The sequence below is a fragment of the Schaalia odontolytica genome, from assembly GCF_031191545.1.
Taxonomy (GTDB): domain Bacteria; phylum Actinomycetota; class Actinomycetes; order Actinomycetales; family Actinomycetaceae; genus Pauljensenia; species Pauljensenia odontolytica.
This window is the reverse complement of record NZ_CP133472.1, coordinates 1,093,115-1,554,487: the sequence shown is the minus strand read 5'-3', so window position 1 is coordinate 1,554,487 and position 461,373 is coordinate 1,093,115. Positions and strand designations below refer to the sequence as shown.

General features: G+C 64.6%; 362 protein-coding genes, 11 tRNA genes, 10 pseudogenes, 1 CRISPR repeat array and 1 riboswitch (1 of these 385 running past the window's edge). Of the genes and pseudogenes, 154 read left to right on the top strand and 229 right to left on the bottom strand.

The window, feature by feature from the left end; translation table 11 throughout:
- From RDV55_RS06585 to RDV55_RS06570, 4 genes are all read right to left on the bottom strand, one after another.
- Nucleotides 1-459, bottom strand: partial view of an MFS transporter gene (locus RDV55_RS06585; protein WP_111823891.1) — the beginning only. It extends 831 nt beyond the left edge of the window; 459 of the gene's 1,290 nt are visible here — the first part of the coding sequence; the start codon lies at nucleotides 457-459; the stop codon falls past the left edge of the window.
- Nucleotides 460-604: 145 nt separating this feature from the next.
- Nucleotides 605-2,056: an NCS2 family permease gene (locus tag RDV55_RS06580; protein WP_111823892.1), complete on the bottom strand. Its 1,452-nt coding sequence runs from the start codon at nucleotides 2,054-2,056 to the stop codon at nucleotides 605-607.
- A gap of 120 nt (nucleotides 2,057-2,176) precedes the next feature.
- Entirely contained in the window at nucleotides 2,177-3,025 is an 849-nt protein-coding gene (locus tag RDV55_RS06575) for a DUF3027 domain-containing protein (protein WP_111823893.1), read from the bottom strand.
- On the bottom strand, nucleotides 3,018-3,395 hold the full coding sequence (locus tag RDV55_RS06570) for a cold-shock protein (RefSeq protein ID WP_111823894.1): 378 nt from the start codon (nucleotides 3,393-3,395) through the stop codon (nucleotides 3,018-3,020). The genes RDV55_RS06575 and RDV55_RS06570 overlap by 8 nt, the downstream gene beginning before the upstream one ends.
- 204 nt (nucleotides 3,396-3,599) lie before the next feature.
- On the opposite strand from RDV55_RS06570, the gene RDV55_RS06565 reads away from it, so the two are divergent.
- The 3 genes from RDV55_RS06565 to RDV55_RS06555 all read left to right on the top strand — a co-directional run bounded on the left by RDV55_RS06565 (nucleotide 3,600) and on the right by RDV55_RS06555 (nucleotide 7,783).
- Nucleotides 3,600-5,720 (top strand): coiled-coil domain-containing protein, encoded by a 2,121-nt coding sequence (locus RDV55_RS06565; protein ID WP_111823895.1) that lies wholly within the window; start codon nucleotides 3,600-3,602, stop codon nucleotides 5,718-5,720.
- A gap of 216 nt (nucleotides 5,721-5,936) precedes the next feature.
- Nucleotides 5,937-7,523 (top strand): TPM domain-containing protein, encoded by a 1,587-nt coding sequence (locus tag RDV55_RS06560; RefSeq protein ID WP_245907713.1) that lies wholly within the window; start codon nucleotides 5,937-5,939, stop codon nucleotides 7,521-7,523.
- Nucleotides 7,524-7,633: 110 nt separating this feature from the next.
- On the top strand, nucleotides 7,634-7,783 hold the full coding sequence (locus tag RDV55_RS06555) for a hypothetical protein (protein WP_245907715.1): 150 nt from the start codon (nucleotides 7,634-7,636) through the stop codon (nucleotides 7,781-7,783).
- Nucleotides 7,784-7,905: 122 nt separating this feature from the next.
- Here RDV55_RS06555 and RDV55_RS06550 read toward each other — a convergent pair whose 3' ends face one another.
- The gene (locus RDV55_RS06550; protein ID WP_111823896.1) at nucleotides 7,906-9,051 is read right to left on the bottom strand and encodes a low temperature requirement protein A; all 1,146 of its coding nucleotides are present in this window, start codon (nucleotides 9,049-9,051) and stop codon (nucleotides 7,906-7,908) included.
- Nucleotides 9,052-9,865: 814 nt separating this feature from the next.
- Between RDV55_RS06550 and RDV55_RS10590 the strand changes: the two are divergent.
- Both RDV55_RS10590 and RDV55_RS06540 read left to right on the top strand, forming a co-directional pair.
- Nucleotides 9,866-10,280 (top strand): annotated as a pseudogene (locus RDV55_RS10590) (transposase); the annotation flags it as partial.
- A gap of 605 nt (nucleotides 10,281-10,885) precedes the next feature.
- Nucleotides 10,886-11,611: a PspA/IM30 family protein gene (locus RDV55_RS06540; protein ID WP_111823897.1), complete on the top strand. Its 726-nt coding sequence runs from the start codon at nucleotides 10,886-10,888 to the stop codon at nucleotides 11,609-11,611.
- A gap of 102 nt (nucleotides 11,612-11,713) precedes the next feature.
- Here the strand turns inward: RDV55_RS06540 and RDV55_RS06535 are convergent, their stop codons facing one another.
- The 3 genes from RDV55_RS06535 to RDV55_RS06525 all read right to left on the bottom strand — a co-directional run bounded on the left by RDV55_RS06535 (nucleotide 11,714) and on the right by RDV55_RS06525 (nucleotide 14,870).
- Nucleotides 11,714-12,286, bottom strand: coding sequence for a PIN domain-containing protein (locus RDV55_RS06535; RefSeq protein WP_111823898.1), 573 nt, complete (start codon nucleotides 12,284-12,286; stop codon nucleotides 11,714-11,716).
- A gap of 122 nt (nucleotides 12,287-12,408) precedes the next feature.
- Nucleotides 12,409-13,932, bottom strand: a complete 1,524-nt coding sequence (glpK, locus tag RDV55_RS06530; RefSeq protein ID WP_111823899.1) for a glycerol kinase GlpK — start codon at nucleotides 13,930-13,932, stop codon at nucleotides 12,409-12,411.
- 152 nt (nucleotides 13,933-14,084) lie between these two features.
- Nucleotides 14,085-14,870 carry an MIP/aquaporin family protein gene (locus RDV55_RS06525; RefSeq protein ID WP_111823900.1) on the bottom strand — a complete coding sequence of 262 codons (786 nt, stop codon included), beginning with the start codon at nucleotides 14,868-14,870 and terminating at the stop codon, nucleotides 14,085-14,087.
- A 313-nt stretch (nucleotides 14,871-15,183) separates the two neighbouring features.
- Here RDV55_RS06525 and RDV55_RS06520 point away from each other — a divergent pair, with 313 nt between their 5' ends.
- On the top strand, nucleotides 15,184-16,125 hold the full coding sequence (locus RDV55_RS06520) for a sugar-binding transcriptional regulator (protein ID WP_111823924.1): 942 nt from the start codon (nucleotides 15,184-15,186) through the stop codon (nucleotides 16,123-16,125).
- A gap of 80 nt (nucleotides 16,126-16,205) precedes the next feature.
- On the opposite strand, the gene RDV55_RS06515 is transcribed toward RDV55_RS06520, so the two are convergent.
- Complete coding sequence (locus RDV55_RS06515) at nucleotides 16,206-17,825, bottom strand: lysine--tRNA ligase (protein WP_111823901.1); 1,620 nt, start codon at nucleotides 17,823-17,825, stop codon at nucleotides 16,206-16,208.
- Between the two features lie 56 nt (nucleotides 17,826-17,881).
- Nucleotides 17,882-18,769 (bottom strand): carbohydrate kinase family protein, encoded by an 888-nt coding sequence (locus tag RDV55_RS06510; protein WP_111823902.1) that lies wholly within the window; start codon nucleotides 18,767-18,769, stop codon nucleotides 17,882-17,884.
- A gap of 37 nt (nucleotides 18,770-18,806) precedes the next feature.
- On the opposite strand from RDV55_RS06510, the gene RDV55_RS06505 reads away from it, so the two are divergent.
- The gene (locus RDV55_RS06505) at nucleotides 18,807-20,219 is read left to right on the top strand and encodes a 6-phospho-beta-glucosidase (protein ID WP_444860796.1); all 1,413 of its coding nucleotides are present in this window, start codon (nucleotides 18,807-18,809) and stop codon (nucleotides 20,217-20,219) included.
- Between the two features lie 125 nt (nucleotides 20,220-20,344).
- Here the strand turns inward: RDV55_RS06505 and RDV55_RS06500 are convergent, their stop codons facing one another.
- The 9 genes from RDV55_RS06500 to RDV55_RS06460 form a co-directional block, all read right to left on the bottom strand.
- Nucleotides 20,345-21,040, bottom strand: a complete 696-nt coding sequence (locus RDV55_RS06500; RefSeq protein WP_111823904.1) for a PIG-L deacetylase family protein — start codon at nucleotides 21,038-21,040, stop codon at nucleotides 20,345-20,347.
- A 68-nt stretch (nucleotides 21,041-21,108) separates the two neighbouring features.
- Nucleotides 21,109-22,431 carry an ABC transporter substrate-binding protein gene (locus RDV55_RS06495; RefSeq protein WP_111823905.1) on the bottom strand — a complete coding sequence of 441 codons (1,323 nt, stop codon included), beginning with the start codon at nucleotides 22,429-22,431 and terminating at the stop codon, nucleotides 21,109-21,111.
- A 30-nt stretch (nucleotides 22,432-22,461) separates the two neighbouring features.
- Nucleotides 22,462-23,307, bottom strand: a complete 846-nt coding sequence (locus RDV55_RS06490) for a carbohydrate ABC transporter permease (protein ID WP_111823906.1) — start codon at nucleotides 23,305-23,307, stop codon at nucleotides 22,462-22,464.
- On the bottom strand, nucleotides 23,294-24,172 hold the full coding sequence (locus tag RDV55_RS06485) for a carbohydrate ABC transporter permease (protein ID WP_111823907.1): 879 nt from the start codon (nucleotides 24,170-24,172) through the stop codon (nucleotides 23,294-23,296). Before RDV55_RS06485 ends, RDV55_RS06490 begins: the two co-directional genes overlap by 14 nt.
- Before the next feature lie 183 nt (nucleotides 24,173-24,355).
- Nucleotides 24,356-24,790: an aspartate 1-decarboxylase gene (gene panD / locus RDV55_RS06480; RefSeq protein WP_111823908.1), complete on the bottom strand. Its 435-nt coding sequence runs from the start codon at nucleotides 24,788-24,790 to the stop codon at nucleotides 24,356-24,358.
- Complete coding sequence (gene panC / locus RDV55_RS06475) at nucleotides 24,787-25,740, bottom strand: pantoate--beta-alanine ligase (protein WP_111823909.1); 954 nt, start codon at nucleotides 25,738-25,740, stop codon at nucleotides 24,787-24,789. Before panC ends, panD begins: the two co-directional genes overlap by 4 nt.
- A 134-nt stretch (nucleotides 25,741-25,874) precedes the next feature.
- Nucleotides 25,875-26,762 (bottom strand): Rossmann-like and DUF2520 domain-containing protein, encoded by an 888-nt coding sequence (locus RDV55_RS06470; protein WP_111823910.1) that lies wholly within the window; start codon nucleotides 26,760-26,762, stop codon nucleotides 25,875-25,877.
- Nucleotides 26,763-26,787: 25 nt separating this feature from the next.
- A complete protein-coding gene (locus RDV55_RS06465; protein ID WP_309187870.1) occupies nucleotides 26,788-28,350 on the bottom strand; it encodes a PH domain-containing protein in 1,563 nt (520 codons plus the stop codon).
- A complete protein-coding gene (locus RDV55_RS06460) occupies nucleotides 28,347-28,847 on the bottom strand; it encodes a PH domain-containing protein (RefSeq protein ID WP_111824472.1) in 501 nt (166 codons plus the stop codon). Before RDV55_RS06460 ends, RDV55_RS06465 begins: the two co-directional genes overlap by 4 nt.
- Nucleotides 28,848-28,993: 146 nt before the next feature.
- On the opposite strand from RDV55_RS06460, the gene RDV55_RS06455 reads away from it, so the two are divergent.
- From RDV55_RS06455 to RDV55_RS06440, 4 genes are all read left to right on the top strand, one after another.
- The gene (locus tag RDV55_RS06455; protein ID WP_111824471.1) at nucleotides 28,994-29,698 is read left to right on the top strand and encodes a response regulator transcription factor; all 705 of its coding nucleotides are present in this window, start codon (nucleotides 28,994-28,996) and stop codon (nucleotides 29,696-29,698) included.
- Between the two features lies 1 nt (nucleotide 29,699).
- On the top strand, nucleotides 29,700-31,166 hold the full coding sequence (locus RDV55_RS06450) for a sensor histidine kinase (RefSeq protein ID WP_111824470.1): 1,467 nt from the start codon (nucleotides 29,700-29,702) through the stop codon (nucleotides 31,164-31,166).
- Between the two features lie 175 nt (nucleotides 31,167-31,341).
- Nucleotides 31,342-32,304 carry an HD domain-containing protein gene (locus RDV55_RS06445; RefSeq protein WP_111824469.1) on the top strand — a complete coding sequence of 321 codons (963 nt, stop codon included), beginning with the start codon at nucleotides 31,342-31,344 and terminating at the stop codon, nucleotides 32,302-32,304.
- A gap of 350 nt (nucleotides 32,305-32,654) precedes the next feature.
- Nucleotides 32,655-32,948 (top strand): WXG100 family type VII secretion target, encoded by a 294-nt coding sequence (locus RDV55_RS06440; protein WP_111824468.1) that lies wholly within the window; start codon nucleotides 32,655-32,657, stop codon nucleotides 32,946-32,948.
- 130 nt (nucleotides 32,949-33,078) lie between these two features.
- Here RDV55_RS06440 and groL read toward each other — a convergent pair whose 3' ends face one another.
- Both groL and RDV55_RS06430 read right to left on the bottom strand, forming a co-directional pair.
- Nucleotides 33,079-34,707, bottom strand: a complete 1,629-nt coding sequence (groL, locus tag RDV55_RS06435) for a chaperonin GroEL (RefSeq protein WP_111824467.1) — start codon at nucleotides 34,705-34,707, stop codon at nucleotides 33,079-33,081.
- A 739-nt stretch (nucleotides 34,708-35,446) separates the two neighbouring features.
- Nucleotides 35,447-35,983, bottom strand: coding sequence for a LytR C-terminal domain-containing protein (locus RDV55_RS06430; protein WP_111824466.1), 537 nt, complete (start codon nucleotides 35,981-35,983; stop codon nucleotides 35,447-35,449).
- Between the two features lie 134 nt (nucleotides 35,984-36,117).
- Between RDV55_RS06430 and RDV55_RS06425 the strand changes: the two genes are divergently transcribed.
- Nucleotides 36,118-36,828, top strand: coding sequence for a uracil-DNA glycosylase (locus RDV55_RS06425; RefSeq protein WP_111824465.1), 711 nt, complete (start codon nucleotides 36,118-36,120; stop codon nucleotides 36,826-36,828).
- A 69-nt stretch (nucleotides 36,829-36,897) separates the two neighbouring features.
- On the opposite strand, the gene RDV55_RS06420 is transcribed toward RDV55_RS06425, so the two are convergent.
- The 3 genes from RDV55_RS06420 to RDV55_RS06410 form a co-directional block, all read right to left on the bottom strand.
- Nucleotides 36,898-36,973: transfer RNA gene (locus RDV55_RS06420), tRNA-Thr, on the bottom strand.
- A 354-nt stretch (nucleotides 36,974-37,327) separates the two neighbouring features.
- Complete coding sequence (locus RDV55_RS06415) at nucleotides 37,328-38,260, bottom strand: DsbA family protein (protein ID WP_111824464.1); 933 nt, start codon at nucleotides 38,258-38,260, stop codon at nucleotides 37,328-37,330.
- Nucleotides 38,261-38,321: 61 nt separating this feature from the next.
- On the bottom strand, nucleotides 38,322-40,253 hold the full coding sequence (locus tag RDV55_RS06410; protein WP_111824463.1) for a serine/threonine-protein kinase: 1,932 nt from the start codon (nucleotides 40,251-40,253) through the stop codon (nucleotides 38,322-38,324).
- A 261-nt stretch (nucleotides 40,254-40,514) separates the two neighbouring features.
- Between RDV55_RS06410 and RDV55_RS06405 the strand changes: the two genes are divergently transcribed.
- From RDV55_RS06405 to RDV55_RS06395, 3 genes are all read left to right on the top strand, one after another.
- Nucleotides 40,515-41,645 carry an ABC transporter ATP-binding protein gene (locus RDV55_RS06405; RefSeq protein ID WP_111824462.1) on the top strand — a complete coding sequence of 377 codons (1,131 nt, stop codon included), beginning with the start codon at nucleotides 40,515-40,517 and terminating at the stop codon, nucleotides 41,643-41,645.
- Nucleotides 41,646-41,809: 164 nt separating this feature from the next.
- Nucleotides 41,810-43,072, top strand: coding sequence for a DUF4032 domain-containing protein (locus RDV55_RS06400; protein ID WP_111824461.1), 1,263 nt, complete (start codon nucleotides 41,810-41,812; stop codon nucleotides 43,070-43,072).
- A 37-nt stretch (nucleotides 43,073-43,109) separates the two neighbouring features.
- Entirely contained in the window at nucleotides 43,110-43,853 is a 744-nt protein-coding gene (locus RDV55_RS06395; RefSeq protein WP_111824460.1) for a glycerophosphoryl diester phosphodiesterase, read from the top strand.
- 101 nt (nucleotides 43,854-43,954) lie between these two features.
- On the opposite strand, the gene RDV55_RS06390 is transcribed toward RDV55_RS06395, so the two are convergent.
- Nucleotides 43,955-45,160 carry a hypothetical protein gene (locus RDV55_RS06390; protein WP_111824459.1) on the bottom strand — a complete coding sequence of 402 codons (1,206 nt, stop codon included), beginning with the start codon at nucleotides 45,158-45,160 and terminating at the stop codon, nucleotides 43,955-43,957.
- Between the two features lie 93 nt (nucleotides 45,161-45,253).
- On the bottom strand, nucleotides 45,254-45,943 hold the full coding sequence (locus tag RDV55_RS06385; RefSeq protein WP_111824458.1) for a hypothetical protein: 690 nt from the start codon (nucleotides 45,941-45,943) through the stop codon (nucleotides 45,254-45,256).
- Between the two features lie 250 nt (nucleotides 45,944-46,193).
- Between RDV55_RS06385 and RDV55_RS06380 the strand changes: the two genes are divergently transcribed.
- Nucleotides 46,194-47,660, top strand: a complete 1,467-nt coding sequence (locus tag RDV55_RS06380) for a flotillin family protein (RefSeq protein ID WP_111824457.1) — start codon at nucleotides 46,194-46,196, stop codon at nucleotides 47,658-47,660.
- A 1,937-nt stretch (nucleotides 47,661-49,597) separates the two neighbouring features.
- Here the strand turns inward: RDV55_RS06380 and fbaA are convergent.
- On the bottom strand, nucleotides 49,598-50,623 hold the full coding sequence (gene fbaA, locus RDV55_RS06375) for a class II fructose-bisphosphate aldolase (RefSeq protein WP_111824455.1): 1,026 nt from the start codon (nucleotides 50,621-50,623) through the stop codon (nucleotides 49,598-49,600).
- A 420-nt stretch (nucleotides 50,624-51,043) separates the two neighbouring features.
- Nucleotides 51,044-51,775, bottom strand: coding sequence for a TrmH family RNA methyltransferase (locus RDV55_RS06370; protein WP_111824454.1), 732 nt, complete (start codon nucleotides 51,773-51,775; stop codon nucleotides 51,044-51,046).
- On the opposite strand from RDV55_RS06370, the gene RDV55_RS06365 reads away from it, so the two are divergent.
- Nucleotides 51,774-52,595, top strand: coding sequence for an HAD-IIA family hydrolase (locus RDV55_RS06365; RefSeq protein WP_111824453.1), 822 nt, complete (start codon nucleotides 51,774-51,776; stop codon nucleotides 52,593-52,595). The two genes, RDV55_RS06370 and RDV55_RS06365, sit on opposite strands and share 2 nt — an antisense overlap.
- A 26-nt stretch (nucleotides 52,596-52,621) precedes the next feature.
- Nucleotides 52,622-53,191 (top strand): orotate phosphoribosyltransferase, encoded by a 570-nt coding sequence (gene pyrE, locus RDV55_RS06360; RefSeq protein WP_111824452.1) that lies wholly within the window; start codon nucleotides 52,622-52,624, stop codon nucleotides 53,189-53,191.
- Between the two features lie 74 nt (nucleotides 53,192-53,265).
- Here the strand turns inward: pyrE and RDV55_RS06355 are convergent, their stop codons facing one another.
- The gene (locus RDV55_RS06355) at nucleotides 53,266-54,054 is read right to left on the bottom strand and encodes an SDR family NAD(P)-dependent oxidoreductase (protein WP_111824451.1); all 789 of its coding nucleotides are present in this window, start codon (nucleotides 54,052-54,054) and stop codon (nucleotides 53,266-53,268) included.
- 81 nt (nucleotides 54,055-54,135) lie between these two features.
- On the bottom strand, nucleotides 54,136-57,132 hold the full coding sequence (locus tag RDV55_RS06350; RefSeq protein ID WP_111824450.1) for a choice-of-anchor M domain-containing protein: 2,997 nt from the start codon (nucleotides 57,130-57,132) through the stop codon (nucleotides 54,136-54,138).
- Nucleotides 57,133-57,271: 139 nt separating this feature from the next.
- On the opposite strand from RDV55_RS06350, the gene RDV55_RS06345 reads away from it, so the two are divergent.
- Nucleotides 57,272-58,087, top strand: coding sequence for an exodeoxyribonuclease III (locus RDV55_RS06345; protein WP_111824449.1), 816 nt, complete (start codon nucleotides 57,272-57,274; stop codon nucleotides 58,085-58,087).
- 75 nt (nucleotides 58,088-58,162) lie between these two features.
- Here RDV55_RS06345 and RDV55_RS06340 read toward each other — a convergent pair whose 3' ends face one another.
- The 14 genes from RDV55_RS06340 to RDV55_RS06275 form a co-directional block, all read right to left on the bottom strand.
- Nucleotides 58,163-58,966: a serine hydrolase domain-containing protein gene (locus RDV55_RS06340; protein ID WP_111824448.1), complete on the bottom strand. Its 804-nt coding sequence runs from the start codon at nucleotides 58,964-58,966 to the stop codon at nucleotides 58,163-58,165.
- Entirely contained in the window at nucleotides 58,963-59,745 is a 783-nt protein-coding gene (locus tag RDV55_RS06335; protein ID WP_111824447.1) for a TetR/AcrR family transcriptional regulator, read from the bottom strand. The genes RDV55_RS06340 and RDV55_RS06335 overlap by 4 nt, the downstream gene beginning before the upstream one ends.
- Before the next feature lie 73 nt (nucleotides 59,746-59,818).
- Complete coding sequence (clpB, locus tag RDV55_RS06330) at nucleotides 59,819-62,431, bottom strand: ATP-dependent chaperone ClpB (protein ID WP_309187868.1); 2,613 nt, start codon at nucleotides 62,429-62,431, stop codon at nucleotides 59,819-59,821.
- Nucleotides 62,432-62,551: 120 nt separating this feature from the next.
- On the bottom strand, nucleotides 62,552-63,214 hold the full coding sequence (locus tag RDV55_RS06325) for a type III secretion system chaperone family protein (protein WP_111823501.1): 663 nt from the start codon (nucleotides 63,212-63,214) through the stop codon (nucleotides 62,552-62,554).
- Between the two features lie 344 nt (nucleotides 63,215-63,558).
- A complete protein-coding gene (locus tag RDV55_RS06320) occupies nucleotides 63,559-64,914 on the bottom strand; it encodes a DUF418 domain-containing protein (RefSeq protein WP_111823500.1) in 1,356 nt (451 codons plus the stop codon).
- Between the two features lie 87 nt (nucleotides 64,915-65,001).
- Nucleotides 65,002-65,685 carry a hypothetical protein gene (locus RDV55_RS06315; RefSeq protein WP_111823499.1) on the bottom strand — a complete coding sequence of 228 codons (684 nt, stop codon included), beginning with the start codon at nucleotides 65,683-65,685 and terminating at the stop codon, nucleotides 65,002-65,004.
- Nucleotides 65,686-65,883: 198 nt separating this feature from the next.
- Nucleotides 65,884-66,555, bottom strand: coding sequence for a hypothetical protein (locus RDV55_RS06310; RefSeq protein ID WP_111823498.1), 672 nt, complete (start codon nucleotides 66,553-66,555; stop codon nucleotides 65,884-65,886).
- A gap of 156 nt (nucleotides 66,556-66,711) precedes the next feature.
- Nucleotides 66,712-67,452, bottom strand: a complete 741-nt coding sequence (locus RDV55_RS06305) for a type 1 glutamine amidotransferase (RefSeq protein ID WP_111823497.1) — start codon at nucleotides 67,450-67,452, stop codon at nucleotides 66,712-66,714.
- On the bottom strand, nucleotides 67,449-68,759 hold the full coding sequence (locus RDV55_RS06300; RefSeq protein ID WP_174703807.1) for a Mur ligase family protein: 1,311 nt from the start codon (nucleotides 68,757-68,759) through the stop codon (nucleotides 67,449-67,451). The genes RDV55_RS06305 and RDV55_RS06300 overlap by 4 nt, the downstream gene beginning before the upstream one ends.
- 566 nt (nucleotides 68,760-69,325) lie before the next feature.
- On the bottom strand, nucleotides 69,326-69,883 hold the full coding sequence (locus RDV55_RS06295) for a heat shock protein transcriptional repressor HspR (RefSeq protein ID WP_111823496.1): 558 nt from the start codon (nucleotides 69,881-69,883) through the stop codon (nucleotides 69,326-69,328).
- A 3-nt stretch (nucleotides 69,884-69,886) separates the two neighbouring features.
- On the bottom strand, nucleotides 69,887-70,933 hold the full coding sequence (locus RDV55_RS06290) for a DnaJ C-terminal domain-containing protein (RefSeq protein WP_111823495.1): 1,047 nt from the start codon (nucleotides 70,931-70,933) through the stop codon (nucleotides 69,887-69,889).
- A gap of 39 nt (nucleotides 70,934-70,972) precedes the next feature.
- Nucleotides 70,973-71,629: a nucleotide exchange factor GrpE gene (locus RDV55_RS06285; RefSeq protein ID WP_111823494.1), complete on the bottom strand. Its 657-nt coding sequence runs from the start codon at nucleotides 71,627-71,629 to the stop codon at nucleotides 70,973-70,975.
- Complete coding sequence (gene dnaK, locus RDV55_RS06280) at nucleotides 71,626-73,461, bottom strand: molecular chaperone DnaK (protein ID WP_111823493.1); 1,836 nt, start codon at nucleotides 73,459-73,461, stop codon at nucleotides 71,626-71,628. Before dnaK ends, RDV55_RS06285 begins: the two co-directional genes overlap by 4 nt.
- Nucleotides 73,462-73,768: 307 nt before the next feature.
- Nucleotides 73,769-77,212: a DUF5979 domain-containing protein gene (locus tag RDV55_RS06275; RefSeq protein WP_111823492.1), complete on the bottom strand. Its 3,444-nt coding sequence runs from the start codon at nucleotides 77,210-77,212 to the stop codon at nucleotides 73,769-73,771.
- Between the two features lie 349 nt (nucleotides 77,213-77,561).
- Between RDV55_RS06275 and RDV55_RS06270 the strand changes: the two genes are divergently transcribed.
- The 5 genes from RDV55_RS06270 to RDV55_RS06250 all read left to right on the top strand — a co-directional run bounded on the left by RDV55_RS06270 (nucleotide 77,562) and on the right by RDV55_RS06250 (nucleotide 83,721).
- Entirely contained in the window at nucleotides 77,562-79,934 is a 2,373-nt protein-coding gene (locus RDV55_RS06270) for an alpha-L-fucosidase (RefSeq protein ID WP_111823491.1), read from the top strand.
- Between the two features lie 79 nt (nucleotides 79,935-80,013).
- Entirely contained in the window at nucleotides 80,014-81,177 is a 1,164-nt protein-coding gene (locus RDV55_RS06265; RefSeq protein ID WP_111823490.1) for a class I SAM-dependent methyltransferase, read from the top strand.
- Nucleotides 81,178-81,577: 400 nt separating this feature from the next.
- Nucleotides 81,578-82,441 carry an aldo/keto reductase gene (locus RDV55_RS06260; protein ID WP_111823489.1) on the top strand — a complete coding sequence of 288 codons (864 nt, stop codon included), beginning with the start codon at nucleotides 81,578-81,580 and terminating at the stop codon, nucleotides 82,439-82,441.
- A gap of 7 nt (nucleotides 82,442-82,448) precedes the next feature.
- Nucleotides 82,449-82,868: a MerR family transcriptional regulator gene (locus tag RDV55_RS06255; RefSeq protein ID WP_111823488.1), complete on the top strand. Its 420-nt coding sequence runs from the start codon at nucleotides 82,449-82,451 to the stop codon at nucleotides 82,866-82,868.
- A 259-nt stretch (nucleotides 82,869-83,127) separates the two neighbouring features.
- Complete coding sequence (locus RDV55_RS06250; protein ID WP_111823487.1) at nucleotides 83,128-83,721, top strand: TMEM175 family protein; 594 nt, start codon at nucleotides 83,128-83,130, stop codon at nucleotides 83,719-83,721.
- A 325-nt stretch (nucleotides 83,722-84,046) separates the two neighbouring features.
- Here the strand turns inward: RDV55_RS06250 and RDV55_RS06245 are convergent, their stop codons facing one another.
- Nucleotides 84,047-85,030: a zinc-binding dehydrogenase gene (locus tag RDV55_RS06245; protein WP_245907667.1), complete on the bottom strand. Its 984-nt coding sequence runs from the start codon at nucleotides 85,028-85,030 to the stop codon at nucleotides 84,047-84,049.
- A gap of 134 nt (nucleotides 85,031-85,164) precedes the next feature.
- On the opposite strand from RDV55_RS06245, the gene RDV55_RS06240 reads away from it, so the two are divergent.
- Nucleotides 85,165-85,620 (top strand): GNAT family N-acetyltransferase, encoded by a 456-nt coding sequence (locus RDV55_RS06240; protein WP_111823486.1) that lies wholly within the window; start codon nucleotides 85,165-85,167, stop codon nucleotides 85,618-85,620.
- 1,182 nt (nucleotides 85,621-86,802) lie between these two features.
- On the opposite strand, the gene RDV55_RS06235 is transcribed toward RDV55_RS06240, so the two are convergent.
- Complete coding sequence (locus RDV55_RS06235) at nucleotides 86,803-87,642, bottom strand: aldo/keto reductase (protein ID WP_111823485.1); 840 nt, start codon at nucleotides 87,640-87,642, stop codon at nucleotides 86,803-86,805.
- Nucleotides 87,643-87,688: 46 nt separating this feature from the next.
- Between RDV55_RS06235 and RDV55_RS06230 the strand changes: the two genes are divergently transcribed.
- On the top strand, nucleotides 87,689-88,993 hold the full coding sequence (locus RDV55_RS06230; RefSeq protein WP_111823484.1) for a M18 family aminopeptidase: 1,305 nt from the start codon (nucleotides 87,689-87,691) through the stop codon (nucleotides 88,991-88,993).
- 85 nt (nucleotides 88,994-89,078) lie between these two features.
- Here RDV55_RS06230 and RDV55_RS06225 read toward each other — a convergent pair whose 3' ends face one another.
- From RDV55_RS06225 to RDV55_RS06215, 3 genes are all read right to left on the bottom strand, one after another.
- Nucleotides 89,079-89,510, bottom strand: coding sequence for an Ohr family peroxiredoxin (locus RDV55_RS06225; RefSeq protein WP_111823483.1), 432 nt, complete (start codon nucleotides 89,508-89,510; stop codon nucleotides 89,079-89,081).
- Nucleotides 89,511-89,669: 159 nt separating this feature from the next.
- Nucleotides 89,670-90,191, bottom strand: a complete 522-nt coding sequence (locus tag RDV55_RS06220) for an NUDIX hydrolase (protein WP_111823482.1) — start codon at nucleotides 90,189-90,191, stop codon at nucleotides 89,670-89,672.
- Between the two features lie 18 nt (nucleotides 90,192-90,209).
- Nucleotides 90,210-91,784 (bottom strand): aspartate:alanine exchanger family transporter, encoded by a 1,575-nt coding sequence (locus tag RDV55_RS06215; RefSeq protein ID WP_111823481.1) that lies wholly within the window; start codon nucleotides 91,782-91,784, stop codon nucleotides 90,210-90,212.
- Nucleotides 91,785-91,894: 110 nt separating this feature from the next.
- Here RDV55_RS06215 and RDV55_RS06210 point away from each other — a divergent pair, with 110 nt between their 5' ends.
- The 8 genes from RDV55_RS06210 (at nucleotide 91,895) to RDV55_RS06175 (ending at nucleotide 97,046) form a co-directional block, all read left to right on the top strand.
- Nucleotides 91,895-92,464: a DUF2510 domain-containing protein gene (locus RDV55_RS06210; RefSeq protein WP_111823480.1), complete on the top strand. Its 570-nt coding sequence runs from the start codon at nucleotides 91,895-91,897 to the stop codon at nucleotides 92,462-92,464.
- On the top strand, nucleotides 92,461-93,177 hold the full coding sequence (locus RDV55_RS06205; protein ID WP_111823479.1) for a hypothetical protein: 717 nt from the start codon (nucleotides 92,461-92,463) through the stop codon (nucleotides 93,175-93,177). Before RDV55_RS06210 ends, RDV55_RS06205 begins: the two co-directional genes overlap by 4 nt.
- 85 nt (nucleotides 93,178-93,262) lie before the next feature.
- Nucleotides 93,263-93,871, top strand: a complete 609-nt coding sequence (locus RDV55_RS06200; protein WP_111823478.1) for a DUF2510 domain-containing protein — start codon at nucleotides 93,263-93,265, stop codon at nucleotides 93,869-93,871.
- Nucleotides 93,868-94,560, top strand: a complete 693-nt coding sequence (locus RDV55_RS06195) for a hypothetical protein (protein ID WP_111823477.1) — start codon at nucleotides 93,868-93,870, stop codon at nucleotides 94,558-94,560. Before RDV55_RS06200 ends, RDV55_RS06195 begins: the two co-directional genes overlap by 4 nt.
- An 84-nt stretch (nucleotides 94,561-94,644) precedes the next feature.
- Nucleotides 94,645-95,052, top strand: a complete 408-nt coding sequence (locus tag RDV55_RS06190) for a DUF2510 domain-containing protein (RefSeq protein ID WP_165835842.1) — start codon at nucleotides 94,645-94,647, stop codon at nucleotides 95,050-95,052.
- Nucleotides 95,049-95,732 (top strand): hypothetical protein, encoded by a 684-nt coding sequence (locus RDV55_RS06185; RefSeq protein ID WP_111823475.1) that lies wholly within the window; start codon nucleotides 95,049-95,051, stop codon nucleotides 95,730-95,732. Before RDV55_RS06190 ends, RDV55_RS06185 begins: the two co-directional genes overlap by 4 nt.
- Nucleotides 95,733-95,907: 175 nt before the next feature.
- Nucleotides 95,908-96,318: a DUF2510 domain-containing protein gene (locus RDV55_RS06180; protein ID WP_111823474.1), complete on the top strand. Its 411-nt coding sequence runs from the start codon at nucleotides 95,908-95,910 to the stop codon at nucleotides 96,316-96,318.
- Nucleotides 96,315-97,046 (top strand): hypothetical protein, encoded by a 732-nt coding sequence (locus RDV55_RS06175; protein WP_245907666.1) that lies wholly within the window; start codon nucleotides 96,315-96,317, stop codon nucleotides 97,044-97,046. The genes RDV55_RS06180 and RDV55_RS06175 overlap by 4 nt, the downstream gene beginning before the upstream one ends.
- Before the next feature lie 167 nt (nucleotides 97,047-97,213).
- Here RDV55_RS06175 and RDV55_RS06170 read toward each other — a convergent pair whose 3' ends face one another.
- The 4 genes from RDV55_RS06170 to RDV55_RS06155 are packed head-to-tail and all read right to left on the bottom strand — an operon-like array spanning nucleotide 97,214 to nucleotide 101,710.
- The gene (locus tag RDV55_RS06170) at nucleotides 97,214-97,636 is read right to left on the bottom strand and encodes an RNA-binding S4 domain-containing protein (RefSeq protein ID WP_111823473.1); all 423 of its coding nucleotides are present in this window, start codon (nucleotides 97,634-97,636) and stop codon (nucleotides 97,214-97,216) included.
- A gap of 8 nt (nucleotides 97,637-97,644) precedes the next feature.
- Entirely contained in the window at nucleotides 97,645-100,347 is a 2,703-nt protein-coding gene (locus RDV55_RS06165; RefSeq protein WP_111823472.1) for an ABC transporter permease, read from the bottom strand.
- Between the two features lie 20 nt (nucleotides 100,348-100,367).
- A complete protein-coding gene (locus tag RDV55_RS06160) occupies nucleotides 100,368-101,105 on the bottom strand; it encodes an ABC transporter ATP-binding protein (RefSeq protein ID WP_111823471.1) in 738 nt (245 codons plus the stop codon).
- A complete protein-coding gene (locus tag RDV55_RS06155) occupies nucleotides 101,102-101,710 on the bottom strand; it encodes a PadR family transcriptional regulator (protein ID WP_111823470.1) in 609 nt (202 codons plus the stop codon). The genes RDV55_RS06160 and RDV55_RS06155 overlap by 4 nt, the downstream gene beginning before the upstream one ends.
- Before the next feature lie 624 nt (nucleotides 101,711-102,334).
- On the opposite strand from RDV55_RS06155, the gene RDV55_RS06150 reads away from it, so the two are divergent.
- Nucleotides 102,335-103,213, top strand: coding sequence for an aldo/keto reductase (locus RDV55_RS06150; protein ID WP_111823469.1), 879 nt, complete (start codon nucleotides 102,335-102,337; stop codon nucleotides 103,211-103,213).
- Nucleotides 103,214-103,232: 19 nt separating this feature from the next.
- Nucleotides 103,233-104,552: a DUF4921 family protein gene (locus tag RDV55_RS06145; protein ID WP_111823468.1), complete on the top strand. Its 1,320-nt coding sequence runs from the start codon at nucleotides 103,233-103,235 to the stop codon at nucleotides 104,550-104,552.
- A gap of 30 nt (nucleotides 104,553-104,582) precedes the next feature.
- On the opposite strand, the gene RDV55_RS06140 is transcribed toward RDV55_RS06145, so the two are convergent.
- Nucleotides 104,583-105,878 carry a type 2 periplasmic-binding domain-containing protein gene (locus RDV55_RS06140; RefSeq protein ID WP_111823467.1) on the bottom strand — a complete coding sequence of 432 codons (1,296 nt, stop codon included), beginning with the start codon at nucleotides 105,876-105,878 and terminating at the stop codon, nucleotides 104,583-104,585.
- Between the two features lie 141 nt (nucleotides 105,879-106,019).
- Between RDV55_RS06140 and RDV55_RS06135 the strand changes: the two genes are divergently transcribed.
- Nucleotides 106,020-106,298 carry a DUF4235 domain-containing protein gene (locus RDV55_RS06135; RefSeq protein ID WP_111823466.1) on the top strand — a complete coding sequence of 93 codons (279 nt, stop codon included), beginning with the start codon at nucleotides 106,020-106,022 and terminating at the stop codon, nucleotides 106,296-106,298.
- 31 nt (nucleotides 106,299-106,329) lie between these two features.
- On the opposite strand, the gene RDV55_RS06130 is transcribed toward RDV55_RS06135, so the two are convergent.
- On the bottom strand, nucleotides 106,330-106,698 hold the full coding sequence (locus RDV55_RS06130) for a sterol carrier family protein (RefSeq protein ID WP_111823465.1): 369 nt from the start codon (nucleotides 106,696-106,698) through the stop codon (nucleotides 106,330-106,332).
- Between the two features lie 101 nt (nucleotides 106,699-106,799).
- On the opposite strand from RDV55_RS06130, the gene RDV55_RS06125 reads away from it, so the two are divergent.
- The gene (locus tag RDV55_RS06125; protein WP_111823464.1) at nucleotides 106,800-107,702 is read left to right on the top strand and encodes a cytochrome C oxidase subunit IV; all 903 of its coding nucleotides are present in this window, start codon (nucleotides 106,800-106,802) and stop codon (nucleotides 107,700-107,702) included.
- A gap of 360 nt (nucleotides 107,703-108,062) precedes the next feature.
- Here the strand turns inward: RDV55_RS06125 and RDV55_RS06120 are convergent, their stop codons facing one another.
- The 16 genes from RDV55_RS06120 to RDV55_RS06045 form a co-directional block, all read right to left on the bottom strand.
- Nucleotides 108,063-108,830 (bottom strand): CDP-alcohol phosphatidyltransferase family protein, encoded by a 768-nt coding sequence (locus tag RDV55_RS06120; protein ID WP_111823463.1) that lies wholly within the window; start codon nucleotides 108,828-108,830, stop codon nucleotides 108,063-108,065.
- A gap of 1,352 nt (nucleotides 108,831-110,182) precedes the next feature.
- Nucleotides 110,183-112,540 carry a phosphoribosylformylglycinamidine synthase subunit PurL gene (gene purL / locus RDV55_RS06115; protein WP_111823462.1) on the bottom strand — a complete coding sequence of 786 codons (2,358 nt, stop codon included), beginning with the start codon at nucleotides 112,538-112,540 and terminating at the stop codon, nucleotides 110,183-110,185.
- Nucleotides 112,541-112,608: 68 nt separating this feature from the next.
- The gene (gene purQ / locus RDV55_RS06110) at nucleotides 112,609-113,316 is read right to left on the bottom strand and encodes a phosphoribosylformylglycinamidine synthase subunit PurQ (RefSeq protein ID WP_111823461.1); all 708 of its coding nucleotides are present in this window, start codon (nucleotides 113,314-113,316) and stop codon (nucleotides 112,609-112,611) included.
- The gene (locus RDV55_RS06105) at nucleotides 113,313-113,594 is read right to left on the bottom strand and encodes a phosphoribosylformylglycinamidine synthase subunit PurS (protein ID WP_111823460.1); all 282 of its coding nucleotides are present in this window, start codon (nucleotides 113,592-113,594) and stop codon (nucleotides 113,313-113,315) included. Before RDV55_RS06105 ends, purQ begins: the two co-directional genes overlap by 4 nt.
- A 64-nt stretch (nucleotides 113,595-113,658) precedes the next feature.
- Entirely contained in the window at nucleotides 113,659-114,660 is a 1,002-nt protein-coding gene (locus RDV55_RS06100; protein WP_111823459.1) for a phosphoribosylaminoimidazolesuccinocarboxamide synthase, read from the bottom strand.
- Nucleotides 114,661-114,679: 19 nt separating this feature from the next.
- Nucleotides 114,680-116,014, bottom strand: a complete 1,335-nt coding sequence (purD, locus tag RDV55_RS06095) for a phosphoribosylamine--glycine ligase (protein WP_111823458.1) — start codon at nucleotides 116,012-116,014, stop codon at nucleotides 114,680-114,682.
- Nucleotides 116,015-116,106: 92 nt separating this feature from the next.
- Nucleotides 116,107-117,048, bottom strand: a complete 942-nt coding sequence (locus RDV55_RS06090; RefSeq protein ID WP_111823457.1) for a hypothetical protein — start codon at nucleotides 117,046-117,048, stop codon at nucleotides 116,107-116,109.
- On the bottom strand, nucleotides 117,038-118,072 hold the full coding sequence (locus RDV55_RS06085) for a vWA domain-containing protein (RefSeq protein ID WP_111823456.1): 1,035 nt from the start codon (nucleotides 118,070-118,072) through the stop codon (nucleotides 117,038-117,040). The genes RDV55_RS06090 and RDV55_RS06085 overlap by 11 nt, the downstream gene beginning before the upstream one ends.
- A 1-nt stretch (nucleotide 118,073) precedes the next feature.
- Entirely contained in the window at nucleotides 118,074-119,093 is a 1,020-nt protein-coding gene (locus RDV55_RS06080) for a hypothetical protein (RefSeq protein ID WP_111823455.1), read from the bottom strand.
- Entirely contained in the window at nucleotides 119,090-119,578 is a 489-nt protein-coding gene (locus RDV55_RS06075) for a hypothetical protein (RefSeq protein WP_111823454.1), read from the bottom strand. Before RDV55_RS06075 ends, RDV55_RS06080 begins: the two co-directional genes overlap by 4 nt.
- Before the next feature lie 230 nt (nucleotides 119,579-119,808).
- Nucleotides 119,809-120,777: a class C sortase gene (locus tag RDV55_RS06070; RefSeq protein ID WP_245907665.1), complete on the bottom strand. Its 969-nt coding sequence runs from the start codon at nucleotides 120,775-120,777 to the stop codon at nucleotides 119,809-119,811.
- 47 nt (nucleotides 120,778-120,824) lie between these two features.
- A complete protein-coding gene (locus RDV55_RS06065) occupies nucleotides 120,825-123,707 on the bottom strand; it encodes a CshA/CshB family fibrillar adhesin-related protein (RefSeq protein ID WP_111823453.1) in 2,883 nt (960 codons plus the stop codon).
- Nucleotides 123,708-123,864: 157 nt separating this feature from the next.
- Nucleotides 123,865-125,466: a SpaH/EbpB family LPXTG-anchored major pilin gene (locus RDV55_RS06060; protein WP_165835841.1), complete on the bottom strand. Its 1,602-nt coding sequence runs from the start codon at nucleotides 125,464-125,466 to the stop codon at nucleotides 123,865-123,867.
- Nucleotides 125,467-125,680: 214 nt separating this feature from the next.
- Nucleotides 125,681-126,574 carry a DUF58 domain-containing protein gene (locus RDV55_RS06055; protein ID WP_111823451.1) on the bottom strand — a complete coding sequence of 298 codons (894 nt, stop codon included), beginning with the start codon at nucleotides 126,572-126,574 and terminating at the stop codon, nucleotides 125,681-125,683.
- Nucleotides 126,575-126,619: 45 nt separating this feature from the next.
- Nucleotides 126,620-127,609: an AAA family ATPase gene (locus tag RDV55_RS06050; protein WP_111823450.1), complete on the bottom strand. Its 990-nt coding sequence runs from the start codon at nucleotides 127,607-127,609 to the stop codon at nucleotides 126,620-126,622.
- A gap of 206 nt (nucleotides 127,610-127,815) precedes the next feature.
- Nucleotides 127,816-129,654, bottom strand: coding sequence for a phosphoenolpyruvate carboxykinase (GTP) (locus RDV55_RS06045; protein ID WP_111823449.1), 1,839 nt, complete (start codon nucleotides 129,652-129,654; stop codon nucleotides 127,816-127,818).
- A gap of 371 nt (nucleotides 129,655-130,025) precedes the next feature.
- Between RDV55_RS06045 and RDV55_RS06040 the strand changes: the two genes are divergently transcribed.
- From RDV55_RS06040 to RDV55_RS06020, 5 genes are all read left to right on the top strand, one after another.
- A complete protein-coding gene (locus RDV55_RS06040; RefSeq protein ID WP_111823448.1) occupies nucleotides 130,026-130,658 on the top strand; it encodes a DUF47 domain-containing protein in 633 nt (210 codons plus the stop codon).
- Between the two features lie 3 nt (nucleotides 130,659-130,661).
- On the top strand, nucleotides 130,662-131,726 hold the full coding sequence (locus RDV55_RS06035) for an inorganic phosphate transporter (RefSeq protein WP_111823447.1): 1,065 nt from the start codon (nucleotides 130,662-130,664) through the stop codon (nucleotides 131,724-131,726).
- On the top strand, nucleotides 131,726-132,163 hold the full coding sequence (locus RDV55_RS06030; protein ID WP_111823446.1) for a septum formation family protein: 438 nt from the start codon (nucleotides 131,726-131,728) through the stop codon (nucleotides 132,161-132,163). The genes RDV55_RS06035 and RDV55_RS06030 overlap by 1 nt, the downstream gene beginning before the upstream one ends.
- 84 nt (nucleotides 132,164-132,247) lie before the next feature.
- Nucleotides 132,248-132,496, top strand: a complete 249-nt coding sequence (locus RDV55_RS06025; RefSeq protein WP_174703806.1) for a hypothetical protein — start codon at nucleotides 132,248-132,250, stop codon at nucleotides 132,494-132,496.
- A 178-nt stretch (nucleotides 132,497-132,674) separates the two neighbouring features.
- Complete coding sequence (locus RDV55_RS06020; RefSeq protein ID WP_111823445.1) at nucleotides 132,675-133,124, top strand: septum formation family protein; 450 nt, start codon at nucleotides 132,675-132,677, stop codon at nucleotides 133,122-133,124.
- A 47-nt stretch (nucleotides 133,125-133,171) separates the two neighbouring features.
- Here the strand turns inward: RDV55_RS06020 and RDV55_RS06015 are convergent, their stop codons facing one another.
- Both RDV55_RS06015 and RDV55_RS06010 read right to left on the bottom strand, forming a co-directional pair.
- Nucleotides 133,172-134,422 carry an NUDIX hydrolase gene (locus tag RDV55_RS06015; RefSeq protein ID WP_111823444.1) on the bottom strand — a complete coding sequence of 417 codons (1,251 nt, stop codon included), beginning with the start codon at nucleotides 134,420-134,422 and terminating at the stop codon, nucleotides 133,172-133,174.
- A gap of 134 nt (nucleotides 134,423-134,556) precedes the next feature.
- Nucleotides 134,557-135,186 (bottom strand): hypothetical protein, encoded by a 630-nt coding sequence (locus RDV55_RS06010; protein WP_111823443.1) that lies wholly within the window; start codon nucleotides 135,184-135,186, stop codon nucleotides 134,557-134,559.
- Between the two features lie 31 nt (nucleotides 135,187-135,217).
- On the opposite strand from RDV55_RS06010, the gene RDV55_RS06005 reads away from it, so the two are divergent.
- The 6 genes and pseudogenes from RDV55_RS06005 to RDV55_RS05980 all read left to right on the top strand — a co-directional run.
- Nucleotides 135,218-135,289: transfer RNA gene (locus RDV55_RS06005), tRNA-Lys, on the top strand.
- Between the two features lie 69 nt (nucleotides 135,290-135,358).
- Nucleotides 135,359-137,437, top strand: coding sequence for a PfkB family carbohydrate kinase (locus tag RDV55_RS06000; RefSeq protein ID WP_111823442.1), 2,079 nt, complete (start codon nucleotides 135,359-135,361; stop codon nucleotides 137,435-137,437).
- 1 nt (nucleotide 137,438) lies between these two features.
- Nucleotides 137,439-139,388, top strand: coding sequence for a carbohydrate kinase family protein (locus RDV55_RS05995; RefSeq protein WP_111823441.1), 1,950 nt, complete (start codon nucleotides 137,439-137,441; stop codon nucleotides 139,386-139,388).
- Between the two features lie 15 nt (nucleotides 139,389-139,403).
- On the top strand, nucleotides 139,404-141,338 hold the full coding sequence (locus tag RDV55_RS05990; RefSeq protein ID WP_111823440.1) for a carbohydrate kinase family protein: 1,935 nt from the start codon (nucleotides 139,404-139,406) through the stop codon (nucleotides 141,336-141,338).
- 11 nt (nucleotides 141,339-141,349) lie between these two features.
- Entirely contained in the window at nucleotides 141,350-143,422 is a 2,073-nt protein-coding gene (locus tag RDV55_RS05985) for an ADP-ribosylglycohydrolase family protein (protein ID WP_111823439.1), read from the top strand.
- A gap of 6 nt (nucleotides 143,423-143,428) precedes the next feature.
- Nucleotides 143,429-143,581: pseudogene (locus RDV55_RS05980) on the top strand (multidrug effflux MFS transporter); the annotation flags it as partial.
- Nucleotides 143,582-143,603: 22 nt separating this feature from the next.
- Here the strand turns inward: RDV55_RS05980 and RDV55_RS05975 are convergent.
- The 3 genes from RDV55_RS05975 to RDV55_RS05965 form a co-directional block, all read right to left on the bottom strand.
- Nucleotides 143,604-144,464: an EamA family transporter gene (locus RDV55_RS05975; RefSeq protein WP_111823438.1), complete on the bottom strand. Its 861-nt coding sequence runs from the start codon at nucleotides 144,462-144,464 to the stop codon at nucleotides 143,604-143,606.
- Nucleotides 144,465-144,477: 13 nt separating this feature from the next.
- On the bottom strand, nucleotides 144,478-144,882 hold the full coding sequence (gene msrB / locus RDV55_RS05970; RefSeq protein WP_111823437.1) for a peptide-methionine (R)-S-oxide reductase MsrB: 405 nt from the start codon (nucleotides 144,880-144,882) through the stop codon (nucleotides 144,478-144,480).
- A gap of 114 nt (nucleotides 144,883-144,996) precedes the next feature.
- Nucleotides 144,997-148,473: a mechanosensitive ion channel family protein gene (locus RDV55_RS05965; RefSeq protein ID WP_111823436.1), complete on the bottom strand. Its 3,477-nt coding sequence runs from the start codon at nucleotides 148,471-148,473 to the stop codon at nucleotides 144,997-144,999.
- Between the two features lie 163 nt (nucleotides 148,474-148,636).
- Between RDV55_RS05965 and RDV55_RS05960 the strand changes: the two genes are divergently transcribed.
- The 3 genes from RDV55_RS05960 (at nucleotide 148,637) to RDV55_RS05950 (ending at nucleotide 148,939) form a co-directional block, all read left to right on the top strand.
- Nucleotides 148,637-148,712, top strand: a tRNA-Glu gene (locus RDV55_RS05960).
- 49 nt (nucleotides 148,713-148,761) lie between these two features.
- A tRNA-Asp gene (locus RDV55_RS05955) sits at nucleotides 148,762-148,835 on the top strand.
- 28 nt (nucleotides 148,836-148,863) lie between these two features.
- Nucleotides 148,864-148,939, top strand: a tRNA-Phe gene (locus tag RDV55_RS05950).
- Nucleotides 148,940-150,538: 1,599 nt separating this feature from the next.
- Here RDV55_RS05950 and RDV55_RS05945 read toward each other — a convergent pair.
- From RDV55_RS05945 to cas9, 4 genes are all read right to left on the bottom strand, one after another.
- A complete protein-coding gene (locus RDV55_RS05945) occupies nucleotides 150,539-150,988 on the bottom strand; it encodes a hypothetical protein (RefSeq protein ID WP_111823435.1) in 450 nt (149 codons plus the stop codon).
- Nucleotides 150,989-151,241: 253 nt separating this feature from the next.
- Nucleotides 151,242-152,365: direct repeats of the CRISPR family, unit length 36 nt; unit sequence GCTGGGAATCAATCACCAATCCCCTTTGATATACTG.
- Between the two features lie 49 nt (nucleotides 152,366-152,414).
- Nucleotides 152,415-152,735, bottom strand: coding sequence for a CRISPR-associated endonuclease Cas2 (gene cas2, locus RDV55_RS05940; RefSeq protein ID WP_111823434.1), 321 nt, complete (start codon nucleotides 152,733-152,735; stop codon nucleotides 152,415-152,417).
- 1 nt (nucleotide 152,736) lies between these two features.
- On the bottom strand, nucleotides 152,737-153,654 hold the full coding sequence (gene cas1, locus RDV55_RS05935) for a type II CRISPR-associated endonuclease Cas1 (protein WP_111823433.1): 918 nt from the start codon (nucleotides 153,652-153,654) through the stop codon (nucleotides 152,737-152,739).
- Nucleotides 153,655-153,660: 6 nt separating this feature from the next.
- A complete protein-coding gene (gene cas9 / locus RDV55_RS05930; RefSeq protein WP_165835840.1) occupies nucleotides 153,661-157,077 on the bottom strand; it encodes a type II CRISPR RNA-guided endonuclease Cas9 in 3,417 nt (1,138 codons plus the stop codon).
- 253 nt (nucleotides 157,078-157,330) lie between these two features.
- Between cas9 and RDV55_RS05925 the strand changes: the two genes are divergently transcribed.
- The 4 genes from RDV55_RS05925 to RDV55_RS05910 all read left to right on the top strand — a co-directional run bounded on the left by RDV55_RS05925 (nucleotide 157,331) and on the right by RDV55_RS05910 (nucleotide 160,598).
- Nucleotides 157,331-159,091: an ATP-binding cassette domain-containing protein gene (locus RDV55_RS05925; protein WP_111823431.1), complete on the top strand. Its 1,761-nt coding sequence runs from the start codon at nucleotides 157,331-157,333 to the stop codon at nucleotides 159,089-159,091.
- A 92-nt stretch (nucleotides 159,092-159,183) separates the two neighbouring features.
- Nucleotides 159,184-159,654: a phage holin family protein gene (locus RDV55_RS05920; protein WP_111823430.1), complete on the top strand. Its 471-nt coding sequence runs from the start codon at nucleotides 159,184-159,186 to the stop codon at nucleotides 159,652-159,654.
- Complete coding sequence (locus RDV55_RS05915) at nucleotides 159,651-160,082, top strand: DUF3618 domain-containing protein (protein ID WP_111823429.1); 432 nt, start codon at nucleotides 159,651-159,653, stop codon at nucleotides 160,080-160,082. The genes RDV55_RS05920 and RDV55_RS05915 overlap by 4 nt, the downstream gene beginning before the upstream one ends.
- 234 nt (nucleotides 160,083-160,316) lie before the next feature.
- Complete coding sequence (locus RDV55_RS05910; protein ID WP_111823428.1) at nucleotides 160,317-160,598, top strand: DUF3073 domain-containing protein; 282 nt, start codon at nucleotides 160,317-160,319, stop codon at nucleotides 160,596-160,598.
- A gap of 211 nt (nucleotides 160,599-160,809) precedes the next feature.
- On the opposite strand, the gene purM is transcribed toward RDV55_RS05910, so the two are convergent.
- A complete protein-coding gene (gene purM / locus RDV55_RS05905) occupies nucleotides 160,810-161,970 on the bottom strand; it encodes a phosphoribosylformylglycinamidine cyclo-ligase (RefSeq protein ID WP_111823427.1) in 1,161 nt (386 codons plus the stop codon).
- 98 nt (nucleotides 161,971-162,068) lie between these two features.
- Nucleotides 162,069-163,637: an amidophosphoribosyltransferase gene (purF, locus tag RDV55_RS05900; RefSeq protein ID WP_111823540.1), complete on the bottom strand. Its 1,569-nt coding sequence runs from the start codon at nucleotides 163,635-163,637 to the stop codon at nucleotides 162,069-162,071.
- A gap of 174 nt (nucleotides 163,638-163,811) precedes the next feature.
- Between purF and RDV55_RS05895 the strand changes: the two genes are divergently transcribed.
- The gene (locus RDV55_RS05895) at nucleotides 163,812-166,307 is read left to right on the top strand and encodes a (Fe-S)-binding protein (RefSeq protein ID WP_111823426.1); all 2,496 of its coding nucleotides are present in this window, start codon (nucleotides 163,812-163,814) and stop codon (nucleotides 166,305-166,307) included.
- A 71-nt stretch (nucleotides 166,308-166,378) separates the two neighbouring features.
- Here the strand turns inward: RDV55_RS05895 and RDV55_RS05890 are convergent, their stop codons facing one another.
- The 5 genes from RDV55_RS05890 to RDV55_RS05870 form a co-directional block, all read right to left on the bottom strand.
- Nucleotides 166,379-166,591: a TOBE domain-containing protein gene (locus RDV55_RS05890; protein WP_009213035.1), complete on the bottom strand. Its 213-nt coding sequence runs from the start codon at nucleotides 166,589-166,591 to the stop codon at nucleotides 166,379-166,381.
- Between the two features lie 78 nt (nucleotides 166,592-166,669).
- The gene (locus RDV55_RS05885) at nucleotides 166,670-168,205 is read right to left on the bottom strand and encodes a hypothetical protein (protein ID WP_111823539.1); all 1,536 of its coding nucleotides are present in this window, start codon (nucleotides 168,203-168,205) and stop codon (nucleotides 166,670-166,672) included.
- Nucleotides 168,206-168,252: 47 nt separating this feature from the next.
- Entirely contained in the window at nucleotides 168,253-168,834 is a 582-nt protein-coding gene (gene dcd, locus RDV55_RS05880; RefSeq protein WP_111823425.1) for a dCTP deaminase, read from the bottom strand.
- A gap of 44 nt (nucleotides 168,835-168,878) precedes the next feature.
- Nucleotides 168,879-169,700, bottom strand: a complete 822-nt coding sequence (locus tag RDV55_RS05875; protein WP_111823424.1) for a TM2 domain-containing protein — start codon at nucleotides 169,698-169,700, stop codon at nucleotides 168,879-168,881.
- 219 nt (nucleotides 169,701-169,919) lie between these two features.
- Nucleotides 169,920-170,246, bottom strand: coding sequence for a TM2 domain-containing protein (locus RDV55_RS05870; protein WP_111823423.1), 327 nt, complete (start codon nucleotides 170,244-170,246; stop codon nucleotides 169,920-169,922).
- Between the two features lie 254 nt (nucleotides 170,247-170,500).
- On the opposite strand from RDV55_RS05870, the gene RDV55_RS05865 reads away from it, so the two are divergent.
- Complete coding sequence (locus tag RDV55_RS05865; protein WP_111823422.1) at nucleotides 170,501-171,337, top strand: HhH-GPD family protein; 837 nt, start codon at nucleotides 170,501-170,503, stop codon at nucleotides 171,335-171,337.
- A 79-nt stretch (nucleotides 171,338-171,416) separates the two neighbouring features.
- Here RDV55_RS05865 and RDV55_RS05860 read toward each other — a convergent pair whose 3' ends face one another.
- The 3 genes from RDV55_RS05860 to RDV55_RS05850 are packed head-to-tail and all read right to left on the bottom strand — an operon-like array spanning nucleotide 171,417 to nucleotide 174,642.
- A complete protein-coding gene (locus RDV55_RS05860) occupies nucleotides 171,417-172,748 on the bottom strand; it encodes an ABC transporter permease (protein WP_111823421.1) in 1,332 nt (443 codons plus the stop codon).
- Nucleotides 172,745-173,581: an ABC transporter ATP-binding protein gene (locus RDV55_RS05855; protein WP_111823420.1), complete on the bottom strand. Its 837-nt coding sequence runs from the start codon at nucleotides 173,579-173,581 to the stop codon at nucleotides 172,745-172,747. The genes RDV55_RS05860 and RDV55_RS05855 overlap by 4 nt, the downstream gene beginning before the upstream one ends.
- Entirely contained in the window at nucleotides 173,578-174,642 is a 1,065-nt protein-coding gene (locus tag RDV55_RS05850; protein WP_111823419.1) for an efflux RND transporter periplasmic adaptor subunit, read from the bottom strand. Before RDV55_RS05850 ends, RDV55_RS05855 begins: the two co-directional genes overlap by 4 nt.
- A gap of 163 nt (nucleotides 174,643-174,805) precedes the next feature.
- Between RDV55_RS05850 and RDV55_RS05845 the strand changes: the two genes are divergently transcribed.
- On the top strand, nucleotides 174,806-175,420 hold the full coding sequence (locus RDV55_RS05845) for a GNAT family N-acetyltransferase (RefSeq protein ID WP_111823418.1): 615 nt from the start codon (nucleotides 174,806-174,808) through the stop codon (nucleotides 175,418-175,420).
- Between the two features lie 68 nt (nucleotides 175,421-175,488).
- Here RDV55_RS05845 and trxA read toward each other — a convergent pair whose 3' ends face one another.
- The 3 genes from trxA to RDV55_RS05830 all read right to left on the bottom strand — a co-directional run bounded on the left by trxA (nucleotide 175,489) and on the right by RDV55_RS05830 (nucleotide 177,138).
- Complete coding sequence (trxA, locus tag RDV55_RS05840) at nucleotides 175,489-175,854, bottom strand: thioredoxin (protein ID WP_111823417.1); 366 nt, start codon at nucleotides 175,852-175,854, stop codon at nucleotides 175,489-175,491.
- 94 nt (nucleotides 175,855-175,948) lie between these two features.
- Nucleotides 175,949-176,587, bottom strand: a complete 639-nt coding sequence (locus tag RDV55_RS05835; protein ID WP_111823416.1) for a TetR/AcrR family transcriptional regulator — start codon at nucleotides 176,585-176,587, stop codon at nucleotides 175,949-175,951.
- 131 nt (nucleotides 176,588-176,718) lie between these two features.
- Nucleotides 176,719-177,138 carry an NUDIX domain-containing protein gene (locus RDV55_RS05830; RefSeq protein ID WP_111823415.1) on the bottom strand — a complete coding sequence of 140 codons (420 nt, stop codon included), beginning with the start codon at nucleotides 177,136-177,138 and terminating at the stop codon, nucleotides 176,719-176,721.
- Nucleotides 177,139-177,815: 677 nt separating this feature from the next.
- Between RDV55_RS05830 and RDV55_RS05825 the strand changes: the two genes are divergently transcribed.
- Nucleotides 177,816-177,889: transfer RNA gene (locus RDV55_RS05825), tRNA-Gly, on the top strand.
- A 1,018-nt stretch (nucleotides 177,890-178,907) separates the two neighbouring features.
- Here RDV55_RS05825 and RDV55_RS05815 read toward each other — a convergent pair.
- The 7 genes from RDV55_RS05815 to RDV55_RS05785 form a co-directional block, all read right to left on the bottom strand.
- Nucleotides 178,908-179,171, bottom strand: a complete 264-nt coding sequence (locus tag RDV55_RS05815; RefSeq protein WP_133256516.1) for a hypothetical protein — start codon at nucleotides 179,169-179,171, stop codon at nucleotides 178,908-178,910.
- Between the two features lie 1,134 nt (nucleotides 179,172-180,305).
- Nucleotides 180,306-181,352, bottom strand: a complete 1,047-nt coding sequence (locus RDV55_RS05810) for an aspartate-semialdehyde dehydrogenase (protein ID WP_111823414.1) — start codon at nucleotides 181,350-181,352, stop codon at nucleotides 180,306-180,308.
- Between the two features lie 141 nt (nucleotides 181,353-181,493).
- Nucleotides 181,494-182,810 carry an aspartate kinase gene (locus RDV55_RS05805; protein ID WP_111823413.1) on the bottom strand — a complete coding sequence of 439 codons (1,317 nt, stop codon included), beginning with the start codon at nucleotides 182,808-182,810 and terminating at the stop codon, nucleotides 181,494-181,496.
- 224 nt (nucleotides 182,811-183,034) lie between these two features.
- Nucleotides 183,035-184,612 carry a sensor histidine kinase gene (locus RDV55_RS05800; protein WP_111823412.1) on the bottom strand — a complete coding sequence of 526 codons (1,578 nt, stop codon included), beginning with the start codon at nucleotides 184,610-184,612 and terminating at the stop codon, nucleotides 183,035-183,037.
- On the bottom strand, nucleotides 184,609-185,316 hold the full coding sequence (locus RDV55_RS05795; protein ID WP_111823411.1) for a response regulator transcription factor: 708 nt from the start codon (nucleotides 185,314-185,316) through the stop codon (nucleotides 184,609-184,611). The genes RDV55_RS05800 and RDV55_RS05795 overlap by 4 nt, the downstream gene beginning before the upstream one ends.
- A gap of 215 nt (nucleotides 185,317-185,531) precedes the next feature.
- Nucleotides 185,532-186,125: a recombination mediator RecR gene (gene recR, locus RDV55_RS05790; RefSeq protein WP_111823410.1), complete on the bottom strand. Its 594-nt coding sequence runs from the start codon at nucleotides 186,123-186,125 to the stop codon at nucleotides 185,532-185,534.
- A 1-nt stretch (nucleotide 186,126) separates the two neighbouring features.
- Nucleotides 186,127-189,204 carry a DNA polymerase III subunit gamma and tau gene (locus RDV55_RS05785; protein ID WP_111823409.1) on the bottom strand — a complete coding sequence of 1,026 codons (3,078 nt, stop codon included), beginning with the start codon at nucleotides 189,202-189,204 and terminating at the stop codon, nucleotides 186,127-186,129.
- Nucleotides 189,205-189,440: 236 nt separating this feature from the next.
- Between RDV55_RS05785 and RDV55_RS05780 the strand changes: the two genes are divergently transcribed.
- A complete protein-coding gene (locus tag RDV55_RS05780; protein WP_111823408.1) occupies nucleotides 189,441-190,892 on the top strand; it encodes a L,D-transpeptidase family protein in 1,452 nt (483 codons plus the stop codon).
- A 277-nt stretch (nucleotides 190,893-191,169) separates the two neighbouring features.
- Here the strand turns inward: RDV55_RS05780 and RDV55_RS05775 are convergent, their stop codons facing one another.
- From RDV55_RS05775 to RDV55_RS05760, 4 genes are all read right to left on the bottom strand, one after another.
- A complete protein-coding gene (locus RDV55_RS05775) occupies nucleotides 191,170-198,489 on the bottom strand; it encodes an SdrD B-like domain-containing protein (protein ID WP_245907664.1) in 7,320 nt (2,439 codons plus the stop codon).
- Nucleotides 198,490-199,334: 845 nt separating this feature from the next.
- Nucleotides 199,335-199,424: transfer RNA gene (locus RDV55_RS05770), tRNA-Ser, on the bottom strand.
- A 78-nt stretch (nucleotides 199,425-199,502) separates the two neighbouring features.
- Nucleotides 199,503-199,589: transfer RNA gene (locus tag RDV55_RS05765), tRNA-Ser, on the bottom strand.
- 88 nt (nucleotides 199,590-199,677) lie between these two features.
- Entirely contained in the window at nucleotides 199,678-201,018 is a 1,341-nt protein-coding gene (locus tag RDV55_RS05760; protein WP_111823407.1) for an AGE family epimerase/isomerase, read from the bottom strand.
- 249 nt (nucleotides 201,019-201,267) lie between these two features.
- Between RDV55_RS05760 and pgm the strand changes: the two genes are divergently transcribed.
- From pgm to RDV55_RS05745, 3 genes are all read left to right on the top strand, one after another.
- The gene (gene pgm / locus RDV55_RS05755) at nucleotides 201,268-202,944 is read left to right on the top strand and encodes a phosphoglucomutase (alpha-D-glucose-1,6-bisphosphate-dependent) (protein WP_111823406.1); all 1,677 of its coding nucleotides are present in this window, start codon (nucleotides 201,268-201,270) and stop codon (nucleotides 202,942-202,944) included.
- Between the two features lie 131 nt (nucleotides 202,945-203,075).
- Nucleotides 203,076-204,233: a DNA cytosine methyltransferase gene (locus RDV55_RS05750; protein WP_111823537.1), complete on the top strand. Its 1,158-nt coding sequence runs from the start codon at nucleotides 203,076-203,078 to the stop codon at nucleotides 204,231-204,233.
- Entirely contained in the window at nucleotides 204,226-205,002 is a 777-nt protein-coding gene (locus RDV55_RS05745; RefSeq protein WP_111823405.1) for a GIY-YIG nuclease family protein, read from the top strand. Before RDV55_RS05750 ends, RDV55_RS05745 begins: the two co-directional genes overlap by 8 nt.
- Before the next feature lie 109 nt (nucleotides 205,003-205,111).
- Here the strand turns inward: RDV55_RS05745 and RDV55_RS05740 are convergent, their stop codons facing one another.
- Nucleotides 205,112-205,762, bottom strand: a complete 651-nt coding sequence (locus RDV55_RS05740) for a hypothetical protein (RefSeq protein WP_111823404.1) — start codon at nucleotides 205,760-205,762, stop codon at nucleotides 205,112-205,114.
- Between the two features lie 458 nt (nucleotides 205,763-206,220).
- On the opposite strand from RDV55_RS05740, the gene RDV55_RS10535 reads away from it, so the two are divergent.
- The gene (locus RDV55_RS10535) at nucleotides 206,221-206,355 is read left to right on the top strand and encodes a hypothetical protein (protein ID WP_373462859.1); all 135 of its coding nucleotides are present in this window, start codon (nucleotides 206,221-206,223) and stop codon (nucleotides 206,353-206,355) included.
- A 178-nt stretch (nucleotides 206,356-206,533) separates the two neighbouring features.
- On the opposite strand, the gene RDV55_RS05730 is transcribed toward RDV55_RS10535, so the two are convergent.
- Nucleotides 206,534-208,120 carry an alpha/beta hydrolase gene (locus tag RDV55_RS05730; protein WP_111823403.1) on the bottom strand — a complete coding sequence of 529 codons (1,587 nt, stop codon included), beginning with the start codon at nucleotides 208,118-208,120 and terminating at the stop codon, nucleotides 206,534-206,536.
- Nucleotides 208,117-208,695, bottom strand: coding sequence for an alpha/beta hydrolase family protein (locus RDV55_RS05725; protein ID WP_174703805.1), 579 nt, complete (start codon nucleotides 208,693-208,695; stop codon nucleotides 208,117-208,119). Before RDV55_RS05725 ends, RDV55_RS05730 begins: the two co-directional genes overlap by 4 nt.
- Before the next feature lie 228 nt (nucleotides 208,696-208,923).
- Here RDV55_RS05725 and RDV55_RS05720 point away from each other — a divergent pair, with 228 nt between their 5' ends.
- From RDV55_RS05720 to RDV55_RS05700, 5 genes are all read left to right on the top strand, one after another.
- On the top strand, nucleotides 208,924-210,258 hold the full coding sequence (locus tag RDV55_RS05720; RefSeq protein WP_111823402.1) for a DUF8744 domain-containing protein: 1,335 nt from the start codon (nucleotides 208,924-208,926) through the stop codon (nucleotides 210,256-210,258).
- A complete protein-coding gene (locus tag RDV55_RS05715; RefSeq protein WP_111823401.1) occupies nucleotides 210,255-211,553 on the top strand; it encodes a hypothetical protein in 1,299 nt (432 codons plus the stop codon). The genes RDV55_RS05720 and RDV55_RS05715 overlap by 4 nt, the downstream gene beginning before the upstream one ends.
- Nucleotides 211,546-213,051 (top strand): multicopper oxidase domain-containing protein, encoded by a 1,506-nt coding sequence (locus RDV55_RS05710; protein ID WP_174703804.1) that lies wholly within the window; start codon nucleotides 211,546-211,548, stop codon nucleotides 213,049-213,051. Before RDV55_RS05715 ends, RDV55_RS05710 begins: the two co-directional genes overlap by 8 nt.
- Nucleotides 213,052-213,198: 147 nt before the next feature.
- Entirely contained in the window at nucleotides 213,199-214,416 is a 1,218-nt protein-coding gene (locus RDV55_RS05705; protein ID WP_111823400.1) for an MFS transporter, read from the top strand.
- Nucleotides 214,417-214,529: 113 nt separating this feature from the next.
- On the top strand, nucleotides 214,530-215,777 hold the full coding sequence (locus tag RDV55_RS05700; protein ID WP_111823399.1) for an App1 family protein phosphatidate phosphatase: 1,248 nt from the start codon (nucleotides 214,530-214,532) through the stop codon (nucleotides 215,775-215,777).
- Between the two features lie 82 nt (nucleotides 215,778-215,859).
- Here RDV55_RS05700 and RDV55_RS05695 read toward each other — a convergent pair whose 3' ends face one another.
- Complete coding sequence (locus RDV55_RS05695; RefSeq protein ID WP_174703803.1) at nucleotides 215,860-216,477, bottom strand: LytR C-terminal domain-containing protein; 618 nt, start codon at nucleotides 216,475-216,477, stop codon at nucleotides 215,860-215,862.
- Nucleotides 216,478-216,684: 207 nt separating this feature from the next.
- Here RDV55_RS05695 and RDV55_RS05690 point away from each other — a divergent pair, with 207 nt between their 5' ends.
- Nucleotides 216,685-217,830, top strand: coding sequence for an acyl-CoA dehydrogenase family protein (locus RDV55_RS05690; RefSeq protein ID WP_111823398.1), 1,146 nt, complete (start codon nucleotides 216,685-216,687; stop codon nucleotides 217,828-217,830).
- A 160-nt stretch (nucleotides 217,831-217,990) separates the two neighbouring features.
- Here RDV55_RS05690 and RDV55_RS05685 read toward each other — a convergent pair whose 3' ends face one another.
- The 5 genes from RDV55_RS05685 to RDV55_RS05665 all read right to left on the bottom strand — a co-directional run bounded on the left by RDV55_RS05685 (nucleotide 217,991) and on the right by RDV55_RS05665 (nucleotide 226,011).
- The gene (locus RDV55_RS05685; RefSeq protein WP_111823397.1) at nucleotides 217,991-219,226 is read right to left on the bottom strand and encodes a variant leucine-rich repeat-containing protein; all 1,236 of its coding nucleotides are present in this window, start codon (nucleotides 219,224-219,226) and stop codon (nucleotides 217,991-217,993) included.
- A gap of 116 nt (nucleotides 219,227-219,342) precedes the next feature.
- Complete coding sequence (locus RDV55_RS05680; protein WP_174703802.1) at nucleotides 219,343-220,155, bottom strand: anaerobic ribonucleoside-triphosphate reductase activating protein; 813 nt, start codon at nucleotides 220,153-220,155, stop codon at nucleotides 219,343-219,345.
- 1 nt (nucleotide 220,156) lies between these two features.
- On the bottom strand, nucleotides 220,157-222,022 hold the full coding sequence (locus RDV55_RS05675; protein WP_111823396.1) for a ribonucleoside triphosphate reductase: 1,866 nt from the start codon (nucleotides 222,020-222,022) through the stop codon (nucleotides 220,157-220,159).
- Between the two features lie 776 nt (nucleotides 222,023-222,798).
- Nucleotides 222,799-223,323 carry a DoxX family membrane protein gene (locus RDV55_RS05670; protein WP_111823395.1) on the bottom strand — a complete coding sequence of 175 codons (525 nt, stop codon included), beginning with the start codon at nucleotides 223,321-223,323 and terminating at the stop codon, nucleotides 222,799-222,801.
- Nucleotides 223,324-224,916: 1,593 nt separating this feature from the next.
- The gene (locus tag RDV55_RS05665; protein WP_111823394.1) at nucleotides 224,917-226,011 is read right to left on the bottom strand and encodes a phosphatase PAP2 family protein; all 1,095 of its coding nucleotides are present in this window, start codon (nucleotides 226,009-226,011) and stop codon (nucleotides 224,917-224,919) included.
- Between the two features lie 261 nt (nucleotides 226,012-226,272).
- Here RDV55_RS05665 and RDV55_RS05660 point away from each other — a divergent pair, with 261 nt between their 5' ends.
- From RDV55_RS05660 to RDV55_RS05650, 3 genes are all read left to right on the top strand, one after another.
- Nucleotides 226,273-226,731, top strand: a complete 459-nt coding sequence (locus RDV55_RS05660; RefSeq protein WP_174703801.1) for a YbjN domain-containing protein — start codon at nucleotides 226,273-226,275, stop codon at nucleotides 226,729-226,731.
- Entirely contained in the window at nucleotides 226,728-227,216 is a 489-nt protein-coding gene (locus tag RDV55_RS05655; RefSeq protein ID WP_111823392.1) for a YbjN domain-containing protein, read from the top strand. The genes RDV55_RS05660 and RDV55_RS05655 overlap by 4 nt, the downstream gene beginning before the upstream one ends.
- Nucleotides 227,217-227,331: 115 nt before the next feature.
- The gene (locus RDV55_RS05650; RefSeq protein WP_111823533.1) at nucleotides 227,332-229,911 is read left to right on the top strand and encodes a DEAD/DEAH box helicase; all 2,580 of its coding nucleotides are present in this window, start codon (nucleotides 227,332-227,334) and stop codon (nucleotides 229,909-229,911) included.
- Between the two features lie 204 nt (nucleotides 229,912-230,115).
- Here the strand turns inward: RDV55_RS05650 and RDV55_RS05645 are convergent, their stop codons facing one another.
- The 6 genes from RDV55_RS05645 to RDV55_RS05620 form a co-directional block, all read right to left on the bottom strand.
- On the bottom strand, nucleotides 230,116-230,547 hold the full coding sequence (locus RDV55_RS05645) for an Rv3654c family TadE-like protein (protein WP_309187860.1): 432 nt from the start codon (nucleotides 230,545-230,547) through the stop codon (nucleotides 230,116-230,118).
- Nucleotides 230,544-230,882 (bottom strand): pilus assembly protein TadE, encoded by a 339-nt coding sequence (locus tag RDV55_RS05640; protein ID WP_111823391.1) that lies wholly within the window; start codon nucleotides 230,880-230,882, stop codon nucleotides 230,544-230,546. Before RDV55_RS05640 ends, RDV55_RS05645 begins: the two co-directional genes overlap by 4 nt.
- Nucleotides 230,879-231,154: a DUF4244 domain-containing protein gene (locus RDV55_RS05635; protein WP_111823390.1), complete on the bottom strand. Its 276-nt coding sequence runs from the start codon at nucleotides 231,152-231,154 to the stop codon at nucleotides 230,879-230,881. The genes RDV55_RS05640 and RDV55_RS05635 overlap by 4 nt, the downstream gene beginning before the upstream one ends.
- Before the next feature lie 131 nt (nucleotides 231,155-231,285).
- Nucleotides 231,286-232,551 carry a type II secretion system F family protein gene (locus RDV55_RS05630; protein ID WP_111823389.1) on the bottom strand — a complete coding sequence of 422 codons (1,266 nt, stop codon included), beginning with the start codon at nucleotides 232,549-232,551 and terminating at the stop codon, nucleotides 231,286-231,288.
- Nucleotides 232,548-233,660 (bottom strand): TadA family conjugal transfer-associated ATPase, encoded by a 1,113-nt coding sequence (locus RDV55_RS05625; protein ID WP_111823388.1) that lies wholly within the window; start codon nucleotides 233,658-233,660, stop codon nucleotides 232,548-232,550. Before RDV55_RS05625 ends, RDV55_RS05630 begins: the two co-directional genes overlap by 4 nt.
- Nucleotides 233,653-234,660 carry a hypothetical protein gene (locus RDV55_RS05620; RefSeq protein WP_111823387.1) on the bottom strand — a complete coding sequence of 336 codons (1,008 nt, stop codon included), beginning with the start codon at nucleotides 234,658-234,660 and terminating at the stop codon, nucleotides 233,653-233,655. The genes RDV55_RS05625 and RDV55_RS05620 overlap by 8 nt, the downstream gene beginning before the upstream one ends.
- Nucleotides 234,661-234,804: 144 nt before the next feature.
- Between RDV55_RS05620 and RDV55_RS05615 the strand changes: the two genes are divergently transcribed.
- Nucleotides 234,805-235,575: an HAD family hydrolase gene (locus RDV55_RS05615; RefSeq protein WP_111823531.1), complete on the top strand. Its 771-nt coding sequence runs from the start codon at nucleotides 234,805-234,807 to the stop codon at nucleotides 235,573-235,575.
- 8 nt (nucleotides 235,576-235,583) lie between these two features.
- Here the strand turns inward: RDV55_RS05615 and RDV55_RS05610 are convergent, their stop codons facing one another.
- Nucleotides 235,584-236,420: a hypothetical protein gene (locus tag RDV55_RS05610; RefSeq protein ID WP_111823386.1), complete on the bottom strand. Its 837-nt coding sequence runs from the start codon at nucleotides 236,418-236,420 to the stop codon at nucleotides 235,584-235,586.
- 17 nt (nucleotides 236,421-236,437) lie between these two features.
- Here RDV55_RS05610 and RDV55_RS05605 point away from each other — a divergent pair, with 17 nt between their 5' ends.
- From RDV55_RS05605 to RDV55_RS05590, 4 genes are all read left to right on the top strand, one after another.
- A complete protein-coding gene (locus RDV55_RS05605) occupies nucleotides 236,438-237,367 on the top strand; it encodes a hypothetical protein (protein ID WP_111823385.1) in 930 nt (309 codons plus the stop codon).
- A 54-nt stretch (nucleotides 237,368-237,421) separates the two neighbouring features.
- Nucleotides 237,422-239,275 (top strand): hypothetical protein, encoded by a 1,854-nt coding sequence (locus tag RDV55_RS05600; RefSeq protein WP_111823384.1) that lies wholly within the window; start codon nucleotides 237,422-237,424, stop codon nucleotides 239,273-239,275.
- Entirely contained in the window at nucleotides 239,272-240,177 is a 906-nt protein-coding gene (locus RDV55_RS05595) for an alpha/beta fold hydrolase (protein WP_111823383.1), read from the top strand. Before RDV55_RS05600 ends, RDV55_RS05595 begins: the two co-directional genes overlap by 4 nt.
- Before the next feature lie 180 nt (nucleotides 240,178-240,357).
- Nucleotides 240,358-241,041 (top strand): Crp/Fnr family transcriptional regulator, encoded by a 684-nt coding sequence (locus tag RDV55_RS05590; protein WP_111823382.1) that lies wholly within the window; start codon nucleotides 240,358-240,360, stop codon nucleotides 241,039-241,041.
- 144 nt (nucleotides 241,042-241,185) lie between these two features.
- Here the strand turns inward: RDV55_RS05590 and sp36 are convergent, their stop codons facing one another.
- Entirely contained in the window at nucleotides 241,186-241,365 is a 180-nt protein-coding gene (sp36, locus tag RDV55_RS05585; protein ID WP_009054623.1) for a Sp36 family protein, read from the bottom strand.
- A gap of 9 nt (nucleotides 241,366-241,374) precedes the next feature.
- A complete protein-coding gene (locus RDV55_RS05580; protein WP_111823381.1) occupies nucleotides 241,375-241,725 on the bottom strand; it encodes a WhiB family transcriptional regulator in 351 nt (116 codons plus the stop codon).
- 168 nt (nucleotides 241,726-241,893) lie between these two features.
- Between RDV55_RS05580 and RDV55_RS05575 the strand changes: the two genes are divergently transcribed.
- The 5 genes from RDV55_RS05575 to RDV55_RS05555 all read left to right on the top strand — a co-directional run bounded on the left by RDV55_RS05575 (nucleotide 241,894) and on the right by RDV55_RS05555 (nucleotide 246,461).
- The gene (locus RDV55_RS05575) at nucleotides 241,894-244,032 is read left to right on the top strand and encodes a transglycosylase domain-containing protein (RefSeq protein ID WP_111823380.1); all 2,139 of its coding nucleotides are present in this window, start codon (nucleotides 241,894-241,896) and stop codon (nucleotides 244,030-244,032) included.
- A 1-nt stretch (nucleotide 244,033) separates the two neighbouring features.
- Nucleotides 244,034-245,014, top strand: a complete 981-nt coding sequence (locus tag RDV55_RS05570; protein WP_111823379.1) for a metallophosphoesterase — start codon at nucleotides 244,034-244,036, stop codon at nucleotides 245,012-245,014.
- Between the two features lie 138 nt (nucleotides 245,015-245,152).
- A tRNA-Pro gene (locus tag RDV55_RS05565) sits at nucleotides 245,153-245,226 on the top strand.
- Between the two features lie 138 nt (nucleotides 245,227-245,364).
- Complete coding sequence (locus RDV55_RS05560; protein ID WP_111823378.1) at nucleotides 245,365-245,850, top strand: hypothetical protein; 486 nt, start codon at nucleotides 245,365-245,367, stop codon at nucleotides 245,848-245,850.
- A 200-nt stretch (nucleotides 245,851-246,050) separates the two neighbouring features.
- Nucleotides 246,051-246,461, top strand: a complete 411-nt coding sequence (locus tag RDV55_RS05555) for an RNA-binding protein (protein WP_111823377.1) — start codon at nucleotides 246,051-246,053, stop codon at nucleotides 246,459-246,461.
- 97 nt (nucleotides 246,462-246,558) lie between these two features.
- Here the strand turns inward: RDV55_RS05555 and RDV55_RS05550 are convergent, their stop codons facing one another.
- Both RDV55_RS05550 and RDV55_RS05545 read right to left on the bottom strand, forming a co-directional pair.
- Nucleotides 246,559-246,993 (bottom strand): hypothetical protein, encoded by a 435-nt coding sequence (locus RDV55_RS05550; protein ID WP_111823530.1) that lies wholly within the window; start codon nucleotides 246,991-246,993, stop codon nucleotides 246,559-246,561.
- A 230-nt stretch (nucleotides 246,994-247,223) separates the two neighbouring features.
- Nucleotides 247,224-248,207 (bottom strand): bile acid:sodium symporter family protein, encoded by a 984-nt coding sequence (locus tag RDV55_RS05545; RefSeq protein WP_111823376.1) that lies wholly within the window; start codon nucleotides 248,205-248,207, stop codon nucleotides 247,224-247,226.
- 221 nt (nucleotides 248,208-248,428) lie between these two features.
- Between RDV55_RS05545 and RDV55_RS05540 the strand changes: the two genes are divergently transcribed.
- Nucleotides 248,429-249,211, top strand: a complete 783-nt coding sequence (locus RDV55_RS05540; RefSeq protein ID WP_111823375.1) for a YwiC-like family protein — start codon at nucleotides 248,429-248,431, stop codon at nucleotides 249,209-249,211.
- Nucleotides 249,212-249,280: 69 nt separating this feature from the next.
- On the opposite strand, the gene hisC is transcribed toward RDV55_RS05540, so the two are convergent.
- Nucleotides 249,281-250,345, bottom strand: a complete 1,065-nt coding sequence (hisC, locus tag RDV55_RS05535) for a histidinol-phosphate transaminase (RefSeq protein WP_111823374.1) — start codon at nucleotides 250,343-250,345, stop codon at nucleotides 249,281-249,283.
- Between the two features lie 65 nt (nucleotides 250,346-250,410).
- Here hisC and RDV55_RS05530 point away from each other — a divergent pair, with 65 nt between their 5' ends.
- Nucleotides 250,411-250,797 carry a phage holin family protein gene (locus tag RDV55_RS05530; protein WP_165835839.1) on the top strand — a complete coding sequence of 129 codons (387 nt, stop codon included), beginning with the start codon at nucleotides 250,411-250,413 and terminating at the stop codon, nucleotides 250,795-250,797.
- Nucleotides 250,798-250,826: 29 nt separating this feature from the next.
- Here RDV55_RS05530 and RDV55_RS05525 read toward each other — a convergent pair whose 3' ends face one another.
- Together RDV55_RS05525 and RDV55_RS05520 are read right to left on the bottom strand one after the other, a co-directional pair.
- Nucleotides 250,827-252,512 carry an alpha/beta hydrolase gene (locus RDV55_RS05525; protein WP_174703800.1) on the bottom strand — a complete coding sequence of 562 codons (1,686 nt, stop codon included), beginning with the start codon at nucleotides 252,510-252,512 and terminating at the stop codon, nucleotides 250,827-250,829.
- A 2-nt stretch (nucleotides 252,513-252,514) separates the two neighbouring features.
- Complete coding sequence (locus RDV55_RS05520; protein WP_111823371.1) at nucleotides 252,515-252,811, bottom strand: hypothetical protein; 297 nt, start codon at nucleotides 252,809-252,811, stop codon at nucleotides 252,515-252,517.
- Nucleotides 252,812-253,053: 242 nt separating this feature from the next.
- Between RDV55_RS05520 and purB the strand changes: the two genes are divergently transcribed.
- The gene (gene purB, locus RDV55_RS05515; RefSeq protein ID WP_111823370.1) at nucleotides 253,054-254,511 is read left to right on the top strand and encodes an adenylosuccinate lyase; all 1,458 of its coding nucleotides are present in this window, start codon (nucleotides 253,054-253,056) and stop codon (nucleotides 254,509-254,511) included.
- A gap of 99 nt (nucleotides 254,512-254,610) precedes the next feature.
- Here purB and RDV55_RS05510 read toward each other — a convergent pair whose 3' ends face one another.
- Nucleotides 254,611-255,264 (bottom strand): pyridine nucleotide-disulfide oxidoreductase, encoded by a 654-nt coding sequence (locus RDV55_RS05510; protein ID WP_111823369.1) that lies wholly within the window; start codon nucleotides 255,262-255,264, stop codon nucleotides 254,611-254,613.
- Nucleotides 255,261-256,751, bottom strand: a complete 1,491-nt coding sequence (locus tag RDV55_RS05505) for an alpha/beta hydrolase (protein WP_111823368.1) — start codon at nucleotides 256,749-256,751, stop codon at nucleotides 255,261-255,263. Before RDV55_RS05505 ends, RDV55_RS05510 begins: the two co-directional genes overlap by 4 nt.
- A gap of 146 nt (nucleotides 256,752-256,897) precedes the next feature.
- Between RDV55_RS05505 and RDV55_RS05500 the strand changes: the two genes are divergently transcribed.
- The 4 genes from RDV55_RS05500 (at nucleotide 256,898) to RDV55_RS05485 (ending at nucleotide 261,125) form a co-directional block, all read left to right on the top strand.
- Nucleotides 256,898-257,188, top strand: a complete 291-nt coding sequence (locus RDV55_RS05500; protein ID WP_016460585.1) for a metal-sensitive transcriptional regulator — start codon at nucleotides 256,898-256,900, stop codon at nucleotides 257,186-257,188.
- A 15-nt stretch (nucleotides 257,189-257,203) separates the two neighbouring features.
- Nucleotides 257,204-257,449, top strand: a complete 246-nt coding sequence (locus RDV55_RS05495) for a heavy-metal-associated domain-containing protein (protein WP_048724826.1) — start codon at nucleotides 257,204-257,206, stop codon at nucleotides 257,447-257,449.
- A gap of 85 nt (nucleotides 257,450-257,534) precedes the next feature.
- Complete coding sequence (locus tag RDV55_RS05490) at nucleotides 257,535-260,111, top strand: heavy metal translocating P-type ATPase (RefSeq protein ID WP_111823367.1); 2,577 nt, start codon at nucleotides 257,535-257,537, stop codon at nucleotides 260,109-260,111.
- A 744-nt stretch (nucleotides 260,112-260,855) separates the two neighbouring features.
- Nucleotides 260,856-261,125, top strand: a complete 270-nt coding sequence (locus tag RDV55_RS05485) for a hypothetical protein (RefSeq protein WP_111823366.1) — start codon at nucleotides 260,856-260,858, stop codon at nucleotides 261,123-261,125.
- A gap of 162 nt (nucleotides 261,126-261,287) precedes the next feature.
- On the opposite strand, the gene RDV55_RS05480 is transcribed toward RDV55_RS05485, so the two are convergent.
- From RDV55_RS05480 to RDV55_RS05465, 4 genes are all read right to left on the bottom strand, one after another.
- Nucleotides 261,288-262,982 carry a DUF2079 domain-containing protein gene (locus tag RDV55_RS05480; protein ID WP_111823365.1) on the bottom strand — a complete coding sequence of 565 codons (1,695 nt, stop codon included), beginning with the start codon at nucleotides 262,980-262,982 and terminating at the stop codon, nucleotides 261,288-261,290.
- On the bottom strand, nucleotides 262,979-263,827 hold the full coding sequence (locus tag RDV55_RS05475; RefSeq protein WP_111823364.1) for a glycosyltransferase: 849 nt from the start codon (nucleotides 263,825-263,827) through the stop codon (nucleotides 262,979-262,981). Before RDV55_RS05475 ends, RDV55_RS05480 begins: the two co-directional genes overlap by 4 nt.
- A 91-nt stretch (nucleotides 263,828-263,918) precedes the next feature.
- Nucleotides 263,919-264,800: a DUF5926 family protein gene (locus RDV55_RS05470; RefSeq protein WP_111823363.1), complete on the bottom strand. Its 882-nt coding sequence runs from the start codon at nucleotides 264,798-264,800 to the stop codon at nucleotides 263,919-263,921.
- Nucleotides 264,801-264,881: 81 nt separating this feature from the next.
- Nucleotides 264,882-266,486 carry a xylulokinase gene (locus tag RDV55_RS05465; RefSeq protein WP_111823362.1) on the bottom strand — a complete coding sequence of 535 codons (1,605 nt, stop codon included), beginning with the start codon at nucleotides 266,484-266,486 and terminating at the stop codon, nucleotides 264,882-264,884.
- 254 nt (nucleotides 266,487-266,740) lie between these two features.
- On the opposite strand from RDV55_RS05465, the gene relB reads away from it, so the two are divergent.
- A complete protein-coding gene (relB, locus tag RDV55_RS05460) occupies nucleotides 266,741-266,983 on the top strand; it encodes a type II toxin-antitoxin system RelB family antitoxin (RefSeq protein WP_111823361.1) in 243 nt (80 codons plus the stop codon).
- A complete protein-coding gene (locus RDV55_RS05455) occupies nucleotides 266,967-267,230 on the top strand; it encodes a type II toxin-antitoxin system RelE family toxin (RefSeq protein WP_111823360.1) in 264 nt (87 codons plus the stop codon). Before relB ends, RDV55_RS05455 begins: the two co-directional genes overlap by 17 nt.
- Before the next feature lies 1 nt (nucleotide 267,231).
- Here RDV55_RS05455 and RDV55_RS05450 read toward each other — a convergent pair whose 3' ends face one another.
- Nucleotides 267,232-267,831, bottom strand: coding sequence for a TetR/AcrR family transcriptional regulator (locus RDV55_RS05450; protein WP_111823359.1), 600 nt, complete (start codon nucleotides 267,829-267,831; stop codon nucleotides 267,232-267,234).
- 127 nt (nucleotides 267,832-267,958) lie between these two features.
- Between RDV55_RS05450 and RDV55_RS05445 the strand changes: the two genes are divergently transcribed.
- The gene (locus tag RDV55_RS05445) at nucleotides 267,959-269,122 is read left to right on the top strand and encodes an alpha/beta fold hydrolase (protein WP_111823358.1); all 1,164 of its coding nucleotides are present in this window, start codon (nucleotides 267,959-267,961) and stop codon (nucleotides 269,120-269,122) included.
- Nucleotides 269,123-269,161: 39 nt separating this feature from the next.
- Here RDV55_RS05445 and RDV55_RS05440 read toward each other — a convergent pair whose 3' ends face one another.
- Entirely contained in the window at nucleotides 269,162-270,079 is a 918-nt protein-coding gene (locus RDV55_RS05440; protein WP_111823357.1) for an HAD hydrolase family protein, read from the bottom strand.
- On the bottom strand, nucleotides 270,076-271,353 hold the full coding sequence (gene serS, locus RDV55_RS05435; protein ID WP_111823356.1) for a serine--tRNA ligase: 1,278 nt from the start codon (nucleotides 271,351-271,353) through the stop codon (nucleotides 270,076-270,078). Before serS ends, RDV55_RS05440 begins: the two co-directional genes overlap by 4 nt.
- Nucleotides 271,354-271,608: 255 nt before the next feature.
- Here serS and RDV55_RS05430 point away from each other — a divergent pair, with 255 nt between their 5' ends.
- The 3 genes from RDV55_RS05430 (at nucleotide 271,609) to RDV55_RS05420 (ending at nucleotide 274,390) form a co-directional block, all read left to right on the top strand.
- On the top strand, nucleotides 271,609-272,922 hold the full coding sequence (locus RDV55_RS05430; protein WP_111823355.1) for a diacylglycerol/lipid kinase family protein: 1,314 nt from the start codon (nucleotides 271,609-271,611) through the stop codon (nucleotides 272,920-272,922).
- A gap of 95 nt (nucleotides 272,923-273,017) precedes the next feature.
- Nucleotides 273,018-273,530 carry a helix-turn-helix domain-containing protein gene (locus tag RDV55_RS05425; RefSeq protein ID WP_111822736.1) on the top strand — a complete coding sequence of 171 codons (513 nt, stop codon included), beginning with the start codon at nucleotides 273,018-273,020 and terminating at the stop codon, nucleotides 273,528-273,530.
- On the top strand, nucleotides 273,479-274,390 hold the full coding sequence (locus RDV55_RS05420) for an IS3 family transposase (protein ID WP_111822737.1): 912 nt from the start codon (nucleotides 273,479-273,481) through the stop codon (nucleotides 274,388-274,390). Before RDV55_RS05425 ends, RDV55_RS05420 begins: the two co-directional genes overlap by 52 nt.
- A gap of 114 nt (nucleotides 274,391-274,504) precedes the next feature.
- Here RDV55_RS05420 and pheA read toward each other — a convergent pair whose 3' ends face one another.
- The 3 genes from pheA to RDV55_RS05405 all read right to left on the bottom strand — a co-directional run bounded on the left by pheA (nucleotide 274,505) and on the right by RDV55_RS05405 (nucleotide 278,545).
- Nucleotides 274,505-275,512: a prephenate dehydratase gene (gene pheA / locus RDV55_RS05415; protein WP_111823354.1), complete on the bottom strand. Its 1,008-nt coding sequence runs from the start codon at nucleotides 275,510-275,512 to the stop codon at nucleotides 274,505-274,507.
- Nucleotides 275,513-275,665: 153 nt separating this feature from the next.
- Nucleotides 275,666-277,915 carry a DUF6541 family protein gene (locus RDV55_RS05410; RefSeq protein ID WP_111823353.1) on the bottom strand — a complete coding sequence of 750 codons (2,250 nt, stop codon included), beginning with the start codon at nucleotides 277,913-277,915 and terminating at the stop codon, nucleotides 275,666-275,668.
- A 3-nt stretch (nucleotides 277,916-277,918) separates the two neighbouring features.
- On the bottom strand, nucleotides 277,919-278,545 hold the full coding sequence (locus tag RDV55_RS05405) for a DedA family protein (protein WP_111823529.1): 627 nt from the start codon (nucleotides 278,543-278,545) through the stop codon (nucleotides 277,919-277,921).
- A gap of 113 nt (nucleotides 278,546-278,658) precedes the next feature.
- Between RDV55_RS05405 and RDV55_RS05400 the strand changes: the two genes are divergently transcribed.
- Nucleotides 278,659-281,679, top strand: a complete 3,021-nt coding sequence (locus tag RDV55_RS05400; RefSeq protein ID WP_111823352.1) for a lysylphosphatidylglycerol synthase domain-containing protein — start codon at nucleotides 278,659-278,661, stop codon at nucleotides 281,677-281,679.
- A 69-nt stretch (nucleotides 281,680-281,748) separates the two neighbouring features.
- Here RDV55_RS05400 and RDV55_RS05395 read toward each other — a convergent pair whose 3' ends face one another.
- Nucleotides 281,749-282,222, bottom strand: coding sequence for a hypothetical protein (locus RDV55_RS05395; protein ID WP_111823351.1), 474 nt, complete (start codon nucleotides 282,220-282,222; stop codon nucleotides 281,749-281,751).
- Nucleotides 282,223-282,459: 237 nt separating this feature from the next.
- Between RDV55_RS05395 and RDV55_RS05390 the strand changes: the two genes are divergently transcribed.
- Complete coding sequence (locus tag RDV55_RS05390) at nucleotides 282,460-283,659, top strand: DNA cytosine methyltransferase (RefSeq protein WP_218017135.1); 1,200 nt, start codon at nucleotides 282,460-282,462, stop codon at nucleotides 283,657-283,659.
- Between the two features lie 44 nt (nucleotides 283,660-283,703).
- Here the strand turns inward: RDV55_RS05390 and RDV55_RS05385 are convergent, their stop codons facing one another.
- The 8 genes from RDV55_RS05385 to RDV55_RS05350 form a co-directional block, all read right to left on the bottom strand.
- Nucleotides 283,704-284,816 carry a dsRNA-binding motif domain-containing protein gene (locus RDV55_RS05385; protein ID WP_133256515.1) on the bottom strand — a complete coding sequence of 371 codons (1,113 nt, stop codon included), beginning with the start codon at nucleotides 284,814-284,816 and terminating at the stop codon, nucleotides 283,704-283,706.
- Nucleotides 284,817-285,005: 189 nt separating this feature from the next.
- Entirely contained in the window at nucleotides 285,006-288,830 is a 3,825-nt protein-coding gene (locus RDV55_RS05380; protein ID WP_111823348.1) for a S8 family serine peptidase, read from the bottom strand.
- Between the two features lie 232 nt (nucleotides 288,831-289,062).
- On the bottom strand, nucleotides 289,063-292,884 hold the full coding sequence (locus RDV55_RS05375) for a S8 family serine peptidase (RefSeq protein WP_111823347.1): 3,822 nt from the start codon (nucleotides 292,882-292,884) through the stop codon (nucleotides 289,063-289,065).
- A 232-nt stretch (nucleotides 292,885-293,116) separates the two neighbouring features.
- Nucleotides 293,117-296,914, bottom strand: a complete 3,798-nt coding sequence (locus RDV55_RS05370; RefSeq protein ID WP_111823346.1) for a S8 family serine peptidase — start codon at nucleotides 296,912-296,914, stop codon at nucleotides 293,117-293,119.
- 204 nt (nucleotides 296,915-297,118) lie between these two features.
- A complete protein-coding gene (locus RDV55_RS05365) occupies nucleotides 297,119-300,925 on the bottom strand; it encodes a S8 family serine peptidase (RefSeq protein WP_111823345.1) in 3,807 nt (1,268 codons plus the stop codon).
- A 222-nt stretch (nucleotides 300,926-301,147) separates the two neighbouring features.
- Nucleotides 301,148-304,192, bottom strand: coding sequence for a leucine-rich repeat protein (locus RDV55_RS05360; RefSeq protein WP_111823344.1), 3,045 nt, complete (start codon nucleotides 304,190-304,192; stop codon nucleotides 301,148-301,150).
- Nucleotides 304,193-304,201: 9 nt separating this feature from the next.
- Complete coding sequence (locus tag RDV55_RS05355) at nucleotides 304,202-305,713, bottom strand: S8 family serine peptidase (protein WP_111823343.1); 1,512 nt, start codon at nucleotides 305,711-305,713, stop codon at nucleotides 304,202-304,204.
- Between the two features lie 159 nt (nucleotides 305,714-305,872).
- Nucleotides 305,873-307,594 (bottom strand): alpha/beta hydrolase, encoded by a 1,722-nt coding sequence (locus tag RDV55_RS05350; protein ID WP_111823342.1) that lies wholly within the window; start codon nucleotides 307,592-307,594, stop codon nucleotides 305,873-305,875.
- A gap of 44 nt (nucleotides 307,595-307,638) precedes the next feature.
- Between RDV55_RS05350 and RDV55_RS05345 the strand changes: the two are divergent.
- The 5 genes and pseudogenes from RDV55_RS05345 to RDV55_RS05325 form a co-directional block, all read left to right on the top strand.
- Nucleotides 307,639-307,773 (top strand): annotated as a pseudogene (locus tag RDV55_RS05345) (cation diffusion facilitator family transporter); the annotation flags it as partial.
- Nucleotides 307,774-307,861: 88 nt separating this feature from the next.
- Nucleotides 307,862-308,158: a hypothetical protein gene (locus tag RDV55_RS05340; protein WP_245907662.1), complete on the top strand. Its 297-nt coding sequence runs from the start codon at nucleotides 307,862-307,864 to the stop codon at nucleotides 308,156-308,158.
- Between the two features lie 6 nt (nucleotides 308,159-308,164).
- Nucleotides 308,165-310,837, top strand: a complete 2,673-nt coding sequence (locus tag RDV55_RS05335; RefSeq protein ID WP_342767277.1) for a putative T7SS-secreted protein — start codon at nucleotides 308,165-308,167, stop codon at nucleotides 310,835-310,837.
- Nucleotides 310,838-310,852: 15 nt separating this feature from the next.
- Entirely contained in the window at nucleotides 310,853-311,407 is a 555-nt protein-coding gene (locus tag RDV55_RS05330) for an ankyrin repeat domain-containing protein (RefSeq protein ID WP_111823528.1), read from the top strand.
- Complete coding sequence (locus tag RDV55_RS05325) at nucleotides 311,404-311,733, top strand: DUF2185 domain-containing protein (RefSeq protein ID WP_111823339.1); 330 nt, start codon at nucleotides 311,404-311,406, stop codon at nucleotides 311,731-311,733. The genes RDV55_RS05330 and RDV55_RS05325 overlap by 4 nt, the downstream gene beginning before the upstream one ends.
- 20 nt (nucleotides 311,734-311,753) lie before the next feature.
- Here the strand turns inward: RDV55_RS05325 and RDV55_RS05320 are convergent, their stop codons facing one another.
- From RDV55_RS05320 to RDV55_RS05295, 6 genes are all read right to left on the bottom strand, one after another.
- Nucleotides 311,754-312,608 carry a class I SAM-dependent methyltransferase gene (locus tag RDV55_RS05320; RefSeq protein ID WP_111823338.1) on the bottom strand — a complete coding sequence of 285 codons (855 nt, stop codon included), beginning with the start codon at nucleotides 312,606-312,608 and terminating at the stop codon, nucleotides 311,754-311,756.
- Nucleotides 312,605-314,128 (bottom strand): phospholipase D-like domain-containing protein, encoded by a 1,524-nt coding sequence (locus tag RDV55_RS05315; RefSeq protein ID WP_111823337.1) that lies wholly within the window; start codon nucleotides 314,126-314,128, stop codon nucleotides 312,605-312,607. The genes RDV55_RS05320 and RDV55_RS05315 overlap by 4 nt, the downstream gene beginning before the upstream one ends.
- 4 nt (nucleotides 314,129-314,132) lie before the next feature.
- Nucleotides 314,133-314,726, bottom strand: coding sequence for a nucleoside/nucleotide kinase family protein (locus RDV55_RS05310; protein ID WP_111823336.1), 594 nt, complete (start codon nucleotides 314,724-314,726; stop codon nucleotides 314,133-314,135).
- Entirely contained in the window at nucleotides 314,723-317,161 is a 2,439-nt protein-coding gene (locus tag RDV55_RS05305) for an ATP-binding cassette domain-containing protein (RefSeq protein ID WP_111823527.1), read from the bottom strand. Before RDV55_RS05305 ends, RDV55_RS05310 begins: the two co-directional genes overlap by 4 nt.
- Nucleotides 317,154-317,753, bottom strand: coding sequence for an ECF transporter S component (locus RDV55_RS05300; protein ID WP_111823335.1), 600 nt, complete (start codon nucleotides 317,751-317,753; stop codon nucleotides 317,154-317,156). The genes RDV55_RS05305 and RDV55_RS05300 overlap by 8 nt, the downstream gene beginning before the upstream one ends.
- 31 nt (nucleotides 317,754-317,784) lie before the next feature.
- Nucleotides 317,785-317,887, bottom strand: a riboswitch (TPP riboswitch).
- 28 nt (nucleotides 317,888-317,915) lie between these two features.
- Nucleotides 317,916-319,385: an amino acid permease gene (locus tag RDV55_RS05295; protein WP_111823334.1), complete on the bottom strand. Its 1,470-nt coding sequence runs from the start codon at nucleotides 319,383-319,385 to the stop codon at nucleotides 317,916-317,918.
- 160 nt (nucleotides 319,386-319,545) lie between these two features.
- Between RDV55_RS05295 and RDV55_RS05290 the strand changes: the two genes are divergently transcribed.
- Nucleotides 319,546-320,202: a DUF2218 domain-containing protein gene (locus tag RDV55_RS05290; RefSeq protein WP_245907661.1), complete on the top strand. Its 657-nt coding sequence runs from the start codon at nucleotides 319,546-319,548 to the stop codon at nucleotides 320,200-320,202.
- 1,148 nt (nucleotides 320,203-321,350) lie between these two features.
- Here the strand turns inward: RDV55_RS05290 and RDV55_RS05285 are convergent.
- The 6 genes from RDV55_RS05285 to RDV55_RS05260 form a co-directional block, all read right to left on the bottom strand.
- A complete protein-coding gene (locus tag RDV55_RS05285) occupies nucleotides 321,351-321,851 on the bottom strand; it encodes an SRPBCC family protein (RefSeq protein ID WP_111823525.1) in 501 nt (166 codons plus the stop codon).
- 198 nt (nucleotides 321,852-322,049) lie between these two features.
- A complete protein-coding gene (locus RDV55_RS05280; protein ID WP_111823333.1) occupies nucleotides 322,050-322,646 on the bottom strand; it encodes a DUF2249 domain-containing protein in 597 nt (198 codons plus the stop codon).
- An 82-nt stretch (nucleotides 322,647-322,728) separates the two neighbouring features.
- Complete coding sequence (locus RDV55_RS05275) at nucleotides 322,729-323,184, bottom strand: RidA family protein (protein ID WP_111823332.1); 456 nt, start codon at nucleotides 323,182-323,184, stop codon at nucleotides 322,729-322,731.
- Nucleotides 323,185-323,382: 198 nt separating this feature from the next.
- Nucleotides 323,383-325,287 (bottom strand): carbohydrate-binding domain-containing protein, encoded by a 1,905-nt coding sequence (locus RDV55_RS05270; RefSeq protein WP_111823331.1) that lies wholly within the window; start codon nucleotides 325,285-325,287, stop codon nucleotides 323,383-323,385.
- 109 nt (nucleotides 325,288-325,396) lie between these two features.
- Nucleotides 325,397-326,218, bottom strand: coding sequence for a polyphosphate polymerase domain-containing protein (locus RDV55_RS05265; protein ID WP_111823330.1), 822 nt, complete (start codon nucleotides 326,216-326,218; stop codon nucleotides 325,397-325,399).
- Nucleotides 326,219-326,262: 44 nt separating this feature from the next.
- A complete protein-coding gene (locus RDV55_RS05260; protein WP_111823329.1) occupies nucleotides 326,263-326,805 on the bottom strand; it encodes a DUF4956 domain-containing protein in 543 nt (180 codons plus the stop codon).
- 801 nt (nucleotides 326,806-327,606) lie between these two features.
- On the opposite strand from RDV55_RS05260, the gene RDV55_RS05255 reads away from it, so the two are divergent.
- The 7 genes from RDV55_RS05255 (at nucleotide 327,607) to RDV55_RS05225 (ending at nucleotide 332,472) form a co-directional block, all read left to right on the top strand.
- The gene (locus tag RDV55_RS05255) at nucleotides 327,607-328,515 is read left to right on the top strand and encodes an SDR family oxidoreductase (protein ID WP_111823328.1); all 909 of its coding nucleotides are present in this window, start codon (nucleotides 327,607-327,609) and stop codon (nucleotides 328,513-328,515) included.
- A 133-nt stretch (nucleotides 328,516-328,648) separates the two neighbouring features.
- Entirely contained in the window at nucleotides 328,649-328,945 is a 297-nt protein-coding gene (locus RDV55_RS05250) for an SAV_915 family protein (RefSeq protein WP_111823327.1), read from the top strand.
- Nucleotides 328,942-329,235, top strand: coding sequence for a hypothetical protein (locus tag RDV55_RS05245; protein ID WP_111823326.1), 294 nt, complete (start codon nucleotides 328,942-328,944; stop codon nucleotides 329,233-329,235). Before RDV55_RS05250 ends, RDV55_RS05245 begins: the two co-directional genes overlap by 4 nt.
- Nucleotides 329,235-330,419 (top strand): WXG100 family type VII secretion target, encoded by a 1,185-nt coding sequence (locus RDV55_RS05240; protein ID WP_133256513.1) that lies wholly within the window; start codon nucleotides 329,235-329,237, stop codon nucleotides 330,417-330,419. The genes RDV55_RS05245 and RDV55_RS05240 overlap by 1 nt, the downstream gene beginning before the upstream one ends.
- Nucleotides 330,420-330,421: 2 nt before the next feature.
- Nucleotides 330,422-331,318 carry a hypothetical protein gene (locus tag RDV55_RS05235; RefSeq protein ID WP_245907660.1) on the top strand — a complete coding sequence of 299 codons (897 nt, stop codon included), beginning with the start codon at nucleotides 330,422-330,424 and terminating at the stop codon, nucleotides 331,316-331,318.
- 111 nt (nucleotides 331,319-331,429) lie between these two features.
- Nucleotides 331,430-332,326, top strand: a complete 897-nt coding sequence (locus RDV55_RS05230; RefSeq protein ID WP_245907659.1) for a hypothetical protein — start codon at nucleotides 331,430-331,432, stop codon at nucleotides 332,324-332,326.
- Nucleotides 332,323-332,472, top strand: coding sequence for a hypothetical protein (locus RDV55_RS05225; RefSeq protein WP_165835838.1), 150 nt, complete (start codon nucleotides 332,323-332,325; stop codon nucleotides 332,470-332,472). Before RDV55_RS05230 ends, RDV55_RS05225 begins: the two co-directional genes overlap by 4 nt.
- 19 nt (nucleotides 332,473-332,491) lie before the next feature.
- On the opposite strand, the gene RDV55_RS05220 is transcribed toward RDV55_RS05225, so the two are convergent.
- Complete coding sequence (locus RDV55_RS05220) at nucleotides 332,492-333,814, bottom strand: ROK family transcriptional regulator (RefSeq protein ID WP_111823323.1); 1,323 nt, start codon at nucleotides 333,812-333,814, stop codon at nucleotides 332,492-332,494.
- Between the two features lie 265 nt (nucleotides 333,815-334,079).
- Between RDV55_RS05220 and xylA the strand changes: the two genes are divergently transcribed.
- From xylA to RDV55_RS05195, 5 genes are all read left to right on the top strand, one after another.
- A complete protein-coding gene (gene xylA / locus RDV55_RS05215; protein ID WP_111823322.1) occupies nucleotides 334,080-335,255 on the top strand; it encodes a xylose isomerase in 1,176 nt (391 codons plus the stop codon).
- 26 nt (nucleotides 335,256-335,281) lie between these two features.
- Nucleotides 335,282-336,652: a xylulokinase gene (xylB, locus tag RDV55_RS05210; protein ID WP_111823321.1), complete on the top strand. Its 1,371-nt coding sequence runs from the start codon at nucleotides 335,282-335,284 to the stop codon at nucleotides 336,650-336,652.
- Nucleotides 336,645-337,826, top strand: a complete 1,182-nt coding sequence (locus RDV55_RS05205; RefSeq protein ID WP_111823524.1) for a MalY/PatB family protein — start codon at nucleotides 336,645-336,647, stop codon at nucleotides 337,824-337,826. The genes xylB and RDV55_RS05205 overlap by 8 nt, the downstream gene beginning before the upstream one ends.
- Before the next feature lie 48 nt (nucleotides 337,827-337,874).
- On the top strand, nucleotides 337,875-339,332 hold the full coding sequence (nhaC, locus tag RDV55_RS05200) for a Na+/H+ antiporter NhaC (protein WP_111823320.1): 1,458 nt from the start codon (nucleotides 337,875-337,877) through the stop codon (nucleotides 339,330-339,332).
- A gap of 165 nt (nucleotides 339,333-339,497) precedes the next feature.
- Complete coding sequence (locus RDV55_RS05195; protein ID WP_111823319.1) at nucleotides 339,498-340,598, top strand: class II aldolase/adducin family protein; 1,101 nt, start codon at nucleotides 339,498-339,500, stop codon at nucleotides 340,596-340,598.
- A gap of 164 nt (nucleotides 340,599-340,762) precedes the next feature.
- Here the strand turns inward: RDV55_RS05195 and RDV55_RS05190 are convergent, their stop codons facing one another.
- The 7 genes from RDV55_RS05190 to RDV55_RS05160 all read right to left on the bottom strand — a co-directional run bounded on the left by RDV55_RS05190 (nucleotide 340,763) and on the right by RDV55_RS05160 (nucleotide 348,954).
- Nucleotides 340,763-342,394, bottom strand: coding sequence for a rhamnulokinase (locus tag RDV55_RS05190; protein WP_111823318.1), 1,632 nt, complete (start codon nucleotides 342,392-342,394; stop codon nucleotides 340,763-340,765).
- Entirely contained in the window at nucleotides 342,391-343,572 is a 1,182-nt protein-coding gene (gene rhaI, locus RDV55_RS05185) for an L-rhamnose isomerase (protein WP_111823317.1), read from the bottom strand. Before rhaI ends, RDV55_RS05190 begins: the two co-directional genes overlap by 4 nt.
- Before the next feature lie 75 nt (nucleotides 343,573-343,647).
- Nucleotides 343,648-344,013: an L-rhamnose mutarotase gene (locus RDV55_RS05180; RefSeq protein WP_111823316.1), complete on the bottom strand. Its 366-nt coding sequence runs from the start codon at nucleotides 344,011-344,013 to the stop codon at nucleotides 343,648-343,650.
- A 160-nt stretch (nucleotides 344,014-344,173) separates the two neighbouring features.
- Nucleotides 344,174-345,232, bottom strand: coding sequence for a rhamnose ABC transporter substrate-binding protein (gene rhaS / locus RDV55_RS05175; RefSeq protein WP_243390495.1), 1,059 nt, complete (start codon nucleotides 345,230-345,232; stop codon nucleotides 344,174-344,176).
- Between the two features lie 76 nt (nucleotides 345,233-345,308).
- Nucleotides 345,309-346,361, bottom strand: a complete 1,053-nt coding sequence (locus RDV55_RS05170) for an ABC transporter permease (RefSeq protein ID WP_111823315.1) — start codon at nucleotides 346,359-346,361, stop codon at nucleotides 345,309-345,311.
- On the bottom strand, nucleotides 346,361-347,443 hold the full coding sequence (locus RDV55_RS05165; protein WP_245907658.1) for an ABC transporter permease: 1,083 nt from the start codon (nucleotides 347,441-347,443) through the stop codon (nucleotides 346,361-346,363). Before RDV55_RS05165 ends, RDV55_RS05170 begins: the two co-directional genes overlap by 1 nt.
- Nucleotides 347,440-348,954 carry a sugar ABC transporter ATP-binding protein gene (locus tag RDV55_RS05160; protein ID WP_111823314.1) on the bottom strand — a complete coding sequence of 505 codons (1,515 nt, stop codon included), beginning with the start codon at nucleotides 348,952-348,954 and terminating at the stop codon, nucleotides 347,440-347,442. Before RDV55_RS05160 ends, RDV55_RS05165 begins: the two co-directional genes overlap by 4 nt.
- A 179-nt stretch (nucleotides 348,955-349,133) precedes the next feature.
- Between RDV55_RS05160 and RDV55_RS05155 the strand changes: the two genes are divergently transcribed.
- Nucleotides 349,134-350,243: a LacI family DNA-binding transcriptional regulator gene (locus RDV55_RS05155; protein ID WP_111823313.1), complete on the top strand. Its 1,110-nt coding sequence runs from the start codon at nucleotides 349,134-349,136 to the stop codon at nucleotides 350,241-350,243.
- Between the two features lie 45 nt (nucleotides 350,244-350,288).
- Here the strand turns inward: RDV55_RS05155 and RDV55_RS05150 are convergent, their stop codons facing one another.
- The 11 genes from RDV55_RS05150 to RDV55_RS05100 all read right to left on the bottom strand — a co-directional run bounded on the left by RDV55_RS05150 (nucleotide 350,289) and on the right by RDV55_RS05100 (nucleotide 362,626).
- The gene (locus RDV55_RS05150; protein WP_111823312.1) at nucleotides 350,289-350,852 is read right to left on the bottom strand and encodes an RpiB/LacA/LacB family sugar-phosphate isomerase; all 564 of its coding nucleotides are present in this window, start codon (nucleotides 350,850-350,852) and stop codon (nucleotides 350,289-350,291) included.
- Nucleotides 350,839-351,885, bottom strand: a complete 1,047-nt coding sequence (locus RDV55_RS05145; RefSeq protein ID WP_111823311.1) for an ABC transporter permease — start codon at nucleotides 351,883-351,885, stop codon at nucleotides 350,839-350,841. Before RDV55_RS05145 ends, RDV55_RS05150 begins: the two co-directional genes overlap by 14 nt.
- A gap of 9 nt (nucleotides 351,886-351,894) precedes the next feature.
- Nucleotides 351,895-352,896 carry an ABC transporter permease gene (locus RDV55_RS05140; protein WP_111823310.1) on the bottom strand — a complete coding sequence of 334 codons (1,002 nt, stop codon included), beginning with the start codon at nucleotides 352,894-352,896 and terminating at the stop codon, nucleotides 351,895-351,897.
- Nucleotides 352,896-354,422, bottom strand: coding sequence for a sugar ABC transporter ATP-binding protein (locus RDV55_RS05135; protein ID WP_111823309.1), 1,527 nt, complete (start codon nucleotides 354,420-354,422; stop codon nucleotides 352,896-352,898). The genes RDV55_RS05140 and RDV55_RS05135 overlap by 1 nt, the downstream gene beginning before the upstream one ends.
- 166 nt (nucleotides 354,423-354,588) lie before the next feature.
- Nucleotides 354,589-355,650 carry an autoinducer 2 ABC transporter substrate-binding protein gene (locus RDV55_RS05130; protein ID WP_111823308.1) on the bottom strand — a complete coding sequence of 354 codons (1,062 nt, stop codon included), beginning with the start codon at nucleotides 355,648-355,650 and terminating at the stop codon, nucleotides 354,589-354,591.
- Between the two features lie 424 nt (nucleotides 355,651-356,074).
- Complete coding sequence (locus RDV55_RS05125) at nucleotides 356,075-356,773, bottom strand: DAK2 domain-containing protein (protein ID WP_111823307.1); 699 nt, start codon at nucleotides 356,771-356,773, stop codon at nucleotides 356,075-356,077.
- Nucleotides 356,770-357,771: a dihydroxyacetone kinase subunit DhaK gene (locus tag RDV55_RS05120; RefSeq protein ID WP_245907657.1), complete on the bottom strand. Its 1,002-nt coding sequence runs from the start codon at nucleotides 357,769-357,771 to the stop codon at nucleotides 356,770-356,772. Before RDV55_RS05120 ends, RDV55_RS05125 begins: the two co-directional genes overlap by 4 nt.
- Before the next feature lie 2 nt (nucleotides 357,772-357,773).
- A complete protein-coding gene (locus tag RDV55_RS05115) occupies nucleotides 357,774-358,868 on the bottom strand; it encodes an ABC transporter permease (RefSeq protein WP_245907656.1) in 1,095 nt (364 codons plus the stop codon).
- Nucleotides 358,869-358,873: 5 nt separating this feature from the next.
- Nucleotides 358,874-359,944: an ABC transporter permease gene (locus tag RDV55_RS05110; RefSeq protein ID WP_111823304.1), complete on the bottom strand. Its 1,071-nt coding sequence runs from the start codon at nucleotides 359,942-359,944 to the stop codon at nucleotides 358,874-358,876.
- Entirely contained in the window at nucleotides 359,941-361,485 is a 1,545-nt protein-coding gene (locus tag RDV55_RS05105) for a sugar ABC transporter ATP-binding protein (protein WP_111823303.1), read from the bottom strand. The genes RDV55_RS05110 and RDV55_RS05105 overlap by 4 nt, the downstream gene beginning before the upstream one ends.
- A gap of 94 nt (nucleotides 361,486-361,579) precedes the next feature.
- Nucleotides 361,580-362,626, bottom strand: coding sequence for a substrate-binding domain-containing protein (locus RDV55_RS05100; protein WP_111823302.1), 1,047 nt, complete (start codon nucleotides 362,624-362,626; stop codon nucleotides 361,580-361,582).
- A 393-nt stretch (nucleotides 362,627-363,019) separates the two neighbouring features.
- On the opposite strand from RDV55_RS05100, the gene RDV55_RS05095 reads away from it, so the two are divergent.
- Nucleotides 363,020-363,769, top strand: a complete 750-nt coding sequence (locus tag RDV55_RS05095) for a DeoR/GlpR family DNA-binding transcription regulator (RefSeq protein WP_111823301.1) — start codon at nucleotides 363,020-363,022, stop codon at nucleotides 363,767-363,769.
- 77 nt (nucleotides 363,770-363,846) lie between these two features.
- Here the strand turns inward: RDV55_RS05095 and RDV55_RS05090 are convergent, their stop codons facing one another.
- From RDV55_RS05090 to RDV55_RS05080, 3 genes are all read right to left on the bottom strand, one after another.
- Entirely contained in the window at nucleotides 363,847-364,716 is an 870-nt protein-coding gene (locus tag RDV55_RS05090) for an HIT family protein (RefSeq protein ID WP_281267695.1), read from the bottom strand.
- On the bottom strand, nucleotides 364,713-365,201 hold the full coding sequence (locus RDV55_RS05085; protein WP_111823300.1) for a TIR domain-containing protein: 489 nt from the start codon (nucleotides 365,199-365,201) through the stop codon (nucleotides 364,713-364,715). The genes RDV55_RS05090 and RDV55_RS05085 overlap by 4 nt, the downstream gene beginning before the upstream one ends.
- Before the next feature lie 175 nt (nucleotides 365,202-365,376).
- Entirely contained in the window at nucleotides 365,377-365,823 is a 447-nt protein-coding gene (locus tag RDV55_RS05080; protein WP_133256512.1) for a hypothetical protein, read from the bottom strand.
- A 220-nt stretch (nucleotides 365,824-366,043) separates the two neighbouring features.
- Here RDV55_RS05080 and RDV55_RS05075 point away from each other — a divergent pair, with 220 nt between their 5' ends.
- From RDV55_RS05075 to RDV55_RS05060, 4 genes and pseudogenes are all read left to right on the top strand, one after another.
- The gene (locus RDV55_RS05075) at nucleotides 366,044-371,167 is read left to right on the top strand and encodes a DEAD/DEAH box helicase (RefSeq protein WP_111823298.1); all 5,124 of its coding nucleotides are present in this window, start codon (nucleotides 366,044-366,046) and stop codon (nucleotides 371,165-371,167) included.
- Nucleotides 371,164-371,808 carry an AAA family ATPase gene (locus tag RDV55_RS05070; RefSeq protein WP_111823297.1) on the top strand — a complete coding sequence of 215 codons (645 nt, stop codon included), beginning with the start codon at nucleotides 371,164-371,166 and terminating at the stop codon, nucleotides 371,806-371,808. The genes RDV55_RS05075 and RDV55_RS05070 overlap by 4 nt, the downstream gene beginning before the upstream one ends.
- A gap of 21 nt (nucleotides 371,809-371,829) precedes the next feature.
- On the top strand, nucleotides 371,830-372,957 hold the full coding sequence (locus RDV55_RS05065) for an AAA family ATPase (protein WP_111823296.1): 1,128 nt from the start codon (nucleotides 371,830-371,832) through the stop codon (nucleotides 372,955-372,957).
- A gap of 325 nt (nucleotides 372,958-373,282) precedes the next feature.
- Nucleotides 373,283-374,555, top strand: a pseudogene (locus RDV55_RS05060) (ISL3 family transposase).
- Here the strand turns inward: RDV55_RS05060 and RDV55_RS05055 are convergent.
- The 4 genes and pseudogenes from RDV55_RS05055 to RDV55_RS05040 all read right to left on the bottom strand — a co-directional run.
- Nucleotides 374,556-374,934, bottom strand: a pseudogene (locus RDV55_RS05055) (ISL3 family transposase); the annotation flags it as partial.
- A 291-nt stretch (nucleotides 374,935-375,225) separates the two neighbouring features.
- Complete coding sequence (locus RDV55_RS05050) at nucleotides 375,226-376,152, bottom strand: PDDEXK family nuclease (protein WP_245907655.1); 927 nt, start codon at nucleotides 376,150-376,152, stop codon at nucleotides 375,226-375,228.
- Nucleotides 376,153-376,168: 16 nt separating this feature from the next.
- Nucleotides 376,169-377,194 carry a ParB/RepB/Spo0J family partition protein gene (locus RDV55_RS05045; protein WP_218017133.1) on the bottom strand — a complete coding sequence of 342 codons (1,026 nt, stop codon included), beginning with the start codon at nucleotides 377,192-377,194 and terminating at the stop codon, nucleotides 376,169-376,171.
- The gene (locus tag RDV55_RS05040) at nucleotides 377,178-378,425 is read right to left on the bottom strand and encodes a DNA adenine methylase (protein ID WP_218017132.1); all 1,248 of its coding nucleotides are present in this window, start codon (nucleotides 378,423-378,425) and stop codon (nucleotides 377,178-377,180) included. The genes RDV55_RS05045 and RDV55_RS05040 overlap by 17 nt, the downstream gene beginning before the upstream one ends.
- Before the next feature lie 1,130 nt (nucleotides 378,426-379,555).
- On the opposite strand from RDV55_RS05040, the pseudogene RDV55_RS10585 reads away from it, so the two are divergent.
- A pseudogene (locus tag RDV55_RS10585) lies at nucleotides 379,556-380,885 on the top strand (ISL3 family transposase).
- A gap of 168 nt (nucleotides 380,886-381,053) precedes the next feature.
- On the opposite strand, the gene RDV55_RS05025 reads toward RDV55_RS10585, so the two are convergent.
- Nucleotides 381,054-382,031: a hypothetical protein gene (locus RDV55_RS05025; RefSeq protein WP_111823294.1), complete on the bottom strand. Its 978-nt coding sequence runs from the start codon at nucleotides 382,029-382,031 to the stop codon at nucleotides 381,054-381,056.
- A 228-nt stretch (nucleotides 382,032-382,259) separates the two neighbouring features.
- Here RDV55_RS05025 and RDV55_RS05020 point away from each other — a divergent pair, with 228 nt between their 5' ends.
- The 3 genes from RDV55_RS05020 to RDV55_RS05010 all read left to right on the top strand — a co-directional run bounded on the left by RDV55_RS05020 (nucleotide 382,260) and on the right by RDV55_RS05010 (nucleotide 384,785).
- Complete coding sequence (locus RDV55_RS05020; protein ID WP_111823293.1) at nucleotides 382,260-383,159, top strand: DUF6318 family protein; 900 nt, start codon at nucleotides 382,260-382,262, stop codon at nucleotides 383,157-383,159.
- Nucleotides 383,160-383,487: 328 nt separating this feature from the next.
- Nucleotides 383,488-384,072, top strand: a complete 585-nt coding sequence (locus RDV55_RS05015) for a hypothetical protein (protein WP_245907652.1) — start codon at nucleotides 383,488-383,490, stop codon at nucleotides 384,070-384,072.
- Between the two features lie 14 nt (nucleotides 384,073-384,086).
- On the top strand, nucleotides 384,087-384,785 hold the full coding sequence (locus RDV55_RS05010; protein ID WP_111823292.1) for a DUF6318 family protein: 699 nt from the start codon (nucleotides 384,087-384,089) through the stop codon (nucleotides 384,783-384,785).
- Between the two features lie 312 nt (nucleotides 384,786-385,097).
- On the opposite strand, the gene RDV55_RS05005 is transcribed toward RDV55_RS05010, so the two are convergent.
- The 10 genes from RDV55_RS05005 to RDV55_RS04960 form a co-directional block, all read right to left on the bottom strand.
- A complete protein-coding gene (locus tag RDV55_RS05005; RefSeq protein ID WP_111823291.1) occupies nucleotides 385,098-386,567 on the bottom strand; it encodes an RNA/DNA-binding domain-containing protein in 1,470 nt (489 codons plus the stop codon).
- 322 nt (nucleotides 386,568-386,889) lie between these two features.
- A complete protein-coding gene (locus RDV55_RS05000) occupies nucleotides 386,890-388,089 on the bottom strand; it encodes a S8 family peptidase (protein WP_165835837.1) in 1,200 nt (399 codons plus the stop codon).
- A complete protein-coding gene (locus RDV55_RS04995; RefSeq protein ID WP_111823289.1) occupies nucleotides 388,083-389,597 on the bottom strand; it encodes a hypothetical protein in 1,515 nt (504 codons plus the stop codon). The genes RDV55_RS05000 and RDV55_RS04995 overlap by 7 nt, the downstream gene beginning before the upstream one ends.
- An 18-nt stretch (nucleotides 389,598-389,615) precedes the next feature.
- Nucleotides 389,616-390,053: a hypothetical protein gene (locus RDV55_RS04990; protein ID WP_111823288.1), complete on the bottom strand. Its 438-nt coding sequence runs from the start codon at nucleotides 390,051-390,053 to the stop codon at nucleotides 389,616-389,618.
- Nucleotides 390,054-390,213: 160 nt separating this feature from the next.
- Nucleotides 390,214-391,149, bottom strand: a complete 936-nt coding sequence (locus tag RDV55_RS04985) for an anchored repeat-type ABC transporter permease subunit (protein WP_111823287.1) — start codon at nucleotides 391,147-391,149, stop codon at nucleotides 390,214-390,216.
- Nucleotides 391,146-391,865 (bottom strand): anchored repeat-type ABC transporter ATP-binding subunit, encoded by a 720-nt coding sequence (locus tag RDV55_RS04980; RefSeq protein WP_111823286.1) that lies wholly within the window; start codon nucleotides 391,863-391,865, stop codon nucleotides 391,146-391,148. Before RDV55_RS04980 ends, RDV55_RS04985 begins: the two co-directional genes overlap by 4 nt.
- Nucleotides 391,862-392,974 (bottom strand): choice-of-anchor M domain-containing protein, encoded by a 1,113-nt coding sequence (locus RDV55_RS04975; RefSeq protein WP_111823285.1) that lies wholly within the window; start codon nucleotides 392,972-392,974, stop codon nucleotides 391,862-391,864. The genes RDV55_RS04980 and RDV55_RS04975 overlap by 4 nt, the downstream gene beginning before the upstream one ends.
- Before the next feature lie 350 nt (nucleotides 392,975-393,324).
- Complete coding sequence (locus tag RDV55_RS04970; RefSeq protein WP_111823284.1) at nucleotides 393,325-394,938, bottom strand: anchored repeat ABC transporter, substrate-binding protein; 1,614 nt, start codon at nucleotides 394,936-394,938, stop codon at nucleotides 393,325-393,327.
- A 71-nt stretch (nucleotides 394,939-395,009) separates the two neighbouring features.
- Nucleotides 395,010-397,013, bottom strand: coding sequence for a TIGR03773 family transporter-associated surface protein (locus RDV55_RS04965; protein WP_111823283.1), 2,004 nt, complete (start codon nucleotides 397,011-397,013; stop codon nucleotides 395,010-395,012).
- An 876-nt stretch (nucleotides 397,014-397,889) separates the two neighbouring features.
- Nucleotides 397,890-398,561, bottom strand: coding sequence for an NYN domain-containing protein (locus RDV55_RS04960; RefSeq protein ID WP_245907651.1), 672 nt, complete (start codon nucleotides 398,559-398,561; stop codon nucleotides 397,890-397,892).
- Between the two features lie 590 nt (nucleotides 398,562-399,151).
- Here RDV55_RS04960 and RDV55_RS04955 point away from each other — a divergent pair.
- Entirely contained in the window at nucleotides 399,152-400,480 is a 1,329-nt protein-coding gene (locus RDV55_RS04955) for an aminotransferase-like domain-containing protein (protein ID WP_111823280.1), read from the top strand.
- A 23-nt stretch (nucleotides 400,481-400,503) separates the two neighbouring features.
- Nucleotides 400,504-401,532, top strand: coding sequence for a D-alanine--D-alanine ligase family protein (locus RDV55_RS04950; protein WP_111823279.1), 1,029 nt, complete (start codon nucleotides 400,504-400,506; stop codon nucleotides 401,530-401,532).
- 234 nt (nucleotides 401,533-401,766) lie between these two features.
- On the opposite strand, the gene RDV55_RS04945 is transcribed toward RDV55_RS04950, so the two are convergent.
- The 9 genes from RDV55_RS04945 to rpmH all read right to left on the bottom strand — a co-directional run bounded on the left by RDV55_RS04945 (nucleotide 401,767) and on the right by rpmH (nucleotide 408,679).
- Nucleotides 401,767-402,396: an HAD family hydrolase gene (locus RDV55_RS04945; RefSeq protein ID WP_111823278.1), complete on the bottom strand. Its 630-nt coding sequence runs from the start codon at nucleotides 402,394-402,396 to the stop codon at nucleotides 401,767-401,769.
- A gap of 146 nt (nucleotides 402,397-402,542) precedes the next feature.
- On the bottom strand, nucleotides 402,543-403,817 hold the full coding sequence (locus tag RDV55_RS04940) for a ParB/RepB/Spo0J family partition protein (RefSeq protein WP_111823277.1): 1,275 nt from the start codon (nucleotides 403,815-403,817) through the stop codon (nucleotides 402,543-402,545).
- Between the two features lie 170 nt (nucleotides 403,818-403,987).
- A complete protein-coding gene (locus tag RDV55_RS04935; RefSeq protein WP_111823276.1) occupies nucleotides 403,988-404,869 on the bottom strand; it encodes a ParA family protein in 882 nt (293 codons plus the stop codon).
- A 286-nt stretch (nucleotides 404,870-405,155) separates the two neighbouring features.
- Nucleotides 405,156-405,839: a 16S rRNA (guanine(527)-N(7))-methyltransferase RsmG gene (gene rsmG / locus RDV55_RS04930; RefSeq protein WP_111823275.1), complete on the bottom strand. Its 684-nt coding sequence runs from the start codon at nucleotides 405,837-405,839 to the stop codon at nucleotides 405,156-405,158.
- The gene (locus RDV55_RS04925) at nucleotides 405,832-406,335 is read right to left on the bottom strand and encodes a Jag family protein (protein WP_111823274.1); all 504 of its coding nucleotides are present in this window, start codon (nucleotides 406,333-406,335) and stop codon (nucleotides 405,832-405,834) included. The genes rsmG and RDV55_RS04925 overlap by 8 nt, the downstream gene beginning before the upstream one ends.
- A gap of 83 nt (nucleotides 406,336-406,418) precedes the next feature.
- Complete coding sequence (gene yidC, locus RDV55_RS04920) at nucleotides 406,419-407,762, bottom strand: membrane protein insertase YidC (protein WP_111823273.1); 1,344 nt, start codon at nucleotides 407,760-407,762, stop codon at nucleotides 406,419-406,421.
- Nucleotides 407,763-407,834: 72 nt separating this feature from the next.
- The gene (gene yidD / locus RDV55_RS04915; protein ID WP_111823272.1) at nucleotides 407,835-408,179 is read right to left on the bottom strand and encodes a membrane protein insertion efficiency factor YidD; all 345 of its coding nucleotides are present in this window, start codon (nucleotides 408,177-408,179) and stop codon (nucleotides 407,835-407,837) included.
- On the bottom strand, nucleotides 408,176-408,529 hold the full coding sequence (gene rnpA, locus RDV55_RS04910) for a ribonuclease P protein component (protein WP_111823271.1): 354 nt from the start codon (nucleotides 408,527-408,529) through the stop codon (nucleotides 408,176-408,178). The genes yidD and rnpA overlap by 4 nt, the downstream gene beginning before the upstream one ends.
- Before the next feature lie 9 nt (nucleotides 408,530-408,538).
- Complete coding sequence (gene rpmH, locus RDV55_RS04905; RefSeq protein WP_003791379.1) at nucleotides 408,539-408,679, bottom strand: 50S ribosomal protein L34; 141 nt, start codon at nucleotides 408,677-408,679, stop codon at nucleotides 408,539-408,541.
- Nucleotides 408,680-409,126: 447 nt separating this feature from the next.
- Here rpmH and dnaA point away from each other — a divergent pair, with 447 nt between their 5' ends.
- The 8 genes from dnaA to RDV55_RS04865 all read left to right on the top strand — a co-directional run bounded on the left by dnaA (nucleotide 409,127) and on the right by RDV55_RS04865 (nucleotide 420,761).
- Nucleotides 409,127-410,575: a chromosomal replication initiator protein DnaA gene (gene dnaA / locus RDV55_RS04900; protein WP_111823270.1), complete on the top strand. Its 1,449-nt coding sequence runs from the start codon at nucleotides 409,127-409,129 to the stop codon at nucleotides 410,573-410,575.
- 409 nt (nucleotides 410,576-410,984) lie between these two features.
- Nucleotides 410,985-412,121, top strand: a complete 1,137-nt coding sequence (dnaN, locus tag RDV55_RS04895) for a DNA polymerase III subunit beta (protein WP_111823269.1) — start codon at nucleotides 410,985-410,987, stop codon at nucleotides 412,119-412,121.
- Nucleotide 412,122: 1 nt separating this feature from the next.
- Nucleotides 412,123-413,319, top strand: a complete 1,197-nt coding sequence (gene recF, locus RDV55_RS04890) for a DNA replication/repair protein RecF (RefSeq protein WP_111823268.1) — start codon at nucleotides 412,123-412,125, stop codon at nucleotides 413,317-413,319.
- The gene (locus tag RDV55_RS04885; RefSeq protein ID WP_111823267.1) at nucleotides 413,312-414,106 is read left to right on the top strand and encodes a DciA family protein; all 795 of its coding nucleotides are present in this window, start codon (nucleotides 413,312-413,314) and stop codon (nucleotides 414,104-414,106) included. Before recF ends, RDV55_RS04885 begins: the two co-directional genes overlap by 8 nt.
- Nucleotides 414,107-414,207: 101 nt before the next feature.
- Nucleotides 414,208-415,230, top strand: a complete 1,023-nt coding sequence (locus RDV55_RS04880; RefSeq protein WP_309188075.1) for a DUF5067 domain-containing protein — start codon at nucleotides 414,208-414,210, stop codon at nucleotides 415,228-415,230.
- A 298-nt stretch (nucleotides 415,231-415,528) separates the two neighbouring features.
- Nucleotides 415,529-417,553 (top strand): DNA topoisomerase (ATP-hydrolyzing) subunit B, encoded by a 2,025-nt coding sequence (gene gyrB, locus RDV55_RS04875; protein WP_111823265.1) that lies wholly within the window; start codon nucleotides 415,529-415,531, stop codon nucleotides 417,551-417,553.
- Nucleotides 417,554-417,633: 80 nt separating this feature from the next.
- Entirely contained in the window at nucleotides 417,634-420,243 is a 2,610-nt protein-coding gene (gyrA, locus tag RDV55_RS04870; RefSeq protein WP_111823264.1) for a DNA gyrase subunit A, read from the top strand.
- 125 nt (nucleotides 420,244-420,368) lie between these two features.
- Complete coding sequence (locus tag RDV55_RS04865; RefSeq protein WP_111823263.1) at nucleotides 420,369-420,761, top strand: DUF3566 domain-containing protein; 393 nt, start codon at nucleotides 420,369-420,371, stop codon at nucleotides 420,759-420,761.
- Between the two features lie 494 nt (nucleotides 420,762-421,255).
- Here the strand turns inward: RDV55_RS04865 and RDV55_RS04860 are convergent, their stop codons facing one another.
- Nucleotides 421,256-422,134 (bottom strand): Mbeg1-like protein, encoded by an 879-nt coding sequence (locus tag RDV55_RS04860; protein WP_111823262.1) that lies wholly within the window; start codon nucleotides 422,132-422,134, stop codon nucleotides 421,256-421,258.
- Between the two features lie 124 nt (nucleotides 422,135-422,258).
- Between RDV55_RS04860 and RDV55_RS04855 the strand changes: the two genes are divergently transcribed.
- From RDV55_RS04855 to RDV55_RS04845, 3 genes are all read left to right on the top strand, one after another.
- Nucleotides 422,259-422,335: transfer RNA gene (locus RDV55_RS04855), tRNA-Ile, on the top strand.
- A gap of 30 nt (nucleotides 422,336-422,365) precedes the next feature.
- The gene (locus tag RDV55_RS04850) at nucleotides 422,366-422,500 is read left to right on the top strand and encodes a DLW-39 family protein (protein WP_218017131.1); all 135 of its coding nucleotides are present in this window, start codon (nucleotides 422,366-422,368) and stop codon (nucleotides 422,498-422,500) included.
- Nucleotides 422,501-422,511: 11 nt separating this feature from the next.
- Nucleotides 422,512-422,584 (top strand) — tRNA-Ala (locus RDV55_RS04845).
- Nucleotides 422,585-422,842: 258 nt separating this feature from the next.
- Here RDV55_RS04845 and RDV55_RS04840 read toward each other — a convergent pair.
- Nucleotides 422,843-424,270, bottom strand: coding sequence for a cryptochrome/photolyase family protein (locus tag RDV55_RS04840; protein WP_111823261.1), 1,428 nt, complete (start codon nucleotides 424,268-424,270; stop codon nucleotides 422,843-422,845).
- A gap of 185 nt (nucleotides 424,271-424,455) precedes the next feature.
- Here RDV55_RS04840 and RDV55_RS10520 point away from each other — a divergent pair.
- Together RDV55_RS10520 and RDV55_RS04835 are read left to right on the top strand one after the other, a co-directional pair.
- A pseudogene (locus tag RDV55_RS10520) lies at nucleotides 424,456-424,587 on the top strand (hypothetical protein); the annotation flags it as partial.
- A gap of 111 nt (nucleotides 424,588-424,698) precedes the next feature.
- Nucleotides 424,699-425,613: an SDR family NAD(P)-dependent oxidoreductase gene (locus RDV55_RS04835; RefSeq protein WP_165835844.1), complete on the top strand. Its 915-nt coding sequence runs from the start codon at nucleotides 424,699-424,701 to the stop codon at nucleotides 425,611-425,613.
- 197 nt (nucleotides 425,614-425,810) lie between these two features.
- On the opposite strand, the pseudogene RDV55_RS04830 reads toward RDV55_RS04835, so the two are convergent.
- Nucleotides 425,811-426,265, bottom strand: a pseudogene (locus RDV55_RS04830) (ISL3 family transposase); the annotation flags it as partial.
- A gap of 21 nt (nucleotides 426,266-426,286) precedes the next feature.
- Here RDV55_RS04830 and RDV55_RS04825 point away from each other — a divergent pair.
- Together RDV55_RS04825 and RDV55_RS04820 are read left to right on the top strand one after the other, a co-directional pair.
- Nucleotides 426,287-426,571, top strand: a pseudogene (locus RDV55_RS04825) (transposase); the annotation flags it as partial.
- 53 nt (nucleotides 426,572-426,624) lie between these two features.
- The gene (locus RDV55_RS04820) at nucleotides 426,625-426,813 is read left to right on the top strand and encodes a transposase (protein ID WP_111823259.1); all 189 of its coding nucleotides are present in this window, start codon (nucleotides 426,625-426,627) and stop codon (nucleotides 426,811-426,813) included.
- A gap of 41 nt (nucleotides 426,814-426,854) precedes the next feature.
- On the opposite strand, the pseudogene RDV55_RS10515 reads toward RDV55_RS04820, so the two are convergent.
- From RDV55_RS10515 to RDV55_RS04785, 8 genes and pseudogenes are all read right to left on the bottom strand, one after another.
- Nucleotides 426,855-426,995 (bottom strand): annotated as a pseudogene (locus RDV55_RS10515) (hypothetical protein); the annotation flags it as partial.
- Between the two features lie 152 nt (nucleotides 426,996-427,147).
- A complete protein-coding gene (locus RDV55_RS04815) occupies nucleotides 427,148-427,651 on the bottom strand; it encodes an EXLDI protein (RefSeq protein ID WP_245907650.1) in 504 nt (167 codons plus the stop codon).
- Nucleotides 427,652-428,060: 409 nt separating this feature from the next.
- Nucleotides 428,061-428,702, bottom strand: coding sequence for a phosphatase PAP2 family protein (locus RDV55_RS04810; RefSeq protein WP_111823257.1), 642 nt, complete (start codon nucleotides 428,700-428,702; stop codon nucleotides 428,061-428,063).
- Between the two features lie 20 nt (nucleotides 428,703-428,722).
- Nucleotides 428,723-429,154: a YchJ family protein gene (locus RDV55_RS04805; protein WP_111823256.1), complete on the bottom strand. Its 432-nt coding sequence runs from the start codon at nucleotides 429,152-429,154 to the stop codon at nucleotides 428,723-428,725.
- Nucleotides 429,151-430,188 carry a thioredoxin-disulfide reductase gene (gene trxB, locus RDV55_RS04800; protein WP_111823255.1) on the bottom strand — a complete coding sequence of 346 codons (1,038 nt, stop codon included), beginning with the start codon at nucleotides 430,186-430,188 and terminating at the stop codon, nucleotides 429,151-429,153. Before trxB ends, RDV55_RS04805 begins: the two co-directional genes overlap by 4 nt.
- A gap of 18 nt (nucleotides 430,189-430,206) precedes the next feature.
- Nucleotides 430,207-433,221, bottom strand: a complete 3,015-nt coding sequence (gene murJ, locus RDV55_RS04795) for a lipid II flippase MurJ (RefSeq protein WP_111823254.1) — start codon at nucleotides 433,219-433,221, stop codon at nucleotides 430,207-430,209.
- Nucleotides 433,218-435,656: a DUF6049 family protein gene (locus tag RDV55_RS04790; protein WP_281267694.1), complete on the bottom strand. Its 2,439-nt coding sequence runs from the start codon at nucleotides 435,654-435,656 to the stop codon at nucleotides 433,218-433,220. Before RDV55_RS04790 ends, murJ begins: the two co-directional genes overlap by 4 nt.
- Before the next feature lie 7 nt (nucleotides 435,657-435,663).
- A complete protein-coding gene (locus RDV55_RS04785) occupies nucleotides 435,664-436,197 on the bottom strand; it encodes an NUDIX hydrolase (protein ID WP_245907648.1) in 534 nt (177 codons plus the stop codon).
- A 147-nt stretch (nucleotides 436,198-436,344) separates the two neighbouring features.
- Between RDV55_RS04785 and RDV55_RS04780 the strand changes: the two genes are divergently transcribed.
- The 3 genes from RDV55_RS04780 to RDV55_RS04770 all read left to right on the top strand — a co-directional run bounded on the left by RDV55_RS04780 (nucleotide 436,345) and on the right by RDV55_RS04770 (nucleotide 441,960).
- Nucleotides 436,345-437,871 carry a CCA tRNA nucleotidyltransferase gene (locus RDV55_RS04780; protein ID WP_111823515.1) on the top strand — a complete coding sequence of 509 codons (1,527 nt, stop codon included), beginning with the start codon at nucleotides 436,345-436,347 and terminating at the stop codon, nucleotides 437,869-437,871.
- 107 nt (nucleotides 437,872-437,978) lie between these two features.
- Nucleotides 437,979-439,445: an NADP-dependent phosphogluconate dehydrogenase gene (gnd, locus tag RDV55_RS04775; protein ID WP_111823252.1), complete on the top strand. Its 1,467-nt coding sequence runs from the start codon at nucleotides 437,979-437,981 to the stop codon at nucleotides 439,443-439,445.
- Nucleotides 439,446-439,587: 142 nt separating this feature from the next.
- Nucleotides 439,588-441,960 (top strand): transglycosylase domain-containing protein, encoded by a 2,373-nt coding sequence (locus tag RDV55_RS04770; protein ID WP_111823251.1) that lies wholly within the window; start codon nucleotides 439,588-439,590, stop codon nucleotides 441,958-441,960.
- A 459-nt stretch (nucleotides 441,961-442,419) separates the two neighbouring features.
- Here RDV55_RS04770 and rplI read toward each other — a convergent pair whose 3' ends face one another.
- From rplI to RDV55_RS04745, 5 genes are all read right to left on the bottom strand, one after another.
- Nucleotides 442,420-442,878, bottom strand: coding sequence for a 50S ribosomal protein L9 (rplI, locus tag RDV55_RS04765; RefSeq protein WP_111823250.1), 459 nt, complete (start codon nucleotides 442,876-442,878; stop codon nucleotides 442,420-442,422).
- A gap of 21 nt (nucleotides 442,879-442,899) precedes the next feature.
- The gene (rpsR, locus tag RDV55_RS04760) at nucleotides 442,900-443,142 is read right to left on the bottom strand and encodes a 30S ribosomal protein S18 (protein ID WP_003791435.1); all 243 of its coding nucleotides are present in this window, start codon (nucleotides 443,140-443,142) and stop codon (nucleotides 442,900-442,902) included.
- A 94-nt stretch (nucleotides 443,143-443,236) separates the two neighbouring features.
- A complete protein-coding gene (locus tag RDV55_RS04755; RefSeq protein ID WP_003791437.1) occupies nucleotides 443,237-443,803 on the bottom strand; it encodes a single-stranded DNA-binding protein in 567 nt (188 codons plus the stop codon).
- A gap of 35 nt (nucleotides 443,804-443,838) precedes the next feature.
- Nucleotides 443,839-444,129, bottom strand: coding sequence for a 30S ribosomal protein S6 (rpsF, locus tag RDV55_RS04750; RefSeq protein WP_111823514.1), 291 nt, complete (start codon nucleotides 444,127-444,129; stop codon nucleotides 443,839-443,841).
- A 265-nt stretch (nucleotides 444,130-444,394) separates the two neighbouring features.
- Nucleotides 444,395-445,768, bottom strand: a complete 1,374-nt coding sequence (locus RDV55_RS04745) for an MATE family efflux transporter (RefSeq protein ID WP_111823249.1) — start codon at nucleotides 445,766-445,768, stop codon at nucleotides 444,395-444,397.
- Between the two features lie 341 nt (nucleotides 445,769-446,109).
- Between RDV55_RS04745 and dnaB the strand changes: the two genes are divergently transcribed.
- Entirely contained in the window at nucleotides 446,110-447,465 is a 1,356-nt protein-coding gene (dnaB, locus tag RDV55_RS04740) for a replicative DNA helicase (RefSeq protein WP_111823248.1), read from the top strand.
- A gap of 1,225 nt (nucleotides 447,466-448,690) precedes the next feature.
- Here dnaB and rarD read toward each other — a convergent pair.
- Nucleotides 448,691-449,644, bottom strand: a complete 954-nt coding sequence (rarD, locus tag RDV55_RS04735) for an EamA family transporter RarD (protein WP_111823247.1) — start codon at nucleotides 449,642-449,644, stop codon at nucleotides 448,691-448,693.
- Nucleotides 449,641-450,963, bottom strand: a complete 1,323-nt coding sequence (locus RDV55_RS04730; RefSeq protein ID WP_111823246.1) for a glutamyl-tRNA reductase — start codon at nucleotides 450,961-450,963, stop codon at nucleotides 449,641-449,643. The genes rarD and RDV55_RS04730 overlap by 4 nt, the downstream gene beginning before the upstream one ends.
- A 241-nt stretch (nucleotides 450,964-451,204) precedes the next feature.
- On the opposite strand from RDV55_RS04730, the gene hemE reads away from it, so the two are divergent.
- From hemE to hemL, 6 genes are read left to right on the top strand one after another with little or no spacing between them, the layout of a single operon-like run.
- A complete protein-coding gene (hemE, locus tag RDV55_RS04725; protein WP_111823245.1) occupies nucleotides 451,205-452,302 on the top strand; it encodes a uroporphyrinogen decarboxylase in 1,098 nt (365 codons plus the stop codon).
- Nucleotides 452,299-453,765 (top strand): protoporphyrinogen/coproporphyrinogen oxidase, encoded by a 1,467-nt coding sequence (locus tag RDV55_RS04720; RefSeq protein ID WP_111823244.1) that lies wholly within the window; start codon nucleotides 452,299-452,301, stop codon nucleotides 453,763-453,765. The genes hemE and RDV55_RS04720 overlap by 4 nt, the downstream gene beginning before the upstream one ends.
- Entirely contained in the window at nucleotides 453,762-454,796 is a 1,035-nt protein-coding gene (gene hemC / locus RDV55_RS04715; RefSeq protein WP_111823243.1) for a hydroxymethylbilane synthase, read from the top strand. Before RDV55_RS04720 ends, hemC begins: the two co-directional genes overlap by 4 nt.
- Nucleotides 454,793-455,599 (top strand): uroporphyrinogen-III synthase, encoded by an 807-nt coding sequence (locus RDV55_RS04710; RefSeq protein WP_111823242.1) that lies wholly within the window; start codon nucleotides 454,793-454,795, stop codon nucleotides 455,597-455,599. Before hemC ends, RDV55_RS04710 begins: the two co-directional genes overlap by 4 nt.
- Complete coding sequence (gene hemB, locus RDV55_RS04705; protein WP_111823241.1) at nucleotides 455,596-456,627, top strand: porphobilinogen synthase; 1,032 nt, start codon at nucleotides 455,596-455,598, stop codon at nucleotides 456,625-456,627. The genes RDV55_RS04710 and hemB overlap by 4 nt, the downstream gene beginning before the upstream one ends.
- Nucleotides 456,628-456,674: 47 nt before the next feature.
- Nucleotides 456,675-458,060 carry a glutamate-1-semialdehyde 2,1-aminomutase gene (gene hemL / locus RDV55_RS04700; protein WP_111823240.1) on the top strand — a complete coding sequence of 462 codons (1,386 nt, stop codon included), beginning with the start codon at nucleotides 456,675-456,677 and terminating at the stop codon, nucleotides 458,058-458,060.
- Between the two features lie 123 nt (nucleotides 458,061-458,183).
- Here hemL and RDV55_RS04695 read toward each other — a convergent pair whose 3' ends face one another.
- Genes RDV55_RS04695 through RDV55_RS04675 form a run of 5 tightly spaced genes read right to left on the bottom strand, consistent with a single transcriptional unit; the run spans nucleotide 458,184 to nucleotide 461,322 of the window.
- Nucleotides 458,184-458,678 (bottom strand): DNA-binding protein, encoded by a 495-nt coding sequence (locus tag RDV55_RS04695; protein ID WP_111823239.1) that lies wholly within the window; start codon nucleotides 458,676-458,678, stop codon nucleotides 458,184-458,186.
- Nucleotides 458,679-458,717: 39 nt separating this feature from the next.
- Complete coding sequence (locus RDV55_RS04690; protein ID WP_111823238.1) at nucleotides 458,718-459,191, bottom strand: ATP-binding protein; 474 nt, start codon at nucleotides 459,189-459,191, stop codon at nucleotides 458,718-458,720.
- 31 nt (nucleotides 459,192-459,222) lie between these two features.
- Entirely contained in the window at nucleotides 459,223-459,705 is a 483-nt protein-coding gene (locus RDV55_RS04685) for a DNA-binding protein (RefSeq protein ID WP_111823237.1), read from the bottom strand.
- Entirely contained in the window at nucleotides 459,702-461,012 is a 1,311-nt protein-coding gene (locus RDV55_RS04680; protein WP_111823236.1) for a C2 family cysteine protease, read from the bottom strand. Before RDV55_RS04680 ends, RDV55_RS04685 begins: the two co-directional genes overlap by 4 nt.
- A gap of 13 nt (nucleotides 461,013-461,025) precedes the next feature.
- Nucleotides 461,026-461,322 carry a protein HldE gene (locus RDV55_RS04675; RefSeq protein ID WP_111823235.1) on the bottom strand — a complete coding sequence of 99 codons (297 nt, stop codon included), beginning with the start codon at nucleotides 461,320-461,322 and terminating at the stop codon, nucleotides 461,026-461,028.
- Nucleotides 461,323-461,373: the final 51 nt, after the last annotated feature.

Genomic DNA, 461,373 nt, shown 5'->3' with positions numbered 1-461,373 from the left:
CGTGTGGAAAGCAGTCGCGTTCAAAGCCACCGCGTTCGCCATCTTCTCGTGGGGCACGAGCTCGCCGACGAAAGCCTGACGCGCCGGAGTGTCGATAGCGGAAATCGTCCCAGAAACAAAAGCCAGGACGTACTGGTGCCACAGCTCGCCCGTGCCCGTCAGCACGACGATGCCGATGACGAGGGACACGAGGCCAACCCCCACCTGAGTGCACTGGAGCAGTCGGCGCCCCGGGATGCGATCCGCGAGCACGCCCGCCGACGCGGAGAAGAGGATGATGGGGAGGAACTGCAGTGCGGTCACCAGGCCAACCTGGGAGGCGTCGTGGTCGGTGAGGACCGTCAGCACGTACCAGTCCTGGCCGACTCGCTGGAGCCAGACACCCGTCGACGCGATCAGGGACGCGATAAACCAGTAGCGGTAGTTCACGTAGCGCAGCGACTCGAATGTTGTCCCCATGGCGTTCCTCCCTCTCCCGATCTGCGCACAGCGCGAGGGTGGGGCTGGGATGGCCGGTCCTCCTCACGGATGCACCTTCTCAGGATACGACCGCCCCGCCGGAGCCTGGCTCCGGCGGGGCGGGACGAAGGCGAAGGGTGACGAATCAGCCGACGCCGAGGAGGCGCTGGATCGGCCCCATGAGGAAGTAAACGATAAACAGAACAGAGACCAGCCACATGAGCGGGTGGACCTTCAGGCCCTTACCCTTCACGAGCTGAATGAGCGCGTAGGTCACGAAGCCCACGCCGATGCCGACGGACACGGAGTAGCCGAAGGGCATGAAGGCAACCGTCATGAAGGCCGGGATCGCGACCTCCGGATCCTTCCAGTCGATGTCGAGCACCTGGGTCATCATGAGGTAGCCGACGAACACGAGGGCCGTCGAGGCTGCCTCGGTCGGGACCAGTTCGACGAGGGGAGCCAGGAAGGTCGACAGCAGGAACAGGATGCCGGTGACCACGGAGGCCAGGCCGGTGCGAGCACCCTCGGCCACGCCCGAGGCGGACTCGACGTAGGAGGTGTTCGACGAGACGCCACCGACGCCGCCGGCCACGGCGGCCAGGGAGTCGACGATCAGGATCTGGCGGGTCTTGGGCGGGTTGCCGTCCTTGTCGAGCAGATCGCCCTCGGCACCGACGGCCACCATGGTACCCATCGTGTCGAAGAAGTCAGCGAGCATGAGAGAAAAGACCAGAAGGATGACGGAGACGACGCCGAGCTTGCCGAAGCCTCCGAAGAGGTCCACCTTGCCGAGCGTGTCAAAGACGGGGACCGCGATCGGAGAGCCCTTGAGCTCGGGGACGGTCTGGCCCCAACCGGTCGGGTTGGTCTCGGAGATGCGGTCGATGTGGGCGAAGGCTTGGACGACCCCAGCGAGGACCGTCGCGGCAACGATCGAGATCAGCACCGAGCCCTTCACTCCACGCACGTGGAGAATGATCATGAGGAACAGACCGAACACGAAGACGAGGGCCGGCCACCCATCGAGCGAGCCGGAGATGCCAAACTCGACGGGGGTCGCACCCGCGCGCACGATGCCAGCGTTGACGAGGCCGATGAGGGCAACGAACAGGCCCAGACCCACCGTGAGGGCGGTCTTCAGGGCGGCGGGAACTGCGCGGAACACCGCCTCACGAAAACCGGTGAGGACCAGCAGGAAGATGAGGATACCTTCCCAAGCGATCACGCCCATGGCCTCGCCGTAGCTGAGGCCGGAGCCAAGAACCAGGGTGAAGGCGACGACTGCGTTGAGGCCGAGGCCTGCGGCGAGCGCCAGCGGGTAGTTCGCGACAACGCCCATGAGGATCGTCATGATGCCCGCGACGAGCGCGGTGCCGGCGGCGATACCCTGGGTCGTAATGGAGCCATCCTCGGGAACGGCGTTGCCCAGGATTGCCGGGTTGACGACCAGGATGTAAGCCATCGCGAAGAAGGTGACAATTCCACCGCGAATCTCGCTACCAATAGTCGAGCCGCGCTTGGAGATCTGGAAGAAGGAATCAAGTGACTGTGCGAAGCCGCCGCGGGATGGGGCGGTTTTTTCTTGTGTGCTCACCGGATAATCGTGCCCGGTCGCGGGCCCGCATGCAAACATAGTCGCCATATGCCCACTTGCTGAGAAAGCACCCGAGAGTCAGTCTCGGATGCTTCCTGTCAGTTCGTAGCAGAAGGCGTGTCAGTCGGGTTGCGCAGTACCCTCCGAAGCCTCGGTCCTGTCGGCCTCGTCCTTCCTCGGCTCATCCCTCTTCGCCTCGTTCGATGCTGGGGGCATCGGCTCCGCATCGAGCACCCCCTCGTTGACGCGCGACGGACGCACCGGCCACGCCGTGTCATTCTTGGGCACGTCGGTCTCCGAATGCGAGCCGCACGTGTGATCCAAGGACACAACGGCACCGTCGTCAGCCGCCCATTCGTTCGCACAGACGCCAAACATGGTGCGCATGCCGCCGCTCATCTTCATGAGGAAACCACACGAGGAGCAGGTGTTTCGCGGGCGACGACCGGACGTCGGCCCCCTCTCGGACTCGTACCACCGCTTGGCTGCCTGATCGAGCCCCTCCTGCGACAGGACGCGCGCACGTCCCAGCCCGAGTTCACGCACGACCGGCAGATCAAGGTCCTCGCTGGCATCCTCAAAACCCTGCTCGAGGCGTTCATCGTCCGCTTTGTACGGCAGGACATCATCTCGAGAAATGTCCGAGGGACGCAGGCGCTCTTCCCAGGGCACCCACTCCGGGGCCAACAGCGCACCCTCACGGGGAGTCATGTCAACCTCGCACACGGTGGCGACGCGTCCGCGCGGCACGCGGGCAACGGTGACCGCCCAGCACCAGCCCACGTAACCCGCGTCGGTCGACGCGAAGTAGTGGGTAGCCAGGCGCTCCGAGAGCATCTCGAAGCCCGCATGCTCGCCGACGGGACGCGGATAAGCCACCGCTTCGGCACCGGCGCGCGCGACGTCGACAGCGCCCTCCAGGACGGCGTCCTTCTTCACTGCCCGAACACGGGCCTGAGTCTTAGGCATCAAATTCCTCTGCGACGGCGCGCAGTACCTTCGCGATCTTGGTTGCGTTGTCCGGGTACGATCCGCGGCGCAGGGCGGCGCTCGAGGAATCGAGGAGCTTGATCAGATCCTCGACGACGGGCACCATCGCCTGCGGCTTGCGACGCTTGGCTCGGGCAACGGAAGCTGTCTCCTTGAGGAAACGCACGCTGAGCGCCTGCGGTCCCTTACGTCCGTCAGCAACCGAATACTCCACGCGTGAGCCCACTCGAGGGCTGGGGTGATCGGCCGGGAGCGCGGACGAGTGGAGGAAGACATCCGCCCCGTCGTCTCCTGCGATGAAGCCGAAACCGCGATCAGCGTCGAAGAACCTCACTTTACCTGTGGGCATGGTCCCCTCCTTCTATCAATAGTCTGAGAGCCCAATGGGCTACACCCATCATAGGATGCTCTGTCGATGCGCGCGGGAGGCGAGCCAACGCCTGTAGCGAACAGCACCGAGCACCCCATGCGGAAGCAACTTTCACGTAGACTGACCCCACGGAAACAATCACGCTGCGAAGGTTTCATCACATAGTCGACATAAGCTTCCAGCATGGTGTATGTTCATCTGTTCGCCACTTCGCAGGAGGACCCAGTGTCACGATTCCGCCGCTTCAGCCTCGTCGCTGTTCTCACAGCGATGCTGCTCGCGCTCGGCCTGCCGACGTTCGCAACGTCGCCGGTCACGGTCAGCGGGGCTGTCACTGACCCAGCGGGCTGGCTCGACAGCTCCGACCGTTCGACCGTCGAAGGGGCCGTCAGCAAGGCCGCCACTTCCGGCTCGAACATCTCCTTCATCTTCGTTGAAGACCTTTCGGGCTTGAGCGCCTACAAGTGGTGCACTCAAACACTGGAGGATTCCTCTCTCGGCCACTCCGACGTCATCTATGTCATCGCCTACACGGAGCGCGCCGACGCCGCGTGTAGCAACAACCCCTCCATCCAATCCCAGCTGTCCAACGCCATCAAGGCCGCCGAGGCGCAGCTGAGGTCGAACCCCCTGACATCGCGCGACGCCGCCAACGCGGCTACCGCCTTCGCTGACACCCTCGTTTCCCGCTCCTCGTCGGGGACCTCGTCACAGACCGCGCAGCCGACGAGCACTTCATCGTCCTCGTCGGGCGGCTTGAACTCCTTCTACATCCTGTCCGCCATGTTCGTCGGCGGCCTCCTCCTCATCGGCATCACGGTCGCCGCTTCCTCACGCCGCAGCAAGAAGAGCGCGGCGCACGCGATGGCCATCGACTCGGTAGCAGCCGAGAAGGCCGTCCAGGAAGCCAATCGCCAGCTGCTCGCCGCCGACGAGCAGGTGCGAACCGCGACTGACGAGTTGAACTTCGCTCGCGCACAGTTCGGCCTGACCTCGACGGATGACTTCGCAAGAGCGATCGAGAACGCGAAGGCCGCCGTGACGCGCTGCTTCGATCTCCAGGTGCGAATGAACGACGCGACCGCCACTCTTGAGCGCTCCGAGCTGGCGAAGAAGCTCATGCGCGACCTCGGTTCCAATCTCAACCCCCTGAGCCAGATCCAGGCCGCATTCGCCACCAAGCGCGCGGAGGAGGCGACGCTCCCCGAGCGCATCCGCGAGGCGCGCGAGCGCCTCGCCGAGGAGCTCACCGACCTCGAGCGCGCCAAAGCCGAGCTGGTCACCATCGCCGGCATCTACCCCGCACAGATGCTCGCCTCCCTCCAGGACAACCCCGAGCAGGCGGCCGCACTGCTCACCTCGGCGCGTTCCGCCCTCGATACCGCCGACGAGGTGGTGGACACGGACCGCACCCGCGCGGCTAGCGCCCTGGACACCGCACACCGCGCGCTGACGATGGCCAACCATCAGACGGACGCGATCTTCACCGCCAAGTCAGACCTCGACGCGATCCGCGACCGACTGGCCGGCGCCATCGGTTCGATCTCGGCGGATCTGTCGGACGTCGAGCGCCTCGACACCGATCCCGCAACCTTCACCCCCCTCGTCGCCGACGCGCGCGCGGCGATCTCCGAGGCTCAGGCTGCCCTGGCAAACAACGGCGACCCTCTCGCCGCGCTCGAGCACCTGCGCACTGCCGAGGCGACCATCGACGCCGCCCTCGCACCCCTGCGCACCAGCCAGGAGGCCCGCGACAAGGCTTTCTCCGCGGCGACAAGCCAGATCGCCCTCGCGGAATCCGCCGTCGGCCAGGCGCAGCGCTACGTGCAGGGGCGCCGCGGCGCCATCGACCTGCAGGTGCGCGGCACGCTGAACAACGCCGAACAGGCGCTGCGCGCGGCGCACGACTCCCTCGACAAGGACCCGCAGGCAGCTGCCACTCACGCGGCCAACGCCCGCGCGTTCGCCGACCGCGTCATGGCCACCCCCATTCAGCCGACTACCGGCAGCTGGGGAAGCGGAACGAGCAACAACGGTTCCTTCACCGGTTCCTCACTCGGCGACTTCCTCCTGTGGTCCACGCTCTTCTCGCAGTCGGGCCCCGGCTACCAGGGCCGACGCGACCGCGACTACGACCGCTTCGATCATTACGATCGCGGCTCCCGTTCATCCGGCTCCGGCTGGTCCTTCGTCTCCGGCTCCGGCTCCAACTGGGGCGGCGGCTTCGGCGGCTCCTCCGTTTCCGGCTCCGGCTCCAACTGGGGCGGCGGCTTCGGCGGCTCCTCCGTTTCCGGAAGTTTCTGACCTCCCAACCCACCCATGAGGCCGCGACGTTCTGCATGTGCGGGCCTCACGATGCCCTGCCCCTCGGAAAACGTGAGTGAGTCCGTCACGGCTCGGCATATTTCCTCGTAAACTAAGGATGCTCGCGAGGCTGCGCCGCACCATACAGTGCGATGTCGACGCTATCAAGCCACGCAGCCAGAGGTTTATCCGCTTCACCGACGAGCAGGAGGCACCGTGTCACGGATCCGACGCCTGGGCTTCGCAGCCATCGTGATGGCTGCGATGCTGGTCGGCGGCGCGCCCGCATTTGCGACCGAGCCGCTCACCACGAGCGGACACGTCACCGATCCCGACGGCTTCCTGAGCGACGATGAGCGCACCCGACTTGAGAGCGAAGCAGAATCGCTGCGTTCCACCTACGGCACAATTATCGACGCAGTCGTTATCCCCAATTTCTCCGACCAGGAACCGGCCGTTTGGTGCCAGGCCACCCTCGAGAAATCACGTACTGCGGAAAAGGGCATCCTCTACGTTGTTTCCTACGAGGATGGCACAGACTCCTACTGCGCAGATGCACAATTCGCTCGAAACCTGACAACGGACCCGTCCCTCAAGCGAATCTTCGACGATGCCCTGGCGAGCGCTCGAAACAACTACACATCGAGCCCATTAACCAGCGATGCGGTGAGCGCCGGCATCAGCTCTTTCATCAGCGATATCGACACCGCCATCTACATTCACGCGCAAGTGCATCGCCACAACGTCACGATGCAGCAAGGGCAGGACAGTAGAAACAAGGACGACACAACCCGCATCGTCATCATTTTCATCATCGCAGGCGGGTTGCTCATCCTTACCCTTTTTCTCGAGCTGCGGGCCAAGCTGCGCGAACAAGAGCAAGACGACGGACGCGACACGAAATCCGCGGACCTCACCCCTCTCGTCGACCCTGTGAGGCGCGAAGCCTTGAGGTTAGCCGCGGAAGCACGGCGGCGCTTGTCGGAGGCCGAGGAACAGGTGCGCGCCGCGGAAGAGGACTGGAATTTCGCTCGCGCCCAGTTCGGTAGTGCCGCGGCTGAACAGTACGGGCGCCGCCTCGAGGCGGCCAAAGAGGCTATCGCACGCGGCCTCGACACACACAAACAGATCGAGCAGACCCCTGATTCCCATGCCAAGCGACGCCTCGCCACAACAATCACGGAGGATCTCGACAAGAACCTGGCACCCCTGCAGGATGCTCGCAAGGAGTTTGCCGCACAGCGCGAGAAGCGCTCATCGCTTCCCACGCAGCTTGCCGACGCTCGCGAACGTCTCGTCGAGGAGCTCGCCGATCTGGAGCGCTCGAAGGAAGAACTCTCCAGCATCGCGGGCCTCTACCCCGAGTCCATGCTCGCTTCCCTCCAGGACAATCCGCAGCGCGCGGAACAGCTGCTGGAGTCCGCTCGCGCGGCGTTGGAGACGGCCGGCGCGCATCTCGACACCGACGCCACCCGCGCAGCATCCGCGCTGGATACCGCCCAGCGCGCACTAACCATGGCCAATGCGCAGACGGATGCAATCTTCTCTGCGAAGACCGATCTCGATGCCTTCCGCGAGAGGCTCATTTCTTCCATCGGATCCGTGTCCGCCACCCTGACGGAGGTGAAGCAGCTCGATTCCTCCGATGTTTTTTCTCCCCTTCTCGACGAGGCCGAGGCCGCCATCACCAGGGGACAGCGCGCGCTAGTCAGCGACGAGGATCCCCTCGGTGCGCTCGAAAACCTTCGCGACGTGGAGCTCCGAATGGATGCGATCCTCGCTCCACTCATGACTCAGAAATAAGTTACGCGCAAGGCGAAAGGTACCGCCCAGCGCCATATTCGTGACGCTGATGCCACCGTCGCCTGGGCTCGCAAGTACTGAAGGACCACGAGGGTTCGGCACTGTTCGACGTGAACAAGCTGATGAGCGAAGCCGACCAGGCAATGACCGAAGCGCGCGCAGCCCACGACGAAGATCCCCTAGATGAATTTGTAAGAACCTTCCGCATTGAAAACGAACAGGATGTTGAAACTCAGCTGATTTCAGGGAATTACTTTTAGGTACTTTCAATGTCAGGATTTTAAAATGGGGTAAAAGCGAGACAATAACGAATGACTCCCATTTGGTTCTAAAATCTACGATACCTAAGGAAGTTGATAGACGGATAATGGCCAAATTTAGTTTAGAAGAACCCCCAGTAAGGCACGGAATATTGTTTAGTACGTGTAACCCAGAAAGAAATAAAATGACTAGCTATAGCTAGAGTAAAAATGGTTGCAATACTCAACACTGTTATAGGATTAGAAGCGAAAAGCAAAGAGGGAATCAAGGCAGCCAGATAGAGTGTCGCTTGAGCACAGTAGTAACTTCTCGGATAGCGAAGATAGTTTTTGTTATAGGGCCCATTTGCTAGGACAGCAGCTTGGAAGAGGCCAATTCCGATATAAAAGAAGCTGATTGCAACGAGAAGATTAGCCTCGGGATTCAGGAGATAACCCATCGAAACTGTCATCAACATAAGCCCGATGAAAATAGGATAGTGACTATAAATTATAAATAATCCCCTTTGATTGGATCCTTGATCAATAGCATGGTCAAATTCGCCAAAATAAAACAAGAACAGGGAAAGCATGATAACGAAATTGAGAACCGAATAAATCGAGAAATTCTCAACTGTAAAGAAGCTGACTAGCCCAATAACCATTTCTCCAAACGTAATAATGACAAGAAGGGAGACGCGCTCGATTAAATGGGGAAGATTTACCTGGAAATGCTCATCTTTAGTAATCAAGAAAATTGGCACAATAAATGTTAGCAGAATACTAGCAATAAAGACATAGACTCCAACGTGAATTGGAAAAAGGGCTGCCAGATAGACTCCTAAGCTTTGTAGACCTGTTAACCATAGAAAACCTTTAATGCTTTCCCGATCAGCATTATCGGTTGATCCTCTAAAAAACTGAACCAAATATTGAAAAAATAAGGTAAGGGTTAATGTGCCAACAGCCCAACAGGTATAATAGTACCATTGCTGCCAATTGTATCCAATCATATTGGATATAAAGAGCATAAGTCCCATGTTGATAAACATGATTACCATGTTAAATAACGAGTTTGTTCCATAGCGATTGGTATAAATGGTTTGAATCATCCAGGAATTGATGATAACCATGACAGAGATGAAGAAATCAAGTAAAGAATCCCAAGCCAAAACACCGTTATGAAAAGGGTGAATTAAAGCAGTTGCTTTTGAAATTGCAAAAACAAACACTAGGTCATAAAATAGTTCTGAAAATTCTACACGTTTATGCTTGATAAGGGTCGCCATCTTAAGACCTTTCTATTTTAGAGGTGCAAGTGATCGTAACATGCATGATAGTACATAGCGCAACAAATAAACTCATAGTGTTTCAATATTAAAGTGAGATTATTCTCACTTATTATTAAATCTAATAGCTCCTCGTTTTCAATCAAGAGTTCTAATGGAGATTTTCTCTCGCTACAATAAAACCAGGTTCATTTTGGTTATGAAATGTCTTTTTCTGAGAAGTTGAATCAACATACAACTCTCCTCCATCTTCTATGTATAGCTGATTGCCTCTTGGTCGGTAGAGTAAATCCTCTAAGTATTATCCATCAGCATGTGGGAAATGCTCGATACATGTGACAGCTCTTAAGACTTCACCTATTTGATCAGAGCATTTATTAGATTCAAGAACACTCTTTTCTAACTCAATCTCTTTACTAATTTCAAATAGTTAGGTTGGAGTTGCATTACAACATTCTGCTATATTATCCGTGATTTACAAAGTTAGTATAGCCATTTTGTATTTCGCAATCGGAGATGGACTATTTCCTGATTCCTACACCGTCCATCTGAAAGACCTCAACATTCCCAGTACTATCTGTGATCGCCCCAATCTGAGCGCGGGCGCTCGCCCGGATGACCTGGGGTTGGAGGTGACGGGTCAGCGCATTGAGGCAGACCATGCAGTATTGGCATGCCGTATTGCTGGTGAGGGTCGGTGGTGCCGACGCTGCGGGTGCCAGGGCATTTCTCGTGACACGGCGGTCAGGCGCTTGGCGCACGAGCCCTGAGGGTGGCGTCCCACATCTGGCTGGCCTCCCAGCCCAACACGTAACGCGAGCGCATGGCGATCGTCGCGATGGATCGATTCCCGGGTTCACAAACGCAGCCACTGTAGAACTCCCCGGCGCGAGGGTGGTCATGGATCTCTTCCACGTCGCGCACCTGGCCGGGGATGCTCTCGATGAGTGCCGCAGGCACATCGGGCAAGAACGTCACCAGCGACGCGGGCATCCCTACCGCCCTCACGGAGATCGTCACACTGGGAAGAACGCTCAAACGGCGATCCAGAGATATCCTGGCCTACTTCGACCACCCCCACACCGCAGGCGGTCCCATCGAAGCCATCAACGGCCACCTCGAACACCTACGCGGCTCCGCACTCGAACTTGCGAAACCTCACCAACGACACCACCCGAGCACTCCTCGAAACAGGAGGATTCAGACCCCAACGACACCCCCAATTATGAAGAGCCGCTTTTTCCTGTTGACTTAGATGCCCCCTACAGGCAATCGCAGCGGCCTCGCGAGCCACCACGCTCGCCCAACGCGCGCTTGCGGCACCGGGACGACGATAGAGGAGGTTGACGAACATTCATCACCGCACGTGCTGACAATCATGACGACGTTGCGCATGACCATACCCGACACCGGCTCACGCCCGGCCGATTTCCACCCGCACCCGACCATCACGTACACTGGTCCCATACCAAAACAATGTGACTCAAAATACATTAGATTAAGGGCGTTGCGCCTCGCAATGATGTATTTTAATTTGTTCGCCACTAACCGAGGAGGATCACATGCCACGGATTCGAGACTCTCGAACACGTGAGCACCACGCGAGCCAGGCCAGACGCCACGCTCGATCCAATTCGTCTCACGTGGCGCCACTCGGGAGGCACACGCTCAGCGTCATCGCACCCCACTCCCCCACACACACTGATCCGACGACCGGCTTGGGCAACCTGTAGCCCACCAACCAATCGCGCGAGGCCTCATCTCGCTCACAACCCGCGCGCACGCGCACCAACCCACACCGCGCAGATGCGCACCACCCACAAAGGAGAACATCATGGCCGAAAAGCAGACGATCATGGGCCGCATCGCCCAGCTCGCGAAGGCGAACATCAACGCGCTCCTCGACAAGGCTGAGGACCCGGAGAAGATGATCGACCAGCTGATCCGCGACTACACCAACTCGATCATTGAGGCCGAGAACGCGATCGCTCAGACCCTGGGCAACCTGCGCATGGCCGAGAAGGACTACGAGGAGGACGTCAAGGCCGCCGCCGACTGGGGCCAGAAGGCCGCCGCCGCCTCCGCCAAGGCTGACTCCCTGCGCGCCGCCGGCGACGAGGCTGGCGCCACCAAGTGGGACGACCTGGCCAAGGTCGCGCTCGGCAAGCAGATCCAGTTCGAGAACGAGATCAAGGCCGAGGAGCCCACGCTCCAGGCCCAGCGTGACGTGGCCGACCGCCTCAAGCGCGGCCTCGCACAGATGAAGGACAAGCTCACCGAGCTGAAGACCCGCCGCGACCAGCTGATCGCCCGCGAGAAGACAGCCAAGGCGCAGGCCCAGGTCACCGACGCCCTCAGCTCCATCAACATCCTTGATCCCACGAGCGAACTCGGCCGCTTCGAGGACCGCGTCCGCCGCCAGGAGGCCCTCGCTCAGGGCAAGATCGAGCTGGCCGCATCCTCGCTGGATGCCCAGTTCGCTGAGCTCGAGACAGACTCCTCGCAGATCGAGATCGAGGCTCGCCTGGCCGCCCTCAAGGGCAACAACACGCAGGCGTGAGGGGCGCGGCTGACGCCGCACCCATACGCAGGCCGGGCGGCCCCCCCGAGGGGCCGCCCGGCTCATTTGTATGCCCGGCGCTGGTTCGTGCGACGCGATGTCTTACAGGAAGGCCATCGGGTCGAACTCGTCGATGTCGATGATGTGGAGCCTGGGCAGTCGGACCTGGAAGGCGTGCACATCGTATTCGAGGTCGATGATCTCTAGGCCTCGCTCCTCGAGCTCGTGGAGCTGGGAGGAGAGAAACTCCTTGAAACACATGACCGCAACGCGACGCCCCTGGTCGAGGAGGGTCTCAATCTGAGGGAGGAAGTCCGCGTCATGGCTGGCCAGGATGACGTCGCCCGAGCCGAGATGTGCGATCGCATCCATCGTGCGCTGAAGACCGACATCGACAACCTTCATGTCGACGGGGCCCGACAGGGGGATGACCGAGTAGTCCATGGCTGTCAGGGCCTGAACGAAGCCCATCGGCAGGAAGCCGGACGAGCCGTTCAGGAAGAACAGACCCTTCGCCTTCTGGCCCCAGCGGCCGTGGGCGCACTCGAGTACGCGGTCCCAGCGGGGACGCTCCTCGGGGTTGGGACGACGATCAAGGACGGATAGGCCCAGGGTCGCATCAATATTCTCGCCATCTACGACGAGGTATGTCGTTTGTTTATTAGGGTTTTCCATGGGATTAGGGTATCCAATGATTGTCCGGACCTATGCGGCCTTGAGTCCTATGTAAGACCAGATAGGGCGAGGCCGGGACCGCTCAACACAGCCCCGGCCTCGTCAATCTCGAGGGGTGTCGATCACTTCACGTCGTCGTCAACCCAGTCGAGCGTACGCGTGACGGCCTTCTTCCACAGGCGGTAGGTGCGGTCGCGCTCTGCCGGCTCCATGGACGGGGACCAGCGCTTACCTTCCTGCCAGTTGGCCACGACGTCCTCGGTGCCCGACCAGAAGCCGACGGCCATGCCAGCGGCGTAGGCGGCACCCAGGGCGGTCGTCTCGATGACCTTCGGGCGAACAACGTCGACGCCGCACAGGTCGGCCTGGAACTGCATGACCAGGTCGTCGTGCGTCATGCCGCCGTCAACCTTGAGCTCTTTGAGCGGCACGCCGGAGTCCGCGTTCATCGCGTCGAGCACCTCGGCGCTCTGGAATGCGGTCGACTCCTCGACGGCGCGGGCGATGTGGCCCTTGTTGACGTAGCGGGTCAGGCCTACGATCGCACCGCGAGCATCCGAACGCCAGTAGGGGGCAAACAGGCCCGAGAACGCGGGAACGAAGTAAACGCCTCCGTTGTCCTCAACCGTGCTGGCCAGCTCTCCGATGTCCGAAGACTTGACGATCATGCCCAGGTTGTCGCGCAGCCACTGGACCAGCGAGCCTGCGACGGCGATCGAACCTTCGAGCGCGTAGACGGCCGGCTGGTCGCCAATCTTGTAGGCGACCGTGGTGAGCAGGCCGTTGTCCGAGAAAACGGGCTCGGTGCCGGTGTTCATGAGCATGAAGCAGCCGGTGCCGTAGGTGTTCTTCGCCATGCCCTTCTCGAAGCAGGCCTGGCCGAAGGTAGCCGCCTGCTGATCGCCGAGGATGCCGGAGATCGGAGTGTCGACGAGCAGACCGTTCTTGCGGCCGTAGCCGTAGATCTCGGAGGAAGACTTGATCGCGGGAAGCATCGACATCGGAACGCCGAAGATCTCGCAGACGTCCTCACGCCACTGGAGCGTGCGGATGTCCATGAGCATGGTGCGCGAGGCGTTGGTGACGTCGGTGCAGTGCACGCCACCGTTGACGCCGCCGGTCAGGTTCCACAGGACCCAGCAGTCGGTGTTGCCGAAGAGCAGGTCGCCGGCCTCGGCGCGCTCACGGGCACCCTCAACGTTGTCTAGGATCCACTTGATCTTGGAGCCGGAGAAGTAGGGGGACAGGCCCAGGCCGCAGATCTGGCGGAAGCGGTCCGGACCCTCGTCGCCCTCGAGCTCCTTGACGATGGGGGCGGTGCGCATGTCCTGCCAGACGATCGCGTTGTAGACCGGCTCGCCGGTGTTCTTGTCCCACACAACGGTGGTCTCACGCTGGTTGGTGATGCCGACGGCGGCGAGGTTGTGGCGGTTGATCTCCGCCTTCTGCAGGGCTTCAGCGACGACGGTGCGGGTCGTCTCCCAGATTTCGATGGGATTGTGCTCCACCCAGCCCGGGTTCGGGAAGATCTGGGTGAATTCCTTCTGTCCGACGGAGATGATCTCTCCGGCGTGGTTAAAGATGATCGCGCGGGTCGAGGTGGTGCCCTGGTCGATGGCGAGAACGTACTTTTCGGTGGTGGTCATGAGTGTCCTTTCGGGGGCGTTGTCACGTCGTTGTGTGCGCCGCGTCGATCCGCCTGCGCGGCGGGTGGGCTTTCGGACCCACAGATTGATGACCCCGGCGGTGGGGTATCACGCGGGCGAAGGCCGTCAAGGCCTCGCCCGCGCACTCACCCTCAGGCGAAGGCGAGGAAGTAGAGAACGGTGCCGATGATGGCACCGATGATCGGGCCGACGACCGGGACCCAGGAGTAACCCCAGTCGGAGCCACCCTTGCCCTTGATCGGCAGGATCGCGTGAGCGATACGGGGGCCGAGGTCACGGGCCGGGTTGATGGCGTATCCGGTGGGACCACCGAGCGAGTTACCGATGGCGACGATGATCAGGGCGACGCCGAGCGGGCCGACCGCGGTCTCGGTGTAGCCGGATACCCAGATCCACAGGATCAGGACGGCGGTGCCGATGGCCTCAGTGAAGCAGTTCCAACCGTAGGAGCGGATCTCGGGTCCGGTGGAGAACACGCCGAGCTTGAGGGCAGCGTCGCAGTCCTCGTCGAAGTGCTTCTTGAACGTCAGCCAGCACAGAATAGCGCCGACGAAGGCACCGAGGAACTGGGCGACGATGTACACGGCGACGTTCATCCCGGTGACGGGGATTGCGCCGGCGAGGGTCACCTCAGAGTCAAACATGTAACCGACGACCTTGGCGATCGTCACGGCGGGGTTCAGGTGGCCGCCGCTACGGAACGCGACGTAGACGCCTGCGAAGACTGCGAGGCCCCATCCCCAGTTGATAAGCAGCCAGCCGCCGCCCTTGCCCTTAGACTTAGGCAGCAGGTTCGTGGCAACGACGCCACCACCCAGGAGGAGCAGGACCGCAGTGCCGAGGAACTCAGACCAAAAAATCTGCGCTGTGGTCGGGGCAACCATATCAGCGGCTGCCGGGAGCAGTGTTGTGAACATGTTTCTCTATCTTTCTCCGACGCTCCTTCGCGTCGGTTCGCCGGTGCTCTGTCACCGATAACTGTGTACCGTCGAACAATATCCGCTCGAACATAGTTCGCGGGTCACATCACAGTATGACACCTGATGCACGTTAGCCCAAACTGAGTGCACATCCGTGCAGCCTTATCGGTGCGATGCTGACCATCTGCCGCGCTTTTGATTGTCAACACTTCGGACTCTTTAATTCCCAAAATCACACATCTGCACGCCTGTGCATGGCACACTAGAAAACGTGACAATACGTGACGAACAGGCGCACGAGGCCGCCTCGATGTACTACCTCCAGGGGCAGACGATGGAGACAATCGCCCGCCACCTGCAGATATCACGCTCCTCGGTCTCTCGGCTTCTCGCCCACGCGCGAGAGGTCGGCCTGGTACGCATCTCGGTCTCCGCTTCCCCCGGGCTGAAGGGGACGCTTGCGGGGCAAATCGCTGACCTGTTCGGAGTTCAGGTCTCCGTCGTCCCCGTCCACGACGTGCACACCGAGGTCAACCGCCTACACAACGTCGCCCTCGTCGCCGCAGAACATCTCGTCGATATGCTCTTCCCCGGTGTCACCCTCGGTATCGCCTGGGGAAACACGACCGCAGAGGTCACGCGAGCGATGCCGCACGTATCGTTCCCCGGCTCAGCCGTCGTCCAGCTCAACGGAGCGGCTACCGCCACCGAGTCCGGCATGCCCTATGCCGAGGCCATCATCGCCCGAGCAGCAAAATGCATCGGCGGACGCATCGTCAACTTCCCCGTGCCCGCCTTCTTCGACTACGCGGACACGAAGACGGCCCTGTGGCGCGAGCGCTCCGTCCGGTCCGTCCTGAGCACCATCGATAACGCCGACGTCGCACTCTTCGGCGTGGGTTCGATGTCCGCTCGACTCCCCTCCCACGTGTATTCCGGCGGCTTCCTCGACCCCAACGAGATTGCGGCCGCTCAAAACGACGGCGTCGTCGGCGACGTGTGTACGGTCCTCATCCGAGAGGACGGCTCCACCAACATGTCCCTCAACGAGCGCGCCTCCGGCCCGTGCCCGGCGACGCTTAAGAAGATCCCTCGACGCCTGTGCGTCGTTTCGGGCGCTTCCAAGGCCCTCCCGCTGCTGGGAGCCCTGCGCGCAGGGGTGGCCACCGACCTCGTTCTTGACGACGCTGCAGCCCATGAGCTCCTCGACCTCGTCCACACGCGCATGGCTGCCCGACGCTCCTATATCTGAGCACGAGGAACACCAACGCACGCGAAAGGCCCCGGCCTCGTCCATGAAGGGGACGAGGCCGGGGCGACTCAGCGCGCTGTTCAGCCCAGGCGCTTGACCAGCGGGAACGGAATCGTCTCGCGGATGCCCTGGCCGGTGAGAACCATGAGCAGGCGATCGATGCCCATGCCCATGCCGCCACACGGCGGGAAGCCCTGTTCCATGGCAATGAGGAAGTCCTCATCCATAACCATGGCCTCGGGGTCGCCGTTGGCGGCCGCCAGGGCCTGCGCCTCGAAGCGCTCTCGCTGAACGACCGGATCGGCCAGCTCGGAGTATGCGGTGCCAGTCTCGAAGCCACGCACGTATAGGTCCCATTTTTCGGTGAGGCCGGGGCGCGATCGGTGGTAGCGGGTCAGCGGAGAGGTATCCTCCGGGAAGTCGTAGACGAAGGTCGGTGCCCACAGCTTGGATGCCACAAGCTCCTCGAAGATATCCTCAACGATCTTGCCGGACACGGCGTAGTCATCGACCTCAAGGCCCACGCGCTCGGCGTACTTGACAAGGGTCTCGCGCGGCGTCTCCACCGTGATCTCCTCGCCCAGAGCATCGGAGGTTGAACCGTACAGGTCGATGCGATCCCACTGCCCCGACAGGTCGTACTCCGTGCCATCGGCCAGACGTACGATCTCCTCCCCCTCAGACAGGTCGAAAGCGTCACGAGCTGCCTGCTGGATGAGGTCGCGCGTCAGGAGCGCCATGCCGTTGTAATCCGAGTAGGCCTCGTAGGCCTCCAGGGAGGTGAACTCGGGGCTGTGCGAGGAGTCCATGCCCTCGTTACGGAAGTTGCGGTTCATCTCGAAGACGCGGTCCACGCCGCCGACAACAGCGCGCTTGAGGTAGATCTCCGTCGCGATGCGCAGGTAGAGCTCGGTGTCGAGAGCGTTCATGTGCGTCGTGAAGGGGCGGGCCGATGCCCCGCCGTGAATCACCTGCAGCATCGGCGTCTCAAGCTCGATGTAGTCGCGGCGGAAGAAGTTCTCGCGAATCGAGCGGTTAACGGCCGCGCGGATGCGGACCATGTCGCGCGCAGCGGGGCGCGTGATGAGGTCGAGCTCGCGGCGGCGGATGCGCTGATCCTCGGACAGCGTAATGTCTTCGCCGTCCTCGGTGGTCCAGGTCTTAGGCAGGGGGCGAATCGCCTTGGAGGCGATGGCCCACGAAGCGTCGGGGGCGGGCAGCGCGGTGGGGGCAGCGTCATACTCAGCCTGCGCCTCGGGGGTAACCTCGGCAGGAGCCGCGAAGATCGACAGCTCGCCGCGGCGCGAGGAAATCACACGGCCGTGGACGAAGAGGTGATCGCCCAGGTCGACGTCGTTCTTATAGGCAGCCAGGGACTCCGCGCCGACCGAGGCGGCGGAGAGCATGACCTGAATCTTGTTACCTTCGCCGTCCATGAGCGTCGCGAAGCACAGCTTGCCGCCATTGCGCGCGAGGATGACGCGGCCCGCCAGGCCTACGTAATCCTCGGTCTCTTCGCCGGCCTCGAGGTGAGCGTACTTCTCGCGCACCTGCTTGATGGTTGTCGTGATCGGCAGGCGCACGGGATAGGCAGGAATGCCAGCCTCCATGAGGCGTGCGCGCTTAGCCGCGCGTACCTTGACCTGCTCGGGGGTGTCGTCTGCGGGAGCTTGCGTGGGCGTGGAGGAAGAATCGGTCATGCGCCTATCGTAGCGGGATTTGGCCGCGCAACGAGAAAGGGGCCCGGTTGGGCTCCTCACGCACCCGGCAGGTCGGCCGCGTAGGGAGCTGACGAGGACCCGCCGATCCCCTGCGTGGAGTGGGCGGCGGCCGCACAGGCGAGGGCGAGCGCCTCGGCCCACGGCATGCGGCGGGCTCGGCGCGCCCAGGCCAGAGCCGCCGAAAAAACATCCCCCGCACCCGTCGTATCCACCGCCGTCACCGCGGGCGCCGGCACACGCAGGATCTGCCCGTCAACGCACGCAACCGCGCCGTTCTTGCCGCATGTGACCACACAGTCGCAGCCGAACGACGCGAACCAACGCGCAGCGTCCCCCACGCTCTCGGTGCGCGCGTAGGCGAGCGCCTCCTCCTCGTTGGGCGTGCACACATCAGCTACGCGCAAGGCCTCCAGGTCGGCCGGATCCCAGGCCCCGGCCTCGTCCCATGCCGTGTCCGCCAGCACCCACGTCCCGCGCTCGCGCCAGGAGGACACGACCTCACTGTTCGCGCTGATTCCCCGAACGTCCGCGAGCAGGCACGCCGGCGCGCCGCCTCCCAAGAGGGGCAACGCAGTGGTCCCGCGCGTGGTCATCGCGCGATCGCCGTCGAAGGAGAGGGAGACAGTCACGTTTTGATCGCCCACGCGCTCACACGAGGACGTGTCCACGCCCTCGCGCACGAGCATCTCGTCCACAAACTGACCCATCTGATCGACGCCCACGCGAGCATGCAGGCGCACGGGTGCGCCTAGGCGAGCCAGCGCAATCGCCTGATTGGCCGCGCCACCCGCGCACATGAGCGCTCCCTCCACCCAGGCCTCGCGGCCGGGAACCGGAGGACCATCGAGGGGGCCCATGACCACGTCAAGGAAGGTCGGACCGTACACCGCGAACTGAGATGCGGCGGGTACTCGAGATGCCACAGGTCCTCCTAGACGTGAGCGCGACTACAATATGTCAGTGAGCCACCACTATACGTATCCAGAGAGGATGCCCGCCATGCAGCTCACCATCGTCGGAGGAGGGGGCTTCCGGGTCCCTGCAATGATCGACGTCTTGGCCCGTTCACGCTCGGGTCGCGGCGACTACGCTTCCCTCGACGTCGACCGCGTCATCCTGTTTGACACCGACGTACGCAGGCTCGACGCGATGATGGCCGTGCTGTCCTCGTTGGACTTCCCACACTCCCCGACCGTGCGCGGAACGACGAACATCAGCGAGGCGCTTCCCGGAGCCGACTTCGTGTTCTCCGCGATGCGCGTGGGCGGGACCTGCGGACGGGTCCTCGACGAACACTGCGGCCTCGACCATGGGCTGCTCGGTCAGGAGACAGTTGGCGTGGGCGGTTACTGCTACGCGTTCCGTTCGCTCGGGCCGGCACTCGAGCTGGCCCGCGCCGCAGCCCGCCTGTGCCCGAACACATGGCTCATCAACTTCACGAATCCGGCCGGGATCATCACCCAGGCGATGCGTTCCGTACTCGGCGAGCGCGTCATTGGCATCTGCGACACCCCCATCGGGCTCGTCAACCGCACGCTGAACGCCCTGAACATTCCCGAGGAGGAGCGCGCCGACGTGTCCTTCGACTACGTGGGCCTCAACCACCTCGGCTGGCTGCGCTCGCTGTCGGTCGGCGGCCACGACATCCTCCCGCGACTCTTCGCCGACGAGGCGGCCCTGGGATCCATGGAAGAATCCCGCGCCATCGGCACGGACTGGATTCGCGCGCTGGGTGCCCTCCCCAACGAATACCTCTTCTACTACTACTGTCATCGCGAAGCCATGGCCCGCATCCACCAGGATCAAACCCGCGGCGAGTACCTGCGCGATCAGCAGGAAGCCTTCTACAACGCCGTCCTCTCCCACCACGAGCAGGCGGGACGGACGTGGATCGATGCGTTCGCCGACCGGGAGGCAACCTACATGGCCGAGGCCCGCGACGTCGACAAACGCTCCGGCAGGCGCGCCGAAGACATCGCGGGCGGCGGCTACCAAAAGGTGGCTCTCGACCTCATGAACGCGCTCGCTACGAACACTCCGGCGCGCATGATCCTTAACGTCGGTAACAGCGACGGCGGATTCTCCTCGATTCCGACGCTGCTCGACACGGACGTCATCGAGGTTCCCTGCGATGTCGACGCCTCCGGCGTGCATCCAATTCCGGTTGCGCCCTTGAGCGGCGCGGCCCTCGGCCTCGTCCAATCCGTGAAGGCCTGCGAGAATCTCGTCATCGACGCCGCCCGCGAGCGCGATCGCACTCTCGCGTGGCAGGCGCTGGCGCTGCACCCTCTCGTCGACTCGGTCAACGTCGCGCGCGACGTGCTCGACCAGGCAATTCGCACAAATCCGCTGGTCGCCGCCGCCTTCGACTGAGGAACGCCCATCCCGCGCTGCGCACTGTGCGCCGTCCTCAACGCGCACCCATCGACGCGCTGTGCCCCGGTCTCATACAGACGAGGCGGGGGTACAGTCTGGGGAACGAGCCGACTACCGGGCCCTCACCCGCGCGTGTCCCAGCGGAAGAATTCTTCTCCTCCCACGTAGCCGTGGGGGTGCCCCGCGTCGCGGGTGCCCTGTCGGATCCAGGACTCCATTCGATCGAGGTCGTCGAATTGGGTGACGTGCTCACGCACCGCCCTTACCTTGGACTCGACGTCCGAGCGGTCCAGCTCGACGACGTGGTTTGTCGACGGGCCACCTTGGAACCACACCTCCTCGACGACGTGGGCTTCCAGGCCCTCGTCGAGCAGCTCTGGGAAGGCGAAAGGGTTGCGCGCGGCCGGGTAGACGGCGTCCGTGACTGCGGCGCCCACGGCCCGGTGGTCGGGGTGATTGGCGTAGATGGACGACCAGTTGTATTCGGGCGACAGCGTGAGGATCAGGTTCGGCTTCACGCGTCGAATGAGGGCGACAATATCGCGTACGAGGCCGTGGGAGGGTGTCACCATACCGTCGGGGTAGCCGTCGAAGAAGACGAGCTCCGTAACGCCCAGCTGCTCGCACGCGCGGCGCTGTTCATTACGACGCAACTCCCCCATCCGCTGATCCAGATCCTGGTCAGAGCCACCCGCATCACCGTCCGTAACGACGGCGACAACAACTCTCGCCCCTTCGCGCGCGAAGCGGGCGAGAGTCCCGCCCGCGTCCACGTCCGCATCATCGGGGTGGGCGTAAATTCCGAGCACGGTATCCATTCGTATCCTCCCTACCGAGGCGCCGGCGAGAACATGTCCCGCCGGCGCCTGTCCCACGTCTTCGACGACTATTGATCGATCGCTGCGTTGGCAGCGTCCTGGGCAGCCTGGACGCCCTCATGCACGCCGGTGCGTCCCAGGAAGACCTCCTTGAGCACCCCGTTGTACGCATCCATTGCCGCGCCCAGCTTCGCGCCGAAGGGTGCCATGATCGTGCCCGAGGGGGTCTTCGCCATGACCGAGGTATCGACGCCCTTGTCCGACCAGTACGCGGTCCACGTCGCCTGGGCATTCTCATTCGCGGGGAAGCCGGCACCGGTCTTACCCAGTGCGGCACCGCCGTCCTTGCCAGCCAGCCATGCCAGTAGCTTGTGCTGAGCCTCGGGGTTCGCGCTCGCCGTCGAACCGGCCGCGACGACGGAGTTACCGACCGTCACGGCACCTGCGGGACCCTTCGGCTGGGGAGCCAGGCCCCACTCGAAGGACGCGCCCTCGGACACGTTCGCCAGGTTGTAGGCACCGGACTGGAACAGAGCGATCTTGCCCTGCAGGAACTGGTCACGGCTGAAGTCGCCGTTGTCGTTCGTATCGGCCGCCGAGGGGGCAACGTGCTCCTTGTTGATGAGGTCCACCAGGTAGCCGACCGCGGCGTCACCCTCGGGGCTCGCGAACGTAAAGTGCCCACTCTCGTCCTGCAGTGTGGCACCGGCCGAGCCCAGGTACGGAATGAGCATCGCCTGGCCATCCAGCGCGGCGTTGTATCCGTACTGGACGATGTGGTCCGCGTCGAAGGCGGGGTCAGCCGCGTTGCGGCCCGACGAGTCCAGCGTCAGCTTGCGAGTGATCTCCCGCAGAGAGTCGGTGGAGGCGCTCGGGTTCCACGACAGGTTCTGCAGGTCCTCAATGCTCACGCCGGCCGCATCCAGGAGTGATTTGTTGTAGTACACCGCGATCGACGGATCGGTGAGGACCGGGACGCCGTAGAGCTTTCCGTCAACCGTGTACTGATCGATGGCGCCCTGGAGCCAGCCGTCGCGCTCGGAGGTGGGGAATTCCTCGTCGATGTTGACGATCTTGCCGCCCCGGGCGTACTCGGTGTAGTTGTTCGTGTTGGACCAGAAGACGTCCGGTCCGGTGCCCGCGGCGAGCTCAGAACGCAGGCCCGTGAAGTAGTCCGACCACGGGACGACCTCGACGTTGACCGTGATCCCCGTTTCCTCGGTGAAAGCGGGGAGCGCCGCCTCGTACGCCTGGGCAGCCTGATCATCCCACAGACGCAGGGTCAGGGACGTACCCGCCTCGCTCGACGCGCTGCGACCCTGCGAGCAGGCGGCCATCAGCATCGACGCGGCACCAATCAGAGCGGTGGCGGTAATAAAACGCCTATTCATGAAGACCTCCAGTTGTGATGGGTTGTGTTGTTACTTGATGCCCGTCAGGGCAATCGATTCAACGATGTGTCGTTGAAAGACGATGAACAGAGCGATCAGGGGCACGAGCGCGATCGTTGTCGCCGCCATGACGTACGTCCAATTAGCGTTGTACTGGCTCTGGAGCGCGGCCGTCGCAACCGTGAGGACGCGTGGCCTGGTCGCGGCAATGATCCGTGGCCACATGAATGAGTTCCACTGGCTCACAACCGTGATGAGCACGAGCGTCGAAATGATCGGCTTCGACACGGGAACGACGATGGAGAAGAGGATGCGTATCTGCCCGGCGCCGTCCATGGTCGCCGCATCGATGATTTCCTGGGGGATCTGACGGAACGACTGACGCAGCAGGAATACCGCATAGGGCGAGGCGAACACGAACGGCAGGACGATGCCCCAGAAGGTGTTGTTGAGCCCCATCCTCGCCATCATGAGGTACAGCGGGATGACGAGGACCGACGCCGGAATCATCATGGTGCCCAGGAAGAGCCAGAAGATGACCTCGCGTCCCGGGAACTCGATACGCGCAAACGCGTAGGCGGCCAGCACGGAGGACACCAGCTGCCCGACGACCATCACCACGACCATGAGAAGCGTCGTGATGATCGCGTCGCCGAAGTTGACTCGTCCCGTCAGGATCGCCTGGAATGAGGTCAGGGAGGGCGGCGAGGGCAACGCGAAGGGTGAGTGCGAGGCGAAGTCCTGCGGCGACTTGAAGGCCGTGACGAAGCTGAAGAGCAGCGGGATGACCATGACGAAGGCGGCCAGCGACAGCCCCGCGTAGATCCCCAGGGTCGACCACCAGGGCCGACGCGAGTATGACTTAGACGAGCTCATACGTGGTCCTCTTCCGGAAGTACAGGTTCTGGGCCAGCGTCAGGCACATAAGGAGCAGCATCATCACGCACGCCATGACTGCGGCGCGGCCGACGTTTCCGGTCTCGAAGGCCTCCTTGTAGATCAGGTAGGCGAGGACCTCGGTGGAGCCGGACGGCCCGCCCTTGGTCAGGGCGTAGATCTGATCGAAAACGTTGAAGACCGAGATCACGGAGGTGACCGAGACAAAGAAGAAGGTCGGGCGCAGGAGGGGCATCTTGATGTACCAGAACGCCTGCGAGGAGGAGGCGCCATCCACGGTCGCGGCCTCGGTGAGCTCACGCGGGATCCCGAGCAATCCGGCGATAAAGAAGAGCGCCGTGTACCCCACGTTCGACCAGACGACGACAAAAGCCGCCGCGGGCAGCGCCCAGGTGGGCGACACGAGAATCTCTAGTCGGGTGCCCGCAAGCGCTGAGAGGAGGCCGCCGGTGGGGGCGAAGATCCACGACCACACGACGCCGAGGGCCAGCGGAGGCGCGATCCACGGGATGACGATGAGCGTGCGATAGACGACGGTTCCTCGCACGCCCTTCGTCAGCAGGTTCGCGAGGAGTAGGCCCAGGATGATCTGAATGGGGACCACGAGGAGGACGAAGAGAATCGTCGTGCGTAGGGACGATAGGAAGGCCGGGTCGCTCAGCACGCTCGTGACGTTGGCCAAGCCCACGTATCGCGTGTCCCCGATCAGGTCCCACCGGTACAGGCTCACCCACATGATGACGCCAATGGGCACAACCATGAAGAGAAGAACACCGATCAGGGCGGGCGACAGGAACGCATATCCGGCGAGTGCGTGGCGCGTCCGAGACGCTCGCTTGCTCATGCCCCACCATCCTTTCGTACGGTTCTTCGAGGATAGGTGTGACGGGCGCATCAGCGCCGGGCGTAGACAAGGCATGGACAATTGTGAACAGCGCTTGTCATCAAACGAGCAAAGCTGCACACAACGAAGCGAAAACAAGGGAGCGCCCACTCAAGCGAGTGGACGCTCCTTCCGGCATATCAATCAGACGCCCGAGCTCTTGAGTCCCAGCTGCCGGGCACGCGCGGAATCCTCGGGAACGGTCCCCGCATGGTCACCGGCGCTCACGATCTTGTTGGCCTCGTCGACGAAGACGACGGCGGGCTTGACCTGACGCACGAGGGATTCGGGCACCTGGGCGTATGCCATGATGATGACGAGATCGCCGACGGTCACCTTGTGGGCGGCCGCGCCGTTGAGCTGAATGGTGCCGCTGCCGCGCTCGCCCGCAATCGTGTAGGTCGAGAGGCGCTCGCCGTTGTTGACGTCGACGATGTCGACCTTCTGGCCGGGTACGATGTTTGCGGCGTCCAGCAGGTCCTCGTCCACCGTGATCGAGCCGACGTAGTGCAGGTCTGCACCGGTGACGACGGCGCGATGGATCTTGCCGATGGCCATCTCGCGGGTCATCTCCATCATGCGAGGCCCCCCGCTTGTTCGGCAACGAGGCCGACGGGACCGGTGGCGTCGCGCAACAGCACCTCCATGTTGTCGATGAGACGGGTCGTGCCCACCGTGGCGGCAATCAGGATGCGCCCCTCGCGCGATCCGTCGGGCAGGATCGTGGGTGCGGCAGCGCCCTCACCCACGGGCACGGACTCGGTGCCCGCAAGGATCTCGAAGGTTCCGGCGTCCACGAGCGCAATATAGTCCAGGTCGATGCCGCCCTCGGCATCGATGACCGAGCGGCACTGCGAGATGATGTCCTTGGGCTCCGCCCCGGCCTCGGCGACCTCGACCCCGCGGCGAAGCGTGCGCACCAGGGTGCGGGCGCGGATGCGCTCGTCGTCGCTCAAGTACTGGTTGCGACTGGACAGGGCGACACCGTCCTGGGCACGCACGATCGCCACCGGGTGGACGCGCACGGGGATGTCCAGCTGCGAGAAGACGGTGCGCAGGACGGCCAGCTGCTGAGCATCCTTCTGCCCGTACAGGGCCACGTCGGGACGCACGAGGTTGACGACCTTCGAGCACACGAGTGCGACGCCCGCGAAGTGAGTGGGGCGCGTCTTGCCCTCGAGGACGCGCGCGATGGGGCCCGGGTCGATCGTCACGGTCGCGGGCGTGGGGTACACGTCCTGGGGTGCAGGCGCCCACACGAGGTCCGCTCCCACCGTCTCGAGAGCGTCCATGTCTGCGTCCAGGGTGCGAGGGTAGGCGTCGAAGTCCTCGCCGGGCGCGAATTGCGTCGGATTAACAAAAATCGTCACGATCACATGATCGGCCAGTTCGCGGGCTTCGCGCACGAGCTGCAAGTGCCCGGAATGGAGGGCACCCATGGTCATCACGAGGGCCTTCGTGCCGGGCAGGCGCGACAGCGCATCAGCCAGCTCGGCACGCGTGTGGGTCAGGACAGGACGATGGGTCATAGTTCTATTCTTGCAAATGTTGACCCGCCGTTGCGAAATAGAGTCGCTATCCTCACGCCCATCTCAGCGACAGGGCGTGGGCACACTCACGCGGGATTACTTCCGGAGGGAATGGGTGGAAAGAGGCCCGAGCATCAGGTGCCCGGCTCAAGGAGAGCGGCCTCGACGCAGGTGGCAGACCGTTCATCGAGGAGACGCGCGTCGCGCAGCAGGCGAATGAGGGCACGGGTCATATCCTCATAGGTGTCGCGTTCCCCCGCGAGTTCCTCGCGCGAGGCGAGGCAGCGCGCGTGCGCGGCGATCGTTCCGGCGTCCCCGCGGGCGGCGGGCCCGGAGATTCCCGAAACCCCCTCGGTGAGGGCACGGTCGAGGGCGGCCTCGAGGAGGGGGCGCACGTAGAGGGCGGGGTTCTCAATGCCGGCCTCGGCCAAGATGCGCGTCGTCTGCACGGCAATGCCGGCGATGAAGTTCGCACCGTGCGCAAGGCCTGCGTGGTAGAGGGGTCGGTCCTCCTCGGCGACGACGACCGGCTCGCCACCCATTTCGACGACGAGCGCCTGGGCGATCGGCAGGAAGGGGGCCGCAGCCGTCACCGCGAAAGGTGTCCCCACCAGACGCGCCACGTCGACGCTGGTCCCCGTAAAGGTCATCGCAGGGTGGATCGCCAGCGGGATCGCCCCAGCGCCCGCGGCTGCGCCGAGCAGCCCGACGCCGGATGCCCCCGACAGGTGAATGACGATATGCCCGCTCTGCCAGGCGCCCAGGTCTGCCAGGCCGCTCACGAGAGGGCCAATCTGGTCGTCAGGAACGGCCACGACGACCACCTCGGAGCGTCGCACGACCTCCTCGGGCGTGGCGATCGGCACACCGGGCAGCATCGCGTCGGCGCGCTCGCGCGAAGTATCCGACGAGGCCGAGACGGCCACGATCTGATGCCCGACCGCGCGCAGAGCGGAGCCGATGACGGGGCCGACATGGCCCATGCCGATGATGCCGATTCCGAGGCGTCCGGGGGTAGTCATGGCTCCATTGTCGCCGATCACCGGACTACTTGTCGCCCTCCACCCGCTGCGAGGTCGCATCGACGATCTCGGTGACGCGGGAGAGCCAGCGCTCGGGCGCCTCGGCCTCGCGACGGATCTTCGAGGCCTCGGAGAGTCGCGCCCACAGCTCCACGGAACGACCCGCCTCGACGTGCTCGGCCATGGAGGCCACCGGGCCGGGGACCAGCGCAGCGCGCACGGAGGCGACGCGACGCCAGCGCTGAATGGGTCCCTGGTGCAGCGACACCGACTGGATGCGCGTCAGCGGGATGATCGAGAAGCGCAGGTTAAAGAATCCGTCGCGGATCGCGAACACGGCGTCGGTCAGGCCGAAGGCGCGGCGGCTGTACACCACCGGGTCCAGAATCCTGGCGCTGGGCGGGATGGGGGTCATCCAGCGGTCCTCACGCGTGCCCGCATGGAGGGACTCGAGGAAGCCGTCGGGATCGTCGACCCCCAGGTCTGGGATCGCCATCGCGATCGCCTGGATGACCTCCGTGCGGCTACCGACGGGCAGCAGCACATCGGAGGCCACGTCGACCTGCATACCCTTATTCTTCTCGTCCTTCGTGTGCACCGCGTTGCCGGCCTGCGTGATCTCCACGCGATACCAGCCGAACAGTCGCCAGACCAGCGGCTGGGTGACCTCGATAGCGTGAATGCGCCCCGGAGGGATCGTCACATGGCGGCGTGCCGTCAGGCCTCGACTAATTCGCACACCGTCAGCCCCGATAGCCGCACTGAAGCCAAACTCTCGATCAAACCGGGCCCAGACGCCCGCCAGGAGGCTGAACGCACCCGCCAGGATGCCCAGAAAACTCATGATTGACGTCACCCCAACGACGCGCACGAGGAAGCCGTTCAAGCCCAGCAGGAAGACGCCGAAGAATAGGGCGATCGAATTATCGACGGTCGCCAGCATGGATGCAAGCAGCTTGACGAAGCCGACCTTGAAAACGGGGCGCGCGGGCGCCTCGAGCGGGGAAGCATCCGTGCGGGTCCCCAGCGTCGCGGCCACGGAATCAGCGGAAGGATCCACGACCTCGTCGATCGCGCCCGACGCGAGCGCGAGAAGGAGGGCGCGCAGCTCCTCAAGGCGACGAGAATTGAGCAAACCGAGCTTGATGCTCGAATCCCCACCACCCGCGACCTCAATGTCCAGATAGCCCAGACCCAGGATGCGCCCCACGAGCGAGTAAGACACGTTAATCGTCTGGATGCGAGTGAGGCGCGCGTGACGCTGAGTGCGCTTGAGGATACCTGCACGATACCAAACCGCCGTGTTACTCACCGCGTAGCGGGTCTTCGTCCACGACAGGTAGCAGTACGCACCCGCGATGGCGAGAAGAAGGCCCGCAATCATCAGAAGACCGAGGAAGACGCCGGTGGTTGCGAGCCACGCGGGCGTCTCACCGTTGAGCATGCGTTCAATCGCGGACGCATTACTCAGGGACACAAGGCCGACAAAACCCGTGACGCTTCCCGCCACGCGGGGAACGTAGGTGAGCGGGTGAAGCGGCTTCCAGTCCTCGGGGGCGATGCCGTCAGAGGAGAGGTCCGCGCTCATAGGCCCATCAGCTCCGCCGAACCGCGCTCAGCCAGGACGTCACGCAGACGCGCCGCATCCGCGACGGGCACGCCGCTGAGCGTCGCGTCGGTCTTCGCGCTCGCGGTCGAGAGCTTGATCGTGGAGATGCCAAGCAGGCGCAGCACGGGACCCTGGTAGATGTCGACGTACTGGATGCGGCCGTATGGCACCAGGGTCAGCGAGCGATTCAAGACGCCGCGGCGGATGACGAAGTCCGTGTCGGCCAGGGCGTAGCGCAGGGCGCGCACCTGGGCGGGCACGAGCCACAGGCACAACAGTGCGATGGCGGCGGGCGCGACCATCAGCCACCACAGCGCCGGGATGTCGACAACGAGGACGAGGCCGGAGATCGCGCCGCACAGGGCACCGCAGGCCGCGAGGGCATTACCGAGGCGCAGGGTCGCGAGTTTGGGGGACACGTGCTGGAATTCGACGCCGTCGGGAGACATGACGTCCGCTGAGTTCTGGGATGACATGCTTCAATTCTTGCATATCTTTTCCGCGCCTTTTCTTGTCTTGTGCCCATTCGCAACCAAGCAAGGTGACGAAGCAAACACCGATCACATCTTCATATTCATCAAGCTCACAGGAAACATTCAGCCACTCGGGTGACACTAGTCGTATGAACACCCCGGGAACTGAAGCAAAACTCCTCGTCGTCGACGACGAACCCAACATCCGCGACCTCCTTGCCTCCTCCCTCCGCTTCGCCGGCTTCGACGTCGTCACCGCCGAAGACGGCAGCGGCGCATTTCACGAAGCCCAGGCCTCGCGACCCGACCTCATCGTCCTCGACGTAATGCTCCCCGACATGGACGGCTTCACCGTCACGAGGCGACTGCGCGACGCAGGCATCACGACCCCAGTCCTCTTCCTCACCGCGCGCGACGACATGCGCGACAAGATCCAAGGCCTGACCGTCGGCGGCGACGACTACGTCACCAAGCCCTTCGGCCTCGAAGAAGTCGTCGCCCGCATCCGCGCCATCCTGCGCCGCACCATGGGCGCCGAGGAGGATGACGCCTTCCTGCGCGTCGGCGACCTCGTCATCGACGAGGACGCCCACGAAGTCACCCGCGCCGGAGTTCCCATCGACCTGTCCCCCACCGAGTTCAAGCTCCTGCGCTACCTCGTCATCAACGCCGGGCGCGTCGTCTCCAAGATGCAGATCCTCGACCACGTCTGGGAATACGACTGGGACGGCGAGGTCGCCATCGTCGAGTCCTACATCTCCTACCTGCGCCGCAAACTCGCCGTCGAGGGTGCCTCCGGAGAGCTCATCCACACCAAGCGCGGCGTCGGCTACATTCTGCGCGCTGAGGACTGACGTGCGCCCCGGCCTGGCACAACGCATTGAGGCATGGTGGGACTCTAAGCCACTGTCCTCACAGCTCGTCACGCTCATTACCCTCCTGCTGGCGATCGGACTGTCGCTTTCCGGAACGGTCATGATCGGCCTACTGCAGCGCCACCTCACCTCGCAGATTGACGACCAGCTCGTCGCCACCGCGCACACGCTCCAGATCTCCGCATCCGCAGCCACCTTCGCCGCCGACGGACAGGGTGGCATCCCCACCCTGTACTACATCCATATCCACAACGCCGACGGAACCGACCGCTACTTCTACTCCGAAGACACCCTCAAGGCCTCGGGCAAACCCAACCTGCCCGACCTCGTGGACACCTCCTCGGCTCCCGTCTCCTCGTTCCGCACTCTGCCCGTCACGGTCTCATCCTCAAAGACCGGATTCGGATGGCGCGCGCTCGTCGTGCCCGTCTACGAGCAGGAAGCCGGCGATTTCTCCGGGTACATGACGATCGCCCTACCGCTATCGGACCTGCAGCACACACTGCGGACCACCGCCTCGTACTTCACCGTTGCGGGCATGATCATCGTCATCATCGGCGGATGGGCCGGACGCATCCTCGTGCGGCGCGCCCTCCTACCCCTGCGCTCCATCGAGTCCACCGCAGGCAAGATCGCCGCGGGCGACCTCACCAAGCGCGTCACCCCTCACCCGGTCACCACCGAGGTCGGCTCCCTCGCCCTTTCGCTCAACACCATGCTCACCCAGGTCGAACAATCCTTCGACGCGCGCCAAGCCTCGGAGCAGAAGATCAAGCGCTTCGTCTCCGATGCCTCCCATGAACTGCGCACCCCCCTCGCCGCCATCTCAGGTTACTGCGAGCTCTACGCCATGGGCGGCGTGCCCACCGAACGCACCGACGAAGTCATGGGCCGCATCGCCTCCGAATCATCGCGCATGGCCACCCTCGTCGAAGACCTCCTCACCCTCGCGCGCCTCGACGAGGGCCGCCCCCTGGAGATCACGGACATCGACCTCGTCAAACTCGCCGATAACGCGGTCTTCGACCTGCAGGCCCTCGACCCCACGCGCACGGTCGGACTCACCGGCCTCAGCGGACGCACTCCCCCAATGACCCTCATCGTCCCCGCGGACCGCGACCGCATCTCGCAGGTCTTCACGAACCTCATCGGCAACATCGTGCGTTACACCCCCGAAGGCTCCCCCGTTGAAATCGCCCTCGGACGCAGCGCAGACACAGCCATCGTCGAGCTGCGCGACCACGGACCCGGCATCGACGAAACCGATCGCGGACGGGTCTTCGAACGCTTCTACCGGGCCGACACCTCACGCAATCGAAAATCCGGAGGATCCGGCCTCGGCCTCGCGATCGTCTCGGGCATCCTCGCAGCTCACAAGGGCAACGCATCGCTCAGCAAGACGAAAGGCGGCGGCCTGACCGTCCGCATCGAGCTCCCCACGACGTGAAGGACATAACGACCATACTCACATTCTCGACTTTTCCGTTCAGATTTCAGCATTTTACGCGTGACAGTTCACGCGGAACGCTAGGGACTTTCCCCGATTTTTTATCAACGAACGTGACCATCGCTCAAAACAGCACTAGCATGGCTCGGGTATTCATCAGCAAGGAGAGTGGCCCATGGGTGCTCAAGCACCTCAGTGGCTGCTGACGTCTTTCGTTGACGCCATGCAGCAAATCGGCGCAACCGCGACCCCCTCAGAGCTCAAAACTGAGAGCATTGACCTCGCGGAACGCTGGAGCGCGCCCGAACGCCAGATGCACAACGTGCGTCGGCTCATGAACACGCTCACCCACATCGATGAAATCTCGTCATCCGCGCACGACCCCGACATCCTGCGTGTCGCCGCGTGGTACCACGGAGCCTTTCTCAACAAGGCCCTCGAGATCAAGCTCGGCGGATTCCAGGCGAACTTCGCATCCACCCGCTGCATCGACCACGCGCACAACCGCCTCACCAACCTCGGCGTGCCCGAGGATGTCGTCGCCCGCATCGATGAGCTCATCGCCTTCCTGACGCGCCACCGCGCGCCGCGCAGCGACTTCGACGCGCAGGTCCTCGTCGACGCCGACTTGGCGGGCTTGGCCTGCAGCCCGCAGGACTACAAGAAGCTGCGGACTTCTTTGCGCGCGGAGCTCAGCGAGCTCGACGACCTGCAGTTCGTCAGGGCGCGTATCGCGCTCATTAAGAAGCTCCTGAGCTACGAGACCATCTACCAGTCCCCCCTCGGTTCCGCATGGGAGGACACCGCCCGCGCGAACCTCGAAGTTGAGCTCACCCGTCTCGAGCGCGAAAAGGCCAAGCTGTGCGAGGCCAACCAGGCCGAGGATGCCGATGACCCCGAGGACACGGACGACACTGAAGAAGTCGTGGAGGACTCCACGACGACGACCGGCACACTGATCATCAAGCGTCGATCGATCAAGAAGTGCGTTCCCGTCACCTCCGTGGAGGACGAGGCCACGTCGACCGGAGTCCTGCCCCGCAAGATCGAGGAAGACACCGATTCCGACGAGGACGAGGAGGCCACATCCTCCCTCGAGTCCGCCGTGGAGTCCCTGGATCTTCCCGCCGCCGACTGACGAGGTCAGCGCCTTCAACTCGCTGTAACGCCGCCGGTTTTCCGGCGGCGTTACACTATGTGCGGCCCGCCCACGAGTTCGCCACACACGAGCCTAAGGCTCGGGGTGGTCGTCTGGTAGCCCGTTGCGCCCCTGCCGCCTCCCACAGGCACCGCAGCCACCCTGAGCGAGTTCACGGGCTCGACGGTCGCCTCCAATAGGGCGGAAACACGGCGATGGCATGTATCCACAGGCATCGTATTCAGTCGGCGCTTATCCACAGGGGCACGTTTCCTCGTCGATATGCTGACGGTGGCAGCGTAGCGTGGTGAGCGACGGACCTACCCGGGGTCCCACGAAGGAGTGACACCATGACCGCATACGCTGTTGACGCCGAACAGATTTCCGCAGCCGCAGCCCAGGCCTGCGCAACCGCGTCCACGATCCGAACAGAAGTCGACACAATGATGGCCCAACTCTTGGCCCTCCAAGACTCCTGGACGGGCGGCGCGCAGGTCAACTTCCAGGCCACCATCACCCAGTGGCAAGGTATTCAGGCGCAGACACACGATGCCCTCGACTCTATCTCCACGCAGATGCAGGCAGCCGCCGCAACCTACTCGGATGCGGAGACACACTCCGCTTCCTTGTTTGCGGGCGTCTAACCACAGCCTCGGGGACGCAGCCAAGAAAGAAATCCCGGCCTCGTCGCCGTCGATTCTCCCTACGAATGTGCCTGGGGGCGGGACCCGCGAAGGTCCCGCCCCCAGGCAGATCAGCTTAACGCTGAGCGGCTCAGTACATGCCACCCATGCCTGCGCCAGCGTCGTCGCCACCGGCGGCCGGAGCCTCGGGCTTGTCGGCGACGACGGCCTCGGTCGTCAGGAACATGCCCGCGATCGACGCAGCGTTCTGTAGAGCGGAACGAGTGACCTTGACCGGATCGGAGATGCCTGCGGACATGAGGTCGGTGTACTCGCCGGTCGCGGCGTTCAGGCCGTGGCCAGGCTCCATGCTCGCAACGCGGTCGGCAACCACGCCGCCCTCGACACCCGCGTTCTCAGCGATCTGCTTGAGCGGGGCGGAGATGGCCAGGCGCACGATGTTCACGCCGGTGGCCTCGTCGCCGGTGAGGGCGTCGAGCTTGGGCAGCGCCACGGTGGCAGCCTGGATCAGGGCGACGCCGCCGCCGGCAACCAGGCCCTCTTCCGAGGCCGCGCGAGCGTTACGAACGGCGTCCTCGATGCGGTGCTTGCGCTCCTTGAGCTCGACCTCGGTGGCCGCGCCGGACTTGATGACGGCGACGCCGCCAGCCAGCTTGGCGAGGCGCTCCTGCAGCTTCTCGCGGTCGTAGTCGGAGTCGGTATTCTCGATCTCCTGGCGGATCTGGCGCACGCGGGCATCCAGCATGTCCTTGTCGCCAGCGCCCTCGACGATGGTGGTCTCATCCTTGGAGACGACGATCTTGCGGGCGCGGCCCAGCAGCTCGAGGTCAGCGTTCTCCAGGGAGAGGCCGACGGTCTCGGAGATAACCTGGCCGCCCGTCAGGATAGCCATATCCTGCAGCATCGCCTTGCGGCGCTCGCCGAAGCCGGGTGCCTTGACGGCGACGGACTTGAAGGTGCCGCGGATCTTGTTGACGACCAGCGTGGCGAGGGCTTCACCCTCGACGTCCTCGGCGATAATCGCGAGGGGCTTGCCGGTCTGCATGACCTTCTCCAGGACGGGGACGATGTCCTTGACGTTGGAGATCTTGGAGTCCATGAGGAGGACGTAGGCGTCCTCGATGACGGCTTCCTGGCGCTCCTGGTCGGTCACGAAGTAGGCCGACAGGTACCCCTTGTCGAAGCGCATACCCTCGGTGGTCTCCAGGGTGGTGTCGAAGGAGTTGGTCTCCTCGACGGTGACGACGCCCTCGGCACCGACCTTGTCGAAGGCCTCGGCGATGAGCTTGCCGATGGCGGGGTCGTTAGCGGAGATGGAGGCCGTGGCAGCGATCTGCTCGGTCGTCTCAACGGGCTTGGCGTCGGCGTGCAGCTGGGCGACGATGGCCTCGACGGCCTGGTCGATGCCGCGCTTGAGGGCAATCGGGTTGGAGCCGGCGGCAACGTTACGCAGACCCTCGTGGACCAGCGCCTGAGCCAGAACGGTCGCGGTCGTGGTGCCGTCACCCGCGACATCGTCGGTCTTCTTGGCAACTTCCTTGACCAGTTCGGCACCGATACGCTCGAACGGATCGTCGAGGTCGATTTCCTTAGCGACGGACACGCCGTCCTTGGTGATCGTGGGGGCGCCCCACTTCTTGTCGAGCACGACGTTGCGGCCCTTGGGGCCAAGCGTCACCTTGACGGTGTCGGCCAGCAGGTTGAGGCCGTTCTCCATGCCACGACGGGCATCCTCATCAAACTTGATGATCTTAGTCATTGGAAATGTATCCTTCCGCGATGCGGATCGGGTTCGATGCCCGCGACGGACGGCCGCGCTTTTGAGGCGACCTCATCGAACCGGTGGTCTTATCACTCTCCGTGTCGGAGTGCTAACTAAGATTTTGGCACTCACCACTACAGAGTGCAAGGCGAGGTCACAAGGCTTGAGTGCGCTGCGCTCAGGGCGTAACCCGCAGGGACGAGGCCGGGGTGAGTAGCTCAACACCCCCGATCAGCCGGTTGCAACGCTGCGGAGGCGCGTTCCCGGCATCGTGTTGAGACAACGCGTCTGAGATGGACGAGAAATCTCCTCCGGGAATCCGATCAATCCTGGCAACGACACACGATACACACCCCCCTTGGCATCACCATGAAACCGCGGACACCATTGTCAGAGCCGTTCAACGGGAACATGAAACCTCTGCCGCCACTGTCGATCTAAAACAAGCAAAAAACGACTGTTTGCCGCTAGCAGAGGTGCCACCGGTTACATCGGGCGTCGAGTCATCCCTCACAGAGGCGGCACCAGTTTCATACAAGAGCGCGGCTGCCGTGACCCGATCGGCGGGTTCCAGGAAACAGGGGCTCCACCGGTTTCACACAGGCGTGCCGCGGGCACAATCAGTACCCGGCCCAACAAGGCAGACCAAGCGGCACCGGACCACCGGCGGAAGCGCGAACAACAGAGTCGCCCGACCCCTGGGGGCCGCGCGACTCAGAAGATTAGCGAAGGAAACTTAGCGCAGGATGACGACAATATCGGGATCACCGAGACCGCTTTCCTGGCGCACACTCGAAATGCCGAGCTTAGAAGCGATGTCCTTTGCTGTGCCTTCCATGCGGGGATCTTCGTAAAAGACAGTGGAGGTCTGAGTAGTCCACCCGTCCGCATTTGCGGCGCTGGTTCCGGCGTAGCCTGCCTGGTTCAGGATCTGAGCCTGCTGGCCGGCATATCCCTGCGTTCCGGTGCCGTTGAGGACCTGGATGACGGCTCCATAGTCGGGTTCAGCGGAGGCTGACGGGGAAGAAGAACTCGGGGAAGGAGTGGGCTCGGCGGGAGCGGTGGCATCGGCCGTCGGCTCGGCAGTGGGGCTCGCAGAGGAGCTGGGGGCAGCGGACACGCCGGTCGGCGGGGCGGCAGGCGTCGTGGTCTGCTGGCGCGACAGGGCGGTCGCCGCTGCCCATCCGAGGGCGGGAACGATCACGAGGATGGCCAGGAAGGGCCACACGTTCTTCCACTTGGAGGGCTTGGGGCGGTGCATGCCGACGGGCATATCCTCGCCGGCGCGGTCAAATTCATCCCTGGGGTACTGAGAACTCACCCGTTCAGACTATCGGAAAAGAGTGAGCGGGGCGCGGGTGGCGCGCGGATAACGTGGCGTGGCCTGTGCGGCATTAGGCTGGTGCTATGAGTGATTACAATCCCCGTCCGTTGGCCGACTTGATTGATCCGGGTTGGGCTCGGGCACTCGCCCCAGTCGAGGAGCGTGTCCACGAGTTGGGCGCGATGCTGGCCGCTGAGGTCGAGGAAGGCCGCGGCTACCTACCTGCGGGCACGGATGTTCTACGCGCCTTCACATACCCCTTTGACAAGGTCAAGGTTCTGATCGTTGGGCAGGATCCGTATCCGACGCCGGGGCACGCCATGGGGCTGTCTTTTTCAGTGCATCCGGGTGTGGCGTTGCCAAAGTCGCTCATCAATATCTTCCGCGAACTGAGCGAGGACATCGGCATTCCCTCTCCGACATCTGGCGACCTGACACCGTGGTGTGAGCAGGGCGTATGCCTGCTTAACCGCGTGTTGACGGTGCGTCCGGGAGCACCCGCTTCTCACCGTGGCCGCGGCTGGGAGGAGGTCACACAGTGTGCGATTGACGCGCTGGTGTCTCGTACGGCACCGGATGGCTCACGAGCGCCGCTTGTTGCAATCCTGTGGGGGAAGGACGCCCAGTCGCTCACGCCACGCCTCGCAGATACTCCAATCATCGCGTCCACCCACCCGTCGCCGCTATCCGCGTATCGGGGCTTTTTCGGGTCGAAGCCGTTTTCGCGCGCTAATCAACTTCTCGAAGCGCAGGGCACATCGGGGGTGGATTGGTCGCTGGGCGGCTCTCATTAACGAGGCCGGGGCGCCTCACCCCTTCGGGTGACGGGGGGTGCGGCTACGGCGCCGCGGTGAGAGACTCCGTGGAGCCGGCTATCGGACTCGAACCGATGACCTGCTGTTTACAAGACAGCTGCTCTACCAACTGAGCTAAGCCGGCGGCGGACACTAGTGTGCCACAGGTGGGGGCTCGCGCGCGCGGGCGGGCCGAAATGCCCGCGCAGGGCACGGAGGAATGTCGGCATCGCGTCTGGAGGGGTAGGGTCACGCGCCTCTCGGGCCATCCGATTCCTCACAGGCCAGTGCCGCCGGCGAACGGCCCCCGGTCGACGCCGCGCTTCACTGACTCAGCCACCGGCCCCGTGCGCGCACCGGATCAGGGTGAACCAGCTCGCGACACCGTGGTTCCCCACAATGCCGTTCGGCTACCTAGTGCGCGCACCTGAAAGCCCTCCAGACAGTAGATGTGAGGGGTGGGACCGCTTGGCGGTCCCACCCCTGCGTGATCAACGGCTCAGTTGGAGCTGTTGGTCGTCCCGGCGCTCTGGGCCTCGTCGGCACCGCTCTGCGAGGGCTCGGTGGCCTCGGGAGCCGGGGTCTGTGAGGTGCCCTGGCTCGCGGAATCGGTGATGCCGTATTCCTGCGCGATGGTCTCGCGCAGCGCGGGCAGCTGGGTTCCGAGCGGGATAACAGTGGAGCGGTCCTTGATGAGCTCGGGAGTTCCGAGGCCGTCGCCACGACCGTTGAAACCGGCGTTCTGCCAGGCGGTGGTCGATGCCTTGAGGTAGTCCTCGACGGCGTTGACCGGGAAGGTCTCGATAACGTCGGAGGGGACGCCAACCTCGGCTGCAATCACCTTGACTTGCTTCCAGGAGGCGTCGAGGTTCTGAACGACGGTGCCGTTGGATGCCTGGAACTGGGTACGGAAGTATGCCAGCAGAGCGTGGTGGAAGTCCACCCACTTGTCGGGCGCCTTCTGCGCGACGACCAGCGAGGCACTCGTCGCGGGCTTCAGGTAGTCCATGTTGACGGTGATGACCGGCTGAATCTCCAGGTTGTAGTGGCCTTCGGCAGCCCAGGTCGTGAGATCCTCGCCCAGGTATGCGTCGAGGTCGGCGCACGCATGGCACGAGTAGTCGAAGTACTCCGTGAGGGTGGGCAGCTTCGGGTCCGCCTCGGCGACAACGCCGTTGGCGTTGACGATGATCGGGCGGCCGTCGGCGTAAGCACCGAGGACCTCGGAGGCGTCGACGTTGCGCGCGGCGTTGACCTGAGCCTGCTGGTTCCAGATGACTCCACCGACGGCTGCAACGACGCCCAGGACGATCGCAGCGACGGCGGAAATGACGATGATGCGGGTGCGGCGGTCGGCACGCTCCTGCGCCTGACGCATCTGCGCGGCTTTGGCGCGCACAGGGTCGACGCTCGGCTTCTTCTTCTGAGCCATGAACTCACTCTCCGAAAAATGGTTGAATGTTGCAATAGTATCGGGCGCGGTTGCCCCACGCTTAGTGCGACAGCCCACCCGTAACGATCAGCCATGCACCTGCCAGGAACCCCCCACAGCCTACCGTGAGGAGCGCGCGTCCCCAGGCAGGACGTACGATCGCGCGCAGCGATGTCGCCGTTCCAACACGCAGATCTGCGGCGAACGGCATCAGCCAGGCCGCCAAGATGGTGGCCGCCGCAAGCGCCCACACGATGATCGTCCCACGGGGGTCACTGAGCCAGTAATCGCTGCGATCGAGGCCGCTTGACGTAGCTACGTCGACTGGCCAGGTCCACAGGACACGTCCCTCATAAGAATACGAAACACCGGCCCACACGAGATAGGGGATAAGACCCCCCACAGTGAGGCCCAGGGCGGTGGTCACGATCGAACGCGCGAGCAGGATCGGGGACATAGCGATGACGGCTGCCCCATCCGAAGGCTTAGGCCCACGCAGGATGCGCCGCCGCTCGACCCACCGACTCATCGCTCCAACCAACCCGAAGGCGGCGAGGGCGATGCCGACGATGAGGGTGCCGCTCATACCGAGGAGGAAGGGCAGTGAGGCCAGGAGCGCGAGCACAGCGGCACCGGAGATCCAGGCATTCTTCTTTTCCGGAGACGAGGCCGTCTCGTCGTGCGCGCCGACGACACCTGCGCCAGGACTCGGGTTCCACTGAGGACCCGCGCCCACCGGAGGTGTCACGAAGCCCGCTTGAGGGTACGGCCGCTGCGCGGGATCGGGGGCAACGCCAGGCCCGGGACCGTAGGCACCCTGCGGGTGCGCGTAGGGAGCTTGCGGATAGGGTGCCAACACCTCGGTGGGGTCCGCATCATCGACGACCTGCCACGTGTCGGTCGCATCGTCGTGCCAGGCGACCTCGGTGGACTCGTCCTCCCAGTCACCGTAGCCTTCCGCCACTGAGGCGGTATCCACGACCTCCGTGTGATCGTTTGCCGCGGTGAACTCCGAGGCATCACGCCGCGGATGCTGCGGGTAGGCGACGGCGCGCGCACCGGCGGCACCCGGACGTTGCCCCGCCTCCTCCCATTGAGGAGGCGCGGCGATCTCCTGGGGATCGGAATTGACCATCTGCGTGCGCATGCCCGTATCGAGCAGCTGCGCCCAGTTGACCGTCACATAGTCGAGTTCGCCGGGGGCCCAGCCGACTGCGCTCATCAGGTCGGCGACGATCAGGGAGGGCGAGGGACGCTCATCGGGGTCGGGAGCAAGTCCACCCGCGAGCGCATCGGCAACCATGGGGTGCAGACCGGCGAGGTCGGGGTCTCCCCCGAGGACGCGCAACATCGTGGCCGATACGTCACCCTTGCCAAATGGCGGTCGGCCGGTCGCACACGAGAGGAGGGTTGCACACCACGCCCACCAGTCCGATTCTTTCGTGGCGCCGTGTCCCTGGAGTAGTTCGGGCGCGGTATATCCGGCAGTACCCGACACGAGGCCGGTGCTCGTCAAGTGCTGATCCGAGGTCGCCATCGCGATGCCGAAGTCGATAAGGACGGGGCCTCGCGGGGAGCAAATGATATTGGAGGGCTTGATGTCGCGGTGGATGATGTTCGCGTGGTGTACGGCCGCGATCGTGGAGGCCAGATGGTAGGACATGGCTGCGACGCCGCGCAGCGGGATCGGTCCGGACAGCAGGATTTCCGCGAGCGTGGGACCCTCGACATACTCGGAGACAACGAAGGGCTGCGTCGCATCCGTCTCCGCGTCGACGATGTGCGCGACGAAGTGCGAACGCACGGAGTTCACCGTGCGCGTCTCGCGCTCCAAGCGCTGGCGTGACGCCTCCGAGGCCGCCATCGCGGGGTGCATGGCTTTGAGGGCGACACGCGTGCCGCCCCCATCTTCGGCCAGCCAGACCGTACCCGCTCCGCCTGTACCGAGCCGACGGATCAGCCTGTAACCGCCCAGTTCCTCGCCTTCTTCCACGCCCTCAGACTACCTGGCCACTCCCCCATCTGCGGGCATCCGCGCGCAGGGACCCCGGCCTCGTCCCAGTCGATGACAGCCGAACACCCACCAGTAATCCAGCATCCGACCCGGACTGTACACCCACACACAGACGTGCTAACTTCGCAGTTAGTCGCGCGCGCGGAACGATCCGCGTTCGCACTCCGTGGGCGAAGACGCTCCACGGTCACCCCACTACGGATCGTCCGGCACGTACCTGCCGGTGGGAAGGAAAACTCCATGGCAACCGTTACCTTTGACAAGGCCACCCGTGTCTACCCGGGTTCCGACAAGCCCGCCGTCGACCAGCTTGACCTTAAGATTGAGGACGGCGAATTCCTCGTCCTCGTCGGCCCCTCCGGCTGCGGTAAGTCCACCTCGCTGCGCATGCTCGCAGGACTCGAGGACGTCAACGCCGGTCGCATCCTCATCGGCGACAAGGACGTCACCGACGTTCCGCCGAAGAACCGCGACATCGCGATGGTCTTCCAGAACTACGCCCTCTACCCCCACATGTCGGTGCGCGAGAACATGGGCTTCGCCCTGAAGATCGCTGGCACCCCCAAGGAAGAGATCAACAAGCGCGTCGAAGAGGCCGCCAAGATCCTCGATCTGGAGCCCTACCTGGACCGCAAGCCCAAGGCTCTGTCCGGTGGCCAGCGTCAGCGCGTCGCCATGGGCCGCGCGATCGTCCGCAAGCCCCAGGTGTTCCTCATGGACGAGCCCCTGTCGAACCTGGACGCCAAGCTGCGTGTCCAGACCCGCACGCAGATCGCCTCCCTGCAGCGCGAGCTCGGCGTCACCACCGTGTACGTCACACACGACCAGACCGAGGCCCTGACGATGGGCGACCGCATCGCGGTCCTCGCCGGCGGTCTCCTCCAGCAGTGCGGCACCCCGCAGGAGATGTACGAGCGTCCCGCCAACGAGTTCGTCGCCGGATTCATCGGCTCCCCCGCCATGAACCTGGGCACCTTCACGGTTGACGGCGAGTGGGCCAAGCTCGGTCCCGCACGCGTATCCGTCTCCGAGGCCGCCCGCGCCGCGATGACCGCTGAGGACGGCGGAAAGATCAAGATCGGTTTCCGCCCCGAGGGCCTGGACGTCGTTCCCGAGGGCACCGAGGGCACCATTCCGGTCGAGGTCGACTTCGTTGAGGAACTCGGCTCCGACGCCTACGTGTACGGCCACCTGGCAGGTGCTTCCGAGGGCGAGGGCCTGGGTTCGGGTGCCGAGGGCACCGGCAAGCAGCTGATCGTTCGTGTCCCTCCGCGTACCGCTCCCGGGCGCGGCGGCGTCGTGCACGTGCGCATCCGCGAAGGGCAGCAGCACAACTTCTCGGCTTCCACGGGCGTTCGCCTGCCCGAGTGACGCATAGCGTCCGCGCATGCCGATAGACGGCCCCGGCCTCGTCCTCTCGTACCTCCTGGACGAGGCCGGGGTTTCGCTATGCCATCACGAATCCTCAGCTCAAATCGTGTACTCTCCAGGTTTCGTACTAGGCGAATACCCTCAGAGGTGAGAGAATAGAGATCATGGCTTTGGACATTACTGCGGCCGCGGTCGACCCCGCACTCCTGGACCTCCCCTGGGATGTCCCCCTTGAGGAGTGGCCGTCCAACCTACTCGCTGCGCTTCCCCGCGGCATTTCCCGCCATATCGTGCGCTTCGTAAACCTGTCCGGACGCGTGCTCGCCATCAAGGAAATCGGGCCGACAGTCGCCCACCATGAGTACGACCGCCTGCGCGACCTCACCCGCCTCGATGCCCCATCTGTCCACCCCGTTGCCGTCATCACGGGCCGCGAGAGCGCCGACGGGGAGGAACTCAATGCCGCCCTCGTCACCGAGCACCTGCAGTTCTCGCTGCCATACCGCGCGCTTTTCTCCCTGTCGATGCGCGAGGATACGGCGACGCGTCTCATCGACGCACTCGCTCTCCTCCTCGTGCGTCTGCATCTCCTGGGCTTCTACTGGGGCGACGTGTCCCTGTCGAATACGCTCTTCCGCCGCGACGCCGGAGAGTTTGCCGCCTACCTGGTGGACGCCGAAACCGGCGAGTTGCACCCGAGACTCACCCCCGGGCAGCGCGAATACGACGTCGACCTGGCGCGCACAAACATCATCGGTGAGCTCATGGACCTGCAGGCAGGCGGCTTCTTCCCGGAGGATGCCGACCCCATTGATGTCGGCGACCGCATCCGCACCCAGTACGATCTGCTGTGGAATGAGGTCACCGCCGAGGAATCAATCCCGAACACGCAGCGCCAATACCTCGTCAATGAGCGCATTCGCCGCCTCAACGACCTCGGGTTCGATGTCGCCGAGCTGCACATGGCATCGGATTCGTCGGGCGAGCATCTGGTCATCCAGCCCAAGGTGGTCGACGCCGGGCACCACAACCGTAAGTTCATGCGCCTGACCGGGATGGACGTCGGCGAACACCAGGCCGCCCGCCTCCTCGCAGACATTGACGTGTGGCGCGCGACGAGTGGGCTGCAGGACATTCCCCTTGAGCAGGCCGCCCACGAGTGGATTACCGACGTGTTCACGCCCGTCGTGCGCGCGATTCCACGCGAACTCGCTGGCAAGCTCGAGCCGGCTCAGCTGTATCACGAGTACCTCGAACACCGCTGGTACATGGCCCAGCAGGCCGGTCACGACATTCCCGGTGAGGAGGCCGTCGCCTCCTACATCGAGAACATCTTGCCGTCCAAGCGCGACGAGGCCGTCCTCATCGGACCCGGTCCTGGCCGCTCCTCTATGCTCAGCGCCGAGGCGAACCCCGACCTGTGGTGAGGGCACAACGCCCCTCCCGTTCACGCTAGGAGCACCTATGTCTGAATTCCCCCGCATCTTTGCCCACAGGGGCGCTTCCTCGCTCGCGCCGGAGAACACGATTGCCGCGTTCTCCAAGGCGATGGAGGTCGGTGCCCGCTGGTTCGAGTTCGACGTGGATATCGCCGGCGACGGCTCTCTCATCGTCATCCACGACGACACGTTGGACCGTACGACGACCGGCTCGGGCTCGTACTACCGGATCGGGTACTCCGAGCTGCGCCGCCTGGACGCGGGCCGCTGGTTCTCCGACACCTACCGTTTCGAACGTATTCCCGAGGCCGCGGACGCTCTCGCATTCGCGCACGCGCAGCAGATGGGCGCGAACCTGGAGATCAAGCCGTGCGCGGGCGGGGATCGCCTGCGCGAACGCCTCATCGAGGCCCTTGCCGTCACACTCGCCGGAGACAAGGTTCCCTCGCAACTCCTCGTCTCTTCCTTCGACCACGAGCTGCTCGCCGCCTTCCATGAGAAGTGCCCGACGATCGCTCTGGGCTGGCTGATCGAGCGCGCCTCCGAGGAATGGCGCGAGGGCGCGGCCGCCCTGGGCGCCACCGCCATTCACCCGGGCGCCCGGGGCCTCACCGAGTCCGACGTGCGCGCAATGCGCGACGCTGACTTTGAGGTCAACGTGTGGACCGTCAACGACGTGGAGCAGGCCCGCGAGCTAGCCTCGTGGGGCGTCACCGGCATCTTCACCGATCGCCCGCAGGACTTCCCCGCCGATGCCCTGAAGGCCTAACGGGTAGGCGCGGTCGGTCCGCGCACCACCGACAACGGACGAGGTAGCCGGGGTCGCTCACGCGACCCCGGCTACCTGTTATGTATGTGTCAGCTGACGTTTTACGCTTCGCCCGCGCGGCGCGTAAAGCGCTTGGAGACGTGCTTGGCCAGGGAAAGCTCGGCGATGGAGTCCACGACCATCAGGCCACCCACGATGCCCGCGAAGCGCATCCAACCCGAGCGCGGCGACGAGGCACGCACGGCGGCAACGAGCATGCCGGTGCCGACGATGGCTTCGGTGGCAACTGCGGCGTGGATGATCCACGGGCGCTCGACGGCCACGGACTCGTAGGAGTTCCACAGGGGCTTCACAACCGACTGAGGCTGGCCCATCATGATGTCGACGCTGCGCCCAATCGCGTTAGAGATGCCGCGCGCCAGGTGTACGGAGACGCCCTCGACATCTTCGATGTCGGTGGTGCCCAGGAGGAAGCCTGCAACCGAGCCGGGCAGGCCAAGCGCGCGCACGACCTTCCAGACGGACTCCTCGCCGGTCGTTGCCACCGATGCCCACAACGCGTCGGCATCCGAGCCGGGGACGGCCTCGGCAATCTCCTGGAGGTCAAGGCGATCGCCAACCAGGTCGATGACCTCGCCGGGCAGTTCGGCGGTGCGATCGTGTCCGCCGGGAACGATCGCTGCGTCCATGCTCCAGTTGTGGGAGATGATGTGCTCGAGGTGGTCGTCGGTGACCAGGAAGACCTGGAATTCGCCGTCCGTCACGGAGAGGGTGACCAGCGGCAGGTCGCCGAAGTTCCAGCCCTCCTTCTCGGCGGGCAGCTCAGCGAGAAGCGCACGGTGTCCATCAGCGAGCTCGAGGTCGCCCAGATCCACGCCCTCAAGGGCAGCCAGGAGCGGCACGGACGAGGCGGGGGTACGACCGATCTCGACAATGCGGGTCGGGGCAGGCTCGATGGCCTCAAGCTCCTCGTCGTCAGAGGGCCAGACCTTACCGAGCGGCGAGTCGCCCTCGGGCAGGTGGTCTGCGGTCGCGTTGCCGATGCGCACCTCGGCGTCGAATAGGATGGCAAGTTCACTGGCCAGCTCGGCGGGCGTCAGGCCGGGAACGACCTCCGTCGAGCCGGCGGGCACGGTAGCAACGCGCTCGTCGGAGACCGCGACGTTAAGCCCGAGCAGCTGAGGCGACGACGGGAACCACTCAAGCTGAGCGAGAATCGAACGCTCCTTCAGTTCACCAGCCACCACGCTGGGATCCAGATCGTGGCCGATGATCATGCCTTCAATGCGGGTCCAGTCCTGGGCCATGTCACTACCTTCCTGTTCGTGGTGGCATCGTCTCACCACTCTATGCTTCCATTGTGTCGCGTGGGTCGCTTTTTCGCTCGCCCGCACGGTCAGTTACGAGATTCTGTTGCGTTCCGTCCCGCCCCACTCGACGGCGACAAAGCCGGTGCGCGTTGGCGGCGCGGTTAAGGACTGAGGCTGAACGACCGTATCGGCTCGCGCCTCACGGATCGACATAAACACCCGAATGAAGGTGTCCGGCTCGACTTGATTCCCGGCCTCATCCGCGAAACGGTAGGAAGCCGCCTGCACGTAGGTGCTCGCGTCGAAGGACACAAACGTGTGCTCATGTGCACGGATATGCGGTGCCCAGTAGGTGATGAAGTCGGCTGCCTCTCGGTCGTTGAGACCCAGCTGGGCGAGCTTATCCTCCAAGAAAGAAACGGCATCCTCGCGAGCGACCACGAAGCCGGTCTCGGGGTCCGGGAGGGGCGCGTACCCATCCCAGAAGAGCGATGGGTACGTGCGCCCCTCTTGGTCTGCGAGGGTCCCGTCGGGAGAAGCGGTCACCATCCACGAGGCCTGCGTCCCCCGCTCCGTCGACTGCTGAGAATCCGGGGCCGGGTAGACGGTGTCGAGGCTTCCTTCCAGGTCAAGTGTCACCGTGAGGTGACGTTCCTCCTGCGGGTACAGGTACAGGACCGGCTTTTTCGCGACAGGCTCGTTATTCACCATGTTGCAGGCGACAAAACATGCAAGTGCTGCAACGACCACGACTCCGATAACGATCAGTGCTTTCTTCATGGTGCCGTTTCTTTCTACACTCGCCCGCCGTTGGGTACTCATAGCTGCGTCTCATCGCGCGGTTGTCTCATCATACGGCGCACAATCGTCCGGTTTCAAGAGGCATCGTGGGGACAGAAGAGACCGGGGGAGTTTCTCTGGAACGTCTATCAAGCAACAGGTTTGAGCCACGAGTCATTCCCTGCTATCCTGACCCGTTGCGCGGCTGCACGAAAGTAGGAGCCGCATCCCTCACCTGAAAGCAGCTATCATGTCTCTTCTGGTCATCGCAGCCATTGCCGGCGCGGTAACTCTCTTCTTTCTTCTGTTCCTGTGGGCTAGCTTTGTCTCTGCGTCGCCGGGCGAAATCAAGGTGATCTCCGGCCCGCGCGGCCAGCGCGTGCTGCACGGTAAGACGGGTTGGAAGTTCCCGCTGCTGGAGCGCGTGGACACCATGACCGCCTCGATGATTTCCGTCGATGCCCAGACCACGGACTTCGTCCCCACGAACGACTACATCAACGTGCGAGTCGACGCCGCCGTCAAGGTCCGCATCGCGACCGATGACCCGACGTTATTCCGCGCTGCAACGCGTAACTTCCTGTACAAGACGACCTCCGAGATCTCAGAGGAGGTACGTGACACCCTCGAGGGCCACCTGCGCGCCATCATCGGCCAGATGCGCCTCACCGACATCATCACCGACCGCGCCGCCTTCTCCGAGCGTGTTCAAGAGAACGCGAAGCAGGACCTGGAGGAGATGGGCCTCGAGATCGTCGCCTTCAACATCCAGAACGTCACCGACCAGAACGGCGTCATCGACAACCTCGGTATCGACAACACGGAGCAGATCCGCAAGACTGCGGCCATCGCGAAGGCGAACGCTCAGAAGGAGGTCGCGCAGGCGACCGCCGTCGCCCAGAAGGAAGCGAACGACGCCCAGGTCGCGTCCCAGCTGGAGATCGCCCAGAAGCAGACGGACCTCGCTAAGCGCCAGGCCGCGCTGAAGGTGGAGGCAGACACCGAGAAGGCGAAGGCCGACGCCGCCTACGAGATTCAGTCGCAGATTCAGCGCCGCGACATCGAGCGCGAGACCGCGCAGGCTGACATCGTCAAGCAGGAACAGCAGGCGGTCATCAAGGAGAAGGAAGTCGTCGTCACCAAGCAGGCGCTGCAGGCCGAGGTGAACGCGAAGGCCGACGCCGACCGTTACGCGGCCGAGAAGAAGGCAGACGCGGCCCTGTACGCGCGCCAGCGCCAGGCCGAGGCCGAGGCCTTCGAGCGTACCAAGAAGGCCGACGCCGACAAGCAGGCCATGCTCGCCGAGGCCCAGGGTATCGAGGCTCGCGGACGCGCTGAGGCCTCCGCGATCGGCGCGAAGCTGACGGCCGAGGCCGAGGGCCTCGAGAAGAAGGCTGAGGCCATGACGAAGATGAACCAGGCGGCCGTGCTGGAGATGTACTTCCGTGCGCTGCCCGAGGTGGCGCGCGCTGTCGCCGAGCCCCTCTCCAAGGTCGACACCATCACGATGTACGGCGAGGGCAACAACGCGCAGATGGTCGGCGACATCACGAAGTCGATTAGCCAGATCAACGCGGGCCTGGGCGATTCGTTGGGCCTGGATCTGCAGCAGATGTTCACGGCGCTTGTGGGCGCCAAGGTCGTCTCACCCACGATCTCCGATGCGGTCGCGGAGGGCGTGCGCGATGCCGCCGTCCCGAATCCACCGCAGGAGTGAGCGCGAGGCCCACCCTCACGGTACGCAGCTGGTGACCACACAAGAGGCCGGATCGTCGGTCTGACGGGGCGTGATCCTTCGGGGTCACGCCCCGCATATATGGGTATCTCACCGACAATCACATGGGCACGGGGCGCTGGCAACCCCACGCACAACGATCCCGCTCATGACGCATCCACGCCAATCGCATGGGCCCGGAGCGCTGGCGGAAACAGCGACGTATTCGAGGCGGCCCCCTGCACTCGGTGAGCCGACTACCGCCGCGTTAACGCTGGTAAGCTCCGCTTTCCCAAATCTTGCAGGCGTTCTTCTTGCTCGGTACCTTCCCCGCACCGCTGGCGGAGACCACGACGTATTCGAGGCGGTCCCCTGCACTCGGTGAGCCGACAACCGCCGCGTTACCGCTGGTAAGCTCCGCTTTCCCAAATCTCGCAGGTAACGCGAGCCGGTACTTTTTCGAGGAAACCTCAAGAACCTTCCAATTCCAACACTGCTGTGTCGCATCTGAAAACACGAGCGGGAGAAATGCACGCGGAATTACTGAGTGCGGGGGAACAGACAGCAATCAGGTCACGCCGTGTTCGAGGGCAATGCGCCTATCCACGGGTTTCAACCCCGTAGGGAGGAATTAATAGGATCTGATGGGGTTGAGTCTTCCCCATTCGGCGCACATCTCCCCCAACAATTATTTCACGATTGAGGTGGCCAAGAGACCGGCTCGGCGGATAGGTGACGACGACCCGGATAGGCTATCGATATGCTGGGCATTTCCTAGGCGTACATCAGCGGATAGGTTACGGCGATGCGGATAGGTTACGGCGATGCGGATAGGCTACGGCGATGCGGATAGGTTAGTAGGCTATCCGCATGCTGATAACCTATCCGTGAAGCAATAACCTATCCGCGTGCGCCGCACGCCGAGTAGCGTCCCGCATAGTGGTGTAACCGTGTGGTGGTCGGCTCGTTTAATATGGGTGCGGTCACCGTATGATCCTTCGACAAAGCTCTCTACTTCTGACTCGAAATGATGTGGAGGCACAACGATGACCGCTCCTCATTATTGAGACCCCGACGGGATCGTCGATTGCTGCCGTGCAACCGCCGGTACCGCTGCCCCCTCTCGTCGGACCATTGAAACCGCCGACACCACGGTCGAGGGTTATCACCGCGCACATGAAACCGAGAGCACCACTGTCGGCAGCAAATGCCCCAAAAACGGTGCTTCTCGAGTGACAGTGGCGTCAGCGGTTTCAATCTGCTGCGGGATAGTGTCGACAGAGGTGCCATCGGTTGCACACAGGCCGTCGGTGGGCTTCTTGAGGTTGCGTGGCAGGCGGCGCACATCGGGACACAATCCCATCAAGCCACACGCAATTCGATGACATGAACAGTCAACGCCTCACAACACTGGAGTTCCAAGGATCTAGATCGGATCTTGGAGCATCCGTGAGGGGGTTGGACGCTGAAGGGACTTCCACCGAGTCCCGCCGTCGTGGAGCCACCACGCGGCCTACCGGGCTAGTTCGCAGTTCCGGTAGGCCAAGGCAGGGCCCAAGCCACACGCGGTATCCAAAGCGCCGCAGGCACAGAGGGAGCCGAGACGCCTACACAACATGGCAACAGTACCGGCGGGCGGCGGCGGGGCCAGGGCGGGCCTCGCGATCGACTACTCCGAGCAATACACGCGTGTGGCGATCTCGCGGGCGGGCTAACGCCCAACCGAACGCACAGCGGCCCGGCAAACAGAATAGGTAACTCAGTGGCCAGGCATCGGGGGCACCCCCCAGCACCCGAAACACCTGCGAGGCATGACACTCACCCACCGTCACACCGGCACCAGCGCACGGCGACGGACCGCAGGCACAACGAAGCCGCCCGACCCCACGGGGGTCGGGCGGCTCATGCGCCGGGCCGCTAGGCGGCCATCAGCAAAGGTTTCAGCGCATCTGGGTGCCGGTGGCGCCCAGGCGCTCGCAGGCCTCGACGACGCGGGCGGCCATGCCTGCCTCAGCCGACTTGCCCCACGTACGCGGGTCGTACTGCTTCTTGATGCCAACCTCGCCGTCGATCTTGAGGACGCCGTCGTAGTTGCGCAGCATGTGGTCAACGACCGGACGGGTGAAGGCGTACTGCGTGTCGGTGTCGACGTTCATCTTGATGACGCCGTTGGCGACAGCGGTGGCGATCTCCTCGGCGGTGGAGCCGGAGCCACCATGCATGACCAGGTCGAAGGGACGGTGGTCCAGGCCGTAGTGAGCGGCGACCTCTTCCTGAATGGTGCCGAGCAGCTCGGGACGCAGCTTCACGTGGCCGGGCTTGTAGGCACCGTGCACGTTGCCGAAGGTCAGAGCGGTCAGGTAGCGACCGTTCTCGCCCAGGCCCAGGGCCTCGACGGTCTTGATGCCGTCGGCCGTGGTGGTGTACAGCTTCTCGTTGATCTCTCCGACGACGCCGTCTTCCTCACCGCCGACCGCGCCGACCTCGATCTCGAGGATGGTGTTGGCCTTGACGGACAGGGCGAGCAGTTCCTTAGCGATCTCGAGGTTCTCATCGAGATCGATGGCGGAACCGTCCCACATGTGAGACTGGAAGGTGGGCAGCTTGCCTTCGGCAACCTGGCCAGCCTCGATCTCGAGGAGGGGGCGGACCCAGGAGTCGATGTTCTGCTTGGCGCAGTGGTCAGTGTGCAGGGCCACGGTGATACCGTAGTTCTTGGCAACCTCGGTCGCGTAAGCTGCGAGGGCCAGCGAGCCGGTGACGCGGTTCTTGATGGTAGAGCCGGAGCCGTACTCGGCACCACCGACGGACACCTGGAGGATACCGTCGGACTCGGCCTCGGCGAAGCCCTGGAGGGCGGCGGTGATGGTCTGGGACGAGGTCACGTTGATCGCAGGGTAGGCGAACTTGCCATCCCGTGCGCGATTCAGCATCTCTGCATAGACCTCAGGGGTTGCGATAGGCACTTGGAGCCTCCTAATCGAGTGACAGTTTTGTCGTGATCGATTCTCTCACATTTTGCACGAGTGAGGAGGGGAAGGAAGTCCCGTTTGGACAGCATTTCTTCCAACCCGTCCCCTGCTGTTATTCGTCAGTTGGAGCGGCCGACACGCTCCGAGTTCGGCGACAGCCGTGCCGGCGGTGAGCGTCGTTGCGACGTCTCCCTGCGCGCTCGTTCCACGGAATCGAAGGTAGGAGTCATTAGTCGCGACGGGCAGGACGACGGTGCCGGGGACGTTGTCCTGGGGCGCCACCAGGACGGTGTTGCCGACTGTGTCAGACGCACCCTTGTTGTCACCCGCCCCTTGAGGCCGTCAAAGGAGCCTGAGAGGCAGATCTGGACATCCGTTAGACGCTGCACATGAGGGTGACAACTCGAGCGACAGTCAGGCTTCTTCCGCCGCGTCAAGACGCGACGCGTGTGCCCACATAACGATCGCTGCGGCATGACCGACATTCATGGAACGCGTCGAACCACGCTGAGTAATGGCGACGACGACCTCGCATACCTCGATCATGTCGTCGCTCAATCCGGACGCCTCGGAGCCGAACACTAGGCATGCGCGTTCGGGCAACGTAGCGCTTTCGAGCGCGACGGACCCCTCGACATTGTCAACACCGACGAGCGTCAGGCCCTCACGAACGCAGTGCTCGACGAGGTCAGCCACCTCGCGGCAATGATCCACCGGCAGGTAGCGGTCGGTGACCATAGCGCCGCGGCGGTTCCACCGCTTACGCCCCACGACGTGGACGCGGCAGGCCCCCATAGCATTCGCAGTACGCACGATCGCCCCAATGTTGAAGTCGTGATCGAGGTTTTCGATAGCAACCTCGAAGGGCAGGGAGCGGGCGGCAATGTCCGCGCGGATCGCGTCCATCGTCCAATAGCGGTAGCGATTCTCAACGTTGCGCCGATCCCCAGCGGCAAGGAGCTCCCGGTCGTAGTGTTCACCGACGGGCCAGGCGTCCTCCCCTCCCGGCCACGGACCAACCCCGACCTGCACGTTTCGCCCGGCCCCGACCTCGTTGGTTCCGCACGCGCCGTCACGCGCGATGTCACACCCATTTTCGAACTCGTTCACGGAACCCACCCTAGCGGCACCGTAGAATGGAGGCATGACTGCCCCCACGCACGAACCCACTGCCCTGGCCGATCTGCCGCCCGTGACCGCGTGGCTTTCCGACATGGACGGCGTCCTGGTCAAGGAGAATCGCGCTCTGCCCGGCGCGAATGAATTCCTCGCGGCACTACGCGGCAATCGGTTCCCCTTCCTGGTCCTCACCAACAACTCGGTGTTCACCAACCGCGACCTGTCCGCCCGCCTGGCGAACTCGGGCCTGGACATTCCCGAAGAGAACATCTGGACCTCGGCGAACGCGACGGCCGCGTTCCTGCAGCAGCAGTCCCCCGGCTCAACCGCCTTCGTCATTGGCGAGGCCGGCCTGACCACTGCGATCCACTCCGCGGGATACGTGATGACGGAGACCGACCCCGAGTACGTGGTGCTCGGCGAGGTACGTTCCTACGACTTTCGCGCTCTCACCCTCGCGATCCGCCTGATCGAGGGCGGCGCTAAGTTCATCGCGACCAATCCTGACGTATCGGGCCCCTCCGACGAGGGCACCCTGCCCGCCTGCGGCGCGATCGCAGCGATGATCACGGCGGCGACCGGCCAGAAGCCCTACTTCGTCGGTAAGCCGAACCCCGTCATGATCCGCGCGGGCCTGAACAAGATCGGCGCGCACTCCGAGAGCGCCGCCATGGTCGGCGACCGCATGGACACGGACGTGCGCGCGGGCGTCGAGGCCGGCCTGCGCACCCACCTGGTCCTGTCGGGTTCCACGGCCTACGACGATATCCGCAGTTACCCGTTCCGCCCCTTCGGTATCCACGAGGGCATCGGCGATCTCATCGAGCTCGTCGAGGCGGCACACTGACCCACACCGATCCGGAAGGAACACCCATGACTAACGATTCCCACAGGGCACGCCTGGCTGGCCTCGTCCAGGAACTTTCCGTCATTCACGAGAAGGTCACGCTAGCGTCGGGCCGTGAGTCCGACTTCTACGTCGATATGCGCCGCTCGACGCTGCACCACGAGGCGGCTCCCCTCATCGGCCACGTCATGCTGGATCTCCTGGAGGAGTCCGGCTTCGCGGTGGGCGAGGAGTACGTGGCCGTCGGCGGCCTGACGATGGGCGCAGATCCCGTCGCGACCGCGATGATGCACGCCGCCGCCTCGCGCGGCCTGGACCTGGACGCTTTCGTCGTGCGTAAGGCCGCGAAGGATCACGGCATGAAGCGTCGCATCGAGGGACCGGATGTCGTCGGCAAGAACGTCGTCGTCCTCGAGGATACGTCCACGACCGGCGGCTCCCCGCTGGAGGCCGCGCTCGCCCTGCGCGAGGCCGGCGCGAACGTCGTCGCCGTCGCGGTGATCGTCGACCGTGCGACGGGTGCCAAGGAGCGCATTGAGGCCGAGGGCTTCCCGTACTTCTACGCGCTGGGCCTTGAGGACATCGGCCTGGCCTAATCCTCCGCTCGCATCGACGAGGCCGGGGCCGGGTTTTGCGCGAACCCGGCCCCGGCCTCTTTGCTGCCGCGTGCTCACATGTGGGGAACGGAGCGCATGGCGCGCGCGGTCACCCAGCGCGGGGCGATCTTCATGGCCCCCATCGCGACCTTGTAGGGGATCGTGGGGGTGACCTGGACGCGGCCTGCGCGCACGGCGTCGAGGGCTTCTGTCACGACCTGTTCGGGGCTGGCCATGAGCCAGGAAGGCGTCGCACGCATGTCGACGCCCGCACGCTCAAAGAATGGGGTGTCGACGGGGCCGGGGCATACGACGGTCGCGGTGATGCCGGAGTCCTTGAGCTCGGCCGCAAGCCCCTCAGTGAAGGCGACGACCCAGGCCTTGTGGGCGGAGTAGGTGCCCGCGCCGGTGCGCGAGGCGACCGAGCCGACGTTGAGGATGGCACCGCGCCCGCGCGAGCGCATGGAAATCCCGGCATGGTGGGCAAGTGTCATGACGGCTCGGACCATGACGTTCAGTCCGTTGATTTCGTTCTCGAGGCTGTTGTCCAGGAATTCGGTTCCCAACCCAAATCCTGCGTTGTTGACGAGGAGGTCGACGGGTGCCAGGTCTAGTTTGTCACGGTCGGCGGGGCCTCCCACGTCGAGGCGGTCCGCGACGCGCGCGCATCCTTCGTCGGTGGACAGGTCAGCGGCGATCACCTCGACGCGCACGCCGGCAACGCTCGTGAGCGTTTCTGCGATCGCGCTCAGGGCGTCCTCGCGGCGCGCGACGAGCACCAGGTCGTGGCCCGCGGCTGCGAGCTGCCAACAGAATTCTTCACCAATGCCGGAAGTCGCTCCGGTGACCAGCGCTGTTCCCATGGGGGAAGTCTAGCGCTGCGGGCGTGCGGCGGCACGATGCCGGGGCGGGAACGCAGGTGCGTCCCGCCCCGGTTTGGCGTGTCATCGGCTCCGGATCAGGTATCCGGCTCCGCCTCCGGCGAGTGCCGCCGGGATGACGAGGAGAACGAGCCAGTAGGGGCTCCATCCACCCGAGCGGCCCAATTCCGCTGCCGCCGCGATGGGCACGTTTGCCGCAGCGTCGCTGGTGCCGATCGAGGGGCCAGCCGCATCTCCACTTTGGGCACCGCTCTGGGCGCCACTTTGGGGAGCGGCCGAGGGACTCGCGCTCGGGGTGGCGGAGGGCGCGGCCTTCGGTGCGGTCACCGGAGCGGAGCTGGTCGTTCCACTACTAACCCCGTTGCTGCGGGCGGACGGCGCACCGGTTGCTCCACTACCCGTCGCCGCGGGAGGTCCCGAGCGGGTGACGCCAGACGGGGCCTGCGTACCTGCGTTGCTCGCGGGTGCGGGCGCTGCGGGCGCTCGCACCGGTCCACCGCTGGGAGCGGGTGCCGGGAACGGACGAGGCAAGGGTGCGGGATTCGCGTTCGGTGCAGGTGCTGGCGCGGGCTCGGCACTCGGGGCCGGAGCGGGGTCCGTCGTCGGCGCGGGGAACGGCGTCGGCATGGGAGCGGGGTCCACGCTCGGTGTGGGCGCGGGTTCCTCGGTGGGCGCAGGTGTCGGGTCCACGCTCGGTGTGGGCGCGGGTTCCTCGGTGGGCGCAGGTGTCGGGTCCACGCTCGGTGTGGGCGCGGGTTCCTCGGTGGGCGCGGGCGTCGGCTCGGGTGCCGGGGTGGGGACCGGCTCGGGCGCAGGCGAGGGGCCGGGAGACGGGGTCGGTACGGGCTCTTCATCCGCCGGCGCGGGAGCCTCGTTGTGGTGTCCGGAGCGAACGATCACCGTGAAGGACTGCGGCTCCGTGAGCTGACGATCACCGCTGCGCGCACCAACCTCGATGCGGTAGGTGCCCGGCGCACTGAAGACCCAGTTGCCGTGCATGTGGGTCGCCTCGGTCGTGTGTACGACGCCGTCGCCCTTTGTCGAGTCGAAGTGGACCTTCGCGCCCGCGCCGAAGGTGCCTCCCTGGAAGAATGCTACTCGCGCGCCCTCGGGGGCCTGCGCCAGATGCAGGGTCAGGTCAGCGCCCTCGGGCAGGGCAGCGTAGTCGATGCCCTCCGTGGATAGGCCCGGCCACACGATGTCGCTCTTCTGCGTCTCCGGCAGCACGTATGTGGCGGTACCGACCGGGCCGAGCACGTCGTAGCTCGGGTCAGACAGAGACGCGGGGCGTACGAAGCGCGCGTTCGGGGCGACCCCGAGGGTCGTGGATCCAACGGTACGCAGCACGGAGGTGCGAGCGTTGGTCAGGGAGTCGTCCTTAACGGCCAGGCCGTAGGTAAGACCGTTGCCTGCGCTCGCCTGAGTAAGGCGCACATCCAGGTGTCCGCGCGCGATCTCCACGGGATCGCTCAGCAGGGACGAGGCCGGGTCCGGGGTCGTGTCGTTTCCGCCGTTATCGGGGGCGGGAGCAGGATCGGGAGTCGGCTGAGGAGCGGGTTCTGGCTCTTCGGGGGCGGCGATGCCGTCGCGCATCTTGAGCATCGCGGTGAGGCCCACGTGGGAACCGACGGTGACATCGGAGGCCTCGGCGACGGTCATGACCGCGTCGGAGAGGGGGTGCGGGCTCAGGGTGACGCGCATGTACATCGGATCCGACTGGCACACGCCGAGGTCCTGCGTCTTGGAGTCCATGCCTCCCGCGCCCAGGGTGCCTTCCATCGAACACCAGGGGCTGAAATCCCACTTGGATTCGAGGAACTCGATCTTGTAGGTGGCACGCAGGTTCGGATCGTTAGCTCGCACGGTGGCCGTGTACTGGTCGGTCGTGCCGGGCTTGAGGTCGTAGGAGACCTCGACGCGACGCGACGAGATCGGCAGGTGGTCCGGGTTCCACACGGGTGCGGGGTCCGGGTTGGAGGGGCCGAGGATCGTGTCTGTGCCGCCGACGGTGACGGGTTCGGTGTCCCGCTGTGAGTACTGAACGGTCTGCGAAATCCAGCGAGCCGAGGCAGAGTCGCTGGGGATGTAGATTGCCTGGACTGCCGCGGCATCTGCGCCGAGCAGCTCGGAGACGGTCGCGCGGCCGCCTTCGACGGCGACCTCGGTGAGGAAGTAGCCGTTGACGGTGATCCACGCACGACCCGTGTCAGTCGCGACGCCGGTGTCGATCGTGATGTCGGTCAGGTGATTGTCGCCGGGATGCTCACGCTCAGCGTGGTGGGACAGGGTGAGCGTGGGCGCCGCGGAGTTGCCGTCACCGCGCTCAGCGCGGGCACCGTTATAGGCGGACTCAATATCCTTGATGGTGCCGTCGGCGGGGTTCGCACCGCCGACCTGCCAGACCAACGGAGTGATCGGAGAGGAATAGATGGCACTCCCGTCGGCACTTCGCGCTGTCATTTTGTAGTTCGCGACGTAGCGACCCGGCTGCGTGAAGGTCGTGTACAGGTGCGTGTGGCGCGGATTGTAGACGCTGCGGTAGGCGGTGTCATGGCTGGAGAGGAAGCGGTTCACGCTGTCGCCGTTGTCGATAAACATCTCCATGCGGCCCGGACCGTCGACGCTGATGAGGTCAAGGGTGTAGGTCTCACCCTCGAACTTGTCGGTGTCGCCGATCTCGCCGGCACCAAGACCAGCCCAGATGGGCGTATTACCGGGGCCGGGGTTCTGAGGGGCGGCGTTGAGGACGGTGCCCTCGGCACCCAGGAACGCCAGGTCGGGGCGCTTCGCGGGGATGACGAGCTGCGACTTGGCCTCATCCTTGTCGCTCGTGCCGGTCCAGGCCTTGGGGATCCACAGCGCCGTCTTTTCCATCGGCAGGTTGATGGTGTTGAGGCTGAAGCTGTTGGTGTCGTCGTGCCAGACGGGAATGGGTGCATCAACGTGCTGTCCGGTAACGATCCAGTCCTTGTCCTGGTCGGGACCGGCCCACGCTGCGGCGGGGGTGAGGGCCAGGAAGAGGGCGAGCGCAGCCGTGCTGATGCGTCGCAGGTGTGACATTCGGGTGCCTTTTCTAGCTATGTTGCAGGTGAGAATCATTATCACTCTAAATAACCTCTCGCACAACTCACACGGACCAGGCATGTTTCACACACGTTTCACGCAGCCGCTCCCCTGACCCACCGATAGGCTCAAGGCCATGAGATTTGCGACCTGGAACGTTAACTCCATCCGAACGCGCGTCGACCGCGTCATCGCCTTCCTCGAACGCTCGGGTACGGACGTGCTGGCCATGCAGGAAATCAAATGTCGGCCCGACCAGTTCCCCATCGCCCCCTTCGAGGCGGCCGGATACCAGGTCGCCATCCACGGACTCAACCAGTGGAACGGCGTCGCCGTGGCCTCGCGACTGCCGATTGTGGAGACTCAGGACCACTTCCTCACCCAGCCCGCGTTCGGCGAGCCGCCGGTGATCGAGGCCCGCGCGCTCGGCGTCACCGTCGACACGACTGAGGCCCTTCCCGCTCGGGACCAGCAGGCCTCGTCCATGACGATCTGGAGCCTGTACGTCCCCAACGGCCGCGAAGTCACGCACGCACACTACGCCTACAAGCTGGAGTGGCTCGCGAACCTTGCCGAGCAGGGGCGCAGCTGGCTGGCGGATCCAGCGGCACAGATCGCGCTCGTCGGCGACTGGAACGTCGCCCCCCTCGACGAGGACGTGTGGGACGTGGACGCCTTCGAGGGCGCCACGCATGTCTCGGCTCCCGAGCGCGAGGCCTTTGCCGCCTTCGCCGCGGACGGGTGGGTCGAGGTCACGCGCGAGCGCGTCACGAACTACACCTACTGGGACTACCAGAAGCTGCGCTTCCCCAAGAATGAGGGCATGCGCATCGACTTCGCCTACTGTTCACCGGCACTCGCAGCGCGCGTGAGCGCTGCGCACATTGACCGGGACGAGCGCAAGGGCAAGGGGGCCTCGGACCACGTTCCCGTCATCGTCGACGTCAACTGAGACAAAAGAGGCCGACACAACAAAGTCGGAATAGCTCGAGGCCTGGGCGCGCGCCCAGGCCTCGTTCACTGCCCATCAGGCATGCTCGCGCGCCAGGCGCAGCAGCTCCGAGTTGAGCGCCGACCAATTCTCGTGGTGCCACAGCCCAAAGGGCTCCGCTCCGACAAAAGCGGCGGCGGCTCCGAGATCACGATCCGCCCACACGAAGGAGCCGGATTGCCCGAAGTGACCGATCGTGCGCGGCGAAGCATCGGGCGCAGTCCAATGCGGAACCTTCTCACCACGGATTTCAAGACCGAGGCCCCAGGGACAGGGATTACACCGCCCATACCCGGGGACGACGCCAGCCAGCGCGGGAAACTGCGAGATGCCCGCGAGAGCCGCCAGAGGAGCGCTGACCAGCGTCGGGCACGCCAATTCGGCACCGAAAAGGCTGACATCCGAGGCACTGGCAACTCCCGAATGGGCTGGGCTACCCGGAACATCCGCGGCGCCCATGCCGAGCGGTTCGAAGACCTCCTGACGCACCCACTGGGCAACACTCACTCCGGTCGCTTGCGCGAGTACCTCGCCGAGAACATCGAAACCCTCGTTCGAGTAAATGCGACGCTTCTCGGGAGCGGCAACGGGGCCGCGCCCCTCAAAGGGCAGGCCCGAGGCATGGGCCAGAAGGTGACGAACCGTCGCCCCCTCGGGCCCCGCAGAATCATCCAGGGAGAGCAGGCCGCGGTCAACCGCGACCAGAAGCGACCAGGCGACGATCGGCTTCGTCACCGAGGCAAGCGGAAAGACGCGACCAACATCACCGTGTGAATAGACGACGTCGCCCCCGACACGAAGGACGAGGGCGACATCGAAAGACGGCAGCGGGCCGATCACGCGGTAGCCTCCGGGGCCGCACCAACCTCGGCGGCGGCGATGGTCTTTTCGCTGATCTTACGCAGCGTGCGGGCGTAGACCTCAGCAACTTCCTCGGGCACCGAGGCCCCGAGTTGGAGGATGTAGTGCGCGGGCAGGTGAAGGAGCTGCACGCACACGGCCAGGAAGTCCGAGACGAACTCGCGGGCATCGATCGGCTCGTCGTTGTAGCGAGCCGAAACGACGGAGCCATACCAGTAGCGGATGAGGATCTTCGCCAGGGTACGGGGCGTAGTGCCGATATTGGCACCCTCCTCGTCGACGAAGGTCTGGATCATCGTGGTGAGGGCTTCCTCCATCTGCTGGGTGCGGTACTTGTAGTGCTCGTGCGCAGGGTGCGCCTCAGAGGAGGACTCGGCCCACAGCACACAGTCGAGGGCAATGGCCGCGTCGGCACCGGGCTTCATGGCGAAGCGCATCTCTCCGACCGCCCAGTCAACAAACGAGCCGGCGGTGATGCCGCCCTCGTCGAAGCCGCCCTCAGTCTCCTCGTTAATGGTGACGTCGAAGAGGGCGTTCATCTCCTCGTGGCGCTGGATCGCACTGCGCAGGATCGCTTCCTTAGAAGGGAAGTGATAGACGACAGCGGGGTGTGAAATACCGACTCGACGGCCGAGGTCGCGCAGGGAGAAGCCGTTATAGCCTCGCTCTGCAATGAGAACCATCGCTGCCGAGAGGATGGATTCACGCGTCGCCTGTCCTACGGAGTAGGCGCCACGGGCCTTCCTCTGGGTTGTCATATCATCTCCTGATGTTGCGGGCACGATACACCGCGCCCGAAAAGCACACTGGTAGTCAGTGTACCGCGCAATCTCAGGGTTTATCAACATTCATGACAAGCCCGTCAAAGGAGTCATTAATGTCAACTGTCACATTGTGACCATCTTGAAGGCCTCCACCAAGAAGCAAAACCGCCAGTCGATCGCCAATCTCCCGCTGAATCAAGCGCCGCAACGGACGCGCGCCAAATGCGGGATCATACCCCAGGCGAGCGAGCCAGCCACGGGCCGGCTCGGTCACTGTCAAACCTATGCGACGCTCGCGCAGACGAGACTCCACGGACATGACGATCAAATCGACGATCTCTCCTAGATTTTCGCGGGTAAGAGGGTCAAACATGACCATCTCATCTAGCCTATTGAGGAACTCCGGACGGAAGGCGGCACGAACGACCGACATGACAGAGTCGCGCTTGCCCTCAGATGTCAAGTCCGGATCCGCCAGGAACTGCGAACCGAGGTTCGACGTGAGGATAAGGATGGTGTTTCGGAAGTCCACCGTCCGCCCCTGCCCATCTGTGAGACGTCCGTCATCCAGAACCTGCAGAAGAATGTCGAAGATCTCAGGGTCAGCCTTCTCGACTTCATCCAAAAGGACGACAGAGTATGGACGACGACGCACCGCTTCGGTTAGCTGACCGCCCTGCTCGTAGCCCACGTAGCCGGGAGGGGCACCGACGAGGCGCGCGACCGAGTGCTTTTCGGAGTATTCGGACATGTCGATACGCACCATCGCCCTCTCATCATCAAAGAGGAACTCCGCGAGCGCCTTGGCCAGCTCCGTCTTACCAACGCCTGTCGGCCCGAGGAAAAGAAAGGAACCGGTCGGACGGTTGGGATCAGACAAACCAGCTCGGGAGCGACGCACCGCGTCCGAGACTGCGCGCACGGCATCTTTCTGACCGATGAGGCGTTTTCCAAGTTCCTCCTCCATATGAAGGAGCTTGTCCGTCTCAGTTTGCAGGAGCTTACCCGTTGGAATTCCCGTCCACGCTTCGATTACCTCGGCGATTTCTGCGGGTCCCACCTTCTCAGCGATCATCGGCTCTTCGTCGCTGCGACCTTCCTGGGCCTCAGCCTGTTGTTCCGCCTCGACAATCTGGCGCTCGACAGCGGGGATCTCGCCATTCTGGAGGCGCCCGGCTTCTTCCCAGCGTCCCTCACGTACGGCCAGATCGAGCTGGGTGCGCAGCGTGTCGAGCTGGACGCGCAGGTCACCAACGCGATTGTGGCCTGCCTTCTCAGCCTCCCAGCGGGCCGTCAAAGCACGCAAGTTCTCCTCGCGGTCGGCAAGGTCCGCACGCAGTTTACTCAGCCGCTCCTGCGTAGCCTCGTCAAGGCCCTCTGGGTCTGACTCGGCAAGGTAGGACTCCTCCATGCGCAGACGGTCCACGCCACGACGCAGCTCGTCGATCTCCACCGGCGAGGAATCCAGCTCCATGCGCAGGCGGGACGCGGCCTCGTCAATCAGATCAATTGCCTTATCGGGCAGCTGTCGGCCGGAGATATAGCGATTCGACAGGGTGGCAGCGGCGACTAGAGCGCCGTCAGAGATCGTCACCTTGTGGTGGGCCTCGTACTTGGGGGCGATACCACGCAGGATCGCGACGGTATCCTCAACCGAAGGTTCGCCGACGAACACCTGCTGGAAGCGGCGCTCGAGCGCCGGGTCCTTTTCGATGTTCTCGCGATACTCGTCGAGAGTGGTCGCGCCTACCATGCGCAGCTCACCGCGGGCGAGCATGGGCTTGAGCATGTTGCCCGCATCCATCGCCCCCTCGGAGCCGCCGCCCGCACCGACGACCGTGTGCAGCTCGTCGATGAAGGTAATGATTTGACCGTCAGAGCGCGAGATCTCCGCGAGGACAGCCTTGAGGCGCTCTTCAAACTCGCCGCGATACTTCGCACCGGCAACCATCGAGGACACATCCAGGGAGACGAGACGCTTGTCACGCAAAGACTCGGGAACATCACCCGCGACAATGCGCTGAGCGAGACCTTCGACGACGGCAGTCTTGCCGACGCCGGGTTCACCGATCAGGACCGGGTTGTTCTTCGTGCGCCGGGAGAGGACCTGGACGACACGGCGGATCTCGTTGTCACGGCCAATAACCGGGTCAAGCTTTCCTTCGCGCGCAACCTCAGTGAGGTCACGGCCGTACTTGGACAGAGCCTCGAAAGAACCCTCAGGGTCAGCCGAGGTGATCGGGTCGGGGCGCAGCTGGGCGAGCGCCTGCGTGAGTGCGTCGGCCTCGACCCCGGCCTGCGTCAGGATGCGCCCCGCCTCGGTCTGCGAGGCAGCCAGCGCGATGAGTAGGTGCTCGGTCGAGACATACTGGTCGCCCGCAGCCTGAGCGCGCTCACCGGCGTCGCGAACGACCGCCAGCAGTGCGTTCGAGGGCTGGGCGCTGCCAGCGGACGCGCCCTGCGCGCTCGGGAGGGCCACGAGGGCATTGCGGGTACGCGCACCGATCGCGCGCGGGTCGGCACCAACTGCCCCAAGTAGGGACAGTGCGATGCCTTCACGCTGTTCAATCAGCGCTTCGAGCAGGTGAATGGGTTCCACCTGCGGATTAGCGGCCGCACCGGCGGCCTGGAGCGCAGAGGAGATGGCCTCCTGCGCCTTCGTTGTCATTTCACGTGCCATGAAATCACTCCTCAACATGTTCGTGTCTGGCGGCACCGAGCCCCTCGATGCCTTCTGACAGACACAACGAAGACAAACTTGAGTCTATTCCACTCAACTTCGATAAGGAGGAGGATCCAGTCAATTCTCCGGAAGCCAGGCGGGGCCATCGAAGCCGCGCTGATGGCCACCCGCAGGACCGGGGCCACCATCGCCATCAATGCCGTAACGCTCTTCAAGCGCACGGAAGAGTTGCAGGGTCGTAGCGAGCGCACACATCACCTGCTGCACGAGCTGCGCATCGGTCGCACCATACTCGTAATCGGCATTCACTTCGGCAACGACGCGGTCACCGCCCTCTTGATCCACCACGTGGGCCTTCGGCCAGAGATACTCCCCGTGCCAAGCCTGAAGGAAGTCGCGCAGATCCTCCCCGAACTCAATCGGGACGAGGTTCTTTAAGAAGGCAACAATCGACAAAACCTCGCGCGAGTCACCGAGGAAGCGGAAGCAGAACAGATGCCCATCCCAGAACCCGCACAGATCCCCATCGCTGTCGATACGCCAGGCCCATCCCTCAGAGTCGAAAAGGAGCCCCAAGCGCTCCTGCGTAATGGGACGAACCATATCGAAACGATTGGCCTCAAACTCCGAGTTACCCGTGACAATTCCTTCCGAAGGTTCCGCGTTGCTACCCTCCCATTGTTCCATATCAGAGGCGGTATCGTCTGGCAGATCGTGGCGACGAGGCACCTCCTCGCCGCCGGTTCCCCCGTCAGCATCCGCCCACCATAGCCAGCCCATAATGATCCCCTATTCGCGCAGATATTCATTGACGCGCCACCGCGTCGCTACCGAGGGGCCGGAAGCGCGCCGACCGCCCCTCACAGCGTTCTGCATATGCACAGCCATCGACACCTCCTACGCTCGCCTCATCGTGATACCAGCACGTGTCTTGGTAACTTCACAGTAGCGCAGAAACCGCGAAAAACCAACGCCCATGAGGATCTGAGGTGCCCGATGGCCAACGAGAACAGAAAGGCGAAAGACCATCGTCGCAGCTCATCAGGCCAGCCTCGCACAACGGCTAGATCATTGTATTGTTGCTCACATTTATTCCTAGCCCTTGCATAACCGCAAACATTCCACTAAATAGGGCCATCCGCTTCGTCCATCTTGACCTCTCCCGTAGCGGACACCCCCTGAGCGGCAACTGGGAGCACCGGCAGGGCGGGGAGCGGACGAGACTTCGTAGTGCGCGTCACCAGCCACCGCAGCGCCCACTCGGCGGGACCGCGAGCGGACCCCACGGCCTCGGCAATGACACAACCAAGGCCGATCGCCGACCAGACCCCCAGAGCAATGAGGCCGGACACCGCGACCCCCAACGAACGCACGCCACACGCACCAAGCACGCTGAAGATGGAGATGAAAAGCACCGTCTGCGCCAGGTAAGCGGTCATCGAGCGGCGTCCGATCGCACTCAGGAAGGAACAGACGGTCCCCAGCTTCTCACGCGGCCCGCCGCCCACGAGCGCGAGCAACGCGAGCCATCCGCACGCCCCCAACACACCCGAGGCATGAAACAACGGGTACGACCACACGGCCGACCCCTCGAACGCCCAATCCAGCTGCATGAGCACGAAGGGAAGCCCTCCGAGGACACCCAACCCCAGGCCGCCGGCGGCCACGCAGGCCAGGATCAGCCGGTGCCCACGCGGATCCTGCAGGACGCCCCATCGGGCGACACCCACGCCGATCATGACGCACGGAACAACAAGGGACATCAAAACCGTGCCGATGGTTGCTCCCAGCCAGGACCCGAGGGACACCAACGGGTAGAACACCGTCAGCGTCGACGGGCCACGATACTCCAGCACCATGGGAGTCCCACCCAGCATCATCCCCATCGACCAGAGCCCAAGCAAGCTCAGCGCAGCAAAGAGAAGACCTACCAAAACGCGCGGCCACACGCGCTTCACGACAACAACTTCAGCGAAGAGCACCGCGACAAGACCATACGTTCCGATGATGTCGCCCGCGAAGAACAGGCCATGCACAGCACCAAAAACCAGCATCCACAAGCCGCGGCGGCGGATCAGGGCTGATGCGGATGCACGCGCACGTCGCTCAGCATTCTCATTAAAGATCTGCCACTGGATAGGCTGCCAATCAGCGCTCAGGTCGGCGGGAAGGGCATCCAGCGCATAGCGTCGCTCACGCTCGATCGTTCGCGAGGCCATGATCGCCATGCCGAATCCAAACAGGATCGAAAAGAGCGGATAGGCCCTGCGATCGACGAACAGGTTTCGCGCGACATACCACCACTGGTCCGCCTGATTCATGGCAGCGAGTGCGTCATGCCCAGCCTGAGGCGCATCCGGGAAATAGGTGATCCAGAACGGAACGTTGGCGAGTGCAATGAGCGCGAGCATGAAGCCGCGCGCGACATCAGGAGCGGGGAAGCGCAGCTGCCGCACTCCCGTGAAAGATAGGGTGTGCATAGTTTCCTCTCGCGTGGTGGTTTGGATGCAACGAAGGGGCGACGCCGGAGTTGCTCCGAGGCCCCGCCCCTTCACATGCGCGACGGGTCAGCCAATAGCCGACATCATCGCCTGCTGACGAATCTCTCGTCGCCTGCCGTTAGCTTTCACCACCAGCACGATGCCGATAATCATGATGATCGTGCCGCTGACGCCAATGACCGAGGACCAAATCAGGCCGTTCGTGCTGGACTTGGTAATGTCACCGGCGCTGACATCCATGCCCGAAATTTCCGCTCCTGCGGGAAGGCCCTCACAGTCGACGCGGTAGGCACCGGCCGGCAGATCGGTGGCCGTGTAGTAGTTCTTGGCACCGGCAAACGTGTGCATGTCGTAGACGTCGCCGTTAGTGTCCGTCATGGTGCACGACGTCGCCTCACCCTTGGAGAAGAGGACCGTGTACTGTCCGTTGGCTCCAACCTCGACGGTCCCGCCATTCTTGATGTTGACAGCATTAATATCCTCGGGCATATCGGTATTCAGGCCTGAGAAAGCGACCACAGCAAAGACGATCGGGGCGACGATCAGCATCATGAGCAGGCCGACAACGATCATGATCGTGCCCGGTGCTCGGCTGGGCAGGTTCATGGGGGGCATGACCGCGGGACCGGCATAACCGGCACCCGGATAGCCACCCTGGGCGGGCATGGCGCCATTCGCGCCACCCTGCCCGTACTGCGGCCAGGGCGTAGCCTGCTCGCCGGGCACACCGTAGGGCCTGGGGTTCGACATAGGAGAGCCTTCCTGAGGGGACTTTCTTTCAGCATACCAACGCGACCACCGAGGTGAACAGCAGGTCGCACAGGACCGATTACTACGATACCTCCGATCGCACGACCGGCACCCCAGCGAGGGTCGATTCCTGGGCGAGAGCAAAGGGGACGAGGCCCGAGAAACTGCCCGGACCTCGTCCCCTTATCGCGCATTGCGTCAGCGCACAGCCGACATCATGGCTTCCTGCGTCATGCGGCGACGCTTGCCGTTGACCTTCACCAGGAGCACGATTCCGACGATCAAAACAACCAGACCGGCGACTCCGACGCCACTGCCCCACAGCAGGGGGGCGAACACGACCTTCGTCATGACCTCCGGCGTCGTGTTGTATCCCGTGATGGACTCGCTGGCTGAGATTCCATCACAGTCGAGCTTATATTCGCCGGCGGGCACATCCGATGCGAGGTACGCGTCGTCGTGCCCGTCATAGGGTTCCAGCTTGTAGACCTCGTCGTCACGGCCGATGAGCGAACACTCGGGATCCTTGCCACCGGTGCCCCAGACCATGTAATGTCCATCCGCGGTCACGGTCACGATGTCCCCATTTTCCTTGGTGCCGCCTTCGACGGATTGCCCGGGGGCACCGGTCGCGCCAGTAATAACCATTGCGAGGACGACGATCGGCGCAACGATGATCATGAGCACGATGCCAAGGATGATCGTGGTGACGGCACCTCCACGGCCGGGCAGCTTCGGCATAGCAACCGGGGCGGGGACACCGTAGGGGCTTCCCGCGTAGCCCTGGGGGGCAGGATTGACAGCGCCGGATCCTGCGGCGGGCGATGATGCGTTGGGTTCACCCACGGGAGTGTGAGAGGAGGTTGACATGTCCGTTCCTTTCTAACAACTACTCTGCACGAACAGAATCACGGAGCGCGCAACGATGAGATCGTGCCAACATAGCACACCGCCGCCCCGTTCGTGGGATCAGCAGTGATCGATCGAGGCCTCGGCGGTGCGCCGAGCCTGACGATCGAGCGCGCGTCAGGTCGCAGCGATGGCAGCCAGGCGCTGCGCACGCAGCTGAGCGACACCCGGGACCTCGAGCGGCTCGAGCGTCGCACCGGTCGCGCGTTCCAGCAGCAGGTCCGCCAGCTCGGGATTGCGGGCGAGGGCGGGGCCATGCATGTAGGTCGCGATGACGGATCCTTGGACGACACCGTCGTGACGAAGCTCCGGAGCCTCCTGCCCCTGGGGAACGCCGTTCCCGACGCCGGCCACGACGCGGCCGAGAGGGGAGGCATCGGGGCCGAGGACGGTGCCGCCACCGTGATTCTCGAAGCCGGTGAGCGTCTGCATGAGCCCGTCGACGAGCGGCTCACACACCAGTTCACCGATCGCTCGATGTCCCTGGGGGCGCGTCGTGATGTCAAGGACTCCCATGCCGGGAACGCGCGTGCCGCGAGCATCCTCATACCAGTGGCCGAGAACCTGCAGGGAGGCACAGATCGCGAGGAGCGGGCGCCCGGCGTCGAGCGCCCGAGACAGACCAGAAGTACCCCGGAACTTGTCTGCGGCGAGCGCCTGGGCGGTATCCTCGCCACCGCCGAGCGTATAGATATCAAGGCTGTCAGGGATCTCCTCGGTCAACCCGACGCACACGACCTCGGCGTCGATGCCGCGCCTGCGGGCGCGCTCGGCCAGAATCAGCGCATTACCGCTGTCACCGTAGGTACCCAACACCTCGGGCATGAGGACGCCGATTCGCAGCGTGGAGACGCTCATCGCGTGCCCTCCTTTCGATCGAGCAAGACCTTGAAGTCGCGCATGGCCGTGTAGTTCAGGAGCATCTCTACGCGGCCGGGTTCACACACGGCCAGGGCATCCATGGGCAGGGGGACGAGGTCGCAGTGTATCCCAGCGTATTCGAGGCGCACGGCGAGGTCGGCTCCGCGTTCGCCGCAGGCGACGACTCGTCGGCCGGGACGCTTGACTCCCGAGAAGTCGACGTCCCAGAGCCAGGAGAGGTCCTGCCCGTCGGGCACCTGCCCGTTCACACCAATGACGACCTGGTCGACGCGCGGGTCGATCATCGTCATGGCCTCCTGCCATCCGGCGGGGTTCTTGGCGAGCATGAGGCGCGCGCTGCGGCCGTTCACGTCATGAACGGAGTAGCGGCCAGCAACCTCGGTGACGCTACTGACGGCGGAGGCGGCCGCCGCGGGGTCAATACCCATCGCCACTGCTGCGGCGACTGCCTGAGCCGCGTTGCCGAGGTTGGCTCGCCCGGGAAGCTTCAGCTCAAGGGGGACGCTCACGCCCTGCGGCCCACGCAACGTCGCGCGCGGTCCTTCGGGTGCCAGCTCGACTTCCTCGAGCCACCACTGCGGCTGAGGACGGCTGCTGAGCTCGGGAAGCGGCTCACCGTCGAACGCGGGAATGAGGTGCCAGTCCTCGCCGGAGCGAACGACGCGACCGCCGCGCGGGTAGGCAGCGGAGTCACCGCCCCAACCGGCACCCGCAGCCACCCAGACGACGTTCGGGTTGTCGGCTGCAGCGGAGACAATGAGGGGGTCATCGCAGTTGGCGACGACGACGGCATCCGGGTGGGCGGCAGCACCGTCGCGCAGGCGGCGCTCGACGGATCCGATTTCGCCGACTCGGTCCAGCTGATCACGAGAGAGATTCAGGTAGACGAACACCGAGGGGTTAACGTCTGCGGCGACGGCCGGCACGTGCATCTCGTCGACCTCCAGGACGGCTCGCGTCGCGTCCTTACCCTGCATGAGAGCCGTGATGATACCCGACGTCATGTTGTCGCCGTTGATGTTCGAGGCGACGGGCCCAGCGCTTTCAAGGGCGGCTCGCACCATGCGAGTCGTCGTCGATTTGCCGTTAGTCCCGGTCACGACGGCGGAGGAGTAGGAGGCGGCCAGCTCCGCGAGGAACTTCGGTGAAATGCGCAGGGCGACCTCACCACCGATCATTCCGCCGGATCCACGCCCAAGCGCTCGGGAGGCGAAGCGGGCGGCGCCACCGGCAGCCTGAGCCACCCGGGAGCGCACCGACAGGTGATGCGAAGAATTCGTCATGCGTCCACGTTAACGCATGCGGGGCTTCGGCCGCGTCGCCGACGCTTGCCAACCACCTGAATCGGGACGAGGCGGACGGTCGTAGAGCGCACGACTTTCTTCCCTCGACACGCTGATATACCCCCGACCGACGCAGATAGTTACGTATTGCATAGCGACGTTACCCACGCCATTTTCGCGTCACGGTATCGATACGTCTCACCGGTCAGTTCCCCTCACTGGCCGACCCGATAACACCTCCCCCACAGCCCGATACATGAGCAATTTCAAGGAAAACACTCACCTATCGACAAAGTTGCAGGTCAGAGGGCATTTCCAAAAGAGAGGCAGCGAATCTAGCGCACATATTTCACACACCCTCTGCACGTTTGTGCCAAGCGACGCACACCCCAACAATCGACTATCGAAACCAGCCGTGACCTGGTAAAACTATTCTCAGCAGGCTCAAGCCTGTCGCCTGTTCCAGGCTTCGGTCGAGGATCCTGTGTGCCCCCGGATCTTCGATCGAATTACGCTGCGGGACCCATCCGTTGGATGGGTCCCGCAGTCCTGTTATCTGGCTATGCTCAGCGCCGAGAGACGATCGTGCCCTCGATGACGGCACTGATGCCGCCGCGCCGACTAGGAAGGGCAGCGAGTGCCCGCGTCTCAGCTTGTGACGAAGCGAGCGCCGCGAGCGCACGCATCGGGTTCCATACCGTGAGGGAGCCGCCGGATGACGACCCGCCGGCCTCGGCTCGATCCCGCGAGCGCTGACCACGGCGCAGGGGCATGACCTGACCGTCCGCGGATGCCGCGAACACGCGGTTACGTTTCGCTTCAGCATCCGTCACCGCGGCACGCAGGGCGTCGCGCTCCTCTTCCAAGGCCTCGACGCGCCGCTCAAGTTCGAGGATGCGCCGGATACCCGCCAGGTTGATGCCCTCCTCCTGACTCATGCGCTGCACGTCGCGCAGGCGCTGGACGTCGCGCTTCGTGTAGCGGCGCCCCCTCCCCTTGGTACGGGCGGGGATCACGAGCCCGAGGCGGTCGTACTGACGCAGGGTCTGTGGGTGCATCCCGGCCAGCTCGGCCGCGACCGAGATGACGAAGGTGATTGCCTCATCGGGACCCGTCGTTGCCATGGCTTACTCCTGTGCGGCCGTCGACAGGGATGCGCGCACGTCGAGGTCACCCTCGGCCTTCGCCATCTCCTTCGCGAGCTTCTTCAGGTCGCGGCCCGGCTTGGCGGGCACCTGGATAGCCACGCGCGCAATCAGGTCACCGGTCCCCTTCGAGGACTTCACTCCCCCGCCACGCACACGAATCTCAGCGCCCGAGGAAGACCCCGCAGGTACCTTCACAGTGGCCTTGTTCCCGTCGATCATGGGCACCTCGACGGCTGCGCCGAGGATCGCCTCAGACACGGTGACTGGAAGGGCGACGACCAGGTCATCACCCTCGCGCGAGAACACGGGGTGCGGCTTGACGGTCACAGCGACCTCAAGGTCACCCGCGGGACCGCCGTTGCTGCCCGGCTTGCCATGCCCCTTGACGCGAACCTTCTGTCCATCTTTGATTCCCGCGGGAATGCGGACCTTGATCGGCGATCCTCCAACCTTAATGGTCAGGGTCGCGCCACTCAGGGCCTGGCGCAAGGAAATAGACAGCTTGGCACGCACGGTGGCACCCTTTTCGGGAGCGGGAGCGGCATGCTGGGCACGACCGGCTCCGCCGAAGGACGAGCCGTAGGGGTCTGCACCGAAACGCGCTCCGCCACCACCGAAGAGGCCGGACAGGATGTCCTCGAAGCCCCCACCTCCGCCGGGCATACCGGAGGTCTGGAAGCGCACGTTTGGGCCGCCGCCCCCGAAGCCCCCACCGGCGCCGCCGAAGGCACCGAAGAGGTCTTCAAAGCCGCCCGCCCCACCAGATCCGGCGGAGAAGCGCGCCCCACCGCCTGCCATCGCGCGGATCGCGTCGTAACGCTTGCGGTCCGCGTCGTTGGATAGGACGGCGTAGGCCTCGCCAATCTCCTTGAACTTGGCCTCAGCGGCCTTGTCGCCCGGGTTCTGATCCGGGTGCCACTGCCGCGCCAGCTTGCGGTACGCCTTGGTGATCGCCTTCTTGTCCGCCGCCTTGTCAACTCCGAGGACCTTGTAGAAGTCCTTGGAGAACCACTCTTGTTCACTCACGCGCGTATCACCTCTCTTTCAGTCACGAACGCACAATTGTCATTCAGGGTTGCTCACCAGCACTTTCGCGGCGCGCACGACGCGTTCGCCACGTCGGTAGCCGCTCGTGAGGACCTGCCCGATGACGGGGTGGTCGACCTCGCCGCTGGTGGTCGCCATGAGGGCGTCGTGCAGCGCGGGATCAAAGTCGTCGCCCGGGGCGCCGTAGCGCTCGAGCTCAAAACGCGTCTTGAGCGTCTCCTCGAGCTTCGTGGCGATCGACGCGAAGGGACCGTCTTCCAGGTCGCCGTGCGCGCGGGCGGCCGCGATGTCGTCGAGAACGCTGATGAGCGATTCGATGACCTCGTCCTGACCCGCGGTCTTATGACCGGGGATAGCCTCCTTGGAGCGACGCACGTAGTTGGCGTACTCCTGGCCCTGGTTATACAGCTCCGCGTTGGCGCGGGCCAGCTGATCCTCGACGCTCGCGATGCGCTCGAGGGCCTTGGCGAGGTCAGAGTCCTCGACCTGCTCCTCGAAGGCACTCATGTCGTCGGACGAGGCCTCGGACGAGGCCTGGGCCGCGTCATTCGCGCCAGGTGCGGTCTCGTTGTTCTCGGCCGCCTGGCCGGCCGGGGCCGACTCGAGCGAGTCGGCCCCGGCGACGTTGGCGTCTTCGTTGGGCGCCGAGAAACCGTTGGTTTCTTCGGTGCTCACTTGTCATCCTCGTCAACGATCTCGGCGTCCACGACGTCGTCCTGCGCGGGCGCGGACTGGGCGCCGGCCTCGTCGGCCTGCTGCTTGGCGTAGATCTCCTGGCCGATCTTCATACCGGACTCGGACAGGGTCGCCATGGTGGTCTTCACGGCCTCGATGTCATCGCCCTTGAGGGCTTCCTTGACGGCGTCGACATCCTTCTGGACGGCCTCGCGGGTCGCCTCGGAGATCTTGTCGGCCTCGTCCTTGAGCAGCTTCTCCGTCGCGTAGACGGCCTGCTCAGCCTGGTTACGGGTGTCGGCTTCCTCGCGGCGCTTCTTGTCCTCGGCGGCATGCTCCTCGGCCTCGCGCACCATGCGGTCGATGTCTTCCTTGGGCAGGGAGGAACCGCCGGTGATAGTCACCGACTGCTCCTTGCCTGTGCCGCGATCCTTCGCCGAGACGTGGACGATGCCGTTCGCGTCAATGTCGAAGGTGACCTCGATCTGCGGCACGCCGCGCGGGGCGGGGGCGATACCGGAGAGCTCGAAGGTGCCGAGCAGCTTGTTGTCGCGGGCGAACTCACGCTCGCCCTGGTAGACCTGGATGAGCACGGAGGGCTGGCCGTCCTCGGCGGTGGAGAAGATCTCCGAGGCCTTGGTCGGGATGGCCGTGTTGCGCTCGATGAGCTTGGTCATGACGCCGCCCTTGGTCTCGATGCCGAGCGACAGCGGGGTCACGTCGATGAGCAGGACGTCCTTGCGGTCACCCTGGATGACGCCGGCCTGCAGGGCGGCACCGATGGCGACGACCTCATCGGGGTTGACACCCTTGTTGGGCTCGCGGCCACCGGTCAGCTCCTTGACGACCTCGGTGACGGCCGGCATGCGGGTGGAGCCGCCGACGAGCACGACGTGGTCGATCTCGGAGACGGTCACGCCGGCCTCAGCCATAACATCACGGAAGGGCTTCTTGGTGCGATCGAGCAGGTCGGAGGTGAGCTCCTCGAACTTGGCGCGCGTCAGGGACTCATCCAGGTGGATGGGGCCGTCGGCGGTCATGGACAGGTACTGCAGCGAGATGTTCGTGGAGGTCGCGGAGGACAGTTCCTTCTTGGCCTGCTCGGCGGCTTCCTTCAGGCGCTGGAGCGCGACGGCATCCTTGGACAGGTCGGCACCGTTCTTGGCCTTGACCTGATCGATCAGCCAGTTGACGATGCGCTGATCCCAGTCGTCGCCGCCCAGGAGGTTGTCGCCGGAGGTGGCGCGCACCTGAATGGTGGAGAAGCCGTCATCATCCTTACCCACCTCGAGGAGGGACACGTCGAAGGTGCCGCCGCCGAGGTCGAAGACCAGGATGAGCTCGTCTTCCTTGCCCTTCTCGAGGCCGTAGGCCAGGGCCGCGGCGGTGGGCTCGTTGACAATGCGCTCCACCTTGAGGCCGGCGATCTGACCGGCGTCCTTGGTGGCCTGACGCTGGGCGTCGTTGAAGTAGGCGGGGACGGTAATGACGGCCTCGGTGACGGGCTCGCCCAGGTAGGCCTCGGCGTCAGCCTTGAGCTTCATGAGGACGCGCGCGGAGATTTCCTGCGCGGTGTACTTCTTGCCGTCGATTTCCGTCGTCCAGTCGGTGCCCATGTGGCGCTTGACGGAGGAGATGGTGCGCTCGACGTTGGTGACAGCCTGGCGCTTGGCGATTTCGCCGACGAGGACCTCGCCGGTCTTGGAGAAGGCGACGACCGAGGGGGTCGTGCGCGAGCCTTCAGCATTGGGGATGATGGTGGGCTCGCCGCCTTCGAGGACGGCGATAGCGGAGTTGGTGGTGCCGAGGTCGATACCGACTGCACGTGCCATAGTATGTGTTCCTTTCGTTGGCGAGACCGCGCCGCTGAGGGGAAGCGGCTCGCGTTGCTTGTGTGGCGCCGGGGCGATTCCGACGGACCCTTGAGTCTGATGTACTCAACTTTATAGGCGGGCATTTTATTCCGCAAGCCGAACGAGCAAAACTTGAGTCACATACACTCAGGTTTCGCAATCGGCTTATCAACCCATCTCTCTCGCCGGAAACCTCACCTTGGCGGGACACGGAAAACCCCCGGGCCCATGGGGCCCGGGGGTCCGGAGCTCAGCGCTTAGAGCGCTCGCTCAACCGTTGAGCGCATCAGCGACGCGCGCGGCGCAGGGCGAGGAGTCCTCCACCAATTCCCAGCAGGGTCAGGGTCGCGAGGGACCCACCGAGCACATCAGCGCCAGTCCTGGCCAGGTTGGGACGGTCCCCACCATCGTGACCACCGGGGGTCTTGCTGGGCGTCGGCGTCGGCGACGGCGACGGGTCCGGAACCGGGGTGTAGGTGTTGGTCACCTCAAGAGTGGCGACCTCGCCCGCCTTGATCACCACGGGATCAATCGTGGAGGTCTGGAGAGTGAAACCATCAACCGAGGCGTCCTTCTCGGTCACCGTGCAGGTCGCACCGGCAGGAATGTCGCGGGAAACCTTCGTGTCGCCGGCAGCGACATCCGTGATCGAACCGGAGGTCTTGGCCGGATCGTCACAGACGTAGTCGAAGGAGAAGGTCTTGTCGGCAGGAATGTCACCAACAACCTTCTTGGTCACGGCAATGTTGCCGGGAGCCGGGGTGTAGGTGTTGGTCATCAGAACCGCAGCAACCTCTCCGGCCTTGACAGGAACCGGATCAACCGCAGAGCACTCGAGGACGAAACCGTCAACGGCGGCCTCGGCCTCACGCTCAGTCACGAGACACTCGGCACCGTCCGGAATGTCACCCGATTCCTTGGTCTCGCCAGCGGCGACATTCAGGATCGAACCGGAGGTCTTCGCCGGATCGTTGCACACGTAGTCGAAGGAGAAGGTCTTGCCAGCAGGAATGTCGCCAACAACTTCCTTCGTCACCGAGATCTTGCCGACCTTGGGGGTGTAGGTGTTGGTCACCTCAAGGGCAGCAACCTCACCGGTCTTAACCATCACGGGATCAATCGTGGAGGTCTGGAGGTTGAAACCGTCAACCGAGGCATCCTTCTCGGTCACCGTGCAGGTCGCACCAGCAGGAATCTCAGCGGACTCCTTGGCCTGACCGGGAACAACATCCGTGATCGAACCGGAGGTCTTCGCCGCATCGTCACACACGTAATCGAAAGCGAAGGTCTTACCAGCCGGGATGTCACCAACAACCTTCTTGGTCACAGCAATCTTGCCGGGAACCGGGGTGTAGGTATTGGTCACCTCAAGGGCAGCAACCTCACCGGTCTTAACCATCACGGGATCAATCGTGGAGGTCTGGAGGTTGAAACCAGCAACCGAGGCATCCTTCTCGGTCACCGTGCAGGTCGCACCAGCAGGAATCTCAGCGGACTCCTTGGCCTGACCGGGAACAACATCCGTGATCGAACCGGAGGTCTTCGCCGCATCGTCACACACGTAATCGAAAGCGAAGGTCTTACCAGCCGGGATGTCACCAACAACCTTCTTGGTCACAGCAATCTTGCCGGGAACCGGGGTGTAGGTATTGGTCACCTCAAGGGCAGCAACCTCACCGGTCTTAACCATCACGGGATCAATCGTGGAGGTCTGGAGGTTGAAACCAGCAACCGAGGCGTCCTTCTCGGTCACCGTGCAGGTCGCGCCAGCGGGAATCTCAGCGGACTCCTTGGCCTGACCGGGAACAACATCCGTGATCGAACCGGAGGTCTTCGCCGCATCGTCACACACGTAATCGAAAGCGAAGGTCTTGCCAGCCGGGATGTCACCGACAACCTTCTTGGTCACAGCAATCTTGCCGGGAACCGGGGTGTAGGTGTTGGTCACCTCAAGGGCAGCAACCTCGCCCGCCTTGACCGTCACGGGATCGATAGCGGAAGTTACCAGAGTGCTGCCGTCGACAGAGGCATCCTTCTCGGTCACGGTGCAGGTCGCACCAGCGGGAATCTCAGCGGACTCCTTGGCCTGACCGGGAACAACATCCGTGATCGAACCGGAGGTCTTCGCCGCATCGTCACACACGTAATCGAAAGCGAAGGTCTTACCGGCCGGGATGTCGCCGACAACCTTCTTGGTCACAGCAATCTTGCCGGGAGCCGGGGCTGCGGTGTTGGTGAGCGAGACCGCAGAGACGTTGTTCTCAGCGATGGTGAAGGAGACCTCGTTCACGGCGCTCGTGGATCCGACGGAGAAGGAGGGATCACCCTGCCAACGCAGAGCGGCCGGCAGCTGTGCGGAGTCGAGGGACTCCGTGAGCGTCACCTTGGTGCCCTTGGGGAAGGCCACACCGGCCACGCCCTGCTCAACGGGAACCTTCATCGTGTAGGGGTTGGTTCCGCCCTCGGGAGCGGTCCACTCGGGGTGGAGAGCCGGGTCCCAGCCAGCGGGGAGTTCGTACTTGACGTTAACCGTGACGGCCGTGGCGGCGGGGATCTGTCCCGCGTCGGCACCGACCTGCGCTCCGAGGACGTACTTCTTCACGCCGAAGGCACCGTAGCCGGGCTTCATCTCAATGGTGTAGGTGATCGGGTCGCGGTAGCTGATCACCGAGGTGATCGGGCCTTCCTTGTCACCCACCAGCGTCGCGCTGTTCGTGTACTGCTTCTCAGGGATGACGTTACCGTCGATCTTCGAGGAGTAGACGATCTCGTAGTTGATCGCCGGGTCAAAGTTGCCGTCGGTACGAGTAAGCGTCACCGTCGCAGACTTACCGTCTGCGGAGATCGTGCGCTCGAGCGTGTAGTTGCCGTAGGCCGTGTTGATGCCGGGCTGCCCGACTCGCGCGACCGTGGGGTACTGGTTCGGCGCACTCTTAGGATCGACTCGAACGTACCAGGTGGAGTCGGCGGGCAGCAGCGTCTGACCGTCAGCGCCGAGGACATCGTTGAAGACGACCTTGTTCGCGTAGGTGCCTGCGGGCATTCCAGCACGCTCCGAGAGGCGGCGGCCGGAACCAGTAATGTGCCAGTTGATCTGGGTCGAGTCACGCTTCAGGGAGTTCGCGTACTTGCCGACGTTCTTCTCGGTCCACAGGCGCTGGGTGATGGGCTCATCGTTCGGGTTCGGAACCTGAGTCTCGACGCCGTTGGCACTGAAGGGAAGCTTCGTCAGCGGCGTTTCCTTCTGAGCCATGAGCATCTGATTCATCTTGCCCTTGACGTTGCTTTGGGCCGCGACAGCTTGATTGAAGGTACAGGTCATGACATCGGCGGCGGTCACACACTCGCCGACCTGCAGGCCGTCAAACATCAGCGGATCGCTACGCCCAACCTCGCGGAAACGGTAGTAGTGCGTAATGTCAGGCAGTGCGGCCCCAGTGGTCGGCAGCCCAACCGTGAAAGAGTCGCCCGGCTGCGGATTGGCATCGCTGGCATCCCACTCAACGTACATCCTCACCGGATCCTCAACCTGGGCACCCGCCCCGGGGATCTCCACTCCGTCCTGGTCAGACAGAACGAGGGGCTTGATCGCAACCTTAATGTTGGGGTTGACGGCAGCCTCGGCGGGCGCGGCCGAAAAGACGCCAAAGGCACCTATCCCGGTTGCGGCGAGAGCAAGCGCCGAAGCGCCAACTGCCGCCCGCGCCCACTTAGCGCGGAACTTCGTCATCAATTCATCCTCCGTAGGGTTCATTCGAATCCGCGCGGCCTGGACATAGTTGTGACCACGACGGTTACCAGACATGCTACGTGCGATCAAAACGCCTCATAAGTCCCAAAGCTCAACGAACCCTGACCACTCCCTGGGAATTTACCTGAACACCAGCTCGCGACCACCCTCACGAGGCTCGGGCCAGACGAGTCTCAATCTTCCAATCAGTCAGCATTCATACTGTGCACTTGTTCACACCTTGTTCGACACGCCGCGACACTGTCGCATCAAATGACGTTCGTCACTCGCCTCGGCTAGACTATGACCGCCTCCAAACCGGAGTTTCTCATCAATCAACGGAGACTTGATGCACATCACGAAACGAGTGGCTGGCACCCTCCTCGCCGGCCTCCTGACACTAGGAATGGCAGGTCCCGCCTTGGCCGACACGCCGACATCCGACAGCCGACAGTCCGGCGATTCCACGCCCACCCAGCAGGCCACCTACGACGCTCGCTACGCGATTCCAGCGGCCGTCGCGGCATCCTCAGAGGGCAAGGTCGCCCAGTGGCAGGACATGAAGTACGCCATGTTCATCCACTGGGGCGTCTACTCCTCCTACGCAGGCTGGTACAAGGGCCAGAAGCAGGAAGTAGGCTACCCCGAGCAGATCAAGGCATGGGGTCACCAGCAAACATGGGACTCCCGCATCCCCCTGCAAGGAATCCCGCGCGAGGAATACCTGGCCACAGCCCAGACTTTCGAGGCCCCCAACTTCGACGCCACAGCCTGGTGCCAGCAGGCCAAAGACACCGGCATGAAGATGCTGCTCATCACATCCAAGCACCACGACGGCTTCGCCATGTGGGACACGGCAACGACCGACTACAACTTCACCAAGCAGTCTCCATCCCACCGCGACCCGATCCTTGAGCTGTCGCAGGCCTGCAAGAAGGTCGGAATTAAGTTCGGTCTCTACTTCTCCAACATCGACTGGGAAAAACAACCCGAGGACCCCTGGAAGAACGCCAACACGCTGGACGAAGATGGCTACATGGAATACATCCATGCCCAGCTCAAGGAACTCCTCGGCGGTAAGTACGGCGAGATCGCCGAGCTCTGGTACGACATGGGCAAACCCAACCCCGCCCAGTCCGACCAGCTGCGCCAGTGGGCGCACGAACTCCAGCCGAACATCATGATCAACTCGCGCGTAGGTAACGACCGAGCTGACTTCGAGGTCGGCTGGGACAACGAGATGCAGTCCGAGCAGACCCAGGGCCCCTGGGAGTCAGCCGTCTCCATCTTCCACAAGACCTGGGGCTACGCGAACTGGGACGACGCGGCTCCCAAGTTCAAGGACACCGGATACCCGGACTACCCGACCTGGGACCACATGATCGACGTGGACAACACGACGGCGCTGCGTAAAGCGCCCGGCGGCGCCCACAAGAAGACGACCGAGATCGTGGGCAACATGTTCTCCACCGTCGCCTTGGGAGGCCAGTTCCTCTTCAACGTCGGCCCGAAGTTCGACGGCTCCTACGACCCGTGGGATGCCTCGGTCCTCAAGGGAATAGGCGACTGGAACCGCGCACATCCCGGCATCCTCAACAACTCGCGCCCGACCCACTTCCCGATCGAAGCATGGGGCAAGACCATGGTCGACGACTCCCACATCTACATGGGCATCGAGAAGTGGCCCACTGACGGCATGATCACGCTGCGCGGCGCCGGCACCAACGACATCTCCTCGGTCAAGCTCGACGGCTCCGATGCCGAGCTGACCTACAAGGTTGAGGGCAACGACCTCGTCGTGACCCTGCCCGCACAGCCCGACGAGATCCTCCCCGTCGTCACGGTCACCACTAAGGGCGCTCCCAACTATGTGCCCACCGGACTGACCACGATCGGCTCGGAGCCGACCACGATCCCCACCTCCAGCCTCGAGAAGTTCAAGGCCCCCACCCCCAAGACCGGCGAGACCAGCTTCACCGCGTCTATTACGTCCGGTGACAAGGTTGCCTCCGGCCTCACTGTCGCCTTCGAGACAAAGGGCTTCACGGACGACTACGCGAAGTACAAGGTCACCGTCGACGGCCAGGTCATTTCCGGCCTCAGCGTCGCCCAGCTGAACGCCGGCGTCGGCCCGTTCGCCCTCGGCCCGAACCAGACCGCGCGCGTCACCCTCGAGTACGACAACCCGGCCTACGCTCTCAAGGGCTTCGGCAAGGACACGTCCGTCACGTCGGTCACCGTCAAGGCCGAGACCCTCTCCACCCCGGCCGTCACGGTCGAGCCCTCGACCGTCGAAGCTGGCAAGACCGTCACCGTGAAGGGCACGGGCTTCGCCCCCGAGTCTGCCGTGACCCTCACGCTGCACTCCGAGCCCGTCGAGGTCGGCACCGCCACCGCTGACGAGAACGGCGCCTTCTCCGCAGAGGTAACGGTTCCCGCCAACACCGAGGCCGGGGACCACACGGTCGTCGCAGAGTCCGGCACGCCGGTCGTCTCCGCGACCGCCCCGCTGACGGTCACCGCGCCCGCCGCACCCGCCGCGGATCCGAGCGCATCTCCGAGTGTCCAGCCCTCCGCTGCCCCGGCACCCGCCCCCGAGCAGGGTGGCAAGGGAGGCCTGGCCCGCACCGGTACCAACGCGCTGATCCTTGTCGCGGCCGCCCTGGTCGCCGCGGGAGCGGGCACGGCGTTTATCCGCCGCTCGCGCCTGTCCAAGGCCTAGTCACCGCGTGGGCATAACCACCACGGATGGGGGCGGGGCGTACCTGACGGTACGCCCCGCCCCCACTTACACTGGAGCAATGCGCTGCGACCATTTTGACGCCGGAAACTGCCGGTCCTGCTCTCTCCTCCCCCAGCCCTACGAGCGGCAGCTCGCCGGCAAGGTCGAGGCCGTCGCCGCCACTGTCTCCCCCATCCCGGGAGCCGACGAGATCACCTGGCTGGCCCCGGCCTCGTCCCCGGAGAAGGGATTTCGTACGAGCGCAAAGCTCGTCGTCGGAGGCAGTCGCCGCCGCCCAACCCTGGGCATCCTGGGGCCCGACCGGCGCGGCGTCGACCTACCCGGCTGCCCCATCCAGCACCCCGCGATCAATCGCGCAACGCCCGGCCTCAAGCGCTTCATCCGCGCACTGGACCTCACCCCCTACGACGTGCCCACCAAGCGCGGAGAACTCAAGAACATCCTCGTCACCGTGGGCGCGGAGGAGCGCCTCATGATCCGCTTCGTGCTGCGCACACGCGAGCGAGTCTCCGACATCCGCTCGGCACTGCCACTCCTGCGCGACCTCGTGCCTGCCGCTCACGTCGTCACCGCGAACATCCACCCCACTCACGAGGCCATCGTCGAGGGGCCCGACGAGATCATCCTGACGCGCGCACGCACGCTGCCCCTTGCCGTCGAAGGCCTCGAGCTGGGGCCTCGCTCCTTTGCGCAGACGAACGCTCACGTCGCCGCGACCCTGTACGAGCAGGCCTCGGCGTGGGCGTCGCGCCCCTTCTGCGACGGACGCATGCCCGAGAGCCTGTGGGACCTGTACTGCGGCGTCGGCGGCTTCGCCCTCGCCGCCGCGCGCGCCGGATTCCCGCGCGTGACCGGCGTCGAGGTATCCTCCGGGGCGATTTCCTCGGCGATCAGCGCCGCCCGGCACGCAGGCCTGTCGCGAGGTGCCGCCACCTTCATCGCCGAGGACGCGACCGCGTGGGCGCGCGCCCAGCCGCCCAAGGACATACCCGACGTGATCGTCGTGAACCCGCCGCGCCGAGGCATCGGCACCGAGCTCGCAACCTATCTGAACGAGTGCGCCGCGCCCCGCGTCATCTACTCCTCGTGCAACCCCGCCTCGCTGGCCACGGACCTGGCGGCCATGCCCTCGCTACGTCCCGTCGAGGGCCGAATCTTCGACATGTTCCCGCACACGACCCATGTCGAGACAGCAGTATTGATGTCAAGGATCAAGGATTAAAAGTGCATGAAACGCCTTGAAAACAAGGGATTCCAATAATATTGCCAGGAACGGCAGCATTGCCGGAGTCCCTTCTTTATGCCCTCTGACAATAGTTGCCACCACTGATTTTTGAGGGTGTGTAACAAGAGAAATACTTTTTGCTCTTGGTGCATGTGCCTTTCTGAGCGGCCTGGGGTGGCACCCTGGTGCTGCCACTGTAGGACCCCGAGAGGTGCTCACTGCACTGCCGACGAGTCAAGAAGTGTTAACCCCTTGAGTGTTCCGCTCACCCATGCGTCCTTGGGGCAGAGCGAAACCGGACACGTGGCGGAGCAGACTCTCGCTGGACTTGCTTGGGAGTTGCTCCCAAGTTGTTAGATGATTATGTTCCATTCATTGACTGAAGAAGGAGAGTGTCATGCTTGACGCGTTGACCATGTCTGACGGTCGTTCCATCCCCGCTCAGGGTTTCGGAGTTTTCCAGATTCCAGCCGAGCAGACTGCTGACGCGGTGGCTCAGGCTATTGAAGTCGGCTACCGCCATATCGATACCGCACAGTCTTACTTCAACGAGGAGGCCGTAGGTGCGGGTATCCGTCGCAGCGGGATCGACCGCAGTGAACTGTTCGTCACCACGAAGGTCTGGTTGGACAACTATGGTGAGGATGCCACCTATGCCAGTGTGAAGGCTTCTCTGGAGAAGCTGGGGCTTGAATATGTGGATTTGATGCTGTTGCATCAGCCGTTCAATGATGTTTACGGATCCTGGCGAGCCCTGGAGCAAGCCCAGGCGGATGGGCTGATTCGCTCCATCGGGGTCTCGAACTTCACTCCAGCTCGCCTGCACGATCTGGGTTCGTTCAACGCCGTCTATCCAGTGGTTAACCAGATTGAGATTAACCCCTTCCATCAGCAGGTGGAGCGTGTTGCTGAGCTGCAAAAGCTCGGAGTTACCGTTGAAGCGTGGGCGCCCTTTGGTGAAGGCCGCTCAGGCTTGTTCGACAATCCAGTGTTGGCTGGTATTGGCCAGCAGTACGGTAAGTCAGTGGCGCAAGTGGTGTTGCGCTGGCTGTATCAGCGTGGGATTGTGGCACTGGCCAAGTCAGTACACACGGAGCGGATGCAGCAGAACTTCGCGATTGATGATTTCACTCTGACTGAGGCGGATATGGCCGCTATCGCAGGTTTGGACGCCGGGGCGTCATTGTTCTTTGATCACGAGACAATCGGCACGGTGGATTTCTTCACCGATCTGATTGCTCAGCGACGTAACAACAGCTAAGCCACTCATGAGCAGGTTGTATTCAACAAAGGAGGCAGCTGAGGCCAGTGGTATCGCGCTTGAAACCGTGCGCTACTACTGCAAAATCAATCTAGTCCCCCGAGTAAGGCGAGATGAGAACAACTACCGTGTCTTTGACGACCACGACATCGCCTGGCTCAAGGGCCTGCACTGCCTGCGCGAATGCGGCATGGGTATCGAGCAAATGCGCCATTACATGGAACTTTGTCTCCAGGGAGCAGAGAGCATCCCGGAGCGCGAAGTCATGCTGATTGCGCAACGTCAGGTTGTTGAGGACAAAATCGCACTACTTACGGAGATGCTGGGGTTTATTGATTCGAAGATGGAGTTCTATGCCGGAGTGCGTTCCGGCGAGATTGAATACCAATCGAGTCTGTTGGCCCCAGTGTCATCTGAGACTGCCTGATTAGCGGCTCTTCCGAGTTGAGTGCGGTGACCGGATGTTGAGCGGGGGTTGCGAGTAGAGGTCGAGGTCCTTACAAAAGTAAGATGTCTGGAAGAAGGTGTCACACAGGCACAGATGGCGCAGATGGTTGGCACCTCCGCACCGTATATTAGTAGGCCGATAAACAAGAAAGAGGGCATCATCAATGAGGTCTTTGTTGACATGCTCGATAAGCTGCGCTACGACTTGTCTATGCGAAGAAGAAAGGGGCTCCTGAAAAATGAGCAAAGAAAGACTCACCGCATTTACGGATGCGATATTGGCGATCATCATGACAATATTGGTGCTGGAACTTGAGAAACCGGAGACAGCTGACTGGGCATCGTTTTGGGCACTCAGGTCGCATTTCTTCTCCTATGCGATTTCTTTCTTCTGGCTTGGCGCTATGTGGGTGAATATGCATAACCATTGGCACAGGATCGAGAAGATAGATAACAAGGTGATCTGGTGGAGCATCATCATGCTGTTTTTTGCCTCTTTCTTCCCGTATGTGACAGACTTTGTGAGCGACCACTTCACAAGCCTTTTTGCACAGATGTTTTACAGCGCGGTGGTGATTTGTGTTTCACTATCCAACATGGCGCTTGCGCGAGCGGTCGCAAGGGCTAATGGCTCGACGAGCGCGTTGGACTATAGTAACCGGAAAATCGTTGCGGCTGACCTGAGCATTAAGGCAATTGGCATTGTTCTGGCGATCTTTGTTTATCCGCCGATTAACATGTTTGCAGTTATTCTGGCAGGGTGTGAGGTGACCTTCCTACCACATATTGTGAATCGAAAGAACAAGAAACGAAGTGAGATCGATGCTGTATGATCCACATCTGGATTTATTCCTGCAGGTGAACGGAATACCCGGATACCTGTGCGTCTTTACCTCTTGACCAGACTAATGGGCGGGGATAGCGAATTGAAGTGGTGATATAGCAAAGAGAGCCGAAGCGTCTCATCGGCGTGTCGACTCTCATGCAAATTCCGGTTTTGTGGTATCGAAAGCAGAAAAGCATGACTTTTTCGGTCATACAGTTTTAACCCACGATATTTTCGGCTGAACCGATGACATCAATGCCATTGTCTCAAGGGACGCCGAGGTCGCCCTCCTCCTCGAGCGCGCGTAGGTCGGGCACCACCCTCGCAAGGCCTCAGCCCAACACCACCACGTTCTTACCGGGCACCGCGTGGGACTCCATCGCTCGGTGCGCGTCGGGCACCTGCTCCAGGCCGTGGAAAACCCCCGCGATCGGCACGCTCATCTCCCCGGCCTTCACCGCGTCAAGCACCTCCTGCAGGACACTCGCCGGCAGATCCCACGCGTGTCCGTGGTACACGGTTAGGCCAACGGTCGAGGGAATCACCGCGAAGGGCGAGAAGTCCTTCATCGACCACACCTCGGTCAGCGACCCCGTGAACGACACCATGCCGCCGGGGCGCACGCAGCGCAGAGTATCGCCGAGCACCGGGATACCCACGAGCTCCAGCGCCGCATCCACACCACCCGGAGCGAGAGCGCGCACCTTCTCCTCAATCCGCCCGTCGTCGATCACCACGTGGGTGGCACCGGCCTCTAGCAAGACAGATCGGGCAGATTCACGGCGCGACGTCGCGATGACCGTCATCCCCATGCGAACACCCAGGCGCACCGCCATGAGGCCGACCGTCGACGTGCCACCGCGCACGAGGATCGTGTCGCCGCTGCGAGCGCGCATCGCATGAACAAGGGACCCATAGGCGGTCTGCGTCATCTCCGGGATCGCACCGATCAACGCCCAGTCCAGGTCTGAGGAGAAGGGGATTGCGATTCGTTCGGGGATCAGGCAATAGCGGGCGTAGGAGCCGTCATACTCGCGGCCAAGACCGCCCATCATGAAGGCGACCTGCTGGCCGGGCTGGAAGGCACTGCCGGGGGCGACCTCGTCGACGATGCCGACGCCCTCGATTCCGAGGACCCGCGGGTACGTGAAATCCGGGTCGGAGAGGCCCCGGCGAGAATGGGACTCGGACTCATTGATTCCAAATGCTTCGACGCGCACGCGCAGCCATCCGGGCCGAGGGCGAGGAACGGGCAGCTGGGAGACCGTCATCTCTTCGATCTCGCAGGAGCCGTCGAGGCGAATCGCGTCCATCATTGCACTGCAAGTTTCCATAGAACCTAAGTGTCGCGCCCCCGAAGCGCGCATGCAAGCAGGCGTCCACGCGACGCGCATGCCGCACAACATGGCGGTGCCCGGCCGCTACAATTGGACCCAACGTTAGGAGAAACATGACCGTCGAACTGATCACCGCCGCCACGCCCGAACTCCACGAGGCGATGGGCCACCTGCTCCCCCAGCTGTCCCGCTCCGCCGCGCCGCTGAGCGAGGCCGATCTGCAGCGATTCCTCTCCCAGTCCGGCGTGCACCTCTTCGCGTTCCGTTCCGAGACGGCCGACGCCGATGGGAACCACCCAATCCTCGGGATGCTGTCGCTGGCCACCTTCGAGATCCCCACGGGCGTGCGCGCCTGGATTGAGGATGTCGTCGTCGACGAGGCCGCACGCGGTCAGGGCGCCGGCCAGGCCCTCGTGGTCGCTGCGATCGAGCACGCACAACGAGTTGGTGCCCGCACCGTCGATCTGACGTCGCGCCCATCGCGCGAGGCCGCGAATCGCCTCTACCAGCGCGCCGGCTTCCAGCTGCGCGAAACCAACGTGTATCGCGTGACGCTCGAGAAGAAGTGAGCTCAGGCTTTCGCTGCCTGAATCGCATGTGACGGGCGCGTTGCGCACTTAGCGTGCGTAGCTTGCCCAGCGCGCGCTACTTGCTTTCCTTGCGCTGCATGGGCTGCTGGTGTGCGCACATGGTTTGCACACCTTGCACTGCCGCCTGCCCACGCACGATGCGCGGGCGGGCGACTCTTTCGGGGTGACGGAAGCGCGACACAGCATTGCACCAGTAACGAGGCAGTGCACTGCCTCCCCAAGCGGGGCTCAGCCCTTCCACCCAGCGAATGGCCCCGGCTCGGCGCCTATCCCCACCGCTGAGCGCATACCCCCTCAGGGACGACCTCATCACGAGGCGCTCACGTCCACTGCACGGGCCAAACCCACGCCTTCGCGGATAGGTTGTGACGATGCGGATAGGTTATCGCCACGCGGATAGGTTAATAAGCTATCCGCATCCAGATAACCTATCCGTCACGCAATAACCTATCCGCGTACGCCGCGGGTTCCGCGGGCGTAATGAGCGATACGAGGTTGTCGTGGCCTCCCGGTCCTTGCAACAACCCAACGCGCACACATCAGCAACCCAGCGCCGCCGGTGTGGAGGGCCCAGAGGGTCCGGAGGGCCTGGCCGGGCTTCGAGACAACGCGCCGAGCTAAGCTCGCGGCACGGACCGCGAGCAGGCGGGCAGGCCGTACCACTAGGACCCACCCGATTGGAGGTTGCCGCGTGGCCTGCAGGGCCTGACCGGGCTTCGAGACAACGCGCCGAGCGAAGCTCACGGCACGGACCGCGAGCAGGCGGGCAGGCCGTACCACTAGGACCCACCCGATTGGAGGTTGCCGCGTGGCCTGCAGGGCCTGGCCGGGCTTCGAGACAACGCGCCGAGCAAAGCTCGCGGCGCGGACCGCGAGCAGGCGGTCTGGCCGTACCACTAGGACCCGCCCGATTGGAGGTTGCCGCGTGGCCTGCAGGGCCTGGCCGGGCTTCGAGACGACGCGCCGAGCGAAGCTCGCGGCGCGGACGGCGAGCGGGCGGGCAGGACACGCGGCAGCCAGAAATCAGGCGGGGCGAAGCAACGCAGCCGACCTGGTGGGGCGAAGCAACACAGCCGACCTGGTGGGGCGAAGCAACGCAGCCGACCTGGTGGGGCGAAGCAACGCAGCCGATCAGGCGGGGCCACAAGCGGCCCCAACCATTCAGAACTCCTCGTAGTACGCGGGATCCTGGTCGGCCTGGCGACCGTCGGGGCGGCCAAGTGCGCTGATCGCAGCCATCTGCTCCTCAGACAGCGAGAACGAGAAGATGTCGAGGTTCTCGCGCTGGCGCTCAGGCGATCCGGACTTGGGCAGGGGCAGGGTTCCGAGCTGGTAGTGCCAGCGCAAGATGAGGCGCGACGGGGACACGCCCGCTTCGCCGGCCAGGGCGGCGATGGCAGGATCTTCGACGATGCGCCACTTGCGCCCCAGCGGGCTCCACGACTCGGTGCGCACGCCGACCCGCGCGTGATAGGAAAGCGCAGGGGCCTGAGGGAAATAGGGGTGCAACTCGATCTGATTGACGCTCGGATACTCCCCGGTCTCGTCGCGCACGAGCTGCAGGTGTTCGGGCAGGAAGTTGCACACGCCGACAGATCGGACGAGGCCACGGTCGCGCGCGTCCAGCAGCGCTTGGAAGGCTTCGACGTACAGGCCGCGCTTGGGGTTGGGCCAGTGGATCAGGTACATGTCCCAGTAGTCCAGGCCCGCGCGCAGGAGCGATTCTTCGAGGGTGTACACGGCCTCGTCGTAGCGGTGGTGGCGGCCTGGGAGCTTGGAGACGAGGCGCAGGTCCTCGCGGGGCACACCGCATCGGCGTACCGCCGCCCCAAGCGCGCCCTCATTTTCGTAATTGAAAGCGCTGTCGAGCATCCGGTATCCGGCGTCAATGCCGGAGATCATCGAGGAGACGCCCGAGGCACCGCGCAGGTTGTAGGTGCCCAGCGCGATCGAGGGAACCTCCAGGCCGTCGGACAGGGTGTATGCGGGGATCTCGCTCATGCCTCAAGCGTAGGCCACCTCTCGCGCAGCGTTCTACCATTGGGGTATGGCACAGCTTAAACTGGACGAGGTCCACGCACACGCGGTGGACTATCAGCATTTCCTCCTTGATTCTCCTTCCCCCTATCACGCGGCCGAGGTCGTGGCGCAGCGCCTGGTGGACGCCGGCTTTACGCGCGTCGACGAGAAGGGCGCGTGGGACGCGTCCCCGGGCGGTCACGTGATGGTGCGCGGCGGCGCGGTGGCCGCATGGTTCGTTCCCGAGACGGTCGCTGACGACGCGGGTTTCCGCATCGTCGGGGCGCACACGGATTCGCCGGCGTTCTCGGTGAAGCCGTCGGTGCAGTCGACGACGCCGGACGGCTGGGGACAGATCGACGTCGAGGTGTACGGCGGCATGATGTGGAACTCGTGGCTGGACCGCGAGCTGACCCTGGCGGGTCGCCTAGTCCTGAACAGCGGCGAGGTCGTCCTGGCGCGCACGGGTCCAATCGCACGCATCCCGCAGCTGGCGATCCACCTGGATCGAGACGTGAATCCGAGCGGCCTGAAGCTGGATCCGCAGAAGCATCTGCATCCGGTGTGGACGGTGGATAACCCGTTCGGCAACGTGCTGGAGTATGTGGCGCGCACGGCGGGCCTGGACAACGCGTCGCAGGTCGCGGCCTTCGACCTGATCCTGACTCCCAGCCAGGGGCCGGGTTTCTTCGGTGACAAGGGCCAGTTCATCGCGGCGTCGCGCCAGGACAACCTCTCGAGCGTCCACCCCGGTCTGGTTGCCTTGGAGCGCCTGGCGGCGGAAGGAACGCCTGCGGGCGGCGATGTCACGGTGTTCATGTGCTTCGATCACGAGGAGGTGGGTTCGGAATCTCGCACGGGCGCGGCCGGCCCGATCCTGGAGACGGTGCTGCGCCGCACCGCGAAGGCTCTCGGCCGCGACGAGGACGGTTTCGAGCGCATGCTGGCGGCCTCGTCATGCGTGAGCGCGGACGCGGCGCATTCGGTGCACCCGAACTACGCGGGCCACCACGATCCGGATAACCGTCCGATGATGGGTCGCGGACCGATCATCAAGATCAACTCGAAGCAGCGTTACGCGACGGACGGCGAGGGCATCGCCCTGTGGAATCGCGCGTGTGTGGCTGCGGGCGTGGCCTCGCAGAGCTTCGTGGGCAACAACGCGATGCCGTGCGGGACGACGATCGGCCCGATCACGGCGACCCGACTGGGCATCCTGACGGTGGACGTGGGCATCGGTCTACTGTCGATGCATTCGGCGCGCGAGATGAGCCACGTGGACGACCTGCTCGCGCTGTCACAGGCGCTCGCTGCGTACTGGCGGGGTGCCTGACGCCCGATTGGACGCACCTGCATGCGGGATCCCCGGCCTCGTTCATAACAACGAGGCCGGGGATCCTTGTGCGCGAAAAGTGTCCTTACAGGGCTGGCACGGCGGTGACGGTGACGGGCACGTTGCCGCGGGTAGCCTTGGAGTAGGGGCACAGCTCGTGGGCGCGCTCGACGAGGGCCTGCGCGCGCTCGAGTTCGACGCCGGGGATGAAGACCTGGATGTCGGCGGTCAGGGCGAAGGACGCGCCTTCGGGTCCCAGCCCGATCGTCGTGCGCACGACGGAGTCCTTGGTGTCGATGCCCATTTCCTTGGCGGCCAGCCCCATGGCACCCTGGAAGCAGGCGCCGTAGCCCATAGCGAAGAGGGCTTCGGGGTTGGGGCCGTCGCCGGGGCCACCCAGTTCCTTGGGCATGCGCATCACGTGGCTGATGTCGAGCGCGGGGACGGAGGAGGTTCCGGCGCGACCACCCGTGGAGTCGGCGGTGACGGTGTAAACGATGTTGCTAGGTGTATCCATAACCCCATTCCAGCACTGGGACCTCGGTCCCGCAAGGGGGCTGACAGGAGAAGAAGAATTTTCGCGTAGGGAGAAAGAGGCAGGGGCGGCACAGTCCGGTCCTACGTCGAGCTGCCCGCGCTGCGCCGGGACCGATGTTCCCTCGCAGGGACCGGCACCTCAGGCGGTGAGGAAGTCGGCGGCTGCCTCGGCACTCAGGGCCTTGGCGACGGCGCGAAGGAAGCGGTCGTTCATGGGCGGGAGCTGGTCGGCCCGGAAGAACGCTGTCTCACTGTTCTCGCCATCGGCGGGACGGGGTTCACCGCTGACCCACTCGCCCACGAAGGCGACGTCCAGGTAGGTGGTGACGTCACCGTTATCGTAGGTGACGGGGCCGACGACCTCGACGGACAGGAGGCGGCGAACCTCAATGTCGACGGCGGCCTCCTCCGCCGCCTCTCGGGCGGCCGTGACGGCGGGTTCTTCGCCGGGGTCGACGATGCCGGTCACGGGCGTCCAAGCCCCGTTGTCGCTGCGGCGCACGCAGAGCATGTCAACTGTCTCGGGGGCGATAGGCTCCGCCCAGTCGATGGGCGCACAACCCGGCGCGGGTCGCAGGATGACGACGGTCGTGCCCGGCATCCATAGTGGCGCATTACCGACGTGACGGCGCAGTTCGAGGACAAAGTCGGGGGTAGCCATGGCCCTAGTCTACGGCGCTCACAGGAAGGACGTGATGACCGGCAGGAGCAGAATCTTGATGATGATCGCGAAGGCGAAGAGTGTCGCGTAGGCGGCCTCGATGCGCTCGTCGATTACACGGGCGTCGGCGGCCTGCAAGACGGCGGGCTGGCCGAGGAAACCTGCGATGCCGCCGGCGGCGCGGGCCGAGGACAGGCCGATGAACTTGGCGCCGAGGGCCTGGATGATGCAGCACACGACGACCATGACGGCGGCCAAGAGAGCCGCGCGCCAGCCTTCGGGGCTGCCAAGCAGGCTCGCAAACTGTGGGCCAGCGTTCAGGCCGAGGGCAGCGAGGAAGAGCATGAGACCGATCTGTCGGATCGTCAGGTTCGCGGCCGCCGGCAGGGTCCACACAAGCGGACCCGTGCGACGCAGGGCACCGAGGACCATGCCGACGATCAGCGGGCCGGCGGCAGCACCGAGCTGGAAGCCCTGACCGCCGGGCAACGGGAAGGACACGATGCCGAGGAGGAGGCCGAGGACGAGGCCGATGCCGAAGGCCATACCGTCCACCTCGGCGACGCGGCGCTCGGAGTCGCCCAGCCACTCCGCGATGTCGTCCAGCTCATCGGTGGGGACGACAACCGCGACGTGGTCGCCGAGCTGCAGGTCGAGGTCGTCGCGGGCCAACAGGTCGAGGTCGCCTCGACGCACTCGCGTAATGACGGCACCGAAGCGCTTGGTGACGTTGAGCTCCGAGACGCTACGGCCGGCCACGTCGGGATTGGACACGACGATGCGTTCGAAGGCCAGGTCGGAGCGGTCGTCTTCGAGCTTGTGATCGAGAATCTCCCCGACGAGGGGGGCGGTCTCAGTGATAGAGGCGGGATCACCGACCATGACAACATGGTCACCGGGCAGAAGGTCCTCGCCCGGGGCGATGACGCGGGTGCGTCCGTCGCGGCGCAGGTAGGACAGACGCAGGCGTTGCTCGCGCCACGCGGTGATCTGTCGAGTATTGATCCGCCGAGACACGTGAACGCTCACGGCTTCGAGGGACTGGCCCGCCAGGGAGGGCGTGTCCTTGGGGCCCAGCCACTTCCTCGTCACCGTGATCGTCACGATGAGGATGCCGCCGATGACGCCCACCGGATAGCCGAAGGCGTAGCCGACCGCCGCGTTCGGGTCGCCCGTCAGGCGGGTCGCTGTATCGAGGGCGGGAGCGGCCGTGAGCGCGCCCGTGAAGAGGCCCGACGTCAAACCTTCAGGCAGGCCGAGGATCCGTCCGCCGACGAAGGCGATCACCGCACCCACGACGCACACGATCGTGGTAAGCGCGAGGAGGTTCGTCTGCTTGCGCAGATCCTGGAAGAAGGTCGCGCCCGCCGAAATGCCGACGCAATAGACGAAGAAAGCCAGGCCCATCGGCTGGACGATCGCCATGTGGGTGCTGACGACCTCGGGATGGAGGGCCGAGACAACGAGGCCGACGAAGAGGGCACCTGCCGCACCGAATCGCAGCGGGCCGATACGGATGGCACCGATCGCGGCCCCCAACGCAACGACGACAAACAGTGCGAGCAGGGGTGAGGACGCGAAGAGAGAGGCCATAGCTTTCAGAGTACCTGTCGCGCGTCCTATGGTCTGCGCGACTGTCACATCGCACGTTTTATGAGGCTCACGGATTGGTTACACTGTTGCTAGAAACTGAAAGGACGGTCATGTCTCAACCTGCACCTGGATGGTATCCCGACCCCGCAGGAACTCTTCGCCTGCGCTGGTGGAATGGCGGCTCGTGGACGGAACAGTACCAGCCCATGCCCGCGCAGCAGCAGGGTTTCCCCCAGCAGGGCATGGGGCAGCAGGCCCCGACGCAAACGATGCCAGCGGGCACACCCAATCCGGGAGGAGCCCTCGCGCAGGCGTCCGCTATGCAGCAGAACGCCGCTCCTAGCGGGCCCCGCCTGCCGTCTAACAAGCAGGCGCCGACCGTTTCCTCCAGCCCCTACGGCTCGAAGATCTCCTTCGACCAGCCGAAGATGGATTCTCAGAACCGCGGGAACGCCCAGCCGTCTGCCCGCAACTCCCGCTGGCGCATCGGGATGGTCGTGGCCTGGGTCGCGGTCCTCGTCTTTGGCGTCACCACAGTTATTGCTGGTGCGTCGTTCGCGAACGCCAGGAGAGAGCGTGCCGCCGCCGAAGACGAGCGACGCGCGGCACAGTCGCAGCTCGACCAGGCCACATCCGAACTCGAGCAGGCCAAGAAGGACCTGGAGGAAGCATCGCGGTGAGCTACGTACCCACATCCACACAGCAGGCCTCTGCCTCAAACAACGGTTCCAAGATCATCACTCTGATCGGCGCTGCCGTCGCCGTCCTTTTCCTCCTTATCTCCGTGGGACTAGGTCTCGGCGCTCGCTCAAACTCCCAGTCCGCGGCCGAGGCACAGAGTGATGCCGCATCCATGCGCCAAAAGGCTAAGGACACCGAGACTGAGACAGCGACGACTCGCACCAAGGTCAACGAGGCAACCACTAAGAAGGAAGCTCAGGACTGGTGCAACGGTCTGACGAGCGAGAAGTCTGACTTTGATTCCCTCGACGAGGCTGCGCGAAAATACAATTCCCTGACGGCGACTCGCCGCGAGGCCATTGGGCAGATCTGCCCCCAGAAGCAGAGCTTCATCGAGGCGTACTCGAAGGACATGTCGCAGGATATGCTCCATAATGACGTCCATTGCACGGGTGGTGCCTCCACGGTGACGATCACGGGGTCCGTGTCCATCGTCGGAGCAAACCTGGCGGGCGCATCGGCGTACGACGTCGGCGTCGAGCTCTACCTTGTTCCCGGTTCGTCCTCGAAGGGTTATACCCCCTCCGACAAGCAGACGGTCACCGTTCCCGCGGGAGGCACGGGCACGACAACCTCCGTCGTGCCGATCCCATCCTTCAACTCGGGATCGTGCATTATCCGCGCCGTAAGCCTGTGGCCCAGCGGGCTCTGAGTCGATAGTTGCCCACCATACCTTGGCCGACTAGACTTCCTGACCAGACCCTCGGTTGTGACATGACACGGGAGAGAGAACCACAATGAGCGAACCTGCGGAAGGCTGGTACGCCGACCCCACCGGTGCCGCACAGTTGCGCTGGTGGGACGGTCATGCCTGGACGGAATACGTCGAACCCTACGAGGTCACGCCCGCACAGGCCGATACGGCCGCGGCAATTCATGCCTACGGCGAGGACCAGCAGCACGCTCAGCAGGAGCAGCCCGCCACGCAGGCGGAATACCGGGCTGACGCAGCGATCCCGCCAGTCCCCTCCCCGAACGAGCACGCAAACTGGGAGGCCACCGCGCCTGACCTCTCCCCCGCAGAGACGCCGGCATGGGAAGGTACCAGGGCCTCGTCAATGAACGAGGGGGACGCAACCCCCATCCCAATGCCCGGCGAATCCGAGAGTCCTCACGAGAGTCCAGAACGCTCCGGCACCCTGAAATGGACGCTCGGCTGCATTGCCTCGTGGGTGCTCGTCGCGGTCTTCATCACGGCCCTCGTGATCGCCTGGTCTCACCTGGGTGTCGGCGGTCGCATCCACGATGACGCGAAGAGCCGCGCGGAAACAGCGCAGCAGGAGCTCGACACTGCACAGTCCACACTCGCGGACATCAACCGACAGATCGAGGAGGCCCAGAAGTGAGCGCCCCCGTACCCTTGCGTGCCGCGACCGTCGCAGGCACAGCCCTCGCGGTCATCTTCATCATCCTGTCGGCCGTCGTCGGCGGCATTAACGCGTGGCGTTCACATTCGGCCTCCCGCTACGAAGAACAGGCCGCGCAGGCCCAGTCGGAGAAGGTTGCGGTCGATCAGCAGATCGCCGACGCGAAGACCCGCCTCGACGCCGCCAACGTCCACAAGGACGCCAAGGAATGGTGCGATTCCATCACCCGCGATACTGCCGCCTCGATCCGCGACGCGATCAAGAGCTACGACTCCGCGACGCAGGCCGTCAAGGACGCCATTCACGAGGAGTGCGCACCCAAGGAGAACCTCGCGAACGCGCAGCGTACCGGCGCCGAGGCGGCCTTCAGCCCAGGCATCCCGGAGTGCACGACCGACCAGATCACCACCACAATCAACGGCACCATCACACTGAACTCCGCAAGCCAGATCTCCTCGCTCGGCCCACTTGAGCTCACGATCTCCGGCTACACACTCGACAAGGGGACGACGTTGAGCCCATCCTCCCCCTACCAGGAGACGACAACGGTGACGCTCACGCCGGGAACACCCGCGACCTTCTCGATCTCCGTTCCCTACGATCCGGCGATGTCCGACAAGACAGAGTGCGGTTTCACCATGATCTCCTGGTGGCCGACCAGCCTGTGACAGGCACGTGGGTCCGATCACTGAACGGTGCCATCAATCGGTGCCTGCCTAGAATTGACGGGACACAGTGAAAGGAGTCTCCTCGTGAGCAACACCGTCCAGGGCTGGTACGCAGATCCCGAAGGATCCGACCAGCTACGCTGGTGGGATGGCAGCCAGTGGAGCAACCATTTCCGCCCTGCCCCTACCGGCGACGAAACTCCTGTCGTTACCCAGTCCGAGCCCTCCCCGCAAGCGGCACCTCCTCCCACCGGCGCACCGATTCAAGTGCCCGCAGCGCCGACACCCGCGGCACCGAAGCCCTCTTCGCGTCCTCCGTCCTCCCAGATCATCACCGCGGGTTTCCTGACACTCCTGGCGATCTTCTTCATCGGCTGTTCGGCACTGGCAGCGACCTCCTATGTGAAGTCCGGCGAGGAACTTCAGCAGGCTCAATCCGACTACGACCAGGCCAAGCAGAAGCTCCAGGAAGCAAAGGATGAGGCCAAGTGAGCGCGCACAGCTCCCGCCCCCTTTCCTTTCCACAACACAAGGTCCGCGGCCTGAGTATCTTCAACCGGATCATGGTCATCATTGTCGCCCTCAGCGCGATCACAACGATCACATTATTTGCAAAGACGTCCTCCCGTCATAGCGAAGCCAACAGCCTGAAGAACGACGCAATGAAGGCCGACAGGCAAAGGTACGAGCTGAGGGCTCTCCAGTGGTGCGAGCAGATCACTCCGGAGAACGCCGACACAGTGGCCGGCCTATTCAAGGGCTATGACTCAGCATCGTCGGACATCAAGCGCGAGATCGATCGACAGTGCAAGACGCGCGTGTCGATCGCCGATTTCATCGCCAACCAGGATCCCATTCGCGCGTTTACGGTTAAGCCCGAATGCACGCTCAACGACACGGGGGATGGCGCCTCCTGCACCGCTACCGTGACCCCTACTTCGCCCGCGGTACAGAAGCGGCTCGAGGAATTCTCGTCGACGACGCTCACTCTGCGTATGCGCATTGCCGACACGCACACGAACCTGCCCACCCAGTCGCACACGCTGGACGACGTCGCGACCCTGACGGTTGATTCGAGCGGAAACGGGACGGTGTCTTTCGACGTTCCCGTCGACGCCAGCTGGGGCATCGCCTACGACGTTCAGGTGTCATCGTTCTTCCCGAACGAGTAAGCCTCACCGTCTACGGCGGTCCCGGTTCCCCTGATGGGCGTGGGGACCGCCGTTTTTTCATTGTGTTTCCAGTGTCTCACCGACGATCAGCACCAGAGTGAGGCCTATCACCGCCAAAATCACTGGTATCGGCGCTCCACTAGAATGAACGAGACACAGCGAAAGGAGTCACCTCGTGAGCAACCCCGTTCAGGGCTGGTACGCAGACCCTGCAGGAACCGACCAGCTACGCTGGTGGGACGGCACCCAGTGGACCGACCGCTACCACGCCCCGACCGGTTCCAACACAGCCATCGATTCCGACGCCTCCGCGAATGAGGCAGCCGTCTCCCCCGTTGGATCGTCGGCGCTTTCCGCAGCAGGACCGACACAGTTCACGCCCGTGCCCCAGGCACCGGCCACGAAGGCGACTCGCGGACAGATCGCGATCGCCGTCGTCGCCTCGATCCTGGCGGCTATCTTTCTCGGCTCAAGCATTGTGGCTGCGGGTAAGCACAATGCAGTCCAGGACGACGTTCACGATGCACAGACTATGCTCACCGAGGCAAAAGAACAGCTCCAGAAGGTGCGGGAGGCAATCCAGTGAGCGACCTCAATTCTACTCCGACCTCCGAATCGTCCGCCATGGGCTCCGGCTCGGCCGCCGAGACGACCATCCCGGCGAAACCCGCCAAAAGCAGGGGACTGTCGTACTACAACCGCTTCGCCTGCTGCGCGGCAGTACTCCTCGCCTGCGCAACCGCCATGATTCTCTTCTCGACGAAGCAGTCCGCCCAGTCTGCCGAAGACATGCGCAACGAGGCACAAGCAACTCTCCAGCAGGCCGGCGAGGAGTTCGCCCCGTACTGGTGCGCACAGATCACGCCCGACAACGTCAACCAGTTTGAGAGTCTGCATTCAGAGTTTATCAGCGTCGACAGCGAGGTCCAGGACATTGTCAAGCAGCAGTGCGCGAAGCAGGTCATCATCAACGACCTCGTCGCCAATAACAGCCCCGCATCGGCTTTCGACACCGAGGCGAGCGAATGCATCATCAACGCATCGTCAACGACCATGGCGTGCACCGTGAACGTCACAGCAAACGACAACGTGAAGAAGGGCCTCGCGATGCTCTCTTCCGCGACAGTAACCCTCAAGATGAGCATGCACACGACGAACAGCTGGCTCACATCGAAGGGATATGAAGTCGGCGAAGTCGCAACCGTTACCGTCGACAGCAACGGCACCGGCAGCGCGCAGTTCGAAATTCCCTACGACCCCACTTGGGGCGAGTACTACAAGATCAGCGCGACGTCGTTCTACCCAAACGAGTGACGCGGCTTCCCTGATCGCACTGACCCCGTCGCCCCCTCGGCGGCGGGGTCTTCGTCTGCGGCACGGCTGATGAAGAGCAGCATGCCCCAGAAGGACCGCGAGCGACGGGACAAACAACCCACCATGTCAACGTGCTGCGCAATGGGGCCCAGGCCTCGCCGGTGAGATCAGTGGTGCTCGTGGGAATCGTAGCCGCGAAGCCTGTCCAGCTCGCGCCGCTCCTTCTTGGTCGGTCGACCGCTACCTTTGTCCCGCATCGCGACAGGGATGTGCATACGCGGACGCTCCGGGGTGCGGTCGTCGTAGGCGGTGCGTGCCTGCGGGTAGGACACGCGCTTGGAGAGCAACAGGACGACGCCGAGGACGCGGTCGAAACCCTCGATGCGCAGGCGCACCTCGTCACCCACACGCACCTTGAAAGCCGCTTTGACCGGCTCACCGTTCACTCGCACGTGCCCCGCGCGCACGGCGGCCGTAGCCTTCGACCGCGACTTCAGCTGGCGGATCGCCCACAGCCACGTATCGACGCGCACGGACGCGGACGCGAGCGCGTCGGCAGGGATGACAACTTCCTCGCGGGTCTCACTCATGGGCATCCCTAGTTGATGCGACGAATACGCTTCTGATGGCGGGGCGTCAGGATGATCGCGACGAGCGCACACAGGATCGGCATGCCGATCAGCATGCCCAGGAGGGCACCCCACGGAACCACCGGCCACAGGGTGGTCAGCGTCGGGAAGATACCCGAACGTGCGAAGGTGATGACCGCAAGAACACCGACGACGAGGCCTGCGAGGACCGCCGTTGGGATCGCGTTCAGCGCGAGAACAACGCCCTGCCAGCTCGTCACGTGGCGCCTCATCGACGGCGCGGCACCGATCGCATCGAGCGTATCGAGATCGGGCCGCATGTCCGAGGCCGAGAGGGAAACGACGAGGGCGACCGTGGCGGCCGCGGCAACAACGGCAATGAGCGCCGCAACGTAGGGCAGGACGAGCGAGCGCATCGTCGGCACGATGACCTGAGCCGAGGCACCGGGCACCTGGCGGGCAATCGTCGCCTGGAACGACGGCGCATCGACGGGACTGACCTGCTTGTCGAGCGTCAGGAGCTCGCCCAGAGGCCGTGCCTGCAGGCCCAGGTAGGACGCTGCCGTTGGCGAGAGCACAATGACGTTGACCCGCGTCAGGGGCGCGGCGACAAAGGTCTGGACAGTCGTGACCTGAGCGTCCGGCAGATTATCGTCCGAAGCACCCACAGCCCTCGCTTCAGCGATGGCACTCATGTCGAGGCTGCGCAGCGTCACCTGTCCGGCACCGTCGATGTATTCCGGGTCGGGGATGAGAACGCCGCCGGCGTTGAGGGTGGCAATAGCCCGCACCATGTCATCTTCGTTGGAGAAGTATCCTGCCTCACGCAGATACGTGCCGTCATCGACCATGTAGGCCACATCCAGCTCCGTCATGGTGCCCATGTTCATCGACATCGTGAACGTCGACTCGTTGTAGGGGTGGACCGCCTCGACCATGGAGGTTGGGCCGCCCGGACCGCTGTTCCACGCCAGGCCGTTGAGCGTCGCCCGCGAGGTGATCCCGCGCTGGGCGCCGACGGCCTCGACTGCCGACTTCATGAGGTCGCGCGAACGCTTGACCGAATCGGTGCGGTCGACGGTCGACACGAAGACCTGACCGCGCTGACCCACGTGGGGGCGAGAGTTCCAACCGGCCTCATTAGATGAGGAGAGGGTAACAAGCAGTCCGCAGGCGACGAACACGGTCGTCAGGATCGAGGCCATGGCCGGGAAGGTGCGGTGGCCGTTGCGTACCGCGTCGCGCAGAGCGAGTCGCATGCTCATCGATGCACGGCGGTTGGGCGCGCGCCAGCGTGTGAAAATGTATGGGATCGATCCAATCAGGCCAGCCTCGAGCAGACCGACACCGACAACGAGGGCCAGCACCGAGCCAAGCCAGGCGGCAAGGCCGAGCAGGGGCAGGCCCGCGAGGAGGGCCAGCGGGTAGATCATGCGGCGCCGCACCAGTCGGGATGGCTCCCACACGCGTCCACCGATGACGGCGGAGGTGTCGATATGGGAGGTCGTGTGAGCCGGGGACACGGATGCCATGAGCGACAGGAGAACCGGCAGGAGCACCGACAGCGCAAGGGGCCACCACGGAACGATACCGATCCCCAGACCCGACCACAAGCCGATGCCGACCATCGCGGCCGCAGAGCAAACGGCGGAAAAGAGGGCGGAGTAGATGCCGATAATGACACCGTGGGCGATCGTGAGCCTGCGCCCATCCGTGCGGTCGCCGCCGTTCGCAACGATCATGGCCGCCGTGCGCATCACCGAGCGCTGAGCGACGGTATACAGGGGCGAGATGAGCAGGATCATCTCAGTGAGTATCAGGAGGATACCGGCAACGAGAAGAAGGTACTGCCACGGGTTCCCCCCGCGGATGTTTCGGGGAACCTCGTACTGCGCAATCTGCGAGGGCAGGGCTGAGACATGGGGCGGACTGGCCAGCACCTGGCGAGACAGAACAGAGAAACCGGATGCGTTGAGCTCGCGGATCTTCTCCCACGTGACGGGCTCGGGTCCGGTGACGTACCAGGCCGTCTGCGTGCGGCCAGCGACGGCAAGACGGTCGATGGGAAGCGTTCCGTCGCCGATAATAGCCCTCTCGGTGCCGCGGATGATCGCGTCGACGAAGACGTTTCCCTTGAGGGACTGCGCCGCACGTTCCTTGGCGATCGTCAGGGACACGTTAACGCTGTCGCCGACCGAGACCGAGAGCGCTCGCGCTACATCTTCGGAGATGACGGCATGACCGGCGGCCAACGCTCCGCTCTTACCTCCCGCGTTCACGCGCGGAGCCTCGAGCATGCCGGTCTGCGTCCCATTGTTCACCGTGAAGCCGGTGCCGTCAGGCTTGTCCAGGCGCAGCTGGTAGAGGGTGTCCACAGCGATCAACTCATCGCCTGCGGGCACCCAGCTGTCGAGGGTCTGCATCGAGACCGCTACCTCGTCGTCCGAGGCCGTCTTCGACAGGCGATCTGCCGTGAAGTCCTGCTCAATGGCTGTCGAGGACCGATGGAGCGTTACCGCCTGCACATCACTGCGATGCCCCAGCCAGGACGAGGCCTGATACCGCTGTGAGGTCGTGACATCCCAGAAGGTGATCGCTGCGATAGCGATAATGATCGGGAGCGAGATGAGAAAGACAGCCGTGAGCGTACGCCCCAAGCTTTGGCGCGCATCACGAGAGGCGATGCGGAGCACTACTCCCCATCGCCTCATCCGCGTATTGAGTCGACTCATTAGATCCTTGGTGCAGTACCTGCCAGCAGATCCCTCAATGAATCTCCCCTTGAGCGATCGACGATGCGACCGTCGCGCAGGAAGACAGTTCGATCTGCCCATGCGGCCATTCTGGCCTCATGAGTCACGAGGATACCGGCTGCACCGGCATCAATGTGATCACGCAACACCAACATGATCTGTTCGCCAGTATGAGAATCGAGCGCGCCCGTCGGTTCGTCCGCAAGAATGACCGAGCGGTTACCCACAAGCCCTCGGGCAATCGCAACGCGCTGGCGCTGGCCTCCAGAGAGCAGCTCGGGGAACCGGTCGGCCAGATCCGCGACACCCACCTCCTCGAGCGCGGCCATCGCGGCCTCACGCACCTTCAAGGGGCTCACACCGTCAAGCTGCAGAGGCATCTCAACGTTCTCCAGGGCCGACAACGACGGGATCAGGTTGTAGTCCTGAAAGACATACCCGATCGAACGGCGACGCACTTCGGCTCGATGAACGCTATCCAGAGACGCCAAGTCAACCCCGTTTATGCAGACGTTTCCTCGAGTCGGACGCTCGAGACCACCGGCGATCGACAGCAGCGTCGACTTGCCGGAACCCGAGGGCCCCATAACAGCGAGAAGCTCGCCGGGTGCGACCTCAAGGTCAATCCCGTCGAGCGCTCTCACTCGGACGCCGTCGGCACCGAACTCATGTCCGACACCAGCCATCCGGATCGGTAGTGGCACAGGCTGGCTCATCGCACCCCGGCACGCTCCGAAATGCTGGACTCAGTCTGGGCCCAGCTCATCGAGCGGCCCTTCGCGGCAGCGAAAGCAGCTCGGCGTGCGGCTTCGGAGACCGCCCCGGACTCGATGTGGTCGAGCCAGTTGAGCTCAGCCTCAAGGTCGAAGATGTGACGCTCAAGGATAAGCTTCCAAGCGATCTCACCCTCGTCGGCCGAAGCCTTCAGGCGGGTGACATCACGCAGGGAACCCAGGGTCGAGCGACGCTGAGTCTGAATCATAGCCTCGACGTCGACCGTAGGATCGGCGGCGGCCACGGCAAGCTTCATGACGAGCTCGTCGCGCTCGGGGTGCTCGCGAGGGACGGGGGTAGACCACCAGGCGGCGAGGACGTCGCGACCGGCATCGGTCAGCTCGAAGACCTCGGAGTCACGGCCCGCGTTAGTCTCGGCGTGAGACACAACCTGACCGTCGCGCTCGAGGCGCTGCATCGTCTGGTAGACCTGGCCAATATTCAGCGGCCACGCTCCGCACGTCTGCTCCTCGAACATCTGCTTCAGGCGGTAGACACCTGCGGGCTGCTGCGCAACAAGTGCCAGCAGGGCATTGCGAACCGACATAACTCTCCGTTCGTTGTCTGGACGTTTAGACGATCTGTGGTTGAACAGTATCTATCGTACGCCAATTTCCTTAATGAAGCGAAGATTTAGCCGTGGATTACCTAACAACAACCCTACCGACTGGTTATATGCGGACTCCCGAAATATCGGGGAATGCGCAAGAAACCAACCGCCGTACCAATAAAAGTACAACCATGTTACAGACAGTTATTTCAAGTTTTTCAGCCATATTCCAACGAATGGCCAGCAGCTCGGTCAGCCCCCTCCAAACTCCCGACGGAAGTCTTCCAAAACAAGAATGAACACATCGCGAGGACAACTGACCAGCAGTACGAAGATATTTGTCACTCGATAGTCTCACAGTTTGAGACCTATCGATCACAGGGCGGAACGCTCGTCGAGCACGTCCTCAGTATCGGCCCACAGCTCCTCCAGAGACGAGGGCGCAACACCACGCACAGCGGAACAACGGAACTCGCCAGCACGGGCATCTCATCGGGCTATGGATCCTCGTATCCACGCGACAAACGAGCCCGAAGAGTCAGGCAGGAACCCACCGGCACGAACGACCGCCACGCTCCCTGCGCGGGAGGCTACACTGGGGGAGACCAGGAGGATTCACCGATGAACACCCCGCTTCCCACAGGCCCCGCCCCGGCCTCGTACCCAATTCCGACCCTCACACTTCCGACGGGTTCGCCAATCCCTGTGCTGGGTTTCGGTACCTACAAGGTAGCCCCACAAGACGCCTACGACGCGGTGAGCCGGGCCCTTGAGGCCGGATACCGCCACGTCGACACCGCTCAGATGTACGGCAACGAGAGTGAGGTCGGTGCGGCGCTCGAGGCCTCGGGAATCGCCCGGGAGGACCTGTTCGTCACGACAAAGGTCGACAACTCCAACCACGAGCCCGAGCATGCCGCCGCATCCATCCGGCGCTCCCTCGAAGAGCTGCGCACCGACTACGTCGACCTCCTTCTCGTACACTGGCCGCTGCCCACCCTCTACGGGGGTGACGTCGCCCTGCCATGGCCCGCTCTCGAGGACGCATTCAACGCCGGCTGCGCACGCGCGATTGGCCTATCGAACTACGAGCGCGAACACGTCGAGGCCGTGCGCGCGACCGCGACGGTCACCCCGCACGTCCTCCAGGTCGAATCCCACCCGTTCTTCCCCAACGCTGACCTGCGCACCTACGCCCAGGGGCTCGGCATGGTGTTCGAGGCCTGGTCCCCTCTGGCGCGAGGACGCGCGGTGACCGACCCGACGCTCGTCGAGATCGGCGCGCAGCTCGGCGTGGGCCCGACGCAGATCGCGCTGCGCTGGGCACTGGATCGCGGCCACGTCGTCTTCCCCAAGACCCTGAGCCGCGAGCGCATGGCCGTCAACTTCGACGTGTTCTCCTTCTCCCTTGAACCCGAACAGACCGCGCGCATCGACGCTCTCGACCGGGGCGAGGCCGGTCGCACGGGGTCTCATCCGGCAACGATGGATCGACTCTAAGGACAGGTACGATACAGGCATGGCTTCCAAGCTCACGCGCGCCGACCGCGCCATCGTCCGGCTGGCCGACGGCACCGTCAAACAACAGAACCTTCTCACGGGCACAGAGGTGTGGACCGTCCCCGGTCGGGGCAACCGCCCCCTGAGCGCCCCGCATGCCGACAACAACCCCATCGATCACGATGCCGACGGTCACCACTGCGCGTTCTGTTCGGCGCGCTACCTCGAGACCCCTCCCGAGAAGTCGCGCCTCGTGCGCCGCGAGGACGGTTCCTGGGAGCAGCTCGATGCCCTGAGCGCCGATCAGCTCGGCGACACGGTCGCCGAGTTCCGACGAATCCCCAACCTGTTTGAGATCGTCTCCTACAACTACTGGCACCTCAACCATGGGCACATCCCCTCTGAGAATGACCGTCGCCGCATGGCGCACTACCTCGCCTCGGACGCGGGCTACGAGCACGTCATGAACGTCGTGCGCGCCCGTATGCTGGCCTCGGGCATGAGCGAGGGCGAGTTCGCGGCCACGAGCGAGACCGCGCGCCTGCAGTACGCCAACGGCTTCTTTTCCGGAGGCCACGACCTGATCATCGGCAAGCGCCACTACGTCGACGGTGCCACCGAGGCACACCAGCTGGCCGGGTCCGGCACCCTCTCCCCCGAGGAGCACGAACAGTACACGGCGTACACGGCCCGCTCGATGCGCGACCTGTACGACCTGGACCCCGCAGTCCGCTATGTAGCGACCTTCCAGAACTGGCTGCGCCCCGCGGGAGCCTCCTTCGACCACCTCCACAAGCAGCTCGTTGCAATCGACGATCTGTCCGTTCAGACCGAGGCTGAACTCGAACGCCTGCGCGCCCAGCCCGACATCTACGATCAGATCTTCACCGTCGCGGCCACGCGAAAGCTCCTCATCGCCCAGAACGAGCACGCCGTCGCCCTGGCCGGGTTCGGACACCGCTTCCCCGGAATCGCTATCTGGCCACTGGGGGAAGCCGCGAACCCGTGGGAGGTCAGCCCAGAAGCAATGCGCGGAATCTCCGACATCCTCCACGCGGCGCACGCCGCGACGGGCGTGGAGGTGCCGGCCAACGAAGAGTGGTACCACCGTCCTCCCACCGTCTCCACGCCGATGCGCTGGCGCATCCTCCTCAAGTGGCGTATTTCGACCCTCGCCGGTTTCGAGGGCGGAACTCGCATCTACCTCAACACGATCGATCCGTGGAAGGTCGTCGAGCGTACCGTTCCGCATCTGCTCGAGCTGCGCGAAGCGGGCCTCATCGCCCCCATGCGCATCGGCGAGGAATGCAAAGTCAGCCCCGCAATGCTGCGAGGCTGACTCGTCAACGGCCGTACGGCGCGGGGACTTCTACTCGTCGTCCGAATCGTCGAGGCCGGGGTCGGTTGCTGCGTCGTACGCGGGTGCCGGCTCCGTTTCCGTGTCCTGCGCGCCCGGCTCAGTCCCGGGGTCGGGCGTACTCGGCTGGGAAGGGGCGGCGGGCGCAGGCGAGGCGAGAGCAGATGCCCACGTCGCAAGGAAGGCGTTGGTCGCATCCAGTGCGCCGATCGTCTCATCGGCGACGACCGCCTCTCCCGTAATGCCCATGAGCCAACCGGCCTTCGTGTCGGCGGCAAGGACGCCATCGATCGGGTACGCGGCACCCGTCGTCGCCAGGGAGCGCTGAGCGGTCTCTCCCTGCAGCCAGGCGATCAGCGACTCGGCACCGTCGGAGGCCGACGAGCCCGTCGCGGCCGCGTACATGGTGCGGGCGATGCAGGTCGACGAGATCGGCGTACCGTACGAATCCGCGCCCGTGTTCGTCGCAGCGGCGGCAGCCAGGGAACGCGGGGCAACGACCAGCGGGTACGCGCCCGACGTTCCTGCGGAGGCTCCCACGATCTCGGACAGATACTCCTCAGACACATGTGCGCCCGCGGTCCAGGCACCGATCGTCGTTCCTAGCGAGGGGTCCACGCGCGGGTTCAGAGACTGCGCAAAGGATCCCAGGCCCTCGCCGGTCTGCGAGGCCACTTCCTGTACGAACGCGCGCCCAACCGACGACGAGGCCGGATCCGGGACCGCGAGCAGCGCGCGGATACGCGGGGACGTTAGATCACCGAACGAGGTCGGCAGGGGGCGACCGTTAGCACTCATCCACGACTTGTCCGCGATGACGCAGACATCGTCACGACCGTAGGCAACAGCGGCCGCCGCGCCCTCCACCGCCGTGCCCGACAGCGTCACCGTGTCCTGCGGTGGTGCGGCCGCGACGGTGCCGGCCGCGCTGGCCTGCAGAGCATCCGCACCATCGAGCCCCAAAACAACGTCCGCATTCGTCTTCGCCAGGTCTGCGACCCCATCAACGGGCACTGCGGCCACCGTGAAACCCGTCGCCTTCGTGAACTCCTGGGCCGTCACCGTCGGCAGCTGCGCGCCGCCAACCAGAGCAACCACCACCGTCCCCGAACCACTGCGCGGCGTCGGAGCATCAATCGTGCCGTGCCCGGTCGCGCTCGACGAGGCGCGCGCACTCTGACCCGGAATGATCGGCGATGCAAAAGGATCCCGGGGAGCGCTCGACGACACAGACGGCGAACAGGCGGCCACCGTCGTCGCCATAACGGCGAGGGCCGAGAGCGCATAAACAGAGCGGGCGCGAGCCATGAGGAATCCTTCGGACGGGAACACTACCGTTCAAGCATAGGACAGCGCGCCCGTGGGCCTCGCGTAAGAGCCCCGCGTGGGGCATCATGGAATCGTGTGCACGCGCACAGGGACAACCAACCCCCAAGCCAGGAGGCAACCATGGATTCAGCCACCATCGAAAAGGTCGCCACGACCGTCGTCATCGCCGGAGCAGCCTTCGCCGCCTCCAAGCTCTTCGAAGCCGGCTGGAAGGTCTCCACCGGGCGCCCGATCCCGGCCGAAGATTCCGACGATGTCACCATCGCCTCCCTGGTGATCTTCGCGGCGACCTCCGCGGCTATCGCCGCCGTCGCCCAGCGCTACGCGTACAAGGGCTCCCAGAAGTGGCTCACTCCCAAGCTCGCCGCACGCTTTGGCTCTCCCCAGTTGGAGGCCTGAGCGCCACCAACGGGCGGCCCTGCCCTGCCGCTCACACGAGCGGCAGGAGAGGACCCAGGTCCGTGCGCTCACCCGAGGCGCTCACGCGCGAGCCAGCCATGGCCTCGTCCCACGTGAGAAGACCGCACGCGAGCGACAGCCACGTCGCGGCATCGGTTTCTACGACGGCGGGCGGCGTGCCTCGCCGGTGAGTCGTTCCCGGCAGGATCTGCACCGCTCCCGCGGGAGGCACACGCACCTCGACCGAGCGGCCAGGATGCAAGATGCCGAGTTCCTCAAGCGTGAAGCGCACGGCAGTCAGAACGACCGCGCGTGCCGGCTCGTCGCCGCTCTCCACCGCCTCGCGCCACGAGCGCAGCGCCGCCATTCCCTCGCCCGGATCAATACGTCGTTTCGCCATGCCCCGATTCTACGCGGCGAGCCCACGCCCACCCCGAGCGTGCATTCCAACCACCTTGTCAGGCACAATGGGTCTGACCCGTTTCCGACGAGAGGCCTCACGTGAGTGACACCGCTTCCCTGATCACGCTGCGTTCGATTCTCGACATCGAGATCGCACGCAACTACGAGTGGGACGCCGCCACCATCATCGCCCTCTCCGGCGTCGACCGCCCCGGCGACCTGACGACCCGCATCGTCGAAGTCCCCGGCGCACTCACTGACATCGCCGCGGAAGGGTTCTCCCCTCACTCCGCCGCCGGACACGCGCTCTCCCACGAACTGCACGACGCCATTCAACGCCGCGTGCGCCTATGGATCGCCGAGATCCCCACCGACCAACTCGCACGCCTGCACGAGGCCTTCGGCGACGGCATCGTCCACGAGGCTGGACAGCCGCGCGGTGCCAACACCCCGATCGCCATGTCCCCCCTCGAGCTGCTGGAGCAATGGGCGGCCGGCAGCGACGAACAGCGCGAGTTCATGCGCATCGCGATGGCCGGGCTCGACACGCTGACCTCCTCCTCGCACGCGACACGCGCCTCGCGCGCAGTCGGTGCCTCCATCATCGAACGCTCCCCGTTCCTTCGACTGTGCCGCAACCCCAAGTTCATCGCCTACGTCGTCGTCTTCGTATACTCGATGGCGCGAGCCGTACCCGTCATGTTCGTCCCCCACTTCGGTGGAGACTGGCGCATCCTGTGGCTCATCGACGTGGTCACCGCGATCCCCTACACCTGGGGCCTCATCGAAATGGTCGCCGGACAAAAGCTCTGGCATCGCATCGCCGGCGCCGTCACCGCCTCCGTGACTTTCCTGGCCCCCTACGTGTACTTCCTGCTGTACGGGCGCCACGCTCCCCCGGGCATCTGGTTCGCGATCGCCTGCATCTTCTTCGGGGGCATCTTCCTCGAAGTCTTCCGCTACCTGCGCGATCGCGCCGTCAAAAAGGGCCTGGCTGAGTAGTTGTAGCGCCATCCACTCACAGCCCATCCCCGATGGCTGCTCGGATGTGCCCACGGGCGGCGGCCCGCCCGCTTACCGTCCGCGCCGCGAGCCTGCCTCGGCGCGTCGTCTCGAAGCCCGTCCAGTCCCGCGCCCGCAGACACCGCAGACATCCCCCTGAGCACCTACCTTCAACCCAGGTACCCACGCCGTCCATGTGCCACCCGTCTACCATCAGCTGGCGCGCGCTGCGTCCCGGCTTCGTCGCAAGAGGCAGGAGAGCCCTTCGTTCCTCCCCGGCTCCGTATCTCAACTGCTCCGAGAACCAAACGCCCCCAGGCACAAGACCCGGGGGTGTTTGCAGGCGCTGGCGGCGTGGCGCTACTTGTCCTCGCCGGTCGCCGTGCGGATGAAGCCCGCAATCATGAACCAGCCGCCGCCGACTGCGAAGAGGATCAGCGTCCACAGGGGCTGGACCGGGTAGACGATCACCAGGTAGGCGCAGGCGACAATCCACGCGGCAGCGCTGAGGATGTTGGGGATCTGGAAGCGCTTCACGCGCGCCGGGTGGGTGTAGTGCAGCGGGACGAGCGTCATGATCGCAAGGAAAATCGTCGCCCCGATGTTCAGCCACGCGGGGGTTTGGAGCACGTACATGACGATTGCGACGCAGTTCCAGGCCGCCGGGAAGCCCACGAAGTAGTTGTCGTTCGACTTTTCCCCGTCATTGGCGTAGCAGAACACGGAGGAAACGATGATGACCACCATCATGATGACCGGGATCGGCTTGGGGCCGAAGGGCAGGTGCATCGCCATGAAGAGCGCGGGCAGGAACGTCCACGTCAGGTAGTCAACGAGGTTGTCGACGACCGCACCATCGAACCAGGGGATGACCTGACGAACGCCGACCTTGCGAGCCAGGGTGCCGTCGACACCGTCGACGATGAGCGCGATGACGAACCACAGCCACATCATCGGGATGTTGTTGTCGAGCATCGCGAACAGCGCGAGCGTTGCCCACGCGAGCCCCGAAATGGTGAACGCATGCACCGCCCACGCGGCAATCACGCGGCCAACGCTGGGCTTGTTGGCACTCTCGGACGAGGCCGGGGCCTGCTCAGTTGTAGTGGGGACGGTTTGCTCAGGCACGGACAGCTCCTGTGACGGCGGATGATTTCCGTCCCTCAGTATGCCAAAGATTGGTGCGCTTTTGGTGAAAATGAGACCAAACAAGCCACCTTCGGAGGGTCTCACAGGCCCTCTCCTGCTTCACACCCGGTCCACATGAGGGCCATTCACGCTGCTTCTATGCGATTACTGTCGGTCCCACCCACCATGCGGGACAACGCGAGGGCACGTTGCGCCCCTATCCAACCGAGGGAATAACACCAGACGAGGGTGGGACTCGAACTGCTGCTCGGGGCATGAGCCGTGTTGCAACCACCCCTAGAATCCGTCCTGCATAGCGTCGGCCGGGGGAATTGCGCCTTGTGAGGGGCCACGCTCGGATACCCACCTCTCCCCCACACCGGAGCTGGGGGAATTGCACCTTATGAGGCTGCGACACGCCGGTGATACGTCCCTCGGCAGCTTCATGTCGTGCAGATCCCCCTTAACCGGGGAACGACGACAGCCCCTGGACGCCAAGGAGCCGCAGCGGCAGCCAAGGCCAGTACGAACCAGGAGGGTCGAGAACCAATCCACAGCACGAGCTCCCTCAAACGAATGAGCATGTGGACTGAGGAGACTGAGTACACGCGGATAGGTTGCAACGATGTGGATAGGTTATTGACACGCGGATAGGTTAGTAAGCTATCCGCATCCTCATAACCTATCCACATCCTCAATAACCTATCCGCATACGGATCGTACCCAGCGCGGGCCATGCGGAGGGGCGTGCCAGGGTCACAACCTATCCGCATACGGGGCGTGCCCTGCCGGTTTGGAAGACACGGCGAGGTACGCGAGCGGAAACGGAAACGTCGTGAATAGGAAACAACAAAGTGGATACGTTGGGCGTTCTAGATAGGCTGAGGCGCTCCGGATAGGAAAACAACCTATCCACATGCGCCTCTCCTATCCGGAACAGCACTTCTTATCTACAACACGATGTCCCGCCTCATCAGAGGGCACCACATAGGCCGCGAACTGCGGTGCCCGGCCGCTGTCACGGTGCTCGGAGACGGGACGGGGCTGGAGACGACGCGCCCTACACGCATCAGCAACGCGGCGCGACCGCTGTGGAGGGCCAGGGAGGACCCAGAGGCCAGGGCGGGCTTCGAGACGCGGTGCCGACTGAAGCGAGGTCGTCGAGACTCGCGGGCCACCGGTCCCTCCAGGAACAGGAACACCCGCATAGCAACAACCACCTTGATACAGCAGGCGAGGCAAAGCACTTCCGTACAACAGGCACCGCACAGGAGCGCGTCCCACGGGGTATAACGCAGGGGCGCGGGTCCGTAGGCCCGCGCCCCTAGACGCTAGAACTCGGAGGCGACAACTCAGAAGTACGCGCGTCCGGTTTCGCTCAGCTCGCGCAGCTCGTCGAGGTCCGCGATCCAGCCGCAGCCCTCTCCTTCTGCGGCAAGCAGGTCGACGCCGCTGATCGCGAGCATGTCGCCCCCCGTCGTGCCGATGCGCACGGCGTCCACGCCCTCAGCCTCCGCGGCCGCAAACACTGCCTTGACGGCCGCCTCGGGCACCGCGACGAAGGCGCGGGCCTGAGACTCGGACAGGAGCATCTCGTGGTCGCCGACACAGTCGCGGCGGGCAGCCCCGGCCACGTCGAAGACGCCGCCGATACCGAAGCGCAGCGCGGAGTCCACAAGGGACTGCACGAGGCCACCGTTGGACAGGTCGTGCGCGGCGCGCACGAGGGGTCGACCATCCGGTCCGTCAACGGCACTCAGCGCGCGCACGACGTTACCGAGGGCGACCTCGGCCGACAGGTCGACCTGCGGCGGGAGGCCACCGAGGTGCGAGCGGGCGATGCGCGCCCAGGCGGACCCGTCGAACTCCTCGCGGGTGGTGCCCAGGAGGATGACGGCGAGGCCCTCTTCGGTGAAGCCGGAGGGGTTAGCGCGCGTGACGTCGGGGAGAATGCCGAGCATGCCGATGACGGGCGTCGGGTTGATCGACGAGTTCGGCAGGCCCTTCTCGGTGCCCGACGAGTTGTACAGCGACACGTTGCCACCGGTCACGGGGATCTCGAGCTCGATGCAGCCGTCCGCGAGCGCGGTCATGGCGGTGACGAGCTGCCACATGGCGTCCGTGTCTTCGGGGTTGCCGAAGTTCAGGCAGTCCGTGATGGCGACGGGTTCGGCGCCGACAACAGCGACGTTGCGGTAGGACTCGGCGAGGGCCTGGCGGGCGCCCGCTGCCGGGTCGAGCTTGGTGTACCAGCCGTTCGCGTCCGTCGAGAGGGCCACGCCGAGCCCACTTTCCTCGTCGATACGGATGACACCCGCGTCGTCGGGCTGGGCCAGGGCGGTGTTGCCCTGCACGTAGCGGTCGTACTGGTCGGTCACCCAGGACTTGGAGGCCTGGTTGATGTCGGACAGAACGGCCTTCACGTCGGCGATGAGCTCCTCGCGCGTGGCGGGACGCGTAAGCTCCTCGGAGGTGGCGGCCTGCAGCTCATCCTGCCACGCGGGGCGCGCGTAGGGGCGGTCATAGACGGGGCCCTCGTGGGCGACGGTCTTCGGGTCCACGTCGACGATGCGGTGGCCGTGATGGTCGATGGTCAGGCGGCCGTCGCCGGTCAGGTGACCGATGACCGCGGCCTCGACGTCCCACTTGTCGATGATCTCGAAGAAGCGCTCGCGATCCTGTGGCGTCACGATCGCCATCATGCGTTCCTGGGACTCGCTCATGAGGATCTCGCCCGCGGTGAGCGTGGGGTCGCGCAGGAGAACGTTCTCAAGGTCCACGTGCATGCCGGAGTCGCCGTTGGAAGCCAGCTCGGAGGTCGCGCACGAGATGCCGGCCGCGCCGAGGTCCTGGATGCCCTGGACGACACCGGCCTCGAACAGGTCGAGACAGCACTCGATGAGGACCTTCTCCATGAAGGGGTCGCCCACCTGGACGGAGGGACGCTTGGCGGGCATGCCGTCTTCGAAGGTCTCGGAGGCGAGGATGGAGGCACCGCCGATGCCGTCGCCTCCGGTGCGCGCGCCGAAGAGGACGACAAGGTTGCCTTCGCCGGTCGCGTTGGCCAGATGGATGTCGTCGTGGCGTAGCTTGCCGATGCACAGTGCGTTGACGAGGGGGTTGCCCTGGTAGGAGGGGTCGAACTCAGTTTCACCGCCGACGTTAGGCAGGCCCAGGCAGTTGCCGTAGCCGCCGACGCCGGAGACGACGCCGTGGACGACGCGCGCAGTGTCGGGGTGGTCGACCGCACCGAAGCGCAGCTGGTCCATGACGGCGATCGGACGCGCTCCCATGGAGATGATGTCGCGGACGATGCCGCCCACGCCGGTGGCCGCACCCTGGTAGGGCTCGACGAAGGACGGGTGGTTGTGGGACTCGACCTTGAAGGTCACGGCCCAACCGCCGCCGATGTCGACCACGCCGGCGTTCTGGCCCATGCCGACGAGGAGGTTCTTCCTCATGGCTTCGGTCGTGCGCGCGCCGAATTGCTCGGCGAGGTGCTTCTTGGAGGACTTGTAGGAGCAGTGCTCGGACCACATGACGGAGTACATGGCGAGCTCGGCGTTGGTGGGTCGGCGCCCGAGAATGTCGCAGATGCGCTGGTATTCGTCCTCTTTGAGGCCGAGTTCCTTCCAGGGCATGTCCTGGCCGGGGGTCGCGGCGGCGTTCTCGACGGTGTCGGGCAGCTCGCGGGTGAATTCGGAGGTCATTCGTTTTTCCATTCGAAAGGTCTGGGACGAAGCCGGGGCTCCCTCGCGGAGAGGGCGCGGTGGCGTCGTCAGCCGACGAGGGATGCGAGGACGGAACGGAAGATTCCCAGGCCGTCGGTGCCGCCGTGGTGGCTCGCACCGTCGGGGCCGAGGGCGAGGGGGCCGAAACCGACCTCGGTCGCGTGCTCGGGGTGGGGCATCAGGCCGACGACGTTCCCCGCGGCGTTGGTGACGCCCGCGATGTCGCCCGCGCTGCCGTTGGGGTTGAAGTCGACGTAGCGGAACACGACGCGCCCTTCGCCTTCGAGGCGTTCAAGCTCGGCGGGGGACGCCTGGAAGTTGCCTTCGCCGTTCTTGAGGGGGACCGTGATGGTCTCGCCGGCACTGTACGCGCGCGTCCACGCGGTGTCCGCGTTCTCGATGCGCAGCACCTGGTCGCGGCACAGGAACTTCTGGTGATCGTTACGGATGAGCGCGCCGGGCAGCAGGTGCGACTCGCACAGCACCTGGAAGCCGTTGCAGATGCCCAGGACGGGTAGGCCTCGTCCGGCTTCACGCACGATCTCGCTCATGACGGGAGCGGTCGCCGCGATCGCGCCGCAGCGCAGGTAGTCGCCGTAGGAGAAGCCACCGGGGATAACGACCGCGTCGACGCCGCGCAGGTCGGCGTCCTTGTGCCACAGGGACACGGCCTCGGCTCCAGCGATTTCAACCGCGCGGGCGGCGTCACGGTCGTCGAGGGTGCCGGGGAAGGTGACGACTCCGACGCGCCTCACTGCACGCCTCCCGCGTAACGGGCGTCGGCCTCGTCGATGGCCTCGACGCGCACGACGTCCTCGATGATTGGGTTGGATAGGACCTCTTCGGCGGCCTTGCGGGCCTGCTTCAGGAGCTCGTCGGTGACGGGACCGTCCACGCTCAGGTGGAAGCACTTACCCTGGCGCACGGCGGTAAAGCTCGTGATTCCGAGCCTGGGTAGCGCCGAACCGACAGCCTTACCCTGCGGATCCAGGATCTCAGGCTTTGGCATCACTTCCACGATGATTCGCCCCACGGCGTTCCTCCTTGTGTTGTTGGTGAGGATCCCGCCGCGCACCTTGCCCGGCGGGCACGTTTGCTTACAGGATGGGGTCCGACCCGGTGAGTCGGCGGTAGGCCTCGACGTAACGCGCGGCGGTCGCGGCTGCCACGGAGTCGGGCAGGGCGGGCGGGTTGTCGCCCGATGCACGGTCCCAGCCGGCTTCGTCGGAGACCAGCCAGTCGCGCACGTACTGCTTGTCGAAGCTGGGGGTGACCTGCCCCTCGACCCACTGCTCGGCTGACCAGAAGCGCGAGGAGTCCGGCGTCAGGATCTCGTCCGCCAGCACGAGCGCGCCGGTGGTTACGTCGATGCCGAACTCGAACTTGGTATCCGCGATGATGATGCCGCGCTGCGCTGCGATGTCGCGGGCGGCCCGATACAGAGCGATCGACAGGTCACGGATCGCTACCGCGAGCTCCTCACCGACGCGCTCGACGGTCTGCTCGAAGGTAATGTTCTCGTCGTGCTCGCCGACCTCGGCCTTCGCGGCGGGGGTGAAGATCGGCTCCTCAAGGCGAGAGGCCTCGGTCAGCCCGTCGGGCAGATTGATGCCGCACACGGAGCCGCTCTGGCGATACTCGGCCAGGCCGGAGCCGCTCAGATAGCCGCGCACGACGCACTCGATGGGGATCATGTGCAGGCTGCGGCACACGACCGCACGCCCGTCCACCTGCGCGGGCACCTCGAAGCGCGTGGGTTGCGCGCCTTCCAGGGCGCGCGAGGCCTCAGCCGGGGCCTTCGCTCCAACAGCCAGCAGGTGGTTTTCCACGACGTGACGCAGCTGCCCCATCCACCAGATGGCGAGCTGGTTAAGGACGGCACCCTTGCCGGGAATGAGCGTCGGCAGCACGTAGTCGTAGGCGCTAATGCGATCAGAAGTGACCATGAGGAGCGCCTCCGGACCCGCCTTCGCGTGGCGCGGACGACCCGCCGGGGTGGCGGTCTGCGTCGCGGGGCCGACCACGGCCTCGTCGGGAGCGTATATGTCGCGAACCTTGCCCGCGCTCAGCGGGGTCCAGCCGTGAAGGGTGGCGGTCATGGTGCTCCTCAGTGTGTTGTCAGTCGAGGGTGACGGCCAGGTCGGCGGGCCACGTCGCGATGTCGCTGCGGTGGTGTTCCCCGTCGAAGTGGATGAGGTCCACTGCGCGATATGCCAGTGCCCGGGCCTCGTCAAGGGTGGCCGCGCGGCCGACGACGTCCAGGACTCGGCCACCGGAGTTCACCAGCGCGTAGGTCGGTTCGAAGCCGCAGCATCCGGCTGCGACGTCGGCCGGGTCATCGGTGATCTCCTCGGAGGTGCCGGCGTGGATGACGTGGACGCCCTCGAGCTCCTCGGCGGCATCGATACCCGTGATCTCATGTCCGGTATCCGCGGGCCCCGGGTAACCTCCCGAGGCCATGACGACCGTGACAGCGGCGTCTTCGCTCCAGACGGGTGCGGGGACCTTGGCGAGAGTGCCGGTCGCAGCCGCGTACAGGATGGGGGCCAGTGCGGAATCGAGGCGTTCGAGGACCGCCTGGGTCTCCGGGTCGCCGAAACGCACGTTGAACTCGACGACGCGAATGCCCTTCGAGGTCATCGCGAGGCCGCAGTACAGGAGGCCACGGAAGGGGGTGCCGCGACGCGCCATCTCGGTGATGACGGGCTGCGCGACCTCGTCGACGATGCGGCGCGTGGCTTCCTCGGGCAGCCACGGGAGCGGGCTGTAGGCACCCATGCCGCCGGTGTTCGGTCCTTCGTTGCCGTCGCCGACGCGCTTGAAGTCCTGCGCGGGCTGGAGCGGGACGACGGTCGCGCCGTCAGCGAAGCAGAACAGAGAGACCTCGGGGCCGTCGAGGAAATCCTCGATGACGACCGCTCCCCCGTCGCGCGACAGGCAGGCACGCGCGTGCCGCGAGGCATGGGCGCGGTCGGTGGTCACGACGACGCCCTTGCCCGCGGCAAGCGCATCATCCTTCACGACGTAGGGGGCACCCAGATCGTCGAACGCGGCCTCGACCTCGTCCATCGTGGTGCACGTGAAGGAGCGAGCCGTGGCCACGCCGGCATCGGCCATGACCTGCTTCGCGAAAGACTTCGACGCCTCGAGACGCGCCGCGTCCTTCGTCGGGCCGAAAACGGGAATCCCGTAGTCCAGGACCGCATCCGCGACGCCCGCGACGAGCGGGGCCTCCGGACCGACAACCACGAGATCGACGTTCTCAGACGTGGCGCGACGGACGACGTCCTTCGGATCCAGGGGATCCATGGTCAGGGAGCGACCCAGCTGTTCCAGGGCGGGATTACCCGCCTGGACGACAAGCTCCACGGGATGCTCGGGGGTGGACGTTCGTACAAGCGCGCGGGCGATCGCGTGTTCGCGACCCCCGTTGCCAACGAGAAGAACCTTCACGTTACCAGCCTATCGGTGTTCGGTAGCCTCCCGGGCCACCGTGGGATTATATGGGTGCACGTCACAGAAAAAGTGAGACGGGCGTGCGGGCCTCACCAGGCACCGTTCGGATTCCCGTCGCGGCGCCCATCTTGGGAATCGCGCCGGTCCCGCTCCCGTTCCTTGTTCTGTTCCTGCAGCTGCTCGCGGCGTTCCTTTTGTTCCTCATCCTCTCCCTCGTAGGGATTCTCGGTCGGGCTGGGTGTGGGCGTTGGATCCGCCTGCTGGTCCTGCTGTTGCTGCTGGTCCTGCGTACCGCTCTGCCCCTCGGATTCTTCCTCGGACTGCTGCTTCTTCTCTTCGACGCGTTCCTTGTTCTCGTCGGCCGGGTTGTTGGATTCGCTGCCGGACTGCCCGCTCGACTGGTTCTGGTCGCCGGACTGACCGGAACTGCCCGATGCCGTCTGACACGGCGAGATTGTGTCTTGCGCTTCCTGGTAGAAGCTCACCGCGTTTCCGGTCGAACCCGAGGAGCGCAGCTTGTCGCCCTGGATCTCCAGGCCGATGGCGAGGTTAACGCGCACGCGACACTCGTAGGAGAAGGGTTCCAGACGACCGGGCTGCACCTCGCGAGCCTTAGGAACAAGCTCAAACGCGGCACGCAGTTCCTCCACGCCCTCGTCGAGGCGGTCCTGACGCACCAGGGTCGTCCCGAGGTTGTAGTGCGCGACCCATGCCTCGATACCGATACCCGTCCACGTCCGCTGTCCCTCGTAGCCCGCCTGGGCGGTCTCGTAGTCGCTGGCCTGCCATTGCTTCAGAGATGACTGCGACCAGAGCCTCAGGCCAATCAAGTACCCGGCGATCATCAGGACGATCACAAGAATCGGGATGGAGAACCACAGGGGGCGCAGGGCGCGCGGGGAGCGCTGCACCTTCTGCTTGCCGCTCGTGGCCTGACCCAGCCGTTCGCGCAGTGAGGCATCGACCGGACCGCCCTGGAGGGCACCGAAAGGCAGGAGATCCTCTTCGGGTATGTTGTCGTTAGAGGGCATGGGAATTCCTCAGCTGTTGAGCGCGCAGCGCCAGGGTGGCACCCTCCCACGCGAGGAGTCCCCCAAGGAGGAGCGCAAACGGCCAGATGATGTAGCGGTACGTGTCTTTCGTGTTGCGCTGTTCGGCAATCTCGGTCGCGCTATCCAAGATGGAGCGCGCGTGGGATTCGATCGCCGACTTATCCGGCGAGTGCACGTAGTCGAGGCCGATGCGCGATGCGACCGACTGGAGGGCCGCCTCGTCGATCTTCGAGATGGCAACCGGGTGGCCGGGCTGGGAGAGGTCGTGAATGTAGCCGTCATCGGTACCGCTCTGAGCATCGCTACTGCCCAGGCGCAGCACCTTCATGGGGCCACCCTCCGCGGTGCCATATCCGACGATGAGGCCGCCGTCGACATACTCCTTGACGCGATCCCAGTCCTCCTCGGTCCCGGTCTGCGCGGAGGTCCAGTGGTCCTGGTTCGAGGTCTCACCGTCGGAGAAGACGAATACCGCGCGGAGGTTCTGAGGGTGACGTTCCTTGTTCTTTGCGAGGAGGGCCGCCAGGTCCGCCGCCGGTCGGTTCAACGAGGACCCCTGAGACGACGCGGACAGCTCTCGGTTGAAGCTCTCCATGTACGAGGCGACGGCGGAGGCGTCGGTCGTCAGCGGCATGTCCGTGTGCACCGTGGAGTCCCACGTGAGGATCGAGAATCGAGAGCCCGCCAGGGAGTTCATGAGGAGCGCAACGTCGTTGCGCACGCCGTCGATGCGCGGCTTGGATCCGTCCCAGTCCTCCGCGGCCATGGAGCCAGTACGGTCGATGACGAGGTAGACCTCGAGAGACGAGGAGACCTCGAGGGCCTCGCCGGGGATCGAAGGCCCAGAACCCATGATGATGACGACCAGGACAATGAACGAACGACGGACGATGTCCGTGACGCGCTTGCGCGCGGCGCGCTTCGCCGAGAGGAACACGAGGACCGCTGCCACGAGCACGATGAGGACTAGGAGCACCGGGTGGACGACGGGACGAAATATCATGTCAGAGCCTCCCGAAAGCGAGCATTCCGAGCAGGGACAGAACGCCGACGATGGTCCAGCCGAGGCTGGCCCCCGGGCGATCCGTCTCTACGAGCTTGCCCGCGGAATCGAGTTCTTCCTTCTGCTCGGATTCGATCTGCTGAACGACCTGATCGACGGCGGAGGGCGATGAAGCGTCGTAGAAGTCGCCGCCAGTGGACTTGACCTGATCCCGCAGTTCCACGCCCTCATCCGTCGGGGCGTAGGAGGATCCCGGGTACAGGACCGAGACGGTCACGCCCTGATTCTTCGCGAACTCGATGGCCTCGCCGAGGTTGTAGATGCCCTCGCCGTACACCTCGTTGTCGGTCGCGAGCAGGACCGTTCGGGAGCGCACCTTGTCAGTATGGTCGAAACCGAGGACACACGACGCGAGGCCGTCACCAACCAGGGAACCACGCTGCTCCCCTTCGGCGGCCAATGTCGGACGGAGATACTGTTCGAGTTCCGGGCTGAAGTAGATCTTCCGACCGATCTGGGTAAAGCCCTGATCGATGTTGTCGGCCATCTCAGTGAGCACCTCGTTGGCCATCTCGTAGTCGTCGGTGAGAGGGAACATCGTCATCGAGTAGGCGTTCCACAGCTGCAGCGAGATTCGCTCACCCTCGAAGTGCGAGATGATCTGCTTGAAGGAGTCGCCGATCTCCGAGTCGTAGGGAAGCATCGATCCGGAGGCATCCAAGCACAAAACGATGTCACGGCTGGAGGACTTGTCGTGCTTGACGTAGCGATCAACGGGCGCACCGGCTGACACCGCCGTCGCGATGACGGCAATGATGAAGCAGACGACGGCCAACGCCAGCGACAAACGCGTTCGGCGCACAAGGGCCTGATACTTGGGCAGAGCTCGCAGGAAGCCGGTGTTTGCCACCCAGCCCTTCTTGCCCGAACGCTCTCCGGCTCGACGCGCAAGCAGCCATCCGATGCTGGTCGCCGCTGCGACGACCAGTAGGACGACGGGAATAAGCCACCCGTACCTCATACGTTCACCGCCTCCACAGCCATGGTCAGTACGCGAGTGACAGCCTCGTGCGAAGGCTGCCCCTGCGGGATGTTCTCTCCCGTAAAACTGGGGAGTTCGCAGGCCTGAAGAATGTCCGCCAGGCCAGGCCACACCGGGACGAGCTCGCGCACCTCGGACACGGTCGCAACCTCGAGGTCACGGCCCGTTCGCTCGGTGCCTAGGGCACGCATGAGGCCTGCGAGGGCGAGGTGCACGCCGCGCGCATCCAGGTCGCCATCGGCGTAGCGATCCGCGATCTGGTCGATGAACGTCAGGTACTTCTTGCGTCGCGCGTCCGTGATTGTCTGCAGCTCCATGACCTCGCCGATGCGCGAGGTCCACCAGCGCCACACGCTGTACAGGATCCACCCGACGACGCCGACGATCAGCACGACTCCCAGGATCCACATCCAGTGTGGGTAGGTGACAGGGTCCGTGAGACTCTCGCTGAGGTTACCGGACATTGCGGTGCCTTTCGCCTGGGGATAGCATGCCTCGGACGCGATCGGTGTTGGGTACAGCCGTCGCTCGTCGTGTCATTACGCCCTTCTTCCCCGTCTTTTTCGAGGCGTCGGCTTCGACCGTGAGTGTCGTGGCGATACCGATGCCGCGTTCACCTGATTGTGCCACGACGGGCGCGATAGTGCTAATGCCGCGCCAACCCGACACTGGGGAGCGAGCGCGAGCACGGGATCTAATCGGCGGAATCTTCTCTCACTTGTTCAGTGTTTGGGCGCTTCTTCGGGCGCGGAGGGTAACCGGAGCGCCAGATGTACAGACCGATCAATGAGATTCCCGCCAGGAGGCCGACGGCCCACCACGGGAAGCCGGGGATGTCGGGGGTGGCGCCGGCAGCGTCGATGTCGCGCTGGGGTGTGGGGTAGACGCGCTCGCCGGTGATAAGGATGCGGTGAGTGTTGATACCCAGGGGCGTGCAGGTCACGAGCGTGGCGAGGTCTCGGCCGGGTTCGGAACGCAGGGCTTCGGTCTCGTCGGGTTCGACGACCTTCTTGTCGAAAACCCTGTAGGTGAGGACCTCACCAAACACTTCGAAGGTGAAGGTGTCTCCGACCTGTACCTTGTCGAGGTCTGTGAACATGCGCGCCTCGGCCAGCCCACGGTGTCCGGTGACGACGGAGCGCTGAGAGAGCCCTCCGACGGGGAGCGAGGTTCCCTCCAGGTGTCCGAGGCCGCGCAGGAGCGTCTCGTCGTCGGTGCCGTGGTAGATGGGCAGGTCGATGTCGGCGGCGGGAACCTTGAGCCTGCCCATGAGTCCGGAAGAGTCAACGGAAAGGATCGTGTTGTAGTCCAGGCTGGCGTCCCCCGAGGTGCCGTCACCAGTGGGCACGTTGGAATTGGCCTGGAGGACGGCTCCCGAACTCAGGGCGTCGTTGTAGCGGTGGGCGAGGGAAAGCTGTTCCTGGGCGGAGGGATCGGCGTCCCTCACGGAGTCCGCGTAATGGGAGATGATCTGGGATTGGTTGTATTGAACGATCCACGCCGAGACCGACGGGTAGAGGAATAGGAGCAGTCCCGCCAGGGCAAGGAGGGAGGGGATCAGGGAGATCGCAGAGAACCTCCACCGTCGCACGTCGCGAGGAACGGTCGGTGAGGTTGCGGAGGCGTCGGGGCTTGCCTGCACGCTGTCGGGAGCGGTAGTCATGACGCGTGAGCGCCGGGGGACCCGCCTCTCGGGTCCCCCGGGGCACATCATGCCTTGCGGGCCTTGCGACGCCTGATGGCTGCGGCTGCGCCGGCGGCGCCAAGGCCAGCGACGATGCCGCCGATGACGTAGGCATCAGCACCGAATCCACCGGTGAGCGGGATCGCGGGGACGCTCTGCTTGTTGTTGGTGATCGGCGCGAAAGCGTAGTCGAGCGCGTCCTTGCCGATGGTGAAGGGGCGCGGCGTCGCGTCGAGGCGGTAGCCGGCCGGGGCCTTCTTTTCCGTCAGGGCGTAGGGTGTATCGCTCCACGCCAGACCGGTCACCGTGAAGGAGCCCGCGGCGGGGTCGGAGTCGTAGTAGGGGGAGCCCGGGGTCTTGGGGCATTGGGCGGCGGAGGCGGCCTTGCAGTCGGTGATGGTGACGGCGCCCGGCAGGGTTCCACCACTGATCGTCCACTCCGAGCCTTCCAGCGCGGTGGCCGTATTCGATGCGTCGACCTTCTTCCAGGTGAGTGATCCGGTCTTGCGTTCGTTGACGATGGCGGCATTCAGGGTTGCCTCGAGGGAGGCGGGGGCGATCTGCGGGAAGGTGTGTGCCTGCAGGTTCACCTGGTAGCCGACGGGGGCGGTGGTCTCGCGCACGGCGTAGGTCCCCCACTTGAGGTCCTTGATCGCGAAGGATCCGGGGGCCGGGTCCTGGTCCTTGTAGGGCTGGGTGGGGCACGGGCCGGCGGTGCAGTCCTCGACCGTGGCGTTACTGGGCACACTCGGCCCGGTCAGGGTCCAGGTGGTGCCCGCCAGGGGCGTGATTCCGTCGGAGTCGACCTTGTTCCAGGTCAGGGAGCCCGGCTTGGAGGTGTTGGTGATCGTGCACAGGACGCGGTCGGTGCCGCGCACCTGGAGCTGCGCCCGTCCGTCCGTCGTGACGCCGTTCAGGGAGGAGGAGTAGTTTTCGCCCACGGTTCCGGGGGCCTCCTGGCAGCTCCACTGGCCCATCTCGTATCCCGCGCCGGCGGGGTTGGCGGTGGTCTCGGAGAGGTCGTTGTTGCCGGTGCGCACGACGGTGGGGCCTCCCGTGGTGCCGTTGCCGGTGGCGGTGTAGGCACCCGCGCCGCCGGTGAGTGTCCACTGGTCGGCACCCAGGCCCGCGACCTCGGCGGTGGCGTACTTGTTGTCGACGTTCTTGACCAGCTGCAGGGTGGGAACTCGCACGGCGACGCGGTAGTCTTCGACCTCGCCGGTGGCGGTGCCGCCGACGGGCTTTTGGCCGTTGCCGTTCTTGTCGGCGGTGATGCGCAGGCGCATGTAGGTGGCGCTGCCGCTTCCGTCCTCGCCGTCGACGGAGCGCACGACGTCGGCGGGGACCGTCCACGACAGTTGCGCCTTGCCGGAGGCGCAGGGGGCCTCGTTGGACTTCTCGCCGGCGTCGAAGGTGCCGTTGTGGTTCCAGTCGATCCAGCCGGCGACCTTGCCCGTGCCCGCGCACGTGGGGGCCAGGTTGTAGGTGGCGCCGGGCTGGGTGCGGATCCCGTCGGCGGGCAGGGTCACGGAGTCCTCGTCGTTCTTCTCATCGTCTGAGTCGTCGCCGAGGGCGTCGGTGCTGAAGGGTTGGTTGGGCTCGGCATCAATGTAGGCGCCGAGGCGGGGGGAGACCCTGTCCATGTTCATTCGGGCCTGGGGGGAGACCTGGAAGAGATCGGTGGTCGAGCGCACCTCGCCACCCTCCCAGGTGGGCTGGAAGACGGAGGAGGCGATGCCGTAGGAGTCGGGGGCGTCGCCGTAGTCGGTGGCGACCACGAGGCCGAGGGCGACGGCGGAGTAGCCCGCGCCCTGCATGGTGACGGTGGCGGAGGTGGCGCCCTCCATGAACATGACGGCGTCGGGGCCTCCGTAGCCGTTGGGCTTGGAGTAGGTGCCGCCCGACTGGTAGACGCACTCCTCGTCGGAGGGCATGAGGCGCAGGGTGCGCCCACCATCGGAGACGATGCCGTCGGTGGTGACCTGCTTGCCGGTGTTCTTGCTGATGCAGGTGCGCGAGCGGATGGTGTCGAGGACCCTCCAGCGCGGGGGCCTGTTGCCGTCGGTCTTCTTCACGGTGGCCTGGACCCACTCGTCCTGCCGCTCGTTGGTGGCCCAGCTCTTGATCTTGTAGCGCTTGGATGACGCCTCGGCGTCGGCGAAGACGAGGCCCTGGATGGGGACGTTGGTGATCGTGCCGTCGCTGCCGTAGATCTCGGCCTTGCAGCTGTAGTCGACGCTCACGCGGGCGTTGAAGCCGGTGGGGCGGTGGTCCGTGCTCTGGTCCCAGGGCTTGCCGTCCCAGGCGTTGCCTCCGTTGTAGGCGTAGCCGTTGGCCAGGCCGATCACCATCTGGTTCTTGTTGACGTAGTCCTTGGGGTAGGTCAGCCCGGTGTGCCACACCTCGGAGCCGTCATTCCACATGCCGGGTCCGCCGACGTTGTAGAGGTTGTCCAGGGCGTCGCCCGCCCAGGCGCCCGGGATGGTGGCGACGAGGGGGCCCTCGGTCTGCGCCTTCGGGGTGCCGGGGGCGGGAGTGTCATGGGTGAGGTTGGCCAGGGTGCAGGTGGTCACCAGGGAGCCCGCGTCGCCCAGGTCGCGGTGGTTGATGAACTCCTTCGGCCCCTCGCCCACGCCGAGGACGGGGACGTTGGGCTTGTCTTTGCCCTTGAAGTCCTTGTCGTAGTCGGCCCACTGGAGCCACTGGATGGAGTCCTTGAAGCGTCCCATGCCTCCCGTGGCGAAGGTCGCGGGCAGAGAACCGGCGGGCACCCCCTCGGCCGCAGCCTGGGCAGGCTGGGCTACGTTGGGCAGGATCGGCGCGGCGGTGAGGGCCGCGCTGACCGCGAACGCGACCGCGAAGCGTGAGAGCCGCCTGGCGCGGCGCTGTGTTCGGGCGAGCTGGGTCACTTCAACTCCAATGGTTAGTTCTACGAAAATCGTTTTTGCACAAGTATCGGTTGGGATGTGCCACGGGCCGACACGACCGGAGAGCCATTCTCGCGGCCGGGCCGACCCGCGCGGGGCCCGGTTCTTCAGCGGAATGAACCGCTGAAGAACCGGGGTATCAGGCTTCGCTGCGCTTACGCGAGCGGATAACCATGGTGGAACCAACGGCGATGAGTCCCAGGGAGAGGCCACCGATGGTCATGAGCAGCTGGCCGTTGGCACCCGTGAGGGGCAGCTGGGGAACAGGCTGCTTGTTGTTGGGGATCTCAGCGCTGTACGTGATAGCGGCGAGGACACCCTTGGAGACCGAGATACCGGTCGTGGTCTTCTGCGGCAGGACGTAGCCTGCGGGGGCCTCGACCTCCTCGACGACGTAGCAGCGCGTGCGCGCGTCCTGCGAGCCAGCTCCGGCAGAGCCGACGGAGTCGCCGACGTACAGGCCGTCGATCGTCACCAGGCCGTTGGCGTCGGAGACGAACTCGGTCTTGTTGTTCACCGTGATCGGCTCGCCGGTCTTGGTGGCGGCAGAGCAGTCGGCCGCGTAGGGCTCGGCGGCGTCGTAGACCTTGAACTTCGCACCCTGGATGCCGGTCTCGGCGGGGGCGGAGTTCGCATCAAACTTCAGCAGGTGCGCGTTACCCCAGTCCGTGGAGACCTCGGGGGAGGTAGGCGGATCGTTGGGCTCGGTCGGAGGAGTCGACGGGGGCTCGTTCGGAGGAATGGCGCCGTAGTTGGTGTCCTGGATCAGCTGAGCCTGGTTCTTAATGGTGCCGTCGCCAATCGAAGTCACCTTGCCGGAGAAGATCGCCTCGACCTTCTTGCCGGGGTTCGCCTTCAGCTTGGCCAGGCCGGCGCGCTGGAAGGAGACGAGGACGAGGCCGCCCGTGTTGGACTGCACGTAGTCGGTGTTCTCGACCAGCGTGTCCGCGCCCAGGGTGATCTTGTCGACCTTGCCGTCGGCGAGGCGATCATCCAGGCGGTCGCGGATGTAGAAGTAGGTGAAGTTCGTGTCAGCGTCGAGGCTCGGGATCGTCGTGGAGACGGGGAACTGCACGCGCGAGCCGAGGCCCACACCGTTCTTCCTCTGATCGGAGATGGTCTTGTCGATCTCGATCTTCTGGTTCTTGGGGTAGGCGTGCACGTCGTAGAGCCACTTGCCGTCACCACCGTTGGTGGTGTTGGGGAAGGGGATCGTGACGACGAAGGGCTTGGCCTTCTCAACCACGTCGGCGGGCGCCTCGGTCTCACAGACCAGGTATGCGGCGACAGGCAGGCCGGCCAGGGTGGTCTCGCCGCCGTCCGCGGTCGTGCCCGTTGCCGCAGCCTGAGTATCGACGGCGGGCGCATTGTCGCCCAGGGTCGGGTGGGCGGGATCCGCGCAGGCGTTGGACGGAATCTTGTCAACCAGGGTGGCCAGCTTGTCCCAGTCGGCGGGCTTGGAAAGGTTCAGCCCGGAAACCTTGTAGGCCTTGAAGGTGACACCATCAATGCCGTCGCCTTCAGCGTCGGCGGTGCCGTCAACCTTGCCCATGGTTCCCGAGGCGTTCTTCAGGTGCTTGTGGACGATGATCGAACCGGTTGCATCCTGGTTGATCGTGCCGTAGGCCGGGTCCTCAGCGAAGGTGGCAGCACCGGACGCGACGACGCCGGCGACTGCGAGGGTAAGAGCACCCGCGGTGGCGATCATTCGCCGCCCGAGGGGCGCGTACTTCCTGCTCACTGGTCTTCCTCTCATGACTTCCGCACTGTGTGTGACGGGATGGATGATTCAAGAGCAAATATATGTGAGGGAAGCCAAGAAAACTATGATTACCAGGAAATTTGAAAGTTATCTCACGACTCCATGTAAAATACCGAATATTTTATGCAGCAGATCTCAGTTGATTACCATTCGGTAAGAACAGATCCCCCGATCACGCGGGACATTTCCGTGTTTATCTGCGGCTTCCCGAGCGCTGCAGCGCCCTTAAGAGAGCCCGCGGAACCCCCTCCGAAGAGGACACGCTCACCTGGATAACACCGCGCATGTCAAGCATTTTGGCGACGGCCGCACGACGTTGCTCAACAACCATGCTCGCGTCGTGCGCCAACTGCTCATCCCTGCGCAAAAAGTCGGGGAGGGGCCCCTCGTTAACATCGATGACGGTTTTATCCTGGTCAATATCTGCCGGATTCATGTCGGCCACCGACACCTGAATGACCCGATGGCGCACCGACAGCGACTTGATGAGGTCGTCAGCGACTCGTGTGGGCTCGGGCTGCGTCGCATCCGTGACGATCACGATGAGGCTTCGCCGCTGGATGACGGTGCGGGCGCGCGCGAGGAGCTTGGGAACGTCCGAGTGGGGCGAGGACAGGGTGATGTCCTCCTCGATCCGGCGCAGCACGGTCTCGGCGTGAGCGTTACCCGATCGGGCGGGCAAGAAGCGCACGCGCTCGGAGTCTCCGGCGACGAGACCGATCTGGTCTCCGCGAGCGACACTCAGCCACGCAATCGCCTCGCATGCCGCCAGGGCAACCTCTTCCTTAGTTTCCCCGGAAGGAGCAAGCGCACCCATCTCGCGACCGGTGTCGACGACGAGCATGACCTGCAGGTTCGCCGTCGCCTCGCGCCGCTTAATGATCGGCGACCCCGTGCGGACGGTTGCCGGCCAGTCGATGGAACGCACGTCGTCGCCCGCCTGATAGGGAGCCAAGTCCAGGAACTCCCATCCGCGCCCCTGCCGCAGCGCGGAGTGCTGACCGTCCATGATGGACAGCAGCTTGCGCAAGATGGGCAGCTGGATGCGCGACGAGAGCGAGTGGATTTCGCGCGAGCGTACAGGCATAGCGTTCCTCTAGAAAGTCGACTGGCGTGTGGGACCGTGGATACTTTACGGAACAGGCACCGCGTTGAACACGGCGTCGATGAGACCCTCGATGGAGACGTTGTCGGCAAGAGCATCGAAAGTGCGAATGATGCGGTGACGCAAGATGCCGTAACGCATTTCCTTAATGTCATCGGGCATCACGTGGTTGCGACCCGACATGAGGGCGATGGCCTGAGAGATCTGCATGAGGGCGATGCCACCACGCGGGGAGGCACCGACGCGCACGTGGTTGCTCCACCCCGGCAGCGGGTTGGGGCCGGCACCGCGGGTCGTGTTCACGATGTCAACGATGTACGCCTTGAGGGTCTCGTGGACAAACACGCGCCGGCAGGCTTCCTGCAGGGTGCGCACGTCTTCGAGGGTGATCGGAGCGGCCGACGATCGCGCCTTGATCTGGCCGTTATCGATGCGCGTCAAAACCTCTAGCTCCTCGACGGGCGTCGGGTAGGTAATGACCTCCTTGAGAAGGAAACGGTCCATCTGCGCCTCGGGCAGCACGTAGGTGCCCTCCTCTTCGATGGGGTTCTGCGTGGCCATGACCATGAAGGGGCTGGGTAGCTTGTGGTTGACGCCACCGATAGTGGTCTGGCGCTCCTGCATGGCCTCGAGCATGGCCGATTGCGTCTTCGCCGACGAACGGTTGATCTCGTCCATGAGGACCATGTTCGCGTGGACGGGACCCAGCTGGGTGACCATCTCACCACGTTCCTGGTTCCAGATCTGCGAGCCGACGATGTCGTTCGGCATGAGGTCAGGGGTGCACTGGATGCGTCGGAAGGTGCCGGACACCGCCGCCGCGAGGGTCTGCGAGGCCGTCGTCTTAGCGAGGCCAGGAACGGATTCGACGAGCACGTGGCCGCCAGCGAGCAGCGCGGCCGTCAGCGCGCGGCGCAGGCCCTCCTGGCCGACGACGGTGTGCTGAAAAATAGTATTCATACGATCGAGTAGCCCCTTCGCGTGGGCCAGCTCTTCGTTGGTCAAGTAGTTGGGCACGGACTCTCCTTGCGTGCGCGGTCGGATGCAATCTCAGTGTAGCCGTCTCCGTCGTCTCGCACGCAATCCGGTCAGTTTTAGCATCTGCATTGACGAGGCCTCACCCAACCTTCGACTGCCTGCTCCCCCGCTTCGTCCTAATCCATGAAACACAAAAGGGGTGGGCCCCGGAGGTAACTCCGGGGCCCACCCTCAATCCGCGCGGATCAGGCCTGCTTCGCGGCGGCAATGCGCTCGCGGAACTTGGCCAGCTGCTCGGTGATGGCGGCGGGGAGCTTGTCGCCGAACTGCGAGAAGTATTCCTCGGTGTCGTCCATCTCGGCGGCCCAAGCGTCAGGGTCGATCGCGAAGAGCTTGGCCCACACGGCCTCGTCAATGTCCAGGCCGTCGAGGTTGAAGTCCTCGAACTTGGGGTAGCGGCCGGTCACGCCATCGATGGCCTCGACCTCGCCGGCGGAGCGGCGAACGATCCAGTCCAGGACGCGAGCGTTGTCGCCGTAGCCGGGCCACATGAAGTTGCCGTCTTCGTCCTTGCGGAACCAGTTGACCTGGTAGACGTGCGGGAACTTCTCGCCCAGCTTGTCCTGCATCTCCAGCCAGTGGCCCCAGTAGTCGGCCATGTTGTAGCCGCAGAAGGGGAGCATGGCGAAGGGGTCGTGGCGCAGCGAGCCGGCCTTGACGTCGGTAGCGGCGGCGGTGACCTCGGAGGCCACGGAGGCACCGATGAACACGCCGTGGGCGGGCTCGTACTGCTCGGCGACCAGCGGGACGTTGGTGGCGCGGCGGCCGCCGAAGAGGATGGCGTCAACCGCAACGCCCTCGGGGGCTTCCCAGTCGGGGCAGATGATCGGGCACTGCGAGGCGGGAACGGTGAAGCGGCTGTTCGGGTGGGCAGCCTTCTCGCCGGACTCGGGGGTCCAGTCGTTGCCGTGCCAGTCGATCAGGTGCGCCGGAACGTCGCCGTCAATGCCTTCCCACCACACGTCGCCGTCGTCGGTCAGGGCGACGTTCGTGAAGATGGAGTTGGCCTTGCCGGTCTCCATGGCCATGGGGTTGGTCTTGTAGGAGGTGCCGGGGGCGACGCCGAAGAAGCCGGCCTCGGGGTTGATGGCGCGCAGGCGGCCATCCTCGCCGGGGCGCATCCACGCGATGTCGTCGCCGACGGTCTCGACCTTGTAGCCGGGGATCGTGGGCTGGAGCATGGCGAGGTTGGTCTTGCCGCAGGCGCTCGGGAAGGCGGCGGTGACGTGGAACTGCTGGCCGGTGGACTCGCGGGTCAGGCGCAGGACGAGCATGTGCTCGGCCATCCAGCCATCGCGGCGCGCCATCGTCGAGGCGATACGCAGCGCGAAGCACTTCTTGCCGAGCAGGGCGTTGCCGCCGTAGCCCGAACCGAAGGACCAGATCTCGTTGGTCTCGGGGAAGTGGGTGATGTACTTTTCGTCGTTGCAGGGCCAGGTGTCGTCTTCCTGACCTTCCTCGAGCGGAACGCCGACGGAGTGGACGGCGGGAACCCACACGCGACCCTCGTTGATGAGGTCCATGGCACCCGCACCCATGCGGGTCATGATGCGCATGTTCACGACGACGTAGGGGGAGTCGGTGATCTCAATACCGAGCTGCGAGATGGGGCCACCCAGGGGGCCCATGGAGAAGGGGATCACGTACATGGTACGGCCCTTCATGCAACCCGTGAACTTCTCACGCAGGGTCGCCTTCATTTCCTTGGGGTCGGCCCAATGGTTGGTCGGGCCAGCGTCCTCTTCCTTCTCACAGCAGATGAAGGTACGGGACTCAACACGCGCAACGTCGGACGGCTTGGAGCGGGCGAGGAAGGAGTTGGGGCGCTTCTCTTCGTTCAGCTTCGTGAACATGCCGCTGGCGACCATCTCAGAGGTCAGGCGATCCCACTCTTCCTGGGAGCCGTCGGAGAACTCGATGGCGTCAGGGGTGGTCAGCGCTGCAATCTCAGCAACCCACTTGATGACATCTTCGGGAGCGTTCGCCGGAGCGGCTGCACGCACGTCCTGTTCGGTCACGGACATTTTGCCTCCTGAGGCATTTCGGATTGTCGAGGCCGCATCTGCGTCCCCGATTGACAGAATCAATCATGCCGGACCCCACACCCACGCTTGCGGGAGCTTGGTCCCGGTCACACCTCAATCGTAGTCGAACGTGTCACACGCCGCCCGGTCGATAGGGACTTTCAGCCCAGCCACAAGGGCCGCAACAACAACCTCGCCACTCCCCGGCCTCGCGAATGCGACGGAAGTCAACCTGTGACGCACCACCGTGAGATACAACACCACATATGGGGTCACAAATCCATATCTGAACTTGAAGTCTCACCACCCCATGACCGACGATTACAGGTAGCACAACAGTGCTGTTCGCCATTGGAAGGACCGAATACACCATGGGACTCCGTTCTAAGACCCAAGGCCCTGACTTTTTTGAAGACCTGACCTCGCAAGCCCGCCAGCTCGTGCAGGCCGTCGAGTTCCTCTCGCACATCTACGCCGCCTCCCCCGAGGAGCGCATCGCCCTGCGCGATCAGCTCCACGAGGTCGAGCACCGCGGCGACGAACTGAACCACGCGATCGTTCAGCGCATCAACTCCTCGTTCATCACGCCTTTCGACCGCGAGGACCTGCAGTCCCTGGCGTCTCACCTGGACGACTGCCTCGACTTCATCGACGAGGCTGGCGACCTCCTGGTCGTCTATGGCATTGCCGACATCCCCACTTCCCTCGTCTCGCTGCTCAACACGCAGATCGAGGTCATCCAGCACTGCGCAAACCTGACCGCGCAGAACATGCCCAAGCTCAAGTCGCCCGTGGACATGCGCGACTACTGGATCGAGGTCAACCGCCTCGAGAACGAGGGCGACCTGGCCTATCGCCGCACCCTGACGGCCCTGTTCGACTCGGGTCTCGACCCGATCACGATCATCAAGCTCAAGGACATCGTCCAGGGCCTCGAGTCCTGCGCCGACGCCTTCGAGGAGCTGGCCAACGTCATCGAGTCACTCGCACTGAAGGAATCCTGAGCCGTGGATCTGAATCTGATCCTCGTCTGCGTCGTCATCGCGGTCGCGCTGTTCTTCAGCTACACGAACGGCTTCCACGACGCGGCGAACGCGATCGCGACCTCCGTGTCGACGCGCGCGTGGACTCCTCGCGCGGCGCTCCTCATGGCCGCGGCGATGAACGTCATCGGCGCCATGATGGGGACGGCCGTCGCCAAGACGGTCGGCAAGGGCATCATTTCGATTAGCGACTACGCCGAGTCTCCCCTGCCGGAGATGCAGCAGAAGGGCCTTGTCATCATCCTGGCCGCGCTGCTGGGTGCCTGCATCTGGAACCTGATCACCTGGTGGTTCGGACTCCCCTCGTCTTCCTCGCACGCCCTCATCGGCGGCATGGTGGGCGCCGGCCTCATGAGCGGCACGGTCGTTTACTGGTGGGGCATCATGAGCCACGTCGTGATCCCGATGTTCGCCTCCCCCATCATCGGCTTCGTCGTCGGTTACGTCGTCATGCGCTTCGTTTTGTGGGCGCTGCGTAAGGCGCAGTACCACCGCACGATGCGACGCTTCCGCGCCGCGCAGCGCTTCTCCTCGGCTGCGATGGCCCTGGGCCACGGTATTCAGGACGCTCAAAAGACGATGGGCATCATCGTCATGGCGCTACTGGCCGGCGGCTACGGCGAGCACCACAACATTCTCGATCCCGTGACGGGCGAGATGAACGTGCCCCTGTGGGTCAAGGTCTCGGGCGCTCTGGCGATTTCGCTGGGCACGATGGCCGGCGGCGGACGCATCATGCGTACGATCGGCCGCAAGATCATCGACCTGGATCCGGCTCGCGGTTTCACGGCCGAGGCCGTCTCCTCCTCGATCCTGTACCTGTGCTCCTACGTCATCCACGCCCCCATCTCGACGACGCAGGTCGTGTCGACGGCGATCATGGGCGTCGGTTGCACGAAGCGCTTCTCGGCCGTGCGCTGGGGCGTCGCTGGCAACATCGTCATCGCGTGGTTCCTGACGCTTCCGGCCGCCGCTCTCGTGGCGGGCATCGTCTACCTGATCGTGGCGCTCCCGCTCGGAGTTCACTGATGCGCGGTCGCCTCGTCGCAACGGCTGCGGTCGTCGGTCTTCTCGTTGCTCCGCTCGCGGCATGCTCGGATTCTTCCGTCATGCACATGCGGGTGGGTCAGTGCATCCTCCTGCCGGAGGGGTCGGAGGAGACCACGGCGACCACTCTGGAGACGACCGGCTGCACCCGCGAGCACGACGCCGAGGTGTTTCACATCGATTCGATGCCCGACGGGGATTTCCCGGGGGCTGTCGAGCTCAACAAGCAGGCCGAGTCGGTGTGCATCGCGGCGTTCGGCGACTACGTGGGTTCGGATTACCTGACGTCGACCCTGGATGCGACGTGGATGATTCCGACAAAGGAATCGTGGGCTCAGAAGGATCGATCGATCGTGTGTCTTGCACGTCCTCTGGACCATTCGAAGCTCACCTCGTCGGTGAAGGAGTCCGGTCTGTAGGTTTCGATGACCCTCCGACTATCGTCGGGTGGTGCGCGGCTTCATGCCACGCACCACCCGACACTTTTACCGTCCGGTACTGGATTGTTATCTTTGACACCCTGCGCCGCCAGGGCGGCACCGACGCGCACCTCCGCCTTTAACGTTCAGGTCGGACACTGCATCCAGCTTCCGACCGAAGAGAACGTCACCAATCTGACAACTACCGACTGCTCCACGCTCCATGACGCCGAGATCTTCCACCTGTCGCAGGTCACGGCAGATGAGCGACCGACTGATACCGAGCTCGAGGACATCCAGCTAGTCGGCTCCATGAAGGGTGCCAACAAGTAACCGAATGCCTCATCGCTCGCGGCGTCTCGGCTCATGCCGGACCGCCGCCGCTTGTACATATCCGAACTGCACCTTGTATAGTGTCCTCAGTGGCACCGAAGTCCTACCATATAGTCAGTGTCGCTGTGCCGCGCGCACCAGATCCCGTCGACCACGGTCCCATCACACAAGGAGCATCATGTCCCGAGTTTCCACCCGCACTCTTGCCCTCGCGTCTTCCGTCGCCGCTCTGTCCATGACTCTGTCCGCCTGCTCCCTGCTGGGCGGCAACACCTCGGCCTTCAATGTCCAGGTCGGGCAGTGCGTTCAGCTGCCGAACGACAGCACCGTCTCGCGCATCGAGGTCGTCGAGTGCACCGCCGAACACGACGGCGAGGTCTACCACATCGAAAAGCTTACTGACAGCTCGCGTCCGAGCGACTCCGAGCTCGACGACCGTATGACCGAGGTCTGCACCAACACCTTCGAAGGTTACATCGGCGCTGCGTACGAGGATTCCAGCCTGGAGATCACCACGCTGTTCCCGACGGATGGAAGCTGGAAGCTGGGCGACCGCGACATCGTGTGCATCGCGATTTCGGATGACGGCTCGAAGCTGTCGCAGTCCGTGAAGGGCACCGGCATGTGACCTGCACTCATGAGTGCTCGTGGCGGCTCGGCTTATGCCGGGCCGCCTCAGTGCTTCTTGGAGGCCTTGCGCGCGTGCGCGGCGGGGTCCTTCGTGGTGACGGCGTGGGTCTCGAGGGCGGCGACGACCAGCCCATCGGGTCCGTGTTCAACGTGCGCGACGAGGACCTGTCCGCACCTCAGGCGCGGGGCCTGGCCACCGGCGACGGGAGCCGACGCAAAGGCGCGGATCTCCTCGATAATCGCGTCCCGAGCGGATCCCGCGATGGACAGGACCGTGGGCGACGCTTGCTCACGCAGGCGCTCGGCCGCGAAGGCACGGACGCGCCCGAGGCGCGCCTCGGCGTCGATCTGCGTGTATGAACCGGAGGCGGTCAGATCCAGGGAGTCGACGAGCGTCACTGGTCCTCCACCCATCGACGCCCACGGGGTGAGGCTCTGGCGCGCGCGAGTGGCAGGCGACGCGTAGGCGCGGGCCACCCCGAAGCTGGAGAGCAGGTCGATGAGGTCCAAGGCCTGGCGTAGGCCGAATCGACTGAGCGGCGGATCGGCGAGGGCGACAGCGCTCTCGGCCTTCTTCGCCAATGCCCGCTCCACCCGGGCGGCCCTCCTGGCCGCCGCGGAGGCCACCATCGCGGGCGTGGGCGCTGGGCGAGGCGTGGCCGAAACCGCTGTCTCAGCACTCTCCGTGGGAGTGCCGGAAGAAGCGGAAGCAGCGGCGGACTCCCGGGCATCCCCAGCCTCGTCGAGGCGAGGGGTGAGGCCCTGCCCGGGACGCAGGACGAGGAGAGTCGTGGTCACGAGGCGGCCCTCGCGGGCGCGGGCGACGATGTCGGCGAGGAGGCGGCGGTCGCCTCGGCGCGTGAGCATGTCGGCGGCGCGCTCGGGCGCGGTCCACGCGGTCTGGTCGATTTCGGTGCGCGGGGCGCGGGCGACGGGGGCGCGCAGGCGCTCTGAGGAGTGGCCTTCGGGGACGGGGGTGCCCACCCAGTAGTGGACTTCCTTGGTCTGCCCGCCGCCGAGGCGGTAGCGCTGAGTCGTCAGGGGCGCGCCGAGGGTGATGACCTGACCGGTTTCCTCCTCGACTTCGCGCACGGCGGCGGCGACGAGGGATTCACCGTTTTCGGTCTTGCCTTTGGGCCAGGACCAGTCGTGGTAGCGCGGCCGGTGGACCATGAGGACTTCGATGTCCGCGGGGTCGATGGGCTCGCCGGGGAGGGCGACGCGCGCGGGGTCCGTGAAACGCCAGACGAGCGCCCCCGCGGAGCGAACGAGTCGCTGGGGACGTGGGGATGGCATCGGACGCATAGGGCCAAGGGTAGCCGCCCGGGCGCTCCCGTGCCCTGGTGGGCGCGCCACGTCACGACGGTTCGGGCCTTCCACGAGGCCGTCCAGGGAACGCCGGGATCAGCGCCGACGCCGCGAACGAGGGGTCAGTCGAGGGTGCCGACGGCCGCCTCTCGCGCTGCGACGTCGAGCTCGTCGGCGGTGACCAGCAGCGCGGAGCGCCGCATAGTGACGCGGTGAGCGAGCGGGTCCGCGGGGTCTTCGATCCACAGGGCACCGGCCTCACCGGCGGCGAGCACTCGCATAGCCCGCGAGGCCTCGCTCAGCACGTACTCAAGGTCATCGTCGGTGAGGTCACCGCGCAGCAGCGAGTCGACCTCCTCCATGATGAGGTTCAGGGAGCGCAGCTCGACGGGGGCCTCGAGGCCCTGGATGATGGGCGCACGCGCCCCCTCGGCGTAGCGCTGGGCCACCGGGATCGGATCGCGGTGGTACCACTCGTGCAGCAGGTAGACGCGCCACAGCGCCCCGGGGAGCGTGAACTCGGGGCTGCGCGACCACACGTGCGCGATCGTGTCGACGCCGTGAGTGCGCACTGTCTCGCGCAGGCGCGCGACGTCGGCGTCGGTGAAGGTCTCGTCGCCCACGCCCATCAGTGCCCAGGCGGCGGTGTGCGCGACGGCGGCGGTGGCCGCGGGGTCTTCGTCTCCGACGATGGCGTCAGCCCGGGCGGAGTCGAGCATCGCGGGGCGTCGTGGCATCTTCGATTGTGCCATGGGGACTTCTTCCTCCTACAATGGGTCTGCTGGGCCTATAGCTCAATGGTAGAGCAGCGGACTTTTAATCCGTAGGTTGGGGGTTCGAGTCCCCCTGGGCCTACTGGTCGCCTCGGAACGTTCCGGGGCGTTCACGCTATCTGCGGGCGCACGCCCGCGTTGGAGGTGCATCATGGATCCTCGTTTTTCTCGCGCGTATGGCGCCCTGGCCGGCCTGGCGCTCGGAGACGCGCTGGGCATGCCGACGCAGGCGATGTCACCGGAGCAGATCCGCGCGGTGTACGGGCGCATTACCGGCCTCGTGGACGCGGACGCCTCCCAGCCCTACGCGCCGGGCATGCCGGCGGGCTCGGTCACGGACGACACGGAGCAGGCGCTGCTGGTGGCTTCCCTCCTGGTACGAGGCCGAGGCTCGGCCTCGGGTCGCGTGGCCCTAGACGCGGGCGAGTTCGCCGACGCGTTGCTGGACTGGGAGGATTCGATGATCGAGCGCGGGTCGCTCGACCTGCTGGGACCCTCCACGAAGGCGGCGCTCGAGCGTGTGCGCACGGGCGAGGACCCGCTGACCGTGGGCGGGGCGGGGACCACGAACGGCGCGGCGATGCGCGTCACCCCGATCGGTATCGCGATGTCGACGGCCGATCCCGAGGCCTTTGCGGATGCCGTCTGGTCCACCTGCCAGGTCACGCACGCGACGCACCAGGGTTTCCACTCGGCTGCCCTCGTGGCGGCCGCCGTGTCCATGGGTATTGACGCGGCGCGATCGACGACCCCGGATCTGAGGAGCCTGCTATGGAAGGCCCTGACCTTCGTCGATTCCCTGCCCGAGCGCGGAGCGTGGACCCCCGACCCGGACGTTGTGGCGGCGACGCGCAGGGCCATGCAGCTGGTCGCTAACCCCGCGTCCTCGTCCCTAGAATGCCTCGTCGAGCAGGTGGGCACGTCCGTGGCTTCGGCGCAGGCTATACCCATGGCATTTGCCTTGCTCGCTCGAGACCCCTCCCCGCAGGCGCTGCTGGACGCCGCCAACATCGGCGGGGACACCGACACGATCGGCGCGATCGCGGGCGCGATCCTGGGCGCCGTCCTCGGCTTTGAGGTCTTTGTCGGCCGCGGCCTCGCCCAGGTCGAACTCGCCTCCCACCTGGACCTGCCGTCCGTCGCCCTCGAGCTGTTGGAGCTGCGTTCGGCTCACGAGCCTGCCGCGAGCGCACCCACGTCCCCCGAGACTGAGGGTGCGAGCGAAGCCGCTTCTCCCGAGGCACCCACCCCGGTCTCGTCCTCCGATCCCGGGGCGGGCAGAGTCGTCCTCATGGGGCAGATCCTTGTGGACCGTGTCCTTCAGGGGGCGCGTCCGATTCACGGCGGCGGCTCCGAATGGGCGCGTGACGGGGGCACGCATGTGGGCGGTGGCTTCAACGCGCTCGTGGCGGCGCGCCGGATGGGAGCCGAGGCCGTCTCCCTCAGCCCGATCGGCACCGGGCCCCACGCGTCGCTAATCACGGATGCCCTCGCACGGGAGGGAATCGTCGACGCAGGCCCGCACGTGGAGGGCGTGGATAACGGGTTCTGCATCGCCCTCATTGATCGCCGCGCCGAACGCACCTTCATCTCCACGAAGGGGGCGGAGACGATGACCCCCGCGAGCGCATGGGCGGACTTCGTGCGCACAATGAGCCCCGACGACGTGCTCTACATTGACGGTTACCTCATGGACCACCCCGCGAACCGCGAGGCCGCGGAGGCTGCGTTACGCGTCTTGCCCGAGGGTGTGCGCGTGCTCCTGGATGTCTCTCCCGTCATCGGGATCCCGGAGAGCTTGCCCACTCACCACGCGATCATCTCGATGAACAGCGTCGAGGCGAGGGCAATCGCCAAGCAGTCGCGACTTGACGGCTACCTGCCTTTTGACTCTCTCAGTTGCCTCCTCGCGCAGACACTGGGGGGCGACACGTTGATTCGCCTCGGAGCATCCGGCGCTTGTTTTGCTCGCTCTGTCGGCCCCGATAGCGAAACATCAGCCGTGCACATCCCGACCCCAACCGTCGACGCCGTCGACACGAACGGCGCGGGCGACGCTCACAGCGGCGTCCTGGCGGCCTCCCTCGCACAGGGTATTCCACTCGAGCGGGCACTTGTACTGGCCAACTGCGCGGGCGCTCTGGCGTCGACGGTCGTTGGCCCGGCCTCGTGCCCGACGCGCGAGGACATCGAGGCCGCGGCGGACGCGCTGAGCGAGTCGGGAAACTGACATGGATCCGCGCTTTGATCGTGCCCACGGGGCGATGGCCGGCCTTTTCTACGGTCAAGCACTCCAGGTGGACACTGAGGGTGAGAAGGGCAGCAAGTCGACAACCCTCAGCGAGAGCATTCTTGCTCTAATGGCGGCCACCAAGTCCGTGAAGCAGCCGACGTTCCCCTGCTTCACGACACCCGTTGATCGCTTGTATGGCCTGATGCTCGGAGCCGTCCAGCTCGGCATCGCCACCTCGATAGGCAATCCCCAAGCCTTCGGGGACGCCGTGTGGGACAACAGCCAGAAACGGGAGCCCACGCGCCAGGACTTCCAGGCGACGGCGCTGGTTGCCGCCGGGGTGTCGATCGGCCTAGACAGTCCGAACTTCCGCGTGGAGGACGCTCTCGTGCGAGCCGTCGACATCGTGTCGTCGATGGAGGCTCACGGCGAGTGGAGCCCTGAGCCGGACGTGCTGGCCGCGACGCGCAGGGCGTTGAACATCGCAAGCAACGTCAACGACTACATCGGCTTCTCTCTCGAGCGGCTCAGCAAGCAGATCGGGTTCGGAAGTTCTCCCGCCCAGATCGTGCCGGCTGCTTTTGCCTTGGCCGCGCGCTACCAGGATCGCCGTCTCCTATCCTCTCCCCTGCGGCTCGGCGCCCAGGCGCACACGATCCTGTCCATCGTCAGCGCGCTGGTCGGAGCGGTTCGAGGCGCGAGCTTCCTGCGCCCCTACGGTTTGTCCCGGGTTGAGGACGCGTGCCCGCTGAACCTGGCGGATCGCGTAGGAAATCTGCTCGCCACGCGCACGCCCTACCCCAGCGACGCTCTCGCCCCGGGCGCATCCACGCTACCGGTCGCCCCCTCAGCCCCGGCCTCGTTCGAGGACAGCTCATCGAGCCTGCACACGCGTCAACGGTACTTCGAGTCCGTCAACCCACCCACACCGCTCGGCGCGCGCCGAGGCGGACCTCAGACCGGGCGCGTGCTTGTTCTCGGCGAGCTGCTCCACGACCAGGCCATGCACTCCGAGACGTACCCGCGTTTCGGCGAGCACGTGTGGGCCGAAGAACTGGGCCAGTCCACGGGCGGCATGTTCCGCGCACTGGTCGCGGCGCGACGCATGGGAGCCGAGGTCGTCTCGCTCTGCCCGATCGGAGAAGGTCCCAATGCCGAGGCCATTTCGCAGGCCTTAGCTCGCGAGGGCATCATCGATGCCGGTCCCCGATTCTCGGGGGCTGACAACGGCTACCAACTGATCTTTACCGGCGACAACGGCTGGCGGCTGACCGTTGCAACGAAGAGCCCACTACCCGAAGACACCACACGGGTGTGGGCGGAAGCCATCCAATCGATGGGCCCCTCCGATGTCCTGTGCATCGACGGCGCGCTGCTCACCCAACAGCCGATGACGCGGGCCCTGCGCAAGGCTGTGACAGGCCTGCCCGATCACGCTCGCGTCGTCTTCGACGCGTCCTCTCACAAGGGCTTCCTCGAAGGCCTTCCCCTCGACAATGTCATCGTGTCACTGCGCGCCTCCCAACGGCCCGGCTTCAGCGGCTTTTTCCGGCATTTCAACGACGACTATCCTCCGTTCCCCTTCTACGAGGAAAACGACGAGCCCCGGGATCAGGCAGCGGCCCTCGCCATGCTGACGATGCGTTGTGTCGTGCTGCGCGCAGACGATGGCCAGGTGTACTACGCCCACCCCACCCACGACGAAGCCCGCTTCATCCGACCTCGCGTCGTTCAATCCCCAGCACCCCCGCTCGCCAAGAACCAGAACCTGGAGACCTCGGGCATTCATTCCGCAACGTTGGCGGCCTGCCTCGCGCTCGGCATACCGGTCAAGCGGGGCATCCTGCTAGCGAATTGCGCGGCCGCACTCACCACGCCAACCTCGCTGCCCACCCGCGATTCGCTCGAGGCTGCGGCCGACAAGCTCGCGGCCCGCGATCAGGCCTGACAAGGAGAAACGAGAATGGATCCACGACTCCCCCGCGCAATCGCGGCAATGGCAGCCCTCGTCCGCGCGGATATGGCCAACCCTGTTAACCTGGAAGCGCCGACGAAAACGGTATCGGAGGTGACGAGGCAGGCCATGGCCATCGCCACGCAGCTGACGCGAGGCCCGGGTGGTGCCCACGCTATTCGTTCAGGCGAGTGGCACGCCCCCGCCGCGAGCGCGCTCGATCGCCTCTTGTGCGCGGTACCCATCGGCATTGCGATGTCGACACTTGACCCCGAGGCCCTCGCAGACACCGTGTGGGCAGCGTGCGGATGCGCGACTCGAAACCAGTTCCAGGCAGCTGCACTTCTTGCGACGGCAGTGTCCTTATCCATCGAATCTCGCGACATTCACCTCGTTGAGGCTGTCCAGATCGTCTCCGATATGACACCGCGCGGTGAGCCAGAGGAAGGCCCCGATGTCCTGACGGCGACGCGGCACGCATTGAACTTCCAAGCCAACTCTGTGCAGGTCAACGGCTTCTCGCCCATCAGCCCGTTGACTCGCAAACTCTCCGACCATACCCCGTCGTCTCTCCTCATCCCATTGGCCTTCCTCCTCTCTGGTGACCGCTACGGTTCGATGTCCACCTCCACGTTGGGTAAGTTGTGCGGGGAGCCGAGGCTGCTGCGCATCATTTCGGAACTTCTGTTCAATTTCTCACCACCCGGTCGTTACTTCTCTCACCGCTCGATGGAACGGGTTGAGCAGGACTCTCAACTCGATCTGCTAGGGATCACCGGGCAGTTGCTCGAGCTGCGTCCCCCCGCCCCCGACAGCTGGCTACGGCGGGCTGTCGAACACTCGGAGTCGCGCTATTCGAACGGTGGCCGGTCTTCCTTCGAGGCCCCCGGGTCGACTGTTCTCACTCGAGCTGCACCCTTCGAGCCGGAGAGCGCACCGACCCCGCTCGGACCGGCCAGGGGCAATGCGCCCGCAGGTCGCGTCGTCTTCATGAACGAGCTAACGCTCAGGTACGACCGACAGTCCGCGGACGAACCTCTGCCCAGCGGGGACGAGTGGGCTACCCGTGAAGGCGTCCAGATTGACATTTGTTTGACGGCCATGCGAGCCGCCCGAGCCATGGGTATCGAGGTCGTGAGCCTCAGCCCGATCGGCGAGGGGCCGCGCGCCTCGATCATCGCCGAGGCTCTGGCTCGGGAGGGGATCATCGACGCGGGTCCGCGTGTAAGGGGCAGCGATAACGGATACGAGTCGAACGTTGTCGGAGACTTCTACCGCTCGAAGCTCTCATTCATCGAGAATGTTCCCAAGCACGCATGGGACGAGGCGATCCGCACGCTGGGACCCTCCGACGTCCTGTTCGTCGACGGCGCAGTGAGGCGTTCTCGGGAGGTTCTCTCCGCTGCCGAGAACGCACTCGTTCACCTGCCGGAGCACGTGCGCGTCGTCCTGGACGCGTCGAGACGTGAGGCCGGGCCTGCACGTCTTCCCAAAGACAACGTGATCATGGTGCTGCATCAGCGGGGAGTGCAGGGCCTGTGCGAGCCTATCGTGCAAGATCGTTCGGCTTTTGATGCCAGCCAGGACCCGGACCGCGCCGCCGGTTTCGTCGAAAACATGTTTGGTCGCTACACACTGATCGACACGGCGACAGAAGAGTCCTACCTCGCGCGCCCACTGCGTGCCAAGACCTCAGAGGTCTCGTACGTCACCCGATTCCCCGCGCCAACCGTCGAACCGACGGATCCATTGGGTTCCCAGCACGCACGCTACGGCGTGCTGGCGGCCGCCCTCGCGCAGGGGCAAACCCTCGAGCGTTGCATCCTTCTCGCAAACTGCGCGGGTGCCCTGGCCTCGACCATGCCCGGCCCGGCCTCGTGCCCGACGCGCGAGGACATCGAGGCCGCGGCGGACGCGCTCGCCGCGGATGCGGCTGCGGAATAGGAGAAAGCAACATGGACACACGCTCTGAGCGCGCCCGCGCGGTGCTGTTGGCCTGCGCGATCGGTGACGCGGCCGGGTTGCCCACCCGCGGCATGGCCCCCGACGAGATCGAGAGCACCTACGGCCCGCCGCCGACATGGTGGGATCGTGACGTCGTCCACCCCACCAAGCCCGGCGTTCCCGAGGGAACGGTCACGGAGGTGACGCGCGAGATCCTGGCGGCGGCCTCGACCCTTCTCGGCGACGAGGCGGGGGCGACCATCCGGGAGCGCGCGGACACTGTCCCGATGGGATGGCGTCAGCTTGTGCGCGCCATTCCCGTTGGCATCGCGACCTCGACAGCCGATCCCGAGGCCTTCGCGCAGGCCGTATGGGAGGCGTGCGGAGGGGAATGCCTCACCCGGCAGGAGTTCCAGGCGGCGGCCCTGCTCGCCGCGGGCGTCTCCCTCCAGGTGGACGGGACTCAGGAGAGGCTTTCGACGAGGTACAACCGCCTGTGGGAGGCCCTCCACCTCGTGGAGTCCCTGGAACCGCGCGGCACCTGGAGTCCGGAGCCAGACGTTGTGGTGGCCACGCGCCGGGCGATGAACATCGCCATGCAGGTGGCAACGACGCCCACGCAGATCCTGACCGAACAATTCGGCTCCTCCCCGGAACCCACGCGCATGGTCCCGCTGTGTTTCGGACTGAGCACGTACCTCGCGCACTGGCTCTCGCGCTACGGGATCACGCGGATAGGAGGCGACACCAGCCTCATGAGCGCGATCGTCGGCGCTCTCTGCGGCGAGGCGAAGGGCCATCACGAATTACGGCGCGGCTCGTGGATGCAGGTCGAGGAGGTCAACGACCTCGACCTGACATCGCTCGCCGAGCGCCTCGTCGCACGCCGCCCCGCGCCCGCGGATGACGCAGCCGACGACGATGATGCTTCCGACGAGGGGGCCACAGCGGCCTGGGAGTCGCCCAACGCGCCTTCCCCGTTCGAGGATCCCAACTCCACTCGAATGACACGACGGACACTGTTCACGCAGGTGTCGCCGCCGACTCCGCTCGGTCCCGCGCGCGGAGGCGCTCCCATGGGGCGCGTCGCCTACATGGGCCAGCTCGTGCTCAACCAGTCGCTACATGTGTCTTCCTTCCCCGAGCCGGGTGGGGACGTGTGGGGCGACGACGAGGGGATGGAGCTGGTCGGAGGCATCGAGGTCCTACGCGCCGCTCAGCGCATGGGGCTCGAGGCCGTCTCACTCGCCCCAATCGGCGAGGGACCGCACGCCTCGCTCATCGAGGAAATCCTGAGGCGCGAAGGCATCATCAACGCAGGTCCTCGCATCCCGGGAATGGACAACGGCTACCGAGTGACGATCACCGACGACGCGGGGCAACGCCTCGTCGTCAGGGCGATGATAGACAAGTGTGCGGTGCCAACCCATGCGTGGGCTGAGTTCACCCAGACGATGGGCCCGGCCGACGTGCTCTACTACGACGGCGAGTTTGCGGGCGCGTACGGATACGACTATGGGGACCTGGGAAACGATGACGCCGCTCGCGAGGCGCTCCTGCGCTTGCCCGAGCATGTGCGCCTCGTCCTCGACACGTCCTCCCGAGCGCAGATGCCTTCTGGCATTCCCTTCGACAACACCGTCTTCGTTATTGGCCAGGATGAGGTCGCGGGGATGGGCACTCGCATGACCGGCGACCGCACTGTTTTCGATGGCAGCCGTACCTTCGACGGTGCAGCTTTCGAGGCCACCAGGCTCTTCGATTGCCACGCGCTCGTTCCCTCGGGGCCGGAGGGGGCCCACTTCTCCAGGCCTAACTACGGCGGAGAGGACTTGGGTTGGCCGACGGTCACTCACTGCCCGGCACCGCCCTTCGGGGCCGAGGACCCACTCGAGGCCAGACACGTATTTTCCGGAGTTTTCGCGGCATCCCTGGCCAGGGGCTTGCCTATCGAACGGGCGATCGGGCTCGCGGTGTGCGCGCGTGCCCTCGCCACTGCAACGAGCGGCCCGGCCTCCTGTCCCACGCGCGAGGAGATCGAAGCGGCGGCGGACGCGCTGGAGGCTCGCGCGGGCGAGGAGTAGGCGAGGTCAGGCATCGCCGCTCCCCTAGCGACCTCGGGCGGCGACAGCGCCGTGCCGATGGTGCTCGTCATGATCGTCGGCTCGGCCGGCGCGTGGTTCGCGTTCTGGGTGATCGCCCGCGGCGGCAAGCGCACGCCTCGCCACCTCAGCCTCGACTGAGAGGCCGTCACTCACAGGGGCTTTACTCGCGCGAGGCCAGCCATACCGCGACCGACACCAGGACCAGGCCGATCAGCTCGAAGACGCCGGGGATCTGGCGGAGCATGACGGCCCCGACCAGGGCGGACGTGGCCGGCAGGATCGCGGCGAAGAGCGCGAAAGTCGACGCGGCCAGGCGCCGCATCGCGAGGGCCTCGAAGCTGTAGGGAATCGCGGTAGACAGCAGGCCCACGCCGACGACAATCGCGATCAGCTTCCACGAGGCCGTGGCCGCCATCGCGCCCGGCCCGAGGATGGGCGCGAAGATGAGTGCACCCCACACGCATCCGAGCGCCAGGTTCGTCACCCCGTCGCGCGTGGTCGAGGCCTTCTGCCCGACGACGATGTAGGCCGACCAGGCGAGGGCCGCGAGGAGGATCCAGGCGACGCCGACGCGCACGCTCGGCACGCTCAGGTCGAGGGCGAGTCCGCCGATGCACGCCACCCCCGCGAACGCGAGGACGGCGGCGATGCGCGGCCGCCAGCCATGGCCCCTGATGACGGCGACGGCGACGGGACCGATGAACTCGATGGAGACGGCAGTGCCCAGAGGGAGCCGCGCTATGGCCTCGTAGAAGGAGGAGTTCATCGTGAGAATGATGATGCCGAACAGCGCGGAAATAGCCAGGTCGGAGCGCGTAAGGCCGCCGCGCCACGGGCGTTTCCAGGCGAGGAGAACAACCGCGCCGGTCAGGACGCGCCACCAGGCGACGGAGGCGGGCTCGACGGAGGCGAAGGCGACGACCGCGAGCGCGGCGCCCACGTACTGGATGAGGCCGGAGTCGACGATGTACAGCTGGGGAGGGATGCGGTCGGTGACGGTGCCCTGCGCGGGGGCGTTCACTGGGCGGGGGTGTTCACTGGGCGGGCACGAAGGTCAGGGCCGCCGAGTTCATGCAGTAGCGCATGCCGGTGGGCTGGTCGGGCGCGTCGGGGAAGACGTGGCCGAGGTGGGAGTCGCAGGTCGCGCAGCGCACCTCGGTGCGGATCATGCCATGGCTAGTGTCGACGCTCTCGACGGTCGCGCCGTCGTGGGCCTGGAAGAAGGAGGGCCACCCGCAGGAGGAGTCGAATTTCGCGTCGGAGTCAAAGAGCTTGGATCCGCAGGCAGCGCACGAGTAGGTGCCGACGCGCGCCTCGTCGAGGAGCTCGCCGGTGAAGGGGCGCTCCGTGCCCGCCTCGCGCAGCACGTGGTAGCGCATGGGGCTCAGGAGCTTCTTCCACTCGGCATCGGTGCGGACAGAGGGATCAGTAGCGTTCATGGATCTATTGTCCCGCGCCGCCCGCGCCCGTGCACGTGTGTGCGTGGGCGCGGGCGGTCTGGTTTCCTCGCACCGGCCTCAGTGACGAGGCCGTGGCCCGTTCACCTGTCCCCATCACTCAGTGGTGGCGGGCCCTGCGTTGGAGGCATTCTTCGCCGCCGCCTTCTTGGGAGCCGCCTTCTTGGCGGCGGTCTTCTTGGCGGCGTTCTTCTTCGTGGCAGCCTTCTTGGCGGGGGCCTTTGCGCCCTTGGAGGGGATCGCGTCGCCCGCCTTGTCGCCTCCCTCGTCCTTCGCGGTCTTCTCGGCAGCGGCGGTGGACTTTTTGGTGCCCTTCTTCGCGGTCGAGGCCTTTTTGTTTGCCGCCTTCTTCGCGGGATCCTTCTTCGCCCCGGCCTTTGTGGAGGCCTCCTTCTTGGCGGTCTCCTTCTTCGCCGGGGTTTCCTCTTCCGCTGCGGCGACCTCCTCGCCGGGAACAACCTCCTCGGCGTGAGCATCGGCCGCCGCGGGCATCACGAGGGTCTCATCCACGGGCTCGTCGACCGCAGGCAGAACCTGCGTCGCGTCGGAATCGAGCGCCCGAGCCTCGCCTGCCTCCACGGGATCCATGACGGCGGTCGCCTCGACGTCCACCCCACCCTCAGCGTCGGCCTCGGACTCGGCGTCAGACGGGGCCTCGTTTGCCTCGTCAGAGGCGGCGGTGGCGTCCTTACGCGCAGCCTCAACCTCAGGGGTCGCATCCTCCGGGGCCATCGCAACCTCCACCTGGGTGGTGGGCTCGTCGGCAAGGGCCTTCTTCTCCGCAGACTTGCCCTTAGCGGCCGCGGCCTCGGGTGCCGCGGCCTCGTCCGTCGCGGCCTCGTCCGTCGCGGCCTCGTCCGTGACCGCAGACTCGGCGTCCTCGGGCTTGGCTTCCCGCGGCTCGACGACCGGGATTTGGCCGGTGACGGTGCGGAGCATGTCGGCCTCGGCGCCCGTGGGGGCGACCGCTGGGAAGAAGTGCATGATGGACACGCGCGCGGGCACCACCGTGGGCGTGGGACGTGTTTCCGCGTCGAGTCGGGCCTCTTCCGCGACGGCGTACCATCCGGGGTGGACGGTGGGCTCGTCCGGGGTTTCCTCAGGAGAGCGCGAGGCGGCCATCTCGGCGGGGGTCGGCACGGGCGGCGGCACGAGCGCGGGGGCGATCGCCTGGACCGTGTCGGTCATGACGGGGCGTCCGGTGCGCACGGGCGGAGGCACCTGCACGGGATGTTTCACGGAAGTTTCACGCGCGGGAATGGGCGTGGTTTCCTGCTCGTCCGGGGAAATCGCGGCATCGGACGAGGCCTGGGCCTCCTCCTCGCCGTCCGTTGCCTCGGGCGCGTCGGGGGCGGGCGTGCCCTCACGCTCAGCGCCCTGCGCGGGAGCGCTGCCATTCTGGGCGTCGTCGGCGGGCTCGGTCGCGTCGTCGGCGAGCTCGGCCTCGTCGTCGGCGGGCGCGGCCTCGTCGTCGGCGGGCTGCACCTCGGCGGATGCGCCCGCGGACTGGGCGCGAGCATCGGTCTGCGCACCTTCGGCCAGGTCGCCAGCGGTTTCGGATCCGGCGGCAGCGGAGTCGGCTTCGTTTGAGTCGACCAGCGCGGGGGCAGATTCAGCGGGCTTGTCGGGGGCGAGATCCGCCGGGGCGGCTTCCACGATACCGGTGTCCCTGACGGGCCCTTCCTCCGCGCACTCATCCCCGGCGGCGCTCGCCGCGGCGCTATCCCCAGACTCAACACCGGCAGCGCTCTCGATCGATTCATCTGCGGCCTCGGCCGCTTCCGGGGAGTCCTCGCAGGCAACCGGCTCAACGCCCACGGCGGCCAGGGCGAGGGTCGTCTCGGGGTCGAGGGCCTCGCCCTCGCGGCGCTTATGGTTGTCGCGACGCTCGCGGGCGCGGCGAGCCTCGGCCTCGCGCTCCGCATACACGTCGTCGCCGGGACCCTCGAAGGCTGCGGCGCGTTCATCGGCCTCGGCGGAACCGGAGAAGAAGCGCTCACCCGGACCGACTGAGTTCGCAGCCTGTTTCTGGTTGCGCTGCGAGTTGGCGTTGCCTGCGGCCTCGATGATCTTGCGTAGAGCGGACTTAGAGATCACCTGGGTTTCGTCCTGAGCCCCTGCACCGCCCTCGGCGAGCTCACGCTGGCGTTCGGCCATGGCGCGGCGGCGGGCGCGCTTGGCCTTGCGGCGGGCGGCGACCATGCGCGCGGCGTGTACCGGATCCTGGGACTGGGTCCCAGACACGCCGGAACCGGACATCGCGGACGCGGCACCACCCGTCGCGGGCAGTCCGGCGACGCAATCCTCATTGTCTTCAGAGGAGGGAGACGCGGGCGCAGCCCCGGCCTCGTTCGCGCCCGAAATACCGGCGAGTTCGGCGGCCAGGCGGGCGACGCGTTCGCGACTCATGTCCTGTTCGACCGTGACCGTATGACGCGGTTCGATGCGCTGGGCGGGGCGAGCCCACGGTTCTTCGGTGACGATCCAGGAGATCAGCTGCTCGCGCATAAAAGCACGCAGATCGGACAGGGTGCCGGAGTTCTTCGCCGAAACGAGGATGCGCACGGTCAGGGTGTTCTCGTCGGAGTCGGTGACCTGCACGCCCCAGGTGCGACCATCCCACAGGTCGGTGGATCTGAGAAGCTGCTCAACCTTGGCTCGGATGAGGGCGATGGGCGCGGACCAGTCGAGTTTGAGTTCGACGGTGCCCAGCTGGGCGGCGGCTCGGCGCGTCCAGTTCTCGAAGGGGGCCTGCGTGAAGGAGCGGCAGGGGATGATGAGGCGGCGCTCGTCCCAGATGCGTATGACCACGTAGGAGAGCGTGATTTCCTCGACGGAGCCGGTTTCGTTCTTGTCGCCGGCGACGACGACGTCGCCCACGCGGATCGCGTCAGTGAAGGCGAGCTGCAGGCCGGCGAACACGTTGCCGAGGGTCTGCTGGGCGGCGAGGCCGACAATCACGGAGATGACGCCGGCGGAGGCCAGGACGGTGGTCATGGCGTGGCGGGCGACCTCAAAGGTACTGATGATTGCGACAACACCGACGACGACGGCGATCGACTGGGTGAGTCGGCGCAGGACCTGGGCCTGGGTCTCAAAGCGACGCGAACGCCCTTGGTCGGAGGACTGGCGGGCCTTGGCGGCGTCCTCGAAGACCCACGCGGCGGCGTACGCCACCCAGGTCAGGCAGGCGAGGGCGACGATGAGCAGCAGGTGCATGAGGAACGTCGTGATCGACGCGCCATTCCAGTCAGACAGGTGGGGGTTAACGAGCGCGATGCCCAGGCCCGCCCACGCCCCCCAGGCCGCGAAGGTGAAGTGGCCCGGGCGGCGCACGCGCGCCAGGATCGACGAGGCCGTGGCCGCCTTCGAGAAGGCCTTGCGCAGCAGGGCGGAAAGGAGGACTGAGACGACGACGCCGACGAAGGCGCCGACGAGCGGGCCGAGGATGAGGAGGGTGATGTCGATGGTCGTGGTGACGGCGGCCTCCGCCCCGGATTGCGGGTCGGCGATCGCCCGCGCGAGGGTGTCCGATGTCTGGGCGAGGGCACCGAGTGCTGGTGTCAGAGTCATACATCAAGCCTAGGTCGGGCGGCTGATGAAATCCTGGGACTTCCGCGCAATTGCAACATTTTCCTGTAATGTGTCACCTGTCACTTGTTTTCGTTTTGACGCACCCCTCGAGATCTGCCTAAACTATCACCCGTCTTCGGTCGCCAGTTCGACGGCCAAGCAGGCCCCCATCGTCTAGCGGCCTAGGACACCGCCCTTTCACGGCGGCGACACGGGTTCGAATCCCGTTGGGGGTACCACCGGTCGCAGTTGTGAACGGTACAATTCAATAGGTCTTACCTGTTGTAAGGCCCCGTAGCGCAGTTGGTTAGCGCGCCGCCCTGTCACGGCGGAGGTCGCGGGTTCAAGTCCCGTCGGGGTCGCCGACCAGACCATTTCGGTTCAGGTCTTGGCTCTGTAGCTCAGTTGGTAGAGCGTTCGACTGAAAATCGAAAGGTCACCGGATCGACGCCGGTCGGAGCCACCAGCAAGCCCCCGAAGCATTCGCTTCGGGGTTTTTGTTTTGCCTGCGATAGCTTGCTGAGCGGCTTTCACGGCTCGGTGGAACCAATGACGCCACTGATGCCTTCTAGCTGTGCTCGCATGAAACCGGGGACACCACCGACAGCACCACGCAGCGCTCACATGCAACCAGTGGCACCACCGTCACCACCATTTGCCCCTCGATTGAAACCGGTAACACCACCGTCACCACCCCTACCGCCCGCAGGCGAAACCGGTGACACCACCGTCTCGCAGTTTCACCCGAAAAACAGCCAGTTTCCAACAACAAAGGTGCCACCAGTTTCACAACGCCCAAGATAACCACTGACAGAGGTGCCTCCGGTTTCACAACATCCCCGAAACACCCCAACAGTGGTGCCACGGGTTTCACGCGCACGAAGGAAATCACTAGAAGCGACCCCCATGCCACCACTTCACCGCCCGCACACGAAACCGGTGCCGCCACTGACGCTGCCTCGCTGAGCCCAGGTGAAACCGGCGGCACCACCATCACCACCATTGGCCCCTCGCTTGAAACTGACATCACCTCCGTCACCAGCCCTACCACCCACACACGAAACCGGTAACACCACTGATACTGCCTCGCACCGCTCGCGTGAAACCAACGACACCACCATCACACAGTTTCACCCGAAAAACAGCCATTTTCCGCCAACAAAGGTGCCACCGGTCTCACAACGCCCAAGAAACACGCCAGCAGAGGTGCCACGGGTTTCACGCGCACGAAGGAAATCACTAGCCGCGCCCCCATGCCAACACTTCACCGCCCGCACACGAAACCAGCGGCACCACCGACAGCACCAGGCAGCGCTCGCATGCAACCAGTGGCACCACTGTCTCGCAGTTTCACCCGAAAAACAGCCATTTTCCGCCAACAAAGGTGCCACCGGTTTCACAACACCCAAGAAACACACCAACAGTGGTGCCTCCGGTTTCACACGCGCGAACGAAATTACTACCAGCGACCCTCATGCCACCACTTCACCGCCCGCACACGAAACCAGCGGCACCACCGACAGCACCATAGCCGCACACAGAGAAACCAGTAGCACCACTGATGCCGCCTCGCTGCGCTCGCGTGAAACCGGCGACACCACCGTCACCACCATTGGCCCCTCGATTGAAACCAGTGACACCACTGACAGCACCACGCAGGGCTCGCATGCAACCAGTGGCACCACCGTCTCGCAGTTTCAACCAAAAACAGCCAGTTTCCGCCAACAAAGGTGCCAACGGTTTCACAACACCCAAGATAGCCACCGACAGAGGTGCCTCCGGTTTCACCCCCGACACCACGCGCACTAACGGCGGCACCATCAGAATCAAACACATCGATCTGAGCGCGTCCACAACCTGTGGCGCACTGGTCAAGCCGCGTTCAACAGTTCGCTCGAAGACGAAGGCGCGGACACGATAGCGTCGATAACCGGTAGCCACATTGCGACGATCGACTGCGACATCGACGCGACCGGCAGGCAGGGGTCCCAGGCAGCGCGCCAACCGTTCAGATCCAGCCCAAACCTCAGAGAGTGTCGGACTCGGACAGCGTTAGGGGAAAATGTTATTCGCCCCAGTCGTCGTCGTGGATGTAAGCTCCGTCAAGGCGCTCGACCATCGCGGAGGCGCGGGTGCAGGCTTCGACGGCCTCAAGGATGCCGAGGGCAATGAGCGCACGGCCATCTTCATCGTTCAGGCGGTCGATGTCGACGACGAGGCTGACGTGGGCGAGGGCCTTGGAGAGCTGGAAGGGGTTCACACAGACCTCCCAGATGTCGTTCCAACGGTCGACGTGGGGGGTGGGGGTGGTCGCCTGCCACGTGGCGCCGGTGTTGACGTCCGTGAGCTCGAAGGAGATGTCGCGGATGCTGGCGCTCCAGTCGGCGATGCACAGCTCGCAGGTGCCCGAGGTGACGTCCTTGCGATACTCGCTGCCCACGTGCGCGATGCGCGCGCGGATGCGCGTCTTGCCCGTGTCACTGGTTCGCTGTTGCGCCGTCGTCGCCGCGTTCATGTGCTCGTCTTCTCCTTACATCTAAAATCGGGTAGCCGAGCAGGATACGGCAGAGAGTGCGCGGAGCGCAAGGCCACTCTCAGAGGCTTGCGGCGCGTAGCGGTGAGCATGAAGTACTGACACGTACGGGCCTCGCCGATGCAAGCCGGAGGATCATTGCGCGATTCCAAATTGATAAATAATGCAGCAATCTATAATCACTCAACAATTCTCTGTCGCACACTGCCATTCGATATGGCATTTCCAAACAATGGCTGGGAACCAATCATCAATCCCCTTTGATATACTGGGTTATCACCTGAAGGACAGGGGACAGAGCTGGGAATCAATCACCAATCCACTATGATATACTGGTGCCCGTTTGAGGGCGTTTGAGTTCGCGCTGGGAATCAATCACCAATCCCCTTTGATATACTGCCTCGTCGTGGGCGCGCGCGTCGCCCTCGCTGGGAATCAATCACCAATCCCCTTTAATATACTGTCCCACCCCCGTCCCCTAGCGCGAGCACGATGGGAATCAATCACCAATGCCCTTTGATATACTGTTTCGCGACCAGGTCAGGCGAAGTCTTCGCTGGGAATCAATCACCAATCCCCTTTGATATACTGTCACAGCCACCACCCCGATAAACGTCAAGCTGGGAATCAATCACCAATCCCCTTTGATATACTGCACCGCACGGGTGACCCCTGACCTGAAAGCTGGGAATCAATCACCAATCCCCTTTGATATACTGTGCCCGCCCACATGCCATCGATGAAGTTGCTGGGAATCAATCACCAATCCCCTTTGATATACTGTCTTGAGTACATCGCATCGAGGAAGTCTGCTGGGAATCAATCACCAATCCCCTTTGATATACTGCGTGGGAGAGATGGACGATGGATGCGGTGCTGGGAATCAATCACCAATCCCCTTTGATATACTGAGCTCGGCGGGCGTGTGCCCGTCGCGAGGCTGGGAATCAATCACCAATCCCCTTTGATATACTGATGAGGACCGCCGCCCTGACCCTCCCCCGCTGGGAATCAATCACCAATCCCCTTTGATATACTGCGTCCGGCCTGTGGTGGTCTGCGCCTGGGCTGGGAATCAATCACCAATCCCCTTTGATATACTGTCGAACACCATAAGGCCCCGAATCTTCTGCTGGGAATCAATCACCAATCCCCTTTGATATACTGGCGCGTGTAGCACACACATGCACGCATGGCTGGGAATCAATCACCAATCCCCTTTGATATACTGAGCCCGTACCCGACGAATCGAGTACCACGCTGGGAATCAATCACCAATCCCCTTTGATATACTGCTGGTCATCGGCGGCTTCGTTACCGGTAGCTGGGAATCAATCACCAATCCCCTTTGATATACTGGGAACCCCGAGTTTTCGGCAGCAAAAAGCCAAAAACTCGGGGTTCAACGTTAGAAAATCATGAGCTGTTCGGGGTTTCCAGCTTCCTTCCGAGGCTTCGCGTTCTCAAAACGAAGCCCCGTCGCCCACTGCCGATCCGTCAACGCCAATACCCGAACCTGTCCGCCCTCCGGCAGATGAGTCTTAATCGCCCTCAACGTCGCATGATCCTGCCCGCCCGTCGGCCAGTACTTCACATAGACGCTGAACTGGACCATACAGAATCCCCAGTCCAACAGGTCGTTACGGAAGTGCGTCGCCTCGCGGCGCTGCTTCTTCGTCTCAACGGGGAGATCAAACATCACCAGGCACCACATCGGATCATCCGCCATCTCAATCCCCCACGCCCACGGAGGACGGCCCCTGCCACGACAGCACGCGTAGTCGGTCGATGTCACCCTCCACATAACGACCAAAAGACTGCGCAAGCGCTTCAGCCACAGCAGGGATCCCGTGTCCATCTCCATCAAAGCGCTGTGATGCTGCCGCCACAAGAAGCTGCTTCACCGAACGATCCGAAGGAGACGCCGTAGGAGGAAGCTGCAAAGCAACCTCATCGATCGCCGGCCTAAACGGCTCAATCAGATCATCAGCAAGCGCGAAGGCGTTGCCCCGGCCACGGTGAAACACGCCTAGCGCTGGTGCCAGACCCGCCGCCAAGACTGCGCGCATCAGATGCCCACGCAGCACCGAGTACCCGTAATCCAGGCACGCATTGGCTCCGATGAGTTGCCCCGCTGCAGGCTGCCGACTCACACCCCGACCAAGAGCGCGTGACCAGTACAGGCGAGCCGCCTGAGCCTCAATGTTTCCAGGATCGCCCGACCGCACCTGGTCGGCAAGCGCGAGGAGCTCACCTCCCCCGCGAAGCTTAAGATTCTCAAGCACCGAGGCTTGTCCCTCGATTTTAGCCCGCACGAGACGCGCCCACGCGTTCTTCTTCCGCGGCAGCGTTGCCTCGGCCTGAGCTCGGTGGCGGGCCGCCACTCGACCGTGATCCGACCATGAGTAGCAGCCGCCCTCCGGAATACCCCTCCAGTCACAGAACAGCAGCGCAACGTCAGCCTCGGCCAGTCGGTGCAGAACAGCGGCGCTCAAGTTGACCTTCATACCTACAAGAACGACCGCGAGCTCCGCGACAGGCACGGTCGTAGGAGCGCCCCCGTCAGGACACACCTCCACCCCACCACGCGTCGAACGAAGTTCTCCCTCGAACCCGCACAGGTCAATGACACGCCACTGTTCTGCCACTGGATATCACTCCAGCACCATCGAAACAGGCAACGATGCCGTTGAATGCCATCGTTCTTCACCGAGGCAGTTCCTACGAATTACTCGTACACCTCCAGCACCGAAGAAAACGTTTACCGCGGGGAGCCATCCAGGCGTATCAACCGTCTTCTGCACCGCCTCGGAAGTAGGTTCAATTCCCAATCGCGCCGCTTGTGTCTCGTCGATAAATCCTTCCTTCGAGAGCAGATAGGGCTTGAGCCTCAACGTTGTCCCATTCATAAAGCCAGCTACCCTCCAGCTCGTCGCCTCCGGGTACCGAGCCAGGACCTCGCCGATGAAGCCGCTGCTGTACTTGCTGGTGTCGATCCGTAGTTCATCCCCCTCGACCAGCCATCCAATCTGGGTAGCAGTCCCATCAGCCAGGGCTTGCCGAATCTTCGGTTCTGCCGTCCGCATCGAGATCGTTGAAGGCTTCAGCGGCGTAGTGAACACGTCCTGGTTCTTGAGGCGCAGTAGGTCCACTTGGAAGACTCGAACCATCGCGTACATGGTCTTCTTGCCGTCGATGCGGTAGATCCTAGCGTGATGAATCGAGCTGCCGAGCTCCACATATCCTCCACGTACCTTCAGGCAGGCAGCGGATGACCCAAAGAAGTTCAGCAGGTCCATCGGTCCAACACGCCTGCCATTCACGGAGATCATCCGATTCGGATTCTCAGGAAGCCCCTTCTTCGGATCAAAGTCAGGGCACCGCCTAAGCGCTGTCCAGAGCGCGGGCGTCTCAGCGCGGTCGATCAGCTCGACCGGAAGAGCGGAACCGAGCCTGTGCTGCTCGCCGCAGCCCTTTGTGATGATCTGCTCGCCATCGGGTCGCTTCGGCGGACAGAACGAGTGCACCGTCGCATCGTGAATGACGCTCGAACCAACCCGCAGACGAATGTTCTCTGCGAAAGGAATCGCGTTGTCGCTCAGCGCAATGTTGAAGAGTTCGACGCCGCGAAGCATCGATTCACGCCAGGACTCGAAACGCTGGGATGCTTCACCCGGCTTCCCGTAGAAGTTCTTCCACGTCTCCTCGAGCCCGGCGAGACGCTGAGCGTCACGCATGTTCACACGCAGTGCGAGCGTGCGGGACACCGACGGGTTCATCAGCGCGATGACAAGCGCGTCCATCGCGTGGTGACGCCTATCGAAGCGTGTCTTCCCACGGCCGCCAATCAGGTTGACTCGGCTCTCGAAGCCCGAGGCCTTCCGGGCCTCCGCCGTCAGCTGTCCACGGTAGACACCCACGGAGGGAACAGACTCTTCGCCGCGCGTGCGATAGAAGCCCTCGATGCGAGTGCGCAGCTCGACCGCCATCCATGCAACGGACTCCATGGAGCGACCGTCGAACTCCTCGTCGGGCTTCTTTGATTTGAGGCGTGCCTTCACCTCTTTCTGGAGCTGCTTGAACTGCTTGGGCGACATGCCGTTGTCACGCTCCCACATCGTGACGCGTTCAAGTGCTCCCTTCAGGGACACCCCGTCGTTCGCCTTATCGGATGAGGCCCACGCGGCAAAGGGGATCTTGCCCTTCTTGTGATTGCACGTTCGGCAGACCGCCGCCAGGTTCGAGCGATCGTTCGTCGACGAACCGTCCGCGCGCGGAACGATGTGGTCCATCTCCGCTGTCGTGTACGTGATCGGAGCACCGCAGTACAAGCACTGACAATTCTGCCTCTGTAACGCAAAGTACCTGATCTGATCAGATCGATGAATCTTGCCCGACAGCTTCAGTTTTTCAGCCATGGCTGCGACAGCCGCCGCGTTCGCCTTACGACGCTTCTCGTTTGCCTGCATGAGCTCACGCGCAACTTTCTGAGACCCGAGAGCATCACGCGCGTGCTCGATGTTGATGACCGTCGGCTCTCCCCAGCGCTCCGTGGCGGCGTGCAGCCAGCGGCTCACCTGCTTGAGGACTCGATCGACAGCCGGGTTTCCCGTTGGAGCGCCGATCGGCTCCACGGCGGGCTTCCAGTCATCCCCAACGTTGAATTCGATGCGGCGGGCAGTGTGCAGATCGACGCCATCACGCAACATCCTGTCCGTCAGGCGATGCAGGGAGTCCAGCGAATAGGCGGCTCGCCCCTGGGGCAACGAGATCTTCTCGAACTCGAGCTGATCGTCCTCGGTCGCCTGCTCAAGGAGTTCAGCGACCTCATCATTAACGTCACTGCTGTCTTCTGAACCGCCGGAGTTCGAGAAAGCATCCACGAAGTAGCCGCGCTGCTCATCATCCGCGGCCTTCCACCATTCCTTGAGCCATTTGACCTTGCAAGCCAGGATCTTTTCGGTGGTCACATCCGTCGGAGGGGTGCGCAGGACCGGCGATCCGTCGAAGGAAGCCTTCGCGGTACCGCGCAGGTCTGAACGCTCGATGCCCAAGTTGTCCGCCAGGTCCTGCCAGGTAACCTCCTGCTTCAGGCCAGCGACAAGTAAGAAGTCCGTCAGTCCTTGCAGCTCATCCGGAGTGAGTGGACGTTCTTCGCGCCCTTCACGAATGCGAAGGTTCGCGAGCACACTGACGATACGGAACTTCTGAAAGGCGGGGTGCGCTTTTTCGGCACGCACATGCTTCCCCTGGCCCGGCAGCTCGTCGTGGCCCACGAGGCCGCGTTCCTTCGCGCTCCCCTTGGGCGACTTGGCCTGGAAGACGGCGCGAATAAGACGATCACAGTCAGCACGATCAACCTTCTGCATCTCGCAGATGTGGCGAATCTCCTCGGCGTTATCGCTCTGGTGGAGCTTCCCCGCGAGGATCCCCTCCGGTCCGCGAAGCTTGGGAGTTCCCGCCTCCTTCACATAGTCGGGGTGAGCGAGATATGCGTTGACCAGCTGCCCAGGCGTCGCATCGACCGGGAACTGCCTCCCGAGCGACGTGCTAATGCGCTCGTTGAGTCCTTTGAGAAAGTCGCTCGGATCGGAGCGCTGCAGCAGTGTCTCCACTTTCGCATACGGATTACGCCAGCCGCGGTGCCGGGCGATGTGGCGGAGGGCGATCGACAGCGCAGCCTGACGCGCCGCATCGTCTGCGATATACCCCTCAAGCAGGCGCGCCCGAATGTGCCACGGCTCGGTCGGATGCTCGAAAGCAGACAGATCAGGAAGTGGCCAGCCGAAGTCCTTGGACAGTACCCGATCCAGATCCACCAGGCGCTGGTGGCGCGTGCGGTACAGACGCCTCGTGCGACGCGCGACGCCCGCAGTTAGCTTTCGACTCTTCGCCGCCTTGTTTTCGTTCGGGTCAACGCCGGCGTCATGGATGAAAACCATAGAGTTCAGCAGCTTGATCGGCTGGTCATTGCGGTCGACCTCGACCGCGCAGAAGCCGATGGATTTCAGGCCGACATCGATGCCGACTCGATAGCGGATACCGGGGATGTTTTCTGAGGAAGTGCTCATGAACACATGGTGTCACACCGCATACACATTTGCGTGCACTTTCACAAAAATACCGGGCCCTTCGCGAAGAAGGACCCGGTGGAGCATTCGGAGCCGCTAACGAGTCGGCTCTTACTGAGAATCAATCACTTACAGCCTATCTCACTAGTTCCAGAGACGCAAGCCACAGGGGCAAGCTCTCTTGCGCGAGTCCACCCACCCGTTTCCGCGCGCCATTACGACACAATCGACACGATCCTGAAACAATGGGGGTATGTCGAATGACCCGCGTGAAGAACTGCACGGATCGGACAGCCAGGAGCTGGCCGACCTGGCGGCTGCCGACGACCAAGCTGGCACCCAGCGAGCCGCCTCGACCCCCGCCGCCCCCACCACGGAGGCCGCCCCCACCAAGGGAGCCGCCATCGCGTCCTTCGAGGACATCCTCAAGGGCACCGCCCCGCAGACAGGCGCGCCCTCCAACCAGGCCGCTCAGGACACCCAGGACCCTCAGGACGCCCAGGACACCCAGGAGACGGCGGCGGCGTTCACCGAGGACGCCGAGCAGGACCCGTTGGAAGCCGCCCCCTCCAACGTCCCCTTGGAGGACCAGGACGCGGCCGAGGCATCCCCCGCCGCGCCCACGACCGACACGACAGCGGCGGCCGCAGCCTCAGTGGTGACGGACGCAGCCGAGACCGCCAGCGACATCGCTCCCCGGAACACGACCCAGGAGCTCACGCCCACCAACAACACCACCAACGACACCACCAGCGCCGATGCCGCGGCACACGACGCCACGCGCAACGACCTCGTCGTCGCCGCCCCCGTGCACCTACCGCCGGCCGAGCCGCGCCCGTGGTACCGCTCGCGCCGTTCCTTCTCCGCGAAGGGCCGCGGCGGCCGCGTCCAGGTCGCCGGCCTGGGCATCACCTACACGGACCGCGCGACCGGATCGGTCCTCCTGGCGAACATCGACCTGGGCTTCCGCGCTCGCACGATGAGCGCGATCCTGGACCCAACGGGCCGCCGCGCCCGCGCCCTCTTCCTGATCCTCGCGGGCCTCGAGGAGCCGCAGGCCGGCCGCATCGTCGCCGCGCCCTCGCGTTCGCTGGCCGCGCGCCTCGCTGGCCGCATCGGCTCGGTCGCCCTGATCCGCGCCGACTCCCCCCTCGACGAGTCCCTGACGATCCGCCAGAACATCCTCGCCCCCCTCTCCGCGACGGGATCCGTCGCCGACTGGGACAACCTCGTGGGAGCCCTGCAGATCACGGGCCTCGCCCAGCGCATTGACGTTCGCCCCTCCGAGCTCTCCGAGTGGGAACGCTTCAAGGCCCTCATCGCCCGCGCGATCGTGTCCGGCTCCGAGGTCTTCCTCGTCGAAGACCCCACCTCCCTGCCCCCGGCGGCCCGCACCGAGCTCGAGCCGCTCCTACGTTCCCTCGCGAACGCGGGCTGCGCGGTCGTCATCGCCACTCCCTCCGCGGAGGTCGCCGCAGCCTCGGACCGCGCGATCCTCCTGACGAACGGCCGCGTCGCGCTCGACGCGCCCAGCCCCTCCGCCGCGCTCATCACCGCCTCCCTGGAAGCCAACCCCGAGGACCCGAAGACCCTCCTCGGCCCGATCCCCTCGGCCCTGCCTTCCTCCTTCGACGAGGTCATCTCCCCCTCAGGCGAGCAGGCCCCCGCCTGGCACGCGCTGGGCACCGACGACGCGACCGCCGAGGCGACCAGCCAGGCCACTGCCCCCACCACCGAACGAACCACAGCGGAAACCACAGCCCCCGAGGAAGCCGCTGCGCAGGCCGTCGACCCGACCGAGGTCGCCTTCGACGCCGCGACCACCCGCGTGGAGCCCACCCCCGCCGAGGTCCCCCAGGCCTCGCCCGAGCCCCGCACCGAAACCGCGATGCGCGGCATCCCCGTCGTGGAAGCCGAAGACCCGGCCCTGGCCGAGCCCGAGGTCTCCGACCTGGTCGTGCGCGCCCGCAAGATCCTTTCCGACCTGCCCGGCTCGATCGCTCCCCAGGAGTAACGTAACGGTCACTGCGAGCCGGCTTTCTTCGTGAGACACTAGGCCTATCAGGCGAGGCAACGCCTCGTTCATCCGCACGCGCAGGAGCACCCATGACTCAGCCCTCCCCCCAGCCCGGGCAGTACCCGCCACCGCCCGTCGACACGACGAAAGCCTCCGGCAGCACGCACGCCACCGGCGAGGCGCGCCCCAGCATCGGCGCGCTCTTCGCTTCCGTGACGGGGCAGCTGTCCAGCATCATCCGCGACGAGATCGAGCTGAACAACGCCAAGCTGCGTACCTTCGCGACCAAGAGCGGCAAGGGCATCACCCTCCTCGTGGCCGCCGCGGTCTTCGCCCTGTACCTGCTCGGCTGGACACTACACACGGCTGAGATCGCGCTCGCGCTCGTCGTCCCCGCGTGGGCGGCGTCCCTCATCGTCGTCGGCGTCCTCCTGCTGATCGTCCTAATCCTCGCCCTCCTCGGGGCCAACTCCCTCAAGAGCGCGCAGGAGCACCGCCCCGACCCGGGCGCATCGGTCGCCGCCACCAAGGAAGCCATCGAGAAGGGACTGGGCAAGTGAGCACCAACGTCGACCCGCGCAACGTGACCATCGGCGAGGCCTCAGCACCCGCCGAGCCACGCACGGAAGCCCAGATCCAGGCCGACCTCGAGCGTCAGCGCGCCGAGCTGGCCACCACGATCGATCAGCTCTACGCGCGCGTCCAGCCCGCCGCCCTCGCCCAGGATGCGAAGGAACAGGCCACCGCCCGTTTCGAGTCCTTCAAGGAGTCCGCGTCACTGACCCTGCAGGATGCCGCAGGCGGCAACACCGAGGCCCTGAAGAAGGTCGGCATCGTCGCCCTGTCCACGGTCGGTGCCATCGGCGTGATCATCCTGCTGGCGACCCGCTCGTCGCGTCGCTCGCGTCGCGAGGCCCGCCGCGCTGCCCGCGAGGCTGCCGCGCGCACGCTCGAGGCCCTCAAGTCCAACCTGACTGAGGTCCTGTAGGCACTACCTGACGCAAACCGGCGTAACTCCGGCCACACTGGCCGCGAGTTGCGCCGGTTCTCTTTTCCCTGGTTTCCCAGGCCTCCGCCTCCCATTTCCTCTCCGCTGTGCGCGCAAAACACGATCCAAGGTGAGGTCAAGGCCCGTCATTAGCTATGATGGTCCCACGAAACATTTTGAACACCCAGGGAACCGCTTCACGCGGACCCGAACGACGCGGAGGGGGTCGACGCCATGGGGCGCGGCCGTCAAAAGGCTAAGCAGATGAAAGTCGCTCGGAAGCTGAAGTATTTCAGCCCCGACACCGACCTAAACGCACTTCAGCGAGAGCTGGCGGATGAGGACTCGTACCTGGCACACGTGCCGGCGGACGAGCCCGAAGAGGACGATGCGATCGACGACGACCTCTACTCGAAATACGCCGACTTCGCAGAGATGCCCGCGGAAGAAGACGACATCGATCCAGAGCTGCTCGATGAGTCCTTCTGGACGGGTGGTTCCTCCACGAATAAGTAACGGCTCAGCCACACGGCGGACCCGAAAGCGGTCCGCCGATTTGGCGTACCCGCGTCTGATTTCCTGATCCCCGTGCGCTGAGCGCTCGCCGCGACATGCCCATCACGACCGAGCGCCCGCAGCGTACGCGGCCACCTTCGCTCATGCTGCAAGGGGCCGAGGCCTCGGGCCCCGACCCCTGACGCGCACTCACGGCAGGCGCGGCGGGCGCTCAGCCGACGCGGTACTCGCCGTGCATGAGCACGGCGCCTGCCTGCACGCCTTTCGTGCCGGAGATGAGGCGCACGCCAGAGGAATCCGCACTCAGGTCGGCCACCGACCCGAAGCCGTCCACGCTTCCATCGGCGCTGGCCGACGTGACGGAACCCAGGACCCAGGCGGCCACCCCGGCCTCGTTGACCGCGGCCAGAACCTCGGTGGCCACGGAAGCCGACACGACGGCTACCATGCCGACGCCCAGGTTCAGGGAATCCTCCATGCCGACCCAGCTCACGTCGCCGCCGCGGCGCACCCAGTCGAACACGGCGGGGATGGTCCACGTCGAGCGGTCGACGGTGGCGATCGCTCCGACGGGCAGGACGCGCGAGAGGTTCGCGGCCAGGCCGCCGCCGGTCACGTGCGAATAGGCGTGGATACCCTCCACGCCGAAGCGATCCACCAGGTCCAGGCACAGGCGCGTGTACAGGCGCGTGGGCTCGAGGAGTTCCTCGCCGAGCGTGCGGCCGAACTCGGCAACGTGCGAGTCGAGCGAGGCACCCACGCGGGAGAGCACCGAGCGCACCAGCGAGTAGCCGTTGGAGTGCAGGCCCGAGGAAGCCAAAGCGATGACGACGTCGCCAGCTGCGACGCGCTCGGGGCCCAGCAGCTTGGAGGCGTCCACGACGCCGGTCGCCGCGCCAGCGATGTCGTAGTCCTCCGCTTCCATGACGCCCGGGTGCTCGGCGGTCTCGCCGCCAACGAGGGGCGTGCCGGTGGCCTCGCACGCCCGCGCGATTCCGGTGACGATCGCGGCGATCCGCTCGGGGACGACGCGCCCGCACGCGATGTAGTCGGTCATGAGGACCGGGCGCGCGCCGATCACGACGATGTCGTCGACGACCATGCCGACCAGGTCCTGGCCGATCGTGTCGTGCACGTCCATGGCCTGCGCAATCGCGATCTTCGTACCGACGCCGTCGGTCGACGTGGCCAGGAGGGGCTTTTGCATGCCGAGCAGCGCCGAGGCGTCGACCATACCGGCGAATCCGCCGGTCGCGCCCAGGACGGTGGAGTCGTGGGTGGCGGCGACGGCGCTCTTCATCAGCTCGACGGCGCGGTCGCCCGCAGCCGTGTCGACGCCAGCGGTCGCGTAGTCCAGGGGGGTGTCGGTCATGGGTGGTGCCTTTCGCGTGGGGCGCTCGACGAGGCCGTTTCTGGGTGGGTCAGGACTGGTCAAACGCCCGCGGCGCAGGTGCGTCGCGGGCGTGGAGGTTAGCAGGGGGTGGCGTCTGGGGTTCCGGGAATAGGCGTGCCGGCGGGGATCGTCTCCGGGTATTCGCCGGTGAAGCAGCCCAGGCACAGGGACGTGCCCTGTCCGGTGGCGGCGACCATCCCGTCAATCGACAGGTAGGCCAGAGAGTCGGCCCCGAGGTGGCCGCGGACCTGTTCGACGCTCATGGACGAAGCGATCAGCTCGGCGCGTGTCGGGAAATCAATGCCGAAGAAGCACGGCCACAGCACCGGCGGCGAGGAGATGCGGATGTGCACCTCGGCGGCCCCGGCCTCGCGCAGCATCTTGACCAGCGCGCGCTGCGTGTTGCCGCGCACGATCGAGTCGTCGATGACGACCAGGCGCTTGCCTTCGATGACCTCGCGCAGCGGGTTGAGCTTCAGGCGGATGCCCAGCTGGCGCAGAGACTGCGTGGGCTGAATGAAGGTTCTTCCCACGTACGCGTTCTTGACGAGACCCTGCGCGAAGGGGATCCCCGCCTCCTGCGCGTAGCCGATCGCCGCGGGCGTGCCCGAGTCGGGGGTGGGAATCACGAGGTCCGCCACGATGGGATTCTCGCGCGCCAGGGCAGCGCCCATCTCGTGGCGTGCGGCCACGATCCGGCGCCCGCCGATCGTCGTGTCGGGGCGGGCCAGGTACACGTACTCGAACACACAGGTGTTGGAGCGGCGCATCGCGAAGCGGCGCGAGTGTACGCCCGACTCGTCAATGGAGATGAGCTCGCCGGGCTCGACCTCGCGGACGAAGGCCGCACCGCACAGGTCCAGGGCAGCGGTCTCGGAGGCGACGACCCACCCGGAGGCGAGGCGCCCCAGCACGAGCGGCCGGTAGCCGTGAGGGTCGCGCGCGGCGTACAGCGTGTTCTCGTCCATGAAGACCAGGGAGAACGCGCCCTTGATGCGCGGCAGCACTTTCAGGGCGGCACCGACCAGGGGCGCGGGCTCCGGCTCGGTGACGGACGAGGCCGGGGCGGCCTCGTCGCCTTCGCGCTCGGCGGGCGTCACGGATGGAGACGCGATGAAGGGGGTCGGCCCCGGAATGCGGTCGGCCATGCCCAGCAGCGCGGTCACGAGAGAGGTGTCGGTGGAGGCCCCGCGTTCGAAGTCCTCGCCGTCGTCGGCGATGGCGACGGCCAGCTCACGCAGCTCGACGGTGTTCGTCAGGTTGCCGTTGTGTGCCAGCGCGAGGGTGCCCGTGGGGGTGGGACCCAGAGTCGGCTGGGCGTTGCGCCACACGTCGGCACCGGTCGTCGCGTAGCGGACGTGACCCAGGGCGATGTGGCCGCGCAGGCCCTGCAGGGACTGTTCGGAGAAAACCTGCGACACGAGGCCCTGATCCTTGTACACGAGGATCTGCTTGCCATTCGACGTCGCAATACCCGCGCTCTGCTGGCCGCGGTGTTGCAGGGCATAGAGGGAGAAGTAGGTGAGGCGAGAAACGTCCTCGCCCGGGGCCCAAACTCCGAAGACCCCACAGTGATCGTGGGGGTGATCGTCTCCGAAGAGTTCCTGGTCGGACAGTGTCATGTCTGGCTGCGAGACGGGAAGCACACTCACACTCTCGCACATTTTTTCTCGTCCCGTGGCATGAGTCCACGTTGAGGTGAGCACATTACGCACCCGCGAGCGCCGCTGAGCGCGTAATTGCGCACGCTTTGCGGGGCAGAATCGTGTCCCCCATGGTCGAGGTGACACAATGGAGTGCAGCAATCAAGAGGAGGAAACGTGGCCAATCCGACGCTCAGCGCCATCATGTGGGGTCTCGCCCTGCTGGTGAGCGCCCTGGCCGTCCTGTCGTTCGCGCGAGGTCTTGCGCACATGTGGCGGACGGTGTCGGCGGGCACGCCGGACCCGGGACGCCTGGCCCCCGTGGGCAAGCGAGCGTGGGGCGTCGTCTCGGCGGCGCTGACCCACCGCGAGTTCAAGGGACGCCCGTGGATTAAGGCGGCCCACTGGCTGGTCATGGTGTCCTTCCCGATCCTCTTCTTCACCCTGGTCACGGGGTATGCGCAGCTGCGCGTCCAGACCTTCACGCTGCCCCTCCTCGGCCATTTCGCGCCGTGGGAGTGGCTGACCGAGGTCTTCGCGTGGGGAGGCCTGGCTGGCATCATCGCGCTGATGGTCGTGCGCCAGCGCGCCGGGCACGGCACCGCCACGGAGGCGGCCCTGTCCAACGACGATCCCGACGGCGCTGCGGCCGCGGCTGACCCGGATGGCACCCCGCCCTCGTCCCTGAGTCGGCCCCACCCGCGCGATTCCTCCCCGCGCGGCCTGGCGTCCCGTTTCCTGGGTTCGACCCGCTGGCAGGCGATCTTCGTCGAGTGGGTGATCCTCATCGTGTGTGCCTGCGTCGTGGTCCTGCGCGGCCTCGAATACGCGATCTTCAGCGTCACGCCGGGTCTCGATGCGCACGCCTCGGCCCTGCACTTCCCGCTCACAGCCTGGCTCGGCGCGCTCTTCGTGGGTGCCGCCTCGTCCTCGGCCACCTCGCTGGCGAACGCGATCGTGCTGGTCAGCGCCCTGAAGGTCCTCACCTCCATGACCTGGCTGACGGTCATCGGCATCCAGACCGGCATGGGCGTCGCCTGGCACCGCTTCGTCGCGATCCTCAACCTGTACACGCGCCGAAACGCCGACGGCACGAAGTCCCTGGGGCCGGCCGACCACATGCTTATCGGTGGAAAGCCCGTGACCAGCGAGGATGACTTCGACTCTATCCCCGAGGACGCGGTCCTGGGCGTGGGGACGGTCGAGGATTTCTCGTGGAAGGCACGCCTGGACCTGTATTCGTGCACCGAGTGCGGACGCTGCCAGGAGCTGTGCCCCGCGTGGAACACGCAAAAGCCCCTGTCCCCCAAGCTGCTCATCATGGGACTGCGGGACCACATGGAGTCCGCCTCCAACGTGCAGATCGTCGAGCAGGAAGCCGGACCCCAGAAGCTCGAAGAGGGCGAGCTACTCCTCGACAAGGGCGTGCCGGCCTCGCCGCATTCCTTCGATCTGGTCTCCGTCCTGTCCCTGTCGGGCGCGACCGGCCCCGAGGGCGTCTCCGCGGTGACCGCTCCCCTGGTCCCCGAGGTCGTCTCCGAAGAGGTCTTGTGGGACTGCACGAACTGCGGTGCCTGCGTCGATCAGTGCCCCGTCGACATCGAGCACATCGACCACATCCTCGACCTGCGCCGCCACCAGGTCCTCATGGAGGGCGCTTTCCCCCGCGAGCTGGGCCGCGCCTTCCGCGGCATGGAATCTAAGGCGAACCCCTACAACCAGAGCGCGCGCAAGCGCATGGACTGGGCGAAGAAGCTGGACTTCGACATCCCCGTCGTCGGCGAGGACATCGAGGACGCCTCGCAGGTCGACTACCTGTTCTGGGTGGGTTGCGCGGGCGCCTATGACGACACGGCGAAGAAGACCAGCGCCGCCATCGCCGAGCTGCTGCACACGGCGGGCGTGTCCTTCGCGGTCCTGGGCTCGGGCGAGTCCTGCACGGGTGACCCGGCCCGCCGCGCCGGCAACGAGGCGCTCTTCCAGATGCTGGCCGCCCAGGCGATCGACACGCTTAAGGAGGCCAAGCCCCAGAAGATCGTCGTGTCTTGCGCACACTGCTTTAACACGATCGCCGGCGAGTACCCGGAGCTGGGTGGCTCCTTCGACGTCGTCCACCACACGCAGCTCCTCAACCGCCTGGTTCGCGACGGCCTGCTCACGCCCGTAGCCCCCACAGCTGCCTCCACGGCCGAGGACACCGCGGGCGAGGCCGGGGCGCAGCCTTCGGGCGGCGCTGCCTCGATCGGGGCACCCCTGAAGGTCACGTACCACGACGCATGCTTCCTGGGACGCCACAACCGCGTCTACGAGCCTCCGCGCGAGCTCGTGGGCTCCCTGCCGAACGTGGAACTCGTCGAGATGCCACGCAACCGCGACCGCGCGATGTGCTGCGGCGCGGGCGGCGCGCACGCTTGGTTCGAGGAGACGCGAGGAGTGCGCATCGCGGACGCCCGCATCGTCGAGGCCGCATCCACGGGCGCGGACGTCGTCGCGACGGCCTGCCCCTTCTGCTCGCAAATGCTCGGCTCCGCGTCTGGTTCCTCCGCCGGTTTCGTCTCCTCCGACGCCGCCGACCAGGGGGCCGAGGACGCCACGGCCGCAGCGGGCGGGAAGCTCCCGGAGGTGCGGGACGTGGCCGTCATGCTCCTGGAGTCCGTCAAGCGCGGACAGTAGCCCCGCGCGCCTCAGACGAAAGGGCGGCCCCGCAGGAAAACCTGCGGGGCCGCCCTTCAACGTGACAGCGATCAGTCCTCAACGCCGACGATGACGTTGGAAGCCTTGATGACGGCGACGGCCTTGGAGCCAACGGTCAGGCCGAGCTCCTCGATGGCGGCGTTCGTGATCGACGAGGAGATGACCAGGCCAGGAGCGACCTCAATCTTGACGATGCCATTGACGGCACCCTCACAGACCTCAACCACGGTACCGGGAAGCTGGTTGCGTGCGGAGAGCTTCATAACGTATGCCCTTTCGTTAGTCGGATTGCAGGCATAGAAACCCTAACGGAGGCGAGAGCCGCCGTCTACGGACAACGCCTAGCCCTCGTCCTCCGGGGAGATCTCTTCGAGGCCAACCAGGAATCCGTCCTCGTCGATGACGTTGCCACCCGCCAGGGTCGCGATCATCCCGGCGGCCTTCTCGATGTCCTGCGTGGAGCGCAGGCGTTCGAGGCGCGACGTACGGCTCATCGTGCCGACACCGGGCGTCGGCGCGGACGTAGGCAGCCAACGAATCTGGTACTCGATGATGGCTCCAGCGGTCCACGGCTCCCAGCGCAGCACTCGCGGCGGCGTGGGCACGGCATGGACCTCGATCATCATGTCCGAGCGGTGCCCGATCGGGCTCATGAGGGCGTAACCGTCGACGACCTGCGGCTTGTCCCGCTGGGCCTCAAGTTCCTCGCGGGCCTTTGCGAGCTTGGAGGCGATGTCCTTGCGAACCGGGCCCATTTCGGCCTTCAGCTTCTCGATCTGTGCGACCTGCGCGGGGCTGAGCGGAGCGGGCTTGGGTGCCTCGGGCGTGATGTCGCGCGCGTCCTTCATCTGCTCAAATCCAGCCCGCTCACGCATCGCGGAGAGCAGGTCCTCGGGGTTGATCCAGCGCGGAGAGTACACCGTCAGGTTCACGGCCGAGTCGGCGTCGGGGACCATCACATAGCCGCTGCCGGCGAGGCGTAGGCCGCCGGCGAGGCGTCGGGCCATGCGGCGCAGCGCCTCAAGCACGCGGTATTCCAGGCCCGTGGGCACGCCGTCGGGGAACGCCTTGTCCCAATCGCCCATCATGCCGTTGCTCTGCTGGCGGGCATGGGCCTGCGGGCAGCGCAGGACCCACGCGTTCGTCAGCGAAGCCGGGGTGCCCAAGGCTGCGCGGGTCGGCTGGTCGAGAGTCCACGGACCCTCGAGCTCGGCTTCCGAGGAGAGGCGCAAACGCCCCGGCGCGATCCATCCGGCCTCGTCCCACATGGAGATTGCGAGGGCCTCGAGCTCAGCGGGGTCAACCGCGTCCGAGACGAGAAAGATGTGGTGGCTGCGGGCGTCCTCGAGGTCGATGACTCCGGCGGGTTCATCCAGCTCGATGGCCGCGGCGATCGGGACGGCAGCCTCGGCGCTGGTCACCTCGCCGTCTGCGGCGATCTGAAAGGCGGCGTCCGTCGATGTGATCGTCGTCAGCCCGACATTCGTCTGGGTGAGCGGATTATCCGTAGAACTCACAGGCGTCGGATCGGCGAAAGAATGCGGGGCGGCGGCCATGCGCTCCTTGAGGGAACGCCTCACCGGCGAGGCCTGGGGGGCCTCGTCCCTGTTGGTGGTCTGCTCGCTGCGGGGAGTCATACCCGGCAGGGCGACACCCTGGATGACGCCTGTGCGCGTCGGGGAAGGCACGACCGGGGGGATACCAACCGGCGCCTCGCCGCTACCGTTGCCATGCGCGGCACTGCTCGCCTGCGGAACCCCCATAACGGGTGTCGGCGCGGGCGGCTCCGGCGCAGGCGGAGCCTGCAGGTTGGCGGGTTCCGGAGGTGGCGGATAGCTCAGCTCGCGGGCCGCACGCTCAGCGCGCTCTGCACGCATGCGTTCACGCCGGGACGGGGGCGGAGGAGGAAGGGCAGGCATCATCGTCACCGTTCGATCCGCGTGCGCGTGAAGCGCTCGTGGGTGCGCGACGGGGTGGGGCCCCGCTGGCCCTGATAGTGAGAGCCCAGGCCCTGCGAGCCGTAGGGATGCTCAGCCGGGGACGACAGGTCGAAGAAGCACAGCTGCCCGATCTTCATGCCCGGGTAGAGCAGGATCGGCATCGTCGCCGTATTCGACAGCTCGAGGGTCACGTGGCCGGAGAAACCCGGATCGATGAAGCCGGCGGTCGAATGCGTGAGCAGGCCGAGGCGGCCCAGCGATGACTTGCCTTCCAGGCGCGCGGCAATGTCCTCACCCAGGGTCACGAGCTCATACGTAGCACCCAGGACGAACTCACCGGGATGCAGCACGAAAGGCTGGTCGGGTCCCACGTCCACCAGGTGGGTGAGGTCCGACTGATCCGCCGCGGGGTCGATCACCGGGTAGCGGTGGTTATCGAAGAGGCGGAACAGGCGATCCAGGCGCACGTCAATGCTGGCTGGCTGAACCAGGTCGCGGTCCAGCGGGTCGAGCTGAATACGCCCGGAGTCCAGGGAGGCCTTGATGTCGTGGTCACTGAGCAGCATGAATCGATTGTCGCATACTCAGCGCCACGACAACAGCCTCAGGGTCACTGCAGGGGCACACCCTGCGCGTCGTACGCGTAAGAACCGGAGCGCATGAGGATCATGATGAGCTCAATGAGGACCCACACGCCGGTGATGGGAGCACCGAAGACGGTGATCGTCAGGACCAGCTGAATGATGCCTCGAGTGGTGTAGCCCAGGTAGAAGTTGTGGATACCGAAGCCACCCAGGAAGATTCCCAGGAGCAAGGCAACCATCCACTGCTTAGGGGCACCAGCGACGACGGGCTGGGCGTACGCGGTCTGGGCGTAACCGGGCTGGCCGTAGGCCTGCTGGCCCGCCGCGTAAGCTGCCTGCTCGAAGCCGGGCTGACCGTAGGCCTGCTGGCCCGCCGCGTAAGCTGCCTGCTCGAAGCCGGGCTGACCGTAGGGGGCCTGGGAGTTCGTCTCGGGGCCGGGGACACCGTAGGCAGGCTGCTCCGCCTGCGCGTAGGCGTCGGCCGCAGGCACGTCATAGGCCGTGCCGTACGTGGTCGAGCCGGGGGTCGCCGTGGCTTCATCGAAAGACGGGGCCGAGGCCTGGGGGAAGGTCGGCGCCTCTGGCGCTGGAACCTCAGGGGCGGGGACCTCAGGCGCTAGGACCTCAGGCGCGCTGACCTCGGCGGCTGCTTCAAACGAGGGAACGTCAGGAACACTGATCTCAGCGGCAGTCTCAAAGGCCGGGACCTCGGGCGCGGGGATCTCAGCGGCGGCCTCAACCTCGGGCGCGTCGGGAATCGAGAAATCGGCCGAGGGAACCTCGGGGACCGTAACCTTCGCAGGATCCTGAGGGCTGGAGGGGCTGGCCTGCGGGTCGGGCATCGTCATGGGAGAGCCTTTCGATTGTCGTGGGGCCGCGGACGGCCGTACTCATACAGCCTAGCGTGCACCGGCTGATGCACGGAAGCTAGGTACACCCCGAAACCCCCCTGATTGATCCCGGATGCCCCACCACACCATCGTGACAAAAAAGCGTGGGGCCCGGCTTCAAGCCGGGCCCCACGCATCAAGTTGTTAGCGCGCGCTCACTGCGCGCACAGGCACAACTCAGACGGTGGGAACGCCGTTGGCGTCCTTCTCGTAGATCCACTTGCCCATGAAGGTCATGACGGCGCACGCGAGGGAAGCGAGGCCAACGAGGCAGACGAGCAGGTAGCCGATGCCGCCGATCAGACCGCTGTCCATCGCGCCACCGATCATCATGAGGACGTAACTGCCGATCATGGCGGCAACGCGGATCGCGCCGATCTTCATGTGGCCGAGGTAGAAGTCACCGGCGGCAATACCACCGAGGAACAGGTTGAGCAGGCCGGCGATCATGCGGGACTTGCCCTGGCCGGGGGTGTTGAACGAGGGCATCTGAGGAGCGGACATTAAAGTCTCCTGTACTTGATGGGGCCCACAAGGGGCGTCTTTCGAAAACATGGTCAGACTAGCGAACGTTTTTGCTTTTGTACAACATCCGCCCCCTTTTATGTCGCACATCACATCATAATTCTCTTCGTTCGTCACGGTGCGCAGTTATTTCATACACTGACTAGGTGTTCATAAATCCTACGGCGGAGGCCTCTCACGCACTCCTGAGCAAGCTGCCTGAATGGTTCGCGACACATAAGCGCGATCTACCTATGCGCGCAGCCGACGTCTCCGATTGGGGAAGCCTCGTCTTCGAGATCATGAGCCAGCAAACGCCGATTTCTCGCGTTCAGCCAATCTGGATCGAGTGGATGGAACGCTGGCCGACCCCCGCGGATCTAGCCACCGCCTCGTCGGCCGACATCATTGTTGCCTGGGCAAACCTGGGATACCCATCGCGCGCCCTGCGCCTCAAAGCATGTGCCACTGCGATCGTCGAGAAGCACGGCGGCGAGGTCCCCCTCACCATGAAGGACCTGACCCTCCTCCCGGGCGTCGGCGTCTACACGGCCTCCGCACTGCTGGCGTTCCGCCACGGGATCCGCGTCCCGGTCCTCGACACAAACGTTCGGCGCGTGCTGGTCAGGTTTTTGGACGGCAGGGAGTTCCCTCCCCACACCACGCCCTCAAAGGCCGAAACATCCCGGGCCGACGTATTGTTACCCGAAAATGGTCACGACGCGGCCGACGTGAGTTTGTCACTCATGGAATTCGGTGCCCTGGTATGCACCCAGCTCAGCCCGTCGTGCAACGAGTGCACGATCCGCACGAACTGCGCGTGGGCAAGCGCCGGCTACCCCAAGGACGAGAAGCGCCCCACTCCCCAACCTTACGCGGGCACAGACCGCCAGGCCCGCGGCCGCATCATGAAAGCCCTGCGCACCGCACACTTCGAGGGCTCGGAAGGCCTGACCAAGCGCCGCGTGCTCGACGTCGCCCGCATCGACGGCGGCGACCGCTACCAACCCACCCGCGTATACCGCGCCCTCATCAAGGAGGGCATGATCGTCTACGACGAAGACTCCAAGCGCGTCACCCTACCACGTTAACGCGCAGGGACGAGGCCGGGGCTAGCCCCACGGTACGGGCGCACAAGCGGAAGCGGACCACCGCCTCGTTTATCGACACTCAGTAGCGGATCGCGTCGATCGGCTTGACACGCACAGCCGCGAACGCCGGAATGATGCCACACAGCGCGCCGATGCTCGTCGATATCGCGACACCCGCGATAGCGGCGCCTGCAGGGAACGCCGGCGTATCACTGAGGTGGACACCCATCGCTTCAAGGGGCAGGAAGCGGACGACGACGACCGCGATACCCACACCGACGACACCGGCGACGAAGGTCGCGACGACCGACTCCATGAAGACGGCGAAGAAGACGCGCGTCGCGGAGGCACCAACTGCGCGGCGAATGCCGATCTCGCGCACGCGCTGGCGCACGGTCACGATCGCGACGTTAAGCAGGCCCAGTGCGCCCAGGAACACGATGATGCCGCCGATGATCATGATGACGGTGGAGATCGTGCCCAGCTGTTCCTCACCCGTGTCCAAGCGCTCCCCGCCGGAGATGGAGACCCGCCACCCCTCGCCAAGGATCGAGGCCAGGGCGCGCGGCAGTGTCTCGCGGGCCTGATCGGCGTTCTCGGTGCCGACCCAGGCGATCATGGACGGAGAGCTCATCTGCGGGAAGGAGACTCGGGCAGCGTCGTAGTGGGCGAACACAGTGGGCATATCGAAGGAGCTCGTCGCCTTGGTGACGCCAACGACTCGCATCGCGGTACCGTCGCTCGTGTGCAGGACGATCGGAACCTGGTCGATGGGTGCGCGACCCAACTGCTTCCACAGCGTTTCGGAGATGACGACGGGGGTCAGCCGCTGATCCGCGTCGGCCTGGGACACCCAGCGTCCGGCCAGCAAGCGCGTTCGGAAGATGACCTCATAGGAGGGGTCCACACCCTGGAATGTCACGCCGTCGATCATGTCGGCAATGTTTGCGAGGGGATAGCCGCGGAACTGGCCGCTGGCCCTCGCCTGGCGCACCTCGACGATATCGCCACTGCCGCTGGAGAAACGCGACCAGTAGTGGATGTCCGTGCGCTCAGCAAGGGTCGTCATTGCCTCGCCGACGGCGTCCTTATCGTCGGGTCGCTTGGCGGCCTGCGCGCCGTCGGGCGAGGAGGGGCCGCTCGTGTCCTGGTAGGGGCCGCTCGATGCCGACGCCGCCGAGTTGGACGAGGAGTTTTCGGGGTTCAGGCGCAGGGTGACGGAGCGGCCCTCGTAGAGTTCGGCGAGTTCGCGCGAGGATTGCAGGATGAGGTCGCCGAGCGCGATGACGATCGTCATGGCGGCCACGGCCGCGACCACGCCGACGAGCGACAGGACGACGCGCGCCTTCTGGACCTTTACCTCACCCCAGGCCTCGATGAGGGCACCCAGGATCTGACTGACAGCGTTCACAGCTCACCCTCCTGCGACGTCAAGGGGGACGAGGCCCGCTCGGCTACCGGGTCTGCCTCGGGCGGCAACGGAGGCTCGGCTGACGCGGGACCTGCCACCGCCTGCTCACCCGAGTGCTCAGCCTCCCCGCGGTCAGCGAGAGCGGAGGGGTCCTCGACCTCGTGCAGGGTGCCGTCGTAGAGCTCGTAGGCCCGCGATGCCCGCGCGGCCACGGCCATGTCGTGCGTAATGACGATGAGCGCGGCGTTGGATTCGCGGGCAACCTCCTCCAAGAGGGCCATCACGAGGCGGCCGGTGTCCGGGTCGAGGGCCCCCGTCGGCTCGTCGGCGAGGATGACTCGCGGGCGGCGCACCAGGGCGCGCGCGATCGCGATGCGCTGCTGTTCGCCGCCGCTCATCTCGCCCGGGTAGGAGTCCGCGCGCTCGCTCAGGCCAACGCGATCGAGCATGTCGATGGCGATCGAGCGCCTTCGCAGCAGCTGCGGGCCGGGAGCGTACAGGAGGGGAACCTCGACGTTTTCGGCGGCCGTGCGCGCAGAAAAGATGTTGAACTGCTGGAACACGAAGCCGAAGTCTTCCCCTCGCATGCGCGCGCGGCGCCCCTCGCCCAGGCGCGTCGTGTCCACGCCGTCCAGCTCGTAGGTTCCCGAGGTGGGGGTATCCAGCAGGCCGATGATGTTGAGCATCGTGGACTTGCCGGTGCCCGAGCGGCCCACGATGGAGACGTGCTCACCCTGGGCGACGTCCAGGTTGACGCCGCGCAGAATGTGTAGGTCCTCCCCGTCAGGTAGGGTCACCGTGCGGGTCACGTCCCGCAGGCACACGAGACTCATCGCGTGCCCGCCGTGTCGCCCACGCCTCCGGCCATGCCACCGTAGGGGCCGGAAGGGCCATCCTCGTTGTCCTTGTTCGAGGTCGGGGTGAACTCGAGGATCTCCTCGCCTTCCGTCAGGCCCTCCTTGACCTCGATCATCTTGCCATCCGTGATCCCCAGGGTGACGGCGCGCTTGTCCGGCTTGGACGGGTCGGAGGTCGGCAGGTAGACGGATCCGGATTGGTAGCGCCCCTCGACCGCGGAGATCGGCACCGCAAGGACATTCGTCGCCGATCCGGCCGTCATCTCGAGGGTCACCTGCAGGCCCGCAAAAACCGTCTGATCGGAGGGGATCGCGCAGCGCGCCTTCAGGTCCGTCGAGGCCGAAGCACCGTTGTCGTTCCCCGCATTCGTCTTGGGATCCTGCTGCTTGCTGGTCGGGCTCACCAGCTTGACGCCCGAGCACTCGAAGGGCGCAGGGCCGTTCTTAATGGTGACCGTGGCCGTCGAAGGAGCGTCCTGGAGGCGGTACATCTGATCCGCGCTGAGCGAGGCGACCGCGGAGAAGGTCGCGGGTGCGATCGTCGCGACCGTGTCGCCGATCGCGAACTGCTGGCCGACGAGCACACCCGTCGACACCGTCCCATCGCCGGGGGACACGACGGTTTCGTACTTGTAGGTCGGCTCGGAGGTCTCGACGTTCACGTTGCCTTCCTCGTCGGTGACCTGTCGGGTCTCGCCCGGGAATTCCTTGCGGATCTGGACGATGGCGTCACCCTTGGAGATCGTGTCGCCATCGTTGACGAAGGTGCGCACGACGTTGCCGTCAAGAGTCGCGCGGGCGACGACCGGCTCGTCGGCTTGGATCGTTCCCGTCACGCTCACCGTGTTCGTAATGTCGGCGCGGCCAACCCCGATCGTCATCTGCCCGAAGTTGCCACCCGGTTCGATACCATCGCCTCCCTCATCCTCCGCGGCTGCGGGGAAGAACGCGAACTTCACCAAGGACACGGCGATAACTACCCAGGCGAGAACCTTGATAACGTCGAGCACTTGAGCGGTGCGGGTCTTGTGCGCCACGTGGGCCTCCTTCGATGAACGGCGTTGCTCAATTGTAAGGTGCGCCTCATCCACGCAGCAACGCATCCCCATCTTCTCAGGGTAATTTCAGGGGCCGCGCCGCCGGGTGGGCGGCGAGCACACGACCCCCTACCATGGGTAACACACCAACGAAAGGCAGTCCATGATCCGCCGCGCCACCCCCGCAGACGCCGAGGCACTGTCCACCCTCTCGCGCACCTGTTTCACGCAGACTTTCGGCCACCTCTACGACCCCGCTGATCTGGCGGCCTTCCTCGACGAGGAATACTCCCCGGGCGTTCTTCGCGCTGAGCTCGAGGATCCTCACCGGGCGACGTGGCTGCTCATCGACGACGCGAGCGAGGCCGCCGCACAGCCCGACTCCTCCACGGCCGACCACCCGACCGCGCCGGATCCCGCTTCCGAGGCCCCAACCTCGTCGGATTCTCAGTCATTCATCGGCTACGTGACCGCCTGTCCCGCGCACCTGCCCCACCCGGACGCGGGGCCGGGCGACGGGGAGATCCAGCGCCTCTACATCCTGGAGGGCCACCAGGGTGGCGGCCGCGGGACTTCCCTGCTCAACACCGCGCTTCAGTGGCTCGAGCGCGACGGTCCGCGCACCCTGTGGATCGGAGTGTGGAGCGAAAACTACGGCGCTCAGCGTTTCTATGCCCGGCACGGTTTCGAGGTCGTCGGCGAATACTCCTTCATGGTGGGCAATCACGCCGACCACGAGCTGATTACGCGACGCCTCCCGCGAGCGCTCGATGCCTGAGCGGTGCGGACATAGATGAGGGCCCCGAGGCGTGACGCCTCGGGGCCCTGTCAGCTAGTTGCGCGCGGTCACTTCTGCTCGGACTCGGCGATCTTCTTGCGCACGTCGTCCATGTCCAGGTTCTGGATCTGGGAGATCAGGTCCTCCAGCGCGGACAGCGGCAGGGCACCGGACTGGCGGAACACCGCGACGCCATCGCGGAACGCCATGAGGGTCGGGATCGAGGTGATCTGCGCGGCCATCGCCAGCTGCTGCTGGTCATCCGTGTCGATCTTGCCGAACACGACGTCCGGGTACTTCTCGGAGGCTTCTTCGAAGATGGGGCCGAACTGGCGGCACGGGCCGCACCAGGTCGCCCAGAAATCGACGAGGACGATGCCCTCGCCAGACACAGTCTGCTCGAAGTTTTCCTGCGTGAGGGTGACGGTAGCCATGATTCTCCTGTTGTCGCCGGCTTATCCGACGGTCGTTGGGGCGGGGCGTGGGGCCTCGCGTGAACTGTTCTATTCAACGGGCGCGGCGCGCCCTCTATTCCCCTGAAGGGAGAGCGGAGGCAGTGACCTGACGCACGTTCTTCTCCGAGGCACCCAGGCCTCGCAAAATAAAGGTCTCTACTAGGACGAGCGCAGACTCGCGATGCACCGGATCCTTGGGAAGGCGCTGGCCCTGCAGAGTCGCGTGGATGAGGTGAACCGCGCCGAGTGTGTTCTGTTCTGCAATCAGCCCGCGATCCATGGCCTCGTCGAGAATACCGATGAGCACCTCGCCGACGAGGCCCGCATGGTCATGGAGGTGGGAGGCTCCGCGCCCGGACATATGACGGCGCAAACCCATGCCGGCCTTCACGTGGTAGCGGCCGATCATCTGCAGGTGGGAGCGAATATAGATGCGCAGGCGCATGAGGGGATCCGGCTCGGCCTCGAGGCACCGCGTCAGGACACGCGCGAACTCAGTCGTCACCTCGCGCATATAGGCGAGCAGGAGCACCTCTTTGTCCGCGAAATGGTTGTAGACCGCCGTGCGTCCGACGCCCGCGCGCTCGGCGATCTGACTCATGGTGATCGACTCGAAGGACTGCTCCCCCATGAGCGTCCCGAGAGCCTCGAAGAGGCGCGCACGGGTCAGCTCGCGGTGAGAGGCGAGGGACTCCCCAATAATCTTCGGCATGCGCACATTCTGACACCATTGCCCTATGTGTCGTCAAATGATGCAGGCTCGGGGGTTGCGCTGCGCATTCGCGCGGCGTGCGACGCGACACGTCATGCGGCGCGCACGCAGAGCCGACTAGCTCCGGAACGTCAGCGAACGCATCGGGCGACCACGGCCTCGACGATCGGCAGATCGGCGACGATCCACGGCAGATCACCCAGGTCGGCCAGCGGGACCCACCGGGCCTCCAGGTGATCGACACCCGCGCTCGGAGCCCGCGAGCCTGGCGCGACCTCGGCGAGCCACACGCCCATGACGCGCCCTCCCAGGATCGGCCACCACTGCCCACCCTCGGGACACACGCGCTCGCCGATGATCAGGTGGGTGCCGAGCTCCTCGACGATCTCGCGCTCAAGGGCGGCCTCGGGGTCTTCGCCCTCCTCTACCTTGCCTCCGGGCAGCTCGAATTGGCCGCGCAGCTCCTCGGGATACGCGCGCGAGCATGCGAGCAGCATCGTGGGCGCACTCAGCGAATCGACAATCGCGGCCGCCACCACGGGACGAGGCATGGGAACTCCAATCAGTTGGGCGACCCCAGTGTATCTGGCCTGCGGGAGCACACTGCGCAGGGATCGCAGACGGCGGCGCAGCGATCGCAGACGGCGGCGCAGCGACGGGGAGGCGAGTTGCGCATTGAATGCACCCATCATGACACCGGTTGCGCGGCTATCCGGGCAGCCCACACACCACCGTCGCCACCCGTCGTGCTCCCATCCGCCGGACGCCCCGGGGCTCACCAGCCTCGACAGGCTACGACGTGCGCACCGTGAGGCATCCTCCGCACACTCCGAGACTCACCACACTTCCACCGCACACCCCGGGACTCACCACGCATCAGCCACACGCCTGGGGCTCAACCCACAGGTTGGCGCGGCCGATAGCCACCCCTGCCGCCCGACTACCCATACACTCGGCACGTCAACACCAACCACCCCGGGACTCACCACGCATCCACCGCACGCCCCGGGACTCACCACGCATCCACCGCACGCCCCGGGACTCAAACCAGGGTTGACGCACCGGATAGCGGCCGTGCCACCCGACTACCCATACACTCGGCACGCCAACACCACTACTCATCACACCCCATCCGGCCAACCCGCAGAGCAACCCAACCGACGCCGGTTGCGCGGCTGTCCGGCGTGAGGATATGATCGACGGGTCGATTCCTTCGGGGCGATGAATTGCGGGCGTAGTTCATCGGTAGAATGGAAGCTTCCCAAGCTTCAGAGGCGGGTTCGATTCCCGTCGCCCGCTCCACTCCCGCCCGGCGCTGCGCCGGGCGGTTTTGTTGTGCCCGCGTGGCGAGCCCGCGGCGTACCGAGCGCGACAGGGGCGCTTGGGATAGAACTCACCTAGCAAGAGCCACGCGGCACGAACCTCAGCACATAGCCCACCCAACCAAGACCACGCAACAACGCTTTCGGCACACAACTCTGCTTTCCCGCTCCAACCGGCCTGTGTTGACGCATTTTGCTCGTGACAGGAGAGTCGCATCCCGTTTTAGTCAACGACAAGCCGACTAAGGAACATTTCCTCCGCAGAAGCCTCAGCAACATCACGGGCATAATCGAAACAACACCCCGCCATGACACACGGCGCGGCGCGGCACGGCACGGCACGGCACGATGAAACATCCATCGACCCAGCGCATCAAAAACTCCCAATTCTCAACTATTCTGACCTCGCTGGGGCAATCGTTCTGCCACCACATCCGCAACGCACCCCGGTCCTGACCTTGCCTGTCCACTTCGAGGCACCAACAGCATGAGCTGCCTGCGTGACGTTCAAACCATCAGCAAGAGCCCGGACATACTCCCGATGTCGAGCCTGACACGCCTCACGTCGGGAGGGGTACTCAACCCCCTGAAAAACACGACCAACACCGGCCACGACGAATTCCTTCACCAAGATCCGTTGCAACCACCACTAGAACCTAGACAGCATCCTTGCTAGATAACGGTGGCATCGAGTAGCGTCCCGCTGAAATCAGCGATGCCTCTCACCGGACTCATCTACAAGCAGATGAAACCAGTGCCACCACCGTCGGGAGACACAGGCTGCTGGATGAAACCCCCAGCACCTCTGTCGGCGAAAAATGCCCCAAAAACAGCCGTTTATGATCAACAGAGGTGCCAACGGTTGCAATCCAAGGGAAAAAGCACCGACAAAGGTGCCAACGGTTGCACCCCAGAGAGAAGAAGCACCAACAAAGGTGCCACCAGTTTCACCACAACGTGGGTGAGTATCAGCAGTTCACTGCGACCTTCAGATTGCATCACCCATCCAGCAACAAAGGTGCCAACGGTTGCACCCCAGAGAGAAAGAGCACCAACAAAGGTGCCACCAGTTTCACCACAACGTGGGTGAGTATCAGCAGTTCACTGCGACCTTCAGATTGCATCACCCATCCAGCAACAAAGGTGCCAACGGTTGCACCCCAGAGAGAAAGAGCACCAACAAAGGTGCCACCAGTTTCACCACAGAGCAAGAAAGCCTGACAAGGTGTCAGAGGATTCAACCCATCGGGACGAATCAACACGATCAGAAGGTGTTGAATGTTCCCGATCGGGTGCATACCTCACCCCAACAAGCATTGTCATGAATTTGGAGGCCAAAAGCCACTCATTGTGCCCTGGACAGTGCCGAGGCCCGACCACGATGCCCGTCGGCGGCAGCCTGGCCATGTGAGGCTCGGGCAGCTCGACCTGAGCACGGGCCCTTGGATGGCGGATATCCGGAGGACCGATCCTTCTCACATAGGCAGGAAGCACGCGGATAGGTTGCGACGATGCGGATAGGTTATCGCGATGCGGATAGGTCAATAAGCTATCCGCATCCTCATAACCTATCCATATAGCAATATCCTATCCGCGTACATAACCCATCGGCGTGCAAAACCCACCCCGGAGCACCGCTCCTTCGCCGTGCGAACCAACAGCCCACCATTCCGATGCCTCTCATGGCGACATACCCCGCGCGCCCCGAAGCACCCGCCTCGCCGTCGCTGGCAGGCTCCCAATCCGGATCGGAGATAACAAACCGGATCGGAGATAACACTCCGGATAGGTTATGACGTTCTGAATGCGAACCTAACCTATCCAGAACAGCCACTCCCATCCAGATGACAACTTCCCATCCAGAACGCATAGCCCACCCGAAACGGGAGCAGCACGAGACTTGCACGCCCCCTGCGCTCCAAGTAGCCAATCGCTGGGCCACGCCGCTGGGCCACGCGGCCTGCGGAGCCACGCCGCAGTGGCGGCGGGTGGCGGCAAGGCCAGGACGAGCCTCGAGATCAACCACTCCAAGCCGCTGTACCGCGTGGCCTGCAGGGCATGGCCCCGGTGGCGGCGGGTGGCGGCAAGGCCAGGACGAGCCTCGAGATCAACCACTCCGAGTCGCAGGCGCGCGTGTGGCAATCTCGCGGGCGGGCCACTGCCCAGCGACACAAGCAAAGGCCCGGCACAACCAACCAGTCCAGCGTCCCAACCTGACCATTTAGCCCGGCAACACAACCCGGCAACACAACCCGGCAACACGAACGCGCGGCAGCCCGCAGGGCCGCCGCGCGTTCGTCACACAGTTTTGGGCCATTCATGGCACCGGGGAACAGTCCTCACGCGACGCGCACAACACGCACAACGCGCGCTATAAGCAGCCGAGGACCGAGTAATCAGCGCATGCGCGAAGCCACCACCTCGGCGACCTGGACAGCGTTGAGGGCGGCGCCCTTACGCAGGTTGTCGCCGGAAACGACGAGCACAAGTCCGCGGTTGCCGGGCACAGCCTGGTCGTGGCGGATGCGGCCCACGAGGACCTCGTCGCGGCCAGCGGCCTCGAGCGGGGTGGGAACGTCAACGACGCGAACGCCGGGAGCCTCGGACAGCAGAGCGCGCGCCTGGTCGGGCGTGATGTCGCCGGCGAACTCGGCGTGGATGGTCAGGGTGTGGCCGGTGTAGACGGGCACGCGCACGCAGGTGCCAGACACCGCCAGTTCGGGAGCGTGCAGGATGCGGCGCGACTCGTTGCGCAGCTTCTGTTCCTCGTCGGTCTCCTCGCTGCCGTCGTCGACGATGGAGCCGGCGAGCGGGACGACGTCGAAGGCGATGGGCGCGACGTACACGCCCGGCTCGGGTAGGGTGACGGCGCGGCCGTCGAGGGCAAGGCCCGCGAGATCCTGCTTGACGCCGGCCTCGATCTGACTGGTCAGCTCGGCAACGCCTGCGCGGCCCGACCCGGACACGGCCTGGTAGGAGGACACGAAGAGGCGCTTGATCCCGCCGGCCGCCTCGACGAGGGGTGCCAGGACGGGCATGGCCGCCATGGTCGTGCAGTTGGGGTTCGCGATGATGCCCTTGGGGCGGTTCTCGACGTCGTCGGGGTTGACCTCGGACACGACGAGCGGGACCTCAAGGTCCTTACGCCACGCGGAGGAGTTATCGACGACGACCGCGCCCGCGGCCGCGAACTTGGGAGCGTACTCGCGCGAGGCGGTGGCGCCCGCGGAGAACACGGCAATGTCGATGCCGGAGTAGTCGGCCGTCGCCACGTCCTCGACCACAATGTCTTGCCCCTTGAATGTCAGGGTCTGGCCCGCGGAACGCGCGGACGAGAAGAATCGAATCGTCTCGACCGGGAATCCCCGCTCCTCCAGCAGGGTGCGCATGACTCGGCCGACCTGGCCGGTGGCGCCGACGACGGCGACATTGAATCCACTCATGGTGTTCTCCTTGTGTTGGTGCGCGCGCCCATACGACGGGGCGAACGCTGGGTGAAATCTAGGGGGACGACGGGCAAACTCTCGGGGAGCTCCGGGAGCGCACCGACAAGCGGGGCCGGCCCGGGCCTCGTCCGTGGAGGGTCAGCGGCCGGTGCCGCCGTAGACAACCGCCTCGGTTTCGGAGGCGTCCAGGCCGAAGGCGGTGTGGACGGCCTGCACGGCGCGATCGAGGTCTTCGAGGCGGGTGACCACCGAGATGCGGATCTCGGAGGTGGAGATCAGGTCGATGTTGATGCCCGCGTCAGACATGGCGCTGAACAGGCGCGCGGAGACGCCGGGGTTGGTGCGCATGCCGACGCCGACGAGGCTGAGCTTGCCGATGTTGGGGTTGTAGCGCAGCTCATTAAAGCCGATCTCGTCGTGGTGGGCTTCGAGGGCGTCGAGGGCCTTGCGCGCGTCACCCTCGGGCAGGGTAAAGGTGATGTTGGCCTTCGTTGGGTCCGACACCGGAATGTTCTGGACGATCATGTCGATGTTGGCACCGACCTCGGCGACGACGGCGAAGACGCGGGCGGCGACGCCGGGACTGTTCGGCACGTCGGTGACGGTGATCTTGTCCTGCGAGCGGTCGTGAGCGATACCGGAGATGACGGGCTTTTCCATGGCGTTTTCCTCTGGGGACTTCAGGGCGGCGTCGGGCACGAGGCCCTTGAGTTCGGGGTTTGCGGGGGCGTCGGAGATCCAGGTCCCGTTCTTTTCGGAGAACGAGGAGCGCACGTGCAGGGGGACTCCGTAGCGGCGGGCGAATTCGACTGCCCGCAGGTGGAGAATCTTGGCGCCGTGCGCGGCCATTTCCAGGGTTTCTTCCTGGGTGAGGGTGCGCAGGCGGTGAGCCTTGGGGACGATGCGCGGGTCGGCGGAGAAAAGGCCGTCGACGTCCGTGTAGATCTCGCACACGTCGGCGTGCAGGGCTGCGGCCAGGGCGACGGCGGTCGTGTCGGAGCCTCCGCGGCCCAGCGTGGTCACGTCGTCGTCCTTGGAGATGCCCTGGAAGCCGGCGACGATGGCGACCTGGCCGTCCTTGACGGCGCGGGCGACTCGTTCGGGGACCATGCCGACGATCTGTGCGGCACCAAAGCGGCTGTCGGTCTGGATGCCGGCCTGCGCGCCGGTGTAGGCGCGGGCCTCGACGCCGAGCTCGTTGACGGCCATCGCGAGGAGTGCCATCGAGATGCGTTCGCCGGCCGAGAGGAGGATATCCATCTCGCGCTCGGGCGGGGCTGAGGTCAGGGCGGCCGCCGAGTCGAGCAGGTCGTCCGTCGTGTCGCCCATCGCCGAGACGACGACAACGACCTGGTGTCCGGCGTTGTGCGCGTCCACGATGCGCTGGGCGACGCGCTTCATGGCCTCGGTGTCGGCGACGGAAGAACCGCCGTACTTTTGCACGATCAGTGCCACTAGAGCCTCATTTCTATCGGTACGTGTTAATCTGCACGCATTCGGGTGGCATGGGCCACCGAGACAATCCTACGGCGCATGAGACGTCTCGCTGGAAACGACCGGAATGTGGGCGTGCGTGACATCGCACGCGCGGGCGCGACGCAGGACACACCTTCGCACAATGCGCCGCAATCGCAACGCGCCTGACCAGCGAGGGTGGCCGCCGCGCGTGCGGGCCGAACTCAGGCGGCGGGCAATGTCACGTCGACGACGGTCCCCTTCTCGGAATCCACCAGCCCCACGAACCCGCCCATCGCGCGAGCCAGCGACTCGACGATCGACATGCCCAGGCCCGAGGAGCCATGACCGTCGCGCGTGCGCGAGGAGTCTCCGCGCACGAAACGATCGAAGACGCGGTCGCGGATCTGCGCCGGAATGCCGGGCCCGTCGTCCGCGACACGCAGCGTCACCATGGACGAGGCCGAGGCACCCTGACTGGGCAGCGCATCCTCGCGGGCACGGAACAGGGAGACGATGACGCGGGTCCCCGCGGGAGTGTGCACGCGAGCATTGGCGAGCAGGTTCGCGAGGATCTGACGCAGGGCTGCCTCGTCGCCGAGGACCTGGACGTCCGCGGCCTCTCCGAGCTCCCATGCGTGGTTGGGTGCGACCACGTGGGCGTCTGACAGCGCGGACAGTATCAGCGGGATAACGTCGACATCGTCGCGCTTGAGAGCGCGTTCTCCATCCAGGCGTGCGAGCGTCAGCAGCTCCTCCACGAGGGACGCCATACGCGCCCCCTCCGAGGAGATGCGCTCGAGCGCCTGGGTTCGGGAGGCCTCGTCAATGTCACGACGCGCCAACTGCGCGTATCCCTGTACGGAGGCCAGCGGGGTGCGCAGCTCATGCGAGGCGTCCGCGACGAACTGGCGAAGCCTCGCCTCGCTGCGGGCGCGACGCTCCAGGCCGTCCTCGACCGCGTCGATCATTGAGTTGAGGGCACCCGCGACCTCCGCGACCTCGACAGGTCCGGAAGTGGCCTCGTCACCCACGCGCGTGAGATCCTCGGCTTCCTCCGCCAAGTCTCGGCGTGCGATGTCCGAGGCCGCGGCGCGCACGACGGCGAGCGGGCGCAGCTCGCGGCGCACCCACGCTCGGCCGGCGACACCGGAAGCAATGGCGACGACGAGGGACAGCCCCACCTCGACGGCGACGAGCATCAAGACAACGTCCTCGACCCTATCCATCGGCACGCCCACCAGGACCGTCCTGCCGTCGTAGACCTGGGCGCGGACCCGGAAAGATCCCCAGCTCTTGAGGCGCACCGTTCGGGCAATCCCATCGACAGGCACGTCACCTAGGACCGCCAGGGCATGTTCGTCGAGGGGCCTGACCGAGAAGTTGGAGACGATCGCTCCCGCTACCTCACCATCCTCATCCACGTACTGGAGGGTGCCCTCCGAGATACCGGAGCCACCAAAACCTGGACCCCGCTCCCCTCGTGCCGGCGGGGCAGGAGGAGACGGCTGATCCTCGGACTGATCGGACGATTCTGAGTCATCGTCAGAGTCGGCACCATCGCCCGAATTCCCGGCCTCGTCATCCGGCGAATCAGACTGGGCGTCCTCGTCGGCTTCGTCCTCAAGCTGCAGGCGCTCGGCCACGCGCTGAGAAAGACGGGCCAACTCAGAGTCGAGATTGGCGAGCATCCACGAGCGCATCACCAGGGTGGACACGGCGACCATGACGATGAGCGCGAGGGCGACGCACGCGGCGAGCGCGCGGGACAAGCGCCCCGCGAGGGATGGTCGGTGCGTCACTGGGGCTCCCGCATGATGTATCCGGCACCGCGCACCGTGCGGATCAGAGCGGGGCGATCGGCGTCTATCTTCTTACGCAGGTAGGAGATGTACAGCTCGACGACGTTGACCTGACCGCCGAAGTCGTAGCTCCACACGGCATCCAGGATCTTCTGCTTGGACAGCACGATTCCAGCGTTTTCCATGAGATACCGGAGCAATTCGAACTCAGTGTTCGTCAACGTAATCTCTTCACCGTCTCGTCGCACATCGTGGGAGTCTACGTCGAGGGTCAGGTCGGCGACCTGCAACACCGCCGAGGCCGACTGTTGGCTTCGTCCCGCTCGACGCAACAAGCCCTCCACGCGCGCCGCCACCTCATCCAGGTCGAAGGGCTTTGTCACGTAATCGTCAGCGCCCGCACGCAGGCCCTGCACGCGATCGGCGACCGCGTCTCGGGCGGTGAGGAACAGGACCGGCAACTCGGGATCGCGAGCGCGCAGGCGCTCCAGCGTCTCCAGGCCATCCATGCGCGGCATCTGCACGTCGAGGATCACGACGTCCGGGTGGAAGCTCGACGCTTTCGCCAGCGCGTCCAACCCATCCTTCGCCGTGGCCGTCTCCCAGCCCTCGTGGCGCAGCGCCTGCGAGAGCAGATCCGCCAGCATCTCCTCGTCGTCAACAACCAGGACTCGGGCCGCGCCTGAGCTCGCCTGGATCGCCATTCTCGCCTCCTCGTGTCACCCAGCGCTGTCCCTACGATTGTGTCACACGTGCGTCACTGACAGAAGAACATGCGACCCACGAGGCACCAAACACCGCGGGTCGCGGGCACAGCGAAGAACACTGCGTCACACGCACCCGTTTTACAACAGCGCGAGACCATACCCGCCCGCACGTCGAGAGCGCGAGTCAGCACCGGCCTCGTCGCGATGAAAACTCAGAGGCGTCGGCGTCCCTCGAGCGCGCGGCCCAGCGTCACCGAGTCCGCGTATTCGAGGTCCCCGCCCATGGGCAGGCCCATTGCCAGGCGCGAGGTTTCGACCCCCATCGTGGAGAGCATGCGCGCCAGATAGGCGGCCGTTGCCTCGCCCTCGACGTTCGGGTTCGTCGCCAGGATGACCTCGGTGACCGTACCGTCCGCAAGGCGGCTCATCAGCGAGGCGATGTTCAGCTGCTCGGGTCCTACCCCATGGATCGGGTCGATGACGCCCCCGAGCACGTGGTAGCGACCGCGGAAGACGCGCGCACCCTCGATCGCCTGGATGTCCTTAGGTTCCTGCACAACGCAGATCGCGCTGGGGTCGCGGCGCGCGTCGCGGCAGATGGAGCACTCGTCCTCCTCGGTGAGGTTGCCGCAGATGTCGCAGTGACGCACGCGCCCGCGCACAGCGTTGATCGCATCGACGAGGCGCGCGACGTCCTCGGGCTCCGCGTCCAGGACGTACATGGCCATGCGCTGCGCGGACTTCGGGCCGATACCGGGCAGCTGCCCGAACTGGTCGATGAGGTCGGCCAGGGCACCGTCGTACATGTCAGTATCCTCCCTCGGTCATCTTCTCTTCGATGACCCGTCCGCCGAGGATCTCCAGGACCGCTGCCAGGCCGATCATCTGCGAGTTTTCAATATTTTCGTCGTCGATGCTGGCGCTGTCGTCGTCGGCGGCATGGGTGCGGGTCGAGACGACAGCCGCCTCGCGCTGCGCCTTCTCACGCAGGGCTGCCTCTGCGGCGGCGCGGCCTGTGAGGGGTTCGCCGGGTGCGGGGCCGGAGTCGCGCGTAGGTTCGGGGCTTCCGCCATCCTGCGCGGGTTCGGGGGCCGCAGCCAGCCAGGCGGGCGCCTGCGCGGAGGCACTCGGGGCGGCGCTGATCGGGGTCACGTCGGCGGGTGGCGCGGACGCGGGCGGGGTCCACGAGTCGGCACCGTCGTCGAAGTTCACGGAGGCACCCCCGGAGATGACGACCGGGTCTCCCCACCCCGTCGGGGTCGACGGCGCATGGGCTGCGGGCTCGATCGACGCATCGTCAAAGACGGGGCCCGGGGTGGGCTCGGGCTGCGCGGGTACCTGCGCACTCTCCTCGCTCGGCTCAGGGTCGCCCGGGTAGCGGAAGACCGTGAAGGAACGCTTGCGCGGGGCTGCATCGCCGGTCGGGGACGAGGCCGGGGCTTCCTCGGGTACGTCGACTCGAGCCTGGGCAAGTGCTCGGGCGGCACGTTCGGGCAGCGGGCGGCGCTCGGCAGGCTGCGAGTCGGGTTCCTGGGCGATCGGTGCCGGCGCGGGCGCGAGTCTCTCATCCCGACGAGCCGGCGTCGCCGGTGCGGGCTCGGGCCAAGCAGCGTCATCGTATTCTGGCGCGGGTTCGGGTTCCGGTTCCGGGGCACGCGCGGGCTCGGGCCAGCCGGTCTCCACCGGTTCGGGCGCGCGCGCGGGTTCCGGCCAGCCGGTCTCCACCGGTTCCGGGGCAGGCGCAGGTTTTGGCGCGCGGGCAGGCTCGGGCCAACCGGCATCTACCGTCTGCGCTGCACGAGCAGACTCAGGTGCCGCCTGGTGTGGGGGTGCCTCGTCAATGGCCGCGATCGGTTCTGAGCCGTTCGCGCCCTCGTAGACGGGTTCGCCGTGGGGTGCCGCCTGCGCGGCGGCCTCATCAAAAGGGGGCGGCTCCGAGACCCAACCGCCGGGCTGGGAGGGGTGCGTTGCAGGAGCGGAGTGAGAGGCCTGCGCAGACGGACCGGTCGTCGCCGGGCCGCCGGAAGCCTGCCCGACCTGCGCGGACACACGCACGGTCAGGCCGGTGACCTCGCTGATGGCTTTCTCGACGTCGGCCGCGCGGGGGCCGCGCGAGAAGGCGTTAACCATGGCCTCGACCGGGAAGAGAAGCACCACGCGGGTGCCGTCGACAGCACCCAACTGGGCGTTGCCGCCGACCATCGACCACGTGACGCGGCTGATCGAGGACAGACGCTCGACGACCTCGTTCCAGCGGCCGCGCAGCATGTCGGCGTCGCGGCCGGAGGCGGGTGCCTCGGCACGGGTGGCGTCATCCACGCGCTGCGGCGGGGCCGGTTCGGGGCGCTGCTGAGCGGGCGGCTGGGTCTGCGTGGGCGCGGCCTCGCGGGCGGGTGCCGGTTCGCGGGCGGGCTCAGCGCCGCGGTGCGGAGAAGCATCGATGGAAGCGAGGCGCTGCTCGACGGCCTCACGACGCCGGGATTCGTGCGCTTCGGCCGGCGCGGGAGCGGAACTCTGCGCGGGAGCTGCCGACTGCTGCGGGGACCAGTCTGGGCCGCTTCCCCACGCGGGCATGCTCGGCGGGGCGCTCTCCTGAACCGGCGTCCGCGATGCGGGTGCCGAAGCCTCGGCCCGCTCCTGCTTCTTGCGTGCCAGGGCTTCGCGTGCCTCGCGGGCACCGAAACGACCCGAGGAGGCCTGCGGCGACGAAGCGGAGGAAGCCTCGCGCGGCGCTCCCCCGCCGGTCATGCCGACCATGCCCTGGACGGGTTCCTGGGCGGGGCCGGGGGCAGGAACGAGGATACGGCCGACGAGGAGCTCAAGCTGCAGGCGGGGCGAGGTCGCGCCCGTCATGGCGCGCAGGGCTTCGTCGGTCAGATCGGCGGCGCGGGACAGGCCATGCGGCCCCCAGTTCTGTGCCTGGCGCTGCATGCGCTCGAACTGGTCGTGCGGGGTGTCGGCCAGGACGTCGCGCGCGCCGTCCCCGGCGACCGCGATGATGAGGAGATCGCGCAGACGTTGGAGGAGGTCCTCGACGAAGCGGCGAGGGTCGTGTCCGGACTCGACCATGCGCTCGACGACGCGGAAGGCCGCGGCTCCGTCACCGCCCGCAAGGGCGTCGACCGACTCGTCCAGCAGGGCGGAGTCCGTGTACCCGAGCAGCGCGACGGCCGTCTGGTAGGTGACCTGGCCGTCAATCGCGCCGGCCATGAGCTGGTCGAGCACTGACAGGGTGTCACGCACCGAACCACCGCCCGCGCGCATGACGAGGGTCAGGACGCCCTCGCCCACGCCGACGTGTTCCTCGGAGCACAGGCCCGTCAGGTAGGGGCCGAGGACGTCCGGAGGGACCAGGCGGAACGGGTAGTGGTGGGTACGCGAGCGGATCGTGCCGATGACGCGCTCGGGTTCGGTCGTCGCAAAAACGAATTTGACGTGCTCGGGAGGCTCCTCGACAAGCTTGAGCAGCGCGTTGAAGCCCTGGTTCGTGACCATGTGGGCTTCGTCGATGATGAAGATCTTGTAACGGTCGCGCACCGGCGCGAAGGTGGCGCGCTCGCGCAGGTCGCGCGCGTCGTCGACGCCGCCGTGCGAAGCCGCGTCGATCTCGACGACGTCGAGCGAGCCGGGGCCACCGGTGGCCAGCTCGCGACACGATTCACACTGACCGCAGGGAGTATCCGTGGGTCCCTGCGCGCAGTTCAGGCAGCGCGCCAGGATACGCGCCGATGTCGTCTTGCCGCATCCGCGCGGCCCGGAGAACAGGTACGCGTGCGTCACGCGATTGGCGCGCAGCGCCGCCTTGAGCGGCTCCGTCACGTGTTCCTGGCCGATCACCTGGTCAAAGGTGTCGGGGCGATACCGGCGATACAGAGCAGTGGTCACCCCTCCAGGGTAGTGGGTGACGTCGTCGTTTGCGTATCGCCGCCCCCTCACTCTCACGCACGGTCCACGGATTCAGTCGGCCTTACCTCTCACCATCGACGTCACCAGCGCGACGCCGGGCAAGAATAGATGACACCAACGACGGCACCCAAACGCCCTCCTCGCAAACCCCGGACGCTTACCATTGATTCATCACAGTGAAGAATTGAGTCATCACACGTGAATGAGGTGCAATCATGAGAAACATCAGTGTCCGCCTCCTGCGATGCATCGGCGCATCGGCGACCACGATCGCTTGTATCGGCCTATTTCCGCTGGCCGCAACTGCCTCGGGCGCGAACGATGTCCCGTCGCTCGATACCTCCTCGCCTTCCGCGGCGGCCAGTCCCGACGTCGGCTCCGAGGCACCCGATCCAAGCGGCCACGAGGATTCATCGCCCGCGGCCGACGCTTCCGGGCAGGCCTCGGAACGCCAAGCGACCTCCCAGGCCGACGCGGCCACCGATTCGGTGGAAACCCCCTCCTTAGATCACGATTCCGCCTCGGCTGACACGCAGAGAGAACCTACGAGTCCGGAGGCAACCTCCGGCCATTGGGTTCGCCACGAGGCCGGCTGGCGCTACGAACTAGAGGACGGGACGTGGATACACAACGGCGTCTTCGACGTGGAGGGACACCGCTACGCGTTCGACGCTCGGGGCTACGTCCCGGTCGGATGGTACAAGGACCCAAGTGGCGCATGGTATGCGTCGACCGAGAACGGCGTGCGCACAGGCTGGTACCACGAGGGAGGTTCGTGGTACCACCTCGGTGACGGCGGCACGATGACGACCGGCTGGCTTTCCTCGGGCGGTTCCTGGTACCACCTGTCGGCAGGCGGACAGATGGTCACCGGCTGGTCCCGCATCGACGGCTCCTGGTACCACTTCGACGCATCCGGGGCGATGAGCGCCTCGCGATGGGTGCGTTCGGGTTCGTGGTACTACCTGGGCAACAGCGGTGCGATGGCAACCGGTTGGTTCGTCGCCGGAGGCACGTGGTACTACGCGGAATCGAACGGAGCGATGGCCACCGGGTGGGTTCTCTCCGACGGCTCCTGGTACCACCTGGATTCCTCTGGCGCGCTCTCCACCGGCTGGCTGCGCGACGGGGGCGGTAGCTGGTACTACCTGGATGCCACCCGAGGCGGCGCGATGGCCACCGGGTGGTCCCAGGTCGGCGGCACGTGGAACTACTTCGATCGTTGGAAGGGTTTCTGGGTGAGCAATCGGGCGGGGTTCGAGGCCGACTGGAACTACGCCAAGAGCCTGTACAGCCCCACGAACTACCTGGTGGTGGTGGACACCAGCGCCCCCCACTGCATGACCTTCTACTGGGCTGACGGATCGTGGCAGCCGCTTACCGACATGCCGTGCTCCGTCGGCAAACCCTCAACGCCGACGATCACGGGAACGTTCACCATCAAGAACCGAGGCCGCTCCTTCGGGCACGGCTACACCGCCTACTGGTGGACGCAATTCTCGGGAGACTACCTGTTCCACTCGGTCCTCTACTACGAGGGCACCTACACCATCATGGATGGCACCCTGGGTGGACACGTCTCGCACGGGTGCGTGCGCTTGCGCTACGAGGATGCCAAGTGGCTCCACGACACGATCCCCTCAGGGACATACGTGACGATCTACTGAGCGCCCGGCGTTCGGGGTCTGCCAGCCGGAGGCACACGCAGCTCACGCCTCTATCTGATGACCCGAAAGGGGTTGACGCGCAACCGGGAAATCTGTGCCGGGATTCTCGCATGAATCGTCTGGCAACCCCCGTCGAGGCTGACACTGCCCGCATCCCGCCGCGCGCCCCGCACGTGTGAGGGCCCGAGGAACCGAGGACGAGGCCGGGGTCCATACCACCAGCGCGCCCCGCACGTGTGAGGGCCCGAGACTCACGCCTCGGGCCCTCACACGTCACTCACTTCCTGCACCGTCTGGCGTGTAGGGCAGCGACACCCGCCATGGCGAGCAACGCGGCCAAACCAACCACCGTGTCTGCACCGGTGCGCGCCAACGCTCCTGCAGCAGAGGGAAGAAGCGGGTTCGAGGGGATCACGATGGGGGCCAACGGGAAGTCCGCATCGTCCTTGACCTCACCCTCAGACAGGGTCACTTCAAGGCTCGTCTGAGCGACGGCCTCGTACCCGGTGGGCACTTCGATGGTGACGGTGTAGGTGCCGGGAAGCAGCCCGTCAAAGCGGTATGAACCGTTGGCGTCGCTGGTTTGCCGGGCTATCTCCGTCCCAGACCCGTCACTCAGGATGACGACGACTCCGCTCAGGCTATCCTCGCCGGGTTCCTGCGTGCCGTTGCGATTGGCGTCAATCCAGACGCGGTCTCCGACGGAGGCTGGGGACACGAAACCAAAGTCAACGCCTTCGACGGAACCGGTCTCGGCCGACACGCTCACCTGCGCGGCAACGGACTTTTCGTTGATCTGTCCGCGTCCCTTGTAGGCCTGCGTGGGTAGGAGGCCAGCCAGGTCACCCGAATCGGTGCCGACGACGCTCACGCGGTAGGTCCCCGGAGCGATTCCGACGAACTGGTAGCGTCCGTCCTGATCGGTCGTCGCAGTCAGAGGCTGGCCGTCCTGTCCGGTCACCGGTTGTCCATCCGCGTCCAGCAGGACGACCGTAACTCCCGCGAAGGGGGTTTCCTGCTCGCCCTTCGAGTACGAGGCATCGGAGTCTCGGTAGACAAGCCCACCCAGGTTGTATCCTCCCTTGAAGTCGGCCGACGCCCGGTTGTTGGTCGTGTCGTCGCCCGACTGGTCCTGATGGGTAATCTGAGCGACATTCGACACGAGGGTTCCCGCGCTTTCGGACTCGACGCGAACAGTGATCACCAGGGTCCGCGACTCTCCCGAGGCAATGACCTGATCGGACAGATCCCACGCCCCCGAGGCCTGGTCGAAGGTGCCGTCGCCGGTTGCCGACACGAAGGACACCCCCGCGGGCAGCGGGTCCGAGGCGGTCACGCCGGTGGCGGGTCCGGGACCGTTGTTGGTGACGGTCAGCGTGTAGCTGATCTGCTTGCCCGGCGTGAACTGGAAGTCCTCCTGTTCGTCAGCGCTGGGGCTGGTGATCGCCTTCGCGATCGAGGTGTCGGCCGAGATCGCGAATGCCCAATCCTGATCCGTGCGGGTCATGTGGTCGCCGGTCAGTGTGAACTCGTTGGTGAGGGTCCACTCATTCCCAGGTGTGCGATCGGTGTCGCCACCTGGCGCGTGTGTCTGCACGTTCAGCAGGGCCTCGGCCTTCGTCAACGAATCGCGGTCGACCTCGATTGTGTAGCCTCCGGGCAACAGGTCGCTGAAGCGGTAGGAACCCTGTGCGTCCGTCACAGCCTCATAGGTTGCCGTAGCACCCTCCGGGCCGCGCCAGGTGAGCTTCACGGTGACACCGGCCAACGGGCGATCTCCCTGATCGGGCTCAGCTCCACCGCTGTGGTTGACGTCGACGAAGATGCGGTCACCGACCACTCCGGTGCCGACGGCGCCGAAGTCGATGGTGTCCTCGCTGCTGCCCTGCTCGAGCGTCACGTCAGCGTTGTCACCGTTCGAGTCTGCCTTCGGGTCACTGCCCGCACTCACCTGAGTCGGGGTGTATCCGGCCGGTGCCTGGAAGGACACCTTGTAGGTGCCCGGCAAGAGGTTCTCGAAGGTGTAATGCCCCTGCTCATCCGTCACGGCATCGGCCACGTCGTGGCCGTCAGCATCGGTGACGGGGCCGCCGTTGACGTCTGTGAGCCGCACGCGGACACCGGGAAGTTTCGGTTCGTCGGCACCTTGCACGCCATCACGGTTCACGTCGATCCAGGTGGTGTCGCCGATCGAAGCGGGCTTGACTCGACCGAAGTTGACGTCAACGACCGAGCCCGTGGCCTTGGCAATCGATACGTCCGCGGTGTTCTTGTAGCGGCTGTTGTATGCCTCCGTGGGCTTTGTTCCCTGCAGCGCTCCGCCGTCGGGATCCACGATGCTCACCCGGTAGTCGCCCAGGGGTAGTCGCGTGAAGGCGTATGTTCCATCCGCCTTCGTCTCAGCCGTCACCGGTTGAGAGTCGCTGCCCAGGACCGGCGTCCCATCCGGATGCGTCAGCGTCAGGCGCACTCCCGCGTACGGAGTCTCATTGTTGCCAGCGCTGAACGAGGCGTCGGCATCGTTGTAGACCTTGCCGGAGAGCACGTATCCGGCGCTTAGGTCCGCAGACGCGGTGTTATCGGATGCGTCGTCACCGATCTGGTCTTGCTGAGCGACAGTCACGGTATTAGTGACGACGCGTCCGGCCGCCTCAGGCGTGACTCGTACGGTGATGGTCACCGAACGCGTCGCGTCCTTGTCGATCACCTGATCGGAAAGGTCCCACACTCCGGTGTCGGCAGAATACGTCCCGTCACCGGCTGACCTGACGAACTCGACGCCGGCGGGCAACTTGTCGTTGGCGCTCCACCCGGTGACCGGGCTCGGTCCGCGGTTCGTCATCGTCAGCGTGTATGTCACTTCGACGCCGGGTTCGAAGCCACCGTCAGGCTCTGTCGCAGGGCTGGTGATTGCCTTTTCGACCGATGTATTCGCCGGTCCGGTAAACGCAAAGTCCTGCGATCCAACCGACATGTGTGTCGGCACCAGGCTGACTTTCGCGGTCAGGGACAGCTGCTGCCCCACAGAAGCAACCATGTCACCCGAAGGCGCGTGCGTCTGAGCCGTGCACTGCGGGCAGACGCCCGCCAACGAGTCCCTGTCGACGGTGATCGTGTAGTCGCCGGGGGCAAGGTCCTTGAAGGAATAGTGCCCGTCGGCGTCCGTCTGTGTCTCGATGGTTGTGTCCGTCCCGCCATCTCGGCGTATCAGTGTCACTGTCACACCGGCGAGGGGACGATCCACGGAGGTCCGAACAGCTCCATCCTGGTTGTTGATATCCCAGATCAGCGTTCCCTCAACGCGGCCGTCAGCGACCAGCCCCAGGTCAAAGGTGTCATCCACCTGGCCCTGCTTCAGCGAGAACAAGCTATTGTCCCCATTGGAGTCGATAGCACGATCCTCACCCACCTGGCTGGTTGTCGCCGAATACCCTTCGGGAAGGAAAAACAGGAGTCGATACTGGACGTCCGAGTTCTTCGGAGTCGGGAGCAAGTTGTCGAAATGATACTCGCCATTCTCATCGGTAAAGACCTGCTGCACCGGATTTCCGGACGCATCGAGCGCTCCCAGATCATCCGAATACATGACGTACACGCCTACGTGTGGGACTCCTCGTTCTCCCTCATCCTGGAGTCCGTTCTTATTCGCGTCAAACCACACGCGATTACCGATCTTTGCCGGCTTCGTGAAACCAAAGTCCACGTTCGAGGCATCGGGAGATTGTTGCGTCAAGGCGATCGGCGACGTGGTCGAGGAATCAACGCCAGCGTACGAGCGGTCCGGCGAACGGCCCCACGCATAGGTCGCGGTGTAGTCATCCATAGACACCTGCGCGCCATCCACTGTAGCGGTTCCTCGAGTGATCCTGACGGAGTAGGTTCCCATGGGAAGCCCCGGGAAGCTGTATGCTCCGTGGGCGTCGGTCGTCGTCGTGACTTCAGCTCCGCTACCGTCCAAGACCGGCCTGCCATTGCTATCGAGCAGTGTCAGCGTCACTCCCTCAAACGGCGGCTCGCCATCAACCGCACGCTTCCAGTCTGCGTCGGCGTCGTTATAGACGAGGCCCGAAATCGTGCCACCAACGGAGATATCAGCGGACGCCTCGTTGTTGGACGGGTCGCGATCGATCTGATCGTACTCGCCCATCACGGCGCGATTCGTGATGGTGTGTCCCCTCACCGTATCGCTGACCCTGGCGAGGATGTACAGGGTTGAGGATGCCCATACCGGCAAGTTGGTACCCGCCTGCTCCGATGGCATCACCTGCCATGTGCCCGACGCGGGGTCATAGCTTCCGTTCTCCGTCGTCCCAGCGCAGGGAACGACGGGTTGCTGACCATCACCGGGTGGGCACAGGCGCGTGTAGGAAGACACGTACTCGACCCCTTCAGGCAGTGCATCTTTCACAGTGATGCCGGTGGCCGCTGCCGGACCGTTGTTCGAGACGCTGATCCTGTAGAGAACGTAGTCTCCGGCGCTGAACAGCTGTCGGGGCGAGGTAGTCTGCGGCAATCCGTCCCCGTCCAACACCGGCTGGCCGCCGTTCATGACCGCCTTGACGGCGTCCTTATGCACCCCCAGGTCGGTGACGACCTCGATACCGACCTTCGGCGCTTCGGAGGGCAGGAGGTAGAGGGTCTTGCCGTTTTGGTCGTATCCACCGGAAAGCGCTGCGGAGTTCCACGCCGTGTAGTTCGCGGTTGTCGGCGAGGTTATGGGCGTGACAAAGCGGATCTTCTCTCCCGGCGCGATATCGCGGTTCATGACCAGTCGAAAACCGGTAACGTCCGCGAGGTCCGCCGGGGCGTCGCCCCACGCGTTGGGGGTACATCCCGCGGGCGCCTGATTCATTGAGCCGCCAGCGCTGAGCACCTCTCCGCGACACGGATTCAGTGCAGTCGTGTACTGCACGGTGACGTCAGCGGCGGGAACGGCAGAGACAGTTGGCTCCTTACCCGGATGCTCGGTGACGGACTCAAAACTCCACTGAGTCGAGTTGATCTGCGGCTTCCACTTCGATCCTCGTTCTTGGGATGCTGCTGGACCGACGCCGGTGTCGCCGGGGTGAGGCAACAGGTCATAGGCCACCGCCTGCCTCAGGGGAACATTGCCGGTGTTGGAGATGGTGAACCGGTATGCCCCGTCCGATCCGGGGTCAATCTGAGCGATCTTTGGGGATGAGACGAAGTCGGCGTCACGGTTGCCACGCACCTCCTTTTCGATGGTCATGCCCGGGGAAACAGCCACGATAAAGGACGAGGGGGTCTCGCACATGTAGTCGGTAGTACCCCCGCTGCCGTTAAGATCGAGAGTATCTTGCGCGAGAACTGCTCTGGGGCAATATTCCCTCAGGCGGAAGGAGGAGGTTCTGGTGTAGGGCTCGACCTCAGAGTCGATGAACTTCGCCTGCACCCGGTTCTCGACCTTGCCCGCGCCGAGCCGCGAGTCAGTCTTCGTATCCAGAGTGACGCGCAGCAGATTGTAAGAGGGGGTGGGCACAGTCAGGCGAATCAGCGTCCTCCCTGTCCCCTCATAGTCTTTGATGATCTCACGTTTGATCTGTGAGACGTCGTAGGGGGAACCATCAGGGTTCTTCAGAGCGGTAGCGCGCAATGCCGAATCAGGAATCTCGTCAATATCCACGCCGAGCGGCAGCAGATCCGTCACCACAAACGGTGAAGGAACTCCATTATCTTCCGGATTCCTGATGGAAACGTTCAGTGTGAGGGGGAGGCGATCGCCCGACTTTACCAAACCGCGTGGGGCGTCCACCGACGGGTGCAGCGACGGGAAGTCCGTTTTGACACGATTCCACGAACACAGGTTGTCGTTGGAGGCTAGAACCCGTCCGCTTGCTACGTCCGTCAACGTCGCAGAGGCGCAGTTCTGCACGCGAACGTATTCGTCCGACTTCACGTAGTTGAAGTAGGATTCGGGCTTGGAGGCGGGGTTGTACCGCGAGTCAAAGTCCGAAGGTTCCTCACGCGGAAAGTCCTCCGGGACGCGTCCACGGAACCACACTGTGGCACCGTTACCTGGAGCAACATCCGATTCAATGCGGATGCGCGTAATGTACTGCCCCTCCGGGAGTTCCACACGTTTCGTTTCCGTCTGGTTGTTGAGCACCACGTGCTCGCCCGTATTCGTCCAGTACTCCCAGTTCCACCCGTCTTCACTGCCGTTGGGGCGGAAGATATAGAAATCGTAGGGCCCCACGAGGGAAGGTTTGTCACATTTACCCGCTACGGCATCCTGCGTGCTCCAGGTGCACGGCAACGTGTCGTCCCACACCTGGTGCAGGGTTGTATTGCCTGAGTTGTTGACGGCGAAACGCCACTGGTACGTACCCTTGCGGAACGCCCCGTTATAGTCATCTCCCTGCTTAGAGATGGTGCCGCGAGGATTCGACGGAGCGAATCCGTGGGTTGCCTGAGACGACTTGCTGTAGGTGACGGCGGGATTATTCTTCTGCTCAGCGGTAATAGTCGCCGTATTGGTCACCTGATCGCTAATGTCATAGCTTCCCTGCGGGTATCTCAGGACAACCGTGTTTTGGATGGGGTTTTGCCAACTCCAGGAATCGTAGCTCCACGTCACCGTACGCGTTGCCGAGTCATAGACGCCGCCACCGGTCGCAGAAACAAACTCCGCACCTTCAGGCAACGGGTCGACAACCTTGATGTTTTGCAGCTCGACGAAACCAATGCCGTTTTGGTTGCCGTTGTATGCCGATCCATTCCAGCGGATACCGACGTAGTTTGAATCGGTGTTGTCTATCTGCTGGTATCCGTAGCGCAGTTGGTAGGAGGCCGTCGACCCGAAGGCGGGGGGCGCACCCAGCTTCTTCTTTTCGATGGCAACATCGGAGGTTGCCGTCAATGTGGTGGTCGCATGCGCATCAACAGATTCAGCGTTTTGCGCGCTGAAGGAGGCGGTCACATCGACCGTGGACCCGTCGGGGGCATCGTTGTTCGGGTACCACCAGTTGATTTGCAGCCGGTCGGAGGTTCCCGCAGCCAGGGGCTCTTTCATGTAGAAGGTGAGGCGGTACAGACCGGATCCAGGTACGGGATAGCTGGGCACCATCCGCTGCACATTGTTCCCCGACACGACGCTCGCACCGATCCGGGTCGTCAGGACCTGTCCGTCGGGTGTCGTGGGGGTTGGGATATCCACGGTGATCACGCCACCCCGACACGGCACGTTGACCGATGAGCAGGCAAAGTTGACAGTGGTGATCTGCGTGTCGCGGACCTTGACCCGATCGCTGTCATTGACGATGGTCATCGTCAGATTCGCCGTATCCCGTGCCTCGTCTATTGAACGACGTGACCTGGCACGCGGCTGATCGGACCCATCAGTCTGACCGTCACTCGCGTCCCCGGCCGGGACCGCGCCCGCTTCTTCCTCAGGTGCTGCTGTCGACGCCGGGGGGATCGTCCCGTCGGAGTCTTCAGCGACGCTTCCTTCAGGTACACCGGTGCCATCGGAGGCAACCTGAGCGGCGTCTGCCTCCTGCGTCGCTTCGTGATCCGCCGCAATGGCGGGAGTCGTCAGGGGAGTCAGGAAGCCCGCCAAGAACGATAGGACGATCACTAGACACAGCACGGCATAGCGAGCGGCTGTGTCGGAATGCCGTGAGTGCAGGGGGCGTAGGCGTTGCATAATATCCTCTTTGTTCGTCTGAGCCCGAGGCGCATCACAACAGAAGCGTTGTAGGCAAAGCTGGGAACAGCCAGCGACGCGCACCACTGATCAGGATACTGACTAACGTTATCCATGTAATTTCCTAATGACAATGATCGATGTGAGCTTTACCATTTGACTCTTCCGGCCTGCAATAACGCTTTTGCGAGTCAATTTCAGGCTTAACACTTATCAATTTGGTCAGAATTGCGAAGACCCCTTCGAATACCTGCGAGCACTCCGATTTCTATTGCGCGAAATACCAACGGTGACCACTCGATCATCGCCTGGCGCTGCACACATAAAGACCACCGGGTTAATGCAGGCTCGTGCCATCGACAGAATCATCGTTACTTGCTGGAACAATGACATGTCGCCGTACCGGGTACCCGATACGCGATGACCCACTGCCGCCCAGCTCTATCCGAGGCCGCCCCAATACTGACCGAGCACTCTCCAGCGCCTTCTCAACACTCGCTCCTGGGCCTACATCGCCAACCGCTGCCACACCGGGCCACCCCCTGTCGCGACCGAGCGCCTCATCATCACGTCACGGGAATTCGATGGCCCCTGTACCGCGGACAGGTCACACATTGATGCACCGCCCTGCCCTCAGGAGGCAACAGGCATCCGCATCACAACTCGCTCATCGGTCACTCTATTCACGCAACCCTCGACACTTGATAGCTACAACGCCAATCCTGAACAAGCAACGAAAACCCCCGGAATTCCGATGGAATCCCGGGGGTCGTGCGCGGAGACGGCGGGATTTGAACCCGCGAGGGGCTATGCACCCCTACCTCCTTAGCAGGGAGGCGCACTCGACCGGACTATGCGACGTCTCCAGTGCCGACTACTTTAGGGCATTTTTGCCGCGAGCGCGAACGTGCGCCCGCCGCAGCGCCCGTGGGCGGTCGACTGGGCGGAGGGCGAGGGATTCGAACCCCCGGTGCCATTGCTGACACAACGGTTTTCAAGACCGTCTCTTTCGGCCACTCAGACAGCCCTCCAGACTCGGTTCATCCTACAGGACCGGGGCCGGGGATGCGAGAGTCGCGTCCCCGGCCCCGGTCCCATGGGTAGCTCACTGCTGAGGAGTTAGCCGCGCAGCCCGAAGAAGTTCCAAGACTTCTTATCGGGTGCCGGTTCCTCGGGGTGATCGAGGAGACCGCGCGAGAGCGCTGGTGCCGTCGGCGGCCACAGCGGCACGCGGATCGCGAGAGTTGCCTGGATCGCATGGTAGACGTCCCACCGCGAGGACTTCGCGGGCTGCACGGTCTCGTTGTGTGGCCCGAGGCGACGCACCCATCGGCCGCTCTGGGTGATGAGGTAGTCGTGGATGTAGTCGATGAAGGAGCGGTAGCAGTGCTCGAAGTGCTCGACGTCGGAGACGCGCGCGCCGTCGTCGAGCATCGCGCGGCGCACGGCAACGGTCGCGCACACGCCTTCGCACACGACCCACTGCTGGTGCTCATCCTCGCCGGGGATTGGATCTCCCTCGTCGTTGACGCCGGTCGAGAAGCCGGGGCAGCCGTCAGTGCGACGCCATCCATCGACGCGGGCGCGCTCGAAGAGCTCGGTGCCCATCTCGAGGAGGTAGTCGGGCACCGTCCACCCCATCGAGCGCAGGCCGGCGCGCACCTGCAACGCGAAGCGCGCGAGCTGCATGGAGTGGCCGGTCACGTAGCCGTCATAGTAGCGCCGACCGTCGTTGAGGAGCTTCCCAGACTCATGGTTGGGCTCCCAGTTCTCGTCGAAGAACTCGGGGATGCGCCAGCCGTTCTTGGAGGCGACCTTGTATGCGAATGCGGTCATCTTCTCGGCGCGGTCGAGCCACTCGGGTTCGGTCGTCGCCTCGGCGGCGGCCATGTACGCCTCGATCGTGTGGATGAGTGTGCCGAGGGTGTGGACGGGGACGGGCTCATTGAAGGACTCGTCGTACTGATCCCACACGAGACCGAAGTCGTCGGCCCACAGTTCCTTCTGCTCCTCGAGCATGCGGTTGAGCAGCTCGTGGGCACCGGGACGGTTGGCGACCGTCGCGGCGGCCGCGCCCAGTAGCGCATAGACCGTGTGGTACTGCGACTTGACGCGCGCGTCATCGTCCCACGGGACGCCGTGCCCGTCGGCGTCGGGTTCGGGCTTGATCGCGAACCACATGCCTCCATTGACGGGGTCGGTGAAGTAGTTGGTGAGCGCCTTGACAGCGTGGTCGGCGTAGCGACGGGTGCCGGGCAGGCCCATCAGCGCACCGAGCGAGAACACGTAGGCCATCCGACCCGTGACGGCCAGGTCGATCGATCGGGTCGGATCGGGCTTTCCGTCGGCGTCGAGGTGCGCGAACCCGGTCGCAACAATCGCGCCTTCTGCCTCTTCGATGAGTGCCTGCATGTGGCCGCTCAGCCAACGGTTATGCTCGATGGAATCAAACCATCCCACGATGTTCCTCCTGACAACACAGTCGCGGTCTGCGGTGACCGATATCTCATAGGATAGTCGCTCGGTGCCGTTTTTGGGAGAAGTACATTCACCCGTCTCCCCAGCAGGTACGAGGCCGGGGCAAAATACTCTTCTAGCTGCACTCTTCTACTCGCCCCTCCACCGCCTCAAACAAGAGAAAAGAAGGGAGAGGTCCACGCCGTGGGACGGCATTACCCACAAGCGGGCGTAACGTGCAACACTGTCCTTATGCATGATCGAGCTGGCACACGTGCCCTTCCAGACGACCTCATCAACGTCGACGATGTCATCTCCGCCTACTACGACATCATCCCCGACCCGACCGACGTCGGACAGCGCGTCGCGTTCGGAACATCGGGCCATCGCGGCTCCTCGCTGGACGCGAAGTTCAACGAGGCGCACATCGTCGCCATCACAGCGGCGATCATAGAATACCGCGCCTCCCAGGGCTTTAACGGTCCGCTGTTTATCGGCCGCGACACGCACGCCCTGAGTGAGCCCGCGTGGCGCACCGCCCTGGAGGTCCTCGCGGCCGCCGGCATCGACACGCGCATCGACGCGCGCGGCTCCTACACGCCCACCCCCGCCGTGTCCGTCGCCATCCTCGGCGCGAACGGTGCCCCGGGGAACCTGCGCACCGAGGGCGACGGCCTGGCCGACGGCATCGTCGTCACCCCCAGCCACAACCCCCCGCGCGACGGCGGATTTAAGTACAACCCGCCTCACGGCGGCCCCGCCGACACCGACGCAACCGGCTGGATCGCGGCGCGCGCGAACGAGCTTCTCGATTCGGGTGAATGGAAGAACGTTCCCCGCATCACCGGCTCCGAGCTGCTACACGACCCGAACATCAAGCCCTTCGACTACCTGGACTACTACGTCTCGCAGCTCGACCAGGTCATTGACATCGAGGCCATCCGCAAGGCGGGCGTGCGCATCGGTGCCGACCCGCTCGGCGGCGCGTCCATCGACTATTGGGCGGCGATCGGCGAACACTACGGCCTCGACCTGACGGTCGTCAACCCCGAGGTCGACCCGGCGTGGCCGTTCATGACCCTTGACTGGGACGGCAAGATCCGCATGGACTGCTCCTCGCCCTACGCGATGGCGTCCCTGCGCGAGGCCATGACCCCCGACTCACAGGGCAACACCCCCTACGACATTGCAACCGGCAACGACGCAGACTCGGACCGTCATGGCATCGTCACCCCCGACGGTCTCATGAACCCGAACCACTTCCTGGCAGTCGCCATCGAGTACCTGTTCACGCACCGTCCCGGGTGGAACGCCGATGCGGCCGTCGGCAAGACCCTCGTGTCCTCCGCCCTCATCGATCGCGTCGTGGCCGCCATGGGGCGCAACCTGATTGAGGTCCCCGTGGGATTCAAGTACTTCGTGCCCGGCCTGCTGTCCGGGACCGTCGGTTTCGGCGGCGAGGAGAGCGCGGGAGCCTCCTTCCTGCGCAAGGACGGCACCGTGTGGTCAACCGACAAGGACGGCATCATCCTGGCGCTACTCGCCTCGGAGATCCTGGCCGTGACCGGTAAGACCCCCTCGCAGCTGCACGAAGAGCAGGTCGAGCGCTTCGGTGCCTCCGCCTACGCTCGCATCGACGCTGCCGCTTCCCGCGAGGAGAAGGCGAAGCTCGCCGCCCTGTCCGCGGACGACGTGACCGCGACCGAGCTGGCCGGCGACCCGATCGTCGCGAAGCTGGTGCGCGCACCCGGTAACGACGCCGCGATCGGCGGCCTGAAGGTGACGACCGAGTCCGCGTGGTTCGCCGCGCGCCCGTCGGGCACCGAGGACGTGTACAAGATCTACGGCGAGTCCTTCAAGGGTGCCGAGCACCTGGCGCAGGTTCAAGAGGCCGCCAAGCAGGTCGTGTCCGACGCCCTGAACGGCTGACGCTTCGGCGCTGCCCACTGACGCGGGTTGCGCATAGGGGGGGCGGCGCTCGTATGAGCGCCGCCCCCCCCTATGCCGCAGATGCATGCGGGCCGATGTACCCTTGGAACACCCAGATCAGGAAGGACACCATGACAGCATCTTTTCGCTTAATTGCGGGCAAAAGTCCAACCGCACTGGAGTTTTTTGCGGGTATCGGCCTCGCCCGAGCAGGACTCGAGCAGGCGGGATTCTCCATCGCCTGGGCAAATGACTACGAAACCAAGAAACATCAGCTGTACCGTTCCCAGTACGGCTCAGACACCGAGTATCACGTTGGTGATATCGCCGACGTCACAGGCATCGATTTACCGACGGGCAGCGCGATCGCCTGGGCTTCCTCGCCCTGCACTGACCTTTCTCTGGCTGGCAATCGGGATGGACTTGCCGGTAGACAGTCGGGAACTTTTTGGCACTTCGTGCGGATCCTCGACGAGTTGGGTGATGATCGTCCTCCGGTTGCGGTCCTCGAGAATGTCACAGGACTCGCCTCCTCGCATTCGGGGGACGATCTCACAGCAGCAGTCCGTGCCTTTAATTCGCTGGGTTATTCCGTCGACGCTCTCGCAATTGATGCCAGGCATTTCATTCCGCAGTCGCGGCCGCGCATGTTCCTTGTAGGGGCCCTCACTCCACCCAACTCCGATAATAGCCCTTCCGAGCTGCGGCCCGAATGGCTCGAGTGGATACATTCCGACCCTACCCTTACCACTCACCGGGCTCCCCTCCCCATCGTTCCTCCACTGCTCACCCAGGGCTTTACGGCACTTGCAGATCAGCTACCCGATGACGATCCCCATTGGTGGAACCCTAGTCGCACTGCTGATTTCCTTAGATCACTATCCCCCGTTCAGGCAGCACGGCTCGAGTCACTACGCGCATCGAATCAGGTCTCATACCGTACCGCGTACCGGCGTACACGTCAGGGAAAACCCGTCTGGGAAATTCGGCCCGACGATATCGCCGGCTGTTTGAGGACAGCGCGCGGCGGTTCCTCACGGCAGGCTGTTGTCAAAGCCGGCGAAGACAAGGTTGCTGTGCGGTGGATGACTCCTCATGAATACGCTTCTCTCATGGGTATCCCCGACTACAGATTCGGTGCTGCCACGGATAACCAGATTCGTTTTGGTTTCGGTGACGCAGTTGCTGTCCCAGTTGTCGCCTGGCTGGGGAAGAACTACCTCATGCCCTTGGTTCGACACGAATTCAACCAGGATTCCCCATCACTGAGGGTGGTGGCTCATGGCTAGTTCAGGAATCGCTTCGTACGGTTCGTCAGATTCGGATATCACCCCACCGCTTAAGCGCACGATGCCTACGCGTTTCGTGCGGCGCTTTCGTGAACACCTGTCCTCAGCCCTCAGCTTCGTTGAGCCGCTGACAAATAAGCGACTCGGCAAGTGCGTCGGAGTGTACGCCTTTTACGACTTCGACGGGGAGCCAATCTACGTTGGCCAAACGACGGAGGACTTCGCGACTCGAATCGGTCGGCATCTCCGTGGGCAGCGCAGCGACACTCTTGCCTACAGAATATTGGATCCGTTTGAGGTCGCGGAAGTCGAGTTCTATCCAGCGGATTTCCTGTTTGACATCTACTCGGACAGGAAAGAGAGAAGCTCGGCTTTCGATTCACTGGAGTACTCCGTGTACGTGCATGCCATCGAGAAGTCGAGCTATCATGCAATCCTCAATGAGAAAATTCCGCCCATTTCTCCTCGTGTTGATCTGCCACAGTCGCATCGCTTCAACTTGATTCCCGCGCAGTACCGTGAAGACCGCGAGCACCCTGACGTTCGAATCGCTCGACGCGCTCAGACACTTGCTCGCGTTGCTGCCGTCGCTCACGAACGCGGAGAAGTCTCCGCTGGCCTACGACGCGTCATCGTCATTCAAGCCATCCGTCTTGCGGATCTAGCCGCAGCTCGGCTCGCTTATGCGGAAGGTAGACGCCGCCCTGCCCCCGAGTGCATCGACGTTCATGCACTTGTCGGGAACATCTTCGAGGAGCAGGTTCCCTAACCTCCATAACGCCCGCTCACGCGGGTTGCGCATAGGGGGGCGGCGCTCGTATGAGCGCCGCCCCCCTTCTATGTTTGATTCTACGAGCGGCCGCGGATGCAGCCGCGCGTCACTTGTCGCCCGATCCGGACATGCCGTGCAGCCACGGCGCTGGGTCTTTCACCATCGGGCCGCCAGCAACCCTCGGGTCGAGATTCTCGGCGGCCTCGCGCAGCCCCTCGGCGACCTGCTGCGCTCCCCTGGCAGCACCTTCGACGACTTCCTTGGCGCCCCTGACGATACCGTCGGCGGCCTTCTTGACAGGATCATACACAGGATCGTTGAAATCGGGCGGAAGCATGGGGCCGCCCATTATAGGTTTGACGTTGCGCCAACCACCATCATCCGACGTCGAGCCGTAGCTGTGGCCGGTCAACACGCCGCCACTCGGGGAACCCGATCCGGCTCCCGGTCCGTAGCTGTTGCCTTCAATGATGGAACCGATGAGCTGACCGTTCTCCTCTTCAGCCGCGATGAAATCACGCTCGGCGGCTTCGAGCGAGTCTGCGTGCTCGTCCAGGCTCGTGCCCGTCTTGGTTGCCTTATCCGCGAACTTGTCCTCGACACCCTGCATCTTCGACGACAGGCTCGTGCCGGGCATCGCCGAGGCAAAAGCACCGGCCCCACCCTCGGGGCGGGCTGAACGGACAGCCTCCGCGGCTTCGCGCGCCACCGAAGCGAGGCGAGGGAACTCGCCCGCAACAAATGTAAGATCGCCCATTATTCACTCCATTGAATACTGACCAACAACTTGCACAATGTTATCGGAAGGCATACTTCCGCGCACCACGTTATCCACGTTTGAGCGCCACATAATTCACCTGATGGCCCTCGCACTAACTCTGTTAGTATCCCTCGTTCATTGTCGTTACCACAGCCACCGCTGAGCAGTCCCAGCACGGGGCACCGGCCGCGTCTCCAGGTGCCCACATGAACGAGGCCTCCCAAACATCGACACAGGGTCGGGAAAGACGCCCCGACCGGTCCTCATTGACTGAGTTGTGGCCGCGACCGAGCTGGTCTGCGACCCAATCGTCGCGAAGCTGGCGCGCACCCCCGGTAACAACGCCGCGATAGGTGCCCTGATGGTCACGACGGCAGCCTCGGGCTGACGGGCGGTCGCTTCCTGGGTCGTAACGACGCGCCCATCGGCGCCCTCATGGTCACGACCGAGTCCGCGTGGTTCGCCGTGCGCCCAGCGGGCACCGAGGACGCGACAAGCTTTACGGCGAATCCTTCATCAAGGGTACCGAGCACCGGGCACAGGTTCAGGAGGCCGCCAATCAGGTCGCGTCCGACACCCTGAACGGCTGACGCTCGGCGCTGCCCGCTGACGCGGGTCGCGCATAGGGGGGCGGCGCTCAGTCGAGCGCCGCCCCCCTATGCGTGTGAGCTCCACCTGTCGCGGGCACCTGCGAGCCTCCAGTCAGTTACTTCTGACTACTTGAGTACGCCGCGGCGGGACGGGCGGGCACGCGGCCCGGCAGGAGGTCTACTTCGGTTCCTTTCCCGCGATGACTCGCGAGATGTCATCAAGGGCCGGGCTGCCCTCGTTGAAGTACCCAGAATGCATAGCGATAGGGTTCCAAGGGACATACTGACCCGTATCTCCGGAGAGATGCTTGTAGCCCGGCATATTTTTGGGGTCCTGTCCGAACCTAGCGTCGTCACCAATCCCCTGGACTATGTCACCCTGGTACGGGGCTGCACCGACGTATGCGTGTCCCTCCGGAATGTTAAACTCCGAGACACTCTGGACACCCGATCCGGGAGAACCAACTTGAGCGCTGTCGTCGACGACGCCCGGCGGGATCTTCGTCAACGCCATACCCACCGTCGTCGACCCGAAGGAGTGTCCGACAGTGGTGATATGCGCGTCGCCTGCACCGTGCTCTCGGGAGGCGTCCAGGCCAGTGAGGAACCCGGCCAGCCGGTCCGACCCGTTCTTCGCGTAGCTGATATCCTTAACTTCGTCGAGCCCCTGAGGGGCTCGGTAGTCCATGTACGTGACCACAGCAACACTTTGCCCATTGGAGTGCTTCTCGGCGTTCTCACGCATGAGTCCCGACACCGAGTCGTAGTAGTCCAGGTTATTGGCGAGGTTCGAACGCATGCCCGGGACATTTACCGCGACATGGTCGGCCGTGTCAATGTTACCCTGCGTAACGGCTGCAAGAACATCTCGATCGGAGGAATCAAAGCAAACGAGTTGCCGCTGGACGCCGTCTTTACTTGACTTATCAAGAACCTTTTCGACGTTCTCCATCTGGGTAATGCGCTTCTTCGTCTGTCGTATCTCCTTGTACTCCTCGTAAGTTGGAAAACGTCCAGCCTTCTCTTCCTGATCTTTGAGTTTCTGCCGTTCAGCAGCAAGATCGCTGCTAAGGTTCACGCGGTTTGCCTTATCCCGCCAGGTTGCCTCCACGCCGTTCATGTTCCCAATTTCTTTCGGGTGGCGTTTGACCATCTCCGCCTTCTCGGCGTCGGTGAGCGAGGACCACCACTTGGCGACCTCGTCCGGGCTCGCTCCCTTGGGGGGCAGCTTCATGCGATCAATCCGAGAGCCAGCCCTCTCAGTGCTCTGGGGTTGCCCGCCCGCTTCCACTGCGGCGATGTTCTTCTGCGTGTCCTCGACAAGCTCGTCAGCCGCGACCTTGATCGCGGAGACTCGGTCGCTCACAGACCCCATGTCCGATGCGATCTTGATAGCATCGGTAACCGATTTTCCCTTGGTTCCCACGTAGTCGAGGGAACCATTCGCTCGGATTTTGATCGACTTGTCGGCCGCTTCGCGGTCGAGCGCCCTGGCTGCCGCGCCAACGTCGTGGGCTCCCGCGGCAGCGCTCTCGGAAAGGGCGGCCAGGGAGTGCAAGCCCTCTGCCTGCTTCCTCATGTCCTCGACGCTCTTGCGCAGTGACTGCTGAACAGCAGTCACCGTCTGTCCGGAACCCGACAGGGCACTCGCGCGGCTTGACAGGTCCTCGCTCGCATTCGTCACAGCCTGTGCCTGCTGCTCGTATTCCTGGGCCTTCTGACTGAGTGGAGAGCCCTCCCACTGAAGAAGATCTGACCAGTTCATAGGTTCACCGTCCCACCAAGTTCTTCATGAAAGGGATTTGCCTCAACCTTGGCACCCCCGGTATACGGTTGTGCTTGAACACCGCCACCTCCGCTGTAGGGGCCCACCCAGAAGTCGTTGGGATCCTCCAGGGTCTCGCGGCCATCGGGCACCCCCGGTCGTAGGACCCGGCTACCACCTGTCCCGGGAGAGTCATAGAGTCGTCCGTCATCTGCCGGGCTCGAACCCGACCTCACGCTGCCGTAGCTGTGCCCCAAGGCATTGCTGACATCGCCCTGCTCGGACATGATGGATCCGACGAGCTGCCCGTTCTCTTCCTCGGCCGCAATGAAATCACGCTCGGAGAGTTCCAGAGAGTCGGCGGCCTCGTCAAGACCCTTCGCGTTGTCCATACCGCGGTCGGCAATCTTCTCCTCCGCCCCCTGCATCTGCGACGACAGCGACGTTCCGGGCATCGCGGAGGCGAACGCACTACCTCCCCCCTCTGGACGCGCCGAGCGAACAGCTTCAGCAGCTTCTCGGGAAGTCGCGGCAAGGCCAGTAAACTCGCCCGCAACGAATGACAGGTCACTCATGATCCACTCCAGTAGTTCAGGATAGTCGACTGACAACTCACGTAATGTTACCGCATGGAAACCTTCCAAGCATACAGTCGTCCAGGCGATGGTATCCCCCTTGACAACTCGCGCTGCAGCACAATTTCACTGACCCCATCCCTAGAAAACTGCTGACAGGGCGGCTACCTTGGCACTGTCGCCCCCACCGGGGTCACCACCTCTCGTCCGCCACCTCCAGGAGCCCACATGAGCGAGGCATCCCGCCCACCCGCGCAGCCCGCGGGACCGGATGCGCCAGACCGGGCCTCGTCGATAACGACGAGGACTCCCACCCCCCGTCTACCCGTTTCGCGCCTGTCATTCTTACTTCTCGCGGGCGTCGCGCTCCTCGCGGGCTTGGACGCGTCCCTCGTGCGTCTCGGCGCCATCGCACCCGTCACCTCGACGAGCCTGGGGACAGTGCACGGGCTCCTCATGATCTACGGCTTCCTGGGCACCGCGATCTGCCTCGAGCGCGCGGTCGCCCTGCAATCCGACGGCCGACGCCCGTGGGCATACGCCGCCCCCCTGCTCACCGGAGCCGGGGGAATCAGCACGGTCATCATCTCCCTGAACGAGGGCGCACGCACGGCGCTCGTGAACCTTCCGATCCCCCGCTACCTCGCCGCACACCTGACCGGATTCACGCCCGAGCGGATGATGCCCGGCTTTCTCATCACCCTCGGCATGGCGCTGCTGACCGCCATCTACTGCTACGTGTGGTCGCGCAGGCAGGCCACCCACGCCGTCCTCATCCAGCTGATGGGAGCGATCATTGGACTGGGCGGAATCCTCCTGTGGTGGCGTGGCCTCGAGACGGCACGCGCGGTCCCCTGGTGGTTGGCGTTCCTCATCGTGACGATCATCGGCGAGCGCGTCGAGCTCGCGCGCCTCGCCTTCGCGTCCGGGTCGACCGAGCGACGCATCACCGCCGAGTGCGCCGCCCTCATGGTGGGCCTGACCGTCGCGCTCTACTCGCCGACAATCGGATACCCGATGATCGGCCTCTCGCTCGGCGCTCTGATGGCTGACACCGCGTGGCACGATGTCGCGCGCGGCACCGTGCGCATGAGGGGCCTACCGCGCCTGGCCGCCGTGTGCATGCTGAGCGGCTACGGGTGGGGGCTCGTGCCCTCGCTCATGTGGATCATCGCACCGCCCGCCTTCGACGGATACGGCTACGACGCCGGCATCCACGCGATCACGATCGGGTTCGTCGTCTCAATGTTGCTGGCCCACGCACCCGTCATCATCCCGGCGGTCGCCCGGCGCGAGGTCCCCTACCACCCTACGATGTGGATCCCCTTCGCATTCCTTCAGATCTCCCTCGCCCTGCGCCTTCTCGCCGGCGCGCGCGAGGCCGCCTACCCGTGGCGTCTGGGCGGCACACTCGGGGTCGTGGGCGTGCTCTTGTTCGTTGCCACGACGCTGACGGTGACGGTCCGACGGGCGCGCGAGGCCTCACGCGAACGCCGACTCATCGACGAGGCAGGGGCATCGTCTGCGGCTGGCGTATCCTCGAGTGAAACGGAGGGCCGATGAGTACGCCTCGCGTTCCCCGCAGCGACCGGGCCACCACAGTCTGGATGTGCGCCGCGGCCTTGGCCGCAGCGATCACGATTCTGGCGCGCGGCTTCATCCCACAGAACCTGTGGACCATGATTCACCTGGTGACCCTGGGCGTGCTGTCCAACGGTATCTTCCAGTGGTCCTGGTACTTCACGCGGGCCCTCGCCCACCTCGCTCCTGCCGACCGGCGGGCCGGGCGCGACAACACGATCCGCATCGTGGTCTTCAACGCCTCCCTGCTGCTTCTCATCGCCGGCATGTGGTCGGGACTGTGGCACGCAACCGTCACGGGCGCGACGATCGTCGGCGCGGTCGCGGCCTGGCACGGATGGGCGCTGCTGACCGCCTCCCGCGAGCGCCTGGCCTCCCGCTTCGCGGTCATCATCCGCTACTACATTGCCGCCGCTTTCTTCCTGGTGGTGGCCGCGACACTAGCGGGCCTCGTCACGGTCGCCCTGTTCGAGGCGTGCGCTCCCACGTGGCTGGCCGAGGCCCGGGACCGCCTGACGGTCGCCCACGCGCTCGCGGGAGTCGCCGGATGGGTGGGCCTGACGATGGGCGGGACCCTGGTGACGCTGGGGCCGACCGCGATGCGCACGCGCATGGATCCGAAGGCCGTCGTCTTCGCGACGAGCGCGCTGCCCATCTGGGTGGCCGCACTCCTCGTCGCGGGTGCGGGAGCGCTGGCCGACTCGATGCGCGTGGCCTCGGTGGGCCTCCTCGTCGTCGTGGGCGCGGCCGCCCTGGGAGTGGGTGTCCCGTTGCTTCGCGCGGCCCTCACGAAGGGCCCGGCCGAGTACGGCGCGTGGTCTCTCATGTTGGGCACCGCCTGGCTTCTCGTCACAGGCGCGGCGGCCTGCGTGCGCGCTTTCGAGGCTGTGGACGCCACCGGCCTGCGCTCGTCCTTCCTCGCGTGGATGCCGATCCTGGGGGCGGCGGGCCTGGGCCAGGTCTTCGTCGGGGCGCTCACCTACATGATGCCCGTCGTCATCGGCGGTGGCCCGTCGGCCGTGCGCGTCGGCGTGCGCATTCTCGAGGCCGGTGCCCCCATTCGGGAGGCTGCCCGCAACGTGGCCGCGGTGTTCGCTCTCGCCGTCACGTCCCTGGGCGGGACCTCCGCAGAGCGTCTCACCATCGCAGCGTGGGTGGTCCTTCTATCTACCTACGTCATCGACATTGTCATCATGGCCCGCTGCGGCGTGGCCCAGGGGCGCGCCAAGCGCGCCGCCGCTTCATCCCCCACCACACAAGGAGGCCACCGTGGCTGACCTGAACCTGTCTGCATCGTCGTCGGGAGGCGACGCCCCGAAGACGTCGACACCGAAGGAAACGCCGAAGCTACGCATCAGCCCGGCGGGCGACCACTCGCCCGTGAGCCGCACGGCCGGAGCGATCGTCGGCGTGGTCTCGGTCGTGGCCCTTGCCCTGGCGATCTTCCTGTCCAACCCCTCCGCGCCCACCACGCAGGGCACGGGAACGGGAGCTGGGACCACCGCCTCGTCCGTGACTCCGACCGGACACACGACCCGCGTGTCGGTGGGGGTCGAGGGCATGTCCTTCACACCCAACCACATCGAGGTGCCGGTTGGTGACCGCCTCGTCATCGACTTCACGAACTCGGGGGACCAGCGCCACGACCTGGTCTTTGAGACGGGCGTTACCTCCGGGTCGCTCGCGTCGGGCGAGACGAAGGAGCTGGATCTCGGCGTCATCTCGGGGAACGTCGAGGGCTGGTGTTCCCTGCCCGGACACCGCGAGCTGGGCATGACCCTGCACGTGCAGGCCACGGGAACCTCCTCGGGCTCCGCGTCCTCCACGGGAGCCTCGGCCTCGGGCGGCCACGCGCATCACGGCCACGACCACGGCCAGGACGCCGCCGCGGGACCCGCCACCCCGACGGCCCTGACGGACTACGCCGCAACCATCGACGCGCGCGACCCGGTGTTGCCTCCGGCCACGAACGAGACCGAGCGTCACTACACCTTCACGGTCACCGAACAGACCGTCAACGTCACGAGCTCCCTCACGCGCGAGTCGTGGACCTTCAACGGGGACGCTCCCGGCCCGATCCTGCGCGGACACATCGGCGACACCTTCCACATCACCCTGGTCAACAATGGGACGATGAGCCACTCCCTGGACTTCCACGCGGGCCTGGTAGCCCCCGACAACGTCATGCGCTCGATCGAACCCGGGGAAACCCTCGACTACACCTTCGTCGCGAAGAACGCGGGAATCTGGCTCTACCACTGCTCGACCGCGCCTATGTCGATGCACATCGCGAACGGCATGTTTGGTGCCCTCATCATCGACCCCACCGACCTGGACAAGGTGGACCGCGAGTACGTCATGGTCGCCTCCGAGCTCTACCTGGGCGCGGACGGCGCGCCCGCAGACGCCTCGCTCCTGTCCGCACTGCAACCCAATGCGATGGCCTTCAACGGCGTGCCTTTCCAGTACAAGGCGCATCCCATCCAAATCAAAACCAACGAGCGCGTGCGCGTGTGGGTCATGGACGCGGGCCCCAACCTGGCGACCACCTTCCACGTGGTGGGCACCCAGTTCGATACCGTGTGGCGTGAGGGCGCCTACACGATCCGGGGCGGCGGATCCGGGGGCGGCTGGGGCCAGGTCCTCACCCTGGGTGCCGCCGAGGGGGGCTTCGTCGAGTTCACTCCCCTGGAGGCCGGGCACTACACCTTCGTGAATCACGCGCTCTCCCTGGCGGAAAAGGGCCAGGTCGGCGTCTTTGAAGTGAACGACTGAGCCCTTGCGCTTGGCTGGCCCGGCTTCGTCCTCGTCGACGAGGCCGGGTTCGTTCGCGCTGACGCGCACGATTCGGGCACTCCAATGGTTACCTACGCCCCACCTCGCTTGACACTGCCGACGATCGGACGACGGTAGAATGAATAGATGCTCGGCACCTATCTCGATATCCTGCGCTATCGCCAGTCCTGGAAATTCTCCGCGGCCGGGCTTGTTTTACGTATGCCGATGTCGATGGTGGGCCTCTCGACGATCCTGATGGTGCGCGCCGAGTACGGCAACTACACGCTCGCAGGCGCGGTCTCCGCCGTGGGCATCATCGTCATGGCGGTCTGCGCCCCTATTCTGGCGCGCAAGGTCGACCGCCACGGACAGCTGCGCGTCATGGGTCCCGCGTGGACCGTCGCCACCCTGTCGATGTGCGCGCTGCTGGCCGCCGTCGTTGTTCACGCGCCCGAGTGGGTGCTCTTCATCCCCGCCGCCCTCTCGGGCGCCACGTGGGGGGCTCCCGGCGCGCTCGTACGTTCACGCTGGTCCACAATCCTGAACAAACCGGGCCAGCTGACGACCGCCTACGCCTTCGAGTCCGCCGTCGACGAGTTCGTCTACATCGTGGGGCCCGTTCTCGCCACGGTCCTGGGCACAGCCTTTCACCCCGCCACCGGCCTGGCCATCTCTATCGTGTGCCTGGCCATCGGCGGCCCCCTCTTCCTGTCGCGTCGCTCCTCCGAGCCCGCGATCGTTCCCCACGACCCCGATGTTCCTCGCGAGTCCGTCATCCGCAATCCCGTCGTCCTCGTCATGGCAGCGACCTACATCGGCATGGGCATGACCTTCGGCGCGATGGAGGTGGCGCTGGTCAGTTTCACCGAGGAGCACGGCGTTCCCGCCATGGGCGGTATCCTCCTGGCGATCTTCTCGATCGGGTCGCTCAGCGCCGCCCTCATCTACGGGGCGCGCACGTGGAGGCGCCCCACGTGGCAACTATTCGCAGTCGGCGTGGTCGCAATGGCAGCGGGCATGAGCGCCTTCCTCGTGGCGGACAACATGTGGCTCATGGCCGCGATCATCCTGATCACCGGCCTGACCTGCGCCCCCACGATGACGAACGTCAACATCCTCGTCCAAAAGTCGGTGTCGGCGGCCAAACTCACGGAGGGCCTGACCTGGATGTCCACCTCCATCAACCTGGGCGTGTCACTGGGTACGGCGGTAGCGGGCCCCGCGATCGACGCCGTCGGCTCTCGCGGCGGCCTGTTCACCATGACGGGCGCCGGGTGGGCGATGGTACTCCTCATGCTGATCGGGCTGCCCACGCTGCGCAAGACCGACGCCGCGCCCGCGCCCGAACTGCCCCTCGACTGAGCTGGCATTCCCTGGGAGACACACCGTCACTGCCTTGACAGCATGGTCAAGCTATCACGGTCCACTCGCACAAAAGTCACTCGATTCTTGCGCCGCGGCATGCGCTAAGCCCTATGATTGCCCTAATGCGTTTCCGACCCCCTCTCATCGACGACGAATCTCCCTCGCTCGCGCTCGCCATCACGGCCGGCGTGGGCGAATTCGCGTCATCTCTGCTGGTTACCGCCATGTCGCAGGGCTGGTACTACCCGGGCGTGGTCGGCTTCGGAGGCATCGGCTCCCAGCGCAGTGCCCGTATCCTCGGCCGCGTCCTCATGGCGCGCGGCGACGAGGGCCGCTCCTGGCTGCAAGACCGGCGCGGGTGGCGACAGTTCTTCAACGCGCAGGTCCCCCGCCAGCCCGTTCTCGTCACGGTCGGCAACGCGCGCCGACTCGCCTTCGCGGACCGCGGCGGATTCGTCGACATGACGGTCCTGGGCCACGGCCTCGAACCCGGATGGCACGACGCAACCATCCAGGTCCTGCACGCGGGCGACGTGCGCGCACTCGGCATGTCCGAGGAGACGGCCGCCAAGCTCGCCGCCACCCTGCGCACCGCGACGCCCCTGCCCGCCCCGGCCTCGGCGATGCACGAACACCCCCGCAAGGGACGCATCCGCGCCGGACGCCCCGCCTGCGTGCGCGTGCGCATCGTGTCAGACTACGAACATTTCGGCGTCGTTTCAGACATCGACGACACCGTCATGGTGTCGATGCTGCCGCGCCTCGTGACGGCCGCGAAGCACGCCTTCGTGGACCGCGTCTCCTCGCGAGAGGCCGTCCCCGGCATGTCGAATCTGCTGACGACGCTCACGACATCCTCGGCCTCGTCCGAGGGCGTGCCCGAGGGCACCCACTCTCCCATCATGTACCTGTCCACCGGCGCGTGGAACGTCGTGCCGACCGTGCGCTCCTTCCTGGAGCGCTCCGGCTACCCGGCGGGCGGCTTCCTCATGACGGACTTCGGCCCCTCAAACACGGGATGGTTCCGTTCCGGTCCCGAACACAAGAGGCGCGAACTGCGCCGCCTGGCGCGCATGTTCCCGCAGATACGCTGGCTCCTCGTCGGCGACGACGGGCAGCACGACCCCGAAATCTACGCGGAGTTCGCCCGCGAGTTCCCCCACTGCGTCGCGGGCATCGCGATCCGGTCCCTCTCGGAGATCGAACAGTTTATGGCCCACGGTAGCTTCGAGGCCATGGTGCCCGACGTGCTGTGGACCGTCCCCGAGTCCATCCCCGTCTGGTACGGCTCGGATGGTGAGGCGCTCCTCGAGAACATCCGAGGCCGCGGTACCGTCGGCCCGCTCTCCAGCCGCTGAGCAAACGTTCCCCCTCACCCGAGCTCCCCTCACGGAGCGCCGCAGCCGATACGAAAAGGCCGCCCCGAGGGGCGGCCTTTCTTCACTTGTCTTGTTCACTTCCCGACATGGGGCGGCACTTCGCGGGCTGTTCGACGGGGTCCATAGACTTCAGGATTCGCTGTACGTCTTCGGCGCTCATCGCGTCGTCGTAGAACGTTCCGAGCTCGACCGTCACGGTTGCATCCTGCTCGTCGGTGAGACGCACGTGAGCACCGGGGAAGAAGCGCGCCACCGAGTAAGCATTGTCCACGGCGTTCGGACCAGCGGTAATACGCACCTTGCCCGTGTATTCGACGTCTGCGCTCGCGGGCTCTTGGGTCTGGAAGCCGGCGGTCTTGAGCATGTCCGTCGCCTTGGAGGCCAGACCCTGGTGCTGCGTCGTATTGATGACCGTGACGGACACCTGTTCAGGGGCGACGGGCTTCGCATTCGCCGTCGGGCAGGGGATGTCACCGGTCTCGGCGTACTTGATCTTCACCGAAAAGTCGTTGCCGAAGGGAACGGGGATGATGCCCGTGAAGACGAGGGAGGCCAACACCGCGGCCGCTAACATCACGACACCAATGACAGCGAACGTCGTGTTTTGACGCTGCTGACGCTCGCGCAGGAATCGCTGGCGAGGGGTGAGGGCATTGCGGGGCGCGTTCGGAGTACTCACAGTGTCCAGCCTATCGAATGGGAGCGGCCAGGGGCCAGACAACGCCCCGTCAGGCACATTACATCTCGCCTCTTCCTCATTCTCGGCGCTACAGTGAGGTCACCCCCGACAACGGGGATCATTCCGCGCATCGACACCCACGAGGAGCACCGAGGCGCGCGAGGCACCCCGGCCTCGTCCCCATGTCCGAGCTGAAAGAGGACCGCGATGAGTTTCCTGGACACCGACCTGCTTGCCCGTATCCACGAGCGCGCCGCCGACGTCGACGCGCACAACACCTACCCCAAGCGCGACCTAGAGGAGCTGCGCGAGGCCGGCTATCTCTCAGCCTTTGTACCCGCCGAATACGGGGGCGCTGGCCTGAGCCTGACCCAGATCTGCGCCGAGCAGACGGCTCTGGCCGCGGCAGCACCCGGCACCGCGCTGGGCATTAACATGCACCAGATCATCGTTGGCCTCGGCCGCTACCTGGTTGCGGCAGGGAACGCGCGCGGCGAACAGATCCTGCGCGACGCGGCCGCCGGCGAGGTATTCGGCTTCGGCATCTCCGAGCCGGGCAACGACCTCGTGCTCTTCGGCTCCACGACCCGCGCGACTGCGACCGCAGACGGCTACTCCTTCGAAGGCACCAAGATCTTTACCTCCCTGTCCCCCGTGTGGACGCGCCTACTGATCTTCGGGCGCGCCGAGACAGAAGAGGGACCCAAGTCGGTGTTCGGCATCGTTCACCGCGACGATGAGGGCTACTCGATCAAGGACGACTGGGACACGCTGGGCATGCGCGCCACACAGTCCATGACGACTCTACTCGAGGGCGTCACCGTGCCCGCCGAGCGGATCCTGACGATCACGGATCCGGGTCCCAGCGCCGACCCCGTTATCTTCGGGATCTTCTCCCACTTCGAGATCCTGCTCGCCGCAACCTACCAGGGCGTGGGCGAGCGCGCCGTTGAGGTCGCCGCCGAGCACGTGGCGAAGCGCCGCTCCGTGAAGAACCAGACGACCTACTCCAACGACCCCGACATCCGCTGGCGCATCGCCGAGGCGGCCCTCATCATGAACGCTGTCGGCCCGCAGATCCGCGAGCTTGCCCGAGACATCGACGAGGGCGTGGACCGCGGTCGAGCCTGGATGCCGCAGCTGTCCGCCGCGAAGAACACGGCCGCCGAGGCCACACTGCGAGCCGTCGAACAGGCTATGCGCGCGTGCGGCGGCAGCGCCTACTACAACACGCACGAACTCTCGCGCCTGTACCGGGACGCCCTCGCCGGTCTCTTCCAGCCCTCCGACCAGGAGTCCCTGCACGCCGCGTGGGCGAACCTGATCCTGGGCCCCATCGAGAAGGCCCAGTAGGCCATCGGGGACGAGGCAGGGGCCGCGTCCGCTTCGAGTCGCACCGCCGCTTCGCGGAGCGTGCGCCGGACAGCGCGGCCTCATCCCGCTTCGTACACGTTGACAAAGGAGGCGGACCCGAGAATCTCCTCGGGTCCGCCTCCTTATGCTCGTTGTGAACTCAGTCGTTCCACTTGAACTTCTCGGGAGAGATCTCGCCGGTCGTACCGGTCATCCATCCGCCGCGAGCCAGCGCGAAGGACTGGCCGGTCTTCGTATTCCAACAGCTGATGCCGTCCTGCGTGGAGTGGCACGCGAAGTCCCCCTTGGTGGCGGCGGCACCGTAGGCGAGCGCATTTCCACCCGAGGGTACGGCGCTCTCGCAGGACTGGCCCGCCTTGTCCTTCGAGGTGCTCAGGACACCGACCTTGCTGCCGGAGCAGGAGGCGTAGCCTTCCTCCGCCCAATCGGACTCTGCGATGCCACAGCTGACACTATCAGCGGTGAACGAGCAGGTGATGTTGCCGGACGGCGACGAGAACGAGTCAACGGTGATGGATCCGGCGGGTGCCGGGTACTTCACGGGTTCCTCGGTCGTGGCGCTTGCCGACGGAGTGGGGTCCGACGCGGAGGACGACGAGGCGCTCGGGGCCGATCCGGCCGCAGGTCCCTCATATCCGCGCGTGAACACGTAGATGACGAAGGCGAGGAGCACGGCCGCTGTGATCGCGAGGATACCCAGGATGACGGCCATAAACGGGAAGCCGCGGCGCTCCTTTGTCTCCTGAGGGACCGCTTGCTGCGAAGCATTGGACTGCACCTGGTAGGAGGCCCCAGCACCCGGGTAAACCTGCGGCGTCGGGTGCATACGTGCGGGGGCACCCGACGCGTTGGGGTAGGACGAGCCGGCGGATGCGCTCGGGTAGACGGCGGTCGCCTCGGGATCCTGGGCGCTCTTGGAACCCATGATTGACTGGCGCTGCACCTGGGCAACGACCTGCTCACGCGCGCCCACCTTCGGCACGGGCGCGTTTGAGCCCACGACCGCGGAGTAGGGGGTCGTGCGCTCCACCTGCGAGTAGGAGTTCACGCCGCCCTGACCCAGGACGTACATGCCGGACTCGGACGTACGGATCGAAGAGCCGGCGACAGCACCGGACACGTCTCCGTGCATGACGAGGTAGCCGTTGGAGTCGATATAGCCGTCGTAGTCGTCTCGAGCTTCGAGGGCGGCGTTGACCTGCGGGTCGTTGAACTGGTGCAACCAGTCGAGCAGCCCGCGGTAGGCGTGCGGGTGCGCAGCTACGGCCACGCGCAGCTCGGGGTAGCGGTACGCCAGTTGGCGCAGCGCTTCAGCATCAGTCGACGGGTCCTGGGCGGCCGCCAAAGGATCATCGAAATGCAGCTCTTCAGCCATCGAAACTCCAGACTTCACGGTCATGAGGTTGTTACACGATACCGCGATCAGTGGTAATAAGTGAAAACTTGACCATATTTATTCCCAAGATGCGGCGCTGTCACTTGACAAAAGCGTCATGAGGCCCCGCGGAAGACAAACCTGTCAAAGTCCAGCGTTTCGATATCGCGTGCGAGGGAGCGAACCTGATCATCCCACCCCGGCCTGGTCGCGGAGAAGCCGACCGGCGCACCCAGGTCACGCGCCTGCTGGAGCGCGAAAGACCGCACTCCCATCTCGCGCGCTCGTGTCGCTACCTCAAAGCCGTCGCCGGGACCGTCCGGGTAGACGGTCAGGCGCACCTCATGGTCCACCTCGGGGTGCGCCAGGACGACGCCCAGCGACTCCCATGCCCGCTCACCGGCACCCGGACGCGCAGCCACGGCCTCGTAGTTCTGGGGGGTCGCCTTCACGTCGATGCCTACCCAGTCGACGAGGCCCTGCCCGAGCAAGTCCACCAGGCGGCGCGGGTAGGGGCCCGCGGTGTGCAGGCCGACGCCGAAGCCAAGCTCACGTACACGCGCCATTGCCACCCCGAGCGCGACCTGTCGGGTAGCCTCGCCACCGGAAAACACGACACCATCGAGGAGGCCGCACCTGCGCGCCAGCAGCTCCTCAAGCGCGCTCCACGCGACCACGCCCGGGATGCGCGGGTCGATGATCGCGCTGTTGTGGCAATACGGGCACGCCCAGGGACAGCCCTGCAGGAACAGGGACGCCGCGAACTTCCCCGGCCAGTCCACGCTCGACATCGGCACGAGGCCCGCGATCTGCAGGTCCTCCGGCGTCCACTCGCGCACGGTCCGCCCCGGGACGAGGCCGGGGACGCCCAGAGCCGACGTGCCCTCCCAGGACGCCCCGGCCTCGTCACAGTGGGAACGGCCGCTCACGTCAGCGACCACGCACGGGAGGGAACGCGCTGACGAGCTCACCGTGCGCCTCGGCAGCGCTCTCGGAGAACATCTGGCGCTCGTGGTACTCGCCCTTCTTGCCGATGTTGAAGGACTGGACCGGGCGGAAGTAACCCATGACGCGCGTCCATACCTCACAAGCCTGAGGCTCCGCGTTCGGGTGCATGGCCGCGCACTTCTCGCACGTGAAGTGCTCACCGGCCAGGTAGCCGTGGACCGGGCAGATCGAGAAGGTCGGAGTGATCGTGATGTAGGGGACCTTGAAGGCCGTCAGCGAGCGGCGCACCATCTCCTTGCAGGCCACACCCGTGGAGACGCGCTCACCCATGTACAGGTGAAGGACCGTGCCGCCCGTGTACTTACCCTGCAGGACCTCCTGATCCTCGAGGGCCTGGAACGGGTCATCCGTGTAGCCCACCGGAAGCTGCGAGGAGTTCGTGTAGTAGGGCTCGTCGGGCGTGCCAGCCTGAATGATGCCGGGGAAGCGCTTGCGGTCCTCTTTGGCGAAGCGGTAGGTCGTGCCCTCCGCGGGTGTCGCCTCCAGGTTGTACATGTGGCCGGTGACCTCCTGGAGCGAAACCATGCGATCGCGGACATGATCCAGGACACGCACACACATGTCGAAGCCCCGCGGGTCCGTCAGATCGTACGCGTCATCGCTGAAGTTGCGAACCATCTCGTTCATTCCGTTGACGCCGATCGTCGAGAAGTGGTTGTCGAGCGTTCCCAGGTAGCGCTGCGAGTAGGGGAACAAGCCGTGATCCATGTGGTACTGGATGGTCTCGCGCTTGATCTCCAGGGATTGGGAGGCCAGGTCGATGAGCTCATCCATGCGCGCGACGAGGCCGGCTTCATCCCCCTTGTAGAGGTATCCGAGGCGCGCCATATTCAGCGTCACCACGCCGATCGAACCGGTCAACTCCGCCGAGCCAAAGAGGCCATTGCCGCGCTTGAGGAGCTCGCGCAGATCCAGCTGAAGGCGGCAGCACATCGAGCGAATCATGTGCGGATCCAAGTCCGAGTTGATGAAGTTCTGGAAGTAGGGCAGGCCGTACTTCGCGGTCATGTCGAAGAGAGCATCGACGTTCTCGCCCTCCCAGTCGAAGTCGGGGGTGATGTTGTAGGTCGGAATCGGGAACGTGAAGACGCGGCCGTCCGCGTCACCGCCCATCATGACCTCGATGAAGGCGCGATTGATGAGGTTCATTTCCCTCTGCAGCTCGCCGTAGGTGAAGTCGACGACCTCCTCACCGATGAGGGGATGCTCATCCGCCAGGTCGTCCGGGCAGGTCCAGTCGAAGGTGAGGTTCGTGAAGGGGCACTGGCTACCCCAGCGCGAGGGTACGTTCAGGTTGTAAATGAGTTCCTGCATGCACTGGACGATCTGGTCGTAGGTCATGTCGTCCAGGCGCACGAAGGGGGCCATGTACGTGTCGAAGGACGAGAAGGCCTGGGCACCCGCCCACTCGTTCTGGAGGGTGCCGAGGAAGTTGACGATCTGCCCGCAGGCCGAGGAGAAGTGACGAGGCGGGGCCGAGGCGATCGCGCCGCCCACGCCGTTGAAGCCCTCCTGTATGAGGCGCTTGAGGGACCAGCCAGCACAGTATCCGGCGAACATGTCGAGGTCGTGGATGTGATAGTCGCCCTCGCGGTGCGGGGCCCCGATCTGCGGCGTGTAGACGTGCTCGAGCCAGTAGTTGGCAACGATCTTTCCTGCCGAATTGAGGACGAGGCCTCCGAGCGAGTACCCCTGGTTGGCGTTGGCGTTCACGCGCCAATCGGAGCGGTCGAGGTACTCCTGCACGGTTGCGATGGCATCGACGTCGTAGCGGGGCGAGCTTGTCATGTTCCTTGTCCTGTCTTGATTCCATTGTGTGCTATGCGGGCTGGGACGCTGGGCACTGCGTTGTGGGAGATATATGTGTGGCGTTGTGGCGGGGGCGCTCTTCCGTCGCACCTGTGGGCGGCAGGGCGTGTCCTGCTTGCGTTCGGACGCGTGATCGACACGTCGTGGACGCTCCGACCTCGCGGGGTGAGGCCGTGGCACTGTGGGTGGTGGCGGCGACCTCCGACCGGCGTGAGGCTCCCCTAGATCTAGGGAAGCACGACCACTCATCACTAGATGTAGTGTGCGTGTCGAACTGTTCCCACAATATCTAGTGTCATACGTGCGTCAGAAGCGCGGCGCGCACGGCGAGTAGTACTACTCGTCACGCGCTCGTATTTTTGGCATCCACAGGGGACCAACGTCCCGTCACATAGGTGCACGCACACACTGCGACCCCCGGGCATCGTCACTCGCGTCGACTCATGCGCGCGGATCCATTCCTCGTGCTCCCCATCGTGTAGCTGAGCGCGCCCGCGTCGACTCACGCGCGCGGGTCCGATGCATGCCAGCCGGACCCGATCACTGGCGGGCCGCACCCACTCATGCGCAGTTAAACCCGTGAAGCGGAGCGCGGGCACCCCTGTCCACACAGCCGCCTATCGGGTTAACGTGCGTGTGAATGGGCGCAGGTGAAGGCCTATCGGGTTAACGCACCACCCGGTGAGTACATCCACCCAACGAACGAGGCCGCGACCGGATAACCGGCCACGGCCTCGTCGACCAAGCGGAGCGGATCAGATGAGGAAAGGCAGCTTCTTCACCAACCCCAAGCCCTTCCACCACGCGCCCAGGCCCATCGTGTCGCCCGCGCTGGTCAGTGGAATGACGATGAGGACGAGCGCGTAGACCAGGTGCTCGTTAACGACCGGATTGAGGGAACCCCACACCCATGGGGCAACGGCCGCGTACATGAAGCCCAGCATGACGACTCCCGCGACCGCTGCGAGGCGTGTGCCAATTCCCAGCACGAACGCCAGGCCGATGCCCAGCAGGCCGAGCATGAACAGCCAATCCATGGCCGGCACGGCGAGGGACTCGAAGAAGGACGCCAGGGGCTTTCCGGTCGTGGCGCCCGTCAGGTAGCTCTGTGCGGGCGTTCCGCCGTTAACCCACGCGCGCGCGGGCCCCGTCGAATAGTGCAGGCCGAACGTCTTGTCCAGGAACGACCACAGGAAGATGAAGCCGACCGCGATTCGCAGCAGAGCCAGGACGAAGCGCGCGGGCTTGGAGGTGACGACGGCTGAAGCGGGACGAGGCATGTCGGTTCCTTCTGATGATCTGCGGTTGGATGGGGTGCGGGCGCCGACTGCGGATGTGGCCGCAGCATCGGTGACAGCTGACGCGCAAGCACTGCCTGGCTACGCCATGGTCGTTGGCCGACTTCCGGTAGGACGAGCGGCTCGGGCCTGGCGCGGGGCCATCGCCCTAGCGGATAAGCGTCTATGGGCGGCTGACTGCCGAGTCGACGACGTGACAACCCTCCTTCATTATCCACTGCCCGAGCCCCGCGCGGCCAGGGGCATCGCAAAGCCCCCACCTGCTTGCCAAGCTGAACAGCCCGGCGAACCATAGCGTCGCGACGACGGGATGCCGGACACACCGGACTCAGGCTCGACATTCACTGCAGGTATCGGGGCGGCGACGCCCCTCTCACTCATGCGTCCAACGCGTACGCTGTCAGAACCCAACAACGAACTGCGGCGCGGTGGGGGCGGTCGGGGTAAAGGGGATAGGCCTGGCCGTGGGAGGGCCTTGTCCGCCTCGTCCAGCCAGTGCATGGATTGGCGGTCGGAGTAAAGGGGATATGCCTGGCCGTGGGAGGGCCTTGTCCGCCTCGTCCAGCCAGTGCATGGATTGGCGGTCGGAGTAAAGGGGATATGCCTGGCCGCGCGACGTTACCGGCGGCACAAACCTCACCCAGTGAGACCCCTACCCAGACTCATCGACAGGCACATGAAACCAACGACACCACCGTCGGGACAGTAGAGCGGCTGGATGAAACCGACTGCACCTCTGTCGGGACAGTAGAGCCGCTGGATGAAACCCAGGACACCACCGTCGGGACAGTAGAGCCGCTGGATGAAACCGACTGCACCTCTGTCGAGGCATCAAAGCAGCCGCATGAAACCCGCACCGCCTCTGTCGGCGAAAAATGCACCAAAAGCTGCCATTTCTCGGCGACGGAGGTGCCAGCAGTTTCAATCCGATGCCAGGAAACACCAACACAGGCGGCAACGGTTTCAATCCGGAGCGAGATAGTGCCAACAGAGCTGCCGCAAGTATGAAGGGCGGCTAACAGGCCTTGGCTCGCACCGCTCAGAAACACCAGCCTGGCCTCAATCGAAAGCGTCACCTGGCTATACGGCCAAGCTGATGCAGCTACGGAGCCAGGCTCCGGTGACAGCGGTCCTGGCCGCAGTAGCGGCAGTCCAGGCTCCGGTGACGGCGGTCCTGGCCGCAGCAGCGGCAGTCCTGGCTCCGGTGACAGCGGTCCTGGCCGCAGTAGCGGCAGTCCAGGCTCCGGTGACGGCGGTCCTGGCCGCAGCAGCGGCGGTCCTGGCTCCGGTGACGGCGGTCCTGGCTCCGATGGCAGGGCCAGGGCTGGCCTCGAGATCGACCGCTCCGAGCCGCAGACTCGCGTGTGGCGATCTCGCGGGCGGGCCGCCGCCCACCGCACACACAGCGGCCCCCCAACCAGCAGCCGACGCAACAAGGAACATCACGCGACACCTGGAACACCGGCGGGGAACCAAGTACAGCCGTACACGAGACAGAGCCGCAAGCACGAACACGTCAGGCAAGCGGACAGTGGAACCAAATCACCGCCGAAAGGAGACAGAAGCCGGCAGGAACTACTCGCCCGCGAGGCGGTCGACCTCGTGCATGATGAGGCCGCACACGGCGCTCACCCACGCGACGGCGGCGACACCGAGAACGCGTGATCGCCATGGGCGGATCTGCAGGAAGTCCTCGAAACCGTATCCGGACCCGGGGGAAGCGGCGGACATGCTGAAGCCCCACATGGCGGCACCGGTGGCCAGGAGAGCGATCACGATCAGGCCGAGGCTCCCCCACACCATGGCATGTTGCGCCTGGGCGCCGTGCCTAGGTCGCCGCTCGATGGGTGACAGAGCGAGCGCCCACGCCCCGGCGATCAGGGTAGCGACGACAACGTCGGCGGGCCGATGCCACCCTTCCATCATGACGGAGACTCCCATCAGCGATGTCCACATCCAGCCGATCCACGCGGAGGGGGCACGGAACCAATGCGGGGCGACGATGATCAACGCGAGGGAAATGGTGACGGCAACGGTCGTGTGCCCGGAGGGAAGGGAGTTTCCAGCTCCCGTGGTCACGCCAAGGTGAGGGCGGGTGAGGATGTAGTCCTTAAGGATCTGGGTCGTCACGTTCGCGCCGATGACGGCCCCGAGGGCGCGCCCGGCCAGCGTTGGTCGGCGCCGCGCGGCCGCAACAAGGGCAACGACGAGGCCGGCGGCGACCATGACGGGCACGGACACGATACCGGTGATGAGCATGGAGAAGGCCTCGTACCTTCTCGCGGAGCGCATCGTGCCCTCCATGAGGATGGTGTCGAGAACCTGCCCGGGCGCGGTCGCTAGCGCCAGGTGGCTGATGAGCACGGTGATCGCGAGGCATGCGGCGACGCCGCCGAGTCGTCGGCTGAGTTTGCGTCGATACCAGGCGTCGTCGAGCAAGCGACGAGGCTGGGGCCCGCTGTTCTCATTGCCGCCGACGGGGCGGGTGGCGCCCTGGGCGCGCGCTCGGGTGCCACGTTGGGTGCCGGGGGCGCTGTCCGCGCGGGATTCGCGGCTCGCGGTGTTGGCGCTATTCGCCGTGCGATTGCGGGGGCGCACTGGGCGCGCGCCTTTGGTGTAGGACTCGTCGACAGTCGGGTCGGAGGGCAGGGCGGCATTGGCGTCGTCCATGGTGTCCTCCGTTCGTGTCGATGCTACATGCCGTGTCCACTGTAGTGGAGCGAGACGCTGGCGCGTGGATTGGTTAAGGTTTGGCGCAAATCGACGGCAATCGCACATTGGGACCGACCGCACCGCCTGACACCCCGGCCGCGTCAAGGATCGGGCAACGCCGTCAGTCGAAACTTGTCGGACAAGGTGGGCGCGCGCGAGAGTGGGGCCTCGGTTACAGTGGGGGTGTCCGATTCTGTACGTGTCACGCGGGAGTTGTCAGTGTCTGCATCTTCACCTGTCAGCACCGATCGCATTCGGGATTTGTTGCGTTCCCGAGACGTGCGTTTCGGCGACTACAACGAGGGCGAGCTGGCGTATCTGACGCCGAACGCCGCTTTTTTCTGGAATGCGACGAACCCCCAGATCCTGCAGCTGCGGGCTCAGTGGCGCGGGATTGCACGCACGCCGGAACAGTTCGGCGAGCTCGCTCGCGAGGTCGCGGCCTGCAATTCGACGCGCACGGGCCCCAAGGCATACGTGGCCCCACTGGAGGACGGCTCTCAGTATGGCCTCATCGCGGAGTGCAACGTCGTCGTGATGTCGGGGCTGACCCAGACTCAGCTGGACAATTTCTTCGAGACGTCCATGTCGATGATTATGGGTTTCTTCGCGGATCTTGAGGTGGCGCTACCCGGATTCGTCGATTGGGATGCCCAGGGTCGGGAGGTGTCGCTGTGAACGTCCCGTACGTGGTGCCCGAGGATGAGGTGACCCCCTACCCCGCGGATTTCGAGCGGGTCGTGGAGGCCGTACGCACGATGGGCTACGCGCTCGACGTGATCGAGAAGGGCCACGCAGCAGGCGCCATTTTTGACGAGGTTCCCTTCCTGGTGTCTTTCGATACTGCGGGGCGTTTCCTGTCGATTCGTGCGCTGTGGGAGTCAGAGCTGCCGGCCGAGAGCGCGGAGCCTGCACTGTTTGCGACCGCCGACAACTGGAATCGGGAGAAGTATTTCCCGACGGTGTACACGTCGACCTCTGCGGAGGGGACGCTGGGCGTGTTCGCGGATTTCGTGGTGGACACGGAAGCCGGCCTGTCGGACGTGCAGCTGCGCGACGCCATTTCGTCGGGCATTTCGACGGGTATCGCGGCGATTCAGTACGTGAAGGAGTCCGCCTCCGAGGCGCTGGGGTTGGTCAATCCGGGCGCCGATGAGCGCTGACCTGTCACGCTCTTCGGAGACCTCTTCGCACGAGGACGGGGCAGCGTCTCCCGATCGGGCGCACTGCGGCGAGTCTTCTCCTTCTCCCACCGACCTTCTGGGTGTGCTGGGGCGCTTGAGCGCCGGGGATGACCGGCTGCTCGGCCACATGACGCTTCCCGGGCGAACGGGGCGGATCGCGCAGTGGCCGTCATGGGTCTCGCCCGCGGTCGTGGACGCGTGGGCGCGCCGCGGCATTGAGCGCCCGTGGATTCATCAGCGCGACGCCTTGGACGCGCTCCACGAGGGCCACGACGTTGTGTTGGCAACGGGCACGGGGTCGGGCAAGTCGCTGGCCGCATGGACACCAATTCTCTCCGACCTGGTCGAAGCCGAGGATTCGTCGCGAATTTCAGCTATACATCGCCGCCCGACGGCCCTGTACCTGGCTCCGACAAAGGCGTTGGCGGCTGACCAGCTGGCCTCGCTCGTGTCACTGCTCGGGCGGGACACGCCGACCGTCCGCGCGCAGGGCAGCACGAACGCGGAAGGTGGCCCCGGCCTCGTCGATGAGCGGCTGCACCGCGTGCGCGCAACGACCGTGGACGGGGACACACCTCGCGAGGCGAAGGAGTGGGCACGCGCGAGCGCGGACCTGGTGCTGTCGAACCCTGACTTCCTGCACTACGTGATGCTGCCCTCGCACCAGCGGTGGTCGCGTTTCCTGGCGTCGCTGCGCCTCATCGTCATCGACGAGGCGCATCATTGGCGGGGCGTGACCGGCTCGCACATTGCGCTGGTCGTGCGTCGTCTGCTGCGGGTCGCTCACCACCTGGGCGCCGACCCACGGGTCGTCATGCTGAGCGCGACGGTGCGCGACGCGGCGACTGTGGGCAGCGCGCTGACCGGGCGCGACGCGGTGGCCATCACCGAGGACGGCTCGCCGGCGGGCACCCACGAGCTGGTCCTGTGGCAGGGCGCAATCATGGCCGACGAGTCCGAAGTCGACATCTCTTCCTTCCTGGCAGCGCTCGACGCGCCACCGGGCACGGCCACACTCAAGGTCCCGATCGTGCGGCGCAGCGCCGGGGTCGAGGCTGCCAACCTGGCTACCGCCTTTGTCGAGGAGGGCGCGCGGCTGCTCGCCTTCGTGCGTTCGCGCGCGGGAGCCGAGGCCGTAGCCGCGCAAGTGCGCGACCGGCTCTCCGCCCGTGGTTCCCCGAACGCGGGTCGGGTGGGCGCGTATCGAGGCGGCTATCTGCCCGAGGAGCGTCGCGCGCTCGAGGAGGCGATCCGCACGGGAGGGGTGCGGGCGCTCGCCACGACGTCGGCGCTCGAGATGGGCCTGGACATCTCTGGGCTGGACGCGACGATCACGGTCGGCTGGCCCGGCACGCGCGCGTCCCTGCGTCAGCAGATCGGCCGCGCCGGGCGCGCGGGAGCTCCAGGCACGTCCGTGTTGATCGCTTCCGACAACCCTCTGGATACGTACCTGGTACGCCACCCGGAACACATTCTGGGCGAGGTCGAGGCGTCCGTCATCGACCCCTCCAACCCGTGGGTGTTGGCCCCGCACATCGCCGCCGCAGCAGCAGAGATACCGATCACGCCGTCCGATATCACCTATTTTGGTCCGGGACTGCGGGGAGTCACAGAGCGTCTCGTCGCCGACGGCTACCTCAAGCGCAGGCCCACCGGATACTTCTGGGACGCCACCCGCTCGGAGCGGCCCTCCGACCTCACCGACCTACGCGGCGGCGCGGGCGACGTCCAGATCGTCGAAGCCGCCAGCGGCACCGTCGTCGGCACCATCGATCAGGCCTCCGCCGATGCACACGTCTTCCCCGGCGCCATCTACATCCACCAGGGGCGCACCTTCCACGTCTTGAGCCTCAGCTCCCTCACCACGCCCACCGCTCCCGCCACCCAGGGGTGGCCGCGCACACTCCTGCCCGAGGCACCGGGCGGCATCCGGGGACCAGACCACCTCGGGAGGGAGGAAAGGGAGGGGGCCCAGGCCTCGTCGATCATCGTCCCGCCAGCGCGGGCCGACGACGCACGCGTCGCCCTGGTCGAGGAGGTGCGCACTGCCCTGCGGACGCGCGCGACGACCCACACGAGCGTCGAGGTGTGCGCCATCGAGGAGACGTACGTGTGCGGCGATGGCACGGTTGCGTGGCATCACGGGCCGACGAACGTGTCAACGCGGGTCACCGACTACGATCTGCTTCGCCTACCGGGGCTTGAGTTCATTCGCAACACCGAGCTGTTCCTGCCCACCCACACGCTGCCCACGAAATCCACGTGGTTCACCCTCACCTCGGTGGCGCTGGCCACGATGGGGGTCGATGCCGCGGAGCTGGCGGGCACGCTGCACGCCACCGAGCACGCGATGATCGGGATCCTGCCCATCGTCGCAACCTGCGACCGCTGGGACCTGGGCGGCCTGTCGACCGAGCTGCACGACGACACGGGCGCACCCACCGTCTTTATTCATGACGCCTTCCGCGGCGGTGCCGGGCACGTGCTCGCCGGCTTCGCCAGTGCCCGGTCGTGGGTGTCCGCCACCCTCGAGGCCGTCTCCTCCTGCGACTGCGAGACCGGGTGCCCGCGCTGCGTCCAGTCCCCCAAGTGCGGCAACGGCAACGAACCCCTGTCCAAACAGGGAGCGATCACGCTGCTCACCTATTTGCAGGAGCGAGCACCGGGCGCGTGACGCACGCGCCCCACGCTAGATACTCGAAGGGGCCGGCCATAAGGCCGACCCCTTCGAGTATCCCATCAACACAGTGCAAGTCTTCCGATGCGTTCCCTTTCTTGGCTCACCCTTTGTGGGTGTCGCCCTTGGCTTGATGACTATTAATGTACGGACCCCACCTGTGGGAACCATTGAACAGACCTGGCAATTTCCTGAGAATTTTCATTCTCCCGGTCCCCCGCGCGCGCGGGCTCTCATTGTCATTGGTATTCCGGCAACTCTGACGGTCCGCGAGATGACCACGAGACAATCACTGCCCCTCACCTCACAGGACAACAGCTCTTCACCATTCGCCGCGACGACGGATGATGCTGCCTGACAGGGGCGCCCACCGACCTCCTCCCATGGAGCTGTCATGGAGTGTTCCGCTCCTGCCAATGCAGCCAGGTCAGCGACCGCCTGCAGTCTCACCGACGCGCGGTGGGCAGCGCCCACGCCCGCGATGATGAGCGCGACAAGAATAGCGAGGGCAATCAAGCCCACGGAGTTGACGGTCCCCGACCCGGCCTCACCCTCGAGCGCGCGAGGCTCACTGGCCCGCTTGAGGGCATCCCCAGAACTAGTTATCTTTCCATCGGCTGGTCCACTGGTCACGGCAGGTACCCCTCGTCGATCGTCGTTACCGTGCAGCGGGCGATACCGCCGACCCAACCGGCTGCACCTCGGTAGGGTGCGCTCCCACTCACCGTCACCCACCCATCCGAGCGCGTGACTGAGTAGGAACCCGGCGCGTAGGCTGCCGACGCCGCGGCCTGAGGATCAACGTGCCCGATCGATGCTGCTCGAGCGCCCTCGCGCACCGCTTGGCACAGGGAGGCACCGGTCAGCCCAGCTTGGGCCGCTGCGACGACGACGCCGATGACGGCCGTGACGGCGAGGAAGCCAATGGCGTGCTCGACGGTGACGTAGCCGTGGTCGTGAGCTGTCATCGGGTGTTCAGCGCCTCCTGGATGATGGATTCCAGGGCTGCCCGCACCGCGTCCGATTTGAGAATCACGATGAGGAGCCCGGCAAATCCCGCGGCTGCGATCGTCCCGATCGCGTACTCAACCGTCGTGGCCCCCTCTTCCGGGTCGGCCGGCTCAGGGGAGGTATCTCTATCCCTACTCGCCGTGAGGTGATGTGCCGCATCCTGCGCGGCGCTCATCGCGGCGAGCTGCGCGCGCGTGGCCGCAGCCTCGATCCTGTCGATAATCATCATTGATCTGTCCTTTCATCTCCCGCGCCCACCGGCGCGTGGGGCCAGTGTGCGCGCCCCGGGTGTCCCGGTTCCACGCGGATTCACTCCCCTGTGGATAACAGGCAAGCGGCCGAGGGCCCTGTGGATAAGCACTACATGTCGATGCCTCCGCTGAGGGAGGCGAGGAGGGGCACGATTCCAAGCGCGAGGAAAGCGGGGAGGAAGCACACCCCGAGTGGGCCGACGAGTCGGACGCCGAGTTCCTCTGCGCGTGTTTTTGCCTCGGTCAGGCGGGTTCGCCGCTCCCATGAGGCGCTACGCGCGAGCATCGTCTCCGGCGCGCTACCACTGGTCCACGAGGATTCGAGGGCATCGCGCAGCGGATGTGTCCACACCGGGGTCTCTTCCCACGCCTCGTCCCACGCTGCTCCCAACCGCAATGCTCGAGCCGTCCAGGAGAGGGCCTCGCACGTGCTGGCCGAGGCAAGGGCGTCGAGGACGCGTGGGATCGCAGCCCCGCAGGCAAGCCCGGCGGAGGCAAGGTCGCAGGCCAGAGCGGCATCAGCATCGGAGCCGGAGCGTCTGGCCCGCGCGAGGATCCTGCGGGAGGAGACGATGCCGGCCGCCCACGCGAGTATTCCGACCAGCGCGCAGGCCCTCCCGACCGTCGAACCCGTGTAGAAATGCCAGGGTGACGCACCCAGAGCGAGCGCCGACACGATGCCGACCAGCGGAAGAGCGGCGAGGACGCGCCCGGACATGAGGGGACCGGCGGAGGCAACGCGGCGAGCCTCTTCGACGGCTTGCGCATCATCCACGCTGTCCCCGATGGCGTCCAGGATGTCTGCCAGGGGCGCTCCGAGACCGTTGCTGAATCGGCAGGCCAAGGAGATGGATGCCGCAGCCGACCTGGAGGCGGCTGCGTCCGGTGATCGTGCGCGCATCTGGATGCTCCGGCGAGGCGGCTCGCACGCCCATTCGTCGAGGATCGGCGGGTAGTCGTCGCTGTCGCGCTGGACGCAGCCGACGCCTATGCGTACGAGGGACGCCGACCATGCTTGTGCCGTCGGTGCCCCCGAGCGCAGCCGAGTCGCCACCTCAGCGATCAGGAGGGAGAGCTCGCGCGTCGTCGGTACTGTGGCGGAGCGGCCACGGTGCCTCGCCCCATTGTCCTGGCCCGCGAGGCGGCGGAGTCTGCGCCTCCACGCGTCGGCGGCGAGGTCGGAGGAGCCGGGCTGGTGCATCCACGCCCGCACGATGCGTCGCTCGCGCAGGCCGCGCACGATAACCGCGAGCGCGCGGAAAGCCAGGATCAGCGCACACAACGACAGCGCGTACACGGCCGCGCGGCCGGTGATCTGCCCAATCGCACCGTTCCCGCCGTCACTGTAGTCAAGCCACCCGACGCCCCACCTCATAGCCCGACCTTCCCCGCCAGGAGGTCCCACGCCTCGTGGGTGGTCACTCGACCGTCAAAGGTTGCACGCAGCGCGGGAATGCATTCGAGGGATCCTCCCCCGATCGTCAGCACCCCAACCTCGGACACCCATCGGTGCCCATCGGCGTCGCGCCGCATGTGGAGGACGGCGTCGAGGGCGCTGGCAGCCTGGGCAGCGACAGCTCCCTCCCCCATGCCTGCGAGCGAGCCGAGGGCCGCGAGCCGCGCGGGCACCTCCCGCGCCCCATTCGCGTGGATGGTCGCCCATCCCCCGTCGTGCCCCGTGTTGAGGGCTGTCAGAACGTCACGTACTTCGATGCCGCGACACTCCCCAAGCACCAGGCGGTCGGGACGCATGCGCATGGCCGCGCGCACGAGGTCGGAGAGGGTGACGGCGCCGCGTCCTTCAACATTTGGCTTTCGTTCGACGAGGTGGACGCAGTGCGGGTGCGCGGGCGCGACCTCGGAAACCTCTTCGATGCACACGATTCGCTCACGGGAGGAAACGAGGGAAAGGGCGGCGCTCAGGAGGGTTGTCTTGCCGCTTCCCGTCGCTCCCGAGACGAGGACGTTGGCCCGCGAGACGACGAGGGTACGCAGGAGCGGGCCGATCGCTCCGGGCAGTGTCCCGCGCGCGACGAGGTCCGCCACCGACAGGCGCTTGGTCCCCAGCACGCGCAGGGAGATGAGTGTCCCCGACCCGGAGACGGGAGGGAGAACCGCGTGTAGGCGCACGCCGCCGGGCAGGGTTCCATCGGCGACGGGGCTCGCATCATCGAGGCGTGCCCCGCAGGCGCTCGCGAGACGGATCGCGGCGTGGCGGGCGGCTGCCTCGTCGCGGATGCCGGCGTCGACGCGCACGAGTCCGCCTCCCCTGTCGACCCACGCTTGGGCACCATTGATGAGCACGTCGGTGACTCCCGGGTCGTCGAGGAGATCGGCGAGCGTAGGCTCCATGCCCCTCTGGCGTGCTCGCATCATCTCGAGCGAGACGGAGACCTCACGGGCACCGCACCCGGGGCGCGACGCGTCGGAGGCAGCGCGGGCAGGTAACGCACCGCGCGCGAGGAGCCTCAGGGCACTAGGCATGGGCCGCCCCCAGGTCCGGTACCTGATCGCGACTCAGTGAACGCCCGCGCAGGGGCGTCGGCGCGAGGGCCGAGAGCGCTCGACGCAGGGACCGCAGGTCCCGGCCCGGCTTCGTGGGGGCGCGCAGGATCGGGCGGGGCGCACACGCGCCTAAACCCGAGCTGCGTCTGCCACTACCTGATGTCACAAGCGTGATCGCGGGACAGGGAGGGGGATGGGATGCGAGGCTCGCGGCCATCGCCGCAGCGCCGTCCAGGTCCGAGCGCGTGACAAGGACGAGAGCGTCGGCGTGGATGACGGACGCACAGTGCGCAGCGCGCGCATCCCATCGTCCCGCGTCCACGATGAGGGGCGCGTGCAGTGACCGACAGGCGGCACCCACCCGCGGGTCGTCCGCATTGGCCCCTCCGCGCGCGTCGCCGACGAGCGCCCTTACTCCCCCCACGATAGGAAGGTGATCGCGCAGCGACGGCAGATAGGAGTCCTCACGTACGTCGAGGTCGGCCCAGCGCACGCCGGGAGAATCGTGCTCGCGGGCACGCGCGAACCCTGGCACGGACCCGGACGCATCGACAACGATCCCCTCCCACGCGTACCCGGGTTCGCGATCAACGTGCCTGCGCCACAAGCGGACTCGGCGACGCCTATGCTGTCGCGCCAGCAGCCGCACCACAGAAGTGACGCCGACCCCGCCCGCAGTTCCGGCGACCACCCACACCGCGCCAGCTGCGCCCCACCGGTGGCCGGCCTCGGCGATCAGGGAGATTAGGAGGGACGTATCCCCGGGCAGACTCACCTGTCCCCCATTCCCGACGCGCACGCAGGGGGTGCCCGGAGGCACGGGCGCCCCCGGGGACGCCAAGACCAAGGAGGCGCACGCGGGATTCGAAGACACGCGTGCCCCGGCGAGCTCGACCGCATCGTAGGCATACTCGAGGTCCGGCGGGGCGAGGCCAACGAGGGAGACGGGGCTTGGCTCCTCGACATCGTGGGTATTCATGCAGCCACGGTGCGCCCCCGACACCCAGACAGTCCACCCTCGAGCGTGCCCCTGTGGACAACACCCACCCAAAATGCCACCCTGTGCATAGAAGGGATCCGACGGAGGATCCTTGTGGATGAAGCCAACGCTGGAGAAAACGCCATGGTACGCGCGGCCTTTTTTGACCTGGATAAGACGATTCTCGACACGTCCTCGAACGTGGCCCTGTCCGGCCCGTTCATCGAGGCGGGCCTCATGAATCGGCGTACCGCCATTGCCTCAGTCTTCGTTCATCTGCCCTACCTGCTCGCGGGCGCGGACGAGTCGCGCATGGAACAGATGGCCGAGGCGATGGGCCGCATGGGGCGCGGCTGGAACGCCGCGTTCCTGGAAGCCACGGTCGAGGACGCCCTCGAACGCACGATTCAGCCCGTCTGCTACGCGCAGGCACTGGCCCGCATCGAGCAGCACAAGCGCGCGGGCGACGTCGTCGTCATCGCCTCAGCGTCGGTCGAGCAGGTCGTGCGACCGATCGCGCAGATGCTGGGAGCGGACGAGGTCCTCGCCTCGCGCGCAGAGGTCGACGCCGACGGTTGTTTCACGGGCGAGGTCACGCACTTCAATCAGGCTCAGGGCAAGGCGGACGCGTGTGAGGAGCTGGCTCGCTCGCGCGGCTGGGACCTGTCGGAGTGCTCGGCGTACTCGGATTCGGTGTCGGACGCGCCGCTCCTGCGCCTCGTCGGACATCCCTACGCGGTCAACCCGGACCGCGCCCTGCGCGAGATGGCTCAGCGCGAGGGCTGGCCCACCCTCACGTTTACATCCACGGTGCGCATCCTGCCCCGCGAGGTTCCCACTCCCGCAAAGGTCGCGTTGCCCTTCATCGCAGGCATCGCAGTGGGCGCGGCGGCCTGCGCGTTGGCGCGCCGCTAGGAAAAGCCCTAGGAGAGCCTGCCTGCCTGCACGTGGCGGGCGACGTCGCGCCCCACCTGGGCACCGTAGACGATTCCCGCGCAGTAGTGGATGATCCACCGGGCCACGCCGGCCTCGTCGGCGCTCACCCACCCGGCAAGTTCGCGTCCCGCGCGGGCCGGTTCGAGCGCGTCGTAGGCGCTCGGCACGCACACGCCGGTCGGGTCGACGCCTCGAGTGACGAGTATCCACCGCGCCAGGCCGCCTCCCACGACCGAGGAGGCCGGATCAAAGACGCGCCGGAAACGGAAGTGGGCGGTCAGGGCTGCGGCGACGGCGAGGCCGGGCGCATCGTCGCGCGCGTAGGCGAGCGCGGGCGCGAGCAGGGCGGGATCGGTGGGTAGTGCCACGGCGCGCGCCTCGACGAGGCCGGAGGCGACCAGGCCGGAGCAGGCATCCCTGTGCAGACCCGCAATCAGCGCGGGCAGGGGCGTGGGAGCGACGCGCGCACCCCCCTGGGAACGCGTGTTGAGATCGGGAAAACGCGAGGCCAGGTTCCACTGCGAACGCCAGATCCCCAGGGCGAGCGTGGCACCCGTGTCGGAAGCGGGGCCACCCGCGTCCCCCATGGACAGGGCGCGCACGTCGTCGACGCTCGTGCGGCTGCCCTCGACGATGGACAGGGCGGCAGCCTCACGCACGGCTGCCTCTGCGCGCGCTTCCTCCCAGCCTCGGCGCAGTCCCTCACTGAAACGCAGATCGGCGAGCGCAGTGTGCGCCTCGTTCATGGCGGATGCGACGTCGGAGCGGGCGGCGGCCGCACGTAGCACGGCGGGCGCGGGGTCGACGAGGGCTTCGATACTCACACCTCTACACTAGGGGCATGACGCTTTTGCAGCATCGAAACTTCTCCGCGCGCCTGCGCTCGGGGCTGTTCGCATTCGTTTTCGCTCCGGTTGCCCTGGTGTTCCTGGGCTCGTCGATGGTCGATGTGCAGGCCCTGGCCTCGGTTGGCCAGCCCCTGGCCTCGGTGGAGGGACTCATCGGCATGGCTTTGGCGTCGATGTTGCTCGCCTTGATCGCATTGAATTGCGAAGAGTCGAGCGCCGGCATGGTCGTCACGTTCGTGTGGTCGCTCGTCGTGGGGGCCACGCAGTTCTTGGGAGTGGCTCGTCTGCCCCTGCTCATGAAGTCGTCGGTGGGTGCCTCGGATATGTTCGCCGGCGTCCTATGGTGCATGTATCCGGTGTGTCTGTCTCTCATGCTGGGTGCGTGCGCGCTGACGATCAAGTCTGTGCGCGTGCGCGCGGGCAAGGATACGCGCATGCCGCTCGCGCGCGTACACCGTCACGCGTTCGGCACGACGGTCGCTCTGCCGGCTTCCGTCGCCGCGGGCGTGCTGATGGTGGCAGCTGCCCCGTCGGATTCGACGAATGTCGCCGCGATGGGCCTGGAAGGCGTCCTTGAGGGGCACACCCTCATGCCGTTGTTGGCCCTCGGGTCCGGCCTGTCCTTCGCTGCGTTGGTAGTGAGCGCACGCTGGTCGATCACGGGCACACAGATCGCCACGTGGACAATCCTTGTGCTGCCGAGCTACGTGATCCTGCCGGTGTGGTCGTCGCTGACGGGTAACGTCATCGTTCCCGGCCCCTCTATCATGACGAAGTTTGCGCTCGCCTCTCCACCCCTAGCCGCCCTCGGCATGGCGACGGGATGTGCGTCCATGGGCGTGCTGTGGGCGCGGGTGCGCGCCCTGAAGAGCCTGGATGCGACACCGAACGAAGCGGTGAATGAGGGGCCTGCCGAGGACTAATACGCGCGAGCGGGCACGCGGACCGTAATATGTGGGCAGATATAAGGAGGAAGCATGTCCGAGAACGAGTTTGATGCCCAGCGCGACCGCACCGAGGAGGACCGCGAGAACGTGGTGCTGACCGGCGAAGAGATCGAGCTGCCGGGCGAGGATTCCGACGCGTCCGCGATCATCGGAGAGTCCAGCGAGCCCATCCATACGGGCGAGATCGAGTCGGTCGCGATCGGCGGCCTGACGGGACGTGTTCCGGCGGCTGCCCCGCTTAAGCCTACGATCGAGGACAAGATCGCGACGGGCGAGCTGCCCGTCGTCACCGCCCCCGAGGGCGACCTTCCCGTCGTGTCCGCCGCGGACGAGGCGGCTTCCGACGAGATGCCTGAGCAGGCCGATGGCGCGCAGAACGCTGCCGAGCAGGCTCCTTCCGATGCCGACGTCGCCACCGATGAGTCGGCCGATGATGCCCAGGACGCGGACGCTGCCGAGGCCAGCACTGACGCTCCCACCGAGGAGGCCACGGATGAGGCTCCCACCGAGGAGGCCGCTGATCCGCAGGATTCTGCTGCCGAAGAGGCCGACGCCGAGAGCCCCATTGCGGACGAGGCCGCCGCTCCCGAGGCCGAGCACGCGGACGAAGAGAGCGCCCCTTCGCACGACGCCGCTCCCGAGGCCGAGCACGCAGACGAGGAGAGCGCCCCTTCGCGCGACGCCGCTCCCGAGGCCGAGCAGTCCGAGAACGCTTCCGACGAGACGGACAGCATCGACGAAGCGGAGCCCACGCTGACCCCCGTCATGACGCCCGCGCAGGCCGCAGCGATGATGGGCCTGAACCTGGAGGACGCTGAAGAGAAGACCGATGAAGGCGCCCAAGCCGACTCCTCGACCGCCAACGAGGCTCCCACAGCGCAGGAGGCCGAGCAACCCACCGTCGGTGGCGCCGCCGCCGAGCACACGCTCTCGTCGCGCCGATCGATGATTTTCGGCGACGACGATGAGGCCACCTCCCCGTCGATCCCGGCGCTCGCGCCGGTAGGCCGGGATGAGCGGAGCTCGTCGGACGAGGCGGGGGACACCTTCGCCGAGCTTGATCTCCCCACGGAGAAGGCCACCCCCTTCACCGAGCCGACGACTCAGCTGCCCACGCAGGAATCTGAGACCTCGTACTCCTTCGCGGATCAGGACGGCGCCGAGGAGGCACGCCCGCGCCGCCGCTCCCTGCTGGGTGAGGGCGACGAGAACGCCGAGGCCGCAACCCTGGCCGCGATTGCGTCGACCGCCGCACGCGGCGACAACTCCAAGTCTCAGCGACTGGACGACGAGCTCTTCTCCGCCGCCCCGCAGATCACGGAAATGCCCTCGCGTGCGGGTGCCCACTGGATCTCGTTCCTCCTGTTCCTCATCCTCGTGCCGGTCGGCTGGTATCTGGCCGCCGACGCCGGTGCGCGCATGACGCTGGCCGACGCCGCCCCCATGTACACGGGCGTCGCATCCATCCTGGCGCTGGGCGAGCTCCTGGGGGCGCTCATCGTTTCCGCAATCCTGTTTGTGGTGGCGCGCCGCTCCTCGCTCGGTGCTTGGCTGATGGGCCTGGTCACGCTGATCGTCGGCCTTCCGTGGGTCATGGCCCCCGGTCTCACAGCCGCGTCGGCCCTGAGCGCGCTCACCGCGCTGACGAACACCGGCTCCCTGGGCGCGAACCTGTCCCATCACCTGCAGGCATCCGGCTACTCGGGCCGCTTCGCTCTACTGGGCGTCGCGATCCTGGGCGTGGCGTACGTATCGCACTCGGCGCGCCGCACCGGCCGAGACGAGGAAGCATTGCGCACCTCGATCGAAGCCACCAACCCAGCCGGTGCCTTCTACTCCAAGCGCGCACGCAAGAAGGCTGGGAAGGACGCGGCCCGCAAGTGAAGACCTTGCTTCCTGCCGGCGCGATCGAACTCGAGGGCCCCTGGACTCACCGGCACGTGAGCGCTGGCGGCACCGCATTTCACGTCGCCGACATGGGCGAGAGCATGGACCATGCCCTCGTTCTCTTGCACGGATTCCCCGAGCACTGGTGGTCGTGGCGCGAGGCGCTCCCCATGCTCGCCGAGCAGACCCCCAGAGTGTTTGCCCTCGATATACGAGGCTTCGGCACCTCCGACCTCACGCACGGCGACTACGACCTGCGGCAGATGGCCAACGACGTGATCGGCGTTGTCCGCGCGCTCGGCGTGGCTTCCTTCTCAGTGGCTGGCACGGGAATCGGCGGAACCATCGCATGGATGATCGGCGCACTGGCTCCCCTCGAGCTGCGCTCGGTCTGCGTCCTCTCTGCGCCCCACCCCCTCGGCGTGCAGCCCATCATCGGCCGCGCACCCTGGGCGGGGGGCCGAGTCCTGCAGGGGCGCCTTGCACTGCCTACCGGCCGTGAGCGCGCGCTGCGTTCCGGTTCCCTCGTGACGACGGTGTATCGCGCGTGGGCCTCTCCCGGCAACGTGGAGGGCCTCGTCTCTCAGTCCGGCCCCTACCGGGCTGCCCTGCAGCGCCCCTTCGCTGCGAACACCGCATTGCGAGGTCTGAGCGCTGCCCGCAAAATGTCGCGCGAGGAGCGTCGCCTCCTCGCAGAGCCTCTGAGCGTACCCGTATTGTCTCTCGTCGGCCGAGACGACGGCGCTTGGTCCCCGCTGGACCACGCTGCGGACGCTCAGTTCGTAGACGCGCCCCTCACGCAGATTGTCATCCGCGAGGCCGGTCACTTCCTGCCCGAAGAAGCGCCGCAGGCGGTTGCTCAGGCTCTGTCAGAACACGTCGCAGCACACGCGATTTAGCGCTTGTTTCATTAGACAGATCACACACGAGACGTAATGAAGCCCATTTCACCTGATAGATAGGGCATAATGGTGTGATGCGCGGTACCTCCTCGTGAGCGGTATTACGTATGGGATCCACTGCGCAGTCCATATCGATATGCCCGAGCAATCGGGCACGAGCGGAAGGAGCTCCGCACCATGATCGGTGACGGAAACTTCATCAGCCAGGTGCCGCTGTTCGGTGGCCTTGATGATGCACAGCAGGTGTCCCTCCAGCAGAAGATGGGTCATACGACCCTGCGTCGCGGAGAGACTCTCTTCGACGAAGGCGATCTCGGCGATCGTCTCTACATCGTGACCGAGGGCAAGGTGAAGCTCGGCCACACGTCCAGCGACGGCCGCGAGTCCCTGCTCGCGGTCCTGGGACCCGGAGAGATCATCGGTGAGCTCACGCTCTTTGATCCGGGCCCGCGCTCAACTACTGCAACCGCCGTTTCTCCGGCGTCTCTCCTCTACCTCGAGCACGAGGATCTCATGCACGTGCTCGACACCAACCCCACCCTGGCCAAGCACATGCTGCGCGCCCTCGCACAGCGCCTGCGCCGCACCAACGAGTCCCTTTCGGACCTCGTGTTCTCCGACGTTCCCGGCCGTGTTGCTAAGGCCCTCCTGGACCTTGCAGACCGTTTCGGCACCGCCTCCGACAAGGGCGTACACGTCCCCCACGACCTCACGCAGGAAGAGCTCGCCCAGCTGGTCGGTGCCTCCCGTGAGACGGTAAACAAGTCTTTGGCCGACTTCGTATCGCGCGGCTGGATCCGCCTGGAAGGTCGCGCCGTGACCCTCCTCGACGTCGATCGCCTGGCGCGTCGCGCTCGCTGACCTGAGCTCACACAGGGTTGGGCCCGCCACCGCAAGGTGCCGGGACCAACCCTGTGCATGACAACACGGTCGAGGCAGTGGTCGCACGCGCGATTCCCGCACGTGCCAGCCACGGCCTCGTCCTGTGCGCAGCGATGCCGCGCATCAGTTCTGAACGGCAGGCGTTTCCTCAATCGGACGCTTGAGGTAGGCCACCAGATTCTCGGAGCCGGTGGGGCCGGGGATCACCTGGACGAGTTCCCACCCGTCGGCCCCCCACTGGTCGAGGATTGCTTTCGTCGCGTGCGTGAGCAGCGGAATCGTAGAGTATTCCCATTTAGTCATGCGACCATCCTACCCGCTCGCCATCTGCGGGCGCACGTAGGACAGAACCTTCGGAACGTGAGGGCTGCGGAGTTCGCGCGCCAGCGGCTCGTCGGAGGTCCGCAGCCATTCCAGCCAATTCTCAGCATGCGGATAGTGACGCAGAATTGCTCGGCGTTCCCGTTCAGTCAGGCCACCCCACACGCCGTAGTTAGCCTCGGACTCGAGAGCATCGGCGAGACATTCGAGGCGAACCTCGCATTCATAGCAGCGCATACGGACCTGACGCTGAGAAGCGCCCTGCACGAACAGCACGTCCGGTTCAATGGACGCACAGAGCGCGCGAGCGACCCAGCTTTGGTCGTCGCCTTGCGTTGACATCGTGGAACTCCACTTCACTGTATTTCGAGCCCTGCTTGTGACCATACACACATACGATTGTGGGTGCAAACGCTGCGACCACGATTGAGGGCTTCGGACGTGACCCATCAGCCACTTCTCACGCCCCGCCAAACACCACATGGGCACGCCGACACGTAAGCTAGGAATATGTCGCACTCTCACTCTCGCGCTGTCCGACCGGCCCAGCTGCTCGCGCTGCTGATGGCATTCCTGAGCGTGTCTGCGCTCATGGGTGTCGTCGGGGCAGGCATGCTCGTCCCCGTCGCCGGCCCCACCGCGCTGGTCGCAAAGTCGGTTCCGTCCGTCTTCAACGAGCTGCCCGGTGACCTGCAGACGGTCGCTCCCGCAGAGGAGTCGCAGCTGCTGGATTCCTCCGGTGCCGTGATCGCCCATTTCTACGACAAGCAGCGCATCGTTGTGCCCAGCGCCAACATCGCCGACGTCATGAAGAAGGCGATCATCGCGATCGAGGACAAGCGCTTCTACGAGCACAACGGCGTTGACGCCACGGGTATTGCCCGTGCGCTGGTCTCCAACCTTGGCGACAGCGGACGACAGGGTGCATCGACGATCACCCAGCAGTACGTGCGTAACTCGCTGGCCGAACGCGGCTACCTTGAGGGCGACGCCGATCAGGTGAGCGCTGCAACCGAGCAGACCACCGAGCGTAAGCTCCGCGAGATGAAGTACGCACTGGCACTGGAGAAAAGCCAGTCCAAGGACGAGATCCTCACGGGCTACCTCAATATCGCTCCCTTCGGTCCGATCACCTACGGCGTGGAGGCCGCATCGCAGCGCTACTACTCAAAGTCGGCCTCGGAACTGAACTACCTGGAGTCCGCACTCCTGGCCGGACTGGTGCAGTCTCCCGTTCAGTACGACCCGCTGATGCACCCCGAGGCCGCCCAGGAACGCCGCGACACGGTCCTGGCCACGATGCTCGACCAGAGTGTCATCACGCAGGAAGAGTACGACGAGGGCATTGCAACCACCGTCGATTCCATGCTGAATCCGACGGTGTCCTCCGAGGGCTGCTCCGGTGCCCCCTCTGAGCAGGCCTACTTCTGCGACTATGTGCTGACGCAGTTCCTGGAGGATTCGACCTTCGGCTCCACGCGCATGGAGCGTGAGCGCCTCCTCAAGACTCAGGGCATCACGATCCGCACCACGATGGATCCCACGAAGCAGAGCGCAGCATACTCGTCCCTGACGAGCGCGATCCCCGTGGGAGATGCGTCCGGCCTGAACGACGCGCTCGTTTCCCTGGATCCTCGCTCCGGCAAGGTTCTGGCGATGGCCCAGAACACGACGTACGGCATCGAAGCTGGCCAGACGATGGCGAACTACTCGGCCGACGGTAACTTCCAGGTCGGCTCGACCTTCAAGGTGTTCACGCTGCTGCAGTGGTTCAAAGAAGGCCACTCGGCCTATGAGACCGTGGGTTCGTCCAACACCTTCTACCCCAACGGCGCATTCAAGTGCGACGGCCGCTCGATCGTCACCGAGGGCTACCAGGTCAACGACCTCGCGGGCAAGACCGGTTCCATGAACGTCGTGCGCGCGACGGGCCAGTCCGTCAACCAGGCGTTCGTCAACATGGCGTCGCGCGTGGACTTCTGCTCCATCTTCGAGACTGCTTACAACATGGGCATCACGGAGGACGGCGAGGTTCCCTCGCCTTTCCCCGCGAACATTCTTGGTTCCGTGTCCGGCTCCCCGCTGCAGATGGCGTCCGTTTTTGCCACGATCGCGAACTCCGGCCAGCAGTGCAGGCCTCAGTCCATCGAGTCGGTGACCGACCGTAACGAGAACGTCCTCAAGGAATTCTCGGCGGACTGCAAGCAGGTCATCCCCGCCGAGGTCGCGAACAAGACGGCTGCCCTACTGACCGCTTCGGCAGGCCAGTACTACACGTCGACGCGCCTGGGCGACGGTCGTCCGTTCGCAGCCAAGTCGGGTACGACCGACGGCCACGCCAACACATGGCTGACGGGCTTCACGCCGTCGCTCGCAACCGCCGCATGGGTGGGTCACGGTGACAACTCCTCGCAGGAGGTGTCGGGCGTTGTCATTAACGGCGTGTACCACTCCGAGATCTTCGGTGAGACCTACGTCGGCCAGAATATTTGGGCACCCTACATGACGCAGGCGCTGGCCGGCACCCCGGTTGAGGCAGTGTCGAACGCGAACATCGGTGCGTCCATCCCACAGCGTGGCTCGACGCCCAGCCCCAACCCCTCGCAGTCCGCCGCTCCGACTGCGTCCCCTTCTCCGACGGGCACCTGAGATGAGCACTCATGCGGAAGCGTTGCTTCAGGGGGCTACGGTCGCGTCCCTTCGACGAGGCCGTGGCCTCCTGCGCACCGCCGGCGCGCTCGTCGGCGGGCTGGGGCTTGCGGGGCTGGCAGCGGGTGGTGCCGCGCTAGCCTGGGGTTCGATTGAGCGCACCATGCCGGTCCTGCGACGCTATGACGTTCCGGTTCGCGCCCATGTCCCCGAGGTCACGATCCTCCAGATTGCGGATCTACACCTGTTCCCGGGGCAAGAGTTCCTCCTGCGTTTCCTCTCGGACGTAGCCGCCTCGGAGCGTTTCGACATGGTCGTGGCGACCGGCGATAACTTCGGGTCCGTCGACGCTCTCGACATGGTCATGGAGGCGTATCGCCCGTTCTTGTCCTACCCGGGCGCTTTCGTGCTCGGTTCTAATGACTACTATTCGCCGACCCACAAGCGATGGAGTCGCTATCTGTCCCGCTCGAAGCCACGTCCGGCGCGCGTCGTTCCCGATCTCCCCTATCTGCCGATGGTGCGTCAGATGTGCCAGGCCGGCTGGTTAGACTTGTCGAACGCGTCCGGAACGCTTCACCTGCCCACGGGTACGGTGTCTCTCCTGGGCACGGACGACGCACATATTCACCGGGATCGCCTGGGAGCTCCGGCCTCGTCGTGGGCAACACCCGACGCCTTGCGCCTCGGGGTGACGCACGCGCCGTATACCCGAGTCGTCTCCGCGCTTACCTCGACGGGATCCGACCTGATCCTCGCGGGGCATACTCACGGCGGCCAGATCGGCATTCCCGGAGTCGGGGCAATCATCACGAACTGCGATATCTCGCGCTCCTACGCGAAGGGCTTGAAGCGGTGGAAGGCTCCCGACGGCGCTGAGGCGTGGCTGCATGTCTCGGCCGGCCTAGGAACCTCCCCCTACGCAAAGGTTCGCATCGCAACGCGTCCAGAGGCCTCTCTGCTGCACGTGCATCCTGCGTAGCGAGGCGACGAGGCCAACGGTGCCCGCCCTTCAGGGGTGCCCTGCACCCAGTCGACATGCGGCGTGGACCACACTTCAAGCGCTCACTCCGCCTCCGTTTGGGAATCTCGGCAAGGTGAGGCTATACTCGAACGGCACCGGGGTGTGGCGCAGCTTGGTAGCGCGCTTCGTTCGGGACGAAGAGGCCGTGGGTTCAAATCCCGCCACCCCGACCGGTAATCGCCGGGACCGTTTGGTCCCGGCGATTTTTGTATTCACACACATAGGAACACTGACCACCGGGTCGAACACCCCTCGGCAACCGATTACACTGAGGACACTTCCATCATCACAACTTTGAGGAGAAACCCGTGAAGCGTCGCCTTGCAGCAGCTCTGCTCATCGCCACCCTCCCGCTCGGCCTGGCCGCATGTGCCAACACAAAGTCCGAGAGCGCACCCGCCGCCTCAAGCACGCAGAAGCCCACCCCCTCTGAAAGTGCCTCCACCAGCGCTGCACCCACGCAGAAAGCGGACGCTCAGTCACAGAAGGAAGCCTGCGGGATCATTGTGTCCGGCCTCAAGCCCCTCCTGAACCTCAACTTGGCAGACCCGGAGCAGCGCGAAGAAGGCCTCGCTCAGCTGATCGAGGCATTGAGCTCCGACAAGATCACCAACAGCGAGGTGAAGGCGGCCGCAGACACAGCCGTTGCGGACGGGAAGGCACTCCAGGACTTCATTGCCGCGAACGCTGACAGCGAAGTCACCGAAGAGGTCGAGGCAGAGGCCCAGCAGCTCCAGTCCACCTTCCTCACCTCCGTCCGAGCGCTGCGAACGATGTGCACTGCGAACAAGTGATCCTGTCACGGGCGCGTGACTGACACACTCTGCGCGTATGGGTGAGGGCAACCACGAGGACCGCCCTCACCCATCCGTCCGCCTCGCGACACACCAACGAAGCTCCGTGCCCAGGATCACGGACCACACACTGTAGTGACGCACAGCGCCGCGATACTCTCAAGAAGCTTGACAGCATCACCACATCAAGGAGCATCATCATGAAGCGCCGCATCGTTGCAGCATTCGTCACCGCCCTCCTGCCCCTCGGCATGACCGGCTGTTCCATCGCATCGAAGACCTCCGCCTGCGAGGAACTTTCCGGCCCCCTGAAGGAAGCCGGCGTCGCCCTCGTCAACGCACGCCTGGGCGAGGCAGAGAATCCGGGCGAATCGTTCACGAAGCTCGCCGAAGCCTACGAAACGGCTTCCGCAAAGATCACCAACTCGGAAGTGAAGGCTTCTGTCGATCAGGTCGCGGCCGACTGGCGCACCGTCGCCGAGAAGGCTCAGGCCCTGTCCGTGGATCCGCAGAACGCGGACGAGGAGAAGAGTCAGGACCTCCAGGCGTCCTTCGAACAGCTCAACACCCACCAGACCGAGCTCTTCCACACGTGCGGCTACAAGTACTGAGTCCCGCTGACGAACGCTGACGCGAAGAGGGCGGCCCGATGGGCCGCCCTCTTCGCTCAACGCCCGCACGCGGGCGTATACAATCTGATGTTTCTCGTCAGCTCACGTTGCACACCGTCTCGAGCGACGACATCGACGTCGTGAATGTCGTGTACAGATTCATAGCCTCGGTCATTTGCTCTGCCGAAGGCTCACCTCCCACCGTCTTGGCGAAATCGGCGAGAGCCTGAGCGCTATCGCCCGCAGCCACCGCAGCAGCCTTCACTTCCGTGTTGGTAATGTCGTCAGACTTCAGGACAGTCGCAACGTTGGTCATGCCCTGAATCATGTCTTCCGTGTTGCTCGGATCCAGGCCATCAACTGCCTTGATGGCCTTGTCATTGATGATCTGGCAGGCAGCCTGCTTGGACTGTCCACCACAGGCAGCCAGGCTCAGGGGCAGCAGCGCAACGAGGGCAGCCGTCAGAAGACGCTTTTCATGAGGGTTACTCCTTCGAGCATTTGTGATGGGTACCCGCGAATCATATCGCATTTTCACTTCATTGATTACCTCGCGGTCAACAAACATCTGTGCATCATTGACACAACCCACTGCACGAATGACGAACGAGCCTGATAGCCGCTCCATTCGATACGAGGAGAGGACGGCTCCTACGCACGCACGAGGAGGGGCGACCCCCATCGGGCCGCCCCCTCCTCGTTATTCACATAGTTGGGAACCGGACGCGCGGATCAGCGCTCCCCCGCCCCGGCCTCGTCTATTCAGGCCTGGCCGCCGTTCTTCCAGCGACGGAAGAACGTCGCCAGCAGCGCGCCTGACAGGTTGTGCCACACGGAGAAAACGGCAGCCGGAAGCGCGGTCTCCGGGGTGGAGGCGAAGTGAGTCTTCGCCAGCGTCGCGGCCAGCGCCGAGTTCTGCATACCGACCTCGATCGCGGTCGTGCGCGAGGCCTTGTCCGAGCCGCGGCCGACACGCCCGGCCAGGTAGCCGAAGAGGTAGCCGAGCAGGTTGTGGCAGATGACGACCGCGATGATGAGGGCGCCGGAGGTCAGGATCTTGTCGACCGAGCCCGACACGACGACCAGCAGCACGTAGCAGATGCCCAGAACCGAGATCCAGGGCAGAATCGGCAGGACCTTTTCCACGTACTTGCCCGCAATGAAGCGAACGGCAAAACCGCCGAGCACGGGGGCGAGGACCATCAGCAGGATGTTCTGCGCCATCGCCGAGCCGTTCACCGGCATACGTGACCCCACCAGCCAGGCGGTGAGCAGCGGCGTCATGAGGGGCGCGAGCAGCGTCGAGATCGAGGTCATCGTGACCGACAGAGCGACGTCTGCCTTCGCCAGGTAGGAGATCACGTTGGAGGCAGTACCGCCAGGCGCACAGCCGACGAGGATGACGCCGACCGCGACCTCGTTGGGCAGGCGGAACACGTAGCACAGGGCCCAGCCGACGAGGGGCATGATGAGGTACTGGGCGACGACGCCCACGAGAACGGGTAGCGGGCGCTTCACGATGAGCCCAAAGTCAGGAATCGTGAGGGTCAGGCCCATGCCGAACATGATGACGCCGAGCGCCCAGCTGACGCCGGGGGCCAGCGGCTTGAAGGTATCGGGCGTGACCATGGCGATCACGAAGGCCGCCAGGATCAGCAGGGGAAAGACCGTGACGGCGATGCGCGCACTGCGGTCTTCCGAGGAAAGAGTGGGAGATTCAGTTGTCACTGTGTCAGTTGTGGACATGCACCCATAATTCACCCGCTATTCAATTAATCCCTTGCGAGTCTCACTTTGTGACCCTCCCAGTATTGAGCCTCACAGGCCTCATTCACTAAACTAAGGCTATGCACAGTGCAGCGCCGCAGACTCAGCCCACCCTCGAACGTACCCCGGGCAAGTCCCGCGACCGCGCCACGGGTCGCCCACAGAACGGCCCAAAGCCACGGCACCACAACAATCCCCGCATGCGCAAGCTTGCCCGCGACGGCTGGATCTCCGACCAGCACGGCGCGTGGACGATGATGGCTTTCCCGCCGCTGCTCGGGTGGGCACTGTCCTTCACCTTCTCGTGGATGGTCGTCCTCATGCTGGTCGCATGGGCGATGGCATTCCAGATGTTCTCCGCCGTGTGCCTGTGGGTCAAAACGCCCGCCAAGCGCCGCTCCCGCATCGCCCCCGCGGTCATCACCTACGCCGTGCTCGCAGCCCTCCCCGGTGCCACTCTCCTGGCCCTGCGCCCACAGCTGCTGTGGTGGGCGATCGCCTTCGCGCCCCTGGCCTCGTCGGCGCTCTACCTCGTGTGGAAGGGCCGCGAGCGCTCCCTGAGCGCCCGCGCGGCTTCGATCCTGGCGGGTAACATCATGGGACCCGTGGCCTTCTCGCTGGCGATCGCTGATGGTTCACCGGCCGCGGTAACGCTCCACGCGTGGGCGACGTGCGCCGCGTTCGGCCTGCACTACATCGGCACGGTTCCTCTGGTTCGTTCGATGATCCGAGGCCGCAAGGACCCGCGCTGGGCAGTGGGTTCCACGCTGTTGCACGCGGCGTTCACGCTGTGCGCGGCCGTGGCGTGGTGGTTCGGTGCGTTGACGATCTGGCCCGTCCTCATGTGGGCGTGTCTGACCGCGCGCGCGTGGGTCATGCCGACGCTGAACCGGACCCGCGCGCGCCCCTTCTCTCCCAAGATGATCGGCTTTAGCGAACTCGGCTGGTCGATTCTCCTCATCGCCTCGCTGCTGATCCCGTAATTCTCTGCGCCCCGGTGGGTGGTCACGGGCGCGTCCGTTTCGTCGGGCGCGCCCGTTGGCATGCTGCCCCTACGCGCCGATACCCGCAGTTCGAGCAAATTCGGTGGCCACAGACAGGAACAAGTCATTCTGCTCGCGCGAGCCGACCGAGACTCGCACGCCCACACGGAAGGGGCGCACGATGAGGCCGACGCGGGCACATTCCTCGACGAGGCCGTAGACATCCCCGCGGATCAGGTAGAAGTTCGACTGGCTGTCGGGGATGTCGTATCCGAGGTCGCGCAGTGCCGGGATGATGCGTTCGCGTTCGTCGATGATCTCGGCGACGGCTCGCTGGACGCCCTCGCTGTCCTTCAGGGAGGCGAGGGCCGCGGCGAGGGCGAGGGAGCTGACACCGAAGGGTACGAGGAGAGCCTGGATCGCGCCGATAACATCGGGATCGCCGATCGCGTAGCCGACGCGCACGCCTGCCAGGGCGTGGGCCTTGGAGAAGGTGCGCATGACGATGACGTTGGGGTGGTCCTCAATCAGAGAGACAGCGGTGCGCACGCCGGGGGCGGTCGCAAAGTCGATGTAGGCCTCGTCGACGATGATCATGACGTCGTCGGGGACGTCGGCGACGAAGGTGGCGATCTCCTCGTAGGTGAGGGCGGGGCCCGTCGGGTTGTTCGGCGAGCAGACGATCACCGCGACGGTGCTGGGATTGATGGCCGCACGCATAGCATCCAGGTCGTGGGTGGCGTCCGGGAGCAGCTCCACAGGCACCGGGTCGCCTCCCACGGAGGGAATCGCGATCGGGTAGGACTCGAAGGAGCGCCAGGGGAAGACGACCTGACTGCCGCCCTGGCAGACGGCGGACAGCGCAGCGAGAAGAATCGCCGAGGAACCGGTGCCGACGCACACCTGGTCGGCGCCGACGCCGAAGCGCCGGGCGAGGGCCTCACGCAGGGGCGCGGCCGTCAGGTCCGGGTATCGATTGATCGTCTCGAGCTCGCGGGCTATCGCCTCGAGCACCTCGGGGCTCGGCGGGCTCGGCATTTCGTTCGAGGAGATCTTGACAGCACCGGGAGCCGTCTTGCTCGGCACGTAGCGCGGAAGAGCGGCGACGGCGGGACGAATGCGCAGCTTGGTCATGCGTGTAGTCCTATCCCATGGGACTGGACCGTGCAAGCAACGTCCCACTGAGCAAGAATGGAGAAATGGATTTCATTGCACGTTTGTTGGCTACGATGGCCGGGCTGTGGGTCACGATCCTCGTGGTTCCATCAATTTCGATCGACTCATCGTCGGCCTCGCAGACCGTGATCGTTCTAGCGGTCGTTGCCCTGGTGTTCACTGCGGTGAACTCAATCATTAAGCCGGTCGTCACGACTCTTGCCTTCCCCCTGTACCTGGTGACTTTTGGATTGTTCGCACTGGTCACCAACTCTCTGCTGTTCTCGCTCACGGGCTGGCTTTCGACGTCTCTGGGCTTCCCCATGACGACGGGTGGCTTCTGGTCGTGCCTGGCGGGCGCAATCATCACCTCCGTGGTGTCCGCGCTTGTCTCGGGCATCCTCCGAGACAAGAAGGATAATAAGGACTAACCCTCCGTCTGTCTTTTTCTCGAGGCGTGTCACCCCTGGGTGATGCGCCTCGTTTGATAGTGGTGGATGGTCGTCTGCGTGTTCTGGGTGAGGCCGAGCGCCTGGGTGCGCCTGGCCTCGGCGGCTGCCAGAGCTGTGAGTCCCGGGTCGGACGAGGTCCGGGCTGCGGCGAGGGTGCGCCGAATTTCGTCGACGTACAGGGGCGCGCTGTGCGAGCAGGGCACGGGGTCATCGGCGTGACACGTGGCCTCATAGTCGCGGAACGCCACGGTCGTGACGTTATCACCGCGAGTACCATTTCCATCCAATCCCGGGACGATGTCGCCGGAGTTCTCGTAGGAAAGGACGGGTACGTCGCTCGGCGCGATCGTCGCGGTAGGCGAACCGGCGGTAACGACTGAGACGACGTTGTAGCGGGCACGCACGGAAGGGTCTGCGGCCATCTGGGCCGCCATGATTCCTCCCTGCGAGTGGCCGGCGAATTCGACGGCCTCGCCCGGAGCGATGCCCGCCGCGTTCATGGCTTCCTTGATAGCGTCGAGCTGGTCCGAGCTCATCCCGGCCACGCCCTGCAGGTTGGTGGTCATGTCCTGTGGTCCCGCTTGCCCAATGTCGAACGATTGGGTGCCCCGGATGTCGACGGTCCACGAGCGCGTCGCCACCCCGTCCTCCCCGACCGTCACGTGTTCTTCGATCGCAATCTCTCCGTTGTCGGCGTCTCCCCCACGCATCTCGGTGATGTGCTCGATCGCGTCGGCGCTGGTGGTGACACCTGCGTAGTGGGTGTCGGGGGCAGCTGCGGGCATGGCCGCGAGCGCGGACTGCGTGCGTGCGTCGAGGGCACTCGAGGGTATCCGGGAGCCAAGCCCGTTGGGGTGAATGCGGGTGTCTCCATCCGCACCTCGCACCGCTACTCCGTAGCTGGCTCCGTGGCCGCGGCCGAAGTCAACCAGCATGACGTACGCCGCCCACGGCGCGATGAGGGCGGCGACCCCGGAGGCGGATTGGGTGGACGTCGAGTTCAGGTCCTGGCTGACCCCCATCCCCGCGAGGGCCCGCGCGACGCCGCGGTAGAGGGGTGAGGAGTTGACGTCCAGGGTAAACCTGCCGAGGTCGCGTTGGAAGCGAGCACCCGACATCTCGTCCGAGTGGTATCCGAAGGCCACCCCGTCGATCACGGTGTCGCACAGGTCCTTCTGCGTGACCAATGCGCTGAGACCGGGCATGAGGAGGGTGGGCAGCCAGGGTACCCCTGCGTGCACCGAGGCATCCTGGGTGCCGTGAACGAGCGCCGTAGCACCGGCAAACACGGGGACTGCGGGTCCCAATGCCCACATGCCCAGTCCTCGCAGGCTCAGCTGCGGGCCAATTGGGCTTCCTGGGACGAGCTCCCACAGGGATGATCCGGATTCGGCAGTCGCGTAGGTGAGGGACGCTTCCTGGAGTTTCCACCGCAAGGAGTCGATCTCCCCCTCGAGGGAGTTGAGGGCGGACAGGGCGCCCTCGATCGCGGACGCGAGGCCCGCGGAGGCCTCCGGGACGAGTCCGGACACCGCTTCCGTCTCGCCGAGCGCGACTTCGAGGGCAAGCCGGGCTGGCACGATCGAGAGCGCGTCCTCTGCGCTCATGAGGGTATGCGCGGCGCACAGCTCGTCGACATCGACGCTAAAGGCCCCAGAACTGACGGTCACGTCGCGGCGCGGATCGAATGCCATGATCACCACGCTCCCAATGAGAGGAGTTCGGGCTGCGATAGGGCGGCGTCCACGAGGGTGCGGGCGAGGGCGCGGTTGCGCTCCTCGTCGAAGGCGGGGACGAGGTCCAGGGCGGCCTGGATCTGGTCGAGGACGCCCTGCGCGCAGGCGAGGAGCTCGCCGTGCTGATTCCGGTAGGAGTCTCCTGCGACGCCGACCCACTGCGGGCACGTCGCGCCCGCGAGGCTCGCGCGCAGAGTATCGACGAGGCCATGGGCGGCATAGAGGGATAGGCCCGGGCTGAGGGGATCGGGAATCATGAGGGGCTCCCATCGGTGGACGACGCGTTGTTGTCCTCGCACGCTACGCCCTCGCGCTCCCCCGCGACCAGCCGCTCGGTGCCCCCTGTGGATAACCGCGCTGCGTCCCACACCCCTGTGGACGACACTCCTTAAGACCGCGATGCCCACCCACCCAGCCCGGACCTCGCGCGTTACCCACGCCACGAATCGCCGGGCGGACTCGATATCCCGAAGGCCCCTCGTTCTGGGAAGATAGAGACATGAGCGACACGATGACACTGTTCTCCACTGCCCACGGCTATTCGGACCTGGCGGGCGGGGGTGAAGCGCTCAGCCCCCTGGACGGCCGCTACCGCGCGGTCGCCGCGCCCCTGGCGAACTACCTATCCGAGGCGGGCTTGAACCGGGCTCGCGTCCACGTTGAGATCGAGTGGCTGATTTTCCTGCTCGACAACTCGGTGCTGCCGGGAGCTCCGACGCTTTCCGACGCGGAGCGCGACTACCTGCGCGCCCTGCCGCGCGACTTCGGTGCCGATCACATTAAGCGCTTGGGCGAGTTCGAGGCGGTCACCCGCCACGACGTCAAGGCCGTCGAGTACCTGATCGGCGAATACCTGGAGGCTGCGTCCTCCGTCCTGGGTGAGGGCACGTCGCTGCCCTCGCTGCGCGAGGTCGTCCATATTTTCTGCACCTCCGAGGACATTAACAACCTCGCGTACGCGCTGACGATTAAGGCGGCGACCGAGCAGGTGTGGCTGCCGGCGATCCGCGCGCTCCGGGACCGCCTGCGCGGCCTGGCCGAGGCCGGGGCGTCCGTTCCCATGCTGGCGCACACGCACGGCCAGCCGGCGACCCCGGTGACGGTCGGCAAGGAGATGGCGGTATTCGCCCACCGCCTGTCTCGCCAGATCCGGCGCGTAGAGGCCACGGAGTACCTGGGCAAGATCAACGGCGCGACGGGCACGTGGGCGGCGCACGTCGTGTCGGTGCCGGGCGCGGATTGGCCGGCGCTGGCTCGCGCTTTCGTTGAGGGACTGGGCCTGACGTGGAACCCGCTGACGACGCAGATCGAGTCGCACGACTGGCAGGCGGAGCTGTATTCGGACGTGGCGCGCGCGGGCCGCATCGCGCACAATCTGGCGACGGACGCGTGGACGTACATTTCGATGGATTACTTCCACCAGAACCTGGCGGCGCAGGGCTCGACTGGCTCGTCGACGATGCCGCACAAGGTCAACCCGATCCGCTTCGAGAACGCGGAGGCGAACCTGGAGGTGTCGAACGCGCTGCTGGATTCGCTGGGCGCGACGCTGGTGACCAGCCGCATGCAGCGTGACCTGACGGATTCGACAACGCAGCGCAACGTGGGCGTCGCGTTTGGTCACGCGGTGCTGGCCTACGACAACCTGGTGCGCGGCCTGGACGGGGTCGAGATCAACGGGGCGCGGATGGCGCAGGATCTGGACGCGAATTGGGCGGTGCTGGGCGAGGCCGTCCAGCAGGCGATGCGCGCCGCAGCGATCGCGGGCGCGACCGGCATGGCGAACCCGTACGAGCGCCTCAAGGAGCTCACCCGCGGCCACGAGGTGGGCGAGACCGACATGCGTGAGTTCATCGCGGGCCTGGGTCTACCGGCCGAGGTGGAGGAGCGCCTCCTCGCGCTGACCCCCGCGACCTACGTCGGCCTGTCCGAGCGCCTGGCGAGCTGGGAGGCCTGAGCTTCATCGGTTGGGGCGGCGGGTGCGCCACTGGTGCGCGCCTCGCCGCCCTCACACCTTGCCTTGCTCGCATGACCGGGCCTTGGCCTGGTCGGGGGCTCACGGCCTCCAGGCGGGGTCGCAGTCGGGCGCGCCGTAGCGGTCGTAGAGCTCGTCGGGGCGCGCGATCTCGTCGGCAAAGCCCAGGGCGCTCATGTCGGCGACCGTGTCGGTTTGGACGCCGGGGGCCTCAAGGTCGCTGGCGTCGTCGTGGGCGACGAGGACTCGGGCGCGTACGCTGACGGGTGCCATTTCGGGGTTGTCCCAGGCCGCGCGGGTGATCGCGTCGAGTGCGCGCGTCGCGTCCTCGCTGTCGGCCAGCGGGTCGGAAGGCCGTACGACCACGTCGATGGAGACGAGGGAGGGGCGGCCGAAGCCTTCGCCGACCTCGACGTGGATGACGCGGCGCGGGCCGCGAGTCGAGGTGGCGGCTTCGGAGGAGCCGGACTTGTCGCTGCGCGTGGGGAAGGCGGACTCGAGCACTGAGGTCGCCAGGTCTGCGAAGCGCTGCGTGCGCCCGGTTCCCCTGGTCGAGGACAGGGCACGCCACGCGATGCCCGCGCCCAGTGCGCCCACACCGAGCGCACCGATCATGAGGGGCCCGGCGATCTGCGGAAGGCGTCCGCGCAGGCCCGCAGCGGCCGCCTTGTTCACGGGGGTCGAGACGCGCATCCATCGGCGCACCTCGCGCAGCGGGGCGTTAGGGTCGGTCATGACCTGTCCTTTCTGAGAGCGGAAAATGCGGAGAACACGCGGGCACGCAGCGCGGGCAGCGCCGAGCGTCGGCGCGCGCGGGCGACGCGCGGTAGACGGGGCGCAGTCCTCGCGTAGTCGATCGGGTAGGTGACGGCATCGTAGGTGCCGCCTCGTTCGAGAGCGGCGACCGTGTCCCACGTGCCTTCGGGGGTGGGGGTCAGGATGTCCTGCCAGATCTCGTAGTGCATGACGCGCGTGGCCTCCCCCGGGGTGGGCAGGAAATCCTGCAGGGCGGCCATCGACGAGGCAAGCCGACCCCACGGGGTCACGCGCACTTTGCGTTCGAGAAGTCGCACGGTCTCGGTGTACGTCGACGACGAGTGCGCGTAGTACAGGGGACGAGTACGAGGCCGCACGAGGCTGCGGCCGACGGTCACCCGCCGATCGGGGGCCCGGTCGGGTGAGCCATCAAGGCTCGGCATGACATCCTGATCGTGGTAGACGGCAACGGTCACCACCTCGGGACGCACACGGATGCGCCGGTTGGGACCACCCGTGGACAGGATTCCGGCAACGTTGACGCCGGCCTCGCGCGCGGGGACGGAGGCGAGGGCTGCGGCAACGATCCCTCCCTGTGAGTGCCCGCAGATGAGGACGGGTTCGCTCGGCCAGCGCTCGGCGGGCACTCCGTCGCGTTCCATGGCGTCATGCAGGGCCTGGACGACGCCGACGCTCATCGCACTTTCGAGGCCGAGCATGAGGCGGATGTTCGTCTCGGCGTCGGCGGGGTTGTTCGTGGAACGCCAGGTCATCGACTCGGTGCCGACGAGGGAGAGGAGCCAGCGGCGCGCGTCGCCCTCGCCGACGCGGGTGATCTTGACGGCTGGGCCGATCGTGCGCGACCAGTAGAGCTCGTCGATGTCGGCGCACATGTCGGACAGTAGCTCGGGAGCGTCCACTCGGCGGATCTGGGCCTCTGGGTGGCCCGGCAGCGGGTCCTGCACCGCGGGGTCGGCGTCGGAGTCGCGCAGGAGGGCGACGTGGACTTCCCCGCCGCGCAGCGCGCCCACCGCCGTGCCGACCGTGAGCATGCCGGTCATGAGGGCGTCGTATCCCCGCTTAGGGATAAGCGGGAGCATGCGGGCCATGCGTCCGTCCTTATCCGCGCCGACCGCGACGACCGTACGCGCCCACGCGCGCCCCACGATCGCGGTGCGTCGCGCGACGTGGGACAGGGAGCGGATGAGGAGTGTGTCGAGGCCCGGGGTATCGAAGAAGATCCGCTGGGATTTTTCGCTGATCGTCGTTCCCATGTCGTCGGAGAGTGAGCGTGCCCGGTCGCGAACGTCCTGAGGCAGAGTGGGAATTTCGGCGACCGCGCCGACGGCGACCGTGGCCGCGAGGGCGGGGATGACCGGGGCGACTTTGAGGCGAAGGTAGAGGCCTGGGTAGGCCTGGGGGACGCGGCGGATCGCGCGGTAGCGCCGACGCGGGCGTCGCTTCATGTCCCCTCCTCGCTCGTGTGTTGTCTCCACCCTACGGTGGCCAGGGGCTGTACGCGCCGCATTGGGGGATGCGTGTCGCCACCCCCACAGCGCTCGGCTGTCCGCACCCCTTGACACCCATACCCCCTAGGGGTACCATCACTTCCATGAGCAACGAACACGGCTACCACGGCAACACCGAGAATCATCTCGCGCGCCTGCGCCGCATCGAAGGCCAGGTGCGCGGCCTGCAGCGCATGATCTCGCAGGGCGAGTACTGCATCGACATCCTCACGCAGGTCTCCGCCGTCCAGTCCGCGCTCGATTCGGTCGCGGTCAACCTGCTCAAAGACCACATGAACCACTGCGTCGTCACGGCGGCGCGCGAATCCGACGAGGCCGCGCAGGCCAAAGTCGACGAGGCGGCCGCGGCCATCGCGCGCCTCATCAAGTCCTAACCCCAAGGAGAAACCATGACCACCGAGATCGATCGCACGATCGAACTGTCCGTCGACGGCATGACCTGCGGTCACTGCGTCATGAGCGTCAGCGAGGAGCTGCGCGAGATCCCCGGCGTCAAGAACGTCGAGGTCATCCTGAACTCGGGCGGCACCTCCAAGGTGACGGTCCTGACCGACACCCCCCTGGACGACGCGGCGCTGGGCGACGCGGTGTCCGAGGCCGGCTTCACGCTGGTTGGCGTCACGCGCGACTTCTGAGGATTTCCGCGCCTCACCGACGAGGCCGGGGCACTTTCCCCGGCCTCGTTTCCTTTAGCTAAATACATACCCCCGGAGGGTACCCATGTCCACTGATTCCGTGACCCCCAACCATACAACTACCGCCTCTTCGCACGAGGCAGCCCAGGCCTCGTCCCCCACCCCCCAGGTCGGCGAGAGCAACCGCGCCCACGCCGCCGACATGCGCCGACGCCTCATCGTCTCCGCGCCACTGGGCATCCTCGCGACGATTCTGTCGATGGTGCCCGCCTGGCAGTTCACGGGGTGGCAGTGGGTCGTCGCGGCGATCACGATCCCGGTCGTCACATGGGGCGCGTGGCCCTTCCACCGGGCGGCCTTCGCGGCGGGTCGCCACGGGTCGACCACAATGGACACCCTGGTATCGCTCGGCGTCATCGCCTCGACGTTGTGGAGCTGGTGGGCCCTGCTGTGGGGCGGTGCGGGGATGCTCGGCATGCGCATGCAGATGAGCCTGATCCCGCGCGCGGCGCACGCCGGCCACGCGGAGGTCTACTTCGAGGTCGCGTCCACGATCGTCGTGTTCCTGCTGACGGGACGCTACCTGGAGGCGCGCGCACGCTACCGCGCGGGCGACGCGCTGCGTTCGCTGCTGAGCATGGGCGCGAAGGAGGCGACGCTCGTGCGCCTCGACCCCGACACCGGCGCTCGCACCGAGAACGTCGTACCCGCCTCGTCCCTGCAGGTCGGCGACCTTTTTGCGGTGCGCCCGGGCGAGAAGGTGGCAACCGACGGCGTCATCGTCGAGGGTTCCTCCGCCCTGGACACCTCGCTCCTGACGGGCGAGTCCGTGCCCGTGGACGCCGCCCCCGGCGACGCGGTGACGGGCGCAACCGTCAACACGTGGGGGTCCCTACTGGTGCGCGCCACGCGCGTCGGCTCGGACACGACGCTCGCGCAGATGGGGCGCATGGTCGCCGAGGCCCAGGCAGGTAAGGCGCCCGTCCAGCGACTCGCGGACCAGATCTCCGGCGTGTTCGTGCCGATCGTCATCGTCGTTTCCCTGCTGACGCTCGGGGGCTGGCTGCTCGCGGGCGGCGGCGTGCAGGCCGCGTTCACGGCGGCCGTCGCCGTTCTGGTCGTGGCGTGCCCGTGCGCGCTCGGCCTGGCCACGCCCACCGCGATTCTCGTCGGGTCGGGGCGCGCCTCGCAGCTGGGCATCCTCATCAAGAACGCGGAAATTCTCGAGCAGACGCGCTCGATCGACACGATGCTGCTCGACAAGACGGGCACGGTCACCACGGGCGTCATGTCCCTCGAGTCGGTCGCGGTTCCCACCGCAGGGAGGTCTCCCGAGGTGGACGAGGCCTCGGCCCTGTCCCTGGCTGCCTCTGTCGAGTCCCTCTCCGAGCACCCTGTCGCCCGCGCGATCACGTCGGGCGCATCGGACCGCGGCCTATCGCTGGAGCCCGTGACGGCGTTCGCAAACCAGCCCGGACTCGGCGTCGTCGGCATCACCGCCCAGGGCGGCGTGCTGGTCGGCCGCCCGTCGTGGCTGGCTTCCCTGGGCGTGGACGTGCCCGCTTCTCTCGTTGACGCCGTGCGCGAGGCCGAGACCTCTGGTGCCTCCGCGGTCGTCGCGGCTCTCGCGCCGAACCTGGCTTCCGCGGCTTCCTCCTCCCCGGAGCCGGCAGCCGCCACGCCCGAGGCGCCCGCGTCCGTCACACTGCCCGGCCCCGATGCAAAGCTACCCCTTGCGACGCTCACCATGAGCGTGGTCGGCATGACCTGCGCGTCCTGCGTGGGCCGCGTCGAGCGCAAGCTCGGCAAGCTCGACGGCGTGAGCGCCGAGGTCAACCTCGCCACCGAATCCGCGCGCATCACGCTCACCGCCCCGCACAGCGACGAAGAGCTCGAGGCCGCCGTGAACGCCGCCGGCTACCACGGCACGGTTACCTCCCGTTCTGAGGCCGCATCCTCCGACGGCGCACCCGCGACTGGCGGCAGCGCGACCGGGGATACCGGTACCCCCACCCAGCCCGGCACCACCCCGGGCGCGGGCGAGCGGGAGGGGGCCCCGGCCTCGTCCCTGGTGATCCCCGAGCGTGTCGAGGGCCGCGCGATTGCCGCGCTCGTCGTGCGTGACACGGTCAAGGAATCGTCGGCTGATGCGATTGCTCAGCTGCGCGAGCTCGGCATCGAGCCTATCCTGCTGACGGGCGACAACGAGGCCGCAGCCCAACACGTCGCGGATCAGGTCGGAATCGACCGCGTCATCGCGGGCGTCCTGCCCGACGGCAAGCGCGACACCGTCGCCAATCTACAAGCCGAGGGCCGCACGGTCGCGATGGTGGGCGACGGCGTGAACGATGCTGCCGCCCTCGCGCAGGCGAGCGCGAAGGGCCTGGGTATCGCGATGGGTTCGGGCACGGACGTGGCGATCGAGGTCGCGGACATGACGCTCATGAACTCCTCGCTCACCTCGGCGGCGACCGCGATCCGCGTGTCGCGCCGGACGCTGCGGATCATCAAGGAGAACCTGTTCTGGGCCTTCTTCTACAACATCCTCATGGTGCCGCTCGCGATCGCTGGGCTCCTCTCCCCCATGCTGGCGAGCGCCGCGATGGCCTGCTCGTCGGTGTTCGTGGTTCTCAACTCGCTGCGCCTGCGCACTGCGAAATAGTCGCCGGCACCGAAAGGCACCGTACGCCCCTCACTACTGCCGGTTCGCACCGCGCTATTGACGGTTCACTGCGCGCGTAGACACACTCGACAATGCGCACGTTAACCCCTTGGGTCGTATCTTCGCCCCTCAATGCGCACGTTAACCCCTTGGGTGGAGCCTGGGCCACCACGCCCACGCTCCACCTATCGGGTTTAGCTGCGCATTGAAGGGTTAACACGCCACTGAGGTGCCGCTCCTGAAGGTAAATCCCCCTGTAAGACATCACCGCGGTCAGTTCTGGCAGAACTTGCACACAAGTACCGAAGCGTCAGTCATTGTTTCTCAGCCGCGCGACGTGTGTGACTCAAGTACGAAGCCGACGCAGCAACCGGCTTCATCCCGGCAAGCGCTACACCCGTTACGGGGCACTACACCCGTAACGTCACGCTACACCCGATCAGAAGAGGTGCAATGTCCACAGATCGGGTGCAGCGCCACTCCGGGCAAGTACCGTCGCGGCCACGCAATCCAGGTGAGCCCCCGGAAGCACTCCAGATGCCTTCACTCTGAAACATCCGCCGCTGCGGACGCGATTGTCGCAGGCTAGCCTAGCCACGCACTGCCCCTTGACCAGCGAATCCCGAACACGATGGTCGGCTAGTGGAAACATTTCATTCATTCGCCGAGCTTGTGCGACATCACCGTGTTTCCACTCAGCTTTAAACCGATAAACGGAGTGTCTGCCTGCGTTCATCGAGGAGCATGCATCTGTCCGATTCACTGCCGACAAAGGGCGATCAGGAACTCGCCGTACGCGACTGGCTCAACCGGGCCAGCGAGGAACAGGATTGCCAGGATGACCAGTATCTCTACAGACGTTGCCAATCCTACATTCTGAACATCTTGCAATTGCTGGATCCTGAGGGAGACTTCAGCAAAGATCGCCAAAGCAATTGGCACGTTGCTGACCGAGCAATGGATGATCTTGATTACTTCGGCGAACTCAGAAGGATCGAGGGTCTCTGCGACTGAGCGAGATCATACACACGTGGCGACATAGTCTTCGGCAGCAGATAACAGCAATGCGGGCCTATACATCTGGCGCGCATTGCATATGCCGTCACAACAGCACCGAGTAGGAATTGACGCAAGGGTGTCGCTCCGCAGGAGTTCTGGCTGCGCGGGCCCGCTGTATCAAGACGTGCGACGCGCGACGCGGAAGCCCTGCTTGGCATAGACGGTTTCGTAGGTGTGGCCGGGGTGGGCGGCGGCCGCCCAGGACTCGGCGTCGACCTGCTGGTCGCCCCACGCGTAGGAGCGCGCGTCGATGACGACATACTCCGGAGGGGTATCCATCTTCCCGGTCGTGCCGACCCAGTAGACCTCGCGCCCGGGCACGAGGCGCGCGAGCAGCGTCGTGTCGGTCTCGACGCTCACACCCTCGGGCACCGCGTCCAGCGCTCCGAGGGCGGCGGCCATGCGTGGATCCTCCGTGAGATCGGGCAGGTGCCACAGCGGCAGCGACGAGGCCGTCAGCGCGAGAGACAGCGCGGGCACGCACGCCACCACCCAGGCGGCGCACCGCCAGGCGATGCCGGGCGAGGCCACGGTTCCGTCTCTGCCCAAGCCGGCCGCAACGAGCGTTTGCGCGCCTGCACAGTCTCCCTGAATACCGACGGCATCGGCCACGTCAACTCCGCATCGGGTGCGGCTCGCCGTGCCCCCCAGGCCATCGCTTCCGCCACAGGCCGTACTCTCGTCCCCGCTTGCTTCGCCGAGGCGCTGGCTGGCCGACCTCGCCCGCGTGCTGCGCGCGGGGAGATCGAGTGTGCGGCCGACACCCTCGGGTGAGACCCACCGGTCGACAACATCGAGCAGCGAACACGCAGCGATCGGCACGAGGACAGCGTTGTAGTGCCAGGAGTCCCACACGTAATAGGTCTCGACGGAGCCTGCGAAGCGCCACGCAAGCGTCGGGACCACCAGCGCAAACCAGGGCGATGCCGCGCCCACGAAGCCCGCTCCGGCCGCGAGGACGAGGAGGGACACGAGCTTGACAGAGGGGGTCGTGAGGATGCCCCACAGGGAGGGAATCTCGCGAGCGGCGGTAGTTCCTCCGGTCGGCGTGCCCGCGCCGGTCGCGGCACCGTCAAGCGAGTAGGCCCACGTTCCGGCGGGATTCATCGCAGGAAGCAGCACCTTGATGGTCAACACAAACGCGATGATACCGAACAGAGCGTACGCTATCGACGCCAGGATCCCTGGGCGCCCCTCGCCTCGGCGTCGCCAGGCGAGCGCGAGTCCCGCAACAAAGACCGTGAGCCCGAGATCTTCCTTGACAAGAACCAGCGGAGCCAGCCACGCCATACACACGCCCCACCGCCGTTCAACGAAGGCAACGCCCCCGAACGCCAACAGCGGCACGGCCACGCAGACCTCGTGAAACTGCGCGCCGACCGCCCCCTGGAGTCCCCACCCCAGCCCGTAGGCGAGCCCGACGAGGAGCGCGCCTCCTCGTCCGAGGAGACTCTGAGCCAGGCGCGCGATGGGCAGGACCGACGCGGCGATCAGCACGTCCTGGACTACGAGGAGGGTCAGCGCGGAAGGGAAGAAACGAAAGATGGGCCCCAGGAGTGCCAGGATCGGATGAAAGTGGTCGCCGAGCAGGTTGTAGCCCGGGCCCTTGATGGGAGCAATGGGTGCTTCGAAGCGCGAATACGCCTGGACGGCCTCGGTGAAGATGCCCAGATCCCAGGAGGGGGCGACGAGCGCGCGCCACTGCGCCACCGAATAGCAGACGTAGAGTGTGCCGACAAGGCACGCGATCGCAGCGGGCAGCCACCACGTCGCGACCAGGCGACCGACGGCTGAGCGATCCGGGCCCTTCACCCGACCATCTCCCCGGAGCGCGCCGAGGGCGAGTCGAATCCCTCCGTCTCGTCATGGGCCGAGGCCGGGGCCGGGTAGGGCACACCAATCCCCTGTTCATGGTCGGCGCGACGCTTGGAGCGCGCGTCGGAGTGGAAGAGCTGGCTGACGGTGGCGCGCACTGCGTCGAACATGCGGGCCGGACGGTTGAGGGAACCCAGCGACCGATCCGCACCCGAGTGCGCGAAATTGCAGGGGACCTCCATGACGGACAGGCCCGCGCGCAACACGCTGATCGTCATCGCGGCTTCGAGCACGTAACGGCCCGCGAAGGGCATGGCGGCGTCGATGGCTTCGCGCGTCAGGCAACGCTGGTAGCTGAGGGGGTAGTGGCAGTTCCAGCCAGTCTTACGGCGGATGAGACGACGGGCGACGCCCGGACCGTAGCCGGAGTACTCGCGGCCCGTGGCCGGGACGGCGATAGCCATGTCGGCCTGGCGGGCGAACACTGCCTCGACGAGGGCCGTGGCCTCAACGGCGGACTCGCCCAGGTCGGGCGACAGGAGGAGGATGTGGCGGGGCGGCCCGTCGGGACGATCACGCATGGCTGCGACCTTTACGCCGGTTTCGATGGCCGAGGCGCGCCCGCGCTCGACGGAGTGGCGCACGACGACGGCGCCGGCGGCTCGGGCGGCTCGCCCGGTGTCGTCGGTGGAACCATCGTCGACGACGATGAGGAGGTCAACGCTGGGTATAGCGCGGCATGCGCGCACGGTGGCCGCGACGGCGCGCCCGACGTTGTGTGCAGCGATGACGGCGGCGACGCGCTGCGGGTGGGAACCTCGAGATCCGGCAGGATAGTTCACGACTAATAGTTTACGGGCGACGGGGCGCAATCGCGTCCCGTCGCCCGTAATGTGAGCGACAAACCTATCTAAACGACGGGTAAAACTATCCTCAGCGGATCGTCACGGCTCGGGAGACGAGGCCCTGGCGTGCGCGGCGTTCTTTGTCGTCCAGGCGTTCGGTCACCGTCAGGGCTTCCGCGAGCGCCTTGGCAAGGGCCTGGGTGCCGGGCGCGACATCGGTCGCGCTGGCACCCTCGGGCAGCTCGAAGACCGGGACGATCAGGCCGCACGCACGGAAGGAACCCACGTAGCGAGAGCCCTCGCCGACGTTGGCCTCGCCGCGCGCAGCCAGGCGGGCCAGTGCGTCGAAGAGCTTGGCCTCGTCATTGTCCGTCAGGAAACGGACGAAATTACGGTTCATCTCGCACCAGTACGCGCCGGGGACGCCGGGCACGGGCTCGGTCGGAATGATCTCGTCGCGGTTCTGCTCGAGAGCGCGACGCGTCTGGTCGTCGATCTCCTCGGCCGGATCGAACCAGAAGGAGAAGTCCTCCTCGAGCTTCATGTCCGTGAAGCTGTCGACGTCGACAATGTCCTGGAGACGCTCGGACGGCTCGCGCACGTCGATCGAGATGACGCCCTCGTCGCCCGCTTCCTTCGCGGCGATGGCCGCGAGCAGCGCGGCACCCGCGTCGTGGCTGAGGTCCGCGGAGTTCGAACGGGTCTGCAGCGCAACGAGAATGCGGCCGTCGGGGCGCACCATCGCGGGGTGCCCCTCGGGCAGGAGAGTGACGAAGTCAAATTCGACGCCGCCGTGGTCGGCGTCGGTGCGTGCGGTCAGCGTGGCCGCCGGGATGAGCTCGCGCATGGCGACCAGCTCGATCTCCTTCGGCAGTCCCTCGTAGGGGCGCGCGACGAAGGGGATCGGCGGGCGATACGCCTTGAGCTTGGCGGGATCGGTGACCTTCTTACGGCGGCTAGCTTTACCCATGGGAGTTATCGTAGCGGGTTTCCCACAAACGACGAGGTGTGGGCTGGGCGAGCCGGTCCGCGCTCCCCAGCCCATGCCTCGTCAGCGACCGGTGCCCCGGGCGATCGCCTCCACGCCGGGCAGGGCAGCGCGGTAGGCCTCGAGGAAGCGCTCGTATCCGGCCACGCCCTCGGCAGTGGGCTCCAAGGTGGAGACGGACGCTCCCGCAAAGACGCGCTCGGAGAGGTAGTCCGGCAGGGCGGGCGCGGCCGCGCCCCTGGCCACGGCGGCACGGTAGCGCGCGAGCACCGCGATACCCCACGCGCCGCCCTCGCCTGCGGTGTCTCCGACGGAGACGGGGATGTTCAGCGAGTCCGCAAGGATCTGCTGGGCGACACCCGGCGTCTTGAAGAGACCGCCGTGGGCAAAGAGCGAGTCGAGGCTCACGCCCTCGTCGCTCAGGATGTCAACACCGATGCGCACGGCCGCGAAGACGCTCATGAGCTGGGCACGAACAGCGTTGGCCAGGGTCACGCGCGCGTCGGCCGTGTGCGTAAAGACAGGCTGCGCGACCTCCTGGCCGACGAGCGGCTCGGCGGATAGGGTGTTGTAGGCCATGACACCACCAGCGTCGGCCTCGCCCGTGAGCGCGTGGTTGTAGAGGGCGTCGTAGATCGCCGGGACGCTCGCGTCGGCACCCACCAGGCGCGCAAACTCCGCGAACCAACCCACCCACGCATCGATCTCGGACGCGCCGTTATTCGAGTGAACCATCGCGACCGGCGATCCGTCGGGCGTCGTGACCATATCGATCTCGGTGTGGAGCTCGGTGAGAGAGCGTTCGAGGACGGCCATCAAGAAAACGGAGGTTCCGCACGAAATATTGCCCGTGCGCCGCGCGATCGCGTTCGTGGCGATCATGCCGGTGCCCGCGTCGCCCTCGGGCGGGCATAGAGCGATCCCGGCCTGCAGCGTGCCGGTCGGGTCAAGAAGAACGGCACCCTCGGGGGTGAGCGCGCCCGCATCCTCGCCCGCGCTCAGCACGGCCGGGAGCACCTCGCGCACGCGCCAGGGGACGCGGTCGGCCACAAGGGCCTCGTACTGGTCGAGGTAGGACTCGACGTACGTCCCCGCCTGCGAGTCGATCGGGAACATCCCGGACGCGTCGCCCACGCCCAGGACGTGGCGGCCAGTGAGCTGGTGGTGGACCCATCCCGCCAGCGTTGTCAGGCGCGCGACCCGCGGCGCGTGCTCCTCTGAGTCGAGGACCGCCTGATGCAGGTGGGCGATCGACCAGCGCAGGGGGATGTTGAATCCGAAGAGCCTCGTGAGCTCGTCGGCTGCGCGCCCCGTGTTCGTGTTACGCCAGGTGCGGAAGGGAGCGAGCAGGTTGTCCTGAGCGTCGAAGGCAAGGTATCCGTGCATCATGCCGGAGATGCCGATCGAGCCGTAAGACGTGGGGGTGACCTCGTAGCGGTCGTGCACGTCCGCGACAAGGGAGGTGTAGGCGGCGCGCAGACCCTCCACAACCTCGTCGAGGGTGTAGGACCACAGGCCGCCTTCGAGGTGGTTCTCCCACCCGTGGCCCCCGGTCGCGAGCACCTCGTGGTCGGGGCCGACGAGGACCGCCTTAATGCGGGTCGAGCCGAACTCGATGCCGAGTGCGGTGTCAGCGGCGGCGATAGCTGCGCGAGGATCGGTGCTCATGTGTGCTCCTTAAGTCTTCATTGACGAGGCCGGTGCCTGGAATGCGCTAACGGTAACACTTTCGCGCGCACCGCGACAGTGCCCTTTGATCTTTTATCGGACGCTCTGTTCACCATTAGTCTCTTGATCCCCGATTATCGTGCGTTGATGGCATGTCGACGACCATGTCATTCCATACTCATCATGCATCGCAGACTCTCCCAACTATTTCCGAAGAGCGTTAGACTACGCGTAGTCACTATTGAGGAGGACACATGTCTACGGCACGGGTTGCACGCTCCGTCAAGCTCGATCCCGAGATCGACGCCCGCCTCACGGCCCTTGCTGAGCGGACGGGACGAACGAAGTCGTTCTACATGAATCGCGCCATCGAATCAGCGCTCGAAGAGATCGAGCTTGCCTACTCACTGCAGGCGGAACTCGAGGACATTCGCAGTGGACGCACAGCATCGGTGAGCCTTGACGAGGCGGTGAAGACCCTTGGCCTGGAGGGCTGAGCTGTCACCGCGTGCACTCAAGCAGCTCAGCAAACTCGATAAGCCAACCGCACGCCGTATCATCGACTACCTCCGCGAGACTGCGAGCGGCGAGGATCCCCGCTCGCGAGGGAAGGGACTGACCGGCAACCTGGCAGGCTTGTGGCGATACCGTGTCGGCAACTATCGGATCATAGCTTCCATCGAAGATGATGAGTTACTGATCCTCGCCATCAACATCGATCATCGGTCACGCATCTACCGCTGACCTACCGCGCGGCGAAGCCTGCGATGAAGAGCTCGCGGGTACGGTCGATCGCGGCTAGTTCTTCGTCCGTGAGGGGCTTGGTTGCGCTGCGTTCGATGAAGGTCAAGAAGACGGATGCGTAGATGTCCGCTGCGAGCGGCAGAACGTCATCATCCATGCGTCCGCGGGCCCAATCAGTAAATACCGAACGGGCCGTTCGACACAGCTGCTCGTGCAGGTCGCCGTCGCCGCCCACCCGAATGGCCAGCAGGGTCTGCATGGCGCGGCCGTTGCGCGCGTAGATGTCAGTGAGCTGTCGGGCAACTGCTCGACTGTTGCGCACGTCGCCAAACCATAGGCCCTCAAGCGCCGGAGTTATCTCTTCGAGGAGGAACGAGACGGCCTCGGCTAGGAGCGCGTCTTTGTCGGTGTAGTGATCGTAGAAGGTCGTGCGAGAGACCATCGATGCGGCGCAGATGTCGGTGACGCTCACGTGCGCGTAGGGCTTGGCTTGGCACGCCTTGACGAGGCCCGAGCGGATCGCCCGACGCGTCTTGCGGATGCGCAGGTCGAGATTCTTCTCGGCTTCGCACCCATGCTTATCTGCGCTACGCAGGAACATGTCTCTCCGATCATTTTTCCGCTATCAATAGGCTTATCCTACGCATAACGGTTGCTCCGTCCGATAGCTAACATTCCGTTCGTTATTGTGCTGTCCTCCACACGTAGACAGGCGATACAGTCGATGCATGTTCACCGAATACACCGGCAACCGCCAATTTGACCTGCAGCTCAACCGGACCTTCGCTCCGATACTTGACCGCGTCGGCATGGATAGGATCGCGACCACCAAGCTCCCCAATATTCGATCAACAAAACAGATCACGACACTCGCGCAGCGCCTCGCCGAGCGCTTCTCATCCGAGGGGGACGCGGCGGCCGCGTGGCGACTGTACTTTCTGGCCGCCTTCTACCTGCCCGAGCACGACCCGCGCAAGCGGCGCTTCGTCGACGCGGCATCGCGCAACTTCGACGCCTCCCACTCTCTCCTGGCGATGCGCCGGCACACTATCCCCTACAGGGATGGCTCACTGACGGCGATCCACTGGCAGGCCGATCCTGACGATCGTGCCCGATTCCCCGACGCGCCTTCCACCCTCGTCATGATGAACGGCTTCGACGGGTATGCGGAGGAGATCATGGGGTTCTCCGAGTACTTCCCCTGCCGCCCCTTCGACGTCATTGCCTTCGACGGACCCGGACAGGGACACACCGCCCTGGCAGGCATGCCGCTCGAGGCCGAGTGGGAGCGCCCGACGAACGTCGTCTTGGACCACTTCGAGCTCGACAGCGCGGCAGCCCTCGGCCTCTCCTTCGGCGGATACCTGGTCATGCGGGCCGCCGCCCACGTGCCGCGCATCAGCCACGTCGTTGCCTTCGACATGATGTACCGACTCCTGGACGGGCTGACGCTACCCCTGCCCGCGAGTGTTCGTCCGCTCGCGGCCTCGATCGTCGAGCGCGCCCATCCCGCATGGCTCATCGACGCGACCATGTCCGTCGCTGCCCACGCGAGCGCTGACCTCGCGTGGAAGCTGCAGCAGGGGCGCCACCTGACGGGAATGGATAAGCCGAGCGACGTCCTGCGGGCGCTGGGGGCGTACACGATGGAGCCCCTGGCAGGCATGATCCGCCAGCCCTGCCTGGTAATGGCCGGCGACGCCGACCAGTACGTCCCCTTTGAGCGCCTGTCCGACGTGCGCCGCATTCTCGCGGGCGCGGCTTCGCTGGACGTGCGCACCTTCCACGAGGCGACGGATCCGGGCATGGCGCAGCACTGCCAGATCGGCGACCCTCACCGAGCCTTTAGGATCATGGGCAACTGGCTGGTGGGACCCGCAGCCAAGGCGTGATCGACCCGGACGAGGGAGTAGGGCGCGCAGCAGCGCCACTCAGCGTCCAGTGACCCCGCAGCGGCGCATGATCGCATGCATGACGGCGGCGGCGCCGTCGTTGTCGACGGCGGCCGTCACATGGTCGGCACAGGAGCGCACCTCGTCCGAAGCGCCACCCATGGCGACACCGAAGGCGGCCCATTCGATCATGGCGATGTCGTTGGTGCCGTCCCCGACGGCGACGGTCCCACCATCAGGCAACCCCAACCGCACGCGCAGCGCCTCCAGGCCGCTGGCCTTGGTCACCCCCTTGGGCTCGATATCAGCCCACGACGTCCACCCGACAAACACCTCGTGGGTGCGCGAGACGTCCAGCGAGAACAGGATCCGGTCGAAATCCTCGCGATCCATGTCCGCGGCGCGCACGACGATCTTCGGGGTGGGCGTGGAAGACAGCTCCTTCATCGAAACGATACGCCGATCAGTCCCCTCGATCTCGTTGTTCGGGAAGGGAGCGGACAGCAGCGTGTCCGGGTGAGGCATCGAGGCGAACACCGCTCCGGGCACGGCAGCGGCGATCTCCTCCAAGATCGGGCCGGGCACGAAGGTGCGTTCCTCGACGATCTCGCACTCCCCGCCGCTCACGCGCACGAGGGTCGCGCCGTTGTTGCACAGCGCCCACCCGTCCGTGAACTCGAGGGCACCCAGGACCGGGATGACGCCCTCGAGCGCACGGCCCGAGGCGATCACCACCTGGGCACCCGTGGCGGCGAGGCCGTGGATCCCCTCCAGGACGCGCGGAGTGGCCCCCGCGGCAGTCAGGATCGTCCCGTCAATGTCAAGCGCAACCAAAACCGAGGCCGCAGCCGAGGGGAAGCCGACGGGCAGGGCGGCCACGGCCTCGTCGAGGAGATCCTCGAATGGGCGAGCCACCTCCCCGGAGGAGGGGACCGTCAGGAAGCGCTCCTGAGTCATCGACCGACCGGGCTCAGAACCTCGAGTCCGCCCAGGTAGGGGCGCAGCGCATCGGGCACGTACACCGAGCCGTCGGCGCGCTGGTGGTTCTCGAGGAACGCAACAATCCAGCGGGTCGTTGCCAGAGTGCCGTTGAGAGTGGCAACCGGCGCCATGCCGTCCTCCCGGCGCTCGCGAATGCCGAGGCGGCGGGCCTGGAACGTCGTACAGTTCGAGGTCGAGGTGACCTCCATGTAGCGCTCCTGGGTGGGCAGCCACGCCTCGCAGTCGAACTTGCGGGCGGCGGAGGTTCCCAGGTCGCCGGCGGCCGTGTCGATGACGCGGTAGGGCAGCTCGACCTTGGCGAGCATCTCCTCTTCCCACGCGAGGAAGCGCTGGTGCTCCTCGGCGGCGTCCTCGGGGCGGCAGTAGCTGAACATCTCAGCCTTGTTGAACTGGTGAACGCGGATGATGCCGCGCGTGTCCTTGCCCGCAGAGCCGGCCTCGCGGCGGTAGCAGGTGGACCAGCCCATGTAGCGCTTGGGGCCATCGCTCAGGTCGAGGATCTCGTCAGCGTGGTAGCCGGCCAGGGCTACCTCGGACGTGCCCGTCAGGTACAGGTCGTCGGCGGGCAGGTAATAGATCTCGTCGGAGTGCTCGTTGAGGAAGCCGGTTCCACCCATGACCTGCGGGGTCACGAGGGTCGGGGTCATCATGGGGACGAAGCCGTTGGCGAGGGCCTGGTCCATGGCCATGGTCATGAGGGCCAGCTCGAGGCGGGCACCGATGCCCTTGAGGTAGTAGAAGCGTGCGCCGGAGACCTTCGCGCCGCGCTTGGTGTCGATCGCGTCCAGGCCTTCACCCAGCGCGAGGTGATCCTGGGGCTCGAAGCCCTCGGCGGCGAAGTCGCGGGGCGCGGGCCCCTCATGGCGCAGGACCACAAAGTCCTCCTCGCCACCGACGGGCACGCCGTCGACGACCAGGTTGGGCAGGAGGCGGGCGAGGCGGTCGGCCTCGGCATCGGCGGCGTTCGCGGCAGCCTCGGCGGCCTTCACCTGTTCGGCGAGCTCCTTGGCCCGAGCCAGGATCGCCGGACGCTCCTCCTTGGAGGCGCGACCCACGGACTTGGAGACCTCTTTCTGGGTGGCTCGCAGCGTCTCGAAGGCCTGCAGGGCCTCGCGGCGGGCGGCGTCGGCCTCGATGATCTCATCGACGAGGCCGGGGTTCGCTCCGCGGGCACGCTGGGAGGCGCGGGCGGGTTCAGGGTTTTCACGCAGGGCACGCACATCAATCATGCGTCCCATCCTATGTCAGGTGGGCACGCCGTGTCCCCCACCGGCACGACTTTCAATTCCGCACGACAGGTTAGGGTTATGCACAAACTACGTGTCTGAGCTATTAAAAAGCCTGAAAGTTATCTACCTTTGGTGCATAACCGTGTGGACAACATGCTGGCACGCACGCATCAGCCATTCTCTGATGACACGAAGTACAACGAAAAGCCACTGAACAATCCATCCATATCCCCCGGGCCGGATACTCTTGTACACATGGACGCTACACCGTGGATACTCGCCGCCGTCGCCGGAGCCGGAGCAATCGGAGTCGCCCGCCTGGCAACAGCCGTCACCCGTCGCCGCCGTCGCCGCCAGGCCCTCGAGATCCCCGCGTCGGTGGACGACCCAACCCGCGGACGGCCACGCCCCTGGGTCATCCTGAACCCCTCCAAGCACGCGGATCCCCAAGCCTTCAAGGAGCGAATCAACCGCAAGGCGAAGGAACTGGGCATCGAACACGTGCACTGGCGCGAGACCACGCCCGAGGACCCGGGCACCGGACAGGCAGTGCGCGCCCTAGAGGAGGGAGCCTCCGTCGTCATAGCCGCGGGCGGAGACGGAACCGTGCGAGCCGTCGCAGCCGGCATGGCCGGATCCGGCGTGCGCATGGGTATCATCCCCGTGGGCACCGGCAACGTGCTGGCCGGGAACCTCTCCATCCCCGACGACCCCGAACACGCGCTCGCCGTCGCCCTCGACCGCAACCATCGCGCCGTCGACCTGGCATGGGTGCGCGTCGACGATGTCACGCAGGATTCCACTCAGCCCGCCGAGGGCGGTCTACGTCTCGGCGCGCGCACCGCCCTGGACCCCGAAGTCACTGGTCAGAACGAGGAGGCTCCGGCCTCGTCGATTGAGCCCCGCGCAGATGAGTACGCGTGCCTCGTCGTCGCGGGCATGGGCTACGACGGCGAGACGATGGCCGACACGGATCCCGAGCTGAAGAAGCGCATCGGGTGGATCGCCTACGTGTGGGCGGGCCTAGGCGCGATGGGCGTCCCGCGCATGAAGGCGCGCTTGACCCTGCGCTCCCCCGCCGCACCCGCTCCCGACCCACTCGGGGTCGGCGACCAGATCGCTGGAAGCACCCTGGACGAGGCCACGCCCGCAGGATCCCCACGCTTCCCAGCCGATGAGATCACCCGCATCGAGGCACGCTCCATCATGTTCGCGAACGCGGGCGAGCTCAAGATACTCGTCCTCGCACCCGACGCGGAGCTCTCCGATGGCCTCGTCGACGTCATCGCAGTCGACGCACAGGCCGGCATGCTCGGGTGGGCGGACGTCACGTGGAAGATGCTCGGACAGCTCATCGGCCTGCGTCCCCTCAACCTGCCCGTGTCGACCGGCAAGGTCGCCTTCCGCCAGGCGAAGGGCGCCTCCGTCACGGCCGACGAGCCCCAGGTGTGCCAGGTGGACGGCGACGCGATCGGCGTCGCCCACACCATGCACATCCGCATGCAGGCCGGAGCACTCGACATCGCCGTGCCCGCCGAGCGCACGTGGATGGAGCTGCTGCCCCGCTGAGCCACCCTCGTCTGACAGCGCGCCCCGGTCTCGTTTTGAACTGCCTCCCGTTTCTTGGACATCGAAAGTGAAGTCCAGGGAATGGGAGGCTTTTCATGTCTGTGGATCTGCGGTTGAGGCATGATCGTTTGCTTCGGGAGCAGGCGGTGGAGATGTTTGAGAGGGGGGTTGGCTATGGTTTGACCGCCAAGAGGCTGGGTGTGTGTGCCGAGACTGTGAGAGAGTGGCAGAAGACGTACCGTGCAATTGGGAAGGATGGGCTTCTTGCCATGGGAGGACAGCAGGCCAGATACGACTATGAGACCAAGGTCGCCGCAGCGAGGGCCGTGGTTGATGGTGGGATGAGTAAGCCTGAGGCGATGGTGCGTTTCGGTATTGCGAGTGCGACACCGTTGAAGCAGTGGTGCAGGCTGTACCGTGAGGGCGGCGCGCAGGCCCTCAAGCCCAAGCCCAAGGGCAGGCCGAAGGGGTCGGTGGGGGCGGTGCCACCAACGCGTGAGGAGGAACTCGCCGCGCGTGTGCGTAAGCTTGAGGCGCAGGTGGCATACCTAAAAAAATCGATTGCCCTGAAGGCGCAGAGGCGCTCCGAAACCGGGACAAAGCCCTAGCGGTCGCCGAGCTTTCAGGGCATGGACACGCGGTGCGTGATCTCCTTGAGGTGGCAGGCCTTTCCAGGTCGAGCTACTACTACGCGCTGGCTCACCCCCAGCAGCCAACCAGAGCGCAGCTACGTCCCAAGGTTGCCCAGATCTTTTCACGAACCCCCAACGGGTGCGGTCACAGGCAGGTAGCCATGTGCCTGCGCGCTGAGGAAGGAGAGCGCATCGCCGACAAGACGGTCTTGAAGATGATGCGCGAGATGGGGCTGCGCTGCGGCATACGCCGCGAGAGGGCCTACCACAGGTACAACTCCTACAAGGGGCCCGTGGGGCAAAGCTTTGAGAACATCATCGGCCGCGACTTCACGGCGACCGGCCCCTGGCAGAAAATGGGTACCGACGTCACCGAGTTCAAGCTCTCCTTCGGTAAGGCCTACCTCGCTCCGGTCTACGACTTTGCCAGCAAAGAGATCGTCGCCCACTCCATCTCGATGTGCCCCAACCTCGCCCAGCAACAAGAGATGCTCCAAATACTCATGGAAGCCAAACCCGCAGGGGTCGAGCCGATCTTGCACTCGGACATGGGATGGCAATACCAGCACGAGACCTACATCAGCACACTCGCCGATAACGGTTTCATCCAGAGTATGTCACGCAAAGGCAACTGCATCGACAACGGCGCCACTGAGCAGGTCTTCGGACACCTCAAGGACGAGTTCTTTCGCGGCCAAGACTGGCAGACCTTCGAGAGCTTCAAAGCCGACCTCGACACCTACATCACGCACTGGAATACAACACGACGCCAAGTAAAGCTCAAGGGCCTGACCCCGGCAGAATACCGGGATCAGGCCCTACAGGAAGCCGCATAACGGCTACCATTAAACGCGTCCAAGTTTCGGGGCGCAGTTCATTTGTCACGAGGCCGGGGCGCGGCCGCTTCCTCGTACATACAAAGGGAGCGGTGCCGCTTCGGCGAGCGAACGTCACACCAGCGGCCAGGAGGGCGCACTGCCCGCAACCTCGCCCGTGCCATCTCCGCCGTGCAGCAGGTCAGCAACCCACGCGCGACCGGCGCGGAAAGCCTCGTCGGTGGTGCCCGGAGTAACCGACGCGCGCACGCCATCCACTCGCGGGTAGGAGCCCATGAAGCGTACCTCCGGCGAGTAGCGATGCAGGCCGACGAGCGCCGCCTGGACGCGCTCCTCCCGGATGTGGCCGACGATGTCAATGCTGAAGGTGTAGTTGCCGAGTCCGTCGCCGCTGGGGCGGGACTCGATGCGGGAGAGGTCGACGCCGCGCGCCGAGAACTGCTCGAGCAGGGTCAGCAGAGCCCCCGACTCGTTGACGGGCAGCGCCACCTGGATGGTCGTCTTGTCCGCACCGGTGGGCGAGGGGACGGCACCGGGGCGGGCCACCAGGACGAAGCGCGTGATCGCGCCCGGGTTGTCAGCGACGTCAGTGAACAGTGCTTCGAGGCCGTAGGTGTTGACCGACACCGCATTGCACAGGGCGGCATCGAAGGACGCATCCCCGTCCGAGAGGAGCTCGGCGGCGGCTGCCGTCGACGTGGCGGGCACGTGGATCGCGCCGGGGAAGGTCTCCTCGACCCAACCGCGACACTGCGCCCACGCGTGCGGGTGCGTGCCGATGCGGCGGATGTCCTCGGGGCGCGTGCCCGGCAGGACGGCCAGCTGGAAGACGACGTGAACGTGCATCTCGGCGACGATCACGAGCGGGTCGCCGTGCGAGAGGGAGTCAAGAGTCGCATTGACGCCGCCCTCGATGGAGTTCTCGATCGGGACGACAGCGCGGTCGGCCTCGCCGCGACGCACGGCCGCGAGCGCCTGCGGGGCGCTCGTCATAGGCAGGAGTGTCGCGCCGGCTGGCGCGACCTGGTGGACGGCCTGTTCCGTGAAAGTGCCGAAGGGGCCAAGGAAGGCGATACGAAGCTTGTCACCGAGGGGCGCGGGGCCGGGAATGTTCGTCGTCATGGTGTCAAGGGTAACGAGAGGGACACGCGCGGCGCGGCCCCGTTTCAGCGCGCGGGGCGCATTGTGGCCAATCGCGCGGGTCCTGGAGCGCCCACGAGTTCCATGGAATGCGGTGGCCCCGCAGGCCACGGCCCAGTGCGGCCGGGGAGGGTGTCAGCCGCGGTTCGCGCTCTCGCCGGTCACGAAGGCCTCGCGTCCGCCGCCCGGGGTGACGTCGCCACACGCGGTGATCTTCCACAGCTTCGCGGTGCCACCCGCGTCGACCAGCTCGAAACCGGAAGAGGTGTCGACGCCGTAAAGCCCCGGGTTACGGGAGGATCGCATGAAGTTGTAGTAGGTGCCGTCTTCTTCCTCGTAGAAGTGCGTAATGCCAAGCCGTTGCACGACCTCACAGACCTCCGGGTCGGTCGCGATGTCGCGGAAGCGCTGGGTGAGGACCTTCTGCGAGGCCCCATCCGCGTTGACCGTGCTCAGCTGCGGGAAGACGGCCTTGCGCCCGCCGAGCATCTCCGAGTAGGCAGCGCCCGCGATCGGGTCGCCGAGGATGAGCGCGTTGGGAGCGGTCGTGTACTTCATGCGGCGCAGCATGGCCAGCTCGCCGGTGGTGGCCATGCCGGGCTTACCCAGTTGATCGGGGTCGTACACGTAGGCGACCGCAGCGTTTCGGGCGTCGATTGCCCCGAAGCCTGACAGGACGAGGATGAGGAGGCCGACGCACGCCTGGATCGGCCAACGCGGCGCTTCGACGTCGTCGTCAACGCCTCGTTCGGCGAGGATCCTCTGCAGGGACTTCGTCCAGGCGGTGTGCGCAGCGCGGACGATCGCCGCGGCTCCGACCGCCATGAGGACAGCGAGCGCGATGTCTTCGACACCCATGATGCGCCGGGCGTCCTTGTACCAGGGGGCCAGCAGGTACGTGCGCAGCGCCGAGTTGGGCGAGTACGCGAGACCCGTCAGGCCCGCGAGGATCAGGTAGGAGATGAGCGGCCAGAAGGGCAGGGGAAGCGCCTCCTCCCCGTCGGGCGAGGCCGCATCCTCCTCGTCCGCGCTCTCGATGAGCCCAGCCTGTTCTGCGGCGCGCTCCAGGGGGTCGGGACGGCTCAGCAGCATGTGCAGTCGTACTGTTGCGACGACGCCAGCGATGAGGAGGACCAGCTGGATGAACGTCCAGTGCGTCATGCCCGACGTGCTCGTAAAAGGCGGGTAGGGCAGGAAGGCGTGGGCGAAAGCCTCGCTCCAGCTGGTGCCGTTGCGCGGATACTTGCCCATTGCCTGAATCTTGGGCGAGGCCAGAGCGAGGAGAGGCAGGGCGACGACAGCGAGCGCAAGGGCACCACACGCGAGGACGGCGAGCTGGCCTCGTCCCTCACGATCGAGGGCACGGCGCCCGAAAGACGCGATGAAGGCCAGGAGCGGCGCGATGAGAAGCGCAAGCATGGAGAAGGCGGCGCTCGGGTGCGCGCCGACGAGGCCGAGGGCACCAATCAGCAGAAAGAGACCCTGAGGGATGCGGCGTGCGAATGCTCGCACCCCATCTCCGGCTCTCAGATCGGTGGCGAGCCTGCGGCCGACGATCACCGCGGCCGCGGCAAGGCCGGGGACCAGTGCGGTTCCGGTCGAGTTGGGCCACTGGTTGTACATGGTCAGCGCGTCGGCCGGCATGTTGAGCAGCATCCCGCCGATGATCGGTGCCGCCATGATGGCGCTGCGCGACGCAGTGAGGACAGAAACCAAGGCCGCCAGTCCCGTGACCCACACGGCCATGAGCGCCAGCGAGGACACGTTGGAGGCCTGGACGACCGAGTCGTAGCGCGCGAAGAGTGCCACGAAGGCGTGCCAGCCCGTGGGGTAGTAGACGCTCCTACCGCCGTAGAGCTCGTGGAGGCCACCGAAGGGGCTCGCGTTCTTTCCGTACAGGATGGCGTGCACGCCGTTCTGATGGAAGGTCGGGTCCCACTGCTGGACGGGGTTGGCAGGGTTCGCGCCCGCGATGAGGGGCCACGCGGCCACGAGGAAACCGACGATGATCGCACCCCACGTGGTCGCGCGAATCGCGGCCTGGGCGCTGCCGATCGGGACGCGCACGCCAATGGCCTCGCGCAGGGGGACTCCCCGCAGCGAGAAACCACCGTTGCTGCGACGGAAGAAACTCAGGCTCCACGCGGCACCGCCTCCGACGGCGCTCAGGCCGAGGATCGGCAGGGCGGTGGAGGGTCCCCACTCGATGTCAAAGAGCGGGTAGGCCACCGACAGGATCGTCACGAGGCCGAACGTGAATGCGGGTGCGGCCGCGACCGCGACGAGCGACGAGCGGCCTCCGGCCCTGAGCCACATGAACCCCGGCAGAACCAGGGCGACCATCATGGCCAGCAGGGTCGGAACCAGCATCCACCAGGCCAGCACGACTTACTCCTTCTCAGTCGCGGCGCGGCGCTTGCCCACGATCTCGATGATGACGGGCAGGACCGACACCAGGATGATGACGCCGAGGATGAGCGTTAAGTTGTCGTGCACGAAAGGCACGTTGCCCAGGAGCGCACCTACCAGGAGGAAGCCCGCGCCCCACAAGACGGCCCCGAGCGTGTTGAAGGCCAGGAACTTCGGGTAGGGGTAGCGGGCCATGCCTGCGGCGATCGGGATAAAGGTGCGGACGAAAGGAATGAAACGGCCGATGACGAGGGAGCGGCCTCCGTAGTTCGTGAAGTAGTGCTCCGCCTTGTCCAGGTGCTCAGTCTTGAGAATACGAGCGTCGGGTTTAAAGAAGCGGCGTCCCCACTTGGCACCCAGGAAGTAGCCGATCTGCGCACCGACGAAAGCGGCGACCACGACGAGGAGGATCAGGGTCGGCAGATGCAGGCCGAGGCGGTCGTGAAGCAGGCCGGCGGTAAAGAGAAGCGATTCTCCCGGCAGCACGGGGAACAGGACACCCGACTCGATGAGGACGATGAGCATCGTGCCCCACAGCACCCACGGCCCCATGGCGACGAGGAGGGTCTCAGGATTTTTGAACCACTCGATAACGGTGTGAAGCATCGACGGATCTGATGCGGTCACGAGTGTCGACCAGGTCACGATAGGGCCCTTTTCTGCCGGGAATGTATCACCCTAACCCTACCTTTGTTGACCGCGATTATAGGATAGGCAACATGAGGAAGCGCAAGGATTCACACGACGGCTCGCCGGTCGCGGACACAAACCTCCTCTTCGTTCCATCCTCGTCTGACAATTCCGCGGAGAACGGGGTGGACGCCCTGATGGGCATGATCGACGAGGCCGGGGCACAGGCCGCGCCACCCCCGGAGGCGGTCACCTCCGAGGCCCGCACGGAGCTCACGGTTCCTGTCATCGCCCCCGATACAACCACCGCGCCGGTGACCACGCCCCCCAGCATCCCGCCGAGCCGGGTTCAGAGCGACGAGGCAGAAGCGGCCTCGTCACCGCAATCCGACAGCGCTCATACCAGCACCCTTCCTCCGGCTGTGCCCCCAGCCGATTCCGATGATGCTGCCGACACGGACGAGCCCATCCAGGCCTCGTCCACGCCCGAAGCAACCGATTCTGAACGAGCCCTCGGCACCGAGGACAATGCCACCGCGAAGGTTTCGGACGAGGAAACACAATCCACCCTCGCCCCGGCAAGCGGCGAGATCGCCGCGAATCTGCCCGTGCGGCGCATGCGCCTGCCCCGCCCCGTCTACATCGCCGACCGGATCTCGAGCGTGCGCCGCCGCCGCGAGGATGTCGTCGACGTGGTCCTCTCGCTCATCGCGATCCTCATCATCTGGACGATCGGTGCGCTTGCCAGCGCGACCACGCACGGCGTCACCATGGATGTCCTGCGTTTCCAGCTGATCCGTAAGATTCTCGTTCTTCCGGTGAGCATCACCGAGGGCCTCATCATCTTGACCACGCCAATCCTCGTGATCGTCTCACTCGCTCTGCGCAGACGCCTCCAGGCGATCATCCAGGTCCTCGTCACCAGTCTCGTCGCTGCGGTCGGTAGCTGGATCATCATTTTGCTGACTGGCCTATTGCCCAGTGACCTGACCGCACCCCTGAGCGTCGACCGGGCGTTGGCCACACAGGGCTCCCAGACCGGCATCGCGATCGCCATCAACCTGGTCATCGTCACCCTGTGCGCCCTGTTCACCTCCGCCGGCGAAGCACAGTCGATGAAGGCAATTCGATGGGGCTGGACCGGCCTGTGGATCATCCTCATGCTGGGCGTGCTGCGCTCTACCATGACCCTGCCCGTCGCCTTCATATCCGTGTTCCTTGGCCGCGCCTTCGGCTCCGGTTCGCGATGGATTATGGGCTACGACGACCAACGAGCTAAGGGAGCCAAACTGGTCGAGGCTCTCCTCGGCATCGGTATCACGCCTTCGCGAATCGTTCGCACCGACCTCGACACGACCGAGGAACCACTGGCCACATGGGCCGTCGCTGAGAACCCGCGAGGCCACCTCACCCAGATGCCCGCAGACCTCGGCGACATGGGCGTGACCGTCACGCGACGCCCAAACCACGACCATTACCGCCACTACCAGGCATGGAGCGACACGGGACTGACCTACGAGCTCATCGCGATGGATCCGGGCCAGGAGCTGACCGGAACGCTCCTGGAGATGTGGAACAACCTGCGCCTGCGCGGCATCAGCCGCTGGGTGTCGCCATCGCTCAAGGCTCAGGCCGAGCGTTCCTCCTTCACGACGCTGCAGGCACTGCGTGCCGGCGTGTTCACGCAGGAGCCGATCGGCATCGCCGCATCCGCGGACTCAATCATCATGGTCATGTCCGCGCTGCCCCCGACGACTCCGCTGACCGAACTCGGTGAGGACGCCTCGGACGAGGTCTTGGACCGCGCGTGGGAGCAGCTGCGATTCGCCCACTCTCGCGGCATCTCACACCGCGCCCTCACACCCGAGGCCGTGGTCGTCGATGCTTCTTCCGACGTGTGGCTGCTCGACTGGGATTCGGGAGAGGTCGCCACGACCGAACTCAACCAGTCGATCGACATCGCCCAGATGCTGGTTCTCACCGCCCTCGCGGTGGGCCCCGAACGCGCGCTCGAGGCTGGTCGGCGATGCGTCGGAGAGGCAACCCTGGTGTCCTGCGCCCCCGTCATCCAGAAGCCCGTCCTGCCGGCCGAGGTCAACCAGCGCCTACGCCGTTCCGACCTGCTCAGTGAGCTGCGCGCCGCCCTCGTGGGCGACTCCGAAGCCGAGACCGCTCCGACGGCGGACCTGCAGCGTTTCCGCCCGCGCACGATCTTCACGATCGCGGTCGCGTTCATCGCGGTGTTCATCGTCGTCGGATCGCTCAACTTCAGCGACATCGTCACCACGGTCAAGAGTGCAAACCTCTGGTGGATGCTCGCCTCGGCGGCGCTGGGATGCCTCATCTGGGCCGGATCGGCGATCCCACTCATCGCCCTTTCGCCCGAGAAGCTGGGCTTCAAGGACACGTTCATCGCACAGGTCGCGGCCTCGATCATTACGATTGTGGCTCCTGCCGGTGTGGGCCCCGCGGCTCTGAACCTGCGATACCTGCGCAAGCGCCGCGTCCCCACCGCCATGGCGGTGACGACAGTAACACTCATGCAGATCTCTCAGGCGCTCGTCACGATCATCCTGCTCCTCCTGGTCATGGTCATTGCCGGATCATCCCTGTCCGTATCGGTCCCCTACGGCACCATCCTGGGCGTCGTCGCTGTTGTCATGGTCGCAGTCGGTGTCATCGTCGCGGTACCGAAGGTGCGTCGCTGGATCTGGGCAAAGGTCCGGCCGACGTGGCAGCAGGTCTACCCGCGCCTTCTGTGGATCATCGGCCAGCCGCGGCGCCTCGCCGCGGTCATCGGAGGCAACCTGCTCATGAACATCGGCTACGTGGGTGCGTTCTGGACGGCGCTGATCGCCATGGGTGGTTCGCTGAACTTCTCCACGGTGTCGATCACCTACCTGACGGCGAACGCGGCCGGCTCCTTCATCCCCTCGCCGGGTGGTATCGGCACCGTCGAAACGGCACTGACCTCCGGTCTGACAGTCGCTGGCATCTCCTCGTCGGTCGCCATCACGACGGCCCTGCTCTACCGTCTCGTCACCTTCTACGGCCGCATTCCCTTTGGCTGGCTGGCCATGAAGTACATGGAAAAGAAGAACCTCATCTAGGGTCCGTCCCGTTGAACTAACCGGTATCCCGCTGTCTCGCGCCGTTGCGCGAGGCAGCCGGTTCTCGCTTCACAGCAGGCGGTTGTTACCGTCCAGGAATGCCGCCTTCACGCCGCTCACCGAGCGAATCACGTCGAGCGAGCCCGCTGGCGCACGCAGCGCATAGCCTTTTAAGGCGTTGCGGTACTCGCGCTCCACGGAAACGGACCCGCCCGGGAACACCGAGGCCACGGCCTCGTTAATCGAGTCGAGGGATGCCTTCTCGTCGGCATCATCCTCGAGCTGAACGATGACGGTCACGAAACCCTCCGGTTCCTCGGTGCCGGACTGGACGCTCGGACCGCTCTGCCCATTCTTCGGTGTCAGCGCGGTGTCAGGATCGACCGTCGGCGCGGACGAGGCCTGGGATCCCGGCGCAGACTGGGGGGAGTCGGGAGTTGGGGTCGATTGCGGGGCGGTTGGCGTGGATGCCGTGGTCGAACAGCTCGCCACCGCAAGCGCGCACGTGCCCACCCCGGCAAGGAAAACAGCTGGTTTCTTCACGGAGGCGCTCCCATTCGATCGAGGCCGGTATCAGGCGACACCGAGACGTGTCGCTGCTTCCACCATACCGCAGTGGCCGCCGTACATACAGCGTTCTTGCGCAGGGTCTACCAGCTCAAACCTCCTGACACAAATGCTCCCCAACTTCTACAGGAAACCCCACACTACAAGCACCACGTTGCAGGGCTCACGCCAGCTATGTACACAGATCAGCAAGCACTCGCTTAAACTGTCTTCATGACAAAGAGCCAGCGCCTGAGCATTCACCAAGCCACAACAAAGGCAGATGCTTCTGGGGCACCTCGTGGAGTCATGGGCGATTATTCAGACATCGAACCGGTCACCACGCCCCAAGGAACGTTTGTCTCTTTGTACGCCGGAGCCGGCGGTCTCGATATTGGATTTATGATTGCGGGCTATGTACCAGTGTGGGTCAGCGAACTCGATCCGACAGCCATGCAGACACACGAACTTGCATTTGACCAGCTATCTGAGACACACCAACATCTTGCAAACACCAGCCACTCCGTTCATGTAGGCGACATCCTCGCACTTGCCGAGGACAACCTACCAACCTCAGGGATGGCTGACCTGGTCATTGGGGGACCACCATGCCAGGGTTTCAGCGTTGCAGGAAAAATGGACCCCAATGATGAACGCTCAAAGCATGTTTTTCACTTTCTCGATATCGTGAAACGCGTTAATCCGCGCGCATTCGTCCTGGAGAATGTGAAGGCGCTTTACCAAAACAAGCGATGGGAGACCACCAGGACTGCGCTCCAAGCACGCGCCGAGAAACTCGGTTACTCGACTCTCCTGACCCTAGCAAACGCAGCTGACTTCGGTGTGCCTCAAGCAAGGGAGAGGATGTTTCTTATCGGCATTCGAAGAGACTGCGGTACGCCAGAGGCTCTTACACCGACGACACATTCAAAGCGATTTTCTGTCAGGGACGCCTTCGAACAACTCCCTGAGTACAACACTCCAGGCAACGATTCTCTGTGCTACGCACAAATCACAACAGCGAAGGCGCCCGTGCTCCGCCGTTCACCATACGCAGGAATGCTCTTCAACGGTGCCGGAAGACCCCTGAACCTAGAAGCCCCATCAATGACTCTTCCTGCATCAATGGGCGGCAATAAGACACCAATCATCGACCAACAGGCTCTCGAAAACCCAGCTAAAGAACCATGGGTAGAGAGGTACCATCGGAAACTGTGGACTCGCGGAACAGAAGCGGTAACTGCCGAAGTTCCTCCCTTTCTTCGACGTTTAACAGTCGAAGAAGCGGCTGCAATTCAAACATTCCCAATCGGAATGAGATGGTGCGGACCACGCACCACACAGTTTCGACAGATTGGGAACGCGGTTCCGCCACGTCTAGCGCTCGCTGTCGCACGTTCAATTCGAAATGCTCTCGAAGGCCACTGCTCATAGCAACAACACGTGGGCATCAAATCCCGAAAGATGATTGCGACAGATTACGAGTTCTCTATTGCATCCGTGCAGTAATCCTCGAGAACATTTAGCCAACACCTCCGCATTGAGGGAGTCGAAAGCCTATCCAGCTCATCACCTAACTCATTGATATATTCACCACCCAGGAGGTATCCATACCCAGGAAAGTTGAGCCAGTGCTCAATCACGTCAATACTGACAAGATCAATGAAATAATTGAGATTTTGCCGAGAGTGTCTAATCAACTTATCCACGCCATCAAACTCAGCCTTATTTACACCACGAGAAACAACAACCGCTCGGGAGAGACCTTTCTTCTTCATCGCCTCAATAACTTCATTACGCAATTTATTTGCGGTTAGATAATTATCGGTAACTTCCACCCCGTGTCGATTATTTGGATCAGACTCTGAGATAATTTCAATATCAATGGGATCTGGAGAGTTCACATCCCCTCGGTTCACACAAAGCGGCTCTGCCATACGGCGCGCAACAACACGAATCGCAGCAGTGATCGCAGCCTCAAGAGCATCCGGCCTATTGTCACACCTTTCGAGAAACAGTCGCGTAAGTCGCATAGCAACCGCAGCGGTTGCCGGAAATTTCGGATATTCTATCCGTTGAGCTACCGACAACTCGACAATGCGCGTTGCAACATAGTCAACAACTGACGTTGCTGCCTCCCTATTTGCCTCAGCTTTAAAGAACTCTACAAGCACAAGCAGGCCCTTAGCCCATTTTACGGAACTCCCTTTCCGCTCTTTTATCCACCTCTGATCAATACGCAATTCTCGAAATGGATTTGACACTCCAGGATCCTGCGAAACTTTCCAAGTCAAACGCCGCTCCTGGCAGAATTCATTTAGCGCACGACCCACGCCTTCCGCCTGAGTTCTCCGGTTCACTCCATCGACACCCGACTTTGCCTGCAGCGAAGCTGGATCACGATCAGGCTCAAGCTCCACGCCAACAGCAATGGCAAACATGATTTGTTGTGCAGGGGCCGAGCTACTACCAAACACCGTGTCAATTGCGGTCATCACGTCATTGTCGATCGCGGGATAGCTCGTATCACCTTCAACATACTTCTGCCACGCTGACTCCAGTGCCTGCAACGCTCGGGCTTCGACGTCCATGTGCACAATAGTAGACACACCGAGTTAAGTAGGCAATTCTCTTTGACACATTGCACCCCACAGGCACAACGCACGCCGACCGGCCCACAAGTAGAGGTCAGAGCAACACCACTACAATGCTTACTTATCGTGAAACAGCGGGGCTTCCCAAGAATCTTCTTGGGAAGCCCCGCCATATTCCATCAGACATCAGCCTCGCCACACACCGGAGTCGTCGAACACGTAGGTGCGTCCGTTGATGACCTGGGTGCCGGTGAGCATTGCGCCATCGGTTCCCAGGTAATACCAGAGGCCGCCGACCTTGATCCAGCCCGTCGCCATCGTGCCCGAGTTGGACAGGTAGTACCAGGAGCCATCCACCTGGACCCAGCCGGTAGCCATCGCCCCGTTGGCGCGCAGGTAGTACCAGGAGCCACCGTCTGCAACCCAGCCGGTCTTCATAACCTTGGTCGCAGGGTCCAGGTAGTACCACTGGCCGCCATCACGCACCCAGCCGCCCACGAGGGCACCGGACTCATTCGCGTAGACCCACTGACCGTCGGCACGCTTGAGGAAACCGGTCGCCATGTAGCCAGACGGACCAAACAGGTACTCCGAACCATCGATCGTGAACCAACCGTTCGCGAGGCACCCCTTGCCACCGGCACAGGCGTACCACCAACCGGCACCGTCCTTGACCCAGTTGCCGCCGTCGGTGCTTGCGCACGCCTCGGTCGCGCCGGGGTTATCGCTGGGCAGGTCGAGGGTCGCGGCCTCCGAGTGGTTAAGGCCGTAGTCCCAGGCCAGCAGGTACGGGTGGGCGATGACGCTGCCCGAGCCACCCTGGTAGCCCCACGCAGCATCAATATCCTTGAAGGGAACCTCAACGTGGTACGTGTATGTCCCATCCGCCCCACGATTACCCTCCCTGTCTGAGAAAACGTAGCGGTAGAACCACAGGCCATCGGCCGGGTCATGCACGTCGATGCCAGCCAGCGGCGAGGAATCGGAGACGTCGAAGGAGACGACCATGTCGGCACCCTCACCCTTGTATTCCAGGTTGGAGACAACGGGCGCGACCGTATCAATGCGGAAATCATAAGAGATCGACTGCTCCACCTGCGAAGGACCATCGTTGTGCGCCGACAGCGTCAACTTATATGCACCGTCCGGCAGGCCCTTGAACGCGTCGGAACGCAGGTCGAGCGACGTCGGCTCGTGGCCTTCTTCGACCCAGGTCATCCTGCCGGTACTCGGGCTGATACCCGACTTCCAGTTCTGGTAACGCGTGAAGGATGCGACCTTCTCTCCCGAGGCATTCGTGTAGGTGGTGTTGAGCGTGTGGACGCTGCGCAGCGTACCCGTGCGGGGCTCAAGGATCGTCGGTGCGCCCGAAGCCTCGGACCGAGAGACCACGTAGCGGTCCGCCTTGGGCAGACCCGTACGATCGCTCGTCTTAGTGAACGGGTTGTAGCCGAGGATGTTTCCGCTCGTGCCGTTATAGATGCCCGAGGGTAGCGTGTGCCCCCACCCGTCGGAGTTGAGCTGGTCGAAGATCGCGGGCTTGCCCCAGTCACCGTAGAAGCCCAGGTAGGGCACGGTCAGGTCCGGCTGGGACTCGGTGCGCGAGGTGAAGCGCACGAAACCGTCAAGGAAGGTGCCGTTGGGCGTGTTCGCCGCAGCAAAGGCGGTGAACTGGTCGCCGGGGGTGACGTCCACGCCGATCGTGGCCTCGCCGTTCGCGGGGACGATGACGGTCGCACCCTCACCGGTGCCGCTCACGGTCTTTCCTGAGTACGAGATGTCCACGCCCTTGCCTCGCCAATCCGTGGAGCTACCGGTGAAGTATCCTCCGTCAACGTCCTCGGACAGGGCCTGGGAGCTCAGCGAATAGCTGGCATCAGTGCCGGACAGGTTGTGGAGCGTGACCTCGAAGTGCCAGCCGGTGGTCCCGTCCCCCAGGTCCGCCTTGGGTCGGGACTGCTCGGGAGCGCCAACCACGGTCGGGTACACCGACGAGGTCGTGGCAGCCAGGGCGTCAACGATGCCCGAGCCCTGCTTACGCGGCGAATAGAAGACACCGGTCTCCTGGGCGGCGTCCGCGATGGGGCGAGCCGTGCCCATGATGAGGTTCTGGACGACGTCGACCTTCTCGCGCGCACTCATCGACGCGAACAGAGGATCAGACTGCACACGCTGCAGGACCACAGCGCTCACACCCGCCATCTGCGGGGTCGCCATGGACGTGCCGGAGAGGTGATCGTAGTTTCCGTCCAGGACGGCCGAGTAGATGCTGCCGCCGGGGGCGCTGACCTCGGGCTTGAGGCGCAGGTCCGGAGACACGCCCCACGAGGAGAAGTCCGACATCGAATAGTTCGAGTTCGGGGTGATGGTCTTACCATCCACGAGGGTCAGGTGGTGATCTGCGGCCGCGAGCATGGCCTGACCGTTCTCCTGGGAAATGAACGCGGCGGGTACGTCCAGGGTCGTGACGCTCATGAGCATGAGTGAGTCGCCGGCGACGTTGTTGTACACGAGGATACCGGCGGGCTTGAGCGCCGCCAGGTTCTCGATCTTCTTCTGGAAGGTCAGCTTGCCGCGTGAGACCAGGGCAAACTTACCCGCCAGGCCATCGGGGTACTTCGCTGTGAGGGCGGCGGCGTCTTCCTCGGTGGCGAATCCGGCGTCGACGTACTCGTAGGATCCGGCGGCCAGCTCAGCGATTTCGGCGACCTTCTCGCCGTTTGCGCCGCGCGCACGCTGGTAGGCGATGTCTTTTCCGGCGGCGGAGAAGGCATTGTAGGACAGGAGGTTATCGACCGAGGCTACGGCGAGGACCGAGGAGTAGGTGGCGGGCTCGCACTGGGTCGAGGAGTCGGGGTCGGAGGCGTAGGGAAGGTTGCGCCCGGAGGTGTTGCCGTATCCGGTCGAGTAGTGGTTGCCGGCCGCGGCGTTGACCGAGACGCCCTCGTCCTGGAGTTTCTTGAACACGGTTGCGTACACGGAGTCGGCCTCGTTGTCCATGCCGCCGAGCTGTCCGAGGGACAGGTTCACGACATCGGGGTGCAGGACCACCATGTCGTCGAGGGAGGCGAGCAGCGCCGAGTCGGGAATCTCGCCGTCTGAGCTGCGCGAGACCTTCGCGACGATGATCTGCGCCTCGGGGGCGACACCGATGATCTGGTCGGCGTTGCCGGCGGTGATGCCGGCGACGTGCGTGCCGTGGGAGCCGTAGGATCCCTTGGCGGGCATCGCGTCGTTGTCGCCGTCCGCGTAGTCGTAGGCGAAGGGGAACTTGTCATTGACATAGACCCCGGTCTTGCCGTCACCCAGCTGGGGCGCCAGGGCAGCGACGTCGTCGGCGGACATCGACGGCTTACCTGAGAGTGCGCCCGCGAAAGCTGGGTGGGTCATTTCGACGCCGGTGTCGATGACGGCGACGACCTTGCCTTCACCCTTCTGGGTAAGCTGGTCGGCGCGCATCATGATCTGGGCGCTGAGGTTGTCGGGATGCTGGGTCGAGAGCCGGGGGGCCTGGGTGCCGCCCTCGGCATCGACCTCGTCGACATCGCTGACGCGGGTTTCGCGCTCAAGGAACGCGGCCTTCACGCCGCTCGCCGCGCGGATCGCGTCGAGGGAGCCCGCGGGCGCACTCAGCGCAAAGCCCTGCAACGCCTTGTCATACTCGCGCTGCACGTGGGCGCTCTCGCCCGGGAATGCCGAGGCCACGGCCTCGTTGATCGAGGCAAGGGATGCCGCTCGGTCCGAGCCTTCCTGCAGCTGCACGATGATCCCGACGATCGCCGCGGGGTTCTGCTCTGCGGTTGGCGTGACCTGGTCGGGCTGGGAAGTCTGCCCACTCTTCGAGGTGAGCGCGGTATCGACATCACCGACCGGCAGGGACGAGGCCGTAGCTCCGGTAGCGGGATGCGCGTCTGCGAGACTTGGCGGCGCTGCGAGTGCCGCGGGCCCTGTCACCGCCAGCGCGCAGGTGCCGGCGAACGCGAGGAACGCCGTTGTTTTCTTCATCGTCATGTGGGTAACTCCAATGTGTCGACGGGTGACCGTGTTGGCAGGAGGAGGGGACTCCACCGTGCCGGCCGTCACTGTCAACATACCGCACGGGACGCATATGACAAACTTTGTTTCACATTGGGAAACGATTGGACATTATTTTACTGTCAGCATGATTTCGGGTCCGGGAACACTTACGCAGCAAGGTTCCCGGACCCGAACATGAACACCGTTAGGTGCGGATCACCTCATCTCACCCAATCCATGCGCCGTTCGTGTCAAAGACGTAGGTGCGTCCGTTGATGACCTGGGTGCCGGTGAGCATGACGCCGGAGGCATTCAGGTAGTACCAGGAGCCTCCCACGTTGACCCAGCCGGTGGCCATCACGCCGGAGGCGCTCAGGTAGTACCAGGAACCATCCACCTGGACCCAGCCGGTAGCCATCGCCCCGTTGGCGCGCAGGTAGTACCACGAGCCACCGTCTGCAACCCAGCCGGTCTTCATAACCTTGGTCGCAGGGTCCAGGTAGTACCACTGGCCGCCATCACGCACCCAGCCGCCCACGAGGGCACCGGACTCATTCGCGTAGACCCACTGACCGTCGGCACGCTTGAGGAAACCGGTCGCCATGTAGCCAGACGGACCAAACAGGTACTCCGAACCATCGATCGTGAACCAACCGTTCGCGAGGTACCCCTTGCCACCGGCACAGGCGTACCACCAACCGGCACCGTCCTTGACCCAGTTGCCGCCGTCGGTGCTTGCGCACGCCTCGGTCGCGCCGGGGTTATCGCTGGGCAGGTCGAGGGTCGCGGCCTCCGAGTGGTTAAGGCCGTAGTCCCAGGCCAGCAGGTACGGGTGGGCGATGACGCTGCCCGAGCCACCCTGGTAGCCCCACGCAGCATCAATATCCTTGAAGGGAACCTCAACGTGGTACGTGTATGTCCCATCCGCCCCACGATTACCCTCCCTGTCTGAGAAAACGTAGCGGTAGAACCACAGGCCATCGGCCGGGTCATGCACGTCGATCCCAGCCAGCGGCGAGGAATCAGAAACGTCGAAGGAGACGACCATGTCAGCACCCTCACCCTTGTATTCCAGGTTGGAGACAACGGGCGCGACCGTATCAATGCGGAAATCATAAGAGATCGACTGCTCCACCTGCGAAGGCCCATCGTTGTGCGCCGACAACGTCAACTTATATGCACCGTCCGGCAGGCCCTCAAACGCGTCGGAACGCGCATCGAGGGTGAGCGGATCGTGTCCCTGCTCAACCCACGTCATTTTTCCGGAGGAATCCAGCGCGGACTTCCAGTTCATGAATCGCGTGAAGGAGGAGACCGTCTGCCCGGGGGCGTTCGTGTACGCGGCGTTGAGGGTGTGGACGCTGCGCAGCGTACCCGTGCGCGGTTCGAGGATCGTCGGTGCGCCCGAGGCCTCGGACCGAGAGACCACGTAGCGGTCCGCCTTGGGCAGACCGATGCGATCAGCGTCCTTGACCAGGGGGTTGTATCCCAGTTGCATGCCCGTGGTGCCGTTGTAGACGCCGGACGCGAGCGTGTGCGCACCGCCTTCGGAGGCGAGGGCATCGAAGATGGGAGCCTTCCCCCAGCTTCCGTAGAAACCCAGGTAGGGCACGGTCAGGTCCGGCTGCGAATCGGTACGCGAGGTGAAGCGCACGAAACCGTCAAGGAAGGTGCCGTTGGGCGCGTTCGCCGCAGCAAAGGCGGTGAACTGGTCGCCGGGCTTAACGTCCACGCCCAGGGTGGCCTCTCCGTTCGCGGGGACGTTGACGGTCGCACCCTCACCGGTGCCGCTCACGGTCTTTCCTGAGTACGAGATGTCCACGCCCTTGCCTCGCCAATCGGCAGAGTGTCCGGTGAAGAAGCCGTCGGCGACGATCTCAGAGAGTGCCTGTGAGCTCAACTCGTACGTCGCCTCCACGCCCGACAGGTTGTGGAGCGTGACGTCGAAGTGCCAGCCGGTGGTCCCATCCCCCAGGTCCGCCTTGGGCCGAGACTGCTCGGGAGCACCAACCACGGTCGGATACACCGACGAGGTCGTGGCAGCCAGGACGTTCGTCAATCCCGAGCCCTGCTTACGCGGGGAGTACGGGGCACCAGTGTCCTGGAGCGGGTCGACGATAGGGGCCGCCGTACCCATGACGAGGTTCTGGACGACGTCGACCTTCTCGCGCGCACTCATGGACGCGAACAGAGGATCAGACTGCACACGCTGCAGGACCACAGCGCTCACACCCGCCATCTGCGGAGTCGCCATCGAGGTGCCGGACATGAACTCGTAGGTACCACCCGGGACCGCGGAATAGATGTTTCCGCCGGGGGCGCTGACCTCGGGCTTGAGGCGCAGGTCGGGAGTGACACCGAGGGAGGAGAAGCTCGACATGGAGTACTTCGCGCTCGGGGCCACAACCTTACCTGGGGCGACGCTCAGGCGACGGTCGGCGGCGGCCAGCATCGCCTCTCCATCAGCCTGCGAGATGAACGCGGCGGGCACGCCGTCGGTCACCAGGCTCATAACAACGAGCGAATCACCGGGAACGTTGTTGTAGACGATGAAGCCGGCGGGCTTGGCTGCCGCGATGTTGTTGAACTTGTCCTGGAAGGTGAGGAGGCCTCGCTTGACCAGAACGATCTTGCCCTCGAGACCCTCGGGGTACGCGGCCTTGAGCGCGGCACCGTCCTCAGGCGAGCCAATTCCGCCATCGACGTACTCGAAGGGGCCCCCGGTCATGTCGGACAGGTCGGGCATCTTCTGCCCCTCGGCGCCGCCGGCGCGCTGGTAGGGAATGTCGCGGTCTCCGACGGAGAAGGCACTGTGGGCCAGCGAGTTGTCGACCGAAGCCACGGACACGACGGAGGAATACGACGCGGGTTCGCACAGGACCGAGGAGTCGGGGTCAGAGGCGTAGGGCAGGTTCTTGCCGGATAGGTTGCCGTATCCCGCCGTGTACTCATTGCCGGCGGCCGCATTCACGGTCACGCCCACTTCCTGGAGGCTCTTGAACACGGTCGCATACACGGAGTCGGCCTCGTTGTCCATGCCGCCGGTCTGTCCGAGGGACAGGTTCACGACATCGGGATGCAGGACCACCATGTCGTCGAGGGCGGCCAACAGCGCCGAGTCCGGGATACCACCGTCACTGCTGCGCGCTACCTTGGCCACGATGATCTGGGCGTCGGGGGCGATGCCAACGATTTCACCCGCGTTGCCCGCGGTGATGCCTGCGACGTGCGTGCCGTGCGATCCGGCTTCACCGGTCGGCGAGGCGTCCGGGTCGTCATCTGCGTAGTCGTACGCGAAGGGAAACTTATCCGACACGTAGGTGCCGGTCTTTCCGTCGCCCAGCTGGGGGGCCAGGGCACCCACCTTGTCTTCGGAAAGCCCGAGGGTTCCTTTGAGAGCACCCGTGAACGCCGGGTGCGTCATGTCCACGCCCGTATCAATGACGGCAACGACCTTGCCGTCGCCCTTTTGGGCGATCTGGTCGGCGTGCATCATCAGCTGCGCGCTGAGGTTGGCGGGATCCTGGGCAGAGGTGCGCGAGGAGTTCGTTGCACCCTCGCCGGCGACCTGGTCGTCTACGCCGTCGACGTGGGTATCGCGATCGAGGAACGCTCCCTTGACGCCACTCACCGCGCGGATCGCGTCGAGGGAACCCGCGGGCGCGCTCAGCGCAAAGCCCTGCAACGCCTTATCGTACTCGCGCTGCACCTGGGCACTCTCGCCCGGGAACGCGCCAGCCACGGCCTCGTTGATCGAGGCGAGGGCGGAGGAACGGTCAGTCCCCTCATCCAGCTGCACGATGATCCCGACGATCGCCGAGGCATCCTGCTCGGCGGTCGGCGTAACCTGATCGGGCTGGGAGGTCTGCCCACTCTTTGAGGTGAGCGCGGTATCGACATCACCGACCGGCAGGGACGAGGCCGTGGCACCAGCATCGAGTCGCGTGTCCACTGGGGTTGGAGGGGATGCGAGGGTCGCGGGGCCAGCGACCACCAGCGCGGCGGTGCCAGCCAGCGCGAGGAGCGTCGCTGGTTTCTTCGTTGTCATATGCGTACTCCAATGTGTTGATGGACGACCGTGTTCGGACACGGCGAGGATCTCGTCATGTCGGCCGTCACTGTCAACATACCGCAGAGAAGTCTTGTGACAAACTTTGTTTCACGAAGAGAAACAGCTGACGATTATTTTACCGATAACGTTACCCAGGCCTCGAGACCACGCATATTGCGAGGTTCCGAGGCCTGGGCATAAGTCTTGACAGAACGGACAGGCAGGAGTCTTATCGCATCCAGGCTCCCGAATCGTCAAAGACGTAGGTGCGCCCGTTGATGACCTGGGTGCCGGTGAGCATGACGCCGGAGGCATTCAGGTAGTACCAGGAACCGCCCACGTTGACCCAGCCGGTAGCCATCTTGCCCGAGTCGGACAGGTAGTACCAGGACCCATCCACCTGGACCCAGCCGGTCGCCATCGCACCGGAAGCCGTGAGGTAGTACCAGGAGCCACCGTCTGCAACCCAGCCGGTCTTCATGACCTTCGTGGCCGGATCCAGGTAGTACCACTGGCCGCCATCACGCACCCAGCCGCCCACGAGGGCACCGGACTCATTCGCGTAGACCCACTGGCCGTCGGCACGCTTGAGGAAACCGGTCAGCATGTAGCCAGAGGGGTTGAATAGGTAGTCGCGCCCGTTGATGGTGAACCAGCCGTCCTTCAAGTAACCCGCGCCATCAGCGCAGGCGTACCACCAACCGGCAACATCTTTCACCCAGTGGCCGCCGTCGGGTTTGAGGCATGCTCCCGGGTTCTCCGAGGGCAGGTCGAGGGTCGCGGCCTCGGAGTGGTTGAGGCCGTAGTCCCAGGCCAGCAGGTACGGGTGGGCGATGACGCTGCCCGAGCCACCCTGTTGCCCCCAGGCAGCATCAATATCCTTGAAGGGAACCTCGACGTGGTACGTGTATGTCCCATCCGCCCCGACCGTGCCCTCCGCATCCGTGAAGACGTGACGGTAGAACCACGAACCGTCGGCCGGGTCGTGCAGATCGATGCCCGCAAGGGGCGATGAGTCAGAGACGTCGAAGGACACAACCGTGTCCTCACCCTCACCGACGTAGGTCAGGTGAGAGACGACCGGCCCCACCGTGTCGAGGCGGAAGTCGTAGGAGATCGACTGCTCCACCTGCGAAGGACCATCGTTGTGCGCCGAGATCGTCAGCCTGTACATTCCATCGGGCAGGTCCTCGTAGGGTTCGGTGCGCGTATACAAATACGTGGGATCATGCCACAGCTCAACCCAGCTCATCACGCCACGGGTGCCCTCGGCGTTCGACTTCCAGGCCTGATGAGTCACGAGGGATTCGATCGTCTCTCCGGCAGCATTCGAATACACGGTGTTGAGCCTGTGAACGCTACGCAATGTGCCGGTGCGCGGATCCAAGACCGAGGGTGCGCCCGAGGCCTCGGACCGGGACAGGACGTAACGGTCAGCCCTGGGGTTACCAACCCAATCCTCGGCCTTCATCATGGGGTTGTAGCCCAGAGGTTGGTTGCTCATGCCGTTATATATGGCCGAGGCGCGGGCGTGCTCCCCACCATCGGAGGCGAGGGCGTCGAAGATAGGTGCCTTGCCCCAGTCCCCGTAGAACCCCAGGTAGGGCACGGCCAGGTCGGGCTGGCCTCCGGTCTTCGAGGCGAAACGCACGAAACCATCGAGGAAGGTACCGTTGGGCGCATTCTGCGCAACATAGGAAGCAAAATCGGCACCTGGGGTGACGTCCACGCCGATCATGGCCTGACCACCGGCCGGGACGGTGACGGTCGCACCCTCACCGGTGCCACTCACGGTCTTTCCGGAGTACGAGATGTCCACGCCACGGCCTCGCCAATCCGAGGAATGCTCGGTGAAGAAACCACCCTCGACAATCTCAGACAGCGCCTGCGAACTCAACTCATACGTGGCTTCCACACCCGACAAGTTGTGCAAAGTGACATCAAAGTGCCAACCCCTCGTCCCATCCCCCAGGTCCGCCTTGGGCCGGGACTGCTCGGGAGCGCCAACCACGGTCGGGTACACCGACGAAGTCGTGGCAGCCAAAGCGTCCACAAGGCCAGCACCCTGCTTACGCGGCGAATAAAGCACACCCGAAGTCTGGGCGGCATCCGTCAGCGGCCGAGCCGTACCCATAATCAGGTTCTGCACCACCTCAACCTTCTCACGCGCACTCATCGACGCAAACAGAGGATCAGACTGCACACGCTGAAGCACGATCGCACTGATACCAGCCATCTGAGGGCTCGCCATGGACGTGCCGGACATGAACTCGTAGGTACCACCCGGGACCGCAGAGTAGACGTCTCCGCCGGGGGCGGCGATTTCGGGCTTGAGGCGCAGGTCCGGAGACACGCCCCACGCGGAGAAGTCCGAGATCGAATAGTTCGAGTTCGGGGTGATCGTCTTTCCATCCACGAGGGTCAGGTGGTGATCTGCGGCCGCCAGCATCGCCTGGCCGCTCTCAAGCGAAATGAAAGCGGCGGGAACACTGCTCGTCGTCAGGCTCATCACCAAGAGCTCTTCACCGGGAACGTTGTTATAGACAAGGATTCCGGCGGGCTTGAGCGGTGCAATGTTGTCAATCTTCGCACTATAGGTCAGTTCTCCGCGCGAGACGAGTACGAACTTACCCGCCAGGCCATCCGGATACTTCGCTGCAAGTGCGGCCACGTCCTCCTCGGAGGCGAAGCCGGCGTCCACGTACTCGTAGTCGCCTGGGTTCAGCTCGGTGAGCTCAGCTATTTTTTCGCCGTTTGCGCCGCGCGCACGCTGATAGGCGATGTCGCGCCCGGCCGCCTTAAGGACGTTGAGGGTCAACCTGTTGTTGAGGGATGCGACGGCAACCACGGAGGAGTAGGAGGCGGGTTCGGCAAGGACGGATGAGTCGGGGTCCGAGGCGTAGGGAAGGTTGCGCCCGGAGGTGTTGCCGTAGCCGGCCGAGAAGGCGTTACCCGAGGCCGCGTCGACGGTGATCCCCGCTTCCTGGAGCTTCTTGTACACGGTCGCATACACGGAGTCAGCCTCGTTGTCCATGCCGGCCGTCCACCCGAGCGACAGGTTGATGACATCGGGGCGCAGGAGAACCATGTCATCAAGAGCGGCCAACAGCGCTGAATCCGAGATAGCTCTGCTGCCGTCTCGCGAGACCTTCGCGACGACGATCTGCGCCTCCGGGGCGACTCCGACGATCTGGTCGGCGTTACCGGCGGCAATCCCGGCCACGTGCGTGCCGTGGGATACCGAGGGGGAAACGTCCGCATCATTCTCAGCGTAGTCGTACGCGAAGGGGAACTTCTCATTCACGTAGACCCCACTCTTACCCTCACCCAGCTGAGGTGTCAGCGCAGCGACGGCCTCGGCGGTCATCGACGGCGCGGACGCGAGTGCGCCCGCGAAAGCCGGGTGAGAGACATCGACACCCGTGTCGATGACCGCGATGACCTTACCCTCACCCTTCTGGGACACCTGGTCGGTGCGCATCATGATCTGGGCGCTGAGGTTGTCCGGATCCTGGTCTGACAGGCGTGAAGCCGCGAAACCACCCTCCGCATCCGCTGCCGCGTTCTCGTTGACCTGGGTCTCACGCTCAACGAACGCACCCTTGACGCCGCTCGCCGCTCGGATCGCATCGAGGGAGCCCGCGGGCGCGCTCAGCGCAAAGCCCTGCAACGCCTTGTCATATTCGCGCTCAACGTGGGCGGAGGAACCCGGGAACGCCGAGGCCACGGCCTCGTTGATGGAGGCCAGCGCAGCATCGCGCTCCGCCCCATCCTGAAGCTGGACGATGACGCCGACGATCGCCGTGGGGTCCTTACGCCCATCACTGGGTTCGGGCACGGTAGTCTCGCCACTTTTCGATGTCAGCGCAGTGTCGACGTCGCCCACGGGCAGAGACGAGGCCGCGACGTCGGGTGCGGGTCCAGGCGGAGTGGGAGTCGGTGGAACCGCGAGAGACGCCGGCCCTGTGAGCGCGAGCGCGCAGGCACCTGCGAGCGCGAGGAACGACGTTGTTGTCTTCATTGTCATGTGAATCACTCCATTGTGTTGATTGGGTATCGCGAGCAACACGAAGCGGGCGCGCGTCAATCGGCCGCGATACGGGGACGAGACTGCGAAGAACCTCCGCACGGAGCTCCGGCGGGGGCACGCAGGACACGCGGCGAACGAGGCCCGGGCCACTGGTGAGAGAGCGTCCCGGGCCTCGTCGTTGTCGTCAGATCAGCGCTCGGGTCATCCGACCCATGCGCCGCTGCCGTCAAAGACGTAGGTGCGTCCGTTGATGACCTGGGTGCCGGTGAGCATCGCACCATCGGGTCCCAGGTAATACCAGAGGCCGCCGACCTTGATCCAGCCCGTCGCCATCGTGCCCGAGCTGGACAGGTAGTACCAGGACCCATCCACCTGGACCCAGCCGGTAGCCATCGCCCCGGAGGCGCTCAGGTAGTACCAGGAGCCACCGTCTGCAACCCAGCCGGTGGCCATGACCTTGGTCGCAGGGTCAAGGTAGTACCACTGGCCGCCGTCGCGGATCCAGCCGCTCGCGAGAGCACCGTCCTGATCCGCGTAGACCCACCGGCCGTCGACCCGCTTCAGGAAGCCGGTCGCCATGTAGCCCGACGGACCGAACAGGTAGTCGCGGCCATTGATAGTGAACCATCCGCCCTTGAGGTAGCTTCTACCATCGGCGCAAGCATACCACCAGCCGATCCCGTCCTTGACCCAGTTGCCTCCCTCAGGATCCGAGCACAGCCGCGGCGAACCCGTGTTGTTGCTGGGAACGTCAATCGGGAAGGCGGCGGAGGGGTTAAGGCCGTAGTCCCACGCCAGGACGTATGGGTTGGCGATGACGTCGCCCGTTCCGCCTTGCTCCGTCCACGCCCGGTAGATCTCGCTCAGCGGGATCTCGACATGATAGGTCCACTCGCCGTTCGGGCCGATGCTGCCCTCATCCTCCGTGAAGACGTGGCGGTAGAACCACAGTCCGTCGGCGGGATCATGCAGGTCGACCGCCGCCAGTGGCGAGTCGTCGGTGACGTCGAAGGTGACGACGAAGCCCTCACCCATGCCCGAGTACACGAGGTTGGAGATAACGGGGGCGGTGGTATCGAGACGGAACTTGTAGGAAATCGACTGCTCAGCCGAGGAAGGCCCATCGTTGGACGCGGCGATTCGCAGCGTGTACATGCCCGAGGGTAGGTCCACGAAGTCCCCCATGTTCGCGGTGAACGCCGTGGGATCGTGGTATGCCTCGACCCAGGTATTCTCCTCCATGCTCGTCACATAGACGGACTTCCAGTTGCGGTGGTTCGTCACGGACGCGACGATTGCGCCGCCCTCGTACGTGTAGGTGCTGGTCAGCGAGTGGACGCTACGCAGCGTTCCCGTGCGAGGCTCGAGGACGGTGGGTGCCCCCATCGCCGGCGATCGGGAGATCACGTAGCGATCGGGGTTTGGGGCCCCTCGACGGTCTGCAGCCTTGATGAGGGGGTTGTATCCGAGGAGCTGTCCGGTGGTCCCGTTGTAGATACCCGAGGCCAGGGTGTGCGCGCCGCCTTCGGAGGCGAGGGCGTCAAAGATAGGTGCCTTGCCCCAGTCCCCGTAGAAACCCAGGTAGGGCACGGTCAGGTCCGGCTGGCCTCCGGTCTTCGAGGCGAAACGCACGAAACCATCGAGGAAGGTACCGTTGGGCGCACTCTGCGCGACGTAGGAAGCAAACTCAGCCCCGGGCGTAACGTCAATGCCGACGGTGACCTCGCCGCTCGCAGGAACAGTCACACTCGCCCCCTCGGCCACAGCCGACGCACCACCCGAGTACCGAATCTCCACGCCACGGCCTCGCCAATCCGAGGAATGCTCGGTGAAGAAACCACCCTCGACGATCTCAGAGAGGGCCTGCGAACTCAACTCATACGTGGCTTCCACACCCGACAGGTTGTGCAAAGTGACATCAAAGTGCCAACCCTTCGTTCCATCCCCCAGGTCCGCCTTGGGCCGGGACTGCTCGGGAGCACCAACCACGGTCGGGTACACCGACGAAGTCGTGGCAGCCAAAGCGTCCACAAGGCCAGCACCCTGCTTACGCGGCGAATAAAGCACACCCGAAGTCTGGGCGGCATCCGTCAGCGGCCGAGCCGTACCCATAATCAGGTTCTGCACCACCTCAACCTTCTCACGCGCACTCATCGACGCAAACAGAGGATCAGACTGCACACGCTGAAGCACAATCGCACTGATACCAGCCATCTGGGGCGTGGCCATCGAGGTGCCCGAAGTCTGCTCGTACGCACCGTTCGGTATCGCTGAGAAAACGTTGCCACCGGGGGCGGCGATTTCGGGCTTGAGCCGCAGGTCCGGAGACACGCCCCACGCGGAGAACTCGGAGGCCTCGTAGATGGTGGACTGCGGGAGGACCTGCCCCTCGGCGATCGAGAGCCTGTGCTCGGGGGCGTCCAGCATCGCCTGGCCGTCGGCCTGAGAAATGAAGGCGGCGGGCACGTCCTGCGTCGTCAGGTTCATGATAATGAGGGATCCGACCGACACGTTGTTGTAGACGAGAATGCCAGCCGGGTGCAGGTCGTAGAGGTTTTCGACCTTCTTCTGGTAGGTCATCTTGCCGCGCGAGACGAGCGCGATCTTGCCGGCCAGGCCCTCCGGGTACTTCGCTGCGAGTGCGGCCGCGTCCTCCTCGGAGGCGAAGCCGGCGTCCACGTACTCGTAGGTTCCGGCGGGCAGGTCGGAGAAGTAGGCGACCTTCTCGCCGTTCATGCCTCGCGAGCGCTGATATCCAATGTCTTTCCCGTTCACCGTGAAGGCGTTGCGGATGAGGGCGTTCTCGACCGAGGCGACGGCAACCACCGACGAGTAGGTGGCCGGCTCGTCCATGACCGAGGAGTCCGGGTCCGTGGCATAGGGCAGGCCCTTGCCTGAGTTGTTGCCGTACCCGGTCGAGAAGGCGTTACCCGAGGCCGCATTGACGGTGATTCCCGCTTCCTGGAGCTTCTTGTACACGGTCGCATACACGGAGTCGGCCTCACTGTCCATGCCCGCGGTCCAGCCGAGCGACAGGTTAATGACGTCGGGATGTAGGACGAGCATGTCATCGAGGGAGGCGAGAAGCGCCGAATCCAGCAACGCGTCGTCCTCGGTGCGAGTCACCTTCGCGACGATCACCTGCGCATTGGGGGCGGTACCGACGATCTTGTCGGCGTTGCCGGCGCAGATGCCTGCGACGTGCGTCCCGTGGAAGCCGGAGCCTCCCTCGCGCGGCGATGCGTCATTGTCACCGTCCGCATAGTCATAGGCGAAGGGGAACTTCTGCGACACGTAGACGCCCGTCTTTCCTTCACCGAGCTGGGAGGTCATCGCGGCGACCTTCTGCGGGGTGAGGGTGGGCGCGGACGCGAGCTCACCCATGAAGGCCTGATGCGTCATGTCGACGCCCGTGTCGATGACGGCGATGACCGTGCCCTCACCCTTCTGGGCGACCTGGTCGGTGCGCATCATGAGCTGGGCGCTGAGGTTGGCGGGATCCTGCGTGGTAGCCTGCGACGCCTCGATGCCACCCTCGGCATCGGGGGCGGCCACGTCACTCACGTGACCTTCACGCTCGAGGAACGCAGCTCGCACGCCCGGGAGGTTACGGATCGCGTCGAGGGAGCCGGCGGGCGCGCTCAGCGCGAAGCCCTGCAACGCCTTGTCGTACTCGCGCTCCACGTGGGCGGAGGCACCGGGGAACGCCGAGGCCACAGCCTCGTTGATCTGTGAGATCGCCGCGTCGCGTGAGGCACCGTCCTCAAGCTGGACGATGACGCCGACGAGGCGCGCGGGATCCTCCTCGGCGGTCGAGGCGGGCCCGCTGAGTCCACTCTTCGAGGTCAGAGCCGTATCGATCCCGCCCGGGGGCTGGGATATCGCCGCACCTTCATGCATGCCGGAAGGACTCGGGGGCAGGGGCGAGGCCAGGGTGGCCGGCCCGGTGACCGCGAGCGCGAACGCGCCGACGAAGGCGAGGAGGGCAGCCGATTTCTTCGTTGACATAAGCCTTCTCCATTGTGTTGGGGGACGGCGCGCCGGTGGCACGCGGTACGTCGGTGTACCAGCCGTCTCCCAACAAAATACCTCATATGACGCAGCTGACAATCATTGGATTGCTTATTGCTTCTTTAAGGGGATCTGAAGCGTCTAACATCCCACGTCAAGTGGGCACCCATGCACGAGGGCCCCGCGGATGTTTCCCCGGGGTCCTCGCTGCGTTTGTCATCAGCTCAGGCGTTGCCTGCGAGCGACAACCAGAACGGAGCCGAGCGTCACGGCTAAGGTAACAATACCGATGAGGCCGTCCGTTGATGCTCCGGTGGTTGCCAGAGACGAGGGCCTCGTCCTCTTGGGATGCGGCGCGTGGTAGTCGGCAGCGTCTCCGAGAGACAGCGCGGTGCGTCCGACGACGGTCACGACTTGATCGGTTGCAACTGGGGAGGAGGTCCCAGTACCGGGGCTGGTGGCGTTTGCCGCGGGAGTGGCATTACCCGCAGGGGCATCGCTCCCCTCCCCCTGATCGGCAGTGTCGGGCGGCGTCGGAGCCGAGGTGCCGGCAGAGGGTGTCTCGGGGGCGGCGTCCCCGACTGCGACTCGTCCGCCCGAGGCCGAGTCGGCTCCAGGCTGGGAGGCATCCGGGCTGGCGATGGGCGCGGGCGTGGGGCCAGTTGCGGGCGTCGGGCCGGTCGCGGGCGTCTCGGCCTGAACGGTCGCGGGGTTGAGCGCGGGCGGGGTGACTGGAACACCCCGCAGGGCGTGCGCGCCGATGCTCGTCAGGCGCGCCAGGTCGGACCGGAAGTTGATGGCGCTAATGTTTCGGTCACCGTCGAAGGCCGACTCTCCGATGGTTGTCGTCCCGCCGATATTGACCCAGGTGAGTGAGGTGATTCCTCGGAACGCGTGCGCGCCGATCGTCTCGAAGGAGTCGGGCAGGGTAAGGGAGGAGAGGCGGGATCCGACGAAAGCGTAGCGGTCGATGCGACGCAGGCTATCCGGGAACGTGACCTCGTCCAGGGGCGTCCCTTCGAAGGACTCTTGGGCGAGCACTCGCGTGCCGTCGGGAACCGTGTAGGTGACGCCGTCACGTCCGAGCGGGTAGGTCAGCAGCGTGTCGCGGCCCTTCGTGAACAGGACGCCGTCGACGCTCTCGTAGGAGGCGTTGTCCGCCTTGACGGTGATCGCCTTGAGCTTGGGCGAGGCGGTGAAGGTGGAGACCAGCTGGCCCTCACGCACGCCGCTTCCGATGCTCACCCCCGTGAGCGAGGGCATGAGCGCAAAGGCTCCCGGCCCGATATCGAACACACTGTCCGGCACGTCAATGGCGTCGAGCGCGGTGCCCAGGAAGGCGCGCGCTCCGATCTGACGCAGCGCGGAGGGAAGAGCGTCTGTGACCTGTCCACGCGCGTCGCGAACCGTCACACGTGCCAGCGAGGCTGCACCTTCGAAGGCGGAGGCCCCGATGCGTTCGACCGTGTCGGGCAGCTCCACTGAGGTGACGGAGGAGCGGGCGAAGACGCGGTCGGCCAGCGCTGTGACGCCGCTGGGGACGCTCACCTCCGTGTCGCTACCGCTGTAGGAGCGCAAGACCCCGGCCTCGTCGATGGTGAAGTCGGAGGATGCGGCAGCGCGAACGCTCACCTCCGTAGAGGCGGAAGCCCACGTTCCATCCCACTGGTATACCCACGCAGTCAGGGTCGTGGACCCTTCCTTCGCTCCCGCGGTGATCGTCGCCGTCAGGGTGTCGGGTGAGGTGGTCAGCGACGCAATCGAGGGGTCCGCGAGCGACCACACGACCCGGGAGCCAGACAGGGACGGGCTCAGAACGGCGGAGACCTGGGAGGCCTCACCAGCGGGGATCACGACCGAGGAAGTGGACAGCGTGATCGGGTCCGCGGCGCCGACCGAGACCGTCACACCGGCGGAGGCGTTCACGCCGTAGTCCCACGCATACAGGGTCGGGTTGGTGGGAGCCTGGCCCGTGCCGCCGTGGGACTCCCAGCCGCGCTGCAGGTCGGCGACGGGCACGTCGAAGTGATAGGTGCGCTGTCCGTCAGCTCCGAGGGTTCCCCCATCGGTCACGAGGGTGCGGTAGTAGTAGGAACCGTTTGCCGGGTCGTGGAAGTCAATGGAGGCAATGGGCGAGGAGTCCGTGACGTCGAAGGACACGGTGCGCACGTCACCCTGGCCCCGGACGTTGACTCCGCTGATCTTGGGCCCGGTCAGGTCGTAGGCGAAGGAGTACGTCAGCGTCTGGGTGCGCGAGCTCGGGCCGTCGGTGACGGCGTCGATGCGCAGCGTGTAGCGCCCCTCAGGGAGGCGGCGGCCGTGCCAGTCGTAGCCGTCGAAGTACGGGTCACCGATGGAGGATTCACCCGAGGCGATGCCGCGGCTGTAGTCGTCGTACAGGGACTTCCGGGTGTTCTTGTAGGAGTACTGGCGCACCGTGTTGCCCGCGGAGTCCTGGTAGGTGTAGGTGATGCTCTTCGTCGACCTCAGCAGCCCGGTGACCGGTCGGATCGCGGAGGGGCCCTGCGCCCACGTCGAGGCGGACACGACGTAGGTGTCCGGGTTGGGGGCGGGAGCCGAGGCCGCGGAGGTGTATCCGGCCAGCGGGTTCACTCCGAGGGGAACACCCGTGGTCGCGGAGGCGAGACGCGAGGCCACTGCGTGGGCCTGGCCACCGTCGGAGGCGAGGGAGTCGAAGACCGGAACGGCACCCCAGTCACCGTAGAAGCCGAGGAAGGGGATGGACAGGTCGGGTTCTCCCTCGGTCATCGAGGTGAGGACCGTGAAACCGTCGACGAAGGTGCCGTTGGGCGCGTAGGCGTGGGCGTAGGCGGCGAAAGCCGCCTGCGGCGTGATGGTCACAGTCGCGGTGACGATGCCACGACCCGGCACGGTGATCGTCGAGGAGTCAGTGCTTCCGCTGACGTCGCCCGAGTAGCTGACCGAAATACCCTGGTCAGTCCAGTTGGCGCTGTGTTGGGTGAAGACACCGGAGGCGACAACCTCGGAGAGAGCCTGCGTGTTCAGCCGGTAGGTGCGTGCTTCGTAAGCGGTGTTGGTCAGGCGAATGGAGAACGTCCAGCCCTCGGTTCCGTCTCCGAGGTCGGCCTTGGGCCGGGTCTGGTCGGGCGCCTCCACGACGGTGGGGAACACGGTCGCGGAGGAGGCCGCCACGGCGTTGGCCAGGCCGGAGCCGATCTTACGAGGAGAATAGTAGGCACCACGGCCGCCCTCGTTGTCGACCAGGGGCTTCGCGGTTCCCATGAGGAGGTTCTAGACGACGCCCGTCTTTTCGGCCTCGGTCATGTAGGCGAAACCGGGGTCGGACTCGACGCGCTGCTTGATGTCAGCGGCCATGCCCGCCAGGTAGGGGGTCGCCATGGATGTGCCGGAGGAGTAGCCGTAGGTGCCGCCCGGAAGCGCCGACCAGATGTACCCGCCGGGGGCGGCGATCTCGGGCTTGAGGGTCAGGTTGGGGGCCACGCCCCAGGAGGAGAAGCTCGACGCTTTGTAGGTGGAAGGACCCCACCCGTTAGCGTTATCGACTGAGGCGACCGACAGGGACGCGGTGTAGGTGGAGGGCTGGGCGACCGTCGATGAATCGGGGTCGGATGCGTAGGGTAGGCCCCATCCGCTGGTGTTGCCCTGGGAGGCAGCGCCGAAGTTACCGCCCGCAACGTTGAGCATGATGCCCTGCTCGGCCAGGCGGTAGTAGACGGACCCGTAGACGTCGTCGCGGGCCTCGGAGGCACCACCCGCGTATCCGAAGGACATGTTGACGACGTCGGGCTTGAGGACCGCGCAGTCGTCGAGGGCGGCAAAGATCGCCGAATCGGACAGGCCTCCCGTGGCGTCGATTCCGGCCTTCATGAGCAGCAGCTGCGCGCCGGGAGCGGACCCCAGGATCGCTCCGCCATTCGCGGCCGCAATGCCCGCCACGTGCGTGCCGTGGGACATGTTGTGGGAAGTGTGCGGGATGACGTCGGAGTCTCCATCGCCGTAGTCGTAGGCGAAGGGGATCTTCGAGGACACGTAGGCACCCGCCCAGCCCGAGCTCAGGCCTCGCCTGGCCGAGGAGATCGAGTCGTAGGTGTAGGCGACAGTCGATTCGTCAAGCGCCCCCGAGAATGCCTCGTGGGTCGTGTCGAAGCCCGTGTCGATGATCGCGATGGTCGTCCCATCACCCTTCTGGCTGATGCGGTCCACCCCCGTCATGTCCAGCGAGTACTGGTTCTGGGGCGCGGAGTACCCCTCTTCCCACGAGGGAGTGACCGTCTGCTCGACGAAAGCGCGCTTGACGCCCTCGACGCCGCGGACCGCTTCGACCGCTCCCGCAGGGACCTCGATTGCGAAGCCCTCCATCACGTGCTCGTAGTCCTCAACCTCGGTCACAGGACCGCCGCCAGAGGTGACCTGGCCGGGAACTGCGGCCTCCACGGCCGTGCGAATACGCTCCTTGACGGCCGCGCGCTTGGCATCGGCTGACAGCGCGCGACGGTACCACGCAACCCCCGCGTCGCCTTCCTCAAGTTCCACGATGACCGTGACGGGCTGGTGTGACTCATCGTCGGGTAGCAGGTCACCGGTCGGCGTCGTCGCCCCGCCCGCGTCATACTGTGACTTCGAGGTGAGTTCGGGGTCCAGCGGCTTTCCGGCATTCGATGAGGGGGGCGAGGCCGGAGCCGAGCCGGGAGTGCCAGCAGGGTCGGCGAATGCTTGGGGAGCGACGACCGCGATCCCAAGGGTGGCAGCGAGGGAGAGCACTGCAAGGCGCGAACGCTTCATATTCTTCCACCGTGTATGAATTTGGCAGGCGAGCGTCAGAAATTCTCGCCCTTGAGGGATTGGAACAGGCTAAGAGTAGCGACCAAAGGTCATTATGACAAAACGATCCCTTGTATTCCACACCCGCGTTTGCAGAGTAACCAGTCGGTCAGTGACAGGCTATTGGCGATCCGACAGCTCCAGGTTCGCCCGCACGACGATGCCGATGCGCTCGATCATGTCCTCGTCCACCCACTGCCCATCCAGGGTGGCTAAGCGCGGGTGGGTGGGAGCCTCATCGAAGATCCGATCGAAGCCGAGGATCGCCCGCCACAGGGGGATCAGCTCCTCGTTGTACGTGTGACCGTGACCGCCGGGCGCCGTGCCGGCGACCGGCAGGTCGGCGAGAACCTGAATGTAGGTGACGAAGCGCGTGAACTCCACGAAGGGCGACACGTCGCGCCCCGCGCGTTCGCGCAGCCAGTCGGGCTGCTTCCACAGGAGCTTGTTGTTCCACCACACGACCGGATCGGAGGCATGCTGCGCATAGACCAGGCGCGGGAAGCCCCACGGCCCGAGCTCTCGCCCGTACAGGTCGGTACGCAGGTCCGAAGGCTCGTTGACGAAGCGCACGCGCCGCCCGTTGTAGACGACGGGCGCCACCTCGGGGCTGCCCTTGTGGCGGGCTGCCGTCAGCTCGCGGTGCATGGGCGTGAAGGCGGGGGTGCCCACCCACAGGGCGCCATCCACCCGGGAGAGCACGTCCTCGACCGAGGAGAACACCGACTGGGACGCGAAGGCACCCAGGGACTCTCCGCACACGAAGAGCGCGGGTCGCTCGGCCTCGTCCATCGTGTCGAGCTCGGCACGAACGGCCCGAAACAGCGCGGCCGAGGCCTCCTGCGCGGGCTCGAGGCCCGTTAGCCAGTTCAGGGCCGAGGGCACGTAGGAGTACTGGAGCGAAGCGGTCGCGCAGTTGCCGCGCGTGAGGTATTCGAGGGGCTGGACCTGCCACTCGTCGACCCAGCCGGAGCCGGTCGAGGCCGCGATGAGGATGACGGCGCGGTCGAAGGCGCCAGTGCGGCGCAGCTCGGCGACGACCGTGGCCGCGGCTTGCTCGATGCCCGACCCACCCCTGGGCATGCCGGAGTAGACGCGGATCGGTTCCATGGCCTCACCGCCGCAGACCTGCGCGATGTCGAGGCGCGAGGGGCCGCGGCCCAGGAAGACACGCCCCTGGCCGCCCACGGACTCCCAGGTGACGGGCGAGGCCGGGGACGCGGAGCGCTCGGGCACAAAGGGCTTGTAGATGCCGCGGGCGGTGCGCGTGTTCATGCGCTCGGCGTGGTGGCGGAAGAAGCCGATGCCGCCGCGCAGGAGAACGTTCGACGTCAGGAAGAACACGAGGGCGCAGACAATGGCGACACCCACGAGGATCGCTACCGGGCGCGGCATGTAGTCGTCGAGCGCGGAGACGAGCATGCGCCCCAGCCGGTTCAGGGCCCCGACGATCGCGATGAGGCACCAGGAAATGACGACCGTGCCGGCCGTGCCCAGGAGGTACTCGCCGAAGGTCTCACCCGGCATGTTCACGAGCTTTGCGGCGATACGGGCCCGGCGATAGGACTGAATGACGGCATAGAGCCACCAGATCGCGAAGAGCGCGGCGATGCACACGCGGAAGCCGATCTCGACGGGTTCGGAGGCGCGGATCGTCAAACTCGTCATCCGAATGACGCGGGCCCCCACATTCTGAACCACGACGCCGGCGACGTAGCCGCAGGACACGAGAACGCCCGAGGCGACCGCATGCCACGCCCAGGAGCGGGCCATGAGTGAGGGAGCAACGCTCACCGCATACATGGCGAGCGCCGCGATCACTCCCAGGAATGACAAACCCATGGCCCCATTGTGCCAGGCGCAGCCACGCCGTTCAGGAGGGGTACGAGGCCGACGTCCCCACACGCGACCGCATCGTCCACGAACTCGGTGAATGCGCGTGCCATCATTTCCCTATCGTGCATTCGACGTTCCAGCTTGAATGTGGGCGGCATGCTGGTCATGAGCATTTGGAGCATTAGCTGGGGCAACTGCTGCATATGACGGACGGTCAGCCGCATTGTAGCTTGTGTGCGTGAGTGCGGATGTTGGTTTTACTCCTGGGAATTCGTGGAGTCCTTGTCTTCCTTTGAGGAGAAGGCCAAGGAGTATGACGTGGAGGATTGGGTTCCCAACTCGGGGATGCTGGAGAATCCTGAGGTGTGGGATCGCACGAACGCGTTCCAGGATACGTGGGAAAAGGGCACGAACGACTTGCGTGAGGAGATTAAGGCTGCCTCCAGTGCGGTCAGTGGTGCTCTGGGTGCTTATAGCGAGTACATGGAGAAGGCTAAAGAGCACATGACGACAGTTCAGACGGCTGCTGAGGCGCTGAGCCAGTCTCCCGTCGTTGGTTCGGGAGCGTGATCGGGCGTGGGTGTTGTTGCCCATGGTGCACCGGTTTTTAAGATCGGTGGAGATCCTGGTGGTATTTCCACGCGCGCCGCGGTGATGATGGACCGGGCCAATGAGTTCGGCAATATTCATTCCGGTTTGTCGTCCCTCAAAGCTGATGGGTGGGAAGGTCGCGCAGCGGATCATTTCCGCTCCAAGTTCGATGTGCAGATCAAGGGCTGGGTGGACGCCCAGGAGGCGTTCTCGTCGGCGTCTGAGGCCTATAACTCGTACGCGACGGCGCTGGCGTCGGCGCAGAGCCAGTGTGATGGGATTCGTTCGCGTTGGAAGGCTGGCCGCGACGCGGTCCAGCAGGCGCAGAACAATCAGGCTGATGCGCGCAGCCAGGCCGCAGCGGACGGCGGCACGCCCGCGTTTGATGCCTCCTGTGATGAGGGTCCGGGCCGCTCAGCCATGGCGGCCGCGGTCGCTGATTTCCAGACGCTGGTCGATCAGGTCAACGAGGCCGGCGACCTGCTGATTACCGCCCTGAATGCGGGTATTGCGAAGCTGCCCGAGCGCACGTGGTGGGACGCGGTCACCCGCACGGTCGGCTCGATCCTGGGCGGTGCCTTCGAGGCCGTTGTCGAACTGCTCAAACTGGTGTGGAAGCTCAGCGGCGGCGAAGGCGTCTGGGACTTCGGCCGCATGCTCATGGGTCAGATGACCTTGGATGAGTACAACATCAAGCATCAAGAGATCCCCGCCGAGACGTTGGCGGCCATGGCGAAGGCGCTATGGAACGATCCCGTGGGCTTTATGACGGCTGTCGGCAAGTCGCTGATCGACTGGGATACGTGGACCGACGATCCCGGGCGCGCCATCGGTCACCTCCTGCCCGACGTGATCCTCGCAGTTGCGACGATGGGTGGCAGCGCCGGCGTGTCTGCCGGCGAGAAGGCCCTGACCGGCACCGCTCGCGCTCTGCGCATCGGTAAAGAAGTCTTCAAGGCTATCCTGCCCATCAGCCCCGACGATGTCAGTTCTTTGCGTAACCTAGGTAGGAACCTGGTCGGAAAGCTGAGCGCCAACGACGCTGCTCGCGCCGCCGAACGCGCGGCCAACGCCGTGGACCAGGCCACCGACGCCAGCCGCGCCGCGAGGGCTGGCGGGGCCATCGGGGACACCAGCGGCGCCGCGCACGCCGCCAGCGGGGCAGCCGATGCTGCCGGCAACGCCAACCACGCCGCTTCCGGCGGCGGAGGTATCGCCAGCAGCGCCAGCAGTGCAGGACACACAGCCCCCGGTGCTGGTAGCACCTCCCATGGAGTCAGCGACGCCGCAGACACCGCGGGCAACGCTAGCCATGCCTCGCGCGGTGGTGCGGGTGTGAAGGATTCGGCTCTTCCGCCCACGGATCCGGGCCACCGCTCCAACGGTGTGTCAAGTGCGGCCCAGCCCGCAGTGACGCCTCACGCGTCCGGAGCTGGCGATGCCGGCACCGGCGGGCACACGACCCCCGCCAACACTGCACCCAGCGCGTCTCACGGCGCTCACAACAACGCATTCATGAATGCGGATACCGGCGGCGCCACCCACGGAGCTGGCAGCACTACCAACGGTGCGACCAACACACCCACGACCGGTGCTCCTGCGACTGTCTCCCACGGTGCTCCCGCGACCGGTGCTCCTACCACCGGGACCCACGGAGCTGGCACCACCGGCACCCACGGAGCTGGCAGCACTACCAACAGCGCAACCAGCACACCCGACGCCCCCACCACACCCAAGAAGCAACCAACCTTCGAAGAACTCCTGGGCGGCGGCGACAAACAGCCGTATAGTGGAAAGGCTGCGGCAGACATGCCCACCACCCACGCGGATGAGACCGCCGACGCCAGCAAGGCTGGCCACGGCTCCGGCGACGCAAGTGGCTCCGGTAAGGCCGATGCCGACGCTCAGCATGGGCATGATTCCGCGGAGCACGCGGACGCTGACCCGAAGGCGAAGGACCACTCTGCCGACGGCAAGGCCGACGACGCTGCTGATTCGGCGCGCAACGGTGACAAGACCGAGGCCGACAAGCCCACGTCGGACAAGTCCCACAAGGAAGACGACGCCGCACACCACGACGGCGACACCGAGCACCCCAAGGACGCCGACGACGCCGACACCAAGTCCACCAAGGACGAGTCCGACACGCACAAGTCCGATGACGACAACAGTGGCGCAGAGTCTGACAACAGTACCGTCACCGACAAGAACGGAGAAGAATCACAGGAAATCAAATCCGAGGAAGGTACTGACGAGACAAAGCGCAACCCACATTCCGGAGACCCGGATCATAACTGGGGAACGTATGTTGATGAGGACGGGATCCCCCACATTGATCCCTCCGATCCGCGACCGTACCTGAACCCGAAGAATAGACCCTCATTCCGCAAGGGGATTGTGGACAAGGTCAGAGAGGCATTCACCGATGCCGACGGCGTTTTGCGTGACTGGCGCGGCAAACCGGTCGATTGGCAGCCGGGCCAGCCCCGAGCGGGCATCTGGGACATGGGGCATAAGCCCGGTCACAAGTACAGTGACGTATGGAGATCGTATGTCAATGGCGAGATGACGCCACAGCAATTTCTCGATTGGTATAATGATCCAAAGAACTATCGAGTCGAGTTTTCATCGAGAAACAGGGCTCATATCGATGAATAGCGGGTGGAATCGCTGATGACGTCTATCTTTGCGGTCGCGCACAGGGGAACCTTCGATCAATTCAAGGCGCTGTTTGCCGACGGGGACGAAAAGCGCGTGCGGTGGGGCAAGAGCCTCTTCATCGAGGCGCTCAGCAACACCGATCCCGCGCAGCGTTACCCGTTGTGCGACTTCCTGCTAGACCACGATTGCGTTCTCGATGCCGGCACCACGGACGGAACGAACCCGTTCCATATTCTCTTCGCGCAAGGCGCGCGCGACGTCGACCGGGACGTCGCGCTATGCCGCCGCCTCCTGGATCGAGGCGTAGCGCTCGGTCAACCGGACAAGAACGGGTGTATCCCCCTCGTTCACCTGATCTCCACGCAGGAGTACTCCGACGAAGAGCTCACCCCCCTGTACGACCTCGTCTTCGCGTCTCCCGACCCCGGTTTCGACATCGAGCTGACGGGCTCACACGACACCATGTACGACGTCGCTCGCCGTTGGCCCCATCGCCAGGCCTTGGCTGATCGCATTGCACGCTACCTCGCGGCCGGAAGCGAGAAACACACAAAGGAACACGCATGACCACATTCATTAACAACGCCGGCGCGGCCATCGTCTCTCGCAAGATTGTTGAGCGCACAGGCAACATCAAGTGGCTGACCCGCGAGGACCCCTTCGCCCCTCAGGACTCCGGCTGGCGCGTCCTGTCCGACCGCGACACCGCCGAGTACCTGGACGATCCTAAGAACATGACCGTCGTTGACTTTAACGAGCTGTGCGACATTGAGCCCGCCTGCATCGGTATCTACGACCTGCCGATCGGCTCCGACATTCAACTCGTCGTCGAGCCCGACGGACGTCGGCGATGGTTCGATAACAAGACCAAGAAGGAGATTTCCTTCCGCTAACCCACGCAGCGGCCCCACCCTCACAGATGGGTGAGCCAGACGAGCGTCGCATACGGGATAGCGACCTGCTCCCCCGGCGCGTAGCCGAGGTGCTCGTAGAGGTACCAGCGCAGGTTCTCCTGCATGCGCGCACGCCCCGCCTCCGACGAACGGATATACGAGGAACGGGTCGTGCCCAGGGTGAGGATCTCCTCGGGGGTCATCCGGTCCTCCCACGCGACCTGGGTGAGGGTCATCGGGGCGAAGCCCCCGCCCGGCGTGGGCGGCCTGTCGGGGCGGTGCACGTCGCCCGAGCGCATGATGCGGGTGAGGCGATGCACCCACGAGATCGACACGGCCATCTGATTCCACACGATCGCGAGCATGCCTCCGGGCGCGAGGACCCGGGCCGCCTCGAGGCCCGCACGCTCAGAATCCATCCAATGCCAGGACTGGGCAAACACAACGATGTCATACAGGCCGTTCGGTAACCCCGTGTCTTCCCCGACACCGTCGTGCCACCTCACACCTTCGACAGACGAGGCCTGAGCGCGCATCGCCTCGGAGGGCTCGACCGCGTCCACGAGGAGACCGCCGCGAGCCAGGAGCTCGCTCATCTTTCCGGTGCCCGCACCGATGTCGGCGGCACGCAGAGGGCTGCCCTGCCCCGGAGCATTCACCCCCCGCCCGCGCCGCGCGGCATCGATCAACGCGGCCACGGCCTCGTCCGGGTAGGCGGGGCGCACCGAGTCGTAGGCGCCCCCCTCCCCGACGAAGGGGTTCACATCGAGGGAATCGGACACGCCGTTCGATATCGTGTCACGATCCCCGTACTGAGGACACGAATGAGTGGTGGCCGCGCGCCCCGCCACAGCCTCGTTGTCGGGAGCGCTCACAGGAGCGAACTCCCCAGACGGCACACGTTGTCGACGTAGTGGACGTGCCACGGCTGGCCGCGCCACTCCTCGTAGGTCAGTTCGCGCGACTGCTGACGTGTGCGCTCGTCGTTGCCATGCAGCATCTCCACCAGGCGCGAGCTGTCGGCGACGAGCACGATCTCGTAGTTGAGTCCGAAGGAGCGCACATCCATGTTGGACGATCCAATGAAGCACAGGCTGCCGTCGACGATCATGTACTTGGAGTGCAGCATCCGCGGCTTGCGGTACAGGTGGATGCGCACGCCCGCCTTGAGCAGCGGCCCATAGTACGAGCGCTGCGCGTGGCCGACCAGGAACTGGTCGAATTGCTCGGAGACGAAAAGCTCGACCTCCACGCCCGACAGCGCCGCGTTCGTCAGGGCGGTCATGAGCGCCTCGTCCGGGATGAAGTAGGGGCTCGTGATCGACACGTGCGTGCGCGCCAACGAAATCATGTGGACGAAGGCGCGCAGGTTCGGCTCTCCCGTGAACGCGGGACCGGACGGGATAATCTGCATCGCCGAGGCCTGCTCGTCCTCACCCTCGGCGGCCACCTGCGCGGCGGGTGGGGTGAGGACGTCGACGGTGAGGATCTCCTTGCACGCGTAGTACCAGTCCACGGCGAAGACCGCCTGGACCTGGGCGACGATCGGGCCGGTGACGGACACGCTCGTGTCGTCGTAGAGCATGCCGGCCTTCGCGTACGAGGGAGTGTCGTAGTCGGGGGCCACGAGGTTGTGGGAACCCACGTAGGCCTCGCGACCGTCGACAACCAGGATCTTGCGGTGGTTGCGCAGGTCGGGACGTCGGATCTGCCCACGCAGCGGCGCAAAGGGCAGCATCTCGTGCCACTCGATACCACTGGTGCCCAGGCGTCGACGGAAATCCTTGTAGCCGGGGATCGTGCGCATGCCGTGGTGGTCGACGAGGAGGCGCACGGTGACGCCACGAGCCGCCGCGCGCTCGAGGGCCTCATACAAGGGGGCCGTGTACTCGTCCCAGGACGTCTGGTAGTACAGGAGGTTCACGTGATGCGTGGCCGTATCTACGCTGGCGGCCATCGCCCGGAACGTGTCGGCGGTGTCATTGTAGAGCTGTCCGACCCGTCCCACCGATGCGGGGAAACCGCTCAGGTTTCCCGACAGGCGCATGATCGACGCAGTGTCGTCGTCAGAGCCTGCGGGCAAGCCGTCGGGAGCATCCGGTACCTGGTAGGACACGGGTTCGGACGCGGTCGAGGCGGCCACGATGGCGTCGACGAGCTGGCGGGCCTCCGGATCATCGTCCAGTCGGCGCCCCATCGCCCACCACGAACCAAAGATGAAGTAGAGCGGCACGCCCACGAGGGGCCACAGGAAGATCAGAAGCAGCCACGCGGTCGAGGTCGAGGCGCGGCGGTGCTTCGGCACGACGCCCAGGGCGACAGCGCGGATGGCGAACTCGAGGGCCCCTAAGAGGAGCCACGCCCACAGCGGCGTTTCAGGGTGTGGCGGCATCATGCGCCTATTTTACCGGGCGCCCCAGATCCTGGTAGGCCCACCGCTGCCAGTAAGGCGCATAGGTTTGTCCGTCTCGGGCGAGCGCCCGGGCGCGCCGCTCGTCCTCCCCGGGGTCTGTGATCCAGATGGCGAGGTCGGCCTCGGCCTCGATGGCACCGCACCCCTCGATGATCGTCGGGGCGAGGGGGACGCGGACGGTAGCTCCGGGCGCATCCGCCTCCCAGTCCCATGCCTCGTAGTAGGAGGCTCGCCCTCCCCGCACATCGTCGGCGATTCGCCGCGCGACGCGAGCGCCTTCGGCCAGCCCGTCCCACCCGGGGTACCAATCGTCAAGGTGGAGGACCTGCCAGCCATCCAGCAAGCTCTCAAGGGCGGCAGCCAGCGTGGACTTCCCGGAGCCCGAGTAGCCGTCGATCGTGACGACGGGCATGCCGCGCCCCTCCCGCGCTTCCCCGAACGAGGCCGTGGCACACTCCCCCGCCACAGCGCGCAGGTGCGGCGCGAGGTCACGGGCGGCCTCCTCGGGGCCCGCCGTCACGGGGACGGTGACCAGACGCCCCTCACCGGCGCACCCATCCTCCCAGGTCAGGTGGCTCATCGACCCACCAGGGCGAAGGTGCCCGCCCAGACGCTCGCGGCCAGCGCGATCGCGGGCAGGGCGACGGCAACAGCCATGAGGACCGCGTCCGAGACGCGCAGGCGCGAGACGCGCGCCCACGTGCGCGTGCCCTCCGCGCCGAAGCCCCTGGCCTCCATGGTTGTGGCCAGCTTGCCGGAACGCCGCAGAGCGAACACGAGCAGTGAGAAGGAACCTCGCAGGAAGGAACGAATGCGCGATGCGTCGCCCACGCCTCGGGCACGCCGCGCCCGCTCAAGCGCCTTCCAGTCGGCCGCCATGAGTGCCGTCATGCGCGCGCCCGCCAGCGAGGCCAGCACGGGGCGGGCTGGCAGACGCACGATCTGCGCGAGGCCGTCACCCATGTCGGTGGGGTCGATGCGGTCAAGCAGGGCGATCGCCGGGATGACAATCGCGCACATGCGGATGCCGATGCCGATAGCCAGCCAGATGGAATGCTCCGAGATCGCGGCCGGGCCGAGTTGCCAGTAGACGGTTCCACCGGGAACCGCGTACAGGAGCATGGACAGCGCGCCCAGCGGCGCGGCCACCAGGAGCGGCGTCGCCTTCAGGAAGAAGCTGCGCGCTGACACGCCCGACAGGGGCATCAGAGCGAGTTCGAGAGCAAGGGCCACGCCCGCGCTCACCGGGTCAATCGTCGCCAGCAGCGGCGTGGTCGCCACGAAGAGCGCAAGCACGCGGGCAACGGGGTTGGTCCGGGCGAGCAATCCTCGCATGCCGCGCCGCTCACCGGCCCGTGCGCCGCGCGAGGAAGCGGCGCTCTCCTTGCGTTCAACCCGTGGCCCCTCCGAGTCAGCGCGATCCGGCGAGGTGGCCTCGGCCTCGTCGGTGCGAGCCGCGAGCGCCGCGCCGCGAGCGCCGACCCGCCCGAGGTCGATGACGCGCTGGCCCATCGCGGCCACGAACGCGGGGTCGTGCGTGATCGACACCAGGGTGACGCCGCGATCGAGGGCACTGCGCAGCAGGCGCACGAGGCCCAGCCACGTGCCTCGGTCCTGGCCGAAGGTCGGCTCATCCAGGATCAGCAGCTCGGGGGCGCTGATGAGCGCGGTCGCCACGGACAGGCGGCGCTTCTCGCCGCCGGACAGCGTCATGGGGTTGGCGCGCGCAAGTTTAGTCAGGCCCAGGGCCTCAAGGTGCTCGTCGACGAGGGGAGCGATCTCCTCCTCGCTCATGCCGACGGCGCGCGGGCCAATCGCAAGTTCTTCGGCCACGGTGGAGGCCAGGAACTGATACTCGGGCTCCTGGAAGACCATCGACATGCGTCCCAGGAGCTGCTTGCTCGGCCACTCGTGCGGGTCGCCGCGCGTGCCGTCAGAGGTCTCAACCTCGACTGTGCCCGCGATGGGCGGCAGGAGGCCCGCCAGCGTCAGCGCGAAGGTCGACTTTCCGGCCCCGTTCGCGCCAACGATACAGGTGGAAACACCGCGCTCGATCGTCAGGTCGATGCCTTCTCGCGCGGGGGCCTCAGCGTCGTAGCCGATCGTCAGGTCTGCGACACGGGCGATAGGAGCCTCCTCGGACGAGGCCGGGGACACCTCGGGCGCGGCGCCGACCTCGGCTGCAACATCGTCGCCGGGCAGCCAAATGCCGCGCTCGCGCAGGGCGTCGCCCTGCTTCTCAAGGACCTCATCGAGCGGGCCGTCGGCGGCGATCGTACCGTCCGCGACCACGATGACGCGATCCACGAGCGAGGCCCACACGTCCACGCGATGCTCGACGACGACCATCGTCGCGCCCGTTCGCTCGACGACCGCCTCGACGGCGGCGCGCACCTCGGCGACGCCGCTCGGGTCCAGGTTCGCGGTCGGCTCATCCAGGAGCAGCAAACCCGGGCCCATGGCGAGAATCGACGCCAGGGCCAGGCGCTGCTTCTGCCCGCCCGACAGCTCCGTCGTCGAATGATCCAGGGGAACGCTCAGGCCCACGGCCTCGAGGGATTCCTCCACTCGAGGCCAGATCTCCTCGCGCGCAACCCCCATGTTTTCCATGCCGAAGGCCACGTCGTCGCCCACGCGGGCGAGGACCACCTGGGCCTCGGGATCCTGCATGAGCAGGCCTACGCGACCCCTGGCCTGCGCCGGGGCAACGCCGTCGACGGTGAGCGTGCCGGTGGCCTCGCCCTCCTCGGCGCCGCCCAACAGGCCGGCCAAACCGCCCATGAGCGTCGACTTACCCGACCCGGACGGGCCCAACACGAGCACGCGCTCGCCCGGCGCGATATCAAGATCAACATCGGCCAGCGCGGCTTTCTTGCGTCCAGCGTGACGCCACCCCCAGCCGCGCGCGCACACGCGCGCGCCCGCCCCCTCACCCGGCGCAACCGAGGCACCGGGGAAGGACGCGGGCGTGGTGGAGGCGGAGTGGGCCTCGTCCTTGGAGCGGAAATCAGACAAGCTCGCGCGCTCCACGGCCGGAAGCGAAGCGGTCCAGGGCTCCCGTCTTCGCCAGCGCGCTCGTCAGCGCCCACGCGAGCACTCCCGCCAGGACAATGCCGGACAGGACGCCGAAGAGCAGGTAGCACGCGTTGTAGAACGCGCCCTTCTCGATGTTGCCGAACACGATGAGCTCGAGGACCCATTCGACCGCGAAAGCCAGCGCGCCCGCAGCCGAAGCCACCCACACGTTGAAGCGACGGTAGGCGACGATGGCGAAGACGATCTCAGCACCGAGGCCCTGCGCCAGGCCCGAGTAGATCGTCTCGATGGCCCACTGGGAACCCAGGGCGGTAGAAACGATCGAGGCCAGCAGCTCGACAAAGAGCGCCGCGCCGGGCTTACGGATGATGTAGCCGCCGAGCGTGCCGCCCAGCAGCCAGATGCCAGTCGCCAGGCCGCCCAGACCGGGAGCGATGGCCTTGAGGATCTCATAGGCTGCACCACCGACCTGGTTCCACACGACGAAAATGAGACCACACGCGACACCCAAGATGGCGGCAGTGACGATGTCAATAACCCTCCAGCGGAGGGAAGGGGCAGTGGAGGCCATGCGAGTAAAACTCCCTTCGTGTTGCACGGCGGCCACGAGGGAAGAGCCTTCCTACGCCGGTATGATCCGGATCAGGTTCTACGGTCGGGGGATGTTCCCCTCTCAGCTCGCGTCGAGCTCCCGTGGCACGATGGGAAGCATAGTCACTGACTATGTGTTCCGCTACTCATGCAGGTGAGGGCCGGTATGTGGCCCGACGCCCGTTCCACCATCACCCAGAACCCCACGCGACGCGCGGCGCAGGAGGAAGTGGCGGTTCGCGAAAGCCGCGCCCACGATGAACGCGATCCAGATTAGGGAGTAGACCAGGCCGGGGCGAGTATCGTCCCAGGCCGCCAGGATGATGCCCATGCAGCCCATGAACACCAGGACAACCCACGCGCTGAGCGCGCCGCCCGGGGCCTTGAATCGTGAAGACTTGTGCAGCTGCGGGCGCTTGCGCAGGTAGACGAGGTAGGACACGACGATGACGACCCACACGCCCATGAAGAGGGTGGCTGACACGGAGGTCACCAGGGTGAAGGCCTCAGAGATCGAGCCACCCATCCCCATGATGACGATGCCCGACAGGAGGCACACGCACGACAGGAACAGTGCGTTGAGGGGCACGTGGTGCTTGGACAGGCGGGCGAAGACACCGGGAGCCTGCTCCTGGCGGGCCAGGCCGTAGAGCATGCGCGACGTGGAGTAGATGCCCGAGTTCGCGCTCGATGCCGCCGAGGAGAGGACCACCAGGTTGACGATCGTGGCCGCGGCACCCAGGCCGGTCAACGAGAACATCGTGACGAAGGGGGAGCGCTCCGGGCTCACCTGATCCCACGGCGTCACCATCATGATGGCCGCGAGCGCCGCCACGTAGAACAGCATGATGCGCACGGGGATGGAGTTGACGGCCTTAGGCAGGGTGTTGTCCGGGTCGTCGGTCTCTGCGACGGTCGTGCCGACCATTTCGATGCCGATGAAGGCGAAGAGGGCGATCTGGAAGCCGCCGAGGAAGCCGGTGAATCCGGTCGGGAAGAAGCCTCCGTGGCTCCACAGGTTCGACACCGCGGCCGCTGTCCCTTCGGAGTCGACTGTCCCCATGGCAACCATGCCGAAACCGACGACCACCAGGGCGATGATCGCGACGATCTTAATGAGGGCGAACCAGAACTCCGTCTCGCCAAACGCCTTGACCGTCATCGCGTTGAGGGCGAAGAGCAACAGCGTCGTGGCACCGATGGGGATCCAGGCGGGCAGGTCCGGCCACCAGAAGCGCGCATAGCCCGTAATTGCGACCATGTCGGCGACTCCTGTGACAACCCAGCACGCCCAGTAGGTCCACCCCGTCACGAAACCGGCCCACGGGCCGATGAGGTCGCGGGCAATGTCCGCGAAGGTCGCGTACCTGTGGTCGGAGAGCAGCAGCTCGCCGAGGGTGCGCATGAATAGGAATAAGACGGCGCCGATGATCATGTACACCAGCAGGATCGAGGGACCCGCGACGGAGATCGTCTTACCCGAGCCCATGAACAGGCCCGTGCCAATCGCGCCACCGATGGCGATCAGCTGGATGTGGCGGTTCTTCAGCGTGCGCTGAAGTTTTTCGCCACCCTGCTGGGGCTCACCAGTCTCAACGTGCTCACTAGTCATCGTTTCCCTTTCCGCCAGGTCGCGCCCCGAGGGCGTTTTGCGCGACCTTTGCGCGCTTACATGAAGCGCTTGACTATCCAACGCTACCGCACGGTTAAGCCCATGAACGAATCTGGAGCCACGTATGGCAGCAACAACACAACCAAGTTAGGTTTACCTTATGACACAGAATGAGACGTTATCGCCCCGAGAGACCGGGGCACCCACGACCCCCAAGGGCACGCACCACTCCCCCGCTTCCCCGCGCAATCCCGCCACGGACACAAGCGTCCCCGCCACGGCTAAGAGCGAGCCTCACCAGGCAGTATCCGACGCTCCCGCCCCCGCATCCCCCGCCGTTTCCGCCTCCCCTCACGCAAGCATCTCCGCCACGGCGCAGGGCGGGCCTCAGCGGTCGACTGCCCCGGCCTCGTACCCCCTGATCTCCACGGCGACCATCGCCACGGATCGGGCGTCGCGCTACGGCAAGCAGCTGGTCACCCACATGGCTCACAAGATCACAGGTTCGTGGGACGGGCACACCGACACCGGCTACCTGCTGTTCGACCGCGAGGGTCCGGTCCAGGGACGCTTCGACGTGGTCGCGTCTGCGTCGGCGCTGAGTATTGAGCTGCGCACACTGCCCGAGCGCGCCGATCGCCTCGAATCCATCGTCGGCATCCACCTGGCGCGCTTTGGCGCGCGCGACTCCCTGGCCATCTCCTGGCGCCGAGCCGACGGCTCCGAGGGAACCTCGCAGGGGCCCCTCACCCCCGAAGAGGTCGAGGCCCACGCCCGCGCCAAGAAGGCGGCACGCGAGGCGGCGGGCAACAAGTAGGACTGGGGTAACCAATAGCACGACTGGGGAAATAGGAAGTACGTAACAGGGCCGTAAGTTTGCGCATACCCCACACGGTGCGCGCCACAACTGCTGCCCTGGACGTTACACCCGTTACGGGGCAGTACACCCGTTACGGGGCAGTACACCCGAACAGAGAGGGTGCACTGCCTACGTATCGGGTGCATTGCTTACGTATCGGGTGCATTGCTTACGTATCGGGTGCAGCACCCTCACCAACGATCACAACAGCACCGGCGGCGGAGCAGGCATTGAATTCCGATCTGCGGTGCGGACGGTACGCGCGGCCACTCAGCCACTTCATCAATGGCGCGCCTTACACCAAAGAGCAAGGGTTACCCACCCCTACACAAAACCCGGGACTTGACACACCTCTCCAAGGATCTAACACCCCAAAAGAGGCCCATACTCGGTGCGCGCCACAACTGCTGCCCTGGACGTTACACCCGTTACGGGGCAGTACACCCGTTACGTGGCACTACACCCGTTAGGGCAGTACACCCCTTACGTGGCACTACACCCGTTAGGGCAGTACACCCCTTACGTGGCACTACACCCGTTACGGGGCAGTACACCTCTTACGTGGCACTACACCCGAACAGAGAGGGTGCACTGCCTACGTATCGGGTGCATTACTTACGTATCGGGTGCAGCACCCTCACCAACGAGCACAACGGCGGACATAATCATTCGCGCACGCGCACATCTACGTCGCGAGCGCTGATCCGGCGACAAGGAGTAGCGACACCACCGACAGCCGCACCCCGCGACAAGTAACCCCAACAACAACAATCTCGCGACAAGTAACCCCAGCATCACGCAACCCCAACAACGATGCCCCGACATCAGGCAACAACCGCGACAACCATTCGCCACAACAAGGAACCCAGCAACGAACAAGCACGCGACAACAAGAAAACGACATCAACCCCCCCCCGACAACCACCACTAGAACCTAGAAACCTAGATAGAACCTAGAAACCTAGAGAACCTAGAGAACCTAGACGCATCAAAGAGCCCCCGCAGCCTCACGACTGCGGGGGCGTCACACGCGGCTTCGTCGCGCGCCGACGATTCGCGCGCACTCAACGGAATGCTTCGGCGCTGCCTGCACGGGTTATCCCGCGTCAGCGCGAAAGCTCAGATGATCTGCGGCCCTCAAGGTAGGTCTTCGCGGCGCGCAGGACCTGCTCCCACATGCCGATCGCATCATCGTAGGCCTGGCGAGCCACGGCCTCGTCGTCAGACACCGACGCCAGACCCGACTCCTCCACGTGGATGGCCACGCCGCCGCGCTCCTCGGACAACGAGATCTCAACGCGGGTCGCATACTCGTCCGGCAGCTCGTCGTCGGCCAGCGGGTACCAACGGAAGGCGACGACGTCCATCGGGTCCTCGTCGGCCTTCTCGATCAGCCAGTCGCCGGCGTCCGGGTCGCTCACGCGATAGAGGCCGTCGTCACCGAGGCTCACCTCGTGGTCACCCAGCGGGCCATCGTTGACCCACCAGCCCGGCTCCGACACGAGCACCCACGCGGCCTCGATGTCGCAGTCCACGACCACGTCGGTCTCGACGCGATCCAGCTCGTCCTCAACGTCGGCGTCAGAAGTCATGTCAAAGAAGCTCATACACCAACGGTACCGGGTCGAGCGCTCGCAGTCACGCGAATGGGGACCCAAACGGGCACCCATCAGCACTCAACGGGCACGCGAGCAGTTTCGGGAGCGGGTGCCCTCACACCCGCGACCAGCATGCGGATACGACGAGGCCGTGGCCGGCCCCGCGGGCAGGGAGAGTCGGCCACGGCCTCGTCGCGTCAAACAGCCTCAGGCGAGGCGCGTGATGCGGTAGCGCCAATCCACGGGACCGACCTCGAGGGTCTCGACGCGGTAGTGCTGCTCGGAGTCCTGGAGGTGCGCAAACAGCGGCTCGGGCTGGTGGGGCGCGCAGATCTGGATGTTCTCGCCGACGGGCAGGTTGTCGACCGCGGCGAAAAGGACCGCGTGGCGCACGACGCGGGGAATCGAGTGGATGACCAGCTCGTCCGCGCCGGGGCGGTGGATGACACCGGCACCAGCCGCGTGGGCCTTGCCGTGACCATGCCCGTGGCCTCCTCCGTGACCGCCGCAGCCACAGCCACCGGCTGTGGAGGCGATGGGCTCAGCGGCCATCTCGTGAGGACGCTCGGCGGGGGCTTCGGCGGCCTGCGCGCCATGCCCGTGGCCACCGCCATGGCCGTGACCGTGTCCACCGCAGCCACAGCCTCCACCACGCTGGTCGGGGGCCTGCTCGGCGGGAGCCGGAGCCTGCTCAGCGGCAGCGCGTTCCTTCTTGCCCTCGCCGCTGCAGCCGCACCCGCAGCTGCCGTCCTCGGAGGGGACGGTGTTGGCGTCGACCAGCTTGAACATCTGACGGTCAGTCATATCATTTCCTTATCTGTCGGCCCGAAAGGCCATTTCGGCATACCTCACCCAGTGTAGGCACGCCTCAGCCGCGCCCGCGCGTTCACTTGATGAGGAACTCAGCCTCGACCTCGACGCTGACGTTGAGGGGCAGAGCGGCGACGCCGACGGCGCTGCGCGCGTGCTGGCTGCCGAAGATCTCACCGAAGAGCTCGGAGGCACCGTTGATGACGCCGGCCTGTCCGTAGAAGTCGGGGCGAGAGGACACGAAGCCGACGACCTTGACGACACCCGCGAGGTTGTCGATGCCCCCCGCGACGGAGGCGGCCGCGGCCAGGGCATTGAGGGCGCACACGCGCGCCGCGTCCTTGGCATCCTCGGGGTCCGCGCCGTCCTCACCGACCGCGCCGATGCACACGGGTTCGCCGTCAACGACGGGGATCTGGCCGGAGGTACGCACGACACCGCGATCGATGACGGCGGGCACGTAGGCGGCGACGGGGGTCGCGACGGCGGGCAGTTCGAGGCCGAGTTCGGCGAGCTTCTCGGAGGGGAGCATGTGAGGTCCTTTCGTTCCATCGACGAGGCCGGGGCCTCGTCCCTATGGCCCCAGTTTAGTTGCGCTCTGCCCTGGGGTGGCGGGCGAGCGCGCGGGCGTGAGATCCCAGCCGATGCCTCGTCGAAAGAGACGAGAGCTCGGACGCGAGTGCGCCCCACGTGTCGACAATCACGCGGGGCGCACTCTCTTGCGGAGGCGTCAGCCCTGGGGAGCGGCCGGGGGCTGGCCGCCCTGTCCCGGACCACCGGCAGGGGGCTGGCCGCCCTGTCCCGGGCCGCCCGCCGGGGGCTGTCCACCCATCCCCATGCCTCCCTGACCAGCCGTCACCGAGGTCTCGGCGCCATCAACGCTCACCGTGTAGGCGGTGCCGTTGGTCATGCCGGAGGTGGAGTACAGGACGTTTCCGAAGGCCTTGGGGGAGGTGTAGGTGCCCAGGACCGCACCGGAGGAGTCCGTGATCGTCACGGTCGAGCCGGCGGAGCCGGACGCGGAGGCGGAGATCCAGCCCTGGCCGCCGGTCGCGGTCGGCGTCTCCACCATCTCGCTCGTCGCGAAGGCGATGACCGTGCCACCCGTGATGCTCATGGCGCCGTTGGAATCCAGGGCGCCGTTCGCGCCGGACGCCGGGCCATAGACGGTGGTCGTGCCGCCGCTGATGGTCAGCGAGCCGTTGGAGTCGAGGCCGTCTCCGTTCGCGTTGACGGTCACGCTGCCGCCGGTGATGTTCAGCTGCTCGCCGGTGTCCTCCATGGATCCGCCGCCATCAGCCATGCCGCCGGGGCCCGCCTGGGTCGCGGAGGTCGACGAGGTGCTCGCCGTGTCCTCGGAGGCGGTCTCCGCGGTGGCGGCCAGGCCGGCCTCGACCGTGATCGAGCCGGAGGCGTTGATGCCGTCGTCCGTAGATGTCAGGTCAACCGTACCGTCGGAGATTGTGATGAGGCCGCCCTCGAGGGCCTCGTTCGACTGGGTGACGGTCACGTTCGCGCCGTCCAGGACGGCAGCGACCTCGGTGTGTACGCCGTCGTCGCCGGAGGCAGCAGTGATCGTGCCGGAGCTGAGGCGCAGCGCGCCGTCGGAGTGGATGGCGTCGTCCCCGGAGTCGATGGTGGTGGTGCCACCGTCGACGATGATGTAGGTGCCGGCCTTGATTCCCTTGGCCGAGCCGGAGTCGGGCGCGCCAGCCGACGCACCGCCGCCCGAAGTGATCGACAGGGTGCCACCGGTGATGATCGCGTCGGTGTAGGCGTCGATGGCGTCGCCGGTCGAGGTCAGGGTGACCGTGCCATCCACGATGGAGACGTAGCCCTTGGTGTCGTCGTTGTCCTGGTCAGCCTTGAGGGCGTCGCCCCCGGAGTTGACTGTGACGGTGCCACCGGCCACGATCAGGGAGTCCTTGCCGCGCAGGCCGTCGTCCGAGGCCGTGGCGTTGATCGTGCCCCTCAGGACGTACAGGTCGTCCTTGGAGGTGATCGCGTCCGAGGTGCCGGAGGTCACGTTGAGCGTGCCCGAGCCGGTGATCGTCAGGTCCATGTCGGCGTAGATCGCGGCGTTCGCGTCCTCCGTGCCGGTGTAGGTGCCGTCGGTGATCGTTGAGGTTCCCTCGAGAGAGAGGACAAGGTCGTCGCCGCTGGTCGCTTCGATCGCTGCACCCGTCGAGGAGGTGATGGTCGCATTGTCGAGGATCAGGACGACACGGTCCTTGGTACCCGCGGCAACCAGGATCTTTCCGTTGAATGAGCCGCTCAGTCGGTAGACGCCTGCCTTGGAGATGGTCAGCACGCCGTCACTCACGCTCGCGGCGTCGGACGAGGAGGTCGCGGTCGTGCCGCTCAGGGTCACGTCGACGGCGTCCGAAGCCTTCCAGTCACTGTCATCCACGTGGGAGGCCTCCGAGTTCGAGGCCAGAGCGTCGGCCGCGGTGGGCGGCGCGGTCGTGTCGCCGTTGCTTCCGGCGGCGGCGACGGCTGCGGTGGCCGAGGCCGTGGACGAGCCAGCGGAGGAGGTCGCGCCCGTGGTGCTGCAGGCTCCCAGGGCGAGGGCTCCGACGAGGGCGAGAGCGCCGATCGTCCGGGCGGGGGTCCAGATTTTCTGAAGAGCTTTCATTGATACGTCTCTTTCGTGCAATTTACGCTTGTATTTGTTGTGACGAACGCTTGCCTGTCGATTGCTATCGCTTCGTCAAGCGGCGGCGTTGCGTCTGTCAGTCTGACGCTCAGGCTGCCACCGCGAGGTGCGCGGCACCCATGAGCTGCGGCGCATCCACGTATTCGTGAAAGTAGCGGTCGAGCGTGCGGTGCCACTTGTTCGCTGGCAGGTGGTGCATGGCGGCCATCGCGGTCCCGTACTTGGATATCTTGACGGGGCGCACGCCGCTCGCCCATAGGAGGTGGTCCACGACCGAAGGGGTTGCCCCCGACTTCGTTTCGATAATCACCAAGTCGGGTCGGGCGAGCTCGGTGCGATCCGTGCGCAGCGAGCGCCACGTCAGGCCCGTGTCCACCGTCGCCCGCCCCTGGCCGCTTGGCAGGAGCAGGGTGTTGCGCTCGTAGGATCCCGCGAGCACCGGCTCAAGCGCTGGAACCAGATGGGCGTAGCCCGTCGGCTCAACCTTGCCGGCCACCCACGTGCGGCGCTGACCCGCGAGAGGGGCCCCTGCCTCGTCCGAGGCGATCGGCATGCGCTTCTTAACGGTCACTCCGCGCGGTCCGCGGGTCTTGACCTCCAGGAAAGACTCGTCGGACGAGAAGTACGTGCGGGAGCGGACCTTGAAGCGGCGGCGGCGCTTGAGCGCGGTCAGCATGTACGAGTCCATGTCGGGAGTGTCGTAGTAGGTGGAGGCGTAGCCCTGGGACACCTGGCCGTTGATCTGCAGAACCTTCGTGCCTTCAGGAAGATGGCTCAGGATCGCCGAGGCGGCGGTGGCGTCCAGCGCATACTTGCGGTCCACTCGGGTCAGCATCGCCGCGCGTTTGTTGAGTTCGTCGAGGCCGATCGAGTTGAGGCCAGCGACAATCGAGTCCAGGGTGGCGTTCATGAGGGGTTCCTTTGCTGTCAGAGCCTGCGCGGCGGGTCGGCGGGTCAGGCGACCTTCGAGCGCACGTCCACGAGGGTCAGGTCGTTGACGAGATCCAGCTTGACGACGTTGACCGAGGCGACGTTGGCACCGAGGCGCTGCTCGAGGGCGACCTTCAGTTCCTCCTGGTCTGCGATCGCACGATCCAGCTGAACCGTCTGCGAGGTGTAGCGGCCAAAGATGAGCTTCGAATCACCGAAGGCGAGAGCCACGAGGATCAGGGCGATCATCCCACCGAGCAGCGTTGTCACTTCCGAGGACATGCCCGTCAGGAGTCCGAGGGCCAGCGATGCAAAGTAGTAGGCGATTTCCGTCTGCGAGATCTGGTCCGAACGCAGTCGGATGATCGAGAGAACACCGAAGAGGCCGAGGCCCAGTCCCGCGCTGACGGTCGAGTTCGCGAGGATCATCGTGACGGCCAGGACACCGACATTCACTCCGAGGAAGGCTGCGACCAGGTCGGCGCGGCGGTGGCGTGGGAAGTAGAGGCCGAACACGAGGACGGCCATGGCGGCCAGGTCAATGGCGATGAGAATCGGGGCGGTCATTGGTGTCTCCTTTTGTCGATGCACCTATTCCCTCACCCGACCCTATGAGGAACCTATGAGGCTCTCATATTTCCCATATGACTTTTGGGAGTGTTGCTGTGAAGCTGTGAATGCTGCTGTTCGTGCAGGCTTTTTCGTTGATCTGCTGGGGTTTTGATTGCTGTGTGGCGCCGCTGGTGTTCTGTGCGCCGCGTGTGCGTTGTCAGGCCGGGCTGCTCGATGCGCCCGTGGCCTGCGGGCCGCCCCATTGATGGTGTTACCTGTGGCCCCACGGGTGTTCCAGGCGCCGGAGCGCCCGGCCGCCCGCGAGACTTGGCGACCTCACTTCGTTCGGCACCGCGTCTCGAAGCCCGCCCGTGCCCTCCGGACCCTCCGGCGCCCTCCACACCAGTGGGGCCGGGTCGCTGTTCGGCAGCTCGGCGCCGCGTCTCGAAGCCCGGCCATGCCCTGCAGGCCACGCGGCAACCTCCAATCGGGCGTTCCGTAGTGGCAACCCGGGCCCTGACACAACCCACAAGCACCGCAACGAGGACAAAAGCCCCTCGCAGCCGACTTGCCCGAAACCAATGACACCTCTGTCGATGCTCCCTCACACCGGTTTGTAACCGTTGGCACCACCGTCAACAACAAACGGCCATTATTGGTCCATTTTCCGCCCGCAAAGGCGTCACGGGTTTCATGCACCCCTCACCGAGCAGCCACAAAGGTGTCCCCGGTTTCACCCTCTCCAGGCACTACGCCCACAGCCCAAACCTCGCGTGGCGTGCGCAAAGACAGCGACGCCGGTGGCACACTGGCCACATGACTGACGCCCCCGCACCCCGCACTCGAACGAACGAGCCGGCCCAGGCCTCGTCCCTCCCATCCCTGGCGATCACCGGCGCGTCCGGGAACGTCGGTGGCGCCGCCGCCCGACTGCTCGCCGAGCGCGGCCTGCCCCTGCGACTCCTCGCGAACACACCGTCGCGCGCTCCCGAGCTGCCCGGAGCTATCGCGGTGAAGTGCTCGTACGAGGACACGCTCACGACGCGGGTCGCGCTGGAGGGCGTTGACGTCCTCTTCATGGTGTCCGCGCCCGAGAGCGAGGACCGCCTGTCCAAGCACCTCGCCTTCGTCGACGCCGCCGCGGCCTCCGGGGTGCGCCACATCGTGTACCTGTCGTTTATGAATGCGGCGCCGGACTCGACTTTTACGCTGGCACGCACGCACTTCCATACGGAGGAGCGCATCAAGGCGTCGGGTATGACATACACGTTCCTGCGCGACAACTTCTATGCGGACTTTTTCGTGGCGCTTCCGGACGAGGAGGGTCGCATCCTCGGGCCTGCCGGCGATGGGCGCGTGGGCGTGGTCGCACGCGAGGACGCGGGGCGCGTGGCCGCGGGTGTCCTGGCGGATCCGGCACGTTACGAGAATCAGACTCTCGACGTGACGGGCCCCGAGGCCCTGACCCTCGACGAGATCGCCGCAATCCTCACCCGCGTGTGGGGCCACCCCGTCACCTACGTGCGCGAAACCGTCGAGGAGGCGTACGAGTCACGCAAGAAGTGGCCGGCCGCCCAGTGGGAGTACGACTCGTGGGTGTCAACGTACACGTCGATCGCGCACGGCGAGATGGACGTCGTCTCCACGACGGTGCGCGACGTGACGGGCCGCGACCCACTCACCTTCGAGGAGGTCGCCCGGGCGGCACTGGTGCCCAGCCGCTGACTGCCGCGGTTTTGGCTCGGCTGGCCCGGTCATCGTTACATCAACGAGGACAGGGTTCCGTTATGTGCTTATGCTAGTTCGCACCCCTCACCCATACTTGCGACTCCGATCACGCTGCTGCTAGTGTCAAATCATGGAACACATGTCCGTGAACACACATCCCGAGGTTGCACCTCCAGTCCTTTATGTACCCATTGACCAACGGTCTGACGGTGAGTACGGCTTTTCGTTGGCTCACATGTTCAACGAAGCACGTCTACTCCTGGCTTACACTTCCCTTGACCGATTGCTTGACGGGTTGGGCGAAACTCAACCGTGGGGTCTCATCGAAACGAAGCGCCTTCCAGAACTCAAAGAAGAAATAGGATTTGACGCAATCGAGATTGATCGTTATTTCGAGCCAGAAGCACGCGAACGGAAACAGCAATGACCGCAGACCTCGTCATCACCGAAGACATGATCTTCAACATGGCAAGAAAGTATGAAGAGTTTGCAGATTCATCTAAAGAAATCCCACCAAAACTGCCCATATCTATTGACGCCGGCATTGCCACTGACATCATCATCGACATATTGGGCACTCTTGATTTTGCTGCAACGACATTCGCCGAGAAATGTCAAGGCAGTGCGGACAACCTACGAATCTTGGTGGCACAACATAAAGAGGAGGAAGAACAAGTAACAAACTATTTTCTGAATTTGGAACAGGAGCTCAGCTAATGGGAATGGTGGCAGGAAACGGAGGACATCCCCAGGACGCCGTCGGTCTCATAGATACCAGAATTTATGGAAACCCCGAAGAGATCCGCGAAGCTGCGGCAGTCATCGAAAAGCTCCATAATACCTTCTCCGATGCATTTATCGAGATGATGAATTCCCTCGTTCCAATGCCCGAATACTGGGCCGGAAAGAGTGCTGACGCCTACGAAGAAGCACTATTTGATTTTCGTTTAAAAACCGAGGAAAACTCCGATTTTGCATATAGGTCATGGGAAGCAATGCGCGCATACGCGCAACAGCTCGACTACCACTACCGCGACATGGAGACGATCCGCACAAATGCCAGAGCATGCGGACTTGACGTAATTAATGAATACGACATCGCTGCCCCTCCACTTCTTGGTCAAGAACCACCCATGCCAGCATCCAACGCATCGATGCAAGAACAAGACCAATACCGTGCTGATATTTATGAATATGAGCAACACAAGCAGCGCTTAAGGGACTTTGCCGAACTCCGAGAAAAGGCCCGTCTTGTCCGCGACGATCTCGAGCAATGGGTAATTAAACATCTACAGAGCGTGCAAGCCAATGCCCCAGAGCCTTTTATGAAACAAACACAGGACGGAACACTGGAGAAGTTGAAGACCCACTGGACCTTAGCTTCTATGACACTCGAAGGTTCAACGAGCGCACAGCAAAAAACAAGACTTAAAGAACTTGAAAAGGCTAATTCACGCTTCACTAGAGTAGCGCAGAATCCGTCAATGAAGAGGGTTCCACCCCTAATGAATCAGAGATTGTCAGAGGCTATGGAAGCAAGGAAAGACTACCGCACTGCTTCCAACGTTGCGTCTACAACCGCAAAGAACATCAACCGAATCAATAATCTATTGCTTGCCTACGAAGTAGCAACGAGCGACGAGCCATCTGCGACTGCAGTATCTGGTGTTGCTGGCATCGTTGGGGGATACATCGGGTCATCGGTTGCAGCAGAAGTTACCGTTACACTCACTGCTCCTGCTGTCTTTCTAGCTGGCGGTGAGGTACTGGCTGCCGCGGCCGCGACGGCCGGTTCCGCCTATCTAGCCGACGTTGCTTACAAACAGGTACCTCTTGAGTATCGTGAACGCATCGACAACACTCTCTGGCACCTGCCGTACTACGTCGGATTAGGCTGGTGACCATGACTCGATCACGACGTTCGGGGATCAGCGGATTCTTCTCGAGCATCTTTTCCAATCGCACCGAGTCGCTCGCAGGTGAAGACAGATGGCGGCGCAACGAGTGGAAACGTGCACTAGTTTCGATCGTCATCGTCGCTCTCGGGATAGCGATCGTTGAAGGAATCTATCGCCTGACACACTACGGGGATTTCCGTTTCGTCGTCTATCTGGCTTCAATTCCGGTAGTAGCTGGAGTGCCCCAGGTGACATGCGACTCGATAGCTCCCTATCTGCGTTCCCATGTTCGATTCGTCAACGGACACGTTGTCATACAAGGTGAGCGCCTCACCAACATCGGATACCTCACTAGCTACGCGATCCTCTGCATGACCGTCGTAGGAGCACTCGTGTCCGGTTTCCTATCACACAACTTCAAGATAGCTATCGGCATTGCGGTAGTAGCAGCATTTTTTGCCTATCATCTCTTTTCTGAGAATCCAATAGAAGACCTGAAAAACACCATCAAGGATCGTTCAATAACGGTGTTATCCCCAGATAGCATCGACTTTCACGCGGCTCCACATCTGTCAATCCATAAGCGTCTGGAATCCGCCTCTAGCAGATGCGGCAGCGACGCCTCCTTCCGGTGGGATCAGAACGTGCGAATTTTCGACATCAACACCGACAAGCTTCATGTTGACCTCCTCGCTGACCCCGACACGTACGACGGGCCGTGGGGATTGTGCTGCCGGACGATCGGCATCCCCTTCACCGGCCTCGACGCCCTCATCCGCCACTTCAACGAGCACCCCGAGGACCGCCCGCTACTTGCCACACCGGAAGGCGTCAACCTCGTTAACGACATCCTCTCCCAAGCCCGCTCAGAACTCACCACCAGGAAAGGCAAGCACGCATGAAGTCCAAGAAACGCATCCTCATCTACCAGATGTTTGTTGGACACCGCGCACCGACTGACGCTAACCTGCAACGTTCACCGCACCACACCGCATCGAACTTAGGTGGTAACCGTGGCACGATCGCGACGTCGAGGGATCAGCGGATTCCTCCCCAACATCTTCTCCAATCGCGATGAGTCGCTCGCGGGCGAAGACCAGTGGAGGCGCAGCGAGTGGAAACGTGCACTAGTTGGGACCATCATCCTCGCTGTCGGTATAGCGATCGTTGAAGGAATCTTCCGCCTTACACATTTTCAGAGCTTTCGCACAGTCGTCATATTGGTCTCACTCATCTTGACAGCGGGCTTTCCTCAGATGGCATGCGACTCCGTTGCTCCTTTCCTACGTCCACGAATCAGCTTTGTCGACGGGCATGTCGTGATACGAGGTGAGCGCCTCACCTCCATCGGACGTCTCGCTAGCTACGTACTTTTCTCAGCCTTTGCTATCTTCTTCATCATTTCCGGGTTCATTGCGCATGAGCTGGTGCGCACTTTTCACTTCGCTTTGATTCCTGCTTGTTTCGCCTATTTTCTTTACTCAATGAACCCGCTGCGAGACTTCACAGCCACTCTGTCGGACAGGTCGACGACAACCTTGGCCACGGAGGGAATCACCTTCCATATGGCCCATCATCTTTCGGTTGATGCAGACTTGGAGTCCACCTCTAGCGGATGCGGCAGCGACGCCTCCTTCCGGTGGGACCACAACGTCAAGATCTACGATCTCAGCACGACGAGCTACCACGTTGATCTCCTCGCTGACCCCGACACATACGACGGTCCGTGGGGCTTGTGCTGCCGGACGATCGGCATCCCCTTCACCGGCCTCGACGCCCTCATGCGACACTTCAACGAGCACCCTGAGGACCGCCCGCTACTAGCCACACCACAGGGCGTCGATCTCGTCAACGACATCCTCTCCCAAGCGCGCTCAGAACTCACCACCAGGAAAGGCAAGCACGCATGAAGTCCAAGAAACGCATCCTCGTCGGCCTGATCGTCGCGGTTCTGGCCGCCATTGTCATCTACCCAATGCTACCGCTCGAATACCGCGAGGCCATTGCCTCGTTCTTTGCCCACCCTCTGTACTACCTGGGGTTGGGCAACTGGTGAGCGCTCCAATAGAACGCGCTTAACCCAGGAAGGCAGCGGGATCGTCCACGAGTGCATCCAGCACTCGGAACGCCGCACCCCAAACCGTCAGCGACGCAGAATCCGGCAGCACCTCAACGATCGGCGAGGACCACGGGGCCTGCAGCGTGCGCGTCTCGATTTCCTCGCGCGCCGGATCCAGCAGGGCGTCACTCAGCTCGGCGACAGCTCCACCCAACACGACGTGAGGGATGTCCATCGCGTTGATGACCCCCGACAACACGCGCCCGAGGGCCGCTCCGGCCTCCGCCAGCACGGCTCGGGCACGCTCCTGCTCCGCGCTCACACCAAGAGACCCAGAGGTCTTCACCCCGGCCTCGTCAACGAGGCCCGCGCAACGTAGAATCCCGAGTGCCCCGGACCCCGCGGGGGCGCCCACATGCTCGGCGAGGGCGCGCACACCCAGGTAGGCCTCGAGGCATCCACGCGCCCCGCAACGGCACAGCGGCCCATTGGGATCCGCGCACATGTGCCCGATTTCGCCGGACCAGGCACGCGCCCCGCTCATCGGTCGATGATCAACGATGATGCCAGCGCCAACGCCCACCTCACCCGACACGTACACGAAGGTCGACGGACCACCGGCCACCCCCGGTCCCGTGTAGGCAACCGCGTAGGCCGCCAGGTCCGCTTCGTTCGCGACGACCACCGGGTTCAGGTCGGCGAGCGGGGCAAGTAGCTGGTCATGCGGGATGTCTCGCCACCCCAAGTTCGGGGCGAGCGCCAGCCGGGTCGGCGACACCAAGCCCGGCAACCCAACGCCCGTCCCCAGGAACAGGGCACCATCGGGAAGGGTGCCCTCTAACAGAGTGTGGGCCTCTCGGGCCGCGAGCGCCATCGTCTCCTCCGGCGCACTGTCGGCAAAATCGCTCTCAATCCGGCGGTGCCCGAGCTCCCGTCCTGCGATATCGACGAGCATGACATCGAGGCTCGCGACGTCCACTTCGACGCCGAGGGCGACGGCGCTGCCCTCCGCGGGGGTGAGGCGGTTGGCCGGGCGGCCACGGCCGCCGCCGTCGCCAGGTTCGAGTTCTCGCACGAGTCCAGCACCCACCAGGTCGTCCACGAGGCGCGAGATAGTCGCGCGCGTCATTCCGGTGCGCTGCGAGAGGCCTGCGCGCGTGACCTCGCCCGGCGAGGCGAGGATGTTGCGCAGCACCGTCGACATGTTGGATGCGCGCACGTTTTCCGACTTCACGCCGCGGTTCTGAGCGCCCATCCCCCGCTCCGAGGGGCACGGTGAAGCGACCGGGCCGCGACTGATTCGGCCGGCGTCGTTGGCGCTGTCGGAACGGGTCGGCATGGACCCAGGCTACCGTGTCAGGGTAGCGGTGCCCACCCGTCGCACGGACTTGTCGGAGGGCCTTGACGAACGCGCACGCAGATATTAAGTTTTACCCCACAACAAATAAATTGTGACGACGCAAACACGGTGCGCAACGACCGCGCGACCAAACAGGCGGGCACAACACACACCAGCATCCGCCGCCACACAACGATACGCAGCGCCGCCGACGACGCAGCATCATCCCCTCCAACTGAACACCGACGTTCGAAAGGACACCACCATGACAACCACCCCCGACAACAAGTTCTCCTTCGGCCTGTGGACGGTCGGCTGGAATGCGGTCGACCCCTTCGGCACGGGGACCCGCCCAGTCCTGGACCCGTGGGAGTACACGGAAAAGCTCGCGGAGGTCGGCGCGTGGGGCATTACCTTCCACGACAATGACGTGTTCGACTTTGACGCGTCGGATCAGGAGCGTCACGACCGCGTCATGAAGGTGAAGGAGGCGGCCGATGCGGCTGGCCTCGTCATCGAGATGGTCACGACGAATACCTTCACTCACCCGGTCTTCAAGGATGGCGGCCTGACGAACAACGACCGTTCGATCCGCCGTTTCGGCCTGCGCAAGATCCTGCGCAACGTGGACTTGGCTGCGGAGATGGGGGCGACGACCTTCGTCATGTGGGGCGGACGCGAGGGCGCGGAGTACGACTCGTCGAAGGACCTGAACGCGGCGTTCGACCGCTACAAGGAGGGCCTGGACACGGTCGCCGCCTACATTAAGTCGCGCGGCTACAACCTCAAGATTGGCCTAGAGCCGAAGCCGAATGAGCCTCGCGGCGACATCTTCCTGCCGACGGTCGGCCACGCACTGGCCCTCATCGCGCAGCTGGAGCACGGTGACATCGTGGGCCTGAACCCAGAGACGGGCCACGAGCAGATGGCGGGCCTGAACTACACGCATGCGCTCGCGCAGGCGCTGAACGCGGGCAAGCTCTTCCACATCGACCTCAACGGCCAGTCGGGCATCAAGTACGACCAGGATAAGGCGTTCGGCCACGGCGACCTGGCCAGCGCGTTCTTCACGGTCGATCTGCTGGAGAACGGCTTCCCGGGCGGTGGCCCGCGCTACGAGGGTCCGCGCCACTTCGACTACAAGCCGAGCCGCACGGAGGGGATGGAGGGCGTGTGGGAGTCCGCGCGCGCGAACATCGAGATGTACCTGACTCTCGCCCAGAAGGCCCGCGCGTTCCGCGAGGATCCGGTGACCCGCGAGCTGCTCGAGGCTGCGTCGGTTCCCGAGCTGAGCGAATCCACGCTGGCCGCGGGCGAATCCCTTGAGGACTTCCTGGCGGATCGCAGCTCCTACGAGGACTTCGACGCGCAGGCCGCGGGCGAGCGCGAGTACCACTTCGTGGAGCTGTACCAGCAGGCGATGCGTCACCTGATCGGCTGATCGTCTCTTCGACGAGGGGTTGTGTGATGGGCGAGAGGCCTTTCGTTGCGGGCGTCGATTCCTCGACGCAGTCGTGCAAGGTGGTCGTATGGGATCCGGTGTCGGGCGAGGTGGTGCGCGAGGGTCGCGCGCCGCATCCGGAGGGCACCGAGGTGGATCCGCGCGCCTGGTGGGACGCGTTGAACGAGGCCGTGGCTGCGGCCGGCGGGCTGGATGACGTGCGAGCGCTCAGCGTGGGCGGCCAGCAGCACGGCATGGTCGTGCTGGATGAGCGGGGCGAGGTGATTCGGCCGGCCCTGCTGTGGAATGACACGAGGAGCGCGGGCGCAGCTCGGGATTTGATCGCAGAGCGTGCGGGCGAGTCGTCGGGCGAGGCCTGGTGGGCCGATGCCACGGGCTCGGTTCCGGTCGCGTCGTTAACGGTCACGAAGCTGCGGTGGTTGGCGGATCACGAGCCGGAGGCGGCCCAGCGCGTGGCCGCGGTGTGCTTACCCCACGACTACTTGACGTGGCGGATCGCGGGCGGTTTCGAGCGCCTGGGGTTGGAGGGCTTGGCGACGGATCGGTCGGATGCCTCGGGGACGGGGTACGTGGATCGGTCGGCGTCGGCGTATCGGCGTGACATTCTCGCCCAGGCGCTGCGCTGCAGCGAGGAGCGGGCCGAGAGCGTCGTGCTGCCGTGGATCGCGGAACCGTACGAGGTCGTGGCGCGCGGGGACGAGGCGCGCGGCTGGGGCGAGATTGCCTTGGGTCCGGGCGCGGGTGATAACGCTGCGGCGGCCCTCGGCGTGGATTTGGGTCCGGGCGCGGCGATGCTGAGCCTGGGGACGTCGGGCGTAGTCGCGGCGGTGTCGGAGTCTGCCGTGTCGGATCCATCCGGCCTGGTCACGGGCTTTTCGGACGCGTCAGGCCGGTGGCTGCCGCTGGCGTGCACGCTGAACGCGTCGCGGATTATCGACGCGATGAGGCGGGTGACGGGCCTGGGATACGAGGAGTTCGACGAGGCGGCCCTGTCAGTTCCGAATGCGGGTGGGCTGCGGCTGATCCCGTACTTCGAGGGAGAGCGCACTCCGAATCTGCCGGATGCGACGGCGACGTTGGAGGGCATGACGCTGGCGAATTGCGACCCCGCGCACGTGGCTCGCGCGGCGGTCGAGGGGCTGCTGACGCTCATGCGCGGGGCCCTGGACGCGGTGCGCGCGCAGGGCGTGCCCATCGAGCGGGTGGTCATGGTCGGCGGCGGGGCGCGCTCGAGAGCGGTGCGGGCCCTGGCCTCGGGCATCCTGGGGGCCGAGGTGGAGGTCCCCTCCCCCGCCGAGTACGTCGCCCTGGGGGCGGCGAAGCAGGCGGCTGCCCTGAACGTGGCGGACCTGGGGGCGGGTGGCTCCGATGTTTGACGAGACGATCACTCGTTGGGGGACGCACAGCGCGAAGTGGGACTTGCTGGCTGCGCACCTGGGCGAGGATGCGCTGTCCCTATCGGTCGCGGACATGGAGTTCGCGACGTGCCCGGAGGTGTCGCGCGCGATCGTGGACGCGTGCACGGAGGGGATTTTCGGCTACACGGAGGTCTTCGATGACTTTCGCGAGGCCGCTGCCCACTGGCAGGAGCGCCGCCACGGGTGGGCGCTCGAGCAGGGCGCCGTGCACTTTTTCCCGCGTATCGTGCAGTGCGTGTCGGCCCTGTGCTCGATCGTCTTGCCGGGGTCGCTGGGGCGCCCTCCGCGCGTGGTGACGCTGGATCCGGCGTACGGGCCGATCATCGAGGTCGTGGAGCGCGCCGGGTGCGAGCTGCGCCGGGTTCCCCTCGACCTGTCGGGCGAGATGCCTCAGATTCCTGAGGATTTGTTCGCCCGCGCGATGGAGGGCGCGGACCTGCTGCTCTGGTGCAGCCCGCACAACCCGACGGGCCGCGTGTGGAGTGAGCGAGAGATGGACATGGTCGCTTCCCTCGCGCGTCAGGGGGATGTGCTGGTGCTTTCCGACGACATTCACGCGGATTTCCAACGGCCGGGCAGGAACCGGTACCGGCCGCTCGCGGCCGTCGCGCCACGCCTGTGGGAGTCGGGGTGCCTCATTCAGTGCGCGTCCCCCGGGAAGACGTTTAACAGCGCGGGGTTGGAGGCCTCGGCGATCGCGGTGCGCGGCGAGCTCGGGGAGCGCCTCGAGGAGGCTAAGCGCCTCATGGGCTTGCACAACCCGAATTTCTTCGCGATTCCCGCGACGATCGCCGCGTGGAACCTCGGCGAGGCGTGGGTGGATGAGCTGCGCGATCGCATCGACGCAAACCTGCACGTGGCCGTTGATTACCTGCGCCGCGCGCTGCCTCGGGCTCGTGTCGTCGACCCCGACGGCACGTACCTGGTGTGGGTGGACGCCCGGGCATACCTGGCCTCGTCCGCTTCTCTCGACGAGGCCGTGGCCGCCTCCCGGGTCGCGGTGTCCCCGGGCGAGGACTTCGGGGCCGACTATGAAGGCTTCTTCCGTATCAATGTGGCGCTTCCCGAGCGCGACCTGGTGCGGGCTTTGGGGCGCTTATGCGAGGCGATCGCGGCGCTCGCATCGAACTAAGCGGACGCGCAGTGGCGCGCGGACGCAATGAAATAGAAAGGATTGACGATGTCAGTCACCTCCTCGGAGAAGCGGGCTCACCGCACTCCATCTCTCCTGGTCGCGGCCATTCCCGCGGTCACGCTGATCGTCCTTTTGGGCGGCGGCTACATTGCCGCGAGCCTCCCGGTGGAGCCGTTGCTCATCGCTTCGGCCGTGGTCGCCGGCATTGTCGCCATGACCTTGGGCTACACGTGGGACGAGATCATCGGCGCGATCGCCGAGAAGATCGCAAAGACCATGCCGGCTGTTCTGATCCTCATCGTCGTCGGCGCCTTGATCGGCACGTGGATGGCGGGAGGCACGATCCCGATGCTCATCTACTACGGCTTGAAGATCATTAACCCGCAGTTCCTGGCGCTCATTGCGCTGGTCGTGACGGCGATCGTGTCGCTGTGCACGGGCACGTCGTGGGGTTCTGCGGGCACGATCGGCGTCGCCTTCATGGGCGTTGCGGTCGGCATGGACGCGAACCTGCCGATGGTGGCGGGCGCGATTGTGGCGGGCGCCTACTTCGGCGACAAGCTTTCTCCCCTGTCGGACACGACGAACATCGCGTCGCTGGCGACGGGCGTGAACCTGTTTACGCACATTCGCCACCTCATGTGGACGACCGTGCCGGCGTTCCTGACCTCGGCGGTCGTGTACCTGATCTTCGGCCTGCAGTCGTCGGGCGGGACCGTGCCCGAGAAGGTCGGCACGATCCTTTCGACCCTCGATTCGGCGTTCAACTGGAACCTGCTCCTGCTGGTGCCCGTGCTGGTCGTGCTCGTCGGCTCGGTGATGAAGCTGCCGACCGTGCCGGTCATGCTGGTGTCGTGCGCGACCGCCATGTTTAATGCGGTCGTGTTCCAGGGAGTGTCCTTCTCGAACTCGGTCGTGGCCTCCGTGAACGGCTTCAAGGTCGACATGGTCGGCAAGAGCGGCTTCCAGGCCGACTCCGTCATCGAGGACGTGACGCGCCTGCTGGAGCGCGGCGGCATGAACTCGATGATGAGCGTCCTGCTGATTTGTTTCTGCGCGATCGCCTTCGCGGGCACAGTGTCCGTGTCCGGGTCGCTGGACGTGCTGATTTCGAGCCTACTGGCTCCCGTGAAGTCGACGTTCGCGCTGATCGCGTCGACGATCGTGACTGGCCTGGCGGTCATCGGCATCACGTCGAACGGCCAGGTCTCCCTGCTGATCCCGGGCGAGATGCTGCGCGGCGAGTACATCAAGCGAGGCCTGGACCCGAAGAACCTGTCGCGAACCATCGAGGACGCGGCCACCGTGTGGGAGCCCATCCTCCCATGGACGTCGGCGGGTGCCTACATGGCCGGCACCCTGGGCGTCGCCACCCTGGCCTACATGCCCTGGGCGATTTCCAACTGGATCGCCATCTTCTTCGCCCTCCTGTGGGCGGCCACGGGCATCGGCATCGCTAAGCTCACACCCGAGGAGCAGAAGGCTCTCGAAGCGGAGGCCTGAGCGTTTGTTGTTGAGGTGGGGGACCCCCGGGTGGGGGTCCCCCACCTCTATGCCTGCGCGGTGCGCTCAGCATTTCGCTGTAGTTGCACATGGCCCCGGTCTTGACATTCAGACCCCGTCTCAATATCCTTAGATGAAACGTTTCATCCTCATTGTGGAGGACCAATGACTACTTCATCTCAAGACCTCGTCTCCCAACTCATCGAGCTGTCCAACCAGATCGGTTCAGACACGGAGTACACGCGCTCAGGGGGTGGAAACTCATCCGCGAAGGATGGTGACACACTCCTCATCAAGCCCAGCGGTGTTCCGCTCGCAACCCTGCGCGAGGAAGACCTGGTCCCGCTCGACATTCCCACCCTCCTGCATGCCCTCGAACATCCTGAAGAGCTCCCCAGCAATGAAGACCCCGTTCGCGCGGCCGCGCAGCTCGCACAGCGTGGCGCGTTCGAGCGCCGCCCGAGCGTCGAAATCCTGTTTCACGCGCTTATTCCCGACCCGCTTGTCATCCACCTGCACCCTCTGACAGCCAACGCGATCACGTGCAACACGCGCGGCGAGGAGCTCTGTGAGCAGATCCTGGGTGATCAGGCACTGTGGGTCGACTACACGGACCCAGGTATTCCTCTCGCGCGTCTTATCGACAAGCGTCGCCGCGCGTTCACGGCCACGCACGACACTCCCCCGCCGGCGATCACGCTCCTCGGCAATCACGGCATCATCGTTTCAGGCCCGACAAAGGATGCGATTCTCGAGCGGATCGACTTCCTAACATCCTCAATCCGTGCGGCAATCGACGAGGCCGGCACCGCCTTGTCGGGTTCGCCATCCCGGGTGGCGGAAGCCTTCCGTCGCGCGGTAGACGCGCCGAGTGTCGCGCTATCGACAGACGGACTATCAGCGGCTGCTTCAGCTCCTGGCGGTCCGTTGATCCCCGATCAGATCGTGTACGCGGGTTCCTTCCCCGTTGTTCTGGAAGCAACCGACACTGAGGACATCGTGGCCGCGAAAGTGTCGCTGCACCGTGCCCAGCACGGGCGTGCGCCGATCGTCGCTGTCATTCCCGGACTAGCCGTAGCGGCGGCAGGTATGACGAACGAGGCCTCAGACAACGCATTGCACACCTTCCTGGACGCATTGCGCGTGGCACGGGATGCGAACCTGCTCGGTCGCGTGCGCGTCATGGATGATCGAGAGCGCGGCTTCATCGAGAACTGGGAAGCTGAGTCCTATCGCCAGAAGGTAGCTGCCACTCAGGGGTCCTGACCCATCGAGGAAAACCGGACGCACCGTTCGTTATCAAAGTGTTTGGGGCATGTCACTGAACATGCCCCAAACACTTTTCCTTATGTGCGAACGGGAGAGCCACCAGATACGAGTGGGCCGCGGCTCGAACTAGTCGAGTCGCGGCCCACGTCAGCACACGTCAGCTACGACCGAGCATCGAGGAGGGCATCGGCCTGATCCCAGAGGTGCGCATGAGAAGCGCGCGGCTCGTAGGTCACGAGCGCCGACGACGCCCGCGAAATGGCACGAAGGTCCATCAGCGTTCCGCTGGCCACGCCGATAGCCCGCAGGGAGATGAGCATGTTCCCGAGGGCCGTGGCCTCAACGGGTCCCGCAATGACCGGGATTCCTGTCGCATCTGCGGTCTCCTGCGCCAGCAGACAATTCTTTGAGCCGCCCCCCACGAGGTGAATCGCTTCAGGGAGGGTACCGCTCAGCTCACATGTCCGTCGGATCGCCCTGCGGTATGCCAGCGCCAACGAGTCCGTGATCGCCCGCAGCACGGTTGCCCGCTCACTAGGATCGACACCCGAGGCCTTCGGATCACCAACGCGCACCCCTGCCTCGTCCGCGGAAGACGATCCGTCATCCACAGAAGGGGACGAAGAGACGCCTGGGCCCGGGATCCACAGTGAACGCACTCGCTCTACCATGCCTCCCGGAGCCATCAGCTCAGGTGAGGACATGTCGAGCAGGTAGCGTACGGGCTGGGCTGCCTCAGTCTGCGCGTCGAGGAGCGGCCAGTCGACCCGACCTCCAGCGCCCGACGCGTTATCCCCAAGGGATGCCCACTCGCTCAGGCATTCCTGCTGCACCCACATACCCATGATGTTGGCGAGGAAACGGACCGTGCCATCGACACCCAGCTCGTTCGTAAAATTGGCCGCCCAAGCTTCCTCGGAGAGCACGGGGGTACTGAGCTCGGTACCGACGAGCGACCAGGTCCCACTCGAGATGTACGCGAACGACCCGGTCTGGGCGGGCACACCCGCAACCGCGGAGGCGGTGTCGTGCGACCCAACGGCGACGACAGGGGTGGGCTCGCCCGTCGAGGTGTGCAGATCAAGACCCTCAACGCGCGCTTCACCGACAATCTCCCCCGGCTCAATGATCGGCGGGAAGAGGTGCTCCACCCCGAAGTCGTCGCGCAGCCGATTAAGGATCTCGGGATCCCAGTCGCGCTCCGTGGCATTGACGAGGCCTGTCGTCGACGCGTTCGTCAGCTCGCTTCGCGCTTCTCCCGTGAGCCAGTACGCCAGCAGGTCGGGAATCAGGAGCGCCGTGCGCGCGCAGTCCGCGCGCCGCTCCCCCCGGTCGGCTACACGCTGGAACAGCGTATTGAAAGGCTGGAATTGTAATCCGTTGTGCTCATAGAGCCAGGAGGAATCCCATCGGTCGAGCACCTCGGACGCGCCAACGCCACAGCGCGCGGAACGGTAGGACGCAGGGTTACCGATCAGTCGGCCGCCCTCGTCCAGCAGCCCGTAGTCCACAGCCCACGTGTCGATTCCGATAGCGTCCACGGCACCGCGCAGGCTGGCCTCGCGCAGGCCCTCGAGGATGCCTCGCCACAGCGCGAGGATGTCCCACTCGTAGGCCACCTGGGCCTCGCCCCCCGATTGAGAAGCGTCGGAATGATGAGGCCCAGGAACGGCGACCGGCCCGTTCGGGAAGCGGGAGCACTCCTCGATGGCGAGACGTTCGCCGTCGAACACGCCCCGTAGGACGCGCCCCGAGGAGGCCCCCAGGTCGATAGCGACAACGGTCGTCATCATGCGCCCCAGGAGGCCTGCTGACCACCCACTCGCTCCGCGCTGATGCGCTCGAAGTAGCCCGAGGCGGCGTAGGCCGCAAGCGGGTTGGGGTCGAGGCCCTGCTCTTCGCGCAGCTCGCCCAGGAGCGGGCGCACATCAGAGGAGAAAGCGTCCATGAGTACCTGGTTGGCAGTCAGCACGTCGTGCTCGGCCTGCGCCTTCGCCAGAGCGGCACGGTCGACAAGGAGTGCCTTCGCGGTTGCCTCCTGGACGTTCATCGCGGACAGGATTTCTCCGGGGATCTTTTCTTCGAGGTTGTGGCACTGGTCGAGCATGAAGTTCACGCCGGAGGTGGGCGCGAGGGCGCCGAAGGAGACAATCTCGTGCATGATGCGGAAGAGCTGGAAGGGATCTGCGGATCCCACGATCAGGTCATCGTCGGCGTAGAACCGCGAGTTGAAGTCGAAAGCTCCGAGGCGGCCGGCGCGCAGCAGCTGAACCACGATGAATTCGATGTTGGTACCGGGCGCGTGGTGGCCGGTGTCCAGGCAGACGACGGCTCGGTCGCCCAGGGCCAACACGTGCGCCAGGGCCGTGCCCCAGTCCGGAACATCAGTGTGGTAGAAGGCGGGTTCAAAGAACTTGTACTCAAGGAGCAGACGCTGGTGTGGAGCCAGATTCTCGTAGATAACGGACAGCGAGTCAGCGAGCTTTTCCTGCCGCGCAGCGATCGAGTCCTGTCCTGGATAGTTCGTTCCGTCGCCCAGCCAGATCTTGAGTGTGTCAGAACCGGTGGCGTGCATGACCTCGATGCAGCGCAGGTGCGCGTCGATGGCCTTGCGCCGCACTGCCTCGTCGGAGTTCGTCAGCGAGCCGAACTTGTAGTCGTCGTCCTGGAAGACGTTCGAGTTGATGGTGCCCAGCGTGATGCCCTGCGAGCGCGCGTGCTCCGCCAGGTCGGAGAAGTCATCGACCACATCCCACGGGATATGTAGCGACACCCGCGGGGTGATGCCCGTGAACCGGTGGACCTGTGCCGCGTCATCGATCTTTTCGTAGGCGTTGCGCGGGGTGCCGGGGCTCGGGAATACCTTGAAGCGGGTTCCGGAGTTACCGAAGGCCCAGCTCGGGAGCTCAATCGTCTGTTCGCGCAGGAGGGTGCGAGCACTTTCAGGCAGGTCGGACAGGTGGATGGTCATGACGTCTCCTTCGACGTGTGGGGTGTGGATTGACGAGGCCGGGGTGTCCCTTTGGGACACTGCCTCGGTGGGCGATTAGGCGAGGTAGAAGTATTGGCTGAGGAAGTGGGCACTGCCGCCCCCGTCCGGTTGGAAGTACTGGGCCATTTCGGCTTGCCAGCGCGTATTGACCTCGCGGTCTTCCATAGCTGCGGCCGCCGCGCGAGCATCGTCCGCCTCGTAGTAGCCGACGACGAGGCCGGTGTCCGGATCGAGGAAGAGCGAGTAGTGTCGCCACCCGGCGTCACTGAGAGCCTGGCGCATCTCGTCCCAGACACGCTGGTGCACGTCGGCGTATTCGGCGAGTTTCTCGGGGCGCACGCGCAGGAGGAAGCAGGCTCGGTGGGGGCTAGCCTGGCTCGTCGTGGCGAGCGTGTGGGCCAGTGGTGGGGTATCACTCATGGGAAATCCCTTCATCATTGAACGGGAATTGGTTGTGTCTATTTTAATGTGAATCGTTTCATTTAGCAAGCAGGGTGCTACACATGACAGGCGATTCACGGCATGAAGGCGGGGTTGGTGGGCACAACGAGTGCGCCCACCAACCCCGTCGGAGACGACGTCAGAAGTCGTACTTGTCGATGTTATCCGCATTGAAGCGCACGGGGTCACCGACGACGACGGTCTTGTTCTCGCCGATTGTGCGCTCACCGAGGTTTCCGGCAGTGAACTTCTCCCCTACCTCGCCCTTAATTGCGCCACTATCGAGCGCCGCACCCGCGTACGCGGCCACGTATCCGAGCTGGGCGGGATCCCACAGGGCGAACTCCTTGACGGTCCCATCCTTCACGAAGGAACGCATTTCGTTGGGCAGGCCCAGGCCGGTCAGAACGACCTTGCCCTTGTAGTCGGAGGTTGACAGGTAGCGCGCTGTGGCGGCGATGCCGACGGTGGTCGGCGAGACGATCGCGTTGAGGTCGGGGTGAGCCTGGAGCAGGCCCTGTGCCTCCTGGAACGACTTCGTGTCATCGTCGTCGCCATAGACCTTCGCGACGATCTCAATGCCCTTGTACTTGTCGTTCGAAGCGATCTCATCCTCCATGAACTTGATCCACGCGTTCTGGTTGGCGGCGTTTGCCGTCGCAGAGAGGATGGCTACCTTACCGGAACCGCCGATCTGGTCGGAGACCATGTCGAGCATGGTGATCGCAACCTGCTTGGACTCAACCTGGTTGATGAACAGGTCTCGGCAATCGGCCGCGCTGTCGGAGTCGAAGGTGACGACCTTTGTACCAGCCTTACGTGCATCCTGAAGCGCCGGGCACACGGCATCGGGGTCATTCGCGGCGATCACGAGGACATTCGTGCCCGCCTGCACCTCGGAGTTGATGAAGGAGACCTGCGAGGAGGAGGACGCCTCGAGCGGGCCAACGACGTTGACCTCGGCGAAGCCGATCTCACCCGCAGCGTTCTTGCCGCCGCCGAGCATGACGTCGGAGAAGGGGTTGTTCAGCTGCTTGGGGATGAACGTGATCGACTGGGATGAAACATCGTACGAACCGGAGGCATCGCCGCCGGAGCTGGACTCACTGCCCTGCGTCGACGTTCCACCGCCGCAGGCGGACATCAGGAGGGCCGAGGCCAGCGTGAGTGCGCCGAGAGCGGCCACACCTTTCTTCATGTGAGACATCGTTGTCTTTTCCTTTCGGGCGCACGCGCCCTGTTGCGGGGGCGTGGTGCCCCTCGTTGTGGGATTGTTAGGCGCTCGCCGCGCCCGGTGCGACGCTGACGCGAGGGGTACGCGCATCAGCTCGATGTGCCAGACGTTGGCGGACGGCATCCACCAGCGATGGCGCGACGACGGAACCGATCAGGAGCAAGCCCGTGACCAGAACCAGGATGACTTCGGGAATTCGGTTGAGGCGCAGCGCGTAGTTGAGAACACCGATCGTCAGGACACCGCACACACTGCCCCAGATCGAGCCTCGGCCGCCGAAGACGCTGACCCCACCGAAGACAACGGCGGCGATGACGACGAGCTCGAGGCCCTCGACGTTGTCGGCCTTCGCCGCGGAGTAACGCAGCGTCCAGTAGATGCCTGCCAGTGCTGCCATGAGCCCCGACAGAGTCAGGGCGATGACGCGGGAACGCTTGGTGTTGATACCGACGAATTCCGCGGCCTGCTTTGAGTAGCCGAGCGCGAAGACGCCTCGACCGTACGGGGTCTTGTGCAGCAGGAGCCAGAAGAGAATGACGAACAGGATGACGGGGATTGCCATGTAGGGGATGCCCGTGGACCCAAACGATCCGGTGACCGCGGAGGTTGCCCACTCCGGGAAGTCGGAGATCGACTGGTCGCCGATGACGACGAGGGCGAGGCCTCGATACAGCGCGAGCGTACCGATCGTGACCGCGAGCGCCGGCAGTCCCACATAGGCGGTCATGAATGCATTGACGAGGCCGCACACCAGGCCGATGAGGAGGCAGATCGCGATGCTCGCCCGGAATCCGACGCCCGACTGGACGAGAACTCCGAAGGATGCGCTGACAAGGCCGGCGGTCGAGGCGACGGACAGGTCGATGTCGGCGTTGATCATGACGAGGGTCATGGGCAGGGCCATGAGGAGCGTCGCCGTCACGTCCAGGGTGAGGAACGTGAGCGTGCGAGGCTGGGTGAACCTCGGGATGAGGATGGTCGCGACTGCAATGGCGAGGATGAGGATGAGGGTCATGTGCGAGTCTCGCGAGGAGAACACGCGTCGAATCGAAGCCATGAGGTTACGTGACGAGGTCTGAGTCGCGGTGCTCATCAGCGATCCACTCCCTTCTTGCGCAGCGCCTCGTGGCGGCGCATTGAGCTGACTCGGTCAACGACGATCGCGATGAGGATGAGCGCACCAACGACGGCCTTTTGCCAGAATTTGTCGACGCCGACAGCTGTAAGCGCGGACGTCATGGTGGTCAGGAGGAGCGCACCGATGGCGGCTCCGTAGGCGGTTCCAACACCGCCGGTCATTGCAACGCCGCCGACGACGCACGCGGCAACGATGTCAAGTTCCATGCCTGCGCCCGTCGTTGCACCGACAGAGTTAAAGCGGGAGGCGTAGAGGACGCCACCGAGTCCAACAAGCGCGCCGTTGACGACGAAGGCCATAAAAACGCGCTTGGCTACGGGGATACCGTAGACGGCTGCGGCTGTACGGTCGGAGCCGATCGCGTAGAGGTCGCGTCCGGATCGGGCGTAGCGCTGGTAGAGCGAGACGATCACGATAACGATGACCGCCAGAAGAGTGAGCAGCGGGAAGCCACCGATCGTCGCGACACCCAGGTCACCGAAGGCCTGGGGGCGGTCACCGGCGAAGTACTGGGTGGATCCTGCCCACCAGTTCAGTCCTCCTCGGAAAACGTAGAGAGTGCCCAGGGTAATGACCATTGCGGGGACTCTCGCCTGCGTGACGAGCAGTCCATTGAGCGCTCCGAGCAGTGCCCCCAGAACGATTCCTGCGATGAAGACGACGACAATGGGCAGTCCGGGGTTAGCCGCGAACAGGAAGCCCGTGGCGAAGGCCGTGCACCCGAGGATGGAACCGACTGAGAGGTCGACGCCTTCGGATTGAATGATGAGGGACTGTCCGGCGGCCATCAGCATGGCGATCGTCGCGTTGAGGAAGAGGTCGCGCACTCCCTGGGCGGAGAGGAAGCGCGGGTTCATCACCCACGTCAACAGGACCAGGGCAATGAGGGCCGCGATCACCGGGAGCTCTCGCATGGACAGGAGAGAGCTCAGCTTCGATGCGGGGTGCACCTTGGTCACAGACGAGGAGCTGGCTGGCTCTCGGCTCACCGGCGCGGATCCGTGGATGCGGGAGGGAGGAGTCAGGGTCGTGGTCATGATGCGGCCTTTTCGTGGTCGGTTGCCGCCGTCATAATGGAGTCAGCTGTGGCTTCTTCTCTGGTGAATTCGCCGGTGATACGGCCTTCGCACATGACGAGGACGCGATCTGCCATGCCGAGCACCTCGGGTAGTTCCGAGGAGATCATGATGACGGCGACTCCCCTGGTGGCGAGGGTGGAGATCAGTCGGTGCACCTCAGACTTGGTTCCCACATCGATGCCGCGGGTCGGCTCATCAACGATGAGGATCTTGGGATCGGTGGCGAGCCATTTCGCCAAGACGACCTTCTGCTGGTTGCCACCCGACAGCGCGGACACGGGGGTGTCCTGGGTGGCCGTCTTCACTTCGAGGTTTGTGGACCATTCCCGTGCGACCGCTCGCTCAGTCCGCGAGTTGATGAGTCCGCAGCGAGCGAGTTTGCTGCGCAGCGTGAGGGCCGTGTTGCGGGCGACGGACAGGTCCATGACGAGACCTTGCTTGCGCCTGTCTTCGGGGACGAAGGCGAGGCCGGCTCGGATTGCTCCCACCGTGTCACCGAGCTTCAGGGACTTGCCGAAGGCGGTCACTGTGCCGCCGTCCGCTTTGTCGATGCCCATGATCGTTCGCACGACCTCGGAGCGGCCAGCGCCGACGAGGCCTGCCAGTCCAAGGATTTCTCCGCTGCGGACCTCGAAGCTCACGTCTTTGAAGGCTCCGTAGCGGGTGAGTCCTTCGACTCTCAGGACCGGATCGCCGATCTGCGCATCCAGCTTGGGGAAGAGCTGATCGACGTCGCGGCCGACCATGTCTCGCACGAGCTGAGCCTTCGTGGTTCCCTCCAGGTCACGGGTCGACACGTAGGCGCCGTCGCGCATGATCGTCACGTCGTCGCACAGGTCGAAGATTTCTTCCATCCTGTGCGAGATGAACATGAGGGAGGCTCCCTTGTCGCGCAGTGAGCGCGCCACGGAGAAGAGACGGTCGACTTCGTGCCCCGACAGAGCGGCCGTCGGTTCATCCATGATGAGAACCTTGGCGTCCAGCGAGATCGCCTTAGCGATTTCGATGATCTGCTGATCCGCGATCGACAGTCCGTCAGCCAACTGCGAGGGGTCGATCGGCACTTCGAGGCGGTCGAAGAGCTCTTGGGCGTCGCGCTTCATGGCCGCGTGATCGATGAGGCCAAGGCGTCCCCTGGGCTGTCGGCCCACGTAGATGTTCTCGGCGACCGTCAGGTCGGGGAACAGCGTGGGCTCCTGGTAGATCACGGAGATTCCGGCGGCCTTCGATTCCGCGGGGGTCTTGAAGCGCACCGGCTGGCCATCAACGAAAAACTCTCCGGAGTTTGGCTGGTGAATGCCGGCGAGCACCTTCACGAGCGTCGACTTACCCGCACCGTTTTCGCCGGCCAGGGCGTGAATGCGGTGCGGATACAGCTCGATGCGCCCATCAGACATCGCGGTGAAGGAGCCGAACTTCTTCACGGCATGCTGGAGCGAGACAACTGGCCTTTCAGCTTCTCGTGTCATGTGGTCACCTCTTCGTCGAGGAATGAAACGATTCAGATAGATAGAAAGTGTGCCACACGACAATATGCATGTCAACTCTATAGGGAAGCCTTGAACTTGCCTGGAAAATTGAAGCGGAAACCTACTCGGAGGTGCCACAATATGAACGTTTCATCACTCGAGTTCCCGAAAGAGCTACCATGACGCCGCCCCGCCGCACCCCAGAGGGCACGAGTCCCCAGGACGCAACCACTGCCTCGTCCCCCTCAGTACCCCGCAAAGCCCCCGGCGTCAAAGACGTCGCCGCTCTTGCGGGCGTGAGCGTCGGCTCCGTGTCTAACGTCATTAACCGGCGCGACAGCGTGCGCCCCGACGTGCGTGAGCGCGTCGAGGCAGCGATTGCACAGCTCGGCTACAAGCCCAATCCAACCGCACAGGCCCTGCGGCGGGGGACCTCGCCGCTCGTAGGTGTGGCGGTCTTCGACCTGACGAACCCGTTCTTCATGGAGGCTGCTGCTGCCATGGAGCGCGTGCTATCGCGCGAGGGCTACATCATGACGCTGTCTTCCACGCACGCCTCCGTGCAGGAGGAGCGCGAGCTGCTAGAGGCGCTGGGAAGGCAGGCAGTACGCGGAGTGCTCCTCACCCCGGCGGACTGCACACACGAGGCCGCAACGCGCCTGGCTGCGGAAGGAACTCCGGTCGTGCTCTTCGATGCCGCCAACGCACCCGAGGGGATACCTTCGGTGTCCATTGACGACCGGGCGGGGGCGGCGCTAGCCATTGAACACCTGCTGGCACTGGGGCACCGTCGCATCTGCTTTCTCAACGGCCCCGCCGACATGCGCCAATCGGCTCAACGCCTTGCGGGCGTTGAGGACGCCCTCGCGCACTGGCAGCAGCTCACCGGTGCTGACAATGTCCGGCTCACAGTCCTCAATGCCACGGCGTACACCGCCCAGGCAGGGCACTGCGCCGCTGAAAACAGCGTCTCACAGGCATTGCAAGCGACCGACGGGACAGCTCCGACAGCCATTTTCTGTGCGAACGACCTCCTGGCAATGGGGGTGATGTCGTATCTGCGAGTCAGTGGCTGGACCATCCCCACCGACGTCTCCGTCATCGGTTTCGATGACATCCCCTTGGCCGCGCAGATGCCTGTGCCGCTGACAACGATTCGCCAGCCCATGGACGAACTGGGCACGGCAGCTGCCGAGCTTCTTCTGTCCGGCACCGATACGCCGGCACGGCACCTCACCTTCAATCCGGTGCTCACGATCCGAGAGTCGACGGCTCATCCGACGCGCTAAGGCGCGTGGCCCCCCGCCTGTCGGTAGGGGGCCACACCCGCCGCGTCAGTACGCAAGCCCCTTCGGCTGCTCGGCCAGCACCGCGCTTCCCGGGTTGACGACCTCGAAGCCGTTGGCCCTGTAGGCCTCGTAGTCGAAGTTTTCGCATTCGTCGTAGCCGATGCGGTGGTACTCGTAGAAACCGTCCCAGTCCTCGTACCCGGAGCCTAGGGAGGACTCGAGGAAGGCGTCGGCCATGGCCATCGCGGTGCGCGGGGCGACGTAGAAGGCGCCCATGGCGAGCAGGTTCGCGTTGTTGGCGGCCGCGCAGCGCCGCGCGGCGGGCACTGATTCGCACACGGCCGCGTGCACGTGGGGGCACTTGGAGGCGGCGATGTGGATACCCATGCCGGTACCGCAGAACGCGAGGGCCCGCTCGAACTTGCCTTCGGCGATCTGCGCGCCGAGCATGAAGCCGACGCGGTGGTACATGGGCGCGGTCTCGGCGTCGGGCGTCAGGTCGGTGACCGTCCAGCCCCTCTCCTCCAGGTGGGCCTTGACGGCTTCCTTGAGGGGGTGCCCGGCGAAGTCGGCGCCGACGACGACGTGCTTGTCTTTAACTGTCAGCATGGGAGTGTCCTTTCGTGATTCTGCGCAGTTTGGTGAAGGAGAAGACGCCCTCGTTCATGCAGATAACGAGCAGGAGGACGCCTCCCCAGATGAGCGGCCTGTAGAAGTTGGAGATGCTGGGGAACATGTTCAGGCCCGAGGAGAGGACCTGGAGCATGAGGATGGACAGGAGGACGCCGGAGAGGCGCCCCGTGCCTCCGTTGGGGTTGACGCCGCCGAGGACGACGATGAGGACTGTGAGCAGCGTGTAGGAGGCGCCGTAGTCGGCTTTCGCGGAGTTATAGTTCGCGAGCATGACGATGCCAGCCATGGCGGCCATGACGCCGGAGAGCACGTAGGTGCGGATCAGCAGGCTCTTGACTTTCAGGCCGGAGAATCGCGCCGCCGCGTCGTTGGTGCCGAGCATGAGGATCGTGGTGCCGAAGCCCGTGAAGGCGACGATGAGTCCGGCGACGAGGGCGCACACGAGGAACACGACGAGGGGGATGGGCACGAGGCCGATCACCTTCCCGGTGAACGCGGCGCCGAAGGCGGCTGGTACTCCGGAGACGGGCTTGCCCTGGGTGAGGATGAGGGCGACGCCGCCGAAGAGTTCGAGGGTGCCGAGGGTGGCGAGGATGGGTGGGATCTTCAGGACGGCGACGAGCGTGCCGTTGATGAGGCCGCACGCGACCCCGACCACCAGGGCGACTCCCAGGGCGATGGCGACGGCGAGCCCCATGGACGAGGGGGTGACGGCGTCGGCGAGCGTGGCGCGCAGCGTGAGGGCCGCGCAGATCGAGGTGACGTTGGCGATGGCGACGACGGACAGGTCGATGCCGGCGGTGAACATGGTGAACATGACGCCCAGGCTCATGAGGCCGAATTCGGGGAATTGGACGGCCATCGACTGCCAGGTGCGCACGGCGAAGAAGGGGCCGGGGCGCACGGCGGCGAAGAAGATGAGCAGGAGGAGGAAGACGATGATCAGTCGCGTCATGTAGCTGTCCTTTTTGAGGAAAGCGAGGCGCGGGGAGGCGAGAAGCGTTGACATGTGGTCCTCCTAGTGTGCGGTGCGGCGGGCGCGCATGACCTGGAGCGCGGAGACGCCGGTTCCCACGATGATGAGCAGGCCCAGGGCGAAGCCCTGCCAGAACGTCGGGATTCCCATGAGGATCATGGAGTTTTGGACGATGACGATGAGCAGCGTGCCGAGCATGACGCCGGTGAGGGAGCCCTTGCCGCCGGTGATCGCGGTGCCGCCCAGGACGACGGCCGCGATGACCATCATTTCCATGCCGAGCAGGTTGGTGGGGTGCATCTGTCCCATGGAGCAGGTGCGGACCATGCCGGCCAGGGCGGCGATGATGCCGACGATGACGTAGAGCCAGAACTTGGTGGCGCGCACCTTGAAGCCGACTCGGGCGGCCGCGCTCTCGTCGCCGCCGATGGCGAAGAGGGAGCGTCCGAACATCGTGTAGCGGGTGATGAAGAAGGCGACTGCGACGACGGCGACGAGGATGAGGAAGGACACCGGCATGGATGATTGGAGGCCGGAGCTTTCGTTGCGGGCGACGAAGAGGGAGGCTGATCCGAAGGAGCGCATGGATTCGGGGATCATGTTGATCTGCACGGATTTGAGGGCGCCCTGCATGACGCCGTTGAAGACGTTGGCTGTGCCCAGGGTGATGATGAGCGTGGGGACGGTCAGCCTCGACGTGAAGATGCCGTTGAAGGCACCCAGGAGTGCTCCGATGGCTGCCGCGATCAGGAAGGGCACGATGACGGACCCGTTCCACCCGCTGTCGACGAGGACCTTCGTCGTCACGTAGACCGCGAGGGAGGCCAGCGCCGGGAATGACACGTCGATGCCGCCGGAGACGAGGACCAGGTGCGCGGCGACGGCGAAGAGGCCGGGAACGACCATGGCACCGGCCAGGTCGACGAGGTTGTTCGCCGTGTAGAACTGTCCAGAGCGTACCTGGATGACGAGGGTGAGCGCCACGATGACGAGGAAGACCCAGAATTCGTTGGCGCGCAGGACTTTCGTGGTGAGTCGGGGCATTAGTTCTCTCCCCCTTCGGTTAACGAGGCCGGGGTGCCTTCTTCGGACAGGAGCCGGGTCAGCTCGGCCTCGGTGAGGGTGTCGGGGCTGATGGGCTCGCTGAGGTGTCCGGCGCGCATGATGGCGATCGTCGAGCAGTTGGTGAGTACTTCGGCGATGTCGTCGGAGATGATGATGATGGCCATGCCCTGCGCGGCGAGTTCGCGCAGGATGGAGTGGATCGTGAACTTACTTCCGATATCGACTCCGACGGTGGGCCCGTTGAGGATGAGCACGGAGGGGTTGGTGGCGAGCCACTTGGCTAGGACGACCTTTTGCTGGTTGCCGCCGGACAGGGTGTTGACGGCGTTATCTGGGTCGGGGGTGAGAACGCCGAGGCGCTCGACCCACCGTTTCTCTTCGGCACGGATGGCTTCCTTGTCGATGAAGCCGAGGTAGTGCGTGAATGCGTCCATCTCCGAGATCGTGATGTTGTCGCCGATGGAGCGCGACAGGAAGAGCCCCTCGGTGAGGCGATCCTCGGGAACGTAGGCGATGCCGGCCTTGATGGCGTCGCGCACGCCCCGCAAGGTGACGTCCTTGCCTGCGACGCTGACGGTCCCGGAGTCGAGCGGCAGCATTCCGAAGAGCGAGAGGGCCAGCTCGGTGCGCCCCGAACCCAGCAGGCCCGTGATGCCGAGGATCTCCCCGGGGCGCACGCTCAGGGATGCATTCTCGAAGGCACCGGCGACTGTGGCTTCGCGGACCTCGAGGACGGGGTCGGCGTCGATGAGGCCGGTGCGGTAGGGGGCCTCGTCGAAGTCGCGTCCGGTCATGTGGCGGGCGAAGCTGGCGCGGTCGAGGTCTTCCTTGGGGCAGGTGATGACCTTGTGTCCGCTTCTCAGGATGGTGAAGCGCTGGGCGATCTCGAAGACTTCCTCGAGCTTGTGGGAGACGAAGAGGATCGCGATGCCGCGGGATTGCAGGTCGGCGACGATGTCGAAGAGGGCGCGCACTTCCTTCTTCGTCAGGGCGGTGGTGGGCTCGTCCATGATGATGAGCTTGGCGTCACCCATGAGCGCGCGGCTGATGGCGACGAGCTGCTTGTCTGCGACGGAGAGGTTGCCGACGAGCTCGTCGAGGTCGACGGTGAAGCCGATCTTCGCGATCGCTTCGGCGGCAACCTTGCGCATGCGCGAGCGGTTGACCAGGGCGCGGCCGGCGGCGACCTCGCTGCCGAGCGCGATGTTCTCCATGACGGACAGGTTGGGGAAGACGGAGAAGTCCTGGTAGATGACGCGCACGCCCGCGTCGATGGCGGCGGAGGGGGTCAGGTGCGTGTACTCGCGTCCCGCGATGGCGACGCTTCCTTCTTCCGGCGTGTGGACGCCGGAGATGACCTTGATGAGGGTGGATTTGCCCGAGCCGTTTTCGCCGGCCAGGCAGTGGATTTCTCCGGGCGCGATCTCCAGGTCGATGTCAACCAGGGCGCGCACGCCGGCGAAGGATTTACTGACGTGTCGTACCGCCAGCACTGGGGTGTCCATGTGGTGTCCTTTCCGATCCGCATCTGCGCCCCTTTGGCCCCTCGCGCCCGCGGAGCGCTCAAGGAGGCTGGTCTGTGCGCGCGGCAGTGCGGGCGCGGGGCCCGGCCACGGCCTCGTCGATGATGACGAGGCCGTGGCGCTCGGGCGGTCGCGTGCGGCGTTTCGGTTAGAAGCCGAGGGAGTCGACGTTGTCCTTGGTGATCTTGAGCCAGCCGTTACCTTCGAGGACCTTGTCGGACCCGGGGGCGAAGTGCATGTTCTCGTATCCTTCGACGCCCAGGTCGACCCCGTTTTCGATCTTTTCACCCTTGAGGATCTTGGTGGCCAGGGATGCCATCGCGTAGCCGGCGTCCGCGGGGTCCCACAGGGTCAGGGCGGAGACGGATCCGTCCTTGAGGATTTGGGCGTTGGCGGCGGGCATTCCGGTGCCGGCCGTGAAGACGGATCCCTTCAGGCCGAGTTCGTCGATGGCGCGGGCGGTGCCGGGGGCGTCGAAGGAGGAGGTGCCGAGGATGCCCGTGACTTCGGGGTACTTCTTAAGGACTTCCTTGGCGGTCTGGTAGGCGGTTTCCCCGTTGTCTTGGCTTTCGACGCGCGGCTCGGCCTCGAGCAGCGTCATGTTCGGGTACTTCTCTTTCTGGTGGGCCACTGCGCCGTCGGCCCACTCGTTGTGGGAGGCGTTGGTGACGTGGCCGACCATGGTGGTGTAGACGCCTTCCTCACCCATTGCCTCGGCGAGGTTGTCCATGATGAACGCGCCGTATTCGCTGTTGTTGAAGGCCTCGATGTCGTACATCGTGTTTCCCTGGGAGGAGGCCTCGTGGGTGACGACGACGATGCCGGCATCCATGGCCTGCTTGAGGACGGGTTCGATGGCACCCGGGTCGACGGGGACCACGCAGATGGCGTCGACGCCCTGGGCGATGAGGTCTTGGATGACCTGGGCCTGCAAGGTGGCGTCGGTTTCGGCCGGGCCCTTCTGGAAGACGTTCATGCCGGTGTCGGCCGCGTACTTTTGCACGCCGGTTTCCATGCGCACGAACCAGGGGTTGGTGGCGTCCTTGGGGACGACAGCGATCGTGTAGTTGCCGTCGTCGCGGCTCGCGGTGGAGCTGCCCGTGTTGGTGTTGGCCGAGGATTGGGCGGTTTCTCCGGGGGTGCAGGCTCCGAGGGTGATGGCGCATGCGGAGGCGGCGACGAGGGCTGTGGTTGCGAGGCGGGGCTTCATTGGACTCTCCTGCGTGTATGGTCAACATCGGTGTTGGTTGTGTGGTGCGGCGGCGGTGCGGTTGTGCGTGGGCGTGGCCGCGTGTCATTGCTGGCTGCGCCTGCGCGGTGCCGCGTGTGCGGCGCTGCTGCGTACCGGGCTTCCCCATCGTTGGGGGCGCGTCGGCGTGCCCCTATCCTAAGCCATATGTTTGTCATTGCTTATCGTATGGACGAAATTGGTCCAGATTGGGCCAGGATCGAGCGATTGTTGACAAAGCATGCGGGTTTGTCGAAGTGGCCCGAATTTGTTCGGACATGAACGGTTCGGGACGAACGAGGGTCCCTCACTTGGCCGCCGAGCCGGGTTGCGGCATGGAGATGCGACGGCTGGGGGCGAACCTCCGTCCGCCCCCAGCCTTGGGCATGGTCGCAACCACGCGTCCTCAGAGGTTTTCCACGACGGCCGCGCGAGTCCCCCTCTCTCCGGTGGCGGCATCGCGCCAGGCCTCAAGCGCACGCAGGAAGGCTGTTGCGCCGGGATCTTGCAGGCCGATCGACCTGTCCTGCAGCCACGAGGCTCGTCCGCGTTGGGACTGCAGGTCTCGGGTAGCCACGACGGCTGCGGCCGAGGACGAGATCGCGCTGCCGAGGGCACCCAGGGCAAGATCGCCGTCTGTGGCCACCTGGGGGTTGGCCGCAAGGCTGTCAGCCAAGGAATCGACGGCGGGGACCATCGCGTCGAGGATGGTCTTATCCCCCACCTGACTCTTTCCACGGTGGGAAATCGAGCTTGCGGCCGCACGGATGAACGCCTCGGCTTCGACGGTGGTGACGTCCTCGCATCCGACCCAGACCTTTGATCCGGCGAGGAGACCTCCTGCGACCAGTGCCGCCATCGTTGACGGGTTGGCGTTGGCGAACGCCTTTGCGCAGGCGCGGGCGACATCGGAGGGAGCGGGTTCGGGGTCTGTCGGCAGGTCCGTGAGGGCGTCGATGACCGCACGCGCGCCCGCGGAGATCGTGATCCCGAGGTCTCCGTCTCCGAGGACCTGGTCGAGATCGCGCAGTTCATCCGAGGATTCGATGAGGAGTGTCATCGAGTCCTGGATCCGGCTTATGAGTTCGGGGGATCGCATCGTCATGCCTCCCTGAAGAACGGGGACTGAGCGGGGGCGTCCAGGAGCTCGAGGAGAGCGTCGTCGAGCTTGAGGAGGGAGATGGATGCTCCGGCCATCTCTAGGGAGGTCGCATACTCGCCAACGTAGCGTCGTTCGATGGCGACGCCGAGGTCTGCGAGGCGCTGATGCGTGCGCCTGTACAGCAGGTACAGTTCCTCCAGCGGCGTGGCTCCGAGGCCATTGACGAGGACGGCGACACGGTCTCCCTCACCCAGGCCAAGGTCAGGGATCACCGAGTCGAGGATCTGATCTGCGATCTCGTCGGCGGTTCCGAGCGGACCACGGTGAATACCGGGTTCGCCGTGGATGCCGATGCCGATTTCCATCTCTCCGTCGGGTAGCTCAAAGGACGGGGAAGCCGTTGTGGGGAGAATTGTTGGGGACAGGCCGACGCCCATCGTGGCCGTGTTATCGACGACCTTCTGGGCGACCGCGGCGACCTCGTCGAGGCTATCGCCGCGTTCGGCGGCAGCGCCCGCGGCCTTGTAGGCGAAGAATATGCCCGCGACGCCGCGGCGATCCTTGGCGCGTTCCTTGGGCTGGGAGGCCACGTCATCGCAGCCGAGGACGGTGCGCGTCTCGATTCCATCAAGCTCGAGGAGGTCGACGGCGAGGTCGAAGTTGAAGACGTCTCCGCCGTAGTTGCCGTAAAGGAAGAGCACGCCCGCTCCGCCGTCGACGGCCTTGGCGGCATCAGCGCACTGTTGAACCGACGGGGAGGAGAAGACGTTACCGATGGCGACGCCCGAGCACAGGCCTCGTCCGACGTAGCCTTTGAAGAGGGGGAGGTGCCCCGATCCGCCGCCGGTGACGATTCCAACCCTGCCGGGTGCGGGGCTGTCGGCGCGGACGAGAACGCGCCTGTCCTCTCCGGGGGTTCGGACTTGATCGGGGTGTGCCAGGAGAATACCCTCAACCATCTCATCGACGAACTGATCGGGGTTGTTAATGATCTTCTTCATGATCATTTCCTTTCTGTTGCGCCGCTGCTGAGGGCGGCTGCTGATTGTGGGCGCCTGAACGTCGATGTCAGGCGTGTTCGAACGTCTTTCCAATCGACGCAGTCAAGGACGAGAACGCCGATGAGGATGACACCCTGGGCGATCGCGTACTGGAAGGCCGACAGGCGCATGGAGGTGAAGCCGCTCTGGACGACCTGCAGGGTGAGGGCGGCAAGGAAGACGCCGCCAACCGTGGCAAAACCGCCGTTGGGGTTCGTCCCTCCGAGGACCGCGATGACGATGACGAGGAGCACGTAGGAGGCTCCATAGTCCGCCGAGGCGGTGGGGTTTCGTGCGATGAACATGATGCCTGTGAGGGATCCGAGGAAGCCCGTGAGCAGGTAGGAACTCAGGAGGATTCTGGACGAACGGATGCCCGAGAACTTGGCGGCCGTCCCGTTGGAACCCTCGAGGGAGAGGGAAAGGCCCAGCGGGGAGCGGTTGAGGATGAAGCCGACAAGGAGGGCCACAAGCCCGAAGACGATGAAGAGGAGAGGAACGCCCGCGACGGCAGTCTTCCCGAATGCTGTGAGCGCTTCGGGGGAACCGTAGAGCGTTTTTCCGCCTGTCCACACGACGGCGAGGCCGTTGAAGATCTGCATAGTGCCGAGCGTCGCCAGGATCGGGGTGACGCCAACATAGGCGATGAGGACGCCGTTGACTAGGCCGCAGGCGAGGCCCACGACCAGGCCGATGAGGATGATAACCGGACTCCACTGTTCGGCTCCCGCGCCGCCCAGCGCGCTCGAGGTGTACAGGGTCGACACGGTGATCGCGCAGAGGTTTGCGATGGCGACGAGCGACAGATCGATGCCGCCGGTGACCATCGAGATCATCATGGCGATGGAGAGGATCCCGATTTCTGCGACGGCTAGCAGCATGTTTTGCAGGTTGAGTCCCGTGAGGAAGACGCTCGGGGACAGGACCGAGAACGCTGCGATGGCGACAAGGAGGATGAGGACCATTCGACCAATGGACCTGTCGCGTCTGAGCCGCGACAGCAGGGAGGCGCTCAGGCGGTCTACGCGGGAGTTGGTTTCACGAAGTGTCGTATTCATGGCGCTCATCCTTCGACGGCCTGGGGGGCGGCGTTACTGTGGTCGGCGTGCGCATTCTTACTGCGCAGGAGTCTGGTTCCTCGTTTGGCTGCCAGGGCTTGGATGCCGACACCGGCGACGAGGAGCAGGCCGACGGCGGCTCGCTGCCAGGCGCTCGGGACGCCGATGAGGATCAGCGAGTTGTTGATGAGCTGGACCAGCAGCACCCCGAGGATCGTTCCTCGGACGGACCCGCGTCCGCCGAAGATCGACGCGCCTCCGAGGACGACGGCGGCGATGATGTCGAGTTCGTGCCCGACCAGCTCCTGGGGGTTGGCCGAGCGCCCCAGGATCATGTAGACCATGCCTGCGGTCGCTGCCAGGGTTCCGGCGATCACGTACACCCAGATTTGGGTTCGCTTGACGTTGATGCCGGCTCGGTGCGCGGACTCAGTGTCTCCGCCGATCGCGTAGATGGCGCGCCCAAACATGGTCCTGCTGAGGACCAGCGCGATTGCGATCGCGAGGATGATTGCCGGGATGATCATTGAGTGCAGCAGCGCGACACCAGTTGACGTCTCGACGGACACGATGTTCGCCGTCGATGCCGAGGCCATCCCGTCGGGCAGCTGGGCGATGTACCTTGAGCCGATGTACGCCAGGAGGAAGCCTTGGAAGATTCCCTGTGTGCCCAGCGTGACGATGAGGGTCGGGAGCTTGAACCTCGAGATCAGGTAGCCGTTGAGCAGGCCGAGGAGGGCTCCGATGGTCAGGGCCATCGCGAAGGATCCGAACAGTCCAATGTTGATTCCCCTGCCCAACTGGAACACGATGGTGGCGTAGGACGCGAATGAGGCGATGGCCGCGAAGGAGACGTCGATGCCACCAGAGATGATGACGAGGAGGACGCCGAGGGCGTAGATCATCGGGACGATGGAGGAACGCAGGAGCGAGAAGAGCGTGGAGACCGTGAAGAATGCGGGGCTGATCGCGGACATGACGAGCGCGAGCACCACCAGGACGGTGAGGACGATTCCCTCGCGGTTGGGTCCCCAGATCCAGCGCAGGACGCGCCGTGCGACGGTATTCATGTTCATGACACGACCATCTTTCTAATCGTTCGAGCATCGACGTCCTCTCCGGCCAGTTCGGCGGCGATGTGGCCGCCCTTGGTGATGATCACTCGATGGCAGCAGGAGACGAGTTCCGGAGCGTCGTCGGAGATGATGACGATGGCCATGCCGGCTTCCGCTTGTTCGCGCAGGATGTCGAGGATCTCGGCTTTGGAGCCGACGTCAACGCCGACCGTGGGGCCGTTGAGGATGAGGACCTTGGGGTTGCGCGCGAGCCACTTCGCGAGGACGACGCGCTGGGCGTTGCCGCCGGACAGGGATCGCACGGGGGCGAGGACGTCGGGGGCTTTGATGCGCAGCGACTCGAAGTAGTGGGCGATGGTTTGGCGGATCTTGTCTGTGCGCAGCGTGTTGAGTTTCGAGGTGTGGTGGTCGATGGACGCGGCGATGACGTTGTCGGCGATCGACTTGTCGAGGAAGAGGCCCTCGGTGAGTCGGTCTTCGGGGACGTATCCGATGTGGGCGTTGATAGCTTGGCCGATCGAGTTGACTTCGACGTGCTCTCCGTCGATGTAGACGCGTCCGGAGTCGATGGGCAGGAGGCCGAAGAGGGCCTGGGCGATCTCGGTGCGTCCAGAACCGAGGAGCCCGGTGATGCCGAGGATCTCGCCCTTCTTCACGGAGAAGCTGACGTCGTCGAATCCTCCCGTGGAGGTGAGGGATTCGACCCGCAGCCGCTCTTGTGCGTCTGTTGCGAGGGGCGGGACGCGTCGGCTCTGGTCGAGCTCCTTGCCGGTCATGTAGTGGGTGATCTTCTCGCGGTCGAGGTCTTCGACCGGCGAATCGATGACGTTGCGTCCCGATCGCATGATGGTGACGCGCTGCGAGATTGCCATGACCTCGTCGAGCTTGTGCGACACGAAGATGAGGGCGACGCCCTGCGCGCTGAGCTTTTCGACGACCATGAACAGGCGTGCGACCTCGCGCTGGGTGAGGGCTGTCGTCGGCTCATCCATGATGAGGAGCTTGGCGTTGCCGGCCAGAGCTCGGCAGATGGCGGTGAGCTGCTTGTCGGCGACGGAGAGTTGTTCGACGTCGGCGTCAAGCGGGAGGGGGACGCCGAGGCGCTCCATGATCTGTGCGGCCTTGTGTTTCGCGCCGGAGTAGCTGAAGAACTTCTTTTTCTCGGTCACGGAGGAGGTCATCATGATGTTCTCGGCCACGGTGAGGTTGGAGAACAGGGAGAAGTCCTGGTAGATCACCTGAATGCCTGCGTCCATGGCGCTCAGCGGCGTCAGCGATCCGACCGTGTGACCGTCGATGGCGATGTGTCCCGAATCAGGCGCATGCACTCCGGAGATGACTTTGATGAGGGTTGATTTCCCGCAGCCGTTTTCGCCGGCCAGGCACAGGACCTCGCCGGGCCACACTGCCAGGTCGACGCCGTCGAGGGCTCGGACGCCGCCGAAGGTCTTGACAATATGGCGAACCTCTAGGAAGGGGTTCTCGTGCGCGCTCGTGCCTCCTCCGTTGGGGCGCGGCGCTTGTTCCACATTGGTGCGCATGTGCTCTCCTTCGAGTGTCTTGTGGACTGCGCTGTGTGCGTGGGACGCGAGCCCCGGCCTCGTGCCGATGTGTCACGAGGCCGGGGCAGCGCGATCAGAAGTCGTAGTTCTTCGCTTGTTCGGCGTCAGCCGCAATCTGGGCGTTACCGACCCAGACGTTGTCGTAGCCGTCAAGCTTGTGGAGGTTGTTGTAGCCTTCGATACCGAGGTCCGTGCCTTCGGTGATGGTGCCGCCGTCAGCCAGGATCTTCGCGATCTCGAGCTGGGCCTTGCCGGCGAGGGCGGGATCCCAGAAGAAGATCTTGTCGATGGAACCGGTGGCGAGGTACTTCGCGGAGGCCGAGGGGATGGACGTGCCCATGACGCAGACCTGGTCGGACAGGCCGGCCTCTTCGATCGCGCGTGCGATGCCGGGCACATCATTGCCAGCGGAGCCCTGGAAGGCCTTGATGTCCGGGTACTTGCCGAGGACCTCCTTGGCCTTCTCGTAGGCTGCGGTCTCGTTGTCCGTTGATTCGATGGGCGTTTCGACTCGCTCCATGCCTGGGAAGTTCTTCTGCTGATAGTCGTAGGCGGCCTCGACCCATTCCATGTGGGTCTTGGCGGTCAGACCACCGACGAACTGCACGTACTTACCGGTGCCGCCGGTGCACTCCCCGATGTTCTTCATGATGTCGACGCCGTAGGAGGCGTTGTCGAAGGCCTCGATGTCGATGTCAACGTTCTTGATGCCGGTGGCCTCGTGCGACACAACCTTGATGCCCTGCGCTCGCGCCTGTTCGAGCACGGCGGAGAGCGCCTCGGGAGAGTTGGGGACGACGGTGATGGCGACGGGCTTTTGCGCGATGAGATCCTGGATGATCTGGATCTGCTTCTCCGGCGCGACGTCCGTTCCACCTTCCGTCCTCGTGTCGTATCCGTTGTCGGCGCCCCATTCCTTGACGCCCACATCCATTCGATCAAACCAAGCGATGCCCTTGACCTTGACGACGGTGACCATCGTCTTGCCGGGATCGCCCGCGGCCGAGCCGGTGTTTGACGCGGAGGTGTCTCCTGTGGTTCCGCCGACGGTCGAGCAGGCGGTAAGAGCGAGCACCGATGCAATCGCCACCGATGCTGCCGTCAGTCTTCCGATCTTCATGTCGTCACTTCCTCGTGATCTAGTTGTGGGACTCTGTGGGTTCGCCATCTCCTGCGATGACGCACGCAACATGGCGTGACCCGCGTCGCAATCACTAACATTACACGCGCTATCGCGCAGTAGCAACTCGCTTTCGCGCATTAGTTTTGGTCTAGTTCGCCGCTTACTGCACGTACGCGCGCACTGTGACGCACGGTTATACGCAAATCGTGAGCGATTATCGGTCCTGTGGGCAGGTGATTTGGACTTATGCCCTCGCTGCGCGGTATCGCGCACATTCGCGCCGAAAGTTCGCTACAGTGTCAAGCGGGCGGCGATCACGATGCACTATTGCAGGCATCATCTTTTCCTTCGCCGCACCCACGTAGACCGTAGCCAGCAGAAGGAACCATCGTGACCCGGCAAGACACCATTGTCTCCATGATTGAGGCAACAGGATTCGAGACCGTGTCCTCCTTGGCAGAGGCTCTCGACGTGAACGTGTCAACCATTCGTAGGGACCTGGAGCACCTGGCCGAGGCCGGCCTCGTGCGCCGTACCCACGGCGGCGCGATTCCGATCCCCCAGGATGAGGACACCGAGGAGTTCCTGCACGATTCGCCCAACCGCGCGGAGAAGCGCGCGATAGGGCCGGCGATGGCGGAGCGCATTTTGGACGGCCAGTCCGTGTTCATTGATTCGGGGTCGACGTGCCTCGAGGTGGCTCGCGCGCTCAACGCCCGCCGCGTCACGGTGGTGACGCACGACCTGCTGGTGGGCCTCGAGATTTTGAAGAAGCCTTCCCTGAACCTGGTGTTCGTGGGCGGTGAGCTGCTGCCGAATCGGACCCACATGTGGGGGCCGACGGCCATCGACCAGCTGGATCACATCCGCGTGAACACCGCCGTGTTCGGGGCGAATTCGGTGATGGAGGACGGCATCTACGCGTCGTCCGGCTACTCGATCGAGCTGCAGCAGAAGGTCCGCGCGATCGCGTCGACCGCCTACTTCGTCGCGGACTCCACGAAGTTCGGCCGCAACGCCCTGTACAAGGTGCTCGGCATCGACGCCTTCACGGCAGGCATCACCGACTCGCTCCTCTCCCCCATCTCGGCGGCCGCCTACCCGATCCCCCTCATCCGAGCCGAGGTCGCGCAGGGTTAATTAAGGGATGCGCCCCACCACTGCGGCGCGGCCAGAAACACTTCCCACGTAGTTCACCGAGGGCGAGGAGCCCCTTATCAATGTCCATGCAGAAGCGCCATTCCTAAGGACGCAAACCCACATACAAGTAGAGTCCCATAGAACGGCAAAATCGCCCACCCTTTAATGACCGAGCAGTGCTCCAAGAATCGGGTTCTCCTGGTTTCCCCAGAGCACTGGTAATTCAGCGAATATGGAGGAACATCGGGGTCACCAGCCGCTATGCGCGCGTAGAGGTCGCGATATTTGCGCTCAGTCCTCAGGTATCCAACATCCAGGAATGCGAAAACAACCGTAGCAACGATGCCTAGGAGAGCAAGTGCGACGGAGCACTTCGTGAGTGAATACCCATAAGCTGCCGTCACTACGGGAAGTAACCAACTTTTCGTGTTGGAAGACAATTGCGCCATACGACTGATGACGTTTTGAGCAAAGGATAGATGCTGCCGACGATCCTCTGGTGTAGCGGAGCTATAAGGAAGAAGAGTTGTTGCGCGTAACTTCGCTAGAGCCCGGTCCTTCTCCTCATCAGAGAAGTCTGTCTTGGATGGCCAAATTTCCCCAAAGGCATCGCCATCCCATCGGGGGACAATATGTACGTGGACATGAGGAACGGTCTGTGTAGCTGCCTCACCGTTGGATTGGATGATGTTGATTCCATCCGGATGCTGGGTTTCGCGCAGGCTCATAGCCACGGCTTGGGCTGAAGTCATCACCGCGCTAACCTCGTCAGCAGTCAACGCGGTGAACTCTTCAACATGGCGGCGAGGAATCACCATACAGTGACCAAGAACAGCAGGCTCTGTTGGGAAGAAAACCACGACCTTGTCGTTGCGTGCAACTTCTCGCACAGCCACGTCTTCTCCGCGAACAATCGCGCAAAAGGGACAGCACTGCAGGCTAGTCATTTCCAAAAACGCCCTTGCTCTACCCAAGATTTCAAGTTCGACGACAGCTCATCATATGTAGCCTTAGAGTCAATTTTTCCCAAAATATCGCGCCGTGTGGGGTCGAAGATTGGAAGTCCAGGATTGTATCCTCTAAATCCGTTGATGCTACAAAATGGATCTGCTCCTTCAACATCTGTAGATCCCATTGATGAAAGTCCGTGAATACGTATTCCGAGGAGAGGTTTACGCAGGTCCCATGCTCGCTGAATCTCGTACTTCACCCATGGGCGAGAAGCTGTTTGTGCGCCGATAAGTACGACGACAGCACTCTTCCACTTCATCTGTTCGTCAATCCAAGCGCGAATAGCCTCGTCACCCTTTACGCGAACCGCTTCCCACTCTTGAGCGTTGAGAAGTTTCTGCCCTTCGACACTTCCCATGTTACGGATTAACTGCACACGGTAAACATCTCGTTCATAGTGAAAACTATAGAAAACGGCCATTTTAGCTACACCTTTCTTTCGACCTGGTCTTGTTTTGTATACCAGCGTTTTGAGGATTATTGCTTGTTATTGGTGGCGCTCTCCCATTGGTGCACCGATTGCTTGTACAAGAGCCAGACCACGCTTCCTCTATGTATACCGACTATCATCACACACCCTCTTGTTGCAGTAGCACTCAATGGCCAGTCGACATGCCATCCTCTCCCTTAACAAGCAAGGGACAGTCTGTGTGCAGCGTCAGTTGTTCAGCCGACACAATAAATGGGTTATCATCACTGCCTTCAACCTCAATGTAGACCATGTCGTCGATAACCTTGCCCGCACGGAACCGATCACCTGCATGCAGTACCAGACCACCGCCACACTCAACGTCGGCAGAGACTGTATACACATCAGAAAACCCATCGGCACTGGATTCAGCGAACTTTGCTCGTGCCCAATCAGCGAGCTTAACTTCAGCGGTCTTACCTTCGCGCAGTCTTGCACCGATATTGAGTCCAGTTCGAAAGATAATCACACCGCCGAGCATAATCACTCCTGTTGCCTTGGCAATTGCAGGACCAGGCCCTCCCAGTGCCTTAATTCCCGTAGTGACCATCTGATATGCCCCGAGATTACTCATCGCAGCTCTACTTCCTTCCTTGGACAATGGGCATGCGGCGCAGCAGCCCGAACACTTACTGAGAAATATACACAAAGTTAGCCGGAAGGATCAATGAAACGGCGGAAACATATACCCGCTACCCCGCAGCTGCTGCTCACCGGCGCAGCAATCCCCTTGTACCCCTACCCACCACGCTACCTAGCTTGTGTGTCGTAGATTACCCGCTATTCTTGGTCCCATGACTGCTGCGCGCGACGACGACTTCATGGCACTGCCCGGTATGGAAGCCGAGAACCCCGCTCCCCGAACCATCATCGATCGTTCGTCCGGGGATGCGGCAGACCCAGTCCCAGCCTCCTCGAAGTCCGCGCTGGATGCCCTGCTGGATGAGTATCGTGCGCGCGCGAAGAGCGAGCGCGAGAAGGGCACGCTGTTCGAGGAGCTGACGCGCCAGTTCCTGCTCCACGACGCGCGTTTCGCCCACCAGTTCAAGGAAATCTACCTATGGAGCGAGTGGCCACAGCGCCGCACGGGTGACACGGGCATCGACCTGGTAGCGATCCCCGCCCAGGACGGAGAGGGCCCGGTGGCCATTCAGTGCAAGTTCTACGCGCTGGGTCACCGCATTCAGAAGGCGGACATTGACTCGTTCCTGTCGGCGTCGGGTAAGGAGCCTTTCGGCCGCCGCATCGTCGTGGACACGTCGGGGGCGCCGTGGGGCAAGAACGCGCAGGACGCGATCGAGGGCCAGCAGATCCCGGTCTCACGCATCACGCTGGCAGATCTGCGCGATTCGGACATCGATTGGCGCACGTATTCGCTGGGGTCGACGCAGGCTCCGAAGACCCGCGAGCGCAAGGTTCCGCGCGACCATCAGGTGCGTGCGCGCAGCGCGGTGATGGCGGGCTTCGAGGAGCACGATCGCGGCACGATGGTCATGGCGTGCGGCACGGGTAAGACGTTCACAGCGCTGACGATCGCGCGTGAGTTCGTGGAGAAGGAGGGTGGCACCGCCCGAATCCTGTTCGCGGTCCCCTCGCTCGCGCTTCTCAAGCAAACGCTCGACAATTGGGCGGCCGAGGCCGACGGCGCGTTCACGGCGTGGGCGGTGTGTTCGGATACGAAGGTGTCCTCGTCGGCGCGCAACGACACGGCCGAGGAGTCGGCGGTGGACCTGCCGATTCCGGCGACGACGGACGGCCAGCGCCTCGCGGACTCCCTGAATGCAAATAACGCGACGGAGGGCCTGCAGGTCGTCTTCGCGACCTATCAGTCGATCGAGGTCATTCACCGCGCGCAGGAGATCGCGGGCGACGAGTGGCGCGATTTCGACCTGATCATCTGCGACGAGGCCCACCGCACGACGGGCGCGACGCTGACGGGCGAGGACGAGAGCGCCTTCACGAAGATCCACAGCAACGAGTTCATCCGCCGCGCGAAGACCCTGTACATGACGGCGACGCCGCGTATTTTCGCGGAGAACGCGAAGAATAGGGCGTCGGAGAAGGATGCGATCCTGACCTCGATGGACGATCAGGAGACATACGGTCCGGTGTTCTTCCGCCTGGGCTTCGGCCAGGCGGTGAAGGAGAACCTGCTGACGGACTACAAGGTCATCATCCTGACGGTCAGCGAGGAGGAGGTTTCCCAGCACTATCAGGCGATCGCGGAGATGGGCGGCGAGCTAAACCTCGACACGGCCGCGAAGCTGACGGGCTGCTGGAACGCGCTGGCGAAGCGCAAGAATCGCGGTTCGGACGTGGACTACGGCGAGGATCGCGCACCGATGCGCCGCGCGGTGGCCTTCTGCAAGGACATCAAGGCCTCTAAGGCGGTCGCGACGCAGTTCCCGGACCTGGTGAACGGTCCCTTTGGCTTGAGCGACCTCAGCAACGACGACGCGTCGGATAACCTGCAGGTCGAGTGCCGCCACGTGGACGGCACGATGAACGCGGCGGTGCGTGCGCGCGAGATGGATTGGCTGACGGAGGGCGCGGGCACGGACGAGGTCCCGGTGTGCCGGATCCTCACGAACGCACGCTGCCTGAGCGAGGGCGTGGACGTGCCCACGCTGGACGCGGTGCTCTTCCTGTCGCCGCGCAAGTCTCAGGTGGACGTCATCCAGGCGGTGGGCCGCGTGATGCGCCGTGCGGAGGGCAAGGACTTCGGCTACATCATCCTGCCCGTGGCCGTCCCGGCGGGCATGGCGCCGGAGCGGGCGCTGGACGACAACAATCGCTTCCAGGTCGTGTGGCAGGTCCTCAAGGCCCTGCGCGCGCACGACGAGCGCCTGGACGCGGCGATCAACTCCATGGAGCTCAACGGCCAGGGCCCGGAGAACATCATCGTCGAGCAAGTGTCGCTCGGGAAGGCGAAGAAGCAGGACGATCCGCTCGACGGCAGTGCGCCCGATGGGGACGAGGCCGAGGCCAGGTCCGGCGCGGACGGCGTGGCCCAGGGCATCCAGGGCCAGCTCACGCTGCTGCCCTCGGATTGGAAGGAGTCGGTGTTTGGCCGGATCGTGAAGAAGGTGGGCTCGTCCCTGTACTGGGATGACTGGTCCAAGGACATCGCAACAGTCGCTGGGCGTTACATCAGTTTGATTGAACAATTGCTGGAAGACCCTGAGCGTCAGGATGCGTTCCAGGAGTTCGTGGACGCGCTGCGCGCGACGCTGAACCCGGCCGTTGACAACAAGTCAGCGGTGGAGATGCTGGCCCAGCACATCCTGACGGCACCGCTGTTCGACGCGATGTTCCCGGATCATTCGTTCTCGAAGCAGAACCCGGTGAGCCGCGCGATGAACACGATTCTTGAAATGCTCACCGACCATTCGATGATCGAGAACGAGCGCCGCGAGCTGGATTCCTTCTACCGGGCGATGGTCGAGCGCATCGAGGCCGTGCATACCCTGGCGGGCAAGCAGGAGATCATGCGCACGCTCTACGATCACTTCTTCTCCCAGGCATTCCCGCGCATGAGCGAGCGCTTGGGCATCGTATTCACGCCCGTCGAGGTCGTCGACTTCATCATCCGCAGCGCGGATGACGCGATGCGCACGGCCTTTGGGCAGAGCCTGGGGGATCGCGGGGTCTCGATCATCGAGCCCTTCGCCGGAACCGGCACCTTCGTGGCTCGCCTGCTCCAACTCGGCGTCATCCCACCCGAGGCCCTGGAACACAAGTACAAGAACGAGATCTTCGCGAACGAGTTCGTGCTGCTCTCCTACTACATCGCGTCGATCAACATCGAGCAGGTATACCACCAGGTGCGCGCCGAACAGGGCGTGGACGAGGGCTACGTTGAGTTCCCTGGCATGACCCTAACGGACACCTTCCAGCTCCACGAGGGCGACGGCACGATCACCGAGGACTTCGAGGGCCTGGCCGCCAACAACGAGCGCGCACGTGCGGAGAAGGACTCAGCAATCACAGTCATCGTCATGAATCCGCCCTACTCGGCGGGCCAAAACAGCGCAAACGATAACAATCAGAACCTCGCGTACCCGCGCCTGGACGAGCGTATTGCGGTTACTTACGCAGCTAAGTCAACCGGAGCGAACAAGAACAGCCTCTACGACTCCTACTTCCGTGCGCTTCGCTGGGCGTCGGACCGCATCAGGGAACGGGGCGTCATCGCCTTCGTCTCCAACAGCTCCTTCGTGGATGGTAACTCCGCGGACGGCGTGCGACTGTCGCTGCAGGAGGAGTTCTCCCAGATCTTCACTTTCAATCTTCGCGGCGGAGTTCGCGGCAGGATCGGTAACACGGCAAAGCGCGAAGGAGGAAACGTCTTCCCAATCATGACGGGTGTAACCATTACCGTGCTCGTCAAGGACCCTGGGCACTCTGGCACCGCCGACATCTTCTACGCGGAGGCGGAGGACTACGCGACCCGCCAGGAGAAGCTCGAACAGATCGCCGCCTACGGATCCATCGAGGGAATCAGCGAGGCCGACGCCTTCCAGCCGGTTACGCCCAATCAACACGGCGACTGGATAGGTACCCGCGATGAGCGCTTCGCCACCTTCCAGGAAATTGGAAATAAGTCGCTTAAGGGCAAGGACACTACTCCCGCTATATTCAGACAGTTCTCACGAGGGCTAGCCACAAGCCGGGATGCCTGGTGCTACAACTTCTCTCGACAAGCGGTAGCGTCGAGTATGCGCCGATTGATCGACAACTACAACGCAGAGGTAGATGCCGGAACGCCTGCGGAATTGGTCAACACAGACTCGACACAGATCAACTGGAATCGTCAATTGCTACGAGATCTCACAGCCCGCAAACACCATCTGTTCAATGAGGGTGCGCTCCGCTTCAGCGTGTACCGCCCTTTCTGCACCCAAAGCGTCTACTTTGCCCGCGAAATGAACGATATGATCTACCAGCTCCCGCAGCTATTCCCCTTGCCAACACATCCCAATCTGTCTCTCACTGCGACAGGGGAAGGCTCGTCGAAGGAGTTCGCTACTCTCGCTTCAGATACGCTCCCAGATCTCCATCTTCTCGGCGCGGGAGTTAGCACACAGACGTTCCCCCTCTACACCTGGGAGCCCCTCTCCCCCACCTCCGGCAGCGAGCCCGACCTGTTCGCCGACCTGGCGGCCGCACCGGAGAGCCGGGCGGGTGGGGCGACCACGGCCTCGTCCCTGGATTTCTCGCGGCCGATCGGCGACCAGATCCCCGTACTCCTGGACGGATACCGCCGCGTCGATAACGTCACGGACACGACCCTGGCCTCGTACCGGGAGCACTACCAGGATGCGGGCATCACAAAGGAGGACATTTTCTTCTACGTGTACGCGCTGCTGCATCACCCGGAGTATCGGGAGCGCTATGAGGATGATTTGAAGAAGATGCTGCCGCATATTCCTCGTGCGGCGGGTTTCCACACGTATGCGAGCGTGGGCCGCGAGCTGGCGGACCTGCACGTCAACTACGAGCGGGTGGAGCCCTATCCGTCGGTGCAGGAGGAGGCGAGCTTGCACGCGCCTGCGGACCCGTGGGAGCGCTACCGGATCGGTGAGCGCAAGATGCGTTTCCCGAAGCTGGGGCGCCGCGATAAGGACTTCACGCGCTTGGAGTACAACGACTACGTGACTCTGACGGGCATTCCGGCCAAGGCACAGGGCTATTCGATTTCGGGCCGTAGTCCGCTCGAGTGGATCATCGACCGCTACCACGTGAAGACGGACAAGGCGTCGGGCATCGTGAACGACCCGAACGATTTCCTGCGCGAGCAGGGCCGCCCCGACGCGGTCGTGGACCTGATCAAGCGCCTGGTGACGGTCTCGATGCGAACCCAGGAGCTCCTGGAGACGCTGCCGAAGCTGGAGGTTCCGGAAGGAACAGAATCGTGACTGATTCATACGTTGCCAACGACGAATACTATAGTGATGACGGTTCTGAAAGCCAGACAACCAGCACTAAACATATGCTAACTAAGGTCAGGATTTCAAACTTCAAGAGGATTAAAGAGGCTGAACTCAAAATTGGACCCGTCACTTACATTGTAGGAGGCAACAACTCGGGAAAGAGTTCTGCAATCCAAGCCATTCACACCGCTGTGACAGCCGCACAGGTTGGTCGTAAACGACAGCAGCGGGTGATCCCAACGTCGAGCCTCCGTTACTCACCTGCAGCTGATTTTGAGAGTATCGGACACGGGAGGCTGCTCGAAAACAAAGCGGATGGACACCGAGCCATTGTCGAATTCACAAGCCAAACCGATAACCCAAACGAAGACAGCAAGTACCGAGTGGCACTCTATCGCGGACGAAACTACGACTCGATCGGCGTCGACCGCGAACCTAAGCAAGGACGCCTTGCTGATCGAATCCAAGACCCAAGGAACCTCTTTTCGATCTACACCCCTGGACTTTCAGGTATTCCGCTCCGCGAAGAGTACATGAGCTATGCATCAGTCTTCCAAAGAGCCGCTGGCGGAGAGGCAAGTCTAGTCTTTAGAAATATCCTCCGCCTCATCGATGAACACGATTAGCTACATGAGCTCGAAAATGCTATATCAACTCTAATTGGCGAAGAAATCTCAATCTACATTGATGCAGACGAAGAACAGGATTTTTATATAACTGTCGAGGCGAGGATAGGTCACGAGGATCATTACGTGCCTGTCGAACTATGGGGTACCGGTCTCCTCCAAATTACTCAGCTATATTCATATGTAATTCTCTTCCAGCCTTCTGTATTTCTTGCAGACGAGCCAGATGCACATCTACACCCTTCTCGCCAGAGGCTTCTCGCCTCAGCATTTGATGACATCTCAGAAAACTACGGGTGCCAAGTCATTGCGGCAACGCATAGCGAACACCTGATCAGCTCAAGACCCGAAAGCACCAAGCTCATTTGGATGCAAGAAGGGACCTCTGTACCACACGAGGATCCGGATCTCACTGAGCTCCTATTACATCTAGGCTGCCTCGATGAGGTTAGCCCAAACGGAGACCAAATACTTCTTCTAACAGAAGATAAAAATCATCACTATTTAACCACAGCAATTAATGAGCTTGACGAAGAAGGCTACCGCGTCAAAGTTATTCCAGTCAACGGTGTAAGCAATCTAGGCATCGCCGATACGTTTGTTAGACTAAAAGAGCAGATACCAAATTGCACTCGCATTGTAATACATCGGGATCGCGATTTTCTTACCGATGACGAAATTGAAGGATGGCTTAATCTAACATTTCCCACGTCCACCGCACGTCCCGACGTATTCGTTACAAGATACTGCGACATGGAGGCATACTATTGCAGCATTGATTACATTTTGCGCCTCTACCAAGACGAGCCGAATATCACGGATCAATACGACAGGATCTTGAGGCAATATGAGGATGATGCGCGCAAGGAGTTCGCAAAGAAACGAAAGGCTAACAATAAAGAGAATTTCTTGCCCGAAGGTGGCTCCCCTACTAATCAGTCATTATGGCCCGATTCCGAGCCAGTATCACTTAGAACAGTCGTTGGCAAGAAGTTTCTCAAACGTCTTAATGACCAGTTGGCCAGGCAGAAGATTGATATTGCACGGATCGGTAGCGTTGCACCTGAGGAGCTGTTGATCGATCTACGTGCCTGTTTCAATGCGGTGCCGCCATCATCATCCTTGGACAATGCGCACGATCTCATTTGAGTAGTACCCAAGTTCTTTGCTTTTCCGAACCTTGATTGCGGGGGGTGGGAGCCCCCCGTGTTCAGAAGCCTGGGGGCAGATTCTAGGGGTGGTTGCAACAGGGGTTTTGCCTCGAAGTAGCAGTTCAAGGCGCTGCTTGGGTGTGTCGCAGTTGAGCGTTTTGTGGCTCTTCGTATTTGAGGGGGTAGGTGTTGTGGGCGGGGTTGGGTGTGTCGTGGCCGGGTAGGGGTCGAGGTCTTCCGATGATGGAGATTCCGACACCGTCCATCCGAAAGACCTTGATACGCCTAATGCTATCTATCATCGCGCTGATCTGAGTGTGCTCATGCGCCTGGATAGCCCGGGGCTGGAGGTGACGGATCAGCGCGTTGAGGCAGACCATGCGGTGTTGGTGTGCCGGATTGCTGGTGAGGATCGGTGGGTGTCGACGCTGCGGATGCCAGGGCGAGGTGCGTGACACGGTGGTCAGGCGCCCCGCTCACGAGCCATACGGGTAACGCCCCACGGTCGTGCCTGTGAGCGTGCGCCGCTACCGGTGCCAGGAGTGCGCCCATGTGTGGCGCCAAGATATGAGCCAAGCGGCCGATCCGCGCGCCAAGCTCTCGCGGTCGGCGGTGCGCTGGGCGCTCACTGGGCTGGTCGTTCATCATCTGACGGTGGCACGCGTCGCCCATGCCCTCGGTGTGTCCTGGAAGAGCCGCCAACACTGCTGTCCTGGCCGAAGGGGCGCGCCTGCTGATCAATGATCCAGCTCGGTGTGACGGCGTGCGCGTCATTGGCGTGGATGAACACGTGTGGCGCCACACCCCATACGGCGACAAATACGTCACCGTCATCTTGGACTTAACGCCCATCCACGATCGCAGCGGTCCCTCCCGGCTCCTGGACATGGTCCCGGGCCGCTCCAAGCGGGTCTTCAAAACCTGGCTAGCCTCCCAGCCCCACACCTGGCGCAAGCGCATCGATATCGTCGCGATGGATGGATTCACCGGCTTCAAAAGCGCCACCGCTGAAGAACTCCCCGACGCAAGGGCAGTCATGGACCCATTCCACGTCGTACACCTCGCCGGTGATGCTCTCGATGAGTGCCGCAGACGCATTCAGCAAGAACTACACCATCGGCGCGGGCGGGCCACGGATCCCCTGTACAAGGCCCGCAGGATGCTTGCACACCAGATCCTGCCTACTCACCCCACGCCAGCAACACCAACTACTCGACCTGTTCGCCAGCGATTGCCACGTCGCCCTCGAGATCACATGGAGCGTCTACCAGAACATCACCTGGCGCCTATCGGGCACCCAACACGGACGTGAGTAAGGCCCTGATGGAAGCCGACATCAACACACTGACCTCCACGCGTGTACGGAGCTGCCTGACCGAGCTCATCACGCTGGGCAGGACACTCAAACACCGAGCCCAGGACATCCTGGCCTACTTCGGCCACCCCCACACCAGCAACGGTCCCACCGAAGCCATCAACGGACGCCTCGAACACCTACGCAGACCCGCACTCGGGTTCCGTAACCTCACCCACCACATCACCCGCTGCCTCCTCGAAACCGGTGGATTCAGACCCCAACTACACCCCCAAATATAAAGAGCCGGTATTCCAGAACACGCCGAGGGCATGGGAGATACGTGCCACCGTCAGATGATGAACGACCAGCCCAGTGAGCGCCCAGCGCACCGCCGACCGCGAGAGCTTGGCGCGCGGATCGGCCGCTTGGCTCATATCTTGGCGCCACACATGGGCGCACTCCTGGCACCGGTAGCGGCGCACGCTCACAGGCACGACCGTGGGGCGTTACCCGTATGGCTCGTGAGCGGGGCGCCTGACCACCGTGTCACGCACCTCGCCCTGGCATCCGCAGCGTCGACACCCACCGATCCTCACCAGCAATCCGGCACACCAACACCGCATGGTCTGCCTCAACGCGCTGATCCGTCACCTCCAGCCCCGGGCTATCCAGGCGCATGAGCACACTCAGATCAGCGCGATGATAGATAGCATTAGGCGTATCAAGGTCTTTCGGATGGACGGTGTCGGAATCTCCATCATCGGAAGACCTCGACCCCTACCCGGCCACGACACACCCAACGCCACCCACCACACCTACACCCCCAATTATGAAAAACCTTCAAACACCAACTACACCCCGAATTATAAAGAGCCAGTGAAACCCCGTCTCTATTGCGCGGTATGGGCAACGCGCAGTATCTGATACCCACTCGCTACCGTGCGTCGCCTCAGAGGGGTAAAGAGGTCGTCACCGCATCAGCGCGTGACTGACCATGGTCTCAAGAGTATCGTCAAGATTGTCTGCTTCGATAAGCGATTCGAGCCCCTCGCGACCGATCATCACGACACACATTTCTTGGTTAGAAAACCGGAGCTCCTGGAGTTGTGCACCCTCAGTAAAACCAGCGAGAGAGACAAGGAAAGCAATACGCGAAGTACCTCGCTTTGTCTGAAGCTTGGTCAGCAGAACAGACATCATCTGCTGCGATGCCTTCTCCACTCGATTTTTCGCCTCAACCAATATGAACGGCGCGCCCGGCTTTTGCCACACGCGAGGGCTAAAATTGTCAATCTGAAGAACAAGGTCGATCTCTTCTGTCTCCGTTCTATAGTTCCGTTCAAGCACTTTCAGGTCGTTGACCTGCGCGAACAGAAATGCGAGTAGAGCCTCCAGGCGTCGGCCGCGCTCTTGGGATGTCCCCTCTCCGATTTTCGCCCAGGCACTTCGGCCGATCTCGCGTCGGGACTCCGGAGACAAAGGCACGCCGACATCCGTTAGGGCAGTCAGAATATTTCGAGGCTTGAGTCGCCGATCGTCAACGTAGTCATCGACCACCAGCACGTCAGCTTCGATACTAGCGAGAAAGTTGGTGACGTCCGGCTTATAGAGAGCGGCAATTGGAAGGGCAACGGTCACAGCAATACCGCACGGGGCAGCGAGCAGGAGACGATCCTTCACGAACCGAGGGAGCTCCTCTTGAAGGAAGACATAGAGGAGGCGCCTCCGGTCATTAGATACAGCGGATGGGCGCCATCTCTTGCTTCTCAGAATTACCTCAACATCACGCTCCCAGTCTCCTCCATCCGGCGATGCGCAAATCGCAGTGATGGTCGACTCAATATCTCGCAAATCGACCCGCTTGCCGACAACCGGGTCACCCAAAAGTTCCTCCATGTCGAACTCCTTTTGCTCAGGCGGACGTTTCATCGGCATTGAGGAGTGCAGCCAACTGGGTGATCAGATCATGCCCTAATCGCTTCACATCATCATTTTCGACGGTGCCAGCGGTCTGGGAGAGGAGTCGACTGAATACAGCAATCATTGACGACGTACGACGACCAAGCTTGTCCACTTCAACCATCATTTGGACGGTGTCCTCGTAGGCATCATCAATGGTCGCGTCCGGCTTTTCGATGAGTTCGCGGATCGACGCATCAATAGGTGACCTGCCAGTGCCATTCGCTTCGGCGTCTTGGGCCGCAAAGTTAATGATTGGCGACACTTTACGCAAACTCACCGTGTCAGTGATGACCTGATCGAGTCTCTTCTGAACGAATGCCGCACTCACCCTGTCTTCGCCGAACTCATCCAGAATCGCCGGACGCTTGCGCCTAAGAGCATCCACAACATTCTTCTTCAACTCCCAGAAGAAGTTCAGTGGGATCCTTTCTTCACGAATATAGTTCTGCCACTCATCGGGCAGGGTCATGACATACCGCAACTGCCGAACTCTCTCCATTGAGAGACCCGTAAGATCTCGCAACTCGGAGTCATTGGCTTCGCGCCCTTCCAGCTCCTTGATCTCGTTCGCGAGGCGCTGCAGCGCTTTGGCTGTAGGAATATCGCGCCAAGGCTCCCGGATCAGATGGATATTGAACATCTGTTGGAGGACTTCGCGCTCGCTACGCTCCTTCGTGATAAGGGCAGGGATCGTCTCATGCCCGAGATCACGCGAACAACGATAGCGGCGCTCACCGTCCACGAGTACATACCTGTCGTCCCGCTGGTAGACAACGATAGGGACAAGCACCCCTTCCTGGTCAATTGAACCCGTGAGACGATCAAGTTCATCTTGAGGAAAGTCAAGCCGCGGATTGGCATCATTCGGCTCAACGTCTGAGATCTTCAGTTGGCACAGTTCGGCAGTTGGGTTGAGTGACTGTTCAGCTACTACGCCGTCGGCCGACGCAACAGCTTCCTCAGAGCGTGCAGACATAGAGGTTCTCCGTTGCCAATTTCTTAGAGGTTCCTGTTGACCCACCCATTGTCGAGTGGTTTGCGTTAAATGACAAAGTTTCCACCTCCGAAAAATACTCACCCGCGATGTCAGCCACTGTGAGTTCACATGCTGCAAGCAGTCCAGCGGAAGGGTAACTGACCACAAGCGGCACGCGCATTCTGGCGACGTTCCGGCAGAGGTCGTGGAATGAGGCGACAACTCCGCTCTTCAACGAGAATCCAGTCGTGAAACGGTCTGAGCGGTTGCGCCCCATCCCACTCGCGTCTGGATAGTCATATCTATAGAGCGTTTCGTACACGTGGTAATAGCGGCTGTACTGATCTTTAGTATATGGGGGATCAGCGTAGACAACTCCGATATCGTCGAGCCAACCGGCACTCACTAGATCAAGCGCATCCCCCACGTACACCGAGTTTCCAGATCTCCACTCCTCGGACCCAACAAGCGACACGTTACACAGTGCCTCCGCAAACTCATCCCATACCGAGCGCCCCCAGACACGAACGATGCGGGCATGCGCTGAGTCGGAATTCGGACGAAGGTATTGGGCCGTGTGACCCGGCGCATTGATTAGCACTGAAGTTGCCGAGATCCAAGCACCTAGAAGCCAGTCCCGGTCGCCAAGGTGATCATCGCAATCAATAGCTGCTCGGATCGAATCCACTTCGATCGCTTGGCGCAAGCTCAAGTATCCTGCAGAAAAATATAGAGAAGCAAGCTCGTAATGATGACTGGTACTCGACACTGCGGCAGCACGTGCAGCGCGCCTATGGGACGCGGAGTTGGCGACATGCTTTGCGTGCTGCATATACGCTTGCAACAAGCTACGACCGCCCGCAATGGCAGAACCTTCAGCGGCTAATTGGTCGGCGTATTTTGCCTCAAGTTCAGCGTAACGAGTTTTGAATACCGACTGCAATCTGGAAACCGTAGACACTGCATCTGCGGATCGCTGGAGCGCAGTGAATCGGGCGCGCGAAATAGAGGCTGTAAAACTGAGTGCATCGTTTGTAACTACCGATGTCGTGTCACGCAGACTCTCCGCGACACTCCCCATACCCGAGAACAGGTCAACTGCCCTGCCTTGGCTCGTGAGGCTCGCAATCGTGTCGCGGACAGGGTCGGCCATATGGCGCTTCGTCCCCATGTACCGCACCACCACGCGATTGTTCTCCTCGTGCTGGGCAACCATCCTCGCGGTCACCACTCGCATAGTATAGCAGATCGGCTCATTTCACGCCTTGCCACGCCGTTTCACGATAGACTTTAGGCCTTGCGCATAGACCCTCTAGGTGTACTGGTCGGGGAGGCTGATTGAAGGTTTGCGATCCGGGAGGGGACTGCTGCACGGTGAGGTGACATCTGATCTGGCTTGCCTGCTGGGTGGCCTAGAAGGATGTTCACTGTGTCTGCTCCGTGCCCTCAAGAGTTCCGAGAAGACGTCGTGCGTGTGGCGCACTCCCGTGAGGACGGGATCACTATCGCGCTGATCGCGAAGGACTTCGGGATTCACGAGATGACGGCGCACAACTGGATCCGCAAAGCAGACACCGACAACGGCAACCGGCCAGGCCGTACCCGCGAGAAGCAACTGAGCTATGCGAGGCCCGCTGCCGAATCCGACTGTTCAAACAGGAGAACGAGCTCCTGTGCTGCACTGCCGTATACTTCTCCCAGGAGAACTTGCCGGGAAAGGCTCTACACACTTGCGAGTGAGTTCGCCGCTGACGGTATCCCTGTCGCGGTGTCTTTGCGGGTCTTGAAGCTCTCCCGGCAGTCCTATTACCTTTGCTGGAAGTAACAGGTCATCACAGGTGAGCTGGGCGAGGTCTCCCGGGCTAACGCCCTGTTCACCGCGTTTATTCTAGATTCCGAGTTTTGTCATCGGCTTCTTGCCGATGATGCCGCAGCCGCGGGTAAGGTTATGTTCACATGGACTGTGTGGCGGATCTGCCGGGATAGCCAGTGGTGGTCCGTTTTTTGGGAGGAAGCGCGGTGAAAACGGTAAGCGCCCCGGCCTGCCCGTGCATGATGATCTGCTTCAGCGGGACTTCACCGCTGTTGACATGAACGAGGTGTGACTGACCGGCATTACCGAGCACGTCACCGATGAGGGCAAGCTCTACCTCTGCGCGACCAAGGACGCGTTCTCCGGTCGGATCGTAGGATATTCGATGGGCTCAGGGATAAAGGCCCGTCTGGCAGTAAACGCCCTGGAAAACCGGCTCTTCCGAGTTGAGTATGGGTGACCGGGTGTTGGTCGGGGTTGCGGGTAGAGGTCGAGGTCCTTGATGGTGAGCGGACTTGTTCCCCCGCTGTCGTCAAGGACCTCGGACGGTGTCTCACCCTACCTGCTGCTGCTCTGTGTCGCCTGATCGTTGTGATCGTTGTGATCTGCTCGTCGATTTGGAGAGCTTCCATCTGATGAGCGTGGCTCACACCCCACAGGCTCTAGTGCTCGATGTTGAGTCATGCAACCAGCTGGTTGGCTGCCCGGGTTGTGGGGTGATCGCACAAGGTCACGGGCGTGTGGTGGTGGAGGTGATCGACGCGCCCTGGGCCGGGGTCCCGGCGCGGATCCGGTGGTTTAAGCGACGCTGGATATGCCGCGACCGCACCTGCCGGATCGTGACTTTCATTGAGCAGAACCACTCGGTGTGTGCTCCCCGCGCGCGTGTGGATGTGCGGGCGATCCGCTGGGCGATCCGACAGTTGCGCTTCGAGGGAGCCACCATTGCAGGATTGGCTCAACAACTGGCAACCACGTGGAACACTGTGTGGTCCCATATCAAGCCGTGCCTGCAAGCCGCCTCTGATGACCCCGCCCATTTCGCAGGCGTGCGGGTGCTGGGGGTTGACGAGCACGTATGGCACCACCAGGACCGACGCCTCCGGGGCCCGCGTGAGCTCACCGGCATCGTGGACCACTCGCGGGAAGGATCATCCCACGGCCCGCTTGATTGGGCCTGGTTCCAGGACGGTCTAGCACCATGTACAAGAACTGGCTAGAAGAGCGCGGAAAAAGTTTCCGCGCGGGAGTGCGAATCGCGACACTGGATCCCTTCCAGGGACAGCAAGAACGCCATCGATGACCAACTTCAAGACGCCGCCAGCGTGCTCGATGCCTGTCACATGGTCAAGCAAGCTGGTGACGCCCCAGGTGAGGTACGCCGTCGCGTCCAGCAAGACACGACCGGTCACCGCGGACGCACAGGCGATCCCCTCTACCAAATACGGCTTCTCCTGCGCGCCTCGCGTGATCGGCTAAGCAAGCGTCAACGGGAACGACTCCGTGAGGCCTTCACGGCAGATGAGGCGCACATCGGTGTCGAAGATGCCTACCACTGCGCCCAGCAAGTCCGAGACGTCTTCCACCAAGACACACCCGCCCACGGCCGACGCCTGGCCGCTCGTCTCGCCACCCGCCTACCAACGTGTCCCATCCCCGAAATCGCTCGCCTGGGCCGGACCCTACGTACATGGAAGGACGCACTCGAAGCCTACTTCGACACAGCCGGAGCCAGCAACGCACCGCACAGAAGCCATCAACGGAATCATCAAACTGGGCAGACGAATCGCCAGAGGCTACCGCAACCCCACCAACTACCAACTCCGAATGCTCCTCATCGCAGGAGGCCTAGACGCCTCCACCCACACTCAACTCTGAAGAGCCACATCACCCGAGCACTCCTCAAAGACGGCGGATTCAAGCCCCAACCTCACCCCAGATTATGAAGAGCCAGTAATCCATGATCCCTGATATACCGCTCTTACAGCATGGTGTTGCCTCCGCACGGACAGCCGAGCGGAGGCAACACCATGATCGTCGTGGGGGCTAGCTGAGCCAGGTCGGCTGAATGTAGCGGAAGAGCATGACGATTAGCACTGGCACGCAGGCAAGCAGCAGAACACCCATGATGTAGTGCCAACCCGGAACGGGAAGATGATCAACGAACCAGATAGTGACTCCGCCCGCACGCCGCGTGGCAAGTCGGCGCTCTAGGAACTCTCGAATCATCATTGCAAAAGCAAAGAGGCAGAGCACAGCCGTCACAAGCATCGCCACGAAGACCACTGAAACATAGGGGAACGCTTGTTCAGCACTGAGGAGATGGAAGGCATGGGCGAACGGTACCAGCTTCTCATCACCGGCAGTTTCAGACAGCATTCGGCTTAGATCCGGCATCGACAGTCCGGCCTTTCCTGTGGACAAGGTGAAGGACGACCAGTAGGTCGCGTAGGCAGCGGTAGCCGCGAAGACGCTTGCAACGATGGAGGAGCGAAGAGGCTTCGACACTTTCCTACTCCGCAAGGACAGTCCTGCGATCACCAATGACGTCGTCATCACGAACACAGAACCGATCACGAGGAGACTCACCAGAATCTCGTAGTACCTCATGAGGAAGATCGCGATGACAACAAAGGCGGCGAATCCAAGCCCTAGTGGCAGCCATATGTCCCCATCGCTATCCTCTATCCCCCGCCGACTATCGCCGGCAACATTCACATGCATGGAGTTATCGTCGCCAATATGGGCATAGTTTCCAGTTCCAGCAACCGTAATGACGTCACCCTTTACTGCCATCACCTGTTGGGTTACAGCGTCTCCTCCTGATGCAGTAGGTTCCGGAGCCATCGAGCCATCCGGGACCAGTCTCGCAAGAATCATCCCGGAGACAACACCGGACACAACACCAATCACAAGTTCAACAATCCAAGACACGGTCTTTCCTTTCGTATAGATCGTTGTCACCATCGACAGCCCCAAGCTGTCAAGCAGAAAGTAAGGTTTGCCATCTACATCTGCGTACACGCGTCAAACCAGATTCCTTGTTCTCGCTGCTCAGCGCGCGGGCAGCCGCGATCAGGGCGAGGACTTCCTCCTCGATGCACATACGTGCAGATGTGTTGCGAATAGTTGCATGATGGTTGCGCAGCATTCTTATTGTTTCGTGTCGGTTCTGCGCGTACCCTGACAGGTAAAGGTCCGCCCCCAACGGCGGGGGTGGACCACCACGCATCTCACCGTGGAGGGCGCACCATGGAGAACTCATCCCTGTCCGATCGACCCACCAGCGAGGAAGACGACGCAGTCGTCCGTGACTCGGGGTCGGGCCGCGAGCAGCGCTCGCACAACCGCGAGCAGTCCTCGCTCGACCGTAAGCTGCCCGCTCGGGCTGCCACCCACGCGAGCCCGAGGGGAGCGCGGACCCGGATTCGTTCCTGGATGCGTGCAGGCGCGCTTGATTGGGGCATCCGCATCGCAGTTGTGGGACTGGTGATTGGCGGCTTCTTCGCCATCTACCTCAACGGCGTCAATGAGGGCTGGTGGCACCCCTGGGGTCACACCCCCACCGCCGCGACCACAGGCCCCACAGCGGCACCCACACCCGCGCCCACAGTGTCGAGTGAGCCCGCCATGTCGGGCGGCTACCAGATCGGCCCCGACGGCGTTCTCGTGCGACCGGCCGAGTATGCGCCAGAGACCTACCCCAAACCCGAACTACCCGAAGCCGCCAAAGAAAACACAGAACGCGGAGCCGAGGCAGCGGCGGAGCACTACCTCGCACTGCTGGTCTACGCGTGGAACACCGGAGACACAGAGCCACTCGCAGACATGTCAGACCCAACGTCGAAATTTGCGTCAGATTACATCACGGATGTGAATGAGCAGTATGCCAATGGGTGGAGTTACGGGATGGAATCAAGCATCACATACGTTCTTCGCGTCGAGCCAATCGAGGCAAATGGAAACAATGTGCCCGAGGGATCCATTCTTGTTAAATTCCGTACGGAAACGCACGACGGCGCATCCTGCACAAAGACAAGACTGCAGGAATCTAGCTCAACATATAAGTCCACAGTGACATTCATCATGACGTGGAGAGATGGCAAATGGATAGAACTGCAAGGAAGGACTGTGAGTGACGATGAGCAATAGGTCTGCGTATTTCAGCATCGCCATTCTCCTGGTCGTTCTTCTCCCCAGTGTGTTGGCACCCGTTGCTGCATCCGCCCGAGACGAACCAATCCCAAGGATAGGAGGACACGCTGAAGGTGGGCACGCCGTAATCGATGGAGAGTACGGTGACCAGGAATCTGATCCTGGACCTCCATTCGGAAATCACAAACCAGCCGACGATGTACCTAGACTCACGAACTCTTCCGATGTAAGTCCTGCGGCGCAGGCTTACGCCAATGATGATCTGTGTGACGGCACGACATCTCACACCGAGGTACTGCCTGACGGGACCGAGTCTAAGCCATTCGTGTGCGCACACTTCTCCCGCACGGGCACCAATGCCCCCACCGGGTACGTGCCCACCACGCGCGACATCTTGTACTACGCCGCCACGACCATCCACGCCGACGGCGCTGGCCTGCACAAGCGCCCCGCCGACGTGTCCTACACCAACAAGTACGTCCCCACACTCGTGGCAGCAACCCACCCCACTCAAACCCATGTAGTCACGATGTTTGGCCGCGAGGTCACCGTGACATTTACTGCCACCTCCTACACGTGGAGCTGGGGGGACGACACCCCAGACCTCGTCACCACCTCACCGGGCACCCCCTGGCGCAAGGGCATGGACCCCAACACCGACCCCGCCCTCATCCGCCACTACTACACCCCACCGGGCGGCTGGCGCTCCCGATTCGACGGCCCCTACCCCAACGCCACGCGCACCATCACCCTGACCACCACCTGGGCAGGAACAGCAACCAACCCCTTCACCGGAGAGACCCAAACCATCAACGGCCTGGTCACTACCACGGAGACAACAGGCCCATTCCGCCTCTCCCACCTCCTCATCAGTAACACCGACACCTGGGAAGAAAGCCAAGGACACTAAACGAGTGATGCACCATGACCACCAAACCCTCCAACCTCGGCCAGTGGATCGGTGCCGCCATTGCCGCTGTTGTCATCATCGGCGCGTCGTTCCTGGGGTTTCACGCGTTCGACGCTCGCGCCCACGCGGACGCCGAGCTTCAGTCCGGAGCACAGTCGCCCCAGTCTGACATCACCGCACAATCTGGCTCCCAATCGGCAGACACCCCTCAATCCGCAGAACCAACGCCCGTTGACGTCCCGAAGCCCACTCCCCCGACACACCTCTACGCAGGTGGACAAATTGGCGCCCAAGCGACATCACAGTGGTACATCGACCTATGGGCATATGCATTCAATACCGGAGACACAGATGATTTCATGAAGGTATGCCAGAACGACGATTACTGCACCAGAGTGAATAACGACGTGCAGGCACTTCATGCAGATCGAATTGTCACGCGACCGATAACAATCAAGTACCTTATGACGAAAGAGATATGGGACTGCACATCTACGCCAGATCACATTAGCGGAACGTGCATTACATTCGACTACTCCGAGTTGAGTGGAACCGCTATTCGCAAAGACAATGACGCAACTAAACCTGACTACTCCACCATCTCCTTTTCTTCGAAGAGTGATGAAGCTGTCGACCATTACGAAGGCACCATGCTGCTTGTAGCTGACGGAGATACATGGGTCGTCAAACACTTCTGGACGCATAAGGAATAGAACGCCAACAGAAGCGGGCGTCTCCCTCGAAGGTTCTCTCCGACAGCGATAGTTCTAACGACTCGCATTGCTCTCGGCAAGGAGGCCCCACGAGGCATCACGCAGTTCTCTCACACAACCAAGTTCAACACACTGAGGCCCCAGCCCACCACCGTGGGCTGGGGCCTCAGCATCGATGTTTCGCATAGAGCGTTTCCCATCGCCACGCCATACCGCCGATGAGACGACCATCCGCCAGAGGAACACTCCCCCACATCATCACCGCTGCTGTCCCGGTCGCCCGCAGGCAACCGGGACAGCGCTACGTAATGATCAGCGTTTCCCCGCAAGCTCGTAACGCACCCAGCGCCGCTGACCCGTGGATGTCACCAGACCTCGTGACACAAGATCCCGCAGATCCGCGCGCGCCTCTTCAGCGGTCACACCAAAGTGCTCCCTATATTCCCCATTGCTCCAGGTCCGGCCGTGACGCATATCGACCAAAGCCTCCTTCTGGCACCGATTCAGACCGGCCGCCACTTGCCGTCCAAGCCTGCCAATCCACGCCAGGTCACCGTCAGGAATCAATGCCGAGTTCGGGAAACGAACCGTAAAACTAACTCCATTATCAAAGAAAAGAGGCTCCGCCATCCCAGCATCCTGTAACGCCCGACGAACCTCTCGAATTCCCGTCCCCATCGCCTCGATGACGCGTCCACTACGACCTTCGACGTTGCGGCAGATCTGATACAGATGCTCGTTCACCGCGGGATGATCACCGAAACCGAGCCGGTCAACCGTGATTCCCCACAGCCCACCAGGATTCGTTAGGCGAAAGCCATCTCGGGTGATCCTCAGATCAATACCCTTCCCCCGCGAGGCCTCGGAAAGATCACGGTGCACCAGCGCATTCGCGATGACCTCGCGCGCCGCCAGCAGGGGCACCGCGTAATCCGTCAGACCATGCCCATCACGTGTCACAACCTGTCGTGACTCCACGTTCTGGGCAACCCAGTCCAACACATCATCCAAGATGACCGGCAGCGCCCCTGTAAAATCACGACGATTGACAGCGCGCACATCATCTGTGCCTTCGACCGCAGCCGTGACGGTCAGGTGGGGAAGAAGACGCTGCGGATACTCACCCAACGCGTACAGTCCGGCGGTCGACAACTCTCCACTCTCGCGGTCCGCAACGACGCCGGTGAAGAAGAGGACCGCTTCGTCACTGTCATTGACGAGGCGTGGGGTCGTCTCGCGAACAGACGCGAGATACCGGTTGACCAGTTCCGAGTCAAGGTCCCGAAGAGAACTACCAGGCACAGCCTGAGCATCGGAGTTTGGACGACAATGGCGCAAGAGAAGCATCTGTTCCTCCGACGGCGACATCTGATAGTCGCCGTCGTACTGACGCAGATACGCTTTCTTATCCTTCAACCAACGTACGGGCTTTTCATTCACGTCAGCGCCCTCGACGTTGACGACTCCGACTGTTTTGCCATCCAGATCAAAGGCACGTAGATCTACCCTGATCGACGGACTGAAACCATTCCGCGCCTGGCTAGCTGCGCTCTGTAAAAGGCTGTTGACGTCATCGACGCCGACGACGTTGATACCATCCCGCTCCGACACGCCCATCAGGACTACTCCCCCTTCGGGCATGTTCGCGAAGGCACACATCGTCGGCCCCATCTGTGCTGACGAATACTCGGAGAATGTTTTCGCTTCGATCGAAGTAGTATCCCCGCCACGCAGCTCGAGTACCGCCAAAGCTCCCAGCAGATCATCAAGACTCTTGATCATAGTCCCAATCCTATCTCATAGAGCTGCCTATCTATCTCATAGAACCCCACTTCTATGTCATAGAAGCCCATTTCTATCTCATAGAACCCTTGATCTATCTCATAGAGGCTCATAGACAAGGCAGACAGCGTCATAGAGAGACTTTATGAGCACGAGGCCGGAGCCGGGCCAAGCGTCGCAATACGGCGTCAGCGCTCACACACGACCAGATTGAACACACCGAGGTCCCAGCCCACCATCGTGGGCTGGGGCCTCGGCATCGATGTTTCACGTGAAACAATCACCAGGGAGGCCGCCGATCAACATCGAGCAGGACTCCGAGTCACTTCTTATGGTACCGCGGGCTCGTACCCAGGTGCGTCGGGGAGACGTTCAAGCTATCCTCCAGCATCGACTCATCCAAGCCACGATACGTGTACGAATTATCGTTCACGATATCCGTGGGATCCACGACACCATCCGCATACTGCTGGACCTCCTCCAGCGTCGGACTCGACCCGCCCTGCTTCTCCATCAACGGATTCTCATCAGGGAACTGCAACGGATCCGTATTCAGGATCGCGCCCGGATCGATCGCACCAAACCCGGTGTACTGATTCCACCCATGGTCCGGATTCAACCCCGTCTTCACCAACAGCTGCAGCAGCTGGTTACTGGTCGCCTCAGGCCACCGCTGCTTCGCCAAGGCCAGCACACCGGTCACCACGGGAGCTGAAACTGACGTCCCATAGGCTTCATCGTTAGCACCTGTCTCCAGATTACGAAACAGTACAGGACCACCGATCGAGGCTGTCACCACGCCCTGCCCCCAGGATGAATAGTCCTGTCGTTTGTCGTCCACACTGATGGCACTGACGCCCACAACACCGGACCATTTGGACAATGACTCAGCGTCGTTATCATTGCCATCATTACCCGCAGAAGCTACAATAATCACACCGCTCAAAATCGCACGAGCAACAGCCCACTTCACCCGATTATCGACATCTCCACTGGAAGCGGAGTAGTTAATGACCTGGGCGTCATCGTTCATCGCCTGATTAAAGAGCCACTCCTCTGTTATTCGCGTAGCACCACGGCTTTCTACACAGTCATTTCCAAACACATCCCCATTTGCCCCGAGGCTCATCTGATAGGCGAGAAGTGTTGCATCCGGCGCAACACCGTACCCTGGTGCCACGAGGATCGAAGCGACACCTGTACCGTGTCTATTCGATTTGGACGATGTGTTGATCATGCACGGAATCGTCACCCTGATATCCGCGCCCGCAAGCTCGGGAACGGAGGTGTCCACCTTGCCATCGATCATCGCGATCGTCACGCCCTTGCCCGTGTAGCCCTTCGCGCGCGCACGATCCAAGCCGTAGTACGAGAAATACGACTGATCGGCTGCTGTGATCGTGTCGGCCGCATGCGCGGGCGCAGCGGGAATCGACACGATGCCTGCCGCGAGCGCGCCAACGGCTACCACCGCGATGCCGCTCCTTACGCGCGAGCGGCTATTCTTCGTTTCCCTCACCATTGGCGCGGATCCCAACCGTCGTCCCGACGCGGTGCAGGCGTAATATCCTTGTCCGTCCCGTACATCTGCGACATCGGATTCACGTAGCCCTTCGGCAACTCATCGTCGTCATCCACACGGAACGGCGTGTACTTACGCCGCCGAGCTTTCTTATCGTCATTTCCAGCACCGGAGCCCGCTCCCGCACCGCCGCCCATGAAGCCACCGCCCTGGGCGCCGGTCCTCCCGGCAACCGTGGTCCCCAACCCCGTCCCTCGCGTACCAGTCATACCGGAGGTGCCCGATGCGGCGCCAACCGGAGACGGCGGCTTGTAGGTCCCGTATCCGGAACCCGAGTACGTTCCCGCGCGCAGCGCCGACATGCCCGTGGTCGCACCACGACCGAGCGCACTCGCCGAAGAGGAGTGAAGACCCCCACCCATGCGGGCCGCGCCGCGGACGCCCAACGCTCCCGCACCCAGCACACCCGCGCCGCCGAGCCGACCGGCCAACGCGGACTCACTCCCCGGACCTCCGTTGACATTCCACAGCGGGTGGTATCGATCAGCCGGGGGAGCCGGGGTGTAACCACCGATGACCCCGTTCCGGTGCCGATCGCCGTTGACTCGCGTATGCAGCAGATCGATGTCCATCAAGTCCTGAGGATCGGAGATGGGGTTTAGGCGCGAGCCCAACTCTCCCTCGTCTGCAAAACGATCGGGAACGCGGGGAGAGGACATGACGCGGTCGCTGATCGGACCACCCTCGTCGTAGCCTCCCGGGTACAGCCCCGAACCGGATCCTCGGAGGTCAGATCGGCCGTAGTCGGTGTCGCGGTTACCCGGATAGACGCCCGCCTCGTGAACGGAGGTGTTCAAATACCCGCGCTCGATATCACGGCGCACGCTACCACTCGAAGGACCCGGAGTTGGTCCGGAGTACTCACCCCACTCAAACACCCGCTGTTCCATGTCAGTACGCTGCGCATTCGTCCCATCCGCAAGGCCCTGCATCGTGTCGTTTGCGCGCTGCAGGATATCGGTCGCGGAAACCTCGCGCTGGTTGTTCGCCTGTTCCACGAGGCCCTGGACGTATGCTTCACCCTTGGCGGCGATAGCATTAATGAGCAGCCCCAAGGGCCCGATGACTGGTGCGACCGGAATCACGACGTGCGCGGCGTCTGCGAGTGCCTCGAGTCTCGAGTCAATCAGCGTGGGTGACAGCTGCATCGCTTCCTCCCGCACCTGCTTCATCGTACGTCGAGCCTCGACGTAGTACTCCATCGCCGTGTTGTGACCATCCTTGATGGCCTGCACCTGCTTCATTGCCCGACCGGTCCAGTCGTCGATTTGCTGGCCGGTCTCACCGGTAAATCCCTGATTGGTGCGCATGTGGTACGTGGAGTTGTTAGCCTCGTTCAGGCCGCACACCACCTTGTTGTGCTGGTCGTCCCAGGCGTCCAGTTCGGAGGCTTTCTCGATCGCGGCGACCAGCCGCATGAGGCGCTCGTACATCGGGCTCTCAACCATAATTCGTGCTCCTCGCGCTCAGATTTCCGACGGCTTGTTTTGGGTGGGCGCGGTTCCCGCGCCAGTATTGCCAGATCCACCAGAACCGGCAGTAGAGGAACCGGATGTCGCTGCGCCCACAGCCTCGCCCCGCTCCAAGGCTGCCAAGATTGCGGCGAGTTCATCCGCGTTCGCGGTTTCCGCAGCTTCAAATGCCTCGGCCGCGTGCTCGACGTCTCTGTCGAATTTCGAGAAGCGCGTCTGCTGGCCAGTGATGAGGCGATGCTCGGTCTTCATGCACGCGACAATTGCGGTGCGCATCGCCTGAAATCCTCCTTCGTCGGACCAGTACGCCGGATCTTGCGCGTCAATGAGTTGCTCTAGCGCCTTCGACGAGTCTCCCAGGGATTCCCCCCCCCGCTTCATATCGTCACGCGTCTGGGCGTGCTTATCGGAATCGAAACCAACGTCGGCCACGCGCCACCTCCCGATCAATCAGCCCATATACCGTGGGCTACGGAACAAAACTGGTATGCAGCCAAGCATATGACCACTTGTTCATATTCACAAGCGTGTTCAAGGGGTAACGAGGCCGGGGATGGCTCTTCGGAGAGGCGCACTCACGGGACCGCCAGACTCACCCCCGCCTCTCGCGCATTGTCCGCGCGAGGATGCCGTGCCTCGGCGCGAAGACCCAGGCGAGCACGAAGCACGCGGTGAGCACGAGGACGATCGTGGCGCCCGTGGGCACGTCCAAGGACCACGACAGGTACAGGCCCACCAGACCACCCGCCGCCCCCAGAGCGGGCGACAGGATCATCATGGTCCCCAGGCGGTCGCACAGGAGCCGCGCCGTGGCCGCGGGGGTGACGAGCAGCGCCAGCACGAGCACATTGCCGATCGTCTGCACCGAGATGACGACCGCCAGGGCCACGGCGACGTACAGGGACAGATCAGCAGCAAGCACACGCACGCCCGCGGCCCGCGCGCTCTCGCGGTCCAGCGTCACGGCGACGATCGGCCGGTGCGCCAGGAAGAGCATGACCAGCACGAACAGGGCACCACCCAGCACCACGGGCACATCCGACGCGGGAATGCCCGTGATCGACCCGAAGAGGAAGTCCTGCAGGCTGCCCGCGTACCCGGGGGCGCGCGCGATGATCGCGACGCCAAGGGCAAAGGCGCCCACGAAGAGCACGCCGATGACGGAGTCCTCCTTGAGCCGCCGGTTCTGCGCCAACAGGGCCACAAGCACGGCGGTCACGACGCCCGCGAGCGCGCCGCCGAGCACCAGGGACCCGCCGCACACGAAGGCGATCGCGAGGCCCGGGAAAACGGAGTGCGCGACCGCGTCGCCGATGAACGCCATGCCACGCAGGACGACGTGTACGCCGACGCTGCCGCACACCAGGGCGGCGACGACGGCGATCAGCAGCGCGCGCGGCAGGAAGGCCAGCGCGGGATTCGTCAGGTCGCGGAAGAAGTCGTAGGGGCTCAGGAAGTCCGCGGCGGGCGCAAGGCCCGCGCGAATGGGGACGAGGCCGGAGCTCACCGCGTGAATGACGGTGCTCATGCGCGCACTCCTAGGGCGTCGAGGATCGGGTTGTCGGGTCGCACGTCGAAGGCGCGGATCCACGGGTCGGCGTCGGCCAGATCAGCGGGCGTTCCCGAGGCGACGATCGTCCGGCGCAGCAGGTAGAGGCGGTCGCAGCCGGCCCGCGCGCCGATGAGGTCGTGCGTGGTCATGAGGAGGGCACGCCCCCCGTCCGCGAGGGAGCGGAACAGGTCCATGAGCATCTCCTGGGTCGGCATGTCCAGGCCCGTGAAGGGCTCGTCGAGGAGCAGCACGGCGGGACGGATCGCGAGGGCCCGCGCGACGAGGACGCGCTGGCGCTGCCCGCCGGACAGCTCGCCGATGGGACGCTTCGCCAGGTCGCGCATACCCACGAGCGACAGGGCCTCCTCGACCGCCCGGAAGTGCGGGGTCCGCGCGCGCCCCAGCAACCCGCGCCGCACGGTGACGGCCTGCAGGACAGCGTCGCGCACGCTGATCGGGAAGTCCCACGCGAACTCGTGCCGCTGCGGCACGTACCCAATCGCGCCGTCGGTCTCGACGCTGCCGCTGGAGGGGATGAGCCCCAGGATCGAGCGAATCAGCGTGGTCTTGCCCGCGCCGTTGGGTCCGATGAGGCCGACGAGCTCCCCGGCCTCGACCTCCAGGTCGACGCCCTCGAGGACACTGCGCCCACCCAGGGACGCGCCGAGCCCGGAGACGCGCAGCTGGCTCACTGCTCCCCTCCCCCATCGACGAGGCCGCGCTCGCCCGAGGCCTTACCCTGGGTGGGCGCCGAGTCGGACGAGGCCGGGGCCGCTTCCACGCTTCCCTCACCGCGGGAGTCGGGTAGGGGCGCGAGGATGGAGTCGGCCTCGGCGATGGCGGCGGCCTGTTCGGCGCGGCTGCGGCGCGAGCGCGCCACGACGAGGGCACCGATCACGAGGAGGGACAGCGCGGCCACGGTGATGATCGCGAGGAAGGCCCAGTCAGGCAGCCCGCCGGAGGAGGCGGAGGACGAAGAGGCAGGAGCACCGGCGTTACCGGTCGCCTGGGGAGCGGCCCCGGGTGCCGAGTCCTGGGACGCCGGGCCCTCGGATGCCGGTCCGGAGGCACCGGCGGGCGCGGCCTTGGCAAGGGCCTCGGATGCCGACGCGGCATCACCCACGGCGAAGCGCAGGGTCGTGGAGGCGCTGACGGCCTCGCCTGCGGTGGTCGTGCCGAGGAAGGTGACGGTCGCCGTGTAGGTGCCGGGGGCGGAGAACGCCCAGTTGGCGTGCACGTGCGTGCCCGAGTCGATCCACACGTCGCCGGGCGCCGCGGCGGAGTCGGCGAGCAGGAGGGGCTTGCCGAAGGTGCCGGACTGCAGGAACAGCCACGCGCGGCCGGGGCCGCTCACGGGGCCGACGCGCATGGTGAGGCCACGGTCGATGGTGGCCGTGACGGCGGGATCCTGCGTGTTCCAGCCGAGCCACACGACGCTGGGGTTTTGCGTCTGGGGGACGACGTACACGGGCTCGCCCGCGACGTCGGCCAGGAAGGGGTAGTCGGCGGAGTCGGGCGCGGTCATGACGGCCGCGTCGGCAACCCGCAGGACGGTCTGGTTGGGGTCGCGCCACACGGCGCCACTCTCGGCATCGTGGCGCAGGCCGGCGCGCCACTGCCCGTCGATCAGTCGGGGGCCGAGGTCGACGTGCCCGACGCTAATCTCCGAGGCCTCATTCGACCACTCTTCATGAGCCGCAACACTCTGCGCGAGGTCGGGGTCGGGACTCGGGTCGGCGACAGAAGAGGGCGCGCCCGCGACGACGAGGAACGCCGACACGATGAGAGCGAACACCGACATGCCCAGACGGGGGAATGGCGTCATTAGAGCCGCGACACGCCGACGACACGCCGCACGGATGCTTCTAATGCTGCAATTCCCCCCAGGGGCGGCGGCGGGGCCTGGCCGGGCTTCGAGACGCGGCGCCGAGCGCAGCTCGGTCGCCAAGTCTCGCGGGCGTGCCTCAACAGGTGATGCCAGCCCGCTCGGTCCCGGGGGCGGCGGCAGGGCCTGGCCGGGCTTCGAGATCGACCACTCCGAGCGAAGCTCGCGTGTGGCGATCTCGCGGGCGGGCCGCCGCCCCCGGGACCACAACGAAGCGGGCTGGCAGGCCCCGCGGCGGCCGGCAGCAGAGTGAGAAACGTGGTGTGTCATGGCATCTCCTTGCCGCCCAGGCAGCGTGCCAGTGAGCGGGCGTTGTGTTGCATCATGTCGATGTAGGTGGGTGCTTGGTCGTCAAGGGTGTCACCGTACAGGGGGCAGATCTCCACGCCCGCGTCGGTGGCGGCGGTGCGTAGGGTGGAGCGGGTGCGCGCCAGGTTGGGTTCGAGGAACACCGCGGGGATCGAGGAGTCGGCCAGGGTGGCCTGGAGTTTGATCCGGTCGGCGATGGAGGGTTCGACGCTGGGGTTGGGCGCGACGAATCCGGCGACGGTGAGCCCGTAGGCGTTCGCCAGGTAGGCGTAGGCGTCGTTGGTGGTGACGAGTTTGCGTCGCTCTTCGGGGATAGACGCGATGGTCGAGGCCACGGTGGCGTCGAGCTCGTCGAGGCGCGTCAGGTAGGCGGCTGCGTTGGCCCGGTAGGTGGCCTCGCCGTCGGGGTCGACGGAGATCAACGAGTCGCGGATGACGCGCACGTACGCCTGGGCGTTGTGGACGTCGTGCCACAGGTGGGGGTCGATGTCACCGTGGACGTGCTTGCCGAGGACGGCCTGGGGCAGCATATACACGCTGTCCCCCGCCTCGCCGATGAAACGGAACGAGGACTCACCGGGGATCGTCGTGAGCGCGCGGGTGGGCACTTCGATGACGACCTGGTCGAGGTCGGTGCACTCCATGGTGGAGGCGACGGCCGCGCCCGTGGTTCCGGCGCCCACGCAGGGGGCCGAGGCCTCGTCCCCGGAAAGCGCGCCCGCGTCGGAGGCGAGTTCGACGCGCTTGGTGGTGAGGTTGACGGTGATGTCGGCGTGGCCGGCGCGCAGGATGCGTCGGCCTTCGGCGGCGGCGATGTCCTCGGGCGGGGTGCCGACGGCGAAGACGGCGGTGCCTTCCCCGACGGGTGCGGGGGTGGCACCGGGGGTGGTGCGCAGGTGGGCGCGGAAGTGGACGCGGTAGATGCCGGGTTGGGTGAACGCCCAGCTCATGTGCTGGTGGGCGTCGGCGGGCAGCTGCGCGGTGTCGGTGTCGTATCCGGTGGCGGCGTTGAAGCCGTCGGAGGACGCGAAGGCGATCTCAGGCTGCCCGAAGGACGTGGTGAGGTACGCGGCGGCCTGCCCAGGCCCGTCGACGCCGGTGGTCGTCAGGTCAATCTGCGAGGCGCGGGTGGCCCCCATGTCGGTGCCGTCGCCCCACACGCGCATGCCGAGCCACGGGGTATCGAGCGCACGGTCTTCGACGAGGGGGAGGATGGTCGCGCCGTTTTTGGCGGCCTCCTCGGCGACGGACACGGAGCGTGAGCCTGCGGGCAGGTTGGAGTCGAGGGCCCGGATGAGGGCGTGTTCCTCGAGCATGAGGTAGTTGGAGAAGGCGAGGTCCGCGTAGGCCACGTCGCGCACTGTGCGCAGGGAGGGCTCCCACGAGTGCGGGTCGGCCCCGTCGGGCACCATCTGCGTGACGTGGACGCGGTCTCCGGCGACGTTACGCACGAGATCGGCGAGGATGCCGGTCGTGGCGACGACGCGCAGTTCGCCGTCGGTAGCGGGGTCGGGCGCGGGCGCGCACCCGGCCAGGGTCGCCGTGAGCGCTAACGTCGAGGCAGCGAGCATACGCCCACTCCCCCGCCACCCACGGAAGGGGAGGCGGGGGATGAAGGAGAGTCGGCCTCGTAAATGAGGGGTCACAGCGCTTTGCGCAGGTTGCGGCGGCGTCCGATCGCGCCCACCCACACGCAGGCCGCGCCCGTGAGCGCCCACGTCAGGGAGACGACAGTCAGGGGGATGGTGTCGGCGCCGGTGGTGGCCAGGGAGAGGTCGCAGTCCTTGCCCGAGGCGGTGCGGCCGACGACCTGGGAGACCATGGGTCGCCCGTTGGGGCCGGTCGCGCCCGTCGCGGTGAGGTCGCCGCCGCCACCGAAGCCGCTGCCCGCGAGCGCCTCGCCGTTGGGGGTGACGCGCATGGTGATGGTGAGGGTGTAGGTGCCGGGGGCGGTGAACACCCAGTTCTGGTGGGCGTGCGTATTGGCGCCGAGCGTGTAGGCGCTGCCGGGGCCGTCGAAGACGTGCTCGCCGACGCCGGAGCCGAGAGAGCCCGCATTGAAGACGGCGACGCGTCCGGGGCCTTCGACGGCGTCGAGGGTGAATTGGACGGGGCCCGTGGTGCCACTAACGATTTCTTCGCGCTGGGAGTTCAGTCCCAGCCAGGGCACACCCGCGATCTGGGTGGAGGGGATCAGCCAGACGCTCGAGCCGGGCGTGGCGACGAAGCCGAGGTCGGCGGGCGCGGTGATGCGCGCGGCGTCACCGAGGGCGAAGGTCAGGGACGAGGGGTCGACCCACTGGGCGGGCTGCGTGCGGTCGTCCTTGACGCGGGCGACGAGGGTGCCGTTTTCGATGGCGGGTCCCAGGTCGAAGTGGCCGTCGGTCGCGTTGCCGGAGGCACCGTCCCCGACGCTCACGGTCAGCGTGGTGCGCGCGGTGTTGGCTGGGGCGCTGTTGGAGGCGAGGGTGGCGGCCTCGGCTTCGGTGGCCTCGCGGGTGATGCGGGTGGCGACGCAGCGCTCACCGGCGTTGGTCCCGCTCGTGGTGCGCGGTCCCGAGGCGGGGGCTGGGTTCGCGCCGCCCGTGGTGCCGGTCGCGCCCGTGTTGGTCGCGGGGGCCGCGGGGCCGCCAGTCGCGCCGGGGGCCGCGTTGCCGGACTGGTCTTGTGCGGCCTGATTGTTCGTGGAGTTCACGGAGCCGGGGTTCACGCCGGGGGCGGGAGCGGGCTGCGCCTGGTCGTTGGAGGGGCCCTGCGCGTACTGGGCGATGCACGAGGCCTCGTCGGCGACGTCGATCGTGTACGTGCGGGCGGGCGCGACGGCGTTGGCGGCGCCGGTGTTGCCGGGGGTCCATGCGCTGGCCTGGACGGTCAGCGTGTAGCGGCCGGCGCGCGTGAAGAGCCAGTTGACGTGCTTGTGGGCTGCGTAGGGCTGGTCGATGTCGTCGCCTTCGGGGGCGAGGTCGAAGCTACCGTCGGCGGTGACCGCCTTGGTGCCCTCGGTGAAGCTGGAGGTGAAGGCGTAGATGCGGCCGTCGGCCGGGCCCGTGTAGCTCACGTGAAAGCGCGCCGCGTCGTAACCGCCGGCGGCCACGCCCAGGGTGTCCCACCCGGGCCACAGGACGCTGGCCTGGTTGTCGCCGGCCTGGCCGAGGAGGTAGGCGGCGGCGGGCGCACCGGTCGCCTGGCTGACGGATGCGGGGATCTGTGTGAGCGTGGAGCCCTTGACGGCGAGGAGGGTCTGCTCGGGTTCGCGCATGACGCCGGACCCGGTGGCGTCCTCCTTGATACGCAGGGTGAGGGTCCCGGCTGCGTCGGAGGTCAGGTCGAAGATGTCGGCGTGGCCGCGGTCCAGGGTGGCGGTGGTGCCTGCGGGGGCGGTGCGCATGGCGTAGCAGGCGCTCAGGTCCGCGGACGAGGCCGGGGCGCCCTCCTCAGTCGAGGCGTCGGCTTCGGCGGTGGTGGCGCCCGTGTCTGCGGCGCTCGTGTCTGAGGCCGTCGCGTCGGTTGCGGCATCGGGGCCGGTTGTGGCCTCGTCGGCGGCCTGAGCGGCTGCAGGGGCAAGGAAGGAGGCGGCTGCAAGGGCCATTGCGGCGAAAGCCCGGGCAGCTGCGCGGCCCGGGTTCCTGTGCTTCGTGGGGTTCATGGAGGGTGTCCTCTAGGTGCGTCGCACGTGAATATGAATGAGAATCGTTATCATTCTATGCCCATTCTGACGATCGCGCAAAGTTCTAGCGCCCGAAACTTACCTCTCACACCCTGGTAATGCCGCTACCCCGGATGACCCGCACGCCTCCCCGCTCTCATAGGTCCACTCCCGGCGCACGTCCTCCCCACCCGCTCCGATGACACCCGCTCCCCACCCAAGATCCGGGATCCGCTCGAACGACGCACCCGCGCTTGAGGGCCTCGCACTAATCCGCATGATCCTGATTGACCTTTGCGCGTCCTCACCCGAAGAGCACTGACTGTGCGAGCTAATTGTGACGGTAGGCGCACACTCGTTCACAGCGTGTGTCCGCAGCAACTTTTCTTTGCAATTACTTGGTTCTTGGTGCGACGCATCTTACTGTCCGAACGGTTGATTGGGACTTTTGAGAGGGATAGGCTATAACCATCAAGCGCCTGACGAAGCTGCCAAGCTAGTCCGGCGCTTTTCTTGTTTGAAACGCAGGGTCGCGCCGACGCCACCCGCGTTGGCACACTCCACGTACGAGACCCGCCGGGTCATCCTCGGCCTCGTCAAGCAGGGAATGAACACTCAATACAATCCCACAAGGAGTCCACTCATGTTCTCTACCATCGACGTCATGGTTGCCCAGGCCCACATCGATCAGCTCAACGAGCTCGCCGACGCCAAGCGCTCGCGCAAGGCCGACCGCCACTGAGCACTCCCGGCTCGTCCGGAGTAAGGCAAGTCCGCAGACCCGCAAGGGCTGCGGACTTTTTGCATACCGTCGCGACCGCGCTTGAGACAGCAACCCGAAACGTATCTAATCCAAGAAGGAGGATGTTCGTATGCTTATTTCGAGGGGCGCCTTGCGCTCGACTTGATACCGTCAACATGCTCATTCAGGCTTGTGGATACCTTGCGCCACATCGGATCAAGTACGAAATCTATGCCACGTCTGCGCGCATACTTTGCGGCAGGTACGAAGTCAGAGTCACCAGAGATGAGGATGATCTGCGTGACGAGATCACGTTCGGCCAACGAAGCAATATCGAGACCAATACGCATATCGACTCCCTTCTGCGTGATGTTGAGTCGAATGTCGCGGTCGGTCAAGCTCTCAACAGTCCTTCTACCCGCACACAGATCCTTCAGCACTCCGGGCCGCAGCGTATATTCACCGGCGCTTGATAGCTCTTCGCCTCTTCGCAAGGCAACCTTGCGCTTCTTCATCAATGCTTCGAAGAATGCGGTCATCCATCGATGCTGATCACTCTGGGCAAGGTTCACCTGGCGTTTCGCGATGGGATTGAAAACCACTTTCGTTGATGGCGGGCAGTCGTAGTAGAAGATCCGGTAGAGGCTTGCCTCTTCAGCACTTCCCTTGTTGAGGTGGCGTATGCAGTAAGAAAACAGCTCATCTGCACGCTCCTCGGGGGTCTTGTCACCAAACAGCTTCTTTGCCTGAATGCGGTAGAACCCACCATCGACAAGGATCGCTGTACGTTCGGAAAAACTAGCCACGTTGCCGCTCCTCAATAGATAAAAAGCCAGTCATCGGCTTCTCCATATCAGCGGAGGGTCAACGGCTGGCTTTGCTACCGAAATCTTAGCACTTCGCACGGCATATGTCTATGTCATCATTTTGCCTGCGGTGTGAAGGGATAACACGGTTGACAACACCATTCGGAACTCTGACCCCTATCGACGGATTCGGGCTCTGATTCAATACCTCGTATCCCTGGACGGACGCGGAGTCAAGAAGAGCTGTCTTATCACCACTGTTCGGGGCCTGAGTACCCGGAGGAAACGGCAGCCCTACACGCGCGGCCTGGCCGCGGTGCCGGTGGGCGGTGGCGGGGCCTGGCCGGGCTTCGAGGCGACGCGCCGAGCGGAGCTCGCGGCGCGGACGGCTCGCGGGCGGGCCGCCGCCCACCGGCACACACAGTGGCCCGGAGGCGGGGCAACCGGCGCACGGAACACCAGCGACACCACAGACATTGTTTCACGTGAAACATCCGCCCAACCACCGGCCCCGTTACCCCGTACGGCCGGGAAAGTGGCACACTTGACCTATACGGCTATACGTAACTTCATGCAAAGGATGGCATGCCTTGACTCAGCCTTCGACCAACGGCGACAACCCGGCCTCGTCCGGGCGCACGCCCGCGCAGGGAAACCGTCTTGACCCCTGGTACGACGTCTACGCGGACCGCGCTCATAACTTGCGCGCATCTGAGATCCGAGCTCTCTTCTCCGTTGTGTCGCGCCCCGAGGTCGTGTCTCTCGCAGGCGGCATGCCCAACCTGAAGGACCTCCCTCTCGATAGGCTGGCCGCCTCCGCAGAAAAGCTGATTCGCAACCACGGCGCGCAGGCCATGCAATACGGCAGCGGCCAGGGATGGGAGGTCCTGCGTGAACGCATCACCGAGGTGATGACATACGACGGCATCGTCGGCGCCGACCCGGACGACGTGGTGGTCACGACGGGCAGCCAGCAGGCCCTCGACCTCGTCACGGAGCTCTTCGTGAACCCGGGCGACGTCATCCTTGCCGAGGCCCCCTCCTACGTGGGCGCGCTGGGCGTGTTCCATGCACGCCAGGCCGACGTCGTGCACGTTGCCATGGACGAGCACGGCATCATCCCCGAGGCCCTGGTGGAGACCATCCGTGACGTGCGTGCGTCTGGCCGCACGATCAAGTTCATCTACATCATCCCGAACTACCACAACCCCGCCGGTGTCACGCTCTCCGCGGAGCGTCGCCCCATCATCGCTGAGATCTGCCTGCGCGAGCACGTCCTGATCGTCGAGGACAACCCCTACGGGCTGCTCGGCTTCCACAGCGATCCCCTGCCGGCCATTGCCTCGTACAGCCCTGAGGGCGTCGTCTACCTCGGCTCCTTCTCGAAGATGTTCGCCCCCGGCTTCCGCATCGGCTGGGCCTACGCACCCCACGCGATACGCGCGAAGCTCGTGCTGGCCCTCGAGTCCGCGATCCTGTGCCCGTCGATGGTCGGCCAGATGGCGATCGCCGACTACCTGAGCAACTACGACTGGTACGGCCAGGTCAAGTCCTTCCGTTCGATGTACGCGGAGCGCTGCCGCGCGATGCTGACCTCGCTCGAGGAATACATGCCGTCGTGCTCGTGGACGGTCCCCGACGGCGGCTTCTACACGTGGGTGACGCTACCCGAAGGCCTCGACGCGAAGGCCATGCTGCCGCGCGCCGTGCGCGCCCAGGTGGCCTACGTGTCGGGCACGGCATTCTTCTACGACGGCACCGGATCGAACCACCTGCGCCTGTCCTTCTGCTACCCCACTCCCGAGGAGATCCGCGAGGGCGTTCGCCGCCTCTCGACGGTCGTCAATACGGAGAAGGAAATAGTCGACATGTTCGGTACGGCCTCTGGCAACGAGGCCGGGGCCGGCTCGGATCGTTAACACTTACCTGAGGAGAAACCCCCATGGCTACCAAAGTTCTGATCATCGCCGGCGGACTGACGCACGAGCGCGACGTTTCTGTTCGCTCGGGTCGGCGGGTCGCTAACATTTTGGCGCAGTTCGGCTACGAGGTCCTCATTTCCGACGTTGACGCCTCCCTCCCTGAGGCGATTGCGACATTTGCGCCGGATGTTGTGTGGCCGCTCGTCCACGGCTCGATTGGCGAGGACGGCTCCCTGCAGTCCTTCCTGGAGTCACTGGGAATCCCCTTCGTAGGCTCGTCATCGGTGCAGGCCATGCTCGCCTCAAACAAGCCCACTGCCAAGGCTCTGCTGGGCTCTGCGGGCCTTACGACGCCCGGCTGGGTGACCCTTCCGCAGGCGATTTTCCGGCAGCTGGGAGCCTCTCACGTGCTGTCTGCTCTCGAGGGTTCGGTGTCTTTTCCCGTCGTCATCAAGCCGACGGACGGCGGCTCCGCGCTCGGTATTTCGACCGCTCAGGATCCCAAGGCCCTGCGTCGCGCCATGGTCGATGCTTTTGCCTACGGGCAGCGTCTGATGGTCGAGCAGCGCATTGACGGCCGCGATGTGGCCGTCTCCGTCGTCGATCTGTGGGACGGCCCTGTGGCTCTTCCCCCGGTAGAGGTATCGACGGACGGCGGCCGCTACGACTACGACGCCCGCTACACGACGGACGAGACCGAGTACTTCGTTCCCGCACGCCTCTCCGACGAGCTTCTCGCGGACCTGCAGGCTGCGGCCGTCGAGGCCCACACGACGCTTGGCCTGCGCGACCTGTCCCGGATGGACTTCGTCGTCGACGACGAGGGTACCTGCTGGTTCATCGACGCGAACGTCGCGCCCGGCATGACGGACACCTCGCTCCTCCCCCAGGCCGCCGACGCTCTCGAGGATTCTTCTTTCGCCCGGCTGTGTGCCGATATCGTCGACTTCGTGGCTGGCGGCCGCGACGTCCACAGCGTCGACTACATCATCGACGAGGATGGCGGTGCCGTCATCATTGACGAGGATGCCGAGGCAAGCGAGGAGTAATCCCTCATTCAACGCACTGCGGGCCCGGGAGGATCGTCCTCCCGGGCCCGCATGTTTCACGTGAAACAATGTCCATCTTGTGTGTGCATGCTTCGACTGACGACGTTCGCCCGTGACTCGTTGTACGCGCGATGCGACAGAGACACGACATCGGCGAGAGATATCGTTCTCTGTACGGCTCTGTGTCGTTGTCGCGATTCCGAGCGTCAGACAGTTTCGCCGACACAGAGCATCTCAGAGAAGCACTCCGAGCTCTTTCAAACGCGTTTCGGCGTCCTCGACACCCTTCCAGACGATGCCCTGCACGCCGAGCAACTCGGCTGCGCGAACATTCTCGCGACGGTCATCGATGAAAATAACGTTCTCATGGGGCACGTTGAGACGCACGAGGACGTCACGATAGATGCCGCGCGAGGGCTTGCAGACACCGTAGTGGCACGAGAAAGCAAAGAAGTCAAACAGACTCCCCCACTTGGAATGACGAATGGCCTTGGCCACCGGGTACGGAGTGTTCGATAGAATACCGACCCGCACGCCCTGATGGCGAAGGCGGCGCACGAGAGCCAGAGTCGCCTCGTTTGCGGTATCCATCCGCGAGGTATCGAGGGCCACGAGTTGTTTCAGGAGTGCGCTCGAAGGCTCGGGATGACCGCAATCCCCTGCGATCCTATCCCAAAAGTCACGATCGGGTAGGCCTGCGTCATAGTCCCCGCGATGCGTCCACATGGCCTGGTCAACGAGCGTTGTGAGCCCGCGAGAGCCATCGCCGAACAGCTCAGCGATCGCTTGTGGGTCCGGGTGGGTATCGACGAGGACGCCACCGACATCGAAAAGCACGGTGCGCGAACTGCCTTGGGCGTTCATGCCTTTCGCTCCTTCTAGTACTGCGAGGGTCCGACGGCGGACCCTTTAGATGTAGTTTAAGCGTTAGTTCATTCGAAGATTAGGCCAGGAAGTGTCGCGTAGGAAACATACTGCGCTTGATCTGCGAAAACAATGACGGACGTCGATTATCGGAGAATAAGGTCTGCAATTCGCTGAAGGTCGTCGGATCCCGCGAACTCGATGACGATTCGACCCTTTTTGCGTCCCTCCGTGATTGTTACGCGCGTATCGTACGCATCGGAAAGAGCCGACACAACGCTCTCACCCAGCGTCGACAGGGGACGCTGCTGGCGGGCACGCGGCCGAGGCGTCGCCGCCTTGGCCTTGCCGAGACGCACAATCTCTTCGGTGGTACGCACCGACAGACCTTCGGCCACGATACGCTCGGCCAGTCGCTCCATCTCCTCCGGCGTTGACAAAGACAGCAGGGCGCGTGCATGTCCCGCGGTGATGACCTGTGCAGCTACCTTCTTCTGGACGGACGGCGGGAGCTTGAGCAGGCGCAGGGTATTAGCAATCTGCGGGCGCGATCGGGCGATTCGCTTGGCGAGCTCTTCCTGCGTCGCACCGAAATCAGCCATGAGCTGCTGATACGCACTCGCTTCCTCCAACGGGTTGAGCTGGGCCCGGTGTAGATTCTCCAAGAGAGCGTCGCGGAGCAGATCCCCGTCCTCGGTCTCCCTGATGATTGCTGGAATCGTGGTTTCGCCGGCGAGCTGAGAAGCACGCAGGCGGCGCTCACCCATGATCAGTTCGTAACGCGCCTCGGGCTTATCCCCGAGGAATTCCTCGAGCTTCTTGGAACGCCCCTGAGTGGGAATGGTACGAACGACGACGGGCTGGAGAACACCAACCTCCTTGATGGAGGCCGACAACTCCTTCAGATCGTCCTCGTCGAAGACCTCGCGAGGCTGCTTCGTGTTGGGAACGATCTGATCGATCGCAACTTCGGCGAAGGATGCGCCGGGAACCGGAAGAAGCTCGTGGTCGACAGATGTTTCACGTGAAACACTATCCCCAGCGGGAGCTTTCTCGGGGGCTACGGGCACACGCGCCCCGCCCTTGCGGGAATCGGATCCATTGATTCCACCACCGAGACCGTTACGAGAACTTGAACCGCGACGTCCGCCAGCGGCGTCGACAGAGGGCATGGTCGGACGCTTCTTCTTCGACGAGGAAGCGGCACGCTTCGGCTGGAGTAGATCCTTTGCGGAACCTCCCCTACTGCCAGCGGAGCTACCTTCGGGGAAGAAGACGTCGAGCGGACGAGAGGGGCTGGAAGGCGATGCCTGCGACGACTGCTCACCTGCCTGAGGAATGAGAGCACCAAGACCACGGCCAAGACCAGAATGCTTGCGAGCGCTCTTGCGACCCTCAGACTTCGATGATGTATCCGCCATTGCAATACTCCTTCAATTGCGTCGGTTCATTGTTTCACGTGAAACAATTCCGTGAGATCAGCTAGTGAGCGTCGTTCGTCACTTTGCTGCACCGATGACCAAATCCGATGACTAATGCGTTCCGATCAGCATAAACACAGACAACGCACCAAATGTTTCACGTGAAACAATCACTCACCGCCGGCAGAAAGGCGCTGACACAGCTCAAGAGCCGCCTTCCGGTACGCGATCGCGCCAACATTGCGAGGATCGTATGTGACGACCGTCTGGCCGTAGCTGGGAGCCTCGGAAATGCGCACGGAACGCGGAATAACGGTCTCAAAAGTATGTTCAGGGAAGTGGGAGCGAACCTCGCCCTCAACCTCCTCGGAAAGCTTGGTGCGCTTGTCTGCCATTGTCAGCAACATGCCCGAGACACGCAGGCCGGGATTGAGGTCGACTCCGATCCGCTCGACGGTGTTCCACAGCTGGCTCAGACCCTCGAGTGCGTAGTACTCGGCCTGAATCGGGATCATAACCTCGTCGGCAGCCACCATGACGTTGAGCGTCACCAGGCCAAGAGACGGCGGGCAGTCGATAAGGACGATGTCAATGTCTGCATGCTCTGCGACATACTCGCGCAGAGCCTCGCGGAGACGATACTCCCGTCGTTCAACGTCGACGAGTTCGATCTCCGCACCAGAAAGGTCAATCGTGGCCGGGCAGACCATAATGCCGTCAATATCAGCGCACGGCTGCACAACGTCTCCGATACTGGCACCGCCGATAATCACGTCGTAGGTGGAGGGGGTGCCGGCCGGGTGGGGGACACCCAACGCGCTGGACGCGTTTCCCTGAGCGTCGGCGTCGACAACGAGCACCGACAGGCCGCCCGTCGCGAGTCCCGCCGCGAGATTCACGGCCGAGGTCGTCTTACCGACACCACCCTTCTGATTCGCGACGGCAATAATGCGCGTGTGCGCGGGCCGCGGAAACGTCGCGTGCTCAAGCATCGCGAGGTCGCGCAGATTCCGCTCGATCTGGGTCGAGAGAGGGGTGTTGTTGGTACTCACGTGACACCTTCCTAAATCCTGCCCCTAGTTTACGGTGCGACGCACTCACTTCCAGCACGAAAGGCCCGTGATGCATCCAGCCGCACACAATCGAGTCGACACGCCGAACACGCACGAAAAATCTCTTCTGTAGGATCGATTCTCCCAGCGAAAGGCGGACGGGCGACAAAGTGTCAAGCGAGAGAAACGATCTGACGGAACATCGTAAAGATGTGATCCCAGTCACTATGTGACAGGAGCGTCGCAACAACCGCCACGACGCTCCTTCGCCCCGATGGGGAGGCCGTTACTTGATCCGCGTGCAGACGACCACGTAGGTGGACTCCTCCTCCATGATGGAGGGCACCTCATGGATGTCGGCACGCAGGTGGTGACGACGCAGCTCGGCCGAGGCCTCGTCCACCTCGATGGGCGCGCGGCGACCCTTGAGGGCCACGAGCGAACCACCGGGCGCTATGAGCTTAGAGGTCATACGCACCAGCTTGCTCATGTTCGCGACAGCACGGGCGGTGACGACGTCGGCCTTACCCTTGCCGCGAAGCTCCTCGGCGCGTGCCTGATGAATGGTCACGTTATCGAGGCCAAGGTCCTCGACGACGTCCATGAGCCACTCGACGCGGCGCGCCATGGGCTCAGCGAGGTGTACGTCGAGCTCGGGGCGGCACGCGGCGATCACGATGCCTGGCAGGCCGGAGCCAGAGCCGACATCGAGGACCTGGCGGCCCTCCTTGCGCGGCATGAAGTCCAAGACGGCGGCAGAGTTGACGATGTGGCGTGACCAGATGCGTTCCATGTCGCGCGGCCCGAGCAGGCCTCGGAGCTCGCCTTCCTCCTCCAGCATGCGCGCGAACTCGGCGACCTCGGCGAAGGCCGGGCCGAAAAACTCGCGGACGGGCGCAGTGGGCTCTTCTGGGACGAAGGGGTCGCCCACCTGGCGACCCCTTCCCGTACCGTTCGGCTTCTCACTCACCGTCGACGTCCTCGGGGAGGATCACGACGCGGCGGTGCGGCTCGGCACCCTCGGACTCGGAGGTGAGGCCCTCGTCGGCGACGACATCATGGCACACCTTGCGCTCGAAGGGATTCATGGCCTCGAGCTTGACGGCCTCGCCGGTGGCGCGCACGCGGGCGATGGCCTCGCGCGTGATGTCCTGCAGCTCTTCCTTGCGCTCGGCGCGGAAGCCGGCGATGTCAAGCATGAGACGCGAGCGCTCTCCGGTCTCGGTCTGGACGGCGAGGCGGGTGAGCTCCTGAAGGGCATCCAGGACCTCTCCGTCGTCGCCCACGAGGCGATCGAGGGCATCGGGGTCATCGGCGACGATCTCGACCGATGCGCGGCCGTTTTCAACGTCGATCTCGATGTCGCCGTCGAGGTCGGCGATGTCAAGCAGCTCCTCCAGGTAGTCGGCGGCGAGCTCGCCTTCTTCTTCGAGGCGGGTCAGCTTGTCTGCGTTGTCGTCACTCATGACGTGTCCTCCGTGGTGGGGAATGGGGTCTTGCTGGTGTCCAGGTTACCGGCTGGGTGCCTGGAACCGTGAATCTGTGGTGTTCAGCGCTTGTTGCCGGAGCGGCGGCGCGCCTTGCGGCGCTCAACACGACGGCGCTCAATCTCGTCGGCGCTGAGAGAGCCGTGGCCGGAGGCGGACTCTACGGCCTCGGACGCATCCTTGGATGAGGCCTTGGCGGACTCACGCTCAAGGGAACGCCGATCGCGGACCTGCTTCTGGAGCTCGGCGCGCTGGGCGGAGGCTTCCTGCTTGGCCAGGCGCTTCTCGACGGCGAGGGTGAGGCCGTGCATCCACTGCTCGTCGGGCAGGGTCGTCCACTTGTGGGTAGCCAGGTTGCGGTAGACCGTAACGATCTCGCCGGTGCTCATCTCAGCGGGAAAGTCGGAGGCGACGTGCTGTTTCTTGGCCTTGGAGCGCAGCTCGGCGAGGGTACGCTCGTTGAGCTCGTCGACGCGCGGATCGGACCCGGCGGAGCCGAGGCCGGCGCGCTCACGGTCGTAGCTCTGGAAGAAGGGCTTGGCCCATTCCTGGTAAGCGGCCTCGCGGGAAGCGAGGAGGTCGACGTAGGCCGGAGAGCCGGGGGTCGGCATGACCTTGATGGTCCAGAAGGACTGGGCGAGAGCCCAGAAGGAGGCGGTCACGGTGTAGATGACGACGCCCATCTGGAAGAAGGCACCGGAGAAGATGAACATCAGCGGCATCACGTACATCATCGAGCGCTGCGACTGGGCCATCGGGTTGTCGCCCATGTCGGGCATGTTGCGCGAGAACGACATGCGCATGGATACGAACTGCAGGACCACCATGAGGATGATCGCGGCAACGAAGACGGAGACGATCGCGGGCTGGCCCCACGATTCGCGCAGCGTGTGGGAGAGGGGCACGCCGAAGACGGTCGAGTTGACGATCTCTGTGGAGACGGACTCGGTGAGGGGGCCGAGGTGGTCGGTGGCCTCGCCACGGTAGGTGTAGGTGCCGTCCGAAATGGAGGAGACCGCGATGATCGCGCGGTACATGCCGAAAAGCACGGGCATCTGCACGAGCATCGGCAGGCAGGAGGCGAAGGGCGAGACCTTGTGCTTGCGCTGGAGGGCCTGGGTCTCTTCCATCATCTTCTGACGGCTGACCTGGTCCTTCTTGCCCTTGTACTTCTCCTGGATCTTACGCATTTCAGGCTGGATGGCCTGCATCGCGCGCGAAGAGCGAATCTGCTTGAGGAACAGCGGGATGATGGCGATGCGCACCAGGATGGTGAGCAACACGATGGACAGGACCCACGCCATGCCGGAGCCGGAGGACATTCCGAGCAGCACGAGGAGATCGTGGATCCACACCCACAGCCACGAGATGGCCCACGCGAAGGGGTGGAGGATTGCGTCGAACATAGTTTTCGCTTTCGCCGTGGCGCGGATGCGCCGCTGTTTCGTTGTTCCTTGATTGTCCGAGGCCGTGGCCGGTTACTCGGTCGGATCGTGCTCCGGGTCGAGTCCCATCGGGGCGGGACGTTCCCAGTTGTCGTGTCCAGCCCAATCTTCGGGAGGAATCCATGGGTCGGGCTTCCAGCGTCCACGCTCTGGTACGTGGTCCACTCCCCCGTGGCTCCACGGGTTGCATCGCAGCAACCGCCAGGTTGCGAGGATGAGTCCCTTGATGGGGCCGTGGACGCGGAGGGCTTGGAGTGCGTAGGTCGAGCAGCTGGGGGCATATCGACACCGGGGGCCGAGGGCCGGGGAGATGTAGCGCTGGTAGGCGACGATGGGTACGGACACGAGTGCACTGAGGGCGCGGCCCGCGATGCTCATCGTGCGTCCCACTTGCGCCACGCTCGTGCCATCACACGGTCGAGGTGGTCGCCGAGTACCTTGGAAGGAACGCCGAGTGCCTTGGATGAGGCACGCACGACGATCCGGGATCCTTCGGGTAGGTCGGCGACTCTCTCACGCATGAGGTGGCGCAGCTGCCGCTTGACGCGGTTGCGTCCGTTGGCGCGCTTGATTTCCCGCTTGGGTACGACGAAACCGACGAGGCGACTGTCTCGTTCCTCGTCGGCTCGGACGTGGACGACGACCAGCGGATCTCCTGCTCGCGCTCCTTGTCGGATCGCGGCGGTGAAATCCGCTGGGTCAACCATGCGGTGCGCGCGCGGCAGCACCGGGGTGTCTCAGGCGGACAGCTTGGCGCGGCCCTTGCGACGGCGGGCAGCCAGAATGGCGCGGCCGGCGCGGGTCGACATGCGCAGACGGAAGCCGTGCGTCTTCGAACGACGACGGTTGTTGGGCTGGAAGGTCCGCTTGGTGGTCACGGCAATTCTCCTCGGCGGGGAGTGGTTTCCCACTCGTTATCGGTTGGGCTATCGACACGCGAGTGCGCGATAGCGGGGACGCACGCCCGAAATGGGCGCAAACAAAGACCAAGACTAAGCGGATTGGTGCTGAACGTCAATGCGGCAGCGTTACCCACCGCGTCACACACAGTATCCACAGCTGTGCAAATCACTGTGTATCTAATCCGTCCACAGAACGTGAGTAAGGGAAGTTATCCACAGACTGTGCGTATTTTTGCTTTCCGCACGCTTCTGCGGACCCAAAGTTGTAACTACAGAGCTGTGATTCTGTGATAGTTCTCCACAGCTCCATCCCCAATCTGTGCATAACATGTGCGCGGACTACACTGCGACAATGTACGAGCGTCACGCACATCACCAAGACAGCGTGACCGAACTCACCCGTATTTGTGACCGGAGGTTGCTGTGGAGCCGGATTCCCTCACACGCGCGTGGGCTGCCGCCCTCGATGCAGTCCCCACCGACGAGCTAGGGCCCGTCGCCACGTCGATGCTGCGCTCCGCTCGCCCCCTCGGAGACATCGAAGGCACGATCCTGCTCGCCGTCCCCAACGACTTCACCAAGCACTGGATCGAAGACAAAGCGCAGTCGAAGCTGACGACCGCCCTTTCCGTCCACCTGGGACGCACGGTACGCATCGCGATCACCGTCGACCCTTCACTCGAGGTCGTCGCCGAGGAAGAGGAAGAGCCAACCCCCGTCGCTCCCGCCCCCTCTGCACCCGCGGGGGGCCCGGCCTCGTCGGTTGAGGAGCCGAAAAATCACCACTCTCCCGCTCTCGTCACGTCACCCACCGACTCCGGGCCCACTCACCTGAACCCCAAGTTCACGTTCGACACCTTCGTCATCGGTCCCTCGAACCGTTTCGCCCACGCGGCAGCTCTGGCTGCCTCGGAAACCCCGGGGACCGCCTTCAATCCCCTCTTTATCTACGGCGACTCCGGACTGGGCAAGACCCACCTGCTGCAGGCCATCGGACACAACGCGCTGTCGATGATGCCCCACCTCAAGGTCCGCTACGTGAACTCCGAAGAGTTCACGAACGAGTTCATCAACGCGATTCGTCTCAATAAGACGGATAACTCCCAGGTCGAGGCCTTCCACCGCCGCTACCGCGAGCTCGATATCCTCCTCATTGACGATATTCAGTTCATCGGCGACAAGGAACAAACGGTCGAAGGTTTCTTCCACACCTTTAACGCGCTGCACAGCGCCAACAAGCAGATTGTCCTAACCTCGGACCTGCCCCCGGCCCAGCTCAAGGGCTTCGAGGACCGCATGCGGTCGCGGTTTTCCTCGGGACTGCTCGTGGATGTTCAGCCACCGGACCTCGAGACCCGCATCGCGATCCTCCATAAGAAGGCGGACGCCGAAGGCCTTGAGGTCACCCCTGAGGTATTCGAGTATGTCGCCTCGCGTATCTCCTCTAATATCCGTGAGCTGGAGGGCGCTCTCGTGCGCATCGGAGCGTGGGCGTCGCTGTACCAGGAGCGCATCGACCTCAACCTCGCGCAGATGATGCTCAAGGACTTCGTATCCAACCCGGACGACAACGAGATCACCGTCAGCCTCATCATGAGCCAGTGCGCCGTCTACTTCGGCGTGACGATTGAGCAGATGGGATCGTCTGAGCGCAGCCACAACGTCGTCGAGGCCCGACAGATCGCCATGTATCTGTGCCGCGAGCTCACCGATCTGTCCCTGCCCAAGATTGGTCAGGCCTTCGGCCGCGACCATACGACGGTCATGCACGCGAACAAGAAGATTTCCAAGCTCATGAAGGAAAAGCGCGAAACCTTCAACCACGTGTCGGAGCTTACAAACCGCATCAAACAGAAGGCCAGAGAATCATAAGAACCGCGCGGGCGCTGAGATAAGTCGGCGCCCGCGCCCCATTCACAGGCATTGTGCACATCCGGTGCATGAACGCGCTCAAGCTGTGTAGAACGAGGTCCGGCCTGTGGACCTAAAAAAGTTGTCATTTGCTTCGTGCACAGGAAGACGTGACGAATCCACAGCCTCGTCCCAGAATGACATCACAGTGATTTGACTGAAATTCCGCCGCATAAGGGAGTTACCCACAGAACTCACAGCCCTTATGACGGAAGGGAAGTCAAATGACAAAGATTTTTTCACAGGCCTCCGCACAACAACGCCGCCGCCGGTGCTACGCGATGATGCGCGGGAGGCGCATTACCTGCCCCACGTTGGCACACTTGTGGGTAGAGTAGTGTCCGATCCGTTTTGTGTTTTGGAGGCAGCTATGAAGTTCACCGTCGCCCGCGATGTTCTGGCCGAAGCAGTGTCGTGGACCGCTCGCGCACTCCCGGTTCGTCCGGCCTCGCCAATCCTGGCCGGTGTGCGCATCAAAGCTGAGGGTGACGAGCTGACCCTGTCCTCCTTCGATTACGAGGTCTCCGCGAACTCGCGCATTCCCGCGACCGTCGACGAGGCTGGCGAGGTCCTGGTTTCTGGCCGCCTCCTGGCTGACATCTCCAAGTCACTGCCCTCCAAGCCCGTCTCCGTTGAACTCGATGGACAGAAGGTGAACCTGGTCTGCGGCTCCTCGCACTTCACGCTCGCGGTCATGCCCCTCGATGAGTACCCGTTGCTACCCGCGCAACCCACCACGATCGGCGCAATCGATTCTTCGACCCTGTCCCAGGCCGTGTCCCAGGTGTCCATCGCCGCGTCGCGCGACGACACCCTGCCCCTGCTGACGGGCGTGCGCATCGAGATCAACGGCCCGGCGATTACGCTGCTAGCCACCGACCGCTACCGCCTCGCCATGCGCGAGCTCGATTGGGAGCCCACCGACACCTCGATCGAAGAGGTAGCCCTGGTCAAGGCCCGCATCCTCCAGGATGTCGCCAAGTCGATGACTTCGGGTGCCAAGGTCGAGGTTGGCCTGTCCGGCGACTCCCAGCCCGGCGCCTCCTCCCTCATCGGCTTCACCGCCCAGGGTCGCCGCACCACCTCAACGCTCATGGACGGCGACTACCCCGCCGTGCGTCGCCTCTTCCCCGACACCACGCCGATCCAGGCAGTTGTCGATCGCCACGCCCTGCTCGAGGCCGTCAAGCGTATGTCGCTGGTGGCCGAGCGTAAGACCTCCGTGCGCCTGGCCTTCACCGCGGGCCAGCTCGTCCTCGAGGCCGGCCAGGGTGACAACGCCCAGGCCTCCGAAGCCATCGAGGCGACCCTGCACGGCGACGACATCTCGACAGCCTTCAACCCGCAGTTCCTCATCGACGGCCTGCAGGTTCTGGACACCGACTACGTGCGCTTCGGTTTCACGCACCCCACGAAGCCGGCTGTCATCACGGGCCAGAAGAAGGCCGACGAGGGCGAGGTTACGCAGTTCCGTTACCTGCTGATGCCCATCCGCTTCGGCATCTGACGTGCGCGTCTCTCACCTGGCCCTCGACGACTTCCGCTCGTGGAAGCACGGGGTCGTCGAGCTGCCCGAGGGCCCCACGGTCCTGGTGGGCGCGAACGGCCAGGGGAAGACCAACCTCGTCGAGGCCCTCGCCTACCTGTCCACCTTTTCATCGCACAGGGTCGGCGCTGAGGGTGCCCTCGTGCGCATTCCCATCGACGAGGCCGAGGCGGCGCCGGGCGGGGCAGTCATTCGCGCACGCGTCGTGGCCTCGGGCCGCGAGCAGGTTATCGAGCTCGAGATTGTGCGCGGCAAGGCCAATCGTGCCCGGATCAACCGCGCACAGGTCAAACCCCGCGACATCCTCGGCATCGTGCGCACGGTCGTCTTTGCTCCCGAGGACCTGTCCCTCGTGCGCGCAGACCCTTCGGTGCGCCGTTCCTTCCTGGACGACCTCGCCACGCAGCTCTCCCCCATCCACGCCTCCGTGCGTTCCGACTTCGATCGGGTTGCCCGCCAACGAGCGGCGCTTATGAAGGCCGCCCAGGCCTCGCTGCGCCGTGGACACAGCCCTGACCTGTCGACCCTCGAGGTGTGGGACGAGCAGTTCGCCGCGCTGTCTGCGCGCATCACGGCCACGCGCGCGTCTATCGTCGACTCCCTCACCGCACCGGCCGCCCGATCCTACGACGACGTGGCAGACTCCCCGCGCCACCTGCGCCTCGCCTTCGATGCCTCGGTCGACCGGGTCATCGGCACCGACCCCGACAAGGCGGCCACCGCCGACCTCACCGACGTGGGTGCCCAGACCGAGCGCATGCTCGCCGCCCTGACGAGCGTGCGCGAGAAGGAAACCGAGCGAGGAGTCAACCTCGTCGGCGCGCACCGCGACGACCTGGCCCTCAGCCTCGGCGCGATGCCCGTCAAGGGCTACGCATCGCACGGCGAATCCTGGTCGGTTGCCCTTGCCCTTAGGCTCGGTGCCTTCGAGCTGCTCAGCGAAGACGGCGACACACCGATCCTCATCCTCGACGACGTCTTCGCCGAACTCGATTCCTCGCGCCGGGAGGGCCTGACCGCCCTGGCCTCGAAGGCCGAACAGATCATCGTCACCTGCGCCGTCGCCGATGACCTGCCCGCCTCCCTCGATCATCACGCCCTCCACGTGCGCCTCGACCCCGAGCGCGGCACCGTCATCGACGGATCTGACGATGAGTGAGCACGACGACCTGACTGACCTCGACCGCGTAAACGTGGACTTCACACCTGACGGTGAGGAAGGCGACGCCGACGAGTTTGTCGTGCGTGCCCTCGAACGTGCCCAGAGCGTCGCCCGCACACACGGATACACGAGGACCACCCTGCCCTCGTGGGGCCTCGACGAAACCAGACCCCGCCGCAGTCTCGACGGATCGAGTGAATACGCGGCCATCGAAACCGATGGATTCGGACGCCTCGCAGACGACGAGGGCGTGGCCGCGCGCGCAGCTGCCCGGGCCGCCGCCTACCGACACGCGAACGGGATCGATGCCCCGGCCTCGTCGACCGACGAGGATCCCGAGGGCGACCTCGCCGCGCTGCGTCAAGCCCTGGAGGGAACCGGCGCCTCGTGGAGCCGCTCCCCCGGCATGGCAGCCATGCGCCCGCGCTACCGCAGGGCCAACTCCCTGGGCGCGATCCTTGCGCGCACGATTAAGGCCCGCGAATGGGATACTCCCACCAAAATGGGGTCGATCATCGCCAAGTGGAGTGCCATCGTCGGCCCACAGGTCGCCGAGCACGCCAGCATTGAAACCTTCGAGGGGCATCGTCTCGTCGTACGCACCGACTCCACCGCTTGGGCGAAACAGCTCCAACTACTCCTTCCCTCTATCGAGCGTCGCATCGCCGAAGAGGTTGGCTCGGGTGTCGTCGAACAGGTTATCGTTCGAGGACCCGTTGCCCCATCGTGGCGGAAAGGCCCCTACGTCGTGCGAGGACGAGGCCCGCGCGCCGACTACGGATAAGCTAACATCCGAGAAATACTGTAGAGGACTCCCCCTGGCGAGCGGATTTTGTTAGTCTTCAACGTGAATCCCGCACACCAGTGCGAATTTGACGAGGAGTAATGATGAGCAATCCGTACGCACAGCAGGGCGGTAACGGTTGGGGAAACAACCCCCAGGGCCAGCAGGGATACGGTCAGGGTCCCTACGGGGGTCAGCCGCAGCAGCAGGGGTACGGGGTAGGCCAGTACGGTGCCCAGCCCCAGCAGCAGGGCTACGGGCAGGACGCGTCCAACCCTTATGGCGCTGCGAACACGCCCAATCCCTACGGCGGTCAAAGCGGTGCTAGTCCCTATGGCGGCCAGGCCAGCAACGTCTACGGCGCGCACAACCAGGGCGGTTACCCGCAGGGTTACGGGCAGCCTGGCATGTCCCCGATGGGTGCTGGCCCGCAGGGCGAGAAATCTAAGGCTCCCCTGCTCATCGGCATCGTGGCGGGCGTCGTCGTGCTCCTGATGATCGGTGGCCTCGTCGTCTGGGGCATGCTCAGCGCCGGATCGAGGAGCGCCTCGGGTCCGTCGTCGGATCCGACCTCGTCCTCGTCGGGCGGTTCGGGTTCTGGCTCGGGTTCTGGTTCGGGTTCGGGTTCCTCGAGTGGTTCGGGTTCGGGTTCTGGTACTTCGAGCGGTTCCGGTTCGGGAACGTCGAGCGGAAACAAGGGCACCGGCTCTGGTTCCTCGAGCGGCAACTCCTCGGGTGACGGCTATGTTGCCGACCTCGCCGGCGGCACTATTCACGTCGAGAGTAACAACATTGAACTCGGGCCTCGTGACGGCGATGGCGATGCGACCATGGCGATCACCTACACGATCGTGAACAAAGGAAACGAGAGCAAGGTTCCCACCTTTGTGCTCCCCCTTCCCGCGCAAAATGGCGCTTTCCTAAGGATCGCTTCCTTCGCCGATGATAACGAACCCGCCGGCTACGACCCGCTCAATTCGATTGCGGTCGTGAAGCCGGGCGAGACGCGAACGCTCACGAACTACTACAAGCTGCAGAAGGAGAATGCTCCCGTCGTTCTCCATGGTGAAGACCTGGACGATACCAAGAACAAGCTCAAGGATTACACCTGGAATCCGAGCTGATCCGACACCGTCGATGGCCTCCATCGACAAGCGATCGCCGCGCCGCGGCAGTGACGCGGTGTACTCGCTTGCCCCGCCCGCATGCACGCAACATGGCCGCCCTCCCGCCCGGGAGGGCGGCCCTATGCGTCGCGACCGAAACCACAATTGACATGTGACTGATCACAGTCGAGTTTTCGTTGCAATCGCGCAGTTTGTAAAGTAACCGTCCAAGCCTGTCAATCCCGGGTGCAAGCGCCACTTTTGGTAGAATCTACAAGGTTAAACATCTATTTTCCCGCACTGCGAGGGGAGCCACGTGGCTGACAACGAGAAGAACGCCGACGGCGAGCAGTCCTACGGCGCATCGGACATCACCGTCCTCGAGGGCCTGGAAGCCGTCCGCAAGCGCCCGGGCATGTACATCGGATCTACCGGTGAACGCGGCCTGCACCACCTGGTGTACGAGGTCGTCGACAACTCCGTGGACGAGGCCCTGGCCGGATACGCCGACCACATCGAGGTCACGATCCAGGAAGACGGCGGCATCAAGGTTGTCGACAACGGACGAGGTATCCCAGTCGACGAGCACCCCACCGAGCACAAGCCCACCGTCGAGGTCGTCATGACGATCCTGCACGCGGGTGGCAAGTTCGGCGGCGGCGGATACGCCGTCTCGGGTGGCCTGCACGGCGTCGGCATCTCCGTCGTCAATGCCCTGTCCACCCGCGTGAACACTGAAATTCGTCGCCAGGGCTACGTGTGGCGTATGTCGTTCGCGAACGGCGGCACCCCCATCACCCCGCTTGAGCGCGGCGAAGCCACCGACGAGACCGGAACCACGCAGGTCTTCTACCCGGACCCGGAGATCTTCGAAACCGTCGAGTTCGACTTCGAAACCCTGCGTCAGCGCTTCCAGCAGATGGCCTTCCTCAACAAGGGCCTGCGCATCACCCTGAGCGACGAGCGCGAGTTCGCCACCGACGAAGGCGACGAGATCGCCGGCGGAGAGGAGGCCTCGGACAAGAAGACCAAGGGCCACCGCACCGTCACCTACTGCTACGAGCACGGCCTGCGAGACTACGTCGAGTACCTCGACTCCGCCAAGAAGTCCGACACGATCAACAACGAGATCATCGACTTCGAAGCAGAAAACGACGAAGGCACCATGAGTGTGGAAATCGCCATGCAGTGGACCACCGCCTACTCATCGTCCGTCCACACCTTCGCCAACACCATCAACACGACCGAAGGCGGCATGCACGAGGAGGGCTTCCGCACCGCGCTGACCTCCCTCGTCAACCGCTACGGCCGCGACAAGGGCATCATCCGCGACAAGGACGACAACCTCACCGGTGACGACGTCCGCGAAGGCCTGACAGCCGTCATCTCGATCAAGCTCACCGAGCCGCAGTTCGAGGGCCAGACAAAGACCAAGCTCGGCAACACCGAGGCCCGCACCTTCGTCGCGCAGCAGGTCTACTCCAAGCTCACCGACTGGTTCGACGCACACCCCGCGGACGCCAAGGCCATCATCAACAAGGGCCAGGCTGCCCAGGCAGCTCGCGTCGCCGCTCGCAAGGCGCGCGAGGCCACACGCCGCAAGGGCGTCCTCGAGTCCGCATCCATGCCCGGCAAGCTGCGCGACTGCTCGTCACGCACGCCGTCCGAGTGTGAGATCTTCATCGTCGAGGGTGACTCCGCAGGCGGCTCCGCCGTCGGCGGCCGCGACCCCGAGCGTCAGGCCATCCTGCCGATCCGCGGCAAGATCCTCAACGTTGAAAAGGCGCGCCTGGATCGCGCCCTGTCCTCGGACACGATCCGCTCCCTCATCACCGCCTTCGGCACCGGTATCGGCGAAGACTTCGACATCTCGAAGCTGCGATACGGCAAGATCGTCATCATGGCGGACGCCGACGTCGATGGCCAGCACATCGCCACACTGCTGCTGACCCTCCTCTTCCGCTACATGCGACCGCTCATTGAAGGCGGACACACCTTCATCGCCATGCCGCCGCTGTACCGCATCAAGTGGACCAACGCCGAGCACGAATTCGCATACTCCGACAAGGAGCGCGACAAGCTGCTCGCCGCCGGTGCTGCCGCGAACCGCCGCCTGCCCAAGGAAGGCGGCATCCAGCGCTACAAGGGCCTCGGCGAAATGAACGATCACGAACTGTGGGAGACAACCATGGATCCGGAGCACCGGATCCTCAAGCAGGTCACCCTCGACGAGGCCGCAGACGCGGACGAAACCTTCACGATCCTCATGGGCGACGACGTCGAGCGACGCCGGACGTTCATCCAGCGCAACGCCACAGACGTGCGCTTCCTCGACATCTGACATAACCCACGACCAGCCCAGCCCCTGCCTCGAACGGGCACAACGGGCATGATCGAGCAGAAACAACGTAAGGAACACTCGTGAGCGACGAGCCCACAACTGACGCGCGGCACATCTCGGACACCGAGCGAATCCGGCAGGTCGACCTGCAAAAGGAGATGCAGCGCTCCTACCTCGACTACGCGATGAGCGTCATCGTCGGGCGCGCCCTGCCCGACGTGCGCGACGGCCTCAAGCCCGTCCACCGTCGCGTCCTGTACGCCATGTACGACGGCGGATACCGCCCCACCTCCTCGTTCTCCAAGTCCTCCCGCGTCGTCGGCGAGGTTATGGGTAACTACCATCCTCACGGCGATGCCGCTATCTACGACGCCCTCGCGCGCCTCGTGCAGCCCTGGTCGTTGAGGTACCCGCTTGTTGCCGGACAGGGTAACTTCGGCACCCCCGGCAACCTGGGTCCCGCTGCCCCCCGTTACACCGAGTGCAAGATGGCACCCCTGGCCATGGAGATGGTCCGCGACATCGACGAAGAATGCGTTGATTTTCAGGACAACTACGACGGCCGAAACCAGGAACCCACCATCCTGCCCGCGCGCTTCCCGAACCTGCTGGCCAACGGCTCTGAGGGTATTGCCGTCGGCATGGCCACGCGCATCCCGCCGCACAACCTGCGCGAACTCGCGCGCGGCGTCGAATGGGCCCTTGACCATCCTGAAGCCACCCGCGAGGAGCTCCTCGAAGCGCTCATCAAGCTGATCCCCGGACCCGACTTCCCCACCGGCGCCACCATCCTTGGCCGCAAGGGCATCGAGGACGCCTACCGTACCGGCCGTGGATCCATCACGCAGCGCGCCGTCGTGAGCGTCGAGGAGATCCAGGGCCGCCAGTGCCTCGTTGTCACCGAGCTGCCCTACCAGGTCAACCCAGACAACCTGGCCGACAAGATCGCCCAGCTCGTGCGCGATGGTCAGATCGGAGGAATCGCCGACATCCGCGACGAGACCTCGGGCCGCACCGGCCAGCGCCTCGTCATCGTCCTCAAGCGTGACGCCGTCGCCAAGGTCGTCCTCAACAACCTCTACAAGCGCACGAGCCTGCAGGAGAACTTCTCTGCCAACATGCTCGCGCTCGTCGACGGCGTGCCCCGCACCCTGTCCATCGACGGCTTCATCCGCCACTGGATCAACCACCAGATGGACGTCATCGTGCGCCGCACGCAGTTCCGCCTGCGCAAGGCCCTCGATCGCCTGCACATCCTCGAGGGCTACCTGAAGGCGCTCGACGCCCTCGACGAGGTCATCGCCCTCATCCGCCGCTCCCCCACGGTCGATGAAGCACGCAACGGCCTCATCGAGCTGCTCGGCGTGGACGCCATCCAAGCCGACGCGATCCTGGCCCTCCAGCTGCGCCGCCTGGCCGCCCTCGAGCGTCAGAAGATCATGGACGAGCACGCCGAACTCAAGGCCCGCGTCGACGACCTCAACGACATCCTGGCCAAGCCCGAGCGTCAGCGCGCCATCATCTCCGCCGAACTCGGCGAGATCGTCGACAAGTTCGGCGACGAGCGTCGCACCCGCATCCTCCCCTTCGACGGGGAAATGTCGATGGAAGACCTCATCCCCGAAGAGGACGTCGTCGTCACAATCACCCGCGACGGCTTCGCCAAGCGCACGCGCACGGACAACTACCGCTCCCAGAAGCGCGGCGGCAAGGGCGTGCGCGGCACCCAGTTGCGCGGCGACGACGTGGTTGAACACTTCTTTGTCACGACCACGCACAACTGGCTGCTCTTCTTCACCAACCTTGGCCGCGTCTACCGCGCCAAGGCCTACGAGATCCCCGAAGGGGGTCGCGACGCCAAGGGCCAGCACGTCGCCAACCTGCTGGCGTTCCAGCCCGACGAGCACATCGCACAGGTCCTCGCGATCCGTACCTACGAGGACGCGGACTTCCTCGTCCTGGCCACCAAGCGCGGCCTCGTCAAGAAAACCCCGTTGAGCCTGTACAACTCGCCCCGCTCCGGCGGTATCATCGCCATCAACCTGCGCGAGGACGAGGACGGCAAGCCCGACGAGCTGGTCTCTGCTCAGATCATCATGGCCGACGAGGACCTCATCCTGGTCTCCCGCGACGGTCAGGCCGTGCGCTTCACCGCCACCGACGAGCAGTTGCGCTCCATGGGTCGCTCCACGTCCGGCGTTCGCGGAATGAAGTTCCGCGGCGACGACGAACTGCTCAGCATGGAGGTCCCGCGCGAGGACACCGACCTGCTGATCGTCACTGAGTCCGGCTACGCCAAGCGCACCCCCGTCGACGAATACCCGACGAAGTCGCGCGGAACCCTCGGTGTTCGCGTCGGCAAGCTCGTCGACGAACGCGGCGGCCTCGTCGGAGCCCTCGTCGTGCGCCCCGATGAGGACGTCATGGTCATCACCTCCTCCGGCAAGCTCGTGCAGGTCAACGCCTCCGACGTGCGACCCACCGCCCGCAACACCATGGGCGTCATCTTCGCCCGCCCGGATGACGGCGACCGCATCATCGCGATCACGCGCAACTCCGATTCGGGCGACGAGGACGAGACCGACGACTCTGAGAACGCCGAGGCCACCCAGGCCGCGGAGGGAAGTGACGCCCCCGCGGGCGAGGCTCCGGCCTCCGAGGGCGATGACACCGAGGACGCACAGAACTGACGCTTGATCACGGGACGAGGGTTGCCTCGTCCCGTGATCAAGCTTCCAAAGCGGCGCGGAACCAGCGGCGGGGCCGGGCGATGCGGTAGCCTGGCAGATAGGAAGTGCGACCTGGAAGGAAACCCATGAGCGACCACGTCTCGAGCGCCCGCAGTGACGCTCCCCGCCGAGTTGACCTGGCGATCGCGCGTATCGACGCGTGGACCGTCATGAAGGTCTCCTTCCTCCTGTCGGTTGCCCTGGGCATCGCGATGGTCGTGGCGACGATCGTCCTGTGGCTCATGGTCGACGCCATGCACGTGTTCAGCCAGATCGAGGACTTCCTGCAGACCGTCGGTGCCGGCCGCTTCGCGGAACTGCTGGACTACGCTCGACTGCCTCGCGTCATTTCCTACGCGACCATCGTCGCCGTCATTAACGTCATCCTTCTCACCGCCCTGTCGACGCTGGGAGCCATGCTTTACAACGTCGTCGCCTCCCTGGTGGGCGGCATCAAGGTGTCCCTCATGGATGAGTGAGGGCGCTCGCCCAAAGGGGTCGGCTGATGCCGGCCCCTTTTTTGCTATGCCTTGTGTTGTTGGGGCCCTCCAGGAGGTGTGGGCCATGAGTGGCGACGGGGGTTTGATTCCCCCGATTCGTGACTGAGTGTGAGGAGTGTGGTGCCCACAGTGAAGATCGCCTCGGCGATAAACGCTGAAAACGCCCTGTTGTGTCTGAGGTGGTCCGCGTGCTGGGTACGACGGTGTCTGTCGCGGTGTGGTGTTCGCAGCTGAGCCCGTTATGCCGAGTGCTAAGCAGATATATCGCACGTAAACCCGATGTCCTGCACGTTAACCCGATACATCGCACGTAAACCCCTTGATCTGCGCGTGGGCAGGGCCGCCCACGCGCATCTCATAGGGTTAACGTGCGAGTTAGAGGGCCCACGTGCACGTCGTCGGGTTAACGTGCGGGGGAAGGGGCCCACGTGCGCATCAAAGGGCCGAGGTGTCCACCTCCAATGCAGGCGTTGCTAGTTGTTATCAATCCGAGTCGGGCGCGCCCGCAAGACCGCCGCAAGGATGTCGCGCAAGATGAGTCCGGACCGCGATCGTGGCCGGTGATCGGGAGCAAGTGACGACCCCTGCGAGCGCCACGCATACGGATTGTGGCTGAGCGGACCCGGCCAGGACGACGTGACGACCGTTGCTGGAGCGGGCAGCGGAAGGAGTGGACTCACCCACGAGCCGGCCGTCACGTAAATGCGCACTCGCTCGTCGATGCCAAGAAAGAAACCATCGTCTATGACCGACGCGGGAGATCCCACGGGATCGAAGGCATAGACGTGCTTGAGCGCCGGGGGAGTGGTAGCCGCCGCAGCGTACAGCGCCAGGTTCGCGCCCTTCGAGTGACCGACCACGATCAGTGGACCCTCCGCACGCGACGCCGCGTAGGTCAGATAGTTTGCGGCCCACCGCTGTGAATCCGTTGGAAAATCGAGGCCAAAACGTGCATCCTCCGCCCACCCGACCGCGCTCGTGTCCGTGCCGCGAAAGACCACGTAGGAGGTGCCGGCCTCGTCGACGAATGTTGCCGCGCCGAACTGTGCCAGCGGCCGCGATGTCGTCCGACTGACAGCGTCGCACACGCGTACCCCGCTAAACCGGGCACTTGCACCGGCCGCCTCAAGAAGTGGGCGGTCACCGTGGGAGGCCATCGAATAGCGGTAGAGGCGGGAGACCGACGAGGCCTGGGCGGCTTCGCGCAGCAAGCATCCGCCCGGAGAACGAGGCCCTGGCAGCGCTTGAAAATCAACGTAGATCAGGCACGATAGTGCTAGAGCATCGGCGGGGAACAGGTCTGCTCGAAGCGGCACCTGGGCATCTCGCACGTACTCGATGATGCTTGTCATAACGCACCCTCCTCTCGATCGAAAAGAGGACCATCCATGGTCGTGTTGGACGTCACCAACGCTCGATTTTGCTGGATGGCCCTGTGCTGTGTACTATATCCGAGTGCCCGAAAGGGTGCCGGTTGGGCCTATAGCTCAGTAGGTTAGAGCGCAGTCCTGATAAGACTGAGGTCGGTGGTTCGAGCCCACCTAGGCCCACCATCCGCAGGCGAGCGAAAGCGGAGGATCATCATGAAGAAATGGGTCACCTGTTGCGTGGCTGTCGGATCCGTCGTGGCCGTTGGCATCGTCGTTCGACAGATTCTCGTTGATCTTTCCGATAACGTTGACCTGTGGAAGTCCGTGACGGACACCGTGGAGAACTGAGTTTCTCCAACGGGGCTATGGCGCAATTGGTAGCGCACCTGCTTTGCAAGCAGGGGGTTACGGGTTCGAGTCCCGTTAGCTCCACTCTACGTACAAGGCTCGAACCCTTGCCATCTCGGATGGTTTCGGTTCGGGCCTTTTTGCCGTCTTGGGCTCAGGCAAGGGCGTTGGTGAGGTGGGCTTGGGCATCGGCATAGTCGCTGCGCTGACTGCTTCGTCAGGCATTCTGCTGATGCAACGAGCCGCTGCAGGTTCTCAACGCGCCTCGGACGGCTGATCTCTGTGAGTGACCGGGCCTGTTAGAACGCCACAACAAACCGTGTCGTCCTCTGGACACTCACATTAGCCACGTTGAGGCCTGGCACGGGCTGCGGATGCCGCACGTACTTGCTCGTAAGCGGCGAGCGCCTCGCGTCGCGACTCGGCCAGGTCGACGATAGGCACGACAGGCCGAGCGAGTCCCTCCGGGGTCCAGCGCTTGACGTAGCTGCTATGCGGGTCGAACCGGGTGCGCTGGAGTTCAGGGTTGAAGACACGGAAGTAGGGCGCAGCGTCCGCGCCGCAGCCGGCCACCCACTGCCAAGAGACAGGATTGTTCGCCTCGTCTGCGTCCACGAGAGTCTCCCAGAACCACTGCTCGCCATCTTGCCATGGCTGGAGCATGTTCTTGGTGAACAGCGATGCAGCGACCATGCGCACCCGGTTATGCATCCAGCCTGTCTGCCACAGCTGCCACATTCCGCTGTCGACGAGGTCGATGCCGGTGCGGCCGTGTCGCCAGGCTCGCACCAGGTGGTCGTTGGGATGATAGGGGAATTGCGCGAAAGCTGGACGCATGGGGGTGTCCTCTAGCTGTTCGCGGTGGTGGAGTAGGTGCCAGCAGAACTCGCGCCAGTAGAGTTGCCTGGTCCAAGCGGTGATATCCTCGCCCGCGGCCGTGCTGCTACGGGCTGCGGCCAAGGCTTGGCGCGGCGATAATTCGCCGCACCGCAGCCTCGGAGAGATTCTGCTGGTGGAGGTTTCTTCCCCGGGCAGGTCACGGCGTTTGGCATAGCCGGGCAACCAGTTGTCGACGGCGTCCAGTTGCTCCCGGGCTGCCAATTCACCGGGCTCCCAGTGCTGTGCGAGGGTGTCTTCCCACCAGGCGGGGCCGTCGTCGAGCAAGCCAAGATCCTCTAAATTCTGCAGGACACCGTCCTCCCGCAACGTGGCGAGGGCTGTGGCCGCACCGTCCGGCTCGTCGACAGGTGGGGGCTCGGGCAGGAGGGGAGCGAGGGGCAGGTCGGCTACGGCGTGGCTGAAGGGTGTGAAAACTTGGTAGTGGGAGCCGCTGGCCGTCCTCATCAGCCAGGGTTCGGCGAGCAGGCTGCCGGGATGGCTGTGCACGTCGGCGCGGGATTTCAACTCTTCCTTGATGGCGGCGTCCAATCGGCAGGCTGCCGGGGCGTAGCGTCGTGTCCAGTGCACGAAGGTAGGTTGTAAGGTGGCCACGACTCGGCGCACGATGCTCGCGGCATCACCACGGGCGAAGACGAGTGGAATGCCCAGGTCGGCAAGCCGCGGCGCCAGCTGTTGCAGGCTGCGGTGGTACCACCACCGGGTGGCCGCACCGAGTGGGCGCGGGCCGTGCCGATTGTTGTCCTCATCGGTCCTGCGGGTTTCGTGGATCCACAGTGCCACCACGGGTCCATGTGCTCCCGAGCAGGCGGCCGTCAGGGCCGGGTGGTCAGCCAGACGGAGGTCGTCGCGAAGCCAAATCAGTGTGGTCATCGATGGTCCTTGAGAGGGTTCAGTGAAAGAGTTGGCCGGCGATCGTGTTGGTGAAGGATGGGAGGTTCAACGGCCGCTGCTCTCGATCAAGGAAGGGGTCCACCCAAACCCGGGCGCAGAGTGTTGCGTTCAGGCACTGTATCGTCATTGGTAATCGTACTTGACAGGCGACTGGTGCCACAAGACACGTCGGCCCTCTGGTGATGGAGCGTCTGCTGAACGAGGGCTGGTCGATTCGGGTGCTGGTCCGCGACGCGTCGAAGCTGGAGTCCTCTGTACGGCAGCGCGTTGAGGTGGTTGAGGGCGAGGTTGAGTCACAAGATGCGCTCCCGAGACACAGGTGTGGTAGCTTGGATCAACTTTGGTCTCGACGATGGCACCGTGAGGATCGTCCTGAGTTTCATAGCACAACAGAGAGGGGACCCCTGATGACCGTCGTGCCCGTTGCGCTTGTTGCTGGCGGTTCGCGTGGCCTCGGACTGGAGATTGCTCGGCAGCTTCATCGATGTGGCCATCACGTCGCCTTGTGCGCTCGTGACGAGGCTGCTCTACAGCGTGCAGCGTCCGAGTTCAAGGAACGTGTATCCATCCACATCATGGACGTCACTGACCGCGAGGGCGTGCAGCGCGTGGTCAACGAGATTTCGAATGGCTATGGCCCCATCGAGGTGGCGATTCACGTGGCCGGCATCATTCAGGTGGGGCCTGCCGCAGACGTAGAATTGGAGCACTTCGATCAAGCGCTCGACATCATGGCCAAGGGACCCATCAACGTGGCGTGGAGCGTTCTTCCGTCGATGCGGGAGCGTCGTCGTGGACACATCGGCGTGGTCGCCTCCGTGGGCGGCGTCGTGAGCCCGCCTCATCTCCTGCCATACTCCACAGCTAAGTTCGCAGCTCTGGGCTTCACTGACGGGCTGGCCGCTGAGTTGGTGGGCACCGGCGTGACGGCGACGAGCATCGTTCCCGGACTTATGCGCACCGGTTCCCACGACCAGGCCGCCTTCATTGGCAACGCCACTGCCGAACACAATTGGTTTAGCGTGGCAGCCTCAGCGCCTTTGATCTCGGCTAACTCCACGCGGGCCGCTCGGCGTATGGTCGATGGTGTCTTGGCGGGGAAGCCTTTGGTGACTATCACTCCGCTGGCGTGGATGGCGTATCGGGTGCGCGGCCTGATGCCGGGCACCACGACCCGGGTGATGGGGATCGCCAACAGGTTTCTGCCCAGGGCGACGGGAAATACTGTGCCAGTCAAGGGATCGAAGCTTAGCGTGTCACCTGTCGTGCGCAGACTCACCCACTGGGGCCGGCGCGCGGCCGCTCGCAACAACGAGGTGTGACCGACAATCGGGTCGACCACCCCGCTGACATCACAGACACCAGCCGCCACACTCAACGCGAGATCATGGTGCCCTCGGCAGTGCGGGTGGTGAGCAGACAGACTCGCCACGAGAGTCCACAACGCAGGGTTCAGGCGACCGCTTCGATGTCCGATAGACCCATCGCGACCAGCACGAACACACGGTTTGCGGGGTCTTCAGAGTTGAGTGTGGGTGGAGGCGTCTAAGCCTCCTGCGATGAGGAGCATTCGGAGTTGGTAGTTGGTGGGGTTGCGGTAGCCTCTGGCGATTCGTCTGCCTAGTTCGATGATTCCGTTGATGGCTTCTGTGGGGCCGTTGCTGGCTCCGCCAGTATCGAAGTATGCCAAGAATGCGTCCTTCCATGTGCGCAGGGTTCGGCCCAGTCGGGCGATGTTGGGGATGGGACACGTTGGTAGGCTCTCGACGAGGTGTGCGGCCAGGCGTCGGCCTTGGGCGGGTGTGTTTTGATGGAAGGCGTCTCGCACGTGCTGGGCGCAGTGGTAGGCGACTTTGACACGGATGTGTGCCTGATCTTCCGTGAAGGCTGCGCGGAGTCGTTCCTGCTTGGCGTGGGGTGAGCCTGCGTGCGTGAGGCTCGGAAGAGATTGCGGATCTGATAAAGGGGATCACCCACACTCAACTCGGAAGAGCCGCCAACACCGCTGTCCTGGGTAAAGGCCAGCGTCTACTGATCAATGATCCAACTCGGTTCGACGGCGTGCGCATCAGCGGCGTGGATGAACACGTGTGGCACCACACCCCGCACCAGGACAGGTACGTCACCGTTATCTTGGACGTGACGCCCATCCGCGATCGCAGCGGCCCCTCCCGGCTCCTGGACATGGTCCCAGGCCGCTCCAAGCAGGTCTTCAAAACCTGGCTGCCCGCCCAGCCCGACACGTGGCGTGAGCACATTGAGATCGTCGCGATGGATGGTTGTTGCGTCCCGGGTATTGTGGAGAGTGGCTTAGGCCGGATTGGGGGTTTGGGATGTCTGGTCAGCGTAAGTACTCGTTGGAGTTGCGTGAGCGTGCGACGCGTATAGCGTTGGAGGCTCGTGCCGATCCTACTAGCCGCAAGGGTGCTATCAAGCGTGTTGGCGGCCAGTTGGGGGTCAATCCTGAGGCGTTGCGTAACTGGGTGCGTGCCGTGGAGCAGGGCGGACGCCAGATTCGATGAACGGTTGTCCTTGAAATGCTGAACTTTGAGCAGATTGTCGCAATTAGTGTGCCAGTGGAATATAAGTGGCATATTTCGTCTTGCTCTGCCCTGGTTAGTGTTTTATAGTGCTGTATCCTAGTTTTCCATTGCAATTTGTGCGATACTGTAGATATGGGTTCCTCTTCGAGCCTTCGGTCCATGGTGGCCAGGAACTGTAGCAGCGGCTCGACTTCTTTCGCATGGAACTCACTGAGGGCCACCGCCGACCCGCAACCAACCAACCGGTTGCGGGTCTTGTTGTATGCCGCGACCAGGATCGCGGTGCGCCCACGGGACGGCCGCGCCCGAGCGGTCAGATGTCCAGCACCTCAACGGCAGAGACCTTGAGGGCAGCTTCGACTCGCTGGGCGAGGAGCGAATCCGCCTGCGAGAGGCGCTCAACGTCCGGATAGACGCTCAGGGTCTTATCTCCGACAACCCAGAAGTCACGACGCCACGTCTTGGGGTCGGACCACATATCCTCCTGGTTGGACCATTCCGGCAGCGTCCTGTGAACCTTCGTTGCCACCGCCAGCTGGCCTTTGGCGGTGAGGTAGACCGTGTCGATGCGCGTCCCCTCGGGATCGGGTCGCCTCAGGCGCACCACACGCCGACCAGTGAACGTGACGCGGCGATCCACGCCATCCGTCGATAGCTTGAGTTCGATCTCCTGAAAGCCGTCGGTGAGGCGGTGGTGCTTGTTCACGTAGTCGCGAAGAGCCTCGACGATGGCAGCCGACAGGCTTCCCGCGATTGTTCCCGCCTCGGAAAAGAGGCTCACGTCGCTGTCTGAAACGTATACGTTACGCGTAGGCATGTACATAACTATACACATACTGACGCGAGTGTCAAGAGCCGACGAATGACCAACCGACCGGTCACTGTGGGTCACCCACACGCCATGCTGGGTGCGCGTACAGGATCGAGGGGAAGAGCCTACGCCGCGGTATTTGTGCACAATCTTGTCCACAGTTGTGTATAAACCGTGTGGAAGATTGTTTGTTGAACAACTGCAAGCGTGTGAAAACTGACCCGCAGTGGCGAAACTACGAAGCGCATGACGCGGCAACTACTCCCTTATTGGAGTGCGCAACGGTACCTACGCTGTCGCATTCGGCACCAACATCCCGGGCGTGGCTCTCGCGGGGCCCAACGGGATGCAGCGCATACGGGAGCGCCCGGGGCCACGGCCCCGGGCGCTCCCGGCAACGTATCAGTCCCGACGACTAGCGGAACAACTTCAGGGCGTTTGGCCCAATCATGAACGGTGCAAGAATCATGGAGGATCCCAGACCCACGCTAAAGCCGGCGATCACGTCGGTGACCCAGTGGACACCCAAGTACAGGCGAGTCACGCAGATAAACACGATGAGCGTCAGACTCGCCGCCCACAGCAGGTAGCGGAGGCGTCGACCGACGCGCGTCATCGTCAGAACCAGGGCGAGCGATACGAAGAGTGCGGTCACGGCCGTCGCGTGACCCGACGGGAAGGAGTAGCCGTCCTCGGTGATCAGGCGCAGCGCCTCGTCGGGACGAGGACGCTCGTAGACGTGCTTAATGATGAAGCTATTCGTGGTAGACAAGGCCACCGACCCCAGGATGTACAGGGCATGCATGGCCTTCTTCAGGAACCACCACACGGCACCCGCAATGATCAGCGCCAGGACCACCGCACGCTTGGGATCGAAGACCCACGACGCGCCCGCCATTAACGTGTTGATCGCGGGCGAGCGCGACGCAATGAAGTCAGACCACACCGTGGTGTCGATCGGCAGCGGATTCGAAATGAATCCGCCGGCAACGGCGACCGCAGCGACGAGGAGGACCCCGACGATGACGGAGGGTGAGGTAAGTCGACGAGCAATCATAGTGAAATCCTACCGTAGTGTCAGTCGTTTGCGCCGTACTCGTACACCCAGCGCCCCGCTCGGCGCGAAAAGCGCGAACGTTCGCGCATCTGCCCGGTTTCACCGGTCACCGCGTCACGCCACGAGGCCACGAACGTCACGGTGCCCTCCTCGTCGGAGGGACCCCCGGCCTCGGCCTCGAGAATCTCCAGACCTGTCCACCGCGTCCCCTCCACCCAGTATGGGGGAGCGGGGCGTGTGCGCGGGTGCCAGGTGCGGAATAGATAGTCCTCGTCGCGCAGCGCGAAGGCCGTGTAGCGCGACCGCATGAGCGCCTCGGCGGTCGGAGCGGCCTCGCCGTCCAGGTAGCGCCCGCAGCACTGGGCCAGCATCGCGCCCGACCCACACGGGCAGGTACGAGGCCGGGGCACACCGGCACCGGACGCGCCGGCGGCAGAGAGGGAAGAGGTCACGCGTGATCGCCCAGGGAGGCCAGCCAGCGCTCCGCGTCCAGTGCGGCGCGGCAGCCCGAACCGGCGGCTGTGATGGCCTGGCGGTACGTGTGATCCACGGCGTCACCACAGGCAAACACGCCGGCGACGGAGGTGCGCGTTGACGGCTCGTTGACCGTGATGTAGCCGGCCTCGTCGAGGGCGACCTGGCCGCGCAGGAAGCCCGTGCGGGGCAGGTGGCCGATCGCGACGAACACACCGTCCACGGCGATCTCGCGGGTCGAGTCGTCGACCGTGGAGGCCAGGCGCAGACCGGTCACGGCCTCGTCGCCCAGGACCTCGTCGACGGTCGCGTTCCACTCGAAGGAAATCTTTGGGTTGTTGAGGGCGCGTTCGGCCATGACGCGCGAGGCGCGCAAGGCGTCGCGACGGTGCACGACGACAACCTCGGACGCGAAGTTCGTGAGGAACGTGGCTTCCTCCATCGCGGAGTCGCCGCCGCCGATGACGGCCAGGCGACGATCCTTGAAGAAGAAGCCGTCGCAGGTCGCGCAGTAGGAAACACCGCGGCCGGAGAACTCATCCTCGCCGGGGACGTTCATGTGACGGTACTCCGAGCCGGTCGCCAGGATGACGGCGCGCGCGTAGAAGACCTCGTCTTCGGTCGCCACTGCCTTCACGTCACCCCCGAAGTTGACGGCGACGACGTCCTCGTAGCGAACGTCCGCGCCGAACTTCTCGGCCTGCTCACGCATGTTGTCCATGAGCTCGGGGCCCTGAATTCCTTCGGGGAATCCCGGGAAGTTCTCGACCTCGGTCGTGTTCATGAGCGCGCCCCCCGCAGCCAGCTGGCCGGCGAGCACGATGGGGGCGAGCCCGGCGCGGGCCGTGTACACCGCGGCCGTGTAGCCGGCCGGACCCGAACCGACGATGACGACGTCGTGAATGGTGGTGCCTTCCGGGACCTCGGTCGACGGGATCTGGACCTCGACGGCCTCGGGAGTTGAATCGGTGTTATCGGCCGTGACAAGGCCGGGAATCGTCACGAAAGACATGCGTACCCTCCTTAGGGGTTACTGAACGGTTAGTTCGGAGATCCAGACCCAGTTGCGGCCATCCTGGCCCTTGGGCATCGAACGGAACTGCAGCGCAATTGAGTCGGTTTCGACAGGGGTCGGGAGCTGAATCGTGGTCGTCGGAGACAACGTAGAAATCATCAGCTCTGTTCCACCGCGCGGGTTTGCGGGGTCCGTGACGTTGCGCACGACGAGTTCGCCGCCCGATGTCGCCGGGTCCATGTTGAGCGTCACCGACGAGACGGTGGCCTTCGCCTGCAGCTTGACGACGATCGTCACGGAGGTCTCGTCGCGGAACTGGTTGTTGTCGAACCAGCGCGAGGACCAGGACGTCGACGGGTTCGAGTCGATCATGTTGATCGCGCGATCCGGGTGGTCGCCGTCGTCGTTGTTCCAGGACAGGACCTGGACAGAGGAGATCGTGGGCGTCACGGATTCCGTCGGGGGAGGGGTCGTCGTGAGCCCGGGTGCGGGCTCCTCGCCGGACTCCTGGGCAGCCACGCCGTTACGCAGGGACTGGCCGAGATCCAGATCGGTGACAGGTCGTGTCGCCATCCACGGACCCCAGATCGCGCCAAAGAGAAACAGCACGACGCCGAAAATGAGAGCGGGTCGCGTGGGGTCGATCAGCTTGTCGGAGCGCTGGGGCTTGGTTTGTTCCTCCGTGGGCGAGGCCGGGGCGCCCTGAGCAGGCGGCGCGGGGATCGGGGGAACGGAGTCCATGACCTCGGTTGGATCCTCGACGGGAGGGGCGGGGATGGCCGACTCGACTACCGGCTGCACGCGGGGAATCTGGTGCGTCACGGGCGCGTCAGCGAGGGGTTCGGGGTGCGGGTAGTTCGCGGGGTTCACCTCGCCGTCACGCTCGTAGCCGCTGGCCGCGGGAGCGGGCGGCGGGGGAGCCAGCGGGAAGGGAGAGGACGAAACCTCGGCGCTGTCCATGGCACCGGTGACGGGCTCGACGCCCAGTGCCGCGAGGGACTGGGCCATCGGAGCGTTGTCGGGTGCGGGAATGGGGTCCTCATCGGGTGCGGGAATGGGCTCGGCGTCGGGCGCGGGGATCGGATCGGCGTCGGGCGCGGGAATGGGATCAACGTCGGGCAGTGGAATCGGTGGAACATCGACCGATTCGTCGCTCGACGAGGCGGGTGACACCGGGGGAGCGGGAATCGGCGAGGCAGAGATCACCTCGTCGAACGACGGCAGTTTCTTCTCGTCGCCGGTACGTTCGGGCGTGGGAGCCATCGGTTCCTCCGTCTCGTCGGGTGTGTGTCCCGCCATTATCGCAGTTGGTTCAGCTGTCGGGGTGGAAGACGCTGCCAGGATGTTCACCACAGGGGCTGGCACGCGCAGGCGCGTCAGCAGCGGGCGCATCATTACCTCGGACTCGCGGGGGGCAGCGACACGCAAAACGACGAGGTAGGCGAGGCCGGTCACCGCAGAGACGACGGAGAGCTTGACGCCCGCCAGCAGCATGCGTCCCAGTGTCGAGGAGATGTCCGTGTGAATGCCCACGAGCCACAGGACACCGAATCCGACGAAGCCAGCGATGATCGCTGCGCCCAGGTAGGCGACGTAGGAGCGCAGGAGTCCAGCGCGGTCAACGAAGCTATTCTCGCGCGAGACCCAGACGATGGCGATCACGCCCTGCGTGAGGCGGCAGGCTGTTTCACCGAGGGCGGCAGCGACCACCCACCAGCGTGCACCGGTCACGGCGTACAGCGACCAGCCGAGAATAACCTGGATGATCGTGGGGCCAATACCCATGAGGAACACGGGCTTGACGTTTTCGTAGGCGAAGAAGACGCGCTGGCTCATGAGGACCATGCCGGTCGACGCGACGCCGGGCATCAGAGAGGTGAGGACGAGGGCATAGCCGGTGACGGCTGCGGGATCTCCGCCCTTCGCGGCCATAGCGATCTCCATCATCGGGACGGAGCCGGCCATCAGCATGGCCGCCGCAACGAGGGTCAGCGAGGTGATCGTACGCACGCCCAGGTGGTAGCTGTCGGCCACCGCCCTGTCATCGCCGTCGGCAACGGCACCTGCCATGCGGGTGAAGATCGCTGTCGTCAGAGACACGGTGATGAGCGACTGGGGCACCATGAAGATCATGAAGGCCGTCGAGTAGGCCAGAATGCCAACGACGCCGCCCTGTGCGCCGCCATGGCCGATAAAGCCGTCGGCCATGGCGGCCAGGTTGTTGGTCGACAGGACACCGACCTGGGAAACACCGAGGGTCGCAAACGTCCATCCTGCGACGCGGGGCATCGACCCGAAGGAGGTGCCGCGGAAGTGGAAGTCAGGCTTGAAGGACACACCCGCCCTGCGCATCGGCCACAGCAGGCACAGCGCCTGGCAGATGACGCCCAGGGTCGCCGATCCGGCGAGGACCCAGAACTGCGCATGGGTCAGATCGCCCGCGGGGATGCCACCGTCGGGTGCACCGCCCCAGATTGCGAGGAATGCGCCGAGGCCCGCGATGCCCACGACGTTGTTGATGACCGGTGCCCACATGTAGGGCCCGAAGATCTCGCGGGCGTTGAGGAGCTCGCCCAGCAGGTTGTAGAGCCCGTAGAAGAAGAGCTGCGGCAGGCATAGCAGCGCGAAGAGGATCGCGAGGTTGCGAATGTCATCGGTGTAGCCGGCGGCCGTGATCATGACGAGTACGGGAGCTAGCACCATCGTCGCGAAGGTAACGAGGAAGAGGAGCGTCCCCGCGAGAGTCAGCAGGCGGTTGACGTAGGTGTCACCGTCGTGGCGGCGCTTGATCGCGCCCACGATCTGCGGGACGAGGACCGCGTCAAAGATGCCCGAGGCCAGCAGGTTGAACACGGTGTTGGGCAGTGTGTTCGCCGTCTGGAAGGCCGCGCCCACGCCGCCGGCGGTCGCGCCGACCGCGGCGATGAGCATCGCGTTCCGGATGAAGCCCAGGATGCGCGACACCATGGTGCCCGACGCCATGAGCGCCGATGCCCTCAGGATCGATCGGCGAGGCGTGTTCGAGCTCATGGAGTCTCCTTCGTCGTTGCCGTCTCTGTTTCGGTGTTGTCGTTCGCCGGGGCCGATGCCTCGTCGGTGCCATCGGTGCCGGGGCCGGCCCCAGAGTCCGCCTGCGTCGTCGCCCGCGCGGATCCCTCGGAGGACGCCAGCGCTTTGGGGGTACCCCTCTTGCGCAGCGAACGCATGATGCCGACCAGGAAGAGTAGGCCGAAGAGGGAAGCGATGACCGCTGTGATTGCATCCTCCCACCCGGCGCGCATGCGCACGGTCACGGTACGGGAGTCGTCGAGGACTGTGCCGTCCGGGGTCGTCACCTTGTACGTCACCTCGATGTCGCCACTGCCGATCGCGCCGACTGGGACCTCGATGGTCGTGGCACCCTGCGCGGCCAGAGTTTGGTCGAGCGCCGGGGTGGCGCGCAGTCGCGGGTCGTCGGGCACGAGGGTGACGCCGACGCGCACCGGCCAGGGCAGGTTATTACGCACGAGGACGGGGAAGTTCGCGGACTTGTTGATGAGGTTGACGGCCGAGGAGGGCTCGACGGTCACGGCTGAGAGCATGCCCGTGACCTGGGAGGTCATCGCCGTCGCCGAGTCGAGCTGCTCGGACGGGGTCAGCTGGGCAGACAGGGCGGGCAGAATCTGTGGCGTGACCGAGTCGTACACGGCATCGGGATCGTCGGTCGCGTTGGCCAGGGGCTCGAGCATGGTCAGGGACGAGGCCATGGCTGTGATCGCGGAAGAGATGTCGGCGTCGAGCGTGCCCGCTCCGACGGTCTGCCGGTCGACGTCGGTCGGCTCGCTGGTGGACATCTCCGTGAAGGACAGCGCGGAGACCCAACGCGGAGAGAACAGGGCATTAATGCGCTTGGTGAGTGACTCGTTGACGGCCGTGCCACGCGCGGCCGCCGCGAAGACCGTGCGCGATGACGAGGGGCGTTCCCGCGCGATGATCGCCGTGATCGCGGTCAGGGTCTGCTCGGCATCGAGCTCGTCGCCGCCGGAGGCGTTCCACGACAGGATCGAGGCGAGGTCGGCCTGCTGCGCGAGCGTTCGTGCCCCGGTTCCATCTGTTGCCGTCTCGCCCGTCGAGGTGTCGATGTTCACTCGCGCGTAGGAGGTGAACGTGACCTCTTCGGCGGGGGTGAGCGCCGAGGATGGGGCGATCGCGATCTGGTCGGGCGACGCGTAGTTCGATAGGAACGCCGTGCCGAAGGTCGTGTCGGCTGGCCACGCGACGTTGCGCAGGATAGTGGGGCCTGTGTCGGGCGAGGTCGTCGTGGTGGCGCTCTGTCCGGCGGCGCTCTGTCCGGCGGCGCTCGCGGTCGGGCTGGGGCTGGGGGTTTCGGTGGCGCTCGCCGAGGGCGAGGGGCTCGGCGACCCCGTCGAGGGCGCGGGGGCCACCCATCCGGCCTCGCGCAGGGACGACGGGAAGCCCGCGATGGAGTTGGAGGCGCGCGCCCAGAAGCTCGCGTTGCCCGACAGAGCGAGGGCACCGAGGTCGGCGTCACCGTCGGGTAGGGCGATGATTTCGTTCGCGGTTCCCATGAGGGCAGACACGAAGGCCTCCGACTGCAGGTCGCGCGATCGCTGAGCGGGATCTGTTGCCGTGGGCGCGGGAGTCGGGGTGGGGGAGGAGGACGCGCTCGGAGCGGCGGTGGGTGCGCCGGACTGCCCGGATTCGGCGTCGGACTGATTGGATTGTCCGGATTCGGCGTCGGAGTCGTCGGAATCGGGCGAGGGACTCGGCGACGCTGTTGGCTGCGGTCCGCGCGGGATGAGCAGCGGGTCGATGGCGAGAGTCACGCCGGAGTTGGAGGCCAGGTTCAGGACTGCGGATCGTTCGGCCTGGTCCTGGGTGGCGCTCGGCGAGGTCCAGGGAACCACGGCACTCACGCGCGAGGCTGAGACCTGGGCACCGGAGTCCCACACGAGGATGGACCGGTCCTTGCCGGAGTACTCCCCGGAGTTGGCGGCCACGGTGATGACGCGCGGACCCCACTCGGTCGCGTCTGTCAGGGGAAGGGCAGAGGTGGGGATACGGATTTCAAAGGAAACCGTTGCGCCGCGGATGACATCGGTGAGCGCGGAGGTCGCGGTGTGCGTGGCATCGGGTTCGTCCTCGGACAGCGCCGTCGTCAGTGCGGCTACCGAGATCGGCGTCTCGTTGCCGACGAACACCTCGAGGGAAATGTTCGCGAGCGTTGTGGGAGAATCGTTGCGGACGGTGCCGGAAACAACCACTTCGTTCTCGCTGGTGATAATGCGCGGTGACAGCGAGTTGATCGAGATGGTGAGCCCGGATTCCTCGCTAGCTGTCCCCATGACTGCGGGGCGCGAGGCGTCGGACTGCGAGGTGACGGCGGGCAGCGGGGTGGCCCCGGCCTCGTTCAGACCGAGGCCGAAGGGAAGAGCCATCGCCGCGCATAGGGCGGCTACCCTCACGGCGCGCCTAGTCACGGCTACCCCGATACAGCAGGTCCAGGGCGATGCGCACGATACGACGCTCGTTGGGGTAGGCAAGCTGACGCGACACGTCGCGCAGCGGCACCCACGCGGCCTCCTCGGCCTCATGGTCCGGATCCTGCTCGACGGTGATCGTGCCGGACTCGTAGCCCATCAGGTAGTGGTGAACGACCTTGTGGACACGGCGGTCGTTGCCGGAGAACCAGTAGTCGATCGACGCGAGGTGGCGGATGATGCGTCCTTGGATGCCGGTTTCCTCGGCCACCTCACGCAGCGCTGCCTGCTGGGGGGTCTCGGAACCTTCGAGGTGCCCCTTGGGCAGACACCATTCGATGCGGCCCGCTCGATTGCGCCGCGCGATCAATGCCGCATAGGGAATTCCGTCACGCACATCGACCACGATGCCGCCCGCGCTGGTTTCCGCGGAAATCGGCAGGTGAGAGCGGCCAGCGCGTACAGAAGCGGACCGACGCGGGGGTCTGGGCACCCCGCCTCGGCGGTCAACTGGACGTGCAGGCATGACTCCACTTTAGCCGGTGCGCGGCCCCCGGTAGTCGGCCAGGGCTCTTTCCTGGCATGCTTAGGGGCGATGAGTACCCAGTCAGCTTCCCCGAATAATGGCCCCGTGACCGCGCAAAACGCCGGAACGACGGACATTCCTACCCTCATGGCGAACGCCACGAGGACCTTCGCGGCGCTCCCGCCGGCAATTATGGAACTCGGCACGATTTTTGACCAGGCTGGGGAGGAGATCTCGCTCGTCGGCGGACCGGTGCGCGACGCCTTCCTGGGCGTGACTCCGCACGACTTCGACATGACGACCTCCGCACGCCCCGAGCACACCGAGGAACTCCTTGCTCAGTGGGGTAACGCCACCTGGGACATCGGCAAGGAGTTCGGCACAATCGGTGGTCGCCGCGGCGACCTGGTCGTCGAGGTGACGACCTACCGCACCGACGAGTACGAGATCGGCTCGCGCAAACCCGAGGTGACCTTCGGTGACACGCTCGAGGGCGACCTGACGCGCCGCGACTTCACGGTCAACGCAATGGCGATGCGCCTGCCGCAGATGGTCCTCGTCGACCCGTGCGGTGGCCTCACCGACCTCGCTGACGGCAACCTGCGCACCCCCGTGTCCGCCCAGCAGTCTTTCGACGACGATCCGCTGCGCATCATGCGCGCCGCGCGTTTCTCCGCCCAGCTTGGCCTCGACGTCGACATGGACGTCATGAACGCGATGGAGACCATGGCCTCGCGCCTGGAGATCGTCTCAGCCGAGCGCATCCGCGCCGAGCTCGAGCGCCTCATCATCTCGCCCTACCCGCGCCGCGGCATCGAGCTGATGGTCCACACGGGCGTTGCCGAGGTCGTCCTGCCCGAGGTCGCCGGCCTCGTCTCGACCGTCGACGAGCACAAGCGCCACAAGGACGTCTACGAGCACACTCTCACCGTCGTCGAGCAGGCGATGGACCTCGAGACCGGACCGGACGGCCCGGTCCCCGCCCCCGACTTCATCCTGCGTTTCGCGGCTCTTATGCACGACGTCGGCAAGCCGGCGACCCGTCGCTTTGAACCCAACGGCACCGTGTCCTTCCACCACCACGAGATCGTGGGCGCGAAGATGACGCGCAAGCGCATGAAGGCCCTGCACTTCGATAAGGCGACGATTGAGGCCGTCAGTAACCTGGTCGCGCTGCACCTGCGCTTCCACGGCTACGGCGAGGCCGCCTGGTCCGACTCCGCGGTACGCCGCTACGTTGCCGACGCGGGCGAGCTCCTCGAGCGCCTGCATCGCCTCACGCGCGCCGACTGCACGACCCGCAACCGGCGTAAGGCCAACTTCCTGTCCTCCGCATACGACGACCTCGAAAACCGGATCGCCGCCCTGAGCGAACAGGAGGAGCTCGACGCGATCCGCCCCGACCTCGACGGCGACCAGATCATGGAGATCCTGGGTCTGCGCCCCTCGCGCGCCGTCAAGATCGCCCGCGACTACCTGCTGGAGCTGCGCATGGAGCGCGGACCACTGGGCGAGGAGGCCGCCCGTCAGGCGCTTCTCGAGTGGTGGGCATCCGACGACGTGCGCGCCCTGGCGCAGGAGTACCAGGCCCAGCAGGCCCACTGGGAGGCGAAGGTCGCGGAAAAGAAGGCCCGCAAGGCCGCCGCGAAGGCCGCCCGTGAGGCCCAGGAGTAGGTCCGAGACGCCTGTGGGCGACAATCGTCACGTCCGCGCACGGTGCGGTCCCGGTAATGCCGCCGTACTCTGGGAATAATTCAACTATTCGTTAGGAGAGTTATCGCATGAGTACGTTTACCCCCGAGAAGGCATCGGCCGACATCGGCGTGTACGGCCTGGGTGTCATGGGCGCGAACCTGGCCCGTAACCTGGCACGTAACGGCTACGCGACCGCCGTCTTCAATCGGACCCCGGCTCGCACCGAGAAGCTCATGGCTCAGCACGGCGACGAGGCGACCTTCGTTCCCTCGTCCTCGCTGGAGGACTTCGTCGCCTCCCTGCGGGCGCCCCGCGTCGCCATCATCATGGTCCAGGCTGGTCCCGCGACGGACGCCGTCATGGAACAGCTCGCCGCTCTCATGGACAAGGGCGACATCATCGTCGACTGCGGTAACTCCCTGTTTACCGACACGATCCGCCGCGAGAAGTGGGCAGCCGAGCGCGGCCTGCACTTTGTGGGCGCCGGCGTCTCCGGTGGCGAGGAGGGTGCCCTGTGGGGTCCCTCCATCATGCCCGGCGGCAGCCCGGCCTCGTACGAGCGCCTCGGCCCCATGTTCGAGGCGATCGCCGGCACCTACGACGGCGTGCCCTGCTCCACCTACATCGGCGCGAACGGCGCCGGCCACTTCGTGAAGATGGTGCACAACGGCATCGAGTACGCGGACATGCAGGTCATCGCCGAGGCCTACACCCTCCTGCGCGAGGGCCTGGGCGCGACGCCGGGGCAGATCGCTGACATCTTCGCCACCTGGAACGAGGGCGAACTCAACTCCTACCTCATGGAGATCACCGTCGAGGTCCTGCGCCAGGTGGACGCCGAGACGGGCCGCCCGCTCGTCGACCTCATCGTGGACGCCGCCTCGCAGAAGGGCACCGGTAAGTGGACGGTGCAGACCGCCCTCGACTTGGCGGTCCCCGTCACCGCGATTGGCGAGGCGACCTTCGCGCGCGGCGCATCCTCCGAGCCCGCCCAGCGTGCGGCCGGCCAGGCGCTCGCGGGCAACGCTACCGCGCTCGTCATCGAGTCGGACGAGGCCCGGGCCGCGTTCATCGAGGACGTGCGACGCGCGCTCTTCGCCTCGAAGATCGTTGCCTACTCGCAGGGCTTCGACGAGATCGAGGCCGGCGCGAAGGAATACGGCTGGGGTATCGACAAGGGCGCCCTGGCTCGCATCTGGCGCGCGGGCTGCATCATCCGTGCCGCCTTCCTCGACGACATCACCCGCGCCTACGAGGCCGATCCGGATCTGCCGCTGCTGCTGGCCGCCGAGCCGTTTGCGACACGCTTCCAGGAGTGCACGCCCGCGCTGCGCCGCGTCGTGGCCCAGGCCGCCCTCGCCGGCGTTCCGATCCCCGTGTTCGCCTCCTCCCTGGCCTACTTTGACCAGATTCGGGCGACGCGCCTGCCGGCCGCCCTCATCCAGGGTCAGCGCGACTTCTTCGGCTCGCACACCTACCACCGGGTCGACAAGGAGGGTGTCTTCCACACCCTGTGGGCGGCCGATGGTCGTCCCGAAGAGCAGTGGTCCTGACCTGATCACGCGGCGTGTTCCGCGACAGGGGGGCGGGTGCGCCGCCAACGCACCCACTCCCTGTGTTGCAGCGCATACTATGTGGTTCTTTCAGGAAAGACAGTTACGCTAGGTGTAGACCAATCCGCTGAAAGGGCGAATAGTGGCTAGTAATAACGGACAGTCTGACTGGAATGACATCATGGAGCCTCGTGGCTCGGGTGTGGCAGGGCACCACGGCCTGCCGTCGCGACGTGCTGCACGCGCCGCTGCTGCGTCGCACTCATCCCGAAAGGCTGCCTCAGCTCCCTCGGCCGGAAAGAAGCGCCCCGCGAAGAAGAAGAGGTTCCGGTGGGCCAAGCGCATCGGCTTCGGAATTCTGACTATCTTCCTGGGTGCATTCATTGCCGGAATGGCCGTGTTCCTGTACCTCTACAACACGCTGACCGTGCCCGCGCCGGACGACCTGGCTCTCGCGCAGAAGACCACCGTCTACTACGCCGACGGCACGACGGAGATGGGGACCCTGGGCGACATCAACCGTCAGATCATCGATACGACGACGCTGCCCGACTACGTGTCCAAGACGATCGTGGCCTCCGAGGACCGCACCTTCTACACGAACTCCGGTGTCGACCTGAAGGGCATCCTCCGCGCACTCGTCAACAACCTGCGTGGCGGTGCCCGCCAGGGTGGATCGACGCTCACCCAGCAGTACGTGGAGCGCTACTACATCGGTGAGACCACGTCCTACACGGGCAAGCTCAAGGAAGCCGTCCTTGCGATTAAGATCAACCGCGAGAAGTCCAAGGATGAGGTCATCGGCGCCTACATGAACACGATCTACTTCGGTCGTGGTGCCTACGGCATTGATGCTGCCGCCCAGGCCTACTTCGGGCACGGTGCCGATCAGCTGACCCTGTCCGAGTCGGCCCTCTTGGCCGCCGTCATCCCCGCGCCCTCGGCCTGGGATCCCGCCGTCAACCCCGACAAGGCGAAGGAGCGCTGGGAGCGCGACCTGAACCTCATGGTCGAGGACGGCTGGATCACGCAGGCCGAGAAGGATGCGGCGGTCTTCCCCGAGACGATCGACCCCGATACGCTCAACAGTGCGTCGATGGCCGGTACGACCGGATACCTGATGGCCCAGGTGAAGGCGGAGTTGATCGCCTCCGGCCAGTTCGACGAGGACAAGATCAGCCAGGGTGGTCTGCGCATCACCGCGACGATTGTCAAGGAGCACCAGGATCAGGCCGTCGCAGCCGCTGAGGGCATGAACGAGGTGGACGGCTGGGATCCCACGTACCAGCACGTCGCTCTGTCTTCCATGGATCCGGCCACGGGCGAGATCCTCGCCGAGTATGCGGGTGCCGACTTCGAGAAGCGTCAGCAGAACGCCGTCACGCAGGATATCGCGATGGCCGGCTCGGCTTTCAAGCCCTTCGCCCTCCTGGCGAACGCACGCCTGGGTGGCACCGTGTACGACACCTACTCGGGTAAGTCGCCCCAGTATTTCCGAGGGATGGGCACACCCGTCTCCAACGACGGCGGCTACTCCTTTGGCAACGTGACCCTCGTGAAGGCGACCGCATACTCGATGAACACGGTGTACGTGGGCCTGAACGACGATGTCGAACCGGAGAATACGCTGAAGGCGGCTATCGACGCGGGTATCCCCGAGGACACGGTCGGCCTGAACGAGGAACTCTTGAACGTCCTGGGCCCCTCCTCGCCGCACAACATCGACCTGACGACCGCCTACTCGACAATCGCGAACGGTGGCGAGCGCGTCACTGCCCACATCGTCAAGAAGGTCGAGGACTCGAACAATAAGCTGCTTTTCAGCGGCGACGTGGCTCCCAAGCGCGTGTTCGAGGTCGAGGAGATCTCCTCGATCATGCCGGCCCTCGAGGCCGTCACGAAGGGCGAGGGCACGGCTAACCGTGTTGACAACTCGATCGCGCGCCTGGTGACCGCCGGTAAGACCGGTACGTCCTCCGATCAGCTTTCCGCTCAGTTCGTGGGCTTCGTGCCCGGCATGGTCACCGCCGTGTCGATGTACCAGTCCGACGACGCGGGCAACTCCGTGCCCCTCGATGATGTCGGTGGCCTTGGTCAGTTCCACGGCGGCGACTGGCCCGTGGACGTGTGGATCGACTACATGAAGCCCGCGACCGCGAACCTGCCGGGCGACGACTTCCCCTGGAAGGTCGAGTCGAACCGTAAGGTGCACAACAATGCGCCTACGCCCACGCCGAGTGCGACGACCGAGGCCCCGCAGTCCGCCCCGGCGCCCACCGAGACGCCCACGCCGACGGAGACGCCCTCCGCCGAGCCCACTGAGGATTCTCAGAACGGTGGCGGTTCCAATAACGGGAACAACGGTAATGGCAACGGCAACGGCAATGGGAACGGCAATGGGAACGGGAACGGCGGTAACGGTCCCAACAACGGCAACGGCAATGGGAACGGGAACGGCGCTAACGGTCCCAACAACGGCAACGGCGGGAACAACAACGGCGGCCGAAGAAACTAGCCGCGCGTCCTAGCGCCGAAGCGGGCCCCGAGGAGCTTTCCTCGGGGCCCGCGGTGCGTGTGGGTTCACGGCTCTGATGGGCTATATCCGGCATGGTGCCATTGTGTGTTTCTCGCTGTGTCGTATGCGCGCCGTGTTGCTGGTGCAACGATGCGTGTGTAGATCCTCGCCGTGACAGTTTGATCAGTGATACGCACGCGGATAGGAAACGACGATGTGGATAGCTTATGAACATCCGGATAGCTTAATTTCCTATCCGCAAGTGAATAACCTATCCGCGTTCGCACAACCTATCCGCGTGTGAGTGCATGATGAGCTCGCGCCACCTGTTCTCTGTTCCCGCGCGCTTTAAGGGCCCGGGCCCGCAACAGGCCTCTCGCGCCGATGTGGGCGTAGCAAAAAGGTGGCCCCCGCCGTAAGGCGGGGGCCACCCCTTCAGCATTCAACCGATGCGTGCCTTCACTTCGCGGCGGAGACGCGGACCTTGAGGTTCGCGGACACCTCGGTGTGCAGGCCGACGGTCACCGTGTAGTCGCCAACGGCCTTGATGGGCGAGGCGATGATGACACGACGACGATCGATGGTCTGGCCCAGCTGCTCCTTGACCGCGTCAGCGATCGCGGCAGCGGAGATGGCGCCGAACAGGCGGCCGGAGTTGCCGACCTTGCCCGCGATCTCAACGACGGCACCCTGGAGGGCGTCGCGCACGGCGCGAGCGTCATCGATCGTGGCGATCTCGTGGCGGCGACGAGCAGCGGCGATCTGGTCGATCTGCTTCTGCGCGCCAGCGGTCCACTTGGCGGCAAAGCCGCGGGGGACCAGGTAGTTACGGGCGTAGCCAGCCTTGACCTCGACGACCTCGCCGGCGTGGCCAAGCTTCGGAACGTCGTGGGTGAGGATCAGTTTCGTGGTAGCCATATCAGCTGTGTCCTTCCCTTATCAGCGGCCGGTCGTGGAGTAGGGCAGCAGGGCCATCTCACGCGCGTTCTTGACGGCGCGAGCGATCTTGCGCTGCTCCTGGGTGGAAACACCGGTCACGCGGCGAGCGCGGATCTTGCCACGGTCCGAGATGAACTTACGCAGCAGAGCGGTGTCCTTGTAGTCGATCTTCTCGATCTTGGCCGACTTCAGCGGGTTGGCCTTCTTCTTGATGGGCTTGTTGCGAAGTTGGGGCTTCGCCATGATGGTCTCCTAGTGAATCCGGGCGGACTGTGCCGCCCCAAGCGTGTTGTCTTCGACGTGGCGCTATCCGGCGTTGGTGCCGGGGCGCGCGACTTTAGAACGGGGGCTCGTCGCCGAAGGAGGTGGCACCGCCAGCAGGGGCGCTGCGCCACGGGTCCTCGGGGGAGCCGCCGGTCGGTGCGCCGTAGTTGGCGCCACCCTGGCCGTATCCACCCTGGCCGCCGCCGTAACCGCCGCCCTGCTGGGGCGCGCCCTGCTGGCCGCGGTTGTCGGACTGGTAGCCGCCGCCACCGGAGGGGGCGGTGCGGGTGACCTGCGCGCGTGCGCGACGCAGGGAGGGGCCGACCTCGTCGACCTGCAGCTCAACGACCGTGCGACGTTCACCCTGCTGGGTGTCGTACGAGCGCTGGGTGAGGCGTCCCTGAACGATGACGCGCATGCCCTTGCGCAGCGATTCGGCGACGTTCTCAGCGGTCTCGCGCCACACGGAGCAGCGCATGAAGAGGGTGTCGCCGTCGCGCCACTCACCGGCGTTACGGTCGTAGGTTCGGGGGGTGGAGGCCACCGTGAAATCCGCGACTGCGGCACCGGACTGCGTCCAACGCAGTTCGGGGTCAGCGGTCAGGTTACCGATGACAGTGATGACGGTATCTCCGGCCATGTCGGCTCCTCGGGCTTAGAGGGTGTGGTGTCGGCTCAGTGAGCGTCGGGGCGCAGGAGCTTCGTACGGAGAATGGTCTCGTCGATGCCCATGCGGCGGTTGATCTCGAGAGCGACCTCGGGGGTCGTGGTCATGTCGATGACGACGTAGATGCCCTCAGAACGCTTGAGGATGTCGTAAGCAAGGCGGCGCTTGCCCCAGACGTCAACGTTCTCGACGGATCCGCCGTCAGCACCAACGGGTGCCAGGTACTTCTCCATCATGGGGGCGACGGTGCGCTCGTCGATCGAAGGATCGAGGATCACCATCAGTTCGTAGTTACGCACGTTGGTTCCCACCTCCTATGGTCTTTACGGTCACGGACGGTCCGTGACAGGAGGGCGTTGCGTATGGCCCGTGAGGGCCTGCCGGACCGGCCGCGGGTGCGGACAATCCAGCTACCCACTTTACACGGGTGGGAGCTTCTTCGCTAGGGCGTGTCCGGTCACGATGCGGACCCTCGGCGCGAGGCCTGGTCCAGCCCTGCCAGGAACCGGGAAGTCAAGCGAAACCGGGGGTGGGGACGAGGCCTGCCCCGGCCTCGTCGATCGACTACAGGGAGCGGGCGCCGAGCCCGTTGGTGAGCGCACGCATGCCCATGTAGACGGCCGAGTAGGCAAGCCAGACCATCGCGAGGGCCAGTGAGGGGCGCGCGGCGAGCGAGGAGGAGTGGGCGATGACCCACAGCAGGGGTGCGTACACGACCAGGTTGATGATCCCGGCGACGGCCAGGTATCGGCCGCGGCCAGCGCCGATGAGGACGCCGTCCAGGAGGAACACGTAGCCTGCGACGGGCTGAAAAAGGGAACCGACGATGATGGCGACGGTCGCGTAGTCAATAACTGTCTGATCGGTCGTGAAGATCCGCGTGATCCAGGGCGCGGTGATTGCCAGGACGACGCCCACTGCCACACCGAAAGAGACTCCCCAGCGAGACAGTATGCGCAGGAGTGGGCGCATGGCTCCGCGCTCGCCCGTGCCGGTCGTGAATCCGGCGAGCGCCTGGGCGGCGATCGCGAGGGCATCCAGGACGTAGGCCGCGAAGGTCCACAGTGTCCAAACGATCTGGTGGGCGGCCAGGGCCTGTGTCGAGATCGCGGTGACCGCACTCAGAGTCGCCAGGAGCGCGATGCGCAGAGCGAGGGTTCGCACGAGCAGGGGCGCTCCCTCCAGTGCCGCCCCGAACAGGCCGTCCGTGGAGGGGCGCAGGCTCACGCCCTCACGGCGCGCGGCGCGCACGATCATGCAGCCCAGGAAGAACGCCATAAGGGCCTGCGTGATGGCGGTGCCCAGGCCGGATCCCGCGACACCCAGGCCGAGGGGGTACATGAGCACCCAGTTCGCGCCCGCGTTGAAGGCGGCTCCCACGGAGGCCGCGATCAGCGGGGTGCGCGTGTCCTGAAGCCCTCGCAGGGTGCCCGTGGCCGCCAGGACGACGAACATGCCGACGAGTCCGGGTGCGGATGCGCGCAGGTAGCCCAGGGCGTGGGGCATCGTCGCTTCGTTGGCACCCAGCCAGGTCAGCAGAGGAGAGGCGAAGAACGTCAGAAGGACCGCGGCGACAAGGCCGAGGCCCCCGGCCAGCCACATGGCTTCCACGCCCGAGCGGATAGCGAGATCTCGGCGCCCGGCCCCCAGGTGGCGCCCCGCCAGGGAGGTCGTCGAGTAGGCCAGGAAGATGAAGAGACCGACCGTCGTGTTGAGAACGGTCGAGGACACGCCCAGCCCCGCGAGCTCCGGAGTGCCCAGGTGGCCGACCATCGTGGAGTCGATGACGGTGAACAGCGGTTCAGCGATGAGAGCGCCCAGGGAGGGCAGCGCGAGGGCCAGGATCATGCGCGTGGTGATCGTCGGGGTCGACGAGGCCGAGGCCTCCTCACGTCGGGAGGGTGGGGTCGGGCCGCTGGGTCCCTGTGTGCTCGTCATGACACGCTCCGATTCTTTTCCACAATGTGTGCACAGGCCTGTGGAAAGCCGTGCACTGGGAAATTCTAGACGGCTCCAAGAATGACAACGATGTGACTGTGATGAGCATATCTGCCCTGACAGATCGGTTATTTCGCGTTGTACACAGGCATAATCGGCGTTGTGCACAGCTTATCCACAACGTGTGCACATATCCGTGCACAGCGTCGGTCGCGTAAACGCCTACAACGCGTTAGTCTTCGCCTGAAGGCTCTCTATCCACAGGGTTTCCGACCGCGCTCGCGGCACGCAGCCCAGCCCCGGCCTCGTCCAGGAAAGCCCCCGCACCCGAGAGGATCACGATGTCCGACGACCAGTTCGACCGCGTCCCGCCACAGGACATCGACGCGGAGATGAGCGTCCTCGGATCCATGATGCTGACGACGGAAGCTGCCAACGTGGTGTCCGAGATGCTGCGAGGGCAGGATTTCTACCAGCCCAGTCACGAGACAATCTTCGACACCATCGTCGAACTCAACGGCCGCGCGGAACCCGCCGACGCGATCACCGTTGCCGGCGAACTTAAGCGCGCGGGCGTCCTGTCGAAGGTGGGCGGCGCCGCTTACCTCCACAGCCTCATCGCCTCCGTGCCCACCGCCGCGAACGCCGCCTACTACGCGCGCATCGTGCGCGAGCGCGCCATCATGCGTCGCCTCGTCACTGCGGGCACACGCGTCGTCCAGCTCGGCTACGCGGATGCAGGCGGCGACGTCGATGAGATCGTCGATCAGGCCCAGGCCGAGGTCTACGCCGTCTCCGACGGGCGCGAGACCACCGACTATGTGTCCATGACGCAGATGAGCTCGGACATCCTCAACGCGCTCGAAGACATCGAGAAGAACCAGGGCAAGCTCAACGGCGTGCCGACCGGCTTTACCGACCTCGACGAACTCACCCAGGGCCTGCACGGCGGCCAGATGATCATCGTCGCAGCCCGACCCGCCATGGGTAAGTCCACGCTCGCCCTGGACTTCTGCCGATCGGCGTCCATGAAGCACGGCATCACATCGCTGATCTTCTCGCTGGAAATGAGTTCGCAGGAAATCGCGATGCGCATGCTCTCCGCCGAGTCCGGCGTGCGCCTGTCCAAGATGCAGGCCGGCAAGATGAGCGACGTCGACTGGCGCAAGGTCGCCGAAACGACCTCGCGCATGAGCGAGGCACCCCTGTACGTAGACGACTCCGCGAACATCACCATCTCCGAGATCCGATCGAAGTGCCGCCGCCTCAAGCAGCAGGAGAACCTGGGCCTCGTCGTCATCGACTACCTGCAGCTCATGACGAGCGGCCGCCAGGTCGAGTCGCGTCAGCAGGAAGTCTCCGCGATGTCGCGAAACCTCAAGCTGTTGGCCAAGGACCTCGACATCCCGGTCATCGCGGTCGCGCAGCTGAACCGTAACTCCGAGGGCCGAACCGACCGCAAGCCCATGATGAGTGACCTGCGTGAGTCCGGTTCGCTCGAGCAGGACGCCGACATCATCATCCTGCTGCACCGCCCCGACTACTACGACAAGGAAGATCGGCCCGGCGAGGCCGACATCATCGTCGCCAAGCACCGCGCGGGCGCGACCGCTACCGTCACGGCGCTCTTCCAGGGCGACATGGCGCGCTTCGTCAACTACACGGGTCGCCCGGAGCCCGGCGGCGGAGGCGAATAGCGGGAGTCTTGCACGAGGCCGGGGCCCTGCCCGGGTTGCTTCCCGCGTTTCCGTTAGTCGCTGATTGCTGGCGGTGGGTGTGGTCTTTTTGGTGGTGCTTGCTGCGGCTGTGGTGTTGGGCCGGCGGTGGTGCCAGCGGTTGCATGAGTGCTCGGTGGTGGTCCGACGGTGGTGCCGGTGGTTGCATGAGTGCTCGGTGTCGGCTCGGTGGTGGTGCCGATGTTGGCGGGATACGAGTGGAATCTGTAACCGGTGGCACCTCTGTCAGTAGGATGTAGGCGGGTTTTGTAACCGGTGACGCCTCTGTTGAGTGGAAAGTGGCTGAAATGGGGTGTTCTGGCCCGGCGGTGGTGCCAACGGTTGCATGAGTGCTCGGTAGCGGCTCGATAGTGGTGTCGGTGGTTGCATGAGTGCTCGGTGGTGGTCCGACGGTGGTGCCGGTGGTTGCATGAGTGCTCGGTGTCGGCTCGGTGGTGGTGCCGTTGTTGGCGGGAAACGAGCGGAATCTGTAACCGGTGGCACCTCTGTCAGTAGGATGTAGGCGGGTTTTGTAACCGGTGACGCCTCTGTTAGTAGGACATAGACGGGTTTTGTAACCGACGACGCCTATGTTGGTCGGTTGTTCGCGTTCTTTGAAACCGGTGACGCCTCTGTTGAGTGGAAAGTGGCTGAATTGGGGTCTTTTAGGCCGACGGTGGTGTCGGTGGTTGCATGAGTGCTCGGTAGCGGCTCGACAGTGGTGCTAACGGTTGCATGAGAGTTCAGTGGTGGCCCGACGGTGGAGCCTTCGGTGTCACGAGGACCTGGGGCAGTGTCGACAATGGTGCCGTGGGTGTCATCGTGCTTCTGGGAGGCATCAGGTGGTGCCAGCGGTTTCTTTGCGGGGTGCCTGTGTGACAGTGGAGTTGTCTCTGCCCTGCGCGACATGGTCTGTTGGGGTGTTGTTGGGACAGAAATGTCAAACGAGCGTGCTGGAAATGTTCCAAAATCAGTCATCTCAGGCGCGTGCGGGCGATGAAGGTATCACGACTGCCCGGTCTGTGCTGTACACCGCGAAGAGGGTTTCGCAACGGGCCGGTTCCGTGTCGCGGGCGAGGGGCGAAGAAAATGTCACCCGGGCTGCCACAGCCTCATGCAAGGGGTGGCTTATCGTTCGCTCCTCGCCTCTCAGCAGCACAAGCGATGCACACTGCGCGCGGAGTCAATCCTTGCCTGCCCGGCTGCCTCATCCCCGGCTGTCCGCTGCGCGCGCCAGGCGCTTGGCGCGCACCGAGGAGAGCAGCCAGTCGGCACTCAGGCACGCCAGCGCCACCCACACGATGCCCATCGCAATCCACCGAATCGTGGGCACAGACTCGTGGAAGATGAAGACGGCGACGAGGAGCTGCAGGGTCGGGCCCAGGTACTGCAGGAAGCCCATCGTCCCCAGGGTCAGGCCTCTCGCCGCCGAGGCAAACATGATGAGCGGGATCATCGTCAGTGCCCCCGCACCCACCAGGAGGGCCAGGTGAACCATCCAGGAGGTCCCAGCCTCGTCGGAGGAGGCGATCGTGTGGAAGGACGTGGAGGACGTGGCCGCGAGGTACGCGTAGTAGCCCAGCAGCAAGGGTGAGACCGCGGCCGTCTCGATCGCCATGCCCGCTAGAGGATCAACGCGCGCGGCAACATCCTTCTTCACGAGTGAGTACAGGCCGAAGGACAGGGCGAGCGTGAGGGAGACGATCGGGACTGCGCGCTGGCCGATCACGAGGATGACGACGGCAACGACACCCAGGGCCAGGGCCACCTTCTGAATCGGGGTGACGCGCTCGCGCAGCACAATGAGACCGAGCGCGATCGTCACGAGGGGGTTGATGAAGTAGCCGACCGCAGCGTCCGTCGTGTGGCCGGCGAGGACCGCGTACACGTACACCGACCAGTTGACGACGACGAGCGCGCCTGCGACCGCGAGGCGCCACAGGGCTCCCCGGTCGGCGATCAGCGCGCGGATCTTCCCCAGCGAACGCGTCAGGGCGAGCGTGACCAGGCAGAAGAACAGGCCCCACACCGCGCGGTGGACGATCACCTCGACGGCGCCGGCGGGGGAGAGCAGCGAGAAGTACAGGGGGAAGAACCCCCAGATCACGTAGCAGGAAACGCCGAGGGCGAGTGCGCGTGGTTCGTTCTTCTGGGTGCTCATGCACCCAGTGTATGAACATCGTGTGGGCAGACGCCGCCGCGGGAACGGCTGTGATCACCTGGCGAGAAAGCGTGAGGGGTCGCGTCGTTCCCCGAAATCAGGGCGGTCTCGTCGATGCCGAGGACCACGCCGAGGGCCTCCAGGTAGCGTTCCTGCTGGCTCTCCTCGCCAGCCCGGTGTGCCATGACGGTCGGGTTGTGGATGAGGCGCGCGGCCAGGTGGCGCAGCGCTCGGGCCGCGTCGTCGGTTGAGAGGGGAGCCTCGCCGAGGCGATCGATTTCCTCCTCAACGATGCGGAAAACGCGTGAGCGCAGGTGTCGCACGACCGGGTCCATGGATCGGGCGCCGAGGCCGCGTTCGAAGGAGGAGACCTCCTCGTTGATGATGGCGCGGGCGCGTGTCAGTGCGTCAGCGTCGGCTGCCGGGACCGAGGCCTGGATGGTCGGCAGATCAATGAGGGTGATGTTCGGGAGTGAGGCGACTGAGCTTTCGGTGTCGCGCATGAGCGCGAGGTCCAGAACCACGGTGCGCCCGGCCAGGGCGGCCATGTCGCGTGTCAAGACGGGGCTTCCCAGTCCGCGGCACGTCACCACGAGGTCGGCGTGCTCCAGAGCAGAGGGAAGGTCTGCGGCGCTGACCCAGCCGATGCCTCGTCCCCGGGCGAATTCGCGTGCGCGCCCAGACGTCGAGTAGACGGACACGTCCGATGCGCCGAGCGCGTGCAGGGCGCTGACGGTCGCCCCCGCGTAGGCGCCCGTGCCGACGATGAGTACGCGCGCGTCCTTCCACGGTCCTAGGTGAGTCGCAGCCATGTCGAGGCCGACGGCGACGACGGATCGTCCAGTCCCGGCCAGTCCGGTCTCGGTGGCGACGCGGCGGGAGGTCGCCGATGCTCGCTCGGCGGCGCGCCCCAGGTCGCAGCTGAGGGTCCCGTCCTCCCAGGCTGTGCGCGCGGCGCGGCGCATCTGCCCGGCGATTTCGCGCTCGCCGATGACCATGGACTCCAGTCCCGCCGCCGTCGAAAACAGATCGACGAGGCCGTCGTGACCCCACAGGTGACGCAGGTGCACGTCCTTGCGCTGCACGTGCGAGGCCTGGGCGAGCTCGCGCTCCACCGTGTCCTTAAGTGCGTGGGGGTTGGCCGAGGCCGGGGCGTCGATGTAGATAGTGACGCGATTGCAGGTGCGCAGGACCATGACCCCGCGAGCCTGCGGCAGCGAGCGCACGAGGGTAGGGCCCAGGTCGTCCGCGCTGGAGAGCCGGGCGATGTCATCGAGGGGGGTGTAGCGGTGGTCCGCGGAGAGCACATGAATAGTCACAACGCGTCCATTTAAGGGCACGCGGGTGGCGTGAGCAGCGCTGGAAACCCATTAATGTTGGTGACGCCGCGTCATTTTGGAATGTCGACGAAATAAATGGCTCTCTCCCGCGGATAAATAGACGTAAAGGTACGTAAATTCAGGTATTTGCAACGTGTGAGAAATTGTCTTGAACTAAACTGGAAAACGACGGAAATGCGCGAATTAACGCATGAAAACATCATTAAATTTAGGGAGACACATGACGACGCCCCCGCTGATCGCCGCCCTGACCGGGCAACGAGGGCCCACCCCCGTGTGGTTCATGCGTCAGGCCGGACGCTCCCTGCCTGAGTACCGAGAGCTGCGCGCCGATATTGGCCTGCCCATGCTCGAGGCCTGCTTACGCCCCGACGTGGCCGCCGAGGCAACGGTGCAGCCCGTGCGACGCCACGGCGTGGATGCGGGCATCTTCTTTTCGGACATCATGGTCCCCCTGCGCCTGGCTGGGGTGGGTGTTGAGATTGAGCCGGGCGTCGGCCCCGTCCTCGATCATCCCTATCGCACGCGCGAGAGCATCGACGAGCTCCTGAGTCATCGGTACGGGGAGGGGTCGTGGACCGATTCCACCGGGCGAACGCGCGACTGTGCCGAGGGTGCCCAGTCCGTGCGCGATGGGGTCGCAACGGCGGTGCGTGAGCTGGGCTCCACGCCGCTCATCGGATTCGGCGGTGCCCCCTTCACCCTGGCCGCGTACATGGTCGAGGGGCGTCCCTCGCGCGATCACATGGCTGCGCGCGCGCTCGCGGCGTCGGACCCGGGCGCGTGGGATGCTCTCATGACCTGGTGCGCGCGGGTGAGTGCCGACTTCATGACCGCGCAGATCGAGGCCGGGGCCAGCGCCGCGCAGCTCTTCGACTCGTGGGTGGGGTCTCTCTCGCCTCGTACCTATAGGGAATCCGTCGCGCCGTATTCGCGCATGGTTGCGCAGCGCGTCGCCGGCGCCGTCAGTCCGGTGACCGGTTGCCGCGCTCCGTTCATCCACTTCGGGACTGGCAGTGCGCCGATCCTGTCCGACATGGCCGAGGTCGGTGTTGACTGCGTGGGCGTGGACTGGAAGACGGACCTGTCGTGGGCCATTGGGCAGGTGCCGGGAAAGGCCGTGCAGGGGAATTTGGATCCTGCGCTGCTTCAGGCTCCGTGGCACGTTATCGAACAGGCTGTTCGAGATATTCTCGACGCCGGACGCTCCGCCCCTGGCCATGTCTTCAACCTCGGGCACGGCGTGCCACCCACGACCGACCCGGACGTGCTGACGCGCATCGTGGAGCTGGTGCATGAGCTGGGTGACGAACGATGAACCCCCTGGAGGCCATCCCCACCCACCCCGGAGCGGTCGTTGTTGGCGGTGGCATCGCCGGCCTCGTGAGCGCGTGGGAACTGGCTCGCGCGGGCGTGCGTCCCCTCCTCGTCGAGGCGCGCGGCTACCTGGGCGGCCTCATCGCCCGGGGCACGGTCGGCGGAGTGAACGTGGACCTGGGTGCGGAGACATACGTCGTGCGCGGCACCGACACCTCGTCGATCGTGGAGGCCCTGGGGCTGACCTCGGTTGAGCCGGCCGGATCGGGTGCCCGCCTCTACGCACCCTCCCTGCGCGGAGGCTGGGAGCTGCGCCCCTTCCTGCACGACTCGTTCCTGGGAATCCCGGCCCACCCGGACGCGCCCGACTGTGCTCACGTACTCGGCGAGGCCGGGGTGCGCCGCGCCCTCGAGGATCGCTCGATGGGCGGCGGCATCGGCATGGACGAGGCCGGGGAGACTCTGGCCGGTTTCGTGGCCGCGCGCATGGGGGAGGCCGTGCTGGAGCGCTCGGTGCGGCCGATCATCGCGGGCATTTACACTGCCGACCCCTCCGTGCTGGCAACCGACACGGTTGCCCCCGGCCTGCGCGCCAAGACTGCCCGTCACGGATCCCTGGCCGCTGCGGTCGCGGCGCGCCTGGCCGCCGCCGGATCGCGCCGCACGCCCGAAGCCTGTGTCGAGGGCGGCATGTTCGTCCTCGTCGACGCGCTGAGGGCCGCCATCGAAGAGGCCGGGGGAACCGTGCTGACCCGCACGGGCGCGTTCTCACTGAGGCGCGCGGCCTCGGGATGGACCCTCGAGTGCGGGCCGACCAAGCCCGGGCCCACCCCCGGAGCCGAACCCGTGCCGAGCGGGCCGGGCGTGAGTGTCATGACGGAGCGCCTCGTCCTCGCCTGCAGCGCCAGCGCCGCCCTGCGCCTGCTGACGCAGGCACGCATCCCCGGCCTCGTGCCCGATGTGAGCGTTCCCGAGGGAGCGCCCATCGCACGCCTCACCCTGGCCGTCCACGCCCCCGAGCTGGATGACGCACCCGTCTCCCAGGGCCTCCTGGTCGCGCCCGCGCCCGCCGACGATCGGCCGGTGGCGGCCAAGGCGCTGTCCCACCTCAACATCAAGTGGCCCTGGCTCGCCGACCAACTCCCGCCTCACATGCACCTGCTGCGCCTCTCTTACGGGCGCCTCGGCGAGGTCGAACCCGCGGTCACCGTCGAGGGTGCCCTGCGTGACATCCGTACGCTCACAGGCGTCACCATCGCCGCCGAGGCCGTCACCGACCACCTACTCGCCCGCTGGAACGGCACGCTCCCGCCCCTGCCGCCCGAGTATCGCAGCCGCGTCGATGCTCTCGAGGAACAGGTGCGTCCCCTGGGGGGCGTGGCGCTCACGGGCGCCTGGGTTGCCGGAACCGGCATCGCCTCCGTCGTCACACACGCCCGCGCGGGCGCAAAAGGACTGCTATGACGACGCGGGTATTCGTTCTGGGAACCAGGGGATCGCGCCTGGCGCTCGCCCAATCCACCACCGTCGCGCGGGCGATCGAAGAGGCCGGGGCTCGGCTCGGCGAGGACGTGCGCGTCAATCTGGAGGTCGTGCGCACGCACGGCGACGTGTCCGCCGCGCCCCTGGCTGCGCTCGGTGGCGTCGGCGTGTTCGCCGCTCAGCTGCGGCTCGCCCTCCTTGGGGGAGAGTGCGACCTGGCCGTTCACTCCTTCAAGGACCTGCCCACCGCCCCCACGCCGGGGCTGCGCATCGCTGCCGTCCCGCAGCGTGAAGACCCCCGCGATGCTCTGTGCGCGGCCGACGGGGAGACGCTGTCGTCGCTGCCCGAGGGCGCGCTCGTCGGCACGGGTTCACCCAGGCGCGCCGCCCAGGTGCTCGCCGCGCGCCCCGACCTGCGCGTGTGCGACCTGCGCGGCAATGTCCCCACGAGGCTCTCGCGCGTGCGTGGCATCGACCTGGGTGCCGACGCGGGCACTGCGCCCTCCGCCCTCGGTACGGGCGAGCGTCTCGATGCGGTCGTCCTCGCTCTTGCCGGGCTGCGGCGCATCGGCCTCGATACCCACGCCACCGACGTGCTCGACCCAGCCATCATGATGCCCGCCCCCTCGCAGGGCGCCCTCGCCATCGAAACGCGCGACGAGTTGGACCCCCTCCTGCGAGCCCTCCTTGGCACCCTTCACCATCGGCCGACCGCGCTCGCGGCCAGCGCCGAACGCGCCGTCCTCTCCGCCCTGGGTGCGGGGTGCGCGGCACCGGTGGGTGCGTTCGCCCGCGTGGACGAGGCCTCCTCGGCCCTCCTGCTCGACGCGCGCGTGATGAGCGTCGATGGGCGTGAGCGGGTCGAGGCGAGCGGCCCGCTCGCGCTCACGGACGCGGTTGGTTTGGACGAGGCTACTTGCCTCGGCGAGGACGTGGCGCGCCAGCTGCTCGCGCGTGGCGCCGCCGAGGTCACCGACCTGGGGGCGACGAAAGCGCCGAGGCAATCCTCGTGAACGAGCCCCACGTCAGCACACCCCTGAACGGGCGGCGGATCCTCCTGACCCGAGCCAAGCACGATGACGCCATCGCGCGCGCCCTGCGGACGGCCGGGGCTCAGGTTGATGCTCTCGCCCTCACCGTCTCGACGCCGCTGGATTCCGCCCAGCTCGACGCGGCGCGCACCCGGCTTGCTGACGGTGGATACGCGTGGGTCGTGTTCTCCTCCTGGAGGGCCGCGTGGGCCGTCGTTTCCGGACTTCCACGAGCGCGCTTGCTCGGCACGCGCATCGCCGCCGTCGGCGAGGCCACGGCCCGATGGATCAGCGACCACACGGGCGTGAGCGCCGACATGACCGGCGCCGGATCCGCCGTCGCGCTGCTCGAGTGCTTCCCTGCCCCGGCCTCCGGTGCGCGCCCGGTCCTCATCCCCCGCTCGGCGGCAGCACCCGACACGCTGCCGGATGGGCTGCGCTCCCTCGGCTGGAGCGTCGAGGCCGTCGACGCCTACACCACCACTCCCGCCGACGCCGCCGATATTCCCGACGATATCGCGGGGAGTTTCCCCGCGGGGCACTACGACGCTGCGGTCCTCACCGCCTCCTCCCAGGCGCGCGCCATCGCCCCGCTCCTCGGGATGCCGCCCCCCTCAACCCGGATCGTGACCATCGGCGCACCCACCGCAGCCACCGCCAGGCGGCAGGGGATCGCGGTCGCGACCCAGGCCTCGTCCCCCACACCCGATGCCATCGTCCGCGCCCTCATCGACGCCCTCGACCGCCCCGCCCAAGCCGACGCACCTGAAGAAAGAGACTCATGACCACCGTCCCCGAATCCGTTACCTCCTACCTCGCCGAGGCCGGGGTGGACAGCGCCCCGATCCCGACGATTCGCCCGCGCCGCCTGCGCACGACCCCCGCGATGCGCGCCCTCGTGCGTGAAACCCACGTTGACCCCGGAAAGCTCATCTGGCCCGTCTTCGTGCGTGACGACATCGACGAACCCCGAGAAATCGCCGCAATGCCGGGCCAGTACCAGCACACGATCGACTCGCTGCGCCGAGCCGCAGCCGAGGCCGCCGAAGCGGGCGTGGGTGCCATCGACCTGTTCGGCGTGCCCGCCCGCCGCGACGCGATCGGCTCCCAGGCGTGGGCGGAGGATGGGATCCTCAACCGCGGCCTCGCCGCCGTGCGCGCCGAGGTCGGCGACGCTCTCGTCGTGTGCGCGGACACCTGCCTGGATGAGTTCACCGACCACGGGCACTGTGGCCTCCTCGATTCCGAAGGCGGTGTCGACAACGACGCGACCCTGCCGCTCTACCAGGCGATGGCGATTTCCCAGGCGCGCGCGGGCGCGCACATGGTGTCGCCCTCGGGCATGATGGACGGCCAGGTCGCCGCGATCCGCGCCGCCCTCGACCAGGCGCGACACGCGGACGTCGCCATCCTCGCCTACTCCGCGAAGTACGCGTCCGCCTACTTTGGGCCCTTTCGGGAGGCGGTCGGATCCACTCTCAAGGGCGACCGCCGGACCTACCAGCAGGACCCCGCGAACCGACGCGAGGGCCTTTTCGAGGCGCTGCTCGACGCGGCCGAGGGCGCCGACATGCTCATGGTCAAGCCCGCCGGACCCTACCTCGACGTGCTGGCCGATGTGGCCGCCGCCTCCGACATTCCCGTCGCCGCCTACCAGGTATCCGGCGAGTATGCGATGGTCGAGGCCGCCGCCGCCAACGGGTGGATCGACCGCACCCGCGTCATCGATGAATCCCTGACCGGCATCTTCCGGGCGGGAGCCGACTCCGTCCTCACCTACTGGGCCCTCGAGGTCGCCCGCCGGGCTCGCTGAGCGCGCATCCGCGTGCCGCTATCCCTCTTACCCTGATGAAGGTAGCTATGACCACTAACGAAACCGCATTCTCCCAAGCAAAAGCCGTCATCCCTGGCGGCGTCGACTCACCCGTGCGCGCCTTCGGCGGCGTCGGCGGCACCCCGCGCTTCATCGCGAGCGCGAGCGGTGCGCGCGTCACCGACGTCGAGGGGCGCTCCTACGTGGACCTGGTCGGGTCGTGGGGTCCGGCGCTGCTCGGCCATGCGCACCCCGAGGTGGTCGCCGCCGTCCAGGAGGCTGCCTCGCGCGGCCTGTCCTTTGGCGCTCCCACCGAAACTGAGACGCTGCTGGCCAGCGCCGTGCGCGAGCGCGTGCCCTTTGCGCAGCGCGTCCGCTTCGTGTCGACGGGCACCGAGGCGACGATGACGGCGATCCGCCTGGCGCGCGGCGCTACCGGGCGTGACCTCATCGTGAAATTCGCCGGCAATTACCACGGCCATTCCGACGGCCTGCTTGCCGCCGCCGGGTCGGGCGTCGCCACCGGTGGCCTGCCCGGGTCGGCCGGCGTTCCCGAGGCCATCACCGCCCAGACGATCGTCCTGCCCTACAACGATGTTGACGCCCTACGCGCGTGCTTCGAGCAGGTGGGCAGTGCTATCGCCGCGGTTATCTTCGAGGGTGCCCCCGCCAACATGGGCACGGTCCCGCCCCACCCCGGGTGGAACCGCGAGATCCGCCGCCTGTGCACCGCGCACGGTGCGCTCATGATCCTCGACGAGGTCCTCACCGGCTTCCGCGTTGACCCCGCCGGCTGGTGGGGCCTCGAGGCCGTGGCCGGGTGGGTCGACGGCGCGCCCTCGGGCCGCTACAGCGCCGGCTTCGTCGACGCGTCCTGCGTGGAGGGCGCCGACTGGGTGCCCGACCTGGTGACCTTCGGCAAGGTCGTGGGCGGCGGCATGCCCCTGGCGGCCGTTGCCGGGCGCGCGGACGTCATGGACCTGTTGGCTCCCCTGGGCCCCGTTTACCAGGCGGGCACGCTCTCGGGCAACCCCCTTGCCACGGTGGCCGGCCTGCGTACCCTCGAACTCGCTGATCAAGGCGTGTACGACCGCGTGAATGCCTCGGCTCAGGAGATCAGCACGATCGTGTCGGACGCGCTCAGCGCTGCCGGCGTCGCGCACCGTCTCCAGCGCACGGGATCCCTGTTCTCCGTCATGTTTGGCGAGGCCGCTGCCTCCTCGGGCGTGTACGACTACGACCAGGCGCGCGCCCAGGAGGCGTGGCGCTACGCCCCCTTCTTCCACTCCTTCCTGTCCTCGGGTGTGGCCCTGCCGCCCTCGGTGTACGAGGTGTGGTTCGTGTCCGGCGCCCACGGTGAGGCGGAGCTGGAGGCCATCGCCGCTGCGGCTCCGGCTGCCGCGCAGGCTGTTGCGCAGGCTCAGCCGGAGTAGTCGATCGCTCCGCGGCGCCTGTGCCGTGGACGGGCGAGGGGTGGAGATCCTGGTGGGTCCCCACCCCTCGTCTCTACCGTTGGTGGGTTGATTGCGAGTGCTGCTCGGTGGTGGTTGCTGGCGTCAGTGGCCTTGTTGTGCGTAGTCGTAGACGGTGAAGGTGGGGTCTGGGTCGAAGCAGAATGTTGCTTTTCCTGGGTTGGGGGTGAACCAGACAATATCGGAGTGGGTTCTTTTGAGGGTAAAGGTGCCGACCCCCTCGACGGTGGTGCTGTCACCGCGGTGCAGACCCTCGGCACCCCCGAGTAGGTCGTAGTGTTCGTTATCGCTGGTGGCGGATAGACCGAAGGAGGCAATGTCGCGTCCCATCGAGACTTCCCCCCTGCTGCCCATGCGAACATTTCGCCCGTCGGAGAGAACGCCAAGCAAAATGGATCGTTGCTTGTCGTGTGGGGTGAGGTAGTACTGTCCGGTGCACGTATCGATGTCGGAGGGTTCGTTCCAGGGCCAGGCGTAGGCGATGTGGGCGTAGGTCCAGGGGATGACGAACGCCAGGACGAGGACGGCCACGACGACGGCGCGGATGCGTGCGCGTGCGCGTGCAGGTGTGGTGCTCATGGGTGTGCTTCGGTGGTGATGGTGGTTGCCAGCATGCTGTCAGAAGTAGGGGTTTACGGTAAATGTCGGGTCCGGTGTGAAGCAGAATGTCGCTCCACCGGGATTGGGAGTGAACCAGACGATGCCGGAGTGGGCGCGTGAGAGGGTGAAGGTGCCGACCCCCTCGATGGTTGTAGATTCTCCTAGGTGGAGTTGTGGGGAGTGGGCAAAGTTGTCGATTTCATTCCCCCTCTGTGTAGCCAGGCCGAAGTCACCAGTTTCTACTCCCATGTTGATCTCACCTCCAGCAATGAAATCAACCGGTGCCCCGTCTGATAGATGCCCTAACAGTTCTGGTGGCTTGTTGGGAAAACCTCCCACCACGTATTGGCCGTCGCAGGAAATGAGGGTGCCTGTTTGGAATCGTTTCCAGGGCCAGGCGTAGGCGATGTGTGCGTAGGTCCAGGGGATGACGAACGCCAGGACGAGGACGGCTACGACGATGGCGCGGATGCGTGCGGGTCTGATGCTCATGGGTCGTGCTCCCTGGTGGAGATGGTCGGTGTTAGTGGCCTTGTTGTGCGTAGTCGTAGACGGTGAAGGTGGGGTCTGGGTCGAAACAGAAGGCCGCTCCGCCGGGGTTGGGGGTGAACCAGACGGTGCCGGAGTGGGCTTCCTTGAGGGTGAAGGTACCTACCCCCGCGACGGTGGTGGACTCCCCGAGCTGCAGTTCTGGTACGTGAGCGATGTCGTTCACGTGGTTGCCTTCAATCGTGAATAGGGTGAAGCCTGCAGTCTCAGCACCCATACTGATTTCTCCCCAGGCGTCAAGCCTGACCAACGAGTCGTTGGTCAGTGTTCCTAGGCGCGTCGCGTTCTGGTTAGGTTCTGCTCCTACCAGGTACTGGCCCTGGCAGGTGATGCGGGTGCCCGTTTGGAATCGTTTCCAGGGCCAGGCGTAGGCGATGTGGGCGTAGGTCCAGGGGATGACGAATGCCAGGACGAGGACGGTGGCGATGGTGCGCTTGCGCGGAGGCTTGACCCTCATGGGATCTGCCCCACGGTGACGTCGCCGAAGTTGGCGTAGAACTCATCCCAGCTCATCGTGAAGGTCGCTCCAGCGTTTTTGCCTTTGGTAGTAGTTTGGTTATAGCCCCACGGGTTTGTGAGGGTCACTCCGTTCTCGTCTGCTCCAACCACCGTATATGCATGTTGGGAGACAATCTGAATTTTCTCGCGAGCCCCGTCGGGGGTGGTGACGGTCGTGTCATGTGTGAACATACTGGATTCTGCGACAACGGGTCTCTCCGCTTTGATGCCATTGACAGCAGCTTCTTTCATGGCGTCTCGATCAAATCCACCCTTAAAAGTCGGTGTGGCGTTCTCACCGGAGATATCTTTCATTGTCCAAGCGCTGAAGCTTCCTGACGCCCCCCACGTGGGGAACTTGCCACGCGTTCCTCCCATGTGCGACTGGACGAAGGCCTTTTCGAAGATAGAACCGAGGTCAGCGTCGCGGCTCCTCCCGGCGGTATCGCCATGCTCCAGTACGTCCTGGACGAAAACGCGCTTGCGGTCCCTGTCGAATCCGGGGAAGTCCACGTAGAACCCGTCCACCTTTCCGTCGGCACCGTAGTGCGGGGTGATGAGGCTCGCCAGATACCTGCGCCCCGCCTCGGTCTGGTTGTAGGCGTTGAGGGAGGCCAGCAGGTGGCAGTCGCCGATGCGACCCTGATCGATATTGAAGAGAGAGGACGATGGGTCGCCTAGTCGCGCGAGCATGTCTGCGAGCTCCTTCTGAGTCAGGGAACGCGTATCCCCGTAGTCGACGTACGTGGCTGTGCCATCTTCCTTATGGAGGTCCTCGGGCGTGAAGTACAGGGCCTCCCTGAGTGAGGCCCCGGTGTTCAGCGCCTCCTCCGACAGAGTCTTCTTCGCCTCGTCGTAGCGTCCCTGCAGATAGGAAAGTTCCTCCTCGATGGCGGCCTCCTGCGTTGCTCGGTCAGCGGGGGGCATCGCCTGGTACTGCGCCCACAGCTCGTCCGCCCGGGCGCGAATGCCGTTGACCGATCCGATGACCCACTCCAGCGTGAAGTAATAGCTCTTCAGCGCATTCGCCGCCTGAAGGGTCCCGTCCTCCCAGATGCCGATCTCGCGTTTCTCTGCGTCCGCGCTGGTGACGAAGGCGTCCCTGGCCAGCCCCGTCCACTCGTCGCACCTGCCGATGACGGTGTTGACGTCCGTGTACAGCTCCCCGATCTGGCGCGAGCGATTCCTCATCTCGTTCTGGCACGACCAGATCGATCCCAGGTCTGCCGTCACAGCCGGAAAGCGCTGCGAAAACCCTGCCGCCATGATTCCCTCGTTTCTACAGCTTGGCGCGAAGCGCCTCGAAGACCGTCGCTGCCTCGTCGTCGGTGTCCTGCGTCGCGTACGCGGTGATATGCAGACCGTTGGCACTGCTGTTGAGCCACTCCCGTGTGGCCTGACCGCGCTTGTTGTACATGGTGGCGAAGTATGATAGCGCCTCCTCCACGGCGTGATCGCCGCAGTCGAAGGAGTCCTCGCACCTGGTGAGTCCCAGCTGCGACACTTCCTCGGCCAGCTGGCTCATGTCGCTCGACGCCTGCTCCAGCTTCTCCGTGTTCATCGTGAAGCCGCTCATCACATCCTCCTCGATGCCGTGGTTAACAAAAAGACTTTAGTGGGGGAGGGC

What these genes read in the sequence shown, in the direction of transcription:
- glpK (WP_111823899.1), bottom strand. Translation starts at nt 13,932, where the DNA reads ATGACCACCACCGAAAAGTACGTTCTCGCCATCGACCAGGGCACCACC.
- RDV55_RS05470 (WP_111823363.1), bottom strand. Translation starts at nt 264,800, where the DNA reads ATGGGTAAAGCTAGCCGCCGTAAGAAGGTCACCGATCCCGCCAAGCTC.
- RDV55_RS06230 (WP_111823484.1), top strand. Translation starts at nt 87,689, where the DNA reads ATGGCACAGCTTAAACTGGACGAGGTCCACGCACACGCGGTGGACTAT.
- RDV55_RS06170 (WP_111823473.1), bottom strand. Translation starts at nt 97,636, where the DNA reads ATGAGTGAGACCCGCGAGGAAGTTGTCATCCCTGCCGACGCGCTCGCG.
- RDV55_RS05870 (WP_111823423.1), bottom strand. Translation starts at nt 170,246, where the DNA reads ATGTCCGCTCCTCAGATGCCCTCGTTCAACACCCCCGGCCAGGGCAAG.
- RDV55_RS05220 (WP_111823323.1), bottom strand. Translation starts at nt 333,814, where the DNA reads ATGCCGACCCGTTCCGACAGCGCCAACGACGCCGGCCGAATCAGTCGC.
- cas2 (WP_111823434.1), bottom strand. Translation starts at nt 152,735, where the DNA reads ATGGCGGATGATCCGATGTGGTGCCTGGTGATGTTTGATCTCCCCGTT.
- RDV55_RS05365 (WP_111823345.1), bottom strand. Translation starts at nt 300,925, where the DNA reads ATGTCAACGAAGAAATCGGCTGCCCTCCTCGCCTTCGTCGGCGCGTTC.
- RDV55_RS04720 (WP_111823244.1), top strand. Translation starts at nt 452,299, where the DNA reads ATGAACCCCCTGGAGGCCATCCCCACCCACCCCGGAGCGGTCGTTGTT.
- dcd (WP_111823425.1), bottom strand. Translation starts at nt 168,834, where the DNA reads ATGCTGCTCAGTGACCACGACATCAAGGCCTCCCTGGACTCCGGGCGT.
- RDV55_RS05440 (WP_111823357.1), bottom strand. Translation starts at nt 270,079, where the DNA reads ATGACTCAGGAGCGCTTCCTGACGGTCCCCTCCTCCGGGGAGGTGGCT.
- RDV55_RS05325 (WP_111823339.1), top strand. Translation starts at nt 311,404, where the DNA reads ATGACCACATTCATTAACAACGCCGGCGCGGCCATCGTCTCTCGCAAG.
- RDV55_RS05050 (WP_245907655.1), bottom strand. Translation starts at nt 376,152, where the DNA reads ATGGAGGAACTTTTGGGTGACCCGGTTGTCGGCAAGCGGGTCGATTTG.
- RDV55_RS05795 (WP_111823411.1), bottom strand. Translation starts at nt 185,316, where the DNA reads ATGGCGATCCAGGCGAGCTCAGGCGCGGCCCGAGTCCTGGTTGTTGAC.
- relB (WP_111823361.1), top strand. Translation starts at nt 266,741, where the DNA reads ATGTCTACGGCACGGGTTGCACGCTCCGTCAAGCTCGATCCCGAGATC.
- RDV55_RS06485 (WP_111823907.1), bottom strand. Translation starts at nt 24,172, where the DNA reads ATGAGCAAGCGAGCGTCTCGGACGCGCCACGCACTCGCCGGATATGCG.
- RDV55_RS04945 (WP_111823278.1), bottom strand. Translation starts at nt 402,396, where the DNA reads ATGAACGCCCAAGGCAGTTCGCGCACCGTGCTTTTCGATGTCGGTGGC.
- pheA (WP_111823354.1), bottom strand. Translation starts at nt 275,512, where the DNA reads ATGACGACGAACATTCCCGGCCCCGCGCCCCTCGGTGACAAGCTTCGT.
- RDV55_RS05370 (WP_111823346.1), bottom strand. Translation starts at nt 296,914, where the DNA reads ATGACAATGAAGACAACAACGTCGTTCCTCGCGCTCGCAGGTGCCTGC.
- RDV55_RS04810 (WP_111823257.1), bottom strand. Translation starts at nt 428,702, where the DNA reads ATGATTGCTCGTCGACTTACCTCACCCTCCGTCATCGTCGGGGTCCTC.
- RDV55_RS06295 (WP_111823496.1), bottom strand. Translation starts at nt 69,883, where the DNA reads ATGGCAACGACGGGTCCCGATGAGGCAATCACCTTCGTCATCTCGGTC.
- RDV55_RS06345 (WP_111824449.1), top strand. Translation starts at nt 57,272, where the DNA reads ATGAGATTTGCGACCTGGAACGTTAACTCCATCCGAACGCGCGTCGAC.
- RDV55_RS05155 (WP_111823313.1), top strand. Translation starts at nt 349,134, where the DNA reads ATGACGCCGCCCCGCCGCACCCCAGAGGGCACGAGTCCCCAGGACGCA.
- RDV55_RS06130 (WP_111823465.1), bottom strand. Translation starts at nt 106,698, where the DNA reads ATGGCGAAACGACGTATTGATCCGGGCGAGGGAATGGCGGCGCTGCGC.
- RDV55_RS05865 (WP_111823422.1), top strand. Translation starts at nt 170,501, where the DNA reads ATGCGCGCAGCCGACGTCTCCGATTGGGGAAGCCTCGTCTTCGAGATC.
- RDV55_RS05750 (WP_111823537.1), top strand. Translation starts at nt 203,076, where the DNA reads ATGACAGCATCTTTTCGCTTAATTGCGGGCAAAAGTCCAACCGCACTG.
- RDV55_RS05490 (WP_111823367.1), top strand. Translation starts at nt 257,535, where the DNA reads ATGTCCACTGATTCCGTGACCCCCAACCATACAACTACCGCCTCTTCG.
- RDV55_RS06165 (WP_111823472.1), bottom strand. Translation starts at nt 100,347, where the DNA reads ATGAGGCGATGGGGAGTAGTGCTCCGCATCGCCTCTCGTGATGCGCGC.
- RDV55_RS06000 (WP_111823442.1), top strand. Translation starts at nt 135,359, where the DNA reads ATGGATCCTCGTTTTTCTCGCGCGTATGGCGCCCTGGCCGGCCTGGCG.
- RDV55_RS06380 (WP_111824457.1), top strand. Translation starts at nt 46,194, where the DNA reads ATGTCTCTTCTGGTCATCGCAGCCATTGCCGGCGCGGTAACTCTCTTC.
- RDV55_RS05885 (WP_111823539.1), bottom strand. Translation starts at nt 168,205, where the DNA reads ATGCGTGCAGAGCGCGCTGAGCGTGCGGCCCGCGAGCTGAGCTATCCG.
- RDV55_RS05205 (WP_111823524.1), top strand. Translation starts at nt 336,645, where the DNA reads ATGTTTGACGAGACGATCACTCGTTGGGGGACGCACAGCGCGAAGTGG.
- RDV55_RS06145 (WP_111823468.1), top strand. Translation starts at nt 103,233, where the DNA reads ATGGCTTCCAAGCTCACGCGCGCCGACCGCGCCATCGTCCGGCTGGCC.
- panC (WP_111823909.1), bottom strand. Translation starts at nt 25,740, where the DNA reads ATGACCCATCGTCCTGTCCTGACCCACACGCGTGCCGAGCTGGCTGAT.
- RDV55_RS06355 (WP_111824451.1), bottom strand. Translation starts at nt 54,054, where the DNA reads ATGGGAACAGCGCTGGTCACCGGAGCGACTTCCGGCATTGGTGAAGAA.
- RDV55_RS06460 (WP_111824472.1), bottom strand. Translation starts at nt 28,847, where the DNA reads ATGTCATCCCAGAACTCAGCGGACGTCATGTCTCCCGACGGCGTCGAA.
- RDV55_RS06310 (WP_111823498.1), bottom strand. Translation starts at nt 66,555, where the DNA reads ATGTCAACCTCCTCTCACACTCCCGTGGGTGAACCCAACGCATCATCG.
- RDV55_RS04940 (WP_111823277.1), bottom strand. Translation starts at nt 403,817, where the DNA reads ATGGCGGATACATCATCGAAGTCTGAGGGTCGCAAGAGCGCTCGCAAG.
- RDV55_RS05130 (WP_111823308.1), bottom strand. Translation starts at nt 355,650, where the DNA reads ATGAAGCCCCGCCTCGCAACCACAGCCCTCGTCGCCGCCTCCGCATGC.
- RDV55_RS06440 (WP_111824468.1), top strand. Translation starts at nt 32,655, where the DNA reads ATGACCGCATACGCTGTTGACGCCGAACAGATTTCCGCAGCCGCAGCC.
- pgm (WP_111823406.1), top strand. Translation starts at nt 201,268, where the DNA reads ATGCATGATCGAGCTGGCACACGTGCCCTTCCAGACGACCTCATCAAC.
- RDV55_RS06365 (WP_111824453.1), top strand. Translation starts at nt 51,774, where the DNA reads ATGACTGCCCCCACGCACGAACCCACTGCCCTGGCCGATCTGCCGCCC.
- RDV55_RS06070 (WP_245907665.1), bottom strand. Translation starts at nt 120,777, where the DNA reads ATGACTACCGCTCCCGACAGCGTGCAGGCAAGCCCCGACGCCTCCGCA.
- RDV55_RS04835 (WP_165835844.1), top strand. Translation starts at nt 424,699, where the DNA reads ATGACCGTCGTGCCCGTTGCGCTTGTTGCTGGCGGTTCGCGTGGCCTC.
- RDV55_RS05600 (WP_111823384.1), top strand. Translation starts at nt 237,422, where the DNA reads ATGTCCGAGAACGAGTTTGATGCCCAGCGCGACCGCACCGAGGAGGAC.
- purL (WP_111823462.1), bottom strand. Translation starts at nt 112,540, where the DNA reads ATGACCTCCGAATTCACCCGCGAGCTGCCCGACACCGTCGAGAACGCC.
- RDV55_RS06255 (WP_111823488.1), top strand. Translation starts at nt 82,449, where the DNA reads ATGAGCAGGTTGTATTCAACAAAGGAGGCAGCTGAGGCCAGTGGTATC.
- RDV55_RS05965 (WP_111823436.1), bottom strand. Translation starts at nt 148,473, where the DNA reads ATGACTCTGACACCAGCACTCGGTGCCCTCGCCCAGACATCGGACACC.
- RDV55_RS06470 (WP_111823910.1), bottom strand. Translation starts at nt 26,762, where the DNA reads ATGACTACCCCCGGACGCCTCGGAATCGGCATCATCGGCATGGGCCAT.
- RDV55_RS05355 (WP_111823343.1), bottom strand. Translation starts at nt 305,713, where the DNA reads ATGAAGCGTTCGCGCCTTGCAGTGCTCTCCCTCGCTGCCACCCTTGGG.
- RDV55_RS05530 (WP_165835839.1), top strand. Translation starts at nt 250,411, where the DNA reads ATGGATTTCATTGCACGTTTGTTGGCTACGATGGCCGGGCTGTGGGTC.
- RDV55_RS05665 (WP_111823394.1), bottom strand. Translation starts at nt 226,011, where the DNA reads ATGGACGACGCCAATGCCGCCCTGCCCTCCGACCCGACTGTCGACGAG.
- RDV55_RS05545 (WP_111823376.1), bottom strand. Translation starts at nt 248,207, where the DNA reads ATGTCCACAACTGACACAGTGACAACTGAATCTCCCACTCTTTCCTCG.
- RDV55_RS06495 (WP_111823905.1), bottom strand. Translation starts at nt 22,431, where the DNA reads ATGAATAGGCGTTTTATTACCGCCACCGCTCTGATTGGTGCCGCGTCG.
- RDV55_RS05360 (WP_111823344.1), bottom strand. Translation starts at nt 304,192, where the DNA reads ATGGGAACCGCGAAGCCCCTGGTCGACAACGAGGGCGGCCGTGGTGCC.
- RDV55_RS06020 (WP_111823445.1), top strand. Translation starts at nt 132,675, where the DNA reads ATGTCCCGAGTTTCCACCCGCACTCTTGCCCTCGCGTCTTCCGTCGCC.
- RDV55_RS05485 (WP_111823366.1), top strand. Translation starts at nt 260,856, where the DNA reads ATGCATCTGTCCGATTCACTGCCGACAAAGGGCGATCAGGAACTCGCC.
- RDV55_RS06150 (WP_111823469.1), top strand. Translation starts at nt 102,335, where the DNA reads ATGAACACCCCGCTTCCCACAGGCCCCGCCCCGGCCTCGTACCCAATT.
- RDV55_RS06235 (WP_111823485.1), bottom strand. Translation starts at nt 87,642, where the DNA reads ATGAGCGAGATCCCCGCATACACCCTGTCCGACGGCCTGGAGGTTCCC.
- RDV55_RS05080 (WP_133256512.1), bottom strand. Translation starts at nt 365,823, where the DNA reads ATGAGTAATCTCGGGGCATATCAGATGGTCACTACGGGAATTAAGGCA.
- RDV55_RS05500 (WP_016460585.1), top strand. Translation starts at nt 256,898, where the DNA reads ATGAGCAACGAACACGGCTACCACGGCAACACCGAGAATCATCTCGCG.
- RDV55_RS06155 (WP_111823470.1), bottom strand. Translation starts at nt 101,710, where the DNA reads ATGTCGGTTCGCAATGCCCTGCTGGCACTTGTTGCGCAGCAGCCCGCA.
- RDV55_RS06575 (WP_111823893.1), bottom strand. Translation starts at nt 3,025, where the DNA reads ATGCCTAAGACTCAGGCCCGTGTTCGGGCAGTGAAGAAGGACGCCGTC.
- RDV55_RS05945 (WP_111823435.1), bottom strand. Translation starts at nt 150,988, where the DNA reads ATGAACGCGGCGACGACGGCGCAACAGCGAACCAGTGACACGGGCAAG.
- RDV55_RS04820 (WP_111823259.1), top strand. Translation starts at nt 426,625, where the DNA reads ATGTCTGGTCAGCGTAAGTACTCGTTGGAGTTGCGTGAGCGTGCGACG.
- RDV55_RS06215 (WP_111823481.1), bottom strand. Translation starts at nt 91,784, where the DNA reads ATGGCCTCTCTCTTCGCGTCCTCACCCCTGCTCGCACTGTTTGTCGTC.
- RDV55_RS05270 (WP_111823331.1), bottom strand. Translation starts at nt 325,287, where the DNA reads ATGAAAGCTCTTCAGAAAATCTGGACCCCCGCCCGGACGATCGGCGCT.
- RDV55_RS05670 (WP_111823395.1), bottom strand. Translation starts at nt 223,323, where the DNA reads ATGCCTCGTCCCGCTTCAGCCGTCGTCACCTCCAAGCCCGCGCGCTTC.
- purB (WP_111823370.1), top strand. Translation starts at nt 253,054, where the DNA reads ATGAGCGACACGATGACACTGTTCTCCACTGCCCACGGCTATTCGGAC.
- RDV55_RS05835 (WP_111823416.1), bottom strand. Translation starts at nt 176,587, where the DNA reads ATGCCGAAGATTATTGGGGAGTCCCTCGCCTCTCACCGCGAGCTGACC.
- RDV55_RS05925 (WP_111823431.1), top strand. Translation starts at nt 157,331, where the DNA reads ATGTCGAATGACCCGCGTGAAGAACTGCACGGATCGGACAGCCAGGAG.
- RDV55_RS05810 (WP_111823414.1), bottom strand. Translation starts at nt 181,352, where the DNA reads ATGAGTGGATTCAATGTCGCCGTCGTCGGCGCCACCGGCCAGGTCGGC.
- groL (WP_111824467.1), bottom strand. Translation starts at nt 34,707, where the DNA reads ATGACTAAGATCATCAAGTTTGATGAGGATGCCCGTCGTGGCATGGAG.
- RDV55_RS05465 (WP_111823362.1), bottom strand. Translation starts at nt 266,486, where the DNA reads ATGAGCACCGATCCTCGCGCAGCTATCGCCGCCGCTGACACCGCACTC.
- RDV55_RS05720 (WP_111823402.1), top strand. Translation starts at nt 208,924, where the DNA reads ATGAGCGAGGCATCCCGCCCACCCGCGCAGCCCGCGGGACCGGATGCG.
- hemC (WP_111823243.1), top strand. Translation starts at nt 453,762, where the DNA reads ATGACGACGCGGGTATTCGTTCTGGGAACCAGGGGATCGCGCCTGGCG.
- RDV55_RS05330 (WP_111823528.1), top strand. Translation starts at nt 310,853, where the DNA reads ATGACGTCTATCTTTGCGGTCGCGCACAGGGGAACCTTCGATCAATTC.
- RDV55_RS06055 (WP_111823451.1), bottom strand. Translation starts at nt 126,574, where the DNA reads ATGCCTGTACGCTCGCGCGAAATCCACTCGCTCTCGTCGCGCATCCAG.
- RDV55_RS05550 (WP_111823530.1), bottom strand. Translation starts at nt 246,993, where the DNA reads ATGCGATATGATTCGCGGGTACCCATCACAAATGCTCGAAGGAGTAAC.
- RDV55_RS04860 (WP_111823262.1), bottom strand. Translation starts at nt 422,134, where the DNA reads ATGACAAGCATCATCGAGTACGTGCGAGATGCCCAGGTGCCGCTTCGA.
- RDV55_RS06415 (WP_111824464.1), bottom strand. Translation starts at nt 38,260, where the DNA reads ATGGCTCAGAAGAAGAAGCCGAGCGTCGACCCTGTGCGCGCCAAAGCC.
- RDV55_RS04815 (WP_245907650.1), bottom strand. Translation starts at nt 427,651, where the DNA reads ATGCCTACGCGTAACGTATACGTTTCAGACAGCGACGTGAGCCTCTTT.
- RDV55_RS04780 (WP_111823515.1), top strand. Translation starts at nt 436,345, where the DNA reads ATGGCGAACGCCACGAGGACCTTCGCGGCGCTCCCGCCGGCAATTATG.
- RDV55_RS05405 (WP_111823529.1), bottom strand. Translation starts at nt 278,545, where the DNA reads ATGCTTCACACCGTTATCGAGTGGTTCAAAAATCCTGAGACCCTCCTC.
- RDV55_RS05575 (WP_111823380.1), top strand. Translation starts at nt 241,894, where the DNA reads ATGTCGCACTCTCACTCTCGCGCTGTCCGACCGGCCCAGCTGCTCGCG.
- RDV55_RS05380 (WP_111823348.1), bottom strand. Translation starts at nt 288,830, where the DNA reads ATGACGATGAAGAAAACAACGGCGTTCCTCGCGTTCGCCGGCACCTGC.
- RDV55_RS05120 (WP_245907657.1), bottom strand. Translation starts at nt 357,771, where the DNA reads ATGAAGAAGATCATTAACAACCCCGATCAGTTCGTCGATGAGATGGTT.
- RDV55_RS04675 (WP_111823235.1), bottom strand. Translation starts at nt 461,322, where the DNA reads ATGAGCGGCTTCACGATGAACACGGAGAAGCTGGAGCAGGCGTCGAGC.
- hemB (WP_111823241.1), top strand. Translation starts at nt 455,596, where the DNA reads ATGACCACCGTCCCCGAATCCGTTACCTCCTACCTCGCCGAGGCCGGG.
- RDV55_RS05390 (WP_218017135.1), top strand. Translation starts at nt 282,460, where the DNA reads ATGACAAAGAGCCAGCGCCTGAGCATTCACCAAGCCACAACAAAGGCA.
- RDV55_RS06525 (WP_111823900.1), bottom strand. Translation starts at nt 14,870, where the DNA reads ATGTTCACAACACTGCTCCCGGCAGCCGCTGATATGGTTGCCCCGACC.
- RDV55_RS05830 (WP_111823415.1), bottom strand. Translation starts at nt 177,138, where the DNA reads ATGCCTCGTCCCGTGGTGGCGGCCGCGATTGTCGATTCGCTGAGTGCG.
- RDV55_RS05780 (WP_111823408.1), top strand. Translation starts at nt 189,441, where the DNA reads ATGAGAAACATCAGTGTCCGCCTCCTGCGATGCATCGGCGCATCGGCG.
- dnaB (WP_111823248.1), top strand. Translation starts at nt 446,110, where the DNA reads ATGTCCGACGACCAGTTCGACCGCGTCCCGCCACAGGACATCGACGCG.
- RDV55_RS05125 (WP_111823307.1), bottom strand. Translation starts at nt 356,773, where the DNA reads ATGACGATGCGATCCCCCGAACTCATAAGCCGGATCCAGGACTCGATG.
- RDV55_RS06090 (WP_111823457.1), bottom strand. Translation starts at nt 117,048, where the DNA reads ATGCCCTCTAACGACAACATACCCGAAGAGGATCTCCTGCCTTTCGGT.
- RDV55_RS05635 (WP_111823390.1), bottom strand. Translation starts at nt 231,154, where the DNA reads ATGATGATTATCGACAGGATCGAGGCTGCGGCCACGCGCGCGCAGCTC.
- RDV55_RS05135 (WP_111823309.1), bottom strand. Translation starts at nt 354,422, where the DNA reads ATGGACACCCCAGTGCTGGCGGTACGACACGTCAGTAAATCCTTCGCC.
- RDV55_RS05090 (WP_281267695.1), bottom strand. Translation starts at nt 364,716, where the DNA reads ATGACTAGCCTGCAGTGCTGTCCCTTTTGCGCGATTGTTCGCGGAGAA.
- hisC (WP_111823374.1), bottom strand. Translation starts at nt 250,345, where the DNA reads ATGACCAAGCTGCGCATTCGTCCCGCCGTCGCCGCTCTTCCGCGCTAC.
- RDV55_RS05540 (WP_111823375.1), top strand. Translation starts at nt 248,429, where the DNA reads ATGCGCAAGCTTGCCCGCGACGGCTGGATCTCCGACCAGCACGGCGCG.
- RDV55_RS06565 (WP_111823895.1), top strand. Translation starts at nt 3,600, where the DNA reads ATGGTGTATGTTCATCTGTTCGCCACTTCGCAGGAGGACCCAGTGTCA.
- sp36 (WP_009054623.1), bottom strand. Translation starts at nt 241,365, where the DNA reads ATGACTAAATGGGAATACTCTACGATTCCGCTGCTCACGCACGCGACG.
- xylB (WP_111823321.1), top strand. Translation starts at nt 335,282, where the DNA reads ATGGGCGAGAGGCCTTTCGTTGCGGGCGTCGATTCCTCGACGCAGTCG.
- RDV55_RS05995 (WP_111823441.1), top strand. Translation starts at nt 137,439, where the DNA reads ATGGATCCGCGCTTTGATCGTGCCCACGGGGCGATGGCCGGCCTTTTC.
- RDV55_RS04785 (WP_245907648.1), bottom strand. Translation starts at nt 436,197, where the DNA reads ATGCCTGCACGTCCAGTTGACCGCCGAGGCGGGGTGCCCAGACCCCCG.
- RDV55_RS05425 (WP_111822736.1), top strand. Translation starts at nt 273,018, where the DNA reads ATGTCTGTGGATCTGCGGTTGAGGCATGATCGTTTGCTTCGGGAGCAG.
- RDV55_RS06225 (WP_111823483.1), bottom strand. Translation starts at nt 89,510, where the DNA reads ATGGATACACCTAGCAACATCGTTTACACCGTCACCGCCGACTCCACG.
- RDV55_RS06400 (WP_111824461.1), top strand. Translation starts at nt 41,810, where the DNA reads ATGGCTTTGGACATTACTGCGGCCGCGGTCGACCCCGCACTCCTGGAC.
- yidC (WP_111823273.1), bottom strand. Translation starts at nt 407,762, where the DNA reads ATGTTCGACGCAATCCTCCACCCCTTCGCGTGGGCCATCTCGTGGCTG.
- RDV55_RS05725 (WP_174703805.1), bottom strand. Translation starts at nt 208,695, where the DNA reads ATGAGTGACCTGTCATTCGTTGCGGGCGAGTTTACTGGCCTTGCCGCG.
- RDV55_RS05170 (WP_111823315.1), bottom strand. Translation starts at nt 346,361, where the DNA reads ATGAGCACCGCGACTCAGACCTCGTCACGTAACCTCATGGCTTCGATT.
- RDV55_RS04950 (WP_111823279.1), top strand. Translation starts at nt 400,504, where the DNA reads ATGGCTACCAAAGTTCTGATCATCGCCGGCGGACTGACGCACGAGCGC.
- RDV55_RS05075 (WP_111823298.1), top strand. Translation starts at nt 366,044, where the DNA reads ATGACTGCTGCGCGCGACGACGACTTCATGGCACTGCCCGGTATGGAA.
- RDV55_RS05495 (WP_048724826.1), top strand. Translation starts at nt 257,204, where the DNA reads ATGACCACCGAGATCGATCGCACGATCGAACTGTCCGTCGACGGCATG.
- RDV55_RS05700 (WP_111823399.1), top strand. Translation starts at nt 214,530, where the DNA reads ATGATTGCCCTAATGCGTTTCCGACCCCCTCTCATCGACGACGAATCT.
- RDV55_RS05310 (WP_111823336.1), bottom strand. Translation starts at nt 314,726, where the DNA reads ATGAGCCACCTGACCTGGGAGGATGGGTGCGCCGGTGAGGGGCGTCTG.
- RDV55_RS05745 (WP_111823405.1), top strand. Translation starts at nt 204,226, where the DNA reads ATGGCTAGTTCAGGAATCGCTTCGTACGGTTCGTCAGATTCGGATATC.
- RDV55_RS05275 (WP_111823332.1), bottom strand. Translation starts at nt 323,184, where the DNA reads ATGCTCCCCTCCGAGAAGCTCGCCGAACTCGGCCTCGAACTGCCCGCC.
- RDV55_RS05300 (WP_111823335.1), bottom strand. Translation starts at nt 317,753, where the DNA reads ATGGCCTCCACTGCCCCTTCCCTCCGCTGGAGGGTTATTGACATCGTC.
- RDV55_RS05240 (WP_133256513.1), top strand. Translation starts at nt 329,235, where the DNA reads ATGGGAATGGTGGCAGGAAACGGAGGACATCCCCAGGACGCCGTCGGT.
- RDV55_RS05260 (WP_111823329.1), bottom strand. Translation starts at nt 326,805, where the DNA reads ATGACCGCCCCGATTCTCATCGCCATTGACCTGGCCGCCATGGCCGTC.
- RDV55_RS06315 (WP_111823499.1), bottom strand. Translation starts at nt 65,685, where the DNA reads ATGTCGAACCCCAGGCCCTACGGTGTGCCCGGCGAGCAGGCTACGCCC.
- RDV55_RS06275 (WP_111823492.1), bottom strand. Translation starts at nt 77,212, where the DNA reads ATGACGAAGTTCCGCGCTAAGTGGGCGCGGGCGGCAGTTGGCGCTTCG.
- RDV55_RS06085 (WP_111823456.1), bottom strand. Translation starts at nt 118,072, where the DNA reads ATGATATTTCGTCCCGTCGTCCACCCGGTGCTCCTAGTCCTCATCGTG.
- RDV55_RS06260 (WP_111823489.1), top strand. Translation starts at nt 81,578, where the DNA reads ATGCTTGACGCGTTGACCATGTCTGACGGTCGTTCCATCCCCGCTCAG.
- RDV55_RS04840 (WP_111823261.1), bottom strand. Translation starts at nt 424,270, where the DNA reads ATGACCACACTGATTTGGCTTCGCGACGACCTCCGTCTGGCTGACCAC.
- RDV55_RS06320 (WP_111823500.1), bottom strand. Translation starts at nt 64,914, where the DNA reads ATGCACACCCTATCTTTCACGGGAGTGCGGCAGCTGCGCTTCCCCGCT.
- RDV55_RS05225 (WP_165835838.1), top strand. Translation starts at nt 332,323, where the DNA reads ATGAAGTCCAAGAAACGCATCCTCGTCGGCCTGATCGTCGCGGTTCTG.
- RDV55_RS06405 (WP_111824462.1), top strand. Translation starts at nt 40,515, where the DNA reads ATGGCAACCGTTACCTTTGACAAGGCCACCCGTGTCTACCCGGGTTCC.
- RDV55_RS06515 (WP_111823901.1), bottom strand. Translation starts at nt 17,825, where the DNA reads ATGACCGATTCTTCCTCCACGCCCACGCAAGCTCCCGCAGACGACACC.
- RDV55_RS04985 (WP_111823287.1), bottom strand. Translation starts at nt 391,149, where the DNA reads ATGAGCACCGTCATTCACGCGGTGAGCTCCGGCCTCGTCCCCATTCGC.
- pyrE (WP_111824452.1), top strand. Translation starts at nt 52,622, where the DNA reads ATGACTAACGATTCCCACAGGGCACGCCTGGCTGGCCTCGTCCAGGAA.
- RDV55_RS05730 (WP_111823403.1), bottom strand. Translation starts at nt 208,120, where the DNA reads ATGAACTGGTCAGATCTTCTTCAGTGGGAGGGCTCTCCACTCAGTCAG.
- rhaI (WP_111823317.1), bottom strand. Translation starts at nt 343,572, where the DNA reads ATGACCATCCACCTGTCCGACCTGCCTGAAAGTGCTCGCACCCTCCTG.
- RDV55_RS04970 (WP_111823284.1), bottom strand. Translation starts at nt 394,938, where the DNA reads ATGCTCGCTGCCTCGACGTTAGCGCTCACGGCGACCCTGGCCGGGTGC.
- RDV55_RS04690 (WP_111823238.1), bottom strand. Translation starts at nt 459,191, where the DNA reads ATGAGCATCAGACCCGCACGCATCCGCGCCATCGTCGTAGCCGTCCTC.
- RDV55_RS05740 (WP_111823404.1), bottom strand. Translation starts at nt 205,762, where the DNA reads ATGGGCGATCTTACATTTGTTGCGGGCGAGTTCCCTCGCCTCGCTTCG.
- RDV55_RS05245 (WP_111823326.1), top strand. Translation starts at nt 328,942, where the DNA reads ATGACCGCAGACCTCGTCATCACCGAAGACATGATCTTCAACATGGCA.
- RDV55_RS05555 (WP_111823377.1), top strand. Translation starts at nt 246,051, where the DNA reads ATGAAGCGCCGCATCGTTGCAGCATTCGTCACCGCCCTCCTGCCCCTC.
- RDV55_RS05625 (WP_111823388.1), bottom strand. Translation starts at nt 233,660, where the DNA reads ATGCCTAGTGCCCTGAGGCTCCTCGCGCGCGGTGCGTTACCTGCCCGC.
- trxB (WP_111823255.1), bottom strand. Translation starts at nt 430,188, where the DNA reads ATGTCTTTCGTGACGATTCCCGGCCTTGTCACGGCCGATAACACCGAT.
- RDV55_RS05985 (WP_111823439.1), top strand. Translation starts at nt 141,350, where the DNA reads ATGGACACACGCTCTGAGCGCGCCCGCGCGGTGCTGTTGGCCTGCGCG.
- RDV55_RS05350 (WP_111823342.1), bottom strand. Translation starts at nt 307,594, where the DNA reads ATGGGTTTGTCATTCCTGGGAGTGATCGCGGCGCTCGCCATGTATGCG.
- RDV55_RS05620 (WP_111823387.1), bottom strand. Translation starts at nt 234,660, where the DNA reads ATGAATACCCACGATGTCGAGGAGCCAAGCCCCGTCTCCCTCGTTGGC.
- RDV55_RS06325 (WP_111823501.1), bottom strand. Translation starts at nt 63,214, where the DNA reads ATGGGCTGGCTATGGTGGGCGGATGCTGACGGGGGAACCGGCGGCGAG.
- RDV55_RS05855 (WP_111823420.1), bottom strand. Translation starts at nt 173,581, where the DNA reads ATGAGTCTCGTGTGCCTGCGGGACGTGACCCGCACGGTGACCCTACCT.
- RDV55_RS05615 (WP_111823531.1), top strand. Translation starts at nt 234,805, where the DNA reads ATGGTACGCGCGGCCTTTTTTGACCTGGATAAGACGATTCTCGACACG.
- RDV55_RS05290 (WP_245907661.1), top strand. Translation starts at nt 319,546, where the DNA reads ATGACACAGAATGAGACGTTATCGCCCCGAGAGACCGGGGCACCCACG.
- RDV55_RS05690 (WP_111823398.1), top strand. Translation starts at nt 216,685, where the DNA reads ATGAGTTTCCTGGACACCGACCTGCTTGCCCGTATCCACGAGCGCGCC.
- RDV55_RS05255 (WP_111823328.1), top strand. Translation starts at nt 327,607, where the DNA reads ATGACTGACGCCCCCGCACCCCGCACTCGAACGAACGAGCCGGCCCAG.
- RDV55_RS06040 (WP_111823448.1), top strand. Translation starts at nt 130,026, where the DNA reads ATGGGACTCCGTTCTAAGACCCAAGGCCCTGACTTTTTTGAAGACCTG.
- RDV55_RS05005 (WP_111823291.1), bottom strand. Translation starts at nt 386,567, where the DNA reads ATGATCAAGAGTCTTGATGATCTGCTGGGAGCTTTGGCGGTACTCGAG.
- RDV55_RS05140 (WP_111823310.1), bottom strand. Translation starts at nt 352,896, where the DNA reads ATGCCCCGACTCACCACGAAAGTCCTGCGCGCCAACGAATTCTGGGTC.
- RDV55_RS06395 (WP_111824460.1), top strand. Translation starts at nt 43,110, where the DNA reads ATGTCTGAATTCCCCCGCATCTTTGCCCACAGGGGCGCTTCCTCGCTC.
- purM (WP_111823427.1), bottom strand. Translation starts at nt 161,970, where the DNA reads ATGACCGACACCCCCCTGGACTACGCGACCGCTGGCGTCGACACGGCT.
- RDV55_RS06160 (WP_111823471.1), bottom strand. Translation starts at nt 101,105, where the DNA reads ATGAGCCAGCCTGTGCCACTACCGATCCGGATGGCTGGTGTCGGACAT.
- dnaK (WP_111823493.1), bottom strand. Translation starts at nt 73,461, where the DNA reads ATGGCACGTGCAGTCGGTATCGACCTCGGCACCACCAACTCCGCTATC.
- RDV55_RS06010 (WP_111823443.1), bottom strand. Translation starts at nt 135,186, where the DNA reads ATGGCACAATCGAAGATGCCACGACGCCCCGCGATGCTCGACTCCGCC.
- RDV55_RS06500 (WP_111823904.1), bottom strand. Translation starts at nt 21,040, where the DNA reads ATGGATACCGTGCTCGGAATTTACGCCCACCCCGATGATGCGGACGTG.
- RDV55_RS05085 (WP_111823300.1), bottom strand. Translation starts at nt 365,201, where the DNA reads ATGGCCGTTTTCTATAGTTTTCACTATGAACGAGATGTTTACCGTGTG.
- RDV55_RS06550 (WP_111823896.1), bottom strand. Translation starts at nt 9,051, where the DNA reads ATGGCGACCCTTATCAAGCATAAACGTGTAGAATTTTCAGAACTATTT.
- RDV55_RS05145 (WP_111823311.1), bottom strand. Translation starts at nt 351,885, where the DNA reads ATGTCAACGCTTCTCGCCTCCCCGCGCCTCGCTTTCCTCAAAAAGGAC.
- RDV55_RS05315 (WP_111823337.1), bottom strand. Translation starts at nt 314,128, where the DNA reads ATGATGCCGCCACACCCTGAAACGCCGCTGTGGGCGTGGCTCCTCTTA.
- RDV55_RS06220 (WP_111823482.1), bottom strand. Translation starts at nt 90,191, where the DNA reads ATGGCTACCCCCGACTTTGTCCTCGAACTGCGCCGTCACGTCGGTAAT.
- RDV55_RS05450 (WP_111823359.1), bottom strand. Translation starts at nt 267,831, where the DNA reads ATGTTCCTGCGTAGCGCAGATAAGCATGGGTGCGAAGCCGAGAAGAAT.
- RDV55_RS06030 (WP_111823446.1), top strand. Translation starts at nt 131,726, where the DNA reads ATGCGCGGTCGCCTCGTCGCAACGGCTGCGGTCGTCGGTCTTCTCGTT.
- RDV55_RS05875 (WP_111823424.1), bottom strand. Translation starts at nt 169,700, where the DNA reads ATGACGATGCCCGACCCGCAGGCCAGCCCCTCCAGCCCTCAGGATCCT.
- RDV55_RS04885 (WP_111823267.1), top strand. Translation starts at nt 413,312, where the DNA reads ATGAGTGAGCACGACGACCTGACTGACCTCGACCGCGTAAACGTGGAC.
- rarD (WP_111823247.1), bottom strand. Translation starts at nt 449,644, where the DNA reads ATGAGCACCCAGAAGAACGAACCACGCGCACTCGCCCTCGGCGTTTCC.
- RDV55_RS04850 (WP_218017131.1), top strand. Translation starts at nt 422,366, where the DNA reads ATGAAGAAATGGGTCACCTGTTGCGTGGCTGTCGGATCCGTCGTGGCC.
- RDV55_RS05010 (WP_111823292.1), top strand. Translation starts at nt 384,087, where the DNA reads ATGACCACCAAACCCTCCAACCTCGGCCAGTGGATCGGTGCCGCCATT.
- RDV55_RS05445 (WP_111823358.1), top strand. Translation starts at nt 267,959, where the DNA reads ATGTTCACCGAATACACCGGCAACCGCCAATTTGACCTGCAGCTCAAC.
- RDV55_RS06210 (WP_111823480.1), top strand. Translation starts at nt 91,895, where the DNA reads ATGTCTCAACCTGCACCTGGATGGTATCCCGACCCCGCAGGAACTCTT.
- RDV55_RS06075 (WP_111823454.1), bottom strand. Translation starts at nt 119,578, where the DNA reads ATGTCCGGTAACCTCAGCGAGAGTCTCACGGACCCTGTCACCTACCCA.
- RDV55_RS06270 (WP_111823491.1), top strand. Translation starts at nt 77,562, where the DNA reads ATGCACATCACGAAACGAGTGGCTGGCACCCTCCTCGCCGGCCTCCTG.
- RDV55_RS06425 (WP_111824465.1), top strand. Translation starts at nt 36,118, where the DNA reads ATGAGTGATTACAATCCCCGTCCGTTGGCCGACTTGATTGATCCGGGT.
- RDV55_RS04685 (WP_111823237.1), bottom strand. Translation starts at nt 459,705, where the DNA reads ATGAGGGTCAAGCCTCCGCGCAAGCGCACCATCGCCACCGTCCTCGTC.
- RDV55_RS04925 (WP_111823274.1), bottom strand. Translation starts at nt 406,335, where the DNA reads ATGAGTGACGACAACGCAGACAAGCTGACCCGCCTCGAAGAAGAAGGC.
- RDV55_RS06305 (WP_111823497.1), bottom strand. Translation starts at nt 67,452, where the DNA reads ATGAGCGTCTCCACGCTGCGAATCGGCGTCCTCATGCCCGAGGTGTTG.
- RDV55_RS05685 (WP_111823397.1), bottom strand. Translation starts at nt 219,226, where the DNA reads ATGGCTGAAGAGCTGCATTTCGATGATCCTTTGGCGGCCGCCCAGGAC.
- RDV55_RS05100 (WP_111823302.1), bottom strand. Translation starts at nt 362,626, where the DNA reads ATGAAGATCGGAAGACTGACGGCAGCATCGGTGGCGATTGCATCGGTG.
- RDV55_RS06455 (WP_111824471.1), top strand. Translation starts at nt 28,994, where the DNA reads ATGAACACCCCGGGAACTGAAGCAAAACTCCTCGTCGTCGACGACGAA.
- RDV55_RS05675 (WP_111823396.1), bottom strand. Translation starts at nt 222,022, where the DNA reads ATGACAAGCTCGCCCCGCTACGACGTCGATGCCATCGCAACCGTGCAG.
- RDV55_RS06265 (WP_111823490.1), top strand. Translation starts at nt 80,014, where the DNA reads ATGCGCTGCGACCATTTTGACGCCGGAAACTGCCGGTCCTGCTCTCTC.
- cas9 (WP_165835840.1), bottom strand. Translation starts at nt 157,077, where the DNA reads ATGAGCACTTCCTCAGAAAACATCCCCGGTATCCGCTATCGAGTCGGC.
- RDV55_RS05110 (WP_111823304.1), bottom strand. Translation starts at nt 359,944, where the DNA reads ATGAACATGAATACCGTCGCACGGCGCGTCCTGCGCTGGATCTGGGGA.
- RDV55_RS04755 (WP_003791437.1), bottom strand. Translation starts at nt 443,803, where the DNA reads ATGGCCGGAGATACCGTCATCACTGTCATCGGTAACCTGACCGCTGAC.
- RDV55_RS06350 (WP_111824450.1), bottom strand. Translation starts at nt 57,132, where the DNA reads ATGTCACACCTGCGACGCATCAGCACGGCTGCGCTCGCCCTCTTCCTG.
- RDV55_RS04865 (WP_111823263.1), top strand. Translation starts at nt 420,369, where the DNA reads ATGAGCGACCACGTCTCGAGCGCCCGCAGTGACGCTCCCCGCCGAGTT.
- RDV55_RS05715 (WP_111823401.1), top strand. Translation starts at nt 210,255, where the DNA reads ATGAGTACGCCTCGCGTTCCCCGCAGCGACCGGGCCACCACAGTCTGG.
- RDV55_RS05190 (WP_111823318.1), bottom strand. Translation starts at nt 342,394, where the DNA reads ATGATGACGACCGTTGTCGCTATCGACCTGGGGGCCTCCTCGGGGCGC.
- RDV55_RS04745 (WP_111823249.1), bottom strand. Translation starts at nt 445,768, where the DNA reads ATGACGAGCACACAGGGACCCAGCGGCCCGACCCCACCCTCCCGACGT.
- panD (WP_111823908.1), bottom strand. Translation starts at nt 24,790, where the DNA reads ATGATGGAGATGACCCGCGAGATGGCCATCGGCAAGATCCATCGCGCC.
- RDV55_RS06300 (WP_174703807.1), bottom strand. Translation starts at nt 68,759, where the DNA reads ATGACGAATTCTTCGCATCACCTGTCGGTGCGCTCCCGGGTGGCTCAG.
- RDV55_RS05115 (WP_245907656.1), bottom strand. Translation starts at nt 358,868, where the DNA reads ATGAATACGACACTTCGTGAAACCAACTCCCGCGTAGACCGCCTGAGC.
- gnd (WP_111823252.1), top strand. Translation starts at nt 437,979, where the DNA reads ATGAGTACGTTTACCCCCGAGAAGGCATCGGCCGACATCGGCGTGTAC.
- RDV55_RS04880 (WP_309188075.1), top strand. Translation starts at nt 414,208, where the DNA reads ATGATGAGCAATCCGTACGCACAGCAGGGCGGTAACGGTTGGGGAAAC.
- RDV55_RS06385 (WP_111824458.1), bottom strand. Translation starts at nt 45,943, where the DNA reads ATGAAGAAAGCACTGATCGTTATCGGAGTCGTGGTCGTTGCAGCACTT.
- RDV55_RS04975 (WP_111823285.1), bottom strand. Translation starts at nt 392,974, where the DNA reads ATGTCGGTGTTCGCTCTCATCGTGTCGGCGTTCCTCGTCGTCGCGGGC.
- RDV55_RS06370 (WP_111824454.1), bottom strand. Translation starts at nt 51,775, where the DNA reads ATGCCTCCATTCTACGGTGCCGCTAGGGTGGGTTCCGTGAACGAGTTC.
- RDV55_RS06490 (WP_111823906.1), bottom strand. Translation starts at nt 23,307, where the DNA reads ATGAGCTCGTCTAAGTCATACTCGCGTCGGCCCTGGTGGTCGACCCTG.
- RDV55_RS05525 (WP_174703800.1), bottom strand. Translation starts at nt 252,512, where the DNA reads ATGGCATTCGATCCGCGCCGCGACGTGACCGTCAGTTCTGGGGCCTTT.
- msrB (WP_111823437.1), bottom strand. Translation starts at nt 144,882, where the DNA reads ATGAACGCTACTGATCCCTCTGTCCGCACCGATGCCGAGTGGAAGAAG.
- RDV55_RS06200 (WP_111823478.1), top strand. Translation starts at nt 93,263, where the DNA reads ATGAGCGAACCTGCGGAAGGCTGGTACGCCGACCCCACCGGTGCCGCA.
- RDV55_RS05705 (WP_111823400.1), top strand. Translation starts at nt 213,199, where the DNA reads ATGCTCGGCACCTATCTCGATATCCTGCGCTATCGCCAGTCCTGGAAA.
- RDV55_RS05990 (WP_111823440.1), top strand. Translation starts at nt 139,404, where the DNA reads ATGGATCCACGACTCCCCCGCGCAATCGCGGCAATGGCAGCCCTCGTC.
- RDV55_RS05920 (WP_111823430.1), top strand. Translation starts at nt 159,184, where the DNA reads ATGACTCAGCCCTCCCCCCAGCCCGGGCAGTACCCGCCACCGCCCGTC.
- RDV55_RS05630 (WP_111823389.1), bottom strand. Translation starts at nt 232,551, where the DNA reads ATGAGGTGGGGCGTCGGGTGGCTTGACTACAGTGACGGCGGGAACGGT.
- RDV55_RS06015 (WP_111823444.1), bottom strand. Translation starts at nt 134,422, where the DNA reads ATGCCATCCCCACGTCCCCAGCGACTCGTTCGCTCCGCGGGGGCGCTC.
- RDV55_RS06045 (WP_111823449.1), bottom strand. Translation starts at nt 129,654, where the DNA reads ATGTCCGTGACCGAACAGGACGTGCGTGCAGCCGCTCCGGCGAACGCT.
- RDV55_RS05000 (WP_165835837.1), bottom strand. Translation starts at nt 388,089, where the DNA reads ATGGTGAGGGAAACGAAGAATAGCCGCTCGCGCGTAAGGAGCGGCATC.
- RDV55_RS05375 (WP_111823347.1), bottom strand. Translation starts at nt 292,884, where the DNA reads ATGACAACGAAGAAACCAGCGACGCTCCTCGCGCTGGCTGGCACCGCC.
- RDV55_RS05510 (WP_111823369.1), bottom strand. Translation starts at nt 255,264, where the DNA reads ATGACCGACCCTAACGCCCCGCTGCGCGAGGTGCGCCGATGGATGCGC.
- RDV55_RS04695 (WP_111823239.1), bottom strand. Translation starts at nt 458,678, where the DNA reads ATGAGCACCACACCTGCACGCGCACGCGCACGCATCCGCGCCGTCGTC.
- RDV55_RS06570 (WP_111823894.1), bottom strand. Translation starts at nt 3,395, where the DNA reads ATGCCCACAGGTAAAGTGAGGTTCTTCGACGCTGATCGCGGTTTCGGC.
- recR (WP_111823410.1), bottom strand. Translation starts at nt 186,125, where the DNA reads ATGTACGACGGTGCCCTGGCCGACCTCATCGACCAGTTCGGGCAGCTG.
- RDV55_RS06240 (WP_111823486.1), top strand. Translation starts at nt 85,165, where the DNA reads ATGACCGTCGAACTGATCACCGCCGCCACGCCCGAACTCCACGAGGCG.
- RDV55_RS06140 (WP_111823467.1), bottom strand. Translation starts at nt 105,878, where the DNA reads ATGGCTCGCGCCCGCTCTGTTTATGCGCTCTCGGCCCTCGCCGTTATG.
- RDV55_RS05150 (WP_111823312.1), bottom strand. Translation starts at nt 350,852, where the DNA reads ATGCTGACAGTTAAAGACAAGCACGTCGTCGTCGGCGCCGACTTCGCC.
- RDV55_RS05590 (WP_111823382.1), top strand. Translation starts at nt 240,358, where the DNA reads ATGATCGGTGACGGAAACTTCATCAGCCAGGTGCCGCTGTTCGGTGGC.
- RDV55_RS06390 (WP_111824459.1), bottom strand. Translation starts at nt 45,160, where the DNA reads ATGGCCCAGGACTGGACCCGCATTGAAGGCATGATCATCGGCCACGAT.
- RDV55_RS04680 (WP_111823236.1), bottom strand. Translation starts at nt 461,012, where the DNA reads ATGGCGGCAGGGTTTTCGCAGCGCTTTCCGGCTGTGACGGCAGACCTG.
- rplI (WP_111823250.1), bottom strand. Translation starts at nt 442,878, where the DNA reads ATGGCTACCACGAAACTGATCCTCACCCACGACGTTCCGAAGCTTGGC.
- RDV55_RS05280 (WP_111823333.1), bottom strand. Translation starts at nt 322,646, where the DNA reads ATGACTGACCGTCAGATGTTCAAGCTGGTCGACGCCAACACCGTCCCC.
- yidD (WP_111823272.1), bottom strand. Translation starts at nt 408,179, where the DNA reads ATGAGCATCGCGGGCCGCGCCCTCAGTGCACTCGTGTCCGTACCCATC.
- RDV55_RS06100 (WP_111823459.1), bottom strand. Translation starts at nt 114,660, where the DNA reads ATGACCGCCACCCTTCACGGCTGGACCCCGCTGAGCGCGGGCAAGGTT.
- RDV55_RS05250 (WP_111823327.1), top strand. Translation starts at nt 328,649, where the DNA reads ATGGAACACATGTCCGTGAACACACATCCCGAGGTTGCACCTCCAGTC.
- RDV55_RS05265 (WP_111823330.1), bottom strand. Translation starts at nt 326,218, where the DNA reads ATGAACGCCACCCTGGACTCGATTGTCGCTGGCCTCAACTCGATCGGC.
- RDV55_RS05570 (WP_111823379.1), top strand. Translation starts at nt 244,034, where the DNA reads ATGAGCACTCATGCGGAAGCGTTGCTTCAGGGGGCTACGGTCGCGTCC.
- dnaN (WP_111823269.1), top strand. Translation starts at nt 410,985, where the DNA reads ATGAAGTTCACCGTCGCCCGCGATGTTCTGGCCGAAGCAGTGTCGTGG.
- RDV55_RS05020 (WP_111823293.1), top strand. Translation starts at nt 382,260, where the DNA reads ATGGAGAACTCATCCCTGTCCGATCGACCCACCAGCGAGGAAGACGAC.
- RDV55_RS04995 (WP_111823289.1), bottom strand. Translation starts at nt 389,597, where the DNA reads ATGGTTGAGAGCCCGATGTACGAGCGCCTCATGCGGCTGGTCGCCGCG.
- RDV55_RS06135 (WP_111823466.1), top strand. Translation starts at nt 106,020, where the DNA reads ATGGATTCAGCCACCATCGAAAAGGTCGCCACGACCGTCGTCATCGCC.
- RDV55_RS05890 (WP_009213035.1), bottom strand. Translation starts at nt 166,591, where the DNA reads ATGAAGCTCTCCGCACGCAACCAGCTTCCCGGTACCGTGGTTGAGGTC.
- RDV55_RS05105 (WP_111823303.1), bottom strand. Translation starts at nt 361,485, where the DNA reads ATGCGCACCAATGTGGAACAAGCGCCGCGCCCCAACGGAGGAGGCACG.
- RDV55_RS06540 (WP_111823897.1), top strand. Translation starts at nt 10,886, where the DNA reads ATGGCCGAAAAGCAGACGATCATGGGCCGCATCGCCCAGCTCGCGAAG.
- murJ (WP_111823254.1), bottom strand. Translation starts at nt 433,221, where the DNA reads ATGAGCTCGAACACGCCTCGCCGATCGATCCTGAGGGCATCGGCGCTC.
- RDV55_RS05605 (WP_111823385.1), top strand. Translation starts at nt 236,438, where the DNA reads ATGACGCTTTTGCAGCATCGAAACTTCTCCGCGCGCCTGCGCTCGGGG.
- hemE (WP_111823245.1), top strand. Translation starts at nt 451,205, where the DNA reads ATGACGACGCCCCCGCTGATCGCCGCCCTGACCGGGCAACGAGGGCCC.
- RDV55_RS06245 (WP_245907667.1), bottom strand. Translation starts at nt 85,030, where the DNA reads ATGATGGACGCGATTCGCCTCGACGGCTCCTGCGAGATCGAAGAGATG.
- RDV55_RS06080 (WP_111823455.1), bottom strand. Translation starts at nt 119,093, where the DNA reads ATGAGGTACGGGTGGCTTATTCCCGTCGTCCTACTGGTCGTCGCAGCG.
- RDV55_RS06445 (WP_111824469.1), top strand. Translation starts at nt 31,342, where the DNA reads ATGGGTGCTCAAGCACCTCAGTGGCTGCTGACGTCTTTCGTTGACGCC.
- hemL (WP_111823240.1), top strand. Translation starts at nt 456,675, where the DNA reads ATGACCACTAACGAAACCGCATTCTCCCAAGCAAAAGCCGTCATCCCT.
- RDV55_RS05165 (WP_245907658.1), bottom strand. Translation starts at nt 347,443, where the DNA reads ATGACCACGACCCTGACTCCTCCCTCCCGCATCCACGGATCCGCGCCG.
- RDV55_RS05195 (WP_111823319.1), top strand. Translation starts at nt 339,498, where the DNA reads ATGACTACTTCATCTCAAGACCTCGTCTCCCAACTCATCGAGCTGTCC.
- RDV55_RS05640 (WP_111823391.1), bottom strand. Translation starts at nt 230,882, where the DNA reads ATGACAGCTCACGACCACGGCTACGTCACCGTCGAGCACGCCATTGGC.
- rhaS (WP_243390495.1), bottom strand. Translation starts at nt 345,232, where the DNA reads ATGAAGAAAGGTGTGGCCGCTCTCGGCGCACTCACGCTGGCCTCGGCC.
- RDV55_RS05160 (WP_111823314.1), bottom strand. Translation starts at nt 348,954, where the DNA reads ATGACACGAGAAGCTGAAAGGCCAGTTGTCTCGCTCCAGCATGCCGTG.
- RDV55_RS06520 (WP_111823924.1), top strand. Translation starts at nt 15,184, where the DNA reads ATGTACTACCTCCAGGGGCAGACGATGGAGACAATCGCCCGCCACCTG.
- RDV55_RS05180 (WP_111823316.1), bottom strand. Translation starts at nt 344,013, where the DNA reads ATGAGTGATACCCCACCACTGGCCCACACGCTCGCCACGACGAGCCAG.
- RDV55_RS04965 (WP_111823283.1), bottom strand. Translation starts at nt 397,013, where the DNA reads ATGAACCCCACGAAGCACAGGAACCCGGGCCGCGCAGCTGCCCGGGCT.
- rpsR (WP_003791435.1), bottom strand. Translation starts at nt 443,142, where the DNA reads ATGGCGAAGCCCCAACTTCGCAACAAGCCCATCAAGAAGAAGGCCAAC.
- RDV55_RS05430 (WP_111823355.1), top strand. Translation starts at nt 271,609, where the DNA reads ATGGACGCTACACCGTGGATACTCGCCGCCGTCGCCGGAGCCGGAGCA.
- RDV55_RS06430 (WP_111824466.1), bottom strand. Translation starts at nt 35,983, where the DNA reads ATGCCCGTCGGCATGCACCGCCCCAAGCCCTCCAAGTGGAAGAACGTG.
- RDV55_RS05580 (WP_111823381.1), bottom strand. Translation starts at nt 241,725, where the DNA reads ATGTCAACGCAAGGCGACGACCAAAGCTGGGTCGCTCGCGCGCTCTGT.
- clpB (WP_309187868.1), bottom strand. Translation starts at nt 62,431, where the DNA reads ATGGCACGTGAAATGACAACGAAGGCGCAGGAGGCCATCTCCTCTGCG.
- RDV55_RS05505 (WP_111823368.1), bottom strand. Translation starts at nt 256,751, where the DNA reads ATGAAGCGACGCCCGCGTCGGCGCTACCGCGCGATCCGCCGCGTCCCC.
- xylA (WP_111823322.1), top strand. Translation starts at nt 334,080, where the DNA reads ATGACAACCACCCCCGACAACAAGTTCTCCTTCGGCCTGTGGACGGTC.
- RDV55_RS05385 (WP_133256515.1), bottom strand. Translation starts at nt 284,816, where the DNA reads ATGGACGTCGAAGCCCGAGCGTTGCAGGCACTGGAGTCAGCGTGGCAG.
- RDV55_RS06335 (WP_111824447.1), bottom strand. Translation starts at nt 59,745, where the DNA reads ATGACAACCCAGAGGAAGGCCCGTGGCGCCTACTCCGTAGGACAGGCG.
- RDV55_RS05295 (WP_111823334.1), bottom strand. Translation starts at nt 319,385, where the DNA reads ATGACTAGTGAGCACGTTGAGACTGGTGAGCCCCAGCAGGGTGGCGAA.
- RDV55_RS05045 (WP_218017133.1), bottom strand. Translation starts at nt 377,194, where the DNA reads ATGTCTGCACGCTCTGAGGAAGCTGTTGCGTCGGCCGACGGCGTAGTA.
- nhaC (WP_111823320.1), top strand. Translation starts at nt 337,875, where the DNA reads ATGTCAGTCACCTCCTCGGAGAAGCGGGCTCACCGCACTCCATCTCTC.
- RDV55_RS05285 (WP_111823525.1), bottom strand. Translation starts at nt 321,851, where the DNA reads ATGAGCTTCTTTGACATGACTTCTGACGCCGACGTTGAGGACGAGCTG.
- RDV55_RS06250 (WP_111823487.1), top strand. Translation starts at nt 83,128, where the DNA reads ATGAGCAAAGAAAGACTCACCGCATTTACGGATGCGATATTGGCGATC.
- RDV55_RS05400 (WP_111823352.1), top strand. Translation starts at nt 278,659, where the DNA reads ATGAGGAAGCGCAAGGATTCACACGACGGCTCGCCGGTCGCGGACACA.
- RDV55_RS06465 (WP_309187870.1), bottom strand. Translation starts at nt 28,350, where the DNA reads ATGAGCGCGGACCTCTCCTCTGACGGCATCGCCCCCGAGGACTGGAAG.
- RDV55_RS05845 (WP_111823418.1), top strand. Translation starts at nt 174,806, where the DNA reads ATGATCCGCCGCGCCACCCCCGCAGACGCCGAGGCACTGTCCACCCTC.
- RDV55_RS05520 (WP_111823371.1), bottom strand. Translation starts at nt 252,811, where the DNA reads ATGATTCCCGATCCCCTCAGCCCGGGCCTATCCCTCTATGCCGCCCAT.
- RDV55_RS05235 (WP_245907660.1), top strand. Translation starts at nt 330,422, where the DNA reads ATGACTCGATCACGACGTTCGGGGATCAGCGGATTCTTCTCGAGCATC.
- trxA (WP_111823417.1), bottom strand. Translation starts at nt 175,854, where the DNA reads ATGGCTACCGTCACCCTCACGCAGGAAAACTTCGAGCAGACTGTGTCT.
- RDV55_RS05910 (WP_111823428.1), top strand. Translation starts at nt 160,317, where the DNA reads ATGGGGCGCGGCCGTCAAAAGGCTAAGCAGATGAAAGTCGCTCGGAAG.
- RDV55_RS06535 (WP_111823898.1), bottom strand. Translation starts at nt 12,286, where the DNA reads ATGGAAAACCCTAATAAACAAACGACATACCTCGTCGTAGATGGCGAG.
- serS (WP_111823356.1), bottom strand. Translation starts at nt 271,353, where the DNA reads ATGATTGATGTGCGTGCCCTGCGTGAAAACCCTGAACCCGCCCGCGCC.